378 protein-coding genes, 4 tRNA genes, 1 other RNA gene and 2 riboswitches (2 of these 385 only partly in view) are annotated in these 461,373 nt (G+C 55.3%); of the genes, 191 read left to right on the forward strand and 192 right to left on the reverse strand.

Annotated features, from left to right (window positions below; translation table 11 throughout):
* The 5 genes from MTX78_RS08740 to MTX78_RS08760 all read right to left on the reverse strand — a co-directional run.
* On the reverse strand, positions 1-182 hold the 5' end (the start) of the coding sequence (locus tag MTX78_RS08740) for a dienelactone hydrolase family protein (RefSeq protein WP_243801784.1). Its footprint begins 682 nt before the window's first position; only the first 182 of its 864 coding nucleotides appear in the window; the start codon lies at positions 180-182; its stop codon lies off the left edge, out of view.
* Between the two features lie 121 nt (positions 183-303).
* Complete coding sequence (locus MTX78_RS08745; protein ID WP_243801786.1) at positions 304-1,620, reverse strand: ABC1 kinase family protein; 1,317 nt, start codon at positions 1,618-1,620, stop codon at positions 304-306.
* A 120-nt stretch (positions 1,621-1,740) separates the two neighbouring features.
* The gene (locus MTX78_RS08750; RefSeq protein WP_243801788.1) at positions 1,741-2,427 is read right to left on the reverse strand and encodes a TetR/AcrR family transcriptional regulator; all 687 of its coding nucleotides are present in this window, start codon (positions 2,425-2,427) and stop codon (positions 1,741-1,743) included.
* An 87-nt stretch (positions 2,428-2,514) separates the two neighbouring features.
* The gene (locus MTX78_RS08755) at positions 2,515-3,837 is read right to left on the reverse strand and encodes a cryptochrome/photolyase family protein (RefSeq protein WP_243801790.1); all 1,323 of its coding nucleotides are present in this window, start codon (positions 3,835-3,837) and stop codon (positions 2,515-2,517) included.
* Positions 3,838-3,989: 152 nt separating this feature from the next.
* Complete coding sequence (locus tag MTX78_RS08760) at positions 3,990-4,703, reverse strand: SDR family NAD(P)-dependent oxidoreductase (RefSeq protein ID WP_243801792.1); 714 nt, start codon at positions 4,701-4,703, stop codon at positions 3,990-3,992.
* Between the two features lie 275 nt (positions 4,704-4,978).
* Here MTX78_RS08760 and MTX78_RS08765 point away from each other — a divergent pair, with 275 nt between their 5' ends.
* Positions 4,979-8,428, forward strand: coding sequence for a pyruvate carboxylase (locus tag MTX78_RS08765; protein ID WP_243801794.1), 3,450 nt, complete (start codon positions 4,979-4,981; stop codon positions 8,426-8,428).
* Positions 8,429-8,555: 127 nt separating this feature from the next.
* A complete protein-coding gene (locus MTX78_RS08770) occupies positions 8,556-9,299 on the forward strand; it encodes a hypothetical protein (protein WP_243801796.1) in 744 nt (247 codons plus the stop codon).
* Between the two features lie 35 nt (positions 9,300-9,334).
* On the opposite strand, the gene MTX78_RS08775 is transcribed toward MTX78_RS08770, so the two are convergent.
* The gene (locus tag MTX78_RS08775; RefSeq protein WP_243801798.1) at positions 9,335-9,766 is read right to left on the reverse strand and encodes an META domain-containing protein; all 432 of its coding nucleotides are present in this window, start codon (positions 9,764-9,766) and stop codon (positions 9,335-9,337) included.
* Between the two features lie 342 nt (positions 9,767-10,108).
* Between MTX78_RS08775 and MTX78_RS08780 the strand changes: the two genes are divergently transcribed.
* A complete protein-coding gene (locus MTX78_RS08780) occupies positions 10,109-11,467 on the forward strand; it encodes a M20/M25/M40 family metallo-hydrolase (protein WP_243801800.1) in 1,359 nt (452 codons plus the stop codon).
* 185 nt (positions 11,468-11,652) lie between these two features.
* Here the strand turns inward: MTX78_RS08780 and MTX78_RS08785 are convergent, their stop codons facing one another.
* Positions 11,653-13,698 (reverse strand): ATP-binding protein, encoded by a 2,046-nt coding sequence (locus MTX78_RS08785; RefSeq protein WP_243801802.1) that lies wholly within the window; start codon positions 13,696-13,698, stop codon positions 11,653-11,655.
* Positions 13,699-14,221: 523 nt separating this feature from the next.
* A complete protein-coding gene (locus MTX78_RS08790) occupies positions 14,222-15,019 on the reverse strand; it encodes a transporter (RefSeq protein ID WP_243801804.1) in 798 nt (265 codons plus the stop codon).
* Positions 15,020-15,446: 427 nt separating this feature from the next.
* Here MTX78_RS08790 and MTX78_RS08795 point away from each other — a divergent pair, with 427 nt between their 5' ends.
* A complete protein-coding gene (locus tag MTX78_RS08795; protein WP_243801806.1) occupies positions 15,447-16,526 on the forward strand; it encodes a cobalamin B12-binding domain-containing protein in 1,080 nt (359 codons plus the stop codon).
* 14 nt (positions 16,527-16,540) lie between these two features.
* Here MTX78_RS08795 and MTX78_RS08800 read toward each other — a convergent pair whose 3' ends face one another.
* Positions 16,541-16,879: a tetratricopeptide repeat protein gene (locus MTX78_RS08800; protein ID WP_243801808.1), complete on the reverse strand. Its 339-nt coding sequence runs from the start codon at positions 16,877-16,879 to the stop codon at positions 16,541-16,543.
* A gap of 77 nt (positions 16,880-16,956) precedes the next feature.
* Between MTX78_RS08800 and MTX78_RS08805 the strand changes: the two genes are divergently transcribed.
* From MTX78_RS08805 to MTX78_RS08815, 3 genes are all read left to right on the forward strand, one after another.
* Positions 16,957-17,697 (forward strand): electron transfer flavoprotein subunit beta/FixA family protein, encoded by a 741-nt coding sequence (locus MTX78_RS08805; RefSeq protein WP_243801809.1) that lies wholly within the window; start codon positions 16,957-16,959, stop codon positions 17,695-17,697.
* Between the two features lie 114 nt (positions 17,698-17,811).
* Entirely contained in the window at positions 17,812-18,789 is a 978-nt protein-coding gene (locus tag MTX78_RS08810) for an electron transfer flavoprotein subunit alpha/FixB family protein (protein ID WP_243801811.1), read from the forward strand.
* A gap of 157 nt (positions 18,790-18,946) precedes the next feature.
* Positions 18,947-19,573, forward strand: a complete 627-nt coding sequence (locus MTX78_RS08815; RefSeq protein WP_243801813.1) for a bifunctional nuclease family protein — start codon at positions 18,947-18,949, stop codon at positions 19,571-19,573.
* Between the two features lie 91 nt (positions 19,574-19,664).
* On the opposite strand, the gene MTX78_RS08820 is transcribed toward MTX78_RS08815, so the two are convergent.
* Positions 19,665-20,369 (reverse strand): CPBP family intramembrane glutamic endopeptidase, encoded by a 705-nt coding sequence (locus MTX78_RS08820; protein ID WP_243801814.1) that lies wholly within the window; start codon positions 20,367-20,369, stop codon positions 19,665-19,667.
* 116 nt (positions 20,370-20,485) lie between these two features.
* Between MTX78_RS08820 and MTX78_RS08825 the strand changes: the two genes are divergently transcribed.
* Positions 20,486-21,025 carry a YfiT family bacillithiol transferase gene (locus MTX78_RS08825; protein ID WP_317258939.1) on the forward strand — a complete coding sequence of 180 codons (540 nt, stop codon included), beginning with the start codon at positions 20,486-20,488 and terminating at the stop codon, positions 21,023-21,025.
* Positions 21,026-21,202: 177 nt separating this feature from the next.
* Here MTX78_RS08825 and MTX78_RS08830 read toward each other — a convergent pair whose 3' ends face one another.
* Positions 21,203-22,012, reverse strand: a complete 810-nt coding sequence (locus MTX78_RS08830; RefSeq protein WP_243801816.1) for an ABC transporter ATP-binding protein — start codon at positions 22,010-22,012, stop codon at positions 21,203-21,205.
* A 75-nt stretch (positions 22,013-22,087) separates the two neighbouring features.
* Positions 22,088-22,819, reverse strand: a complete 732-nt coding sequence (locus tag MTX78_RS08835) for an MlaE family ABC transporter permease (protein ID WP_243801818.1) — start codon at positions 22,817-22,819, stop codon at positions 22,088-22,090.
* Between the two features lie 104 nt (positions 22,820-22,923).
* On the opposite strand from MTX78_RS08835, the gene MTX78_RS08840 reads away from it, so the two are divergent.
* On the forward strand, positions 22,924-23,637 hold the full coding sequence (locus tag MTX78_RS08840; RefSeq protein ID WP_243801820.1) for an SDR family oxidoreductase: 714 nt from the start codon (positions 22,924-22,926) through the stop codon (positions 23,635-23,637).
* Positions 23,638-23,683: 46 nt separating this feature from the next.
* Here the strand turns inward: MTX78_RS08840 and MTX78_RS08845 are convergent, their stop codons facing one another.
* Positions 23,684-24,370, reverse strand: coding sequence for a GIN domain-containing protein (locus tag MTX78_RS08845; RefSeq protein ID WP_243801821.1), 687 nt, complete (start codon positions 24,368-24,370; stop codon positions 23,684-23,686).
* 102 nt (positions 24,371-24,472) lie between these two features.
* Here MTX78_RS08845 and MTX78_RS08850 point away from each other — a divergent pair, with 102 nt between their 5' ends.
* From MTX78_RS08850 to MTX78_RS08870, 5 genes are all read left to right on the forward strand, one after another.
* Complete coding sequence (locus MTX78_RS08850; RefSeq protein ID WP_243801823.1) at positions 24,473-25,165, forward strand: SDR family oxidoreductase; 693 nt, start codon at positions 24,473-24,475, stop codon at positions 25,163-25,165.
* A gap of 119 nt (positions 25,166-25,284) precedes the next feature.
* Positions 25,285-26,193: a gliding motility-associated ABC transporter ATP-binding subunit GldA gene (gene gldA / locus MTX78_RS08855; protein WP_243801825.1), complete on the forward strand. Its 909-nt coding sequence runs from the start codon at positions 25,285-25,287 to the stop codon at positions 26,191-26,193.
* A gap of 88 nt (positions 26,194-26,281) precedes the next feature.
* Positions 26,282-27,007 carry a gliding motility-associated ABC transporter permease subunit GldF gene (gene gldF / locus MTX78_RS08860; protein ID WP_243801827.1) on the forward strand — a complete coding sequence of 242 codons (726 nt, stop codon included), beginning with the start codon at positions 26,282-26,284 and terminating at the stop codon, positions 27,005-27,007.
* A 75-nt stretch (positions 27,008-27,082) separates the two neighbouring features.
* Positions 27,083-28,783 (forward strand): gliding motility-associated ABC transporter substrate-binding protein GldG, encoded by a 1,701-nt coding sequence (gene gldG, locus MTX78_RS08865; RefSeq protein WP_243801829.1) that lies wholly within the window; start codon positions 27,083-27,085, stop codon positions 28,781-28,783.
* Entirely contained in the window at positions 28,750-29,088 is a 339-nt protein-coding gene (locus MTX78_RS08870) for a hypothetical protein (protein ID WP_243801831.1), read from the forward strand. Before gldG ends, MTX78_RS08870 begins: the two co-directional genes overlap by 34 nt.
* 106 nt (positions 29,089-29,194) lie before the next feature.
* Here MTX78_RS08870 and MTX78_RS08875 read toward each other — a convergent pair whose 3' ends face one another.
* Positions 29,195-31,507: a glycoside hydrolase family 3 C-terminal domain-containing protein gene (locus tag MTX78_RS08875; protein ID WP_243801833.1), complete on the reverse strand. Its 2,313-nt coding sequence runs from the start codon at positions 31,505-31,507 to the stop codon at positions 29,195-29,197.
* A gap of 588 nt (positions 31,508-32,095) precedes the next feature.
* On the opposite strand from MTX78_RS08875, the gene dnaN reads away from it, so the two are divergent.
* Positions 32,096-33,220: a DNA polymerase III subunit beta gene (gene dnaN, locus MTX78_RS08880; RefSeq protein WP_022823582.1), complete on the forward strand. Its 1,125-nt coding sequence runs from the start codon at positions 32,096-32,098 to the stop codon at positions 33,218-33,220.
* Between the two features lie 137 nt (positions 33,221-33,357).
* A complete protein-coding gene (gene gldC, locus MTX78_RS08885) occupies positions 33,358-33,696 on the forward strand; it encodes a gliding motility protein GldC (protein ID WP_243801835.1) in 339 nt (112 codons plus the stop codon).
* Positions 33,697-33,776: 80 nt separating this feature from the next.
* Here gldC and MTX78_RS08890 read toward each other — a convergent pair whose 3' ends face one another.
* From MTX78_RS08890 to MTX78_RS08910, 5 genes are all read right to left on the reverse strand, one after another.
* Entirely contained in the window at positions 33,777-34,292 is a 516-nt protein-coding gene (locus MTX78_RS08890) for a hypothetical protein (protein WP_243801837.1), read from the reverse strand.
* Between the two features lie 197 nt (positions 34,293-34,489).
* Positions 34,490-35,026: a dCTP deaminase gene (gene dcd / locus MTX78_RS08895; RefSeq protein ID WP_243801839.1), complete on the reverse strand. Its 537-nt coding sequence runs from the start codon at positions 35,024-35,026 to the stop codon at positions 34,490-34,492.
* A 96-nt stretch (positions 35,027-35,122) separates the two neighbouring features.
* Positions 35,123-35,971: a hypothetical protein gene (locus MTX78_RS08900; protein ID WP_243801841.1), complete on the reverse strand. Its 849-nt coding sequence runs from the start codon at positions 35,969-35,971 to the stop codon at positions 35,123-35,125.
* A 345-nt stretch (positions 35,972-36,316) separates the two neighbouring features.
* A complete protein-coding gene (gene hemL, locus MTX78_RS08905) occupies positions 36,317-37,645 on the reverse strand; it encodes a glutamate-1-semialdehyde 2,1-aminomutase (protein ID WP_243801842.1) in 1,329 nt (442 codons plus the stop codon).
* A gap of 111 nt (positions 37,646-37,756) precedes the next feature.
* Complete coding sequence (locus MTX78_RS08910; RefSeq protein WP_243801844.1) at positions 37,757-39,778, reverse strand: ABC transporter substrate-binding protein; 2,022 nt, start codon at positions 39,776-39,778, stop codon at positions 37,757-37,759.
* A gap of 353 nt (positions 39,779-40,131) precedes the next feature.
* Here MTX78_RS08910 and MTX78_RS08915 point away from each other — a divergent pair, with 353 nt between their 5' ends.
* The 8 genes from MTX78_RS08915 (at position 40,132) to dgt (ending at position 49,145) form a co-directional block, all read left to right on the forward strand.
* A complete protein-coding gene (locus MTX78_RS08915; RefSeq protein ID WP_243801846.1) occupies positions 40,132-40,824 on the forward strand; it encodes a TetR/AcrR family transcriptional regulator in 693 nt (230 codons plus the stop codon).
* A 156-nt stretch (positions 40,825-40,980) separates the two neighbouring features.
* Positions 40,981-42,711, forward strand: a complete 1,731-nt coding sequence (locus MTX78_RS08920) for a peptidase domain-containing ABC transporter (RefSeq protein WP_243801848.1) — start codon at positions 40,981-40,983, stop codon at positions 42,709-42,711.
* A gap of 84 nt (positions 42,712-42,795) precedes the next feature.
* Positions 42,796-44,193 (forward strand): HlyD family secretion protein, encoded by a 1,398-nt coding sequence (locus MTX78_RS08925; protein WP_243801850.1) that lies wholly within the window; start codon positions 42,796-42,798, stop codon positions 44,191-44,193.
* A complete protein-coding gene (locus MTX78_RS08930) occupies positions 44,190-45,689 on the forward strand; it encodes a TolC family protein (RefSeq protein ID WP_243801851.1) in 1,500 nt (499 codons plus the stop codon). Before MTX78_RS08925 ends, MTX78_RS08930 begins: the two co-directional genes overlap by 4 nt.
* 112 nt (positions 45,690-45,801) lie before the next feature.
* Entirely contained in the window at positions 45,802-45,933 is a 132-nt protein-coding gene (locus MTX78_RS25255) for a hypothetical protein (RefSeq protein WP_262924449.1), read from the forward strand.
* A gap of 105 nt (positions 45,934-46,038) precedes the next feature.
* Positions 46,039-46,728: a DUF1361 domain-containing protein gene (locus tag MTX78_RS08935; protein ID WP_243801853.1), complete on the forward strand. Its 690-nt coding sequence runs from the start codon at positions 46,039-46,041 to the stop codon at positions 46,726-46,728.
* 407 nt (positions 46,729-47,135) lie between these two features.
* On the forward strand, positions 47,136-47,414 hold the full coding sequence (locus MTX78_RS08940) for a hypothetical protein (RefSeq protein WP_243801855.1): 279 nt from the start codon (positions 47,136-47,138) through the stop codon (positions 47,412-47,414).
* Positions 47,415-47,726: 312 nt separating this feature from the next.
* Complete coding sequence (gene dgt, locus MTX78_RS08945) at positions 47,727-49,145, forward strand: dGTP triphosphohydrolase (RefSeq protein WP_243801856.1); 1,419 nt, start codon at positions 47,727-47,729, stop codon at positions 49,143-49,145.
* A gap of 141 nt (positions 49,146-49,286) precedes the next feature.
* Here the strand turns inward: dgt and MTX78_RS08950 are convergent, their stop codons facing one another.
* The gene (locus tag MTX78_RS08950; RefSeq protein ID WP_243801858.1) at positions 49,287-50,000 is read right to left on the reverse strand and encodes a GAF domain-containing protein; all 714 of its coding nucleotides are present in this window, start codon (positions 49,998-50,000) and stop codon (positions 49,287-49,289) included.
* A 138-nt stretch (positions 50,001-50,138) separates the two neighbouring features.
* Positions 50,139-53,375 (reverse strand): AsmA-like C-terminal region-containing protein, encoded by a 3,237-nt coding sequence (locus MTX78_RS08955; RefSeq protein WP_243801860.1) that lies wholly within the window; start codon positions 53,373-53,375, stop codon positions 50,139-50,141.
* Between the two features lie 210 nt (positions 53,376-53,585).
* Between MTX78_RS08955 and MTX78_RS08960 the strand changes: the two genes are divergently transcribed.
* The gene (locus MTX78_RS08960) at positions 53,586-53,909 is read left to right on the forward strand and encodes a DUF6686 family protein (protein ID WP_243801862.1); all 324 of its coding nucleotides are present in this window, start codon (positions 53,586-53,588) and stop codon (positions 53,907-53,909) included.
* Positions 53,910-54,043: 134 nt separating this feature from the next.
* Here the strand turns inward: MTX78_RS08960 and guaA are convergent, their stop codons facing one another.
* Positions 54,044-55,576 (reverse strand): glutamine-hydrolyzing GMP synthase, encoded by a 1,533-nt coding sequence (guaA, locus tag MTX78_RS08965; RefSeq protein ID WP_243801863.1) that lies wholly within the window; start codon positions 55,574-55,576, stop codon positions 54,044-54,046.
* A gap of 276 nt (positions 55,577-55,852) precedes the next feature.
* On the opposite strand from guaA, the gene MTX78_RS08970 reads away from it, so the two are divergent.
* The 6 genes from MTX78_RS08970 (at position 55,853) to MTX78_RS08995 (ending at position 59,825) form a co-directional block, all read left to right on the forward strand.
* Entirely contained in the window at positions 55,853-56,350 is a 498-nt protein-coding gene (locus MTX78_RS08970) for a carboxypeptidase regulatory-like domain-containing protein (protein ID WP_243801865.1), read from the forward strand.
* A 380-nt stretch (positions 56,351-56,730) separates the two neighbouring features.
* Positions 56,731-56,827: signal recognition particle sRNA small type (gene ffs / locus MTX78_RS08975), an RNA gene on the forward strand.
* Positions 56,828-56,980: 153 nt separating this feature from the next.
* A complete protein-coding gene (fsa, locus tag MTX78_RS08980) occupies positions 56,981-57,637 on the forward strand; it encodes a fructose-6-phosphate aldolase (RefSeq protein WP_243801867.1) in 657 nt (218 codons plus the stop codon).
* Positions 57,638-57,766: 129 nt separating this feature from the next.
* Positions 57,767-57,970, forward strand: a complete 204-nt coding sequence (locus tag MTX78_RS08985; RefSeq protein ID WP_243801868.1) for a fructose-6-phosphate aldolase — start codon at positions 57,767-57,769, stop codon at positions 57,968-57,970.
* Between the two features lie 119 nt (positions 57,971-58,089).
* Complete coding sequence (locus MTX78_RS08990) at positions 58,090-58,788, forward strand: cell division ATP-binding protein FtsE (protein ID WP_243801870.1); 699 nt, start codon at positions 58,090-58,092, stop codon at positions 58,786-58,788.
* A gap of 131 nt (positions 58,789-58,919) precedes the next feature.
* Positions 58,920-59,825 (forward strand): glycosyltransferase family 2 protein, encoded by a 906-nt coding sequence (locus tag MTX78_RS08995; RefSeq protein WP_243801872.1) that lies wholly within the window; start codon positions 58,920-58,922, stop codon positions 59,823-59,825.
* 95 nt (positions 59,826-59,920) lie between these two features.
* Here the strand turns inward: MTX78_RS08995 and MTX78_RS09000 are convergent, their stop codons facing one another.
* Positions 59,921-60,808, reverse strand: coding sequence for a hypothetical protein (locus MTX78_RS09000; RefSeq protein WP_243801873.1), 888 nt, complete (start codon positions 60,806-60,808; stop codon positions 59,921-59,923).
* Positions 60,809-60,967: 159 nt separating this feature from the next.
* Here MTX78_RS09000 and MTX78_RS09005 point away from each other — a divergent pair, with 159 nt between their 5' ends.
* The 13 genes from MTX78_RS09005 to MTX78_RS09065 all read left to right on the forward strand — a co-directional run bounded on the left by MTX78_RS09005 (position 60,968) and on the right by MTX78_RS09065 (position 75,533).
* Positions 60,968-62,164, forward strand: coding sequence for a DegT/DnrJ/EryC1/StrS family aminotransferase (locus MTX78_RS09005; protein ID WP_243801875.1), 1,197 nt, complete (start codon positions 60,968-60,970; stop codon positions 62,162-62,164).
* A gap of 73 nt (positions 62,165-62,237) precedes the next feature.
* Positions 62,238-63,044, forward strand: coding sequence for a M48 family metalloprotease (locus MTX78_RS09010; RefSeq protein WP_243801877.1), 807 nt, complete (start codon positions 62,238-62,240; stop codon positions 63,042-63,044).
* A 207-nt stretch (positions 63,045-63,251) separates the two neighbouring features.
* The gene (locus MTX78_RS09015; protein ID WP_243802843.1) at positions 63,252-64,235 is read left to right on the forward strand and encodes a Gfo/Idh/MocA family protein; all 984 of its coding nucleotides are present in this window, start codon (positions 63,252-63,254) and stop codon (positions 64,233-64,235) included.
* Positions 64,236-64,415: 180 nt separating this feature from the next.
* Positions 64,416-65,096, forward strand: a complete 681-nt coding sequence (locus MTX78_RS09020) for a carboxylesterase family protein (protein ID WP_243801879.1) — start codon at positions 64,416-64,418, stop codon at positions 65,094-65,096.
* 337 nt (positions 65,097-65,433) lie between these two features.
* Positions 65,434-65,640: a hypothetical protein gene (locus MTX78_RS09025; protein ID WP_243801880.1), complete on the forward strand. Its 207-nt coding sequence runs from the start codon at positions 65,434-65,436 to the stop codon at positions 65,638-65,640.
* The gene (locus tag MTX78_RS09030; RefSeq protein ID WP_243801882.1) at positions 65,633-66,046 is read left to right on the forward strand and encodes a type II toxin-antitoxin system VapC family toxin; all 414 of its coding nucleotides are present in this window, start codon (positions 65,633-65,635) and stop codon (positions 66,044-66,046) included. Before MTX78_RS09025 ends, MTX78_RS09030 begins: the two co-directional genes overlap by 8 nt.
* Positions 66,047-66,137: 91 nt before the next feature.
* On the forward strand, positions 66,138-66,887 hold the full coding sequence (locus tag MTX78_RS09035; RefSeq protein WP_243802845.1) for an EcsC family protein: 750 nt from the start codon (positions 66,138-66,140) through the stop codon (positions 66,885-66,887).
* Between the two features lie 214 nt (positions 66,888-67,101).
* Positions 67,102-67,665: a MarR family winged helix-turn-helix transcriptional regulator gene (locus MTX78_RS09040; RefSeq protein WP_243801884.1), complete on the forward strand. Its 564-nt coding sequence runs from the start codon at positions 67,102-67,104 to the stop codon at positions 67,663-67,665.
* A gap of 309 nt (positions 67,666-67,974) precedes the next feature.
* Positions 67,975-69,816, forward strand: coding sequence for a TolC family protein (locus MTX78_RS09045; RefSeq protein ID WP_243801886.1), 1,842 nt, complete (start codon positions 67,975-67,977; stop codon positions 69,814-69,816).
* Between the two features lie 27 nt (positions 69,817-69,843).
* On the forward strand, positions 69,844-71,172 hold the full coding sequence (locus tag MTX78_RS09050) for an HlyD family secretion protein (RefSeq protein ID WP_243801887.1): 1,329 nt from the start codon (positions 69,844-69,846) through the stop codon (positions 71,170-71,172).
* A gap of 57 nt (positions 71,173-71,229) precedes the next feature.
* A complete protein-coding gene (locus MTX78_RS09055; protein ID WP_243801889.1) occupies positions 71,230-71,847 on the forward strand; it encodes a hypothetical protein in 618 nt (205 codons plus the stop codon).
* Positions 71,848-71,868: 21 nt separating this feature from the next.
* Positions 71,869-73,491 (forward strand): DHA2 family efflux MFS transporter permease subunit, encoded by a 1,623-nt coding sequence (locus MTX78_RS09060; protein WP_243801891.1) that lies wholly within the window; start codon positions 71,869-71,871, stop codon positions 73,489-73,491.
* A gap of 129 nt (positions 73,492-73,620) precedes the next feature.
* Positions 73,621-73,732, forward strand: a riboswitch (SAM riboswitch).
* Between the two features lie 340 nt (positions 73,733-74,072).
* Complete coding sequence (locus tag MTX78_RS09065; RefSeq protein ID WP_243801893.1) at positions 74,073-75,533, forward strand: amino acid permease; 1,461 nt, start codon at positions 74,073-74,075, stop codon at positions 75,531-75,533.
* Between the two features lie 83 nt (positions 75,534-75,616).
* Here the strand turns inward: MTX78_RS09065 and MTX78_RS25345 are convergent, their stop codons facing one another.
* From MTX78_RS25345 to MTX78_RS09170, 20 genes are all read right to left on the reverse strand, one after another.
* Positions 75,617-77,128, reverse strand: a complete 1,512-nt coding sequence (locus MTX78_RS25345; protein WP_317258940.1) for a TSUP family transporter — start codon at positions 77,126-77,128, stop codon at positions 75,617-75,619.
* Positions 77,129-77,260: 132 nt separating this feature from the next.
* Positions 77,261-78,976 (reverse strand): NADPH-dependent assimilatory sulfite reductase hemoprotein subunit, encoded by a 1,716-nt coding sequence (locus MTX78_RS09080; protein ID WP_243801895.1) that lies wholly within the window; start codon positions 78,974-78,976, stop codon positions 77,261-77,263.
* A gap of 4 nt (positions 78,977-78,980) precedes the next feature.
* Complete coding sequence (locus MTX78_RS09085) at positions 78,981-79,748, reverse strand: DUF2490 domain-containing protein (RefSeq protein ID WP_243801897.1); 768 nt, start codon at positions 79,746-79,748, stop codon at positions 78,981-78,983.
* Positions 79,749-79,756: 8 nt separating this feature from the next.
* Positions 79,757-82,636 carry a TonB-dependent receptor gene (locus MTX78_RS09090; protein ID WP_243801899.1) on the reverse strand — a complete coding sequence of 960 codons (2,880 nt, stop codon included), beginning with the start codon at positions 82,634-82,636 and terminating at the stop codon, positions 79,757-79,759.
* Positions 82,637-82,768: 132 nt separating this feature from the next.
* Positions 82,769-84,688, reverse strand: coding sequence for a diflavin oxidoreductase (locus MTX78_RS09095; RefSeq protein ID WP_243801900.1), 1,920 nt, complete (start codon positions 84,686-84,688; stop codon positions 82,769-82,771).
* 87 nt (positions 84,689-84,775) lie between these two features.
* On the reverse strand, positions 84,776-85,579 hold the full coding sequence (cobA, locus tag MTX78_RS09100; protein WP_243801902.1) for a uroporphyrinogen-III C-methyltransferase: 804 nt from the start codon (positions 85,577-85,579) through the stop codon (positions 84,776-84,778).
* A gap of 69 nt (positions 85,580-85,648) precedes the next feature.
* Positions 85,649-86,938 carry a sulfate adenylyltransferase subunit 1 gene (locus MTX78_RS09105; protein ID WP_243801904.1) on the reverse strand — a complete coding sequence of 430 codons (1,290 nt, stop codon included), beginning with the start codon at positions 86,936-86,938 and terminating at the stop codon, positions 85,649-85,651.
* A gap of 92 nt (positions 86,939-87,030) precedes the next feature.
* The gene (cysD, locus tag MTX78_RS09110) at positions 87,031-87,942 is read right to left on the reverse strand and encodes a sulfate adenylyltransferase subunit CysD (protein WP_243802849.1); all 912 of its coding nucleotides are present in this window, start codon (positions 87,940-87,942) and stop codon (positions 87,031-87,033) included.
* A 116-nt stretch (positions 87,943-88,058) separates the two neighbouring features.
* On the reverse strand, positions 88,059-88,838 hold the full coding sequence (locus MTX78_RS09115) for a phosphoadenylyl-sulfate reductase (protein WP_243801906.1): 780 nt from the start codon (positions 88,836-88,838) through the stop codon (positions 88,059-88,061).
* Positions 88,839-89,169: 331 nt separating this feature from the next.
* Positions 89,170-89,261: riboswitch (SAM riboswitch) on the reverse strand.
* A gap of 295 nt (positions 89,262-89,556) precedes the next feature.
* Positions 89,557-91,041, reverse strand: a complete 1,485-nt coding sequence (locus tag MTX78_RS09120) for a lipopolysaccharide biosynthesis protein (protein ID WP_243801908.1) — start codon at positions 91,039-91,041, stop codon at positions 89,557-89,559.
* Between the two features lie 54 nt (positions 91,042-91,095).
* The gene (locus tag MTX78_RS09125) at positions 91,096-92,463 is read right to left on the reverse strand and encodes a DUF7033 domain-containing protein (RefSeq protein ID WP_243801910.1); all 1,368 of its coding nucleotides are present in this window, start codon (positions 92,461-92,463) and stop codon (positions 91,096-91,098) included.
* 54 nt (positions 92,464-92,517) lie between these two features.
* Positions 92,518-93,816: a hypothetical protein gene (locus MTX78_RS09130; RefSeq protein ID WP_243801912.1), complete on the reverse strand. Its 1,299-nt coding sequence runs from the start codon at positions 93,814-93,816 to the stop codon at positions 92,518-92,520.
* Positions 93,817-93,826: 10 nt separating this feature from the next.
* Positions 93,827-94,861, reverse strand: a complete 1,035-nt coding sequence (gene pseI / locus MTX78_RS09135; RefSeq protein ID WP_243801913.1) for a pseudaminic acid synthase — start codon at positions 94,859-94,861, stop codon at positions 93,827-93,829.
* Between the two features lie 30 nt (positions 94,862-94,891).
* The gene (locus tag MTX78_RS09140) at positions 94,892-95,590 is read right to left on the reverse strand and encodes a DUF4328 domain-containing protein (RefSeq protein ID WP_243801915.1); all 699 of its coding nucleotides are present in this window, start codon (positions 95,588-95,590) and stop codon (positions 94,892-94,894) included.
* Positions 95,591-95,653: 63 nt separating this feature from the next.
* Entirely contained in the window at positions 95,654-97,147 is a 1,494-nt protein-coding gene (pseG, locus tag MTX78_RS09145; protein WP_243801917.1) for a UDP-2,4-diacetamido-2,4,6-trideoxy-beta-L-altropyranose hydrolase, read from the reverse strand.
* A gap of 1 nt (position 97,148) precedes the next feature.
* Positions 97,149-97,877 (reverse strand): glycosyltransferase family protein, encoded by a 729-nt coding sequence (locus tag MTX78_RS09150; RefSeq protein ID WP_243801919.1) that lies wholly within the window; start codon positions 97,875-97,877, stop codon positions 97,149-97,151.
* Positions 97,878-97,915: 38 nt separating this feature from the next.
* A complete protein-coding gene (pseC, locus tag MTX78_RS09155) occupies positions 97,916-99,100 on the reverse strand; it encodes a UDP-4-amino-4,6-dideoxy-N-acetyl-beta-L-altrosamine transaminase (RefSeq protein ID WP_243801920.1) in 1,185 nt (394 codons plus the stop codon).
* A gap of 152 nt (positions 99,101-99,252) precedes the next feature.
* The gene (locus tag MTX78_RS09160; protein WP_243801922.1) at positions 99,253-99,891 is read right to left on the reverse strand and encodes a pseudaminic acid biosynthesis-associated methylase; all 639 of its coding nucleotides are present in this window, start codon (positions 99,889-99,891) and stop codon (positions 99,253-99,255) included.
* A 232-nt stretch (positions 99,892-100,123) separates the two neighbouring features.
* On the reverse strand, positions 100,124-101,143 hold the full coding sequence (gene pseB, locus MTX78_RS09165; RefSeq protein WP_243801924.1) for a UDP-N-acetylglucosamine 4,6-dehydratase (inverting): 1,020 nt from the start codon (positions 101,141-101,143) through the stop codon (positions 100,124-100,126).
* Positions 101,144-101,299: 156 nt separating this feature from the next.
* Positions 101,300-102,610 (reverse strand): glycosyltransferase family 4 protein, encoded by a 1,311-nt coding sequence (locus tag MTX78_RS09170; protein WP_243801926.1) that lies wholly within the window; start codon positions 102,608-102,610, stop codon positions 101,300-101,302.
* Positions 102,611-102,910: 300 nt separating this feature from the next.
* On the opposite strand from MTX78_RS09170, the gene ffh reads away from it, so the two are divergent.
* A complete protein-coding gene (gene ffh / locus MTX78_RS09175) occupies positions 102,911-104,272 on the forward strand; it encodes a signal recognition particle protein (RefSeq protein ID WP_243801928.1) in 1,362 nt (453 codons plus the stop codon).
* A gap of 151 nt (positions 104,273-104,423) precedes the next feature.
* On the opposite strand, the gene MTX78_RS09180 is transcribed toward ffh, so the two are convergent.
* The 5 genes from MTX78_RS09180 to MTX78_RS09200 all read right to left on the reverse strand — a co-directional run bounded on the left by MTX78_RS09180 (position 104,424) and on the right by MTX78_RS09200 (position 112,614).
* Complete coding sequence (locus tag MTX78_RS09180) at positions 104,424-108,701, reverse strand: T9SS type A sorting domain-containing protein (protein WP_243801930.1); 4,278 nt, start codon at positions 108,699-108,701, stop codon at positions 104,424-104,426.
* 1,181 nt (positions 108,702-109,882) lie between these two features.
* Positions 109,883-110,338 carry a hypothetical protein gene (locus MTX78_RS09185; protein ID WP_243801932.1) on the reverse strand — a complete coding sequence of 152 codons (456 nt, stop codon included), beginning with the start codon at positions 110,336-110,338 and terminating at the stop codon, positions 109,883-109,885.
* Positions 110,339-110,596: 258 nt separating this feature from the next.
* Positions 110,597-110,821, reverse strand: coding sequence for a P-loop NTPase family protein (locus tag MTX78_RS09190; RefSeq protein WP_243801934.1), 225 nt, complete (start codon positions 110,819-110,821; stop codon positions 110,597-110,599).
* 623 nt (positions 110,822-111,444) lie between these two features.
* Positions 111,445-112,296, reverse strand: a complete 852-nt coding sequence (locus MTX78_RS09195; protein WP_243801935.1) for a phage antirepressor KilAC domain-containing protein — start codon at positions 112,294-112,296, stop codon at positions 111,445-111,447.
* Between the two features lie 72 nt (positions 112,297-112,368).
* A complete protein-coding gene (locus MTX78_RS09200; protein ID WP_243801937.1) occupies positions 112,369-112,614 on the reverse strand; it encodes a hypothetical protein in 246 nt (81 codons plus the stop codon).
* Positions 112,615-113,447: 833 nt separating this feature from the next.
* Between MTX78_RS09200 and MTX78_RS09205 the strand changes: the two genes are divergently transcribed.
* Positions 113,448-114,563 carry a replication initiation protein gene (locus MTX78_RS09205; RefSeq protein ID WP_243801939.1) on the forward strand — a complete coding sequence of 372 codons (1,116 nt, stop codon included), beginning with the start codon at positions 113,448-113,450 and terminating at the stop codon, positions 114,561-114,563.
* A 53-nt stretch (positions 114,564-114,616) separates the two neighbouring features.
* Positions 114,617-115,744, forward strand: a complete 1,128-nt coding sequence (locus MTX78_RS09210) for a PIN domain-containing protein (protein WP_243801941.1) — start codon at positions 114,617-114,619, stop codon at positions 115,742-115,744.
* A 7-nt stretch (positions 115,745-115,751) separates the two neighbouring features.
* Here the strand turns inward: MTX78_RS09210 and MTX78_RS09215 are convergent, their stop codons facing one another.
* Positions 115,752-117,044, reverse strand: coding sequence for a Y-family DNA polymerase (locus MTX78_RS09215; protein WP_243801943.1), 1,293 nt, complete (start codon positions 117,042-117,044; stop codon positions 115,752-115,754).
* Positions 117,045-117,201: 157 nt separating this feature from the next.
* Positions 117,202-117,330 (reverse strand): hypothetical protein, encoded by a 129-nt coding sequence (locus MTX78_RS25260; protein WP_262924450.1) that lies wholly within the window; start codon positions 117,328-117,330, stop codon positions 117,202-117,204.
* 739 nt (positions 117,331-118,069) lie between these two features.
* Between MTX78_RS25260 and MTX78_RS09220 the strand changes: the two genes are divergently transcribed.
* On the forward strand, positions 118,070-119,335 hold the full coding sequence (locus MTX78_RS09220) for a hypothetical protein (RefSeq protein WP_243801945.1): 1,266 nt from the start codon (positions 118,070-118,072) through the stop codon (positions 119,333-119,335).
* Positions 119,336-119,458: 123 nt separating this feature from the next.
* On the forward strand, positions 119,459-120,220 hold the full coding sequence (locus MTX78_RS09225; protein ID WP_243801947.1) for a hypothetical protein: 762 nt from the start codon (positions 119,459-119,461) through the stop codon (positions 120,218-120,220).
* Between the two features lie 11 nt (positions 120,221-120,231).
* Here MTX78_RS09225 and MTX78_RS09230 read toward each other — a convergent pair whose 3' ends face one another.
* Positions 120,232-121,056, reverse strand: a complete 825-nt coding sequence (locus MTX78_RS09230; RefSeq protein ID WP_243801949.1) for a hypothetical protein — start codon at positions 121,054-121,056, stop codon at positions 120,232-120,234.
* 874 nt (positions 121,057-121,930) lie between these two features.
* Between MTX78_RS09230 and MTX78_RS09235 the strand changes: the two genes are divergently transcribed.
* The gene (locus tag MTX78_RS09235; protein WP_243801950.1) at positions 121,931-122,731 is read left to right on the forward strand and encodes a hypothetical protein; all 801 of its coding nucleotides are present in this window, start codon (positions 121,931-121,933) and stop codon (positions 122,729-122,731) included.
* A 1,076-nt stretch (positions 122,732-123,807) separates the two neighbouring features.
* Positions 123,808-124,851, forward strand: coding sequence for an AlbA family DNA-binding domain-containing protein (locus MTX78_RS09240; protein ID WP_243801952.1), 1,044 nt, complete (start codon positions 123,808-123,810; stop codon positions 124,849-124,851).
* 18 nt (positions 124,852-124,869) lie between these two features.
* On the opposite strand, the gene MTX78_RS09245 is transcribed toward MTX78_RS09240, so the two are convergent.
* A complete protein-coding gene (locus MTX78_RS09245; protein ID WP_243801954.1) occupies positions 124,870-126,615 on the reverse strand; it encodes a phage integrase SAM-like domain-containing protein in 1,746 nt (581 codons plus the stop codon).
* Positions 126,616-126,738: 123 nt separating this feature from the next.
* Positions 126,739-128,628 (reverse strand): CHRD domain-containing protein, encoded by a 1,890-nt coding sequence (locus tag MTX78_RS09250; RefSeq protein WP_243801955.1) that lies wholly within the window; start codon positions 128,626-128,628, stop codon positions 126,739-126,741.
* Between the two features lie 207 nt (positions 128,629-128,835).
* Here MTX78_RS09250 and MTX78_RS09255 point away from each other — a divergent pair, with 207 nt between their 5' ends.
* Together MTX78_RS09255 and MTX78_RS09260 are read left to right on the forward strand one after the other, a co-directional pair.
* Entirely contained in the window at positions 128,836-129,312 is a 477-nt protein-coding gene (locus MTX78_RS09255; RefSeq protein WP_243801957.1) for a nucleoside deaminase, read from the forward strand.
* 354 nt (positions 129,313-129,666) lie between these two features.
* Positions 129,667-133,839 (forward strand): T9SS type A sorting domain-containing protein, encoded by a 4,173-nt coding sequence (locus tag MTX78_RS09260; protein WP_243801959.1) that lies wholly within the window; start codon positions 129,667-129,669, stop codon positions 133,837-133,839.
* A 472-nt stretch (positions 133,840-134,311) separates the two neighbouring features.
* Here MTX78_RS09260 and MTX78_RS09265 read toward each other — a convergent pair whose 3' ends face one another.
* Complete coding sequence (locus tag MTX78_RS09265) at positions 134,312-134,704, reverse strand: hypothetical protein (RefSeq protein WP_243801961.1); 393 nt, start codon at positions 134,702-134,704, stop codon at positions 134,312-134,314.
* 225 nt (positions 134,705-134,929) lie between these two features.
* Between MTX78_RS09265 and MTX78_RS09270 the strand changes: the two genes are divergently transcribed.
* Together MTX78_RS09270 and MTX78_RS09275 are read left to right on the forward strand one after the other, a co-directional pair.
* The gene (locus MTX78_RS09270; protein ID WP_243801963.1) at positions 134,930-135,697 is read left to right on the forward strand and encodes a class I SAM-dependent methyltransferase; all 768 of its coding nucleotides are present in this window, start codon (positions 134,930-134,932) and stop codon (positions 135,695-135,697) included.
* A 32-nt stretch (positions 135,698-135,729) separates the two neighbouring features.
* Entirely contained in the window at positions 135,730-136,179 is a 450-nt protein-coding gene (locus tag MTX78_RS09275) for an acyl-CoA thioesterase (RefSeq protein WP_243801964.1), read from the forward strand.
* Positions 136,180-136,232: 53 nt separating this feature from the next.
* On the opposite strand, the gene MTX78_RS09280 is transcribed toward MTX78_RS09275, so the two are convergent.
* Positions 136,233-136,775 carry a DinB family protein gene (locus MTX78_RS09280; protein ID WP_243801966.1) on the reverse strand — a complete coding sequence of 181 codons (543 nt, stop codon included), beginning with the start codon at positions 136,773-136,775 and terminating at the stop codon, positions 136,233-136,235.
* Positions 136,776-136,993: 218 nt separating this feature from the next.
* On the opposite strand from MTX78_RS09280, the gene MTX78_RS09285 reads away from it, so the two are divergent.
* The gene (locus MTX78_RS09285; RefSeq protein ID WP_243801968.1) at positions 136,994-138,373 is read left to right on the forward strand and encodes a hypothetical protein; all 1,380 of its coding nucleotides are present in this window, start codon (positions 136,994-136,996) and stop codon (positions 138,371-138,373) included.
* Between the two features lie 81 nt (positions 138,374-138,454).
* On the forward strand, positions 138,455-139,855 hold the full coding sequence (locus tag MTX78_RS09290; RefSeq protein ID WP_243801969.1) for a hypothetical protein: 1,401 nt from the start codon (positions 138,455-138,457) through the stop codon (positions 139,853-139,855).
* Between the two features lie 235 nt (positions 139,856-140,090).
* On the opposite strand, the gene MTX78_RS09295 is transcribed toward MTX78_RS09290, so the two are convergent.
* The 3 genes from MTX78_RS09295 to MTX78_RS09305 all read right to left on the reverse strand — a co-directional run bounded on the left by MTX78_RS09295 (position 140,091) and on the right by MTX78_RS09305 (position 143,421).
* Complete coding sequence (locus MTX78_RS09295; RefSeq protein ID WP_243801971.1) at positions 140,091-141,074, reverse strand: pyruvate dehydrogenase complex E1 component subunit beta; 984 nt, start codon at positions 141,072-141,074, stop codon at positions 140,091-140,093.
* A 105-nt stretch (positions 141,075-141,179) separates the two neighbouring features.
* Entirely contained in the window at positions 141,180-141,671 is a 492-nt protein-coding gene (locus MTX78_RS09300) for a hypothetical protein (protein WP_243801973.1), read from the reverse strand.
* A 13-nt stretch (positions 141,672-141,684) separates the two neighbouring features.
* Complete coding sequence (locus MTX78_RS09305) at positions 141,685-143,421, reverse strand: tetratricopeptide repeat protein (protein WP_243801975.1); 1,737 nt, start codon at positions 143,419-143,421, stop codon at positions 141,685-141,687.
* A gap of 226 nt (positions 143,422-143,647) precedes the next feature.
* Between MTX78_RS09305 and MTX78_RS09310 the strand changes: the two genes are divergently transcribed.
* Positions 143,648-143,866, forward strand: a complete 219-nt coding sequence (locus tag MTX78_RS09310) for a PspC domain-containing protein (RefSeq protein ID WP_243801977.1) — start codon at positions 143,648-143,650, stop codon at positions 143,864-143,866.
* Positions 143,867-143,975: 109 nt separating this feature from the next.
* Here MTX78_RS09310 and MTX78_RS09315 read toward each other — a convergent pair whose 3' ends face one another.
* The 4 genes from MTX78_RS09315 to hutH form a co-directional block, all read right to left on the reverse strand.
* Positions 143,976-145,103 (reverse strand): glycosyltransferase family 2 protein, encoded by a 1,128-nt coding sequence (locus MTX78_RS09315; RefSeq protein ID WP_243801979.1) that lies wholly within the window; start codon positions 145,101-145,103, stop codon positions 143,976-143,978.
* Complete coding sequence (locus tag MTX78_RS09320) at positions 145,093-145,422, reverse strand: YbaB/EbfC family nucleoid-associated protein (RefSeq protein WP_243801981.1); 330 nt, start codon at positions 145,420-145,422, stop codon at positions 145,093-145,095. Before MTX78_RS09320 ends, MTX78_RS09315 begins: the two co-directional genes overlap by 11 nt.
* Positions 145,423-145,596: 174 nt before the next feature.
* A complete protein-coding gene (locus MTX78_RS09325; RefSeq protein WP_243801983.1) occupies positions 145,597-147,555 on the reverse strand; it encodes a gliding motility-associated C-terminal domain-containing protein in 1,959 nt (652 codons plus the stop codon).
* 102 nt (positions 147,556-147,657) lie between these two features.
* Entirely contained in the window at positions 147,658-149,160 is a 1,503-nt protein-coding gene (hutH, locus tag MTX78_RS09330) for a histidine ammonia-lyase (RefSeq protein ID WP_243801985.1), read from the reverse strand.
* Between the two features lie 237 nt (positions 149,161-149,397).
* Here hutH and MTX78_RS09335 point away from each other — a divergent pair, with 237 nt between their 5' ends.
* On the forward strand, positions 149,398-150,303 hold the full coding sequence (locus MTX78_RS09335) for a helix-turn-helix domain-containing protein (protein WP_243801987.1): 906 nt from the start codon (positions 149,398-149,400) through the stop codon (positions 150,301-150,303).
* A gap of 253 nt (positions 150,304-150,556) precedes the next feature.
* A complete protein-coding gene (locus MTX78_RS09340; protein WP_243801989.1) occupies positions 150,557-151,402 on the forward strand; it encodes an SDR family oxidoreductase in 846 nt (281 codons plus the stop codon).
* A gap of 117 nt (positions 151,403-151,519) precedes the next feature.
* On the opposite strand, the gene hisS is transcribed toward MTX78_RS09340, so the two are convergent.
* The gene (hisS, locus tag MTX78_RS09345; protein WP_243801991.1) at positions 151,520-152,929 is read right to left on the reverse strand and encodes a histidine--tRNA ligase; all 1,410 of its coding nucleotides are present in this window, start codon (positions 152,927-152,929) and stop codon (positions 151,520-151,522) included.
* A gap of 304 nt (positions 152,930-153,233) precedes the next feature.
* Here hisS and MTX78_RS09350 point away from each other — a divergent pair, with 304 nt between their 5' ends.
* Together MTX78_RS09350 and MTX78_RS09355 are read left to right on the forward strand one after the other, a co-directional pair.
* The gene (locus MTX78_RS09350; protein ID WP_243801993.1) at positions 153,234-153,932 is read left to right on the forward strand and encodes a helix-turn-helix domain-containing protein; all 699 of its coding nucleotides are present in this window, start codon (positions 153,234-153,236) and stop codon (positions 153,930-153,932) included.
* Between the two features lie 148 nt (positions 153,933-154,080).
* On the forward strand, positions 154,081-154,458 hold the full coding sequence (locus tag MTX78_RS09355; RefSeq protein WP_243801995.1) for a hypothetical protein: 378 nt from the start codon (positions 154,081-154,083) through the stop codon (positions 154,456-154,458).
* A gap of 80 nt (positions 154,459-154,538) precedes the next feature.
* Here MTX78_RS09355 and MTX78_RS09360 read toward each other — a convergent pair whose 3' ends face one another.
* The 4 genes from MTX78_RS09360 to MTX78_RS09375 all read right to left on the reverse strand — a co-directional run bounded on the left by MTX78_RS09360 (position 154,539) and on the right by MTX78_RS09375 (position 159,190).
* Complete coding sequence (locus MTX78_RS09360; RefSeq protein WP_243801996.1) at positions 154,539-154,889, reverse strand: hypothetical protein; 351 nt, start codon at positions 154,887-154,889, stop codon at positions 154,539-154,541.
* Positions 154,890-155,361: 472 nt separating this feature from the next.
* Positions 155,362-155,742 carry a hypothetical protein gene (locus MTX78_RS09365; RefSeq protein WP_243801998.1) on the reverse strand — a complete coding sequence of 127 codons (381 nt, stop codon included), beginning with the start codon at positions 155,740-155,742 and terminating at the stop codon, positions 155,362-155,364.
* A 143-nt stretch (positions 155,743-155,885) separates the two neighbouring features.
* Complete coding sequence (locus tag MTX78_RS09370; RefSeq protein ID WP_243802000.1) at positions 155,886-156,317, reverse strand: carboxypeptidase regulatory-like domain-containing protein; 432 nt, start codon at positions 156,315-156,317, stop codon at positions 155,886-155,888.
* 521 nt (positions 156,318-156,838) lie between these two features.
* Positions 156,839-159,190, reverse strand: coding sequence for a TonB-dependent receptor domain-containing protein (locus tag MTX78_RS09375; protein WP_243802002.1), 2,352 nt, complete (start codon positions 159,188-159,190; stop codon positions 156,839-156,841).
* Between the two features lie 1,417 nt (positions 159,191-160,607).
* On the opposite strand from MTX78_RS09375, the gene MTX78_RS09380 reads away from it, so the two are divergent.
* The 5 genes from MTX78_RS09380 to MTX78_RS09400 all read left to right on the forward strand — a co-directional run bounded on the left by MTX78_RS09380 (position 160,608) and on the right by MTX78_RS09400 (position 167,096).
* On the forward strand, positions 160,608-160,766 hold the full coding sequence (locus MTX78_RS09380) for a hypothetical protein (RefSeq protein WP_243802004.1): 159 nt from the start codon (positions 160,608-160,610) through the stop codon (positions 160,764-160,766).
* Positions 160,767-160,866: 100 nt separating this feature from the next.
* Positions 160,867-162,468, forward strand: a complete 1,602-nt coding sequence (locus MTX78_RS09385) for a family 43 glycosylhydrolase (protein WP_243802005.1) — start codon at positions 160,867-160,869, stop codon at positions 162,466-162,468.
* 314 nt (positions 162,469-162,782) lie between these two features.
* On the forward strand, positions 162,783-164,030 hold the full coding sequence (locus tag MTX78_RS09390; RefSeq protein ID WP_243802007.1) for an efflux RND transporter periplasmic adaptor subunit: 1,248 nt from the start codon (positions 162,783-162,785) through the stop codon (positions 164,028-164,030).
* A gap of 52 nt (positions 164,031-164,082) precedes the next feature.
* Positions 164,083-165,588, forward strand: a complete 1,506-nt coding sequence (locus MTX78_RS09395) for a serine hydrolase domain-containing protein (RefSeq protein WP_243802009.1) — start codon at positions 164,083-164,085, stop codon at positions 165,586-165,588.
* A 50-nt stretch (positions 165,589-165,638) separates the two neighbouring features.
* The gene (locus MTX78_RS09400) at positions 165,639-167,096 is read left to right on the forward strand and encodes a TolC family protein (RefSeq protein ID WP_243802011.1); all 1,458 of its coding nucleotides are present in this window, start codon (positions 165,639-165,641) and stop codon (positions 167,094-167,096) included.
* Between the two features lie 254 nt (positions 167,097-167,350).
* On the opposite strand, the gene MTX78_RS09405 is transcribed toward MTX78_RS09400, so the two are convergent.
* Together MTX78_RS09405 and MTX78_RS09410 are read right to left on the reverse strand one after the other, a co-directional pair.
* Complete coding sequence (locus tag MTX78_RS09405) at positions 167,351-168,103, reverse strand: SDR family NAD(P)-dependent oxidoreductase (protein WP_243802013.1); 753 nt, start codon at positions 168,101-168,103, stop codon at positions 167,351-167,353.
* A gap of 93 nt (positions 168,104-168,196) precedes the next feature.
* Entirely contained in the window at positions 168,197-169,141 is a 945-nt protein-coding gene (locus tag MTX78_RS09410; protein WP_243802014.1) for a helix-turn-helix domain-containing protein, read from the reverse strand.
* A 598-nt stretch (positions 169,142-169,739) separates the two neighbouring features.
* Here MTX78_RS09410 and MTX78_RS09415 point away from each other — a divergent pair.
* From MTX78_RS09415 to MTX78_RS09440, 6 genes are all read left to right on the forward strand, one after another.
* Positions 169,740-170,483, forward strand: coding sequence for an ABC transporter ATP-binding protein (locus MTX78_RS09415; RefSeq protein ID WP_243802016.1), 744 nt, complete (start codon positions 169,740-169,742; stop codon positions 170,481-170,483).
* A 50-nt stretch (positions 170,484-170,533) separates the two neighbouring features.
* Positions 170,534-171,124 carry an RNA polymerase sigma factor gene (locus MTX78_RS09420; RefSeq protein ID WP_243802018.1) on the forward strand — a complete coding sequence of 197 codons (591 nt, stop codon included), beginning with the start codon at positions 170,534-170,536 and terminating at the stop codon, positions 171,122-171,124.
* Complete coding sequence (locus MTX78_RS09425) at positions 171,114-172,373, forward strand: ABC transporter permease (RefSeq protein ID WP_243802020.1); 1,260 nt, start codon at positions 171,114-171,116, stop codon at positions 172,371-172,373. Before MTX78_RS09420 ends, MTX78_RS09425 begins: the two co-directional genes overlap by 11 nt.
* Positions 172,370-173,554, forward strand: coding sequence for an FtsX-like permease family protein (locus MTX78_RS09430; RefSeq protein WP_243802021.1), 1,185 nt, complete (start codon positions 172,370-172,372; stop codon positions 173,552-173,554). The genes MTX78_RS09425 and MTX78_RS09430 overlap by 4 nt, the downstream gene beginning before the upstream one ends.
* Positions 173,555-173,697: 143 nt before the next feature.
* Positions 173,698-175,080, forward strand: coding sequence for a sigma-54-dependent transcriptional regulator (locus tag MTX78_RS09435; protein ID WP_243802022.1), 1,383 nt, complete (start codon positions 173,698-173,700; stop codon positions 175,078-175,080).
* Between the two features lie 180 nt (positions 175,081-175,260).
* On the forward strand, positions 175,261-176,559 hold the full coding sequence (locus MTX78_RS09440) for a sensor histidine kinase (RefSeq protein WP_243802024.1): 1,299 nt from the start codon (positions 175,261-175,263) through the stop codon (positions 176,557-176,559).
* 69 nt (positions 176,560-176,628) lie between these two features.
* Here MTX78_RS09440 and MTX78_RS09445 read toward each other — a convergent pair whose 3' ends face one another.
* The 6 genes from MTX78_RS09445 to MTX78_RS09470 form a co-directional block, all read right to left on the reverse strand.
* The gene (locus MTX78_RS09445; protein ID WP_243802026.1) at positions 176,629-178,074 is read right to left on the reverse strand and encodes a toxin-antitoxin system YwqK family antitoxin; all 1,446 of its coding nucleotides are present in this window, start codon (positions 178,072-178,074) and stop codon (positions 176,629-176,631) included.
* A gap of 357 nt (positions 178,075-178,431) precedes the next feature.
* A complete protein-coding gene (locus MTX78_RS09450) occupies positions 178,432-179,901 on the reverse strand; it encodes a glutamate synthase subunit beta (RefSeq protein WP_243802028.1) in 1,470 nt (489 codons plus the stop codon).
* Positions 179,902-180,025: 124 nt separating this feature from the next.
* Positions 180,026-184,549, reverse strand: a complete 4,524-nt coding sequence (gene gltB / locus MTX78_RS09455) for a glutamate synthase large subunit (RefSeq protein WP_243802030.1) — start codon at positions 184,547-184,549, stop codon at positions 180,026-180,028.
* A gap of 266 nt (positions 184,550-184,815) precedes the next feature.
* Positions 184,816-186,000, reverse strand: a complete 1,185-nt coding sequence (locus MTX78_RS09460) for an acetyl-CoA C-acyltransferase (protein WP_317258941.1) — start codon at positions 185,998-186,000, stop codon at positions 184,816-184,818.
* Between the two features lie 217 nt (positions 186,001-186,217).
* Positions 186,218-187,213: a tetratricopeptide repeat protein gene (locus tag MTX78_RS09465; protein ID WP_243802032.1), complete on the reverse strand. Its 996-nt coding sequence runs from the start codon at positions 187,211-187,213 to the stop codon at positions 186,218-186,220.
* The gene (locus tag MTX78_RS09470) at positions 187,210-188,181 is read right to left on the reverse strand and encodes a vWA domain-containing protein (RefSeq protein WP_243802034.1); all 972 of its coding nucleotides are present in this window, start codon (positions 188,179-188,181) and stop codon (positions 187,210-187,212) included. Before MTX78_RS09470 ends, MTX78_RS09465 begins: the two co-directional genes overlap by 4 nt.
* Positions 188,182-188,381: 200 nt before the next feature.
* Here MTX78_RS09470 and MTX78_RS09475 point away from each other — a divergent pair.
* The 4 genes from MTX78_RS09475 (at position 188,382) to MTX78_RS09490 (ending at position 189,526) form a co-directional block, all read left to right on the forward strand.
* A tRNA-Ser gene (locus MTX78_RS09475) sits at positions 188,382-188,469 on the forward strand.
* Positions 188,470-188,549: 80 nt separating this feature from the next.
* Positions 188,550-188,623, forward strand: a tRNA-Pro gene (locus tag MTX78_RS09480).
* 40 nt (positions 188,624-188,663) lie between these two features.
* Positions 188,664-188,737, forward strand: a tRNA-Arg gene (locus MTX78_RS09485).
* 111 nt (positions 188,738-188,848) lie between these two features.
* The gene (locus tag MTX78_RS09490; RefSeq protein ID WP_243802035.1) at positions 188,849-189,526 is read left to right on the forward strand and encodes a hypothetical protein; all 678 of its coding nucleotides are present in this window, start codon (positions 188,849-188,851) and stop codon (positions 189,524-189,526) included.
* 146 nt (positions 189,527-189,672) lie between these two features.
* Here MTX78_RS09490 and MTX78_RS09495 read toward each other — a convergent pair whose 3' ends face one another.
* The 7 genes from MTX78_RS09495 to MTX78_RS09525 form a co-directional block, all read right to left on the reverse strand.
* A complete protein-coding gene (locus tag MTX78_RS09495) occupies positions 189,673-190,548 on the reverse strand; it encodes an endonuclease/exonuclease/phosphatase family protein (RefSeq protein ID WP_243802037.1) in 876 nt (291 codons plus the stop codon).
* Positions 190,538-192,337: a hypothetical protein gene (locus tag MTX78_RS09500; RefSeq protein ID WP_243802039.1), complete on the reverse strand. Its 1,800-nt coding sequence runs from the start codon at positions 192,335-192,337 to the stop codon at positions 190,538-190,540. Before MTX78_RS09500 ends, MTX78_RS09495 begins: the two co-directional genes overlap by 11 nt.
* A 1,633-nt stretch (positions 192,338-193,970) precedes the next feature.
* The gene (locus MTX78_RS09505) at positions 193,971-194,354 is read right to left on the reverse strand and encodes an HNH endonuclease signature motif containing protein (RefSeq protein ID WP_243802041.1); all 384 of its coding nucleotides are present in this window, start codon (positions 194,352-194,354) and stop codon (positions 193,971-193,973) included.
* 290 nt (positions 194,355-194,644) lie between these two features.
* Positions 194,645-195,583 carry a hypothetical protein gene (locus tag MTX78_RS09510; protein ID WP_243802043.1) on the reverse strand — a complete coding sequence of 313 codons (939 nt, stop codon included), beginning with the start codon at positions 195,581-195,583 and terminating at the stop codon, positions 194,645-194,647.
* 10 nt (positions 195,584-195,593) lie between these two features.
* The gene (locus MTX78_RS09515; protein ID WP_243802045.1) at positions 195,594-195,875 is read right to left on the reverse strand and encodes a helix-turn-helix domain-containing protein; all 282 of its coding nucleotides are present in this window, start codon (positions 195,873-195,875) and stop codon (positions 195,594-195,596) included.
* A 111-nt stretch (positions 195,876-195,986) separates the two neighbouring features.
* On the reverse strand, positions 195,987-197,066 hold the full coding sequence (locus tag MTX78_RS09520) for a hypothetical protein (protein WP_243802047.1): 1,080 nt from the start codon (positions 197,064-197,066) through the stop codon (positions 195,987-195,989).
* A gap of 21 nt (positions 197,067-197,087) precedes the next feature.
* A complete protein-coding gene (locus tag MTX78_RS09525; RefSeq protein WP_243802049.1) occupies positions 197,088-198,410 on the reverse strand; it encodes a site-specific integrase in 1,323 nt (440 codons plus the stop codon).
* 129 nt (positions 198,411-198,539) lie between these two features.
* Between MTX78_RS09525 and MTX78_RS09530 the strand changes: the two genes are divergently transcribed.
* Positions 198,540-198,609: transfer RNA gene (locus MTX78_RS09530), tRNA-Arg, on the forward strand.
* Between the two features lie 919 nt (positions 198,610-199,528).
* Positions 199,529-200,386: a DNA/RNA non-specific endonuclease gene (locus MTX78_RS09535; protein ID WP_243802051.1), complete on the forward strand. Its 858-nt coding sequence runs from the start codon at positions 199,529-199,531 to the stop codon at positions 200,384-200,386.
* Between the two features lie 91 nt (positions 200,387-200,477).
* Here the strand turns inward: MTX78_RS09535 and MTX78_RS09540 are convergent, their stop codons facing one another.
* Positions 200,478-200,717: a DUF551 domain-containing protein gene (locus tag MTX78_RS09540; protein ID WP_243802053.1), complete on the reverse strand. Its 240-nt coding sequence runs from the start codon at positions 200,715-200,717 to the stop codon at positions 200,478-200,480.
* 279 nt (positions 200,718-200,996) lie between these two features.
* Here MTX78_RS09540 and MTX78_RS09545 point away from each other — a divergent pair, with 279 nt between their 5' ends.
* The 4 genes from MTX78_RS09545 (at position 200,997) to ppk1 (ending at position 206,313) form a co-directional block, all read left to right on the forward strand.
* The gene (locus MTX78_RS09545) at positions 200,997-201,227 is read left to right on the forward strand and encodes a beta propeller repeat protein (protein WP_243802055.1); all 231 of its coding nucleotides are present in this window, start codon (positions 200,997-200,999) and stop codon (positions 201,225-201,227) included.
* Between the two features lie 235 nt (positions 201,228-201,462).
* Positions 201,463-203,439 carry a DNA topoisomerase (ATP-hydrolyzing) subunit B gene (gyrB, locus tag MTX78_RS09550; RefSeq protein WP_243802057.1) on the forward strand — a complete coding sequence of 659 codons (1,977 nt, stop codon included), beginning with the start codon at positions 201,463-201,465 and terminating at the stop codon, positions 203,437-203,439.
* A gap of 62 nt (positions 203,440-203,501) precedes the next feature.
* Positions 203,502-203,912, forward strand: coding sequence for a RidA family protein (locus tag MTX78_RS09555; protein WP_243802058.1), 411 nt, complete (start codon positions 203,502-203,504; stop codon positions 203,910-203,912).
* Positions 203,913-203,979: 67 nt separating this feature from the next.
* Positions 203,980-206,313 carry a polyphosphate kinase 1 gene (ppk1, locus tag MTX78_RS09560; protein ID WP_243802060.1) on the forward strand — a complete coding sequence of 778 codons (2,334 nt, stop codon included), beginning with the start codon at positions 203,980-203,982 and terminating at the stop codon, positions 206,311-206,313.
* Between the two features lie 99 nt (positions 206,314-206,412).
* Here ppk1 and MTX78_RS09565 read toward each other — a convergent pair whose 3' ends face one another.
* On the reverse strand, positions 206,413-207,408 hold the full coding sequence (locus MTX78_RS09565; RefSeq protein WP_243802062.1) for a Ppx/GppA phosphatase family protein: 996 nt from the start codon (positions 207,406-207,408) through the stop codon (positions 206,413-206,415).
* Positions 207,409-207,792: 384 nt separating this feature from the next.
* Here MTX78_RS09565 and MTX78_RS09570 point away from each other — a divergent pair, with 384 nt between their 5' ends.
* The 3 genes from MTX78_RS09570 to MTX78_RS09580 all read left to right on the forward strand — a co-directional run bounded on the left by MTX78_RS09570 (position 207,793) and on the right by MTX78_RS09580 (position 210,137).
* The gene (locus tag MTX78_RS09570) at positions 207,793-208,527 is read left to right on the forward strand and encodes a hypothetical protein (protein ID WP_243802063.1); all 735 of its coding nucleotides are present in this window, start codon (positions 207,793-207,795) and stop codon (positions 208,525-208,527) included.
* A gap of 104 nt (positions 208,528-208,631) precedes the next feature.
* Entirely contained in the window at positions 208,632-209,438 is an 807-nt protein-coding gene (locus MTX78_RS09575) for an AraC family transcriptional regulator (protein WP_243802065.1), read from the forward strand.
* A 69-nt stretch (positions 209,439-209,507) separates the two neighbouring features.
* On the forward strand, positions 209,508-210,137 hold the full coding sequence (locus MTX78_RS09580) for an NAD(P)-dependent oxidoreductase (RefSeq protein WP_243802067.1): 630 nt from the start codon (positions 209,508-209,510) through the stop codon (positions 210,135-210,137).
* 55 nt (positions 210,138-210,192) lie between these two features.
* Here MTX78_RS09580 and MTX78_RS09585 read toward each other — a convergent pair whose 3' ends face one another.
* From MTX78_RS09585 to topA, 6 genes are all read right to left on the reverse strand, one after another.
* Positions 210,193-213,924 (reverse strand): outer membrane protein assembly factor, encoded by a 3,732-nt coding sequence (locus tag MTX78_RS09585; RefSeq protein ID WP_243802069.1) that lies wholly within the window; start codon positions 213,922-213,924, stop codon positions 210,193-210,195.
* A gap of 79 nt (positions 213,925-214,003) precedes the next feature.
* A complete protein-coding gene (locus tag MTX78_RS09590; protein WP_243802071.1) occupies positions 214,004-214,555 on the reverse strand; it encodes a metal-dependent hydrolase in 552 nt (183 codons plus the stop codon).
* Between the two features lie 22 nt (positions 214,556-214,577).
* Positions 214,578-215,954 carry a peptidoglycan DD-metalloendopeptidase family protein gene (locus tag MTX78_RS09595; protein WP_243802072.1) on the reverse strand — a complete coding sequence of 459 codons (1,377 nt, stop codon included), beginning with the start codon at positions 215,952-215,954 and terminating at the stop codon, positions 214,578-214,580.
* 172 nt (positions 215,955-216,126) lie between these two features.
* Positions 216,127-216,825 carry an SIR2 family NAD-dependent protein deacylase gene (locus MTX78_RS09600; RefSeq protein ID WP_243802073.1) on the reverse strand — a complete coding sequence of 233 codons (699 nt, stop codon included), beginning with the start codon at positions 216,823-216,825 and terminating at the stop codon, positions 216,127-216,129.
* A gap of 108 nt (positions 216,826-216,933) precedes the next feature.
* On the reverse strand, positions 216,934-217,776 hold the full coding sequence (locus MTX78_RS09605) for a DUF4846 domain-containing protein (RefSeq protein WP_243802074.1): 843 nt from the start codon (positions 217,774-217,776) through the stop codon (positions 216,934-216,936).
* 369 nt (positions 217,777-218,145) lie between these two features.
* On the reverse strand, positions 218,146-220,650 hold the full coding sequence (gene topA, locus MTX78_RS09610) for a type I DNA topoisomerase (protein ID WP_243802075.1): 2,505 nt from the start codon (positions 220,648-220,650) through the stop codon (positions 218,146-218,148).
* Between the two features lie 357 nt (positions 220,651-221,007).
* Between topA and MTX78_RS09615 the strand changes: the two genes are divergently transcribed.
* The 8 genes from MTX78_RS09615 (at position 221,008) to MTX78_RS09650 (ending at position 231,661) form a co-directional block, all read left to right on the forward strand.
* A complete protein-coding gene (locus MTX78_RS09615) occupies positions 221,008-225,417 on the forward strand; it encodes a HAMP domain-containing protein (protein ID WP_243802076.1) in 4,410 nt (1,469 codons plus the stop codon).
* Positions 225,418-225,480: 63 nt separating this feature from the next.
* Complete coding sequence (locus MTX78_RS09620) at positions 225,481-225,987, forward strand: chemotaxis protein CheW (protein ID WP_243802077.1); 507 nt, start codon at positions 225,481-225,483, stop codon at positions 225,985-225,987.
* 82 nt (positions 225,988-226,069) lie between these two features.
* Positions 226,070-226,438, forward strand: a complete 369-nt coding sequence (locus MTX78_RS09625) for a response regulator (protein WP_243802078.1) — start codon at positions 226,070-226,072, stop codon at positions 226,436-226,438.
* A 78-nt stretch (positions 226,439-226,516) separates the two neighbouring features.
* Positions 226,517-227,587 carry a chemotaxis protein CheB gene (locus tag MTX78_RS09630; RefSeq protein WP_243802079.1) on the forward strand — a complete coding sequence of 357 codons (1,071 nt, stop codon included), beginning with the start codon at positions 226,517-226,519 and terminating at the stop codon, positions 227,585-227,587.
* Positions 227,588-227,589: 2 nt separating this feature from the next.
* Positions 227,590-229,218: a chemotaxis protein CheA gene (locus tag MTX78_RS09635; RefSeq protein ID WP_243802080.1), complete on the forward strand. Its 1,629-nt coding sequence runs from the start codon at positions 227,590-227,592 to the stop codon at positions 229,216-229,218.
* Positions 229,219-229,283: 65 nt separating this feature from the next.
* The gene (locus MTX78_RS09640) at positions 229,284-229,916 is read left to right on the forward strand and encodes a chemotaxis protein CheC (RefSeq protein ID WP_243802081.1); all 633 of its coding nucleotides are present in this window, start codon (positions 229,284-229,286) and stop codon (positions 229,914-229,916) included.
* Positions 229,917-230,046: 130 nt separating this feature from the next.
* On the forward strand, positions 230,047-231,141 hold the full coding sequence (locus MTX78_RS09645) for an agmatinase family protein (protein ID WP_243802082.1): 1,095 nt from the start codon (positions 230,047-230,049) through the stop codon (positions 231,139-231,141).
* Positions 231,142-231,325: 184 nt separating this feature from the next.
* A complete protein-coding gene (locus MTX78_RS09650; RefSeq protein ID WP_243802083.1) occupies positions 231,326-231,661 on the forward strand; it encodes a phage holin family protein in 336 nt (111 codons plus the stop codon).
* A gap of 84 nt (positions 231,662-231,745) precedes the next feature.
* On the opposite strand, the gene MTX78_RS09655 is transcribed toward MTX78_RS09650, so the two are convergent.
* Entirely contained in the window at positions 231,746-232,540 is a 795-nt protein-coding gene (locus MTX78_RS09655; RefSeq protein WP_243802085.1) for a DUF4349 domain-containing protein, read from the reverse strand.
* A gap of 358 nt (positions 232,541-232,898) precedes the next feature.
* Here MTX78_RS09655 and MTX78_RS09660 point away from each other — a divergent pair, with 358 nt between their 5' ends.
* Positions 232,899-233,435 (forward strand): GAF domain-containing protein, encoded by a 537-nt coding sequence (locus MTX78_RS09660; protein ID WP_243802086.1) that lies wholly within the window; start codon positions 232,899-232,901, stop codon positions 233,433-233,435.
* A gap of 97 nt (positions 233,436-233,532) precedes the next feature.
* On the opposite strand, the gene murA is transcribed toward MTX78_RS09660, so the two are convergent.
* The 3 genes from murA to MTX78_RS09675 form a co-directional block, all read right to left on the reverse strand.
* Positions 233,533-234,837 (reverse strand): UDP-N-acetylglucosamine 1-carboxyvinyltransferase, encoded by a 1,305-nt coding sequence (murA, locus tag MTX78_RS09665; protein ID WP_243802087.1) that lies wholly within the window; start codon positions 234,835-234,837, stop codon positions 233,533-233,535.
* Between the two features lie 144 nt (positions 234,838-234,981).
* Entirely contained in the window at positions 234,982-235,710 is a 729-nt protein-coding gene (locus MTX78_RS09670; protein WP_243802089.1) for a DUF4290 domain-containing protein, read from the reverse strand.
* 138 nt (positions 235,711-235,848) lie between these two features.
* Positions 235,849-238,101, reverse strand: a complete 2,253-nt coding sequence (locus MTX78_RS09675; RefSeq protein ID WP_243802852.1) for an ATP-dependent helicase — start codon at positions 238,099-238,101, stop codon at positions 235,849-235,851.
* 245 nt (positions 238,102-238,346) lie between these two features.
* Here MTX78_RS09675 and MTX78_RS09680 point away from each other — a divergent pair, with 245 nt between their 5' ends.
* From MTX78_RS09680 to MTX78_RS09690, 3 genes are all read left to right on the forward strand, one after another.
* Positions 238,347-239,525, forward strand: coding sequence for a glycosyltransferase family 4 protein (locus tag MTX78_RS09680; protein ID WP_243802091.1), 1,179 nt, complete (start codon positions 238,347-238,349; stop codon positions 239,523-239,525).
* Between the two features lie 119 nt (positions 239,526-239,644).
* Positions 239,645-240,226: a DUF3109 family protein gene (locus MTX78_RS09685; RefSeq protein ID WP_243802093.1), complete on the forward strand. Its 582-nt coding sequence runs from the start codon at positions 239,645-239,647 to the stop codon at positions 240,224-240,226.
* Between the two features lie 73 nt (positions 240,227-240,299).
* A complete protein-coding gene (locus tag MTX78_RS09690; protein WP_243802095.1) occupies positions 240,300-240,785 on the forward strand; it encodes a hypothetical protein in 486 nt (161 codons plus the stop codon).
* A gap of 123 nt (positions 240,786-240,908) precedes the next feature.
* Here the strand turns inward: MTX78_RS09690 and accC are convergent, their stop codons facing one another.
* From accC to MTX78_RS09740, 10 genes are all read right to left on the reverse strand, one after another.
* Positions 240,909-242,255: an acetyl-CoA carboxylase biotin carboxylase subunit gene (accC, locus tag MTX78_RS09695; protein WP_243802097.1), complete on the reverse strand. Its 1,347-nt coding sequence runs from the start codon at positions 242,253-242,255 to the stop codon at positions 240,909-240,911.
* A gap of 117 nt (positions 242,256-242,372) precedes the next feature.
* Positions 242,373-242,858, reverse strand: coding sequence for an acetyl-CoA carboxylase biotin carboxyl carrier protein (accB, locus tag MTX78_RS09700; protein ID WP_243802099.1), 486 nt, complete (start codon positions 242,856-242,858; stop codon positions 242,373-242,375).
* Positions 242,859-242,883: 25 nt separating this feature from the next.
* Positions 242,884-243,447, reverse strand: a complete 564-nt coding sequence (gene efp, locus MTX78_RS09705) for an elongation factor P (RefSeq protein ID WP_206986905.1) — start codon at positions 243,445-243,447, stop codon at positions 242,884-242,886.
* 209 nt (positions 243,448-243,656) lie between these two features.
* Positions 243,657-244,670 (reverse strand): beta-ketoacyl-ACP synthase III, encoded by a 1,014-nt coding sequence (locus tag MTX78_RS09710; protein ID WP_243802101.1) that lies wholly within the window; start codon positions 244,668-244,670, stop codon positions 243,657-243,659.
* 56 nt (positions 244,671-244,726) lie between these two features.
* Positions 244,727-245,668 carry a phosphate acyltransferase PlsX gene (gene plsX / locus MTX78_RS09715; RefSeq protein ID WP_243802103.1) on the reverse strand — a complete coding sequence of 314 codons (942 nt, stop codon included), beginning with the start codon at positions 245,666-245,668 and terminating at the stop codon, positions 244,727-244,729.
* A gap of 105 nt (positions 245,669-245,773) precedes the next feature.
* Positions 245,774-246,001 (reverse strand): 50S ribosomal protein L32, encoded by a 228-nt coding sequence (rpmF, locus tag MTX78_RS09720; RefSeq protein ID WP_022822852.1) that lies wholly within the window; start codon positions 245,999-246,001, stop codon positions 245,774-245,776.
* A gap of 60 nt (positions 246,002-246,061) precedes the next feature.
* Positions 246,062-246,595 (reverse strand): YceD family protein, encoded by a 534-nt coding sequence (locus tag MTX78_RS09725; protein WP_243802105.1) that lies wholly within the window; start codon positions 246,593-246,595, stop codon positions 246,062-246,064.
* Between the two features lie 77 nt (positions 246,596-246,672).
* A complete protein-coding gene (locus MTX78_RS09730) occupies positions 246,673-247,041 on the reverse strand; it encodes a helix-turn-helix domain-containing protein (protein ID WP_243802107.1) in 369 nt (122 codons plus the stop codon).
* 274 nt (positions 247,042-247,315) lie between these two features.
* The gene (gene pdxA, locus MTX78_RS09735) at positions 247,316-248,368 is read right to left on the reverse strand and encodes a 4-hydroxythreonine-4-phosphate dehydrogenase PdxA (RefSeq protein ID WP_243802109.1); all 1,053 of its coding nucleotides are present in this window, start codon (positions 248,366-248,368) and stop codon (positions 247,316-247,318) included.
* A gap of 175 nt (positions 248,369-248,543) precedes the next feature.
* Entirely contained in the window at positions 248,544-249,998 is a 1,455-nt protein-coding gene (locus MTX78_RS09740) for a leucyl aminopeptidase family protein (protein ID WP_243802111.1), read from the reverse strand.
* 342 nt (positions 249,999-250,340) lie between these two features.
* On the opposite strand from MTX78_RS09740, the gene rsmA reads away from it, so the two are divergent.
* From rsmA to MTX78_RS09775, 6 genes are all read left to right on the forward strand, one after another.
* Positions 250,341-251,126, forward strand: coding sequence for a 16S rRNA (adenine(1518)-N(6)/adenine(1519)-N(6))-dimethyltransferase RsmA (gene rsmA / locus MTX78_RS09745; RefSeq protein ID WP_243802113.1), 786 nt, complete (start codon positions 250,341-250,343; stop codon positions 251,124-251,126).
* A 432-nt stretch (positions 251,127-251,558) separates the two neighbouring features.
* Positions 251,559-252,506 (forward strand): NAD(P)-dependent oxidoreductase, encoded by a 948-nt coding sequence (locus MTX78_RS09750; protein ID WP_243802115.1) that lies wholly within the window; start codon positions 251,559-251,561, stop codon positions 252,504-252,506.
* 181 nt (positions 252,507-252,687) lie between these two features.
* On the forward strand, positions 252,688-253,161 hold the full coding sequence (gene greA / locus MTX78_RS09755) for a transcription elongation factor GreA (RefSeq protein ID WP_243802117.1): 474 nt from the start codon (positions 252,688-252,690) through the stop codon (positions 253,159-253,161).
* 187 nt (positions 253,162-253,348) lie between these two features.
* Entirely contained in the window at positions 253,349-254,230 is an 882-nt protein-coding gene (locus tag MTX78_RS25350; RefSeq protein ID WP_317258942.1) for a nuclease A inhibitor family protein, read from the forward strand.
* Positions 254,231-254,313: 83 nt separating this feature from the next.
* Positions 254,314-254,814 carry an endonuclease V gene (locus MTX78_RS09770; RefSeq protein WP_243802119.1) on the forward strand — a complete coding sequence of 167 codons (501 nt, stop codon included), beginning with the start codon at positions 254,314-254,316 and terminating at the stop codon, positions 254,812-254,814.
* A gap of 100 nt (positions 254,815-254,914) precedes the next feature.
* Positions 254,915-256,558, forward strand: a complete 1,644-nt coding sequence (locus tag MTX78_RS09775; protein ID WP_243802121.1) for a M28 family peptidase — start codon at positions 254,915-254,917, stop codon at positions 256,556-256,558.
* A 69-nt stretch (positions 256,559-256,627) separates the two neighbouring features.
* On the opposite strand, the gene MTX78_RS09780 is transcribed toward MTX78_RS09775, so the two are convergent.
* The 3 genes from MTX78_RS09780 to MTX78_RS09790 form a co-directional block, all read right to left on the reverse strand.
* A complete protein-coding gene (locus MTX78_RS09780) occupies positions 256,628-257,677 on the reverse strand; it encodes an AI-2E family transporter (RefSeq protein ID WP_243802123.1) in 1,050 nt (349 codons plus the stop codon).
* Between the two features lie 129 nt (positions 257,678-257,806).
* Positions 257,807-259,150 (reverse strand): MFS transporter, encoded by a 1,344-nt coding sequence (locus MTX78_RS09785; protein ID WP_243802125.1) that lies wholly within the window; start codon positions 259,148-259,150, stop codon positions 257,807-257,809.
* A gap of 193 nt (positions 259,151-259,343) precedes the next feature.
* Entirely contained in the window at positions 259,344-260,774 is a 1,431-nt protein-coding gene (locus MTX78_RS09790) for a DNA/RNA non-specific endonuclease (RefSeq protein WP_243802127.1), read from the reverse strand.
* Positions 260,775-260,927: 153 nt separating this feature from the next.
* On the opposite strand from MTX78_RS09790, the gene MTX78_RS09795 reads away from it, so the two are divergent.
* The 4 genes from MTX78_RS09795 (at position 260,928) to MTX78_RS09810 (ending at position 265,012) form a co-directional block, all read left to right on the forward strand.
* Positions 260,928-261,386: a hypothetical protein gene (locus MTX78_RS09795; RefSeq protein ID WP_243802129.1), complete on the forward strand. Its 459-nt coding sequence runs from the start codon at positions 260,928-260,930 to the stop codon at positions 261,384-261,386.
* Positions 261,387-261,699: 313 nt separating this feature from the next.
* Positions 261,700-263,487, forward strand: coding sequence for a DUF885 domain-containing protein (locus tag MTX78_RS09800; RefSeq protein ID WP_243802132.1), 1,788 nt, complete (start codon positions 261,700-261,702; stop codon positions 263,485-263,487).
* A 148-nt stretch (positions 263,488-263,635) separates the two neighbouring features.
* Complete coding sequence (locus MTX78_RS09805) at positions 263,636-263,992, forward strand: thioredoxin family protein (RefSeq protein ID WP_243802134.1); 357 nt, start codon at positions 263,636-263,638, stop codon at positions 263,990-263,992.
* A 252-nt stretch (positions 263,993-264,244) separates the two neighbouring features.
* Positions 264,245-265,012, forward strand: a complete 768-nt coding sequence (locus tag MTX78_RS09810) for a YdcF family protein (RefSeq protein WP_243802136.1) — start codon at positions 264,245-264,247, stop codon at positions 265,010-265,012.
* A 43-nt stretch (positions 265,013-265,055) separates the two neighbouring features.
* Here the strand turns inward: MTX78_RS09810 and MTX78_RS09815 are convergent, their stop codons facing one another.
* Positions 265,056-266,456 (reverse strand): NAD-dependent succinate-semialdehyde dehydrogenase, encoded by a 1,401-nt coding sequence (locus MTX78_RS09815; protein ID WP_243802138.1) that lies wholly within the window; start codon positions 266,454-266,456, stop codon positions 265,056-265,058.
* Between the two features lie 261 nt (positions 266,457-266,717).
* Here MTX78_RS09815 and MTX78_RS09820 point away from each other — a divergent pair, with 261 nt between their 5' ends.
* The 6 genes from MTX78_RS09820 to MTX78_RS09845 all read left to right on the forward strand — a co-directional run bounded on the left by MTX78_RS09820 (position 266,718) and on the right by MTX78_RS09845 (position 271,431).
* On the forward strand, positions 266,718-267,278 hold the full coding sequence (locus MTX78_RS09820) for an RNA polymerase sigma factor (RefSeq protein ID WP_243802140.1): 561 nt from the start codon (positions 266,718-266,720) through the stop codon (positions 267,276-267,278).
* Positions 267,279-267,280: 2 nt separating this feature from the next.
* The gene (locus tag MTX78_RS09825) at positions 267,281-268,195 is read left to right on the forward strand and encodes an anti-sigma factor (protein ID WP_243802142.1); all 915 of its coding nucleotides are present in this window, start codon (positions 267,281-267,283) and stop codon (positions 268,193-268,195) included.
* 354 nt (positions 268,196-268,549) lie between these two features.
* Positions 268,550-268,888 (forward strand): arsenosugar biosynthesis-associated peroxidase-like protein, encoded by a 339-nt coding sequence (locus tag MTX78_RS09830; RefSeq protein WP_243802144.1) that lies wholly within the window; start codon positions 268,550-268,552, stop codon positions 268,886-268,888.
* Between the two features lie 277 nt (positions 268,889-269,165).
* Complete coding sequence (locus tag MTX78_RS09835) at positions 269,166-269,672, forward strand: rhodanese-like domain-containing protein (protein ID WP_243802146.1); 507 nt, start codon at positions 269,166-269,168, stop codon at positions 269,670-269,672.
* A 127-nt stretch (positions 269,673-269,799) separates the two neighbouring features.
* Positions 269,800-270,423 carry a TIGR04282 family arsenosugar biosynthesis glycosyltransferase gene (locus tag MTX78_RS09840; protein WP_243802148.1) on the forward strand — a complete coding sequence of 208 codons (624 nt, stop codon included), beginning with the start codon at positions 269,800-269,802 and terminating at the stop codon, positions 270,421-270,423.
* Between the two features lie 60 nt (positions 270,424-270,483).
* Positions 270,484-271,431 (forward strand): hypothetical protein, encoded by a 948-nt coding sequence (locus MTX78_RS09845; RefSeq protein ID WP_243802150.1) that lies wholly within the window; start codon positions 270,484-270,486, stop codon positions 271,429-271,431.
* Positions 271,432-271,534: 103 nt separating this feature from the next.
* Here MTX78_RS09845 and MTX78_RS09850 read toward each other — a convergent pair whose 3' ends face one another.
* From MTX78_RS09850 to MTX78_RS09860, 3 genes are all read right to left on the reverse strand, one after another.
* Positions 271,535-272,941, reverse strand: a complete 1,407-nt coding sequence (locus MTX78_RS09850; protein ID WP_243802153.1) for a glycosyltransferase 87 family protein — start codon at positions 272,939-272,941, stop codon at positions 271,535-271,537.
* Between the two features lie 53 nt (positions 272,942-272,994).
* Positions 272,995-274,461, reverse strand: a complete 1,467-nt coding sequence (locus MTX78_RS09855; protein ID WP_243802155.1) for a cellulose synthase family protein — start codon at positions 274,459-274,461, stop codon at positions 272,995-272,997.
* A gap of 137 nt (positions 274,462-274,598) precedes the next feature.
* Positions 274,599-275,291 carry a glycosyltransferase family 2 protein gene (locus tag MTX78_RS09860; RefSeq protein WP_243802158.1) on the reverse strand — a complete coding sequence of 231 codons (693 nt, stop codon included), beginning with the start codon at positions 275,289-275,291 and terminating at the stop codon, positions 274,599-274,601.
* Positions 275,292-275,468: 177 nt separating this feature from the next.
* Here MTX78_RS09860 and MTX78_RS09865 point away from each other — a divergent pair, with 177 nt between their 5' ends.
* The 4 genes from MTX78_RS09865 (at position 275,469) to MTX78_RS09880 (ending at position 278,883) form a co-directional block, all read left to right on the forward strand.
* Complete coding sequence (locus MTX78_RS09865) at positions 275,469-275,936, forward strand: peroxiredoxin (RefSeq protein WP_243802160.1); 468 nt, start codon at positions 275,469-275,471, stop codon at positions 275,934-275,936.
* Positions 275,937-276,013: 77 nt separating this feature from the next.
* Positions 276,014-276,583, forward strand: a complete 570-nt coding sequence (locus MTX78_RS09870) for a hypothetical protein (RefSeq protein WP_243802162.1) — start codon at positions 276,014-276,016, stop codon at positions 276,581-276,583.
* Positions 276,584-276,708: 125 nt separating this feature from the next.
* Entirely contained in the window at positions 276,709-277,710 is a 1,002-nt protein-coding gene (locus MTX78_RS09875; protein ID WP_243802164.1) for an alpha/beta fold hydrolase, read from the forward strand.
* Positions 277,711-278,139: 429 nt separating this feature from the next.
* A complete protein-coding gene (locus MTX78_RS09880) occupies positions 278,140-278,883 on the forward strand; it encodes a polysaccharide deacetylase family protein (protein WP_243802165.1) in 744 nt (247 codons plus the stop codon).
* Here the strand turns inward: MTX78_RS09880 and MTX78_RS09885 are convergent.
* From MTX78_RS09885 to MTX78_RS09895, 3 genes are all read right to left on the reverse strand, one after another.
* Positions 278,849-280,219: a 4Fe-4S binding protein gene (locus MTX78_RS09885; protein ID WP_243802167.1), complete on the reverse strand. Its 1,371-nt coding sequence runs from the start codon at positions 280,217-280,219 to the stop codon at positions 278,849-278,851. The genes MTX78_RS09880 and MTX78_RS09885 overlap by 35 nt on opposite strands.
* 178 nt (positions 280,220-280,397) lie before the next feature.
* On the reverse strand, positions 280,398-280,586 hold the full coding sequence (locus MTX78_RS09890) for a hypothetical protein (protein ID WP_243802169.1): 189 nt from the start codon (positions 280,584-280,586) through the stop codon (positions 280,398-280,400).
* Between the two features lie 154 nt (positions 280,587-280,740).
* Positions 280,741-282,093 (reverse strand): NAD(P)/FAD-dependent oxidoreductase, encoded by a 1,353-nt coding sequence (locus tag MTX78_RS09895; protein WP_243802172.1) that lies wholly within the window; start codon positions 282,091-282,093, stop codon positions 280,741-280,743.
* Between the two features lie 173 nt (positions 282,094-282,266).
* On the opposite strand from MTX78_RS09895, the gene MTX78_RS09900 reads away from it, so the two are divergent.
* The 3 genes from MTX78_RS09900 to MTX78_RS09910 all read left to right on the forward strand — a co-directional run bounded on the left by MTX78_RS09900 (position 282,267) and on the right by MTX78_RS09910 (position 284,642).
* Positions 282,267-283,040: a DUF547 domain-containing protein gene (locus tag MTX78_RS09900; protein WP_243802175.1), complete on the forward strand. Its 774-nt coding sequence runs from the start codon at positions 282,267-282,269 to the stop codon at positions 283,038-283,040.
* 109 nt (positions 283,041-283,149) lie between these two features.
* Positions 283,150-283,563: a hypothetical protein gene (locus MTX78_RS09905; protein WP_243802178.1), complete on the forward strand. Its 414-nt coding sequence runs from the start codon at positions 283,150-283,152 to the stop codon at positions 283,561-283,563.
* 380 nt (positions 283,564-283,943) lie between these two features.
* Positions 283,944-284,642 (forward strand): carboxypeptidase-like regulatory domain-containing protein, encoded by a 699-nt coding sequence (locus MTX78_RS09910; RefSeq protein ID WP_243802180.1) that lies wholly within the window; start codon positions 283,944-283,946, stop codon positions 284,640-284,642.
* A gap of 86 nt (positions 284,643-284,728) precedes the next feature.
* Here MTX78_RS09910 and MTX78_RS09915 read toward each other — a convergent pair whose 3' ends face one another.
* The 3 genes from MTX78_RS09915 to MTX78_RS09925 all read right to left on the reverse strand — a co-directional run bounded on the left by MTX78_RS09915 (position 284,729) and on the right by MTX78_RS09925 (position 287,745).
* Positions 284,729-286,189 carry an APC family permease gene (locus MTX78_RS09915; RefSeq protein WP_243802183.1) on the reverse strand — a complete coding sequence of 487 codons (1,461 nt, stop codon included), beginning with the start codon at positions 286,187-286,189 and terminating at the stop codon, positions 284,729-284,731.
* Positions 286,190-286,361: 172 nt separating this feature from the next.
* Positions 286,362-286,907, reverse strand: coding sequence for a hypothetical protein (locus MTX78_RS09920; protein WP_243802185.1), 546 nt, complete (start codon positions 286,905-286,907; stop codon positions 286,362-286,364).
* A gap of 229 nt (positions 286,908-287,136) precedes the next feature.
* On the reverse strand, positions 287,137-287,745 hold the full coding sequence (locus MTX78_RS09925) for a hypothetical protein (RefSeq protein ID WP_243802188.1): 609 nt from the start codon (positions 287,743-287,745) through the stop codon (positions 287,137-287,139).
* A gap of 415 nt (positions 287,746-288,160) precedes the next feature.
* Here MTX78_RS09925 and MTX78_RS09930 point away from each other — a divergent pair, with 415 nt between their 5' ends.
* Positions 288,161-290,905 (forward strand): hypothetical protein, encoded by a 2,745-nt coding sequence (locus MTX78_RS09930; RefSeq protein ID WP_243802190.1) that lies wholly within the window; start codon positions 288,161-288,163, stop codon positions 290,903-290,905.
* Between the two features lie 117 nt (positions 290,906-291,022).
* On the opposite strand, the gene MTX78_RS09935 is transcribed toward MTX78_RS09930, so the two are convergent.
* Both MTX78_RS09935 and corA read right to left on the reverse strand, forming a co-directional pair.
* Positions 291,023-292,510 carry an ArnT family glycosyltransferase gene (locus MTX78_RS09935; protein ID WP_243802192.1) on the reverse strand — a complete coding sequence of 496 codons (1,488 nt, stop codon included), beginning with the start codon at positions 292,508-292,510 and terminating at the stop codon, positions 291,023-291,025.
* A gap of 106 nt (positions 292,511-292,616) precedes the next feature.
* Positions 292,617-293,810: a magnesium/cobalt transporter CorA gene (gene corA / locus MTX78_RS09940; RefSeq protein ID WP_243802195.1), complete on the reverse strand. Its 1,194-nt coding sequence runs from the start codon at positions 293,808-293,810 to the stop codon at positions 292,617-292,619.
* A gap of 104 nt (positions 293,811-293,914) precedes the next feature.
* Here corA and MTX78_RS09945 point away from each other — a divergent pair, with 104 nt between their 5' ends.
* The 4 genes from MTX78_RS09945 (at position 293,915) to MTX78_RS09960 (ending at position 299,874) form a co-directional block, all read left to right on the forward strand.
* Entirely contained in the window at positions 293,915-295,219 is a 1,305-nt protein-coding gene (locus tag MTX78_RS09945; protein ID WP_243802197.1) for an MATE family efflux transporter, read from the forward strand.
* A gap of 80 nt (positions 295,220-295,299) precedes the next feature.
* On the forward strand, positions 295,300-297,723 hold the full coding sequence (locus MTX78_RS09950) for a glycoside hydrolase family 95 protein (RefSeq protein WP_243802200.1): 2,424 nt from the start codon (positions 295,300-295,302) through the stop codon (positions 297,721-297,723).
* Between the two features lie 263 nt (positions 297,724-297,986).
* Entirely contained in the window at positions 297,987-298,931 is a 945-nt protein-coding gene (locus tag MTX78_RS09955) for a glycosyltransferase family 2 protein (protein ID WP_243802201.1), read from the forward strand.
* A 133-nt stretch (positions 298,932-299,064) separates the two neighbouring features.
* Positions 299,065-299,874 (forward strand): phytanoyl-CoA dioxygenase family protein, encoded by an 810-nt coding sequence (locus tag MTX78_RS09960; protein WP_243802203.1) that lies wholly within the window; start codon positions 299,065-299,067, stop codon positions 299,872-299,874.
* A 70-nt stretch (positions 299,875-299,944) separates the two neighbouring features.
* On the opposite strand, the gene MTX78_RS09965 is transcribed toward MTX78_RS09960, so the two are convergent.
* Entirely contained in the window at positions 299,945-301,732 is a 1,788-nt protein-coding gene (locus MTX78_RS09965; RefSeq protein ID WP_243802206.1) for an ArnT family glycosyltransferase, read from the reverse strand.
* Between the two features lie 145 nt (positions 301,733-301,877).
* On the opposite strand from MTX78_RS09965, the gene MTX78_RS09970 reads away from it, so the two are divergent.
* On the forward strand, positions 301,878-303,482 hold the full coding sequence (locus tag MTX78_RS09970) for a hypothetical protein (RefSeq protein WP_243802208.1): 1,605 nt from the start codon (positions 301,878-301,880) through the stop codon (positions 303,480-303,482).
* A gap of 116 nt (positions 303,483-303,598) precedes the next feature.
* Positions 303,599-304,576, forward strand: coding sequence for an acyl-ACP desaturase (locus tag MTX78_RS09975; protein WP_243802211.1), 978 nt, complete (start codon positions 303,599-303,601; stop codon positions 304,574-304,576).
* Positions 304,577-304,683: 107 nt separating this feature from the next.
* Here MTX78_RS09975 and MTX78_RS09980 read toward each other — a convergent pair whose 3' ends face one another.
* From MTX78_RS09980 to MTX78_RS09990, 3 genes are all read right to left on the reverse strand, one after another.
* Positions 304,684-305,316 (reverse strand): hypothetical protein, encoded by a 633-nt coding sequence (locus MTX78_RS09980; protein WP_243802213.1) that lies wholly within the window; start codon positions 305,314-305,316, stop codon positions 304,684-304,686.
* A gap of 296 nt (positions 305,317-305,612) precedes the next feature.
* Complete coding sequence (locus MTX78_RS09985; protein ID WP_243802216.1) at positions 305,613-306,230, reverse strand: hypothetical protein; 618 nt, start codon at positions 306,228-306,230, stop codon at positions 305,613-305,615.
* A gap of 91 nt (positions 306,231-306,321) precedes the next feature.
* Entirely contained in the window at positions 306,322-306,603 is a 282-nt protein-coding gene (locus MTX78_RS09990; protein WP_243802218.1) for a DUF427 domain-containing protein, read from the reverse strand.
* Positions 306,604-306,775: 172 nt separating this feature from the next.
* On the opposite strand from MTX78_RS09990, the gene MTX78_RS09995 reads away from it, so the two are divergent.
* Complete coding sequence (locus MTX78_RS09995) at positions 306,776-307,882, forward strand: vWA domain-containing protein (protein ID WP_243802220.1); 1,107 nt, start codon at positions 306,776-306,778, stop codon at positions 307,880-307,882.
* A 300-nt stretch (positions 307,883-308,182) separates the two neighbouring features.
* Complete coding sequence (locus MTX78_RS10000) at positions 308,183-309,712, forward strand: sigma 54-interacting transcriptional regulator (RefSeq protein WP_243802222.1); 1,530 nt, start codon at positions 308,183-308,185, stop codon at positions 309,710-309,712.
* A gap of 266 nt (positions 309,713-309,978) precedes the next feature.
* Here the strand turns inward: MTX78_RS10000 and MTX78_RS10005 are convergent, their stop codons facing one another.
* Positions 309,979-310,437, reverse strand: coding sequence for a peptidylprolyl isomerase (locus MTX78_RS10005; protein ID WP_243802224.1), 459 nt, complete (start codon positions 310,435-310,437; stop codon positions 309,979-309,981).
* A gap of 182 nt (positions 310,438-310,619) precedes the next feature.
* Here MTX78_RS10005 and MTX78_RS10010 point away from each other — a divergent pair, with 182 nt between their 5' ends.
* Complete coding sequence (locus MTX78_RS10010; protein ID WP_243802226.1) at positions 310,620-311,267, forward strand: fasciclin domain-containing protein; 648 nt, start codon at positions 310,620-310,622, stop codon at positions 311,265-311,267.
* Between the two features lie 138 nt (positions 311,268-311,405).
* On the opposite strand, the gene rsgA is transcribed toward MTX78_RS10010, so the two are convergent.
* The 4 genes from rsgA to MTX78_RS10030 form a co-directional block, all read right to left on the reverse strand.
* Positions 311,406-312,332 carry a ribosome small subunit-dependent GTPase A gene (rsgA, locus tag MTX78_RS10015; RefSeq protein ID WP_243802228.1) on the reverse strand — a complete coding sequence of 309 codons (927 nt, stop codon included), beginning with the start codon at positions 312,330-312,332 and terminating at the stop codon, positions 311,406-311,408.
* Positions 312,333-312,436: 104 nt separating this feature from the next.
* Complete coding sequence (locus MTX78_RS10020; protein ID WP_243802230.1) at positions 312,437-313,690, reverse strand: 3-deoxy-D-manno-octulosonic acid transferase; 1,254 nt, start codon at positions 313,688-313,690, stop codon at positions 312,437-312,439.
* 163 nt (positions 313,691-313,853) lie between these two features.
* Positions 313,854-314,483 carry a peroxiredoxin gene (locus tag MTX78_RS10025; RefSeq protein WP_243802232.1) on the reverse strand — a complete coding sequence of 210 codons (630 nt, stop codon included), beginning with the start codon at positions 314,481-314,483 and terminating at the stop codon, positions 313,854-313,856.
* Positions 314,484-314,647: 164 nt separating this feature from the next.
* The gene (locus tag MTX78_RS10030) at positions 314,648-315,949 is read right to left on the reverse strand and encodes an aspartate kinase (RefSeq protein ID WP_243802234.1); all 1,302 of its coding nucleotides are present in this window, start codon (positions 315,947-315,949) and stop codon (positions 314,648-314,650) included.
* Positions 315,950-316,112: 163 nt separating this feature from the next.
* Here MTX78_RS10030 and fbp point away from each other — a divergent pair, with 163 nt between their 5' ends.
* Positions 316,113-317,123 (forward strand): class 1 fructose-bisphosphatase, encoded by a 1,011-nt coding sequence (fbp, locus tag MTX78_RS10035; protein ID WP_243802236.1) that lies wholly within the window; start codon positions 316,113-316,115, stop codon positions 317,121-317,123.
* Between the two features lie 68 nt (positions 317,124-317,191).
* On the opposite strand, the gene MTX78_RS10040 is transcribed toward fbp, so the two are convergent.
* The 3 genes from MTX78_RS10040 to yihA form a co-directional block, all read right to left on the reverse strand.
* Positions 317,192-317,749 carry a DUF5606 family protein gene (locus tag MTX78_RS10040; RefSeq protein WP_243802238.1) on the reverse strand — a complete coding sequence of 186 codons (558 nt, stop codon included), beginning with the start codon at positions 317,747-317,749 and terminating at the stop codon, positions 317,192-317,194.
* Between the two features lie 31 nt (positions 317,750-317,780).
* A complete protein-coding gene (locus MTX78_RS10045) occupies positions 317,781-318,248 on the reverse strand; it encodes an energy transducer TonB (protein ID WP_243802240.1) in 468 nt (155 codons plus the stop codon).
* 72 nt (positions 318,249-318,320) lie between these two features.
* A complete protein-coding gene (yihA, locus tag MTX78_RS10050) occupies positions 318,321-318,938 on the reverse strand; it encodes a ribosome biogenesis GTP-binding protein YihA/YsxC (RefSeq protein WP_243802243.1) in 618 nt (205 codons plus the stop codon).
* 456 nt (positions 318,939-319,394) lie between these two features.
* Here yihA and MTX78_RS10055 point away from each other — a divergent pair, with 456 nt between their 5' ends.
* The 4 genes from MTX78_RS10055 to MTX78_RS10070 all read left to right on the forward strand — a co-directional run bounded on the left by MTX78_RS10055 (position 319,395) and on the right by MTX78_RS10070 (position 324,120).
* On the forward strand, positions 319,395-321,629 hold the full coding sequence (locus MTX78_RS10055) for an OmpA family protein (protein WP_243802245.1): 2,235 nt from the start codon (positions 319,395-319,397) through the stop codon (positions 321,627-321,629).
* Between the two features lie 126 nt (positions 321,630-321,755).
* Complete coding sequence (gene ubiE / locus MTX78_RS10060; RefSeq protein WP_243802248.1) at positions 321,756-322,484, forward strand: bifunctional demethylmenaquinone methyltransferase/2-methoxy-6-polyprenyl-1,4-benzoquinol methylase UbiE; 729 nt, start codon at positions 321,756-321,758, stop codon at positions 322,482-322,484.
* A 101-nt stretch (positions 322,485-322,585) separates the two neighbouring features.
* Positions 322,586-323,257: a type IX secretion/gliding motility protein PorT/SprT gene (gene porT / locus MTX78_RS10065; protein WP_243802250.1), complete on the forward strand. Its 672-nt coding sequence runs from the start codon at positions 322,586-322,588 to the stop codon at positions 323,255-323,257.
* Positions 323,258-323,373: 116 nt separating this feature from the next.
* Positions 323,374-324,120: an SDR family NAD(P)-dependent oxidoreductase gene (locus tag MTX78_RS10070; RefSeq protein WP_243802252.1), complete on the forward strand. Its 747-nt coding sequence runs from the start codon at positions 323,374-323,376 to the stop codon at positions 324,118-324,120.
* Positions 324,121-324,225: 105 nt separating this feature from the next.
* Here MTX78_RS10070 and MTX78_RS10075 read toward each other — a convergent pair whose 3' ends face one another.
* Together MTX78_RS10075 and cdd are read right to left on the reverse strand one after the other, a co-directional pair.
* Complete coding sequence (locus MTX78_RS10075; RefSeq protein WP_243802255.1) at positions 324,226-324,897, reverse strand: alpha/beta hydrolase; 672 nt, start codon at positions 324,895-324,897, stop codon at positions 324,226-324,228.
* A gap of 48 nt (positions 324,898-324,945) precedes the next feature.
* Positions 324,946-325,449, reverse strand: coding sequence for a cytidine deaminase (cdd, locus tag MTX78_RS10080; protein WP_243802258.1), 504 nt, complete (start codon positions 325,447-325,449; stop codon positions 324,946-324,948).
* A 250-nt stretch (positions 325,450-325,699) separates the two neighbouring features.
* Here cdd and MTX78_RS10085 point away from each other — a divergent pair, with 250 nt between their 5' ends.
* The 3 genes from MTX78_RS10085 (at position 325,700) to MTX78_RS10095 (ending at position 328,765) form a co-directional block, all read left to right on the forward strand.
* Positions 325,700-327,055, forward strand: coding sequence for a saccharopine dehydrogenase C-terminal domain-containing protein (locus tag MTX78_RS10085; protein ID WP_243802260.1), 1,356 nt, complete (start codon positions 325,700-325,702; stop codon positions 327,053-327,055).
* Positions 327,056-327,126: 71 nt separating this feature from the next.
* The gene (locus MTX78_RS10090; protein WP_243802262.1) at positions 327,127-328,071 is read left to right on the forward strand and encodes a hypothetical protein; all 945 of its coding nucleotides are present in this window, start codon (positions 327,127-327,129) and stop codon (positions 328,069-328,071) included.
* Positions 328,064-328,765: an ATP-binding cassette domain-containing protein gene (locus MTX78_RS10095; protein ID WP_243802264.1), complete on the forward strand. Its 702-nt coding sequence runs from the start codon at positions 328,064-328,066 to the stop codon at positions 328,763-328,765. The genes MTX78_RS10090 and MTX78_RS10095 overlap by 8 nt, the downstream gene beginning before the upstream one ends.
* A 75-nt stretch (positions 328,766-328,840) precedes the next feature.
* Here MTX78_RS10095 and MTX78_RS10100 read toward each other — a convergent pair whose 3' ends face one another.
* The 3 genes from MTX78_RS10100 to MTX78_RS10110 form a co-directional block, all read right to left on the reverse strand.
* On the reverse strand, positions 328,841-329,557 hold the full coding sequence (locus MTX78_RS10100; RefSeq protein ID WP_243802266.1) for a tRNA1(Val) (adenine(37)-N6)-methyltransferase: 717 nt from the start codon (positions 329,555-329,557) through the stop codon (positions 328,841-328,843).
* A gap of 97 nt (positions 329,558-329,654) precedes the next feature.
* Positions 329,655-332,099, reverse strand: coding sequence for an outer membrane beta-barrel protein (locus tag MTX78_RS10105; RefSeq protein WP_243802268.1), 2,445 nt, complete (start codon positions 332,097-332,099; stop codon positions 329,655-329,657).
* Between the two features lie 306 nt (positions 332,100-332,405).
* Complete coding sequence (locus MTX78_RS10110; RefSeq protein ID WP_243802270.1) at positions 332,406-333,662, reverse strand: pyridoxal phosphate-dependent aminotransferase; 1,257 nt, start codon at positions 333,660-333,662, stop codon at positions 332,406-332,408.
* Between the two features lie 180 nt (positions 333,663-333,842).
* Between MTX78_RS10110 and tsaE the strand changes: the two genes are divergently transcribed.
* From tsaE to MTX78_RS10125, 3 genes are all read left to right on the forward strand, one after another.
* Positions 333,843-334,274, forward strand: coding sequence for a tRNA (adenosine(37)-N6)-threonylcarbamoyltransferase complex ATPase subunit type 1 TsaE (gene tsaE / locus MTX78_RS10115; protein ID WP_243802272.1), 432 nt, complete (start codon positions 333,843-333,845; stop codon positions 334,272-334,274).
* A 95-nt stretch (positions 334,275-334,369) separates the two neighbouring features.
* Entirely contained in the window at positions 334,370-335,596 is a 1,227-nt protein-coding gene (locus MTX78_RS10120; protein ID WP_243802274.1) for an alanine dehydrogenase, read from the forward strand.
* 211 nt (positions 335,597-335,807) lie between these two features.
* Positions 335,808-336,521, forward strand: a complete 714-nt coding sequence (locus MTX78_RS10125; RefSeq protein WP_243802276.1) for an alpha-1,2-fucosyltransferase — start codon at positions 335,808-335,810, stop codon at positions 336,519-336,521.
* A 91-nt stretch (positions 336,522-336,612) separates the two neighbouring features.
* Here the strand turns inward: MTX78_RS10125 and MTX78_RS10130 are convergent, their stop codons facing one another.
* Both MTX78_RS10130 and MTX78_RS10135 read right to left on the reverse strand, forming a co-directional pair.
* Positions 336,613-337,524 carry a flavin reductase family protein gene (locus MTX78_RS10130; RefSeq protein ID WP_243802278.1) on the reverse strand — a complete coding sequence of 304 codons (912 nt, stop codon included), beginning with the start codon at positions 337,522-337,524 and terminating at the stop codon, positions 336,613-336,615.
* A gap of 198 nt (positions 337,525-337,722) precedes the next feature.
* Complete coding sequence (locus MTX78_RS10135) at positions 337,723-339,807, reverse strand: ATP-binding protein (protein ID WP_243802280.1); 2,085 nt, start codon at positions 339,805-339,807, stop codon at positions 337,723-337,725.
* A 450-nt stretch (positions 339,808-340,257) separates the two neighbouring features.
* Here MTX78_RS10135 and MTX78_RS10140 point away from each other — a divergent pair, with 450 nt between their 5' ends.
* Both MTX78_RS10140 and MTX78_RS10145 read left to right on the forward strand, forming a co-directional pair.
* Positions 340,258-341,094: a M28 family peptidase gene (locus tag MTX78_RS10140; RefSeq protein ID WP_243802282.1), complete on the forward strand. Its 837-nt coding sequence runs from the start codon at positions 340,258-340,260 to the stop codon at positions 341,092-341,094.
* 87 nt (positions 341,095-341,181) lie between these two features.
* Positions 341,182-341,964 (forward strand): DUF2490 domain-containing protein, encoded by a 783-nt coding sequence (locus tag MTX78_RS10145; protein ID WP_243802284.1) that lies wholly within the window; start codon positions 341,182-341,184, stop codon positions 341,962-341,964.
* On the opposite strand, the gene MTX78_RS10150 is transcribed toward MTX78_RS10145, so the two are convergent.
* Complete coding sequence (locus tag MTX78_RS10150; protein ID WP_243802285.1) at positions 341,948-342,187, reverse strand: hypothetical protein; 240 nt, start codon at positions 342,185-342,187, stop codon at positions 341,948-341,950. The two genes, MTX78_RS10145 and MTX78_RS10150, sit on opposite strands and share 17 nt — an antisense overlap.
* A 452-nt stretch (positions 342,188-342,639) precedes the next feature.
* Here MTX78_RS10150 and MTX78_RS10155 point away from each other — a divergent pair, with 452 nt between their 5' ends.
* From MTX78_RS10155 to cobC, 11 genes are all read left to right on the forward strand, one after another.
* Positions 342,640-343,062 carry an IS1/IS1595 family N-terminal zinc-binding domain-containing protein gene (locus MTX78_RS10155; protein ID WP_243802287.1) on the forward strand — a complete coding sequence of 141 codons (423 nt, stop codon included), beginning with the start codon at positions 342,640-342,642 and terminating at the stop codon, positions 343,060-343,062.
* Between the two features lie 150 nt (positions 343,063-343,212).
* Entirely contained in the window at positions 343,213-344,778 is a 1,566-nt protein-coding gene (locus MTX78_RS10160; RefSeq protein WP_243802289.1) for a hypothetical protein, read from the forward strand.
* A 118-nt stretch (positions 344,779-344,896) separates the two neighbouring features.
* Positions 344,897-346,420, forward strand: a complete 1,524-nt coding sequence (locus MTX78_RS10165) for an MFS transporter (RefSeq protein WP_243802291.1) — start codon at positions 344,897-344,899, stop codon at positions 346,418-346,420.
* A gap of 184 nt (positions 346,421-346,604) precedes the next feature.
* Positions 346,605-346,823 (forward strand): hypothetical protein, encoded by a 219-nt coding sequence (locus MTX78_RS10170; protein WP_243802293.1) that lies wholly within the window; start codon positions 346,605-346,607, stop codon positions 346,821-346,823.
* A gap of 116 nt (positions 346,824-346,939) precedes the next feature.
* Complete coding sequence (locus MTX78_RS10175) at positions 346,940-349,717, forward strand: sensor histidine kinase (protein ID WP_243802295.1); 2,778 nt, start codon at positions 346,940-346,942, stop codon at positions 349,715-349,717.
* A 130-nt stretch (positions 349,718-349,847) separates the two neighbouring features.
* Positions 349,848-350,240 (forward strand): response regulator transcription factor, encoded by a 393-nt coding sequence (locus MTX78_RS10180; protein ID WP_243802297.1) that lies wholly within the window; start codon positions 349,848-349,850, stop codon positions 350,238-350,240.
* A gap of 100 nt (positions 350,241-350,340) precedes the next feature.
* On the forward strand, positions 350,341-352,284 hold the full coding sequence (locus MTX78_RS10185) for an AMP-binding protein (RefSeq protein ID WP_243802299.1): 1,944 nt from the start codon (positions 350,341-350,343) through the stop codon (positions 352,282-352,284).
* A gap of 87 nt (positions 352,285-352,371) precedes the next feature.
* Positions 352,372-354,297 (forward strand): acetate--CoA ligase, encoded by a 1,926-nt coding sequence (gene acs / locus MTX78_RS10190; RefSeq protein ID WP_243802301.1) that lies wholly within the window; start codon positions 352,372-352,374, stop codon positions 354,295-354,297.
* Positions 354,298-354,479: 182 nt separating this feature from the next.
* A complete protein-coding gene (cobT, locus tag MTX78_RS10195) occupies positions 354,480-355,535 on the forward strand; it encodes a nicotinate-nucleotide--dimethylbenzimidazole phosphoribosyltransferase (RefSeq protein WP_243802303.1) in 1,056 nt (351 codons plus the stop codon).
* Positions 355,532-356,311, forward strand: coding sequence for an adenosylcobinamide-GDP ribazoletransferase (locus MTX78_RS10200; RefSeq protein WP_317258943.1), 780 nt, complete (start codon positions 355,532-355,534; stop codon positions 356,309-356,311). Before cobT ends, MTX78_RS10200 begins: the two co-directional genes overlap by 4 nt.
* On the forward strand, positions 356,296-356,874 hold the full coding sequence (cobC, locus tag MTX78_RS10205; RefSeq protein ID WP_243802305.1) for an alpha-ribazole phosphatase family protein: 579 nt from the start codon (positions 356,296-356,298) through the stop codon (positions 356,872-356,874). Before MTX78_RS10200 ends, cobC begins: the two co-directional genes overlap by 16 nt.
* A gap of 141 nt (positions 356,875-357,015) precedes the next feature.
* On the opposite strand, the gene fahA is transcribed toward cobC, so the two are convergent.
* Positions 357,016-358,308 (reverse strand): fumarylacetoacetase, encoded by a 1,293-nt coding sequence (fahA, locus tag MTX78_RS10210; protein WP_243802306.1) that lies wholly within the window; start codon positions 358,306-358,308, stop codon positions 357,016-357,018.
* A gap of 170 nt (positions 358,309-358,478) precedes the next feature.
* On the opposite strand from fahA, the gene MTX78_RS10215 reads away from it, so the two are divergent.
* Positions 358,479-359,066, forward strand: a complete 588-nt coding sequence (locus MTX78_RS10215; protein WP_243802308.1) for a hypothetical protein — start codon at positions 358,479-358,481, stop codon at positions 359,064-359,066.
* Positions 359,067-359,299: 233 nt separating this feature from the next.
* On the opposite strand, the gene MTX78_RS10220 is transcribed toward MTX78_RS10215, so the two are convergent.
* The 5 genes from MTX78_RS10220 to MTX78_RS10240 form a co-directional block, all read right to left on the reverse strand.
* Positions 359,300-359,635, reverse strand: a complete 336-nt coding sequence (locus tag MTX78_RS10220) for a NifU family protein (protein ID WP_243802310.1) — start codon at positions 359,633-359,635, stop codon at positions 359,300-359,302.
* 226 nt (positions 359,636-359,861) lie between these two features.
* On the reverse strand, positions 359,862-360,962 hold the full coding sequence (locus MTX78_RS10225) for an Mrp/NBP35 family ATP-binding protein (RefSeq protein ID WP_243802312.1): 1,101 nt from the start codon (positions 360,960-360,962) through the stop codon (positions 359,862-359,864).
* A 337-nt stretch (positions 360,963-361,299) separates the two neighbouring features.
* Positions 361,300-361,998: a LytR/AlgR family response regulator transcription factor gene (locus tag MTX78_RS10230; protein WP_243802314.1), complete on the reverse strand. Its 699-nt coding sequence runs from the start codon at positions 361,996-361,998 to the stop codon at positions 361,300-361,302.
* Positions 361,999-362,052: 54 nt separating this feature from the next.
* Positions 362,053-363,231 carry a sensor histidine kinase gene (locus MTX78_RS10235; protein WP_243802316.1) on the reverse strand — a complete coding sequence of 393 codons (1,179 nt, stop codon included), beginning with the start codon at positions 363,229-363,231 and terminating at the stop codon, positions 362,053-362,055.
* Between the two features lies 1 nt (position 363,232).
* Positions 363,233-364,336: a sensor histidine kinase gene (locus tag MTX78_RS10240; protein ID WP_243802318.1), complete on the reverse strand. Its 1,104-nt coding sequence runs from the start codon at positions 364,334-364,336 to the stop codon at positions 363,233-363,235.
* A 360-nt stretch (positions 364,337-364,696) separates the two neighbouring features.
* On the opposite strand from MTX78_RS10240, the gene MTX78_RS10245 reads away from it, so the two are divergent.
* The 10 genes from MTX78_RS10245 (at position 364,697) to MTX78_RS10290 (ending at position 378,145) form a co-directional block, all read left to right on the forward strand.
* A complete protein-coding gene (locus MTX78_RS10245) occupies positions 364,697-367,141 on the forward strand; it encodes an outer membrane beta-barrel protein (RefSeq protein WP_243802320.1) in 2,445 nt (814 codons plus the stop codon).
* Between the two features lie 122 nt (positions 367,142-367,263).
* On the forward strand, positions 367,264-369,336 hold the full coding sequence (gene dnaG / locus MTX78_RS10250; protein ID WP_243802322.1) for a DNA primase: 2,073 nt from the start codon (positions 367,264-367,266) through the stop codon (positions 369,334-369,336).
* Between the two features lie 382 nt (positions 369,337-369,718).
* Positions 369,719-370,930 (forward strand): glycosyltransferase family 4 protein, encoded by a 1,212-nt coding sequence (locus tag MTX78_RS10255; RefSeq protein ID WP_243802324.1) that lies wholly within the window; start codon positions 369,719-369,721, stop codon positions 370,928-370,930.
* 11 nt (positions 370,931-370,941) lie between these two features.
* A complete protein-coding gene (locus tag MTX78_RS10260; protein ID WP_243802326.1) occupies positions 370,942-372,114 on the forward strand; it encodes a glycosyltransferase in 1,173 nt (390 codons plus the stop codon).
* Positions 372,115-372,657: 543 nt separating this feature from the next.
* Positions 372,658-373,365: an HAD family hydrolase gene (locus MTX78_RS10265; RefSeq protein ID WP_243802328.1), complete on the forward strand. Its 708-nt coding sequence runs from the start codon at positions 372,658-372,660 to the stop codon at positions 373,363-373,365.
* Positions 373,358-374,416, forward strand: coding sequence for a UbiA family prenyltransferase (locus MTX78_RS10270; protein ID WP_243802330.1), 1,059 nt, complete (start codon positions 373,358-373,360; stop codon positions 374,414-374,416). Before MTX78_RS10265 ends, MTX78_RS10270 begins: the two co-directional genes overlap by 8 nt.
* A gap of 248 nt (positions 374,417-374,664) precedes the next feature.
* Positions 374,665-375,480: a pyrroline-5-carboxylate reductase gene (proC, locus tag MTX78_RS10275; protein ID WP_243802332.1), complete on the forward strand. Its 816-nt coding sequence runs from the start codon at positions 374,665-374,667 to the stop codon at positions 375,478-375,480.
* Between the two features lie 221 nt (positions 375,481-375,701).
* Entirely contained in the window at positions 375,702-376,946 is a 1,245-nt protein-coding gene (locus tag MTX78_RS10280) for a bifunctional 3,4-dihydroxy-2-butanone-4-phosphate synthase/GTP cyclohydrolase II (RefSeq protein ID WP_243802334.1), read from the forward strand.
* Positions 376,947-377,044: 98 nt separating this feature from the next.
* Positions 377,045-377,197 (forward strand): hypothetical protein, encoded by a 153-nt coding sequence (locus tag MTX78_RS10285; protein ID WP_243802336.1) that lies wholly within the window; start codon positions 377,045-377,047, stop codon positions 377,195-377,197.
* Positions 377,198-377,350: 153 nt separating this feature from the next.
* Entirely contained in the window at positions 377,351-378,145 is a 795-nt protein-coding gene (locus MTX78_RS10290) for a hypothetical protein (protein WP_243802338.1), read from the forward strand.
* A 102-nt stretch (positions 378,146-378,247) separates the two neighbouring features.
* On the opposite strand, the gene MTX78_RS10295 is transcribed toward MTX78_RS10290, so the two are convergent.
* The 6 genes from MTX78_RS10295 to MTX78_RS10320 all read right to left on the reverse strand — a co-directional run bounded on the left by MTX78_RS10295 (position 378,248) and on the right by MTX78_RS10320 (position 384,590).
* Entirely contained in the window at positions 378,248-379,012 is a 765-nt protein-coding gene (locus MTX78_RS10295; protein WP_243802339.1) for an ABC transporter permease, read from the reverse strand.
* Between the two features lie 76 nt (positions 379,013-379,088).
* Positions 379,089-379,985, reverse strand: a complete 897-nt coding sequence (locus tag MTX78_RS10300) for an ABC transporter ATP-binding protein (protein WP_243802341.1) — start codon at positions 379,983-379,985, stop codon at positions 379,089-379,091.
* Between the two features lie 143 nt (positions 379,986-380,128).
* Positions 380,129-381,877: a M14 family metallopeptidase gene (locus tag MTX78_RS10305; protein WP_243802343.1), complete on the reverse strand. Its 1,749-nt coding sequence runs from the start codon at positions 381,875-381,877 to the stop codon at positions 380,129-380,131.
* 251 nt (positions 381,878-382,128) lie between these two features.
* Entirely contained in the window at positions 382,129-383,298 is a 1,170-nt protein-coding gene (gene uxuA, locus MTX78_RS10310; protein ID WP_243802345.1) for a mannonate dehydratase, read from the reverse strand.
* A 77-nt stretch (positions 383,299-383,375) separates the two neighbouring features.
* Positions 383,376-383,810 carry a DoxX family protein gene (locus tag MTX78_RS10315; RefSeq protein ID WP_243802347.1) on the reverse strand — a complete coding sequence of 145 codons (435 nt, stop codon included), beginning with the start codon at positions 383,808-383,810 and terminating at the stop codon, positions 383,376-383,378.
* Between the two features lie 117 nt (positions 383,811-383,927).
* A complete protein-coding gene (locus MTX78_RS10320) occupies positions 383,928-384,590 on the reverse strand; it encodes a hypothetical protein (RefSeq protein WP_243802348.1) in 663 nt (220 codons plus the stop codon).
* 323 nt (positions 384,591-384,913) lie between these two features.
* Between MTX78_RS10320 and surE the strand changes: the two genes are divergently transcribed.
* Entirely contained in the window at positions 384,914-385,714 is an 801-nt protein-coding gene (gene surE, locus MTX78_RS10325; protein WP_243802858.1) for a 5'/3'-nucleotidase SurE, read from the forward strand.
* Positions 385,715-385,894: 180 nt separating this feature from the next.
* Here the strand turns inward: surE and MTX78_RS10330 are convergent, their stop codons facing one another.
* The 5 genes from MTX78_RS10330 to MTX78_RS10350 form a co-directional block, all read right to left on the reverse strand.
* Positions 385,895-386,092 (reverse strand): hypothetical protein, encoded by a 198-nt coding sequence (locus MTX78_RS10330; protein ID WP_243802350.1) that lies wholly within the window; start codon positions 386,090-386,092, stop codon positions 385,895-385,897.
* A 98-nt stretch (positions 386,093-386,190) separates the two neighbouring features.
* Positions 386,191-387,588, reverse strand: a complete 1,398-nt coding sequence (locus MTX78_RS10335; RefSeq protein ID WP_243802352.1) for a sensor histidine kinase — start codon at positions 387,586-387,588, stop codon at positions 386,191-386,193.
* 8 nt (positions 387,589-387,596) lie between these two features.
* A complete protein-coding gene (locus MTX78_RS10340; RefSeq protein ID WP_243802354.1) occupies positions 387,597-388,277 on the reverse strand; it encodes a response regulator transcription factor in 681 nt (226 codons plus the stop codon).
* Positions 388,278-388,356: 79 nt separating this feature from the next.
* On the reverse strand, positions 388,357-389,928 hold the full coding sequence (locus MTX78_RS10345) for an ABC transporter permease/substrate-binding protein (RefSeq protein WP_243802356.1): 1,572 nt from the start codon (positions 389,926-389,928) through the stop codon (positions 388,357-388,359).
* A complete protein-coding gene (locus MTX78_RS10350; protein ID WP_243802358.1) occupies positions 389,925-391,067 on the reverse strand; it encodes an ABC transporter ATP-binding protein in 1,143 nt (380 codons plus the stop codon). The genes MTX78_RS10345 and MTX78_RS10350 overlap by 4 nt, the downstream gene beginning before the upstream one ends.
* Before the next feature lie 225 nt (positions 391,068-391,292).
* Here MTX78_RS10350 and MTX78_RS10355 point away from each other — a divergent pair, with 225 nt between their 5' ends.
* The 3 genes from MTX78_RS10355 (at position 391,293) to MTX78_RS10365 (ending at position 394,410) form a co-directional block, all read left to right on the forward strand.
* Entirely contained in the window at positions 391,293-392,300 is a 1,008-nt protein-coding gene (locus tag MTX78_RS10355; RefSeq protein ID WP_243802360.1) for a DUF1028 domain-containing protein, read from the forward strand.
* Between the two features lie 60 nt (positions 392,301-392,360).
* Complete coding sequence (locus tag MTX78_RS10360; protein ID WP_243802362.1) at positions 392,361-392,915, forward strand: histidine phosphatase family protein; 555 nt, start codon at positions 392,361-392,363, stop codon at positions 392,913-392,915.
* 103 nt (positions 392,916-393,018) lie between these two features.
* Positions 393,019-394,410 carry a M20/M25/M40 family metallo-hydrolase gene (locus tag MTX78_RS10365; RefSeq protein WP_243802363.1) on the forward strand — a complete coding sequence of 464 codons (1,392 nt, stop codon included), beginning with the start codon at positions 393,019-393,021 and terminating at the stop codon, positions 394,408-394,410.
* Positions 394,411-394,556: 146 nt separating this feature from the next.
* On the opposite strand, the gene MTX78_RS10370 is transcribed toward MTX78_RS10365, so the two are convergent.
* Both MTX78_RS10370 and MTX78_RS10375 read right to left on the reverse strand, forming a co-directional pair.
* Positions 394,557-394,790 (reverse strand): hypothetical protein, encoded by a 234-nt coding sequence (locus MTX78_RS10370; RefSeq protein ID WP_243802365.1) that lies wholly within the window; start codon positions 394,788-394,790, stop codon positions 394,557-394,559.
* Between the two features lie 827 nt (positions 394,791-395,617).
* A complete protein-coding gene (locus MTX78_RS10375; protein WP_243802367.1) occupies positions 395,618-396,445 on the reverse strand; it encodes an OmpA/MotB family protein in 828 nt (275 codons plus the stop codon).
* Positions 396,446-396,681: 236 nt separating this feature from the next.
* Between MTX78_RS10375 and MTX78_RS10380 the strand changes: the two genes are divergently transcribed.
* The 3 genes from MTX78_RS10380 to MTX78_RS10390 all read left to right on the forward strand — a co-directional run bounded on the left by MTX78_RS10380 (position 396,682) and on the right by MTX78_RS10390 (position 400,057).
* The gene (locus MTX78_RS10380; protein ID WP_243802369.1) at positions 396,682-398,463 is read left to right on the forward strand and encodes a S8 family serine peptidase; all 1,782 of its coding nucleotides are present in this window, start codon (positions 396,682-396,684) and stop codon (positions 398,461-398,463) included.
* Positions 398,460-399,185: a hypothetical protein gene (locus MTX78_RS10385; RefSeq protein WP_243802371.1), complete on the forward strand. Its 726-nt coding sequence runs from the start codon at positions 398,460-398,462 to the stop codon at positions 399,183-399,185. The genes MTX78_RS10380 and MTX78_RS10385 overlap by 4 nt, the downstream gene beginning before the upstream one ends.
* Positions 399,186-399,454: 269 nt before the next feature.
* Positions 399,455-400,057, forward strand: a complete 603-nt coding sequence (locus tag MTX78_RS10390; RefSeq protein WP_243802373.1) for a hypothetical protein — start codon at positions 399,455-399,457, stop codon at positions 400,055-400,057.
* A 232-nt stretch (positions 400,058-400,289) separates the two neighbouring features.
* Here MTX78_RS10390 and MTX78_RS10395 read toward each other — a convergent pair whose 3' ends face one another.
* Entirely contained in the window at positions 400,290-401,627 is a 1,338-nt protein-coding gene (locus tag MTX78_RS10395; RefSeq protein WP_243802375.1) for a peptidoglycan DD-metalloendopeptidase family protein, read from the reverse strand.
* 258 nt (positions 401,628-401,885) lie between these two features.
* Here MTX78_RS10395 and MTX78_RS10400 point away from each other — a divergent pair, with 258 nt between their 5' ends.
* The 5 genes from MTX78_RS10400 (at position 401,886) to MTX78_RS10420 (ending at position 405,881) form a co-directional block, all read left to right on the forward strand.
* Entirely contained in the window at positions 401,886-402,506 is a 621-nt protein-coding gene (locus MTX78_RS10400; RefSeq protein ID WP_243802377.1) for a helix-turn-helix domain-containing protein, read from the forward strand.
* 121 nt (positions 402,507-402,627) lie between these two features.
* A complete protein-coding gene (locus MTX78_RS10405; RefSeq protein WP_243802379.1) occupies positions 402,628-403,602 on the forward strand; it encodes a hypothetical protein in 975 nt (324 codons plus the stop codon).
* Between the two features lie 74 nt (positions 403,603-403,676).
* Entirely contained in the window at positions 403,677-404,528 is an 852-nt protein-coding gene (locus MTX78_RS10410) for a hydroxymethylglutaryl-CoA lyase (RefSeq protein ID WP_243802380.1), read from the forward strand.
* Entirely contained in the window at positions 404,528-405,118 is a 591-nt protein-coding gene (locus MTX78_RS10415) for a DUF3592 domain-containing protein (RefSeq protein ID WP_243802382.1), read from the forward strand. Before MTX78_RS10410 ends, MTX78_RS10415 begins: the two co-directional genes overlap by 1 nt.
* 28 nt (positions 405,119-405,146) lie before the next feature.
* A complete protein-coding gene (locus MTX78_RS10420) occupies positions 405,147-405,881 on the forward strand; it encodes a (Fe-S)-binding protein (RefSeq protein WP_243802384.1) in 735 nt (244 codons plus the stop codon).
* 122 nt (positions 405,882-406,003) lie between these two features.
* Here MTX78_RS10420 and dapA read toward each other — a convergent pair whose 3' ends face one another.
* Complete coding sequence (gene dapA, locus MTX78_RS10425) at positions 406,004-406,891, reverse strand: 4-hydroxy-tetrahydrodipicolinate synthase (protein ID WP_243802386.1); 888 nt, start codon at positions 406,889-406,891, stop codon at positions 406,004-406,006.
* Positions 406,892-407,014: 123 nt separating this feature from the next.
* On the opposite strand from dapA, the gene MTX78_RS10430 reads away from it, so the two are divergent.
* Entirely contained in the window at positions 407,015-407,929 is a 915-nt protein-coding gene (locus MTX78_RS10430; protein ID WP_243802387.1) for a polysaccharide deacetylase family protein, read from the forward strand.
* A 45-nt stretch (positions 407,930-407,974) separates the two neighbouring features.
* Here MTX78_RS10430 and MTX78_RS10435 read toward each other — a convergent pair whose 3' ends face one another.
* The gene (locus tag MTX78_RS10435; RefSeq protein ID WP_243802389.1) at positions 407,975-410,317 is read right to left on the reverse strand and encodes a glycosyltransferase; all 2,343 of its coding nucleotides are present in this window, start codon (positions 410,315-410,317) and stop codon (positions 407,975-407,977) included.
* A 412-nt stretch (positions 410,318-410,729) separates the two neighbouring features.
* Between MTX78_RS10435 and MTX78_RS10440 the strand changes: the two genes are divergently transcribed.
* Positions 410,730-412,052, forward strand: a complete 1,323-nt coding sequence (locus MTX78_RS10440) for a glycoside hydrolase family 2 TIM barrel-domain containing protein (protein ID WP_243802391.1) — start codon at positions 410,730-410,732, stop codon at positions 412,050-412,052.
* On the opposite strand, the gene MTX78_RS10445 is transcribed toward MTX78_RS10440, so the two are convergent.
* The 5 genes from MTX78_RS10445 to MTX78_RS10465 form a co-directional block, all read right to left on the reverse strand.
* Entirely contained in the window at positions 412,036-413,637 is a 1,602-nt protein-coding gene (locus tag MTX78_RS10445) for a right-handed parallel beta-helix repeat-containing protein (RefSeq protein ID WP_243802393.1), read from the reverse strand. The two genes, MTX78_RS10440 and MTX78_RS10445, sit on opposite strands and share 17 nt — an antisense overlap.
* Positions 413,638-413,885: 248 nt before the next feature.
* The gene (locus tag MTX78_RS10450) at positions 413,886-414,269 is read right to left on the reverse strand and encodes a rhodanese-like domain-containing protein (protein WP_243802395.1); all 384 of its coding nucleotides are present in this window, start codon (positions 414,267-414,269) and stop codon (positions 413,886-413,888) included.
* Positions 414,270-414,458: 189 nt separating this feature from the next.
* Positions 414,459-416,630 carry an NAD-dependent DNA ligase LigA gene (gene ligA, locus MTX78_RS10455; RefSeq protein WP_243802397.1) on the reverse strand — a complete coding sequence of 724 codons (2,172 nt, stop codon included), beginning with the start codon at positions 416,628-416,630 and terminating at the stop codon, positions 414,459-414,461.
* Positions 416,631-416,819: 189 nt separating this feature from the next.
* Positions 416,820-417,338, reverse strand: a complete 519-nt coding sequence (locus MTX78_RS10460) for a DUF4920 domain-containing protein (protein WP_243802399.1) — start codon at positions 417,336-417,338, stop codon at positions 416,820-416,822.
* Between the two features lie 79 nt (positions 417,339-417,417).
* The gene (locus MTX78_RS10465) at positions 417,418-418,245 is read right to left on the reverse strand and encodes a TapB family protein (RefSeq protein ID WP_243802401.1); all 828 of its coding nucleotides are present in this window, start codon (positions 418,243-418,245) and stop codon (positions 417,418-417,420) included.
* 242 nt (positions 418,246-418,487) lie between these two features.
* Between MTX78_RS10465 and MTX78_RS10470 the strand changes: the two genes are divergently transcribed.
* The 3 genes from MTX78_RS10470 (at position 418,488) to MTX78_RS10480 (ending at position 419,998) form a co-directional block, all read left to right on the forward strand.
* Complete coding sequence (locus tag MTX78_RS10470) at positions 418,488-418,748, forward strand: hypothetical protein (RefSeq protein ID WP_243802403.1); 261 nt, start codon at positions 418,488-418,490, stop codon at positions 418,746-418,748.
* Positions 418,741-419,085, forward strand: a complete 345-nt coding sequence (locus MTX78_RS10475) for a hypothetical protein (RefSeq protein WP_243802405.1) — start codon at positions 418,741-418,743, stop codon at positions 419,083-419,085. Before MTX78_RS10470 ends, MTX78_RS10475 begins: the two co-directional genes overlap by 8 nt.
* A gap of 268 nt (positions 419,086-419,353) precedes the next feature.
* A complete protein-coding gene (locus MTX78_RS10480; RefSeq protein WP_243802406.1) occupies positions 419,354-419,998 on the forward strand; it encodes a cytochrome c oxidase subunit 3 in 645 nt (214 codons plus the stop codon).
* A 78-nt stretch (positions 419,999-420,076) separates the two neighbouring features.
* On the opposite strand, the gene MTX78_RS10485 is transcribed toward MTX78_RS10480, so the two are convergent.
* A complete protein-coding gene (locus MTX78_RS10485) occupies positions 420,077-422,335 on the reverse strand; it encodes a T9SS type B sorting domain-containing protein (protein ID WP_243802408.1) in 2,259 nt (752 codons plus the stop codon).
* Between the two features lie 174 nt (positions 422,336-422,509).
* On the opposite strand from MTX78_RS10485, the gene MTX78_RS10490 reads away from it, so the two are divergent.
* Positions 422,510-424,522 (forward strand): M1 family aminopeptidase, encoded by a 2,013-nt coding sequence (locus MTX78_RS10490; protein ID WP_243802410.1) that lies wholly within the window; start codon positions 422,510-422,512, stop codon positions 424,520-424,522.
* Between the two features lie 245 nt (positions 424,523-424,767).
* Here the strand turns inward: MTX78_RS10490 and MTX78_RS10495 are convergent, their stop codons facing one another.
* From MTX78_RS10495 to MTX78_RS10510, 4 genes are all read right to left on the reverse strand, one after another.
* Entirely contained in the window at positions 424,768-425,400 is a 633-nt protein-coding gene (locus tag MTX78_RS10495; RefSeq protein WP_243802412.1) for a hypothetical protein, read from the reverse strand.
* A gap of 176 nt (positions 425,401-425,576) precedes the next feature.
* Complete coding sequence (locus MTX78_RS10500; protein WP_243802414.1) at positions 425,577-426,023, reverse strand: DUF2147 domain-containing protein; 447 nt, start codon at positions 426,021-426,023, stop codon at positions 425,577-425,579.
* Positions 426,024-426,154: 131 nt separating this feature from the next.
* Positions 426,155-426,595 (reverse strand): DUF2147 domain-containing protein, encoded by a 441-nt coding sequence (locus tag MTX78_RS10505; RefSeq protein WP_243802416.1) that lies wholly within the window; start codon positions 426,593-426,595, stop codon positions 426,155-426,157.
* A gap of 619 nt (positions 426,596-427,214) precedes the next feature.
* Positions 427,215-427,769: a C40 family peptidase gene (locus tag MTX78_RS10510; RefSeq protein ID WP_243802418.1), complete on the reverse strand. Its 555-nt coding sequence runs from the start codon at positions 427,767-427,769 to the stop codon at positions 427,215-427,217.
* Between the two features lie 336 nt (positions 427,770-428,105).
* Between MTX78_RS10510 and MTX78_RS10515 the strand changes: the two genes are divergently transcribed.
* Entirely contained in the window at positions 428,106-429,905 is a 1,800-nt protein-coding gene (locus tag MTX78_RS10515) for a M61 family metallopeptidase (RefSeq protein ID WP_243802420.1), read from the forward strand.
* 483 nt (positions 429,906-430,388) lie between these two features.
* Positions 430,389-431,009: a hypothetical protein gene (locus tag MTX78_RS10520; RefSeq protein ID WP_243802422.1), complete on the forward strand. Its 621-nt coding sequence runs from the start codon at positions 430,389-430,391 to the stop codon at positions 431,007-431,009.
* Positions 431,010-431,085: 76 nt separating this feature from the next.
* On the opposite strand, the gene MTX78_RS10525 is transcribed toward MTX78_RS10520, so the two are convergent.
* From MTX78_RS10525 to MTX78_RS10550, 6 genes are all read right to left on the reverse strand, one after another.
* A complete protein-coding gene (locus tag MTX78_RS10525; RefSeq protein WP_243802424.1) occupies positions 431,086-432,654 on the reverse strand; it encodes a S8 family peptidase in 1,569 nt (522 codons plus the stop codon).
* A gap of 204 nt (positions 432,655-432,858) precedes the next feature.
* Entirely contained in the window at positions 432,859-434,790 is a 1,932-nt protein-coding gene (locus MTX78_RS10530) for a KUP/HAK/KT family potassium transporter (protein WP_243802426.1), read from the reverse strand.
* A gap of 127 nt (positions 434,791-434,917) precedes the next feature.
* Positions 434,918-435,523, reverse strand: coding sequence for a hypothetical protein (locus MTX78_RS10535; RefSeq protein WP_243802428.1), 606 nt, complete (start codon positions 435,521-435,523; stop codon positions 434,918-434,920).
* 87 nt (positions 435,524-435,610) lie between these two features.
* On the reverse strand, positions 435,611-436,246 hold the full coding sequence (locus MTX78_RS10540) for an FKBP-type peptidyl-prolyl cis-trans isomerase (RefSeq protein ID WP_243802430.1): 636 nt from the start codon (positions 436,244-436,246) through the stop codon (positions 435,611-435,613).
* Positions 436,247-436,503: 257 nt separating this feature from the next.
* The gene (locus MTX78_RS10545; RefSeq protein WP_243802432.1) at positions 436,504-436,641 is read right to left on the reverse strand and encodes a hypothetical protein; all 138 of its coding nucleotides are present in this window, start codon (positions 436,639-436,641) and stop codon (positions 436,504-436,506) included.
* 355 nt (positions 436,642-436,996) lie between these two features.
* The gene (locus MTX78_RS10550) at positions 436,997-438,004 is read right to left on the reverse strand and encodes an alpha/beta hydrolase (RefSeq protein WP_243802434.1); all 1,008 of its coding nucleotides are present in this window, start codon (positions 438,002-438,004) and stop codon (positions 436,997-436,999) included.
* Between the two features lie 423 nt (positions 438,005-438,427).
* Between MTX78_RS10550 and MTX78_RS10555 the strand changes: the two genes are divergently transcribed.
* The gene (locus MTX78_RS10555; RefSeq protein WP_243802436.1) at positions 438,428-439,195 is read left to right on the forward strand and encodes a ferritin-like domain-containing protein; all 768 of its coding nucleotides are present in this window, start codon (positions 438,428-438,430) and stop codon (positions 439,193-439,195) included.
* 45 nt (positions 439,196-439,240) lie between these two features.
* On the forward strand, positions 439,241-440,134 hold the full coding sequence (locus tag MTX78_RS10560; RefSeq protein WP_243802438.1) for a ferritin-like domain-containing protein: 894 nt from the start codon (positions 439,241-439,243) through the stop codon (positions 440,132-440,134).
* A gap of 192 nt (positions 440,135-440,326) precedes the next feature.
* Here MTX78_RS10560 and MTX78_RS10565 read toward each other — a convergent pair whose 3' ends face one another.
* The 4 genes from MTX78_RS10565 to MTX78_RS10580 form a co-directional block, all read right to left on the reverse strand.
* On the reverse strand, positions 440,327-441,151 hold the full coding sequence (locus tag MTX78_RS10565) for a polysaccharide deacetylase family protein (RefSeq protein WP_243802440.1): 825 nt from the start codon (positions 441,149-441,151) through the stop codon (positions 440,327-440,329).
* 185 nt (positions 441,152-441,336) lie between these two features.
* Entirely contained in the window at positions 441,337-442,386 is a 1,050-nt protein-coding gene (locus MTX78_RS10570; protein ID WP_243802442.1) for an OmpA family protein, read from the reverse strand.
* A 154-nt stretch (positions 442,387-442,540) separates the two neighbouring features.
* Complete coding sequence (locus MTX78_RS10575) at positions 442,541-442,987, reverse strand: DUF1572 family protein (protein WP_243802860.1); 447 nt, start codon at positions 442,985-442,987, stop codon at positions 442,541-442,543.
* Between the two features lie 82 nt (positions 442,988-443,069).
* A complete protein-coding gene (locus MTX78_RS10580; protein WP_243802444.1) occupies positions 443,070-443,942 on the reverse strand; it encodes an aldo/keto reductase in 873 nt (290 codons plus the stop codon).
* Positions 443,943-444,109: 167 nt separating this feature from the next.
* On the opposite strand from MTX78_RS10580, the gene MTX78_RS25430 reads away from it, so the two are divergent.
* Positions 444,110-444,208, forward strand: coding sequence for a DUF4982 domain-containing protein (locus MTX78_RS25430; protein ID WP_394805610.1), 99 nt, complete (start codon positions 444,110-444,112; stop codon positions 444,206-444,208).
* Positions 444,209-444,281: 73 nt separating this feature from the next.
* On the opposite strand, the gene MTX78_RS10585 is transcribed toward MTX78_RS25430, so the two are convergent.
* The 7 genes from MTX78_RS10585 to MTX78_RS10615 form a co-directional block, all read right to left on the reverse strand.
* Positions 444,282-444,695, reverse strand: a complete 414-nt coding sequence (locus tag MTX78_RS10585; RefSeq protein ID WP_243802446.1) for a cupredoxin domain-containing protein — start codon at positions 444,693-444,695, stop codon at positions 444,282-444,284.
* 309 nt (positions 444,696-445,004) lie between these two features.
* Positions 445,005-446,132, reverse strand: coding sequence for an alpha/beta fold hydrolase (locus MTX78_RS10590; RefSeq protein ID WP_243802447.1), 1,128 nt, complete (start codon positions 446,130-446,132; stop codon positions 445,005-445,007).
* A gap of 204 nt (positions 446,133-446,336) precedes the next feature.
* The gene (locus tag MTX78_RS10595) at positions 446,337-448,157 is read right to left on the reverse strand and encodes a peptidoglycan D,D-transpeptidase FtsI family protein (RefSeq protein ID WP_243802449.1); all 1,821 of its coding nucleotides are present in this window, start codon (positions 448,155-448,157) and stop codon (positions 446,337-446,339) included.
* A gap of 356 nt (positions 448,158-448,513) precedes the next feature.
* Entirely contained in the window at positions 448,514-449,953 is a 1,440-nt protein-coding gene (locus MTX78_RS10600) for an APC family permease (protein ID WP_243802450.1), read from the reverse strand.
* Between the two features lie 233 nt (positions 449,954-450,186).
* The gene (locus MTX78_RS10605) at positions 450,187-451,986 is read right to left on the reverse strand and encodes a peptidoglycan D,D-transpeptidase FtsI family protein (RefSeq protein WP_243802452.1); all 1,800 of its coding nucleotides are present in this window, start codon (positions 451,984-451,986) and stop codon (positions 450,187-450,189) included.
* 230 nt (positions 451,987-452,216) lie between these two features.
* The gene (locus MTX78_RS10610; protein WP_243802454.1) at positions 452,217-453,095 is read right to left on the reverse strand and encodes a tetratricopeptide repeat protein; all 879 of its coding nucleotides are present in this window, start codon (positions 453,093-453,095) and stop codon (positions 452,217-452,219) included.
* A gap of 68 nt (positions 453,096-453,163) precedes the next feature.
* Positions 453,164-456,643, reverse strand: a complete 3,480-nt coding sequence (locus MTX78_RS10615; protein ID WP_243802456.1) for a methylmalonyl-CoA mutase family protein — start codon at positions 456,641-456,643, stop codon at positions 453,164-453,166.
* A 117-nt stretch (positions 456,644-456,760) separates the two neighbouring features.
* Here MTX78_RS10615 and MTX78_RS10620 point away from each other — a divergent pair, with 117 nt between their 5' ends.
* Positions 456,761-457,219 carry a hypothetical protein gene (locus tag MTX78_RS10620; RefSeq protein ID WP_243802458.1) on the forward strand — a complete coding sequence of 153 codons (459 nt, stop codon included), beginning with the start codon at positions 456,761-456,763 and terminating at the stop codon, positions 457,217-457,219.
* A 63-nt stretch (positions 457,220-457,282) separates the two neighbouring features.
* Here MTX78_RS10620 and MTX78_RS10625 read toward each other — a convergent pair whose 3' ends face one another.
* The 4 genes from MTX78_RS10625 to MTX78_RS10640 all read right to left on the reverse strand — a co-directional run bounded on the left by MTX78_RS10625 (position 457,283) and on the right by MTX78_RS10640 (position 460,580).
* Complete coding sequence (locus MTX78_RS10625) at positions 457,283-458,137, reverse strand: carboxypeptidase-like regulatory domain-containing protein (protein WP_243802460.1); 855 nt, start codon at positions 458,135-458,137, stop codon at positions 457,283-457,285.
* Positions 458,138-458,305: 168 nt separating this feature from the next.
* Positions 458,306-458,659: a hypothetical protein gene (locus tag MTX78_RS10630; protein WP_243802462.1), complete on the reverse strand. Its 354-nt coding sequence runs from the start codon at positions 458,657-458,659 to the stop codon at positions 458,306-458,308.
* Positions 458,660-458,930: 271 nt separating this feature from the next.
* A complete protein-coding gene (gene fdhA / locus MTX78_RS10635; RefSeq protein WP_243802464.1) occupies positions 458,931-460,124 on the reverse strand; it encodes a formaldehyde dehydrogenase, glutathione-independent in 1,194 nt (397 codons plus the stop codon).
* A 51-nt stretch (positions 460,125-460,175) separates the two neighbouring features.
* Entirely contained in the window at positions 460,176-460,580 is a 405-nt protein-coding gene (locus MTX78_RS10640; RefSeq protein WP_243802466.1) for a GlcG/HbpS family heme-binding protein, read from the reverse strand.
* Between the two features lie 332 nt (positions 460,581-460,912).
* On the opposite strand from MTX78_RS10640, the gene lepA reads away from it, so the two are divergent.
* On the forward strand, positions 460,913-461,373 hold the beginning of the coding sequence (gene lepA / locus MTX78_RS10645; protein WP_243802468.1) for a translation elongation factor 4. It continues 1,327 nt past the right edge of the window; only the first 461 of its 1,788 coding nucleotides appear in the window; it begins with the start codon at positions 460,913-460,915; its stop codon lies beyond the right edge, outside the window.

Raw genomic sequence — 461,373 nt, forward strand, 5'->3', positions numbered from 1 at the left:
GCGTAGGTGTAGGGCAGGGGGGCATCATGGCCGCCAGAAAAGTCTTCGTTGGTGGCGAGCATGGCAAATGCTTCCGTGGCATTCTGGCTGGCAGGTTTCACGCAGCAGCTCATGGTGCTTTGAGCAGAGGCCATAGTAATCGTACTCAGCAGGATGGTGCAGAGGGTCCAGATTTTTTTCATGAGGTGTGAGAAAGATGGAAAATAAAGTCCCGACCGCGCCTGATTCCTGTAGCAACATGGATCAGGTACAATCGGGACGCATTAACCCGCAGGCCGGGCAATAGTTTGGAGAGCGGCTTGCCTAAGCGGCTGTGCGTACTTCGGCCCGAAGCTCGGTGAGTAGCGCGTACAGCCCCACATACGTGCGGTTCAGGTAGATAAAGTGCTCGGAACCGCGCGGCTCGCGCTGTTGGCGCAACTCAGGCTGCTGCATTAGGTCGTTGCCGAGGGCATACAGCGCCTGCATGTAGGCTGGGTCGCCGAAGTCGAATACATCCTGTCGGAACGGGCGGCCTACCAACTCCAGCGAGGCTTGCATGGTATCCAAGTAGAAGTTCTGCCGGGTAGCGGCATCGTCGGCGCGGAGAATACCGGCCTCCGTGAGCAGGGCCGCCAAGCGGGTGCGGTCAGCGAGTGTTTCGGGGGTGAGCAGGTCAGTGAAGAGTCGGTGCACGTCGGCGGGAATCTCTTTCACGCAGCCGAAATCCAACACGCCCACGGTGCCCCCATTGTCGGCGCGCAGCAGAAAATTGCCGGGGTGCGGGTCGGCGTGTACCATGCGCAACTGGTTTAGCTGGAACATGTAGAAGTCCCACAACGCCTGCCCTACTTGGTTGCGTACCGCTTGCGTGGGAGCGGTGGCTAGAAACTCCTTGAGGTGCTGGCCCGGCAGCCAATCCATGGTTAGAATGCGGGCTGAGGAAAGCTCCGAGTAATAAGCGGCAAACTCCAGATGAGGCAGGGCAGCGCACTGCGCCGCAATTTCGCGGCCCCGCCGCAGTTCCAAAGTGTAGTCGGTTTCCTCGATAAGGCGCGTTTCCACCTCCTGCAAGTAGGGGCGTACGGTGGCTTCATCCAAGCCCAGCACACGCAAGGCAATCGGTTTCACCAACCGAATATCCGAGCGGATACTGTCGGCCACGCCCGGGTACTGCACCTTCACGGCTAGCTGCTTGCCGGCTTTGCGAGCGAAATGCACCTGCCCAATGCTTGCAGCCTGCCGGGCCTTAATGTCAAATTCCTCGAATACCTCGAACGGCGACTTACCGAAGGCGTCGCGGAAGGCCTTCACGATTAGGGGGCCCGACAAAGGCGGTGTCTGGTACTGAGCTTGCGCAAATTGGTCGGCGTAGGCGGTAGGCAGCAGGTTTTTCTCCATGGCCAGCATCTGCGCTACTTTCAGCACCGAGCCCTTCATTTCGCTCAGTGTACCGTAGAGCTCGGCGGCGTTGGCGGCGTGCAAATCGTCGGTGGTGCTTTCCGCGCCTACGGCACGTTTGGCGTAGTGCTTCACATAGTTCGCCCCTACGTTCAGGCCCGTGCGAGCAAAGCGGGCTGCACGAGCTACTTTGGTGGTAGGCAAAGAGGACAGCGAGGTACTATCGATTGGTTCGGACATGTGGGGGTGCGCCACAAAGCAGCGCTTTGGCCGGGTGGAATAGGTATCCGGTATAGTGTAGAGCGTGGCGGCGAACAGCTAGCGCACCAGGCTGGCCCGCCTAATGTGCTAACTGGCTATTTAGCGCCGGCGCCGGCTGTGCAGCAAAAAACGCACGAAGTCGGTGGCCGAGTCCAGCGTGTTGCGGCCCACCAAGTCGAAGCTCAGCGTCACGGCCTTTTCAATGGCAGCATCGGTGCGTTCGAAGTTGATGCTCTCATCTTTGGCGAAGAAGCCGAGCACAAACAGTTGTTGCTGCCAGAAGAAACGCGGGTAGCCGTCCTGAATAAGCTGGCGGCTGGCTATTTCGTCGGTGCGGCGACCTTCGCGCAGTAGCTCATCCACAAAGTCTTCGAACTCCTGCCGGAAATCGTCGAGGACCCGCGGCGTGAAACCGGGCATCTTCGAAAGTGAGCGGCGCAGGGCATTGAGTGCGTAGCTGCGGTTGCGCTTCAGAATCTCGATGAGCGTGTAATAGAAAGCCAGCAGCTTTTCGCGGGCTCCGTATTGCTCCCAAACGGGCTCTTTGGCGGCCGTGTCCCGGGCTTCCCGGCCGAAGTCGGCCCATAGTTCCCGGTCGATAGCCTCGAAGGTGGCGTAATGGAGGTAGAATTCCTGCTCCGGCAAACCAAGCTTCTTGGTGAGCTTATAGACCGAGGCCGGCGTTCTGCCTTTGTCTAGCACATAGTCGAGGTAGGCTTGCTTGATCCGGACTTTCGCTGTGTTGGCAGTCTCGGGCGTTACGGGGGGCGAAGGTTGCTGTTCCATAGTACAGGTATAACCACACAACTAGCCGATAAGTTGAGGGTCAGCCCAACAGATTAGCACCTACATACGCGGCGGGCAACAGGCGCTCTAAACTGCCGCCGCCCGATACGCTGTCCGGAACGTGTCTATGGCCCGTTCGCGCGCAAATTTGTGGTCTACAATAGGAGCAGGGTAGGCAGCGGTACCGTATTCAGGCACCCATTTCTTCACGTAGGCTAGCTCAGGATCATATTGCTTGAGCTGACTTTCGGGGCTGTACACGCGGAACCAGGGCGCAGCCACTACGCCCGTACCCGCCATCCATTGCCAATTGCCCACGTTTTGGCTCATATCGTAGTCGAGGAGCTTGTCGGAAAAGTATTTGTCTCCCCAGCGCCAATCAATCAGCAGGTGTTTCACCAGGAAACCAGCCGTGGCAATGCGGGCCCGGTTGGGCATGTAGCCGGTTTTGTTTAGCTCGCGCATACCGGCATCCACCAGCGGATAGCCCGTACGGCCTTCGCACCAAGCCTGAAATTCTTCTTCATTGTTGCGGTAGGGCACGTGGCGCAGGCGCGGCTCATAGCTTTCCGTGGCGGTGATGGGGTAGTGCCAGAGCAGCATCATGAAATAGTCGCGCCAGATAAGCTCCGCTAGCAGCTTTGGGTTCAGTTGCTGCGCTTGCTGCATCAGTTCGCGTACGCTCAGCGTACCGAAGCGCAAATGCACCGAGCGGCGCGTGCTGCTATCCACCCGGCCGGGGGTGTTGCGGGTGAGGTGGTAGTTGCGGACCAGGCTTTCAGTTGGCAACTCCGCGGCTGGTATAAACTGCCGAAACTCCTCGAACCCCATTTCCGCGAGTGTAGGGCGGCTTGGGGCGTTAGGGAGCTTCACGAGGTTGGATGTGGTAAACAGCTCTGCGGATGGATACGGCTGAAGCTGCTCGTCGCGCAGGGCTTCCAGCCACGCCTTGCGGTAGGCGCCAAACACCTTCGATGGCCTTCCCGATTTGCCCAGCAGCTCGTTCTTCGCGAAAATCACCTGGTCTTTCAGCGCCTGGAACGTGGCACCGTGTTGCGCGCACAGCGCCGCTACGGCGGTATCTCGCTCGGTGGCGTAGGGTTCGTAGTCTTCGTTGGTATACACCGCCGCCACCTCGTACGTGGTTAGAAGCTGCGCAAAAACTTCCAGCGGCCGACCATAAAACGCCAGCAACTGCCCGCCCGATTGGGCTGTTTTCCGGCCTATTCGTTCTACTTCGTCATAAATAAACGTGACCCGCGCATCCTGCCGGCTTGGCAGCAAGTCCAGGATTTCTCGGTCGTAGATAAAGAGCGGCACCACGGGGAGACCACTTTGCAAAGCGGCCGTCAAACCCGCATTATCGTGGATACGGATGTCGCGCCGGTGCCAAAAGAGCGTAATCTTCATTGTAAGGTAATGGCTGATTGCTGGTTGATGATTGCCAGATAAATAGTCTTGCTTCGCTTTATACGGACAAAGTAAAGCGTCGTGCTTAACATCTGTATGCGTAGCAAGTAAAGTCTGCCCCTACACTCATCAACCAGCAGTCAACTACCACCCTACTTCAAGCGGCCCATCCCGCCATCCACGGGTAAAATTTGGCCGGTGATAAAGGAACTGTGGTCGGAGAGCAGGAAGGAGGCCATGTACGCTAGGTCCTCGGGCTGGCCAATCCGCTGCAAGGGATGGCGCTTGGCACCAGCTTCCGCTTTTTCGGGTGTGTTGAGTAGGGCCGCGGCCAAGGGCGTGTTGGTGAGGGAAGGGGCCACTGCATTCACCCGGATGTTGCTGGCGGCATACTCCGCGGCTAGGGCGCGGGTAAGGCCCTCTATGGCGGCTTTGGCAGTGGCAATGCTGGCGTGGAAGCTCATGCCCGTGTCGGCGGCCACCGTGCTGAACAGCACAACAGAGGCGTTTCCGGCTTTCTTGAGCCGCTTCATAGTGGCCTGGAGCACCTGCACGGCACCCAACACGTTCAGCTCGAAGTCAGCCCGGAAATCGTCCACTGGAATTCGCTCGAACGGGCGCAATTTGATGCTGCCTGGGCAATACACCACGCCGTGCAGCTCATCAGGCAAACTGTCCAGTAGGTTGCCCACTGGGTTGGTTACGTCCAGCTCGAGAAAGGTGGTGTCCAGCGCCGCCAGTTCGGGCGTGAGGTGACGGGACGCCGTGTACAGATTCGCGTTGAGTTTGTGCAGCAACTTCGTAGTGGCCAGCCCAATACCCGAGGAAGCGCCCACGAGCAGAATGTTTTTGTTAGCGAATTCCATGCAATGAAGTCAGGTGAGATTATGCCTTGACAACTGAACGGTGCAGGTAAGGTTTGCGTGGGGTAGTGGAAAAAACCCATGAAAATCCCGTCGTTAGAAATCGTAGAATCGCGATTTTAGAAAATTTGGAATACTGGTGTGCGCTCTACTTTGGCTGTAATTATTCCGGAAGTTGATAGCACAGGAAGTAGAGAGCGAATTTTCGCTAGCATTTCCCAACTTCTTCAGTAGCTTGCTACTCGCATTTCTTTTCCATTCAAACACTGCATTCCAAGATGAACATCCGCAAGCTGCTTGTTGCCAATCGAGGCGAAATTGCCATCCGCGTCATGCGTGCTGCCACCGAGTTAGGCATCACCACGGTAGCAGTTTACACCTACGAAGACCGTTACTCGCTGCACCGCTACAAAGCCGACGAAGCGTATCAGATCGGGCGCGACGACGAGCCGCTGAAGCCGTATCTGGACATCGAAGGCCTAATTCGGGTGGCCAAGGACAACGGTGTAACGGCAATTCATCCGGGTTACGGGTTTCTATCGGAAAACGCGACGCTGGCCCGGCGGTGCGCAGAGGAAGGCATCATCTTCGTGGGGCCGCGGCCCGAGGTGATGGATGCGCTGGGCGACAAAGTAGCCGCCAAAAAAGTGGCCGTGGAGTGTCAGGTGCCCATTATCGAGAGCAGCATCCAAGACCTCACCGACCTGCCGATTGCCCTAGAGGAAGCCCACCGCATCGGGTACCCCGTAATGTTGAAAGCGGCTTCCGGCGGGGGCGGCCGGGGCATGCGCGTCATTCGGGACGACGAGCAACTGGAGCGCGGCTTCTTCGAGGCCCGCAACGAAGCCTTGAAGGCTTTCGGCGACGACACCGTGTTTCTGGAGAAGTATGTGGAGCAACCCAAGCACATTGAAGTGCAGCTGGTAGCCGACAACCACGGTGGCTTGGTGCACCTCTATGAGCGGGACTGTTCGGTGCAGCGGCGCTACCAAAAGGTAGTGGAAGTGGCACCTTCCCTCAACCTACCCGACCACATGCGCCACCTCTTGTATGAGTATGCGCTGCGCCTGGGCCGGGCGGTGAACTACAACAACGTGGGTACCGTCGAATTTCTGGTGAACCCCGAGCACGACCGGATTTACTTTATCGAAGTGAACCCCCGCATACAGGTGGAGCACACCGTTACGGAGATGATTACGGGCGTGGACCTGATTAAAACCCAGCTGCACATTGCCGATGGCAAGCGCCTTACCGCGCCCGAAATAGGCTTGGGCGGCGACCATAAGCCTCTAAAGAACGGCTACGCCATCCAGTGCCGCATTACCACCGAAGACCCCACCAACGACTTCAAGCCCGACTACGGCACCATCACGGCCTACCGCTCGGCCGGGGGCTTCGGCATCCGCCTCGACCAGGGCTCGGTGTACACCGGCGTAAAGGTGTCGCCCTTCTTCGATTCGCTGCTGGTGAAGGTTTCCACCCATGCTCCCAGCTTGGGGGAGGCGGCCACCAAAATGGCTCGTACGCTCGATGAGTTTCGGGTGCGGGGCGTGCGCACCAACATCCAGTTTCTGCAAAACATCATTGCCCATCCCATCTTCGGGGGCGGGGAGGCCAACGTTGACTTCATCAAGGACCACCCGGAGCTGTTCAAGTTCAAAACCCGCCAAGACCGCGCCAGCAAGGTGCTCAACTTCCTGGGCGAGATTATCGTGAACGGTAACCCGGACGTGAAAGGCCTGGTGGACGAGCGCCGGGAGCTGCGCAAGCCGCGGCTGCCCCACTACAACCCCGATGCGCCGTTGCAGCCCGGCACTAAAAACAAACTCACCGAGCTTGGCCCCGAGGAATTTGCTAAGTGGCTGCGGAACGACACGCAGATTCACTACACCGATACCACGCTGCGCGATTCGCACCAGAGCCTGCTGGCTACCCGCATGCGGACCTCGGATATGATGAAGGTAGCTGAGCGCTATGCCCACCAGCATCCCCAAACTTTCTCGCTGGAGTGCTGGGGCGGTGCCACGTTCGATGTGGCGCTCCGCTTTCTGCACGAAGACCCGTGGGCCCGCCTAGCCCAACTGCGCAAGGCCATTCCGAACATTTTGCTGCAAATGCTGATTCGGGGGGCCAACGGCGTGGGCTACAAAGCCTACCCCGACAACCTCACCGAGCGGTTTGTGCAGCAGGCTGCCGAAACGGGGATTGACGTGTTCCGCATCTTCGACTCCTTGAACTGGATGCCGGGGATGGAAGCGTGCATTGGCTTTGTCCGCAACAAAACCGACCGGCTGGCGGAAGCCAGTATCTGCTACACCGGCGACATTCTGGACCCCAAGCGCAACCAGAAATACAACCTAGAGTACTACCTGCGGCTGGCCCGCCAGATCGAGGACGCTGGGGCGCACATTCTCTGCATCAAGGACATGGCGGGGCTGCTGAAGCCGTATGCTGCCACCGAACTTGTCACGGCCTTGCGCGAAACCATCAGCCTGCCCATTCACTTGCACACCCATGATACGTCGTCGTTGCAAGCCGCTACCTACCTGAAAGCAGTGGAAGCCGGCGTTGACGTAATTGACGTAGCGCTGGGCAGTTTGTCGGGGCTTACCTCGCAGCCCAACTTCAACTCCATTGTGGAGATGATGCGTGGGCAGCCGCGCCACCGCGAGTTCAACCAGTCTTCCCTCAACGAATTCAGCAACTATTGGGAAACAGTACGCGAGCATTATTATCCTTTCGAATCGGGCCTGAAGGCCGGCAACTCCGAGGTGTTTCAGCACGAAATTCCGGGCGGGCAATACAGCAACCTCCGGCCCCAGGCGGCGGCTCTCGGCTTGCTCGACAAGTTCGAAACCATCAAGAGCACGTTTGCTGATGTAAACCTGCTGTTCGGCGACATCACGAAAGTGACGCCTTCCTCGAAAGTGGTGGGAGATATGGCACTGTTCCTGGTTTCCAACAACCTAACCACCCAGGACGTACTGGAACGCGGCGAAAGCTTAAGCTTCCCCGAATCGGTGCGGGACCTGTTCCGGGGCGACATTGGACAGCCCGAAGGGGGATGGCCCGAGGACGTGCAACGGGTAATCCTCAAGGGCGAGCAGCCATTCACCGACCGGCCAAACGAGCATCTGGCGCCCATTGATTTCGAAGCGGAATGGCAGAAGTTCGAGGAGAAGTTCGGACCCAGCGTGAAGTTCACCGACTTGCTGTCGTGGCTACTGTACCCCAAGGTGTTCGAGCAGTATTGGGCACACCTGGTACAGTACGGAGACGCCAGCATTGTGCCGACTCCGGTGTTCTATTATGGCTTGCAGCCCGGCGAGGAAACCATTGTGGACATTGCCCGTGGCAAAAGCATCATTGTCGGCTTGCAGTCCATTGGCACCGTGAACGAGGACGGCAACCGCACCATCTTCTTCAACCTCAACGGCCAAACCCGCAACGTGGAAGTGCGCGACCTGAGCGTGGAAGTGAAGCGCGTGCAAAACCAGAAAGCCGACAAAGTAAACACTAAGCAGGTAGGAGCGCCACTGCAAGGGCTGCTTTCGAGGGTGCTGGTAAAAGACGGTGAGGAAGTGAAGCGCAACACGCCCCTTTTCATCATCGAGGCCATGAAAATGGAAACCACCATCACCGCCCCCGAAGACACCACCGTGCAAAGCCTGCACCTACCCGAAGGCACGTTGGTCAACGCCGACGATTTGGTGCTGACCCTGGCATAAAAGCAGGCGCGCAGTGCGTCGCCTATTGACTTCAAATGGCCACCCCCACAAGAACTTGTGCGGGTGGCCATTTGCTTTGAAACGCGTATACTTGACGTATTCGTTAACCAAGATTATAGCTGAAACAATGAGTACGCGCCTGCTTCTCAGTGCTACGTTGCTGTCGGTGGCCACCACCACCTACGCCCAGCAAACGGCGGTGCCAGCCATCGAGCAAACAGGCGCTGCGGCCCAGGCCAATATCAATGCACTGGGTAGGGGAGACGCGGCCATTGTGCGGGGGGCATCAAGTGCCGGAATGATAGGAACGCCTTATGTCGATAACCGGTGGCTGCTGGCCAGAATTACGCTTTCCAGCAAAGTGCCGCTAGCGCCCGTACCTCTCAAGTACGACGTGCTGCACCACCGGCTGCTGATGCGGCCATTGAATTCAACGGCTGATTCGTTGCAGCTCGACGACCGATTGGTAACGTATTTCGAGCTGGAAGAACCTGTTGCCGGCACTACGCAAAGCCGTCGGCGCGTATTCCGACGCTTCGAAGAAGCTCCCGTCGCTTACCAGCGCACCGACTACGTGGAGGTGCTGCACGAAAACCGGTATTCCTTGCTGAAGCGGTACGTGAAGGTGCTGCGCAAAGCCAACAGTGCCGGCCCGTATAGCAAAGGCGACTCGTACGACACGCTGGAAGACAAGAACGTATACTTTGTGCGCCGCCTCGATGCCACGCTCGTGCCAACCAAGCTGACGCTGAAAGCACTCCAAACTGCGGCCCCAGAACTGGCGACGGCACTAAAGCAGTCCGCCGCCGCCCAGGCAGCCAAGACGGATGCCGAGTGGGCGGCGGTATTTGCCTCTCTTGACCCTAAGTAAGTAACACGCGGCTCTGCTTCCGACGGAAAGCGGTGCTAGTGCAGATACACGGCGTGCAGTACGGCCGAAGGCTGGGTGGCCGTTTCTTGAAATAGCCGCAGCGTATCGCCGCTGATCTGGTAAGTGCGGGTTTTGCTGAGTACGTCGAGAAAGGCGCTTTCTGTGGAAAGGTCGGGGCAAGCCATCTTAGTGGAAAGCAACGGACCAAAACGGAGCTGTCCGTCGGCGGGTAATTCAAACGAGCCTCGGAAGCGGTTGCACCCTCCGTTGCCTTCCGCATTTTGCTCTTCGTTGCGCAGCAACAGATAAGGTTCTCCGTTGGTAGGCGTGGCCACCGGTTGGTTGTTCATGGTACGCAGCACCCAACGCGTGTTGCGCAAGGGGGCTGCCGGCGTAGTGCTCGGTACTGACACAATGGGGGAGGTAGTGGTACTTGGGGGCGTCGTCTGGCACGAAGCGAGTAGCAAAGAAAGAAAAGAGGCTACCGGGGCAACAGCGCGAAAAGCACAAGAGAAAGTTTGCATCAGTTGGGGCGAAAAGAGAGCTATATAAAAACAACGAAATACCAGCATTTCACTGCCATAACCGCGCCAGCGAAGGGAAACGACAAGTAAAACCTTTACCGCAGCCCAGACAAACGAAAAGGCTGAATGGCAACAAAAGCTAGCCAATCCAGATAGCGCCCTAGTAGATGAAACGCTTACTAGCAGGATGCCAGCCTTTTGGACCTCGAATTAGAAAATAGAATTTTCAGGATGATTTACTGACGGAACCTCGTCTGAGAATTAACAAAATGTTTATTTTGTAGTATGCGCAACCTCTCTGTTCTCTGCTTTCTCTCCCTCCTTTTTTCACTACCTCTAGATGCACAGGCTCAAAAAAAGCGGGCACCGGTAGCTGCTGCTAAACCGAGCGTTTCGGCGGCTACTGTAGAGCGGGTAATACAAACTCTGGCGGCCGATGGCATGCAAGGGCGCTCCTCCGTCAAACCTGGCGGCTTACAGGCGGCTCAGTTTCTGTCCACTGAGTTTCAGCGTCTGGGGCTCCAGATGTTGCCCGGCCTGAGCAGCTACGAACAGGTTTTTCCAGCGTATGAGTCGCAAGTGGCTGCGCTATTCGTGACGATCAACAACGCACCCGTAGCCAAAGAAAACGCGCTGCTGATTTCCAGCCAGGCCCACTTGAACTGGACCAGTGAGGATGAGGCTGCCGCACGGGTGCTGGTTATAGGCCCCCAGGAGAAACCGCAGCAGCACATGCGGGCCATGCTGCGCCCGACCGAGAATACCGTGGTGTTGTTGGACCCAACTCATGCTGCTGACTTCAAGCGCTTGGCCGAATACGTAAGCCACAGTACCATCCGGGCCGACAAAACCGGCAACCCGTTCTCGAGCATCGTGCTGTTAGCTCCTGCCCCGAACGCTCCTAAAGTGACTTTCAAAGTAGCCGGCAATACCACCACGCGCACCCTAGAGCTCCGCAACGTGGTAGGCGTGCTGCCGGGCAAAGATCCTGCTCGGACGGCCGAACAAGTGGTCTTCTCGGCGCACTACGACCATATTGGGGTGCTGCCGCCCGTAGCCGGCGATTCTATTGCCAACGGGGCCGACGATGACGCCAGCGGCACCACGGCCGTAGTGGCGCTGGCAGAATACTTCAAAAAGAAAAACGACAACGCCCGCACCCTGGTCTTCGTGGCTTTCACGGCCGAGGAAATAGGTGGCTTCGGCTCCCAGCACTTCTCGAAACAGCTTGATCCGGTGAAGGTAGTTGCTATGTTCAACATCGAGATGATCGGGAAGCCGGCCAAGTTCGGGCCGAACACCGCATTTATCACCGGTTTCGAAAGGTCCGACTTCGGCCCGTTGCTGCAAGCGAATCTGAAAGGAACGCCGTTTCGCTTCGAGCCCGATCCATACCCCGAGCAAAACTTGTTTTTCCGTTCCGACAACGCAACATTAGCCCGGCTGGGAGTACCCGCGCACAGCATCAGCACTGACCAGATTCCAACCGACAAGCTGTACCATTCCGTTGACGATGAGGTGGAATCGTTGGACCTAGCCAACATGACAGCCGTTATTACAGCCATTGCGCGCAGTGCTACTGGCATTGTCGCCGGCCAACAGACGCCTACCCGCATCACACTCGAAACCCCTGCAAAGCCCTAGCTGCGCATTGCTGTCAGCTTCAGGTGGAAAAAACACTAACCGAACTTAACCCCAACTGCCCCTGCTGTCAGCACATTGGTGCCAGAAAGCAGGGGCAGTTGGGTTCTAATAGGGGAGGCTGGATAGCAGGACTGGCGGATGCAGGCGCGCCTAGCAGTGGTTTTGGTTGAGAGAGGACAGAGGAATTAGCCCAAGGCCACCGTTTTCTCTAAGGGAGCATATGCATGCAGAGGAACGCCGCGCAGAAGAGGAGCAATTTCCACTTCCAGCGTTTGACTAGCTGACGGTAGCGTAACCCACACCATGGCTCCTCCCTCGGGGCCGGCGCTCATTCCTAGGGTGCCGCCGTGGTATTCGGCAAACGTTCGGCAGAGCTGTAGGCCCAGGCCCGTGCCTTGCGTCGGGCGGCCCGAATCGGAGGCACGTAACTGCGGCTGGCGTGGGTGTAATACCTGTTTCAATTGGTTGATAGGCATGCCTGGGCCGGTATCCGTCACGGAAATACAGATCTGCGTAGGATCGGTGGTGTCCAGGGTGGCTTGCAACCGTATCGTACCACCGGTTGGGGTGAATTTCAGAGCATTGCCTACGAGGTTGCGCAAAATGGTGCGGACCATGTTGTGGTCGGCGTACAGAGCCAAGTGGGAAGGCACTTCGTACTGCAACTGCACTTGGTTGGAATGCGCAGTTGTTTGGAACAACTCGTAGCACTCCGACAGCAACTCGCGCGCTGACAGGCGCTCGGGTTGGCAGCTGATTTCGCCGGTTTGGCTCACGGCCCAGTTCAACAGGTTGTCCAGCAGGCTGCTCAGGTTTTGTGCCGACTCCCGCACCAGTTCGGGTAGATGACGCAGGCCCTCCTGGTCGTTTGTTCGCTGATAAAAGCTGATAAGCTCCGTAACCCCCGTGAAGGCCATCACCGGGCCGCGCAAGTCATGGGCAATGATGGCATACAGGCGGTCTTTAGAATCGGCTAGCTGGCGTAGCTCGTGAGCTGCTCTTTCCAGCGCCACATTTTTATCGGCTACTAGCTGGTGCTGCGCTGCCAGTTCTCTACGGCTCCGTAGCAGCTGCCCATAGAGCACACTACCCACTACCACAAACAGCAGCAAGCCGCCGACTATCACCCCGAGCAGCCGAACCCGGTCCTCGTCTCGGTCGGCGCGCAATTGCGTTACTTTCTCGCGCTGCGTAAGCAAGCGGATGCGGTTTTGCTGCGCGTGCGTGTCGTGTCGGCTTTGCAAGGCGGCCATAGCGCGGGTATTCACGTCCGTTACAAGGCTGTCGCGTAGCGCCTGAAACTGCTGCTGCATGCGGTAGGCCTGCCGATAGTTGCCGAGGGCAGAGTAGTTGCTGGCGAGTTGTTGAAAGGCGTTTTGTAGCCGTTCGGGCGAACCAACTTGCCGGGCATACCGCATGCCTAGTTGTGCCGCCTCCAACGCCGACCGGGGATGCTGCTGGGTCAGCAACACGGCCGACAACGTTGTGTAGGTGCCGGAAAGACCGTATTCATCTCCCAGAACTCGGTACAGCATCAGGGCTTCCAACAGGTTGGCTTGGGCCGAGTCAGGCTGTTGTTGCCGGGCCTGGACCTTGCCCAGCGTAAACAGGCTGTTGGCTTGCCCGGAAAGAATGTTCAGCGCTGTGTATAGGTCCAGGGAGCGGCGGATATATTGGTTGGCCTTGTTCACGCGCCCTTGCTGCCAAGTCAAGTCCGCTAGGTTACTAAGAAACAATGCTTGATCGGCCGTGTCACGGCGCTGTTCTGCTAGGCGCAGTGCTTTATTGTAGAGCGTTTCGGCCGTATCGAAATGATGGTGCAACGTATGGCAGTTGGCCATGCCGTTGTAGGCATAGCCCATCGACTTCTCCATGCCCAGCTTCCGGAAAATACGGAGCGCGGCTAGGTGCTCACCCAAGGCTTCATCGGCACTACCTGCCAGCGTCAGGCATGTGCCCAAGTCGTTGTGGCAGCGGGCCTCTCCGCTCAGGTAGTTGAGTTTTTGGGCCAGTGCAATGCCTTGTTCTGCATAGCGCCGAGCGTGCGGTAAATCAGAATGGCTCAGGTTCCAGCATAGCTCATCCAGCAGGAGCACCCGTAGCGTGTCGTGGGGAGAAGTAAGCGCTAACTGCTGTTGGAGGCTATCAATAACAGCAGGAGAGGAACTTTGCCCACTAACTGCTTGGCAGCACAGAACGCTTAATAGCAAGGAGAATAGCAGTGTTTTCACTATAAATTCGGTAGATGTCAGCAGTGCGCTTCCCATTCAAATCTACAGATTATTCTATAATAAATAGACTATTCGATATAAAGGCAACACATGGTATAAGTCAATTATATTGTAATAATACAGTAAGCGCTGTGTGTATTCATAGTACAGCCAAACTTTAACACGTAATATGACAATTAAAGTATTGTAGCTATATACAAAATTATGTCTACTTACCTGTTTTAGTTTTGTACACTAAGCCAGGCCTATTACTGTTCCTGAAAACAGGTAAGCAGCACAGTAAATAGTCCTACCTATTTTATTGTGTTATGAGAATATGGTTTCTGTGAATATGTAATCGATTGTGAAGAACTCAAGCTTCGAACACGTACTGCTGCGCGGTTGGAAGCAAACTGTATCCGTAAAATGAAAATATGCAAATCACATGACTAGCCATACAGTTGTTGTGAGGCTTCACCTACACACAAAGCAGCGCAGTTTACATGTAGAAGGTAACGAAAAGAATTCACTAGGAGTGCGCTTACTAACGAGGCAATCGGGCGCTGAGGCCAATACCTACGTAAGCTCCAGTGGGTGCATATGTGGTGGTGCCAGGCCCATTGCCAGCCGAGACATCAAGGCGAAGGTTGGGAGCGGGACGCCAATAAAGGCCAGACGTAAGACCAGGTTTCCATCCTGTAGTGCGCTGCCAGGTGGTATACGTTTCAGTGAAGAAGCCGAAGTGCTGCCCCAAAGGACCATTCAGCGCCAAGGTGCCCAGATACTGGCCTCGGCTAGTATCAGCCGCTTTAAATCCCCGTTGCCGGAAGCCTAAGTTGGCCTCCAGTCCAAAACGCCGACCGAGCTGCTGCGAAACTAGCAGGCGTGCCGCAGGCTCATATACTTTGTTTAAGTACGAAGCATCGCCCGTACGAAGCGTCATCTCGGCCAAAACGGCAACCTGGGAGCGAGTATCCTGATTGGAAGAAGCAAGCATTTTAGCTCCAACTGTGAGCGGCGCAAAGCCTGCCGGTCCCGAAGAAACTGTTGGCTCAGCCGAGAAGTTGGGCTCTGAGCGAGCAGTAGATTGGAGCGCGTGGCGGTAGTTTTGCTCTACCCGAAACTCCATCAAGCCAAAAAATCCCACTCGCAGCAAGCCTCTCGAAAAAGCGGTGGGAGTAGTTGGGGCCGGGTGAAGCTGTAGCTGACTGCCCATATCCAACTGCACTTGGCCAGGCCGTAGTATGTTGGTGGTAACCGTCTGGCCGGGCCTGTCTGGGCGAATGTTGCGGATGAAAGGAGTGTCCGCATTATCGACATGTATATCGACGGTTTGAGCCAAAGAGCATACGGGTGCCGCAAGCAAAAAACTCGCGGTAGCAAGCAGGATGGATATACGCATGGCCTCCGGACGCTCAGAAGACCCGGAAAGTTCGTTCTACCTAAAAGCGGACGGCTCTAATAGCAACACCGGTAGTGTAGATACATGTATTTCCTTATATACTGAATTAGGTAGAGTGTGAACTATACGCAAACTGATCTAGGTGAAACATCCTTGATTAACAGAATATTACAGCCAAAGAACCAGAACAAGGGCAGCACTGAAGAATTATTATACAGCAGTATTCTCATAATAAATAAGAATTAAAGTTGTAAGCGTTGGCTTGTTGAATTGAAACCCGCTTCACCTCGTGCCGTATTGTTGTTTTAGGAGTCCTTATGTCAACGCGTCGACGGCCAGCTGCTTTGTTCGAGTTATTTGTTTTTTGATGCCCAATTCGTCTGCTCAACATCAGGCTATAGCTGATTTTCTGTACGAACACACCTCCGAGCTTGCCCAAATTGCTTGCAGCCAATTAAATGCTCGCTCGATGGGCGCAACAGACGCTGGCTTATTGGAAGAAGTGGAAAGCCATTTCCAGCCGTTGGCTGATGCCATACTCATGAACAGCGTGTCGTTGTTGGAGGCGCATCTAGAGTATTGCCGGTACACAAACGGGCCTACTCCCGAACGCGACGAGCAACTACGGCAACAGATTAATGCGCTGCGCCAAACCCTGAGCCAAGGCCTAACCATTGCGCAGTACAGTCTGACGCTTCCGTTCTTTTATGCGGGGCAAGAGGCACTCAACAAACAGTTGGAAGTACTTGTAGTAGGCGTACAGTCAGTACTCCAAGATCAAGCTCCTTTGGTAGAAGCCGCCCGGCAATACTTAGCTCGCCTGTTGGCTGGGCAGCGCACGGAAGCACTGGCCGGTATTCGGCAGGCACTGCGCGAAGGAGCCCACGTGCACGACATCTATCTGCACATTTTTCAGCCCGTGCAACGCGAAGTAGGCCGGCTCTGGCACAGAGGCGATATCAACGTAGCGCAGGAGCACTATTGCACGGCCGCCACCGAACTGGCCATTGCCACCTTACACTCCCAGCTGATGGCTACCCCACGCAACGGCCGCCGGCTGGTGGCCGCCACCCTGTCCGGCGACCTGCATGTGATGCCCCTACGTATGGTCAGCGACTTTCTGGAGTCAGACGGCTGGGATGCATACTTTCTGGGAGCCAGCACACCCGCCGCCTTTGTTTGGCAGGCCGTAGTGGCCCACCAAGCCGAACTGCTGGTAGTGGGAGCCTCCATGAGCCACCATGTAGGCCGCGTACGAGAGCTACTAGCCCAGCGCCCGAGCAGTTGTGCTGCCACTCGCGTAATGGTTGGCGGGGCTCCTTTCAACGCTGACCCACAGCTCTGGCGAGCCGTGGGTGCCGATGCCTGGGCTCCCGATGCCGTGGGGGCCATGGAAGAAGCCCAGCGGCTTTTCAGCGGCAAAGCAAAGCGCCGGGTAGTAGCGTAAGCGCAGCGTACAACCTAGTCGTCTTCGTAGTCGAGGCCCATGCACTGGTTCAAGGCCTGCTGCAATTCGCTGGCGGCGTGCATTTGTCCGGCTTGGCGGCTCACGCGCAATCCTTCCCGGTAAACTTTTTCGGCCTCATCTGGCTTTTCAAGTTGTTCGAGCAGCTTGCCCGCGTGGTAATACGTGCCGACATAGTCGGAGTGCTCCAGCAAAAGTTTTTGAAAATATTCCAAGGCACGGAGCGGCTCAGTCGCCTTGTACTCAGTCGCCAATGCGTATATCGTGAAGGGGTCGTTGGGCTCGTCTTGGTAGAAGGCCAAGAGCTGTTGCAGGCGGCTAGGTTGCGTTTCCATCAGGCAGTAGTTTTCAGTATCTTTGCCCCAAATTTGGGGCTTTCCCGTAGTTTATCCTCCCACTCAAGCAGCCGTAGATGAAGTTTCTCGTTTGCATCAGCAACGTACCCGACACGACCACCAAGATTGCCTTCACTCCTGACAACAAGGAATTCAACAAGGCTGGTGTCCAATTCGTGATTAATCCTTGGGATGAATACGCCCTTACACGCGCCATTGAGCTGAAAGAAGCGCAAGGCGGTGGCACTGTTACGGTGCTCAACGTGGGCGAGGCCGACACTGAGCCCAACATTCGCAAGGCATTAGCCATCGGGGCCGATGATGCCATTCGCGTGAACGCACATCCGAAGGACGCTTTCTTTGTGGCGCAGCAGATTGCCAGCGTCGCCAAAGAAGGAGCCTATGATGTGATTCTGATGGGCAAAGAAAGCATTGATTACAATGGTTTCCAGGTGCACGGCATGGTGGGCGAGTTGCTCGGCATCCCAACAGTAGCTCCTGCTATGAAACTTGACATGAGCGGCAACACGGCAACACTGGAGCGCGAAATCGAAGGGGGCAAGGAGATAGTGGAAGTGAATACGCCTTTCGTGGCTTCCTGCCAGCAGCCGATGTGCGAACCCCGCATTCCGAATATGCGCGGCATCATGACGGCTCGTACCAAGCCCCTGAAAGTGGTGGAGCCCACCGGCGACGCGCCTCGTACGGCCGTTTTCGAATACGCGCTGCCTCCCAAAAAGCAGGGCGTGAAGCTCATTCCAGCCGAAAATGCTGGGGAGCTAATCAAGTTGCTTCGTAACGAAGCAAAAGTTATCTAAAACTCAATTAGTAATTGATAATTAGGGATTACTAAGTAGCTGGCTCATAGTGCGAAGGGCGGGAGCTACCATCAGTTCTTGATTATTAATTCTTAATTCCTAATTAAGAAAGAAATGTCTGTTCTAGTTGTTGTTGAATGTGATGGCGGCGAGGTGAAAAAATCTTCGCTGGAAGTGGCTTCCTATGGCAGCCAGGTAGCCCAAATGTTGGGTGCCACCGCCACTGCTGTGGCAGTAGGGGAGGCCACCGAAGCCAACCTGGCCCAGCTCGGTGAGCAAGGCATCACGAAAGTGCTTTATGATGCGGAACCCCGCCTCAAAGACTTCGTGAACGGCGCTTACACCAAATTGATTGCCGCCGCTGCGCAAAAAGAAGACTCTAAAATAATTGTACTGGCCAACTCCAACATTGGCGCCTCGGTAGGCTCCCGCTTGTCGGTACGGCTGCAGGCCAGCTTGGCTACCAACGTGGTGGAGTTGCCCAAAACCGATGGTGGCAACTTCGTGGTGAAGCGTGGTGCCTTCTCGGGTAAAGCCTTTGCCGACGTGAAGCTGGAAGGCGAGCGGAAGATTATTGCGGTTAAGAAAAACTCTATCGAGGCGTTGCACGAAGCCGGCAAAACTGCGCAAGTGGAAAGCTTCTCGGCCCAACTCACCGACGCTGATTTCGCTGACGCTCCCAAGCAGGTTGTGATGCAGGACCAGGCTGGCGGTATTCTGCTACCCGAAGCCGACAAAGTAGTGTCTGGCGGCCGGGGCATGAAAGGTCCCGAGAACTGGAGCCTGATCGAAGACTTGGCGAAAGCCATAGGGGCAGCTACGGCCTGCTCCAAGCCCGTATCCGACGTAGACTGGCGTCCTCACCACGAGCACGTAGGCCAAACCGGTATCACGGTGTCGCCGAACCTGTACATTGCGTGTGGCATTTCGGGCGCTATTCAGCACTTAGCGGGCGTCAACTCCAGCAAAGTTATTGTGGTCATCAACAAAGACCCAGAGGCTCCGTTCTTTAAAGCAGCCGATTACGGCATCGTTGGCGACGTGTTCGACGTATTGCCGAAACTGACGCAGGCCGTAAAGGAACTAGGCTAGAAACTTAGGGACTTGAGAACCCGCGCGTTTGGCAGCAATAGCCGGCGGGTTCTCAAGTCTTTTTTCATTTCTTTTAGTGCGAGCCGGAAGCCTTTGTTTTCTTTGCACGTAGTAAGGCCGAAATACTAGCTTCCAAGCCCCAAAGTCACCTAGACCCTTGAAAAAAATACCGCTCGAAATCCTCGGCCTCTCCTCCAGCCAGTCGCAGTCCGGATCTTTTGCCCTCATTTTGGGCGAGAAAACGGGCAACCGCCGTCTGCCCATCATCATTGGTATGTTTGAGGCACAGAGCATTGCCATCCAAATTGAAAAAATAAATCCGAACCGGCCGCTCACGCACGACTTGTTTAAATCGTTCGCGGAGCACGTGCACGTAGCCGTGCTGGAAGTGATAATCTCGGACCTGAAAGAAGGGGTATTCTATTCGAAAATTGTATGCTCTGACGGAGCTACCACTTTCGAACTGGATTCCCGGCCTTCCGATGCTATTGCCATTGGCCTGCGTTTCGGAGTGCCTATTTTCACCGTAGAAAGTGTGCTAAGCGAAGCTGGCATCATCCTTTCAGAGCTCGACGAAAACGCCGAGGACTCCGACGATGAGGATGATGACGATGACGACGACAGCAACGACAGCGGTCCGGCCAAGCCCGAGCCGACTCCGCGCGATCCAAGCGGCCAAGTGTCGCTGGACGAGCTAACCAAAATGCTGGCGCAAGCCCTGGAACGCGAAGACTACGAGAAAGCCGCCAAGATCCGCGACGAGCTGAATAAGCGCGACGGTTAATCTAGCAACAAGTAATGTCTAAAAAACAAGGCCACCTCCGAAAGAAGGTGGCCTTGTTTTTTAGCCGTTGCAGAAGGTATTTGCTGGTACTTCATGTTCCTCCGAGTGCTTGGCCAACGTTGGCATGGTAGAAATAGTCGCCTAAGCCTATCGTGAAGATAAGGATGCCATATAGGGTGTGTTCCAGCCATACAAGGCGCAAAGAATACGTGCGGGCGTAGGTTTCGGCGAAGAGCCAACCGCCAATCAAGGTGAGCAGTACCGCGGGCCAGTTCTGGAAGACTAGATGCATAAAGGCAAAGGAGCCTGCACTGGCTAATAACGTAGCATACGCCCCGCGGAACAGCGGCCGGTAGCGGTTGAAAAACAAAGCGCGATAGATGACCTCCTGAGGGTAAACTGACAACAAAGGATAAGAAACCAGAACCGACAACCATAGCATAGGCTGCGTGCGGGGCATGTTGAACAGCTTGCCGGGTGTAAAGAAGCCGACCACAGCCAGGAGCAAGATGGCACTTACGGCAAAGCGCCAAAGTATTCGTTCAAACTGCCGCCGCTCGTTGCGCCCCACCGGACCACGCCACAAAGGCTGATAGTGCGGCAGGCGCCGCCGAACCAGCCACCATACGCCCCAGGCGGTAACAGCAACAAGTATGGCCAACAACACCAGCGGCTGCCACCAGATCCGCAAGGCCAGCGGCACTCCTACGAAGAGCACCAGCCACTCCACCCAGCGCCCCACTAGCGCCTTGTCACCCTGTTTGGCCGCCACGAGGTTCAAGTTCAATGCATTCATGCGGCCATGATAAAAGAGGTGCCTGCTAAGTATAAGCTACGACAGCCAGGGCAAATTGTTAAATGCGTAGACTTGCGTTGCCTAGCGGCTTTTCGCTAGGTCTTAGACTCGCTGTTATGCTAGCTTCCACTGATTTGCAATACCCCATCGGCCACCCGACGCTGCCTACTGGGCCGCTGGAAATGGGGGGGCGCACTGCGCACATTGCCCACATTGCTTTGTTGCCCGACCAGTTGCGCGCCGCCGTTACGGGCCTAAAAGCCGACCAGCTTGATACGCCTTATCGTCCTGGCGGCTGGACCGTCCGCCAGGTAATCCACCACTTGCCCGACTCGCACCTAAACAGCTACACCCGCTTCAAGCTGGCGCTCACCGAGCACAACCCCACCATTGCACCCTACGACGAGCAGGCCTGGGCCGAACTGCCCGATGTAGCTGCTGCGCCGCCTGCCGTATCACTAGCATTGCTGGAAGCCCTGCATATCCGGTGGACCATTCTGTTGCGCAACCTGAGCGCCGAGCAGTGGCAGCGTACCTTCTATCACCCCGGCTCGAAAAAGGACTTCACCCTCGATCAAGCGCTGGTCTTGTACGCCTGGCACGGCCGGCATCATGTGGCCCACGTCACCGAGCTGCGTAAGCGAATGGGCTGGTAGACGGTGGGGGCTGCCGAACAACTACAGCTACTCGTTTCGCTTTATAAGGCACCGCAACTACGGATCCTCTTCAACCAATAAGCCCCTGCCATGTCATATGGCAAGGGCTTATTGGTTGAAGAGGATCCTTGTGCAAAGACAAGGAGTACGTAATCAGGAGTTTTGCAGAGGCGAGGATTATACCTCCGACAGAGGCTCGTTGGCCAGAGCTTCAAGACCGCCTTCCGACTCTTCATCCACCCGTTTGGCGGCGCGGACGAGGCTGCTGCTGAAGATGAACTCGCGTAGCTCGGGCACTTTGGCGTTTAGGATCTGGTCTTTGTTGCCATCCCAAAGCTTTTCGCCTTTGTGCAGAAAGATAATATGGTCCCCGATTTCCACCACCGAGTTCATGTCGTGGGTGATGACGACAGTGGTAATGCCGTATTCGTGGGTGATTTCGTGGATGAGTTCGTCGATCTTGATGCTAGTGGCAGGATCAAGGCCGGAGTTGGGTTCGTCGCAGAAGAGGTAGGTGCAGTTGGGCGCAATGGCGCGGGCAATGCCTACTCGTTTCTTCATACCACCCGAAATTTCAGATGGCATTTTGTTTCCCGCATTTTCAAGACCTACGCGCTTCAGACAAAATTCCACCCGGTCGCGGCGTTCTTCCTTACTCATTTCGGGCGTCAGCATCTTGAGCGGAAACTCGGTGTTTTCATACACCGTCATCGAGTCAAACAAAGCCGACCCCTGAAATAGCATTCCAATTTTGCGCCGAATTTCCTGCCGGATGTCCACTTTGTTGTTGGTGAACACCGTGCCGTCGAACGTGATACTGCCCAAATCCGGCTTAATCAAGCCCACGATGCATTGCAGCAGCACGCTTTTGCCGGTACCGGAGCCACCTAGCAGCAGGTTACACTTGCCCGTTTCGAACGTGCAATTGATGCCCCGCAACACAGGGTTGCCATTGAAGGCTTTCTGAACATTATGAATCTCAATCATACGAGTAGAAGCGAGAAGCCGAGAAGTAAAACCATTGGAACAACAAATGTTCGGGTTTCAATTTCTAGTTTCTTATTACAAGAGGATGGCCGCCAAGGCGAAGTCGGCTAGCAAAATGGCAATGATGGAGTTGGTAACGGCTCCGGTGCTGGCTGCTCCCACTTCCAAAGCTCCCCCTTCGGTGTAGTAGCCTTTGAAAGCGGAAATTGACGACACCAAGAAAGCAAACACCACCGACTTGATAAGAGCGAAGGTGATGTTGTAAGGAATAAAGTCGCTGCGGATGCCTTCAATGTACTCGGAGGCAGAAATAGCGCCCGTGAGCGTGCCTGCTAAATAGCCACCCAAGATGGAGAGCAGCATGGCCAGAATCACAAGCAGCGGGAACATGAGGATGGCTGCCACAATGCGGGGCAGCACCAGATACGACGCCGAATTGATGCCCATTACTTCCAGCGCTGCCACTTGCTCGGTGATACGCATAGTGCCCAAGCCGCCCGCAATGCTGGAGCCTACCTTGCCCGCCAGCACGATGCTGGTGATGGTAGGAGCCAGTTCCAGAATTGTCATTTCGCGCACCATATACCCGATAGTGGACTTGGGAATGAGCGGACTGACTAGGTTATAGGAAATCTGGACGCACGTAACGGCCCCAATAAAGGCCGACACAATGGCTACAATAAAAACCGAATCCGTACCGATAAGAATACATTCATCGATTGTGCGGCTCCAAAGCACTGCAAACCGCTCTTTCCGAACAAGCATGCTCTGGATGAAGAGAAGAAAAGAGCCGAAAGTCTTAACCATAAGAAGAGAAGTGAGAGTAAAAGCGGAAACTTGCGGCGGAACGCCGAGGTAGACTTAATGGGCTGCCGTCACTTACGTAAAAAGCGCAACAGTAATCACGGAGAATGGAAAAATATGTTGTAGTAACGGGGGGAACAAAAGGGATTGGGCGAGCCATCGTCTTACGTTTCCTACGGGCCGGACGGCCAGTCGTTACCTGTGCCCGCTCGGCCGCTGACCTCAATGAACTGCAAGCGGCTGTTAAAGAAGAACTTGCGGAGGCTGTCCTGCATGTGCTACTTGCTGATTTGAGTGAATCCAAGGACTGCCAGCGTTTCACGGATTTTGTGTTGGGGTTGGAAGGAGAGGTAGACGTACTGGTTAATAACACGGGCGCTTTTTTGCCCGGAAGGTTGCAAGATGAGCCTGCCGATGGCTCGCAGCTACGCCAGATGCTAGCCGCCAACCTGCTCAGCGCTTATGATGTAACCCTGCCGCTGCTCCCTGGCCTCATTCAGCGGCGCCAAGGGCACATCTTCAACATCTGCTCTACGGCCAGCATCACGGCCTACCCGAACGGTGGCTCTTACGGTATTGCCAAGCACGCTCTGTACGGCCTGACGCGCAATCTGCGGGAAGAGTTGAAGGAGCACGGAGTCCGGGTAACGGCCGTGTTGCCGGGCGCCACACTCACCGCTAGCTGGGCCGGCGTAGACCTGCCAGCCGAGCGCTTCATTCAAGCCGATGATGTAGCTGAAGCCATTTTTTCCACTTACAGCCTCTCGCCGCATGCCGTGGTAGAGGAACTGCTTATTCGGCCGCAACTTGGGGATATTTGATGCCAGTATTTAGCTAGTGGATAACTACCACCAGCCAGGCCTACGGCTAGTTGCCTGGCACGAGCTTACCCTTGCCGGTTACTTGAACTTCGACGCCGGAAGGACTGCCCGTGTAATGGACGGTGCTGGTGCCGGCATGATAGCCGGTTAGCAGGCCAGAGGTGTTGACGTACACAGCTCCATCGGCGTACGATGAAAGGTTGAGGAAACACTGATCCTTGATGCGAAGATTGGCGGCAAAAAAGCGGCCCAGCCCGCCGCCACTGAGCAGCAGCTCGTTGGTTTGGCCTTGCAGGTTGATGTCGCCTAGTTCGTACTGATCGAGCAAAATGCGCTTGCTATTCAAGTTCAGGTCGAAGTCGCCGGCGCCTTTTAGGTGCAGGATCAGCGAATCGACTTGAAACTGGCCCTCGGTGCGGATGTTGCCTTGCCCATACAACGAGAGGTCTTGGAACGTGGGCAGGTGCAGCACCACTTCGTGCGGCACCGAGTAGCTGCGGGCCCAATTGCAGGTGCTTTCGTTGCTGATATAAAGATGGTCGCCCCGGACTTCCGCTTTCAGGTCGGCTTGCAAGTGGGAGCCGGTGCGCACCTCAGCATACGTTTCGGTGTCTTGCACCAGCGTAACGTTCACGTTTTCGGTGGCGGTGATGTAGCGGAACGCTGGCAGCTCGCGCCGCTCGGTCGTTACGTCGCCGGCACTTTTCAAGCAGTCGTTGGATGAGCAGGCCATTAGGGAGGTCGCAAGCGACCCTCCTAGCAGAAGTACACGTAAAACCCGCCGCAGGCCGCTAACTTGCGGAAGCAATCCAATCCGAATCATCATCTCACAGCTATGGAACTGAGCGGCAAGGTAGCCATTATCACAGGGGTCAGCAAAGGTATAGGGCGGGCTACCGCCGAGGCGTTGCTGGCCAAAGGGGCCATAGTAGCTGGCTGGGGGCGTACAGCGCCGGAAGGAATTACGCACGAGCGGTTCCAATTTTTCGAGTGTGATATCCGCGACGAAACGTCGGTGCAGGAAGCCTGCATGAATACTCGCCGGGAATTGGGTGCCGAAATTCACGTGCTAGTCAACAACGCCGGCATTGGCAATTTTGGGCCGATTGATGGCTTTTCTTCCGAGGGCTGGCACGCCATGTTTGATACCAACGTGCACGGAATGTTCTACTGCACGAAGGCGGTGCTGCCCTACATGAAACAGCAGCACGAAGGGCATATCGTGAATGTAGGCTCTCTGGCGGGCACGGCGGGCACGGCTAACCTGGCAGGCTACTGCGCCACCAAATACGCCGTACGTGGTTTTTCTGATGCCTTGTTCAAAGAAGTGCGGCCCGATGGCGTACGCGTAACGTGCATCATGCCGGGCTCGGTAGAAACCAACTTCAACGGCGCTGAACCAGGCCAAGAGCCCAATCCGCACATGATGCAACCCGAAGACATTGCCGCCGCCATTGTGCACGCCCTGGAAGCCCCCGCAGCCGTGATGGTATCTGAAGTGCAGATGCGGCCCACGCAGCCAAAGTAAGCTCACAGGGTAGCGCGAAGCTCCAGCCTCGCGTATCGTTGAACGATTCAGCCTACAGCATTGTGCTATCGTTCAACATCAGCAACGATGCGTGAAGCTGGAGCTTCGCGCTACAGCATATGGTAGAAGTTCAACACTTAAGTAAAACCTTTGGCGCTCAAACCGCCGTGAATGATATTTCTTTCACGGTTGGGAAAGGCGAAATCTTGGGGTTTTTGGGGCCGAACGGAGCAGGCAAATCCACAACCATGAAGATGGCCACCGGGTATTTGCCCCCCTCGGCGGGCACCGTTCTTATCGAAGGCTACAACGTGCTGACGGCCCCGTTGGAAGTGCGCCGCCGGGTAGGGTACCTGCCCGAGCACAACCCGCTATACCTGGATATGTACGTGCACGAGTACTTGGAATTTATTGGCTCGGTGCACGGCCTGCGCGGCAGTGAGGTACGGCGGCGTGTGCCACAGCTGGTGGAGCGGGTAGGCCTCGGACGGGAGCAGAACAAGCAGATTGGCGCTCTATCGAAGGGGTACCGGCAGCGGGTAGGGTTGGCACAAGCCCTCATCCACGACCCTGGTGTCTTGATTCTCGATGAGCCAACCACCGGCCTCGACCCCAACCAGATTGGCGAAATTCGTAACCTTATCCGGGAGCTGGGCCAAGACAAAACCGTCATTTTCAGCACGCATATCCTCCCTGAAGTAGCCGCTTTGTGTAGCCGGGCCGTCATCATCAACCGCGGCCAGCTCGTGGCCGACTCACCTGTATCGGAGCTAGGCGCACGCGCCAAAACCGAAACCGTGATTCGCGCCGAGTTCGAGCAGGCTATTGACACGGCGTTGCTGCAAGCCTTGCCGGGCATCAGCCACGTGGAAGTGGAAACCGGCAACACCTACCGCATCCGAGCCACTGCCGGCACCGACCAGCGCGGCGCTATTTCGCGGCTGGCCGCCCAACACGGGTGGGTGCTACTTGGGCTGCGGCAGGAAGAGCAGTCGTTGGAGAAGGTGTTCCAGTCGTTGACCAAATAAGTTGTTGAGGGGTTGCCCTGGTACTAGACCAGTCGTGCCACGACCTGTCTTGACCATCAGCCAGTTAACGATTCAACAAGCAAGATAGATGTACGCCATACTTCGTAAAGAATTCAACTCCTTCCTTAACTCTCCAGTGGCCTATGTGGTCATTGGGGTGTTTTTGGTTGCTACGGGCCTGTTTGTGTGGGTCTTTCCAGACAGCTCGGTGCTTGAGTACGGCTTTGCCGATTTGCAGACCCTGTTCAACATGGCGCCCTGGATTTTCCTGTTCTTGATTCCGGCCATTACTATGCGCACGTTCGCCGAGGAAAAAAAGGCCGGCACCATCGAGCTGCTGCTCACCCGCCCGCTCACCGATGGGCAGATACTAGGAGGGAAGTACTTGGCGTGTCTGCTGCTAGCCTTGCTGGCGCTGTTGCCCACGCTACTCTACTACTACTCGGTGTACAAGCTCGGCAATCCGGAAGGCAATATCGATTCGGCGGCTACGGTGGGGTCCTATATTGGGTTGGCGCTATTGGCAGCGGTTTTTGCGGCTATTGGCCTCTTCGCCAGCGCTATCACCCGCGACCAAATCATTGCCTTCCTTGTAGCTGTGGTGGGGTGTTTTCTGGTGTATTCCGGCTTCGATTCGCTGGCTTCCGTGTTCGATGGGGCACCCGCTTACTACATCGGTCAGCTCGGTATTGCGGCCCACTACCGCGACATCAGCAAAGGCCTCATCGACTCCCGCGACCTGACGTATTTCCTTAGCTTGATTATCGGGTTGCTGTTGGCTACCAAGCTGGTGCTGCAAAGCCGCAACTGGTAACACACGCTAGCCTTACAATTGAAATCAGCCTTCTTCCTCACCGGAGGAGCCAGGGGGTGAGGCCCCCGACAGAACATGCCTGAACAACAACTTCCCAATCAATCCCGCAAACGCCGTGACCTGCTTCGCTTTCTGGCGGTTGTTGGTGTATTGCTGCTCGTCAATTTCATTGGCCAGCAGTTTTTCTTTCGCTTGGATCTTACGCAGGAAAAGCGCTACACCATGTCGGGCGCTACCCGGCAACTGCTGACGGGTTTGAAGCAGCCTATTACCGTAACGGTGTACCTGGATGGGGACTTCCCGCCGGCATTTAGGCGCTTGCAGCAAGCAGTACGCGAGACGCTCAACGAGATGCAGGTGTACGGGGGCAGTAACCTGAAATATGTGTTCATCGACCCGTCGGCGGCCGGTACCGAGAAAGCCCGCAACGAGTACTATGCTTCCTTGTTTAAGAAAGGCTTGGCGCCAACCAACCTCGGTGCCAACGAAAACGGCAAGCGGGTCGAGAAAATCATTTTCCCGTGGGCCACGGTGTCGGCGGGGGGGAAGGAGCAGCAAGTGCTGCTGTTGCGCGGCAACCAAGCCGCCCCTTCTGATGTGCGCCTCAACCAGAGCATTGAGGGGCTGGAATACGAATTGGCCAGTGCCATCCGCAAGCTCAGCCCCGGTAAGCGCAAGCTGATTGGGGTGGTGGAAGGCCACGGCGAACTAAGCAACGCCGAAGCCGGCGACCTGATTGGCTCCTTGAGTCAGTACTACGATGTGTACCGCGTCGACCTAAGCAAAGTGCGCGACCTGCGGGCTCTCAGCGCCGTTATTGTAGCCAAGCCCGCTACGGCCTATTCCGAGCCCGAGAAGTTCAAGCTCGACCAGTTCATCACGCAAGGCGGCAACGCGCTATTCTTCGTGGATGCCATGCGCGTCAACCTCGATAGTGCCGCACGTACGGGCATGTTGTCTTTCCCACAGCCGCTCAACCTCGATGACCTATTGTTTAAATACGGAGTGCGCGTCAACCCCGACCTGATTCTGGACCTCAATTCCGGCGTGATTCCGCTCGTAACGGGGCAAGAAGGCAACAAACCGAAAGTGGAGCCTATGCCCTGGCAGTTCTACCCGCTAGTCAACAACTTCAGTACGCACCCCATCACCCGCAACCTCGATGCGGTGTACACCAAGTTTGTGAGCACCATTGATACGGTGAAAGCCACGGGCGTCCGCAAAACGCCGTTGTTCTTCACTTCGCGCTACTCTCGGGTGCTGCCCTCGCCGGTGCCCGTCAACCTGAACGACGCCCGCCTGCAACCCGACCGGAAGCTCTACAAAGACAAATTCAAACCGGTCGGCTATCTGCTCGAAGGCCAGTTCCGTTCGCTCTACGCCAACCGTGCCCAACCCGGCACCACGCAGTTTCAGCCCACCACCTCGCCTCAAGCCAAGCCTGCTAAAGTACTGGTTGTGTCCGACGGGGATCTTGTGCGCTCCGAACTAGACCCCAAAACCGGCCGTCCCTTCCGCCTTGGTTTCGACCGCCTTGCCAATACTGAATTCGCCAACCGCGAACTGGTGCTGAACGCCGTAGACTACATGCTCGACGAAACCGGCCTCATTAGCGTACGCGGCAAGCAAATCACCCTGCGCCCCCTCGACAAGCTGAAGGTCATTGAGCAGCGACGTAGCTGGCAACTGCTAAACCTAGTGGCGCCGCTGGTGCTGCTGGGTGTGTTCGGAGCCGTGCGTGCATGGCGCCGGAAGCGGCGGTACGCGGGGTTTTAGGCTGCTATATATTTATTTACAAGCCACTCACCGTGTTGGGAGAACTGCTAAGCGACCTACTAGGAGACGTAATTATCAATTCAATTAGTGATAGTTTCTTGGCGCTAATCGGGTTCGTCTATCTCTACGGACGTTATTGGCAGCCGCAAAAGGTGCGTGCTGTTCTGATGCAACAGCATGACAATCGACATGCAACTGCTGGAGCGGCCGTGACACATAATTTCATGCAAATGGTGGGAGTCGTGCTGTTACTTGCATTTTGGATATTCATTTTAGTGGTGGTTTCACGCCACGGCTGGAGTTGAAAGAATAATGTATATCGCAAATAGGCGCTCAAATAAAAAGCCCGTCAACTACAGCAAACCATTAGGTTTCCGTAGTTGACGGGCTTTTTTGCCCTAGTAGCTTACGCTACAGCGTCACGTTGCCAGTGAGGCGGATGTCGCGGGAGGAACCGCCGACGAGCACGCCGAACTTGCCGGGTTCCAGCACCCAAGCCTTCTTGGCTTCATCATAGTACTGGAAAGCGTTGGTGTCGAGAGTCAGGGTGACAGTCTTGGACTCGCCGGGCTTAAGGAATACCTTCTGGAAGCCTTTCAGCTCCTTCTCGGGGCGCTTTACGCTGGCCTGATCATCGTGCACATATACCTGCGCCACTTCGGCCCCAGCTACTTTGCCGGTGTTCGTGACGGTGAACTTCACGGTGGCGTTTTGCTGACCGGGTGTAACGGTAAGGTTGTCGTACTTGAACGTGGTATAGCTCAGGCCGTGGCCGAAGGCGAATTGCGGCGCCACTTTGTAGGTGTCGAAGTAGCGGTAGCCCACGAAGATGTCGTCTTTGTAGTGCTCCACCACAGCGTTGGGGTCGGAGGGGTTGTCGGTGGGGTAGTTACCGATTTTGTGAGCCGGCGAGTCGGCCAGCTTCACGGGGAAGGTCATGGGCAGCTTGCCCGAGGGGTTCACGGTGCCCAGCAATACTTTAGCAATGGCGTTGCCGCCTTCCATGCCGGGGTACCAGGCTTCCACAATGCCCTTGGCCTGCTTTTCCCACGCTGATACGTCAATCGGGCCGCCACCCATCAGCACCACTATGGTGTTGGGGTTGGCTTTCAGTACGGCCTGCACCAGCTCGTCCTGACCGAAAGGCATGTTCATGTCTGGCTTGTCGGGGCCTTCGGCGTCGTAGGCGTTGTCGTCCCAGATGGCGTAGTTGTACCCGTGTGTCCAGCCACCGACCACAATGGCTACATCGGCTTTCGAGGCAGCATCAACGGCCTGCTGAATCATGGCCGCGTCGGCTTTCTGATTGCGGGCTATTTTGTAGCCTTGCACATAATTCACGGTCACGCCGGTTCCTAGCTCGTTCTTGAGGCCTTGCAGAGGCGTAATTTCGTAGGGCGTTTTCACCTGCGAGCTGCCGCCGCCCATAGAGTTGGCGCGGTCGGCGTTTTGCCCGATGACGGCTACAGTTTTCAGGGATGCCTTCTTCAGGGGCAAGATGTTGCCTTCATTTTTCAGCAGAACAATGCCTTCTTCGGCCACTTTGAGGGCGGTAGCGGCGTGTTCTTTGGTGGCGTAAGCGCCTGGAGTGCGCTTGGCGCCCTCCATCATGTTGGTTTTGTACATCACGCGCAGAATGCGGCGCACTTTATCGTCAAGCAACTCCTCCTTCACCTTGCCGCTTTTCACTAGCGTCACTACGGTGTCGCCGAGGAAGAACTTAGGATATACGGTGCTCAGCTCCACTTTCGTGGCTGGGCCGCCTGCTGTCTGCGACACCGTTTGGTTCATCAGCAACAAGTCAGTGCCCATTTCCATGTCGGTGCCGTTGTTGATGGCTTCCATCGTACTGTGCACGGCGCCCCAGTCACTTATCACGAAACCTTTGAAGCCCCACTGATCCTTCAGAATCTTGTTCATCAGGTAGTCGTTGTGGGTGGCCCATTGCCCGCGGAACTTGTTGTAGGACCCCATAAGCGAATAAACGCCCGCTTCCTGCACAGCGGCCTTGAAGCCGGGTAGGTAGATTTCGTGCAGGGCCCGCTCACTCATGTCCACATCCACAGTGGTGCGCTTGGTTTCCTGGTTGTTGGCCGCGTAGTGCTTCACGCAAGCCGATACGCCCTGATCCTGCACGCCTTTGATGTAGCCCACCGCCATGCGCGACACCAGAAACGGGTCTTCGCTCTGGTACTCGAAGTTGCGCCCGTTGAGCGGAGTACGAATGATATTGATGCCAGGGCCAAGGATTACGTCTTTGCCCCGGAACTTAGCTTCGCTGCCCAATACTTGCCCGTAGGCGTAGCCCAACGCCGGGTTCCAGGTGGCGGCCAGCGTGTTGCCGGTGGGCAAATACGTGCCGGCGTCGTTCACTCCTTTGTCGAGAACCCAATCGCGGCCGTGTTCGGGGCGCACACCGTGGGGGCCGTCGGAGGAAGTGTATTCGGGAATGCCTAGCCGCTGCACACCGCCGGAAGTGAACGAAGAGCTACCATGAATCATGGCCACTTTCTCCTCTAGTGTCATCTTCTTGATGAGGGCATTGATTTTAGCGTCGTTGGTGGTGAGGGCAACTTGCTGGTTTTTGCTGGAAGCCGAGTTGGCTTGCGTAGCAGGTTTCTTGGGGGCACTACTTGATTTGCTTTGTGCCACGCTAGAGCCAACGGACAGGCAGCAGATAGTACTCCCGATAAGCAGGAAAAAATGAGGCGATTTAGATGGCATAGGGGACTGATTTGAACTGGTTTGTGGGAATTTATTACTGTTATTTCACGCACTGTTGCTAGGACACTGTTACTGCATACAACCTGTGCTTTAAACGCTGCGATGTGGTAAAGCTAAGGAAGAGCAGTGGGTGCAGCCAGTAAATACACAGGGTAAGTATAAAAATACTTCTAGTTGAGTACGTCGGATGCGAGCCGCGGAAAGTAGCCCAGCAGCTCTCAACAAGTGAAAGAGGTGTTCAGTTAGATAGGCGCCTAATCAGGTTGTATAACCAGCAAAAGGCAAGTAGTAAGACAGTTAGCGCGGTGAAAGTTGCGTCACAAGCCGCTGCTGCGGGTTTCTGCGGGGCGTTTTAGGCTGCGCAATAGACTGAATGCACACGAAAATCTCCTGTTTCTTAAGGCCAGTGGCTGGTTCGTACAGCGTGTTACTTTGCAGGTAGCTTGCTGGTGGCAGTTTCGTTACAACCCGTTGTGTTCCGAGCGGACCTTGTTTAGGTAGGGTTGCTTTGGAAAAGGAGACGAAAAAACAGACCCTATTACCTATCTTTGTCTCCCTGCCAAAATCACTCCCGAACCCAACCTTTCTATGAAGTTCATCGTCTCGTCTTCCGCCTTGCTCAAGCAACTTCAGAGCATTAATGGCGTGGTCACGAACAACCCTGTGGTGCCGATTTTGGAGAATTTTCTCTTCGAGATTGAGGAAGGAAAGCTAACAATTACGGCTTCCGACCTAGAAACCAGCATGATGACGGAGCTGCCCGTTGAGGCCCGCGAAGCTGGTCGCATTGCCGCCCCGGCCCGCATCCTGCTCGATACGCTGAAAAATCTGCCCGATCAGCCGGTTACGTTCACGTTGGACGAAGAAACATACACCATCGAAATTGCGAGCAGCAACGGCCGCTACAAGCTAGCCGGTGAAAATGCCACCGACTTCCCGCGGGTACCCGTAGTAAAGGGCTCCACGCCAATCGAAATTCCGTCGTCGTCGCTGGCTCGGGCTATCAACAAAACCATCTTCGCTGTCAGCACCGACGAGCTGCGGCCAGCCATGACGGGTATCCTGGTACAGCTAGCCGACAACCAAGTAACGTTTGTCGCCACCGACGGCCACCGGCTGTTGCGCTACCGCCGCTCCGACGTGGGTGCCGGCCAAACGGCCAACCTCATTATCCCGCGCAAAGCGTTCAACTTGCTGAAAGGCGCGTTGCCCTCCGAGGCTACGCCCGTAAAAGTGGAATTCAATAACTCCAACGCTTTCTTCAGCTTCAACCAGATGCGGCTGGTGTGCCGCTTAATCGACGAGCGGTACCCGGATTATGAGAACGTAATTCCAGTGAGCAACCCGAATAAGCTGATTATCAGCCGGCAGGAAATCCTGAATTCGGTGAAGCGGATCAGCATCTACTCCAACAAAACCACGCACCAAGTGCGGCTGCGTCTCGCCGGTTCCGAACTGACCGTTTCGGCCGAAGATCTGGACTTCAGCAACGAAGCCAACGAGAAACTTCCCTGCCAGTATGATGGAGAAGATATGGAAATCGGCTTCAACGCCAAGTTCCTGCAGGAGATGCTGTCCAACATTGATTCCGAGGAAATTACGTTGGAGCTAAGCACTCCCAACCGGGCCGGTTTGCTGATGCCAACCCTCGCCGACGACAATGAAAGCATCCTGATGTTGGTAATGCCAGTGATGCTCAATAACTATGTTTAACACCTGATTTGATCGTCAAGTAAATGGTTGGTCGTTCGTGCGGCCGACCATTTTTCTTGTGTATCACTTCCGCTTTTTTCGTTTGAACAGTCGAAACACATAACCAATCGGCTGTTCGATCATTCAATACCTCAACCATGAAAAAATCCGAAATCCGCTTCAGCATTGCTCTCGACGACCAAAAAGTGCCGGAGGCCATCAGCTGGACGGCCACCGATGCTGGCCCTGATATTCATTTTGCCAAAGCCATCAACATTGCGCTCTGGGACCGTGACGAGCGTGGTACCATGAAAATTGACCTCTGGACCAAAGAGATGCCCGTAGACGAAATGAAGCGTTTCTACGTGGACACCATGGGCGCTATGGCCGAAAGCATCATCACCGCCACCAACGACTCGGTGATGGCAACCAAAATGCGCAACCTGTGCAAAGAACTCATGGACCACATCGACCAAGAGGAAAGCAAGCAGCAGTAGCCTCTGCCCTAATTCCATAGAAAAGCCCCGCCAGCAATGCGCTGGTGGGGCTTTTCTATAGAGTATGCCGTATGATTGGTTTAGCGGGTTTGCTTAGCAGGGGCCGTGCGGCTTGGGGCAATGACAGCACCGCTAGAAGCAGGTGATGGATTTTGCACCGACTTCACGAAGTTGGCATTCGCGTTGGCAGAGCTTGATGCGTAATCCCGGTCGTACTTGCGGAACGTGGAGCGCGAATCATAATAGTTGCTGTACTGGTCGTTGGAGAGAACAGCTTGCAGCTCTTTGTCGCGCTCTTTGCACACAACATCGCACTGCTGCGTGATAAGCTGCGGGTTGCCCGCGTGGCGTTGCTCGATGGCCGCCATCTTAGCTACTTTGTCTTCGTTGATGGCGCGCAAGCGGGAGGCTTGGTACCCATTCAAGCGTAGGTCCCGAGCCATTTGGTCGGAAAGTCGCTTGGCGCGCTCCTGCACCGAGCTCAGGCGGGGCGACGACTGCGTTTTGTCTGGAGGAGCGAGGGAGGGCTTCTGCTGGGCCTGAATGCTACATGTAGCTGCAAGCAGCAAGGAGGCGGTGGCAAGTTGCTTTCTCATCAGTCAGAATATCGGTGAGTAGTCGAAAATAAAGAATACCAGCCACTTCGATAGAAAGTAGGAGGGGCTGGATGTCTTATGTTTCAACGAAAAACTATGCCAATGAGTTTAGCGTGTTGCCGATAAATGCAAATACAAAGTGCCGCGTTAGATGGCTATGAAGCGCAACAGCTGCCTTCACGTTACTGCACAGACGCTTAGAAGGTGTTTTTCCACATCATGGATTCCACGGGCTTGTCTGTGCGGTCGTTGTACTTGGCGTTGGCTTTGCGGTTGTAGAAGGTTTCTACATCACCTTGCACCGTGAAGTAGATCAACTGGCCAACCGGCATGCCGTGATACACGCGCACAGGCATCGAGACGCTGATTTCCAACGTCCAATGGTTGCAGAAACCAATATCGCCTTTACCGGCAGTGGCGTGAATATCAATGCCGAGGCGGCCGACGCTGCTTTTGCCTTCCAGGAAAGGGACGTGGGCGTGGCTCTCGGTGTACTCTTCGGTGACGCCTAAGTACAATACGCCGGGTTGCAGCACGAAGCCCTCGGCTGGAATCTCGAAATTCTCTATTTCGTTGTGCTTGCGGGCGTCCAGAACGGCGTCGCGGTAGGTGGCTAAGTAGCGGCCCAGGTGCACATCATAGGAGTTGGTACCGAGGCAGCTGCGGTCGTAGGGCTCGATGATGATGTTGCCCCGCTCAATTTCGGCGAGAATCTGCTGGTCGGTAAGAATCATGGGTATATTCGGGGTGATGAATGCGTAAGGGAGAGGGGGTGAAGGCTTGGCAGTGAAAAGGCAAGACTATAGGAAGGCGGGATAGATTACCGAGTCTTAATTGTCTTCCTCGTCGTCGTAGCGGTCTTCTGGAAGGGCATTGCTACGAGGGCGAGCCGCCGCACCACGTTGGCGGTCCAGCTCATCGGTGAGCGTATCGAGGCGGTTGCGCAGATCGGGCAGCAAGCTGGTAATCAGGAAGAGCAGGAGCAACGTGGAGGCGCCCGACAGCATGAGGGTCAGATAGTCCAACCAATCGTGCCGCGCTGGCTGGTCGAGTGAGCGAGACACGGGTTCCGACGAAAGGCTGGTATCAGTTTGAGGTTCGGTTTCTTCGGGGGCGGCCGTAGTGGCGGAGGCAATGGGCGCGTCTACGTCGGCGGGCGGTACAGCGGCGCCATCGGCAGCCAACTCTTCGGGAGCGGCATCTTCGGAGGCATTAAACTGCGCGGCGCTTTGCTGAATAAACCGCTCCAATCCGCGAATCAATGACACTCGCTCGTCGCGCGGCAAGACCCGAATAAAGAACTCGAAATTCTTGTCTACCAAGATGCTGCGCAGCTGCTTCTCGAACTCGGCCAAATCGGTGCGGCCCCGACCGAAGCGGTTCTTGTAGCGCTCCGAAACGCCATTGTAATTCTGAAACAGCTTTTCGAGGTCGGCACGGCCAGCAAAATCGGTGAATTCCTTGCGTGCTTTGGCAGTGCGCAGCGACACCGGAAACTTGCGCCGCGTAAACGACTTGTCGTACACGGTTTCCATCGTGCGGAAGTTCAACTCGTCTACGGCGCGGTCGAAGAGACGCTTATTGGCCGCCGCGGGCGACTGAGCTTGCGTCTGGAGTGCCCAGGGCGTAGCAAGCCATAAAACCAGGAAGACCGGCAACAAAAGGCGAAAGCGAGGCATAGTGCAGGAAAGTATAGCTGCAAATGTAACCTCTGTTTACCCCGGAATCTATTCAAAATTCAGATTTGCAGGTATTCCTTTGCCAACTATGTTCGCCTTCGATGTTGACTGGTGCTTACGAAAACAACGAATCCTATATCAAGTCGTAGTACGCCTACTAGGCGGCATACTGTTCCGGTTGGGGGCTAGCTGCTTCGCCCAAATCTTGTACGAGAGCGAGCTTGTAGCGCATTGTGCACCCAGGCTTGGTTTTCGGTAGGACATAAGAAAAGCCGAATCTACAGGTTCGGCTTTTCTTGGTGCTTAACACGTTATGCTAATTCTTACCCGACTATATACACTCTGCTACAGACCGTGGGCTTCGCGCATAGCTTCACGGCAAGCCGTCAGATACACTTCCACAAGTTCATCGGTGATGGCCGTGCTAACAAACAAGGCCTCATACTGCGCCGGAGCCAAGTAGATGCCGCGGTGCAGCATGGCGCGGAAGTAGCGGCCAAATGCTTCGGTATCAGAATGCTTGGCATCAGCTAGATTATGCACGGGCTTGTCGGTGAAGAACACACTGAACATCGAGCCTACCTGGTTGACCGTATAGTTTAGGCCCAGTTCGGCGGCAATTTGACGCGTGCCATCGGCGAGGCGGGTGGTAATGCGGTTTAGCTCGTCGTATAGCTCGGGGTGCTCTTGCAGATATGTGAGCTGCGCAATGCCCGCAGCCGTGGCAATTGGGTTGCCGGAGAGCGTGCCGGCTTGGTACACCTTGCCAGCAGGAGCCACGTTGTCCATGATATCCTGGCGGCCACCGTAGGCTCCTACGGGCATACCACCACCAATGATTTTGCCGAGCGTGGTCATATCCGGCGTAATGCCATACAGCTCTTGCGCGCCGCCACGAGCCAGCCGGAAGCCCGTCATCACCTCGTCGAAAATTAACACGATGCCGTGCTGGGTGCACAAGTCGCGTAGGCCTTGCAGGTAGCCTTCCTGTGGCGCTACCAGGCCCATGTTGCCTACTACCGGCTCCAGAATCAGAGCGGCCACTTGGCCCTCGTTCACTTCAATGATGTGCTGCACCGCAGGCAGGTCATTGTAAGGAACGGTTAGCGTGTCCTGCGCTACGCCTTCAGTAACGCCCGGTGAGTCGGGGGTGCCGAGGGTGAGGGCGCCAGAGCCGGCCGCAATCAGAAATGAGTCGCCGTGGCCGTGGTAGCAACCCTCGAACTTGATGATTTTGTTGCGGCCTGTGTAGCCCCGAGCCACCCGAATAGCCGACATAGTAGCTTCCGTACCGGAGTTTACTAGCCGCACTTTTTCAATGCTGGGCACCATCTGTTTGATAAGCTCCGCCATTTCCACCTCACGGCGGGTAGGGGCTCCAAACGAAAGCGACGCTGGAATAGCGGCCTGCACGGCATCAAGCACGATGTCCGGCGCATGGCCCAGAATCATGGGCCCCCAGGAGTTGATGAAGTCCAGGTACTGGTTGCCATCCACGTCGGTCAGCCACGCTCCTTTAGCCGACTGCATGAATACCGGATGGCCGCCCACTGCGCGGAATGCCCGCACCGGCGAGTTGACACCACCCGGAATATGATTTTTGGCCCGCTCAAAAAGCGCTGCACTGGTTGGCAGCGCAAGTTCGGGGGCGGTGGTAGGAGAGGAGAGTTGCATAAGACGAAAGCAAAAAGTAGCGCGAGCTTTTCAAAAACGTCGCGTGTCGTTGAACGAGAGTCGTGGTAGGAATTTAGCTGCAAAGCCAGAAGCATTGCACCCTTCTATAACCTACCGAATGCCTACTGGGTTCAGCAATTCCAGCTCTAGGCGCTCCAATTTAATGAGCGGTACATACTGGTTGTCGTGGGCGCCGCCGGGGTAGCCGATGCCCTGGAACACAGCGCCTGACACTGGCCCTGCATTGGTAAGTTGCTGCTGGAAAGCAGGCCCATTGAGGTGCAACTGCGAGCCGAAGTAATAGAGCAGCTCGAACCCCGTGAAAGCAAACACGGAAGGTGGCAGCCCCTGCCGCTGCAAGTACAGCTGCCGAAAACGTTGCACTCCAAAGCTATTTCGGTCGAGGTACTTAGGATGTACAAAATACACGTCGCGGGCATCCAACTGACCCAGACTGATTCGGTTGTTGTCGAGCCAGGAAGCGTAGGTGAACAACGGCAAGCGGGCTCCCTGACTTTGCATCACGCCGAGCGTATACGGTCCGGCCTTACGAGCATCGGACGCTACAACCAAATGCCCTATGCTTTTCAAGTCAATGCCTGCAAAGCCAGCATTCAAGGACTCTTCCACGTCGGAGTTGATGCGCCGTAGCTGCACCACTCGGCCGCCCAAAGCTTCATAGGCTTGCTTGTACGCTACACCAAAAGCGGCTTCGTCCTTGGTGTCTTCGTGCAGTACCACTGCCGTGCGGGCGCCTCCCAATCGGGTGTACGCGAACTGTGCAGCTTGCTGGGCCTGCGTGGTCATGCTCGGAGCAAACAGGTAGTGCCAAGGATTATCCAGCACCAAGTCGCCGTCCTGGGAAAGAGGATTAACGCAGATGATTTGCTTTTGCTGCGCATAGCGGGCCAGGATCTTGCTGCCGGATTTATATACCGGGCCAATGATGAGGTCCATGCCGGCTAGCTCTGGCAGCGCCAGCACCTGCTTCAACTGGAGCGTATCGGCGCCGGTATCGTAGGCAAACAGCTGGACGGGGTGGCCTTCTCGTTGCAACGAATCCTGGGCGAGGCGTAACCCGGCGTACAGCTCCGTTACAAACTGGTTTTTGCGGCGGGTTTCCCAACTCGTATCATCAAACTCGAAGGGAAGCAGCACACCAATAGTATAGATGCTTTTTTTGACGGCGTTTGGCCGGGGCGTGTAGCGGCTACGGTCCAGCGCAAATTGCGCGATGAGCTGGTCGAGCTGCCCTTTGTCGGCGTCGGTGTACCAGCCGCCATTAGCCAGCTTGTTGGCGTACGCCCGGCCTAGCGCTGCTTCTTGCGGATAGGCTTTCAGCAAACTTTGAAACGCTGCCTTGTCTCGAATCCGAGGCAAGTACACGGCCTTCATGTTTTCCCGTTCCTGCACCAGCTTGTCGATGGGCAGCTCAGCTAGCACCCGCAAGCCGTTTTCAAAGTCGTTCTGCTCGAACGAGACTTGGCCTTGCAGAAACAAGGCTTCGTGCAGGTTAGGCCACTGGGGGTATTCTGTCCGCAGCAGATTCAGCATTTGCTCGGCTTCGCTCCATTTTTTGGCGCGGCTAGCAGCCACTGAATACAAGTAGGCGGCTTCAGCAGCTTGTTTGAACTTGTTGCCGGGGGCGGCCAACGGCTCTAGCTCCGTCATGGCCAGATCGTAGCGTTGCTGGCTGATGAGGGTCTTGCCGTTTTTGTAGCGGATGTTCAGGTCCGTCGACCCCAGGTTGGCGGGCAGGGGTGGTCCGGTAGGGCGGGGCGCAACGGTAGGGCCCGCTGCTGGTTTGGCCGCCGTAGTGGCGGGCTTCGAGGTAGTGGCTGCCGGTTTGGAGGGTGTAGTACTGGCTGCAGCTTTAGGCGCTGGGGTGGTTGTACTTGGTTTGACCGCGGGAGTGGTGGGTTTGCCAGAAGTAGAGGTAGACGCTGGCTTGCTAGCCGGCGGGCGGGTAGCAGCTGGCCGTGGCGTGGTTTGCTGGGCTTGGTTGGGCAGCGCTAGCGCCAAACAGCACCCTAGCGCAGCCATGCGCACGAAATAAAAAAACGGCATAAACCGGAAAGCCAATAAGTGAGGCGAGAAGAAAGTGAAGCTGCCATGCCGCAGCTTGCTGCCCAAATGTACGAAGGAAGCACGGGCAAGGTATACAAGAGAGGTGCAGGCTTCTGTGTGTGATAGTAATACTATTATAGAAGCAAAGACTACAGTACTCTCAACTTGTCTGGCTCTTGGGTACTGCTGCCAGCAGTAGGAAAGGAAATACGTTGTATAGAAATACTCAGCTTATTGATTTTAACGCCGAATTAAGCTCGATTTAACCTTTTTTTAAGCTGTGGCAAGTGGCGTGGCTTTACCTTTGTCGTATAGAAAAGACAGATAAACCCTTTCCGCTTCCTATAATATGGGAAGTGGTTGGTTTGTAGCTGTAATAGTAAAGCTATTACAAAAGATGTAGATGCTTTCATGTTCGTATGGAAACTCCCCCACAAGCAAGCACCCAACTGCGGATAGAATTAAACGAACGGCTCTATCTGCGCGACCCACAAGACACCGATTTGGGACGTAGGCTAATGGCCGAGAGTGTAAAGCTGATAGACGAAATAGGCTTCGAGCAATTTACTTTCAAGAAGCTGGCCCAGCGGATGGAGTCCACGGAGGCATCGTTGTACCGCTATTTCGAGAACAAGCACCGGCTGTTGGTGTATCTGGTGTCGTGGTATTGGGCGTGGCTGGGCTTCCAAATGCGTTTTCACACGCACAATGTGCCTAGCCCCACCGAGCGGCTGCGCCTGATGTTGCGCATTCTTACGAACAGCCACCACGCGGAGTCGGCTACCACCCACATTGATGGCGCGGCCCTCTACCGCATTGTGGTGAGCGAGGCCTCAAAGGCGTACCTCACCAAGGAAGTGGATGAAGACAACCGAGCCGGGTTGTTTCGGGAGTACAAGCGGCTGGCCGCCAGAATGGCCGTGGTGGTAAGTGAAATCAACCCTACGTATCCGTACCCGCATACCTTGGTTAGCACCCTGTTGGAAGCAGCACGCAAGCAACTCTTTTTCGCGCAGCACCTGCCTTCGCTCACCGACTCGTTGGCCCAGAAACCGGCCGAGGAAACGGTGTATGTCTTTCTGGAAAATCTGGTTTTCAAAGTCCTAGCCTAAGCTACCTGCTGCTGGCTGATGCCGCAGCGCGTCGGTCTTTCTCTTACCTGCACCCTTGCAATACGGGCTGTTAGTGCCTGCTTGTGCCCATTGCTACTGCCAGTCAGCAAGCAGCCAAGAACAGCCCGTTATCCATTCCCTTGAAACTTCCAAACTATGGCTGAACCTTCTCTTTCTGCTCTTACGCCCGTGCAGCGCCTGTTTCGCTTGCTCGGTTCCGAACGGCGCGACATCACCTACCTCTACGTATATGCTGCGCTTACCGGGCTTATTAGCTTGTCGTTGCCGCTGGGCGTGCAATCGGTTATTGGCTTTGTAAGCAGCGGCGATGTTAGCACGTCCCTGGTGGTCCTCATCGTGTTTATTGTGGTGGGCACGTTGCTGGTAGGCGGCTTGCAAGTGATGCAGGTATACTTGGTGGAATTCATCCAGCAACGGCTGTTTGCCCGTGTCAGCTTTGATTTTGCGGTCCGCCTGCCGCGGGTGCGCACCGAGTCGTTGGATGGACAGTACCTACCCGAACTGATGAACCGCCTGCTCGACACGCCTACGCTGCAAAAGGGGCTGTCGACGCTGTTGATTGAGTTTTCGGCGGCAGCAGTACAGCTGCTATTCGGGTTGCTGCTGCTCTCGTTCTACCACCCCATTTTCATTGCTTTTGGCTTGTTGCTGCTGGCCTTGTTGGCTCTCATGATTCGCGTGACGGGTCCTAAGGGCTTGAGCACCAGCCTTACAGAATCGAAGTACAAGTACCGGGTGGTGGCGTGGCTAGAGGATGTAGCCCGCACCGTGCACACGTTTCGGCACCCGCCCCGCCAGCAACTCGCCCTGGAGCGCACCGACAACCTAGTGGAAGGCTACCTAAAGGCTCGCAAAAGCCACTTCAGCGTGTTGCTGACGCAGTATTGGGGTTTCGTGGCGTTCAAAACGCTGGTTACGGCCGCGCTGCTCATCATCGGCTGCTGGCTGCTCATCAGCCGTCAGCTTAATATCGGGCAGTTTGTGGCTTCCGAAATCGTCATCATCCTCACTATTTCGGCCATCGAAAAGGTGCTGCTCAAGCTTGATGTGGTGTACGACGCGCTAACCTCGCTCGACAAAATCGGGCACGTACTCGACTTGCCGGTTATAGAAAGCCATACGGGGGCGCAGTTGCCACTTACACCAGCCTCCCAAGGTCTGGAGGTGGAAATACGGCACTTGGCTTATCACTACCCCGGCGCTACTCGCTCGGCCGTGCAAGACGTGTCGTTGGCGCTGACGCCGGGCGAGCACCTAGGCTTGGCGGGCTTTGATGGCTCCGGCAAAACCACTTTACTGCGCATCCTGGCTGGCTTGCTGCAAGGCTATACGGGAGTGGTTGTTTACGACGTCCTGGCCTTGCAAGACATTGCCTCCGAGGCTCTGGGTCAGTATGTCGGCGACAATATTTCGCATCAAAACCTATTTGAAGGCACGCTGCTGGAAAACTTAACGCTAGGCCAGGCCAGCGTAACGCCCGAAGACGTGGCTTGGGCCTTGGAGCTGGTGGGGTTGCGCAATGATGTGTACGGCCGGCCACTTGGGCTGAATACGCCCCTAGGCATCGGCTCACCATTTGCCGATAGTGCCCGCCAGAAACTCCTGCTAGCCCGGGCGCTGGTGCGCCGTCCGCGCTTGCTGCTGCTCGACCACTTTTTGCCTGGAGTGGAGCCCGCCGAACGGCTACGCATTCTGGGCCGTGTGCTGGCGCCCGGCCACGGCTGGACTGTGCTGCTTGCCTCCAACGATGCCCGTGTGCTGGCGTTCTGCCCACGCCTAGTGGTTCTGCGTGACGGCCGCGTAGTGGCCGACGGTCCTTATCAAGAGCTTAGCCGCCAAAGCCAGGTGCAAGAGCTGTTGGCCTAACCCGCAAGCACCACCTGCCAAGACAGTTTTCGGCCTGCTTTTCCTATTCACTGCTTTCTAGCTTCCCTTTTACCTCTCATTCCGATGCCTTTCGCTGAAAATCCGCTCCATGAAACCGACCCCAAGGGGTCGCATTTCCGGGCGTTCCGGTACGTGCAAACGCCGCGTGCCGGCCGTGCACTGGCCCGGTGGGCCTCAGGCCTGGGGCTGCTGGTGCTGGTAGCCGGCTTTATGCCCTGGACGCAAAACATCCGTTCCACTGGTACGCTCACCACGCTTCGTCCGCAAGACCGGCCCCAGATTGTGCCCAGCACCATAGGCGGGCGCATCGACCGATGGCAAGTGCGGGAAGGCCAACGAGTACGCAAAGGTGACACGCTGATGGTCATCACCGAGATTAAAGACAAGTACTTCGACCCGCAGCTGCTGGCCCGCACCAGCGAACAACTGGAAGCCAAGGTGGCCTCATTGCGCGAGAACCGGGCTAAGGGGCAGGCGTTGAGCAGCCAGCAAGCGGCCCTGCGCGCTGGCCTACGGGTAAGCCTCGACAAAGCCCGCAACAAGGTGACCCAAACTCAGCTAAAAGTGAATTCCGATGAAGCAGAACTGCGCGCCGCCAACAACGACTTCGATATTGCGCGTCAGCAGCTAGAGCGCCAGGAGCTGCTTTACAAGCAAGGCCTGAAGTCACTGACCGAGCTGGAACAGCGGCGGTTGAAGTTTCAGGAAAGCACAGCCAAGCGCCAAGCAGTGGAAAACAAGCTGGGGGCTAGCCGCCAGGAGCTAGTAAACGCGCAGCTGGAACTAGCCTCCCTCGCCGCTGAGTACCAAGACAAATTAGCCAAATCGGAATCCGACCGGCGATCCGTGACTTCCTACCAGTTTGATACGGAAGGGCAGATTGCCAAGATGCGCAACGAACTGTCCAACCTACAGATTCGCTCGGGCTTCTACCACATCCAGGCCCCGCAAGACGGCTACGTAGTACGGGCCCTTAAAACCGGCCTTGGTGATATTGTGAAAGAAGGTGAGCCCGTGGTAACGGTGATGCCCGACGCGCCCCAACTGGCCGCCGAACTATACGTGCGGCCCATGGACATTCCGCTGCTGAGCGTAGGCCGCCGCGTTCGTTTACAATTCGATGGGTGGCCCGCCTTGGTATTCAGCGGGTGGCCCGGCACCAGCTTCGGGACGTTTGGCGGGGTGGTGGCCGTCATCGACAACATCGACTCGCAGGGCCAGTACCGGGTGCTCGTCACGCCCGACCCCGCCCAGGAGCCGTGGCCCAAGCCGCTGCGGGTTGGGTCGGGGGTGTACGGCTGGGCCCTGCTCGACGATGTGCCGATCTGGTACGAGCTGTGGCGGCAACTCAATGGCTTCCCGCCGAACTTCGTTGGGAAGCCCGCCGCCACGTACGCCGGCAAAGCCGCCAAGAAAGCAGATAAAACCGAGGCTGATCCTGGGGAGGAGGAAACGAAATGAACTGGCGGTCTATTCGATGGATAGGAGCACTGGCGGCGACTTTTGGCTTGCTTGCGCCAGCCGCAGTGGCCCAAACCACCACTTCAGCAGCTGGCAACGGGCCGCTACAAGCGGCGCGCCCGGTGGCGTTGCCCGATACAAGCAGGGTGTTTCGGCTGGCTGATTTGCTGACGTACGTGACCTTGCGCCACCCCGTAGCCCGGCAGGCAGGGCTGCTGCCCGAGCGCGCCCGCCAGGAAGTGCGCTTTGCCCGTGGGCTGTTCGACCCGGCGGCCACCAGCAAGTACTACGGCAAGACGTTCGGGGGCAAAGAATATTTCCACGACTGGGACACTCAACTGCGCGTGCCGCTGTGGTTTGGGGCTGATGTAAAGGCCGGTTTCGAGCGGGGAGTGGGCAACTACATCAACCCCGAGAACGGTACCCCGTTGTCTGGGCTGAGTTACGTAGGACTGTCCGTGCCCTTGGCGCAGGGCATGCTCCTCGACGAACGCCGCGCCGCCGTGCGCCAAGCGCAGGCCCTGCAGCGGCTAGCTGAAGCCGAACGGCGCGGCGCCCTCAACAAGCTGATTCTGCAAGCTGCCAAAGACTATTGGGACTGGAGCCTGCACTACCAGCGGCTGGAGTTGCTGCGCCTCAACACAGAACTAGCGGAGGTGCGTTTTCGGGCCGTCCGCCAACGTGTGCAACTCGGCGACTTAGCGGCCATCGACTCCGTAGAGGCTCTAACCGAATTGCAAAACCGGCAGGCTACGCTGGTGCAAGCCCGCGTGGCGTGGCGCAATGCCACCTTGCTGCTCAGCAATTACCTCTGGGACGAGCAACAGCAACCCCGCGAATTGCCTCCCACCGTACGGCCCCAGGCACTACCTGCGTCGGCTGGCTGGCAGCCCTTGCCGCCCGACTCGGTGGCTGCTCTCGCCGAACTCGCCCAGCAGATTCATCCGGAACTGCAGAAAAGCCGGGCCAAACTCAGCCAACTGGGTATAGAGCGACGCCTGTTAGCCAACAAGCTGCTGCCCAAAATCAGCCTCGATTATAATATACTGCAAGCCGGCCAGCCCTTCAACCCCGAAGCCGGTGCCCGCCTGAGTGGTAGCTACCTGGAAAACAACTACAAGCTAGGTGTGAGCTTCGCTTATCCTTTGCTGTTGCGGCAAGAGCGGGCCAAGCTGCAACTCAACCGCCTCAAGCTTCAGGAAACCGAGCTAGACCTTCAACAAGACGCCCGCGAAATTCAGGCCGGCGTGCGCACTGTCGCCAACGACTGGGAAGCTCTACGCGAGCAACTCCGCTTGCAGGAACAAATGGTGCAGAATGCGGAGCGGTTGCGCAACGGCGAACAAGTACGGTTCGAGAACGGGGAAAGCTCGGTGTTTCTGCTCAACTCGCGGGAAGCCACGCTGGTGAGTGCCCGCGTGAAATTGGCCGAACTGCAAGCCAAGTATGCCCAAACACAAGCCACCCTGCGCTGGGCCGCTGGCGGGGTGGAGTAAGACCTACATTCGGAGCGGTGCTAGCCTTAACCTGCGCTGCAACGGAACATAATCGTTCTGCGTTGTTTGTAAGGAAAAGGATTTCTTACCATAACGTTAGGGACATATGCAGATGCCCGGCCTAAAACGCAGACCACGAATCTACAGCGACGATACGCCGCGTGACCCCGGCAAGTGGGGCTGGTACATTATGATTGTTATCGTGCTGCTGTGGTTTGCGTATTCCTGGTTTTTCAAAAAGTAAACGGGTCGCGGTTTCTCGCTAGTGGGTTGTAACTTTCAAGGCTGCGCACTTTTTCTGCTGCCCGACTCGTTGCTACCCGCTGACGACACACCGTTGCTTGCATTTATGCCGCTTTCACCTACTTCACTTGAGTTGCCTCAGATCCGGCAACGGCTGAATCTGATCCTGCTGCTAGGCGCTTCCCTTGCGCTGAGCGTACTGCTGATTTCCTTTCGAGTGTTTTTCACGCAGCAGCTTACGTTCGTGTTCCTGCTCTGGAACCTGTTCCTGGCCTTCATTCCATTCGGGCTGAGCACCATGCTGGGCCTATCGGCGGGCCGTTTAAAAGCGCGGGTGCTGTTGCCGGTCGGGCTTGTGTGGCTGCTCTTTTTTCCGAATGCGCCCTATATTCTTACCGACCTCTTTCACTTAGAGCGGCGTGCCGGCGTACCGTATTGGTACGACCTAGCTCTCATCCTGAGCTGCGCCTGGAACGGTCTCATGTTGGCTTACGCCTCTCTCACCGACATGCAAGCCCTCGTAACCCGGCGGCTTGGGTGGTGGGCTGGCTGGGGCTTTGCCACCGTAGCGCTGCTGCTCAGCTCGTTTGGTATCTATTTGGGGCGCTACCTGCGCTTCAACTCCTGGGACGTTGTCACGAACCCACTTACCTTATTTTTCGACATCGTAAGCCGCTTGTTGCATCCTTTCTCGCACCTTGGCACGTGGGGCGTAACGCTGCTATATGGCGTGTTTCTAGTGCTGGGTTACGCCACTGTCCGGCTGCTTGGCCGGATAGGAGAGGAGCAGCTATAGGTTGCAGCTGACTCGATTGTATGGCCTTCCTGTTTTGCTACTCTCACAGGTAGCAAAACAGGAAGGCCATTTCCTGTTAATAGGAGACGCAAACAGCTGGCTACGTCGTGGCATGAAGCGAGAAATCATGGCAGCATTTAGTGTGGTGGTGTTACTGTGGTTGATAATTTGAATTATTAACAGAAGTTGTTGCCTGGTATAGTAATGATAGCTGTTAGATTTTTGCTGTAATCATTGAGACTTTGTAAGATTTAGTTTAGTTCATTGCCAAATACAGCATTTTTACTCCTAAGATTTAGAAGTATATTTTTTTACAAATAGATGCACAAGCTGCATAAAATAAGATTATCTTGCTATACTGTCGAGTCAGCGTAGTGCGGCTTATTTGTTATTTACTGTCAGCTTCCATGTTTCCTTCCCCGATTGCGCATGCTATGCGGCTTTGGCAAGATATGCTGGGCCAAGAACACGAAACCCCTCGTTCTTTCCTGTGGGAGAATGTAGAAGATATGGAGCCTGACGAGGCTGGAGCCATTGAGTGGCGAAACCAGCAAATCAAAACCCGTATCTACTTTAAAGGCGACAGAGTGATTTGCGTACTGGGCGACTACGACTATTGGCGGCGTCAGTGGCTGGCATTTGCCAAATGGCACCAAGTGGCGCTCAAGCAAGTCAGTTCCAACTAAATTGAACTTCAGAACACTAGCCTAGCAACTGCCCTTTGCTGGTTGCCACACTAACTGCGTTGCAGTAAAGGCAACCTAGTAAAGCGTATTGCTGATTTCAGCAACGAGCCAAAGATGTGACGTGTCATGTTTTTGGCTCGTTTTCGTTCGCGCAACGGCCAAGGGGTGCCTGCTCTCGGGTGATAGGGTATGGAGGCGGGCCAACTGGCTATGGCGGCCTATGAATAAAAAATGGCTGCTTGCCCCGTAAAGTGAGTGTAGCTAAGCGAAGGAAGTTCAGGTTTTAGGCCTTTGCCGTACCTTGCTTACCTCATGATGCACCTCCAGACTGATTTCTCCGATACCCCTGCCATGACTTGGGAGAGGCTCCTAAGCCGCCGCCGCTACCCCGAGCAGCCACAGTTGCACGTTGTAACGGATGCGCCTCCCGTGCGCGGCGCCTTCGTAGCCGACTATGATCGGGTGGTGTTCAGCTCGGCGTTTCGGCGTATGCAGCGCAAAACTCAGGTGATGCCGTTGCCAGAAACCGACTTCGTGCATACTCGCCTCACCCACTCACTGGAAACGGCTTGTGTGGGCCGCTCGTTGGGTCGCCTTGGGGGCCGGCTGCTACTGGAAGAAACCGAAGGGCTGGCCCGTACCATGCCTCACCTCGATTCCGACTTCGGCGACATTGTGGCGGCGGCCTGCTTGGCGCACGACATTGGTAATCCGCCCTTTGGGCATTCCGGCGAAGATGCCATTTCCACCTACTTTCGTAGTTCTGCCGCCGAACCCTTTGTGCGGGTGCTCAACGCCGCCCAACGCGCCGATTTGCAGCGGTTTGAAGGCAACGCTGCCGGGTTTAGGGTGCTTACGCATACGTACGCCGCCCACAGCAGCGGCTCGGCCGGGTTAGGCCTAACGTATGCTACGCTAGGCGCATTCACCAAGTATCCCCGGCCTTCCGTGTTCGAGGAAGAAGCCAGCACCCGCGGCACCAGCGAAAAAAGACACGGCTACTTCCAAACGGAGGCGGTGCGCTTTCAGGAAATAGCACAAGAGCTAGGCTTATTGCCCAAGCCTCCTGGGTCCGCACTGGGCTTCTACCACCGGCATCCGCTGGCGTTTCTGGTAGAAGCTGCCGATGACATCTGTTACCGCATCATCGATTTCGAAGATGGCCTCAAACTAGGTCTGATTCCTTGCGAGGTAGGCCTGCGGCTGCTGCGCGAAACCCTCGGCGACGCGCCCAACCGGCGCGGTTCCGTAGAATGGCGCGACTGGCGCGAAGAGTTGGGCTACCTGCGGGCCCGGCTTATCAACCGCCTGGTACAGCAAACCGCTCGGCTCTTCGCGGACCGTTCTACCGCCTTCCTCCACGGCCGCGCCGATGAACCCCTGGTGCAGCAACTCGATTGTTGGGAGCAACTCCAGCACATGAACGCGCTAACGGTGGAACACCTCTACCATAGCCGCCCGGTGCTGGAAATTGAAGCCGCCGGCTTTGAGGTGATGGCCGGACTGCTCGATGCTTTTTTGCATGCCACCTTCGATCCGCACGCGGGGCCCCGTTCTCGTAAGCTGCAACAACTCTTGCCTGAGCAGTTTCGGGCTAGCGGCCCCCAGGAAGACGTATCAGCCTACGAGCAAATCATCCTACTCACCGACTACATCGGGGGCCTCACCGACCAGAACGCGCTCAGTCTGTTCCGTACTATTCGGGGTATCGAACTGCCCAAAGTGTTTTGACCACTAGAAAGCACCCAGCAACGTATGCAATGAGTTCTCGCTGACTAGCCTTGCCCGAACTTGCTGGCACTTAGCTACAAAAAAGAAGCCCCTGCCGGTTAGCGCGGCAGGGGCTTCTTCTTGTCAAACAGGTGCTGACGGCTAGCTTTCGTAGTCATCTAGCACTTCACGCACGTCGTCTAAGCGGCGGCTGATGAGGACCAGAATATCCTCCGGCACAGGTACTTGGGTGCCATGACGATACACGATGTAGCGGACCAGTGCCAATATTCCTTGTAGTTCTTCCTGCACTTGCTCCCGAATTATTTGCCAGTGCTCTTCACCCAGCACTGGCGAGGAGAGGCAGCAGTAACGTACCGCCACCATCTGGCTAATCAACGCGGCTATCAGCTCCAGCAAGCATTGCTCGCCCTGACTGAAGGTGCGGGGCTGCAAGTCGATGATGCAGATGGCTCCGATCCGCCCCTGGTCAGGCATTTGGATAGGAGCTGCCGCGTAGAAGCGAAGCCCTTTGGCGTGTGCGGCCTCCGCCGCCTGCAGCGTAATAAGTGGGGATGATTCGATGCTGAGGTCACTGTATACCACTGCCCTATGGTCGAGGATGGCGGTGGCACAAAGAGCTTCCTGCCGTGGCTGCACCTGGACGTTAGGTAAGCCGTGGTTTGCCTGATACAGTACATCCGTTTCATCAACCAGCGCAATCAATGAAATGGGCAGGTCGAAAATGCGTGCCGCCAGTGTTACAAACTCCCCAAAAACGGGCTCTTGTAGTGCGCGTTTCACATTGTAATTCCGGATAGAGTTCAAGCGCTGAACCTCGTTCTCAGGAATCAGGAGAGAAGAAACTGACGACATGGCGGATAAGATAAATAGAAAGTAAAACCATGGTATATAATGCAATATGAGGTATTACGACTTAACATAAAAGCCACTAGTTTACAGTTCTTTACAGAGCTATATTATTTCCACTAATTGTTCATGTACAATTATGGCTTACCGCAACAGGCGCAGTGTAGTGTCTATCTGATGGGTGCGCAGAAACCGCTGATACTCATGCTGAAGCAGCTCTTGCTGCCTACGTTGCTCTAGTTTTTGAAAGGGGCGCACTTTGTAGGGAGTGCCGGGTAAGCGGTTCAGGCGTACATACAGCAGGCCCCGACTAGGCTGGCTGGTAGCCTCACCACTTTGGATGCGGGCCACTCGCTTCTTGTTGTTGCCGAACAGTGCTTGCATCGGACTCAGACCCACAAACATATCAGTTTGGCCGTTGAGGTAGTATTCGCCGCTTACTTGCAGGTCGGAGAGGTTGCTGTTAAGGTGCAGGTCGGGCACTAGTACTCGGGCACCATCAAGTACGAAGCGTGGACTTACCGGCTCGAAGTACAGGTGACTGGTTCGTTTGGCGCGCAGAAACTTCAACGCCTCCGTCAGCGCTTCTACATCAAGCAGCTCTAAATTACGCAAGTCGGTTTTCAGATAGGCGTAGGTGTTGTCGAGGTCGGGCAGAAAGGCCTCGTTGAGGTCGGTGTGCAGGTCGGCTTCGCAGCGCATAGTACCCCGGATGTTGTCGGGGCGTAGCACGTCGAAGCGCAACGCTTCCGCCAACCGGAACAAAGCAGGCAGCTCCACCTCTTGAAGGCGTACTTGGGCTCGTAGCGGATGATGCGCAGCGCCTGCATCAGTTTGCATCCGTCCCTGCAAAGAGATGGAGCCGCCAAACGCCCGTAGCGTACAGCTCTCTAGCCGTGCTGCGCCTGGTTCAAGGCGGCTTATCAGGCGAAAATCGTTGCCTCGCAGTACAGCATACTGCACTCGGTCGGCGGAAACGCGAATCCGGGCTGTAACCGTGCCATCCAGAAAAGGAGAGGAAGACCGAAGGCGAGCGGCACTAGCCAACTGGTTCTGCGGCGCAGGCGGAGTTAGGGCCGCCAAGAGCCGAAGCAGGCGCTGCACATCAAGGGTCCCGTAGCGCAAGTTCACGTCGGCGTGGGCGGCCGCCAGTTGACCGGCATCGAGCCGGGCGTTGGCGCTTACGCGGCCCGCTCCGCCGGCGCTGGTACTGAAATTCAGGTACGGAATCCGGAAGGCAGTGCCCGTTTTGTTTATGCGAAGGTGTAGGTTGGTTAAGTTTTCGCCGGCGGGCAAGCGCAGAGTTCCAATGCTGGCTACTACCTGGCCGTTGGCGCTCAACAACACTTCCCGCAGGCTAGGGTCGGCGGTGAACGACGTGGGGGAGGAAGGACGTTGCGGCGAACGGTCGAGCAGAGCCAACACACGGCGGTATTGCATGGTGTTGAACCGCAAGGACAGCTGTACAGACACGGGCTGAGTTTGCAGCGTGTCGGTGGGCCAACTGACGGCTCCTTTCACGGAGCCGCCCCACACCCGGGTTTGCAGCTGTGTAAGTTGCACCTGGCGCCCATTGTGGCGTACGGTGGCCGCCAGGTCGTGCAGCGTATCGGCTCGCAATACCAACCGACCGCACCACAGCTTGATATTAAGGTGCAAGCCCGGTGGCAGCAGGTTCATGGCTCGGGCTGCTAGCTCCTGGCGCTGCGGCCGACTGCGGCGCTTCTCCCGAGGCAAGCGCGTAGCCCGGCCAGTCGGCGGGGCCAACAAGCGGCGGAGCTGGTCTAAGCGCAACTCGTCCACTGTAAAGCGCCCCGTGACAGTGGTAACCGGATGCTGGCCATTGAAGTACGACAGTAAATATGTGGTGGTGGCATTAGCCCGCACATTCATGCCGTTCAGGCGCCCCGATAGGTTTTCCAGCAGCCAAGAGCTGTCGCGGAGGCCCAGGCGTACGTTCAGCCCCGATACGGTAGCGTCGCGGCTTGGAACCCGAAAGGAGGCATCTTCCAAGGTAATAGTGCCCCGTACCCGTAAGGGTGGCAAGGCGCTGGCTGCTGTGCGGGCCACCCGATTGCCGGGAAGAGTGGTGAGCTCTTGTAACGGACCATTGAGGTGCAGATCCAGCGCCGCGTTGCCGTTGCGAGCCTGCCACAAGCCCGGAGCCACCACCGCCGACAAGGTTTGTAGTTCTGTTCGCCCACGTACTCGCCCCCCAAGAAACGGCCGCGTAAAGTCACGAACCGTAAGAGCCGCATCCAGCTCGCCAGCCGACGAATACAGGCGGCATTGGCTGAAGGTGAGGGAGGTGGTGCGAGACGAATGGTCGGAGCCATTGTCGAAGATGCCGCGTGCATCCCACCGCCGGATGCGCCGCAATGAATCGGCCCACCGCAGCTGCGCGTTCTGTAGCTGAAACTGTAGAATGGTGCGCGGCCGGGTCGTAGGGCCACTGAACCCCTTGATGGTGTACCAGATACGAGCGTGGCTAGGGCTTTTGGCGCCCGCCAAAAACCGGTGCAGGCCGCTCGGCAGAGCCACCCGCAGTACTTCCAGCAGTGGCTGCGAGCCTACCATGCGCAAATCGAGGCGGGTACCGCGGGGCTGGCCTGGTGGCGGAGCTTGGTGCGTACCTCTAATAAGAACGGTGTCGCCGTTGAGCGTGGCTAAGGTGCGCAGGAAGGTGCCTTTGCGTTCCTCGAAGTTGTATTGGTAGCCAACCCACGCGCGCACAGGCTCACGCTCAAACAAGTTGCCCCGTCCGCTACGCAGATACACCAGTTCGCCGTGCAAAGCGCCTCGTACCTGCGCAACACCTTCCCGGCCTTTGACGTGCAAATGAGCCCGGCGTACAAACGCTTCAAAACCGCTTTTCTGCAAGTCGTTGCGGTCCGCAACACGAAAGTTGACGAGCAGCAGAGAATCTAAATCAAAATCGGGCGGGATGGTAGCGCGTTGGCGGCGTGCTCCTTTGCCGTGCAAACCCCAGTCGGTGCCTTGCGAGTCGGTAAACTGACGAAACTCTGTATCGAACAGGGTCAGGTGATGCACGTGTACGTTTCCGCGTAGCAACTTGCTGAGTGCAAGCCGGGCTTCGGCTCGGCCAATGCGCAACACCGGTACGGCTCCACGAGCCGTGGTATCGGTAAGATGGAAATGATGGACGGAGACAGTGAAATCTGGAAAGTCGCGCAAGGCCGAGAATTCCACCTCGAACGGAGCCAACACCAAATCGGAGTTGCGGGCCATCCGTTCCCTAACCAATGCTTCCACCTGCCGCCGGCCCCAATTGGAACCCAGCAACCCAGCCACACCCAACACCACTACTACCATTCCCAACAACGAAAAGCCCAGTAACTGGCGGAAAGTAGGGCGTTTCATAAAGGAAATGGGCGCAGTAGCAACGGCATGAGAAGGAAGGTGTTGAGGCTTCTACGCAGAAACTACTGTTGGGGTGAGTTCATCAAGAAAGCACCACCACCAGCATAAGTGCGCAGACCGAGAAGGAGCTATCTTATCAGAAATATTATTTAGACAAATTATAAATAATGATACTTTTGGGGCTAGTTATCATCCGTAACTGAACTATCCATGGCTCAATTCTTTCATCATAACGAGTTCGGCTACTGTGCCCGTTGTCCGCGCACTTGCCATTTGCATGTTTGTTTCGGCAACGTAGCTCTAGCAGCTACCACCACCGAATTCACGGATTTCCGTCGCGTTGTGGCTGATACGTGGCAACACCACTGCCTGCGTACCACCGACCCCGAATGCCGCTGTATTGCCTTGCGTACCCCAGCCCCGCACTTGGCGCTGGTGTTTTCCCTCGTGGAGCTAACCCAGCTGCGCGACATCCTCGAAAATACAGCCCTCTTGCTGGAAGTAGAGCAGTTGCTTGCTCCCAAAGCAGAGTAGAGGCCCAACAGAGCCCAAACGGTTTGGGTGATTGTATAAGTACCTGGAGTTGTAAGCACAAAAAAGGCCGCTACTGGGTGAGTAGCGGCCTTTTTGTGCAGTAAGAATCAAGTGTCAGCAGGCAGCAACGTGGCTTATTCCCACTCGATGGTAGCCGGCGGCTTCGAGCTGATGTCATACACCACGCGGTTGATGCCGCGTACTTGGTTGATGATTTTGTTGCTGATTTCCGCCAGAAACTCATAGGGTAGGTGAGCCCAGTCGGCAGTCATGCCATCCACGCTAGTGACGGCGCGAAGGGCTACCACCTGCTCATAGGTGCGCTCGTCGCCCATTACTCCCACACTTTGGATGGGGAGCAGCATGACACCGGCCTGCCAAGTTTGGTCGTAGAGGTTATGGGCTTTCAGGCCATTAATGAAAATGGCATCGGCCCGCTGGAGCAGGTCCACTTTCGCGGGCGTAATGTCGCCGAGGATGCGAATGCCCAACCCTGGGCCGGGGAACGGGTGACGATGCAAGATGTTGGTTGGCAGCCCTAGGGTGTGGCCTACTTCGCGCACTTCATCTTTAAACAACGCCCGCAGCGGCTCCACAATCCGCAGGTTCATCTTCTCAGGCAGTCCGCCCACATTGTGGTGGCTCTTGATGGTCACAGCTGGTCCTTTCACTGAAACCGACTCAATAACGTCGGGATAGATGGTGCCTTGAGCCAGCCAGCGCGCTCCTTCCACTTTTTGGGCTTCGCGGTCGAATACCTCGATGAAGGTGCGGCCAATAGCTTTGCGCTTCAGCTCTGGGTCAGTAAGGCCCGCCAAGGCCGCGTAGAACTCGGCGGAGGCATCCACCCCGCGTACGTTCAACCCCAAGTCTTTGTAGGAGTGAAGCACGTCTTCGTACTCGTCTTTGCGCAGCAGGCCGTTGTTGACGAAAATGCCGTGCAGCCGGCTCCCAACGGCGCGGTGCAACAGCAAGGCCGCCACGCTGGAGTCTACCCCGCCGGAAAGGCCCAGGATAACTTGGTCTTGCTCGCCAATAGTGCGCTGCAGCGTACCCACCATGGCATCCACAAAGTGCTCTGGTGTCCAGCTTTGGTCGAGGCCACAGATGTTCACTACAAAGTTTTGGAGCAAGGTCTTGCCGTCGGTGCTGTGCGTAACTTCCGGATGAAACTGAATGCCGTAAGTGGGTTGGCCGTCAATGTGGAAGGCAGCTACCTCCACTTCGGGCGTGCTGGCAATGCTGGTAAAGCCCGCGGGCAAGTGCTTGATGGTGTCGCCGTGCGACATCCATACCTGCGACTCGGTGGGTACCCCGTGCAGCAATGGGCTTTCGTGGTTGACGCGGGCTAGGCGGGCTCGGCCGTACTCGCGAATGGTAGCCGGCATCACTTCGCCGCCTTGCTGGTGGGCTAGCAGCTGCGCACCGTAGCAGACGCCTAGCACTGGCACCTGGCCCAAGTACCGCGAGAGGTCCGGGTTAGGCGATTCAGCATCGCGTACGGAGCAGGGAGAGCCAGAAAGCACAACGCCCCGGATATCCTCAGTGAGGTCCGGGGCGTGCGTATACGGGTGGATTTCGCAGTAAACATTCAACTCCCGGATGCGCCGGGCTATGAGCTGTGTGTACTGCGACCCAAAGTCGAGAATCAGAATCTGTTGAGGCATAAGCAAAGGTAAGCAGGGACAGGGGGAGCACAAAATTCCCACGCCCAGCTATCGTTATTCCCTACTTGTACAAGGAATAATATAATCAAAGTGCAATGAAATAGTATTAGTTAAAAAATAAATTGTCTTATACATTGATATTATGAATATAGTATATATACTTGCATCATCAACCAGCAGACTGCAACCTGCTAGAGTTGAGATGTCGCTCCTCCCTACCGTTCTCTTTTTCCCACACCTGTTTGTATGAAGCCATTTGTACACGTATTGTTCGGTATGACAAGCCTTCTCTTGTCAACTGCTGCTGTCGCTCAGAATGCCAGCAACGCAGTAGCTAAAACCCGCGCACTACCTAAGTCGGTAGTTGCTATGAATGCCCCCATAACGGTTAACCAAGCAGTTGCTGCACCGCTTCCTGCCACTCAAGCAACAGCTTCAGCAGAAGCTGCAGAGCCCGCAGAATCCGCAGAGGCTAAGTATTTCAAAGGAACGGTTGTCGACGAGTTGGGCGAGCCATTGGCGGGAGTTGTGGTATCGGTTGTGACCGGCAAAGACCACTTCAGCGTTACCACTACCACCAACGCCGAAGGCGAGTATCTGCTGCAAACAAATGTTTTGTCGCCTCTCTTGCTAGTAAGCTATGCCGGCTACGAAGAGATTCAGCAGCGCGCCACCTATGCAAAGCCACTTACCTTCCAGTTGGAGTCCATTGAAAATTACGACCGGCAACTAAAGAAAAGAGTGAAGTCGGCCGAAAAAGCCTGGCATAAATAGCGGACCCAGCCCCTGCGGACTCTGACGTGAGGCCACGCGTTACGGGGCTGTCATCGAAAGCCTGCTAGTGAAAACTCTGGCTTCCTTTCCCCTGATATGACTGTTCAGCTTACAGCTTGTTCATGGTTCCTAAACCGTATTGGTCTTGCTTCAAGCGCCCCTTCACCGGCTAGCACGTAACGTCTCTCCCGGACTACAGCGTTAACCGCCGAAGGGGCGCTTCGCGTTTAGCGAGCAGGCAGCCAATCCACGCAGTTTTTCAGGCGCGCTAGAAAAAGTATAGGAAAGGAAGGCGCTGATTTTCTGACGATAGGCGCTCAGAAAGATAAAAAACACGCGAGGCAAGCACTAATCCGCATAATTCCTTGCTATCTTTGCACCCGGCGAGTCAGAACGACCAGCTCCTGTTGAACTCCCCCAGGACCGGAAGGTAGCAAGGGTAGACGGTTGAGCGGTGCGATTTTGGCTCGCTTTTTTTTGCCCTATACCCAAGGATTAAGCCGGATTTATCGGACTACACGGATGCTGGCCGCACTAAAGCTCCGCATCTTGCCGTCCAATATATCCGGCTTAATCCATAATAGGTAGTAGCTTTGAGCCTAGTTGTTTTTAACCGATTTCGCTTACTGCATGAAATTTTTCATTGATACTGCCAACCTGAAGGACATTCAGGAAGCTGTGGAGCTAGGAGTGCTCGATGGCGTAACAACCAACCCTTCCTTGATGGCCAAAGAAGGCATCAAAGGCACCGACGCCGTAATGGCGCACTACAAGCAGATCTGCGAGCTAGTGGATGGCGATGTATCGGCGGAGGTAATTGCCACTGACTATGCCGGTATCGTTCGGGAAGGGGAGGCGCTGGCAGAGTTGCACCCCAACATTGTGGTGAAAGTGCCCATGATTCGGGACGGTGTGAAAGCCATCCGGTATTTTTCCGACAAAGGCATCAAGACCAACTGCACCTTGATTTTCTCGGCTGGGCAAGCACTGCTGGCCGCCAAGGCCGGCGCCACGTATGTATCGCCTTTCGTGGGCCGTCTGGATGACATTGGAGCCGATGGCATGCAGCTGATTCAGCAAATCGTGGATATTTTTTCTAACTACGGCTACCCCACTCAGGTATTGGCCGCTTCAGTGCGTCATATACCGCACCTGATTCAGTGCGCCGAACTGGGTGCCGACGTGGTAACTTGTCCGCTTAACGTTATCACAGGATTGTTGCAGCATCCCCTCACAGACAAAGGTTTGGCCACGTTCCTTGCCGATCACGCCAAAGTGAACGGGTAATTTCAAGTGAAACCAGGAGCAAGACGCTGCGGGATAGAAGCAACTGAAACAGGTGAGCATAGCACGTGTTATAGTAGCGCTACCTTGCGGCTTCCGGCTCCTGGTTTCTTAATTACTAACTCCTTCACTATGTACATCATCAAAGTCAAAGGCAAGGCTAAGATTCCAGATTACATTCAGCTGCGCGACGAGGAGTTTGTGCTCATAGCCTATTTTCGCGCCGACCGTCCGCTCAAGGATTTGCACCGCTACGGCCTAGAAAACAAGGAAACCGCGCTGGCTGCCGTCATAGAAGGATTGGCCTTTGGTAAGCTGCAAAAGCTGGAAATCTAGAACCAGGGATTGGCTTAGGTAAGCCGAGAGATCATAGATGATTCTTCCGCAAACAACGTAAGGATTTCAACCTAGGCCCCATTAACCTGCCCTCAAGCCCAACAACCCAAAATTCACCTATGTCCGTTATCGAGCTGCACGACGCTTACATTATGCAGGACGTGAATACCGTGCTGCAGAAAGTCACGTTCACGCTGGAAAAGGGGGAGTTTGCGTATCTGGTGGGCCGAACCGGGTCGGGCAAAAGCTCGCTGCTAAAAACCTTGTACGCCGACCTGACGCTGGGCGCGGGTACTGGCTCTGTGGCTGGCTTTGCACTACCCAAAATCGAGAGCAGCGGCAAGGTGCCTTATCTGCGCCGGAAGCTGGGCATCATCTTCCAGGATTTCCAGTTGCTCTTCGACCGAACCGTGGCCGAGAACTTGCTCTTCGTATTGAATGCTACGGGTTGGAGCGGCAAGGCCCGTAAACAGCAGCGGATTTCGGAGGTGCTCATGCGGGTCGGCTTAGCCAACGTTGCGAGCAAGATGCCTCATCAACTGTCGGGGGGCGAGCAGCAGCGCGTGGTTATTGCCCGCGCTTTGCTCAACGAGCCGATGCTGTTACTTGCTGATGAGCCCACCGGCAACCTGGACCCAGACGTAGCCGACAGTATTATGCGGCTGTTCGTGGAAATCAACAATGCTGGTACAGCCGTGCTAATGGCCACGCACAACTACCAAATTATTCAGCAGTATCCAAAGCGGGTGCTGAAGTGCGAACAAGGGCAATTAATGGATTCCGCAGTGGCAAAATTTGAGTTGAAAAGAGAAAATTAAAGTCTGGCCCACAAAGTTGTTCAAGTAAGCTTAACGGAAGTATAATTGGCAACTGATACCTTGTAGAGAGTACAACAGGCAACCGGTGCAGCGATGCGCATAGTTTCAACTTTCAACTCTCGATTCACCACATGACCGGTCTCTCCATCTTGATTCCGGTGTTCAACCGCAACGTTACGGCTTTGGTCCAGGCCTTGCTAGCTCAAGTACCGGACTGGGGCGGACCGGTGGAGATTCTTTTGTTTGACGATGCTTCTGCCAAAGAATTTCGGCAGCTAAACCGCCCGTTGGGCAAGCTAGCAGGGGTGCGTTATCAGCAACTGCCACGCAACGTGGGCCGGGCCGCCATCCGAAACCAATTGGCCGCCGCCGCGCAGCATCCTTGGCTGTTACTGCTCGACAACAATATCTCGTTGCCCGACGCATCCTTTCTGGCCCGCTATTCTGACGCTGCTAGCCAGGACCAAGGGCTTGTGTTGGTAGGTGGCACTATATACACTCCTGCGCCACCTGCAGATCCGGCTTGTTTGCTGCGCTGGCACTACGGAAACCACCGTGAGGCCCGGCCCGCGCCTGTGCGGCAGCAAAAAGCATACGCGCAGTTTACGCTCAAAAACGTGCTGGTATGGGCCGACATCTTTCGCAAAATCGGGCTGGACGAAAGCTTGACCCGCTACGGTCACGAGGACACTAAATTTGGCTGGCAACTGCGCGAAGCAGGCATACCCATTCATCACTTGCCTAATCCGGTGCTACATGATGGGCTGGAGCCGGCCGCTGAGTTTTTGGAAAAAACGCACGAGGCTGTGCGCAATTTAGCGCTGCTCTATCGCGCCGAAGGGCTAGGCAGCGACACCAAGCTACTGAAAGCGGCATTGCAACTGCACCGCTGGGGCCTGGGTGAAGCAGTTCGGGTGGCATTCCAGCTGCGGCAAGATCAGGTGCGCCGCAATCTGCTATCCGTCACTCCCAGCTTGCGCCAGCTTGATGCGCTAAAGCTATACTGGATGCTGACAGAGCTGGGCAAGCAGGCGTAATACGCTGCCACTACTGGGGGCTACCACAAAAAACCAACTCCTGGCATTGTGCACCAGAATCGGTGTGGAAAGCACGGGCGGGTGCAGATGTTGAGTTAGTCTTTTTTTGGTTCTCTGCCGTCAAACACGTCTTTCACGGCCCCGCCCACTTTCTTCCCCGTCTTCGCGGCGCCTTGGCCTACGTCTTTACCAACTTCTTTTGCATCGGAAGCCGTGTTGCGAATGGCTTGCCCTACTTTACTGCGTTCGTCGGTGGTTTCTTCCTTGGCGTTTTGAGCTTCAGCGCCTAGAGTTGCGGCGCCCTGTGCTGCCCGCGCTTCTGCTTTGTCGTACGACTTAAAAGCGGCATACTTCAGTTTTTCCTTTTGGATTTCAGCTAAATCGCGCGCCGGGATATTGCCCTTCACTTGGTCATACGCTTCGTCTAGCGCGCGCCACTCGGTGTTAATTATGCGCCAGTCGTTTATGTTGTAGCGGTCCTCGTTCTGCTTGATGTTTTGAACGAACGACTCGTAAGTGGTGCGGGCATTCGCGGCCGTGAGTTGGGTGGCAGGATTAGTTGGTTTGTAGTACGTACCTGTAGCAGTACTGCTATTTGCTCCGGCTTTGCGTTTGGCTCGTTCATTCCAAGCCGCTTCTCGCTTGTCGAATGCAGCCGTGTAGCGGGTTCGCAGGGCCTCCATTTCCTGGCGTCGCGCATCATCGTACTGGTCTGCATACCGATCAACGGCCGCTACTTTGGCGTCGAAATCGTCTCTGAGAGCAGCAGTTTCCAGCTCGTGGTCTGCTTCTCTTGTTTCCACTACGTGGTTGGCTTTGGCTTCCGCGTCGGAAACGAAGGTCTGAAAGTCTTTGTAGGCCTGCTCGCTCTGTGCAGATATTTCTTTCTTATCAGGCTGCGAGCAACCACTCTGGGTAAAGGTGAGCCCTCCCAGCAGCAAGGCAGTGGAGAGGGCACTGCTAGTGAAATACTTTCTGGACATGGCAAGAGGTGTTGGAGCGAGAGCGGGGTGGCGTTTCCGGCAAGCGGAAGCCTATTTTAGTGTGCTAACGAAGGCCCTTCGCCCCAAGTTGCGCGAATGGTGGTGCCCGTGTCGGGGGTACTTTTATCTTTGAGGCTGGCCTTTTTTACGTTTCTACTCGTGCCTGTTCTTCCTATACCTTCCACGCCCATTTCCATGCTGGATTTACGCGCCCAACATGCGCCCATCCAAGAGGAATTGAACGCAGCCTGCCAGCAGACGATGGAGGAAGCAGCTTTCATTCAAGGACCCGCCGTCGGGCAATTCACCGAGGAGCTAAGTGCTTATCTAGGCGGTGCATGCGTGGTGCCTTGCGCCAATGGCACCGATGCGCTGCAACTGGCTTTTATGAGCCTAAAATTGCCAGCAGGAGCAGAAATCATAGTGCCTGCCTTCACCTACGTAGCTACGTTGGAGGCTGCCGCCGTACTCGGGCTGGTTCCGGTGCCCGCAGAAGTACGACCCGATACCTTCAACCTGGACCCAGTGGCAGTGGAAGCTGCCCTCACGCCGCGCACAGGGGCCATTGTGGCGGTGCATCTGTTTGGGCAATGCGCCGACCTGACGGCCCTCCGGCGCATAGCCGATAAACACCGCGTCGCGCTGATTGAAGACAACGCGCAGGCCATTGGAGCTACTTTTCGGGCGGAATCCGGTGAGCTATGGATGGCGGGCATGGTGGGGGAGGTAGGCACTACGTCGTTCTTTCCAAGCAAAAACCTTGGGGCCCTTGGCGATGGTGGGGCTTTGCTTACCCGCGACCCAGCCCGCGCCACGTACCTGCGCCAGCTTGCCAACCACGGCCAGACCCGGAAGTACCATCACGAGCACATTGGTCTTAATTCCCGCCTTGATACGCTGCAAGCCGCTTTGCTGCGCGTGAAACTGCGGTACCTAGCCCAATGGACGGCAGCCCGGCAGCATATTGCCACCCAATACGATGCGGCCCTGGCGGATCTTGCTGGCATCCGTATCCCCGCTCGGGATGCGCGTAGCACGCACGTCTTTCACCAGTATACACTTGTAGTAGAGGAAGGCGCAGAAGACCTGAACCGCCGCGACCAGCTACAGGCCTACTTGCAGCAGCACGGTATTCCTAGCGTTGTGTACTACCCGTTGCCCAACCACTTGCAGCCGGCTTATCAGCACCTTGGCTATCGTGCGGGCCAGTTCCCAGTGGCTGAACGCCTTTGCCGAACTGTTTTGTCGCTGCCTATGCATCCTACTCTAACACACGAGCAAGTGGCCTACATTGCAGAACAGGTGCGCACCTGGGCTCTTGGCGAAAATGCGGCTTTGAAAATAACCCACGGCTGAGTTGGCATTGTTTTCTCTTTCTGCCGTACAATGCCTCTTTCTAATTTCCAGAACTTCTTTTTCTACGCTTTCTATGCGCCGTTCTTTTCTTACGCTGTTGCTACCGCTGGCAGGGGTAGCCGCATTTACCACTGCCGCCATCAACAAGCCTAATCAGGGCTTTAATATCTTCTCTGTACAGCAAGACATTGATTTGGGCGCGAAAGTAGCTCAGCAAACCGATTCGCTGTACCGCGCCAAAGGGCAATTGCTAGCGCGTTCCAGCAATGCTCGTGCGTACCAGCTGCTCGATGGGGTAGTGAAGCGGGTGCTCGATAATGGCAACCTCAAGTACCGCACGCAGTTTCCGTGGGACGTACAAATCATCAAGGACGACCAAACGCAGAATGCTTTCGCCACTCCCGGCGGACATATCTACGTGTTTTCGGGGCTGATCAAGTTCCTGGACAACGAAAACCAACTAGCGGGTGTGTTGGGCCATGAAATAGCGCACGCCGACCGCCGCCATAGCACCCAGTTGATGCAGAAGCAATATGGTATCAGCTTGCTGAGCGGCGTTGTATTAGGAAATAACCCCAACCAACTGGTGCAGATTGCAACCGGTCTGGGGCAGCTTAAATTTAGTCGCACTTACGAGACCGAGGCCGATAAGTACTCGACTATCTACTTGAATGGCACCCGCTACTACGCCTGCGACGGAGCAGCTGGTTTCTTTATCAAAGCGGAGAAGCAAGGCGGTGGCGGTACTCCCGAATTTTTAAGCACGCACCCCAATCCCGGCGGACGCGTAGCTAACATTCAGAAAAGCGCCCAACAGCTGGGCTGCACTGGTCGCAACGTCAGCAACACCAATTTCGAAGAACTGAAACGGCTTTTATAGACCGTCAACAGAGTGAACCTGAATACAGCGCGCCAGGATGTCGGGATTAACTGTCTCGACATCCTGGCGCGCTGTATTTGTTGCTGCAATACGCAAAGAGATAAAAGAACCCAAGTTTTTTCGCAGCTTGCTGCTCTTTCTCGCTCCTCTGCACTTCAACTTTCCTTGGCTAATTCTTTCGCTGCTGTTCGCTTTGTGGTCTGTGGGATGGGTCATATCGGCCGCCGTCATGCTTCGTTGGTGTCTCGGCATCCGGGGGCACAACTGGTTGCACTCGTTGATATTCAGGCAGGATTATCCGCAGATTTAGCACTCGAATACCCTGGAGTACCATTCTTCTCTTCATTAGAAGAATATTTAACCACTGGTCCTGAGGCAGATATACTTACTATAGCTACACCAAATTACCAGCATGCGCCGCAAGCTATAGCTGGTTTGCGGCGAGGAATGCACGTAGTTATCGAGAAACCGATAGCGCTGCGGAAGACGGATGCCGAGGCCATTGTGCACACCGCTCTGCAAACGGGCCGACTGGTGTTTGGCGTCATGCAGAACCGGTATTCGCCGCCTGCGGCATGGCTGAAACAGGTATATGAGGAAGAGCGGTTAGGCGAAATCTATCTGGTACAATTCAATTGCTTCTGGAACCGCGACGCCCGGTACTACAAGGCTGGTGGCTGGAAGGGCACGCAAGCACAAGACGGTGGCACGCTTTTCACGCAGTTCAGCCATTTCGTTGATTTGCTGTACTGGGTGTTTGGCGACATCACCAACATTAAGGCTCGCTTCCGCAATTTCAACCACGCGGGCCTAACAGAATTCGAAGACAGCGGACTTGTTACCTTCGATTTGGTACGGGGCGGCAGCGGGACGCTTCAATACAGCACGGCCGTATGGGACCGGAATCTGGAAAGTAGCCTTACAGTGGTGGCTGAACACGGCAGCTTGCGGCTTGGCGGCCAGTACATGGATAAAGTGGAGTATTGTCATCTTCGCAACTACACCCTCCCAGAACTGCCCCCTACCAACCCGGCCAACGATTATGGTCCCTATCAGGGCAGCGCGGCCAACCACGTGCAGGTAATCGAAAACGTAGTAGACACCGTCCAGAACCGCAGTTTTGCTACTACTAACGCGTTAGAAGGGTTGAAGGTGGTGGAGATAATTGAGCGGATATATAGCCTGAGGTAGGGGAGAGGGTCGAGGTGCGAGTTGCAACGCTGGCTTCTACAACCTGGGGTGTAAAAGTGTGCCTTCAGCAAGGCGGCCTTTTCACTTAAGTGCGCATCCTGTAATCACAAGGACGTTCGATCCGTTGTAGTATCCAGACACCCTTCTCTTTTCCTTATGAAAGCAAGCGCAACTCTCCGTATGACGTTATGGGCCTTGTTGCTGCTGGTAGTGGCCACAAGCGCTACTGCTGCCAAACCCGGCCCAACAGGTTTTCTGAACCGCAGCCTGACTGTGGCGGGTGCAGTTTATCGGTATCAGGTGTATGTGCCAGCCGATTTTTACGCCCAGAAAGCAAAGAAATGGCCGATTATCTTGTTTCTGCATGGTGCCGGCGAGCGGGGTTCCGATGGGCTGGCGCACACGCAGGTAGGCTTACCCGCCAACATTCGGCTGCACGTAGAGCGCTGGCCGGCTGTTGTAGTGATGCCGCAGTGCCCGGCAGAGCGCTACTGGACTGAGCCTGCCATGCAAACCATGGCCTTGGCTGCTCTGGCCGAAGAGCAAAAGAACTACAACCCGGACCCAGCGCGAGTGTATCTCACGGGGCTGTCGATGGGCGGTTACGGCAGCTGGCTGATGGCCTCGCAACACCCAGAACTGTTTGCAGCCGTGGTACCAATCTGTGGCGGCGCTTACTTGCCAGCACATAGAGCCAAACAGTTCCCAGCTCAACCGCCGGGGCTTTACGAAACCATTGCTCGGGGTATTGCGGGCAGCGCACCCGTCTGGGCCTTCCACGGCGCCAGCGATTCGGTGGTGCCCGTAACGGAAACGCAGCAATTAGTAGCCGCTTTAAAAACCGCTGGTGGCTCCGTATAATACACCGAGTACCCAGGCGTAGACCATGACTCTTGGACCAGGGCGTACGACGAAACGGCTCTACCCGCCTGGTTGTTCAATCAGCAACGTGCTGATAGGAAGAAAGTTAATTACAAATAGGAGTGGATGGTGAAGATTTATTTCATCGGCAACACAGTTGTGTAGCTATTAAAAGCTGTATAAAATTGTGATAAGCCTAGGAATAATTAAGCTTTATTAACTTTTTGCAGTAACCAATGAATGAACAGGATATTGGTAAGATTCGTATATTGCCGAGCTTCGCGTCCGCATCTTCACTTCAAAAGCTGCGAGAACGTAACATGATGTTCTGAGTAGAATGAGCCCAACCCAACTGATTATCCAAAAAATCGACTTGCTGCCCCCCACTGAGTTGGAAGTCGTTTATCAAGAAGTAGCCAAGCGCATGAGCCATATCAGCCGGGCTACCAAGCTTCTAGCCAAGTACCGGGGTAAGGGCCAGGGCATCTGGTCGATGGACGCGCAGGAGTATGTGCAGCAGTTACGGCAGAACACGCGTGGCTAAGATATTCTTCGACACGGCTCCCTTCATTTACTTAGTTGAGAACCACGCCACTTATTATCAGAAAGTAGCCGATTATCTGACTCAGTCGCTCACGGACAATGCGATGCTGGAAACCAGCGTGCTGACCTACACCGAATTCTGCGCGAAGCCAGAGCAGTTGGGCCGACCTGATTTGCTGCTCGATTTCGACGAACTGCTACGGGATTTTGATTTTCAGATGCGCGAAATATGTCTGGCCGTTGCCACGCTGGCGTACCAGTTGCAAGCACGATACGCCGGCCTTAAAGGCATCGACGCCATGCAAATTGCCACAGCTGTTAATGCGGGCTGTAATATATTCCTGACCAACGACAGGGAATTGAAGAACATTCGCGAAATCCAGGTGGTGGTGGTAGCGGATTTGTAAGCGAGAGTCCGCTTGCTGTGTGGTAAGGTTGTAAAGGTTGGCGTTGCGGAGGCATGCTACTTTCATAGTGAACCCTCCGTATGCTCCCATCATGACGCCCGACGAAAAACAAGCTTACACTGAGTTACTGGAATGGCAGAAGCAAATGCAGCAACCGCCGTCCATGCTGAATCGGTTGGCGCGGCGAGTGCAGGCGCGCCTTAATGCGCTGTTGCCCGAGCGAGTACATAAAGCCATTACAGCTACCATCAAGCAAATGGTGCGGGCCGTATTGTTTGGGTCGACGTACATCTCACCCCAGCCGCTGACAGGGAAGACACTGGCTGCCCGTGAAACGAGCGTGCGTACTCGGATACGCTATTACCGCAACACCGCGGCCGCCGAAGGAGCCGTGACGGGTGCCGCCGGCTTTTTCCTCGGCCTTGCCGATTTTCCGTTGCTGCTCGGCATCAAGCTTAAACTACTGTTTGATATAGCGGCACTCTACGGCTACGACGTGAAGGAGTATCCCGAGCGGCTCTACATCCTGCATATCTTCCAACTAACCTTCAGCAGCCAGCATACGCGCAACGAGGTGTATCGTCGCCTGGCCGATTGGGAAAACTACCGCCGTACGTTGCCCACCGATGTCAACGTGTTTGACTGGCGCACTTTTCAACAAGAGTACCGCGACTATATTGACCTTGCTAAACTGGCGCAGCTACTGCCCATTATTGGGGCGGCAGTAGGGGCGGTGGCCAATTACCGCTTACTGGTGCAGCTTGGCGAAACGGCCATGAATTGTTACCGAATGAGGCACTTCGCTAAAGAGAACAGCGAAATTGTTCCGCTTTCCTCTTGATGCATTTCCAGCTAACCCACTACACAGAAAAGCCTCAGCGACACCTTCGTTGAGGCTTTTCTATAAACGAGTAGTGCTTGGCTTTGGGCTTTATGGTCTTCTAGACGCATAGGTGTCCAGCAATTTGCCGTGACTTCGTCCTGCCTGGAGCGTATGCCGTTAGTGCAGCTAGCTTCTAGCTGTACTCACTTCACAGGTTGTTTATTCTTTTTGCATGGCGCGCGTTTCTCCCACTGTAGCGACCGAACGTTTATTTCCTTCTGCTGAACAAACCGATGCTATGCTGCGCAACATTACGCAGCGCTACGCCGGCACCGACCCCGATGGGCTGCACTTCTGCATGGCAATGGGGCGCCTATTCAACAGTTTGTTCGCTAGTATGGACAAACATTTCGCTCATTTAGGAATCACCCAAGGACGCTTGATTGTGCTGCTCCACCTCGACGGCGCAGCGGCGGGCATCAGCCCCTCAACGTTGGCCTTGCACTGTGGTGTGTCGCGAGCCGCCATAACCAAGCTACTGATAGGGCTGGAAAAGCAAGGCTATATCCAGCGGGTAGTGGCTCCCACCGACCGGCGTGCCCACACCGTGCAGCTAACCCAAGCCGGCCGCACATTTCTAGATGAGACAATGCCCAACGACCAGCGTCGGTTGGCCGTCATAATGGAGCCGTTCAGTGTATCGGAGCGGCAGGAGCTACTACGCCTGCTCTCCAAATTAGCGCACATGTTTCGGACGGCTATAGATGAAGAGGGCAGGCAACTGCCAGTGAAGTAAGGAGTTGCTAGTCATTCGTGCAATGCTAGAGCTAGCTTGTTGAAACGAACGTCAAGTGGTCTAGCCGACTATCTGCCCCCAGTAGCCGACTGGTCAATTGGTTTAGTTAACGGGTTAACTATTTCGGCAGGGGCGCGTAAGGAAGTATACTGAGGTGCTGCTGAGGGTTGAGCTTCACATGCTTACAACAGTGCCAATCGGGAAACAAAATAGAAAAGGCCCTCTGATGTCTGTGTTGCCGATGATACGAACAGACAATGAACCGGCTCAAACCTTAAAAGTTAATTGCCTGTATTCAAGTAGCATGACGTGAAACAAGTTGGCTTGGGTGGTAAGGAAGTAACCGTGAGTAATGAGTTATCAAGCAATAGCTTACTCGATGTGATTGTAGAAAAGATACGTACCCTGATCCATGCAACGCGCGAGGCGGTTCCTGTTGGGCTGGTGTTGCTGCTAACCGCGGCCGCGGATGCCGAAGCGCAAGGCCGACCAGCTAGTTCACAGCCAGCAGGCGGCGCGCAGCAGCAAAGCAGCGGACAACAAGGCATAGGTGGCCCGCCCGCGGGGCAACAGCAGCAACAAGAGTTGCAGCGGCGGCGTCAGCAAATGCAGCAAGCCAACGAGCAGCAGAGTGCGCCACCGACTCCCCTAAATCCAGCCAGCGCACCAGCTTCTATGAGCCAGGGAAGCGCACCGGGCCAAAGTGGAGGCAGCCAAGGAGCACAACCGAATTCTGGTTCCGGGGGTGCGGGCTCTCCCGGCGAGCCTCGGGGCGCTACCACGCCGCGTGCTCCTATAGGCGGGGCCATGCGCAATGCCAATAGCCAAGGCATGCAAACCGGAGCGGCCCGCGTACTGGCCGTGGCCCCGGAGCGCCTGAGCCTAGCCGACGCCATAACCATAGGGTTAGATAACAACTTGGCCACGTTGCTGGCCACCGAGCGGGCCGAAGAAGCACGAGCCTTGCAACAACAGGTGCGGTCTTTTCTGTTGCCTAACATCACGGGTACTGCTTATCAGCAAAACCGGACGCTCAACTTGGCCGCGCAAGGCTTGGGTGGCGGTGGGGGAGAAGAAATGATGGGAGGAGGTATGGGCGGCGGAGCGTCTATTCCTTCTTTCGTGGGGCCTTTCAATACGTTTGACGCCCGCCTGAATTTCTCCCAAACGATTCTTAATCTGGCGGCGCTGCGCGAATACAAAAGCACGAAAGCCGCCGTGCAGGTAGCGGACCTAACCGCCCAACTGGCTCGGGAGCAGGTGGCTACTTTTGTGGCGCTGGCTTATCTGAGCGCCCAACGCAGCAACCTAGAAGTAAACGCTGCCCGAGCCGATCTTCGGTTGGCGGAAGCCTTACGTGAGCTGGCTGTCAAGCAACGAAATGCTGGCGTAGCCAACGGTATTGATGTGGTACGGGCCGAGTCGAGAGCGGCGCAAGAACGGCTCCGCGTGGTGCAAGCCGAGGCCAGCGCCGAGCAAACCCGCTTAGACTTAGAACGCGCTGTAGGGTTGCCGCAAGGCAGTTCCACTGCCCTCACCGATACGCTAGCTGTGCGCGCCGAGGCGGTGCCGTCCATTGACGCTGCGTTGCAGCAAGCGCTGGCTTCGCGGCTAGATACGCGCATTGCCGAGCAAACCATCGAGCAACGTGCCCTCGACCGTAAGGCGCGTGCTGCGGCCCGCTACCCCACTATTAATGCTGTCGGTGACTATGGACAGTCGGCCAATACGCCTTTCAAAAACGACCGTGCTACACGCACCTACGGCGTGCAGCTGAGCGTGCCTGTGTTTGATGGAGGCTACACCCGTGGCCGGATAAACGCGGCCCTGAGTCAGCAGCGCCAGGCAGAGTGGGAGCTAGGGAACAGCCGCGGCCAAGTGGAGCAAGACGTGCGCACTGCTTTGGTAGGCTGGCGCTTAGGGGCCGAACAAGTACGGGCCAGCGAAGAACAGTTTCAACTAGCAACCCGTGAATTGGAGCTTGCCACCCAACGTTTCCGGGCTGGCGTAGCCGACAACACCGAAGTATTAGAGGCACAGGCCGGCTTAGCCAATGCCCGGGCTCTACGAGTACAGGCGCTAGCGCAGTACGGTGCGGCGCGGCTCAATTTTGCCGCCGCCACTGGCACCGCGCAGTCTTTTCGCCTGTAATCAACCCATCGCCAACGTAGACTTCTAATGGCACAAGATACCACCCAATCTCCCGCTCGTAGTGCCCCTCGCGACCCCGCCCGGCGGCAAGCAGCCGACCCTTCCGATGCGCCGGACCTCAGCGCCCGAGGCCGTCGTAAAGTAGAACAGCAAACCGAAGATGCCCCCGACGAAACCACCAAAACGCCCGTTTACAAGCGGCCGTGGTTTGTGATAGGTGCCATCATCTTGGTACTGGCCGTGCTGTTCTTCGGGATTCGCTACTACCTGCACGCCCGCGCCCACGAATCAACAGACAACGCCTTTATCGAGGGCGACGCTGTACGCGTGAGCCCAAGGGCAGCTGGTACGGTAAGCAAGGTGTATGTGCGCGACAACCAACTGGTGCAGGCTGGTACGTTGCTCTTGGAGCTAGACCCGCGCGACTACCAAGCACGGCTCAATCAAGCCCAGGCTGGCGTAGTGAGTGCGCAGGCGCAGCGAGATGCTTCCGCCCGCGCCGCTACGGCGCGGCGTAGTGTCATTGATCAGCAGCGGGCCCAATTGGCGGCCGCAACGGCGTCGTTGGAACAAGCACAAGCGGAAGAGCGCGCCGCCCAAGCCCAAGCGGCCCGCGACGCCCGCGACGAGCAGCGCTATGCCGAACTCTACAAAACCGATGCCGTGTCGCGCCAGCGCTACGACCAAGCCCAAACAGCCGCCCGTACCACAGCCGCTCAGGCCGATGCGGCCCGTAAGCGCACCCAAACCGTACGGGCGCAGGTCGGGCAGGCGCGCGCCGCCGTGGCCCAAGCCGAAAACGACTACCGCCAAGCTACCGAGCAAATTGGCGTGGCGGCCGCGCAAATAGGGGAGGCCCAGGCTGCCGCTGAAGAAGCCAAGCTGCAGCTTTCGTACACGAAAATTTACGCTGCCGAAACCGGGCGCGTCACGCGTAAGGCAGTAGATGAGGGGCAAACCGTAGCAGTAGGGCAGCAACTCATGGCGCTTACGTATGGTCAGCTGTGGGTAACGGCCAACTTCAAGGAAACCCAGCTCGAAAAGATGCGGGCCGGTCAGCCAGTTGAATTAGAGGTAGACGCCTATCCGAGTGAGAAATTTCGGGGTAAGGTAGAGAGCTTCCAGCGCGGCACCGGCGCCCGCTTTAGCTTGCTGCCCGCCGAAAACGCTACCGGTAACTACGTGAAAGTAGTTCAGCGCATCCCCGTCAAAATCGTGTTTGATGGTCAGCCCAACCTGCACTTGCTAGCCCCTGGCATGTCGGTAGTGCCTGAAGTAGACATCAGCGTCGAGCCGACCGAGAAGCCTACTGCACCTCGTAATGAGAGTGCCGGTTCACGCGCCGCCGTTCGTTGAAATAGTAGCGGCTGGATGGCTTCTGCTCACTGGAATCACAATTTAACATAGTACTCAATGGAGCCCCAATCCACTTCGCCGGGACGCTGGCAAGCAGATTTGAATAATTTCTTTGCGACTGTAGACCGCGAAAACCAAGCGTTCAGCCACAACCTCACCCGGCAAGGTACTTTCTATTCGGAAGTGGCACGGCCGGCTCTGGAAGCGGCGGCTGAAGCCTTGCGCCAGCACGGCCGTACCTGCGAAACGGGCCTCGACCAAAGCCGCATCTACCTGATTGTGCATCGGCCCGAAGGACCCGTGGAGTTTCAGTATGCCGTAGTGGCCGAAGCCCGCATCGAAACCGTCACGCCCTACATTCACTGCTGGTTCGAGGAAAACGAGTTAGCCGACAAAGCCACGGAGGCTGCCGGTCAGAAGGAGGAAACCGAAGATGAGGACGATAAGGACGAGTCGGATGCAGACGGCGAATCGGAAGGCGAAGACGAGGAAAAGGACGAAAAGAAAGACGACAAAAAGCCCGCTCGCACGAAAACCATCGAGCTGCTTAGCACTTGGACGGAAGGGCGCGAAATTGAGAGCGTAACGCGCGAGGAAATCCTGGCTGATTTTACCACGCACTACAAGGAAGCCGTGACGCGGCTGCGCACGCATTTGCATACCACGCCGCAGTAGTGGCCGCTCGAAGTAGTAGCTATGAGCTCAACCAAAACCTTGAAAAAACCAGCCAGTGATGCCACTGCTAGCCACGGGGGCAACCTCAAGTGGATTATTGCGGTGACGGTGGCCATGGCAACGTTCATGGAAGTGCTGGACGATACCAGCGTGTCGGTAGCGCTGTCGCAGATTGGAGGAAACCTGAGCGCCGCCGAAGACGAGGTAACATGGGTGGTAACGGCGCAACTGGTATCGAAGGCGGTAGTGCTGCCGGTGGCCGGGTTTCTGGCTACGGTGGTGGGGCGTAAGCGCCTGTTCTCGATTTGCCTGCTGGCCTACGGTGCTACTTCGCTGCTGTGCGGTTTGTCGCCATCCATTGGGTTTCTGGTGTTCATGCGCGTGATACAAGGGCTGAGCGGCGGCATGCTTTCGCCCATGGCGCAGGCCATTCTGACCGATACTTTTCCACCGGCGCAACGCGGGCTAGCGTTTGCGGCCTACGGGGTAGCCACGGTGGTAGCGCCCACTGTCGGGCCCACGCTAGGCGGCTACCTCGTCGATAATGCCAGCTGGAACTGGGTGTTTTTCGTGAACGTGCCGGTAGCCATCGTAACGGCTTTTCTGGTGTCGATACTAGTGAAAGACCCGCCGGCGATGGTGAAGGAGAAAGCCGCGAAGTGGGCTGGTGGGCTCAAGGTTGACTATATCGGGCTCAGCTTGCTGGCAGTAGGTCTTAGTGCGCTGCAATATGTACTGAGCCGCGGCGAAAGGGAAGAATGGTTCAGCTCGGGCTCCATTACGGCGCTATCCGTGGTGGCTGCCATAGCATTGGTAACCGGAGTTATATGGGAGCTGCGCTCCAAAGATCCTGTCATCGACCTGAAACTGCTCCGGCACCGCAACTTCGCGGCGGCAGTGCTAGTGATGTTTGCGGTGGGTGCGGTGCTGTTTAGTAGCTCCACGCAACTCCCCTTGTTTCTGCAAAACCTGTTGGGCTACACCGCCGTGAAAAGCGGATTGGCTATTTCGCCGGGCGGGGCGTCGGTACTGCTGCTGATGCCGGTAGTGGGGGTGCTGTCGGGTAAGGTACAAGCGCGCTGGATGATCTTGTTCGGCTTGATCATCAGCACCCTTGCGCTGTTCAACTACGCCCATGTACTCAGCTCCGACATCGACTTTGCGAGTGTAGCTAAGGCCCGCGTGTATCAAAGTATGGGCTTGGCTTTCCTGTTTGTGCCCATCAGTGTAGCCGCCTACGTGGGCATTGCCAAAAACAAAACCAACCAGGCGGCTACGCTCATCAACCTGGCGCAGTCGTTGGGTGGCAGCTTCGGCATTGCCGCTATTACCACCCTGATTGCCCGCCGCGCGCAGTTCCACCAAAGCCGCATCATCGACAGCCTCAACTTCTCGAATCCCAATTATGAAGCAGGCGTGCAAAGCTTAGCTTCCACCCAAGCCACCGTTGGTGGTAGCCTAGCCGAAGCAACGGAGCGCGCCCAAGCCACTATATATGGTGCCGTGCAGCTGCAGGCCAACATCCTGTCCTATATCGATTCCTTTTATCTGCTGGGATTCGCTTGCTTGCTATCGATACCGCTCGTGTTTATGATGCGCGCCAACAAACCCGGCCAAGACGGACAGGCCGGCGCCGCGGGGTAGGAGGTAAGCAGGTAGTTATTCTAGATAAGCCTGTAAGGCCACTCCATTTTCAACTTCAACTATGTACTTGTGAATGCGCGAAGGCTGGACTTACCTTTGCGGCACCAATTCTTTACCGACGAAGGATTGTTTTTATACAGAGGCGCTGAGAGACAGGCTCTAAGACGCGCCGGCAACCCCCGCTACCCGCGGAACGGTGCCAACCGAAGGCCAGCGGATTCACTCTCTGGCTATATAAAAACAAGTTGCCGTGCCTCATTCACTGAACACCCCGCTTTTTCTACTTGCTACTTCATTCGCTGCGCCTGCGGGCCGCGGGTGGGTTTGTTGTGGCGTGGGTTGTTGTTGCTGAGCGATACACAAAAGTTGATTTCTAGGGTTTGCCGTCGCATGGTGCTGCGTCCTGCGCCCATAGGCACCTAATCAGTCCTGCTTCCAATTACTTTTTCCTTATCTGGTCTAAGCCTAACGGGCTGCGTATAACGCGGGCATTACGTCCGCACTACCAGCCACTTGGTGCATCCACAACCAGGTTTACTCAACGGGTGAGCGTGCATTAGCGCGTGCCTACACAACTTTTTATGCTTAAAAAATCATTGGAACTACTGCGGCTCGAAGCTGCCGAAACTGGTTCCCACACGCTTAAACGAAGTCTGAATGGCTTCAACCTGATTACCATTGGTATCGGGGTAATTATTGGGGCGGGCTTGTTCTCGCTCACCGGTATTGCCGCCGCCAACAACACCGGCCCAGCCGTGACGCTCTCGTTTGTAGTGGCCGCCGTAGGTTGTGCGTTTTCGGCCCTCTGCTACGCCGAGTTTGCCTCTATGGTACCCGTGTCGGGGTCGGCTTACACCTATGCCTATGCTACGATGGGCGAGCTGTTTGCCTGGATAATTGGGTGGGACTTGGTGCTCGAATACTCGGTTGGGGCGGCTACGGTGGCCATTAGCTGGTCGCAATACCTGGTGAAGTTTCTGGCCAAGTACAACCTGCACATTCCGGCGCAACTAGTCATGTCGCCCTTCGAAACAGCCACGCTGGCCGATGGCACGTCGGTGCACGGTTTCGTGAACGTGCCGGCCATGCTGATTGTGCTGGCTATTACAGCTATTATCATTCGCGGAACGTCAGGGTCGGCGTGGTTTAATGCGTTGGTCGTCACGCTGAAAGTATCGGTGGTGCTGGTGTTCATTGCCCTAGGCTGGCAGTACATCGACCCGGCCAACTATCAACCGTATATCCCCGAGAATACCGGGACGTTTGGAGAGTTTGGACTAAGTGGCATTCTGCGCGGAGCGGGTGTTATCTTCTTCGTGTTTATTGGCTTCGACATCGTGGCGACTATGGCGCAGGAAACCAAGAACCCGCAGCGCAATATGCCCATCGGCATTATCGGGTCCCTGCTGATTTGCACCGTGCTATTTGTGCTTTTCGGACACGTAATGACCGGTTTGGCTAACTACACTGAGTTCAAGAACAGCGCCGCACCGGTGGCTATTGCCATCGAGAAAACGCCGTATGCTTGGCTATCGGCCGCCGTTATTCTGGCTATCATTATCGGCTACACCTCGGTTATTTTGGTGGATTTGTTGGGGCAGAGCCGGGTGTTTTTCTCGATGGCCAAGGATGGCTTGCTGCCGCCAGTGTTTGGTAAGATTCACCCCACGTTCCGTACGCCGCTGCAATCCAACCTGCTGCTCGGCTTATTCATTGCCCTGTTTGCGGGCTTCGTGCCGATTTCAGTAGTAGGCGAAATGACCAGTATTGGTACGCTGCTGGCCTTCGTGATGGTGTGCTTGGGCATCCTGATTATGCGCAAGAAAGAGCCGAACGCGCCGCGTGGTTTCCGCACGCCGTGGGTGCCCGTGGTACCTATTCTCGGCATCCTGACTTGCTTGGTAATGATGGTGTCGTTGCCGTGGGAAACGTGGTTGCGGCTAGGGGTATGGCTGGCTATTGGCCTAGCTATCTACTATGGCTACGGCAAGAAGCACAGCAAACTGCGGCAGCAAAGTGAGCTGCCTGCACAAGAAGTATAGCACGTACATTATTGAAAATACAAACGCCCCGACCAGTGCTGGTCGGGGCGTTTGTGTTTATAGAAGAGCGGCCAAAGGTTGCGCTAGAAAAACACCTTGCGCAGTGCCCACAAGCTCCAGACAATCACCATCAACCCTACGCCCACAAACATCCACCGAACGGGGATGCGGCCAGCGAGGCGGGCTGCTATGGGCGAAGCGGCAACGCCACCCACAATCAAGCCCAGGATAATCTGCCAGTGCGAAATGCCCAGCGTGGCGAAGAACGTAACGGCGCTGGCAAACGTGACGAAGAACTCGGTGACGCTCACCGACCCGATGACGTACTGCGGTGTGCGGCCCCCGGCAATGAGGGTGCTCGTCACGAGGGGGCCCCAGCCGCCGCCGCCAAACGAATCGAGGAAGCCGCCAGCCGCGGCCAGTACACCTAGCTTCTTGTGCTTTTTGCGCGCACTCGGCTTGGAAAAGGCCTTGGAAATAATGCGGATACCTAGCAGCAGCAGATACACCGCCAAAAACGGCTTCACGTACTTCGCATATTCCTCACCAAACGTAGCCAGCAGGTAGGCCCCCGTGATGGCGCCCAGAACGCCCGGAATCAGCAACACCTTGAACAGCTTCTTGTTGACGTTGCCGAAGCGGTAGTGATGATAACCGGATGCGCCGCTAGCAAACATTTCGGCGGTATGAATACTCGCGCTGACCGCAGCCGGCGAGATGTTCAAACTCATCAAACTGATGGCCGTCACCACCCCGTAGCCCATGCCCAATAGCCCATCAACAATCTGCGCCCCAAAGCCGATGGCGACGAAAATGTAGAACGTATCGGCGTTGCTTGCTACCTCCCACGCCTGCTGCCAGGTGACGTAGTAGGAGATGATGTTGATAATAATAATGGCCATGAACGCCAGCAGCGACATGGTAGCCCGGCGGCGCCACATAGCCGCCGCCGGCGACTCGTAGGCCGGGCCGCCGGTTAGCTCAGCCGTCACGGCGTTGAGGGAGCGTACTTTGTGCGCAAAGTCGCCGCCTACCTTCTCCCGAATCGAGGACATGCGTTGTAGCACGTCGTTGAGCTCGTCGGGGAGGGTGGTGGTGAGCATCTCGCGCAGCCGCTTGGCAATGGTCGGCGACTTGCCGTTGGTACTGATGGCAATTTTCAAGTCGCCTTTTTGCACGATGGAGCCCAAGTAAAAGTCGCAGGCGTCGGGCGTGTCGGCTACGTTGCAGAGCAGGCGCTGCCGGGTGGCATCGGCCTTGATGGTGAGGTTCAGGGCCTTGTCGTCGGTGGCTACAATCACTAAGTCGTGGCCTACTAGGTCGGTAATCTGGTAAGGACCTTCGCGGAGCTGCACGGCCGGATGGCGCGCAGCCAGTTCCCGTAGGGCGGGCAGAAAATAAGTGGCTACTACGGTTACCGCTGCCGCGGGGCTATTCGCTAGAATAGCAGACAGTTTTTCCAATCCTACATTTCCGCCGCCTACCAGCAGCACGTGCAGCTGTTCCAATTTCAAGAAGATGGGAAACAGTCGGTTCGCTCCTGTTAGTGGGGGCTCGGAGCGTGGCTGTGACACAGGGTTATTGGAAAGAGACATGGATGGTAGGTTGGAAGGTCAGTTCTGGTAGCGCGGACGTTGGCAACAGTAGCGGCCAAGGGAAAAGGAGCTATATAAAAAGAGCGTCAGGCTTCGACAAATGCAGCCCGACACCATTTCTATAGGCACATGCTACTCGTGGAAGTTCAGGCCGTGCGTGGAAGCTTGCACGTACCCCCGACGGACGGTGAAATCTCCAAACCGCTCAAGCGGCTCTCGGTTTTCAGCATAGTCGGCAAAAATCGGCGTCAGCTCCCGCACTATACCATCTTCATCCAGCATTTCTTTATACAGTTTGTTGAGCCGCTCGCCGTTGAAAGCCGCTCCCAAATACAAATTATAACGCCCGACGGAGCGGCCCACCAACCCAATTTCGCCCAGATAAGGGCGGGCGCAACCGTTGGGGCAGCCCGTCATCCGCAGCAAGATATCATCTTGCGTTAAATTATACGCTTTCATGCTTTCCTCCAATCGAGTGAGCAACTGCGGAAGATAACGCTCGGCTTCGGCAAATGCCAGCGAGCAGGTATTCAGCGCCACGCACGCCAATGCCCCGCGTCGTAGCCCCGACAAGTCGTTGCCGGCTACTTCCACGCCATGTTCGGTGAGCAGAGCTTGAATAGTGAGGCGGTGCTCGGGCGCTACGTTGGCAATAATCACGTTTTGGTTGCCGGTCAGGCGGAAGTCGCCGGTGTGGAAGGCGGCAATTTCGCGCAACGCGGTTTTCAGGGTGTTGCCGGGGCGGTCGGCTACGCGGCCGCCTTCCACCAGCAGCGTGAGGTGATGCGCACCATCGGGGCTGGTTGTCCAGCCGAAGGCGTCGCCGGTGCTTTCAAACTTGTAGGCGCGGCCGAGTTCCAACTCGTAGCCCAGGCGCTGGTTGAGTTCTTGCCTGAATACATCCAGGCCCACCCGGTCGAGGGTGTACTTGAGGCGCGAGTACTTGCGGTTTTCGCGGTTGCCCCAATCGCGCTGAATGGTTACCACCTTTTCGCAGAGGTCCACTACCTTGTCGGCGGGCACGAACCCGATGATATCGGCCAGGCGCGGGTAGGTATCGAGCATGCCGAACGTCATGCCCATGCCGCCGCCAACCGCCACGTTGAAGCCGAGTAGTTGGCCCTTTTCCTCGATGGCAATTAGGCCTAAGTCGTTGGCAAAGATGTCGGTATCGTTGTGGGGCGGAATGGCTAGCGCAATCTTGAACTTGCGCGGCAGGTAGGTTTTGCCGTAGATCGGCTCGGCATCCTCTTCGCCTTCGTTGGGCGCACTGATGTGCTGCTGTTCGCCATCGAGCCACAATTCCCAATAGGCCGACGTGCGTGGCGTGAGGTGGGCGCTGATCTGGCGCGACACTTCATACACCTGCGCGTGCACCTCGGACTGGTGCGGGTTGGGGTTGCACATCACGTTGCGGTTCACGTCGCCGCAGCCCGCAATGCTGTCCATAAACACCTGGTTGAAGCCGAGAATCGTCTTCTGGAGGTTGCGCTTGAGCACCCCGTGTAACTGAAACGTCTGGCGGGTGGTTATCTTGAGGGTGTTGTTGGCGAACTTCGTCGAGAGTTCATCCATACGCAGCCACTGCGCGGGCGTGGCAATGCCGCCCGGCACGCGTACCCGAATCATGAGCGAGTACAGGGGCTCCAGCTTCTGGCGTTTCCGCTCGCTGTCCAGGTCCCGGTCGGTTTGTTGGTACGAGCCGTGGAACTTGATGAGGTGGGTATCGTCGGGGTTGAGGGCGCCCGTAATCCGATTGACGAGACTGTCGGCCAGCGTGCCACGCAGGTAGTTGCTGGCCGTCTTGACGTGTTCGACTTCGGATAATTTTATGATGGTATCGGCCATGAGCTTATTGAGGAGCGGGAATTGGAGCGGGCGGCGGGGTGGGCCGCAAGTCGAAATTGTGAAAGTAAAACACCCGAATGGTGTGCTGGTTGCGGTACGTGCTGCCTGCCGGAAGCTGCTGAAACAGATGCATATAGCCGGCGTGCAATTGCCCGTGCTTGTTGGCCTGATACACGAGGCCAGCAAACAGGCGGTTTTGGTCGAAGTAGTTGTAGCGAATCTCCTTACCGAAATTCATCATCACCTCGTTGTTGAGTAGAAATTGCAGCCCACCCGGGTCGAACCCGCGTTTGGTGAGCGGCAGGAAAAGGGCCGCGTTGTAGCGGACCCGGTAGTTGAAATCGTAGTCCTCGGTGCGTTCGTTGTCGCGGATAGTGTTGCGAAACCGTTCTTCCAGCCGCACCCACTGCATCAAGCGGGCCTTCGGGAAGCGCGTAAACCACTGCACCTGCTGCCACGGCCGATGCTCGGGTTGGCCCACCGTGCGCGCCCCATCCGGAAAGTGGTGCACGTAGGCATAGCCCCCGGTCAGCCGCACGTCATCAGTGAGATAATACGTGAGGCCGACCCGCGCCACGCCCTGAAACAAATCCTGCACATACCGGTCGTGCAGGCGCAAGTGCAAGTCCGTCCAAGTGCCCCACCGCTGCGAGAAGCGGGTTTGATTGAAAACCCCTAGCCACGTCTGTTGTTCCCGCACATACTGCTTCTGCGCCCGCACTGGCAGCGCCGCCACGAGTAAGCAAGAGAGTAAAAACAGGCGGAAGCTCATAGCGAGTGTTAGCGAAGGATGGTGTTGTCGAAGGTCACAGCCACGTAGTAGAGCCCGCCAATGGTTGGGCCGGCCGCATACTGGATATAGCGGTTGTTGAACAGGTTGGTGCCGCCTAGCTTGATGGTTGATTTCAGGTTCGGGATACGCACGTTCACTTGCGCGTCTACGGTTTGGTAGGCCGGTATCTGACCGTTAGCAAGTTGGCTTTCCCACAAGAACGAATCTTGGTAGCGCCACACCACGTTGAAGCCCACGTTGCGAACCACTTCGCGGTTGCCGAAGCTTAGGTTGGTGGTCCACTTGGGCGTGTTGAAGCCGGTAATAAACACGTCCTGCGTGCTGTTAGTGGCAATGTTGTTGTAGTTGACGTTGCCGGCCAGCGTGTATTTCTGGTAGAAGTTGTAGGTGACGCCCAGCGCCGAGCCGTAGCTGCGGTATTGGTTGCGGGCATTGGCATATACTCGGTACCGGTCTTGCTGTCCGCGGGTCAGCATGTCCAGCACCGACGCATCCGTGCCCACTGCCCCCGACTTCGGCACGGCCACTTCCACCTGTCCCAAGAAGCCCGAATACACGTTGTAGTACGCATCCAGGTCGAGGGCCAAACGGTTGTCGAAGAGCACACTGCGGTAGCCTACTTCAAACGCGTTGATGCGCTCCGGTTCCATAGTCGGCAGGTTGGCTACTTGCAGCACGTCGCGGTTGTTGAGGGCGGCCCGCTGCTGCTTTTGCGCAGTGGTACCAGTTCCATTGTCGGCGGCTACGTCGCGGCTAACCGCGGCCGTGAAGTTGTCGAGGGAGGTGAGGGTGTAGGAGTTGTCGAGGAAGCCAAGGCCTTCGTTTACGCGGGCCAGGCCGCCCACGCGGCGCACGTTGCCGTTATTCACGAACGACAGGGCTTCAAACAGCGCCGGGAAGCGCCAGCCGTTCTGGAATGACGCCCGGAAGTTGTGGTTTTTGGCCGCCGTGTACACCGCCGCAATCCGGGGGTTCAGCTTGGGGTTGAACTCGGGGTTGTAGTCGAGGCGGAGCGAGGCGTTCAGCTTCAGGCGGTCTTGCAGTAGCAGCTTGGTGCCTTGCGCAAAGCCCCCGAACTTCTTGTAGTACACGTTGTTGCCGCCCGGCGTGGTGCGGTCGGCAAGGGGTTTCGAGAAGTCCACGAAGTTGTTGCCATCGGGTATCACCTCGTACACCCGGGCATCGGCGCCGAGCACCACATCGGCAAACTTGATGCGCCGGCCTACATTCCATTGCGCCTCGTTGTGGTAGGTGCGGCTGCGCTGCCAGAGGGCAGCCCCGCCCGTGGCCGGAGCGCCCGGCACGTTCACGCCACTGTCCCAATTGTTGATGCCGGTGATGGTGTTTTTGAGCTGGTTGAACGCCTCGGTGCCCGGCTCAGCGCGGCCGGCATCGGCTACGGCGCGGGCTTGCTGCATGGCCGTAGCCAGGTCGGTGCCGCGGTTCACTTGGTTCTGCAACTCGGTCCGGAACTTGTTGCCCCACACCGTGTTCGAGCCGTTGTTGAGGTCGAGGTTGAGGGCCAGCGGGTTCAGGTTGTAGGAGTCGCCGGTGTTTTCTACCAGCACGTAGCTGCGCACGTAGTAGTCGGCGCCGCGCAGTTCCAGCTTGTGGTTTTGCACGGTCACGTCCTTGAGCTGAATCTTGTTGCCGCGCTGGAAAATACCGTCCATCAGGCCGTAGCGGTAGCCGTAGGAGAGTTCCAGCTTATCGGTGAGCTTGTAGAACAAGCCGCCATCGAACTTGAGGTTGCGGACAGTGGGCGAAATCAAGTCCTTCTCGTAGTAGCCGGTGCGGCGCACGTTGAAGGTCTCGGTGCGGCCGCCGTACTGGATTGCCACCGGCACGTTGCCACTCCGGTCGTCGCCGTAGCGGTTCCAGAGGTCGGCGGCCGGGTTATTGGCGCCCGACAGTTCAGAAAAGCGTGGGTTGGCCGAGTTCAGGTTCTGCGGGTTCTGGTCGGTTTGGGTGTCGGCCAGCCAGTCGGTGCCGCGCAAGTAGCTGAAGTTCACCTTGAAGGCAAACTTGTTGTTGAACGCCTGCGCGTAGCGCACCGCCGTTTCGGTCAGCACGCTCGGGTCCCGGTCTTTGCCATCCACATGGTTAACGCCCACCTTCTGGTACACGCTCAGCCCCTGATAAGTAAAAGGGCTTTTGGTGGTTAGGTTGGCCATGCCGTTGATGGCGTTCATGCCGTACAGCGCCGACGCCGCACCGGGCGTGATTTCCACGCTGGCAATATCTAGCTCCGTTGGCCCGATAGCGTTGCCGAGCGGCACACCGAGCGTGGCCGCCTGCATGTCCACACCATCCACGAGCTGCATGAAACGGAAGTTGTTCGGGATGTTGAAGCCGCGCGTGTTTGGCACCTTGAACGTGATGCTCGACGTGGTCATCTGCACGCCCTTCACGTTTTCCAACGCGTCATAGAAGCTCGGCGCCGGCGTTTCCTTGATAGCCCGAATATCCAGCTTCTCGATAGCCACCGGCGACTTCAGCCGGCTTTCCTCCACCCGCGACGCCGACACCACCACCTCGTTCACGGCAATGGCCCTCGATTCGAGTTGCACCGCAATCGGCTGGCTGCCGCTGGCTACTTCCAGCTCCCGGGCTTCGTACCCCACGGTGTTGAATACCAGCGTAAACGGAAACCGCAGCCGCGCCTTTAGCTCGAACTTGCCGCTCATATCGCTCTGCGTGCCCACCGAAGCGCCCTTCACACTCACACTTACGCCCGGCAGCGGCTGCTTTGTGCCTTTCTCATACACTGTGCCGCTGATGGCTATCAGCGCATCCTGCGCCTGCGCAGGCACAGCGGCCAACGCCACGGCCGGAACAAGCAATAAAGAAGCGTAGTGTGCTTTCATTTGGTTTGTATGGTGGATTGGAAGGGGTTTTATCTGTCACTCCAACATTCCGCGCAGCAGGCGGCGAGAGGAATCTGAGTAGTCGATTGGCCTTATTCAGATTCCTTTCGCCTGCTTCAGAATGACGGTCTGTTAATACACGTCCTCTAAGTAGCGGCGCGACTTTTTCAACTGCTTCAAGTAGTCGGCGGCGTAGTCGGCATCCTGGCCGCTTTGCTGCTCGATGATGGTGAGGAGTGCTTTGCGTACATCGGCGGCCATCCGGTTTTTGTCGCCGCAGACGTAGAAGTAGGCGCCATCTTCCAGCCATTTGAATACTTGCGGTGCTTGCTCCAACAGGCGGTGCTGCACGTAGATTTTCTCGGCTTGGTCACGAGAAAATGCCAAGTCGAGGCGAGCCAGCGAGCCTTGCTTGAGGTGTTGCTGCCACTCGGTTTGGTACAGGAAATCGGTGGTGAATTCCGGGTTGCCAAAGAACAACCAGTTGCGCCCCGGCGCGCCCGACTCGGCCCGCTCCGCCACAAATGAGCGGAACGGCGCCACACCCGTTCCCGGCCCTACCATGATAATGTCGGTAGCCGGGTTCTGCGGCAGCTTGAAGTATTCGTTGCGGTCCACCCACACGCGGGCCGTATCGCCAATAGCCAGATGGTCGGCTTGATACACCGAGCAAGCGCCGTGCTTTTGGCGGCCGTGGGCTTCGTAGCGCACCGCGCCTACCGTCAGGTGCACTTCATCGGGGTGAGCCAGTGGGCTGCTGGCAATGGAATACGCCCGGGCCGGCAGCGGCCGTAGCACCGCCGCCAAATGCTGCGCCGACAAATCGATGGGGAAGTGGGTGAGCAAATCCACAATGTCGCGGCCGTAGAGGAAGGCTTGCAGCTGCGTAGTCCCGAGCAACGCCTCGCGCAATTCCGAGTACTGCGGCGCCAGAGCGGCGTAGCGCTCCAGCACATCACGCGTCAGCACCGATAGTTCCAAGTGCTCGGTTAGCGCAGTGGTCAAATCTAGTTCCACACCTTTCAGTTGCACCGGTGCGGTAGCATCGAGGCGGGCTGCCTTCACTACATCCGCCACCAATTCGGGGCGGTTCGTGGGCTGCACCATTAGCGCGTCACCGGGCTCATACTGAAGGCCGGAGCCTTCCAAAGAAAACTCTAAATGGTAGGTTTCCTTCGCGGAGCCGCGGCCATTGAGTTGAATCTTCTCTAGCAACGGCGCATCGAACTGTACGTCTTCGTGCTGCACCGCGGGCTTGGGCGCTGGCACCGGACTGCTGGCCACCCGGAATGCCGATAAATCTGCCTGGCTGCCACCGTTCAAAGAAACCGCTGCCGCTTGAGCCAAAGCCGCTCCCGTGCTCGGGCCAACTTCAGGTGCGGCCGTAGCTACTTCCTGCGCTAGCACGTCCAGCACCCGGTCGGCCCACTGCGCCGCCGACTCCTGAAATTCCACGTCGCACTCCACCCGGTCAGCGAGGCGCTGCGCACCCAAGGCCGCTAACCGCTCATCGAACTCGATACCGGTCTGGCAGAATTGCAGGTAACTTTTGTCGCCGAGGGCCAGCACCGAATAGCGCAACGCCGGGAGCTTGGGTGCACGCGGGCCCAACAGGAACTGGTGCAAATCTTCGGCGGCAATTGGCGGTTCTCCTTCCCCTTGCGTGCTGGTAATCACAAGCAATTGTTGCTCCGATGCCAAGGCGCGCGTAGGGTAATCGTTCATGTCGCGCACGGTGGGCTCTAGCCCGCGTTGGCGCGCTGCTTCAGCGGTTTGCAATGCCACTTTCTTGCTGTTGCCAGTCTGCGAGCCATACAATATGGTAAGGCGCGAAGGAGCAGCTGCCGTTGGTGCCGGTTGCGCCGCGGCTGGTGCTGCAATAGTAGCGGCCGGCGAGTTAGCGGCCACCGGTTGCTGTGCAGGTTCGGCGGCGCGGCCGTATAGGTAGCCGCTCAGCCACAGCAATTGCTGGTTGGTGAGATTAGCTGTTAACTCGTTGAGTGCCTTATCGTCGAGGCCGATTGGCAGCGAGGAAGAAGAGGGAGTAGGCATTGAAATTCAGGTTGAGACGGTGGGCTGAAAAGGAGGGAAAGGAGCCAGACGATGGTTGCAGCCTTCCAGAAACCAGGCGGCGTTTTATTAAGCTACTTCGGCGTAGGCCGCGGGGAAAGCCGGGAAGGTTAAGCTTGGCAGTAGCGTGGCAGCCTCGGCATGCGTTGTCGCCAAACGAGTGACTTCGCCGATAACAATGATGGCCGGGGCCCCAATACCGGCCGCTGCCGCACGGCTTGGTAGCTCAGCTACCGTGCCCGTTACCAATTGAGCATTCGGTAAAGTGCCGTTCTGGATGATGGCCGCCGGCGTATTGGCCTGCCCGTGTTGGCAGTACAACGCCGCAATCCGCTCCAATTCGCCCAAGCCCATCAGAATAACCGTAGTAGTGCGGGTGCTAGCCGCCTCCCGCACGCTCCCCGACAACTCGCCAGTAGCCGTGGTGGCCGTAATCACCCGGAACCCTTCGCTGGCCCCACGGTGCGTTACCGGTATGCCCACGCTGCCGGCCGCTGCAACGGCGCTGCTAATGCCTGGTACATAGTCGGTAAGCAAGCCGTGTTGCTCAGCATAAAGCATTTCTTCGCGTCCGCGCCCAAACACAAACGGGTCGCCACCTTTCAGCCGCACCACGTGGCCGTGTAGGCGGGCCTGCTCCACAATCAGCGCGTTTATTTCGTCTTGGCTATAGCTGCGCATGCCGCGCCGTTTGCCCACAAAGATTGTCACTGCATCGGGCCGGGCGTGGCTAAGCAAGTCGTTGTTAGCCAGCGCATCATACAGAATTACATCGGCTTCGCCCAACACCCGCGCCCCCTTCAGGGTCAGCAGCTCCGGGTCGCCGGGGCCAGCACCTAGCACGGTAAGGCGAGGGATTTTAGTGAGTGACATAAGCAATGAGTGGTGATAGAGGACCTGCTGCAACTTCGCTTAGCAGGACCGTTCTCGAATAGATGCTAACTAGATGGAAAAGGCTACCGGAGGCGCCACCGGGGCCGTGAAGTAGTCGGCGTTGGCGGCGCCAATCAGGCCGGCGGCTACGGTGTCGCCGCTTTGCTCGTCAACTAAGATGAAAGCGCCGGTTACGCGGTTTTCGTGGTAGTTGTCAACGGCCAGGGGCACGGCGGTTTTGATGCGTACCCGCACGATGTCGTTGAGCTGCGCTGAATCGGCGGCGGCGCGGGCGAAAGTTTGCACGTTCACCTTATGCAGAATAGCCGGTATTGCCGCTTTTACCACGGCGGAATGGTGCTGCAACAGCAGTTTGCGACCCGGCCACAATGGCTGCTCGCTCATCCAGCACACGGTAGCTTCCAGTTCCCGCGTCAGAGTAGGCACGTGCTCCACCGGAATGATGGCGTCGCCCCGGCTAATATCCACGTCATCGGTGAGGCGCAGCACCACGGCTTGCGGCGCCGTAGCAGTTTCCACCTCTTGCTGATTGACTTCAATAGCCTCAATCGTCGATTCCAGGCCCGAAGGCAGCACCTTCACCCGGTCGCCGCGGCGGTATTGACCGCTTTGGATCTGGCCGGCGTAACCGCGGTAGTCGGGTAGGTCGGCGGTTTGGGGGCGGATAACATATTGCACCTGAAAGCGTGGGGCGGCATTGGCTGCTTCCACAGCGGCGGGCACGCTTTCCAAATGTTCCAGCAAGCTAGGGCCCGTGTACCAAGACAAGCGGTTGGAGCGTTTTACCACGTTGTCGCCGTGCAAAGCGCTGAGCGGAATAGCGGTAGCAGCGGGCAGTTGGAAATGGTCAGTGAGGGCGGCGTAATCAGCGGCAATCTGCTCGAAAATATTTTGATCGAAGCCCACCAGATCCAGCTTGTTCACGGCCAGCACAAAGTTGCGAATCCCGAGCAAAGCCGCTACCAGCGTATGGCGGCGCGTTTGCTCTACTACACCTTGGCGGGCGTCCACTAGCACAATGGCCAAGTCGGCGTTGCTGGCACCCGTCACCATGTTGCGGGTGTACTGCACGTGGCCCGGCGCATCCGTGATGATGAATTTGCGCCGCGGCGTAGTAAAGTATTTATAGGCGACATCAATGGTGATGCCCTGTTCCCGCTCGGCTCGTAAGCCGTCGGTTAGCAAGGCCAAATCCACGGTGCCTTGCACAGTAGGCCGGTTTTCCAGCGCCGCCAGCACATCCAACGACACCGAATCGGAGTCGTAGAGCAGGCGGCCAATGAGCGTGCTTTTGCCGTCGTCGACGCTGCCGCAGGTGATGAATCGGAGAAGGTCCATGAGGTGAAATTGTGAGTTTGTGAAATTGTGAGTTCGTCGTGCTGGCGAGGCGTGAAAGCAATTCACAACCTCACCCTTCACAACTTCACCACTTAGAAATAGCCGTTGCGTTTGCGGTCTTCCATGCCGGCTTCCGAAATGTTATCGTCGAGACGGGTAGCGCCTCGTTCGCTCACTTTGGCCAGCAACAAATCCTGAATGATGTCTTCCACGGTGCTAGCGTCGCTTTCCACGGCGGCCGTGCAGGTAGAGTCGCCCACAGTGCGGAATCGCACTTGCCGGGTCACGATTTCGTCTTCCTCGTCGAGCTGCAAGTGCTCGGATAAGCCCAATAGTTGGCCGCTCGGCAGCACCACGCAAGTCCGCTCGTGGCCGAAGTAGATGTCGGGAAGGCTGATGTTTTCGCGCTGGATGTAGCGCCACACGTCGAGCTCGGTCCAGTTGGAAATCGGGAAAACCCGCACGTTTTCGCCTTTCTGGATACGGCCGTTGTACACGTTCCACAGCTCCGGGCGCTGGCGCTTGGGGTCCCACTGCCCGAACTCGTCGCGGACCGAGAAGATGCGCTCTTTGGCACGGGCTTTCTCTTCGTCGCGCCGGGCCCCGCCGATGCAGGCGTCAAACTCAAATTCCTCGATTACCTCCAGCAGCGTGTAAGTCTGGAGCGGGTTGCGGCTCGGAAACTTGCCACCTGGCTCGCGTAGGCGCTGCCGCTTGATGGTGTCTTCCACGCTGCGCACAATTAGCTTCTCGCCTAGTTCTGCAGCCAGTTGGTCGCGGTAGGCGAGCACCTCCGGGAAGTTGTGGCCGGTATCCACGTGCACCAGCGGGAAAGGGAAGCGGCCCGGGCGGAACGCTTTTTCGGCAAGCCGCGTGAGAACGATGGAGTCTTTACCGCCCGAGAAAAGCAGCGCCGGCCGCTCAAATTGGCCAGCTACTTCCCGCAGGATGTGAATGGCTTCGGCTTCCAGCCGGTCGAGGTAATCGAAGGAGTGCGCACTCATGGTTTCTAGGATTTGCTGATGCGGCACCGGAAGGTCAAGTAGCATGGCTTTTGATGATTTCGGTGCCGGATAGAAGGGTCTGGAGCAAGCGCTCCAGAATAGTTATGAGAGGAGAATTAGTGCTGCTTTTCAACCGGCTCTACCACCGGGTCGGGCCCGTCGTGGTGGGCGGTGGTGGAGTGTAGGCCGCATTCCTTGGCAGAAAGGTCTTCCCACCACCAGCGGCCGGCCCGAAAATCTTCGCCAGGCTTGATGGCGCGGGTGCAGGGTGCACACCCAATGCTCACGAAGCCTTGCTTGTGCAGCGGATTCACCGGAATGCCGTTCGCTTGGGCGAAATCCACCGCTTGCTCCCACGTCCAGTCGAAAAGTGGGTGAATCTTGGTGAGGTTGTGGGCAGCGTCCCATTCCACCGGGTCCATGGTTTGCCGGTTCTGCGACTGCTCAGCCCGGATACCCGTTACCCACGCGGCTTGGCCCGCCAGCGCCCGGTTTAGGGGCTCTACCTTGCGGATGTAGCAGCACTCCTTGCGGTTTTCAACGCTTTCGTAAAAGCTGTTGGGACCTTTGGTGCGCATCAATTCTTCCACGCTTTCCTGGCGCGGGTGAAAGACCTCAATCGGCTGCTGATACTTGAGCAGCGTCTTGTTCCAGGTGGAGTAAGTTTCCTGAAAGTTGCGCCCCGTATCTAATGTGAACACCTTGATGGGTAGCTCGTTTTCAAAGATTAGATGGCTGATAATCTGGTCTTCCAAGCCGAAGGAAGTAGAGAAGACCGCCTTTTCGGGGAAGTGCTTGGCTACGAGGCGTAGCCGCTCCAAGGCAGAAGCTGACGGTAGCTGAAGGCGAAGGTCGTCCAGCACGGGAACGGCCAACACGGCAGAGGCTGTGGGCATGAAAAGAAATGAGAGAGGAATTTGCCGCGGCGGCAAGGGTCCAGCCGGAGGATAGCTTTGGAAGTGCCAGGATGCTCATGCACCGCTGAAACCAACCGAAAGCGAAAAGCGGAGTGTACGGATACGGGGTAGAGCTACGCGTAAAAGCGTATCAGCTCACCACATTCAGCGCACAAACCAAGAAAAAGAGAGGGGTGCGCTACTCCTAACAACAGCAACCAAAAGCCACGGTCATACAGACGGGGCTTGCCATGCCACAACACCCATGCTGTACAGCAGAGAAGGTGGCAGAAATGGCGGCAGTGTTGATGAAGCGTTTCACGGCAACTTGTTTTTATATGGTCAGGACTTGGCACCGTTTCGGATCATCCGATGGTTGCCGGCGCTTCGTCGAGCCTGTCTCTCCACGCCTCTGTATAAAAACAATCCTTTTGGGGGTAAAGAATTGATACTGCAAAGGTAGTGGCGGAAATTTTATACTTCCAAATTTATTTATTATTGCCTACTACAAGGAAGTGCCGCCTTCTGTTTTGGTGGCAGCATCTTGGTGGCCTTTTGTACCGGTAAATCTTGCTGTCAGACACAGGAAGCCCAATTATTAGTTCCTCCAGGGAATATGTACTTCGTTATAAGGCACTACTAGCTAATAGCGGATTAGCAGCTAAATGTGGTATTTCAATAACTTAAAACAACTAGGTCAGAGGGTAGAATCAATGCATCAAGCATTAGGACGCACCCGGCGAAGTGCCGTTTGCAGGATTTCTCGTACCTGTGGCTCTGCGTTAGTAGCTAGTAGTAGCCCACCGTAAAGCACCGTCAGCACCACTGAGCGTAGCAGCATCGTAACCAGCAACGAATGCATGAACGGCACCAACCACGCCACAACGCCCGCAGTAGCAGCCAGTAGCAGAATCAGCGGCACGCGCTTGTCGAAGGGCTGTAGCCCGAAATTGTGCCAGACAAACCAGGTACGTGCGATGTTGATGACCACCAACGAAACCGCAGCGGCCACTGCTGCCCCCGTTAGGCCCATACGCGGAATCAACAGCAAGTTCATAAGCACCGTAGCCAAAGCCAGCGACACGTTGAAAATCAAATCGTAACGGTAGCGCGGCGACGTAACGACAATGAGCCCATTGAGGCCGGTTATGCCGTCGAAGAGCCGGCCCGCCAACAGGATAAACACGGCGGTGGTGCCGGCAGCGTAGGCTGGTTTCATTTGACCAAATATGAAATCCAAATTCAGCGCGATGCCGAGTGCTAGATAGCAGCCAAGCACAGTGTTTAGGCGGGTGGTGCGCTGGTAGAAGTCGGCCATGCGAGGGAGGTCGTTGTTTTTCCAATACTCGGCTAGCAGCGGAAACGCAATCTTGTAGAGGGCACGAAACGGCAAAACCAGCGCCGTACTAATGAAAAAAGCGGTGCTGTAAATGCCCACCGCTTGCAAATCCAGCTTGGCACCTACCATCAGCGAGTCGATACTGGATATTACTACGCCCGACACGTTGCCTAACAGCGCAAACGCCCCGAAGCCAAGCATCTCGCGCAGCGGGCGCACCCGCAATACCGCCGATGTAGGTTGCAAGTGCAACTCGCCAATGGAAGCCGTGTAGACTGTCAGCAGCAAAGCAATGCCCCCAAGTGCGCCCACGTACCAGAGCACATAGCCGTGGAAATCAAGGTAACTACCAGCAAACAAGAGTGCCCCGGCCGTAACGAGCAGCCGCAAAACGATTTCCTGCGTGAAGGAAGAGAAAGCCGTGTGATACAGGGCTTTGAGGTAGGCGTCCTGTAGATTGATCAGCAAGACAAACAGGGTCAAAACCAGTCCCCAGGTGTAGTAGCGGCCTAGTAGCGTTGCGTCATCAAGGTACCAGTGCAGAACCAGGGGCCGGCCTAGCAGATATAATACCGTGATTAAAACAAAACCTAGCAGCGGCACTCCTAACAGAAACGGCAGGAACCCATGGTGCCCACTTTCTGGCTTGCGGAAATACGGGAAAAACCGCACGCCCATGTTGCCAAATCCAAACGCCGACACCTGCGCAAACATGGTAGCCAGCGCCATTAGCACGCTGGTTAAGCCTATCTGTTTCGGCTCTAGCACCTTCGGCAGCACCAACACCGTGTTCACAAAGCCTAGGCCCAAGCCCGCGTAAGAAATAATGGTATTGCGCAGCCCCTGCCGCTGAACTATGCCCAAAACAATAAGAAGCTAGAAGTTGGGAGACAGAAGACAGAAAGAAGAAAATGACTCCTAGCTTCTGTTTCCTAGCTCCTGTAAAATGTCCCGGCCGTTGACGAAGGCGGTATTGCGGCTGCGAAGGTACTGCATCAACTCGGCGAACTGGCGCGGACCGGTCGTTTCGTTAGCTGGGTCGAAGTGGTCGTTGTGCCAAAGCAGGGTGCAGACGCCGCCAAACCGCTCGATTTCCTGAAACATGGGCAGTAGAGCCGGCAGAATTTCGTGGGGAGCTAACTGCAAGTAGTTGGGGTGATGCAGCGTAGCGTCCATCACGTTGAGCGGAATTTCAAGGAAAGTACAAGCCCTGCCCTGCGTAAAATCGAAAGGACGGAAGGGCAGGCAATAAGAATTGCGAAAGCCGAAGTGTTCGGCAAAGCCCAAGGTAGAATCGTAGGCGAAACCAGCTTCTACTACTACTGCCGGCGTGCGGCGCGGTTCCCAACTTAGGTAGTGGAATCGGTTGCCGGATGCAGAAGCGGGCATTTGTGCTTGCTCGCGCACCAAGTGCTGCTGGTCAACGGAAGTGCCAATGCTTCCGTGAACTGCCACTTCCCCCCCGTGTTTTACAAGCGCCTTGAAACGCCACTGCAGCGCTGTTGCCGCTAATTTATAATCCGCATTGGGTGTGCCATTGCTCGCACGGCGGTGCTCGGGCAGCAAAAAGAACGTGCTCTTAGCATCATACCCCGCTACGGTTTTCTGCACTAACTCCAAGTTGTCCCAAGTATCCGACTTGAGAAAACGCTGCCATAGAAGTTTCCCAAATCTTAGCAAGTTGCCACGGTGTAAAGCAGCTTTGGCAGGCGCTTTCCAGGCGCTGTGTAACGCGTCTATGTCGTGGGTGATGAACGTTGCAAAGGGCGCCTCATTAATCCAGCGGCGCGGTTGCAATGATTGACCTGCTACGTGCTCAATGGCCGTCTTCAGGATATCAAAATAGTAATTCACTACCGGTACTGCCACAAAGCCATAGCGGTGCTGCACGCTGGCGGTGTAAGGAAAACGACCGTGCTGGTCTCGCTCGTTCGAGAAATATTCCTGCCAACCGCTGAGCAAGTAAAAAGCTGCCGAAATCAGGTCGGCATTGATTCGGGCGCGGTTAGCTGGTAAGAGCTCAAGTAACGGCTGCTCCGGATTTAAGTCGAAAAAAACTGGCAGCACCTGGTCTTGCCATTCGCGTGAAGTAGGAGTGGGGGGGTACGGGTTCTGGCGAGAGAAAAAGTCGCCGGCACCATCAACTATTTCTACCTGCGGCTGTTGGTGGGCATACCCAATAGAAACTTCGGGTACCTCTGCATATGCCTGCCGAAAATGACGCAGCACATACGCTAGCCGGGCTTCGGTAGAAATAGGGGCACTAGTTGGTAGAGGTGGAAGCATAAGGAAATCGTCGCTAACGCACCTGTTTGACTGGCAGGTAGCACAAGCTACAGCTTACGCCATAGTTTTCAGCCACTCCTCCAACAGCCGTGCCGCCCGTTCACGGCTATGCCCCTCGTCGGGAGTGCCCAGAGTGGCGTTGTAATAAATGGCGCGGCGGTAAATGTCAATGGGTTTGTGAAGTGTATATTTTGCGAGCAATGCAGCTAGCTCGGGCAACGTATTCGCTCTTTCTATCAGGTTGTGCGCCACATAGCCATAATAGTCATCGGTGTGAGTGTGGGTATTGAACCGATAATAAAAGCTGACCACGTTCAGCAAGGTGGCTTCGAGGTGGGTACTGGTGTCGGCGGCAATAAGAGCATCTTGTTTGGTTAGAAACTCGAATACGCTTTCCTGTTTGGCGTTGGAAAACAGCAACTGTGGATGCTGCGCCTGCAGAAAATTAAAGTCTCGCGTATCGCTAGGGTGGGCCCGGAAGGTAAAGGCGAGGTCTGGGAACTTCGATACCAGATAGGTGAGAGTTGTCGTCAGGGCCTCGGTTTCGTCGTGCACGTTGCAAGCCAGCCCTACGCGCTGCACATTGGGGCGCTGGTTCTTGGTCTGTAGAAACTGATCAGCTTTCGGCATCCCCACTAATTCTACCCAACCTTCTATAGGGCCGCACTGCCGGTATTTGTCTAGCGCATCCTGGCCTTCAAGCAAGCTTAAATCAAAACCAAGTGGCGGAAAGTTGGTGCTCACACTAGCGTGCTGTACGTAAGCAGTAGGTACGCCTTCGGCACGACAAGCTAAAAGCAGCGCACGAGTATCATCATTGTGGTCATTAGCAAACACAACGGCCCGTGGCTGGTAGTACCGAAGCGCCCGGCGGTACACTTCGTAGTAGCCAACAGCACTGAAAACCAAATCAAAAAACCGCCAGGCACGTCGTCCTTCTGTACGCATCAGGCCTACCAGTGCCAACGGGAATTGCCAGTAATACAAGATTTTCCGACGGAGAGAAAGTCGGTTTACCGCCGCGTTGTAACGCCCAATTTGTTTGCTTTGGCCTGCCACCACTACCGCGCTAGGTAGCGTTTGACGCAGGAAATCCAGCGCCTCATAGTTGTTCTGACTGACTACATATAGCCACACCTTGCCATTGAGCGCATCAGGGTTGCGGATGGGCTGAAATACGTTCCCTACTAAGCGCACCGTCAAGTACCCTAGTGCTTTCAGTAGGCGCTTGGCGGGGTTAGCTGGAGATATATTACGTAAAACCCGTGTTGAAAGAGAAGCAAATAGGTCTGTGAAGCGCAGTTGCAGGATGTCGCGCAGGCGGGCGGTGAACGTAGGAGGAACAGTGGGCATGCGCGGCTGCTTAAAGCGCGTCCCAGGTAAGCGGGGTACCCGCAGACAACGTTTGCCGGGCGGGTTTGCCAAGCAACTGATCATAGTAGCGCGGCGGCAGTCCGTCGCCGGGCCGCACTACTCGGAGGTTGTCTTTGGTAAAGACCTCACCCGCTTGAATATCTTGAGCCACATAGAGGGAGCGTTTGTAAAGGCGGCTTTTTTCTTCGGCACGCTGTACGCCGTACTGAATCTGCCCTAGTGCCTGCCAGGCTCGTTCCGTTTCGGTAACCAAGCTAGCTACCTCCTCTGGCTCCAAGGAAAAAGCGGAGTCTACGCCGCCGTCGGCCCGGCGTAGCGTCACGTGCTTTTCTACTACGCAAGCGCCAAGCGCTACGGCTGCTACCGCGGCTCCAACGCCCGCCGTATGATCTGAAAGGCCCACGAGGCAGTCGGAAAAGAGCTGTTGGAAGTGCGGAATAGTGCGCAGATTAGTGTTTTGGGGAGTGGCCGGGTACGTGCTGGTGCACTTCAAAAGCACTACATCACGGCATCCTGCTTCACGCAATACTTGTACTGCCTCCGCTACCTCCGCTAATGTGCTGGCTCCCGTGCTCATAATAACGGGTTTGCCGGTGGCAGCTACTTTGCGCAACAAGGGCCAATCGGTGTTTTCGAAGGAAGCTATTTTGTACGCCGGCACGTCCAGCGTTTCCAGAAAATCGACGGCCGTTTCATCGAAAGGGGAACTAAATGCCAGCATGCCGTGCTGGCGTGCTCGCTCAAACAATGGTTGGTGCCACTCCCAGGGCGTGTGCGCTTCCTGATATAGTTCGTGTAACTCCCGGCCATACCACAACGAATTAGGGTCGTCGATACGGTAGGCGCCGGGAAGCGTCATGGTATCGGCGGTATACGTTTGGAGCTTAATAGCATGGGCTCCGGCCGCGGCCATGGCATCTACGATGGCTAAGCCCCGGTTCAGATCTTGATTGTGGTTGCCGCTAAGTTCGGCAATGATGAGCGGCGGCTGGTTGGGGCCAATAAGACGAGAGCCAAGTTGCATAGCAAAGAGAAAAAACGCACGGAACGAGTTCTAAAAGTACTGCTCATTAGTGAAATCAGATGGCATGTACTCAACAGGCTCAGGAGCGGGACTTCCTAAACTTTGCACTTGAGCTTGCAACTGCAGATCTTCCTCGAAACGCGAAATGCGTTGAATTACCTGTGCTGTCAGCACAGCAGAAGCTATACCTAGTAGGTTGGCAAAAAAACTAAACCATGTACTACTCTGTAATTCGACGATTGTCTCGGCACTAAATGCTCTGCGACCTGAAATGTTACCAACCACACTATCAAATACATGCACGAACCACCATATCCGCAGTAGGGTGTGGGGCTGCACACTACCCACTGATTGCAATTGCGTGCTGCGCCACACTTCGCGCGTAATGGTGTAAGGTCGAAGCAAGTTGATAAAGGGTACAAACCACGCTCCGGCTGCCCAGCCATCAGAATACTCTGTATCAAGACCCGCTAACTTAAGATTAACGTAAGCCCGCCGTAGCCAGCGAATAAGTACTACAAAACCCGCTGTCAGGAGAACCAGCGTTACAAATCCCATAGCACCTTGACCAAAGTCCAATAGGCTGTCAAGTGTAGAAGGCTCTTCGGCGCCGTGACTCAACCGGTTGACATAGAGTAGATCTAGAATGGCGGCACCTAGGGCGCCACTGGCAATAACATAATGAATAACAATAGCCTGCTGGGCCCGTTGGGCATTGTCGCGTAACATGGAAAAAAGGAAAATAACGGATTAAAAAAGTGAAGCTAGATTCGAAAATTACTATAAATAGAACTAATAAGATGCCGCTTCCCAAGAAAAAGTAACAGAGTTGGGTGAGGTAGTAAGAGGCGCCAATAGCTGATGAAACCCGGCCCGTTCAAATGCTTTGATAGAAGCCGTATTGTGCTGCTGCACATGCCCAAGTACTTGCCGTACTGCTGGGAACGTTTGTGCCAAATAGCGTGTGCCAGCCAGCAATAGCACTGGCGCCAAGCGCCGACCACGGTACGCCGGATCAAGCAGGTAGCTGAGCGTGGCCTTTTCCTCGGCTATTTGAAAACGGATAAGTCCTATTGGGCTATTATGAACTGGATCTTCTGCTAGCAGTACCAAACTGTGTGGATCTGTGAGCCGGGCTGCAAACCACTGTTCGTGTTCGGTCCGTGCTACGGGCGCAGGACTGAAGGAATATTGCCGGACGGTTGGGTCGTTGGTCCAGCTAAAGAGCTGGCCGGAATCTGCGGCGGTTGCTGGGCGCAGGTAAAACGGTGGTGGTGGTAGCTGAAGTGCTCGGAACTCTTGTCGCAGCCGCACGGGGGCAAGACCATCAAATACGCGTCGTTGCTGTTGCCGAAACTGTGCAGCTAACTTGCCGGCGTCGAGTGCGGTCAGGGCATTAGAAGTGCTAGAATAGGGTATCCCAAGTCCAGCAGACAGCAGAAACAGATTGATATCGTGCTGATTATCGGCTATTGGCAACAACAGCAACAGGCCACCGCCGGCTGCACAATATTCGTAGCTGACCGTGCTTGGGGAGCATACGGCCGCTCCACAGCAGCGCATCAGCTCCACCAATTCATCGGCCGAAAGATTACGATGCAATGTTAGGCGAGGCTGTTGGCTAGCCCAGATATGCAGCTCTTCCCAACCGCTGTAAGCGCTGCCCACCACCGCGTGTACCTGCTGTACTGCTGGCAACGCGAACAAAGTTGTCGCTACGTGTCGTGTCTGATGAGTCGGGTCGGCACCTCCTAGGCATACTAGTACCGTGGCGGGAGTAGCATTGGAAGCTGGGAGGAAAGCCGCTTCGCGGAAAGCAGCTCGCAAGGGTGCGTAAGCAGGGCCAGCCAATAAGCGTGCACCTGGCTGACGCAATTCATACTGGCTGGCTTTTACGCCGCCCGCTGGATTCAGCACCAAGTCGGCGGCTAATGGAAAGCTATGCAAGTCATCCACGAAAATCAGATGCGATGCTGCGCCGCGTAGGGTATGCTGATACGAATACGTGAAGCTATATCCATCCAGCACCAACACGTCGGTGGAGTGTACTATGTGGCGCACCAGCCAGGCCGCTTCCTCGGCTAGTGGCTGAGCAGGCAAGGCCAGTACCCGACAGCCAATAGCAGCAAGTTGATGCTGTAGCTCTTGGTCTGGTTCCCGTATCAGAAACAGGCATTCTGCCACTTCTTCGCGCAGAATCTCTGCTAAGGCCAGTAGCCGCATCACGTGGCCTAACCCAATGCGAGAGTTACCATCGGCACGCAGCAGTAGGCGGGGAAGCGGCATCTTATACCTTTTTTTGTTCGATGTGGGCGTTCAATGCCACTAATTCGGGATGCTGTTCCAGCAAGGCTATTAAGGCATCAGTTGGCAAATCAGACGCTCGATACTCTTCAATCAACGTCTTGATCAGTTGAAAATCTTCAACTGTGTCAACTGTAAGCCGGTAAGCACTGCAATTTTCAGCCCGGATGACGTGCTGAAACCGTACCCGGCCAGAACGATTCTGGTGGATATACGGCGTTACATGCTCTCGGTCGGTGGGCAAGGTGGCCTGCTGAAAAGCCTCTTCCAGCAATTCTCGGGAGAATATTTCAAAATCGAGGCCCCGCGGAAAAGTGCGCTCCAGCACATTAGACAGGTAAAGCCGCGAATCATTGACGCGCAAATATTCCTGCACGCTATCAGCAATCAGTTTCCCGTCCAGTAGCGGACAGTCTGATGTCACGCGTACAATAACGTCAAGATTGTGTGTAGCGGCGCAGTACTGGTAGCGGGCCAATACATCATGTTCATCACCACGGGTGTAGGGCAGGTGCTGTGCGGTAGCAAAGTCAGCTAGCGGGTCGTCGGTGGCATTAACTGTAATAGCCAAATACAGGGGCAACATACTTTGCTGGGCTCGCGCCACGTGATAGTGCAGCAGAGGCAAGCCGTCAACAGGTAATAGAACCTTACCTGGCAGCCGAGTGCTTGTCATGCGGGCCTGCGAGATGATGCCAACTTTCTTCACCACGTCAAGTAAGGATTAATGGATGAGCTGCTATCGTACAGTTAATCTTGCTGCTGCTCAACAAACTCCTGAATGCACGCTACTACATAGTCCTGCTCCTGGTCGGTAAGACTAGGAAAGAGCGGAATGCTCAGGCAATGCGCATAGTAGTTTTCGGCCAGTGGGAAGGTGCCTGGCATCCAGCCCAGCTGCTGATAATACGGCATGGTATGGACCGGAATGTAATGCACTTGAGCAAAAATCTGATGTTGCCGCAGAAAGTTGTAAAGCTTTTTGCGGTCCTCTACTTGGATCACATATAGATGGTAGGCATGGCCTATAGCACCCGCTAGCGGTCTTACTCCGGGCATTTCAGCGAAAGCAGCATCATATTGCCTGGCTAATTGACGACGGCGGGTTAGACCCACGTCGGCGCGGCTCAACTGGCTGATACCAAGAGCGCAAAGCATGTCGGGCATTCGATAATTGTAACCCAGTTCTTGCATTTCCATGTACCAGCCGCCGTCGTGGCGCTCCATCTGAGCGGGGTCCTTCGTGATGCCGTGCGTGCGAAGTTTCAAAAGCTCTTGGTAGAGGTCTTCACGGTTGGTGGTAATCATTCCGCCTTCGCCGGTAGCAATATGCTTAACTGGATGGAAGCTGAAAATGGCTAAGTCCGCATATCGGCCGTTGCCGCAGCGTTGGTTTTGCCCTTCTGAATCAATGAAAAAACCGCCCGGAGCGTGACAAGAGTCTTCGATAATCCAGAGCCCAAACTCATTAGCCAGCGCCCGTGCTTCTTCCATATCAACGGGCAGCCCAGCGAAGTCCACTGGAATCAGACCATGAAAGTATCCCTTCGGATGGCTTTCCAACAGCTGCCGCACAGCCTTTAGGTCAATGAGGGCAGTAGTAGGATCAATGTCAGCAAAATGAACTTCACCACCGCAGTAGCGGACGCAATTGGCTGAGGCGGCGAAGGTGATAGGTGTCGTAATAACACGCTGGCCAGGCTGCACGTTTAAAGCCAGCGCGCACAGATGCAGGGCGGCCGTTCCGTTGCTGACGGCCACGGCGTAACGAGCACCTACATAACTAGCAAACTGCTGCTCAAACTCCGCTACTTTGGGCCCCTGCGTCAGATAGTCAGACCGCAGCGTATCGGTTACGGCCTCCACGTCAGCATCGGTGATAAACTGTCGGCCGTAAGGCAGGGGGCGAGTAGGCTGGAAAGAAGAAGTACTCATAGGGAATACCGGAGGTGCGTGGCGGGGCAGAGTGCTTGATATATACTGTAAACTGTCGAGTGAAGGTTTTTGCCTCTTGGTTTACACATGATGCAGCTTTTCTATTCGAAAATTTAATTTATTGCTGCTTGTACTAAACTTAGCAAGCAACCTTAATACGTGAATTGACTTTGCTGCTTCTCCAACAAAAACCAGGTTATATCATCTTGTGGAAAAGCCTGGTCGCGCTTATAACAGAATCCATAATCAACCAACTTCAAGTCGGTATATTTATCAAGCATTTCTCCCGCAAAATCTCGCTTAAATAAACGGTCATTGTGGCCTCTATAGGTAATAGTTACTGGACTGGGATTATAATACTCGCAAATTAAAATATACTTACTACTGGACTGGTATAGCTTCTCATAGACTTCGGGAAGAATATCCGGGTTTATGTGGATCAAGACCCCTTTTATTAAAGAAACGTTGAATTTGCTTTTGGTCTCGTAATCAAGTATGGAGCCATTATATACGTTGTTTTCTCCAATAACGCTTGTTAATTCTGTTGCTGCTTGCTGATTTATTTCAATACCAAATAAATTGATAGAAGGAAATAAAAGTTTTATAGCTTTTAAATTCATTCCAATATTAGCTCCAAATTCAATCAAAGAACTTGGCTTTTCAATTTGACTGAAGCACTTCGAAAAGAAGTTTAGGTTCGATGCCAAATATTCTTCGCTTTTATTTCTACCAATATAGTCGTTGCCAAAATCTCCGGCCCAAAATTTCTCTTGCTCAGTTTTGAATGTCATTGTTAAAAGCTTTTGATATTCGACTTAGATGATTAAATGTGCGCATCTATAGTCATGGTATTTACAAGAGAACGTGCATAAGCAGAGAAGAATTAGCGCGAAACGAGAAGCTGTTTTATTGTTATTAATGAATAACAAAATCACGCTTTAGAAAAAAGCATGAAACGGGGAACGCTGTACTGCGCTAAAGTGCAAGTGAGTAAGCACCCAAGAGAAACGTGGTTCGGCGGAGCTACACGGCAAAATTAGCATCAACGTGCAGCCGGATTTCCTCTCGAATCTCCTCGGCTGATAGCCAATGGTCGTTGTTGGCTGAATCATAGTGGAAGCCTAACGGCACCCGCTGGCCACCAAAATGGGCAATGAAATTGTCGATGCTCCAGTTGGGAGTGGAAGGCAGAATAACGTAATACTTATCGAGCTCCACTGTACTCAGGGCGTCGGTTGAGGTAATCATTTCCTCGTGTAGTTTTTCGCCAGGGCGTATGCCTACGATTTCCTGTTGGCAGTTCGGGCCAATGGCTTGCGCTACTTCGGTGATTTTGTAGCTCGGAATTTTGGGCACGAAAATCTCGCCACCCCAGGCGTGTTCCAGTGCATAAAGCACTAAATCAACGCCTTCCTCCAGCGAAATGTTGAAGCGCGTCATGTCAGGGTGAGTAATGGGGAGCACGCCGGTTTGACGTCGTTGTAAGAAGAACGGAACCACCGATCCGCGCGAGCCAATTACGTTGCCGTAGCGTACCACCGAAAAGCGTAGGTCGCGGGCACCCTTCATGTTGTTGGCTGCCACAAACAGCTTGTCGGAGCAAAGCTTGGTGGCGCCGTAAAGGTTGATGGGTGCAGCTGCCTTATCAGTGCTCAACGCTACCACTTCCTTCACGCCGCAATCAAGGGCGGCATTAATTACGTTTTCGGCCCCAAAAATATTGGTTTTGATGCATTCCATGGGGTTGTACTCAGCCGCTGGCACCTGCTTGAGCGCTGCGGCATGCACGATAACATCCACGCCTTCGCAGGCCCGTTTCAACCGCTCGCCATCCCGCACATCGCCAATGAAATAACGGATAGCGGGGTATTGCGCTTGTGGGAACGTCTGAGACATTTCGTATTGCTTCAGTTCATCACGCGAGTACACTACCAACCGCCGGACCTGCGGGAATTTGTCGAAGACGGTTTGTACGAACTGCTTGCCGAATGAACCGGTGCCGCCAGTTACCAGAATAGACTTATGATTGAGGTCGAGGGCCATTGAAGGAAAGAGAGGGGTAAGGAAGGTAGATGCGCCGGAACCGTGGGCAATGCGGTTTGCAAAGGTAAGGGTACTTGGGTTGTGCGGAAAGCATCCAGCAAACAAGCACTACAGCCCTGTAGAGCTTGCACATACTTGCTGCTTGGCCCTAGTACGTCACTTTAGAAGGCTTACCAACTGTTCTGTGAGGGCGCGGCGGGAATAGCGGGTATGACTGAGGGCCGGCAGATCGAGGTTGGGGTTGACGCGCCACTGTGCCACAAGGGATTCTAGGTACTCAAGCATAGCCTCGTAAGCGTCATAGGGCCAAGCGCGCCCGGCGCCGCATTCCTGAAGCAGGTTATCGGCGTCGGAGCCGGTGGGACCCACGCAAATAATAGGCTTGTTGGCAGCTAAGTACTCGAACACCTTGCCAGGCAAAATGCCAAAGTTGTGCGGTACATCCGGAATGGCCATGAGTAATACTGTGGACCGCAGCAAGTAGCCCACCGATTCGTCGTGTGGCACAAAGGGCAATAGCTCTGTCACTTCCAGCAGACCATTGTCAGTCAACTGTTGGCGCACACCGTCCGCTACTTTGCCCACAAAACGTAAGCGCAACGGCACTTCGGGGTGGCGGCGGATGCACTCCGCCACGGCGCCCAACAACAGCTCGATGTGGTACGTCTCGGATATGGTGCCCGTATGCGTGATAAGCAACGCTTCCGCGGAAGGAGAGGAGGGGAGTCGGAAGTCACTTTCATCGTAGCCATTCGGCAGAACGTGGAATTTGCTGTCTTTCAACTTCGCCGATTTGCCGAGAAACAACCGTTTGGTATCGGCACTGGTGGTTAGCACAATGTCGGCCTGTTCCAGCACTTGTCGTTCATATCGGGCATTCAGCCAGCGAGCCAGGGCGGTTTGGTTGAGTTCAGCGCGGTAATAGATGTCGGTCCAAGGATCGCGCAAATCGGCCAGCCAGTGCAAGCCGTAGCGGCGCTTCAGTTCCAGCCCAATGAGCTGTGAGGAATGCGGTGGCGAACTGGTAAGTACAGCGTCGAATTCCTCCCCTTGAGCAAATAAGTCGGCCACGGCTTGTAGCACATGGGCGTTCCAGCCGCGCCGCGCATCCGGGATAAACAGGTTGCCCCGTACGAACTTAAAAAGCTGCTGGGTGAAGCTGGTTTTGCTTTCGTTGGCGAATCCGCCATAAGGAATTTGTTGTCTTCCGGTTAGCTTTTTATAGCTCCCAAAAGGCTCGGAAGTGCTGGTCCTAATAACGCGGACGCCGGCCGGTATCTCGGCGGCCAGCGAATGGTCGAGCACCGGGTACGCTCCTTGTGCAGGGTCTACGGTAAGTACCGTCGGCTCAACCCCAAGGGCTGGCAGGTGCTTTACAAACTTCAGGCTTCGTTGGACACCCGCACCACCAGAAGGAGGCCAGTAGTAGGTGACAACGAGCAAACGGAGCGGACGAGCAGCAGACACAAGCAAACAAATAACGAGAAGAAGCGCGAAGGTACACAGACGCGGCCTTTTGGGGTTTTCTGGTTACTTTTGAAGGCTAGACTCGTTTCCTTTTAGGTAAGGACGGCTATAGCTGCGGAAAAGCCCTTCGAACAAGCGGCTGTTCTGAATTTTGAAGGATCCAAAGGCCCTAGAACCAGAGATAGTTCAAGTCGTAATGATAACTGCTTCGGTCACTTCAAAAACGCTGGGAGCATCATAAGCATACCAGGCAGCAAAAGCCGGAAATCAGTCAGTGACATAAAGTAAACTCAGTGATTCATGTTTGATAACCTCAGTACCAAGCTCGATAAAGCCTTTAAGACGCTTAAAGGCCAGGGCAGCATCACCGAAATCAACGTGGCGGCCACCATTAAGGAAATCCGCCGCGCCCTCGTTGATGCCGACGTAAATTACAAGGTGGCGAAAGAAGTCACCGACAAAATCAAGGACGAGGCCATGGGCCGCGACGTGCTGACGGCGGTTTCTCCGGGCCAGCTCATGACCAAAATCGTTTATGATGAGCTAACGCTGCTCATGGGCGGCGACAAAAAGGATATTGTTATTAAGGGCGACCCGGCCGTTGTGCTGCTTTCGGGTCTGCAGGGTTCTGGCAAAACCACCTTCGCGGGTAAGCTGGCCTCGTTCATCAAAAAGCAGAACCGTACGGTGTTGTTGGTTGCCTGCGACGTGTATCGTCCGGCGGCTATCAATCAGCTGCAGGTGCTGGGCGAGCAAATTGGGGTGGAAGTATATGCCGAGGTGGAAAACAAAAACCCGGTGGAAATTTCACGCAATGCCATCGAGTACGCCCGCAAAAACAACAAGAAAGTAGTGATCATCGATACCGCTGGCCGCTTGGCCGTGGACGAGCAGATGATGACGGAAATAGAAGCGGTAAAGCGCGCCATCACCCCCTCGGAAACGCTGTTCGTGGTGGATTCGATGACGGGCCAAGACGCCGTAAATACGGCCAAGACCTTCAACGACCGGCTGAACTTCGATGGTGTGGTGCTTACCAAACTGGACGGTGACGCCCGTGGTGGTGCGGCCCTCAGCATCCGGGCCGTGGTGGAAAAGCCCATCAAGTTTATCTCAACGGGTGAAAAGATGGAGGCGCTGGATATGTTCTATCCAGACCGGATGGCCCAGCGCATCTTGGGCATGGGCGACGTTATCTCGCTGGTAGAGCGCGCGCAGCAACAGTTCGACGAGGACGAAGCCAAGCGCATCAACCAGAAGATTCGCAAAAATCAGTTCAACTTCGACGACTTTCTCTCGCAGCTAGAGCAAATCAAGAAGATGGGTAACCTGAAAGACCTGGTGGGCATGATACCCGGCATGAGCAAGGCTATCAAGGACGTGGAAATCGACGACGATGCCTTTAAGCCCATCGAGAGCATCATCAAGAGCATGACCCCCCACGAGCGGGCCAACCCAGATGTGCTCAACGGCTCACGCCGTAAGCGCCTTGCAAAAGGCTCGGGTACCGATATTCAGCAGGTTAACAACTTGATGAAGCAGTTCGAGGATATGCGCAAGATGATGCGCACCATGAACAAAATGAGCCAAACCAAAGGCGGTATGCAGCAAATGGCCCGCATGATGGGCGGTATGGGCAAAGCAGGAGGGGGAAAGTTCTAATACCTAGCATCGAGCGCAAACAAGAAGGCCCGGCCGTATGATACGGCTGGGCCTTCTTGTTTGCGCTCGATGCAGGTTTGCTAAACCTTATAAAGCAAACTGGCCGCCGCAGAAGTGCGGCGGCCAGTTTCACTGATGAACGATTGGAATACTAGTTACGAATCATTGGTAGGGTAACAACCGTTTCTGCGTTGCGCACCCGAACTAGGTAAGAACCAAGGGGAAGAGCATGTAAGTCGAGCGGATGCTGAAGCCCGCCAAGTAGCTGAAACTTGCCCACTAATCGACCTGATATATCCATCACTTCAACCTGAGAATCAAGCGTAGGTAAAGCAGTAAGATCGAGGGTAGCAGTTCCTTGGTGCGGATTAGGATAGAGGGCAATAGCTGCCTTCGTTCCGCGTTCAAACTTCACAATACGTACCGGAGAGTAGCTGCTGTTACCGTCGAGGTCTACTTGCTGCAGACGGTAATATATTGGCTTCAACGACAAACGACCAGCGCCAGCATCGGTATAGCGGTAAGCCACTTCTTTAGGAGAGGTTCCTTGGCCTTTCACAACATGAATACGCTCGAAGTTCTTGCCATCGAGGCTACGCTCAATGTTGAAGTGGTCATTTTGCAACTCGCTGGCCGTGGCCCAAGTCAACTCAGCGTTCAAGCCACTGGCAGCTACATCAAACCGCTTCAACTCCACTGGTAGCGGACGGGTGATGGTTACGTCTTCCGCGGTGCTAGTGCCAGTATAATTATTACCACCTGCTGTACCTAATGCAGTACTGGTGCTAGCTGAACCTGTGTAGTTGTTGCCTGGTGAAATGGTTGTAGTAGTAGCCTCAACAGTGCGAAGCGGATTTGTATAGTTAACACGGCCGCTAGCTTGATACGCGAAGTTATTCACAGCTGAAGTTGCTATAGTAGCACGGAAAGTAATACGAAGCGAAGCACCAGCCGGAATAGACAATCCACTGAACGTAGGGGTAGATACTCCGTTGCTAGGTAACGTGCCACCGATAGTAACAGGTGAAGTAGTGCCATCAGCGGTAGTTTGAACAGCCACTGGAGCAAACGTATTATCGTAGCCAAAAAGCGCATTCATGGAAACTTGAGCACTTACATCTGTTGCGGCACCACCTGTGTTAGAAACAGTTAGCGTATAAACAGCTGGATTTACAGTAGTGCCATTCGGACGAACTACATTGGGCGTGGAAGTAGCTAGTGCCATAGACAGCACTGGTAAGCAAGAACTAGCACCAGCAATAGTGGCGGTGCTGGTTGGTGCCGTATCAGTTGAGGCAACCCCAGCAGTACCAGGTCCAGCACCATATGCAATAGAATTGCTTCTGCTTCCATCGTTAGTTACCCCATTTGCACCACCATCCACATTTGAGCCAGCAAGAGCGCTATTGGTATAGATATAGCCACCACCACCACCACCACCTGGACCATAGGAATTATCATTATTGCCATTATTTACTGAGCCACCTGCACCTCCTATTGCTGAAACTGTAAGACCATTCAAGCCAGATGCTTCGTTACCAGGGGGCGAAGCCAGTACTATGATTGTCCCACCTGCGCCGCCACCGCCACCACCTTGCGTAGTGTTTGTCGATGCGGCAGTGCCACCATTAGCTGCTATCGTGCCGGTCCCAGAAACTAAGCCTGTACGGAAGATAATGATACCCCCTCCGACAGCACCACTAGCAAGTGTGGCGTTATCACCGGTATTCACGGAGCCAGAACCGCCACCGCCGCCCATAAAAATGCGTGACGCTGTAGCTACATCCGATACATTGCGGCCGCCTATAGCTCTAAGCCCACCCGCAGAGTTGTTACCGGTAGAGCCGTAACCACCAGTACCACCATTGCCACCATTGCTACCACCGCCACCGCCAGCATTACCTGAGTTAGTTGTTGAGCGGTCTGTTGCACCACCGCCTGCATTGCCGGGGGCACCTGCCGCGTGGCTACCTATTGGGTAGCCTGTAGTGGGGGTCGCTTGTGCGATGGCTGTGCCATTAAAAATTCGGAATGGAGTACCTGCAGTGCCTTCTCCTTTCGAGCCGTGGCCTTGGTCAGAAGCACTTGCGTAGGCTGATGTTGAGGCAACAGTTCCTGCGATAGATGCACCACCACCACGAAATCCTCTTGCAGACATTGATAAGGAAGAACCTGTAGCAAATGTGGTTCTACCTGCTACATCTAGTGCTAAAACACCACCCGTATTTCCGTCCCAGTTGGCTCCAGTTACTCCGCTGGAAATAGAGAGGGATGAATATTGCGGAATGCGAATCACCTGAAAACGGCGTTGGCCTGCAGTAGTAGTGTTTGCGAGAGTAGAGTAAGTGTTGGTCAGCGTTTTTGCTAATGTTAGTACTCGCTCGTTACCTGTTCCTGCTGCAACACCTCGCACAATGGCGTACTCATACTTGCCTGCCGTGTAGTTATTATTAGCGGTAACGGTACCGTATGTATCGCTAGTAGCAGTAGTTGTAATATCAGCGCCCTGCATCTGCATGATGAGCACCAAATCGTTTACTGCTACAGCGGTAGCTGCAGTGCCAGCGCCAGTTCTAGCCACTCCTACTGTAATGGTAGATGTACCGTTGGCCGTACCTACTGAAACGCCAGGATAATAAGTATTAGGGCTGGTAGAGGCATTCAAGGCACCAGGACCATCTTTACCTGGTGTAGCACAAGCCGTGGCTATGTCAGCAACTCCTGTTACAACTGTAGTAATAGTGGCTGCGTTGTTGCTAGCAACTGGGTCAGGAATAGCAGGTGGCGTCTGGAAGGTAGCAGTGCTTGTGATGGGGCCAGAAACAGGAACCGTGAAAGTAACCGTATTGAAGACAGGCGCATCAGTAGGCGTAAGGGTAGCTATGGTGCCGAATGTTACTATGCCTGAAGTTGAATCGTAAGAGCCATTAGGTACAACTACGTTGCTCAAGCCGGTAGGTAGTCGGATGATAGGCACCACGTTCGTGGCCACTTGGGTACCTAGGTTGGACGTATTAACCGTATAGGTAATACGCGAGCCAGGATTGGCTGAAGCTGGTCCGCTTACGCTAGTAGCCAAGTCGGCTCCCTCCACAATAATGGTGATATTGGCCGGATTAGAGAAATATTGCGGATTCGGTGCAGTAGGAGTAGATCCTGCTACATCCTGCATGAGATAGGGGATGGTCACCACGCCTGCGAAAGTGCCGCTGGGCGTGAACGTAACTGTGCCGTTGCGATTTGCTTTGAATGTACCGGCTGTTACTGTGCGAATACTGTCAACGGTAGGAGTGGTAATGTCCAAGTCAACTGAGCCTAACTTGAAGTTACTGCCGAAGAACTGGTCGTTGTTGAGCGCATTAAACGTAACAGGCTGATTATAGATCGTGCCGGCTAAGTCATCATTGGCAATCGGGGACTGCACAACTGATAGGTTGCGGATTTCATGGACGTTGGTGTTGCCACCCGTAGAACCAGCAAATCCAATGCGAAGGTTTTGAGGTGGCGTTGTAACCGTCACGTTATCGATGGCTGTTGTCACCGCATTACCGTGCTGTATGCGCACAGTAATTTTATAAGTTATATTCGGAGCGGTTCCTTGCGGTATTACGTCAATATAAGCCCGACGATAGTTGGGGTTACTCGGATTCGTGACCCGGCCGGCAGCACCTACGTCCAGACTAAAAGGCAAAGTGCCACTCCCCGCTATATAAGCATATCCAGTGCTACCGTTGCCGCTGCCACGAATAGAGACAGCATCAGCTCTGACGCCTGGACCACCGATGCGTCCTTCTCCAGGATTTGCAAAATTGCCAAACTCATCAATGCCAATCCCTATATAGCCGTTTGGAACACCGTTACTAACTGGGCCGGCGTCTCTCTGAGTGTAACCTAGTGCCCCGCCTGGGGCGCCAGGGGTAAAGGATGCTCCGGTAGTTTTATCCGCATCAACTAGAAACACCGAAAACCCATCTGCCCCAGTACCGCTGTGCGAGAAAAACTCGAACGAGATGCTAAATCCTTGGGGTGCCGGAAAAGAGCGTTGGTCAATAATGAAGCCCGATTGAAAGGTGCTTGCATCAGTAAGCCGCAAGAACCCATTCGTGTCTGTCGAACTAGTCCCTGTTAGTGTAGCTGGGTTAGGAGAGCCCCCTAATCGGAAGTCGGTTACAGTATTCGATGTAAATGCTTCGAACCTAGGAAACGTAGATTGCGCCTGTGCATGTTGCGCTAAGCCTAACGCTAAAGCTGCCGGCAATAAAGCCCTACTGGATGAGTTCAACCAGCTTCGTATTCGGCTAAGTGGGAGGAAAAGTGTTTTCATGTAGTATAGATTGTGGTAGCTGCTTAAGGGGTAATTCAGGACATTTTCAACATCATTAATCAACTTCAGCCCGATCACAGACCTGTACATGTTTAGGTCTTCCAAACAAATATAGGAGCCTTATTGAGCTTGATCAATTGCACTTTATATTTTGTCTGTAAATAATATTCAATCATCTGATAAAAGTTGATAAAGTAAAAAAATACAATCTATTTGTGCTATTATAAATGAATAATATACGATAATCCAACTTCGGAAATAAGTTTATGCAATAAAATATACATTGATATTACTCTTGTCTTATCAATGTAGAACATTGTATATTTGTATAATTTAAAGTATTTGTTTTCGTCTTCTTATACCTCTCAACTCTCAGCTAAAAGCTCTGGCTTTGAGGACAGGGTAACGGATGTGTTTGTAATCTTTAAATAAAAATAGAACTGGCTGTCGTTGATAGCCGCTTCTTTCGTCTTAGGCCGAGTTGTCGGGGTAGTTGAACTCCTTGCACAAGAGGTCAGTAAACTGCCGCAGCGTCGCGGGGCCGAGGACTGTGTGCCCGCGGATGATGATGCCAGCAGTAGGGGCGGTCAAGCCAGCCCGCAAGGGTGAAAAGCAGGCTTTATGAGTATGCTATCCGTGCGGGCTGGCTTGGTGCTAATGATTCTTGCTGGATCGATACATCTATTTTCACTATCCTTCAGCGGAGGATAGTGAAAATAGATATTCCCGAAAATGATGCCCTTCATAAAAGGGTATTGAAAACCCATCTCACCAACTGGATCTTCTGGGAGTATAAAAATGAAAGGACTACCCATGGCTTAAGGGCAAGCCTGAAATCCGGACCTGAAACTACGTTGTAACCCGATGGCGAGGTCGGGCTTTTCTTTGCTCAGCCAATATTTTATCCTGCTTGGGCCAACCGCTGTCCGGACCAATGTATCTGAGCCTATAACCGAGGCCGCCAACAAATTGCATAGCGTACTACTTGATTATCATAAACAAAGAAGGACCAGCCAGCGGCCAGTCCCTCTTCCACAACCAAAACAGGTAACACCAATTATATAGCTCTATTAACTGGAAACGAATTTTGTTTTCCAGAGTGGTACAGAGTTACCCGGAATAGTGGTACAGAGTCAGTAGCTCAGGAGAGCCCCGCGAACAGTCAACGTTCGTCGGGTGGTTAAGGTGATTGCCTGCCTAGAGGCTGAAAGTGTCACCAAGAGCTTTAAAATGCGAAAGACCAGCCTTGGGATGCGCTGGTCCTTCTATGTGTACGGGTACCAACCTCACTTCTTTTTCACCACCGGTTTTGGCTTGGGCATTGCAATAGTCACAATGTCCACCTTGTTCAAAGAAGGTTGGATATCCATCGTAAAGAGGAACTGGTTATCAACCGTTTTCCAATGGCTGGTATCAATACGCGTGAAATGGCTGTTCATGTATTCAAGCATTTGCTTGAGGTCATCGTAGGAGCATGTGTTGGTTGCTGCTATGCAAATGTCCTTTTTGTTAAATTCAAGAGATAAATTCTTATCCTTAAAGCTACCGGTTGCATCCCAGTAATGGCAGTAAGCATTATCCGTCACAACAAATCCTTGACGATAATCCTTGGTTACAACCTCGTAATCGCTCAGGTGGTTGGATTCCAACATGTCTTTTGACCCACCAATAAGCGAGGCTTGCTGAGCCAACATGGTTTCAGACCCTAGGGAGAGGGTAGCAGCGATAATTAATGACTTCACAAAAATGTTGTTTGAGTATGCATACAAGGTATCGATGCCTATACTACGTGTCAAGTAGATTAACTACGAGACACCCAGCGACGCTCAGATAGATGCAGAATTCGTTTGCGTGGTCACAGAAAAACTTGACTTTAGTAAATCCCCCGATCTGCTCATAGAAGGTATCAAGCATTTCGCTCAAATTCTGTGCAGCATAATGCACGTACTGAATGCTGCCATGTAATTCACATGGAACATAATTGGTAGCCCGTTCCATAGCTACGCATATCTGATGCTCAAAAAACCGTCTCTGTCGCGCACCACAATATCACAGTAGGTTGCACCACACGCGCTAAGCTCATTGTTATCAGCTAGCTCCTTTAAAGCCTGCTTGGACATTTTCTCTGCCTCTCTGCGAGAGTTAGCAAAACCAATTGTTTTGAAGTTTTGTGCAGGACAACCTACCAGCGATTCCCATTTTGCGTTTTTTTTGGAGTTTCTCATTTGTGTGAATGTTAAAAATTTGGACAACAAAAAAGGTCGGAGAAACCAGACCTGACACGTCCGATTAATCCGACCTCACACCCTTTGGAAAGGGCGTAGTTCAGCTATTTATTTTACCTCGGTGTCAGCGGCGTTATCAGCATGTTATCTGAATTCCTCACAGGAACGATTAAGTTTCGTTGATATCGGTGTTATTCAAAACCAACGATGCAAATATATTATGGTCAATATCAGTTGTCGAGTGAAAAGAAATTTCACCTCGAATATTGAAAACTACGGCGGCTGCGCCTAAAAACGCATATTGTTTTATAAAAACCGCGTTTTCTGAGTTTATTGCCGTGAGTTATTTGTTACTTTATGAGAGGTGACAAATAGTTCTTCGGGAAGTTTGTGCCTCGATTATGAGAGCATTTATATTAAATTTTTTATCGGGCGATTCCCCAGTATTAGGAGACGTGAGCAACGCTTTTATTTGTTGCAATAACTCCTCAACTTTCCTGATATTGTTGCGTGTACTTTCCATTTCTTGACTGTCCATGTTATTTGTTTTAAGGTGAAACATACTAAGGTAAGCTTGGGACCCCCAGTTTGTTACCAGCTATTTTTATTTATTTAAAGCAGCTTTATTTGCGTTTATCGGCTCTGAAAAAGCTCCAGTTGGCGTCAAGCTTTTTCTCGATAAACTTGAGACCTCGTGCTGTTACCATAGTCTGCTTTCCAACTCCCTTTTTGCCGGTGAGGGTGTTATCAAATGGGGTATACTTGATGAAGAAATAACCGCAGCTCACGTAATGCTGGTATGGTAGCGGTGCGGTTTCAGACCTGCTCTTGGACTGGATAACTGATTCTTTCCGTAGGAAATCCACCAGAAGGTTGCGACCCAAGCCTGGGTACTTGCTGGCTAAGTTCTGAGCTACTTCAGCCAATGTATCTTGGCTATTGCTAGCTGTTATCGCATCGCAGAATTGAACCTTTGGCTTGTCCTCTAGCACCTTGGTTTCGAGGACCTCACTCTTCTCCTCCAACTGCTTATTTGTCGCCTCACTGGCTAGCAACGCAAGCTCAACCCGTTCTTTGTCCTCAATGGCACTTGCTGCGAGGCGCAAGGCTTCAGCGAAAGTGGCTGGTAACTGTGGCTGTGTCGAGTAGCTACCAGTCTTGCGAATCTGGGGTAGCACCACACTCGTTATCCATTTCTTGAATGCTTTTGCTTCGGGCTTGCGTGAACCCAGGACAAGTGAGTATAGGCCACTTTCAGTTATAACATACTGAGCCTGGGGGCGTCCAGTGACATCATTTAAAATGATGTCGGTCTTCTCATCCTCATCCAGCCGGGATAACGCTTGCCCAACATTTGCAAGCTCAAGCACTGAGCAGACGTCGGAAGCAACGAATAAAGGGTCACCGTTTGGTTGGATGATAATCCGCACGTCGGCGTTGTCAAAATTGTAAATCTGTGGTACTGTGTTGTTCACTGTGGGTACTGATATCGGACATCACCCAGAGGGTTTTTAGGATGTCAGAAGGGGTTATTGGTGCTCGGTACTCTATTTGTTGCCTGCTAGAGCTAGCAGTCTGTCAACACTGGTTTTCAGGTAGTAGTATTTGTTGCCTACTGCGTAAAATCGGGGTTGATTTTGCTCCATCCAATATTGGTAGGTGCTGGTTTTTAATTGTTCGGGATAATTAACCAGTAATTCATCCCTGGTGAAAACTCGTTCTTTATTGATATAGAACTCGGTTTCTAGTTTTTCGCCCGGAACGTTTTCCGGGCCGCGTTTCATTTTGTTCATGTCATTTTCTTTTCCTTCAGAGTTAAATAGTGCGGGTGAAGAAAAAAGCAGGAGCTTCCTGCCTGTTTCGAAAAATATATTATTAGTGGCTTAGAGCCTGAACATTTATCTGCACCAAACATACAAGCAGGTAACAATACAGGGAAAATGAAAATGTAGCCCCGAGACGAAAAAAGATTTATTTTCTTGGTGACATGGCTGGATGTATATCGTGCGCCCAGGGTTCCTATTTGTTGCCTGCTCATATCGGGGTTCCGTTAGGGCATAAAAAAAGCCTGCTGACTAGAGCAGACCTTTTCCAGAGAATCGAGCACCGATAACTCCTTTGAAATACATTATGGCTGTGGGTTTCCAATCCCGTAACCCAAACATACACCCAGCACATGATACAGGGAAAGTCTACTTCATGGGTTCCGGTGAAATAAATGTGTACCCACAAATAATGTACATACATGGTTCGCCCCAGTGGTTTGGCTTCTTAGCCCTGGGTAATGACCGATATCAGCCTGGGTAATCACCTAACTCTGAAATCAAGAAAAAGAAAAACACCTTCTTTTTATTCTTTTTAGTTAGAACTCTTCTTTCTTCCTTCTTTAAGGGGGTGCAACTGGCTGTAATTGAGATTGATATAAGGTCAACTGTGGAAGAACCATCGTTCAACTGTGGAAGATGCATCGTTGAACTATGGAAGACCCATCGTCGGTATCGGCGCAACTATGGAAGACTCATCGGGCAAACATGGAAGACCCATCGTTGAAACATGGAAAATGAATTCCATGTTTTCCATAGTTAGATTATCTTTGTGATATCGATACACCAACGGCTACACTCATATGGTCACCACGTCGCTTGCGCTGAACAAAACAATGTCTCGGGAACAAGTACTCGCACGAGCGTCCGTTATCTTAGCGACCACAAAAGGCAATACGTTGGCGTATCAACACAATCTTCTGGTCAGACACCCACTCCGGCTCAGCAGCCTGGAAGCACGTCTTTTCGTGCTGGCGTTGCGCTGTGTCCACCAGTCGGATGCCGAATTCCAAGGGGGCTTCGTGGTGAGCCTGGAGGAGCTGTTCCCGCATGGCAGCTCCGGTGAACGCTACGAGGCGCTAGAAGAAGCATTTAAGGTCCTTTTGGGCAAGCATTTTAAACTGGAGAGACCTGATGCTGGTGATGGTAGCTATATCTACACCCAGCTTATCAGCCATATTGGGTTGGAGACTGGAGCAGGCCGTGTGGTGGGTGCGTTCGCTCCACTCGTGGGTCCATACCTATCACAACTTCAGTCTGGCAACTTCACCAAGGCTAAGATTGAGACGCTGCTGACGTTCAAGAATCCGACTGCGTTGAAGCTGTACTGGTACTTCAGGTCTTGGTCAAATGTTCGCAAGGTGTCCATTAGGGTTGATGAGCTGAAGACCTTGCTGTTTGAAGAGGAGGAGACCTACACCACCTACGCTGACTTCAAACGCTACGTGCTGCGTCCTTGCCTGCTGGAGGTTCAGAAGTTCGGGGAATGGAACATCACCTACAAGGAAATCAAGGATGGGCGCAAGGTGGTGGCGCTGGAGTTCCACATCCCCAAGATTGAGGATACTGAGCCCACTACCCCAGCTATCGATACCGGCACAAAGACAACAGCCCTGTTACCACCTACTTCGCTCGTAGAAGTTACCCCAGCGACACCCCAGGCTCAGACTGGCACTGGTGTACTCTCCATACAGGATAAGGTCACTAACAGGCTGCAAAAGCTCCTCCTGAAAGATAATCAGATTCAGGATGTCGTGGTTTTCGTCGGCAACGATGAGAGCATGTTCATGCGGTTCCTCAAGGCTACCAACAACCTCTTGAGGGACTACGAGGCAAAGAACCCTGGCTATGTACCGACTGACAAGCTAGCTGCTGCGACAATCAATGCCTTGAAGAACGAGCTAGGTATGTGGCGGTGACAATCGTGTGTCATTGCGTTTACCTTGCTTCCTAAACTAAAAGAGAACAACCTATGCCGCTGTCTATAATTTTAGATACCAATGTTTATTTTACTGATTGGAAGCTAGAGTCACCTTCAGCAAGAGCGTTTTTAGACTATATTGAAAAAACCGGTAGCCGAATTATTGTTCCTCAGATAGTGTGGGATGAAATCGAAGTTAACTATCGTAAGGAATTAGAAAAAAAACATGCGAATTATGAAAAGGCATCCGAGGACCTGGTTGCGTTATTAAGGTTTTACCCATCATCAAGATTGATGACTTTCTTCAATACAGAGTATGAAATTGATGTCAATGATGAAGTAATGAATTATAAAATATTATTATCAGAAAAAATTGGTATCAAAGGGGGTAGTGGGGTGATGCCATATGGTATGGGTGTCTTTAAAGCTGTGACTGATAGGGCTTTGAACAAAAAACATCCCTTTAATGGCGTCAATGACCGAGAATATAAAGATTCTCTACTTTGGGAAATGGTTTTATCTGCTTTCCGAAATAAGTCGAACAGTAATGACTTTGTATTTATCTCAAATGACGGAAACGCATTTACTGATTCTAAGAAAGATAGAAAAGTTCTTCGACCAGAACTGCAAGCAGAAATTGACAAAGTAAAGGGTGAACGCAGTTTCTACTTCTATCGTGATTTGGCGACTTTTGTGGAAAACCATTATGCAATTATCAGGTCAGTTAAGCCCAAGGATATATGGGACCATTTGGAAAGGTTTGATATAAACGATGCTATAAAAATGTTAGCTGAAGAGTTATCAGAGGATATTGCTTTTGCCGTTATTAATCAGAACCCTGGAGCGCACTTTTCCAATCTGACAGAGGATATTCAGTCAAGCTTGACATTCATAAATGTTAGTCAGTTGTCCTTTTATATCACTGCTGACCACAAGGGAGAAAAGCTTACCATTTTCCAAAAAATAGGCATTGTTGCGACTGTTGATATTGGCTACATTGCTATTGGTACCAAATCCTTCGACATAGGGGTTAGAACTAAGAAAGTCTACTTTGGTAGCCTTGTAGCGGTGGAGTATGATAAGGATAGCTTTAAGGATGGGTTCAATATCGAAATGCTCTACCTGAAGGAAGGTGACTACTTATCCGGTATAAATCAGCCTCGAATTGCTCCCTTGTAGTGGCAACTTAGATGGTCCACAATTGTTCCCAACTGGTGGTGTAGGCGGGGCTTTTGAAGTCGGCACGGCTATCCCAGGCAGGCCGCTGACCTTTCTTCACGAATGCACTAGCAAAGGTGACTGCTCCTGAACCGAACTTCTCATTGAGCTTGTCCAGGTCTGCCATAAGACGGTCTCTTACCTCACCATTGTTGGTCTTGGCAAACAGGTCCAATTGCTGCTGACCGGCTATTTCCAAACCATCAAGCACCACACCAGCTTTCTTGTAAACACAGCCTGGTTTCCATAGGCGCTTGAGTGCTGAACGGACATGTCGTAGCAACTCTGAGGTATCGCTTGAAGCCACTGGTAGCGTAACAACAGTGGAGAAGCTGTAGGGTGGAGGCTCTACACTGAAACGGTCCTTGCTGATAAAGATGGATATCGTGTTGGCTGCGGACCCTTGCCGCCGTAGCTTCTCCGCAGCTCGGGAGGCGAACGCACTAACAGCCGCTACCATGTCAGGAAACGTGGTCAGGGGCGTACCAAACGTGCGGCTGTAGGTGATTGACTGCCTGGATAACGTTCCGTCTTCGCTGGGCTGTAATTGGTGGCATACCTTGCCTTGGAGTTCCCGCAGAAGTCGTACCCCAACGACACCACCAAGGAATTTTCGCGCCCAATTCTCGCTTTGCTTCACTAACTGGGCTGCGGTTTTGATACCCTGTTCACGGAGCTTGTTGGCATATTGCTGCCCGATGCCCCAAATGTCTCCCACTTCTGTTATCTCCAAGGCTCGTTGGATAAGGGCTGGGGAGTTCAGGTAACAAACACCATTCAGCTTGGGTATCTTCTTGGCTATCCGGTTTGCCAGCTTAGCCAAGGTTTTCGTGGGTGCGATACCTACACAAGTTGGAATCTTGGTGCGTCTAAGAATCTGCTCACGGACTTCGGTGGCATACTTAACAAGGTCCGGGTGTAGATAACGGTCCATACCGTGCAGGTCCAGAAAGCACTCATCAATCGAGTAGATTTCAATGTTGGGTGCTACGGATGCTAGGTAGTGCATCACCCTCCTGGACATGTCCCCATAGAGCGCGTAGTTTGAGGAGAATACCCGGACATTGTTGTACTCCAACTCGGGTCTAACCTGAAAGTATGCATCACCCATACCGAAACCTAACGCTTTAGCCTCTGCGGACCTGGATATCAAGCAACCATCGTTGTTTGAGAGCACCACTACGGGTACAGTATTGAGGTTTGGCCGGAAAGCTCGCTCACAACTTACGTAGAAGTTGTTGCAATCCACTAGCGCAAACATGGCCCTACTGTGGTATGGGTGGCGTTTGGTATTTTGGGGTTACAGGATATAGCGAAGGTCATAGCAGCATTTTAGAAGGTTTTGCTGCAAGTATACGGAATACTAAAAAAGTTAGTTTGTAATTGACAATAATATTAGTAGATATAGTGGATGCTATCTATTCCAAGTCCAAGTCCAGGTCGGGAAGCTTGATGTATGCGGCGTAATCCTCCAAATCATTGGTGGTGGTGAGGATGCGCAACTCATGCTGGAGTTGATTGGCAACGTGGTCGTAGAATAGCTCCACGAAGAAACCCCGGCCATGTGGTACAGCACGATGGTATCCTCTTCCTCGTAACGGGTTGCCAAGTGTTGCCCTTCCTCCCAGATGAGAGGAGCCTGTCGGTCGAATGGTAAGAGGCGAAAGGTATCGAGTGTAGTAGCCATATAGATGATAAGGTAGTTTCCGGGAAGGTACTGACTAGCGAGTGTTATCGGGGTTTTATTCGTGCGCCGTGATTTAACGTTTTGTGCTCAACCCAACCCTTGTATCTAGTTCTTATACTATGCACTGATTATCCTCTCTATAGTGATGTATTATCGTTCTGTAGTAATGACAGTACTGGTGGAGTGTTTTCTTCTTCCGGTTACTCTCTTACCTGGGTACACTTAGTAATAATAAGTGATATAACTATCTAATAATTAATAAGATACGCCTATAGGGTGACGTTGAACTTATAATGAGCTAAAAGTGAAAAACGTTTGCGCAACGTTAACGGGCGCAAAACTGCGCTGGTCGTCGGCTACGATTTGTTTTCCTGCCTTGGTAATCGCTGGTATGTTTGGTTTCGAAGTAGGACATGAGCTTTTGGACCGCAAAACCGAGAGCGTACCATTTACAGATAGTCTTAGCAGTCGGACTCGAAATGACTGCTCGGTGTCGGTAGGGTCTGAGCATGGCCCTACCGGCGTTCCAACCGCCTAAGAATGCTCACCTGGATTGGAACACAGGTACCACCTAACTGAAAGACAGCACATGCTCACAAGTGATTCAAGAACAATTCGCCGTACAGTCGAAAATCGACATCGTACAGCTACTAGATAGCATCGGTGAAACCGACCGCTACATAAACGACCACATAGATAAGTACCACTACATCCTCCACTGCATTAACGAAGCTGGGGTATTTGACCGCCAAACTGATGACGGTTACGCAAACCTAAGCAGCGTCACACTCCGGGAATTCCTAGGTAAACGTTACGCTGACCGCATTGTAAAGGAACTTCTGGCGTGGGGTGTCATCGAATGCGACGGTAAGGCCGCAGAGGGCTATAAGTGCTACGGCTACCGCATACACCCAAGCCATATCAGCAAGACGGTCCTTGTGAAGGTCCGGAACGAGAAAATGGTAAGGAAGCTGCGGATTCAACGAGCCACCTACCAGCAGCAGCACCAACATGACCCACGGTGGAAGAATCTGACCCAGCTAACCATCCGTTACCAGGACGCACTAGCTCACATCGATACCAAGCGAGAAACCGCACTGGCAGTCACTCAACCTGACCAGTACGCAGAGCGCAAGGAAATCGAGGACCTGTACACAATGGAGCTGGAATCGATACGCAAGCTCAGTGTGGGTGATTTCTTCCTGGAGCAACCAGACCCAGCCAGCCGGGTATATACCAACCTCAGCAATCTAAGCACTGACCTGCGCCAATTCCTGGTCTTCCGCAAGACCAAAAACACGTTGGTCAACCTTGATATCGCCAACAGCCAACCTTACCTGTTTAGTCTGCTTTTGATGCAGCACTATCATAGTCAGGACATACCCGCAGACGTTCAGAAATACATTGAGCTGACATCTGCGGGCCGGTTCTATGAATTCCTTATGGAAGCTCTGAACGTGCCGCTAAGCGAACGCAAAGCATTCAAACCGGACTTCTTTGGCAAGGTGTTCTACTGCTCCAGCTACTACTCCAAGCGCACCCCAGAGGGCAAGTACTTCCAGGAAGCATTCCCCAACGTTGGGGTTGTCGTGGACTACTACAAAGAGTTGGGCAAGCAGCACTACGAAAAGAAAGCTTACAAGCACTTGTCGATAACAATGCAGCGTCAGGAGGCACAAATCATCCTCCGGACCATCGGTACCGACTTGCAGAAGAAGAAAATATGGTACAGCACTATACATGACTCCGTAGTGGTCCTGGAGGAACACGCAGAGACGGTAAAAACCTTGATTCTGGATGCCTTTCGCGCTGCTGTGGGCGTTCCTCCGAAAGTGAAGCCGGAACTGCTAACCAATTCCAAATAACCCCACCCAGGGAGTATTTATAGGTGTCAATATTTAGGACTAAGCCGACTCTTCTGGGGTCGGTTTTTATGTCCAGGTAGGAGGGAGGAAAAGCTATCTTTGAAAGAACACTCAACTACCACTATGTTCGATAAGATAAAGGATAATCTGTCCTTGGCAACTGTATTCTTAATTGTAATTAGCCTTGCAAGGCTAATTACATATTACCAGATTTTCGGGGTTAACATAGCTGATTACATCGAGCTAAGTGAGATACTATCCTTATTATCTGACTATCTCCTTTTTCAATTTGCTGTTGCCTTAATATACTTATTCATAATAGTTTATGTGCAAAGCCTCTTTACCGTACAGCTTATTGATAGTCTGAAGCCACCCAAGCCTAATCCTAACCCTACGGTACCGATAGTTTATAAGCCATTTGAACTGCCTCTCGTCTTGGGAATGGTGCTACTATGCATTGGTGGGATGGTATATGTAACGTATTTAGGACAAGGAAAGGTGGTCTTGGCAGGTTTAGGGCTTTTGGCTTTATGCATATTTATTGACCAAGGAGTTGGCAAAATTGAGAAAATGTTTCGAAAAGAAGATTCAGAAGAGAATGCTGTCCAGTACAATACAAACCTCAGGAAATCAGCATTTACATCAAGTGTGCTCCTGATATTCTTGTTGCTTAATATCGCTGCTGGGTTCGTGATGGCGAAAATCAAAATGATTGTCGATATGGAACCGAGAGTAACAATAGAGTACGAGGGTAAACTAATCCGTGCCTCTACCCAATTTATACATATAGGCAGGGTTAAGAACTACACATTCTTCTATAACAAACAGACAGGGTATACCCATGCTTACCCAAACTCCGGGATAAAGCGGGTATACATGAGATAATGGATACCGCTCTAATTCTCTGAGGTATCTTCTTGTTGCTGTGCTGCCTCAAAAGCAACCCTTGAACGTTTCATTTGTGCTCTAGCTACGACTATGACAATGATGGGGGTGATAATCATTACTAGGAAGGGGATAAGATTAAACCAGTTTCGCACCAACCAAGACATCTTTCCAGTAACTTCTTCTGGGCGTTCGGCCTGTACTTTTCCATCAGGAAAAACTAAGGTTACTCCATTGTCAAATGTGGATTCAATACCCCATACATGGACTTCTCTCGTCTCTGTAGGAGCTAAATCACCAATCGAAAATTTTCCTGCCGCTTTACCTTTTTGTAGATGTCCATCGCTATCAGTGTATTCATAGAGTAATCCATAGTAAGTAGGAGAAACGATAACCTGGAGGGGATTCAGGCTTTTGTCACCTTCATTCTTGATTGTTAGAATACACAAAGACCTATGTTTACTGGCAAATGACTCCACTCGCCCCTCAGTCTCAAAAGACTTCAAATAATATGGATTTAGTGAATCCTTGATTCCTATCGCTATCCGCTGCTCTATAAGTAAACGAGAAAGTAGGGCATTATAGAGTTTAAGTAATAAAGTGTCCTGTCTAGCAATAACGGTATCCAGATGCCCCTCTTTCAGCAGCATGTCTGGTACAATGAACGGGGAGACTCGGTATGATGCTGTTACTTCTGTGCGAGGACCCGAGTAGAAAACCAAAATCCCAATAATAGCCCCAATGATAGTAGCAATTGCCACGGTTATACCAAGCCACCATTCTATGCTTTTCGCTGTGGTCCGTTGAGTAAAAGAAGTTGAGTTTTTGTCAGTCATAGAGGCGATAATGGGTAGTAGTCGAGTATATTCTTGAAGTGCTAGCTGAGATAACAAAGCTAAGACCCAGCCCGATACCAGTGGGGTTTTTCATGTAGGCCAAAACCGAGTATCTGTTACCAGGAGCTAGCTATTTAGCTCAAACGGTAACATGTTCTCCTTCTTACTACTGCTGGTCCTACTAACCTGGACTCCAGCGGACCCAACAACCCCAACAACTCCGGTACCAACAACTTCGGAAACAATCATTGGGGTACCACTGCCACCAGGCTACAAAGCCAGACATCGCAGGCTAAGCCAAGTTCAGGGAAAGCAAAAGCGAGAGGATAGAAACCGCTGTCGGAACTGCTACCAGAATAACCATAACCCAGCCTGGAGCCGGTTAAGGCGTAAGCAATGAAACTAATGACAGAGAGAAAATGCGAGTTAAGTGCCTGTATAAGTGCAGTTTGATTGGAATATTCATGTTTGACATTATTATAAATATTGCGTAATTCCCAACATGCAGCGCGGGGTTGCAGAACTCAACATTCTTTCCAACATATGCTATGCTCAACGACGTTAAAGATGCTCTCGATTTTCTGATTGAGCGATTCAAAATAGAGAGGTACATCTACCTGGGTGTGACAGTACTTGCTTTCCTACTGCTAATAGTTTGTGCTATTATCAACTACTGGGATAAGAAAGACTTGACAATTATCATAAGTATGCTAGGACCAGTAGGGGTGATGGGGTATTGCTGCTCTCAAATTCTGAAAATGTGGACCGATTGTCTAGACATTATCAGACGAGTGATGGATAGAGGCACGGTAACAAGTAGTAATGCAGCAGGTAGTGTTTCCGACAAACCAAAAGGGCTAGAGCCTCAGCCGTTGTGATGAATACAGATGAACAAGATTTAAAAGCGCGAATATTATCTGAGCTAGCAGAGGAGTATGCTCCGAAGCGGAGGGTATTCTCTATTATTAGCGCAGTTTCTGTTGTGCTAATTTTAGCTTCGATGGCTTTTATGCTTAAAGAACAATCAGACTATAGTCTTGTCAAAGAATATTTCGAGGATAAAATTCCTACTAATAGTTATCTTGTAAGTCCTTCGACTAGTGACAACAAGTTTTCAGATTTGCCATCGAAAATTGAAAAGTATTATACGAATCTATATAATGATAGTATAGCTAGTTTGAATAAAATGATTGCATTAGAAGATACTCGTTATTTAATAGATGGTTCACATTCAAGCAGTAAGTCAATTTATAGGAGCGACTATGATTTAGACTCAGACCTAACAAAATCTCCGCCTTCGCCTCCAATGAATAATAAAAAACGGCTTTCGCTCAAACCAAAGAACGCTAGCTATGTTAAAAGTGAAGATAAAAACTTGATTGAATCTTACAGAGATAGCTTGCGAATTCAAAGAGAAATGTTAACACAGTTTCAGTTGAAATTAGAGCATATTAACGAACAATTAGTTGTAGCTAATAGCTATAGAGATAGCTTAGACATAAGAGATAAAAAGATTGCAAATATGCACATGATTTTGATGGCTAGATTTGGTTCCGATACAATCGTAGCTACTAGAGAGAAAAAATTTGAAAATGAATTGTATAGAATAAACCAAAGTCAAGCTCAAGACTATAATAATAAAATAAAATTAAAAAGAAAGAACAGAAAGAATTAGAAGATAAATTGCTTTTTGCGTATCAATAGTTATCCCTGGTTTGTAAAAACCAGGGATTTTATTTTCATAAAATATCTTCATATATTTACCATTATATGAGCAACTTGATTAAAAGGCCAATGGGCAGGCCATCTAAGCTCACCCAGGATTTTATCCAAGCAGCTAGAACGGTTTTGTTCCGGGATAAGTCGGTTATCATCTTCACTGATGGAGAGCTTCTGGATGATATCAATGAACTCCTAGAGCCTTCGGCATAGGTGGCACAACGCACATTTGAAGGCTGAAAATTGAGGGGTGATACTGACACAATCAGTCCAATGGGACAAGACTTTCTGCGGCTTTATAAAAAAGCAGTGCGGGAACAGAAGCAATAGCATTAGGTATCGCATCACTTAGGCTTTCCCTGGGTGGACCTTCCAGGCTGACATGGGAACACTTTGAGTTACATTCCAGCAAAGGCCTAAATATGTTGCTCACATTTCTCGGCTAGGAAATTGTTGAAAATTTCTTGCGAGTAAAGGCCCCTGAAATGAGGGGGGCAATGCGTTTCTGGAGAATAAGCGGATACGCATATTAATCCCATAGTAGTACCCCTCCTCCAGGCCCTGTAGCCCCCACATAGGGGGAGGGTAAAAACTCAGATGGCCCCTTTTTCGGTACTTCTTTACCAATGTGGAATCCGTAATATCGTTTGTAGTAGTGCTATTATTGCTTATTATAAGTTTTATATGTACACAAAGGGTACCTATTGGTGGGTTTACTGCTTGATTAAGCACAGAAAAGGAGGGTTAAATAGCCTATTAAGTACAAGATTTTTTTGAGAAAACAAACCGATAAGCAGGAGTAATATAGCCTGGTAATCCTGCTAGCTCATGCTCCACTATTGTTTGCAGGATATGCTCGTATTGAATGGGATTGCCTCTCAAGCCGGTAATTATAGACGTGGCTTCGTTAATTAGAAAAATGAACGATGAGGTTCATCAATTAATATACATAAAATATTAGCTTTGCTCTAGCCGCTGTTAACAGTAATGGTTTTGGCATTATTAGTCTTGGTTCTTCTTTAAAGTAAAATAATGAACTATTCACAAGTGTATTTTGGGAAACCGCTAGGGCAACTAATGTATGAGGATATTGAACATTTCTTTTCAACAGAAAAAGAGGAAACTGACCAACTAGAGTTTAAATCTTATAATTCAAATGGAAAATTAGAAGATAAACTTTCTGGGCTTATTGAGGGAATAACAGCTTTTTTAAATTCTAGTGGTGGTGTATTAATTTGGGGGGCACCTGAGGGCAAGAAAAATCCAATACAAGACAGAAAGGAGAGAGTGTTTTCAGGAAACCTAACAAGCCTGCCGTTAGCTATCGAAAAGGACTGGCTGATAAGCAAAGTGTCTGATAAAATCATACCCCTGCCAGCTGGTATCCGTGTACAACTTCTTCGCAGAGATGATTATCAGGTTTGCGTATTTGAGATTGATGAAAGTCGATATTCTCCTCATCAAACCGATGGAAAATATTACATGCGTATTGATGGTCAAAAGAAGCCTGCCCCACATCACTATATCGAAGCACTTTTTAAGAAAATATCGTATCCTCAGTTAGAAGCATATATTAGACCATCCAGCTTTAATAAAATTGACAAGGGCTATTCACTAAAAATATATTTTAATTTTTTTAACTTTTCTCCTTTTGAAAACGAAGAATATTTTAACTTCCGAGTATTGGTTTCAAGGGGTATGTTTATGAGGGGAGCGCCAGTAAGTAGAGGATATGCCGTTCCTGGATTTAGTAAAAGAGGAACAGAATTTAGCCCTGTTGATAGGTTGGATATACTGCATTATGGGCAAGGGCATGGAGTAACGGAAGATATTGAGTTTTACAATGAGGACATCGATAACCCAAATGGGGTGGCTAGTATAATGATTTTTTTTGGAGGGAAAAAATCTCCAATGAAGATGAATAAATATGAAATAAAGTTGATTAATCTCTCTATTGAAAATATAATGAAACCTGTTACTTTATTTACAGTTGTATTCGAAAATATGTTAATGTCGGAGTATTACAGTAGTACAGGAAAAAGCCAGTTAATTGAACAAGAAGGATATGTCAGGTAGTTAATCGAGTGTTAATAATCAGTCAGCGAGAGCAAAGAAATCTAATTCCCGAACCGCAGCTTTGATATCATCCAATTTCTGTCCATAAAGCATCAGTGTTGTATAATCAGTGTGACCACTGCGGCCCATTATTTCTGGAGTCGGAGTATCCAACGCAAATAGGTAACTGATATTAGTTTTCCGGCCAATATGAGACCCAATTGCGTCACAAAGCTTCTCCTTAGTAATGATTTCCCGTTTACCACAGTATTTGATAGTTGCTACCTCTCGCTGAAATGAGGGGATTCCTTGGCAGTATTCACGTAGCAATTCGATAAAGTAATAGTCCTCCATTTTGCGTAACTGGTAATTATTACGCTCTAAGATTTCCTTCATTAGTTTGGTGACTGGTACCGTTGCTGTTATTTGTTTTCCCTTGGTTTTTTGTGGGATTATTTGAATGAATTCTCGTTGCTTCCCATCGAATTCGGTTTTTACCTGAAGTTTATCTTTAAAATTTATAAACACATCACTAATTCGGAATCCTGTTGATATCAGCATCAGCATAATATCCTTCATTCTATCGTGCCCTTTTTTATTACTATCTATTTTGTGATTCATGAATTCCCTTAACTGGTAAGGGTGTAGGAAAACCACGTTAGGCTTGCTAATTAATAACTCGAATCTGTACCTCTCATAGCTCGTGTTGAGGTTGAGGTCATGCGCGTAATACCTGAGTACGGATTTGACCTTCGACATGTAAGTTTGAATACTCTGATTGAGTATCCCTTCGCCCACCATGAAGCCCTCAAGCTGCTGGAGAGTGTCCCTGGTGACGTCTTGAATCCGGAGTGAAGGGTGGAACCGTTCAACCATCTGTGCAACAGTTTTCAGGTTGCGGATAGTAGTATCGGCTACTTTGTTCTTGCCTTTTGTGTTGTACCGTTCGAAGTAGGTAACAAATAGGTCTTCCTTGCTGTGCGTGGGAGCCTGGATGAAGCCGGTTTCGACTGCTACCTGGGTTAGCTCTTCTTCCAAGTCGGGTATCCCAGCTTTCCTGCTAGCAGCGTCCCAGGTTTTGACCTTCTCCTTGGTCTGTTCTTTAAGTTGATTGAGCTGTTGCTCTAGCTGCTTGATTTGTTGCTGGATATTGTATTCCTGGAGCTTGCTATCAATGGCTTCCTTCCCGGTTTCTAGTTCTACGGTGAACAGCTCTCGTTTCTCCCTGGTTTTTTCAGCTTCCCGGTTAGTCTTGACAAGGAGGTATTCTTGGCGCATCGTTTCCCGCTCCACTGGTACCTTCCTTTTACCCAGATTGTCATATGCCTCCATCAAATCAGATTGGATGTGATGTAGCAGGCCATTAATTACTTTGGCGTTATCACCGTTAACTCTGCCATTACGGAGACTGTCGGGTAGAATTTGATAGCCAGTGCTGATAACCAGTTCGCATTTACCCGCCGCACCGTGCCTAAATTTGACACCCAGAGGCTGTTGCGGAATGCGGGTATTGACTTTGCGAACAAAGACTGTGATAGTAGCCATAAGGGTTGCCTGGATAGAGGTACAAAGGTAAAACTCTGTACCTGCTCTGTACCACTCTAGGGCGAAAATGGTACAGACCCACCCGGAATAGTGGTACATACCTGATTTGTTATCTACCTCGTAAGGGCCGAAAACATAGCGTACTACTTGATTATCATAAACAAAGAAGGACCAGCCAGCGGCCAGTCCCTCTTCCACAACCAAAACACCTAAAAATAATCTTTCTACCAAATCAGCCAACAACTTTCAGGCCAAAGATTCCATATTAGAAGGGTTGTAACACGAATTTTCCTTGAAAACAGAAACAGTCTCCTGCACATTGCAGGAGACTGTTTCTGTTTTCAAGGAAGTGGTTTCAAAGAGCTATTCCTTCACCACTCTACTCACCAGCCGAGAGCCGGCAATGTCTACAGTCACGAGGTATACTCCGGGCGCTATGCCAGGCAGTTCAAGGCGAGGCTGATTAGCCCCTACTCGCACTAACACAGACTTGGTAGCTACCGTGCGGCCTAATAGGTCGGCTACGTTCACAGTGGCCGTTCCGGAGGCCCTTGACTCGAATGACAATGTAAGCTCATCCCGGAAAGGGTTCGGGTAATAGCCAAACGTTTCAGCCACCAACGCCGAAGGACCGTTGCTGAGAATAACACTCAGATTGCGGGCTCCGCGGAATACTTGGCCCCGAATTTCGCCGCCTGGGTACATATTCGTGTGAATGTTAGCATATATACTGTCGCGGCGGAACTGGAGGGCCCGACGGGCGGTGAAGTTAGCAGCGGTATTAGGCGCTGCGTTGCCGGTCGTCTGCCAGAAGCCTTCGGCCGATACGGCAGCACCACCGGTTGGATTGAAAAAAGGAGCTAGATCAAACACAACCCCACCACTTTGATTTATCAAGCCCGTATGGAAGTGGCCGACCGTGACAGGACCTGTGAGACCGCCCCATACCATGTTGAAGTGCACGTTGCTTTGATCACGGTCCATGCTTACGAAACCAGAGCCATAGCCTGCACTGGTATTCGGAGTAGGCCGCTCCTGCGAGCCATTCATGGAGAAGGTATACCCTTCACGGGCCAGCCGGTAAGCCTGACCTCTGATTTCACCGGTTGGGTTGGCTGCTGTTGTTAGCATTAAGTTGAAGTCACCGCGTAGTAGCGCCGCCACGTTGGCAGGTGACACTAGAAGTCCTGCATTTAGTATATTACCTTCAACTAGAGGTGTCAGATTATATCTTACGGTAGTAGAAGTATACGGCTGGCCAGCCGGGGCAATAGCAAACAAAGCACCTGTAATTGGGCCGCTTAACCCGTTGGCAACTGCATTAACATAAAGTGTGTCCAATGTAGGCGTAAGTGATAAGTTCATCGTGGCTCTGGCCGTAGTAGTAACGGCTGGCACAACCTGGGCTCCATCCAAACGGCCATCTAAATTCAGATAGCGCCCAGCCTCTGAAAATAACTGACCCCGGATTTCACCATTTGGATTGGCGGCTGTATGAAAATTGATGTAAATATTACCAGCTTCTAAGGCTGTTATAAAAGCGGCATTCGGGGTTATTTCTCCGCTAACGGTGTTGCCAGACACGAAAGGCAGCAAGTCTACTACTGGGGGTCCAACAGTGCCAAACGCACCCGTATGGAAGTGCGCCATTGTAATGGGACCACTTAGATCGGTGGCCGTCGCCTGAAATTTAAGTTTGGTTTTGTCCTGGGATAAGGTGAAGATGCCTATTCCAAATGCGTCGGTACTCACTGGGGGCACTTCTTGGTCGCCGTCGAGGCCGGCAATGTATTGGATGTCGGACTCCAGCTGCACCTGTCCCCGAATTTCACCGTTTGGATTAGCGGCCGTGTGGATGTTGATATAGTATTGCCCGGCTAGTAATGCTCGAAGCCGTGCTGGTGTTAGGTCAGTAGGTCCCGTCAAGAAACCGCGCAGTTGACTGCCGCGCACAAAACGGAACAGGTCAATAACCGGCGGGCCAGCCACACCCGGGCGTCCGTTGTGGAGGTGAGCCATCGTAATTGCTCCACTCAGACCGTTGAATGTAGCATTCATAAAAAGCGTATCGCGGGTCGCGTTCAGCGTGAAGCTGGCAACCCCCAAAGCACTGGTGTTTACTGCAGGTACTTCCTGGGCGCCATCAAGCCGAGCCGACAGCAGCAAATGAGCCCGTAAATGGTCGGCTTGCGAACTGATGCTGGCCAGCAGAAGAATCAAGCCGGTCAGCAAATGTGTAATGTTTTTGCGCATACAAATGGGGAATTAGATGAGAGCAATATGGTAAGTGTCAGCAGCTAAGTTACACTGTAGTACTGTTCTATGATGAATTAGTTATGCTCCACAGAGTTATTATTCTGCCAGCCGCGTTATGCTTCTTACAAGCACACCACAAGGCTTGGCGTAAATTGCGGTTTTTGCCGTTTGGCGTACTCTCATTCTCCACTTCCCTCTAGCTACATGGAAGCACCCAATCCTGACTTCATGCGCGAAGCCATTCGCCTCTCCATCGAAAAAATGCAAGCTGGTTACGGCGGGCCATTTGGCGCCGTTGTAGTAAAAGACGGTGTTATTATTGCCCGCGGCTTCAATCAGGTAACTAGCACCCACGATCCTACCTGCCATGCAGAGGTTGATGCTATCCGGAAGGCCTGCACTGCCCTTGGTACGTTTCAACTGGACGGCTGCGACCTTTATACCTCGTGTGAACCGTGTCCGATGTGCCTGGGAGCAATTTATTGGGCCCGGCCGCGCCGCGTGTTCTACGGCAACACCAAACAAGATGCTGCGACAGTCGGGTTTGATGATCAGTTTATCTATGAAGAGATAGAAAAACCGCTGGAACAACGTCGCATACCCATGACAGAATTACTGCGCGATGAGGCAGCAGTTGGTTTCCGTGCTTGGGAGGAAAAAGAAGAGAAAAACAAATACTAAGAATTATACAACAAAAGAACACCCCGCAATGGCAAACTCAATAGTTTGTCATTGCGGGGTGTTTTGCATTCGCCTATCACCACCGTTGTTTATCCCCCTTTCTGTGCTATAAATAGCACAAATAGATTGTCTTTTTTTGTTTAAATAACTTTTTTGAGGTGTTTGGCTATTCTTGCCTAAGAAATAACAAAGTGCAATTGACTAACCTATTTAAGGCAGCTATATTTGTTATGGTAGCTTGGATTTATCTAAGCTTTTGAAAGGGAAGCAGATGATTGAATATGTTGGATAGTGTCCCCCGGGCTTAGCCCCGTTTACCCCCTCTAGTTTCTACTATACCCTGTACTGTACTACATGAAAACACTTTTCCTCCCACTTAGCCGATATCAGTTCTGGCTGAAATTCCCTGGCAAAACGTTGCTGCCAACGGCCTTGTTGCTTGGTATAGTGGCCAGTGCTGAGGCGCAAACGTCTAATTCGTTTCCGCGCAACGTAACCTTCAAAGGAGCCACGGAATCCAACTTTACTATCAGCGGCTCAGCACGCCTCACTGGTACCGGAGCACCTGGTGATGATGCAGTAGGCCAAGGATACCTCCGCCTGACGAGCGCCGAAGGGAATAAAGCTGGTTCTATTATCGACAACGTAGGGTTTGATGCGCCAGAAGGCTTTACTATCTCGTTTGAGTTCTTTGCCTACGGAGGCAATGGAGCCGACGGTTTCAGTGTTTTTCTGGTAGATGAAGCTGGCCAACCTGCTACTGGCTTCCGGATTGGTGCCTCGGGCGGTTCATTGGGTTATGCCCAAAAAACTGACGCTCCCGCATCCGACGGTGTCTCGCGCGGTTATATAGGTATCGGTATTGACGAATTCGGCAATTTTTCTAACCCCACCGAGGGTCGTGTTGGAGGCACCGGGTTTGTTCCGGATGCGGTTTCTATCCGGGGTGCCGGCGACGGCCGGGCAACAACTGATTATCCGTACCTAGCAGGCACTCGCCTAGGCGAACTAGGCTTTAGCTTGGACGTTCCTTCTGCCCGTGCTCAGCCGGGTTCTGCTGATTATAGAAGGGCCTTTATTGATGTAATTCCCACCGGAACAGGCACTAGCAGAACGTACGACATCACGGTTCGGATTCAGCATGGCACGGCTGTTACCACCGCCGTAAGGCAGTTTCGGGTATCCACGCCGCCTAGTCGGCTCCGTTTAGGGTTCTCGGGCTCCACCGGTGGCTCTACCAACGTACACGAGATTCGTAACCTCAATATCGTGCAGGCCCCTTTCGCTGTCGACGATGTAGCCAGCACCATTTTCAACACCCCGGTTTCGCTGAACGTTACCAGCAACGACGTGGCTCCAGGAGCATCTATCAACCGGGCAACCGTGGATTTGGACATTGATGTACCTGGCATTCAGGATACCCGGACCATCGCCAACAAAGGCACGTTCACCGTTTCGGAGACAGGGGCTGTCACCTTTTCGCCAGTAAGCACTTTCGCGGGCACTGTTACGCTGCCTTATAATGTGCAGGACATTCTGAGCCAGCTCTCTAGCCCTGCCAACATTACCATCATTGTAGAAGGTGCTGACGTAGCCACCAGTGCGAGTGGCCCGAGCTATGCCACTGCTAGCTCCAACGTAACCTACACCATGACCACCTCCAACCTTGGCACGCAACCGGCAACCGATGTGGTTCCCAAGTTGCGCCTTTCGCCAAGTGTCTCTTCGGTAGGCATGACACTCCCAGCTGGTGCCAGCTACAATGACGCGACCGGCGAAGTTACGTTTGCTACAATTGCTGACCTTGCCGTTGGAGCACCAGCCGTAATAAACACGGTTAGCTTCACTGTTCCGGCCAACGGCACGCTCATCGGCACTGCCAGTTCCATTTCCAGCATTCCTGATCCGGTAGGCGACAATAACACGGCTACTATCACCACCACTATCGGTGGGTCAGTGAACGTCATTACGGCTTGTGCCACTCCTGGCAAAGACGGTCCGGCTACGTTGTCCGGCAATTCTCCGATTCCGAACACCTATTTCCCAGGTACCGGAACTGCCACCTCCAATGGGGTTAGCTTAATCACAGTGGGAATCGCGCAAGCGGGCACGAGGCCCATTGAGGCCGGTGACTTGGTGCTGGTCATGCAGATGCAAGGGTTGGATATCAACACCACCAACACCTCGGCTTATGGTACGCCTAGCAGCAATGGTATAGCAGGTCAATACGAGTATGCCGTTGCTGCTAATTCGGTAGCCCTTACGGGCGGTATTCTCACGTTGGCAAGTCCTTTGGCTAACACCTACGAGAATCAGGATACGCCTAATGGCACCACTGGTATCCGGCATTTCCAAGTAATTCGAGTGCCCCAGTATTCGGCCTTGACTCTTACCGGTACGGTAACGGGTGCCGCTTGGAACGGCCAAACCGGTGGCGTGTTAGTCTTGGATGTGGCGGGTCGGACCACTATGAGTGGAACCGGTGCTGGACTTGATATGACTGCTAAAGGTTTCCGTGGTGGCGGTGGTGCACAATATACCTCCTCTGCTTATAGCAATGCAGACTACCGTAATAGTGCCGGTTTGTTGACTCTAGGCGCTCATGGTAGCAAGGGAGAAGGCACAGCAGGCACACCTCGGTTTGTTTACACTGGCGGCAATGCAGTGGTGAACACCAATCTTTTAGTGGAAGGCTATTCCAATGGTAGCGTTGGCCGGGGAGCTGCTGGAAATGCCGGTGGTGGCGCTACTGACTTCGCTCCTGTTAACAACAGCGGTAACGCAGGGGGCGCAGGCGGTGGCAATGGTGGCGTAGGCGGCACTGGTGGTTTCGGTTACGGTTCGGGCCCTGATGGCAACGGAATACACGCCATCGGTGGAGCTGCTAAACTTGGTGATATTTCGAAATTGGTGCTCGGCGGCGGTGGCGGCGCGGGTTCTACCAACCGCAACAATGCACACCTAAGCAGTGGCGGCACAGGTGGTGGGGTTGTTATTCTGCGCACTGGCTCGGTTTCAGGTACTGGTACTATTCAAGCAAACGGTGCTACTGCACCAGATGCTCGCGCCGATGAAGGCGGTGGTGGCGGTGGTGCTGGTGGCTCTGTACTACTGCTTGCTAGCCCACCCACCGGAATTGCTGGTGGTACCGGCTTAAGCAACCTAACTGTCAGCGTAAACGGCGGCAACGGTAGTGAGGGTGACAACGACAACGGCGGTTCATACGGACCAGGTGGCGGCGGTGGAGGCGGCGTTTTGTACGCCAACGGAGGTCTTGCTACTTCCTCTGTACGTGGGGGCTCAGCAGGACGCGCAGTCGCTACCAACCCTAACAGCACGTATGGAGCTGCTGCAGGCAGCAATGGCACTGCGACAACCAATGCCGATGCCACTACCAACGACGGCGCAATATCTGGAGCTGGTGCCTGCTTGCCAGTACTGACGGCTTCGCTGGAAGCAATAACGCCACAGGTGCGTCGCACCGGCGACCCAGGCCAGCCTGTGCAGCCAGCGTCCTACAAACTCACTATTGTTAACACAGGCGGTATTGCAAAAGACGTGCGCGCTATTGTTGCACTAGCTACCAATGGAGTTGCCAACAACGACGGGCCATTCCGCTATCAGTCATCCGGAACCACCGTTCTACAGCGGTTAGCTAACGGCGTGCTAAGCACCTTGGCGGCCGTAACCAACTACGTAGCTCCCACGAACAACAGCATCACTCCAACCTTCAGTGGCCTAACCATACCGGCTGGCGCTACCATGGTTATCAACTTTGTAAGCAACGTTGCGGGTACGGCGTTGGACAATGTTGCCTACCAGACAACGGCCTCTATCAGCTACAGCGACCCAACTCGCTCGTCTACCTCACGCACAATCAGTCCAACTGGTTTCTATGAGGCTGGTGGTGAGGTTCCAGGCTCCAATTACTCTGGTGCTTCCAGCACAGCGGAAGACGTTACGGTTCTACGTCCGCTACCAGTGGAGCTGAAGCGCTTCGAAGCCGCCGCCGCCGGGTTGAACGCAGATCTAACGTGGGTCACCGCGACCGAACTGCAAAACGACCACTTCGCCATCGAGCGTAGCCTGGATGGGCACACCTTCGACCAAATCGGCGTCGTGAAAGGGCAGGGCACGAGCTCGAAAGAGACGGCCTACCGCCACACCGATGTCGGCGCCGGCCGCTTGTCGCTCAAGCCGATTTACTACCGCTTGCGGCAGGTGGACCGCGACGGCAGCAGCAGCTACTCACCGATACGCGTGGTTCGGTTCGAGCGTGGCACGAAGCTGGCCATTGCCTTGTATCCGAATCCGCACCAGGGCACTGCCACCCTCGATTTGTCGGCCTTGCCTGCCACCGCCTCGCGCATTGAAGTGCTAGACTTGTCGGGTCGGGTGCTTCGCCGGGTCGAACTGCTCGGTGGCCTCAAGCACGCCCTAGACTTAAATGCCCTTCCATTAGGTTCTTACTTAGTACGTGTACGCAACGCGGAAACAGTGCTCACCTTGCCTATGATTCGCAACTAGCTCCGCCAGGATTCCTTAACGAAACAGGCCGCCGCAGATTCCTGCGGCGGCCTGTTTCGTTTCAAACGATCTGCTGCAAAACGACAAACGACTCAGCATGGTGGCCATACCAACATTGACTGCCATAGCTTATAAGATGGACGCGGCTGGGGTCTGGCTTCACTCACCATTGAGTTAACCATAGGCCCGTTATGTTCTTATGTTTTCCGCCTCAGAAACGCATAATTGAGGTTCGGATTTTGGTCTGGATGCAGCGGAATTCAGGCCCGGATAAACAAAGAAAACCCCCTCCATTCACGATAGAGGGGGATATGATTCCTAGTATTTTGGCTGTGGAAGAAGGACGTGGCTATGCTTCGTCCTTCTTTTTTGTTTGAGCTGTCGCAGAGGACCTTCTGAGTGCAAAGTAGTAAGCTGTTACCATCTATGTATCGAGGTAGCAGAACGCTCTACCCTTGCCGCCATGAGTGACTTAGTGCACAATGCGCAGTTCGTACTGAGGAGCAGCGTCCGGAGAACCGGAAATGCGGAAAGCACCTACGCGGCTGGGGCCGTAGCCAAGGTTGACCTTCACCCATTCGTCGCGGGTAGGTAGTAAGGCAATGATTTCGCGGCGCAGAAGTGTTAAGTCATCATGCAGGTTAGTTAACTCGTTCTGCACTTCGTCGGGGTGCTGGTCGAAGCTGCCGGTGGGGGGGCGCTGCTCGAAGGCATTGGCAGACGCCTTCTCGTCGGCGGCTTTGAGGGGAAGGTTGGAGGCTTCTATCTCTGTCCGTCCCAGCTCTTTTTCGGCCGCGAGGTAGGCTCCTATTTTTTCTTCAAGCGCTTGTAGATCGGGGCTGAGGTAGTCGAGGTTGCTGGACATAGGAAGCAGAACAAAAGGGTGTAGTCTGAAACCCACAACGCAACCTAGCCGTGGAAGGATACACTACGGTGCTGCTGGTTTGCTAATAAGGGAAAGAGAAATCGACCTACTCTATCGAGAAGCTGCCCTAAATTCTTTGAAAGGCAGTGGGCAGCAGCCCAGCGCCACTGATACCGTAACTTGCACCGCCGCCATATGGCCGGTTCTTTCGTTTGTGTTCTGTCTATGTCTGCTCTTCACACCGCCCAATCCGACCCGCTGGGTCATGCCTTACTCGATTATCAGGATGGCCAACTTGATGCCACGCTCACTGTTTTTAGCAACGTAGCGGAGGAAGAGCCATTGCCGGCTAGCTACTTTTTTCGCAGTCTGTGGGAAATGCCCGAGTTGGAGCGCATGGCCTTAGAAGAATGCCGCGGGCACGTGCTCGACCTGGGCGGCGGGGCTGGTTGCCACGCCCTAGAGCTTCAAAACCGGGGTTTTCAGGTAAAATCGGTCGACGTATCGGAAGGAGCAGTACGGGTGATGCAGGCGCGCGGCGTACGGGAAGTAGCCCAGCACAACATCTTCGATATCGCGCCCGAAGCAGGTAAATACGATACGCTGCTTATGCTCATGAACGGATTAGGCCTTGTAGGTACCCTTGAAGGCCTCGAACGTTTTCTGCACCATGCCAAAACCCTGTTAGCCCCTGGAGGCCAGATTCTAGGCACTTCCTCTGATATCAGCTACCTCTACGAAGACGAAGACGGTGCCTTGGTGTTCGACCTGAACGGCCCGTACTATGGTGAGGTGGAATACACCATGCACTACAACGACCAGGCCGGTACCCAATTCCACTGGCTGTTTGCCGATGCCAGCATTTTGCAGGATTACGCCGAGCAGGCCGGTTACGAAGTTGAGTTTTTGGACGAAGACGAACAACAGCAGTACTTAGTACGGCTTACATTACGGCCAGAGCGCGAAGCCCAAAATCAGAACGCGAAAAATTAAGTTACTTGCCCTTCCACTCACCAATTCCTTTTATGGCTTACGAAAAGACTTTCACGGTGCGCTGGGCCGACATGGATCCAAACCGACATATGCGCCACTCGGCTTATGCCGATTATGCTGCGCAGGTGCGTCTGGAGTTTCTGGCCGATCAAGGTTTTCCGATGCAGGAATTTGCTCGGCTCAACCTGGGCCCTATTCTTTTCCGGGAAGACACCCGGTTTCTCAAAGAAATAGGCCTCAGCGAATCGATTCGGGTGACAGCGGAGCTAGGTGGTATGAGTGAAGACGGCTCGCGGTGGCGCATTATCCATACTATATACAAAGCTGATGGGCGCGAAGCCGCTGTAGTAGCCGTAGATGGCGCTTGGCTGGATTTAAGCTTGCGTAAGCTTACGGTGCCTCCCTCCGAGCTGACTGCCGCCTTTTCCGGCATTAACCGCCACACCAGCTACGCCGATATTGTGCGGGAGCGGAAAGAGTAGCAAGGTATCCTCTGCAACATGTTGAACAGAGGATACCTTGCTTGGGCAGCTGTTTAGTTAACTTTTACGGCTTTAGTAATGCGTTCCAACTGGCGTTGGTGGTGCAGAATGTGGTCAACCATGAAGTCTAAAGTCTGGTTGATGGTAAGCATACCGGAGCGGGGATGCTTGAAAATAGCCCGATTAACAAACTGGCTTGGATACTCATTCAGGATTTGTTCCAGGGAGCGGCGTATGGCCTCCCACTGATGGCGTAGTTCAGAAAGAGGCGGCACTTGATCGGGGGTAAGCTCTTTGAGCCTAGGCGGCGCTTTGAATTTAAAGCCCGGCACCCGCAGCAATACTCTCAACAGCATCGACTTCAACTTATGGCTGAGGCCAGCGGTCTGGAGTTCTTCGGCGTTGCGCAGCTTCTTTTCTATGTACTGGGTGATGCCCGTTTCAGCTACCAGCAAATGGTGCACCACCTGCGCCGCCGACCACTGCCCAGGGCCTGGCGTTTGGTATGCTTGAGGGCCAAGGGCTTCAGCAGTCTGGAACAGGCGATTGGTAGCGTGTTCCAGCTGCTCGAAGCGGAGATGCAAACGATGGTTCATGGATGTGGGCGGGGAAGTAGCGTAGCTTTGGGCAAAAGGTACGTAAATTCCCTGCTGCCCGCTGAGCTTGTCTGCTACAAGCGTGGTACTATACAGGCACTGGTCCCGTTTCCATTTCAATTGCATTTCACCCGTTGCGCACTCCGGAATTCATACTACGGGCACGTGATGCCGAAGCAACAATTGGTAGCCATCGGGCCCCAGCAACTCAGTTGAGCTTGAGTAGGCGGCCTTGGTCAGTGGCGGTGCGAGTAGGAGTGGTAGTGGCAGTATACAGCAGCTATTTCTTGCTGGGTGGTGGATTGCAAGGCGAGCGTATGCCATACGATGCCGGGCACTACTGGGAATTGGCCATGGGATTCCAGCCGCGCCACCAGTCGTTTTCGCTGCTCAACTTCCACGATCCTACGCGCGGTTACCTGGCCGCGCTGCTCCAATTTCCAGCTCTGGTGGTGCGCTTCGTTACGCAGTGCTCGATGCCCACGGCGGCCAAGGTAGTAGGCACTGGGTGGGCCGCGTTGCTTTTTGCTTTCCTGATTCCGGAAGTGTGGCGCAGTTTCAGCGGAAGGCATGTGAGTGGTGGGCGGTGGCTGCTGCTGGTGCTGCTGGGCTTCAGCTTCTGGCGCGACTACTTCAGTTTTACTACCACCGATATGCCCGCGCTGGCGCTGCTATTGCTGGCTTTGTGGGCCATCAGTCGGGCTGGTGTGGGCTGGTGGCTGGTAGCTGGCTTGAGCTTGGCCGCGGCGCTGAACAGCCGACCTGTGTACTTGGCGGCCGTATGGCCGGTGTTGTTGTTGGCTGGTTGGTACAGTCAGCAGCATAAAGGAGCGGCCTGGGCACGGTGGCTGGCATGGGGCGTGGGCATGGGAGTAGCCTTGGCCCCGCAGATGGCCATCAACCACCGATATTTCAACAGCAACAGTCCGCTGGTGCTAGCGCAGGTATCCAGCCAGCAAACCACGCCGCTTTACCTCAAGCAACTCACCTGGGGCACCCGCGTCCTGCGCTATGATACCAACCTGCACCAGCGCCTCATCTACGCCGACTCAGCAGGACTGGCGGTGCTCCGTCAGCAGGGCACCAGGGAGTATAGCTCGTACAGCCAGTTTCTGCGCATAGTTCTGCAACACCCCCTTGACTATTGCTGGCGCTACATGCGGCACCTCTTCAATGGCCTAGACGTGTGGCAGCCGGCACCGTATCCGTTGCAGGAGTATGGTGCAGCCCGGTTCTGGGTGCAGTTGCTCAACTACAGTATTCTAGGGTTGGGGTTGAGCGTGCTAGCACTAGAGCGGCCGGCCCGTTGGCTGAATTGGCCGCGTGCGTGGGCGTTGTTGGCGTTAGGGCTGCCTTGCTTGCTTGCCGTTCCTACGGCCATTGAAACCCGCTTTTTGCTGCCGTTGCATTTGCTACTACTGGCAACGGCCGCTTTCCAGTTCAGTCCGAGCCGGGTACTGAGGCGTTGGCGCCAACCAAGCCAACGGCTGGTACTACTGTTAGCAACTGTACTATGGCTGAGCGGTTGTTTCTGGTTGTCCAGCACTACAGCCCGCACCTTGCAACCCGACCACGGCAAATCCTTGGTTGATGACTAACTCCTGACCTTCTGGCTGCTCGAGCGTGCTACCTTTACTTGGTTACTAAGTCGAGCTGTTTCCACTCAAGCCGTTTTCTCCTTGCCTCCTCCTATTTCGCCGCGTCAGGCAGGGCACTCCTTTCGTGCGTACTGGCCGCTAACCTTGCTGATTCTGGTGGTGTACCTCGTGTATCTGCCGTTTTCGGGTTACGCTAAACTGTATTATGATGCCCTGGATTACTGGTTTATTTCCATCTACTTCCACCACAAGGGCAGTATTTCCCTGCTGAATTACCACAACAGCCTGCGCGGGTATGTGCTGCCGTTGCTGCTGTTTCCTTTCCGCATCGTCCAGTTCTATAGCGGTGTGCCACCCATTGTATTTGGGCGAATACTGGGGGCTATATCGGCGGCGCTGGGGTTCGGGTGGCTTAGCCCAGCACTCTGGCAGGTGGTACGGGGGCAGGCAGTGCCGTTGAGCTGGCCGCGCCGGCTGGCTTTTGCGGGCTTAGGTTTCGCGTTGTGGCGCGACTATTTCAACTTCACACTCTCTGATTTTCCTGCACTGTGGGCGCTAGGGCTCGGGTTGTTGTTGCTGTATCGGTTTCGGAGTTTCGGGTGGCTGATGACAGCTGGTGTATGCATAGCGGCAGCTTACAACATTCGTCCCAGCTACCTGATTGCGGCGCCATTTTTTGTGGCTGTGCAGTGGCTGGCACCTTACGGCAATTCGCGGCAGCGGCTGGTAGGTGCGGCGGCGCTAATGCTGGGCGCCGCGCTGGTATTGGCTCCCCAATGGGCTATCAACCGCCATCAGTTCGGACAGAATACGCCGGTGGTGCTGTCCTACATCGAGGCGTTGGAAACCAACAACCTCTACCGCGAAAAAATGAAGTGGGGCCTGCTGCACCAAAAGCTGGAAACCACCCTCGACCGGAGCTACCCCGACCAGATGATGATTTTCCGCGACGTAGCGGGCGAACAGCTAATTCGTGATGAGCAGATCACCTGGTTTGCTTCCTACGCCGACTACTTTCAATTGGTACTGCGCCATCCGTTTGTCTTCAGCAAAATGTACGCCCAGCGCCTTTTCAACGGCCTCGATGTGCAGTATCCCACGCCTTACATCCGCAAAATCTACGTTTCCTCAGCGGGGCTGGCTTGGCTGAACTATACCGTGTGGTTCGGAGCCATTTTGGTAGTACTACAGACGCCGTTCCGCCGCTGGCCATTACGGCGCTGGTTGGTGCTAGCGGTGCTGTTGGTACCTTGCCTGCCCATGCTGCCCATGAGCATGGAGTGCCGGTTCCTGCTGCCGCTGCACTTGCTGCTCTATGCCACACTTTGCTTCGGATGGCCAGCTGAATGGCGGTTTAGTACCGTCAGCCGCCGCCGGCTACTACTGGTAGCAGCCACCTACGTTGTGTTTATTGGCCTGTGCTTCTATGCTTCCGCCTCCGCGCAAGCCACACTGGAATTCGGTCCCCGTTCGTTGTGGTAATACGCTGCGTATTGCTCTTGAAAGCATATAAGAACAGTCCTGCTGCGCTTGTTGAAGCATATTTCCCAACAAATTAACTTCTGGCGAAAAAACGAAGCGGTAGGAATGCTTCGACAAGCGCAGCAAGACCTTCCATTTCAAGAAATTAGCCCACAAAAAAACACCCCGCCAGCGTCTGCCAGCGGGGTGTTTTTTGTGAGTTGCGAAATCCGTGAAGACCCGCGCAGCTTGTGAATTATGCTTTCTGGTAGGTTACTTCCTTCACTGCCTGTATGGTGCGGGCTACGTTAGGCAACGAGGCCTCGATGAGGGTAGGAGCGTAGGGCAGTGGCACGTCCATGCAGGTTACGCGTACTACGGGGGCATCCATATAGTCGAAGGCGCGGCGCTGTACGATGTACGCCAGCTCTGAACTGATGCTAGCGAGGGGCCACGCTTCCTCTACCACCACCATGCGGTTGGTTTTCTTCACCGAGGCCACCAGCGTATCGTAGTCGATTGGGCGCACCGAGCGCAGGTCGATAACCTCGGCTTCGATGCCGTCTTTGGCCAGTTCATCGGCAGCGGCCAAGGCCACTTTCATCATCTTGCCGAAGCTCACCAGCGTTACCGACTTGCCTTCGCGTACCACGTTGGCTTTGCCGATTTCCAGCAAGTACTCTTCTTCCGGCACCTCGCCTTTGTCGCCGTACATCTGCTCCGACTCCATGAAAATCACTGGATCCGGGTCGCGGATGGCGGCTTTCAGCAGGCCCTTGGCATCATAGGGGTTCGAGGGAACTACCACCTTCAGGCCAGGCGTGTTGGCAAACCAGTTCTCGAAGTTCTGTGAGTGCTGGCTGGAAAGCATACCGGCGCTGCCAGTTGGCCCACGGAACACGATAGGGCAGGAGTACTGCCCACCCGACATCGAATAAATCTTGGCGGCGGAGTTAATAACCTGGTCGATGGCCACCAACGAGAAGTTGAAGGTCATGAACTCGATAACAGGGATTAGGCCGTTGATGGCCGCGCCCACGCCGATACCGGCAAAACCCAGCTCGGCAATGGGGGTGTCAATCACGCGCTCCGGGCCGAATTCGTCGAGCATGCCCTGGCTTACTTTGTAGGCCCCGTTGTACTCGGCTACTTCTTCGCCCATCAGAAACACGCGTGGGTCGCGCCGCATTTCTTCGGACAGCGCTTCACGCAGGGCTTCCCGGAATTGAATGGTCCGCATAGATGTTGGTTAGCAGAAAATCGAAAAGTGAAAACAGCAAAAACCGGCTCCGGCCGGTGCGTAAAGCTACGACGAGCAGCCCGGTTGGGCAAATGGGAGTACTGGTTAGCTCACCCTGTTAGGCTGATGACTGTTTATGTACGCTTTCATTTCATTCGTGATCCTATCCCACATAGGATTGCCCATTGACATCTTGTAGCTAATATTCTTCATGAAACCTCGAGGTGAAAACCATGACCAAGATTTGAATAGAGGCTTGCCACGCAATGAAGTAGGGTATATCACTTCAGTTATTCCAGCTTTATAATCATCCCAAGAATAATAGCGTGTGTCATGCTGTAAGCTAAACTCGAATTGTTTTTCCAATTGCCTTAAAGCTTCTGAGCCGACTACATCTACATTGAAATAGTGTACTTTACATTTTCGATCAACTAGAATAAGAAAGCCACTCTTATCATCAATAATTAAGCGCGGTGCATAGCCGATAAGCACAACATCTTTCGTCTTGATGCGAAATGATGGTGAGTAGCGTACCGTTCCTACTTCTAAAGCAGACCTTTCTACGAAAACGATAAGCCCTTCTTCGATCGAAAGCATAACTCTGGTATACTTATCGCAGCACCTCCAGAAACGTCTTGGTGCGGGCCATGTCCATGAACTCTAGGTCTTCGACGGCGCGCTGGGCAAACTTACGGTCTAGTTGTACGGCGTGGCGCAGGTTCTCGCCCATTTGGGCCTCGTCTTTCTGGCGGGCGGCTACCACGGCTAGGCAATAGTAGGCCAGTGGGTCGTTGGGCTTGAGCGTGAGGGCTTCTTGGTAGATGTTGTGGGCGCCGGGGTAGTTGCTTTTCAGCAGGAAGATAAGGGCCCGGTTCATAGTGTTCTGGTAGCTTTTCGAGCTGTAGCTCAAGCTGCCTAACGCATCATCAAGCTGGCCTATTTCAATTTCCAGCGCGGCTTTGTCGGCAAAAATCTTGTCTAGCACCGGGCGTGCGCCACCTAACTTGATGGCGTAGTCGTAGTTTTGGAGCGCTTCCAGCTTGTCGCCGGCGCGGTGGTAGGCGGTGGCCACCCGATAGAACATGGTGGCTGTGGGGTTGCGGTGCGCGGCCAGCGTGAAATTGACGCCAGCCCGGCGCTGGTAAGCCCGGCGCACCTTCTCGTTCACTTCTTTTTCGGAGCGTTGAAGTAGCACCACGGCTAGGTTGTGATAGGATTCCCACCGGCCCGTAGCAGCAACGGCGGTTTCGTAGATCCTCTGCTTTTCGGCTAGCAGGGGCGTAAGGTTGGCGGAATAGCGCAGTTCCTCTGGCGTTAGGGCGTCCACTTCCACCTGCTTATCCACTATCTTTTTTGAGAGCAGATAAATCTCGGAGTCGTACCGCTTAGGCGCCGAATACTGCACGGCCACCGTCCCGAAACGCAGTACCGGGTAGATATACTGCTCCAAGTAGTCGAAATACGTGAGCTTGTGCAGGCTTTTTTCTTTTTGGGCGTAGGTGCCGGGCGTGTCGTTGATGAGCAGCAGCACCGAATCAACCTGCGCGGGCTTAAGCGCCGACTGCTGCACTTTGCTTAAAAACAAATCCCAGCGGCGGTGGTAGGCTTCTGTTTCGAAATCAATATCACTGAGCTTGTTGAGGTAAGAATCGGTGTCAACCCGCTTCTTGTAGTACTGGAGCAGCGCCTGCACGCGCTTATCGGCAAGCCGTGCGTCGCGCGTGTCAATGGAGTCGGGCGAGTGCCCCGCTACAATCATGACTTTGGTGGTGTGCTGGTTGGCTTCAATAAAGTCTTCTAGCGCCGCTACGTTGGTGCCGAGGTAGTTGCGGATTTCCGACTTACCGTTGTCGAAGAAGAAAGGGAGCACGCGGGTGCCGCCCATGTTGTTATCGGCGGTTTCGGGGAGCAGCGTAATGGCCGTATCCTGGCGTACCACCAGTTGGCCGGTGCTGACAATGCCGCGGGCGATGCGGGTTTCCTTGCCTTTCAGTCGTTTGCCTTTGGGCTTGAGCTGGCGTACCTCGCCCTGGGCCAGTAGCTCACCCGGACTCTTAGCGGGTGAATAAGGGAATGATACCTGCTTGTTGATGATGAGTAGGTCTTTCCGTATTTCATCATAGGTGTATTCGCCTGACTGGAAAGACAAGCGGCCCAGCGTGTCTTCGCGCAAGCCGTTGTTGTAGCGGTAGCGCAGGTTCAGTTCGTAGGCAGTGCCCTTTTTTAAGTGCTTGGCTGGCACACGAGCCGTCACGTCAAATAATACGTTTTCGCCGTTGGTTTCCAGCACACTAGGCTGCACGCTAACTTGTTGGCCGGCCTCCGCAACCTTGAGTGTCCGGGGCAACGTACAACTAGGTAAACCACCTGCCAACGTAAGGAGCAGGGCGGAAGAAATAAAAGACAAAGGGCTTCTCATAGGCAGATCGAGCGGGCGGGAGTTCCGCAAGCAAACGAAAAACCTGGCGGGGAAGAGGTATATTAAACGGAATTTGCGGAGACGAGCTTGCTTCACTTAGCGTATCTGCTTATTTTGTACTGAGTTAGCAACTGAAACTTAAAGAAGAATAACTATGAAAAAAATTACCGACTACATTGAGAGGCAGAGCTTCGGCGTCTGTAATGCCCTCGGCAATCGGCTAGGGTTTTCTTCAGGCAGCGTCCGTTTATCGTTCGTGTATGCATCGTTTTTCACGTTCGGCTCGCCTTTGGTTCTGTATTTTGCCCTGGCCTTCTGGATGAATGTGCGCCGCGCCATGCGCCAGCAGCGCAGCACCGTTTGGGACTTGTAAGTTCTCCTTGGTTTCAGTTTTCGACTGCGTCTTGAATGCCTGCTTCCTACCGGAGGCAGGCTTTTCTTTTGCGCGCCAACAGTAGGAAAGCCACGCAGCGGATGCGGCACTAGGTCAAACTGGCCGCATCCAGCTCTGAAAACTTCCGTTTGCCACCCACGAAATAGGCCCATACCAAACTGCCTTGGTACACTCCTGGCCGTTGAGCGGCCAGTAAGCGCGGTGGAAGCTGGCGACGCTGTTGTTGCCAATACGCAAGGTTGCGGTAGAAATGCCAGTGGGCCCGCAAGATGGCGCGTGCGTCGGCGGTAGCACCTTGCAGCAGAAACCGCAGGGCCGCCACCCAATCAAGCACGAGGCGCGTGGCCACTACGCCGGTTAGCTCGGAGGCCGCCGTGTTCTTGTAAACCAGCGCTAAGCCGTTGCGGAAGTTCAGGTAGGTTTTGCGCGGGTTCGACTTGTGCAGTGTGCCGCCACCCACATGATATACCGTGCTGCCCCCGTGGTACCACACCTCATGACCCGCGTTCCAGAGCCGCCAGCACATGTCTATTTCTTCCATGTGAGCGAAAAAAGTAGGCTCTAGTCCGCCTAGTGCATGCCAGGTTTCAGCGCGTACCATAAAGCAAGCGCCAGTTGCCCACGCCACTGGACGCGGGTCATCGTACTGTCCTGCATCGGGTTCCAGCGTATCGAACAGCCGCCCTCGGCAAAAGGGGTAGCCTAGTCGGTCGAGGTAGCCACCACCGGCGCCGGCGTATTCAAATAGCTGGCGCTGCGCAGGATCCTCGCTGTATTGGCGGATTTTGGGCTGGCAAGCCGCCACTGTGGGGCGTTGTTCTAGTAGTTCGCGCTGTGGCCGCAACCAACCGGGTGTCACTTCCACATCCGAATTGAGCAGCACGTAATACCGAAAAGCAGCCGGTGGGGTAGCCTCTTCGGATGCAGGTGCGATGCGGGAAAGCTGACGTACCTCTTCAAAAGCGGCATTATAGCCCTGGCAGAACCCTAGATTAGAGGAGAACTGGATGATGCGCACCTGCGGATACTCATGTTGCAGCAGCTCAATGGAGTCGTCGGTGGAGGCGTTATCGGCCACTATCACGCGGGCACCATCGGAATTGGAAAGCACAGAGGGCAGAAACCGGCGCAGCCAGGCTGCGCCGTTCCAATTCAGAATTACTACGGCTACATCACCACAAGGTGCGGAAACGGTGGCAGCAGTGTTAGAGGCCAAATCCACCAAGATCGAGGCCGGGAATATTGGGAATCAAGCCACTGGTTTTGTTTTTCAGCTCTTCTTTGGCTTTCTCGCCCGCCTCGGTGAGAGCCTTGTTCACGGCCGCTACCACCAAGTCCGACAGCATCTCTTGGTCGGAAAGCAGCGAGTCGTCGATTTCCAGCTTCACGATGCGGTGGTGCCCGTTGGCAGTGGCCCGTACGAGGCCGCCACCGGCTTCGCCAACAGCCGTTACAAACTGCATTTCTTGTTGGGCCTGCTGCATTTTGTCTTGCAGATCTTTCATCTTGCCCATCATGCCTGCCATGTCAAACATAGGTCGTGTTTTTTCGAAGTGAAGGAAAGGAAGCGACGCTTCCGTAGAACAAAGGTACGGCCGCGGCCATCCAGAGATGCGCTACGCTTGCTGCAGGCTGTGTGGTGCCATTTGGCAAACAAGCAGCCTAGTGCAAAACTAGCTTGTTGATAACAGCGCAGGCCGGGCTTCAGCTTATTTTAGAATCGTAACGGTGCCGCGCTGCACTACCGTTTGGCCGGCTTCGTCGGTTGCTTCGAAGCGCCAGACAAACGAGCCCGGCACCGGAGGCGCATTGCGGACGCGGCCGTCCCAAGTCTGGGAGCGGTTGGTGCTTTGAAATACTTCCTGCCCGTTGCGGTCTACTACTGTGAAGCGGAAGGTGTTCAGGAAGCGGCCTTTTATTTCCAATACATCGTTAAGCCCGTCGCCGTTGGGTGTGAAAGCAGTTGGCACAAACGCCTCAACGCGCCGGGTCACGCTGGCAATATTGGAATAGCTTGGTGCCGACAACCCTGCTCCCGTCACCTCAAGGCGGTAGCGTACTTGCTGCTGGTCGGTGGGTGGGGCAACATCTATATACGCGCCGCGAGAACTGACGGGAATGCTGCGCAGCACGGTATTGTCGGGGTTGAGCACAAGAAGGCGGTAGCGTAGGCTGTCGGTAGGGGTAGCCGCCGGCACCCCGCGCAGCACCGACCACCCCAACCGGATAGTGGAACCCCGATAATCGGTTTGCTCGGCGGTGAGCAGCGCGGGGCAGAACGGTGCGCTATCGGCAGAACGGTTGCCACAGTCGTCAACGAAACGAACCTGAAAGCAAGGAGCCGCGCCAGCGCCAAACCGGGTGAGCGAGGAGTCGCGCACGGTGCGGTTGGGCGTGGTAACCAGCGTGCGAGCATCGCTCAGGTACGTTAGCTGGCCGGTGGTGGGGAAGCGGGCTACATTGGCCGTCAGGACAACACGGTTGCGCAAGTCGAAGGTGGCAAACAGGCGTGGGGTGGCCGGTGGCTGGGTGGCGGTGGCCCGTATGGGTAGCATGTCGGAAACAGAGGTAACCGTGCTGGAATAGCGCGCCGTGAGGCGGTAGCTGTATTGCACGCCGCAGGCCACCGCCGTATCGGCGTAGGCGCGGTCCGCAGGGCTAAGCGCCACGGCGATAGGGGTGCCGTTACGCGTCAGCTCATAGGAAGCCGGGTTGTCTGGCAGTTGCCAGGTTAACTGGTTGCGTCGTTCGGCGGCGGCCACCGTGAGCGTGAGGGTTGAAAGGGGGGCAGAAGTGCGAAGCTCTTCCGTACAGTCATCGGCGGCGCGCAGGCGGTAGCGACCTGGCTGCGCACTGGGCACCGTAAGCGAGGTAGCACTGTTTTGGACGGCCGAAGGCACTGCCTGGTATACACCCGCCGTGGTTTCCCGCTCCACCACGTAGCGGTAGCCGGCTGTTAGGGCCGTGGTGGTGAGCTGGACCGTAGTGCCTTGCAGCGTGATGTTTTGGATAGTAGGGGACGCTAGCGGTGCCAGCGGCACGATAGGCTGCGTTGCTGAATTGGTGCAGAGCGTGTTGTCGGTGTACCTGCCTGTCACCGTGACGGAGGTGGCGCCCGCTGGCACCGGATAGGTTACAACAGCATTCGGCGCGGCCGCAACGGGTGCGCCGCTGCCAATCTGTACAGCGTAGCTGGTGTAAGGAGACCCAGGCACCCGCACTTGCACCAAGCCTTGTGCGCAGGCCGCTACCGTGAAGGCAGGAGCCGGACTGTCGGACACTTCAAATACCCGGAAAAAGATGGTGGGCGTAGCGCCGGGCGCAGCTTGGCTGTTTTCAACGATGGTAACCGTGCCAGCCTGCGTGGGCCGATAGGTCACCGGCGAGAGTACAAAGTCAGGGCCGCATGGATTGGGCAGCACCCCGTTGCCGGGAACCACTTGGTAAGAGTACAGAAAACTCGGGTTGCGGCTAGAGCAAGGAGTGAAACGCACCTCACGGCCTACGCAAAGTCTTTGCACTGGCGTACCCGATTGCACGTCTATCACCTCGAACGTACACGTGGGTGGGTTGGGCGTAACCGGACAAGTTTGAGCCCATCCTATTGCGGGCAGTAGCAGCCCAGGACTCAAAAGCAGCCAGAATAGCAGTGATTTAACAAAAGGCATGTAACGCTGAAAACTGATTGCTAGGGTACAGGGTGGGTGGTGATACCAAGGACGGCTTTGCCTGGGCATCCTGGTACTAGTAACCATGAATCGAAGAAAAAATTATGTCCACTCATACGTTCGTACGAAAGCCGCCGCGGCGTGCAGATCAGGATAAAGCACTCGGTCGCGGCTCACGAAGTTAACTTTCGTCTGGAAAGCAGCCAGTACGTGTTCTAAGGCGTCGGAAGTGCGGGCTGGTCGGCGGAAAGCCAAGGCTTGCACGGCCGTCATCAGCTCAATGGCCAAAATCTGCTCTACATTTTCAACTACGCGGAGGGCCTTGGTTGCGGCATTGGCGCCCATACTCACGTGGTCTTCCTGGCCGTTGCTACTGACAATGCTGTCAACGGAAGCGGGGGTGCACAGCTGCTTGTTTTCGCTCACAATGCCCGCGGCGGTGTATTGCGGTATCATCAGCCCGGAATTTAGCCCTGGCTCTGCCACCAAAAAGGAGGGTAGCCCCCGTTGGCCGCTCAATAGCTGATAGGTACGCCGCTCCGAGATGCTGCCTAGCTCGGCCGTGGCTATGGCCAGCATGTCCAGCGCCAATGCCAGAGGCTGCCCATGAAAGTTGCCGCCACTCAGGATGAGGTCTTCTTCCGGGAACAGATTAGGGTTGTCGGTAACGGAATTGCACTCGGTTTCTAGCACTTGCTGCACGTAAGCCAGGGCGTCGCGGGAGGCGCCGTGCACCTGCGGCATGCAGCGGAAGGAGTAGGGGTCTTGCACTGCTTTCTTGGGCTGCTGCTGCAACTCACTGTTTTCGAGCAGCGCCGCAAGCCGCTGGGCCACCAGCACTTGGCCCGCATGGGGCCTGATGCGGTGCAACTCCTTGTTGAAAGGCTCACTACGGCCATCAAACGCCTCCAACGACAAAGCGCCCAGCACATCGGCGGCGTCGAGCAGGCGTTGTACTCGCAGCAAACAGTGCACACCGTAGGCCAGCATGAACTGAGTGCCGTTGAGCAGCGCCAGGCCTTCCTTGGCGTCTAGGGTAAGCGGCGACCAGCTAAACAAGCTAAGCGCGTCGGCCGCTGCCAGCCGGTAGCCTTGGTAATTCACCTCACCCAGCCCAAGCAGAGGCAAACACAAATGCGCCAGAGGTGCCAGGTCGCCACTGGCGCCTAAGGAGCCTTGCTGATACACCACCGGTAGAATTTCGCGGTTGTAGCTATCCAAAAGGCGCTGCACGGTGGCTAGTTGCACGCCGCTGTGGCCGTAGCTCAAGCTCTGCGCTTTGAGCAACAACATCAGCCGCACCACCTGGGCCGGCACTTCCGCACCCGTGCCGCAAGCGTGCGACATCATCAGGTTGGTTTGCAGCTGGCGCCGGTCGGCGGGCGAAATACTGGTGTTGCAGAGCGCCCCAAATCCGGTATTGATGCCGTAGATGGGCGTATCGGAATCTTGCAGGCGCTCGTGCAGATAGGTGTAGCAGCGCTGGATTCGTTGGCGTGCTTCCTCGGATAAGACCAGCCGGGTGTTGTCACGAAGCAACTGCCGTAGCGTGGCCAAATCAAGGTGAGTGGATGGGGTAAGGGCGTAATCGTCGTTGTGAGCCATGGGTGGAAAAAGCAGTGGGTGGACTGGGGTGGAAACCCAAAATTGAGTTTTTTATGGTGAATGCACCATCACTACCTCCCGCAACACAGCACGCCTACCAGAATAGGTAAGGAACGTACCACAGCTTGCAATCAGTGAAGATAATTGTTGACTGCGGTAGCTGCGCTACCCAAACGTCATGAGAGAAGTCGGGAAGCATCAGCTAAGTGGTATTGTTTGATTTACTTAACTTGGTGTATGAAAGCCAGCGAATCCATTGATTCTTTTCTTGAGACGCAAGGGTATGCCAACCCTATGGCCACTAGTTCGCCAGAAGTTGTCAGAGCCGGCCGCTTCAATGTCTATGACGTCGAGCAGCTGTGCGCCGAGGATCTAACCTACAACCGCCGGGACTTCTACAAGGTATCGTTGCTGAGGGGCGTTTATCAGTTCAACTACGCCGACCGAGGGGTGCGCATTGATTGTCCAGCGCTTATCTTCTCCAATCCGTTGGTTCCGTATTCGTGCGAGGTGGTATCAGAAACCCAAACCGGCTATTTCTGCCTGTTCACAGAGGAATTTCTCTCCGTCAACGACCGTAGCACCAGCTTGCAGGATTCTCCGCTGTTCAAGATTGGCAACGACCCTATTTTCTTTCCCAATGAGGGGCAGTACAACACGTTGCACGGCTTTTTTCAGCAACTGATGCTGGAGAACAACTCCACGTATGCCTACAAGCAGGACTTACTGCGCAACTACCTGAACCTGATTATTCACGAGGCGTTGAAGATGCAGCCTCAAAAACCCTACTATCCGCACCAAAACGCGGCTAGTCGTATTGTGGCGCTGTTCACGGAACTCTTGGAGCGCCAGTTTCCCATCGACTCGCCCGGCCGGCCGCTCAAACTGCGTACGGCCAGCGACTTTGCCAATTGCCTTTCTGTGCATGTCAATCACCTGAACCGTGCTGTGCGTGAACTAACTGGTAAGACCACTACCGTGCACATTGCTGAGCGCATCATCAGCGAAGCCAAAGCCTTGCTACAGCACACCGATTGGAGTGTTACGGATGTTGCCTACGGACTAGGATTCGAATACCCCACGTACTTCAACAACTTCTTCAAGAAGCACACTGGCCTTACTCCCAAGGCCCTGCGTGCGTAGCATATTCAAACCGGCCCTGTCATTCCGATGCAGGAGGAATCTGAGTGATTTATTAAGAATGAGCTAACTCAGATTCCTGCTGCCTCGAAAGGACCAGGACTGTGCGGCTATGTAGCTGTAGTAGACCACGAGCAGGCTAGTTGTTTGAAATCATTAGGTAACGGTTTGAAATGCGTTATTCCTTGGTAAGCAAGTAGGCAACCTTTGTATCGCCTTGTACAACACAAGGAGTACACTCTTACCTACCCTTCAAATGGAAAACAACGTGTGGTTTGTCACCGGCGCCTCAAAAGGCCTGGGTTTGACTTTAGTTAAACAACTTCTGGCAGCAGGCAACTACGTTGCGGCCACGTCCCGCACCACCAAGGCCCTCACAGCGGCCGTAGGCCAAGGCCCATCCGACCATTTTCTGCCGCTGGAAATGGATCTGGTGAACGAGCAAAGTGTTGAGCAGGCCATTGCCGCAACGGTAGCCACGTTTGGCCGCCTCGATGTAGTGGTCAATAATGCCGGCTATCTTCAGTTTGGGACCATAGAAGAGCTAACCGACGCAGAAGTCCGCCGCAACCTCGACGTCAATATATTTGGCGTACTCAACGTTATCCGCCACGCCGTGCCGCACTTACGGCGGCAAAACTCGGGACACGTGTTCAACTTGGCCTCTATTGGAGGCTACTCAGGGCAGCATCCTGGGGCTGCCACCTACACAGCCGGTAAGTTTGCGGTGGCTGGGCTGTCCGCCGCGTTGGCCGCCGAGGTGAAGCCGTTCAACATTCACGTCACGATTGTGTACCCCGGCACCTTCCGGACTGATTTCCTGGCGGGCAGCTCCCTCATGATGCCTGCGCAGCCGGTAGCTGAGTACACCGAGGTGCGTGCGGCCGAGCAGCAATGGGCGGCTTACGATGGCCAGCAGCCCGGCGACCCTGAAAAAGCTATGGCCGTGCTACTAGCCGTTGCGGACTCCACCAATCCGCCACTGCACCTTTTCCTGGGCCCCGATGCGTATGAGGCCGCAGCGCAGCAAGAAGCAGCAGTGCAGCAGGAGCGGGCCGCTTGGGAAGAAGTAGCTACTGCCACCAATTTCACTGCAGACTAAGTGGAACACAGCCCCTGCCGGTAGCAGGCGGTGCTCTTCCCTGCCCCTTCTAGCATACAAGGCAGCCCAACTCGGTTCACCGAAGTTGGGCTGCCTTTTGTTTGCTTGGCTAGCTCTCTATTTTGCCAGTTCCGCTAGCACCTCTTCCAAGGCCAATAGCTTCTCTTCGCCAGTGGTCATGTTTTTGAGCTTGAACTGGTCGGCCGCCCGTTCCTCGGAGCCTTGTAGCAACACGAACGGAATGCCTTTTTGGTCGGCGTACTGCAATTGCTTTTTCAGCTTGCCCGCTTCTGGGTACAGTTCGCTGGCCACTCCGGCCTCGCGCAGTTGGCGTAGCGCGGGCAGTACAGCCCGCTCCGCTTCGGCATCAAAGTTGGCGACTAAACAGCGCGTAGTGGTAGCTACCGCGGCCGGAAACAAGTTCAGTTCCTCTAGGCAGTCGTATAGCCGGTCAACGCCAAACGAGAAACCGACGCCCGACACGCCCGGCAGCCCAAAGGCGCCGGTCAGGTTGTCGTAGCGGCCGCCGCCACTTACGCTGCCCATGTTCACGTTGTTGATCTTGATTTCGAAGATGCAGCCCGTGTAGTAGCTCAGGCCGCGGGCAAGCGTCACATCGAAGTCGAGGTGGTTGAACTCGCCGAACTGGAAGTCGCGTAGGTAGTCAAACACGCGCTGCAACTCCTGAAGGCCTTTGTAGCCATCGGCGGTGGCATTGTCGGCATCAACGCCGGCCGTTACGAAACCGGCCTGCAGGCGCTCCAGCTTCTCCTCGAAGCTGCCTTCCACGCTCAGCAGCGCGAACAGCTTGCCGGATGCTTCCTCGGAAAAGCCCCGCTCCGCGAGTTCCTTCTGCACACCCGCTACGCCAATTTTATCGAGCTTGTCGATGGCGGTGAACAGGTCCACTTCCGTACCCTCGCCGCCCAGCGCCTGGTAGATAGCGCTCAGCACTCGGCGGTGGTTGATCTTGATGGTGAAGTCAGTGAGGCCGATGCCGTTGAGGACCTCGCACATCATGAGCACGATTTCTGCCTCGCAGAGCAACGAGTCGGTACCTACTACGTCGGCGTCACACTGGTAAAATTCGCGGTAACGCCCACGCTGGGGCCGGTCGGCCCGCCATACGGGCTGAATCTGGTAGCGCTTGAAGGGGAACACCAGCGTATTGCGGTTCATAACCACGTAGCGCGCGAAGGGCACCGTCAGGTCGTAGCGCAAGCCTTTTTCGGCTAGTTTGGGCAGTACGCGGCGGGTTGCTTTGCCGTCCTCGTTGGCGAGGTCCTCGGCCTGCACATCTTTGAGGAAGTCGCCGGAGTTAAGAACCTTGAACAGCAGCTGGTCGCCTTCATCACCATACTTGCCAGTCAGCACCGACAGGTTTTCAAGGGTCGGTGTTTCAAGTGGGGCGTAGCCAAACTTCTCGAACGTGCGGCGGATAACACCGAAAATATAGTTGCGGCGCGCCACTACGGCCGGGCCAAAGTCGCGGGTGCCTTTTGGAATGCTGGGTTTCGGGGTACTCATCAGTGCAGGAATAGAAGCAGAACGGAACGTAAAACTACGCAAACCCTGCTGTGGAGCCCATACTCACCCGATTATGTGAGGTGGGATGTCGCTTTTTTACAATCAATCGGCCTGTGGTTGGTCGTACCTTGGATATACTCCGAAGCATACTAGCTTATTCGGTTTTCAATCCATAGAAGAGGGGGATATGTGCGCGTCGAAATTCTTGCCATCGTTGCCAATGGCTGCTTTTGTGCAGCATTATTGGGTGTGGGAAAGGGCAAGTTCGTCTACCGAAAGGCAGCCAAAAGCTACCGACGTGCCCGTGCCGCCTCGTACTATTATATTTAGTGACCCATGCCAAACCAGCTTCTTCGCCGACAGTGCATTGCAGCCACTAGATAAGTGGTTGCCGCTGAAATACGTGCCGGATTACCTCTGCCTAGAAGGGCGCAACGAAGCTGGTGGGTTTGGAGTGCAGTTCAAGGCTGCGGGCTTCTATCAGCTCTTTGGAGTAGCACTGTTGGCTGCCACCGGCTCTGCGCTAGCGCCAGAGGGGGCCGTGAGCGGTTTTGTGCGTGAATTGATGAAACAACTACACACTGCCAAAACCCCAGTTGCCTGTGCACAGGCCTGTGAGGAGTTGTTACGGGCTCGGCTGCGCCACGTGCAGCCTCGCCTCGGAGCCACCAACTTCGTGGCCGACCAGATTCAGCGCCGACATGGGCAAGTGAACATTGACGCCCTGGCGCACGCCGTAAACCTTAGCAAGCGCCAACTAGAGCGGCAGTTTCATCAAAAGGTAGGGGTTACGCCCAAGCACTACGCCCGGCTAGCGCGCTTCAACTATGTGTTTCAGATACTGGAAGACGAAGTTGCCACCAACTGGGTGGACGTGGCGCTTCGGTGCGGCTACTACGATCAGGCGCACTTTATCCGCGAGTTCCGACGCTACACGGGCGAGTCGCCGGCGGCTTATTTCCATCACCAAAACCTGTCTCCGCGTTTTCTTCGGGCTGCCTGACCCTGCCTCAGCTAGTTGCCTTTGCGTCAAGCAAAACTAGGGGCTCTTGCTTCCAGCCACTTTCCTCCTTACTCCATCCGTGAAGGCTCTTATCGGGCCTAGTGGCTTTGCGTTGCCCTTTTTCACCCCCCATCTCACCTGTTGTGTTATGAAAACTTCCCCTATGCTCGGCTCCGTGCTGACCAGTTTGCTGCTCTTGGCTACCCTGACGGTCACTGCCAGCCCTCGGCCTTCCAAGGCGGTGCCCACCAACGGCTACTGGAACCTGGAAACCAACCTCACCACTCGCAACCACACCATTGTGCGCTTCTACAACAGCTCAAACCAACTAGTTTATGAAGAGCGCCTCAATAATCTATGCTTGGACCTGAGCAAAGGCAACGGCCTCTGCCGCCGCACGGCCAAGCAACTGAACGTGGCCTTGCAAGAAGTATTGCGGACTCCTGACCGTGCGCCCCACGCCACCTTGCTGGCCACCCAGTTCGGGCAGAGCCGCCGCGTGCAGCGCGTATACGCCGTGCGCTAACAGCCCTCTGCCACCTGCCCCAGACAAGTGCTGCCTAGGAGGGGTGACAGAGAGCTAGGCATTTATGCCAGAGTAGGAGTTTAGTCAGGGGCGTTTATTTCGTCTACTGCTTCCAGCAACGATGACACGAGTAAGGGCTGTGAGGCTGCGTCGAGATTAAGAAAATGGTGGCTAACTGCGTCTGGCACGTGGCAAAGCACCAAGCGACGACTTTGGTTGCGCAACATAAAAGCATATGCCAGCAGTAGGTCTACGGCGTCTTCGGTGAGCCGTTCCACTAAGCTACAGTCCACAAGGACAGCGCGTTTTTCGCTACGGCTGGCCCGATGCAATGCACGGGTAAGCTTTACTTCGCCCTGCTGGTTGGCGATATCAGGAGAAAGAATCAGCAAAAAGCCATTCGGCAGGTTTTCTCGGTAAACGTCAAGCATTCGTGAGATAACAGGATTTGAATAAGAACCGCACAAAACCAATCTTATTGAACTTCGCTTAGGTGTAAAGCTCGGAATCAACCGTCATTCGGCTGCTAAGATTGAGGATTTTACCGTGTGTTAACACCTTTGGTTGCCCTTAAACATGATATTCTGATAGCATTTATACTTTTTATTGCTCAAGCCCAATAACACCGCCGTGGCGGTGTCAAGCTTGACTATAGGTGTTGCGCATAGTAGTACATATTCTAGCTAGGCCTATAAAGGCGCCAGCTGCTTCGCTACCAATCACATACAATGCTGTTCTGTTAAATAACAAAGCCACCGAAAACGCTCCCCTCCAGTTACAACTGGAGGGGAGCGTTTTCGGTGGCTTTGTTATTCTTCTAGATTCAGATGCCAGCGCCTGAACACTGGCAATTCAACGTTCACCCCAGCACTTAGAAATGGCTCTTTGGGCGAAACGTAACTCTTAGCGGCTAGCGTACAGCCGTTGGGTGTGACGGTTTAGCGCTACCAATTTGGTTGATACCAAGGAATTAGCCTGCAACCGTTGTACTTGCTGCAATGTGGTGCCCAGCATGCGAGCTATGCGGCGGTGAGAGGCAAGGCTCTTGCAAGGATCGAGGCAAACACCTTCTAGGCGCTCTTCATACAAGAGCTCGTGCTCGTCGTTGTAGAAGCGTACGAGCGTGTAAGTAGGAGTGCTTTTGTCGGTTATCAAGTTCCAGTAGCCTGACTTTGCTACTACTGGGGCTTCTGAGTAAACAGTTTGTTGGGCCATAGCCATGGTGGCAGAAAGTACTACTAGTACGCAGGCGGCACTCAAACGAGAAATCAAAGAGGTTTTCATGACGTTGGAAGGGTAAAAGGAAGGATGGAAGTTGAATGGAAGCCGGAGGGCAGGCCATGGCATGGCCAGGATGCCAGTAGGCAGTCAAAAAAATCAGGGACAAATCGGAAGTGCGCGGGAGCGGTTAGGCAGCCGCAGGAGCTTTAGACAGCTGGCTTCACGGCAGTAGGCTGCTTCACTTGCTGCGCTACTGCGTTGCGGCTGCCTTTAACAACAGGCTGGCTAGCCATACCACGCAGGGTAAGTGCCCCCATTTGGTGCTTGCGAAGGGGCATGAGGGCCACACTAGGTTGCTGGGCCTGATAGCCGAGCGCGGTAGATTGTACTAGATACTTGCCAACTGGTACGTTGCGGAAGTGAAAGTTTCCTTGGGCATCGGTGGTGCCAGTGGCTGCCAAGCGGTGGTCGGTGGCGCGGAGCAGCACCACGTTGGTATGCGGAATGGGCTCGTTGGTGTCACCGTCGCGGAGGTTGCCGGTGAGGGCGCCGTTGCCCATGATGTGTGCTGAGAGCTGTAGACCGGTCATGAACAGGATGAAAGCAATCAGGGAGCGGTTCAGCGAGGAAGTTTTCATGTTGTTGTTAGGAAAAAAAGGACGCAGAGAGCCACCTGCCGGCTTACCAGCATTGGCAGGCCTGCCGAGAAAACAGGGGCAGTAAGAACAGATAAGGAAGTCGGGCCCAGGGATATGCTCGCTCAAGCGCAAGCGGCTGGGACAAAGCCCCACCACGAGCGGTGGAGCATCTTCGGCGGGCGGATGGCCGTGACGCTACTGAGAGGTAGAAGTCGCCGCGGGCCGAAGCAGGAGCGGGAAAGAACGGCGGAAGTAGCTAGCTGTCTGCCGGGAAGATGTGCAACTGCCTATATAGATGGTGGCAGTAAGAGAATAGATGCCTGAGTGAGATAAAATATTTTTGGCTATGCACTATCGGTTACTCGGACCGGGGTTGCCACTGTAGCCGGGCGGTTTGTTTGGTGCCAATAGCATGAGGAAGGGAACTTAAGTAGCTGGTTTCTGATGTGGATACTGCCCAAGTTGGCAGACGTTACAGACCAGTGAAAAATTATTTTCAGGTAGGGTGCTGGCGTCAGGTGTTAGCCACCAAATCCGCCCCCACCGCCTTGCTGCTGGTTCTCGATCTTCTTTGGGGGCTTGTTGGAGCCGAGGTACCACGAGAAGCCGAGGTAGCCTACCCGCGACTCCCACTTGTTGTAGTAGGTGGCGCTGAAGTTCTCGGTAGCAGATTCGGTGCGGTTGCGCTGCGTGTTGAAAATGTCTGATACCCGCAGTGTAAGCGCCGCCCGGTCGTTGAACAGGCGTTGGCGTAGGGCCACATCAACCGAGCCGACGGGCGCAATACGACCCTGGGCCGTGACAGCCGCCGCGCGGTAGTTGCCGGTCAGTTGCAAATCCAGCTTAGGCGTGGGCGTGAAGGAGTTCATCACGCGGGCCGTGCCCGATACCACCCGGCGGTTGGCTTCGTTGCCCGTTGCGGCCGTTACCGTGTTCTGGAACAGCGAGCCGCTGGCCGTCAGGCGCCACCACTTGGCTAGGGGCTGGTTGAGCGAAACTTCGGCTCCATAGCTAGTAGCCTGCCCGAAGTTGGCACTGTACTGCCCTGTTACAACCGCTCCGGCACCGTACAAACGGGTGGCGGTGGTATCAACCTGAATCAGCCGCTGGATGGCGTTGTTGGTCTGGCGATAAAACAGCGTTGAGGTCAACGACGCCTGGCCTAGCGTTACTTGGTGGCCCAACTCAAACGCGTTGATGTACTCGGGCCGTAGCGTCGGGTTGCCGATCCGGTAGGAGCGCTGATCCTGGTAGAGTGGGAAAGCCAACAGCTGCATAAAATTGGGGCGGTTGAGCCGGCGGGAGTAGCTAGCCTGCACGCGCTGGTCGGCGCCAGGAAGAGTGCGTGCCACGGTAGCAGAAGGGAAGAGGTTCAGGTATTCAAGCTTGAATGGGCCCGAGCCACCCTCCACCTCGCCGCTTGTATTCGTATACTCGGCCCGCAAGCCGCCCTGCATGCGCCATTTGCCTATTTCCTGCTGGTACGTGGCATAGCCCGCTTGTAGATATTCCTTGAAATCATAGGCGAAGGACCGGTCTGGCTGCCGCTCGAAACCGGGGCCGTCGGCCTGCTGGCGCAGGAAGTCGTCGGTGCCGCCGTTGGTTTGCCACTGGCCTTTCAAGCCGGTTTCAAAGCGGGCTTTTTCGCCCAAGGGGTGCACGTAGTCCACTTGGCCGGATACAGCGTGCAGATCCACTAGCAGGCCTTGGCGCCACTCCAGCAAATCGGCGCTGCCTTCGGTGTTGCGCTGGCCAATTTGTACGTCGGCATCGAGGTAGGTGTAGTTGGTGCTGGCGGTCAGCTCCCGGCCCTTGTGCTGGTCCCAGGTGCGGCGGTAGTCCACGGAGCCTTCCAGGTTGTCTACGTTCTCCGTAACCCTGAACAAGCTGCCAATGCGCGCATCCGTTGCACCCGTCAGCGTAGCCAACTGGGTTCCGCTATTAGCGGAGCGGTTGAAGTTTGGCTCGAAGGTGACGGTCAAGCTTTGGTTGGCTGGCAAGGTATAGTCGAAGCCAAGGCGGCCACTGTAGTTTTTACTGTGGCGGGCGTTGTTGCCTACTTGGTACGTACGCAAACTCTCGCCTTCAAGCAGGGTGTACTGGTCGCTCCACGAGCTGCTGCGGTACTGGTCGTTGCGAATGTCCACGGACCCAAACATGTTGAGCTTGCCAATGCGGCGGTTCAAGCTGAGGCTAGGGTTATACTTTTCGCGGGTGCCAAGCGTGAGGGCCGCCTGGCCGTTCCAGCCGTCTTTCTTCTGCTTTTTTAAGATGATGTTGAGCACTCCACCCGCGCCGGCTGCGTCGTAGCGGGCCGAAGGGTTGGTAACTACTTCCACCCGCTCAATGGAGCTGGCTGGAATCTGCTCTAGCCGGTTGCCGCCCGCGCCACTGTTCGCTGCGTTGCTGGGCTTGCCATCAATCAGAATAGTGATGTTGGAACTGCCGCGCATGCTCACGGTACCATCGGCGGCTACCGTTACAGAGGGCACGTTTTGTAGAACGTTTACGGCGGTACCGCCTACGCTGCTTAAATCCTTTTCAACATTGATAACCTTCTTATCGAGGCTTTCCTGCACGGCCGCCCGCTCTCCTTGCACCGTTACGCCAGCCAGCTGCGTGGCAGTGGGCTGCAGCTTCAGAGCGCCAAGCCGAGCGCTGGGAGCGGCGGCAGTTAGCGTAACCAATTGCCGGAGGGGCTTGTACCCAAGCACAGTAGCCCGCAGCACATACTGACCAGCGCCTACTTTCGGCAACTCAAACGCGCCGTTCTCGGCGGTTTGTGCGCCAGCTACAAAGCTGCTGTCGCCCTGGGCTTTCAACAAAACGATGCTAGCAAACGAAAGAGGCTGCCCGGTCGCGGAATCGAGCAAAGCACCTGAAATGCCGCCCGTTGCGGTAGTTGCTGCAGTCTTTTGAGGTGCGGGCGCTTGAGCCAACACTTCAGCAGGGGAAACAGCAAATACAGAAGACACAGTGAGGAGGCCTAGGCACCGCAGTGCATGGTTAGTTGGAAAGGAAGTCATCGGAAATGGTGAGTAAGTGGACGAATCGGGCAAAGAGGGTCCGTTCCAGGCGGCCGCGGTTCCGCTGGTTGGCTTTTTGCCAGAAATTCAGGCACAATAAGAAGAGATGCCCCGGTGCTGCACCAAGGCACAAATCGACCGAAACACGTGGTTCGCGGAAACAAGCGCATGCTTCTTTCAAGCGAGCGAGCACCTTGCCCGGTTGGCGAGGTGGTGTCCGGTGTCTGCCGCGGTGGTGCCCCGTTCAGGACCAGTGGTGCGGCAGAGAGATTATCTAATTAATGATCCAAAGGTAACAGAAGGTACTATGTAACGCAAGGTACCTTCGATAAATAATTTTGTTCTCTGCATATAGTGCCTCAACCAATCAGCTATTACTTGTCAGAAAGACTATTTAAAACGCTGTGAAAGCAGTTTTTAGCCGGAAAGAGAAATTGAATGCAACTAGCCAGTTCTAGAAAAAAGACGGGCGTATACCGGCAGAGGTGTAATTGTTTGCTGGTAATCAATTGGCTAACCGTCTAGTTGTAGGCAGTAGATGAAGGCTGACAGGAAAGCGTTGCCTAACGCAGCTGCATATTACTGGAGTATTTGTCTCGGCACCTTGCCAGTAACACCTTAGTGGGGTTGGGACTCCAGAGTCAACCAACGTCTCAAACAGACGACAAAGGCAGCGGCGCATTATAAAGTACCGCACCTACAAACCGCCCTTCCAGCTGCCATTAACTATAGTGACAGGGAAGAGTGGGCTTAATACAGTATACTCTACTTGGCTAGATGGAAACGTCAGCCGAGTGGTATAGAAAGGACCACTAGTTGCAAACGCGCCACTTAATTAGATGGATTACATCTATTGCCTGAGTGCCTTACTGACACCAGAATGGAGCTAATAGCAATGCTTCCCTCCACTCTGGTAAGGAATGTTTTACTAGTCAGGGCTTATAAACTTAAAAAAGTTAGCCAACAGCATAATTTTTTTTAGGCCGCCAAAATAGACTGCCTTTATTCGATGAGGCTGCAAAGGCTCTAAAACATAGGTAAAGTTATAATTTTTTATAAGCAGAATTATTGAAAATGATTTGGATTGGCCCGAATTATGCAGGTAGCTACAGAAATCAGGGCAAAAGGCGAAAAGGCTGTCCTGGCTTTGTGTTAGGGTATTACAACTAAAGTTTTACCTTTGAATTACCTACCGGAAATGAAGGCAACAGAGGGGCGAGAGTAGGAGTAGGTGTATGGGGGGCTTTAGAAAAAATCTAACTTTATGAATACTTCTTCGATAAGCTCTTCTCAGGGAACTGAAATCAACTGGAATGTATTTACCAGCGTCAATCAGCTTTTTGTCTTGGCTCATCCCACCGGCTTTTATCTTCTGAGCTCTACGCTCAACACGGTTTGGACCCCTGTAGTGGGGCAGGCCTAACATCAACTTATCATAGCGTAAGGAATAGGCTGCAAACAGTGGTGGCTTTCCTTTTCACTGCCTTCTTCTTGTTCTTTTTCACTTTTTGCTCTCTTCTGTTGTGTCTTTCGAACTAGAAACACCAGCTCAGATTGTGACGCCGGATACAGCTGCCGCTACGGGTTGTGCTCCTGCATCCGCTACCAATACGGCCATCAGCACGGCTCCTCCCGTGTCGACAGCGCCTGTTACCTCCTACGCCAACGTGGTGTTGCCTGGTGACTTCCCCGATCCGACAATTGCCAAAATAGGCGATACGTATTGGGCTAGTGCCACTTCGGCGGAGTGGGGCCCGGTTTTCCCGCTGTTCAAATCCACCAACCTGGTAGATTGGCAGTTAGTGAGCCACGTCTTCCCAACCAACGACTCGTTGCCGGAATGGACAGAAGCTAATTTCTGGGCGCCAGAGATTTTTCATGAAAATGGCAAAACGTACGTCTACTACACGGCCCGTAAGAAAGGCGGTCCGCTAGCCATTGGCGTAGCCAGCGCCGACAACCCCGCTGGTCCTTACACCGATCATGGCCCGCTGGTGGCACAGCGCTACGGCTCCATCGACGGCTTCCCGATGCGCGACGAGCACGGGGACTTGTATCTGGTGTGGAAGGAAGACGGTAACGCATATAAGAAGCCGACCCCCATCTGGGCGCAGCGCATCAACGCCACGCATACCAAACTGGTAGGCAAGAAGGTGGAACTGTTCCGCAACGACGCTCCGTGGGAAGGCTGCTTGGTAGAAGGTTCGGCCATTGTGCGCCACAACAACTACTTCTACATGTTCTATGCTGGTAATGGCTGCTGCGGCAAGTGCTGCACGTATGCTACTGGTGTAGCCCGTGCCGAGAGTTTGCTAGGACCTTGGGAGAAGTGCCCCGAAAACCCGATTCTTAAGAAAAATACCACCTGGAAATGCCCAGGCCACGGCACCGTAGCCGAGTTCGAGGGCCGTTGGTTCCTGCTGCACCACGCGTATCATGCCCAGAGCCACGAATTTGTGGGCCGTCAGGGCATCCTGAGCGAGTTCACCTGGAACGAGGAAGGCTGGCCTGAGTTCGAAAACAAAAGCCCACAAGCGGCTCCCCTGCATGACGTGAGCATCCTGAACGTATCGGATACCTTCATGGGGAATTGCTTGGCTGGCACGTGGCAGTGGCCCATCGGGCGGGAGCCGGAGGTAGGAGTGAGCGACGGACAGTTGCTGCTCACTGCTAGCCCCACTGGCATGGGCTCGATGATAGCGCAGCGCACATTCACGGCCACCTACAAAGTAACTACCGCCGTGGAGTTGGGCTCATTGGAGCCGGCTACTTTTGCAGGCTTATCAGCCATTGGTGACCCCAATAATGCGTTGGCATTGGTAGCCGGTGATGGTACCCTGCAGGTGTGGTCGGTGAAAGGGGGCACGCACGAGTGCATCACTAAGATAGACCTGCCAACGGGCAAAACCTTGAATCTGCGCTTGGAAGCGTGGGGCGGGCAGCGTTTCCGCTTCACGTACAACGTGGATGGCAGCAGTTGGCAGCCAGTAGTACTCGACAGCTTCGCGCTCAACGGTACGTACTTGCCACCGTGGGACCGAGGCATCCGGGTAGGCTTGTTGGCGCAAGGACCAGCCACTTCCATGGTAGCCTTCAATCATTTCGCCATTCGTAATCAACGCTAGTAGCTGGTTCTTTTAAAGAGTAATTAGGTTAAGATTATAATATAAGTGGCTTACTGATAGGCAAGGGCTTATTGTTATAAGGTAGTTTACATGTTATGCAGCATAAAGAGCCCGACAACGCAAGTTGTCGGGCTCTTTGCTTGCCGGAAGTGAACAGAAGGCTTTTCAAAGCCGAACACGTTGTCCATTTATGGACAGGTTAATGGCAGGGTAGTTTGTTGTATTCAGTTCTAAGTAATTGATTGTTTGTGATTTATGAATATGGCACGGCCATTGGCTTACAGTAAGGGAATCCCATTCCTTCCTGTACGAAAATGGACAGAGCTATTTCAACTTCCACCCAGAACCGTCGCCAGCGCCGTACGTGGCTGCTTGGCGCGGGGGCACTACTGCTGCTAGTCGCTTGCTTGTTTGCGTTTCGCAACGTGCTAAAGCCCACCCTGGAACGCAACGCCATTCTGACCGCCAAAGTGGAAACCGGTGACGTAGAAGCCTCCCTCACGGCGGCGGGTGTGGTCATTCCGGCCCACGAGGCCGTGATTACCAGCCCCATCCAAAGCACCATCCGGCAGGTAACGGTGGCGGTAGGCAGCAAGGTGCTGCCGGGCCAGACTATCTTGGAACTCGATAAAGAGCAAACCACGTCGGCGCTGGCCAAGCTGCAAGACGAGCAGCAGCAGAACCGCAACAAGAACAGCCAACTCCAGCTCAGTCTGGAAAAAGCCCTGAACGACCTTCGCTCCCAGGAGCAGGTGCAGCTAGTGCGGGTCCGCAGCTTGCAATCAGCTTTGCGCGACGAGCAGTACCTGCTGAAGATTGGGGGAGGCACCTCGGAGAGCGTGCGCCAAGCCGAGTTGAACCTGAAAATAGCGCAGCTAGAACTGAAGCGGCTGGGTGAGCAAATCCGCAACCAGCGCGCCGCCAACGTGGCCGATGTGCGGGAGCTGGGCTTCACCATGCAGATTCAAGACCGCAGCATTGCCGAGCTGGCGGGTAAACTGGCCCAGGCCAACATCAGCAGCCAGCAACCCGGCGTGCTGACCTGGGTGAACGAAGACTTGGGTACCACGGTGCAGGCCGGCGACCCGCTAGCCCGCGTAGCCGACCTGAGCCGCTTCCGGGTGCGGGCCACCATTTCCGACGCCTACGCCGACGCCCTGCACCTCGGTGACCCGGTGGTAATCCGCATCAACGACACCGATTTGCGCGGTGCCGTGAGTACCGTGAGCCCCGCTATAGAAAAAGGCGTGGTGACCTTCTACGCCACCCTGGCACAAGACCACCACCCGGCACTCCGCTCCAACCTTCGGGCCGATGTCTTTGTGGTGACCAAGGCCCATCACAACGTGGTTCGGGTGAAAAACGGACCGTTCTACCAAGGCGGCAAAGAACAGCCAGTGTTCGTGGTGCGCGATGGTAAGGCCACGCGGCGCGTGGTGCAGTTCGGCGACAGTAACCTGAATTTCGTGGAAATCATTGGGGGCCTGCGCCCCGGCGAGGAAGTGGTGGTGTCGGACATGAAGGAGCACCTCGAAACGCCCGAACTCACCCTCACTGAATAAGTTTTCCAGCGCCCTACTCTCTAGCTATTTCCAACGCTTTTCTCTGCCTTCCATGCTGTATTTCCGCTCTTTAACCGCCACGCTGCTACTGTCCGCTGCAGTGTTATCCTTCGCGCCGGCCCAAGCTCAAACGCCCGGTTTCACCTCTTACCAGCAGTTCAGCGACTCCTTGGCTGCGCAGTTCAACCGCGGTGACTTCAAGGCAACGGAGGCATACGGCAGTGCGGCACTGCGCCGGTTGGAGCCAGCCGGGAGCATGGCGACGTACCTCGCAGGCTTGAAAAACAAAACGGGCCGTGTGCTAGCCTCCGTAGCGCTGAAAGAGCAAGGCAAGCACCACGAGTTTGAGTGGCGCGGCGAAAAGCAAAACCTGCGTGTGCGCCTGATTTCGCCAGCCCCCGGCATCATTGATGACTACACGATTTCGGATTTCATTGCGCAGCCTACAGCCCGCACCGCTCCCGTCCTGACCGACAACCAGCTGAAAAGCTCCCTGGATGCGGCCGTGCATCGCGCAGCTAGCCTCTACATGCAGCACCCCGATGCTGCGGGCTTGTCCATCGGCATCTACCAGCAAGGCAAATTAGCCTTCTACAACTACGGGGAAGTGGAAAAGGGCTCCGGCCGGCTGCCTACTTCTGCCACGTACTACGATATGGGTTCGGTGGCAAAAACCTTCGTGGGGACGCTGCTGGCCCAGGCCGTATTAGATAAAAAGCTGAAGCTGACCGATGACATCCGGCAGTATTTGCCGGGGCAGTACCCCAACCTGGCGTTTGAGGGCCAGCCCATTCGGGTACTGGATCTGGCCAACCACACTTCTGGGATGCCTACCACCGCGCGGGTATACAGCTCCGCCATGATCGAGCGCCGGAACCGCATGAACCTGGTGGAAAGAACAGCCTACTACAACCAATACTCTGCCGACAGCCTGCTGCGCGACATGCACAACTTCCAGCTCACCACGAAGCCGGGCACCACCTACCGCTACAATGGGGTGGCCATGTTGGTGCTGCAATTGCTGCTGGAACGTGCGTACCAGCAGCCCTACGAGCAGCTCGTGACGCGCTACGTGCAAAGCCGCTTCGGCATGTCGGACACGAAGCGGGTGCTCTCTGTTGCCGAGCACCAGCGCTACGCCACTGGGTACGATGGGCGCCAGCAGCCGCAGCAGCACCCCAACTACACGGGGTATTGGGGCGGACCGAACCTAAGCTCCACTGCCGCCGACTTGCTGAAATACGCCGCCGCCAACCTCACGGAGCGCGAGCCTGCTATGCGCCTAGCGCACCAGCGCACCTCCACCGCCGATGCCGAACCGGGTATGGGGCTGGGGTGGATGCTCGACAAGGACAGCAACGGAAGCCGCCGCATCTACCACGATGGCAAGTCGATTGGTTTCAACACCCGCTTCGTGCTGTATCCTGAGCAGGGCGTGGGCATTGTGCTGCTAGTAAACGAGAACATCAGCCAGAGCCGCCTCACCGAGATGGAGCAAATGCTGAAGCAGGAACTGCCCCCGCTGGCCAAGCAGAAGTTGGCCGGTCTGGCACACTAGCTTTTGCTGACTTGCTCCTACACCATAGTGAACTTCTATTTCTGCGCGTTATGAAGCCTCTTAATTGCCTGTTGTTACTGCTGCTACACTTCGGGCCCCAGCCTGGCGCTGCCCAATCTTTGGCGAATGAGCTAACCCTAGACCAAGTAATCGAGCTAGCCCTAGCGCAGTCGGCGGTGGCCAAGCAAACCCAAACCAGCCGCGACCAAAGCTACTGGCAGTGGCGCAGCTACCAAGCCGATTACAAGCCCCAACTGGGCCTGCAAGGCGTGGTGCCCGGTTTCAGCCGGGCCGTAACGCCAGTCGTGCAGCCCGACGGCACCACCGACTTCCGGGCCGTGCGCATCAACAACTCCAACCTGGCCCTGACCGCCAGCCAGAACATCGGCCTAACGGGCGGGCAGGTATTCGTGGCCTCCGAAGTGCAGCGCTTCGATGATTTCAACCGCAGTCTGAAGCGCTACAACAACCAGCCCGTGGCCATCGGCCTGACCCAGCCCATTGGCCGGTTCAACTCGTTGCGCTGGGCGCGGCGCATTGAGCCGCTGCGCTACCAGGAAAGCCAGCGGCTGTACGCCGAAGAGCGTGAAACCATTGCCCAGCGCATTACAGAGCTGTATTTTGATGTGTTGCAGCAGCAGGTAAACGCTGAAGTAGCCAGCCAGAACGTGCAAGCCAACCAGGAACTATTACGCCTCGGTAAAGAGCGGCACCAACTCGGCCAGCTTTCTCAGAGCGACCTGCTGCGGCTGGAGCTGAACCTACTCAACGCTCGCCAAGCCATGGCGCAAGGTCAGCTAGATGCCCAGAACGCTGCTGTCAGATTGCAGAGCTATACGGGGGTGCGTCCGCAAACGCTACGCTTGGCCGTACCGGTGGCGGCTCCGCGCTTGGTGGTCCCAACGGGGCAGGCCCTGACAGAAGCCCGGCAAAACCGGAGCGTAGTGCTGGCCTTCAGCCGCCGCTTGTTGGAGGCCGAGCGGGTGGTAGCGCAAGCCCGTGGCACTACCGGTTTCCAGGCCACGCTTTCGGCCAACTTGGGCTACGTAAATCAGGCACCTAACCTCTGGGACACGTACGCAGCCCTGCAAAACCAGCAGCAGGTGCAGCTTACGTTTGCGCTGCCGCTCGTAGACTGGGGACGCCAGAAGGCCATTGTGAAAACCGCCGAGCTGACCCGTCGCCAAGTGCAGATTGATGTCAGCCAGGAGGAGGCCACCTTCGAGCAAACTGTGCAGGTGCAAGCCGGCCAGCTGAGCACCTTGGGGGAGCAACTGTCCCTCGCAACCCTAGCCGATTCCCTGGCCCAACAGCGCTACGCCATTGCCCAGGCTACCTACAAAGTTGGCCGCATCAGCCTCACCGACCTCACCATTGCCTCCGCCGAAAAAGACCAAGCCCGCCGCGCCTACATTCTGGCATTGCGCGCCGCCTGGGTGGCTCATTATCGTCTGCGTGCCCTCACGCTCTACGATTTCGAGCGGCAACTACCACTGGCTGCAAAGTAAAAACGGGCTTAGTGAATGAGGTCGATTGTAGCTTAAAAGAAATTATAGCGACTTACCAGAATCTGCCTTACCTAGGCTGAGTGGACATGAATCTAATAATGACGGCCTTTTGCTGATAGTCGGTTGTAAGTAAGATGCTGTCCACACAGCTCAGCCTGCCGGTAACCTCAACAAGCCCGCTGCTACCGGATTCACCGGTAGCAGCGGGCTTGTTGAGGTTACCGGCAGGCTACTGACATTGTTTAATTGCTGTGCTACAGCATCATTCCGCCCGTGGCTTCCAAGCGCTGGCCATTGAGCCACCGTGCGGCATCCGTGCAGAGGAAGGCGACAATGCCACCGATGTCGTCAGGCTCGGCTACGCGGCCCAGGGCCGTAATCTGGGCCACGTAGGCGCGAATTTCAGGCGTATCCGTCATGGCACCGCCGCCGAATACTGCCCCAGGTGCTACCACATTGGCGGCAATGCCTCGGCTGCCCAACTCCAGGGCCAGGTAGCGGGTGAATACTTCCACCGCTCCTTTCATACTAGCGTAGGCCGAGCTTCCTGCGAAAGCAACCCGCGAGGTACCGGAGGAAATATTAATGATCCGGCCGCCGTCGCGGAGTAGTGGCAACGCCTTCTGGGTGAGGAAGTACACGCCCTTAAAATGAATGTTGAGCATTTCGTCGAACTGCGCCTCGGTGGTTTCAGCAATGGGGGCGCTTAGGCTGGTGCCGGCGTTATTGACAAGAAAATCGAACCGGTCGGTACCGAAAGTATCGGCTAGGGCCGCGGTGACCTGTGCGAAGAACGTATTGAACGTGCTGATGTTGGCGGCATCTAGGGGCAGAGCCACGGCCCGGCGCCCCAGGGCTTCGATTTCGGCTACTACGGCGGCGGCTTCCACCTGCTGGCTGCGGTAGGTCAGGATAACGTCGATGCCTTGTTGGGCTAGTTTAAGGGCCATGTCTTTGCCTAGGCCCCGGCTGCCGCCGGTTACGAGGGCTATTTTGGAGGTGCTCATACGAAGTGCGTTTGTGGTGTTAAGTGAACACGACAAAGGTCTCCCGAGTAGCTTTCCGCAATGTTGTACTCGTCAATCCGCTTTTTGTAGAAATCAAATCGGTACGGCTTCCAGCGTCCGGAAGGCGCCAGGGCTCACGGTGGCATAGCGGCGGAAAAAGTGCGAGAAGTGCGCCACATCCACAAAGCCTAGGCTGTCGGCAATTTCCCAGAGGGTCCAGTCCGTTTGGCGTAGCAACACCTTGGCTTCTTGTGCCAGCCGCCCCCCAATGAGGTCGGTGGTGGTGCGGCCGGTGCTTTCTTTGAGCACTTTGTTGAGGTGGTTGACGTGTACGGCCAGGTGGTCGGCAAAGTCTTTGGCGGTGCGCAGCGGCACGCGTTGCTGGGGCGTGGTGAGCGGGAACTGCCGTTCCAGCAGCTCCACAAAACGCGACGAAAGCCGGGCCGCCGCTGAGTGGGCGGGGTGCAGCGTGGTGGCGGGTTGCCGCTTCTGGCCCAAGTGCAGCAATTCTAGCACGTAGGCCCGCAGGAGGTCGTACTTATGGGCGTAGTCGGAAGCTAGTTCCTCGTGCATCCTGGCGAAAATACTGGTTGCCCGTGCGGCTTCAGCTGGCGTCAGCTGGAAAACGGGGTAGCCATTGGCTTGAAACAGGGGCAGCTCGTCGGGGGCAAGGCCACCGAGAACCGGGAGCAAGAACTCCGCCGTGAAGAGGCAAAAATACCCCTGTTGTGCTTCAGCGGGCCGCCACTGAAACGATATCTTGGGCGTCGAAAATACCAAGGCGTCGGGCTCAATAGCAATGGTTTGATCGGCGTATTCAGCGTGGCTGCGGCTGCGCAACAAGCTGATTTTGTAGAAGGAACGGCAAGGATAAGATGTGGCCGGCTGTAGCTGGGTGGAGTTCCAGAGGTCAGCTAAATCAAACACATTGAAGTGCCCGACTTCGCGCTGAATATCCTGGGGTAGCAGCGTGCTCAGGTCGTGGCCAGTGCAGGGTGCCAACTCTTGGTACAGGGTGCTCAGGGTGGTAGTTGTCATGGCAGCGTTGCTTGTAGAATTCAAAGCATGAGCAACCTAACAGGGCGCCAAAAGTTTGGGAGGCTTGCGGTAGAGCTTCCTACTGTAGCAACTGGTACCAGTTGGTTTAACCTGCCAGACTACAGACAACGCTCTACGCATGCAGTCCTAGTGCCGCGCTGTTCCTTCTGACGCAGGAGGAATCTGAGTGAAGTAAAGTCTTGCACCGAAAGCTGCTGGGGGAGGCCCGTTGGCTGTTATGCTGCTCTTGCCGAAGCATTTCTGCCGCTGCCTAGCTTCTGACATAAAGACAAACCGGTGGTACTGCTTCTGCATGTCCAGCAGGCGGGTCTCTATTTATTAAAAACTGTAGTGCCTACACCTGCTGCTGCGGCACAAGTTGAAAACCGTACAGTCGGTTCTTTATTTTCGAACACACTGTCCGTTTTTGGACAGGATTTGCAGTTGATACAAAGTAATTTTTTGATATAAATAACTGAAACAAAGAACTTTATAAACATGGCACGGCACTTGGCTATACTACTAGGAACCCAGTGCCGGACTGCTTGAAACTGGACACCTTCCCTCGCCACTCTCCTTATCCTGACTGCATACACTCATGGAAAACATCCTCGCTCAAACCACTTCCCGGACACAAGCAACCACTGCGGCACGTTCGGCTACCAGCCAGCCCGTTATTCAATTGCGTGACATCGAGAAGGTGTACCAAACCAAAACCATTGAAACAGTGGCCTTGAACCGGGTGAACCTGACCATCAACAAGGGCGAGTTTGTATCGATTATGGGGCCTTCGGGCTGCGGGAAGTCCACGCTGCTCAGCATCATGGGGCTCCTGGATGAGCCGACGGGCGGCACAATTGAGCTAGATGGCCGGCCGGTGCAGTCGTACTCCGACAAGGAATTGGCTTCATTGCGCAACCACAAAATCGGGTTCGTTTTCCAGAGCTACCACCTCATCAACGACCTCTCGGTGCTCGACAATGTGGAATTACCGCTGCTCTACCGGCCCGGTGTAGGTGGCAAAGAGCGGCGCGAGCGGGCCTACGCTGCCTTGGAAAAAGTGGGATTGGGTGCCCGCACCAACCACTTTCCCAGCCAGCTTTCCGGCGGGCAGCGCCAGCGCGTAGCTATTGCCCGCGCCCTGGCCGGCCGCCCCGAAATTATTCTGGCCGACGAGCCCACCGGCAACCTCGACTCGGTGATGGGCGAGGAAATTATGGACTTGCTGCTGGGCCTCAACCGGCAAGAGGGAACCACCATCGTGATGGTCACACACGACGAGCAGCAGGCCCTGAAAACGCAGCGCCTCATCCGCTTCTTCGACGGCAGCCAAGTGCAGTAAACCCGGTTCCAGTAGCTAGTGCCCCATATCTATTTGATATCCTTCCGAAGATGAAAACCCTCTCCCTTCCGCTTACCGATGCTGCTTTAGTTGCCGCTTGCCGCCAAGGCAACGCTGCCGCTCAAGAGCAACTCTATAGCCGCTTTGCCCCCAAGATGCTGGCCTTGTGCCTCCGCTACATGCGCCACGAGTTCGACGCCGAAGATGCCCTGGCACGCGGCTTCGTGAAAGTGTTTCGCTGCTTGCATCAGTTCGAGGGTAAGGGGAGCCTGGAAGGGTGGGTGCGCCGCATCATGGTGCATGAGTCCCTGAGTATTCTGCGCCGTCGGGAGTCGCTCACGCTCAGCATCGAGGACTGCTACACGGGCCACCTGGCCGCCGACCTGCCTGCCGCCGACGTGGAGCTGCAAGCCGCCGACCTACTGCGCCTAGTGCAGGAACTGCCGGCCGGCTACCGCGCCGTGTTCAATCTGTGCGCGCTGGAAGGCTATTCGCACCCCGAAGTGGCCGGACTGCTGGGCATCTCGGAAGGGACCAGCAAGTCGCAGCTCAGCAAGGCCCGCGCCGTATTGCAGCGCCAGGTTGCAGCCCTGCATTCTTCTTATTCTTCGTCTTCCTACGCCCACGCTCATGTTGCTTAGCTACCTCAAAATCGCCTGGAAGGTCTTGCTGCGCCGCAAGTTCTTCACCTTCATTAGTTTGTTCGGCATCAGCTTCACCCTGATGATTCTGCTGGTGGTATATGCCATGTACGACCATACCGTGGGGCCGCATACCCCCGAGAAAAAGGTGGACCGCCTGCTCTTTATCACCAAGATGGGATTGTGGGCGGAGACTTCGCAAAGCAATTCCAATGTTAGCTACTCGTTTTTGGAGCGGTACGTGCGACCAATGCGCACGCCACAGCTGATTTCAGTGAGTAGCAACGAAGGCTCAGTGGTGGCTTACCCGGGCAACCAAAAGCTTAAGTTAGACCAACGCTATACCGACGGTCAGTTCTGGCAAGTGCTGGATTTCGATTTTGTAGAGGGACGGCCGTATACAATCCGGGAGGTGAAAGAAGCCGCCCACGTGGTGGTCATCAATGAAAACACCGCGCGTCGTTATTTCGGCGCTAGCCGTGGGGTGGTAGGCCGCCGCCTCGAAGCCGACCAGATAGTCTACCAGGTAGTGGGCGTAGTGCGCGATGTGCCAGCCACGCGCTACATCTCGTACGCCGACGTTTGGATGCCTATTACCACCAGCACGGAGGACATACACGACCCTAGCTACCTGGGAAACTGCCATGCCATTTTGCTTGCGCCTACCCCGGCCGCCGTACCGACGGTGGAAGCCGAGTTCAACCGGATAGTGGCGCAGGTGCCGGTTCCTAAAACAGGAGACGGCAAACATTCCTACCAAGAGGTGCGTGTGCATGCCGGGTCTCTGCTCTCGACGTTGGTGCGAGAGGAGTTTGATGAAGATGGCCCCGATGACGGCGTGGCCAAGCTAGCGCGCACATCTGCTGGGTTGGCGTTACTCTTCATGCTGCTACCAGCACTAAGCCTCATAAACGTGAACGTGAGCCGCATCATGGAGCGCAGCTCGGAAATAGGAGTGCGTAAAGCATTTGGAGCTACCCCCCAGATGCTGGTGAAACAGTTCCTGGTAGAGAACATCTTCCTAACCCTACTGGGTGGCATACTCGGGTTGAGTTTAGCGGCGGGGGCACTGTACCTGCTCAATGATAGCAGCCTGATTGCCTACACCACATTCCGCCTGAACTGGCGCATCTTTTTGGCGGCCTTTCTTACCATCGGCTTCTTCGGATTGCTATCCGGAGTGTACCCTGCCTACAAAATGTCAAAACTACGTGCCGTACAGGCGCTTAAAGGAGGAACCAACGTATGATCCGGCACTTATTTACTTTGATTTGGAACCGCAAGCGGGCCAACTTTCTACTCGTTATCGAAATATCTCTGGCTTTTGTAGTGCTGTTTGCGGTAGGAAGCGTGCTGGTATTCAACCAGCAGAACTACCGCGCTCCACTAGGCTTCAGCTACGAGCAAGTGTGGGCGATGAATCTTGATCCAGGGGCCGCCATGCAGTCCGAAGCTGAACGAGCCCGCACCCAGCAACAGATTATGCAGCGCCTGCGCACGCTGCCTGGCGTACGGTTTGTGTCGCACGGAAGCTCTAATCTTCCATTTTTCGACACCCATAACAGCAGTGATTTGAGCAGATCGAAAAAGGGCGACGGAGTGAACCACAATATCTACCAGGTGGATGACGAGCGGCGCGCCGTACTGGATCTGCAACTAAAGGCCGGGCGCTGGTTCGATAAGCGCGATGATGCAACCGAATTTCCTGTGATACTAACGGAGGATTCGCAACAGGAGTTATTCGGCAACGAATCGGCGGTGGGGCAGCGCCTGCACAGTGGCGACCGAGAGCTTAAGGTAGTGGGCGTGGTGGCCAATTTCCGCTCCGACGGCGACCTGAGCGCTCCTAAGCCCGGCGTGTTCACTCGTATCAGTCCCCAAGACACCTCCTTCAACCACCTCTCAACGCTACTCGTGCGCGTGCAGCCGGGAGCGGGAGCGGCTCTGGAAAAGCAGATGACCAAGGAAGCGTTAGCCATTGGCAAAGGCTGGAGTATTGGTGTCACGTCGCTGACAGAGCAGCGCGCCATCCAACTCAAGCAAGCCCTAACCCCAATTGCGGCGCTGGTTATTGTATGTGTATTCTTGGTCGTGAATGTGGCGTTGGGCTTGTTTGGCGTGCTGTGGTACAATATCAGCAAGCGACGCGCCGAAATCGGACTCCGGCGGGCGTTGGGTGCTGGCCGCCAAGCCATCAGCGGACAGTTTCTGGGCGAGGTAATGGTTATTTCCACGCTTGGCTTAGCCTTGGGCCTGGCCGTGGCAGCGCAATTTCCACTGCTTGGGGTGCTGGGGCTAGGGTTGGCGGTGTATGGCCCAGCCATGTTGCTGGCCGTGCTGCTGATTTACATCTTGACGGCTGTATGCGCGCTGTATCCAAGCAGGCTGGCTGCTGGGGTCCATCCGGCTGTGGCTCTGCGGGAAGAATAAGTAGGAATCAATGTGTCTCTGCTACCGGAATGCTCCCCTTGCCCCTATGCCGCTTGATGCGCAGAACAAGAGAGGGGTAAGGCAGTGAGATTCCCCACGCGCCTAAATAGCCAGTGCGCTTACCTTCGTCCTTTCTATTCCTTATGATTCTGATTATTGACGATGACGCGGCGGTACGGATGTCGCTGGGGCTGCTGCTGAAACAGGCCGGCTACCCCACTAAAAGCGTCGCCACCCCCGAAGATGCTTTGCGCATTGTGCAGGAAACGCCGCCGCGCCTGCTGCTCATGGACATGAACTACTCGCTGGATACCTCCGGGCAGGACGGCTTGCGGCTGTTGGGCCAGGTGAAGGAGGTGGCCCCACAGGTACCCGTGATTCTGATTACCGGCTGGGGCTCTATCACGCTGGCGGTGGAAGGCATGAAGGCCGGCGCCGCCGAGTTCGTCACCAAACCCTGGAACAACGACGCGCTACTCCAAACGATTCGCACCATTCTCAGCTTGCAGGAGTCGGAGCCGGAAGTTGAAGCCGGTACGCTTACCCGCCGTCAGCTCGACAAGCAGTACAACTTTCAGGGCATTGTAGGGCAAGATGTACGCCTGCTGCACGTGCTGCGCAACGTGGGCCAGGTAGCCGCCACCGATGCCTCCGTGCTGATTGAGGGCGAATCGGGGACTGGTAAGGAACTGATTGCCGAGGCTGTGCACCACAACAGCCACCGCCGCCGCCAGCCCTTCGTGAAAGTGAACCTGGGTGGCGTGTCCACGTCGTTGTTTGAAAGCGAGATGTTTGGTCACCGGCGCGGCGCCTTCACCGACGCCAAAACCGACCGGATCGGCCGCTTCGAACTAGCCAACGGCGGCACCATCTTTCTGGACGAGATAGGCGAACTAGACCTGAGCAGCCAAGTGAAACTGCTCCGCGTGTTGCAAGACCGCACCTACGAAGTGCTCGGTGACAGCAAGCCCCGCCGCCTCGACATTCGGGTGATATGCGCCACCAACCGCAACTTGGCCGAGATGGTGCAGCAGGGCCGCTTCCGCGAAGATTTGTTTTACCGCATCAACCTAATTACCGTACGCCTACCGGCCCTGCGCGAGCGGCCGCAAGATATTCCGCTGCTGGTGCAGCACTTCGTGGACGGGCTGCGTGCTACCTACAACCGGCCGGCCCTGAAAGTGGGCACTCGTGCTCAGCACTGGCTGCAGGAACAGCTGCTGCCGGGCAACATCCGGGAGCTAAAAAACCTAGTGGAGCGGGCCGTGCTGGTAAGTGGCAAAGACGAACTGGGGCCCGAGGATTTTCAGTCTCAAACGCAGCGCGTACCCGTCCGTGCCCCCGAGCCCGGCGAGTTGCCCGAGCCCGGCACCATGACGCTTGACGAACTGGAAGCACAAATGATTCGGCGCACATTAGAGCATTACGGCGGCAACATCAGCCGCGTGGCGAAGGCCTTGGGGTTGAGCCGTGGCGCCCTCTATCGCCGCCTGGAAAAATACGCCATTCCGTTTGATGCGGAGTAGGAGAGAGGCGCGAGTTAAAATACTAGCTAAGGAGGGGTTGGGGGCAGTAAAGTTGTTGGAACGATAACTAGTTCTGGTTTTCTAACTCTAGCCAACCACCCCCAACCCCTGCTTGAAAAAAGGAGGGGAGCTTTCTTCTTTCTGGCCTTAGCTTAGCTCTCCGTCAGCTACCCCGCCCACATGTCCCTACGCGTCAAGTTTGTTTTGTTTGTTGTCATTATCCATGCTGTGCTGATTGTGTTGGCGGTGCAGGTGGTACGCACCAACGCCCCGTTGTTTGTGGGGCTGGAGGTGCTGTTGCTGGTGAGCATCGTCCTCACGGTGCAGCTGTATAAGGGGTTCGTGCGGCCGTTTCACCTCATTGCGGCGGGCACGGAAGCTATTCAGGCCAAAGACTTCTCGATGAAGTTTGTACCCGTCGGCCAGCGGGAAATGGATCAGCTGATTGACGTGTACAACCAGATGATTGACGAGCTGCGCCGGGAGCGGGTAACGCAACACGAAAAAAGCTTCCTGCTCGAAAGTCTCATCCAAGCCTCGCCGGCCGGGGTATTGCTCCTGACCTTCGATGGCTACATTGAAGGGGTGAACCCTGCGGCGGAGCGCATGCTCGGCTTGCCGGCTTCCGGTCTGCTCGGTCTGCCGCCCGCCCAGTTGCCCGGCGACTGGGGCATCGCACTCGGAAGTATTTCCGAGCAAGAACCGCAGGTGGTACGGCTATCCGGCATCCAAACGTACCGGGCGCATTGCTCGCACTTCGTGGATCGGGGGTTTACGCGGCACTTTATTGTGCTGGAAGAACTGACCCAGGATTTGATTCGGCAGGAAAAACAGGCCTACGAGAAGCTGATTCGGATGATGTCGCACGAAATCAACAACTCTATCGGTGCCATTAACTCCATCCTGCAAACCTTCCACTACTACGCTCCCCAACTCAGCCCCGACGACCAGCCTGATTTCACCGAGGCGCTGGACGTATCCATCAACCGCAATACGCACCTAGCCAATTTCATTGCCAACTTCGCGAACCTCGTGCGCCTGCCGCTACCCGTTCGGCACTTAACGGATGTGCATGAGCTACTGCGAAACGCCGAGCGGCTTTTGCACGTGCAGTGCGAGCGGCGGCACATCCGCTGGCATCAGGAGCTGGCACTAGGCCCGCTGCTTGTCTCATTGGATGCGCAGCAACTAGAACAAGCTTTGCTCAATATCTGCAAGAATGCCCTCGAAGCCATTGACGATGCTGGAAACGTGTGGGTACGCACCGAGCAAAGCCCCCCGCAGCTCGTTATCGAAAACGACGGCCCCGGCATTCCACCCGACGTGCAGCGCCACCTGTTTACGCCCTTCTTCAGTACCAAGCGCGACGGCCAGGGCATCGGCCTCACCCTTATCCGCGACATTCTCTTGCAGCATGATTTCACCTTCAGCCTTGAAACGCAAGCAAGTGGCAGAACTGCCTTTACCATCAATTTTTAAAGCGTATCAAGCCTAATTACAACTAAAAGACCCTTGCTCACTTTAAAGAGCAAGGGCCTTTTAGCTGGGTTATCGTTTCACCGGCGGTTTCCTGACGGGCGGTTTGCCAGCTGGAGTTGTGCCCTCGGATACCATTTGTCCGTTGCGGAACGTCTTCTTTTCCTGCACTTTGGTGCCATCTGCCTCAAAGTAGCTCCATACGCCGGTTTCCTTGCCGTTGCGGAAGGTGCCGCTAACCGCCAGGGTGCCATCCTCGCGGAGCTGCCGGAAAGCCCCGGTTTTCAGCCCTTTTACGTACAGGGTTTCCACTTTCACCTTTCCCGACTCATAGAACTCCTGGCCCTGGCCGTTGGGTTTGCCGTTTTCGTATACCACTTTGCTTTGCAGGGTTCCGATAGGGTAGTAGCTAAGCTTTTCGCCAGTCAACCGGCCATTTGCGTACGTTTCCTGGGTGGCTACCTGCTTTCCACCCGGATGGAACGTGCGCCACACGCCCGCAGGCAGGTTGTTTTTGTATTGCTGCTCGGCACTCGGGAACCCATCCTCGAAGTACGTGGTGATTTTACGGTCGCGGGCTTGGTTGGCGTATTCTATCTTCTGCTGCACCTTGCCCGACTCGTAGAAATCCTGCTGGGTGCCAATCAGGGTTCCTTGGCGGTAGGTTTGGGTGCTTTTAAGCGCCCCGCTTTCGTAGTACGACTTGGCGGGACCATCGAGGTTGGAGCTACCCCCGGTTAGATTGCGGGCTTGCTTGGTGAGGTCGTCGCCGAGGGGGTTTTTTACGGCCCGGCCCGCAAAGTTGCCCGCTACCGATGTGCCTTCGGTGCGGAGCTTGCCGGAGCGGTAATAGCTGCGGTAGGTGCCTTTGCCGTTTTTGTCGGTTAGTACCTCGGTTTCCACCTGGCCGTTGTCGTAATAGGTTTTGAAGGGGCCCGCCAACAAGCCCTTCGCGAAGGTGGCTTCGCTTTGCAACTGGCCGGTTTCGTAGTAGGTTTTCACGGGGCCATTAGCTTGCCCATTTTGATAGGTGATTTCCACCTTGGTCTTGCCCGATGGGTACACTTCCCGAACCGGGCCACTCGGTTGCCCGTTGGCAAGAGTGGTTTCCATCTTCACTCGCCCATCGGGATACAAGTAGCGCAGCTGGCCGGTGGGCTGGTCGTTTTCGTAGGTGCCTTCCTGGGCTAATTTCCCGGTTTCGTAGTAGGTTTTGAAAGGGCCTTGGCGCACCCCGTCACTGTATGTTACTTCCAAGCGCCGGCCGCCGTTCGGATGAAATTCCACGTACGCTGAATCGCGCTTGCCGCCGGTGTAGCGAGTTTGAGCTTCCAGCTTGCCGGAGCGGTAAAACCGCTTGTATGGGCCTTCCATCACCGTGTCGCTGGCCACGATAGCCGAGTAGATTTCGCGCTTGCGGGTGTTGGTTGAGTCGAAATAGGTGGTGAAGCGCCGCAGCTTTTGAGCGTGTGCGGCGGTAGTGGAGAGGAGGAACAGAAAAAGCGTAATTCGTTTCATGATGGCAAGAACGTACGAAAACTCGGCAAAGTGCATAAGCCAGTGCCACAGCTGATTTCGTGCCATAAGTATTCGGCTGGCATTATGCAAGCGGCCTAGACGCAGGCCATTGGCCACGCGCCACCTAGTGTTCAGCTGCAACCTACGGCGCGGCCAAGACGGACTTGCACCCGTATACCACCCGAAACCAGCGTGCCCGCACGGCAACGTACAAGCGACTACCTCCTTGCTAACAGTAGCAGGCCAGCCCTAACGCCTCTCGTAGGAGAAGCATCACGACTGGCCTGCACTTGCACTGGTTGTTTCCTAAGTCACGCGTTGCACTACGCGGCGCGTGGTTGCTTTCGGAGGTATTCGCTACGCGAACATCGGCTCCGCGTCCTTGGTTGGGAGTACGGTTTTGCCCATCAGGAACTTGTCGACTTGCCGGGCAGCTTCCCGGCCTTCCGAAATGGCCCACACCACCAACGACTGTCCGCGCCGCATATCTCCGGCGGCAAAAACCCGCGCCACGCTGGTCTGGTACGTTTTTTCAGTGGCCTGCACGTTGCCGCGGCCATCAAGCGCCACTCCAAACTGCTGCAGCATGCCGTTGGCTTGCGGATGCAGGAACCCCATAGCCAGGAAAATACGCTGGCAAGGTACTTCCCGCTCCGAACCCTCGATTTCCTGGAACTTCATAGGCCGGCCCAAGACATCCGTTTCCCAGGTCACATCAGAAATGCGCAAGGCCCGCAAGTTGCCGTTTTCGTCGCTCAAAAACTCTTTGGTATTAACGCCCCAGTACCGCTGGCATCCTTCTTCGTGCGAGGAAGTGGTTTTCAGTACCATCGGATAGTTCGGCCACGGCATGTGAGCAGTGCGCTCTTTGGGAGGTTGCGCCAGCAGCTCGAACTGCGTAACGGAAGCCGCGCCCTGGCGGTTGGAGGTACCTACGCAGTCGGAACCGGTGTCGCCGCCGCCAATCACAATAACATCCTGGCCGGTTACCACAATGGGCTCCTGCTCTACGGGCAACGAACTCACTCGTTTGTTTTGCTGCTTCAGGAAATCCATGGCAAAGTGAATGCCGGGCAGCTCGCGGCCAGGCAGCGGCAAGTCGCGCGGGATAGTGGAGCCACCCGTTAGCACCACCGCATCAAACCCATTAAGCAGGGCGTCGGCGGGCATGTCTTTGCCTATCTCGGTGTTGCAGCGGAACTGGATGCCTTCTTCCTCCAGCAAGCTGATGCGCCGCTCTACCACCCACTTCTCTAGCTTGAAATCGGGGATGCCGTAGCGCAGCAAGCCACCGGGCTTGTCGTCGCGCTCAAACACCGTTACGCTGTGACCGGCCTTGTTGAGCTGCGCCGCTGCCGCCAAACCTGCCGGCCCGGAGCCTACCACCGCCACCGATTTACCTGACTTCAATAGCGGTGCCGAAGGCCGGACGAGTCCTTTTTGAAAAGCAGTTTCAATGATGTGCTTCTCAATCTCCTCGATGGCCACTGGTGGCCGGTTGATGCCCAACACGCAAGCTGATTCGCAGGGTGCCGGACAAATGCGGCCAGTGAATTCCGGGAAGTTGTTGGTGGAAATCAGAACGCGGTAGGCTTCCTCCCAATCTTGCCGATATACCGCGTCGTTGAACTCCGGAATGATGTTGCCCAGCGGACAGCCCGAATGACAAAAGGGTACCCCACAGTCCATACATCGGGCGGCCTGGTGGTTGAGCTGCTCGGGCGGATACAGCCCGACAAACTCTTTATAGTTTGTAATACGATCCTGCGGGGCCACCTTGGCCGGTAGCTCCCGGTCGAATTGTTTGAATCCGGTGACGTGTCCCATGACGTGTAGAAGTGCTTCTTAAGTTGTTGGTTTACTTATTGGCGGCGGTATTTAAGCAGTGCGGGGTTCTGAATCCTTGGAAAGACTTCGTGCCCCACACTGCCTGCTAGTTGAAACGGTGCGTTTATACGGCCACCTTCTGCGCGGCTTGCAGCACCCGCTTGTATTCGATGGGGAATACCTTCACGAACTTGCTTGCTTCCGTGGCCCAATTATCAAGCAGGAAGGTGGCCCGGCGGCTCTGCGTGAGCTGCACATGGCGCTGCAGTAGCGCCCGAATGGCTTTTTCATCTTCTTCTTCCAGCGTTTCCAGCTCCACCATTTCCTGGTTGCAGTTCACTGGGAACGTGCCGTGCGGGTCATATACCCAGGCAATGCCGCCGCTCATGCCCGCCGCAAAGTTGCGCCCGGTTTCGCCCAGAATCAGGGCCCGACCGCCGGTCATGTATTCGCAGCCATGGTCGCCGATGCCTTCCACCACGGCCGTAGCACCAGAGTTGCGCACCGCAAACCGCTCCCCGGCCTGTCCGCGCACGAACAGCTCCCCGGAAGTAGCTCCGTACAGCGCCACGTTGCCGATGATGATGTTTTGGTCGGGCTCGAACCGGCTATCGGCCGCCGGGAAAATAGCCAGACGTGCGCCCGAAAGGCCTTTGCCCACGTAGTCGTTGGCTTCGCCTTCCAAGCTAAAGCTCAGGCCATTGGCGCAGAAGGCGCCAAAGCTCTGGCCCGCTGAACCGCGGAAGCTGAAGTTGAGCGTATTGTCGGGAAGGCCGGGCGCCCCGTAGCGTTTGCACACCTCGTTGGAGAGGAGCGCACCAATCGTGCGGTCGGTGTTCTGCACCTCGAAGCTGCCGAACACGGGCGTGGCTTCGTCGAGGGCCGGCTGGGCGGCAGCAAGCAACTGCCAATCCAACACGTTGGTGAGGCCGTGGTCCTGGTCTTCGCTGCGGTAAGCCGTCGTACCAGCCGCAACAGGCGCGGGATGCAACATGCCACTCAGGTCAACGTGGCTGGCTTTCCAGTGCAGTAAGTCTTCGCGTACCTTCAAGAACTGCGATTTGCCAATCATTTCGTGCACCGTCCGGAAACCAAGCTGCGCCATGATTTCGCGCAGATCTTCGGCCAGGAACTGGAACAAGGCCACAATGTGCTCGGGCTGGCCGCTGAACAGCTTACGCAACTCGGCGTCCTGCGTCGCAACGCCCACCGGGCAGGTGTTGAGGTGGCATTTGCGCATCATGATGCAGCCGCCTGCTACGAGGGCAGCCGTGGCTACGCCCCATTCTTCGGCGCCGAGTAAGGCGGCTACTGCCAGGTCTTTGCCGGTTTTCAGTTGGCCATCAGTTTGGAGCACTACGCGGCTACGCAGGCCGTTGCGCACCAACGTTTGGTGGGCTTCTGCCAGGCCGAGTTCCCACGGCAAGCCAGCGTGCTTGATAGAGCTGAGCGGCGAAGCGCCCGTGCCCCCATCATAACCCGCTATTAGAATCACGTCGGCGTGTGCTTTTGCTACGCCGGCTGCAATGGTTCCTACTCCCGCCTTGCTCACCAGCTTCACGTTGATGCGGGCGGCACGGTTGGCGTTTTTGAGGTCGAAGATTAGCTGCGCCAGGTCCTCGATAGAGTAGATATCGTGGTGGGGTGGGGGCGAAATAAGACCCACACCCGGGGTGGCGTGGCGTACGCGCGCAATCCACTCGTCCACTTTGTGGCCAGGCAGCTGGCCGCCTTCACCGGGCTTGGCACCCTGCGCCATCTTGATTTGCAGCTCGTCGGCGTTGGTGAGGTAGTTGGCCGTTACGCCGAAGCGGGCGGAAGCTACCTGCTTGATGGCCGAGCGCATCGAGTCGCCGTTGGCCATTTTCTCGTAGCGCAACGGGTCTTCGCCGCCTTCACCGGTATTGCTTTTGCCGCCGATGCGGTTCATAGCAATGGCTAGGGTGCTGTGCGCCTCGTGTGAAATCGAACCAAACGACATGGCTCCTGTGGCAAAGCGCTTCATGATGCTCGTGGCCGGTTCCACCTCTTCCAGCGGCACCGACTCGCGGTGGCGAGCAAAGCCCAGCAAGCCACGTAGCGTGAACAGCTTATCTCCCTGCTCGTTGACAATGCTGGCGTATTGCTGATAGGTGGTGTAGTTGTTGGTTCGAGTAGCTTGCTGGAGCAAGTGCACCGTCTGCGGATTGAATAGGTGCGCTTCGCCCCGGCGCTTCCACTGGTAGAGGCCTCCCTCGGGTAGCAACGGCACGTCCGCTTTTTCGTCGCCAAACCCTTTGAAGTGCTTGTAGAGGGTTTCGCGAGCAAGCTCATCCAGCCCCAAGCCACCAATGCGCGTAACGGCCCCCGTAAAGTAGCGGTTCACTACGCTCTGGTTGATACCCAGAATCTCGAACACTTGCGCCCCGTGGTACGACTGCAGGGTGGAAATACCCATCTTCGAGAAGATCTTCAACAGGCCGTCGCAGACTGCTTTGAGGTAGTTCTTAGTCAGCGTGGCGTAGTCCAGCGCCGTTTCCATCTTGCCTCCCTCCAGCATGGTGCGCAGGCTGGCCAAGGCCAGATAGGGGTTGATGGCCGTGGCGCCAAACGCCAGCAGTGTAGCGAAGTGATGCACTTCCCATACGTCGCCGGATTCTGCTACCAGCCCAACGGAACCCCGTAGGCCCTTTTTCACGAGGTGATGGTGCACTGCCGAAACGGCTAGCAACGACGGAATAGGAGCGTGCTCGGAGTCGATAGCGCGGTCCGATAGAATCAACACCTCGAACTTGTCGTGCACGGCATCTTCCGCGTAGCGACAAAGACGCTCCAAGCCGTTCTGCAAAGAGCCCGGTTGCCCATCGGCCTTGAAATAAGTTTGTAGCGTTTTGGCGTGGAACAGCCCCGTATCGATGCTGCGCAGCTTCTCCAACTCGTGGTTGGTGAGTACGGGCTGGCGCAATGCCACGCAGTGGCAGTGCATCTTGTTTTCGTCGAAGGTGTTGCCGTTGTTGCCAATGAACGTCGCCAAACTCATCACCAGCCGCTCCCGAATCGGGTCGATGGGTGGGTTGGTGACTTGCGCGAAGAACTGCTTGAAATAGCTGGCTATGTGCTGTGGCTGGTCGGAAAGCACCGCCAGCGGCACATCGGTGCCCATCGAGCCAATGGGCTCTTTGCCATCCAGCGCCATGGGCTTCAAGATGGTTTCCAGGTCTTCGCGGGTATATCCAAATACCTTTTGGTACTTAAACACTGAATCGGCGGCGAGGTCGGTAAATACCTGCCGGGGCTCCGGTAGCTCTTCCAAGCGGATCTTGTAGTTCTCCAGCCATTGTCCGTAGGGCTGTCGGCCCGCCAAATCGGCCTTAATTTCTTCGTCGGTGATAATCTGGCCCGCTACCGTGTCCACGAGGAACATTTTGCCGGGTTGCAACCGGCCTTTTTGCAGCACCGTCTTTTCCGGAATAGCCAGCACCCCAGCTTCCGAGGCCATAATCACGCGGCCATCGTCGGTGATGACGTAGCGCAGGGGCCGCAGACCGTTGCGGTCCAGCATGGCCCCAATGATGCGGCCATCGGTGAAGGTAAGGGCGGCCGGGCCATCCCAGGGCGCCATAAACGTGGCGTGGAATTCATAGAACGCCTTTTTGAGCGGATCCATCTGCTCGTTGCCGTCCCAGGCTTCGGGTACCAGCATCATCATCACGTGCGGCAAAGAGCGGCCCGAATGGGTAAGCACCTCGATGATGTTGTCGAGGCAAGCGGAGTCCGATTGCCCATCGTCAATTACGGGCAGCAGCATTTCCATTTCTTCGGCTGTGAAGAAAGGGGAGGCATACGACCGAAGGCCCGAGTAAAACCAGTTCAGGTTGCCGGTAAGCGTGTTGATTTCGCCGTTGTGGGCCAGCATCCGGAACGGCTGCGCCAGCTTCCATGAGGGAAACGTGTTGGTGGAAAAGCGCGAATGCACCATGCCAAACGCCGATTTTACCCGCTCATCCGACAAGTCGGGGAAGTAGCCGCGTACCTGCAATGAGGTGAGCTGGCCTTTGTACACGATAACGCGGCTAGACAACGAAGCGAAGTAAAAGTCGCTGGCGTCGTCCTTGAGGGTTTCTTTGGCCGTCTTGGCAATCAGCCGCCGCAACACAAACAGCTTCCGTTCGAAATCTTCGCCCACAGTCATACCTGCTGGCTTAGCCACGAACACCTGCTCCATATCTGGTTCAGCTGCCAATGCCGTGCCGCCAATGCCCGCTGGGTTGACGGGCACTCGGCGGTAGCCCAGTATTCGCAGGCCGAGTCGTTCGGCGGCCTTGTTGATGAGGCCATGACAGGCTGCCTTGGCTGCAATACGCTTGGGCAGGAAAACCATGCCCACGCCGTAGTAACCGGGCTCAGGCAAATGGATATCCAGCGCCAGACATTCCTCCATGAAAAACTCGTGCGGAATCTGGAGCAAGATGCCGGCCCCGTCGCCGGAATCGGCATCGCAGCCACAGGCACCACGGTGTTCCATGTTTTCCAGGATGGTCAAGGCATCCGGAATGGTTTGGTGCGAGCGACGGCCATGAATGCTGGTGACAAAACCCGTTCCGCAGGAGTCGTGCTCGAACTCGGGACGGTAGAGGCCGAGAGATTGGCCGGGAGCAGAAGTTTCCATAATGGTGAAGAGGTTGTAGGCGGACGGTACTTGAAGCTGCGGCTGGTGCGAGACAAAAAATCACAGTCAACTAGCAGAGTTCGTGGCAAGCACTACCCGAACGGAATCTCCAATATCAAAAAGAAAGCTCCGACCCAAAAAAGGGCCGGAGCTTTTCATGTTATTTCTAAAACGCTTAGTAGAGCCTAAAAAATGGCGTTGGAGCTTCCAAACGCAATATTCTGTTTAGCAAAACTGGGCGTATCTTATTATTTCTAAATGCAGTCCTACAATTTTTCAACTACAATACTGCTGGCACCACCGCCTCCATTGCAAATACCAGCTACGCCAATGGTGCCGCCTTCATTGTGCAACACATTCACCAGCGTGGTCACAATACGCGCCCCGGAAGCCCCCAGGGGGTGCCCCAACGATACGGCCCCGCCGTATACGTTCACTTTGGTGCCTTCCAAACTCAGTAGCTTGTTGTTTGCCAACGACACCACCGAGAAAGCCTCGTTGATTTCGTAGAAATCCACGTCTTTGGCCTCCAAACCGGCATGTTTCAAGGCTTTCGGAATGGCTAGGGCGGGCGAAGTGGTAAACCACTCCGGAGCCTGCTCTGCATCTGCAAACCCCCGAATGCGAGCTAGTGGTTTGATGCCTAGTGCATCGGCCTTTTCCCGGCTCATAAGCAGTACGGCCGCTGCCCCGTCATTGAGGGTAGAGGCATTGGCAGCCGTTACGGTACCACCCTCTTTCAGGAAAGCCGGCTTGAGACCAGGGAATTTGGCGAAATCAACTTTTAGGTATTCTTCGTCGTCCTCAATCACCGTGACTTTGCCGCGGCTTTCGATGCTTACCGGAACAATTTCGTCTTTTTTCTTGCCCTCTTTCGCAGCTTTGGCGCTACGGGTATAAGATTCAATGGCAAATTCGTCCTGCTGCTCGCGTGTGAAGCCCATTTCCTTAGCCGTGTTCTCAGCCGCGTTGCCCATGGCATAGTCGTGGTAGGGGTCCCAGAGGCCGTCGCGTACCAACCCGTCAATCATCTGTCCGTGGCCATATTTAGCGCCGAAACGAGCTTTGTCGAGGTAGTAGGGAACATTGCTCATGCTCTCCATGCCACCGGCCAAAATGACTTCAGACTGGCCGAGCATAATAGCTTGGGCCGCAAACATGATGGCTTTCGTGCCTGAAGCACACACTTTATTCACGGTGGTGCACTCTACCGTATCCGGCAAACCCGCTTTTTTGGCAGCTTGTCGCGCTGGAGCCTGACCCAGGTTAGCCGAAATAACGTTGCCCATAATTACTTGGTCTACTTCACTTGGGTCGACGCCTGCTTTTTCAAGTGCGCCCTTTAAGGCAATGGCCCCCAGTTCAGTAGCCGACAAGGATGCCAAACTACCGCCAAATGATCCGATAGGAGTGCGGACCGCAGCTACTATTACTACTTCTTTGATTTGCATAAAACGAGAGGTGGGAATGTATTGGAATGTGGCGCAAAGGTAAGAGGTAGGGCGAGGATGATGGGCACCGCTGCTTTTAGGTACTAACTGGCTTTTGTTGCTTGTTGTAGACTCCTACAAACGCCTACGCATTACGGAGCATTGGCAAAGTGCCCGCACTGCTTCGTACAGTCTATTGCTTGCGTATCGGTTGGTGCCTTGCAGCCTTTAACCTCAATTACCAAGTAGGTTTACCCGATACTGGCTTGCGGGTGCTCTTGCGCGGTAATTGTTGCAGATACTGTTGCTCGGCAGCCTCCAACGCCTGAAGCAACTGCCGCGCCTGTCCGCTGCTGATGTTCATTTGCTGTAAGCGCGCCCGTTGAGTTTGCAACTGTGCTTCATCCAACGGTGCAGCTTCGGTGCCGGGGCGGTTGCTGACCCCGGTACTAGCTTCCGGCCCAGTGTCGTCATTGCTCAAGCCAAGGGTTGAACCAGGCGAAGACCCTTGCGCAACATTGCGTTCAGAACCTTTACCTGGCTGGAAGCCACCATTGGCCGTATTGCCTGGCGTAGCGGATGGGCGGTTGGGGTCTTTCTGCCCGTTCTGATCAGGTCGTGATTGGGGAGCGTTGCGCGGCTCGTTTGGTTGGGTCGGATCGTTGAGTTCTCCTTGCTGATCCTGACCAGGGCGGGGTGGAGGCTGGTTGGCAGGGTCCTGCTGGTTGTTTCGTTCGTTGCTAGCAGCAGGAGGGGCACCTGCGGTAGCTGGGGGCGGGATGCCTGGGTCATCGCGCCGCCGCTGCAGGTAGTCGCTAATCAACTCGTAGTTATAGCGCGCTACTGTGTTGGCTGGATTAGCTACCAATGCTTCCTTCAGGAGCCGCAATGCTTGCGCATAGTCTCTTTTCTCAGCTGCTAATACGCCCAACTGTTGCCGAGCCACGCTACGCATACCCGGTTGGCGGCTAGTCAGCAACCGGCCGTACGCGGTGCGGGCCACTGCCGGCTGACCGGCGCGTACGCTAGCATGCCCCAGATTTAGGAGTACAGCTTCGTCGGTGGCATGCAGTTTTTCTACTGCCTCTTTATATAAGGCTGTTGCCACTAAATAGTCGCCACGCCGGTAAGCAGCTTGGGCCTTCCGCACGGCTTCATTACGGTCATGGATGCGGGTTAAGCTGCCCCAGCCGCTTAGCAACCCGAAAAACAATAGCAAAACGACGGTTTTCATGGTCTGATTACCCGTACGGTCAAGAGAATGTCCAGCGCCATCAGTCCCAACGCCAGTGCCAAAGGGTACCGGAACCGATTGTCGGCCACCGATACCGAACGGACCTGCTCCACTTGGCCTTCCAAACGATTGAGTGCATTCACCAACAGCGGAAATTCGTCTCGCCGTTCCGACAGCTCGAAATATTGTCCGCCTGTTTGATCTGCTAGGCGCTGTAACGGTGCTGGAGTTAAACGGGATACCACGTCTCGACCACGTGCGTCGCGCACGTGGCCGCCTTTGGCTAGTGGTAAGCGGCTGCCCTCTAAAGTACCTACTCCTAATGTATACAGGCGTACCCCAGAGCGTGTAAGAACTCGAATAGAAGGCTCTAGGTTTTCCCCAAAGTCTTCGCCGTCACTAACAAGCACTAACGCAGTAGCACGTGGTGTAGCAGTAGGTGGGAGCTTGCTGAGTCGGTCTGACACCAAATCTAGCGGAGGAGCAAAATCAGTGGCACCAGCAGGCAGCAAGTTTGTCTGGAGCGTGCTCAAGAAAAGTTGAAGCGCGCCTTGGTCATACGTCAGTGGGCACTGGACGTACGCATCGGCTGAAAACACGATTAGCCCGATCCGGTCAGCTTGGAAGCGAGTGATGAGCGTCGCTAGTTCCGCTCTTGCTTTTTGAAGCCGGGTCGGCGCTATATCTGGCGCGTCCATGGAGCGAGATAAGTCAACTAGTAGCCACACGTCTTTACCCGTAGTCCGAACTGGGCGCTGGGTCAGACCGTAAGCGGGGCCCAATAAAGCGGCGCCCAGCAAGCCGACATACAGCAACCGGAGCCCCAGTTTCCATCCCAAACGCCACCCGCGCTGACCCAATGGAGCCGCCAATCGGCGGGTCCGTAGGCCGAAACCGATGTAGAACACAAAAAAAATGCTCAGTGCCAACACCTCTGGCCACGCTATTGGATACGCCCAGTTCAGCACAGGAATAGGAAAGGCAACAAAATGAGAATCATGAAGAAACGACTTTAATAGCTCCGAGGCGAGGGCAAATATAAGCGCTTGCCGCTCGGTCGCATACGGTCCTACACGGGCTAGCAGACAAGAAATTTTTCACGGAAAGCAGTTGTATGTCTATTTGCCTTGTATATTTGCACACTCTTCAGCCGGAAGGGAGTAGAAATAGAGAGATGGGTGAGTGGCTTAAACCAGTAGTTTGCTAAACTGCCGTAGCTCTAAAGGTTACCGGGGGTTCGAATCCCCCTCTCTCTACTTTTCGACCGTTGACTTATGAGTGTTGAAGGTTATATGACCATCATCCAGCATTCAACACGCGTAAGTCAACTTTTTTTCGGGGTGTAGCGTAGCCCGGTATCGCGCCTGCTTTGGGAGCAGGAGGCCGCAAGTTCGAATCTTGCCACCCCGACATAAGTAACCCAGCCGCTGGGCCGGAGCCCATGGCTTCTGACCCCGTAGCTCAGCTGGATAGAGCAGCTGCCTTCTAAGCAGCCGGTCATGTGTTCGAATCACATCGGGGCCACTCTCAGAATCAACCACTTAGCATTACAGCTAAGTGGTTTTTTTGTGCTTGGTTTACACGACGGTTTACATTCAGTCCTCCAGTCTATTCATACCTAACTCGCTTGTGTCTATGTTTCTGAATAGCCAGAAGAACCAACTATTCAATATGATTAAAGAGGCTGGCTTAAGCCTTCATACTTTTAAGTTAGAAGCGAAAGAGCATCTCTTGGTTACTCACCTGCCAACTGGCTTCTATTTTAAGGTTTTATCTAAGTCAGTTGGTGTTGCTTCGGATACCAACAGAGAGGTATTTAATTTATTTATCTCTTACACTCCGCTAACTGTTAATGGTGTACTATTTCCAAATCAGGAAAAAGCATATGCACCCGTAGGTAAATGGGATACAGTGCCTGCTGTTTTTACCCATTGGGTAGCTCTAGTTAAAAAGGAATCGGAAGAACCTGATATGTGGGCAGACTTAGAACGTAATATGTTATTGTTTGATACTACTGCTGATAACGACGATGTAGCTTTTACAAACGCAGAATTACGTACTGTACAAGCAAAGCTCCGAGAGGCGGCACGGCAAATAGCTGGCACCGAATTACCATCGGAAGCAATCGACAAGCTAACATTAGTGTTAGAGCAACAAGCCACCCAAAGTGAGTCACTCACCAAGAAAGAGTGGAAGATGAATTTTGTAGCTGCTGTTACTAGCGCTGTGATTGGCTTAGCACTCAACCCAACCCAAGCACACGATGTATTCGCAATTATCAAGTCTGTGTTCTCTGGGTTGTTTTTGAATTAGTGCGCTGGCGCTGACACTAAATTTTACCCAAAAGTGGCCCGTTCTATCTCCGGACAGAACGGGCCACTCTTATTCTGCTCTATTTATGTATACTCACAAAATCCTAGCGAACAAGACGAAGAATGTGAGCAATAATGCTACTGTATTTAAATAGAGTAATCATTGATGCTACCATTTAAGTATGGAATTAACGCATTAGGTGAAATAGTTACTAAGACAGGGAAATGATCAGAAGCAAATTTTCTATCGGGGTTCCCATTACGATTATGCAACGCTCTGACAGAAGTTTTAGTGATGACTTGAACTTCAACTTTAGCTTTGTCCACTAGGAGTGGATCAAGAAGCATTTGATCAGGAATTTGCCAAGGTCCATGCAGTCTGCTTGCACGACGGTAGGTGCCTAATGAACCACAGGATCCCCCAAAAATGCTCCAACTGGCGTTGTAAAGTGGTCGGCCTACTGTACTACGTCGCTGACTACTAATGCTTGGATCACGGTTTGCAAATAGTCCAGACTGTCCTACAATAAATGCAGCGTAGGGGGGTAAGTTAAAATCGCCTGCTATAATCTCTAATCTTAATTTACTATTAGCTCGCGCCGAGTCGATTTTAGGTATTAATGTGCGAGCTGCCTCTTGACGGTCATCTGCATCTTCATTCAATACAGGTAGATGAAAGTTAAGAACTAGTATACCTGGTTCACCGTGCTGTATGTTATCTAGCGTAACAGCCTGTATTCTTGGCGTAACTTCCTTATTGCTAACAACTCTAAATCTACTTCTCAGAATAAGAGTGGCAAGACCGGTAGGTCCTCGCTGTACTTCATAGGCTGATAAATGAGCATAAGATAAAAGAGTGTTATCTGTTTCCTGAAGCGTTACGATAGTAGGATTGTGTTCTTGCAACATTGCATCCAATGCCTCAGCACATTCCTTGGGATTCGGATGTGGCTTTGGTGGCTTAGCATGGGGCGCAGCACTCATATTCCACTGTAGAACTTTGAGCTGCCTATTAAATTTCATAAGGTGTTACTAGTAATAGACGCTCTACTGCATGACGAGTGCGAGGTGCTAGAGCAACTCCACGAAGAAACTGTATCAAAGCTTTTTCGTCTTCAATTGTATCTATCTCCTCTTCCCAACTTAGGATATCTAGTTTAGCACTTTTGTATTCTTGTCTGATCGTAAATAAGACCGTATTGGTTTGGGGCTGTTGAACCGCTTCCAATATAAAATCGTATAGTTGAGCCTCATTTGAGCTAAAGACTGGTAATGGGAGTATTCGCGCGCGCACTTGCTCATTAGTACGAGAGGCTAAACTTCGTGCAAACTCCTCAACAAGAAGCACTAACGAGCCATCAGGTATTGATGGCCTTTCGAATGTTGGCCACAATTCGGCCGTGCTAAGAATTGGTAATAAGTTGTTAACCTGAGCAACAAAATAAGAAGGCTGCACATCTGAGTCAATAACTAGCCACTCTGTAGCAGGCTCTTCTCCATACCATTTCGGCTCATCTAATTCCCAACCAGCAAGCGGTCCTTTATAGCCAACTGAGGCGGCCATTAGCCCCGCGCATAACGTTCTCAATCGTCTGCACCTGTTATCGCTTTCTTTATAAGAAGTTTCAAATGATCTGCCTGACAAAAGAACGCTGCTTTCAGCAATCGCTTGAATTAGATCTGGGTTTAAAGGCAATGATGCCATTTTAAGCGCTAAAATCGTTAACTCAACTGGACCGGGTTCATTGGCTGAAAGTACTCGCGACAAAAGCAGGTCCTTGGTGTCTTCCGCAGCTACGGAAAGCAGCGCATTGTTCTCTTTTATCCAAATAGCCCACTCATCGTTGGACAAACTTGTTAGGTTTACTTCATCTTTTACGAACAAGCGGGCTGCCGCTAAGCAGGCTAGAACTGCTTTTGTTTCTCTGCTTATATAATGCACTTCCGCAGATGACTCAACAGATAAAGTAATAGTTTCAAACAGCGTCTGTTTGCGACTTAATTCCTCAAGATGTGCCAGTTGTTGTGTGATGGCTTGGAAGAAGACTGTAAACCACGGTTTATTAGAATCTCGGGGGACAGGAGAAAAGTTATGGTTGGGAAGGATGCGCTCAAAGCCGTAGTCTCCTCCAGCGTAAGCCACACTTTGCATTTCTTCATCTAAGCCTACTAAGAAATTGCAGTACAGCGGTTGTCCTAAGCAATAGCTTAGAATTTGTAACTCGTTGTTTAATAAAATATGATCGATATCACCCCCATTTGTATCGATAACCAAAGTGTTGTCTGTCTTCTTTTTATCGTTTTTCCTCAGTAAGAAATAAGTCCAACGCGAACCTTTCAAAACAAAATTGGTGAGTGAAAAGGAACTTCCACGATCTTCTATTTCAACTCGTAAATTCAAGTTTCCTATTCCCTGCGGAAAAGTCCCAGCTAATCTACCTACCCATAAGTGAGGCTTATGACGTGTAAGTTGCCATTCTCGTGCAGTTATAGAAATTCGTCTTCCTCCTCCCTCACTAGCGAAAATGATGCTTTGGTGGGTGCAATATCCCTGTCGTGCCTCAAATTTCTCACCTGTATCAGTTGTAGCAACTAAGCTTTGGCCCCACAAGTGCGCCATAGGGTCCGTTTTGTCTAAATGCGCTTGGCTGATATAGTCTTTAGGTAGAACGCAAGCAAGAGTAGCAGTTTCATTGCTAAAAGTTAAGCTAATTGCATAGGGCGAAAGATTTTCACTACCATAATGTAACTCAGAAAGTTGCCTAGGGTAAGTTGATGATGGTATCGCACGCCCTTCAATGGAGGCAATCAATCTAGATTCTATCGAACCTATTTCATTTATAGTGTTCATCAACTGATTTTCTATTAAGGTCTAGGGTAAATATACTTTAATAGCTTACTCACCCTCGTCGGAAGCAAGAGGCTGTGGCAGGCGCTGGATGTGGCCGTAAGGCAAGGGTGCGCGGGAACGGTTGAAGCCTTTGAGCCAATTGGGTTCGTCTATTACCATTTAGAGGCCAGGTAGCTTGGACATTAGCTGTTAAATCTACCTTTTTAACACTCAAGTAAGTAACACTGCTAAGCATAATCCGATACGTAGTGTTCCATATTTCGTAACCCTCCCAGCATAACAAATAGCATTTTCTTCCTACCACTGGTAAGATGGTGCATAGTTTTAGGTACTAGGTAGGGCATAGGGGTGGGTTCGGTTTTGAGGCGAGGGGGTTTGTGCAGCACGAATCCCTTTGGGCTACCCTTGCGATCAGCAGGGTGCGTAGGTCGGTGAAGACACCTAAACAGCATTTTCTCAGGGGCTAGCATACACTACTCGATCGGAGTAGAATTGCGCCAATTAGAACAGTGTACTGGCCTGTTTCTAGTGCTGCTATTTAGGAAAAGTGACGGAATACGGCCTAAACACCACCGAAACAATAGCGTACACTTCTGTTTTCGTAGGCAAAAAAGCTGCATAAAGTTGCTGCCTAGTATGTCCAGCGTGTTGAGCGGCTGTTATATGCCTTGGCATGAACGTGGTAGACGTTTCCGGTTGTTGCGCACAAGAGTGAAAGCGCGTGTTTCGTAGCGGCCAAGGGGCAAGTAGGTTTGGACTACGAAAATGGAAAAAGTGCTGGCCTCTTGTCACGCGTACACTCCTGATAAATTATGCTGTCAGGAGTGTATCGTTTGAAAGTCAACACTTTTATCTGTTGTTTATACGCTGACTTACAACTGCTTGCGTTGTAATTAATTCTCAATTCACCCGCTTTTTGAGACAGTGGTTCTACTTGCTTGCTCACGAACCACTATCCGCTTCTTATTTGTTTTTACTGGCCCCTTACTACCGTTGGTAAGCATTTCGGCGCAGGTACGCATTTCTCGGCGAATACGTTCTATAATAAGTAGGCCAGTAGCCGTTATGTATAGACTAGGGTGTGGGCGGCTAGCAGGGCCAGTAGGCTGACGGGCAACCCATCCAGCGGCTGTCAACCGCCGTACTCGGCCGTATGCTTGGTGTATACTCATTAATGCGCCACGCGCCAAACTACTAGCCAGTACACGCTGGCCGCTTCGATTTAATTGGTGGATGTACAGCAGCGTGCATAGGTCGTTGATGTTAGAATGCTCGCGAATGGCAACGCGCTCAATGGCTCGCGGAGCTAGGCTGGGATAGCGAAGTGAAATCACAGGTTTGGAAGGGTAAGGGGTGGCAGGGCTTTATGAAAGGCAAGGCCGCTGAGAAGATTGTCGAGGGCTTTAGCTGGGTTTGACTCTCCTTCTGTTTCAAACAATTGTCCCTTAGTGTTAACATAACGGCACCAAAACCAATCTTTTTCAGGCGTACAGTAAGCGGCAGTAGTAAGGGATACTTCGGAGCCAGCAGCCAAAACCAAAGAGGAAAATCTTGCAAAGTTCATGGTGGAAGAAACGCAGGAGTTAAGGGTGAATTAGGAAAGGCGCACTTGTCCAGCGTTGGCGCGTTGTAGCCGCATTTCCTTGGCGTGTCGGTAATTTTCGGCGTTTGTGACCCATTCTAGGTTGCTTACATGGTTGTTGAGCTTGTTAAAATCTTTGTGGTTCACTTGGTCTTTGCCCGGTATGCTCGGCAGAAAGCGTTCGGCAACTAGTCGGTGAACCAAGTAGTGCTTAGCCCTACCACCGGGCACGGAAAATGATACTTGCTTGTAGCCTCTTGTTTGCGTGCCCACTTTCATAATGAGCGGGTGGCCGATTGCCGAAAGCACCTGTCCGCAGCGGCTCACGTAATAGCGCGGCCACTCATCAATGCGGAAGAAAAGGATGCCCGCATAGTAAATCGTTGTAGTATTCATTGAAAAAAGAGCAAAGCGGTAGCTAAAGCAGCCCGATTTTGGGCGCCTGCGTGGGGTGAATGGTTCAGGGGTTGGGGGTTGGGGGTTGGGGTAGCTCCGACGCTACCGGGGCACGCTATACAGGGCCGGGCAATGCCTTGACGCTGCGCTGTGCTGCTCGCTCCGCTCGCCTACCAAAAAAGGAGGGGTTTATAGGCGCTTTGGGCCAGTGGTTCCACTCGTTATAGGGCTGTTCTGGTGGGTAAAAGAGAGGGAGGGTTTCCAAGTGATTACAAGCTTGGAAACAGGGGTCATATTTGGGCCTTTGCTTTGGGGCTTAGTTCCGGTACTTCCAGGCGGGCCAGCTCCTTGTTCAGCGCGTCGTCGTAGGGGTTGACCTCAGCGCGTTGAGCCAGTAGTTCCTTAGCGCGGGCGCGGTTACGCTTGTAGGTGCTGGGTGCTTGCTTCTTGCGCATGGCCTCCCAAAAGGCGGTATTGTCGGCCACTGCTAATAGCGCGGCCTCTGAGAAGGTCAGCCCATCGAAATCAGAGTCTTGCATGTGGTGGCGGTGTTGAATAAGGTTCCAATGCCTTTGAATGTCGGCCAGCACAACGGCCAGCACTTCCGGCTTGGGGAGGTCAGCCAGCGTTAGTTGTGCAAGGCCCGTTAGTTGCACCAGCGGCCGGGCGCGGCGGTACACGACCTCGTAGCGGGCTAGGTGCGGCGGGCCAGTGGCGGGCAGCGAGCGGCCCTGTAACTGGCTGTATTTGCCCTTGTCGTACACCTTCACCCAATAGTCGCTGTGATAGGCTCCGTATTCCAGCGGCCGGGTAGCGCCGTGGGGTGGTTTGGTTGCGGCAAACGGCGCTGTTTTGTGGCTGGCAAGACTTTCTAGAAACGGTCGGGGCGAAGTAGCTACCGGAATGTTCACCCCGGCCTCCAATCCTACAATGCGGAGCGAGTCAGGAGGCAAGCCAACGTAAGCGGCAAGGTCGGTGCAAGCTTGGTGCACTTGTGGGGCCGTGAAGGTGCCTAGATTGTGCCCTTGGGCAAAGGTTTGCAGAGAACCCCGTACTCGTAACTCCCGCGAGTCAGGCTTGTAATCAATCCGCATCCCTCGCCGCTGCACTCGCACCCAGCCTTTGGCATCGGTGGCCCCGTCGTTGTCAAGGAAGGCCGGTGAACGGGCTAGGTGCTGCTCCGCTTCCTCATCCGGCAAGGTGGAACGGGCGTTCAGGCTGTCGTACATAGCAACCCGGCTATACCAAGTCTTTCTGTGCGCGGCTCCCTGCTTTCAGGTAATCCAGCAATTCAGCGCGAGAGAACGTTAGCCGCCCGCCCCGCTTCATGTGTGGCAAAGCGCGCTGCGATACAAGGGCGTAGATACGAGGCTTACTCAAGCGTAGCACTTCTTGCGCTAGCTCAATACCGCCAACATCGGGGCCAGCATGAGTTGGGGCGCTCACTCGTTGCAGCAGCTCGTTCTGGCTGGCCTCAATCCGGCGCAACCAATCTTCTAGGGTGGCAAAGGGATTTTGCATTGTTCGCCACCTCTTTACAGCAGGCTCCGTTGCCTGCATTTGTTAGTAGCGGGTCAAAGTTTGGTGTCACTAGGTAGCAGAACCGGTTCTGAACCGGTTCTGAAATGATTGCTACTGCTTCCCTTTACGCTTTCCTTCAAGCTCCCTTATGTATTTGTCTGCTTCTGCTTGTTGTTCTATTGCTAGATATTGCTTGATGTATTTCAAATCTGCCACAACGGCATTAAGAACTTGCGTAGCACTTACGTTTTTAATTTTGCCCGCGTCGCTCCAATATCTTACGGCCTCCCCAGCCTTTGTTTTAAAATCGCGCCCTTTATCTCCATAGCGCAAAAACAGGGCTTCGGCTTCTGTTGGCGAGTTAATTGCTTCCCCTAAATCGCCCCGAAAGAAGTGTAATAGTACTACGCGCCGGCGCGTAACCAGCATCTGACTATCCTTTGTCGGGTCACTATTTACTTCTGTTGCTGGGCTGAGCTTGCTTGCTGTTTGAATGCTAGGAATCGGGCTTGCTTCTCGGCGCTGGTTTTTATCACCGAGCACCCCGCTCAATGAGTCTAGTTCATTCAACAATGTGTCGTGCTTGTCTGATACGAACTCCCAAGCCTCATCTACAGCCTGCTCGACTATTTCTCCTATATAGTTTCCTGCAATCCATTCTAAAGAGTTAAAGCCGTTTAGTACAGTTTCAACCAATTCGACACGGCCTTCGGGCGTTGGAACAGCAGCAATAGCAGCTTTTACTCTGCTCTTAAAGTCGAATACCATAGTATCTAACTCGCGGTTTACTACCTCTAATTCTGCTCTATTCTGTGGCTCGCCCCGCCATTCCTTAATTATTGGCATCGGGAAGGGTAACGTATATCCTTGCAATCCCGCTTGCTTAAGGCTTCTTGTTAATTCAACAAGGGAAAGCGATAGCTCAATGTCTCCCTCTGGGCATATGAGGCGTTTAGCCCCATGCAATAGATAGCTAAAAGAGTATAGTGGGCCGAGGCATTCGTCTTGAACATGCAATTCTAGCTTCACTAAAGCAGGCATAGCCGCACGTATTTTCTCGACTTCCGCCTGTACCTCCTCAAAAGTCATAGGTACTACTCCGCTTGCCTCCTGCCTTCTACCGGCAATAATCTCTGCGCGCAAAATGAAAGCACGGAATAGAGGGTGACACGTTGGATAGGTCGCTTCCATATATTAATAGTGGCAAGAAGATCAAAGCAGGCTTTCAAAAGCGGAATCTAACACGCTCGACGCAAAGGAGTCTAAATACACGGCTGTAACCGCTTCGGACTTATGGCCCATGCTTTCCGAGATAACGCCCGTTGCAACTCCTGAATGTTTAAGGCTGGTCGCGAAGCTATGGCGCGCCGTGTAAGTAGTGATGGCCGTTGATATGCCAGCCTCGGCGGCCAGCTCTTTCAAGTCAGCATTGACTTGCCGTAATAGCTTATGCAGGCGGTTGTTTACCTGCGTTGGAGTTTGGTGCCGCCGGTCGTTGATAATCGGGAAAACGTACCCATCGGGACCAGTATGGGTAGTAGGCCGATAGTATTCAACAATGGCAGCGGCCGGGGCTAGCAGCCGCACCGAGAACTTGCCGCCCGTCTTACGTCGCACATAGTTTACGCGAGGGTGCCCGTCAGCGTCGCGAGAAAGATTATGCCAGCGTAGGTTGGAGAGGTCAATAAAATTCACCCCGCCGACGTAGAACGAGAATAGAAATACATTCTTTGCCAGCCGTAGCCGCTCAGTGGTAGGCTGCAAGGTTTCCAGCTTCCGCACATCGTCGCGAGTCAGGGCGCGCTTGGTGGTGGAAAGGTCGAACTTACCAACGTTGAATTTGTGCCGCTCGGCCACGTTGCGGGCAAACGGGTAGTTTTCTGGCTTGGCTATGCCGTTGGCAATGGCTTTATTTAACACGGCCCGTAAGGTGCGGAACCGCTGAGAGAGAGTATTGCCTTCATTGCCGCTAGCACGTAAGGTGTTTTCCCACTCGGTGCAAAAGGATACCGTCACGCGGTCAAAAGGCACATCAGCAGTGCCATACTCGTCCAAGATGAACTTTGCCAACTGGCGGCGCATATCCCGATACACGCGGGCATTGCCTAGCTGGCGGGAGGCGGTCATAGTAGCTATGAGTTCGTCTATGTAGGCCAGCACTTGAACGCGCCGCGTGGCCTTGCGGCCCTCAATGGCTTTTTGCGCCACGTCGGCCACCGTATGCTGCTCATCGTTGGAAGCAATGGCCCCGGCTGCTGTGTCGTACTTCTTTTCCCAATCAGCCAACGAGTTTATCAGGGCTTCGCGTTGAATGTCGGGGTAGCTTTTGCGGATAGCCTGCCGATAGCCGGTTTTCTTCTCGTTCCAATATTGGGGTAGGAGGGAGAGGCCCGTTGACAAATATTTACGTTGGCGGTTCTTAGTAATGCAGAGCATAAACGGGTGCGAACCATCGGCCAGCGTCTTGCTAGTGTAATACACGGCCCGTACGGTTGCTTTGCCTTCCTTATGCTCGGTGGTTCTGGTTTGGCTCATGCTGTGTAAACCGCGTTGGTTTACACAACGGTTTACACAAACCTAATAGAAAACGTGATAGTAGCAATATACAGTAATGAATAAAATGCTTGTTTACGGTAGTTTAAGGGCTATTTTGGTAGAAGTCAACACCCTATAAATACAGTAGGGTTACTGCCTTCTAAGCAGCCGGTCATGTGTTCGAATCACATCGGGGCCACTCTCAGGATTAACCACTTAGCTTAACTGCTAAGTGGTTTTTTTATGCCCGGTTCAACGATGGTTGTGTGGTATCAACACTAATAAAGCTTGTCGCTCTATATAGTTTCAACTGCATAAGAGTGTTGACTGAAGGCTGACCATTTTTTGAGTTTCTCTTGTACTGGATGCCGCAGCATTTTTAGCTCAATAGTGTGGAACTCCCAGCCAGTATTCGAGAGGCGCCGAAGCCATAGCCGCTTAGTCCTTCTCTACTACTTTATAGCACATCGGGAGTGGTGCCAACAGCAACAAGGGTATGCAAAGGTGCACAAGTCACAATCTTGTGTGATTAGGGTACTGTGTACCCTATAACAAACGTGCAGTAACTGTTTTCTCATTTCTATAATTGAGTATCAAATATAGAATAGTAGAATAGTTATAGTCTCAAAACCACAAGCATCTTCCTTTCTATACATAGTTTTAGAAGGTTAGTTTGTTTTTGCGCAGAACCATGACTTATAGTACTGCCTCTTCTCACAGCCTATGCACACTACTTCTACTATTGTATTTACGGTTTCTGTACCCTCTGGTGTGGAAAGCACACTATACTTTGAAACGATTGACGGGTACTGGGTTTCTCGAGAGGAAGGAGAGAAAGCTTTGCAAAGTGGTCAAGCGATACTGATAAGCGGGTTGCTAATAGGGTTGTTCTATACCAACTGAAGTATATAAAGTTGAATTTGCTGCTAACGCTGGTTCCCAAAATGAATCAGCATTTAAAGTCAACTTGTAGTGAGGTGCAATTGTATGATCGGGCAAGGGGAGTATTCCTGTCTGAATGAAGCTCTAGGCTTGTCGTTTGGTTGGTTTAGGTATCTCGTTATTTAAGGCCACAGGCGAAAAGAACTTTCGCCTGTGGCCGGTACCTTTGCCCATCAATGAAGAACCTATTTCGCCCCTTTCTTACTTACATCGGGCTTGCGCTAGCAGCACTGGCAACTGGCTGCGGCTCCGATGGACCTGAGCCTTCGTTAGCAGCCGGTGAGGAGCACCTAGCTCTAGGCAACCCTAGCGGTGCAACAACTAACGTAGCACAGCCTACTAATTATTTGCTGCTTAAACCAGAATACGCCCTGAGCTACCATCGTACCCGAGGCATCCCCAACTGGGTGAGCTGGCACCTAGAAACAGCTGATATGGGTTCGGCTGCCCGGCAGGATGACTTTCGTCCTGATAATACCCTGCCCGCTAGCTGGTATCAGGTGATGGGAAGCAGCTACAGCAGTTCTGGCTTCGATAGGGGGCATCATTGCCCTTCAGCCGACCGGACAGCCACTACAGCAGCTAATTCCGCCACATTTCTGATGACCAATATGCTGCCCCAGGCTCCTAACCTTAACCAACGGACGTGGGCGGGCCTGGAAGAATACTGCCGTAAGCTGGCTCGCGCCGGTAGCGAGCTGTATATAGTGATGGGAAGTTATGGTGCGGGTGGCACAGGCTCCCAAGGCATGGCTACTACCTTAGACCAAGGGCGGGTTACGGTTCCGGCACGGGTGTGGAAGGTGGTGGTGGTGCTACCCACTGGGAAGGACGATGCTACCCGGGTGACAAATGCAACTCGTGTAATTGCAGTTGATGTACCCAACCAGAACACGGTGTCAGCGGCATGGGGTGGCTACCGCACGAGCGTGGATGCGATTGAAGCAGCCACCGGCTTGGATCTGCTTTCGGCCGTGAAGCCGGCTGTGCAGTCTACGCTGGAAGCTCAAACAGACAACGGCCCTACCCAGTAGATCGGCTGTCAATTAGAAAGTAAGCTGTAGCCCAAAAGGAAAGCTCGAAAGCAAGGACAGTATACTGCGTCTGGTTAGCACGCGCCTATTGCTATTCAGAACTATCTGGTGGGGTAGGCAAGGGCATCCAATGGGTAACTCCTTTTATGTAACGGTTGACCCCATTGGGGTCGGGAGCCACAAACATATGCTTGGATTTAGCTGTGGTAGGGGGCTTGAACGCAGCTACTGTCACTTGTTGCCAGGCTGCGGGGGCGTATACCAACACTTGTTGATACGGCTGAGGAAGCTGTTCGGCTCGTGCAATCCAAATGGAATCGGATACATTCATATTTCCAAAGGTGGATGCCACAAGGGCTATCAATATCCTGAAGTAACTAGGCCAGCAGTGTAAAGAGCTACAGTCGTAATAGCCCAAGACAACACAGGCAATGGAGGTGCACTGTACGCAAGTTTAGCTGGTGTGTTAGTTAGTTTTTAATTTGATAGCATGGGAAGTGCCGTTAGCAAGGACGCTCGTTTGCTCCCAGAAGCATGCTATACCACGCAGTACAGCGTAAGCAAAGCATTGCACTTAGGCCTGTAGGGAGTCAAGAAGAAAAGAAGCTATGTGAAGATTGGAAAAGCCCCATCTAAGCTAGATGGGGCTTTTCGTAATGCTGCCAACGGGTTGGCGAAAGACGAAGAAGGTAACCTGACCCGTACCACCGACGGCGGCCTCACCTGGACCCCGGTACTGCCAACGGGCCCGCTGCATGTAACCGGCCTCGACAACGTGCCTGGTACTAGCACCTACGTCTCGGTAGGAATAACCGGCGAGATAGGTACGTGCTGGAGCTAACCACACCAGACGGCCCTGTGCGGCAGAAACTAGTGGTGCGGTAGCAGGAAAACCTGAACGCTATCAGCTACTTAAAAGCCTCTTTTCCAGCGCGGGAAGGAGGCTTTTTTCGTGGTCGGTTTTAAGTGGATTTTTTACGGGAGTTATATAGCATAATTGTGGCAAACGCTGGCAAAAACGCAATAAAATCGGTACTTTTGTAGGATAGCACAACCGCTAAACTTACGCCCGAAACATGAGCGAAACGAAAGAGAAAAGAGCCGACGATCAGTACTCTGCCGATAGCATTCAGGTACTGGAAGGGTTGGAGGCCGTGCGCAAGCGCCCCTCCATGTACATCGGCGACACTGGCATCAAAGGCCTGCACCATTTGGTGTGGGAAGTAGTCGACAACTCCATCGACGAAGCCTTAGCCGGCCACTGCGACCAGATTGAAGTAACCATCAACGAAAACAACTCTGTCACCGTCCGTGACAACGGCCGGGGCATTCCCGTCGACTTTCACGCCAAGGAAGGTCGGTCCGCTTTGGAAGTGGTACTGACCGTGCTGCACGCCGGCGGTAAATTCGATAAGGACTCGTACAAAGTATCTGGTGGCCTGCACGGCGTAGGCGTGAGCTGCGTGAACGCACTCAGCCAGGACTTGAAAGTAACTGTGCGCCGCAACGGCCACATCTATGAGCAGGAATATAAAATTGGGGTTCCCCAGTATGCCGTAAAGCAGATTGGTGACACCGAGGAGCATGGTACGGAAGTGGAGTTTCTGCCCGACAACACCATCTTCACCGAAACCGTCTACAAGTACGAAACGGTAGCTAACCGTTTGCGGGAACTGGCTTATCTCAACAAAGGCATCCGCATCACGCTCACCGACCGTCGTGACAAAAACGATGATGGCAGCTTTCTCGGCGAGGTATTCTACTCGCAGGGCGGCCTGAGCGAATTCGTCCAGTACCTCGATGCTGGTCGGATGGTGCTCATGCCCAACCCGATTCACGTTATCAGCGAGAAGGGTGGTACGCCAGTGGAAGTGGCGTTGCAGTACAATGATTCGTACCAGGAGCACATCTTCAGCTACGTCAACAACATCAACACCATTGAGGGCGGCACGCACGTAGCAGGCTTCCGCTCGGCCCTGACTCGCACCCTGAAGGCCTACGCCGACAAATCGGGCATGCTGGAAAAGGCCAAGGTGGAGATTCAAGGCGACGACTTCCGCGAAGGCCTCACCGCTGTTATATCGGTGAAGGTGCAGGAGCCGCAGTTTGAAGGCCAGACCAAAACCAAGCTCGGCAACTCCGATGTGAGCGGCGCCGTGAACACCGTGGTAGGCGAGATTCTCAACCAGTACTTGGAAGAAAACCCCAAGGAAGCCCGCATCATCATCGAGAAGGTGATACTGGCGGCGCGCGCACGTATTGCGGCCCGTAAGGCCCGCGAGATGGTGCAGCGCAAAACGGTGTTGGGTTCCAACTCGCTGCCCGGCAAACTCGCCGACTGCTCGGAATCTGACCCTGAAATCTGCGAACTGTACCTCGTGGAAGGTGACTCCGCTGGCGGCACCGCCAAGCAAGGCCGCAACCGGGCGTTTCAGGCCATTCTGCCATTGCGGGGTAAGATCCTGAACGTGGAGAAGGCGCAAGAGCACCGCATCTACGAGAACGAGGAAATCCGGAACATGATTACGGCCCTCGGCGTGAGCTTCGAGAAAAAAACTGACGAGGACGACGGCAGCAGCACCCGCTCGCTCAACTTAGATAAGCTCCGCTACCACAAGATCATCATCATGACCGACGCCGACATCGACGGCTCGCACATCCGGACGCTGATCTTGACGTTCTTCTTCCGCTATATGCGTGAGTTGGTTGACAAAGGCTACATCTTCATTGCGCTGCCGCCTCTGTACCTAGTGAAGCGCGGCAAAGAAGAGCGCTACTGCTGGACCGAAGACGAACGCATGGCCGCTCAAGATGAGATGGGACGCGGCAAGCCCGAGACGGTGAACGTGCAGCGCTACAAAGGACTAGGCGAAATGAACGCCGAGCAGCTCTGGACCACCACCATGCAGCCCGACACCCGCTCCCTGAAACGAGTGGACGTGGAATCAGCCGCGGAAGCCGACCACCTGTTTGCCATGTTGATGGGCGACGAGGTACCACCCCGCCGCGACTTTATCGAGAAAAACGCCAAATACGCCAAACTCGACGTATAACGGTACAAGGAAAGGCCCGCTACAAAGCGGGCCTTTTTCGTTGATAACTGACGTGACAACAAATGGAAACGCACGTAACACAACAAGTGAAACCAATGCGGCACAACATTTCTTCTGGAGCACCTTGGGAAGCAGTAGTAGGATATTCGCGGGCGGTGCGGGTCGGGAACGTCGTGGAAGTGGTGGGCACTACGGCGCAGGATGGTGAGTTAATAACTGGTACCGATGCCTACGCCCAAACCAAACACATTCTGGAGAAGATAAGCGCGGCCTTGCTGGAGGCTGGAGCAGCGCTAACCGACGTCGTGCGGACCCGGATTTACGTAACGGATATTTCACAGTGGGAAAGTGTTGGCCGGGCGCACGGCGAAGTATTCAAGGATATCCGACCGGCTTCGAGCATGGTGGAAGTCCGAGCCCTAATCGACGAGCGGTTGTTGGTGGAAATAGAGGCAACGGCCATCATTTCTTAACCTTGAAATGCCCTTTCCGGGCTGTAAACCCGTATCTTACCCCGCTTTTCTGCCCTGCCTTAGTACTATGAAGCTATTCAAATCTGCCGACCTCATTCGCAAAAGCAAATACATCAGCCGCGACCTTAGCTGGCTGCGTTTCAACTACCGGGTACTCGACCAAGCCAAGGACCCAGGCCGGACGCTGTTTGACCGGTTGCGGTTCCTGAGCATCACGTCTTCCAACCTCGATGAGTTCTTTATGATTCGGGTGGGTTCGCTCTATAATTACCTCGACTACGGCAAAGAGCGGGTGGACTACTCGGGACTGCGCGAGTTGCCTTTCCGCCGCAAGCTGCTCGATTTTGCCCACCGTTTCGTAAACGACCAGTCGCTGACCTATCTCAACGAATTGAAGCCGCAGTTTGAAAAGAACGGCTTCAATGTGTTGAAGATGGAGGACTTAACCGAGGTGGAACTCAAGAAGGTGGATGGCTACTTCAAGAACACCATCTTCCCGCTGCTTACACCCATGGTGTATGACTCCTACCATGGTTTCCCGCTGATGATGAATCAGATGCTGATTTTGGGCGTAGTAACGCGCACCGGCAGCGGCGACCTGGAAACCGAGAAAGGGCAGGAGCGGCTCACCTTCGTGCAGATTCCACAGAACCTGTCGCGCTTCTTCGAACTAAGCCGCAAGGACAAGGTAATGTTTGTGCCCATCGAGGAAATCGTGCGCGCCAACCTGCCCAAGCTGTTCCGCAACGTCAGCATCGAGTCGGCCGATTTGTTCCGCATCACGCGCAATGGCGACTTCACGCTGGAAGAGTCGGAAGATATTGATACCGACTTCATCAAGGAATTGCAGCAGGGCCTCAAAACCCGTAAGCGGGGCCGGGTGGTACGGCTGGAAGTGGAGTCCAACACGTCGGCACTGCTAATGTCGGTGCTGAAGGAGCGGTGGAAGATTGACAACGGCAACGTGTTCGTTATCAACTCCCTGATCGACTTGAAGGGCCTGCTGCAAATCTTGAAGCACCCCAACTTCCGGAACCGGGGCTCGCGCCTGCCTGCACCGGTACCCCCCCTTAGCTTGCCTGAAGGAGCTGACGAAAACCTGTTCGAATACCTCAAGCACCACGACGTACTGCTGCACCACCCCTACAACAGCATCGAGCCGATGGTGCGGTTGCTGGAGCAGGCTGCCGAAGACCCACAGGTGCTGGGTATCAAGCAAACCATCTACCGCCTCGCCGAAGACTCGCGGGTGTCGGCCGCGCTGTTGAAGGCAGCTGAGAACGGCAAGCATGTATCGGTGTTGTTTGAAATCAAGGCCCGCTTCGATGAGGAGCGCAATATCCGGGAAGGCGCACGGCTAGAAAAGGCAGGTTGCTTTGTCATTTATGGGGTGTCGAAATACAAGACGCACACCAAAATGCTGATGATTATCCGCAAGGAAGGGGAGAAGGTGACGCGCTACATGCACATCGGCTCGGGCAACTACAACGAGCAGACCAGCAAACTCTACACCGACGTAAGCCTGCTCACAACCAACGATGTGTACGGCCACGACGTGTCGGAATTCTTTAACGTCATCACGGGTCATTCTCAGCCCGACGACTACGAGTACCTTATCACGGCGCCCAAAGACATGCGCCAGCAACTCATTCACCTCATTCGGGAGGAAGTGAAGCACGCCAAAAAAGGCTTGCCAAGTGGCATCGTCATGAAGATGAACTCCTTGGAAGACAAGGAGATGATAGACGAGTTCTACCGCGCTTCCAAAGCCGGCGTGCCCATCCGGTTCATTGTGCGTGGTATCTGCTGCTTGCGGCCGGGCCGGCCAGGGTTGAGCGAGAATATCGAGGTGCGCAGCATCGTCGGCGACTTGTTGGAACACTCGCGCCTGTTCTACTTCCACCAAGCTGGGCAGCCCAAAGTGTACGCTGGCTCTGCCGACGTGATGGTGCGCTCCTTCGACCGGCGCATTGAGGCGTTGTTTCTGATTGCAAATCCGCAGATCAAGCGCGAAGCTATCAGCATTCTGATGATGAACTTGCTCGACAATCAGAATTCCTACAACATGCGCGAAGATGGCGCCTACATCCGCCGTCAGCCGGCACCTAACGAGCCCATCGTGAACGTGCACCGCGACTTTTACCGCCGCGACGACGACCGATTGGCTGCCGCTACGCCCGAAGGATTGCTGGCTTTGCTACAGCAGGTAACAGTGCGGACCAAGGAAGAAGAGAATGCCGCGGTTGTGGGCAGTGAGACGGCTATTGTGGACGTAGACTGTGAAACGGACGCTACAGAAGCTGATATTCCGGGAGAGGAAGCCGCTGAGCAAGAATCCGTGGCTTATCCTGTCATTGTTGGCGACGGAGATGAAAGCAGCCTGAATATACCAAATGTGTAAATAGTTGCTTTACAGCGAGAAAGCCTGGTTTGCATCCTCCCAGGAGGATACAAACCAGGCTTTCTCGCTGTAAAGCAGTCTTATTGTCTAGGACGTTGCCTATTCCACCTCGGTTGGGCGCGTTTGCGGCGCGGGGAACGGGATGGATTTAGAATGGTCTTGGCGGGAACGGATTTCGTCGAAGTGCTCCTCGAACAGCGTCTGGAGCATGCCATCTTTCAAGCCGATGTCGGGCACTATCATTTGGTGCACGTTGGCCCACTCCATGGAGGAGAGGTAGATGTGGCCAGCCGGTACTATCACGTCGGCCCGGTCGGGGTTGAGCATGGCTACGTTCACCCGCTCGTCCATGCTCATGCTCGTGAGGTTGTGTAGCACAGTGGCAATACGGCGGCGCGTAACGGGCTTGTCTAGCTGGTTTTGCGCAATGCTGTAGAGCTTGTTGATATTGCCGCCGGTACCGATGGCGCGCGTAACGTGGTAGCGGCGGGCGTTTTCCTTTACCCACTCTTCCATCCGTTGCCAGAGGTCGTTTTGGGCGCCCGTAGACGCTAGGCCACTTTCCTCTTGCTGCATCCGCCGAATCGAGCCAATCTCAAAGGACTGCGACGCTACTTTGCGCCGGTCGTGGTAGATGTTGAACTCGGTGCTGCCGCCGCCTACGTCGATGTGGAGATAGTGCTTTTTGTCTTCCAGCAGATGTTCGATAACGCGGTTGATGTAGGCTGCTTCGGCTTGCCCATCAATTACCTGCACCGTCATCCCAAGCTCTTGCTGAATACGGGCCGCTACTTCGGTGCCATTGGCGGCCGTACGCATGGCGGAAGTGGCGCAAACGAGGTAGTGGTTGGGGGCCACATCGTGCACTTCCATCAGCAGCTTTAGGGCGTGCAGAAACTTGATGAACTTGTCTTGTTTCTTCTCGGAAATGGTGCCGGTAGCAAACACATCTTCGCCGAGCCGCAGCGGATAGCGCACATATTCCACGCGCTTGAGGCGGTACCGGTCGCCGTAATGGAGGACTGCTGAAATCTGGCAACGGACGGCGTTGGAGCCAATGTCAATAGCGGCCAGTTTCAGTAGTGGATACTCCATCAGGAAGGAATGTAAGGTGATAAATCCAGCCAAAGATAGCCGTTTGATGAAAGCAGACCATCTTTTCTTGAATTTTTCCCATCCGCGCCTCGATACTAGCGCGTCCGCAACAGCAAGTTTTCTACGACCATCCTACCTGCTGGCAAGACCTTACTGGAAGAGGTTACCGCAACCTTCTCGCTGTTACTCAGTCAGTACATGATGGCGCCTTTGGTAACCTAGCAGAGCATGAAAGTAGGTAGCTAGCAAGAGTAGATACTCTATTGGGGCCAAACAAAAAATATCTACCAAGTACCTCTTGCCACCAGCTATATAGTGAAACGAGCGTGGTTGCTACTGTAGCAACCAACCGCTACCTTGGTAAAGCACTGATAGCGGCGTCTTATGAGCCTCAACCTTTACTACATTACCACACCAACGGCGCCGTGGGTTAGCATCCTGTTTGTAGCAACTACGTTGCTCACTCTTGGTCTGCTTATGCGCTTATTACGGAATGCGGGTTTCGCCATGTTGCCGTGGCTGATTGGGATTGTGGGGTGGCTGACAGTACAAGCAGTGGTGGCGCGAGCGGGTTTCTATCAGCAACTGGAGCATGTACCACCGCGGTTAGTTGTTTTCGGTATTTTGCCATCGGTGGTGCTTATCGTGTATTGGCTGATTGGTGCACGCGGCCGAGAAGTGAGTGGTCGTTTGAGCGTGGCGGATCTTACGGAACTGAGTGTGGTGCGGGTGCCAGTGGAAATCGTGCTTTATGCGCTGGCCGGCTACCATTTGGTGCCCACCTTGATGACTTTTGAAGGGTTGAATTTTGATATTCTTTCCGGGCTTACTGCTCCGTTGGTTGCGTATGCATACGGGCGCAATTGGCTCGGGCGCGGTGGCATGTTGGCGTGGCACGCGGTGGCTTTTTGCTTGTTGATAACCATTGTAGTGCTGGCGCTGCTGTCGGCTCCTACGCCGCTACAACAACTAGCCTTCGAGCAACCCAACGTGGCAGTGCTGCAATTTCCATTCGTATGGCTGCCTGTTTTTGTGGTGCCCGTGGTAGCCTTTACGCATGTGGTGTCCTTCTACCGTCTGCTGACGTTGAGCCGTGAACTACACCCCACAACCGCTTAGCCAGTTATCCCGACGGTAAGCAGGAACCCACTACGGGCGAAATATGAAGCGCGGTCCAAGGCCAGTACATCGGTTTATTCTCATTTCAGGCAAACTACCACGTCATGCGCTTTCAGCAATTTGCTCCTCCCACCTATCTGAGCCAGTATATCCGCTACTTCTGGCTGCTGGAAAGCACTGGTGAAAGTGTCGAGGTGAAAACGTTTCGTATGATTGCTGATGGGTATCCGGGCCTTATTTTTCAGCAAACAGACCAGAGCCTCTTCCGAGACCAAGCGCAAAAAGAGTGGCCGCGTGCCCTGCTCTACGGCCAGACCGTCAGCCCTGGCGACATTCAAATGCAAGGCCCAGTGCGGACGCTCGGTGTTTACTTCCATCCAAGCGCCCTGACAACCATTTTTGGATTCAACGCTGATCAACTAACCGATGCTTGCCTCGACCTCACGTTGCTGTCAACCCGCCTGCCAGAACAGCTGTTGAATACCGAATCGGTGGTCCACCAAATACAGGTAATAGCCGACTATTTGGGGACATTGATTCAACGGAACAAGCTGGCTGCCGACCCGCAGATTCAGCATGCGCTCCAGCAACTGCAAAGGTCGGGCGGCCACATTGCCTTACCGGCCTTGCAGCAGAGCCTGAGTATATCGGAGCGTAGTTTTCAGCGTAGATTCAAGCAGCAGGTAGGCATTGCGCCCAACTTGTTTTCCCGAATCTGCCGTTTCCAGGTCGCGCTGAACCAGCTGCGGAGCCGCCAGTACCAGAAGCTTTCGGATGTGGCTTTCGAAAACGACTATGCTGATCAGTCTCATTTCATCCGCGCATTCCAGGAATTTGCGGGTTGTTCGCCGTATCAATACCAAAAGAGGGCCAACGAGCTAGTAGCTAATTTCCCGGAGCTGATTCGGTAGGGCTGTCGGTTTCGTTCTATTTTGCCGCTGTTGGGTGCTCGTCTTTTGTTGAAAAAACAAACAGACACCATGAAAGCACTCGTTTTTGGCTCAACGGGCGGCACCGGCCGCCAACTAGTAGAGCAGGCTCTTACGCAGGGCCATACCGTCACGGCATTTGCCCGCAACCCGCAGAAAATCAAGTTTGAGCACCCAAACTTGCGAGTTGTGCAAGGGGATGTGCTGGATGTAGCGGCGGTGAAGCAGGCAATAGTGGGGCAGGAGGTCGTGCTGTCGGCTTTGGGGGCACCCGCTGCCCAAAAAGATGCCGTACGTTCCGAGGGAACCCGCAACATTATCAGGGCGATGGAGCAGACCGGGGTGCGGCGCTTTATTTGTTTGACCACACTCGGTATCGGGGACAGCAAACCGGCCTTGCCGTTCGCCTACAAGTACCTGCTAGTGCCGCTGTTTCTGCGCCAAGCCTTTGCCGACTCGGAGTTGCAAGAGCAATGTATTCAACAAAGCAGCTTGGAGTGGACTATTGCCCGCCCCGGTACCCTCACCAACGGCCAGCGTACCGGCGAGTATCACCACGGATTTCCGGCCACTCAAAAGGGACTCAAAATCAAAATATCCCGCGCCGATGTAGCCGATTTCATGCTCCGGCAGCTACAAGACACTACATACCTTTATAAGGCGGCTTCGCTGTCGTACTAACAACTAGGTTAACCAACGGGCCGGTTTGCTACAGCAGACCGGCCCGTTGGTTAACCTAGTTGTCTATCCTGAAACCAACTCCAAAACGAATCAGCCCATTTTCAGGCGACTGTTGGTAGGAGAAAGACAAAGCATACTGGTCGGAGACGGGGGCAAGGTAGAAGCCTGCGCCGTAGCCGTCGTGCCAGCCGCCCGGCGAGGAACCTTTGTAGTACACGCGGCCCCGGTCGTAGAAGCCGAACACGCCGTAGGAAAAGGGCAGGAACGCTTTCTGGACGCGGCCTATAGCCAGCCGGAGTTCCGTATTCAGATACAGGCTCGCGTCGCCGGTGAAGCGGTTGCGGTAATAGCCGCGTAGGTTCTCGTTGAGGCCCAGGCTAGTGAACTTGTAGAATGGAATTTCATCGTCGGGGCCGTAGTTTTTGCCGCCGCCGCCTTTCACTACCAGCGTAACCGGGATGCCGAGGCGAGTCGTGCCGTAGTATTCGGCAAATCCTTGCGTGAGACCAAAAAACTGCTGGCCTTGGTTGAGCTGGTAGTAGGAGCTATGGCGAGCGAACAAGCGCACCCCGCGTCGGGCGAAGTTCTGCCGGTCGCGCAAATCCAGGTCAAAGGTGCCGTTCAGGCCCAGTAGCTGCTGTTTGCTGGTGTTGGGCTGTCGGTCGTCGGTGCCGGGTAGTTGGCCGTTTTGAAGCTGCCCCAGATAGCTGGTGCTGGAAAAGTCGGAGGTGTATTGCTCGAACGAAGGCCCAACGCGGAATACGCTGCGCTGCAAGAAGGTGCGCTCCGTGAATACATTTACCGTGTATCCTTTGTAGCGGGCGCGGTAGTAGTTGTCATTGAACAGGCCTTCGTCTTTCTTGGTGTCGTTGCCGAGGCCAAAGAAGTTGTAGAACGGGAAGTACGCCCCATAATCCAAGGCGGTACCTACATCCCAACGGCCGAAGGCGTAACGGTAGCGAGAAGCTAGCCCCACCTGGAAGTTGCCGCCCGTGGAGCCGCGCAGGTTGAAGCTGTACTGGCTGCGGTAGTTGGGCTTACGGAAGCCTTGTCGGTCGAAAGTGACGCCCACACCGGCCCCAAAACCGTCGTTTCTGTTGTAGATGAGGGTGGCGCTGGGGGAGTAGCCGTTGTATTCGAAAGATTCTCGGTCGTAGCGGTTAACGTCGGGGCGGGTGGAAGTACGGTTGTCACTCTCGGAGCCCAGCTGCAATTGGGTGTCGGGCACATCGTACACCTTGGTTAGGGCACGCAAGCCACCAGCGCGTGAGTTGTCGGCAATCTGGTCTTTGCCTTCGCCCCCCACCACGCGTAGTAAAATGCTCTTATTGGCCGTGCCTGTCACGTTGAACACGTCTTTGCCATCGAGGCCGTACAGGCACACTTCCTGGGTTTCGTCGCGCTTGAAGGTGCGGTCAAACAGCGGGTCGCCTTTGGCCGTGCCTTCTTCCTTGTCTTTCTTGAACATCTGCACCCGCACGTTGCCATCAGCTAGGCGCGTTACCTCGAACACCTCGTTCTTGTTGGAGCCCACCACGTCCACGCGCTTGGCCAGCATGAGGTAGTAGTTATCCAAGACCTTCGGTAGCTCCTGGATGCGCGCCTTGAGCTTGCGGTTCAGGTCGTTGCCGGATAGTGGCATCAGTTCTTGCGGCAGTTGGGCAGTGGCCTCATCAATGGCGGCCGGCGTGAGTCGCTCCTGCATATAGCGCCCTATTTCTTGCCATTGCTCCCGCGTCAGAGACTGAAGTAGAAAACGGTCTAGGTCTTTGGCTGGCCAGTTCAGGCTCTTGAGGTCGTGGAAGTTGGCTTGAAAATCTTCGATGCTGCCTACAGCCCACTCGCGGTTGGCCAGGTACGTCAGCAGCCCGTTCCAGAGCGTGAAGGCCTGGTCCCGGTCGCGGGGTATGGGTTTGTAGATGGTTTTCTTGCCCTGCTTGTAGCCAGCCCACTTCCAGTTGTCTTCGTGCTTGCCGAAGTCGGCCACCAGCATGTCGAAAGCACGGGCTCTGCCAAACGCTACATCGTCAATGCGGTTGTCGTTGTCTTTGTAGAGCTGCCGGAAAAAGCTGAAAGAACGCCGTACCTCGTCGGCACCCCCGAAACCTGCTAGGTTGGCTTTGGGGTCTTTGGGGCTGTCTTCTAGGGTCCCCAACATCCCGGCGTAGTCTTGGCGGTAGGGGCCAAGCTGATTGTTGTCGGGCAATACAAACAAGCTCGGCCGGGCGTGCAGGATGTCGGTTTTGTCGAGCATCGAACTGATAACCAACGCCGAGTAGGGGTGCGCCGTGGGGGTGATACCGCGCAGGATATCGGCGGCCACCGAGTTTTGCAGCTCGGGCGGCAGAATCTTGGTTACGTCCTTGTCCACGGAGCGAAACACGTATTCCGAAGAGTCGGCGGCAATGACCTTAAGCGAAGTGGTCTGGCGTCCGCCGCCTCGCCCAAAGGGCCGTAACCCGCCCTTCTCGGCATCTAGGTTGAGGGTGCGTACCTGCACCGGCTGCGTCCAGGAGCTGCGGTAGCCAGGACCCAGAAAAAAACGAGCCGAGCCTGAACCGGCATATTGTGGCCCCGCTGCCACCGTTTGGGTGGGTTGAAACGGCGAATCCGGCTTAACCTGGGCTACTCCTTTCACGGCCGTAGGGCACTCCGGAATGTAGGAGTTGACGGGCACACCTGGTAGGCGCGGTTCCTGGCAGGCCGATTGGAACAGCGTGCTAGCATACGACTCCTGCACTGTGGTGCCTGCCGCATCGAAAGAGTAGAAGCGCGCCTTTACCGTGCCATCAGCGAAATATTCCAGCTTGGAAAACCCTTCTTCTGCCTTGTTGTACAATGCCTGCCCGCCCGGTCCGACGTGCTGCTTCTCAGCGAAAGAGCCCGATACGAGGTGGTAGTTGTTGTCGCGGCGGTTGAGTTGCAAGCTGTAGTCGTGGGCGGCGGCGTACACAGCGCCGGGATGGTCGCGCAGGGTGTTCAGCAATTCCTTGCTGTACTCCTGGTAGGCGGGGTAAGCGAGGTCGCGCGGGGTGCCCACGTTCTGGCGATACGCCGCGTAAATGGTTCCAAATACCGGCGGTAGCAAGTGGCGGCTCAAGGGCTGGCTGCCCCCGTATACGCCGTTGCTGATGACGGGCTGATGCCCCAGGAGCAGCACGTTCTTGTCTTTGGTGTCGTCGAGCAGGTCTTGGAGTTGCTCCCGGAATTCCTGCTGGGTAAGAGTTTTGCAATCCGTATCCGGGGCTTCGGGGCGGTGGAACGGATGGGTGAACCATGGCGTGTTGAGAGCCACGAGGCGCACGTTGGGGGCCACGTCCACTACTTCAGGACCCGGGCAGCCACCCGTAGGCACGAAGGCATTTTGACCAGGCAGCCGCTTTTCAATGTACTCTTCCAGGCGGCGCACCCGCTTCAACCCGTCGCGGCCGGAATTGGCCCAGTCCCGGTCGCCGGGCACGAAGTAGATTCGGCCATTCGGCAAGCCGCGTACCAAGGCTAGCAGGGCATCAACGCGGGCCGTTTCGTTGCTGCGCGTTGAATCCTGTTTGGAGCCTAGACCGGCGGGCCCTACTACGTCGCCGAGGTGAACCACGGTGAAGGTGCCGGCCTGTTGTTCCAAACTCTTACGGAGGGCTTGCAGATGAGCCGTTGGTAGGTCGGCAGTGGCCGTGTTGCCGAGCAGGTAAACTGTGTGAGTGGCCTGCTGAACGGACTGAGCTTGCGCTGAAAGTGCCGTATTGAGGCCAAGAGCAGCCAGCAGCAGCCAGCGTAGGTGTGAATGCATACGAAATGAACTGGGTGCCTGCGGAGCAGGATTCAGGCAAAAAGTTTAATCTTAATTTAATTTGCCTCTTTTAACCTCATCAGCGCCCTAAAGGTTGGCGCCAAGGCCTCACGCTTCTGTTCAATAACAACAGCAGCAAGCAGGGCAGGCCCACCCAAACTACTTCGCTACTCAAGACGCGCAATGCCCGTTCGCCGGCAAAATTGCGAATGCCAATAGGAGATACCTGAATAGGGCGAAAACCGAAGAAGTAGCGCTGCACGTTGAACGGGCTGAAAAATGCTACCCCTAGGCCGCCCGTCGTCATGGCATCCAGTATACCATGCGACGCGGTAGCTAGAAACAACAGCACCCATAGCCGCCCGAGTGACGGAGCAGTGGCAGGGCGCCGCATACCATACAAGCTCGTCAGCAGAGAAGCCACTACAGCAGCAGCGAGAAAGGAGTGGGTCAGGCCACGGTGCCCCCACAAGCCGGCATACGGAACCTGAAATTTAAACCCGACAACGTCCGCATCGGGCAGGAAGGCGCAGGCTGCCGCCACCACCCACCAGCGCCAGTGGCGTCGTTCGGGAAGCAGGAGTACACCCAACGTTGCGCCAAGCGCTGTATGCCCGAAAACAGAAGCCATAATTTTAATACAGAAGGAAACACTACTCTACTAATAGCTTTTGTGTAACGGGGCCATAAGTTGTGGGCAACGTAACTAGGTATAAGCCTGGTACTTCGGGTAATGCCAGTTCAAGCTTGTGGGTTGTAAGCAGCCGTTGGCTGACAACCTGCCCCAACTGGTTGCGGACAACCACCGCGCCGGCGACCGGAGGAGCTGCCAGCTCTAGGGTAACCTGCCGCCGTGCCGGATTAGGGTACAGCGTAAAGGCTGCTTGCCGGCTGGCTGCCGCCGTAGCCGAAGGGATGCCAACTGTGAAATTTTGCGTGACTGTACTGCCCTGAAACGTTGCCGTAAACCGCCAGTTGCCAACGGGAGCATTCGTGGGCAGCACGTAGTTCCAGTACCAGTAAGAAGCAGCATAGTGAGCAGGAGTGATGCTATGCGTCCAAGTGGCAAATACGGTATTATCAGGCCGGTAAACGGTATAGGTGGTCAGCTGGCCCGCCTGCTGGTCGTGGTAGTAGGCCGCCAAATATATGCGCGCACCGGGCGCAAAGTTGCTGCTGGTGTTGGGCGTGTGAGGAGCCGGGCACGTAGCAAGTACTGGCGGCGCCGAGTGGGTCATCAGGGTGTTGATGGTGGGCTCATAATAGGGCTTCTGAGTGGCCCAGGAGGTTGCCCCTGGGCTACATGTACCAGCGTAAGGGTCGATGACGGTGCCATTAGCGGCGTGCACCTCGAAGTGCAGGTGCGGACCGGTGGAACTACCCGAGCTACCGACAGTTCCCAAAAACTCGCCCTGTGCAACGCTAGCTCCCACGGCTTTGGTGGTGAGCGAGCCGCTTTTCATATGCCCGTACCAACACACCGATCCGTCGGCGTTCTGCACGTATACGGCGTTCCAGTTGGCGCTGTTGAAGGCGCAGTTCATGTCGAAATTACCATCCGATTTGGCGATGATAACCCCCGCGGTGGCCGCTACTATTTCAGCCTGCCCGCTGGCCATCATATTCATATCAAAAGGCCACAGAAATACGTCAAGGCCCCCATGGTTGTAGCCCGCAGCCGTATCGTAGGTGCGGGTACCACAATTCCAGTCCAGCAGTTGATTGGGGTAGGCGGCGTTGCGGTCAACGAAGTTGGAAATGCCATAGATGCTGTTGTAGCTGAAGCCAGCTGCTTGCCGCAGGGGCCAGCTGAGCGGCACGGTAGCAGGGCGGTTGGCGGGGCCGGGCAGAATACCACGCTGGGTAAGCGTGCGGATGTTAGTGTCCAGCATACTATCAATGCGCGCATGCTGGGTAGGAGTGAGGCACGCGCCGGGAGTTGGCAGGTAGCTGCCACCACCAGCGGGGGCCACACTCTGCGCACTAGCTGATAGTGCAGTGAAGGCAAGAACAGGTAAAAATTGCTTCATAATATCAAGTAAGAAAAGTGAGTAAGGCAAACAGCTTCTGCGTAGTGAAGCAGAAAAGCCTTGCCCGTAATTTATATAAATTGTTTATTGTATATATAGATTACAGGCAAGGCTTCAGAGGTTGGGCTACTTGCATTGTAGCGCCGCCACCCATTTTGCGAGGTAGGCCCATTCAGCTTTGTGCCAGTAACTCCGCTGCTACCCGCGGTACGCCCGTAGTAGCTGGCTCGCTGATGAAATGCAGGTTCGGCCGGCGTAGCAGTGGCGGCTGGTGTGGGTCAATGACGTAAATGGGGCAAGTGTTGGGTGCATAATGCACCAAATTAGCGGCTGGGTACACTTGCAAGGAAGTGCCAATCACCAGGAAAATATCGGCCGTGGCCGCCTCATCCATAGCCAGCTCCATCAGCGGCACCTGCTCGCCAAACCACACAATGTTCGGGCGGAGCTGGTGACCCTTTTCGCACAACTCGCCCAGCTCAATTCGGTCGGAATCCATTGGGTACACCAGTTCCTCATGCAACGAACTGCGCGACTCAAACAGCTTGCCGTGCAGGTGCATGACATGAGAGGAACCGGCCCGCTCGTGCAAGTCATCCACGTTTTGCGTCACGATAACCACGTCGAAATCCTGCTCCAGCGCCACCAGCGCCAAATGACCCGCATTGGGCTGCGCGGCTCGGGCCGCTGTGCGCCGCTGGTTGTAGAAGTCGAGCACCAGCTCGGGGTTGCGGGCCCAGCCTTCCGGCGAAGCTACGTCTTCCACCCGGTGTCCTTCCCACAGTCCGTCGGAGCCCCGAAAAGTGGCTAAGCCGCTTTCTGCACTGATGCCTGCCCCCGTGAGGGCCACTAGTTTCTTTCTGTTAGCCATGATAGTATTGCTGATATAGGTGCACTAAAGCGCGCAAATCTGCTGCTGAGACCATAGATTCACCACATGTAACCCGCGAAATAGCACGCGAGTTGCCCTACTGCCGCATTAATCGAACCGCCGTAATTCATCTTTGCTGAACGTCCATTCCGGCGTGTTAAACCGCGCATGGGCAGGAATCACGGCAAACCATACGCCTCCGGCAGCTGCTGCATCCCGCAACACGTGTATTTGCTGGGCGGGCATGTAGCTTTGAGCTAGGAGCACGTAGCGTTTACCGCTAAGGAGGTGCTCGGCTACGTCTAGCACGAGTACGGCGTGGCCCGGCGAGCCGCCCCGAATAAATACGTCGCCGGGCTGCACGTTGGCAAGGGGAGTGGGGGTTAGCTCGCGTGCCAAGGATAAGGTGCCAGCGTAAGTGAAAATTTGATCTAAGTAACGCCGGAAAACAGCATGCGTCGGTTGTTCTATGGCTTTAGGAGCGGGTAGTACCTCGTCACCGTCCACGCGGAAACCGTGGCCTTTGTACCAATCCGCAAACCGAATATCGTCGCCGCTGGTGAGGTGGAAGTGCACGTGGTCGGGCTTTCTGGAAAACTCGTACTCGCCTCTTAGCCGAATAACAGCATCCGCGCATTGCTGTAAGTCCCGGCTGCCAACATCTATGTTCAATATAGCTGCATGAACGGTCTGTGGTTCTTTCAGCTGGCCGTTGTGTAGATGCACCGCCGTGCCAGCGGGCAGCAACGGTACATAGCGCAGCCACTGTCCGAAGGAACCTGGCTCTACCGTTACGCGCTGGCAACCCGGCGGTACCGCAAATCGAGCGGCAAGACTGCGCTTAATAGTGTAAGTGCCAGCAGGCAGCCACGGATACTGGTTCGATGGTTGCGAGCGGACACTAGCTTGCGGGTCGTCATTGATACATGAGTGACCTTGTGTAAAAATCAAGGCCGCAGACAGCAAAGTAGGTAAGAGCAGAAAGCGCACTAAGAATACAATAAGTAAGTGTTGAAAGCTCGTGCCACGCAAGCAGGAGAAGCATGCGTGGCGCAATAACGGCAGCTTGCAGGATTTAGCATATAAAATAGACGCTATACTATCTACAAGGTGATTAGAAGAGGGGCCCCCAGAGTTAGCCTGCTGCCTATGCTCTTCCATTCGTGCCTCTCACATAAGGCAACTGAACGGCGTTCTGAGTTAACTCCAAGACAAGACAACGTTTCGAAGTGCTCTTATAGGGTTGATGTGCCTATATGCGCATAAAAAAACCGGCCTGCCGATTACTCAGCAGGCCGGTAATAGTGAAATCTTGAAGCGTTACTTCGCCTTTGCCGTAGCCTTTTTGGCTGTAGTACCAGGTGCTTTTTTTGCTGCTGGCTTTTTCGCCGCAGGCTTCTTTGCTGCGGTGGCAGCTGGCTTCTTCTTAGCTGGCTTGTCAGCCGTTTCAGCGGCATCTGCGGCGGGAGCAGCCTTCTTGGCGAAGCGGCCACCTTTGGCGGGCTTATCCGGAGTAGCGGCAGCTAGTTCCAGGCAACGCTCCAACGTGAGACCAGCTGGCTCTTCTCCTTTCGGAATTTTCACGTTCTTCTTACCCGCTACGATGTACGGCCCAAAACGACCGTTCAGCACCTGCACATCGGGGTTTTCAGGAAACTCCTTGATAAGGCGCTCGGCATCTGTCTTACGCTTGTTTTCGATCAGCTCTATGGCTTCGGTCGCCGTGATGGTATGCGGGTCCTGCTCTTTGGTGAGAGAGTAAAACTTGCTGTCGTGGCGGATGTAAGGACCGAAACGACCCAAAGCCGCCGTCATGTCTTTGTCTTCAAACTGCCCTACAATGCGGGGCAGCTTAAATAAATCAAGGGCTTCTTCCAGCGTGATGTTCTCGATGAATTGGCCTTTGCGCAAGCTCGCGTATACTGCCTTCTCGCCTTCGGGCGCGCCTTCTTTCGGCTCAATTTGCACATAAGGACCATAGCGCCCGAGACGGGCCGTGAGTTTCTGGCCTGTTTCAGGGTGCGCGCCAATAACGCGGGTGCTACCAAGCGTGCTGCGCTCAATGTCTTGGCCGCGCTCCACAGTGGCGTGGAACGTGCCATAGAAACCAGCTAGCATGTCCGTCCACTGCTCGTGGCCGTTGGCTATTTGGTCGAACTCGTCTTCTACCTTGGCAGTGAACTGAAAATCAACAATCACGGGGAAGTGCTCCACCAGGAAGTCGTTCACTACCATGGCAGTATCCGTGGGGAAAAGCTTGGCTTTGTCGGCCCCGAAGGTTTCCGTTTTCACCTCTGTTTTCACCTCGCTGCCATCCAACGTCAGCACATGGAACTTGCGCTCCTTGCCTTCGCGGGAGTCCTTCTCCACGTAGCCACGCTTCTGAATGGTGCTAATGGTAGGAGCATAGGTGGAAGGACGGCCAATACCCATTTCCTCTAGCTTTTTCACCAAAGAAGCTTCTGTGTAACGAGCTGGAGGCGACGCAAAGCGTTCCAACGCACGCAATAGCTGCAACGGCAATTGCTGGCCTACGCTCAAGGGCGGCAAGCCACGCGAAAACGACGAGTCCGCGTTGGCAGCTTCGTCTTGCTCTTCTTCGTCCTTGCTCTCAGCGTATGCTTTCAGAAAGCCTTCAAACGTGATGACTTCCCCGGTAGCCGTGAGCAACACCCCAGGTTGCGTACTGATGCCAATGCTGGCTACGGTCCGCTCAATCACAGCGTCTGCCATCTGCGAGGCCATAGCCCGCTTCCGGATCAGGTCGTAGAGGCGCTGCTCTTGCGAGTCGGAGCCGGCTTTCACCAGCGCGAAGTCGGTTGGGCGAATAGCTTCGTGTGCTTCCTGCGCCGAGGCTGATTTAGTTTTATAGACGCGCGTTTGTGCGTACTCAGGGCCATAAGCGCGGCTGATTTCCACCTTGGCTGCCTCTAGGGCATCTTGTGAAAGGTTCACCGAGTCAGTCCGCATGTAGCTGATTTTGCCGGCTTCATACAGTTTCTGTGCTACGCTCATGGTCTGCGCAACCGAGAAACCAAGCTTGCGCGACGCTTCCTGCTGCAGAGTGGAGGTAGTAAAGGGTGGCGCGGGACTGCGCTTACCGGGTTTCTTTTCTAGGTTTTCAATCCGGTAATCGGCTCCTACGCACCGCGCTAAGAAAGCTTCTGCTTCTTCCCGGGTCTTATAACGGGTTGGCAGCTCTGCTTCTAATACTGCTCCGCGCCCCGCATCGAAGCGGGCCGTAATGCGGTAAGCAGACGATACTTTGAACTGATTGATTTCCCGCTCGCGCTCCACTACAATGCGCACAGCTACGCTCTGCACGCGGCCTGCCGACAAGCCGGCTTTCACCTTTTTCCAGAGTACGGGGCTAAGTTCAAAACCTACCAACCGGTCGAGCACGCGGCGAGCCTGCTGTGCATTCACCAAGTTCAGGTCGATTTCGCGAGGCGTCGCAATGGCATTCAGAATGGCCGTCTTGGTGATTTCGCGAAATACGATGCGCCGCGTTTTATCGGTGCCCGACAGGTTGAGCGTTTCCGCCAAGTGCCACGAAATGGCCTCACCCTCCCGGTCATCGTCACTGGCTAGCCACACCGTTTCCGCTTCCTTCGACAGCTTTTTCAGCTGCGCGATTATCTCTCGCTTGTCGGGCGACACTACGTACGTCGGCTTGAAGCCGTTGGCAATATCAATGGCATTATTGTCCTTCGGCAGGTCGCGGACGTGACCGAAAGATGACTTAACGACATAGTCCTTACCCAAATACCCTTCAATGGTTTTGGCTTTGGCAGGCGACTCGACGATAACTAGATTTTTGACCATTGGGTGGTAGTAGTGGCAGCGGTAGGTAACTAGCTTAGATAGGAACTCTAGTAGAAAACGCGGCAGCGGGCAAGAAGTTGAATTTTGCCGCAAAGATGCTGGAATAATCTGGTGTGCCACTGCCAGAGTCATAATAACCCTGTTGCACTCCCAATTATACGAGCCGCTACATAGGCAACAGCAGATTTAACGAAACTGGTTCACGAAAATCTTTTCCGGCTCTACGAATGGTTAACCCCATAATCCTATACGGCGAAACGGGTCTATTCCTTACCTTTGCCAAGTAGAGCAAAGGCCATTTTAGGCGTGTTCTCGTTTGCTTCGCCTACTTTCCACGGGCCTCGCTACTCCTACTTTATGGCATCAGGTAAGAATACTACCCCCTCCACCCGCCGCGCTAATCCCGTGGTTGCTCCCGATTCTCTAGAGCCAAGTCAGCTTCCTGCTGAGGCCTCAAACGGAGAAAGTACGCGCAAACGCGGTACCGTACGGAGCAGCCGCACCAACGAAGCTGTTCAAAACCCTAATTATGTCAACGAGCAGTTGAATCGGGTGCTCTTTGCCCTCGATGCCTTTAAAAAAGGAGACGTATCGGTACGGCTCACCAAACAAACCGACGACATCTTTGCGGAAATAGCCGAAGCCTACAACTCCATGGTGGAGATGATTGGTGGGGTAGGGGGCGAAGTATCGCGCATTTCCAAGGTAGCGGGGGTGGAAGGCAACCTGAAGGCCCGGGCTTCTGCCGACAATGCCGCTGGTTTCTGGCGCGACATGATCAACAACATCAACGGGCTTGTAGATAGCATTGCCGTACCAGTGTTGGAAGTAGGCAAGGTGCTCAAGAACATTAGCAAAGGCAACCTCGACGAAACCTTCCAGATTCCGGTCTCAGGCGACTTCAAGGTGATGGCCGAAACCATCAACAAGACCATTGACAACCTCAACCTGTTTGCTGGCGAAGTAACCCGCGTGGCGCAGGAGGTAGGTACCGAAGGCAAACTCGGGGGCCAAGCCTCCGTGCCGAATGTTGGCGGGGTGTGGAAAGACCTGACCGACAATGTAAACACCATGGCCTCGAACCTGACCTCTCAGGTGCGAGACATTGCCAACGTAGCGAATGCCGTTGCTAAAGGCGACTTGACGCAGAAGATGACGGTGGATGTGAAAGGGGAAATCTTCGACTTGAAGAATATCCTCAACCAAATGGTGGACTCGCTCAACATCTTCGGCGACGAAGTAACCCGCGTAGCCTTGGAAGTAGGCACCGAAGGAAAGCTGGGCGGACAGGCCTCGGTGCCGAATGTAGGTGGGGTGTGGAAAGACCTGACTGACAACGTAAACTACATGGCCTCGAACCTGACAAGTCAGGTACGTGACATTGCCAACGTCGCTAGCGCGGTAGCCAAAGGCGACTTGAGCCAGAAGATGACTGTAGACGTGAAAGGCGAGCTGCTAGATTTAAAGCAGAACCTGAACCAGATGGTGGACTCCCTGAACCTGTTTGCCGGCGAGGTAACCCGCGTGGCCTTGGAAGTAGGTACGGAAGGAAAGCTCGGCGGCCAAGCCTCCGTGCCGAACGTGGCCGGTGTCTGGAAGGATTTGACCGATAATGTGAACTTCATGGCTTCGAACCTAACCTTGCAGGTTCGAGACATTGCCAACGTAGCCACGGCAGTTGCCAAAGGGGACCTAACACAGAAAATTACCGTTGATCTGAAAGGGGAGCTGCTGGATTTGAAGCAGAACCTGAACCAGATGGTGGACTCCCTGAACCTGTTTGCCGGCGAAGTAACCCGCGTGGCGCTGGAGGTAGGCACTGAGGGTAAGCTGGGTGGTCAGGCTTCGGTGCCGAATGTGGCTGGGGTGTGGAAAGACATCACCCACAACGTAAACTACATGGCCTCGAACCTAACGAGCCAGGTGCGCGATATTGCCAACGTAGCTACCGCCGTAGCGCGCGGCGACCTAAGCCAGAAAATGACGGTGGATGTGAAAGGAGAAATCCTGGAGCTGAAGAACATCCTCAACCAGATGGTGGACTCGCTCAACATCTTCGGCGACGAAGTAACCCGCGTGGCCCGCGAAGTAGGCACCGAGGGTAAGTTGGGCGGTCAAGCAGCCGTGCCCCGCGTGAGCGGCACCTGGAAAGACTTGACCGACAACGTGAACTTCATGGCCTCGAACCTGACCTCTCAGGTGCGCGACATTGCCAACGTGGCCAGCGCGGTAGCCAAAGGCGACCTGACGCAAAAGATGACGGTGGATGTGAAAGGAGAAATCTTCGACTTGAAGAACATCCTCAATCAGATGGTGGACTCGCTCAACATCTTTGCTGGCGAGGTAACCCGCGTGGCCCGGGAGGTAGGTACCGAGGGTATCTTGGGCGGCCAGGCATCCGTGCCAAATGTAATGGGCACCTGGAAAGACCTGACCGACAACGTGAACACCATGGCCTCGAACCTGACCTCTCAGGTACGCGACATTGCCAACGTGGCCACGGCCGTGGCCAAAGGAGATTTGAGCCAGAAAGTAACTGTTAACGTGCGCGGTGAGCTGCTGCAACTCAAGGAAAACTTGAACCAGATGGTGGACTCGCTCAATACCTTCGGCGACGAGGTAACCCGAGTAGCCCGCGAAGTAGGCACCGAAGGAAAGTTGGGCGGCCAGGCCGATGTGCCAAACGTGCGGGGCACCTGGAAAGACCTGACCGATAACGTAAACTTCATGGCCGCCTCGCTTACCAGCCAGGTGCGCGACATTGCTAACGTTACCACGGCCGTAGCGCGCGGCGACCTAAGCCAGAAAGTATCGGTGGATGTGAAAGGCGAACTGCTCGACCTGAAAGACAACATCAACCGCATGGTGGATTCGCTCAACATCTTCGCCGGCGAAGTAACCCGCGTGGCGCAGGAAGTAGGTACCGAAGGCCGCCTGGGTGGCCAAGCTCAGGTACCGAACGTAAGCGGCGTTTGGAAAGACCTAACCGACAACGTAAACACTATGGCCGCCAACCTCACCACGCAAGTGCGAGGCATCGGCAAAGTGGTAACCGGCGTATCGCAAGGTGACCTGACCCAGAAGCTGACCCTGGAAGCTAAGGGCGAAGTAGCCGAGCTAGCTGACACCATCAACCGCATGGTGGACGACCTGAACCGTTTGGCGCAGGAAGTAAGCCGCGTGGCCAAAGTAGCTGGGGTAGAAGGCAAACTGACCGAACGGGCAACCGTAGGCGGCGTAAGCGGCTCGTGGAAGGAAATTGTGGATACCCTCAACGACCTCCTCGAATCCATTGCCTCGCCGGTGCTAGAAGTAAGCCGGGTGGTGCGGGCCATATCCGAAGGTGACCTGACGCAGCAAGTGGAAATTCAAACGGCCGGGGATATCCAAGCCATGGCTGATGCGTTGAACCTGGCCGTAGACAACCTGAACGATCTGCTGGCGGAAATCAATGAATCGTCGCAGGTGGTGGGCACGTCGTCGGAGGAAATGGCGGCCAAAGGGCAGGAGATGAGCCGCGTAACAGTTGACGTGGCACTGGCCATGCAGCAGATGGCCGAAGGTGCGCAAAACCAGGCCCTCAAAACTGACCAGGCTTTCAAGCTAATCGAGGAAATCATGCAGGCCACCAAGGAAACGGCTGGCAAAGCCGACGTTGGTATCAAGGCCGCTATTCTTGGCGAGCAAACCTCGCAGCTCGGTTTGAAAACGGTAGCCGAGGTGGTAAAGAACATGGAGGAAATTTCGGCGGCAGCAGCTCAAACGGCCCGCACCATCGAAGTACTGTCCAACCGTTCGCAGGATATCAGCAAAACGCTGGCAGTTATCACCGACATTGCTTCCCAAACCAACCTGCTGGCTCTGAACGCCGCCATCGAAGCAGCCCGCGCCGGGGAAGCAGGCCGTGGTTTCGCTGTAGTAGCCGAAGAAATACGCAAGCTAGCCGAGGGTTCCCGTCGTTCGGCTTCGGAAATCGGTACGCTGGTTGACGACGTGAAGAAGGACACCACCAGTGCGGCCAGCGCTATTTCCACCATGGAAGGCCGAGTACTGAAAGGCAAGAACGCCACCTTCGAGGCTAGCTCTGCCTTTAAGAACATTGCGACCAGCAGCGGCGAAACTCTACGCACCTCCCGCGACATTCTTACGGCCACCGAGATTCAGAAAACCTCGATTGGCGACGTAGTGAAGTACGTGGAGGAAGTGGTAGCCATTGCCGAGCAAACGGCTACTGGCACCCAGCAAGTGGCAGGTACGGCCAAGGGTCTATCCAGCTCGATGTATGAGCTGACGGTATCGAGCCAGCGCCTGACTGACATTGCCGACGACTTGCAGCTCGGCCTCTCCAACTTCCAACTGCTGGAGGAAATGGAGCCCGAGCCCGAGCCGGAGCCAATTCGGACGCGCCGGGTAGCTCGCCGTCCGGTCGCGCAGCCTCAGCCAGTTTCCGCTACGCCGGAGCGCGACCGGGCCAGCACCCGCCGCACCAACGCCGCAACCGATGCAGCCCATGCTCGCGCCGTAGCCGCCCGTCCTGTAGTAGCTACTCGCCGCGGCGACGTCCGGCCAACGCCGGAAGCCCCAACTCCGGCGCGCAAGCACACCAACGCTGACCAAGCCGAAGCGCAACGTAACCGCCGAGCTGCCCGCCGCAGTTCCGACGATGAGAAAGTAGCCACGGCTTCTGCTGCTAACAGCAATGGAAAAGCAACTTCAGCCCCGGCTGAAAAGCCGGCCAAGGCGCGTGCCAAGGCGAAAGCGAAATAACTAGCGGCCTCCAACAACTCAGCTTCTCAGTCTTATATCTCAGGTTTCAATAAGGTCCAGTGAATGGCTGACGCAGAACAACCTAACGACAAAAAAAGCACTAAGCCCGACGCCATCATTCAATTGATTGTATTTCGGCTTGGGGAAGAGGAATACGGCCTGCGCATCGAGCAAGTGAAGGAAGTGACGGTGACACCCGAAGTGGCCCGCATGCCCAAAACGCCCCCTTTTATCAAAGGCATTGCCAACCTGCGCGGCGACATCATTGCCATTGTAGATCTGGAAGAGCGTTTCGGCCTGCGGCCTGCGGGGCAGGAGCTACCCACTACCTCGTATACGCTAGCCATTGAAGCCAAAGATTACACCATTGGCATAGTGGTACGTGAGGTGCCGCAACCGTTGTCGATTCCTATTTCCATCATTGAAAAGGCTCCTGAATTCATCCAGGACATCAACATCAATGACAAGTACATCGAGGGAATTGCCAAGGTAGATGGACGTATCATCATTGTGCTTGATATGCTAAAGCTGCTCACTCCCTCGGAAATCATGCAGTTGCAGTCTTCCTGAGCATCTTTGCCTGATGGCTGCCGTACAACGTGCAGCTTTAAATTCCTTTTTGCTCTCCTTCCGGATTTTTGAAATGCCTCTTATGAAAAACCGCATCCTCATCGTCGATGACTCTTTTTACATGCGTACGATGCTCAAGAATGTGCTCACCGATGCCGGCTATGAGGTAGTAGGCGAGGCTGCCAATGGCCAGCAGGCTATTGAACTGGCTGCTTCTACTAAGCCCGACCTTATCACCCTCGACGTAATTCTGCCCGATAATACCGGCCTGGATGTGCTCAAAGGCATTCGTGAGAATGACCCCGACGTAAAAGTGGTGATGTGCAGCGCCGTGGGCCAGGAGGTTATCGTGAATGAAGCACTGGAAAGCGGCGCTTCTGCTTATATCGTCAAGCCGTTCTCTGAGGAGAAGGTCCTGGAAATAGTAGGAGGAGCGTTGGGCGCGGAATAACGCGTTGTAGCTCATCTTGTAGCCGGTAGACTTTTGTGGTCTGCTCCGCCTGCCTGTTGTCTTGGTTTCCTTTTGCTCGTGCCTGATATTTCCGCTCCGTTTACTGTATTGCTAGGTAATCTGCCCACTACGGGGCGGTTGGCCTTGAAGCGCTTGCTCGAGCAGCAGCCAAGGCTCTGCGTGGTGTGTGCTGGCGAAAACCCGGCCGAACTCTTGGCGTACGCGTATCGTCTGCGTCCACAGTTGCTGATTGTGAGCGAGCTAGAGTTGCGTGTAGTAGAAGCGTTAAGCCGCCAGATGGTGGTGCCTGTGTTGCTGTACTGCGAAGCAGCGCCATTGGCTGGCATGCTGCGTGAGGCCAGCCGTTGGGGTGTAACGAACTTTATTTCAGCCAACACAAGTGCAAGTGAATGGGGGAGTGAGGTGCTGCGCAAAGTCTGGGCAGCCTTCCCGTTGCCTACTTCTCCTATAGAAGCTGTCAGCCGGGTGGGTGCGGTTCCGGGCTTACCAGGTGGTGTTGTAGTAATTGGTGGCTCTACTGGGGGAACCACCGCAGTGGAGTCGTTGGTTCGAGCGTTGCCGGCTACGCTGGCTTGCGCGGTGATCGTGGCGGTGCACTTACCGGCCGCTTTTCTTGATTCCTTTGTGAAGCGTTTGGCTCGGGCTAGTGCGCTGCCCGTGGTAGCGGGCTGGGCTGGTACGTTGCTTGAGCCTGGCCGTATTGTGGTGGCGCCAGGTGGGCGCAATGTGCTGGTGCGACGGGCCACTACTAGCCCTTGGCAATGCTGGCAACTCGATATAGCAACTGAAGCCAGTCCGTCCGGCGACGAGCCTTCTATCGACATTTTGATGCGTTCCGTTGCTCGCACTGTGGGCCCCAACGTGTTGGGCGTAGTGCTCACAGGTATGGGGCGTGATGGCACGCTAGGAGCCCAGGCTATTCGCCAGCATGGTGGCACCGTATTGGTGCAGGACAAGGCTTCTTCGGTGGTCTTTTCGATGCCGAACTCGGTCATCCAAGCGGGCTGGGCCAATGCTGTGCTATCACTAGCCGACCTGCCTAACGCCATTACGTTGCATGCCGGTCGGTTCCGGCGGGTGATGGCCGAGGCTCGAAACAAGGTGTCGTCTGTTCCTCAAGCCGTCTGATTATGAAATCACGCGAGCAGGAATACCGCGAAATCTTCATGGCTGAGGCGTTGGAATATTATGATTCCATGAGCCGGCACATTAGTGAGCTGGAGCGTAACCCACAGGATCAACCCGCACTCAATGAGTTGTTTCGATTGATGCACAACCTCAAATCCAACTCGCGGGCCATGGGCTTCACTGAGATTGGGGAGGTGGCGCACCACATGGAAACCATCTTTGGTCTTATCCGAGACAAGCAGCGTGAATTTGCTGGCAGCCTAACCAAGGTGCTGTTCTCTGGGGTCGATATGCTAGGCGCCATGATTCGGGCAGTAGGCGAAGAAGCCGATATGCCTGACGTGTCTATTCTGCTGGAAAACCTGGACCGTTTGGTGCGTGGAGAAGAGCCAGAACTAGCCGACGAAGACATAAGTGACGAAGAAGCCAACCGCAAGCTAGAACTTTCGGACCTGGTTTATATTCAGATCAAGAAGCTTGATCATCTGCTCAACCTGGTAGGAGAGTTAATTATCGACCGAGACCGAATTCTGACGCTAAGCCAGGAAATCGGCAACACAGCGCTGCAAAACACGGCGGCGCACTTATTCCGTATCACCGACGAGCTACAGTATTCGGTGATGGATGCCCGCTTAGTAAATGTCGGGTCTTTGCTTAACAAGTTTCCCCGAGTGGTGCGCGACGTAGCTAGCGCCGAGCAGAAGCAGGTGGAACTCACGCTGAGTGGTCAAGACATCCAGATAGACCGTAACATCCTTCAAATCATCACGGATGCATTGCTGCATTTGGTGCGAAATGCAGTGGCCCACGGCATCGAGACGCCTGCTGAGCGGACGAAAGCGGGTAAATCGGCGGAAGGCCATCTGCAGCTCTCCGCGCAAACCGAGCGCGACGATGTGCTGATCCGGGTAGTGGACGATGGCAAAGGCATCAACATCGAACAAGTGCGGCGGAAGGCCGTGGAGCGGGGGCTCGTCACCAAGCAGCAAGCCAAAGTCCTCGACGATGATTCCGTTCGGGCCTTTCTGTTCGAGCCAGGCTTTTCAATGGCCAAGGAGGTCACCGAAATTTCTGGCCGAGGCGTGGGGCTCGATGTAGTGAAGCTAGCCATCGACTCGTTGGGCGGACAATTGCGCGTCGATTCGAAAGTAGGGGAAGGAACCACGTTTACGCTAGTACTACCCACTTCCATTGCCGTAAAAGGGGCGTTGCTCTTCGAGTTGAAACAGCGCAGCTATGCTATTCCGCTCATGCACACCGACTCTGTAGTTTCTCTTTGGCCCGAGCAATTGCACGTGGTAGGAGGGTTGCTGATGGCCGGCGTCCAAGGCGAAAACGTACCCATTGTGTGTCTACACCGCCTGCTCAACGGCGAGGGGCCAATGGCTCCGGTTACCCGAGCCGAAGTACAGGGCCGACAAGACATCATCATCATTGCTTACAACAACCGCAAACTAGGGCTTATTGTCGACCGTTTCTTGCGGCAGCAAGACATTGTTATCAAGCCAATGAGTAAGCCGTTGGATACCATCGAATTATTTGGCGGCGTTACGCTGCTTGGCAGTGGGCAAGTATGCCTAGTGCTCGACGTGCCTGCCTTAACTCGACTGTTTCTAGCCCGGCGACCCTAATTTTACGTACTGCTGAATCCATTGCGGTTACGTTACTGCAACGGCCGGCCAATCGAATGAACTATATGGACTTGCACATGACGGAACTGGAGCGCGACGTAGTCCGCGAGATTCTGAACATAGGACTGGCCCGCGCCGCCGATTCTTTCGCGGTGATTGCCCAAGAGAAGGTGCTACTCGAGGTACCTAGCCTTGATTTGGTGCCTGGTACGGGCATTCTGCAGAGAGTCCACGAGATTCAGCAGGAGCATGTTCCGGTGCAGTCCGATATCCGCGGTGACTTCAACGGCACCACGCTGATGTTCTTCTCCGGACAGCATATCCAGCGCTTGTCCAAGGTATGCTTGCGCATGAACACGCTTGCTTCCACTAGCATCGACGAGATGCAGGAGTCGCTGTTGCTGGAAATAAGTAACATCATTACGGGGGCTTTGGTGACGCAGCTAGCCAATATTCTGAAGGCCAAGATCTACGGTGCACCGCCCATTGCGCCCCGAGGCGACATTGCCGACTCGCTGAACAACTTGCTGCTAGAGCAGCCAATGGTGCAGCCCCTGATTTTTTCGGTTATCACCCAATTCTCCGACAAAAACAACTCGGTTGAATTGCCACTGATGCTATTCTTTGATCGGCCCACGTTCGAGAAAATCCTGGAAATTATTCGCACGTACAATTTCCTGAACGGTCAGCCTTCTTAGTGGTGAAATGGTGACGTGGTGAAGAGGTGAGTTTGACGTTTTTCTGGCGCCACTGGCACGGTTAGAACGTCAAACTCACCTCTTCACCACGTCACCATTTCACTATCCCACCACTTCTTTGTATCGCCTTATGGCTTCAACCCACACTTCTGACCTCGAGAAAAAGCTCGCCGACTTCGACCCTAATGCGTTGGGTGATTCCCAAGGGGGCGTATATGGTCTTCCCTTCACTGTGCCGGAAGCGCAGGTAATAATTGTACCTGTGCCCTGGGAGGTAACGGTTTCGTATCGTGCGGGTACTGCGGAAGGCCCCGAAGCCATTCGGGAGGCTTCCTTGCAAGTGGATCTGTACGACCCGGACATGCCAGATGCCTGGCGTATGGGCCTGGCTATGGAAGATGCCGACGAAAAAGTGGCGCAGCAAAGCCAGCAGCTGCGGAAGCAGGCAGCTGCTTACATCAAGTGGCTTGAAGCAGGCGAGCCTGCCGCCGAGGCCGCCACGCACGCCGACGTGCCCGCTGCTATTACCAAGCAGGGGTTACACTTGTTGAACTACCTCAAGCAAAAAACCGGTGCCTACCTTGATGCCGGCAAAGGCGTGGTGTTGCTTGGTGGCGACCATAGCACTCCCCTTGGGTATCTGCACGCGCTGGCCGAGCGCCACGAGGAGTTTGGTATCCTGCAAATCGACGCGCACTGTGACCTGCGCCCCGCATACGAAGGCTTCGAGTACTCGCACGCTTCCATCATGTACAATGCGCTTAAGCTGCCGCAGGTGAAAAAGATGGTGCAGGTAGGTATTCGGGACCTAAGTCAGCAGGAAGCCGAAACCGTGGAGCATAGCCAAGGCCGTATTGTGATGTTTCACAACCGTTTCCTGAGCGACGAGCGGTTCGCTAAGAAATCGTGGAAGAAGGTGTGCGGCAAAATCATTGCGCAGCTGCCGCAGAAGGTATACTTGAGCTTTGATATTGATGGACTCGACCCCAAACTCTGCCCCGGTACGGGTACGCCAGTGCCTGGTGGGCTGGAGTTTGAGGAGGCCCTCTACCTTATCCGCGAAGTGGTACGCTCCGGACGGACTATCATCGGCTGCGACTTAAACGAAGTAGCTCCCGGCGACACTGACTGGAACGCCATTGTGGGGGCCCGCTTGCTGTATAGCATGGCCAATTGGATGGGCGTTTCGCAGGGGCGTCTTACGGACAAGGGCGCTGAAAAGTAGAAAGTCGGTCTAGAACACCATAAGCCCCAGCGGAGCGGCGCTCATCTATTCATGGATGGGGCTGCTTCGCTGGGGCTTTCGCTTGGATCTGGGTGGGCTAGATACATAGCCTTCAATCTATCTTTTTTGCGCTTTCCGCGTACATCTGTCTACTTTCTCCCTTACCTAATCACACTTTACGCGCATGGGATTCATTCTCAAGTTTTTGCTCACGGCAGTTATCACATATCTGCTGGCGGCTTTCCTGCCAGGCTCTCACATTGGTGGCTTCGGTGATGCTATTTTGTTGGTAATTGTGCTGGCCGTGCTTAACGCCGTACTAAAGCCCATTCTGAAATTGCTCGGGCTGCCCATCACCATCCTGACGCTTGGCCTCTTCCTGCTGGTCATTAACGCGGCTATCGTGATGATTGCCGACGCCCTGATTCCTGGGTTCAAACTAGATGGCTTTCTCTCCGCGGTGCTGTTCAGCGTCGTGTTATCGGTCGTGACAGCCGTTATAGACATGGTGGTTGACTAAAGCCAACAGCAGTACCACACAACAACGCCCCGGCTGCCATGGTAGCCGGGGCGTTGTTGTGTGGTACTGCTGTTAACACTAGCATTAGGCAGAAGTAGCAGCGGTCTGTTGCCGGCGGCGCTGTCGCCAGGCCCGCAGCCCCCATAGTCCAAGCGCCCCACCAAGCAAGAGCGGCCACGCTGTAACCAGAGCTAATACAAGGCCTGTGAGCAACTCCCATCCATCGTAAAAGGACTGCACCAGTCGGCTGCCAAACGAAAGTACTGGCGCGTCAGGGGCATTCAGGGGTAGTTCCTGGAAATACGTCAGCGTGATGGTGGAATAAGCTACTAGGTCGTTGAGGGTCTTGAGGCGGCTTTCCGTTGATTCAATATCACCCCGCACTTCTGCTAGCTTTTCTTCTATTTCCAGAATGTCCGACACTTTCTTGGCCTGACTCAGTAAAGCCACGTAACGCTGCTCCAAGGCCCGCTTAGTTCCCAGCCGCGCCGACACATCAGCGTGTTCCGCCGTTACGTCGTCGGTACCCAGCGTTTTAGATACCAAAGCCCCCAACCCGTTGAGGCTACCCAGCATGGCGTGGAAGCGGCTTGGCACCACCCGAATCTTCATCTGGTGCTGCCGCTCCCCGTCCTGTCGCGTTTCGGAAGCATCTGATACGTAGGCGCCATAGGTGCGCGTGAGGCTGTCCATGCGGGCGTTAGCCCGGTCTAGGTCTGCTACTTTCACCCGCACTTCGGCATGGTAAACAAGCTTGCGCGTTGCGGCCGGCGCGGCTGCAACTCTGGCTGGCGTGGCGGGGTCTTGAGCGGCTTCCGTAATGGCTTGTTTATCAGCAACAGATGCAATAGGATCTTCTGAGGGAGAGCTTGATTCCATGACTGGAGGCGCACTCATTAATACGTTTTCCGTCAGTGTTTTATCTTCTGATACAGCGCCTTGCTTTTGACTGCAAGAGGTCAGTAAGAACAAGGCATACACCATGATTAGAGCAGTCTTTTCCATGATATCCATAATGAGGAGTAAAGATGTTCCTTCGCGCCAACCACCATCACGTTCACACAACGCTGAACAGATAGTGTATGGTATAGGCTATATATACCAATTGCCAGCTGATATACTCCCAAGCAGGCCTAATGCCTACTAAGGATACTTATAGAACAAGTGTGCGAAAAAAGCCAAGAACTATTCACTCCAAGGCCCGTTTCACAAAGGACTATTTTCTTGCCTCCTTTTTATGAGTTCACCTAGTTCGCTCTTGGTAACGGTGCCCACCGATGAGGCCCCTGCCGCTACCATCAACCGAGTATTGGAGCAAGTCGGGAAGTATTTGGAAGCGGACCGTTGCTTCCTATATGTTCGGGACCCAGCTGTGGGCAAAGGGCGTATTGCGTTCTGTTGGCGCAAGAACGACGTAGTACCCAACCCCATCCATGACTGGCAGGAAGATACCACCGACTTGCCCCAACAAGACCCTCTATTTCGGGCTGCTCTCGCTACCCGGCCATCTGTGTTTGTGGAAGACGTGGAAGCTGCTACGCCCGACGTGCTCAACCGAGAATTCGAGCGCAAAACGTTTGGACACCGGGCTCTAATTCATGCCCACATCACCGACAATGGGCAACTATGGGGTATCCTTCAGCCCTGTACTTTCGGGCATCCCCGCCACTGGACCAGCAAAGAGCGAGCAGCAATAGAGGCCATTTTGCCGCGTTTGCTACCTGTCATTCAGTCCTACATAGGCAGCATAGAAATCCCCGAAAAAACAAAATAGGTATTGCCAACCGGCAATACCTATCACTTGATTGAGAGTCATATAACTAGCGTAACCTAAAACCGAGGATACGCTCGGTTGTCTTGCGCGAATTGGACTACAAACGACGGATTTGCGCACCCAACGAGGTCAGACGTTTGTCGATGTACTGGTAGCCCCGATCAATCTGCTCGACGTTTTCTATTATGCTCCGGCCATCGGCGGAGAGGGCCGCGATGAGCAAGGCCACGCCCGCCCGAATGTCCGGGGACGTCATGGTGATACCGTGCAGACGCGTGCGCTTGTTGAGGCCGATAACGGTGGCGCGGTGGGGGTCGCAGAGGATAATCTGGGCGCCCATGTCGATGAGCTTGTCTACGAAGAACAAGCGGCTCTCAAACATTTTCTGGTGGATGAGCACGGTGCCTTTGGCTTGCGTCGCGACCACTAGCACGATGCTCAACAGGTCAGGGGTGAGGCCCGGCCAGGTGTGGTCGGAAACGGTCAGGATGCTGCCATCAAGATAGGTGGCAATCTGATAGCGGTCTTGTGCCGGGATGTAAATGTCGTCGCCGCGGAACTCTAGCTGGATGCCTAGTTTGCGGAACGTGTCGGGGATGACGCCCAACTCCTGGATTTGGCAGTCTTTGATGGTAATCTCCGAGCCCGTCATGGCCGCAAGACCAATGAACGACCCAATTTCAATCATATCGGGGAGCATGCGGTGCTCGGTGCCACCAAGGCTCTCCACGCCTTCAATGGTGAGTAGGTTGGACCCTATGCCCGTGATACGAGCCCCCATGCGCACAAGCATCTTGCAAAGCTGTTGCACGTACGGCTCGCAAGCAGCGTTGTAGATGGTGGTGGTGCCTTCAGCTAGGACTGCGGCCATCAGGATGTTGGCTGTGCCCGTAACGGAGGCTTCTTCTAAGAGCATGTGGGCTCCCCGTAGCCGGCCGTCGGCGTTGATGCGGTAGAAATCCAAGCCTTCGAGCGTCAGCTTGCCACCGAGTTTCTCTAGCCCTACAAAGTGGGTATCCAAGGGCCGCCGGCCAATCTTGTCGCCACCGGGTTTGGGCAGCTGGCACTTACCGAAACGAGCCAGCATAGGCCCCAGGATCATCACGGATCCGCGTAAGGCCCGTCCTTGGGCTACAAATTCAGGCGTATCCAAGTAGCTCAGATGTACATCATCGGCCTGAAAGCGGTAGGTGTCCGAAGCGAGTTTGCCAACTTTCACTCCCATATCGCGCAAGAGCTCAATGAGTTTGTTGACGTCGCGGATGTCGGGAATGTTGGAGATGGTAACGGGCTCCGACGTTAGCAGCACAGCGCACAGAATCTGCAACGCTTCGTTTTTGGCGCCCTGCGGCACGATTTCTCCTTTGAGCGGATTCCCGCCAATTACTTCGAATGAGGCCATATAACAAGAATTAGGAGCTAGGAGAGCAGGCGGTGAATACCGGCGAAGGAAACAGCAGCAAGAACGGCAACTACAACGCCGTTCCACCTTATTCCTTAAGATCAGCCAGTTCTCACGGCCCGTTTCCTAGCTCCTTCAGAAAAATTACTGAGGAGGTTGTTGGGGTTCTTGGCGACCTTTCTTGCCACCGCGGCGCTGCTTGTCGCGCCGGTTATTGCCGCCGCTGTTGCCGCGGCGTCCTTCACGGTCTTGGCGCGGCTGTGGTACCACGAAAGCCGCCCGGCCAGTACCGCTTGCGACTACAGGAGCACCGCCCCCGGCAAACTCGAAGAGCCCTTGCGCTTCCACCTGCGCCGGGTCCAGGGTCAATTGTCCTCCGGACAGGTCTTTGAGGTGCTTGAGAATAGTGACGTCCTTGGCGTTTTCCTTGTTGTGCGAACGGTATAGAAACTTCATCGTTCGGCCAATGGTGATAGTGGCCTGCTCACGCTCCGTGGGGTCTTCCAGCGTCAGCGCCTTTTCCACCATTAGCTCCACGCTCTTGCCATACGCTTTCAGCTTCATGGCTTGCTTTGGGTAAGGAATAGGTTTGGGCTGCTGGTTAAGCTGGCTCAAGCCTTGCAACTCGAATGGCGCATCAATATCCAGGTCCTCATCGGCCATTTCGTAGAGATGGTTCCAGACGCGCTGCTGGGCATCGGGCTGGTCGCGCAGGGAAGGTTGCAGCCGGAAAATAAGCTGCACAATCTGGGTGGCACGGCGTGTACGCTCGGCTTTGTCTTCTACGTCGCGCAGGCCCTGCACCAGTTGGAAGGTGCTTTGGCCGTACTCGCGCTGTAGTAGCTCGTGCTTATGAAGGGAAGGTAAGGGCATTAGAAAAAAGTAAATCCTAGTAAGGGGGAACTGCGGCAGCCTATAGAGCCGCTACAGTGCTTTGGGGTTGGACACCAGACGACGGTGCCTCTGTGCCACGTTGCCGCTGCCAAAGCTAAACATACGGCAATTAGTGCATCAGCCAAGCACCCGCAATTTCGCAAAACTCAGCAATAACGTCTTCTCGCCGACTTCTTCGAACTCGATAATGGCTTTGGTGGAGCCCGAAACGGTTTCCAGCTTCGTTACGTGGCCAAAACCGAACTTGGGGTGCTCCACCCGTTGCCCAGTTTGCAAATTGCTGGTATCGGAGGGCTGAAAGTCTGCCGGGGGAGTATAGCCTTTGGCAACTGTCTTACGCGCCGGCGTGGGTAAGAGGTTGCTGCGCCGCTCGAACACATGCCCGAATGGTGACTCGCCGGGGCCGGCACTCGGGGTAGCCGCAAACTTGAAGTCTACGAATTGCGGGTCGATTTCATCGAGAAACCGGCTTTTCTCGCAGCTGCGCAAGTTGCCCCACTGGTAGCGGGACGTGGCGTAGCTCAGGGTGAGCTTCTTTTCGGCCCGCGTGATGGCTACGTAAAACAGCCGGCGTTCCTCTTCCAGATCCGCCCGCGACGTTATCATCATCTGCGAAGGAAATAGGTTTTCCTCCATCCCCACAATGTACACGTTGCGAAACTCCAAGCCCTTGGCCGAGTGAATCGTCATCATAGTCACGGCTTCGCCTTCCTGCTGCGCGTCTTTGGTGTCAGCGTCCGTCACGAGGGCAATATCCTGTAAGAAGGCGCCCAGCGTTTTGTCTTCGCGTTCCGGGTCCTCGGTGTAGGCTTTCACGCCGTTCAGCAATTCTTGGATGTTCTCGTAGCGGGAAAGACCTTCGATGCTTTTATCGGCGTATAGTTCCTCGATCATGCCCGAGTTCTTGGCAATGAACTTGGCCGCTTCAAAGGCATCTTCTTTGGCTGCTACGGCGGTATAGGCCTTGATCTTCTCGGCGAAGTCTACTATCGGGTTGGCCGTGCGAGTGGGAAGGAACTGGTCGGCGTTGGCTACCACTTCCCAAATGGTGTGGTTGCTTTCCTCGGCAGCGTTGATGAGCTTGGCAATGGTTGTATCACCGATGCCGCGCTTGGGGTAGTTGATAACGCGGCGGAGCGCCTGCTCGTCGTTGGGGTTCACCGTGAGGCGCAGGTAGGCTACCAGGTCCTTGATTTCTTTGCGCTGGTAGAAGCTCAAGCCACCCACAATCTTGTAGCGGATGTTGAGCTTGCGCAACGATTCTTCCATGGCCCGGCTCTGGGCGTTGGTGCGGTACAGAATGGCAAAGTCATCGTAGGATAGATGATGGCTCATCTTGTCCTCGAAGATGGAATTGGCTACGAGCTTGCCTTCCTCATTGTCCGACGCCGCCTTCAGTACCTCAATCAGTGGCCCTTCCTCGTTGTCGGAAAATACGTCTTTGCGCAGCTGAGCTTGGTTGTTTTTGATAACCGAGTTGGCCGCCTTTACAATCGTCTTGGTAGAGCGGTAGTTTTGCTCTAGCTTGAATACTTGCAACTCCGGGTAGTCCTTCTCGAAATTGAGAATATTCTGAATATCAGCGCCCCGGAACGCGTAGATACTTTGCGCATCGTCGCCTACTACGCAGATGTTGCGCTCTTTGGCCGCCAACTTGCGCGCAATCAAATACTGCGAGTAGTTGGTGTCCTGGTACTCGTCCACCATCACAAACCGGAATAAGTTCTGGTACTTGTTGAGCACATCGGGATGGTCCTTGAACAGAACGTTGGTTTGGTACAACAGGTCGTCGAAGTCCATAGCCCCTGCCTTGAAGCAGCGGTTGGCGTATTGCTGATAAATCACGCCAATCTTGGGCCGTAGCGCGGCCTCGTCGTCCTGGCGGATAACCGGGTCATTGAGGTACTGCTGAACGGATATGAGCTTGTTTTTAGCCGCCGAGATTCGGCCCAACACCATACCAGGCTTGTACAGCTTGTCGTCGAGTTCCAGCTCTTTTAGAATCTGGCTGATCAGCGTTTTACTGTCCTGCGTGTCGTAGATAGTGAAGGAGCGGGGAAAGCCAATTTTGTCGGCTTCGGACCGCAGGATGCGGGCAAATATGCTGTGGAAGGTGCCCATCCACAGGTTTTTGGCTGCCGCTCCGCCTACTACCTTCTCTATCCGGGCGCGCATCTCCTTGGCGGCCTTGTTGGTGAAGGTGAGGGCCAGAATGTTGAACGGGTCAACGCCCTGTTCGAGTAGGTTGGCAATGCGGTAAGTAAGCACCCGGGTTTTACCCGAGCCCGCGCCAGCTATAATCATGCAAGGGCCGTCGATTTGCATCACGGCAGCCGCCTGCGAGGGATTTAGAAGAGAAAGATAATCCAGTGCCATTCGAAAAGCTAAGCGTTTTGGCTTATTAGCAAAGGTACGGCTTTCATGCGGCCCAACGAAGCAGGAACTCCGGGTTTCCGCAGTAGATACGTTGTCATTGGCTGCTGCCGAGCTACGCCGAGGAGTACGCAGCAACAGACCGTGCTTCGGTACATAGCAGGTGGAAAGAAGTCGCACTTAGCTTTTTGCGTGACTCCCACGAATTGCGGACGCACGAACGGCAATTGTATCTTTGCTGCGTGAATCCCCCTGAGTCTGCCGTTGCTTCCGTTGCCGCTTCTGCCGCGAAGTTTCCGTTGTCGTTGCTGTGCTTGTCGGCGAGTTGGGGCGGGCTAGAACTGAACACCGTGCGCTTCGCCGAGTGGATGCACCGCCGCGGTTGGCCCGTGCAGGTGATTACGCTGCCTGATTCCCCTATAGCCGTTCGAGCCGAAGCACTTGCCTTGCCAGTGGTTTGCCTCACTAACCGTTGGAAAGCCTTGGATGTTCCCGCTGCTGGTCAGCTGGCTCGCGTTATGCTAGCCTATGGTACACGGGTGCTTATCGTCACTAGGAACGGAGATTTGGGGCTGGCAGTGCTCTGCAAAAAGGTGCACATGCCTACGCTGAAGCTGGTATATCAGCAGCATATGCAGCTAGGCTTGGCAAAGCGTGGCCTTATCCACACGGTGCGCTACAATGCCGTAGACGCGTGGCTTTCCCCGTTGCCCGGCCTGGCACGACAGGTGTTGGAGAAAACTCGATTCAGCGCCGAGCGCCTGCACGTGGTACCGCTAGGCATAGAGCTAGAGAAGTTTGCTGATCCGACGCTAACCCGCACACGTGCTCGGCAACAATTGCATCTACAACTGCCTACGGGTGCCGTGTTGCTGGGTGTTATCGGCCGGTTTGATGATGGCAAGGGCCAGGATTTTGTGGTCGAGGAATTGGCCGTTTTGCGCAGAAAGCACCCAACTGTTCCCTTACACCTGCTGTTAGTGGGCGAGTCGACGCGCAACGAGGGCAATGCCTACCGGGAAGCAGTACTACGCCGGATACAGGAATTGGGCTTGACTGAGGTGGTGCACATTCGGGAATTCACGTCGCAGCCGGAAGTAGCGTACCGCGCCCTCGATATATCCATCACCGGCTCCACCAACGAAACCTACGGCATGGTCACAATTGAAGCCATGGCCGCAGGGCTGCCAGTGGTAGCTACCGCCACCGGCGGCACCCTGGAAATAGTGGACGATGGCCGCACGGGCCTGTTGTTCCCCCTGCGCGACGCCGGTGCGTTCGAGGCTGCCATTGGCCGGTTGTTGATGGCACCGGAGTTACGGCAACTGTTGGCTAAACAGGCGCAGGCCGTTTCGTTGGCTACGTATTCGCATCATCGGCAGTGCCAGCTGACCGAAGAGGTGCTGTTCAGGCTACAGTAATTGGGTATCTTTGCAGTTACTCTATTGGCGGAGGAACGCAAAAGTTGACCGATGCAGTTGTGAAGAACTACGCCTGCTATCCTTCTTGAACCCTTCGCCGCGCTCAGCAGCAACCCACTATGATCATCATTCAAAACACTGTCATCTCTGATGACATTCGGGACAACTTTTTCGTTTGCAACCTGGAAGCTTGCAAAGGCGCCTGCTGCGTGGAAGGCGACTTAGGCGCACCCCTGGAGGAAGACGAGCTAAAGATTCTCGAAGCGGAATATCAGCACATCAAGCCCTTCCTTACCGAAGCCGGCCAGCAGGCCATCGAGCAGCAGGGCCTCTACATCAAGGATTGGGAAGGCGACTATAGCACCACTACCATCAACGACCGGGAGTGCGCTTATGCATTGTATGACGAGCGAGGCATTCTGAAGTGTGGTATTGAGCAGGCTTATCTAGCGGGTGCTACCAGCTTCAAGAAGCCCGTCAGCTGCCACTTATACCCCATCCGCATTACCAAGTACGAAGGCTTCGAAGCCCTGAACTACGACCGGTGGGGCATTTGCAACCCAGCTTGCTCGTTCGGCGCCAACTTGGGCATGCGGGTGTATCAGTTTCTGAAGGAGCCGCTGGTTCGCAAGTACGGGGAGGAGTGGTACGGCGAGTTGGTGCAAGAGATTGAGACCAACAACCCATCCGCCAAAGCATAAATTCTTAATGAGAAAGGCCGACTGTACAGTCGGCCTTTTTTGTAGTGTTATAGCGTGTTACCTACTTCTGGCTATGGAAGAGTTCTACTTAAGTAAGGTGCTATCAACCGCACAGATTCAGGAGTGCTTTCGGGATGCGATGCCAAGCCTCACTGTGTTCGAGTGGGCCATGATGATAGGCGACCAAGAGCCGATGGAATTCGATTCTGCGGATCCGATGCATATCTTTTTCGAAGCTAGTACGTCAGAGGTGCCCCAGTTTCCGCAGCATGTTGCTCTTTACAGAACGCCTAACGAAGATTGGGAGGCAAGATCCTTATGGTTAGGCCAAAAACTTTCCGCTACGTATGGGATGGCTGTACTGGTACCGTTTACCCATCCAGCGCAACCACACTATCCCTATTATGACATCGTGTTTCAGGATGGTTCGCCTTACTTAGCGGATGACAGCGAGACGGAGTTTGGAGAGCCAGACGCTAAACCAGTGCAGATATTGGAGGTCTACGCCCTGCCTGAAGTGCACTTTGATACGTGTGGCAACTTACGCAACACCCCCTAGAGAGAACCAACTAGTACGGTTGGCTTTCTCTAGGGGGTGTTGCGTAAGTTGCCAATCGGTCGGCGTGTTAAGCTGGTATTTGCAGTTCAACCAAACATCATGGTTTGGCTTGAAACCAGTGGCTTACAACTCTGAAAAGTCAAATGACGTCTCCAAAAATTTAGTCGTGAAGTCGCCGTCCTGGAAGTTCTTGTTATCCATGAGCGCCAAGTGGAATGGGATAGTCGTTTTCACGCCTTCCACTACAAACTCACTCAACGCCCGCTTCATTTTTACAATGCATTCCTGGCGGGTTTGCGCTACGGTAATGAGCTTGGCTATCATCGAATCATAGTTCGATGGGATGGTATAGCCCGCGTACACGTGCGTATCAACCCGAACGCCGTGGCCGCCGGGGATGTGGAGCGTGGTGATTTTGCCAGGGGAGGGTCGGAAATCCTTGGTTGGATCTTCGGCGTTGATGCGGCACTCCATGGCGTGCATCTTGGGGTAATAGTTGTGGCCAGAAATCGGGATGCCGGCTGCCACTTTTATCTGCTCCTTGATGAGGTCATAGTTTACAATCTCCTCGGTCACGGGGTGTTCCACCTGAATGCGGGTGTTCATCTCCATGAAGTAGAAGTCACGGTTTTTGTCGACTAGGAACTCGATGGTACCCACACCCTCGTAACCGATGGCAGAAGCTCCAGCTACGGCAGCAGAGCCCATCCGTTCGCGCAGTTCCTCGGTCATGAAGGGGGAAGGTGCTTCTTCCACCAGCTTTTGGTGGCGGCGCTGAATCGAGCAGTCACGCTCCGAGAGGTGGCAAACGCGGCCATATTGGTCGCCGCACACCTGTATCTCGATGTGACGCGGCTCCTCTACAAACTTTTCCAGGTACACACCGTCGTTGCCGAAGGCTGCTTTGGCTTCCGTACGAGCATCATTCCAAGCTTTTTCGAAGTCGTCTTCGGTAGGGATGATACGCATACCACGTCCGCCACCGCCAGCCGTAGCCTTCAGAATGACGGGGTACTTGATTTTGGCCGCTACTTTCTTGCCTTGCTCCACTGATTCCAGCAGTCCCACTGAACCTGGAATGCACGGTACACCCGCCTTGATCATGGTGGCTTTGGCGGAAGCTTTGTCACCCATTTGGTTGATCATCTCGGGCGTAGCACCAATGAACTTGATGCCGTTTTCCTGGCACACGCGCGAAAACTCCGCGTTTTCACTCAAAAAACCGTAGCCCGGATGGATAGCATCGGCGTTGGTTATTTCCGCTGCGGCTATCAGCGTGGGAATGCTGAGGTACGATTGTGAGGACGGAGGAGGCCCGATGCACACGGCCTCATCAGCAAAGCGTACGTGCAAACTTTCTTTGTCGGCGGTGGAATAAACAGCCACCGTTTTAATCCCCATTTCCTTGCAGGTCCGGATGATGCGCAGCGCAATTTCACCCCGGTTGGCAATCAGTATTTTTTTGAACATTGGGTCTTGAGGGCTAAAGGTCTTGGGGTCTCGCGGAAAAGGAAAAGGGCCTTACGAACTAAGAGCTAGCCGTATAGGCGGCACCCCAAGTTCCCAAGACCCCAAAAACCCAATAAATTACATCGGCTCAATCAGGAACAAAGGCTGATCGTATTCCACTGGCGAGGCATTTTCCACCATCGCCTTTACAATGCGTCCTGATGCTTCGGCCTCTATTTCGTTGAACAGTTTCATGGCTTCGATGATACAAATCACCTGGCCTTTCTCCACCAAATCACCTACCTGCACGAAAGCCGGCGTATCAGGGCTGCTGCTGCGGTAGAAGGTGCCAATCATGGGAGCCTTCAGGGGCACGTAATTATCGGCGGCTGGCGCAGCGGCGGCTGGCGCGGCCGGCGTTGCTGGGGCGGGAGCGGGAGCTGCCGCTGGTGCTGCCGGAGCCGCGGCGGGAGCAGGAGCTGCCGAAGACGACATGCTAACCACCGGCTTGTAGCTGGGTTCGCGCTGCACGGAGATTTTAAACTCCTCCGTTTCGATGTTGACTTTGTTGAGGCCCGACTTCGCAATGAAGTCGATGAGTTCCTGGAGTTCCTTGGCTTTCATGGCGGCGCTTGACTTGCTGGGGTGCTTACTTGACTCTTTCGACATAGGAGTAGTCGCTGGTCTTGACGCGAATTTTAGTATCAGTGTCGATGAACAGCGGCACCTGAATCCGGGCCCCGGTCTCAACGATGGCAGGCTTGAGCGTGTTGGTAGCCGTGTCTCCTTTCAAACCAGGCTCGGTATAGGTCACCATCAGCTCGACAGTGGTAGGCAGTTCAGCGGTGAGCGGCTGCTCGGTTTCGGCATGAAACAGGATGGTAGCTTCCTGGCCTTCTTTCATCAAGTCAGCGAAGGGTACCATGGCCTCGGGCAGTACCACTTGCTCGAAGGTAGCATTATCCATGAAGGTAAAGCCGTAATCATCCTTGAATAGGTACTGATGCGGGCGCTGCTCTACGCGAGCTGTTTCCACTTTCACCCCGGCGTTGAAAGTGTTGTCGAGCACTTTGCCGGTTTTGATGTTGCGAAGCTTGGTGCGCACGAAGGCGGGACCTTTACCAGGTTTCACGTGCTGAAACTCGGTGATGACGTGCAACTCGCCGTTGTAGTTCAGCACGAGGCCGTTGCGGAAATCTGCGGTAGTAGCCATTTTTTAAGCGGGTAGCAGCAGCGGACAGCTGGTTGCTTTTTGTGAATGGTGGGCTGGTGAATGAAATCGTGAGTAGCGGGTGAAGTTGCAGCAGACAACTAGTAATCGTTGTTCGCACCCCTTCTAACCGAACGTGCCGTCCCGAAAAGTGGCGGGACGGCACGTTGGGAGTGCAAGTATAGAAGTTTTCCGCGTCCGGGCCGTCAGGATTAACTAATGGCCGGTCCAGGCTTGGGGTCATAGGCCCATTTGAGGTAGATAGAACCCCAGGTGAACCCACCGCCGAAAGCCGCTAAAACTAGGTTGTCGCCTTGGTGTAGTTGCGATTCGTAATCGGCAAGGCACAGCGGAATGGTAGCATTGGTGGTGTTGCCGTAGCGCTGAATATTAAGCATCACCTTTTCTGGGCCCACGCCCATCCGATGGGCCGTAGCATCAATAATGCGCTTGTTGGCTTGGTGAGGGACCAGCCAGGCCACGTCGTCATTGGTCAAATGGTTGCGTTCCATCACCTGCGCAGCTACGTTGGCCATGTTGGTCACGGCGAACTTGAATACCGTAGCGCCTTCCTGGTGGATGAAATGCTCCCGGTTGGCTACTGTCTCGCTAGATGGCGGCCGGCGGCTGCCCCCCGCTTTCTGGTAGAGGTACTGCTCGCCGGTACCATCGGTACGAAGTACTTGGTCGAGCAGGCCGTAGCCTTCGGTGCTCGGCTCAAGCAATACTGCACCAGCCCCATCACCGAAGATGATGCAATTCGCACGGTCAGTGTAGTCAACAATAGCCGACATTTTATCGGCTCCTACCACCACTACTTTCTTGTAGGTACCCGTTTGGATGTATTGTGCGCCGGTTGCCAGCGCAAACAAGAAGCCGGAGCAAGCGGCTTGCATATCAAAGCTGAATGCCTGGGTAATGCCCGCTGCTGCCGAAATAATGTTAGCCGTAGCAGGGAAGACGAGGTCAGGAGTGGTAGTCGAGCAAATCAGCAAGTCGATTTCCTCGGGCTTGGTACCCGTTTTAGCAAGCAGCTGCTGCACTGCCTTGGTGCCCATTACCGAAGTGCCCTGGTTTTCGCCTTTTAAAATGCGACGCTCCTTAATGCCCGTGCGAGTCGTGATCCACTCGTCAGTGGTATCCACCATCTTCTCGAGTTCTTGGTTCGTGAGCACGTAGTCGGGCACATAAGAACCCACTCCGGTAATAGCAGCGGTAATTTTCATTGAAGAAAAGCGGAAAACGCGGCAAGAAAAAATCCGGCCGGGGCCGGACTTAGTCGCTAAGACTTGAAGGTATTTTTTATCTGATCGGAGATGCCAGACTGCGCCATTTGGTATCCTTGGAGCAACATGTTGCAGATGGCCAAAGGAGTACTAACGCCGTGGCCAATAATGGCATTATCGTTGATACCCAAAATAGGAGAGCCCCCAACAGCCTCGTAGTTGAACTTGTCGAAAAAGGCGTCACGCATCTGTTTTTCGGCCATAATCTCGTAGATAGATTCGGCCATTTTCAGCATCACGTTACCGGTGTAACCGTCACAGACAATAACATCTGCTTTTTCATTGAAAAGGTCGCGCCCTTCAATATTGCCGATGAAATTGAGGTGAGGGTTTACTTTCAGCAATTGATGTACTGCTTGGGTGAGGGTAGTACCCTTGCCTTCTTCTTCGCCCAAATTCATCAAGCCCACTTTGGGGTTGCTGATGCCTAGCACGTACTGGGCGTACAAAGAACCTAACTCACCGAATTGCTCCAGCATTTCAGGTTTGCATTCCGCATTGGCTCCTACGTCGAGCAGGATGCCCATACCGCCGTGCAGCTTCGGAACAAAGTTGGCAATAGCAGGGCGTAATACGCCGGGCACGGGCTTGACGCTAAACATAGCGCCTACCAGCATGGCACCCGTGTTGCCTGCCGAACAAAAGGCATCAACCTCGCCAGTGTGTAGCAGGCGGTAGCCCACAGCAATACTGGAATCCTGTTTTTGCTGATACGCTTTGGCCGGGTGCTCCCCCATCTCAATTACTTGAGAGGCAGGTACTAGCGCAAGACTAGTGGCGGCTTCGCCATGCTGATCTAGGAGGGGGCGAACGGCTGCTTCTTGGCCGATAAGCACAATCTGGGCCTTGCCGGCTAGTTGTTGCGCGGCCAGTACCGCACCATCTACGGCGGCCTGGGGCGCAAAATCGCCCCCCATAGCGTCCAGGGCTATCTTCATGTACGAGGTATCAAGGAGGAGTCTGGGAGAGGAACCTTACTCTACCGCCCAGCCTCTCTGCGTATGAGAGAAGGTGCCGGGAGGTAAAGAAAAGGGAAAACGCGGCTATTCTTCGTCGGTATCGGCAGCGGCGGCAGGAGCTGCTACCGGAGCGTAGCCCTTGATGGCTACTTTACCGTGCAAATATAGGTCGCCATCTACCACGTACGCCTTGTGGCGGAGGTGCAGCTCACCAGTGTTTTGGCAAAGCGTAACTGCCTTTGGGGTTAGCTTGTCGTGGGTGCGACGCTTGTCGCGGCGAGTCGAGGATTGGCGTCTCTTAGGATGTGCCATGAGTCAAAAAAATGTTGAATGGTAAGTGTTGCTTGGTTGAGTGAAAAGCGACTCAGGCGCTTAGTTGAGGTTGCGCAGCGCATTCCAGCGCGGGTCGGTTCCCTCGTCGTCATCTTCATCGTCCCCGGGTTGGCGAGTGGTGAAGATGAGTTTGGTTTCTGATTCCGGGTTTTCGTCGGGCTCGTTCTGGAAGCGCGGGTGCAGCTTCTTCATGGGCAGGGCCAACCCGATGTAATCGAACAGGTGCTGCGCCAGAGGAAGGATCTGCGTGTCGGGAGTGATTTGCAGCACATTGTCGTCGAGTTCTATTTCCCGGTCGCCGTAGCGTACCAATAGCTGCTCGTGCACGTCCACTTCCTGGTCGTATTCGTCTAGGCTCCGGTCGCAGGTGAGGCGTACGGTACCCGAAATGTCGAAGTTCAGTGTGAGCAAGCGGTCTGTTTTGATCAGTGTCACGTCCGCGTGGAGCTTGCCATCGGGAATGAGTTGCTGCTCGAACTGCTCGAAAAACTCACGATCTAGCTCGAACGCAAACTGGTGCGTTTTGTCGGCTAGTTTGGCAATAGCCAAGTCGTATTTAACGTTCTTCTTCACGGTCAATTTATAGCAGGGGGCAAAAGTAGGAAGATTTTGCCGTTTAGTAAAAGCAGAGTCTAAAGCAAGGTGTGGCTTTAGGCGTTTTTCAAAATGAATTCTGGGGGAATACCTAGCCGCTCGTACAAGCGTTTGGCTAAGTCCAGCGTAACGCGGCGTTTGCCACTGAGGATCTGCGACAGGCGCCCGGCTGGTACTTCTAGCAGTTGCGCCAAGTCTTTTTGCTTGAGGCGCATTTGCTGACGCTTCAACTCAATCATATCCGCCAGGGAGGTGGGTAAGTTGGGTATGGGTAGCAAGCCTAGCTTGTCCTCGTAAGTATCGAGGGCAACAATCAACTCCCGGAATTCAGCCTCCAACACAGCGTTGCCCTCAAAACCAGCGGCTACCAGCGCATCCATGCGGCGCAACGCCGTGCGGTAGTCAGAAGGAGTTTGAAGAATCATAGAAGCAACAGAAACAGGATTCGGATTTGATTTAGCGGCTGCAAAGTTACGCGACTGTTTTAAAACCGCAAACTAAATTTCGTTTTTGAAAAGATTGTTTCGATTTAGTGCAGAAGCTGCGTAGTCCGACAGGCTATGGTGTTAAGGCCAAGAACCATAAGTCCCTCAAGGTTATAGCTATAGGATATGCCTTCAGAAACACCAAAAACGCAGAAAAGCCACCAACTCTGTATGAACGAGTGGCTTTTCTGGTCAGTGAGGGGTTCTGCTGCTGTTATTCCTGGCGCCCTCCGCGCGGAGGGGTGCCCGGCACTAATGGTTTGATGGCTGCCAAGGCAGTCCGTTGCCGCACCAAGTCGCAGGCTAAGTACAGCGCTTCCCGGAACGAGGTTTCGTCGGCCTTGTATTGGCCCGCAATACCGTACGCCGTGCCATGGTCGGGGGAAGTGCGGATGACGGACAGGCCAGCCGTGAAGTTCACTCCCCGCTCGAAGGCAATACTTTTGAACGGAATCAGGCCCTGATCGTGGTAGAGAGACAAGGTGGCGTCGAACTGGCGGTATTGACGGGTGCCGAAGTACCCATCTGCGGGATAAGGGCCGAACACCAAGTGGCCTTCCTGTAGCAGTTGTTGAATCACGGGGGTTACTACGTCTTGCTCCTCGGTTCCGAGCAAGCCGTTTTCGCCGGCGTGGGGGTTAAGCCCCAGGACCGCAACCCGCGGCTTTTCAAGCCCAAAATCCTGCTTCAACGACTTCAATAAGATGCGCAGCTTGGTAAGCAGCAACTCCTTCGTGACGCGGCTAGCTACATCTTTCAAGGCAATGTGGCCAGTGGCCGTGGCTACGCGCAGTTCCTCGCTGGTGAGTAGCATCAAGCTCTCGGAGGCACCGAAGAAGGTAGTGAGAAACTCGGTATGCCCGGGGTAGCGGAAGTCGTCGGATTGGGTGTTCTCCTTGCTGATGGGGGCCGTAACCAGGGCATCGAGCAAGCCTGCTTTCAGGTCGCGGGAAGCGGCTAGCAGGCTGAGCCGGGCCGCGGTACCGCTGGCAGTGGTTGGCTGGCCGGGAGTAAGGGTGAAATCTTCTTCCCAGCACGTTACGGCGTTGTGTTTGCCCGGCGCAATATCGGCGGCCTCGCGCACTTGCCGGAAGGTGAGAGGCTCCGCATCCTTAGCAACCGGGAAATCGTCGAAGAGTACCGTGGCCGTACCATACACGACGGGCGTGCAGAATTTAAGCAACCGCGAATCGAGGAAGGTTTTATAGATGATTTCCGGGCCAATACCGGCTAAGTCGCCAACAGATATGCCAATGCGTGGGAGCATGCAGGGGAAATAAAGAGTGAAAGAAGAATGTCATCGGGGCACCGAAGTTCGGTTGTAGCCGCTGCTGGAGTGCCAACCCAGTGAAACAAGCAAGACGCCTCGGCTGCGCTTGGCCACCAAAAGAGGCTTCGGTAGCTTCAACGCACCGGAGGCCGTCATGCCCTGTATGACACGCTTATACTTTGGTTTTCAGAAAATCGTAGGTGAGGCGGACGGCGGTGCCGGTGCCGCCTTTGCCCCGGTAGGAGTCGGGGGCCATGAGGTAGGCAGGGCCAGCAATATCGAAGTGAACCCACGGATACCCTTCGGTGAAACGCTCCAGAAACTTGCCCGCGGAAATGGCGCCAGCTTCTCCCTTGCCTACATTGTTGATATCGGCAATATCAGATTTGATGTGGTCGGCGTATTCATCCCACAGCGGAAACTCCACCAGGCGTTCGTGGGTGCGGTGCCCTGCTTGTTTCAATTCCAACATTTGCTCCTCGCTGACAGTGCCCATGGCTACAATGCCTTCCTTGCCAATGGCACGGGCGGCTGCGCCCGTAAGCGTGGCAAAATCCAGCACCAGCTCGGGGTTGTATTTCTTGGCGAAAGCCAGGGCATCCGCCAAAAGCAAGCGGCCCTCGGCGTCGGTGTTCAGCACTTCCACTGTTAGGCCACTATACATCGTAATGACGTCGCCGGGGGCAAAGGCCAGGCCGCCAGGGCGGTTGTCGGTGGCGGGCACTAGGCCGATGACGTGCAGCGGTATCTGGTTTTTGGCCAGCGCATAAAGCACTCCCGTTACGGTTGCGCCGCCAGCCATATCCAGCTTCATCATGTCCATGCTGTTGGGCGTGGGCTTCAAACTCAGACCCCCGGTGTCGAACACGACGCCTTTGCCTACCAGTACATAAGGCTTGGTGTTGGTGGCCCCTGCCGGCTTGTACTCCATAATGGTGAACGTAGGCGGCTCGGGGCTGCCCTGGTTCACGGCCAACAGCCCGCCCATCCGCAACGCTTCAATGCGGACGAGGTCCAGAATTTCAGTGTGATACCCGACTTCTTCACCTGCCGCCGCCATCCGCTCCGCAAATTGGGTGGCGTTTAGCTTGTTGAGGGGCGCATTCACTAAGTCGCGGGCCAAGAAAACGCCCTGTAGGACGCCCGCTAACTCCTGCACTTGCGCGGCCGTCACGCTGGCGCTAACGAGCGTCAACTTCTGCAGGTCAGTTGCTGGGTTGCTCTTTTTATCGGTTTTGTAGCCTTCAAACTGGTACGCCGTTAGGGCTATTCCTTCTGCGAGGGCGAGGGCGCCAGTATCTGTTAAGTCGCAAACATACAACTCGCGGATCTTGTCGGCTTTCAGGTGTGAGTAGAGCTGATGGCCACTTTTGCGCAGGGCTTCGGCGGCAAGATAGGGGGTGGTTTTCTCGGCGGACGGAGCCACTACGTAGTAATGGTGGTGCGAGTACTGATTGAGATGAATCAGTTTGGTGTCCGTAGCCAACTGGGCAGTTACGTAGTTGCGGGCCGCTTCCGGCAAGTCGGCCGCCGCGAGAATGGGTAGTTCGGTGGTGCCGGCCGGCACAATGAACACGGTGTCGGCAATGGATGGAAAATCGGCGGCGTGGGCAAGTTCAAGCGACATGGGGAGCACAAAAAGCAGTGAAAGCCTGAGTTAAAGCTGGCCACCGCCGGTTTCGGCGGCGTAGGCGTACCTTTGGGCGTGAAGGTAATTGAAGTTTCTAGTAGCTGCTTTCGAATGGCTGCTAGAATTGCCGGCTGTGCTTGCTAGCTAGTCGTTGGAAAACGTTGATGGCCTGGTATAGCTGGTGACTAGATGCGGTAGGTGTTTTAGGCATTCAACCCACCGGGGCATGAGTGGATGAAGCAGCTGCTACTTATTCTGGCCTTTTGTCTGGCTTGCTTCAACTAGCGTACGAGCCTTGTTGCCTTCCTTACTAACTGTTTCAGTATCTAGACCATCCTTATGGATTCCGTTAAAGCCAAAAAGCACCTGGGCCAACACTTTCTGGCCGATTCCAATATTGCCCGGAAGATAGTGGAGGCACTACGGCTGCCGGATGGCGTGACAGAAGTGCTGGAAATTGGGCCGGGCATGGGAGTGCTAACTGAGATCTTGCTGCAACACCCGGCTTACCGCACGTCGGTGGTGGAAATTGACCGGGATTCCGTGGCGTATTTGCAGAAGCATTATCCAGCGCTGACCGAGCGGATTTACAGCCAGGATTTCCTGAAGATGGACCTGGGAAAGCTCTACAACGACCAGCCCATCAGCATCATCGGCAACTTTCCTTACAACATCAGCAGCCAGATCTACTTCCAGGTGTTGGCGCACCGCCAGCAAGTGCGGGAAGTGGTAGGCATGATTCAGAAGGAAGTGGCCGACCGACTAGCAGAAGGGCCCGGCTCGAAAACCTATGGTATTCTAAGCGTACTGCTGCAAGCTTTCTACACCATTGAGTACCTGTTTACGGTGCCGCCGCACGTGTTCAATCCGCCGCCCAAGGTGCAGTCGGCCGTTATTCGCCTTACTCGCAACACAACCGAGCACCTGGACTGCAACGAGAAGCTGTTCTTTAAAGTGGTGAAGCAGGCATTTGCCACGCGACGCAAAACACTCCGCAATGCCCTCAAGCCGTTAGGCATGACTCCGGAAGACACCACTGACCCTATTTTCGACAAGCGCGCCGAACAATTGAGCGTGGCTGATTTTGTGGGACTGACAAAGTGGGTGGAAGCGCATAGCATTTAGCATCAGTGTGAAAACATCTGACACAATGCCAATAAGTTACAAACTGGTTTTTACCCTAGCTGTACTTTGCTTGAGCTGGTATGTTCTGTCGGATATATTTTTTGACGAAGATGATATAACTCATCTGACTGGATGTTATTACACTACGAGTTCTGGTAATGGAACAGCATTGCATCTATATCAAGATGCTTCTAAACCGTACGGAAAACCTCTAGTAGATCGAGTGTATGCAGCCTACACAAGCAACAGCTACCTAATTGTACGGGCTGGCATAAACTTATATTTTCTTTACCCTTCGCGTGCCACCTCGGTGCAAAAAGCAGAAGAAAGTTGAATAGGTGCATTAACAAAAAACGAGTTAATGAAAGAGCTGATGCACCTCACAGGCGATTCAGCTCTTGCTCCGGTAGGATCTTTTTAAATCATCAAATCATGTCCCTCTGCCTCGTCATCGACGAAATGCACCCTAGCCTGCCCGACTACATGCAGGAAATTGGTGTGCAACTCCACTACCGCCCCGAGCTAACTGCCGCCGAGGTGCCGGCCGCTCTGGCAGCGCATCCTTATGATGGGCTGATGGTCCGGTCGAAGCTGCGCGTGACGGTAGAACTGCTGGCGCACGGGCCGCAGCTGCGTTATGTGGCGCGGGCCGGAGCCGGAGTTGACAATATCGATGAGGAGGCCATGGCAGCGGCGGGTGTCACGTTGCTGAACGCGCCCGAAGGTAACCGGGATGCAGTCGGCGAATACGCCGTGGGGTTACTGTTGGGCTTGTTCCGCAACATTGTGCGGGCCGATAAGGAAGTGCGGAGTAGGCAGTGGCGGCGTGAGGCCAACAGGGGCGAGGAAATAGGAGGGAAGACCATTGGGCTACTTGGCTACGGACACATGGGCCGAGCATTTGCGCGGCGGTTATCGGCGTTTGACTGCACCGTGCTGGCCCACGACCACGACCCTGCCGTGTTGGCCGATAAGTATGCCACTTTAGTTGGGTTGGAGGAGCTGCAACAGCGCGCGGAGGTGTTCAGCCTGCATATTCCCTACTCCACAGCCAATCATCATTTCGTGAACGAAGAACTGCTGCAAGGTTTTGAAAAGCCTATTTGGCTGATGAACACAGCCCGCGGCGAAATCCTCGACCATGCGGCTTTGGTGCGCAACCTGCAGAGCGGCCAGGTGCGCGGCGCGGCGCTGGACGTGCTGGAAAACGAGAAACTAGGCACACTGAAGCCAGAGCAGCAAGCCCGTTTCGATTACCTAACCAACGCTGCAAACGTGGTACTGTCGCCGCACGTGGGTGGATGGACGTTTCAATCTTACCGGCGAATCAACGAAGTGTTAGCGGAAAAACTGAGAGTTTTTTTGCAGACAGGTTTCTAGACCACCGTGGATGATTGACTGGCTGTGAGTTAGGTCTTACTGCTTGCGCGTGGCAGCGAGCAACTAGCCGCCGCTGGTAGCTTCAATCGAGAAACTATGTATATTTGCCTAAACCAGGTTTGGGAGAACGGTCGGCACCGCTGACCGTTCTCCTTGTTTTTTAGCTTACCATCAACCTACCATGGCCACCATAAATTACTATACCGCCGAGGGGCTGCAGAAACTCAAAGACGAGTTGCAGGACCTTAAAATCCGGGGCCGGGCCAAAGCGGCCGACGACCTACGCGAAGCGCGTGACAAGGGGGACCTAAGTGAAAATGCCGAGTACGACGCGGCCAAAGACGCCCAAGGCCTGTTGGAATTGAAAATATCGAAGTTGGAAGAAGTAGTGGGCAACGCTCGCCTGCTCGATGAGTCGAACCTTGATAGTACCAAGGTGCTGATTATGAGCAAAGTGAAGCTCAAGAACCTGAAGAACAACATGGTGCTTGACTACACGCTGGTAGCCGAAGAAGAAGCTGATTTGGCGGCCGGTAAAATCTCCGTGAAGTCGCCTATTGGCAAAGGACTACTAGGCAAGTCGGCCGGCGACACTGCCGAAATAACCGTGCCTGCCGGCAAGCTGCACTTCGAAATTCTAGAGATTAGCCGCTAGCGGTGAGATGATAAACTAGTGAAATGGTGAGTTTACTATTCACGCATTTCTAGAAGGGCGAAGCCACTGGCTTCGCCCTTTTGCGTTTTCACTCGTACTTTGGCGCAACGCCTCTGCTTGTTATTAAAGCATGTCTGCACCGTAGAAACGCCAAACTCACTATCTCACCAGTTCACCATCTCACCTCATGGCTTCCATCTTCTCTCGTATTGTGGCAGGCGAATTGCCCGCCCATAAGGTCGCTGAAGACGACCAGCATTTGGCGTTTCTCGACATTACGCCTCTCGTGGAAGGGCACACGCTGGTAATTCCGAAGCGTGAGGTAGACTACATCTTTGATTTGCCGGCCGCAGAGCTGGCTGCGCTCCATCTGTTTGCCCAGCGCGTGGCGAAAGGAGTAGCCGCCGCCGTACCGTGCAAGCGCGTAGGCGTGGCCGTTATTGGGCTGGAAGTGCCGCACGCGCACATCCACTTGATTCCGATGAACAAAGTGGCGGACCTGAACTTTGCCAACCCAAAGATCAAGGTGGCCGAGGAGCGCATGAAGGAACTGGCCGCGGCTATTGCTGCGAAAGTACCTGCTGCTTCCGGTGCCGCCCAGCCGGCCACCGAGGACTCGAAAGGTAGCCGCGAAACCACCGAGGCCAAGGCGCCCGCCGCAGATCAGGCGGCTCCAGTTGATGGCATAATTGCGCAAGTGCAACAACTCACCAAAGGCCTCGTGTTCATCAGTGAGTCAGATGCGCCGCTGGAACCCGTGAGCTATGCTGCTCCCGCCGGCGACCTAACCGATGCTGTCCTGCTAAAGCTGCTGGGAGAGGCTGCCGGTACGCCCATAGAAACCAAGGAGCTGACGCTGTTCCTGCGCAACCACACGGCCGACGATGGCGTGCTCGGTGACCCCGCCCAAGCCAACCGGTTTAAGGCGCTGCAAATGTTTATGAAGCAAGAGCTGCAAAACACCAAGGTTTACCGCATCGGCACCGGCCCGCAAATAAAAGCCTACGCTCTTGGCAAAACCGAGGACGGCAAGCTAGCGGGCTTTAAAACGGTGCTCACCGAAACCTAAAACGTGAACCCTAGGGAAGACCACAAGCTGCTTTCAGGCTCTACAACCGGCATCGATAAGCAACAGCAGCGACCATACTGCCTATGATAGTAGCCTTAGACGTGTACTACCGCCAAGAAGACGCCAAAGCGGTTGGGGTCACGTTTGAGGCGTGGGACAGTGCAACGCTGACCAGCAAGCATGAAGTAACGCTCTCCGGACTAGAACCTTATGAGCCAGGTGCTTTCTACAAGCGGGAGTTGCCGTGTTTGCTGGCCGTGCTAAAGCAAATCGACGTAGCCAAGGTCGACTACGTGGTAATAGATGGATACGTGGTGCTCGATGATGCTGGCCGACCCGGGCTAGGGTGGCATCTGTATGAGCATCTAGAAAAGAAAGTGCCGGTTATTGGGGTAGCTAAGACGCGCTTCTTTCATGCCGGCCGCCAAGTGGTGGGGGTGCTACGCGGTGAAAGCAAAAGTCCGCTTAACGTTACCAGCGCTGGCATACACGTTCAAGCGGCGGCGGCCTTTATCGAGAAAATGGCAGGTCCTTTTCGAATGCCCGCCTTGCTTCAAGAGCTTGATGCCCTTACAAGAAGCTGATGTCATTTGTTGGAGGCAGAAACAAGCGTAGTCTCTGCCTCCCTGCTTGTTGAGTGTTGTACTGGCGCAACGCTTCCTTTACTTATTTCATTTTTAACGCATGAGGATACGGTCGTTTGCGCTTACAGTAGCAAGTATAGTTACAACAGCATCAGCCTTTGCCCAATCCACTGGAATACCCAAGCCGCTTCGCAAACCCCTGGATAAGGTGAGTGCGGCCGACTACGAAGCGCATGTGCGCTACCTTGCCGACGATAAGTTGCAGGGCCGATTGCCGGGCACGGCCGGCTACCAAATGGCAGTTGAGTACGTGGTTGAGCAGTACAAGAAACGCGGCGTGCTGCCCGCCGGCGAAAATGGCACGTACCTGCAAACAGTACGGCTGCGCCGCGCCTACACCGAACTAGGCGCCACGCTGCGCCTGCAGGCCCCACAAGGCCCAGAGCAAGCCCTAACCTACGGCTCCGACTTCACATTTTACCCTAACCCAGCGGAAGCCAGCACCACGGTTGCCGCGCCCGTAGTGTTTGTCGGGTTCGGAATCAGTGCCCCCGAGCTAGGCTACGACGACTATGCGGGCCTTGATGCTACCGGTAAGATTGTGGTTGTGGCACAGGAGCGGCCCAAGCAGTTTCCGGACGCCGTGCGCCTCTACAACACCGACCTGCTCACGATTATGCAAACGGCTGCCAAGCATGGAGCAGTGGGCGTGTTGCTGGCCGCTACCAAAGCAACCACCCAGCTAGTTGATTTGCCAAAAGGCGCGGTGAGCGTGCTCGGGCCAGACGGAAAAGTGGCCGTGTCGCGGACGTACGGTGGGGCACAACTACGGGTATTGGGGTCCGTGAGTGCGGCCACGCTGCACCGTTTATTTCATGGGTCTGCTAGTGACACCGCGCGCGCCTTAGCGGCCTTGCGGACCGGCCGGCCCGCTTCGGTGGCGTTGCAGCCGCGGGTACTGGCCACCCAGGGCAGCCGCTACAAGGATGTGGAGAGCTACAATGTGGTAGGTAAAATTCAGGGCGGTGATCCCAAGCTGCGCGACGAATACGTGGTGCACACCGCTCACCTCGACCACATTGGGGTGGGAGCCCCCATTGAGGGCGACTCGATTTATAACGGCGCCCATGATAATGCGACGGGCGTAGCGAGTTTGCTGGAAATTGCGGGCGTGTACAGCCGCCTCAAGCAAAAGCCTCGCCGGTCGGTGCTTATCACCATGGTGACGGGCGAGGAAATGGGCTTGCTTGGCTCAGCCTATTTTGCCCGCAATCCAACGGTGCCCAAAAGCCAGATTGTAGCCAACATCAACACCGACATGCCCACCATTATTGCGCCCTTGCTGTCAGTGGTGGCGTTGGGTGCCGAAAACTCTTCGCTGGCTGCTCCGGTGGCAGAAGCTGCCCAAGCGTTCAACCTGACGGTGGAGGCAGACCCCGAGCCAGCTCAAAACCGCTTTATCCGTTCCGACCAATACAGCTTCGTAACACAAGGCATTCCGGCGCTGCATATCAAGTACGGCAACAAAACGGCTGATGGCCAGAACAACCTGAGCCAGCAAGTGCAGCAATGGCGCGCTCGGTACTACCATAAACCCCAGGACGGTATGAATGGCCAATTCGACTTTGAAGCCGGCCGCAAGTACGCCCAGCTGAATTTTCTGATTGGCTATCAGATAGCCGATAACGTTACCCGCCCGACTTGGAATGCAGGCAACTTCTTCGGGGAGCGGTTTGCCAAGTAACAGTTCTACGGCACAACAGCATAGGTAGGAAACCACCGTGCGGCTATGTCCTCGGGTAGGTGTAGCACATTAGCTTGGTAGCTCAGATGATTTGGCCTTCAGTATATCATGCAGGCGGTTTTCGCGCTCGAACACTTTTATCAACACGATGAAGTAGGAGAGTAGCAGCGGCCCCAGCACCAGCCCCAGAATACCGAAGATGTTGACGCCGAGCACTACGCCAGCCAGCGTAACCAGCGGGTGAATGTCGCCGATGCGGCGGGCCAGCACAATGCGGAGCAGGTTGTCGATGTTCATGATAACGATAAGGCCCACCAGCAGAATACCCACACCCTGCGTGGTGGCGCCTTGCGTAAGCTTCAGAATGGCCGCTGGGGCCCACACCAATGGAGTGCCGAGTACGGGTACGAAGGCCAGAAAAAACGACAGCGTACCCCAGAACAGCGCATCCGGAACTTGGAAAATCCAGAGGGTAAGGCCCGTGAGCAACGCCTGCACCAGCGAGATAAGCGCCTGCCCCAACACATTGGTATTGACAATATTTTTCAAGGATTCACCAAGTTCCTCTATGGTGCCGTCGCGGAAAGGCAGGTAGCGCCGCAGCCCCTTCAGAAACGTGCCTTCCTGCGTGTACATGAAATAGAGCGTAAAGAGCATCAGCCCGATAATCACCACGAAGTGCAGGAGGCTGCTCGCCAGTGAAGGCAGCCGTTGGCTAAGCCAGGCTACGCTCTGTTGCAGCAAGGACCGGACATTCTGCTCGTTGGTGAACGTATAGCCGGTTTTGCGCTCGATGGAGTGAAGCACGGCCATAATCTGGCTGGTATCCTGCGCGTAGTAGGTGATGCGGTTTACAATCATCAGAATGAGGCCCGTGAACGGCAGGATAATCACAACCAGCGCAAACACCAGCAGCCCTATACTGACTATATACCTGTTCCAGCCCCGCTGATGCACCAGCGCTTTAAACCAAGGCCGGAACACTACAAACAAGATACCGGCTCCTAGAAACCCCGTGATATAGCTGCCGAGCCCAAACAAGATGAGGCCCGCTAGCACCAATAAGCTCGCAATCAGCAAAATAGACTGCTGGCGGTTAGAGTAAATGTTGTCGGACATAGCAAAGGCGGTAGATGGTGGAAGTACACCAAATTACAGAATTGCCACTCTGACGCGTGAGGAACAGCAAGAAACCTATTAGACCGATTCTCTCCGGATGCATTCGGTGCCGCAATGGCCACAATGCCTTTACACTCGGGCGCGGGTGGCCAGAACCGTCACGCATACGCCCATCAGAGCAATAATGGCAAACGACACCCGCAAGCTAGTGGCGCCCGCCACCAACCCAATGAGGGGTGGCCCCAGCAGAAAACCCGCAAAGCCAACCGTTGATACCGCCGCCAGCGCCATACCCGGCGACATAACTGTGGAGCGGCCGGCCGCCCCATACACCAACGGCACCACCGACGATACGCCTATGCCCACCAGCATAAAGCCCATGGTGGCGGGTACCAGGGTAGGAAGCAACACCGCCAGCAGCAAACCAGCGGCGGTAAATAGGCCACTCAACTGCAAGGTGCGCCGCCGTCCGAACCGGTCGGTAAAGGAGTCGGCGACGAAGCGGCCGGCGGCCATGGTGCTCATGAACGCCGTGAACCCTACGCCGGCCCATGCGTTCTGCGCCTTCACTACTTTGCTGAAGTACACCCCGCTCCAATCGAACATGGTGCCCTCGCAGAGCAACGAGCAAAACGCCAGTACCCCTAGCAGCAGCAACGACTTGTCGGGTAACACAAAGACCGGCTGATTGGGGTCTTGGCCGGCATCGGTGGGGAGTAGGTAGGGGCGCATCAGCAGAATGCCCAGCGCTACCGCGGCCGTAATACACAGAAAATGAACGAGTGGGGCCACCCCGTAGCCTATCATGAGCGTACCGATGGCTGCGCCTAGGAAGCCCGCCAAGCTCCAGACTCCGTGAAAAGAAGCCATAATGGACTTGTCGTAGAGAGCTTCCACTCCGACTGCCTGCGTATTGACGCTGATATTGGCCATGTTGGCGGCTAAACCGAAGAATACCAGCCCCGCCATCAGTTGGGTGGTGCTACCAGCCAAGCCTAGCAGCGCCAGCACCATAGCGTAAAGCGACAAGCCCAGTATGGTAATTCGTTTGCTGCCGTAGCGGGCCACCAACCAACCCGAGAGTGGCAACGAAGCCAATAGCCCCACTGGCACTGCCAGCAACACGCCTCCTAACTCGGTATCGGAGAGCCCAAGGCGTTGCTGCACCGTAGGAATACGTGCCGCCCAGCTGGAAAAGCACAGCCCTTGCAAGAAAAAGGAGGCGCCCACAGCCACCCGGTGCACCAAGCGCGACCTAGCGGGAACAGACGATGGATGGGTTTCGGTGATCATAGCGAAGAAACTAATAGGAACTGGCGTTGTCGGATGCTGGCCGGCACGTAGGAGGTATTTCGCTCCTCGGAGAAATCCCCCGTATCCAGAAGGCAGGGGGCATGTCGGAAGCCATAAAAAAACCCATAATGCACCAATAGGGGCATAATGGGTGGGAGAGGAAAGAGGCAGCAACTGCACCGAATGCGCACGTAAAAATAAAGGTACCCGGAAGGTACCTGTTGTTTCTACGGAGAATCGGGTGGGTAGTTGACGCCGGGAGTTCTAGCTGCACTTTCTTGGTTGAGGTGCCCACACTGCGTTGCTCGGTAAGCAGTTTGAGTCTCCGCACCGTATTTCCAGGGCCAAACGCCGTGAAACGCCATAAGGCAGCTTACCGCACTGGGCTGGTATCAACCGACGCTTGCAGGCGCGTTTGCACCTGCACCGGTAGTTTGCTCAGCAAATCCAGGCCAGTGGCGGCTTCCAGTGCATCCACGCTTACGCGGTAGCGGCTCCAGTCGGGGCTGACGGACTGGTCGTTGGGGGTATCAACGGCAATAATGCGGGCCTTGCCAGCAGCAATGCGCTGTAGGTCATCGGAGCCTTCGGGCAGTATAACAAGCACTTTCCAAACGCGGGCCGGCACCGTTACGCGGCCGTTGTCGAGGGTGGTTTTCAAGCCGTTGAGGCCCGTGCCGCCTTTGCCATACGTGCCCATAATCACATACACCTCCTGGCCACGCTGCACTTGCTCCCGCGTCCACTCTTCCAGGTTGCCCCAGGTGCGCTGGTTGTTGTTGGGTGCTTGCGGAATCATGTTGGTCATCAAGAAAGTGGCCGAGTTGTCGTCGAGGTCGGTGGTACGGTCGGCGGAGGGGCAGTTGTGGCCTTTGTCGAAGCCGGAGCCAGTGTAGGAACTGCGCGACACGGCGTAGAAGGTGCCGGGTAGGGCCGGATCAGGGCGGAAATCGTCTTGGCGGGGCGCGGAGCCCATCCATGCGCGGTTCAGGTGCCAACTAACCCAATTTGCAATGCCCCGCTGGTTGTTGTAGCTCAGCGTGTATTGCGGCTTGATCATCAGGTAGTTGTTGGGCGTGCTGACGGTAGCGGTGGCACCGCTGGGGTTGCCCAGGGCCATGTTGTCGTCCCGGCTCGTCACAACGGCCGTGTTCGGGTCTTGGGGTTTGGGTAATGCTTGAGGAGGAGTGTTGCCGGGGGTGTTGTTGCCCGCTACGGGGGTACCCGTGCTGGTTTCCAGCACCACATCGTCGATGTTGAGGCGCCCTTTGCCCGCATCGGTCTTGCGTATTTCGAGGCGTAGAGCCCCAGTTGCGCCGCCCTGAAAGGTGGTGGCTACCAACCGGGACCCTTGGGCCTTTACCGGCTGCCCAATACGGCGAAAAGTTCGGCCCGCATCTGTGCTACCCCATAGTTCCCAGGTGCTGGCCGGGTCGTTGCCATATGCAGCGCTGCTGATACGGATGGTGCGTACTCCACCGGGGGCATCAAAGTTCATGCGCAACCGACCACCTTCGCGCAGCCGGGCCGCCTGCTGGCCGTTCTTGTGGTCTTGCTCCGAGCTGCCAAGCAACGCATCCACAAAATGCCAGGAGCCCGAAGTTAGCGCCTCGTCGGCTTCGGCATAGGCGCCCTTGCCCCCCGTTTCAAAAGTCTCGGGAAAGGCGCCAACAGGGTTTTGGGCGCTGGATGACGAGTGTACATCAATAACAGGAGGGCCTGTGGGTAGCGGCGGACGGCTGGTTTCAGGCGCTTGCTGAGAGCAAGCCAGGAGGGGGAATAGAAGAACGGAGAGAAGGCGCATGAGAAGAAAGCGTTGAAAAATCGGGAGCTGACCATGGCGTGAACTTTGCTGTTCCGCATAGTGCACGCAACGTTGTTTGGATGCTGTGAAGTTGGACAATAAAGCTGCTCATCCGCCCCGAAACTAGTTTAAAGCTCAGCATTCTTTTCAACTATGAAAAAACTATTCTGCACGGCCTTGTTAGCGTGCTTTATGCAAGCTGTCCACGCCCAAACTACGACTGTGCCAGCCCCACATGCCACTGCTACCAAAGAAGACGACACCATTTTGCTGGAACTGACCGCTACGCCCGAAGCCAGCTGGCAGAGGCTGGCCCAGGTGCTAGTACAGCGGGGCTATAGCATTGAACACAGCAACAAAGACTTGCTTACACTTTCCACCTACCCGCTATTTGTGCCGCAGTCCGGTGTGCTTCGGGTTGCTGGCACAGTAGTAAAAAATACCTTTTATTTACGGGTGTATTGGGGTGGTAATATGGAAACCGGCAGTGGTCCGTACGTACTCGCTCGCCAAAAGAGCGAGAAGATGTGGCGCGAGTTGGAAGCCATTGCCAGAGAGTTTGGCGGCTCCATACGTTACACAACTTCTGCTGTTAATATCGACGATAGGTAGTGGCCGCTGAGGCCGCCGTCTAACAGCGGCAATTAGCCTAGTGCTGAGCCACGAGAAACTTAGCCGATAGGCCACAGCTTCTCGTGGCTCAGCACTTTTATGTGGCAAACAGCTCACTATACCTCGCACCGAGCCTAAGCAGCATCACTGCCAGTTGATTCATCTAAACTGCCAGCATCAGCCTATTAGCGGGGCCTGTTTCTTATTGGAAAGTAGGCAAGGCAAAAGATAATTGGGCGCGCACAGCAACAACCAAACAGCAAACCCCGTCCCTGCCCAGTACCTTGTCTGCTCATTCCCCTAACTGCCTCCCATGCCCCAATTTGTACGCCTGAAATTTCTGCTAGCCGGCACCGCCCTCACCGGCCTCCTATATCTGAGTGGCTGCAACCAGTCCGGCGAAATCAATACCACCGTGGACGCCGAAACGGCCAACGCTAGCTTCGAGCGGTACAAAGAGCGTTTCCTGGACTCGCTCTGGTACTACAACCCGGAATGGGCCAGCAACCAGGGCTACCACCGCTACGACTCGGTGCTGGTGATACCAACCGCCGCACGCCGCCGGGGCGACATAAAGGCCTTGGTGCGACGCGGTAAAGAGCTGGCCACATTCAAGCCCACCGACTTGTCGGTGAACAACCAAACCGACTGGCGCCTGCTGCAAAACTACGTGCAAGCTGGCCGCTGGCAGCTGGATACCCTGCGGGACTGGCAATGGAACCCTGCCAACTACAACCTAGGCTCGTCGGTGGCCGAAATCCTGAACGGCCGCTACTGGCCCCTCGACCGTCGGCTGCGCGCTATCAGCAACAAAATCAGCCGGTCGGCCGAGTATTATGCCGCGGCCGAAGCCAGCATTCAGGAGCCTACCAAAGAGCACACTGAGTTGGCTATTCGGCAGAACGAAGGTGGCTTGGCCGTATTCGGGAAGGCGTTGCAGGATTCCATAGCAAAGTCGGGACTGACGGCGCGTGAAAAAGAAGACTTCAAAAACCGGATCGACAACACCCGCCTGAGTACCGAAGAGTACCTCCGCTTCCTGAAAACTGAAGTGCTGCCAGCTGGTAAGTTTCGCAACTTCCGGCTGGGCAAGGCCCTTTTCGACCGGAAGTTCTATTACGACATCCAGTCCAGCTACACGGCCGACCAAGTGTACGAGAAGGCTCTGCAGCACCGGGCGGAGCTACTGCGCGATATGAAAACCCGCGCCACCCGGCTGTATCCGAAGTATTTCCCGGGTAAGCCGCTGCCCAGCGATTCGTTGGCTACTGTGAAACAGATGATCAGCCGTTTGTCGGAGCAGCACGCGACGCAGGCGGGCTTTGTAGCCGCAGTGAAAGCGCAGATTCCGCAGTTGGTGCAGTTTGTCAACGACAAAAAGCTGCTCACCCAGGACCCCACCAAGCCGTTGGTGGTGCGCGAAACACCGTTGTATATGCGAGGCAGCGGTGCGGGGGCCAGCATTTCGGCTCCTGGCCCCTACGACAAAGCAGCTAACACTTACTACAATGTCGAGCCGCTTACCGGGCAGCCCGCCGCTCAAGCCGAAAGCTACCTGCGCGAGTACAACGACTACACGCTCCAAATTCTAAACATTCACGAAGCCATTCCGGGCCACTACACCCAGCTGGTGTATGCCAACCGTAGCCCCTCGCTCATCAAATCGGTGTTCGGCAACGGGGCCATGATAGAGGGCTGGGCCGTGTACGCCGAGCGGGTGATGCTGGAAAGTGGTTACGGCGGCAACACCGATGAAATCTGGCTGATGTGGGACAAGTGGAACATGCGCGTGACGCTCAACACTATTCTCGACCACGAAGTCCACGTCAACAATATCAGCGAACAAGCCGCCAAGGCCCTGTTGCTTCGCGACGGTTTTCAGGAAGAAGCGGAGGCTACCAACAAATGGCGCCGCGCCACCCTCAGCCAGGTGCAACTTAGCAGTTACTTCACCGGCTACACCGAAATCTATGATGTGCGGGAAGAGCTGAAAAAAACGCAGGGTACCAACTTCGACCTGAAGTCTTTCCACGAAACGTTTCTGAGTTTCGGCAGCTCCCCCGTGAAGTACATCCGGACGTTGATGGTGAAGAAGTCTTAGTGAATCCCTTGAGATACTGGTAGCACCTACGGCCCCAGCCTGCTTGGCTGGGACTTTTGCTGGGCTAGTGGTGTACAGGGTAAAGTATCTCAAGTGGAAGGCCCTGCGTATGTGCTAACCCACCATGCGGCTATGCAGCGAGATTCTTATGAAAGAGGTAGATCGGCAACGAGTGCATGACGTCAACGACGAAGAACTGCGCCAGCTCACACGAGAGCATCTAAAGGTTTTCGCCAAGTTCACTTCGGAGAGTTGTGAAATATGCGAACTGCTGGCGCCTCCGTTCGCTAAGTTTGCGGGGGAGGAAAAATTTAAAAGTATTCTGTTTCTGCGTTTGAACTCCGATGAAAACCCGGTAGCTAAGAAACTGATGCAAGAAAAAATAGCTCCTTTTTTTGTCTCCTACTGCCAAGGGCGCTTGTTGGAGTGCGATACGCTCACCCAAGAACCGGAAGTATGGCAGATGCTTTCTCGGCTGCGCGAAATGCAACCTATGTCTTTGTGAAAAGCCCTCAGCTGCACAAAGACGTTTGGGCCCTGCTGGCCGTGCTAGTTGCCTTAGGGCTCTTATGGCTGCTGTTCGGTTAGAGCCTACAACACCCAGAAGTAACCTCCAAACTGCCCTCCAATTCAGCAGTGTAGCGTCCCTCCCAAAACACAGCCCTAAGCGTCCTACCGGTTGTTTCAATTCGGTGCCGGCAAGCAATGTGTATATAAACCTCGGCTGCTCAAGCCGCCAAGCAACCCCATTCTTTAGGTGTTTTTCCTGCTCTCCAAGCTCCTCGACTTCTTGCTGCTTCCGGTCCTGTGGCTGGTTTTGTTGCTGATTGCCGCCCTCGTAACGCAGCGCCCAGCGCGCCGCCGAAACCTGTTGCGGCTTACGTTGCTGCTACTGGTGCTAGGCACCAACGGCGCCCTCATGAACGAGGCCTTGCTGGCTTGGGAGTGGCCACCCGTGAAGCTCTCCGAGTTACCGCGCCAGGCCGATGCTGCCGTACTACTCACTGGCATCACGGGCGTCGGGAAGTCGCCCCACGACCGGGTGTACCTGCACGAAGGGGCCGACCGCCTAACCAATGCCCTCTGGCTATGGCGAGCCGGCCGTGTCCGGCACATTCTGGTGTCGGGTGGCTCGGGGGCCATGCTGAAAAAGGTGCACACCGAAGCCGAAGACCTTATTACGTTGCTCCACTTAGCTGGCGTCCCCGACTCAGTCATTATCAAGGAGGACCGCAGCCGTAACACCCGCGAAAATGCGCTGCTCACCAAACGCATAGTAGCTGCCCGCCCCGAGCTAGACACGCTGATCTTGGTGACCTCTGCTTTCCATCAGCGCCGGGCTATGGGCTGTTTTGCGCAGGTTGGCTTGCACCCGCTACCATTTCCCGCTGGCTTCTTTTCCTCCGACCGTTCCCCAACCCCCGACTATTGGCTTACGCCCAGTGCCAACGCTTTGAACCGCTGGAGCTTACTGCTGCACGAGATAGTGGGGTACATCATCTACAAAGTTTTGGGCTACGCCTGACAACCAAGCGGCTGCTACTTTCAAAGTAGCAGCCGCTTGGTTGTTATTCCACTTTCTTCTGCTTTTCAGGCTTTTCCTCCTTCGCTATCCAGATAGACTTCTGGTTGACAAATTCCCGGATGCCCAAATACGACAGTTCCCGGCCGTAGCCTGACTTCTTCACCCCCCCAAACGGCATTTCCGGCGACGATTTCACCATGCTGTTCACAAACACTGCCCCGGCTTCCACCTGGCGGGCCAAGGCCTCGCCGCGCTTCACATCCCGCGTCCAGACCGAGCCGCCGAGGCCGAAGCGCGAGTCGTTGGCGAGGCGAACAGCGTCCTCGGCATTCTTTGCTTCAAGGATGAGGGCTACTGGGCCAAACAGTTCTTCGTGGTAGGCCCGTTGCTTGGGCTTGATGTTACTTAAAATCATGGGTCGAAACAGGGCCGTGCCGGGCTTGCTTTGGCCGCCGTGCAGCTCCACCTTGGCGCCTTGCTCTATCGAGTCCTCAACTTGCTGGGTGATTTCGTCGGCCAAGTCGGGGCGGGCGAGAGGGCCGTATTGAGTGTCTTCATCTAATGGGTCACCGGTGCGGAAGGCGAGCAAGTGCGTTTTCATCTTGCTGATAAATTCTTTAACCACCGGTTTCTCGACAATGAAGCGTTTGGCCGCAATGCAGCTCTGCCCGGCATTGATCATTCGAGTCTGCGCAGCAGTTTTGGCGGCTAGCTCCAGGTCGGCATCGGCCAGCACAATGAAGGCATCAGAACCACCCAGTTCCAGCACGGTCTTCTTGATCTGACGGCCTGCCGTGGCCGCTACTTGTGCGCCAGCCAGTTCCGAACCCGTCAGGGTTACGGCCCGGACCCGGTCGTCTTCAAGTAATTTCTCCACCATGTCGGAGCCTACAAGCAACGCGCGGAACGTGGCCGCAGGGAATCCAGCGTCGTGGTAAATCTTTTCCAGTGCCAGCGCGCACTGCGGTACGTTGGAGGCATGCTTGAGCAAGCCTACGTTGCCGGCCATCAGGGCGGGGGCCGCAAACCGCACCACTTGCCAAAACGGGAAGTTCCAAGGCATCACGGCCAATACCACTCCAATCGGCTCATGGCTGATGAAGCTGCGCTGGGCTTCGGTCTTGATTGGGTCGTCGGCCAGAAACTCCTCGGCGTGGTCGGCATAATAGTCGCAGCACAGCGCACACTTCAGCACTTCCGCCCGCCCATCCACTACGGGCTTCCCCATCTCCAGCGCCATGATGCGGGCTAGTTCGTCTTGCCGTTCCCGCAGCAAGTCGGCTGCGCGGTGCATGAGCTGTGCCCGGTGGGCGAAGGTGGTTGTGCGCCACTCGGCGGCGGCCCGGTGAGCTTGGGTCAGTATGCGTTCGGTTTGCGGCCAGCTGAATGCACGGAACTTGCGCTCGACGCGACCAGTGTAAGGGTTGATGGAAGCAATAGCCATAGGAAGTGAGTTGGGGCGAGGGTAGGGCAGAGATACTGCACCAAGGCTGCTTACGTAGTGCGGGGGCCAAAACGCCCAGAACTGCTTGAGCTACGTAGCGCACCGCATGTGCAACATACCGCAAAACGCAGCCGTATCACTCAGGTTGCGAAGCTCAAGCATGATTTTCAGGGTTGAGTTTCGAAACAAATGCGTTAGAAGTGTACTTTCGTCCGGCGGAGGGCTTATTCATTGCCCGTCGTTCTAACCTTTTTGCTGCCCGTGAATGTAATTCCCCCCGAAGCCGTACCCTCTCTCTCCGACGAGGATTTGCTGGTGCAGCGCTTGCGCGACCGGGATGAGTCGGCAATGACGTTGTTTTATGACCGCTACTCCTCGGCCCTCTACGGTGTCATTATGCGCATCGTCAAAAAAGAAGAGGAAGCCGAAGACGTGCTGCAAGAAAGCATGGTCAAAATTTGGAACTCATTTAGCTCCTACGATGCTGGTAAAGGCAGACTTTTTACGTGGGTAATGAATGTATGTCGGAATTTGGCTATTGATAAAATCCGATCTCGACAGTACCGCGTAGGTAGTCGTACACAACCGCTTGAGGACAGCGCCGCAGTACGTGAACCCGCATCGCCCACGTTCCGGCCCGAGCACATCGGCTTGCAGGAAATGACCAAACAACTCAACCCCGACCAGCAGCAGGTCGTCGATATGCTGTACTTCGGAGGTTACACGCAGAGCGAGGTAGCCGAAGAACTGAATTTGCCTCTTGGTACGGTGAAAACCCGCGCCAGAGCGGCTATTAAAGTACTTTCTAAACTGATTCGATAGCCGTGGATACTCAGCAATACATCGAATCCGGCGTTCTGGAAGAATATGCCTTGGGCATATTGTCAGAAGCTGAGCGTTCCGAAGTGGAGCGCATGGCGGCTATCCACCCCGAAATCCGTCACGAGCTTGACGCTATTGTCATGGGCCTCGATGCCTATGCCGAAGCGCACTCTCTCACGCCTCCAGAAGGCATGCGGGAGCGAGTACTAGCCGGTTGGCAAGATGCCATTCGTGGTCAGGAATCCGAGAAAAACACAAATCCGGTAGTGCCGATGGCAGCAGCCCCCGAGGCGGTTGTTCCGCCGGTTGCCGTTACTCCGCCAACTGCTGTTCCCGAGCCAGTAGTACGCCCAATCAGCAGCGCACCAGAGCCGGTGCAAGCGCCGGCCCGTGGCTTTGGTTGGTTGATGGCGGCATCGGTGGCATTGCTGCTGAGCTTAGGTGGCAACTATGTGCTCTACAACCGGTGGCAGCACACGCAGTCGGAGCTGTTTGCTGTTCAAAACGAGCAGGCCCGGTTTGCTACTACGCAGCAGGCTTCAGAAAAAATTGTGAGCACGCAGCGGCAGGAGTTGGCCGTGTTGCGCAACGAGCAGTTCCGCAGCGTGACGCTGGCTGGTACGCCCGCCGCGCCTACTGCCAAGGCTCGGGTGCTGTATAACCCTGCCACCCGCGCCGTGTACGTAGACGTACGCAGCTTGCCTACGCCTCCTGCTGGCAAACAGTATCAACTGTGGGCGCTTGACAACGGGAAGCCGGTAGATGCTGGGGTACTGGCTGCCACTACCGCCGCGGGTGAGGGCTTGCAGCAAATGAAAGATATTGCAAGCGCGCAAGCTTTTGCCATGACCGTGGAGAACGTAGGAGGCAGCCCAACCCCCACGCTGTCAACCATGACAGTTGTAGGCAACATCTAAACCCAAGCCCAACTCCTACGCTGTCAATCATGACAGTTGTAGGCAACATCTAAACCCAGGACCAACCACCATTGCTCGAACTAGAGAGAGCTGGGAACCATGTTTCCCAGCTCTTTTTTTGTGGCAGCCGCTTTTGAAAACAGTTGAAACCGTTGGTTTGTAGTAGGCTGTGTTGCTATAAATTTCTGCCGTGTGGGTTGTCTGCTTCTGCTTTAGCAACCCTCCCTCAGAGGTAGCACCTTATGCGGGCGGGTTGCTACTCGCTAACTTGTGCTGCGCTATAGTCTGGTAGCGTCGCTTTTTCGTTTTTCTTTCACCTCTATTCCTTGCTGCCGCCTGGCGCGGTCCTACTCCATGGAAAAGTCAACCTACTACAACCCAGCCGACCTCGCCAAATTTGGTAATATCACGGAATGGCAAGCCGATATGGGCAACAAATTCTTCTCGTACTACGGGGAGGTATTCAAAGAAGGCGCTCTAACCGAGCGCGAGAAGGCGCTGATTGCGTTAGCAGTGGCTCATGCTGTGCAGTGCCCGTATTGCATTGATGCTTACACCTCTGATTCGTTGCAGAAAGGAGCTGACGAAGCCCAGATGATGGAGGCCGTGCACGTTGCTGCTGCCATTAAAGGTGGGGCAGTGCTTGTGCATGGGGTACAGATGATGAACAAAGCCAAAGAGCTTTCCATGTAACCCGGAAACTTAAGCCGGCCAATAGCATTCTACCAACCAGTACGGGCAACTCTGCAGCTTCAACTGGGCGCTAGGGTTGCCCGGGGCTGGATGCTCCCGCGCCGGTGTGCTTTCATAAGCTCAACGAAGTTGTTTTCAACCAAGGATGCTGCGCTGCCGTAGTTGTTGCCGATGCTTGGCCGCTACCTTCTTATCCGGCACAGCTTCATGGGAAGTATATGCCGAGAGCGAACCCCCCTTTCTTTTGTTACCCATACGCCCCTCTTTTCTTTTCGCTATGCTGCTAGGTCTGCTCACGGTAGGTGCTTGTAGCAAAGACAAGGATGCCAAGGCAGACCGTCTTACCACTTACGACCGACTGTTGCGAACTTTGTACCGCAATACGGTGCCAGCAATCCGGCCGGTTCAGTTAGCTGAGCTACTGCAAGAAAAGCCCGAAAGCGTGGTAGTGCTCGACACGCGCACCCCCGTTGAATACCAGGTCAGCCACTTGCGCAATGCTCGTTTTGTTGATTACGATTCCTTCAAGAAAAATACGTTCGATAATTTGTCTCGCCGCCAGACCGTGGTGGTGTATTGCTCGGTAGGATACCGCAGTGAGCGGGTAGGGGAGCAACTGAAAGCACTGGGATTTCAGGACGTCCGCAACCTGTACGGCGGAATTTTCCAGTGGGTGAACGAAGGCCGGACCGTATACAACCAGCAAGGGCCAACTACCAACGTGCATCCGTATTCTCCTCTGTGGAGTCCGTGGCTGAAGAGTGGCCGGCAGGTGTACAAATGAGTACAGCACAGCTTCAATCTGGCGGCCTAAGCGGAAAATGAATTCGGCAAGCCACAGCAAGAAAACGTGTTGTACTGCCTTGTCTTTGGAAGGCGTCCCATTCATATAAACAGCATTACCCTGCACGATGATGCAAGCAAACTCACCTACCACAGTGCCGCACCTGCTGATTTTTGCCCGGCACCCGGAATTGGGCCGGGTAAAAACCCGACTAGCGGCCGGTATTGGGGCCGAAGCGGCGTTGGCCGTATATGCGGAATTGCTGCGTCACACCTTCGAGGTTACTGCCCACATACCAGCTCACAAAACGCTGTGGCTGGCCGAAACTCCCATTACTTCTGCTGCGCACACCTGGCCCGATTACGAGCAACTAGTACAGTTTCCTGGCAATTTAGGTCAGAAAATGCAGGCCGCCTTCGCTCGTGCTTTTGCCGCCGGCGCCACAGCCGTTCTCATCATCGGGACGGACTGCCCCGGCCTAACCGAAGAAGTGTTGCAGCAAGCCTACACCGCATTAGCAACACATGATGTGGTTATAGGGCCAGCTGAAGACGGTGGGTATTACCTGCTAGGAATGAGAGAGTTGTACGAGGATTTGTTTGCCGATAAAAGCTGGAGCACCGAATCAGTTTTAATGCATACGTTGGCTGATGCTGACCGGCTAGGGCTGCGCGTGGCCCAACTGCCTACTCTGCGCGACGTCGATGACATCGACGATTTAAGAGCGTGGCGCGAGCAGGAAGAACACTAACCTGAGAGCCGAGGCTGCGGGGTTTCTACGTACTTTGGAGCCTCACTCCACTTTTCTGCTATGCGTCTTTCCCTTGTGCGTTGGCCACTACACCTGTGCCTGGCAGTAAGTCTAGGGCTAGCCAGTTGCTCGTCGCCCGACGACGCTGCTGCAAAGCGAGAGGCTCCAACCGAGGGCAGCCAGCGAGACGAGGAAGTGCCCAATGCGCTACGCCGCCTCACACCTCAGTTCAATCCCCAGTGGGCTATGGATACGCTCTGGGAAGACGGCCTAGCAGAAGTGGCCGTGTACAACGCCGAGCGGGTCATCTACGACGAGGTACGGCAGTTCGAGTACGTGCAGCTGACGGTGAAAGAGGAGTTCAACAAGCGCTACAACGTGAAGACGGATAGTTATCAGCGGGCCGACCTGTTCCCGGTGATGAAGGTCAACCAGTTCTGTCGTATCCCGACCGACCAATACCCATACCACTTTCTTACCTCCTTGTTTTTTCGCCGTGAAAACCCGGTAGGACTCTACAAACTCACTACTTCCTCGCAGGAGTGGTGCGGCAACACGTTCAAGGCGTTTCAGGACGATGGCTTTCAGTACGTGCAGACGTACAATTCCTACTGGGATATGCAGGGAAGCGGCCAGCGCAATCTGCGCCGAGACGTACTTTTCGAAGATGCGCTGCCCTACACGCTGCGGAGTTTGCGGTTTAGCTCCTTACCCACCTTGCAAGCCACCATCTGCGAGTTGCAGCAAACCAGCAAAGCGGCGCGACCTGTGTATTACAAAGCCGAAATAAAGGTGCAAGAGGCCCCCGCAACCGATACGTCCGAACCTGCGTGGTTGGTGCAGGTGCAACTGGCTCCGGGCAAGAAAAGCAGCTACTGGTTCGCTAAAAAATACCCCAACCTGTTGCTACGGCAGGCTGCCTGGGACGGCCGCAACCTGTTTCTCAAGAAAGTCAGCCGGTACGCCTACTGGACGCATCCCACTCCTGATTCTGCTCAAGTCCAGTGAAAAGCATAGGCTGCCGCTTTTGCACACCTCCTATTTTCCGGACAAGTTGAAACGCGTGGTATCCAGACCGAGGCAAACTACCCGATAGGAATTGCGCAAGCAACTACAGCGTACGGGTTGTGTTGCTCGGAGCTGCATGTGTGCCGCGCCGTAGTTCCCAGGCCAGCACCACTAGCACGATTACGTATTCCAGCCCCACCAGCCACGGGTTTTCAAGGTAGGCGCTGGTTTGATAGGTTGAGTACGACAGCACTACCATGCCAGACCATACCAGCGCAAAACGGTAGGAGGTGAAAACGCTTAAAGCCACCAAAGGCGCCACATACCAGGGGTGTACCACCGTAGCCAAGAAGTAGTAGATGGCCAGCGTAAATAGTAAGGTCCGAGGCAACGTAGGCCAGGTAACAGGTTTTTCCCGCCACGCCAGCAGCAGTGCAAACGCGGCTGTAGTCCGTCCCAGTGCTGGCCCAATAAGCGCAATTTCATTGTAGCCAGTACGCCAGAAAACCACCGTGCGTACGACATAGTACACGCTGGCGTTAAATTCAAACTTGCTAAAGTAAAGCGTGAGACTACGGTTGATATTTCGCAGTAGATCAAGCGAAACAAATGGTAAGAAGAGTACCACAACTGTGCCGCCTGCTACCGCTGAGTACACAATAAACTGCCGCCAACTGAGCCGCCGTACCAGCAACGGCAGCATAAGCAACGGCAGCAGTTTCGTGCCGATGGCTAGGCCCAGAGCCAGTGCTGAAATGGTTTGTCTGCCACGCACTAGCAACCATAGCGCCAGCAGCCCGAAGCAAATCATCAGGGCCTCAAAATGCAGGTTACCGGTCAACTCCACCAGCACCAGGGGGTTGAGAAGATACCACAGCACCCGTTCTAAAGGCTGCCCGAACGCACGTAAGAGCGCCAAGAGCAGTGCCGCTGTAGCGGCCTCAGCCAGCAGCACCAGCAGCCGCAGCACCAGCACGGCTCCTACTTCAGTGGCTGGAAACAACCCCGATGCCAACCCGAATGCCGCTTGGCACACCGGCGGGTACACCGAGTAGTAGTGCGGCGAGTTGAGTTTAGGATATAGTGTTGCTAGCGTTGGCCGGATAGGAGCTAGGCGTTGGCTGGTGGCGGGAGTGAGTTGCTGAAAGGTGGAATCAGCAGAAATGCGTTGGGCCTCTTGCTCCGCCATCAGTTCATCGGGGCGGTATTGGTAGGGATTGATGCCGTGTGCTACCAAGAGTCCGTCCCAGCGGAAACGGTGGTAGTCGTCGGAGAAGCTAGGCAGGGCAGGTAGCCACAGCAGGCGCAAGAGCAGCGCTGCAAGTAAGCCGGCTCGCAGCGGCAACCCAGACTTCAACAGGTATACATACAAGCCAAATGCCACGGCCAGCAAGGCTAGCAACTGGCCGAACTGGGTTCTGGGGGTGGCGTAGGCCAATGCCCCGTATGCCAATCCAGAGGAGAGCAACGCCAGTAAATGAACAGGCCGAACAGCAGACGGAGTGGGCAAGGGCGGGAAAAGAGAATGGACAGGCGGCAACGCCTTCAAGCAGAGACGTACGGCTATTTACGATGCCGAATGGAATAGTAGAAGATCAGGCCATAGCCAACGGTCAGCATCAGGTGGAAGGGCAGCAGCCCCCAGTCATCCAGGTACAACCCGGCCCCGATGCCGAACGCAAAGTACAGCGTCAGCAGGCCTTCCGACAACGTGAGGCCATCCAGGAGAGAGCCAGTGCGGTAGCGTCTGCCTCGCCAAGTGCCCTGCTGCTGTACGAGGCCGAGCTTGGGCGTTCGGATGAAGGCCGACTGTTTTCCGGCCCAGCCTAGTAGCACGGCCCGCGCGTTGTGCAGCGTCAAGCCCATCGACATCGACATGAAAAGCAGGAACTTAGGCGCAAACCACCAAGTGGAAGCAGTGGGCTTATCGAGGCGCCAGCTCGTAAAATAATAGTGGATAAGGGGTACAAAAGCCAGCAGAAAGATGGACGACAGCTGCAAGAAAGGCTTGAGCTGTGGCAAATCAACGCGCACAAACACCAGCGGCACGCTCACCAGCGCCATCAGTAAAATTGCCACGAACACCGTGCTGTTCAGCAGATGAAAAGCGGCGTGCAGCTTGGTTGTAATGGTCTGGTTGGAGCGCAACACCGTGAGCAGGTGCTTACGGGCAGTTTCGGCGGCCCCTTTGGTCCAGCGGAATTGCTGCGACTTGAGCGCATCCATGGCCGCGGGTAGTTCGGCTGGCGCTACCACCTGGGGCAAGTAGCGGAAGCGCCAGCCGCGGAGCTGGGCCCGGTAGCTTAAGTCCAGGTCTTCGGTGAGGGTATCTATGTGCCAGCCGCCGGCATCTTCGATGCAGGAACGCCGCCATACGCCACCCGTACCATTGAAATTGATGAAATGCCCGCCGTACGTGCGGCCCACTTGCTCTAAATAGAAATGCGCGTTTAGCCCCAGTGCCTGAAGCTCGGTGAGCAGGGAGTAGTGTTCGTTGAGGTGGCCCCACCGGGTTTGCACAACGCCCACGTCTGGCGCGTCGAAATAGGGGATGGTTCGGCGCAGGAAATCCGGCTTGGGTACGAAGTCGGCATCGAAAATAGCAATGAACTCGCCGTTGGTTAGCTCCAACCCGTAGCGTAGCGCCCCGGCCTTGAAGCCTTCCCGGCTAGGCCGACGAACTTGGTCGATGCGCAGGCCGCGGGCCCGGTAGTGGGCTACGCGGGCCGCAACTAGCCCCACGGTTTCGTCGGTGGAATCGTCGAGGACTTGTAGGTGCAGCTTATCGGCGGGGTAATCGAGGGCGGCGCAGGCGTCGAGCAGGCGCTCTACCACAAACACTTCGTTGTAGATGGGCAGCTGCACCGTCACGCGGGGCCAGTGGGGTGGCGCAGCCGGCTCGGCAGCAAGGCCGTGCGTATAAGCCCGGCGCGCTAGCTGCGTAAGCTGAAACTGCGTGACGCTGAAGCCCAGAATAAAAACTAGGCACAGGCTGTAAAGCACCAGCAGCGTGATTTCAAGAAAGAGCATTCAAGAATAAATGAGCACAAAGAACGGCAGGCTACGGCTGGAAAGCATCTGGCAGCCACCACCCCAGGAGGGTGGCAGTGCAGCGGATGCCCACGCAAGTAGATAGACTCTAGCTCAGGAAGAAAATGAAACGATGATTACAAATACCGAAAAATGGTCCACAAAATTTTGTAGCCAGCTCCAAGCGTGCCGCGCACCGTACCAGATACTTTGCTGGTGCCAATACGGCGGCGGTAGCGTACCGGTACTTCCGTGCTGGCAATCTTGAGCTTGGCTGCTTTTAGCTGCATTTCCACCGTCCAGCCGTAGGTGGTATCCTGCATGCCGATTTGCCGGAGGGCCGAAGCCCGAATGGCCCGGAATGGACCCAGGTCGGTGAAGCTAGCACCGTAAAGCCGTCGCAGTAGGTTAGTGGCCAGCCAGTTGCCGAAGATTTGTTGGGGTAGCATCGAGCCGACTTCGCGTTGACCTAAAGCGCGCGAGCCAATAACCATGTCTGCCTCACCACGCAAAATGGGCGCCAGCAGCAGCGGCATTTCCTCGGGATAGTCGGAATGGTCGCCGTCCAGAAAAACAATAATGTCTGGCTGTTCGGCAGCTGGGCGAGCGAAGCAGCGGGCCATACCAGCCAAGCAGGCGTAGCCGTAGCCAGGCCGGGGTTCGTACAGCACGGTTGCACCCCCGGCGGTGGCTACGGTGCTGGTCTGGTCCGAGGAGTTGTTGTCCACTACAATGACCTCGCGCACTAAGTGGCTTGGAATTTCTGCCAGCACCTTGCCAATCGACTGTTCCTCGTTGTAAGCTGGGATGATAACGTCAATGAAGGGCATCGGGCAGATTTCAGACAATTGAATTTTCCACTTGTAGTTGCTTGTTGCTAGTTCGGCTAGTTAGCCGAGGGCAGCAGCAAGCCACAAAGATGCAGTTTGTTGGACCACAAAATCCTACTCACGCAAATTCTAGCCTTGTACGCTACTTTTACGATTTCAACCTGAACTGTACGTGTCATGCTCCAGCTAGGCGATAGTGCCCCTGACTTCACCTTAAAAACCACCACGGGGGAAGCGTTTCGCTTGTCTGACCAGCGGGGGCAACGAGCCATTGTGCTGTATTTCTACCCCAAAGACGACACCCCAGGCTGCACCGCCGAAGCGTGTTCTTTCCGTGACCAGTACCAGGATTTTCAGGACTTGGGGGCCGAAGTAGTGGGCGTTAGCTCGGATTCAGAAGCATCTCACCAAAAGTTCACGCAGAAGCACCGCCTGCCTTTCCCGCTGCTGGCCGACACCAACGGGCAGGTACGCAAGCTCTACGAGGTGCCCCGTGCGCTGCTGGGTATCCTGCCTGGCCGTGTCACGTTCGTTATCGACAAAGAAGGTGTCATCCGCTACATTTTCAATTCTATGAACCGGGCCACCGACCACGTTGCGCACGCCCGTCAGGTGCTAACTGACTTACAGGCGTCACCGGCCTAACACTATACTGCACTGATAGGGCGGCTGCCGCAGAAGCAGCCATTTAGTACCAAACGACAGGTTTATATCGGAAGAAGATGGGGGCTTTACGAACGGATATGCTACAGCGGGCGCAGCGCAACCGCCGCGTAATATCATTGAGGACCAGCAGCGGATTGTTTTTGGGCTACGTACTTAGTCACAATCCGGAGTTGTTGATGCTGCGCACCATTACGCGCCAAGGACTACCAACTGGCGTCCAGACAATCAGTCTCAACACGGTCACGCAGATGCATTTCGACGACCGGTATGTTCGTCTGATCGAGTTCAAGGAGCACAATCCGGAGGTCGTATACGGCCTGCCAGCTGCTCCCGGCGGCCTAGAAAACCAGTACCTCACCGTGCTCGTGCTTCTGCAGCGGGCGCAGGAAGTACGGCAACTCATCATGCTCGAAACGCAAACCGACAGCTACCTCTACGGCTATGTAGTACGCGTTGCCGACGACGAACTGCTGCTGGAAACGTACACGCAGTACGGCGAAACCGACGGCCACACGATCTTAAGCCTAGAGGATGTACGCAACGTAATCTGGAGCGACGAAGACACCCGCACCATTGACTTGCTGCTCAAAGAGAATGGCCTGAACACCGGCAAGTCCACTATATAACGGGCCTGTTGAGTGCCTGGTAGTGGTGGTTGAATAAAGGAGTGCGGGGGTAGGCGGTAGGCTGGAGTCGCCGAAAGGGCTGGTTTTGCGTAAGCCAAGGATTGAAATTCAAGTTGATCCTCCTCATGTTTCGCACCTACTGCTCTGTATTGCTGGTTTGCTTGCTGTCCTTCAGCACCGCTGGCGTAGCCCAAACGGCCTTGCCGGCTCTCAATGCCACGCTCGATGGCTATGACTATCCGTTTCCGGTGAAAACCTTACCGCTGGTGCTGGAAGGGCAGCGCCTGCGCATGGCCTATATGGATGTGCCCGCCAGCGCAAAAGCCAACGGCCGCACTGCGGTGTTGCTACACGGCAAAAACTTTTTCGGAGCGTATTGGCGCGAAACCATCGAGGCACTGGCTGCGGCCGGTTTCCGGGTGGTGGTGCCCGACCAAATAGGCTTTGGCAAGTCCGACAAGCCCGACATTCACTATTCTTTTCATCAACTGGCCCGCAACATCAAGCACTTGCTGGACACCTTGGGCGTGCAGAAAGCCACAATTGTAGGGCACAGCATGGGGGGCATGCTGGCTACACGCTTCGCGCTGCTCTACCCCGAAACCACGGAAAAGCTCGTTCTCGAAAATCCTATTGGGCTGGAGGACTACCGCGTAGGCGTCCCGTTCCAAACAGTCGATCAGGCCGAAGCAACCGAGCGAAAAAGCACCGAGGAAAGCATCCGGAAATACCACGCCACCTACTACCCCAATGGGTATCCCAAGGCCCACGACCAATGGCTGCTACCATTGGCGGCCCAAACCCGCCACCCCGATTTTCCGAAGGTTGCTCGTGCCAACGCCCTCACCTTTGATATGATTTATCAGCAGCCCGTAAGCTATGAATTCAGCCGCCTTACGGTGCCTACGCTGCTGGTCATTGGCCAAGACGACCGCACGATAGTAGGAAAAGGCCTCATTAAAGATTCAAAAGTGCTAGCCAGCATGGGACAGTATCCGGCGCTAGGGCAGCGCACGGCTGCTCAAATCAAGGGCGCCAAGCTTGTGGCGTTACCCAACGTGGGGCACATTCCGCATCTGGAGGCTACCCCACAATTTCTGAAGGCCCTGCTAGCCTTTGTGCGGTAGGAGTAATTGTCAGCAAAGGAAGGCCCCAAGCATCCTGTAGCCGCTGCGCGGCATCGTTGCTGAGTGCTTCAAGAAACGAAGAAGCCATTAGTGTGCCTGCAGTAGACGTAGTAAGTGGGGTGAAAGCTGAAGAGTAATTCTACCGGGTAGGATGGGCATTCGGGCGCCAAGCCGTATGTTGCACTCAATTCAGGGTGACTGGCTTATTTTATGGGTAATATGCGTTTGCACGGACTGATGCTTCCCGTGTTGTTTTCGATAGCCTCGCTTGCACAGGCGCAGCAACCAACCACTTCCAAACCAGGGCAACCTAAGCCAGCATCAGTTCGCAAGCCTGCGCCATCTCGCCGGCCAGCCACTAGTCGTGGGAAAGCCGTGAAGCCTGTTGCAAAGCCAGCTGTAAAACTTGAGCGGGCAACTGTAGTGAGTGTGAGCGACACGGTGAAAGGCCGGTTCATAGTGCCACAAGTGCAACTGTCCGACGCCGCCGTGGCTGCCCGCATCAACCTGGGTCTGACGGATGCCGCGCTAGGCGAGGACCTGGATGGGGTGCCTCAGCCCCTGACTGCCAGTTCGGCTATCGAGCAGGCCCACATCGAGTTTGAAGCTGGGAAGAGTGGCTTCTCGGAGTCGCGCTACGAAGTGCTCTACAACGACCATGGGTTGCTGTCCGTGGAATTCACGTCCGAGTACAAGGGAGCCTACCAGTCGTCGGTGAAGCGCCACGCTACCTTCGATTTGCGTACCGGCCGCTTACTGGAAGTGCGCGACATGGTGGCCGACACGACAGCCTTGCAACAGCGCTGGCAGCAGTCCATCAACCGCAGAGTAACCGACCACCTGAATTCGCTGCCTAAAGAGTACCCGCAGATCGAAACAGACACCAATCTGCTAGCCGACGTGAAGCATCGGCTGTACTGGAACGACAGCACCAAAGTGGTGGAATTGCAAGCAGGGGAGCCTCGTTTCTACGACTTCGCTATCAACTCATTCGGCCTCATGCTCTACTACGACTTCGGTTTTCCGCACGTAATGGAGCCCTTGCAACCTGACACGGACTACCAATTCACCTACGCCGATATCAGGCTGTGGCTGAAACCGAGGGGCCCTCTAAGCTTCAAACTAGAAACGTCGCCTCCTAGCTCAAAATCCGCAGCGAGTCCGCGTGGATGAGGGGGGAAGCCTGGTAGCGTCCTTCGCGAGGACCGTTCTCTAGGTTGAGTACGCCACGGGGGCAAGCCGTGCTGCACATACCGCAGCCAACGCAAGAGGCCCGGATAATTGGCTCGCCGCGCTGGGCGTATTGCTTGACGTCGATGCCCATTTCGCACACGTTGGAGCAGTTGCCGCACGAGATGCACTGAGCGCCATTGGTAGTGATGCGAAAGCGCGAAAAATGCTTCTGCAACAGCCCTAAGTACGCCGCCATGGGGCAGCCAAACCGGCACCACACCCTGTTTCCCAGCAAGGGGTAGAAGCCCACGCCGACAACACCCGAAAACACCGAGCCAATGGCAAATCCATAAGCTTTGGACAGCGGCTCGGCAACCGGCTGCAACGCCGGCACCGCGCCCGAAGCCGCCAGCCACAGCACAGCCGTAAGCAACACAATGAACACCAGTATCGGGTAGATGATGCGCACCTCCCAGCGCCAGGCGGTGCGGGTTTTGTCGGAGAGGTGGCGGTAGGGGTCACCGGCAGTTTCGGCCAAGCCACCGCAGCCGCATACCCAGGAGCAATACCACCGCTTGCCGTAGAAATACGTCAGAATTGGGGTGCCCACGAACGACATGACCACTCCCCAAAACACCATAAACACGCCCAGTCCGGGGCCACCGTCTTTCAGTAGATAATTTACTGTTCCCGGAAAAAGGTAATCGTACTTAAGGGGCCAGAAGTAGCTGAAATAGTACTCGGGCTTCTGAAAAGCCAGCAGCAAGCCAGGCAACAAAAAGGCAAATCCCAACTGGAAGAACATCACCGAAACCGTGCGGATGCGCTGGTAGGGCGAGTGGCGGTACTTCCAGAGGGCCCGGCCGCCCATCACAAGTACGGCCAGCGTGTAGAACGTGCCGTAGAGCAGCCATTGATCGGCGGGCTTGTTCCGCAGCCAGTGGCTGAATGGGTCGAGGGTGTGCACAAGTTGGTTGAAGGGCCCAAAATTGCCTCGGTCATCGGGGCTGCTGAACCAATACAATACCACGTAGAAGCCCGTGAGTATCACCGCAGTTAGCCACGCCACAGCGCCTCGGCCGGTACTGCCGCGCAGCCATAAATTGTCCTGCTTCACCCCGGCCGAACCTCGCCCGAATTTCCACCAAGCCCAGCCTAACGTGCCTCCACTTACCAGTGCCAGCGCCAGGTACATGCTGCGCTGTGCCCGCCCCGCATCAGCATCGAATGCCACCGTAGAGAGTGCCAGCAGCCCAAGCCCAATGACGGTAAGCAGAACTTTTTCGATAACCGGGGTATCGGCCAACGGGGGAGGAGTAAGCGTGAGCGAAGACATAACAGAGAGAATAGACGGAAGAAGAAAAGCTGGTGCTTTCAGAGCATAACTTGAAAAGGTCCTTCATGCAAAGCGCTGTGGTTCTGTATAGTAGATGCCTAGACTTTGAAACACAGCTAACGGATTGCCAGCACGCACGGCAGCCAGCTAACGAGTAGCCGTGCTGGGCTGCTTGAGGTTAGTGCATATGGTCGTGATCATCATCGTCGTCATGATGGTGATGATGGTGGGGAGCATCCGGCTTGCCGAAGTAGTTGCGCAGAGTGCCGGCTACGTAAAGTGCCGTCCAGCACACGTAAAGCCAGTTGAAGCCGGGAGGGATGCTATTGGTGAAGTAGTGCAGGATCAGGTGGGCACCTGCGCTCATGATGAGCCCTGTTACGGCAATAAATTGAAAGCTGTTGAGTGCACTAGGTCGATATAGCTTGTTGAAATCCATGCGGTTGAGGGAGGAACGGCTTGCAGTGGTTGGGCTGCAAGCTCAGTGGATGATCAGGGCTTTGTAAAAGCAGGAGGTTGTCTTACGTTCCGGAAGCGGAAAGCAAACGAGCAAACAGTCCCTTACGCTGTTTCAGCACAACGGGCTGCGCCGTTGGGTACTGCTTGTTGAACTGCTGCACTATGTCGGGTTCATGCTGCCGGAAAAACTCCGGGTCGAAATTAGCTGCCCCTAAATCGCGCAGCACATCCTGAATGGGGGTGTGGGCTCGCAGCCATTTTTCCCAGACCTCGTGGCGTTGCCGCAGGCCCATAGAGTTCATGCCCGTAACAGCGTAGCCAGCGCCCGGTCGGAAGTTGATGCGAAGTGCGTGCATGGCGGTGGGGTGTTGCCAATAAAACGACTCTTCTCCTTCAACCGGTTCAGCCGGTACGCGGCCGTACGTTTGATATTCCAGGTTGAAGAACTTGGCGGAGTTGAACCAGGGGCCGCGACGATAGGGGGTGGGCTGCCCACAGATGGTGTGTGCCACCGTCTCGCCTTGCGCCCGGCCAGTGTACCACAGCTGCTCAATCGGAACCTCATCGGCACCCGCTTGGCGGTGCTGGGCACAGTCGCCGGCCGCGAAAACTGCGGGGGCACTGGTTTGCAGCAGCTCGTTTACCAGAATGCCCCGGTCGGTTTCCAGGCCAGCCTTCTCAGCTAATGCTAGGTTGGGTGTAACGCCGGTGGCCAGGCCTACCCATTGGGCCGCTAGTTCTTCGCCTGCCGTAGTTCGCACGGCCCGCACCCGGCCTTCCTTGTCAGAAAGTAACTCGGCTAGCTCGGTGCGGTATTTGACCTCAATGTGGTGAGCGCGCAGTTGCAGGTCGATGAGTTCGGCTTCGGCTTTTGGCAGCACGGAGCCCCAATACCGGTTGTCGCGCACCAACATCGTGACCTGGATGCCCCGCGAATGGAGCATTTCGGCTAGTTCGATACCAATTAGTCCGCCGCCTACTACCACCGCCTGCTGAATACCGTGCGTATCGCGGGCCATCTGTTCGAGGTCGGGTAGCGAGTAAAGGCCTTGCACGCCCCGCAAGTGCTGACCAGGCCAGCCAGCCCAGCGGCTGATGGAGCCCGTAGCCAGTAGGAGTTGGTCGTAGGCCAGGGGCTCACCGGTGCTCAGCGTGATTTCCTTACGGCTGGTGTCGAGGCCAGTGGCAGTGGCGTGTACTAGTTCCAAGCGGTTTTCCGGCCAGAACCAGTCCCCGTGCGGTTTGATGTCGTGGTAGCGGACGTGCCCCATATATACATACATCAGGGCTGTGCGCGAGTAGTGGTGCGCCGTCTCGTCGGATACGAGGGTAATGCGGGCATCGGGGCGCAACCGACGGGCCGTAATAGCCGCCGTAACTCCCGTAATACCATTGCCGATAATAACTAGATGCATAAGCGAAAAAGATACGAGCAACAAAACCCGACGGGTAACAGATTCTCGTAAAGTTGAGCAGAAAATATCACTGCGTGGTGATGCTGTAAGTCTGAAAGTCCCATTAGGTTTGCAACCCTGGCCCTGCGCCTACGGGTGGGCTACTATCCTTTTCTGCTTTATCTGCTTAGCTTATGAATTTCCTGTTGGCCCCGCTGCGTTTGGCTGCTGGCTACACCACTTTTTTCGGGCTGCTGCTTGTAGCGGCAGGCCTATTCATAACTCCTAATGTCACGGCGGGGGCAGGTGTGCGTCCTTTTCACGAAGACGTTACCGCGTTTCTGAAAAAGGTAGTGACACCTGATGGGCAAGTGAACTACACCCTTGCCGCACGTGATGCCGCTGCCTTGCAGGCGTTGGTACAGCGCGTACAAACCTTCGACGTGTATTCTGCCAAACCCGCGGAGCGCAAGGCGTTCTACCTGAATGCGTATAACGTGCTGGTGGTTAGGGCGGTGGTGCATGCGTATCCGGTGGCTTCGGTGATGAAGCTACCAGGTTTCTTCGACAAGCAGGAATACAATGTTGCCGGCGAACTTCTCACCCTCAATGAGCTAGAAACCAACAAGCTGCGCAAGCCCTACGCCGATCCGCGTATTCATTTTGCGCTGGTGTGTGGGGCAAGAAGCTGCCCCCGTCTGCGGTCGGAGGCCTACGTACCTGCTTCACTCGAAGCGCAGCTCAACGACCAGACCCGCAAGGTGCTGCAAGACCCTCTGTTTATTCGTTTAGATGCCGGCGGCAAAAAAGTGCTGGTGTCGGAAATTTTTAAATGGTATGCCCTTGACTTCAAAAACACCGGCAAATCCACAGTGGCCTACATCAACCAGTTTCGGCGCGTTAAAATACCCGTTACGGCGGTTCCCGACTATTACGCTTATGATTGGGCGCTGAATGACCAGAAATAAATGATGATGTAGGCGGCTTAGCGGCCCGATGCCCCGGAGCCCAGTACAACCTCACCACCTACTGACCGTAAGAATTGAAGCAACATATTCACTTTCAATTCTCACGGCCATGATACTCGATAAATTGTTCGGTAAAGACGAAGTCAACGAAGAAGACAAGGCGAATAGCCATATTACTGATAAGCAGCCAGCTGCGCACAACGAGCAACTGGAAAAAGAGAAGGAATACAAAGCTGGTCAAAGCAATGGCAAGGAAGCCAACGACCCCTCTGCTCAGCGCAATACTGGCGCCCAAGGCTACACCCAACGCAACGACCAGAAAGACCAACTGGAAAACCTGCACATCGGAGGTAGCGAAACGGAGCCCCAAGGCGGCAACGACCACAGTAACTCCGGCGAAGTTTCGTCAGGTCCTGGCTTTGAGTCGGAAGGCAGCGTAGAGCTAGACCACACGCTTCGCACCCGACACCAAGAATTCGGTGACGATGCGCCAAGCGGACCCCCTACCACCGCCCACGATTAAGTGATTCGCATTACGCGTATAATACAAACGCGCTGTTCCTCCTGAAGGAACAGCGCGTTTGTATTATACGCGTAATGGGCGCAATTTTCTATCGGCATATTGAATCCTGTGCTGTCATGGTGCGTGGTTAAAATTATTTTGAACTTTATTGTGAATAAATTGCTGGTAAATGAAAAGACAGGATATAAGTTGAATTATAGCGTGTACAGCGAGTAAGGCACATCAATGATCGGGGAAGTTAGGATATGAAAGAAGTAATATTATATCTTTAGGAACTGGGGTTGGGCTCGATTAACTTTTATTGTTCTTTCTGTCCAACTAGGTGTCTTAAGTGGTTTGAACCTATTCATTTCATATTTCACTTCTCTCTTTTCTCTCCTATGCCTCCAAAGTCTACTCTGCCTGAAATTGATGACAACAATGCGTTTCTAAGCGAGGAAGAGGATGCTCTTTCTTCTGGAAACAAATGGTTGGCCATCATTGTGGGAGTTATTTTTCTGCTCGCTACTGTAGGCTACTTTATGCCTGGGGAAGGTGGGCGAAGCGCTATTGCCAGCGTAATGCCTTCCGTAATGCTCGGAGAAGCTAGCGTTATGGGGGCCCGAGAAGTGGAAGAGCCAAAAGCTACCAAAGAAGTTGACGAAGAAGAGGAAGCTCCTGAAGCTGAGAAGCCGGTTGTGGCGGAAGTAGTGCCACGCCGTTCAGTGCGTCCTGCTGCCGAGCCTGGCCTCGACAGCCGTATGGTGCAAGCAGTAGCGCCGGTAGCTGCACCAGAGGCGGCCACGGAAGCGCCGGCATCCGTGGCAGCTCCTGCTGCGCCCACTTCCTTTACGCTCACCGGTAAGATTCTGGATGAAAACGGCCGGCCGCTAGCTGGCGCCACCGTACTGCTGAGAGGCTCGCGCAAAGGCACAGGCACTGATGCCAACGGCAACTACTCGCTGGAAGTGCCCACCGGCGACAACCAACTCGTGTATGGCTATGGAGGCTACCAAGACCAGGAGGTGCGCACCCGCGGCTCGCAACCTGTGAACGTGACATTGCTTCCCACGGAAGGAGCGAAGCGCCGCCGCAACTAGTTTGTCTGCACGTTAAGTAGTGAGAAGGCCTCTCTGGATTTCCAGAGAGGCCTTTTTGTATTCTGTAGCAGCTATTGGACAATACCCTACTTGGAGTTGCCAAAGCTTTTTCCAAATAGGTAGTACGCCGGTACGCCGAGGGCAACTAATAACAAGCCCATGCCAGAGTCGCGGGCGGTTGCGGGCGACACGAGCAGTACCACGCAGAAAGCTGAAGCTAGTACCACGTAGAGCAGCGGGATAATCGGGTAGCCGAGGGCCCGATATGGACGTGGGGTGTCGGGGCGGGTGCGCCGCAAGATGAAAATGCCAATGATGGTCACCACGTAAAACAAAATCACCGAGAACATAACGTAGTTCAGCAGCTGCCCATACGAGCCCGAGAGGCACAGGCCGCATGCCCATAGGCACTGTGCCCACAGCGCAACACCCGGCACCCCTGCTTTATTGAGCCGGGCCATTTTAGGGAAGAACAGGCCGTCTTTGGCCATGGCATAGTAGGCGCGGGCTCCACTCAGGATGATGCTGTTATTGGCTCCGAATGTGCTAATCATAATCAGCACGGCCATTACGTAGGCACCAGCACGGCCCAGAATGCTTTCAGCCACGGCAGTTGCCACCAAGTCGTTGTTGGTGTACATGATGCCTCGGCTCACTACGTCGGTGGCCGCGGCGTTTGGGTCGCCGTGTATGGGTAACACCAACAGGTACACCAAGTTGATGAGCAGATATAACGCCGTAACGATGCCCGTGCCAATAGCCATGCTCAACACAATGGTGCGTTCGGGCCGAACAATTTCGTCGCCTGAGAAGCCGATGTTATTCCACGCATCCGAGCTAAATAAAGAACCCGTCATGGCCAACCCGATGGCGCCAATGAGGCCCCAGGTGGTAAGGGGTAACGATTCGCCGGTGGGCGAGAAGCTGGCAGCATTCCACATATCGTGGAAATTGAGGCTGACGGCCTGATCGTTGATGCCGAGTGCCAAGCCGAACAAGATGAGCAGCGCCAAGGCTACCAGCTTGGTGCTACCGAAGATGTTGGAAATCAGTTTGCCGCCGCGTACGCCGCGCGAGTTCACCCAGGTAAGGCCCACCAGCATTGTAATTGCTAACAGTTGCACCGTGGTGAAATTGAAGGTGCCTATCTGGAACAGCACGTTAGTTTCGCTGAACCACGGCAGCAGTACTCCCACAAACCGCGCAAACGCCACTGCTACCGCCGCAATTACACCGGTCTGGATGACGAGAAACAGTGACCACCCATAGAGAAAGGCTACCAGCTTGTTGTAGGCTTCCCGCAAATACACGTACTGCCCACCTACTTTCGGGAACATGGCAGCTAGCTCACCATAGCTCACAGCACCAGCTAGCGTAATGAACCCCGTAATCAGCCAGACAACCAGCAGCCAGCCCGCTGAACCCACGCCGCGGGCAATACCCGCCGAAACAATAAAGATACCGGAGCCTATCATGCTACCGGTTACAATCATGATGGCATCAAAAAGTGTAATGGCCCGTTGAAAGTGGCCTTGTTGTTCGGACATAGAAGGAGAATCAGGATTGAAGGCCGGAAGATAGAAAAAGAAAAGCCTGTTCTAGGCGAACAGGCGTATTCTGGTGGTTTCTCTGGCACAGGAAAGACAACCTCTCCTTGCAGGTAGCCAGAGAGGCAAATGTCGACGTGCGGGCACCACTAAGCCACCGGTATTTGGAAAACTAAAATTCGCTTCGGTCGTACCAGCTGCGCATGCGCCATGGGTCGCCTTTTTGCTTGCGGACCAGCACTAGTCGTGCCGAGCCGGAACCAGTATACTGCTGGTTGTCAACCTGCTCGATGCTAAGCTGGAAAGCCCGGTCTACGTACACGAGTGTGTCGGAGAACAGGGTATCGGTGGTGGGTAGGTATTGGGTCCACTGCAGATTGGCAGTGCGAGAGGCACGGAACAGCTTGTAGGTGGTGGAAATTTCCACGTCGCGGTTCCAGGTGCGGTCCACGTTGGCGGCGAAGTCGCGGAAGGTGAAAGAGAATTGCTTGTCGAGGAGTTGACCGTAGAGGGTGGAGTCGCGCAGCTGGTAGGCGCTACGGAACCGGTTGAAAAAGCCGCGCACCGTCACGGGGTTGCCTAAGAGCTGGTTAGGGTCGGCTGGCATGTCATCGAGGCCAGGTGCAAAAGGGTTGCACCCGGCCAATAAGGCTCCCACCGCAAGTCCGGGACCTAATACGCGCCGGACAACAAGCATAGATAGGGGCAGCAGAGGCATGAAAGAAGAAAGTAGCTGAGGCTCGAACGGAAGAGACGGATGAAAGGCAACGTAAGATACTATATAGAGAATATTTATACTATACCTGCAGTATACAATTCATTTATTACTAGAAAAGCTAGGATGAACTTTGCTTTACTGAATTCGATAGCATAGATAATTGATTGAATAAGAGAAGTATAACCAGAAATAGAACGGTAGTCGGTTGATTTGATTGCTGAATTCTGGGTCAGTTACGAATAAAGTGCTTCTTCAGATCTGTCCAGCTTAACGCATTGGATGTACGTTGGTCGCGCCAGCCTGCTATTTTCCATTCGTTGTTGCGCCGACGCACCAACAACCGGATGTTGCCTTCCAGCATGGTTGATTTGAAAGCGGTGTCAGACTGCACGATACGCAGTTGATAGAGTGCCGATACTTCGGCAGAATCTGTAGTGAAAAACTGATAAGGCCGGGTGGTGAGCGTGAGCTGATTCTGAGAGGTGGTGGGGGAACGGCGACGTAGGCTGCTGAAGTAGTCGCGCTCCTCGCTCACACTCCAGTTCGTGAACAGCGAAGCGGCCGTGCCCGCCGAACCGGGGTCGGGAACGAAGCGGTATTGAGGGCCGCTGAAGTTGCGCTCATAATTCACAGTATTAAGCGTTTGAACGGACGTGGTGAAATTGGCTAGCAGAATGTCGATTTGGGTGGGAGCTAGGTAGTCGCTGGCAGCGGTGGGTGCTTCTGGTTCGCGCAAGCTGAAACAAGACGGCAAGCACAGAGTAGCAAGCAGCACAACGCTACCCAGCAGCATGCGGAGTGAAACCCGTTTCTTAGACCGTACAAAAGCAGTTTTCATCGTCTGAAAGAAATAGATAAGAAGGCAATACCTGCAGTATGAACCTAACTATAAGTAAGCCAGTACCATGCAAGAGGAGCAAGGGTGGCAGCAGTAACGAGCAAGCAGCTTGCTTATAAGGTACCGGATTGCTAGACAAGCCGCAGTGGCTAAACGCAGGCAGGTGGCTGAGCTATTGAAACAGTTCCAGCAAGCTGTAGTTGAGGAGAAGGTGTAAGCAATTTCGGAAAGTATGGCGGTTTTCCCGTACAGGTGTAGAGTAGCAACCGGACTGACGCAGCGCCACCTTCTGAAGCGAGGAAAGTAGGCTGTTGACAACTTGATTGCTGCGTACGTTCCCCCCTAGGCAGGCCTTTGAGCGTCGGAACAAGGTTCTGGCAAACAAACCCCTATTATTGCAGCCCCGATTTGCCGTATGTCCAAGAAGCTACTTGCTATTCTGACCGCACTGTTGCTCCTGGCGGCCCTGGCCTCCTACGTGTACTACCGGCGTACAGTAGCGGCCGTGCCCGTGGACCCTTGGGCTCTGGTACCCGATGATGCCGTGCTGGTAGCCGCTACCCGTGACCACCCGATGTTGGTGCGCCACCTCAAGGAAACCCAGCTTTGGGACAACCTGCTGGCAGTGCGCTATTTCGAGGACTTGCAGAACAACATGGCGCTGGTGGACAGCCTAACTGGTGGGCGCAACGTGGTGTCCCGCTTTCTGGGCCGTAAAAACGTGTTGACCTCCGTGCACGTTACCGCGCCCAATCAGTTTGACTTGCTGCTGCAAATTCCGGTGCGCACCATCCGGGAGTACCGGCAGGTGCGCAGCCTCACCGATGCCCTCCAGCGTGACTCCCACTTCCGAGTGACCACCCGCGAGTACGAGGGGACGGTGCTTACCCAAGTGAGTGAAGTGGGCAGTACCCGCGGGGTTACGTTCTTCAACTACCGCAACCACTTGCTGCTCAGCGCAAATCCGGAGCTAGTGGAAGCGGTAGTACGGCGCATTGCTGGTCCCGCGCAACCCACCGTGGTAGCCGACTTCCAAAACACTGATTTTTTTCGGCTGCGCGACGTAGACGCTACGCTGCTAGTAAACTACCGCCGGCTACCGCAGCTGCTAGGGGTGTTCTTTCGGCGGGATTTGCTGACGGGCATCGGCACGTTTACCAGCCTGACCCGCAACGGGCAGCTAGAGATGAAGCTGACTGGCAACAAGGTGGTGTTTAATGGCTTCGCGAATCCAGAAACCACTCCTGGCAGCCTGCACCAACTGTTGCGCGGGCAACCCACCCAACGCCTGCGTATGGCCGATGTACTAAGTATGCGCACCGCGCTGCTGGTGCATTTGAGCTTAGGCAAAGCCGAAATATTACGCCGTGCGCGCCCGGCACCAGCCGCCCCGCCCGATACTGTGGCGGCCGGCGCCGCAGAACTGCTAGACAGCCTCACGGCGGGAATGGGACAAGAAGTGGCCATGTGTTACTTGGCCCCGTCTTCGGCGCGGGTAAGCCCGGCGCGGTTGGCGCTGGCGTGGTGTCCGCAGCCTGCCCGGCAAGCACTATTGTTAGGCAAACTACGCCGCGCCGTAGGCGCCAGCCCCGCTTTCGAGCGGGTCGGTTCGTATCAGGTGTACAGTACGGGAGTGGCAGAAATGCCTGCCCGGCTACTGGGGCCGTTGTTTGCTGGGTTTCGGCAGCCGGTAGTAGCCATGGTCGGTAACTACATGGTGTTTGGAGAAGACGCCGTGGCCCTACGCCAGATGCTGGCTGATGTAGCAGCTGGCGAAGTGTGGGCCCGTTCGCCAGCGCAGGTAAGCTTTTTGCAGGAAACCCAACCCCTAGCCCGCCTGCGCGTGATACTCGACACGCGTAACGCCTGGAATCTGTTGCTACGGGGGCTGGTAGAAGAACGCCGCGCCGGCTTACTGCGCAACGAAGCTTTATTTAAACGCTTCCCGCAAGTAGCGCTGCAATTTGCGCCCCCTATCAACGAAGCGGAGCCCGACGCCCAATACTTCGCGGAACTGGTGCTGCGGCACCCGATAGTGGGAGCTGCCGTAGCGCAGCCCCAAGGAAGCAACGCTGCGGGGACGGTGTTGGCCTTCAAAACGCCACTGCTGGGAGCCCCGTTGCTAGTACCCGTACGGGAGGCAACTTGGGCAGGAGTACTGGTGCAAGATTCGGCCCACGTACTGCACTTTGTGACACCCGAAAACGCCGTGGCCTGGTCGGATTCGTTGCCGGGGCCGTTGGTGAGTGTCGTGCAGCGCCGCGCGGTGGCGGGGCAGCCGGGCTACCTGTTTGCTACAGCGGGGCAGCTCCATTGGCTGAATACGGCGGGCCGGTCTGCCCCCAATTTCCCGCTCAATCTGCCGGATTCGGTGCAGGCCAGCGCACTAAGCGTATCGCCGGAGGGTAGCACGGGGGCGCCGCGGCTACTAGTGGCAGGTGGTGGCGGCAACCTGTTTCTCTACGATACCAACGGCAACGCCTATCCAAGCTGGCAACCCAAGCGCTTCGACTTCAACCTGGCCGCGCCGCCGCTCTACCTCACCGTCGGGAGCCGCGATGTGGTGGTGGTGCTGCTGGAAAACGGCTACATCTACGCCTACAACTTGCAGGGCGGAGTGTACCCGGGCTTTCCTATCAGCGTAGGCGCTCGGTTGCAGAGCACGGCCATGGTGGAAAGCGGCGCAACGCTCGGCCGTACCCGCCTCACGGTGGTAAGTCAGCACGGCGAACGGGTTACATTTTCGCTGGCCGGCGACGTGGTGAACCGGACGCGGGTTGCTACCTGGAGCCGCAATTCCGTGTTCAGGATAGTGCCCGACCAAAACCAGCGCAGCTACGTGGTAGCTCGCCAGGAAGGCGGCCAACTCGACCTGTACGAGCCATCGGGACGGCGCCTGCTGGGCCAGAAGTTTCTAACCTCTGGTTCAAAGCCCATCCAATTTTTCGATTTTGGGGGCGGACGCCGGGTATATGCTCTTAGTGAAGCAGGTCCTCGCCGGGCTTATATCTATGATTGGCAAGGCCGCCTGTTGGGTGGGCAGCCCTTCGAGAGCAGCGCCCCCGGCGTGGGCCTGGAGTATGATGCCCCCAACAAAGTGTACCATCTCTACCGCACCGTAGGAGCCGAGCTACGCCGCACCACCCTGCGGCTGCAATAGACCAGTTCTGACTATTGGCGCCTCACCATGCTGAACAGTAGATACTTAGGCTCTTGATAAATTGCTGTTAGCTACAAGTGCGCGGGCAAAATGGTAGCCTTCTAGCAGCCACGCGGCTCAGTAGTTACTGGAAAGAGTGGGTGGAACTTGCGGTAGAGAGTCGCGGCGTACGTACACGCTATGCCATTTGTCTTGAAAAACACGCTGGTAAGGCCCAATCTGACTGGGGGCATCTGCGGGTACCTGGTAGGCCTGGTTCCAGGTGCGCTGGTCCGTAACGATGTAGCGCACCGAATCTTGAGTTGCTAGCGCAAAGAACGTATCGAGCGGAAGCTGGCCCGCATACTCGTTGGCGTTGAGCAGCGCGTAGTACGTAAGCCCCCGGACCCGGTAGTTATTCATCTGTCCGAAGAAGAAGTCGATAGGCGCAATGATTTTGGCGCCTTGCTGGGGCATGTAGGCCGCCAAACGAGCATTTTCAACCAGAGTATTGGGGTACGTTTGATTTTCGCGCACCAAATAAAAAGCCCGTATCAGTCCGCCGAGTGGGTAAGCGCAGAACGCCACTACCACTACCAGCCGCTGCGGCTGCGTCAGGAGAGGAGCGGCAGCCAGCGTCAGCTCCACCAGCGTTGCAATCAGGAAGGGAACGAAGAGAAGGAAGTAGTATACATTGTTACTTTTGGTTAGCAGCCAAAACAAGCCCAGTAGTAGCAGCAGATACTGCATGCTCGGGGTCAGGAGCTTTAAGGAGGGCCGATGCCGCCACAGCACCACCACCACTACCAGAAATAAGACGGTAAGAAAAGTCTCGCCCTCGCTGTGCATAAACAGACGGTGGTAATCAGCCATTACCGCCAGCTTCGACCACCAATGCAGGTTCGACTGCGTGACGTGGTCGTGGGTGAACTGGTATACCAGGCGGTCGATCTGGTTGTCCAGCGCGGCGTCCAGCAAATACGTACTGACGGTGAGCGTGCCTACCAACCCGAACCAGCCGGCCCGCAGCCAGCCGCGGTGCGCCAGCAGCCAGAACGTGCCCGCCGCCACGTAGATAATGCCGTTGAGGTGAGTCAGCCCCGCAATACCCGCCAGGACGCCTGCCAGCAGCAACCGAAGAAAAGACGCATCGGGCCGCCGCAACAGCATGTAAGATGCGAAGCCAAACGCCGCAACCATGGAATCGGGGCGGTTATCAACCCCAAAAATCCAGAGGCAGCCGCACCCGATGTATAGGGTTGCGGCCAGCCATTGGTGCTCCGGTTTTCGCCGAAAATACAGCAGTAGTAACCCTAGCCCAACCGCCGTAAACAGCATGGGCGTTGTGCGGGCTCCCCAAACGCTGAAGCCCACTCCCGACAGCAGAAGGGCCTGCACATACACAAAAGCCTTGTGGAAAACGTAGAGCCGTTCGTGCCAGTAATTGTACCCTCGAAACAGCTCGGAACGCACAATTCCATCCTTCAAAAGCCAGTAGGATTGCTCGGTGCACCAGGCGTCATCGAAGTGCGAAATCCGGTGGTACAACGTGCTGGCAAGCAGTAGCAGCAGCAATACAACGGCTCCGTAGTAGACCTTTCTAGGAAAAAGCACGTTGTTGGTCATACCGGTTGCACGGAAGTGAGTGAGGGCTGCTCAAGAGAATAAAATGTGTCTTTCAAGGACTCCAAGCCCCCAAATATAGCAGCCTCAGGCACTCACCTCGTGTGCCCTACCGGTTGGTTAGCCAGCCCTTACGATAGAAATAGTAGAGCTGCCCAACGACCATGAGAGCCATCAGCGCCAGCACGCTCAAGTAGCCCCAGGGCGAATAGAGTTCGGGCATGTTAAGCCGGTTGATGGTGCCGTCGGGATTTTCGCGCGAGAAATTCATGCCGTAAACACCCGCCACAAAGCTCAGCGGGATGAAGATGGAGCTGATAATGGTCAGCACTTTCATCACCTCGTTCATGCGGTTGCTTTGGTTGGACATAAACAAATCCACGAGGCTGCTCACCGATTCGCGGTAGGTTTCGGCCAGTTCCAGCGCCTGAATGGCGTGGTCGTAACAGTCGCGGAAATACATCTTCATTTCCTCGGACACCACTTCGTCGGGCTGGCGCAGGATTTCGGCAATCTTCTCACGCTCTGGAAACACCAGTTGCCGAAAGCGGACAATGTCCTTTTTCACTCGCAAAATCCGGTTGAGCACCCGCCGGTCGGGGCGGTCCTCCAGAATGCGGTTTTCCAGCTTTTCAATGTAGTCGCCGATGGCGGCCATGGTAGGGTAGTAGTTGTCGAGCACCACATCGGTAATGGCGTAGGCGAGGTAAAGTGGGGGCTTACGCTTGATTTGGCTGAAGCCCGACCGAATCCGGTGCCGCACCGGATCAAGGCAGTCGTTGTAATCGTCTTGGAACGTGATAACGTAGTTGGGGCCCGTGAACAGGGAGAGTTGGTCGTCATCCACTTCGAGCAGGGTGGTGAATTCCGTCATGCGCGACACCAGAAACAAGCGGTTGTCGTCGAACACGTCCACTTTGGCCCGTTCGTGGTCGTTGAGCACGTCTTCCATCTGGAGTGGGTGCAGCTGAAAATCGTCGATAAACCGTTGAATCAACGTTAGGTCGTTGTAGCCGCGCACGTCTATCCAATGGCGTAGTTCCGGGTGGCTTTGGAAGTCGGCCAGCAGCTCGTCGTAGGTGGTGTATTCCTGCTCGGTGCAGTGCTGCTCGTCGTAGGAAAGCAGAAACAGCCGCGGCGTGAGCGAGCCTTCCCGAACGGTGAGCGTGCCGGGGCGCCGGCCCACTTGCTGTTCGCGGGCCAGTCTGGTGGCTGAGCGGTCGGCTATGGAAGCCGGGCGCTGGTCGTCGTAGGGCAGAGGGGAAGCAGCTGGCTGAGCTGGGGGAAGAGAAGGAGAGTCCATAGAAAAAGTAAAACCCGGGTCAATGTACGGTGGAAGCTCAACTAAGGTGTAGGTGAACCCGCAGCTAGGTAGTGGTACAGCTAACTCTTCTACTTTTACTGCTGATGCCACCGTCTTCTACTTCTGCCACTGAAGCTGCCCCAAGCACGCGCCGTTTTGTGCGGGGCTCGTTGGGGTCAGGCATCGGACTGGGCGCGCGGGCGGCGGGGGCGTTGGCACTCAACAAACTGCTAGCCGTGTATGGCGGACCTGGTGGCCTCACGCTGCTGGCGCATTTCCAGAATTTGCTGGCTTTGTTTACGGCCCTGCCCAACGACGGTACGCACGTAGGAGTGGTAAAGTACCTCGCCCCATTGCAGCCAACCGGCAAGCGCTACAGTGCCTGGCTTGGGGCAGCGGTGGCGCTGAACAGCGCTGTGCTGCTGATTGGGCTGCTTGCGGTGTGGCTGCTGCCGGGCCCTTTGGTGGGCGTGTTTCAGCCTAGTGCAGGCTGGCTGGCATTGTTTGGGTTAGGGATAGTGATGGTGGCAACGTATGGGCTACTGAGCACGGTATTGCTGGCCGCGGGCCGGTTGCGGTCCTACATTACCTTAACAGTGGTTCTGAGCGTTCTGGGGCCCGTGGCCGTGGCGGCGGTGTTGCGGTGGCCCAAGGACATGCCCGTGGATGTTTCTCGTGTGTTGCTGGCGTATCTGCTGGCGCAGGGTTGTGTGCTGTTTCCGGCACTTGGGCTGGCCCGGCACCACGGCTTGCTACCGCCGCTGAGTGGGCGCTTGAGTAGGGGAGCGGTGCGTGGGCTAAGCAAGTTTCTGCTGATGGCCGTGGGGTTGCTGCTGTTTGGCAAGGCAGTGGACTTTGGAGTGCGGGAACTGTTGGTGCGGCAGTTCGGCCTAGCCGAAACCGACCTGTGGCAGGCCGTCGTGAAGCTCAGCGACAACTACACGATGGTGCTGGCTGCCGTGATGAGCAGCGTGTATTACCCGCGCTTGGCGGCGCTGGCAACCCAACCCGCCGCGCAAAAGCAGTGGGTGCGTACTGTGCTTCAATTGCTGGTGCCGCTGCTGACGGCTGGCTTGCTGCTGCTTTACGAGGTGCGCAACTGGCTGCTGCCGCTGGTGTTTGAAGCCCGCTTCGCGGCTGCTGCCGACTTGTTGGCACCGCAGCTGCTGGCCGACTGGTTGCGCTTTATTTCATGGCCCCTCATCATGGTGTTCACGGCCCAGGCGCGGGTGGGGCGGTACGTGGCCGTGCAAGCAGGTTCGGCTATGGTATACGCCGTGGCGTTGGGGCTGCTGTTGCCCCGGTTTGGGCTGTTGGGGGCTTTGCTGGCCGGGGTAGGGCGCTACGCATTGCTGCTGCTGTGGTGCGGGTGGTATTTCCGGCGTTATTGGCGGCGGGGAAATTCTTGATACCTTCCAGCGCCTCACGGCTCGGTAAAAGCCCAGGAATGGCAGCTAAAGCCGGTTTTTCTTAACAAGCGTTGTTGCGTATGGTCTTGGGTCAGGTGAAAAGAATGCTGCTGCTCGGCAGCTTGGTGTTGGGAACATGGGGGGAAGCACAGGCACAACAACCACTGAAGCTCTGGTACAAAGAACCCGCCAGCACCTGGACCGAAGCACTACCCGTTGGCAACGGCCGGCTAGGCGCTATGGTGTTTGGGCGGGCCAGTGAAGAACTGATTCAACTCAACGAAAACAGCTTGTGGTCGGGAGGGCCAGCCAACCTGAACCCCAACCCTGACGCCGCCAGCTATCTGCCCCAGATTCGAGAGGCGCTCTTCAACGAAGACTACAAGAAAGCTGAAGACCTCTGCCACAAGTTTCAGGGGCTGTACACCGAAGCCTACATGCCACTCGGCGACTTGCTCATCAAGCAGGATTTCGCTGGAACGCCGACCAACTACTACCGCGACCTGAACATCACCGAAGCCACCGCCAGCACGCGCTTCACGGTCGGCGACACCCAGTACAGCCGGGAAATCCTGTCCTCGGCTCCCGACCAGGTAATCCTGATTCAACTCAAGAGCAGCAAGAAAGGCGGCCTGACGTTCGATGCTGCCACCAAAAGCCAGCTTCAGTTCACTGTCAGTGCAGCGGGTCCCGATGAGTTGGTAATGCGCGGTAAAGCGCCTTCCCACGCCGACCCGAGTTACGTACGCAACGACGTCAACCCGGTAACCTATGAGCCCGTGGGGTCGTGCCGGGGGATGCGCTACGAGCTGCGCCTCAAGGCCCGCAACACCGATGGCAGCGTTACTACCGATGCCACCGGCCTGCACGTGCGCAACGCCACCGAAGTGGTGCTCTACCTCACGGCGGCCACCAGCTTCAACGGCTTCGATATGTGCCCCGATAAAAACGGCAAAGACGAAAGCAAGCTCGCCACCTCGTACTTGAGTCAGGCCTTCCCGAAAAGCTTTGCCGCCATTCGCCGCAGCCACGTACAGGACTACCAGCGCTACTTCAACCGCGTTGCGCTAACCTTAACCAAAAGCCCCGAGCCCAAGCTCTCGACGTTGGAACGGCTGAAGCTGTATGCCGATGGCGGCACCGATCTGGCCTTGGAAGCTCTCTATTTCCAGTTTGGGCGCTACTTGCTGATTTCCAGCTCGCGGCCCGGCGGGCTTCCCGCCAACTTGCAGGGCATTTGGAACCCGCACCTGCGGGCCCCGTGGAGCAGCAACTACACCACCAACATCAATGCCCAGATGAATTACTGGCCGGCCGAGCCCCTGAATCTGTCGGAGATGCACGAGCCGTTTCTGGAGCTGATTGGCAACACGGCCGTTACGGGCCGCGCAACCGCCAAGAACTACTACAACGCCAAGGGCTGGGCCGTCCACCACAACTCCGACATCTGGGCCACGTCCAACCCGGTCGGCGACCTGGGCAAAGGTGACCCCACGTGGGCCAACTGGAATATGGGCAGCCCGTGGCTGAGCCAGCATTTGTGGGAGCACTACCGTTACACCAACGACCAGGACTATCTGCGCAGCATGGCGTATCCGCTCATGAAGGAAGCGGCCCTGTTCTGCCTAGACTACCTAGTGCCCGACAAAAAAGGACGGTTGGTAACGGCGCCCTCATCGTCGCCGGAAAACGTGTTCATCACCGACAGCGGAGCCAAGGGCAGCATGTCGGTAGCTTCCACCATGGACATGTCCATCATTCGGGACCTGTTCACGAACGTAATAGAAGCTTCGGAAACCTTGGGGATAGACGCCGATTTTCGGAAGCAGCTTGTGGAAAAGAAAGCGCAGTTGTTTCCGTTTCAAGTGGGCAAGAAGGGTAACCTACAGGAGTGGTACAAAGATTGGGACGATGCCGACCCCCGGCATCGGCACGTTTCGCACTTATTTGGGCTGCACCCCGGCCGGCAGATTTCCCCTCTCACCACTCCTGACCTGGCTGCCGCGGCCCGCCGGACCCTGGAAATCCGGGGCGACGAAGGCACCGGCTGGAGCATTGCTTGGAAAATCAATTTCTGGGCTCGCCTCCACGATGGAAACCACGCCTACAAGCTGGTTCGGAACCTACTGCACCTGACGGGCTTGGAAAACACGCCATACAACAAAGGCGGCGGAACGTACGCCAACTTGTTCTGCGCCCACCCGCCCTTCCAAATCGACGGCAATTTCGGCGGGGTGGCCGGCATTGGCGAGATGCTGCTGCAAAGCCACGACGGCGCCCTGCACCTGCTACCCGCCTTACCCGACGCTTGGCAGGCAGGCAGCGTAAAAGGGTTGCGGGCCCGCGGCGGCTTCGAGGTGGACCTGGCCTGGCAAAACGGTAAGCTGCTGAGCACCACCATCCGTAGCGTGAAGGGCACCTCCACTAAAGTGCGCTACGGCGGCAAGGTGATAGAGGTGAAGCTGAAGCCCGGCCAAAGCAAAAAGCTCGGCCCTGGTTTATAAGTATCTAAGTTGCTATAGTGAGACAAGTCCTGTCATTCCGACGCAGGAGGAATCTGAGTTAAATTCTGAGAACGAGTTAACTCAGATTCCTCCTGCGTCGGAATGACAGATGGTCCCTTCGTAGTGCTACTAGCCTGCCTCGATGAAGTATAGTTTAGAATTTCGAGCCTGAACGAAATACTCTTATTACCAACAACCCACCGGCGCGCCTGGTAGCATAGCGCTAGGTTGCTGATCTTTGGGCGGCCCCGTTGTGCCACTTTTTGCATACGTATCATTTAGTGCCTGATTTAGCTGATTTGCCCGTTGTTAGCATTGTGGCGTTGTGCTACAATCACGCCCGTTTTCTGCCCGCCGCGCTGGACTCTATTCTGGCCCAGTCGTATCCCAACCTGGAAGTACTGCTGGTAGACAACGCCAGCACCGACGGTAGCTTAACCATTCTGCGCAGTTACGCCCAGGCCAACCCCACTTGGCAACTGTTGGCGCAACCCCACAACCTAGGGCTGTGCGCCGCTTTCAACCTGGCCTACCGACAAGCACGAGGCGAGTTCCTGATTGATTTTGCTACCGATGACGTGTTGCTGCCCCAACGGGTAGCGCAGCAAGTGGCGGCTTTCCAGCAGTTGCCATCGCACTACGGCATGGTGTATTCCGATGCCGAGCTGATCAACGAAGACTCGCAGCACGTACGCTTTCATTTCCGCCGCACCAAGCAGGGGCTACAGCCAAAGCCGGCATCGGGCTACGTGTTTGCCGACGTGCTGCAGCGCTATTTCATTAGCACGCCCACCATGATGATGCGCCGGGCTACGCTCGACGAGCTAGGTGGCTACGACGAAACCCTGTACTATGAAGACTTCGACTTTTGGGTGCGGGCCGCTCGAAACTGGGCGTTTTATTTTCTGGATCAAGTAACCACCCAGAAACGAGTACACCCACAGGCCATGTCTAGAGCTGCTTACCGCCCTGGCGACCCCCATCTGGCCTCCACCATTGCTACGTGCCGCAAAGCCCTGCGCCTGTGTGAAGCGCCCGCTGAATGGGCTGCCTTGGCCGTGCGCCTACGCTGGGAAATGCGGCAGGCGGTGCGCTGGGGTAGCAACGCGGAAGCCGCTCTGCTGTATGAGTTGCTGCAGCAAACCAAGCACCAGCAGCCGCTCGATTGGTTGCTGGGGCAGTGGAGCCGCCTGCGCTCCAGGGCGTAACCAAGCGCCTGGATGATGCGCTGTGTAACAGTGCAAACGCCGCGCTAGTGCTACTTTTGCCGTAAGACAAAACTACTAGGCTTCTGTGTTGTCCTAGTATCTTGCCAACTACAAGAGACCAATACGTATCGCAATGAAAGCAAGTGTTAACCAGCAACCTGTTACCTATCAGATAGAAGGGGAAAGCAGCCCGGCCGAAAACCGCGTGCTACTCGCCGAAAGCATTGATTTAACCGCCGGCACTACGTGGGCTGCATCCGGCTATACAGTGGCTCCCTTTTTAGCTCCCACTCAGCAGCAGCAATTGCAACAGGGGTTGGCCGACCTGCTACGTGAGGCCCTACAAGCCGCAGGCGTTCCAGTGGCCTCAGATTTCCCGGTGAGCGACTATCATCGGGTGATTGGTGATGATCAGGCGCGGCACCTTGCCGTGGTAAACACCACCAAAGAATACTCGCTCGACCGCCTACCGATTGCTCCGGCCGTGTTGGAAGCCCGGGTAGGAGAGTTGTGCGGCCGGCCCGTGCAAGCCTACAACCCCTTCGACGACGCCCGCATTTTCCACCTGCGCATCGTGCGCCCCGGCCGTTCCGACAACAATCCCCTGCACCGCGACATCTGGTTGCCCGATTACGACAACTGCGTGAATATCTACGTGCCCGTAGCCGGCAGCACCGCCGATTCCTCGTTGAGTTTGATTCCGGGCAGTCATTGGTGGCCTGAAAGTCAAACGGAACGCACGCAGCAGGGAGCCGTCTATAATGGTGTGACGTACACGGTGCCGGGCGTGAAGGATGCCCCTCAGCCGTTGGAGCTGATTCGCCCCAACCCAGGCCCGGAGGAAGTGCTGTTGTTTTCGCCCTACCTGCTGCACGGCGGCGCTGTCAACCTGAATGCCGATGCCACCCGTATTTCACTGGAAATGCGGTTCTGGTCGGCATAAGTGGCTGTGTTCAGGCAGGGGCCAGGACTAGTTGGAATTACGCCGTTTTGGTGGCCTACTGCCCTGAATGCTACTTACCCACTTCGTACAGCTCTACCTTGCCATCTTGGGCTACTAGTTTCCGGTGGGGAAACCACGCCAGCACCGAGTCAGGAGAGTAGCGGATAAGCCGCCGGGTAAGTTCTTCGTTGGTAAGGGTACTTCGGTTGAGTAGCAGCCACACTTTCTCGCCTGGTCGCTGCCGTACTGAGTCGCGGGAGAGGTAGCTCCGAAACCGCAGGGTAGGCGGTACGTGAAAGCCGTAGTGAAAGTCGTGGTTGCGAAGCAGAAATTCGTCGACGTACACTACACCGCGAGCTGGTGCCGCTAGATAGGTTTGCAGCACGCGGCTTTGCGCAAAGTGAGAAGAGACGGTGGGTTTGCCCATAAAATAGAGGGGGCGCAATAGCAGTGCCGCCGCAAGCCCACCGAGCAGCAAGGCGGCCAGGCCAGCTGTACGCGGCGGGTAAGAAGTGGGCCATTTCGTGCGGAACAATGCTAAAGCCAGGAAAAAAAATCCGAGCAAACCATAGGGAACAGAAACGGAGCTGCGCAGCCAACCCGCAAACAACAGCAACATTCCCCCGATAAACCAGCCCCGGCGACCCGTCTGCCAGAAGGCCCGCAAGCCAAACCCAGCCGCTATGGCCAGCGGCGGCAGCAGCGGCGTAACCATGCGAGGCTGCAAAGAAATGGGGTTGTATTCCTGCAATGATGTGCTGCCCCACCAATAAAATGCTAGTGTGGAAACAGCTAGTGCCAGCCAAAATGAGGCGTCGTCAGCGGGGGCTTGTACCGTAGTGCTGCGCCGCAAAGCCGCCCCACGGATTGGCAGCGTAGCCGCCGCCAATACCAGCATAACACCCATGCCCGTGCCTACAAAAAAAAGCAGCGGCTCCCACGTCACGCGACCTAGCAAGGCACCTCGGTGGCCCTGCACATAGTTTCCATCGCGCATGAAGGCATTGGTTTGCTCGATGATGTGGTAGCGGTAAAGCGGATCATGCGTGAGTACTTGGAAGTACACCAGATATGCGGCCAACAAGGTGCTGCCTGCTGCCAAGGCCGCCACCCAGAACCGGCTATGCCGCCGCCGGTAGGCATCCAAGCTCAGTAGAGCAACATAGAAGGGCAGATAGAAAACAATGGTTTCTTTGCTCAGCAGTGCCGCAAAGTTGAGGAGCGCGAACCCGACGCCCCAGGCAACGGGTCGTGCCTGCGCCAGCCGCCGACCAACAACTAAGGCGGCCGCGCTGGCCGTACAACAGAACATCAGCACATTATCGGGGTACAGATACGTGCTTAAGTTGAGTGTGAAGTAGTGCAGCCCCAGCAACAGCATGGCTCCGGCAGCCACCACTGGCTCGCGCCGCCGGTAGAGCGCCCACACAACCAAGGCGCAGCCCAGCGTGCAGAGCAACGGCCAAAGGGTGGTGCTGATAATGTTGATGCCAAAAAGCCGATACAGCCCTGCCACTGGGCCAAAAACCAAGAGCCGTTCCTGCAACGGGTCGTGGAGGAGGTGCTGCGGATCGGGGAGGGGGCGGTAGGTGCCGGTTGCCAGCGCGTGTGCATAGCGGGCATAGAAATGGTCGTCTATATCGTAAAGCCCCTCGTGCGTTACCGCGAAGAAAGCAACCGTGAAAACGAACACCAAACCCAGGGCTACAGTGGGCAACCGAAAAAGCCAACGATGATTCACGCCAACAAAGGTGGCAAAATAGGATGAACAGCAAGAAGCAGCAACAAGGAAGCGCCTGCGCTTCAGTACGTGCTTGCTGTTCGGGTCGCGTTGCAGTGCTACAGTGGCAGAAGCCATGGGCTGCTAGGCATGGGTTGTTTACTTAGCTTTGGCCACGAAAAGCGGGTAGCACTACCAGTAAACGCACCGACATCACCTTTTTTATTTCTGTTGCCTGTCACCTCTTCCTCACATATTTCGGCGGGTACTGCTGCCTGCGTTGTTGCTGCTAGCCGCGGGCTGGGGCCTGGGCTGCTACTTTGAAACCAACGACGACCCGGCTATCATCATGCTGCTGCGGGGAACTACAGCCGGCGCGCCCGTCACCGATTTGCACTTATACTTTCACGGAGTAAGCGCGGTGTTGGCGGCCCTCTACCAGCTGTGGCCCGCGCTGCCCTGGTTCGGCTTGTTGTTGTATGGACTACTCTATATAGCCACCGTCCTCACGTTTACAGTGCTGGACCGGCTATTGGTGGGAAGAGTACCTTCCAGCCACATAACGGTGCTGCTGGTGCTGTTTTTCTTGGTAGCGTGGCTGGAACACGGGTTTTGGTTCAACTACGTGCGCGTGCCGGTATTGCTGGCAGGGGCCGGCGTGCTCTTTGCTGCCCAAAGGCCGCGCAGCCGGGGCGCTTTTGTAGTAGGCATATTGGCCTTCGGTCTGAGTTGGCTGATTCGACCCAGTACCGCGCTGATGGGGCTATTGCTCGCCGCGCCCGGAGCCTACTGGCTGAGTGGTCGATGGGCCATGCCTATCCTAGCGGCCGCCTTGGTGTGGGCGGGGCTCGGGGCCGGGGTGTTGCGGGTTACGCGTAGTCCGCAGGCAGCGGCCCTCGCCGCCCTCGATGTGCCGAAAGCCAACCTCAACGACTTTCAGCTTCTGCGGCCTGTGCCTCGTACATCCTCGGATAGCCTAGCGCTGCAAGACGTGGCCCATTGGATGATGACCGACTCCACCCGCATCAACCTGGCCATGTTCGAGCGTGCTACCCGCCTGGAGCCGCGGTGGTTTCTGCGCGAAATTGCTCCGACCAAGCTCCAGGTAATGCTCCGCTTATTGGTGCGCGACTATTTCCCGTTGCTATTGCTACAGGCAGTGCTGCTGGGCTGGGTAATAAGCAGAAAAGGGCTGCCGGAGCAGCGCTGGTTCTGGCTGACGCAGGCCGGCTACATAGGACTGCTAGTGCTGCTGGGAGTGGTGTTGAAGCTCCCGCCTCGTGTGGGTTTGCCTCTGTTTGATTTCTGGGTGATAAGCAACTTGCTTTATGTGTTGCGGCCAACGCGCCACGCTCGTCAGCTGCCGCTCGACCGTCCTGTGGTGCTGGTACTGGCGGCTTTAGCAGTAATGGCGGGCCCCTATGCGTACAAAACCTGGCATCGGCGAGTGGTGCTGCAGGCCGAGCGCCACCACAACGAACTGCTACGAACCCAGTTCACCGCGGCCCTGCCCGCTACGGCGTTGCTAGTTACTGATGTGCTACCCGCAACATATAAAGCGGCAAGCCCCTTTGAAAATCCCGATGCTGTTCCTGCTAAAATGCTGACCTTGGCCGGCTGGACCACCGCCAATCCTTCGCAAGCCGCATGGCGCCAGCAGCTCACCGGCACCCGCGACTTCGCAGAAAGCATGTACCGATTGGCGCAGCAAGGCCCCAAAGTTCGGTGGCTGCTTACGCCAGAAGGAGCTAAACTTCTCAACCAGCACTTAAAGCAGCAACAACCCGAGAAACCAACAAAGCTTGAGTTTATCTCTGATAATAAAGTCTTTACTAACGTAGCAGACGTATACCAGTACTACCACTCACAGCCGACACAGAATGAATAAATAGTAAAGACAAAATTTTGTTAGGGTCTCGGTGAATTTATTCAGCGTATTTGGGACTATCGAATAGATACCTTTGACCCTCTCCTTTTTTCCCGCACTTTTTTCTGTACTACACCATGATTGCCACCACCACTTCTCGCAGTGAGGTTCTGAGACATATCGAACCATTTCTACGCTCGAACCTCGGTACGTTTCTTAAAAGCGTGGAAGAAAGCTGGCAGCCTTCCGATTTCTTGCCTGACTCGCGCCTCGATACTTTCTTTGATGAGGTGAAGCTGCTGCGCGAACGGGCTGGTGAACTAAGTTACGATCTGCTGGCTGTGCTTATCGGTGATACCATTACCGAAGAAGCACTTCCCAACTACGAGGCCTGGTTTCATGAGCTTGATGATTTGGACCGCGACCGTGACAACGGCTGGGCCCAGTGGATACGGGGCTGGACGGCCGAGGAAAACCGCCATGGCGACTTGCTTAACCGCTACCTCTACCTCAGCGGCCGCGTAAACATGCGCGAGTTTGAAGCCAGCACCCAGCACCTCATTGCCGACGGCTTCGACCTGGGCACAGCCCATGATCCGTATCGCGCATTTGTGTACACCAGCTACCAAGAAGCTGCTACCAACCTCTCGCACCGCCGCGTGGGTACGCTGGCTCGCAAAGCCGGTGATGCTTCGCTGTCCAAGCTCTGCGGCATGATTGCCGGCGACGAGGCCCGTCACGCCCGCGTGTACCAGACGTTTGTTGAGAAAATATTCGAAGTAGATCCTTCTGAAATGATGCTGGCCTTCGAGGATATGATGCGCAAGAAAATTGTGATGCCGGCGCATTATATGCGGGAGCTAGGCGTAGAGATGGGCAAAACATTCGGCCATTTCACGGATGCCGCTCAGCGCCTCGGAGTCTATACCAGCCAAGACTACACCGACATTCTGGAAGGTCTTATCACAACTTGGAAAGTTGATCAGGTTACCGGCCTCAATAGCACCGCCGAAAAAGCCCGCGACTATATCATGGCCTTGCCTAACCGCCTGCGCCGGGTTGCTGACCGCATGCCCGTGCCCAAGCTCGAATACAAATTCAAATGGATTGAATAGAGGTACAAACCTCGCTTCAACAGGTAACCCAACAAAAAGCCCCCGTAGCATCAGTGCTACGGGGGCTTTTTGTTGAAGTATCAGTAAGCTAAGCTGAACTCTCTTTCTTATTGGCCGTCCATTACTTGGCCCATCACCCATTTGCCACTCGGATCGAGCTTGTAGGTAATGGTACGGGAAGTAGGCGTAGCTGCAGCTGGTTCCGCAGCTGTGGCCGAGGCAGTACCGCTGGTTATGGGGAAAGTACGGCTCAGCATGTTGTTGCTCAGCGTATAGGTGTCTTTGCCAGCATAGCCAACTGCGGCAACGCCCGTTATCATACCTGGGCCGGTGATGGGCGTGTAGCCACGGTCCGTAAACTCATAGCCGTAGAAACCACCGTTAGCCGTAGCGGCATCCGTGAAGATGTAGATTTCAGGCTTGCCATTGCCGTTCAGGTCACCAGTTACAGCCTCCCGCACAGCACCATTAATATCGAGACGCACAGGGTCAGACGTGAGGGCTGCACCGCGGTAAGAACGGATAGTGAGCTGCCGTTGCGCTGAAGCACCAGTAGTGCGGATTTCAAAGCGTGAAGTGCCCTGCGTTAGGTCTTTAGTGAAACTAACGGGCTCGGTAGCTACTGTGCTTTCCGCGGTTGAAGTTTCAATAGAGGTGTCTTCAACAACGCCCCGGGAAGAGTCGCAGGCAGTAGCTGCCACAAGTGAGGCACCAAGTAAGACTAATGCGGATGCTTTCATGATGATAGAAGGGGGAAGTGTGGATGTGGGAGGAGTATGCAATGTTTATACGCTGAACCGCTAATTATTGGCACAGCAACTAGTTGTCAGAACAGCATGGCCTGGAGCGCCATCCCTACCAGTGCCTGTATGGGCACTTCTAAATATCGGCGCAAGGTATTCTATTCTATATGAAATACAAATTTGTCCTATGTAAATAGAGGAAGAATAGGCCCGGATTGCGTGGTAGAAAAACGGCTTTACTGTATATGTAGTGGGTTTTGTTATTAATTATCTTGGTTTACTACCATTGAAGCCTATCGAGGTTGATTCCTAATATGCGCTTGTTGAAATGTAGTGCTGCCTTCTGGCAGCCGGTAGCTTACAGTGCGTTGGCCGCCACTAGGGCAACAGTTGGGGTCAGCATCCAGATATACTGGGAAGGACCGGACCACCTCTTGGCCTTCCACCTTGAACTTGTCGTGGCCCTGGTAGCCTTTGGCCGCCTCTCCACTAAGCTCGGGCAGCGTTAAGTTGCGGCGGCCCTGGGCGAGATATTCGTACCCAAGCATCTGCCCGTACGAGCCGCTACCGGCGTCGGTGATGAACACTAGGAGCTCTGGAAACTCGTCGTTGTTGAGGTTGGTCGTTATGGCATCTTCAACGGTGCCCTCAATGGCCTGTATGTCGGTAGCCAGTTCTTTGCCGCCCTTTTCAGCCCGTAGTTCCATCCGGCGTTGCGAGCCTTTGCCCGTGGTTTGCAATACAAACCGATGGTCGCCTTCGCTCAATTCTTTCCGGAAGCTAACCTGCATGGCCGCAGGTGTAGGAGTGGCAGTGGCACGTAAGGTAGCGGGGTCTGATGTTTCGGCCGCGCGTGGTGCGTCGCAAGCCGCCAGCAGCGTTAGTAGTACAATGGGGAGGTAAATCTTCATAGAAATGCAGAGAAACTCGGCGGTGGTGTAGCCGAATTCCTCTGCATTTACCGTTCTGTTCGCCGCGAGGTTGCAGTTTCGCGCTCAGGTTTTAGGAGGTAATCTGGACTCCTTTCCAAAAAGCAACGCGCCCCTGAATCTCCTGGGCGGCATCTTTGGGTTCAGGATAGTACCAGGCAGCATCCTTGTTCAGCTCGTTGTTGACGCGTAACGAGTAATAGCTAGCTCGGCCTTTCCACGGGCAGGTGGTATGCGCAATACTGTCTTCGAAATACTCCTTTTTGATAGAATCAGCAGGGAAATAGTGGTTGTTTTCAACTACAACCGTGTTGTCGCTTTCAGCTACGACGGTATTGTTCCAAATTGCTTTCATTGAGCAGGCTTTTTAGTAGTGGACTCGTATGTGTTGGTCGGCCACAGCGGCCGTTGGTAGCTTAGGGTAAGGAGCAGCCGGGCAAGCCCGAGTGCTGCCTAAGAAAACAAACAGCTCCAAATGAAAAACTAACTTTCCTTGCCCGTTGTTCTGACGACTCAATCTCTTCCTTATGTCCGCAGGCTTCCGTTTCCAAGATTTCGTGCCCGAAGAGTCACCCGAGAAAGGCTTCGACTCTTTGTTTAAGATATTCATGCAGCTTATTACCATCACTTCCGGTGATGTAGGCGAAACCTTGTCGTGGCTGAACGAGCTCGACAAGCAGTATGGCCTCACCAACGACGAGTATGGAATGGGCAACTTCATTGAAGACCTCAAGAAAAAGGGGTACATCGATGAGGACGAGCAGAAAAAAGGCGAGTTCAACATCACTGCCAAAAGTGAGCAGCAAATTCGTAAAAGCTCCCTGGAGGAAATTTTCGGGAAGCTAAAGAAATCGGGGCAGGGCAACCACCGCACGCCGCACACCGGCCAAGGCGACGAGCAAAGCACCGACATGCGCGAATTCCGGTTCGGCGACTCGCTGGACCAGATTTCGATGACCGAGTCTATCCGCAACGCGCAACTCAACCACGGCCTGTCCGATGAGTTCATGCTGTCGGAGGGCGACTTGGAAGTGCGCGAAAACGAACACAAAAGCCAGACAAGCACGGTGCTGATGATTGACATCTCGCACTCCATGATTTTGTATGGCGAAGACCGCATCACGCCAGCTAAAAAGGTGGCCATGGCGCTGGCGGAGCTGGTAAAGCAGAAGTACCCCAAAGACACGCTCGATGTGCTGGTATTCGGCAACGATGCGTGGCAGATTGAGGTGAAAGATTTGCCGTATCTGCAAGTAGGGCCTTACCACACCAACACAGTAGCCGGCTTGGAACTGGCCTTAGATCTGCTTCGTAAGCGCAAAACGCCGAACAAACAGATCTTTATGATTACCGACGGCAAGCCTACTTGCTTGAAGGAGCCCGCTGGTGGTTATTACAAAAACAGCTTCGGCCTCGACCGCAAGGTGGTCAACAAAACGCTGAACTTGGCCGCTGCTGCCCGTCGCCTCAAAGTGCCTATTACCACCTTCATGATTGCCTCTGATCCATATTTGAAGCAGTTTGTGAACGAGTTCACCGAAGTAAACCAAGGCAAAGCCTACTACTCTTCGTTGAAAGGTCTGGGTCACATGATTTTTGAGGACTACAAGCGCAACCGCCGCAAAACGCTTTAGTACTAGACCTATAGACAATGATGCTAGTTTTCTTCTTGGTTCAGGAGGGAAGCTAGCATTGTTGTTTACTATGCTGTGCTATAGCCACTGCCTAACTATCAGCCGTATAACTTCCTTGCCTCCGTTGCGCTTTCCAGTTAGAGTAAGCCTGCGCAGCCTGTTGCTACGTAGGTAGCACATAATGATGTAATACATCTTTTGCTGGCAGCGCCTACATCACTAGTTACATTGCGCCTGAACCTCTACCGCACTGAAGCGGTTACACATTCCGGGGCCTATACACCCCTTCTCCAACTCCTGATGAAACAAGAAGCAATTCGTACGCTAGGCCAACTGCGGGCCAGCGGGTATCAACCTCGTTCTGTCAAACAAGAGCTACGCGACAACCTGATTGCCAAGCTCCAAAGCAAAGAGGAAGTGTTTCCGGGTATCTACGGCTACGAGGAAACCGTTATTCCGGACTTACAGCGCGCTATTCTAGCCGGTCACCACATCAACCTGCTGGGGTTGCGCGGGCAGGCCAAAACGCGTATTGCGCGGTTGCTGGTAAATTTGCTCGACGAGTATATTCCGGTAGTAGAAGGCTCGGAGCTGAACGATGATCCTTTGCAGCCTCTATCGGTGTTTGCAAAAAACCTGATAGCCGAGCACGGCGACAACACGCCCGTGACGTGGATGCACCGCGACGAGCGCTATACCGAGAAGCTAGCTACTCCCGACGTATCGGTAGCCGACCTTATCGGAGACGCCGACCCCATCAAAGCGGCTACGCTCAAGCTGCCCTACAGCGATGAGCGAGTGATTCACTTTGGCCTGATTCCGCGGGCGCACCGTGGTATTTTCGTTATCAACGAGCTACCCGATTTGCAGCCTCGTATTCAAGTGTCGCTCTTCAATATTTTGCAGGAAGGCGACATTCAAATCCGTGGTTTCAAGGTGCGGCTGCCGCTGGACTTGCAGTTTGTGTTCACGGCCAACCCCGAAGACTACACCAACCGTGGTTCCATTGTAACGCCACTCAAAGACCGGATTGACGCGCAGATTATCACGCACTATCCGAAGTCTATTGAAATTGGTAAGCGCATCACCAAGCAGGAAGCTCGCATCAGAGAAGAGCAGAAGGGCATGGTGACCAGCAACGAAATCATCCACGATTTGGTGGAGCAAGTAGCTGTTGAAGCCCGCGCCTCCGAATTTGTGGACGCCAAGAGCGGCGTATCCGCCCGTCTTACCATCTCGGCCTACGAGCAGGTAGTAGCGGGTGCTGAGCGTCGTGCGCTTATCAACGGTGAGAAGAATACTTACGTGCGCGTCGGCGACTTCATTTCGGCTGTGCCTGCCGTGACGGGCAAGGTGGAATTGGTGTATGAAGGCGAGCAGGAGGGAGCCGGTATTGTGGCCGAGAAGCTGATGGGCAAAGCTGTCCGGACGCTGTTCTTGAACTACTTCCCTGACCCCGACAAAGCTAAGAAGCTGAAAAACCGCACCAGCCCTTACAAAACAGTGCAGGAGTGGTTCGGCAGTGGCAATACCGTCGATATTCTGCACGAGGCTTCCGACAACGACTACCACGCCGCCCTCGACAAGGTGCCTGGCCTCCGCGACATCGTGAAGGAACTGCACCCCAACGAAGACAAGGAGACCATGTGGTTCCTGATGGAGTTCTTGCTCCATGGTCTGGCCGAATACAGCCTGATTTCTCGCAACCGCCTCACAGCTGGTGCTCAGTTCAAAGACTTGCTGAGCAGCATGTTCACCATGCCCAGCTTCGGCGAGGATGACGACGAGGAAGACGAAGACGAGCGCCCTCAGCGTGGCCGACGTCGGTAGACCGAAGTTATGCATCAAACAACAAGAGCCGCTTCAAGCTGAAGCGGCTCTTGTTGTTTGATGCGTGTTCGAGAATTGTCAACCTTGCTTTCCTACACAAGTTAGCTTCGGTCGCAACTCATTTTGCTCGCCTAGGTGGTGGGTTAAGTGATGCATGCAAGGGTTGATTGCCAGACAAAAAGAACCCAGGTAGCAGGTCTTAAAACAGAAACTCTCTCAGCACACAAGGTGCTGAGAGAGTTTCTGTTTTAGTAGGCTAGAGCCGATTACGCCTCCGTTACTACAATTTTTTGAATCTCGTCGTTGCCTTTGATTTGGTCAATGACATCTAGGCCTTCTACTACCTTACCGAATACCGTGTGGTTGCGGTCGAGGTGGGCCGTGTTCTGACGGTCGTGGACGATAAAGAACTGCGACCCGCCGGTGTTGCGGCCAGCGTGTGCCATGCTCAGCACGCCGCGCTCGTGGTACTGATGCTCGCCGGTTAGCTCGCAGTCGATTTTGTAGCCGGGGCCCCCGGTGCCGGGCATGCCTTTAGCGCCGTCGCGGGAGTTGGGGCAGCCACCCTGAATCATGAAATTCGGGATGACCCGGTGAAACTTCAGGCCGTCGTAGAAGCCTTTTTTTGCTAGGTCGGTGAAGTTCTTAACGGTGTTAGGAGCATCTTGCTCGTAGAACTCCACTTTCATCACACCACGGTTGGTGTGGATTTCGGCAGTTTTCATGGTTGTGGAAACAGATAGAACGTGCACCTACTAGTAAGTGCCAACTGACACATGCCAGCTTGCAGCAAAGGTAGCCATTTTGTAGTCCCAGAAACATCCGGCTATCTGTTGAGTTTCGTAACATAGCAGCTGCTTTATACAGCAGCTTTCATTTCTTCCAACCAACCCCTGTGTTTCGTTTTATGAAAAATTCTCTGCGCCTTACCTCCTTAGGAATGTTATCGGCTGGTGTGCTTGCCTTTGGGCTTGGCAGCTGCGGCGACAACAAGACTGCTGAAACGGCCACTACAGCTACTACCGAAACTGCTACTACAGTAGACTCGGCGGCTATGATGACGGATTCGGCTCGTATGGCCAAGCCGGAGGGCGTAATGGTAGATGGGGTGGCCATGACGCCCGACAAAACCATCGTTCAGAATGCCGTACAGGCTAGCAGTGTTACTACGCTAGTGAAAGCGGTACAAGCTGCCGGTCTTGATGGCACATTGAGCGGCGCTGGTCCGTTCACTGTCTTTGCACCTACCAACGCGGCTTTCGATAAGCTGCCGAAAGGCGCCCTCGCTGGCTTAATGAAGCCAGAAAGCAAAGACAAGCTTAAAGGCGTACTTACCTACCACGTAATTGCCGGCCGCCTGTTGGCCCAAGACCTGAAAGACGGTCAGGAACTCACCACTGTGAATGGCCAGAAGCTAAAAGTAACCGTGAAAGACGGCAAGGTGATGGTAAGCAATGGCACCGACGCCCCCGCCGCTGTACAAATCCCGGACGTTATTTCCAGCAACGGCGTGACACACGTTATCGACGGCGTGATATTGCCTAAGGCTGAATAGGTAATTTCTATTCTCAAGCAATGAAAAGAGCCGGACTAGTACAGTCCGGCTCTTTTTGTGTAGTGCATTTCTTGCTGTTCGCCGGGTTATAAGCCCGTGTTTGCTGCCACGCGTTCTGCGAAACCGGCCTAATCCCCTTTACCGCCGGTTGTCGTCGGCTTCGAGCATGCTCACGTAGCTGTCGTAACGGGGGAGGGCAATTTTACCTTTGTCTACGGCCTCACGCACGGCACAGCCCGGCTCGTGGGTATGCTGGCAATTGTGGTAGCGGCATTGGTTAAGTAAAGCGCGCATCTCCGGGAAAAAGTGCGCTAGTTCACCGGGCTTCACGTCAACCAGCCCTAGTTCTTTGATACCGGGTGTATCAATGATAAAGGTGCCGGGACGAACTTCCAGCATTTCGGCAAAGGTGGTGGTGTGCACGCCTTTATCGGAAAACTCACTGATTTCGGCAGTTTTGATATCGAGGTCCGGGACCAGCGTGTTGATGAGCGTGCTTTTGCCCACGCCCGAGTGACCGGAAAGCAGCGTTGTCCGGCCTTCAAGCAAATTATCAATATCGTCTACCCCCTCGCCAGTATGGGCCGAGCAACGCAGCCCAGGGTAGCCTATCCGCGCGTACATCGCTTGAATCTGACTCTGGTAGTCGTTGAGGTCGTCGTCGTACAGGTCGGTTTTGTTGAAAATCAACGTCACCGGAATGCTGTACGCCTCGGCCGTTACCAAAAACCGGTCGATGAAGCCGAACGAGGTAGCAGGCGAAGCCAGCGTCACGACCAGCATGGCCAAGTCGAGGTTGGCCGCTACAATATGGGCGTGCTCGGTTTTGTGGACTGAGCGTCGGATGATGTAGTTGCGGCGCGGCTCGATGTGGTGAATAACGCCCGCGCCTTCTGTTTGCTCTTCCACCGTGAATTCCACCTGGTCGCCAACTGCCAACGGATTGCTGACCTTAAGGCCTTTCATTTTGAACTTGCCGCGCAGCCGGCACCGGTGCAATTGCCCTGTGCCTACTTCGCGCACGATGTACCACGAGCCCGTAGATTTAACGATGGTTCCGGTCATGGGAGAGCAACTACGTAGCGGAATGATAGCACAACGACGCGCAACAAGGTGGCGAAGTGCCTAAGTGAACTTGATATTCCTGACATAACGGATGCGTGGCTCGGTTACTCCGCTATACGCTGGGCAGCAAGCCACCGCATAATCTTGCTGGTGGCCCCGCTGTGGTCGTGTACGTAATCGAGACTGAGGTCTTGCACCCGCAGGCGAGTCTCTTCTAAATGGAAGAGAGGCGCAAAAGCAGCCAGCAGTTCTTTGGCCGACGTCACGGGGAAGGCACACCCAAGTTCTACTAGGTCTTGCGCCTCCTGAAACTTATGATAAGTGGGGCCAAAAAACAGTGGCAACCCAAAGGCTGCCGCCTCCAGTGTATTGTGCAAGCCCTTACCAAACGCCCCCCCGATGTAAGCGAAATGCCCAAACCGGTACAGTTGGCTCAGCAGCCCCACGTTGTCGATGAGCAGCACGCGGGCATGAGCTACACTGGCCGTATCGGCTTGGGAGTAGCGGGCTACTTTGCCAGGCAGGCTTTCTTCCACCAAACGCAAATTGCTTTCATTGATTTCGTGCGGCGCTACAATGAAGCGCAACTGATCCTGGTACTTCTGCAGGAGCGGCGTGAGCACCGGCATATCTTCAGGCCAAGAACTACCAATAATGACCACTGGCGCCCAATCGTCGGTGAACGCCTCGATAAGAGGAAGATGCTTGGGAGTGGCCGCCGCCGTACGCACCACCGTGTCGAAGCGGGTGTCGCCGGCTACGCTGGCTGCGCTGATGCCCGCCGTACGCAGTAAGTCAACGGAAGCTTGATTCTGGGTGAAGATATGGGTGAGATTTTGCAGGATGCGGCGGTAGAATCCGCCCCAAGGCTTGAAGTAAATCTGCTTTGGCCAAAAGATAGCTGCCACGCAAATAGCGGGTATCTGCTGCCGTTTCAGCTCTGCCAGGAAGTAGTGCCAAAACTCGTACTTCACGAAAACCGCCAGCCGTGGCTTCACCGTCTGTACAAAAACGCGGGCGTTGTGCGCAGTGTCAAGCGGCAGATAGAACACGTAGGCTGCGCCCGGCCAGTTTTTGCGCACCTCATAGCCCGACGAAGAAAAGAACGTAAGCACCATCTTATGGCTAGGGTATTGCTGCGCGTAGGCTTCCATGAGTGGCCGGCCCTGTTCGAATTCGCCGAGTGAGGCGCAGTGGAACCAAGCTAGCGGAGCGGTTTCATGTTGGAGGGCTTGCTGAATGTGGGGCAGCAAGTTCTGCTGCCCCTGCACCCAGTGAGCTGCCTTCGGTACGAAGGGAGCTACCAGCCGTAGCAGCAAGGCATACAGCCGTAAGATTAAGGTATATAAGAAAAGCAAAAGGAAGTGGTAGTTGCTAGTGACGAGCTTCAGGCGAAATTAAAAAGACTGCGGCCGATAGGCGACAACCAAAAGCCGCGCAAAAGTACGCGTTACAATCTTCAATCGGTTTTTGCCGCCGCTCTTGTGCTTCAAAGTGCCTAAAGCCCCGTCACCAACTCCACTACGAGCGTTTGAGGTACTTGGCCAGCCCTTCGCGGGTAGGGGGCAAAGAAGGCTCCCCAGTCTGCCAACCTGCTGGGCAAACCTCGCCTTTTGTCTCGAAATGTTGCAGGGCATCCACCATGCGCAACGCTTCTTCCACGCTGCGGCCCAGCGGCCCGTCGTTCACTACCTGGTGGCGAACAATACCGTCCTTGTCAATCAGAAACAGCCCGCGGTACGCCAAAGGGTACCCGACAAAAACCATTTCGCCAGCTTCGTTATAATCGTAGCGGCCGCCTAGCACATCATAGTTGGCCGAAATGGTTTTGCTGGCATCCGCTACCAGTGGGTAGGTAATGCCCATGATACCGCCCTCCTCACGCGGCGTTTGCAGCCATGCCATGTGAGAATAGCGCGTATCCGTTGAGCAGCCAACTACGGCCACGCCTTTCGCATCGAAATCGGCTAGCCGCTCTTGGAAACCAAGAATTTCGGTGGGACAAACAAACGCGAAATCCGCAGAGTAAAAGAAAAAAATGACGTGCTTCTTACCCAAGTAACGGTCGAGCGAGAAATCCTCTTCGAATTCGCCATTGACGATTGCGGGAGCCTTGAATGAAGGAGCGCGCTTGCCTACTAAAACTGCCATGTACTATGTGTGGTTAGGGGGTGAGGGAAGGGGATAAGAGAGAAAATCAACGAAGCCGACGGATACGCCGGCTTTTTGCCGCGGTACCTATCGTTATTACTCCTTGTCCGGGCTCCTCCCTATACGGCATAGGCCAAAAGAGTTGGCCTATGCTTCCTCGCCCGCTACTGCAAGTGTTGGCGGCATACGAACTGAAAAGTCTGACGGGTCCTTTGCTCCAGCAGCAAATCCCGATGGTGAGTCAGGCGCTGAATGCTGGCTGCATCATAGTTCTTGATGCTGTAGAGTTCCAAGCCGGTGTTGTAGTGAATCGTAAATTGCTCACGCAGAGCGCTGAGCAGCTTGTCGAGTCGCTGGCTGGAAAAGTCGGTGCAGACTGAAAAGCTGATGGCCGAGTTCTGCATCAGGTTGATTTTAAGCCGGGCCTGCGCCAGCGCTCCAAAAATCACCTCTAAGTTCTCTTCGGAAATAAATGTCAAGTCTTTGGACTCAAAGGAAATCAGACATTGGTTGACCTTGAGGATGTAGGCCGGCGCTAGCAAGCCGTGGCGGCAGTCATGAATTTTGGTACCCTCGGCCGCCGGCGCCAAAAACGATTTCACGTAGAGCGGAATCTGCCGTACGGCCAACGGCTTGATGGTTTTCGGGTGAATGACCGACGCTCCGTAATAAGCCATTTCGATGGTTTCCTGGTAGCTGATTTCTGGGTAGCGCACCGTATCCGCAAAGATCTTAGGGTCGGCGTTCAATAGGCCTGCTACATCTTTCCATATCGTCACCGACTCGGCATGTAGGCAATAAGCCAGAATAGCGGCCGTGTAGTCGGACCCTTCGCGGCCTAACGTGGTGGTGTAGCCGCTGGCCGTGCCCCCGAGGAAGCCCTGCGTCACGAGGATGTGCACTTGCTGCAACTGTGGCAATACTGCGGCGCGTAGGTTGCTTTCCGTAGTTTCCCAGTCTATTCTTCCTTCCCGCCAGCTTTCATCGGTGCGCAACAGCGGCCGACAGTCCAGCCACCGGGCCGGGTGGGTGTCATTCAACACAAACGCAACCAGCTGCGAGGCCAACAGCTCACCAAAACTTACAATCTGGTCGTATTGCTGGTCGTAATCTTGGTGGCAGTTGACGGCAGCCAACTGGGCGCGCAATGCGTCAAAGGCGTCATCGAAGGCTGCTTTTATAGTGGCCTGTGTATCCTGCCCCAACGAAGGGGCTAGCTGTTGGGCCGCCTCGCGGTGGAAAGCTTCCAGCCGCGTCAAAGCAGAAGTGTACTCCTGACCTTGATACGCTAGGTCAAACAGTTCTTCCAGCGCGTTGGTGGTCTTGCCCATCGCCGATACCACTATTAACAGGGGTGTGTCGGCTTGGTATTCTCGTACGATGCGCACTAGGTTGATAATGGCCGCTGCATCCTTCACCGATGCGCCGCCGAACTTGTATACTTTAAGGAGTTGCGAGTTGTGCATAGACTCAAATGTAGGAAATGACGCTTTGCTTGCGTTCCGGTCGGGTCTGGCGCACAGCCTAGCGCTTTCAGAGAAAGCTGCTGAAGTAGCGAAATTTCGCTTTTCCAACCCCGAAAAAGGGGTTAATTTTGAGCACCTCCGACTTTTCAACTCCTTTCCTAATATGAATCAACACGACAAGCTGGCGTTGCCGGTTGGCACCACCCTGGACCGTTTTATCATGCGCAAGCAGGAAGACTTCCCTTATGCCACCGGGGAACTATCTCAATTGCTCCGCGACATTGCCTTGGCCGCCAAAATCGTGAACCGCGAAATCAACCGCTCCGGCCTCATTGATATTGCAGGGGCCTATGGCAACCGCAACGTGCAAGGCGAAGACCAGCAAAAGCTTGATGTGATAGCCAACATTCGTTTCATCCGGGCCTTGCGCAACGGGGGCGAGGTGTGCACCATTATCAGCGAAGAAGACGAGGAGGTTATTCAGACCGGCAACGTGCAGGGCAAGTACATCGTGGCCATCGACCCGCTTGACGGCTCGTCTAATATTGATGTAAACGTAAGCATCGGGACTATTTTCAGCATCTACCGCCGGGTTTCGCCAACGGGTACGGAAGGCACTATGGCTGACTGCCTACAGACGGGTACCAACCAGGTGGCTGCCGGCTACGTTATCTACGGGTCTAGCACTATGATGGTGTACACGACCGGCAACGGCGTCAACGGCTTCACGTACGAGCCTTCTTTAGGCGAATTTTTCCTTTCGCACCCCGAGATTATCACGCCCAAATCCGGCGCGGTGTATTCCATCAACGAAGGCAGTTCCGAGTCTTTCTCTTCAGGTATGTCGGGTTTCGTGGCCCAATGCAAGCAAGATGGCTTCTCGGCCCGCTACATCGGCTCGTTGGTGGCTGACTTCCACCGCAACCTGCTCAAAGGAGGTATTTACATCTACCCACCTACCAGCAAGTCGCCAAACGGAAAGCTCCGTCTGATGTATGAGTGCAACCCCTTGGCCTTCATTGTGGAGCAAGCTGGTGGCAAATCCAGCAACGGCTACACCCGCACCATGGAAATCCGTCCCGATGATATGCATGCCCGCTGCCCGCTATTTATCGGTTCAAAAGAATTGGTGGAAAAAGCCGAGCAGTTCTTGGCTCAAGAGCAAGCTAACTAGCCCGCACTAGCCCACAAAAAAGCCCGCCTGGATACATCCAGGCGGGCTTTTTTGTGGGCTAGTGCGGGCTAGTTGCTTTCGTTCTTCTCGGGCTGGTCTGCCGCTTCCGCCTTTTTCTTGGCCTTTGGTTTCTTAGCAGTGGCTTCTTCGGCCTCAACTGGCTGGTCTACTGTAGTTGGTGTAGCTGCTTCTTCAGCAGCCGGCTCCGCGGTTTCCGTTTCGGTGGCAGGCGCCTGATATTCCAGGGTGCTGCTCACGCTGTGGTACCACTGCACCAGCTTTTTGATGTCCGACATATACACCCGGTCACGGTCGTAGTCAGGGATGATGTCGCCCATAAAGGCGGTCAATTCCCGGTCCTCCGACTTGTTGGTAACGGTTAGGTCGGTTCCGTATTTCGAGTGAATCCGGTCGAACACTTCCGTCAGCGGTACCGTCTGATCGTAGTCTTGGGTATAGATGGAAATTTCTTGGAGCAGCGAGACCTTGTTACGGGCCGAGGCCACTGAACGGGTAGCACGTGCATCCAAGCTTTCAATGATAACCCCGGCGCGAGTAGGCTTCACGAGGCGGTATAGACCGGGCATCCCGCTGATGGCGGCAATTTCCTTTAGGTCGTAGGGCATAAGTACAGAACAGTTGTTGGAAAAGGCAAAGTTACTCAGTTGCGGCGGCTTGGCCGGGTGCCGGCAATTTAAACACAATGGGCAAACTGGTTAGCACGGCGTAGTCGGGCTTCTTGAATTGCAGCAAGCGCACCACGCGCAGCGCTTCTTCACCGAGGCCGCCCCCAATATTCTTGGTAACCAGCTTCACGTTTTCCAGAGTGCCGTTGGTAGTAAGCGTGAAACTGACCACGCAAGTGCCCTGAATACGGTTGCGCTTGGCCAGAATCGGATACTTCTTTTCCTTTTCAATAAAGGCGTACATAGCATCCTGGCCTCCTTCATAGTATTCAGCCACCGGAATGGACTTATTGACCCCACCAGCTTGGTGCTGCGGAGCTGCTGCCGGGGGGGCAGTTTCCGGAGCGGGGGCAGTAGTTTTGGGTTTAGAAGTTTGCGCAAAAACCGGCGCACTGCCAGCAAACAGGCCTATAGCCAGCGCTAAGGTGATTTTTTTCATGAATTGAAACCGAGAAGGTAGAGAAAGTTGCAAAGCCACAAGCGGTGCGGCCGTAGCAATTACAAGGCCAAGTTAGCTGCTCTGTTGTGCTTCGGCTAGCTGCTGATTTACGTCCGTAATGAAGGCCAGAATTTCGTCGCGGCCGGTTTTTTCTTCCGCTGAGGTAATAAAATAGCGAGGCAGTTCCTCCCACTGCTCACCCATTTTTTTCATGTAGTCGGTCACCTGCTGGTGCGTACGGCTCCCCGATTGTTTGTCGGCTTTAGTGAAAGCTATTACAAAAGGAATGCCTTCAGTGCCGAGCATTTCCATAAATTCCAAATCAACAGCTTGCGCCGGATGACGCGAGTCAATCAAGACAAATACACACGCCAGGTTTTCGCGTTGGCGCAAGTAAAAATTAATCATTCTGCTCCACGCCACTCGGTTTACTTTGCTGGTTTTGGCGTACCCATAACCCGGCAAATCCACTAGGTACCAGTGCTTGTTAATCAAAAAATGATTGATGAGCTGCGTTTTGCCGGGCAACGAAGACGTCTTGGCAAGACCTTTACGTTCGGTCAGCATGTTAATGAGCGACGATTTGCCTACGTTAGAACGACCAATGAAGGCGTATTCCGGTAGAGTAGGAGCTGGACACTGATCCACTCGCGTGTTGCTCATTAAAAATTCAGCGTCACGGATTATCATAGAAGGGAAACTGGTTTACGTGCAAAGGTAGGAGGTTGGCAAGCCAAAATAGGAGAATGTAAATTTTCAACTAAAATGGTTGCCATTTAGGAAGCACATCTATATTTGCGCTAGTCCTAAGTATTCACTCTTGTAATAGGATAGGCTTATATGCTTGCTTAAAATGAAATTCACATATACTAGCGAAGTAGTTGGATGGGATTAAGGCCGTATTATAAAATTTCTATCTTTGCCCGCAAATTGCTTTGTGCTGGGCAAATACATAAAAAGGATTAATCACTAGAAAGAGTTCTCTTTAGAGTTTTACTCTACCAAAAAATAACTTCTTACTTAACCCTAGTACGGGTATTCAGTATAATGGGGAAACTCAGCTGAGACCACCCTGGGTGCGTTTTTGCATCCGTGTTTCAACCCCACGCTCCTCGAAACTCCTTATTCTTCAAACCCCCTCCTACAATGGACAACTTAGTCAGAAGGTTACTGAAAGCCTCTTGCGCTTTCGCTCTTGCCGCGGCCGTGGCCCAGCCCGCGCTGGCTCAGAGCACGCGCAAGCAGCTAAAGACCGCAAATAAGTTCTTCGAACAAGAGAACTACCGGGCATCTATCCCTTTCTACGAGCAAGTGTTGGCCAAGGAGCCGAACAACCCATTGGCGTTGTTTCGGGCTGGTATTTCATACATGTCGTTTGATAAGGAGAAAGCCAGCGACTATATCTATAAAGCACAAAAGCTGAAGCCGAAGGTGTCGAAGGATGTAGAGTATTGGCTTGGCCGGGTTGACCACTTGAACTACAACTTCGACGAGGCCATCACGCACTTCCAGGCGTACAACGTTACGCTGAAGCCGAAAGACACTCGGAAAGTGGAGTTGGCACAGCTGATTCAGCACTCAAAGAATGCTAAGGTGCAGTTCAACAGCCCCAAGGATATCTTCGTGAAGAACCTGGGCCCGACTGTAAACACGCCTTACGCAGAGCATAGCCCGGTTATTTCCTCGGATGACAAGATGCTGTTGTTCACCTCGCGCGGCGAGAACGTGACCGGCGCCGGTAACACGGGTGATAAGAAAGGCGGCAACCTTGCTACCGACGGCGAGTACTTCGAGGATATCTTCGAAACCAAGCGCATCGACGACGAAAACTGGGACAAGCCTCGTTCATTGAGCGGGGTGTTGAACGGCAAAGGCCACGATGCTTCCACTCAACTTTTCGATAATGATAGCAAGCTACTCATGTATCGCCAAGACGAGAATGGCGACATTTTCTACTCCGAGAAATCTGGTGGTGACTGGACGGCTCCCAAGAAGCTGAACAAGAACGTTAACTCCACGGCCTTCGAATCGGACGCGTACATCACGCCAGACGGTCTGACCATCTACTTCTCAACCGGTAAATACTCGGAAGATGGTTCGCTCGATATCTACTTCTCCAACCGGCAGGCCGGTGGTGATTGGGGCCCTGCTAAATCAATGGGCAGCGCCATCAACACCAAATACGACGACGACAGCCCGTACTTGAGCCGCGACGGCAAAACGTTGTACTTCTCGTCGCGTGGTCATAACACGATGGGTGGCTACGACATCTTCAAGTCGGAGTACGACTCAATTGCCAAGCGTTGGGGCCGTCCCGAGAACATGGGCTACCCAGTAAATACGCCCGACGATGACACCTACTATCGTTTGAGCCCAGATGGCAGCTACGCCTACTTGTCGTCGTACCGCATTGGTGGCTACGGTGAAAAGGATATCTACACCATCAACTACATCAAGAACGCTACTATCCGGGGTAAAGTGTTTTCGCAGCGCGACAGCACCATCATTCCAGGTGTGGAGTTGGTGTTCAGTGGCACCCAGGCCGACAAAACGGCGCTGAGCTACCGCGACATCACCAAGCCCGGCACCGGCGACTATCAGGTGAGCGTACTTTCGGGTCGTTCCTATCAGGTAGCAGTATCGAAGGATGGGACCAACATCATCACGGAAGAATTTGCCGTGCCAGTCTCGACCAACGATTCCACGGTTGTAGAGAAGAACTTCTACGTCCCTTATGTTGATACTACGTCGCAGGTAGCGTTCAAGAACATCTACTTCGACACTGACAAATACAAGCTGCGTCCAGAGTCCATCACGGAGCTAAACAACATCAGCGCTATCTTGAAAGCTAGCCCTGGTGTTAATATCTCCATTGAAGGCCACTGCGACTCGCGCAACACCGACGAGTACAATATTGTACTGGGGCAGAATCGCTCTGATGCAGCGTACAACTACCTGAAGAAGTCGGGCATTGCCGAGACCCGCATGGTGACCGTAAGCTACGGCGAGCGTCGTCCGGCTGCTGCCAACGATTCGCCAGAGAACATGCAGCTCAACCGTCGCGTGGAGTTCCGCGCCATTGTGAAAGAAGGGGAGGCTGCTCCAGTGCTGAACCCTGGTGCTGCGCCAACCACCAGCACAGCCACTCCTGCCACTACCACTACCACCACTACGCCGCTACAGCCTGGCAAAAGCAAGGCAAAGCTTGCTGATGGTACCAAGGTGAAAACCAAAGTAGATGAGGATAGCGACAAAGTGAAAGTGAAAACCAAAGGTGCTAACGACGAAAAGAGCAAGACCATCACCAAGGATGGTACCATCGATTCGAAAGCCAAAGACGCTACTGGTCAGAAAGTCAAAGTGAAGACCGACAACGACTAAGCTAAAAATTCAAGCGAAAAAGCGGGCTGGGCACTATGCCTGGCCCGCTTTTTTTTAACATAATGACTGATTAGCCGTTATGTTTGGGCAATTTTGCCCCCGAATCTTCGTTGTTCGCCCAGAGCTATGGCTGTAGTACCCTACAAAGATGACACCGCTGGTAAGAAGTCCCAGGTCGCGCATATGTTCAACAGCATTGCGGGCAAATACGACTTCCTTAACCACTTCCTAAGCGCTGGTACCGACATATACTGGCGGCGCAAAGCGGTAAGCGAGCTAAAGGCATTGCGGCCCGCTCGTATTCTGGACATAGCCACGGGTACCGCTGACTTCGCCATCGAAACCTTGCGTGCGGCTTCTGCCGACGCCCAGGTAACCGGAGTGGATATTTCGGAAGGCATGCTGGCTGTAGGGCGGCGGAAGCTGCAAGACAAAGGACTAACCCACCGCATTCAGCTAGAGCAAGGCGACTCCGAGAACCTGCCTTATCCCGACGACCACTTCGACGCCGTGACGGCCTCGTTCGGAGTGCGTAACTTCGAGAACTTAAGCAAAGGCTTAACGGAAATGCGTCGGGTATTACGGCCAGGAGGAAAGCTGGTAATTTTAGAGTTTTCTAAGCCTACTGCATTCCCCCTTAAACAGGCGTACAACTTCTATTTCCAGCGGGTATTACCCGTCTTTGGAAAAATGATTTCCAAGGATAATTCTGCATACACCTACCTGCCCGAATCGGTGCAGGCCTTCCCCGATGGCCCTGATTTCTTGGCTATTCTCCGGGAAGTCGGCTTCAACAATCCCGCATGGCAACCCCTCACGTTCGGCATCAGCTCTATTTACACCGCGCACAAATAAGCTGCTTCGCGCTGCTAGTCTTACTTACTCTGGTTTCTTCGCTGGAAACGCATGCCCAACGCAAGAGCAGTTCTAGCCTTAGCCGCAGCAAAAATGGACGGGTGAAGTCTATTACTGTAAACAACCTGCCAGGATACGACGATAGGTGGTTTCATCCTGGTTTTTACATTGCGCCTCATAGCACGCGCTTTCAGGTTGAGCAGTCACCGGCCTATATTCAGAACTTAAATACCAGCCGAGGGCTAACGGTTAATGCGCTCAGCAGTGCCGGCTTCTCAGTTGGTTTTGTGGGAGATGTACGGCTGGCTGACTACTTCAACCTGCGTTTTGCGCCGGGCGTGAGCTTTATTACGCGGCAACTCGAATTCAAGCCGCTTGGTTACACGCCAGATCCTACAAATACCAACGCTCCTGCTGAAATAATCACGCAGGAGGTAGGCGCGACCCAGGCTGACTTCCCATTGCTACTTAAGTTTCACTCGGAACGCCGCCGCAATACGCGGATGTACGTGGTAGGGGGGGTAAAGCCTAGCGTGAACGTAGGTAACCGCCGCAAAGACGAGGTGAAAAACTTGATTACCACCGCGAATACGGATGTAGCAATAGAATATGGTGTAGGCCTAGACCTGTTTTACCCATTCTTTAAATTCGCGCCTGAACTGCGCTTTTCGCACGGGCTAAAGAACCTGTACCAAGCCGAAAACAACATTTACAGCAACAGTTTGCAAGGCTTACGCAGCAACACCGTAACACTGTACCTAACGTTCGAGTAAACAGCAACTACTTTGTACGGAAAGGCCGCCCGCATATTGGTTTGTAAGACAAGCCACTGCGTGGGCGGCCTTCCTATGAGTAGCCACACCAACAACCAGAACCAGAAGTCGACATCATGCAAACTGCATTTATCACGGGTGCCTCATCAGGAATTGGCCGGGCTACGGCTGTTGCACTAAGCCGCGCTGGCTTTCAGTTGGTCGTGACGGGGCGCCGGCGGGAGCGGCTAGAAGAATTGGCCCACGAATTAGCGCCCGTACCAGTACACATCCTCACGTTTGATGTACGCGACAAAGAAGCGGTAGAAACGGCTATAGCTGGCCTGCCTACTGAATTTGCTGACGTAGACGTGCTAATAAACAACGCCGGTAACGCACACGGGTTGGCTCCGATTCAAGATGGTGACCCTGCCGACTGGGATGCCATGCTGGATGGCAACGTGAAAGGCCTGCTATATGTAAGCCGGGCTCTGCTGCCTACCATGACGCGCCGCAAAACGGGCTACATCGTGAATATAGGCTCCATAGCCGGACACGAAACGTATGCGAATGGCAACGTGTATTGCGCTTCAAAAGCAGCTGTTGCAGCGCTGTCCAAAGGCATGCGCCTGGACTTGTTGCCCCATCATATTCGAGTGGCCGAGGTGAACCCAGGTGCAGTGGAAACCGAGTTTTCGCAGGTTCGCTTCAAAGGCGACAACGAACGTGCCTCCACTGTGTACCAAGGATTCACGCCGCTCCGGGCAGAAGACATAGCGGACCTGATTCAGTTCATGGTGACCCGCCCGCCGCACGTCAATATTGCAGAGGTGTTGATTTTACCTGCTGCACAAGCGGCTGCCACGGTAATCCGCAAGGAATAATTCTTCAGGCAACCCATAAAAGATGAAAACAAAAAAGCCCTCCACGGAGGGCTTTTTTGTTGGGCAGGATTGGCTTTATAGATAACTGGAGCACGATATCCCACCTCAGAACGTGCTAGCGTGTAGCTGCCGGAGCACATCCGCATGTAGCGTGTGCTTGCCAGCGAACTGTAGAACCTCGGGTTCCACACCTAAGCGCCGAACAAACTGGCGTTGCTCTTCTAGGTCGGCTGGTTTCACGAACTCGTCGTTGTCGCCGCAGACGAGCGTGACTGGTAGATTGCGCATGAGTTGTGTGGCAACCTGAAAGTCCATATCGGGTGGGAAGGCGCCGGCCCACAGAACGAGACGTGCCGGCCGGAAACGGGCGCGAGCCAGCCAGCGGCTAACAGTGGCAGCACCTTGCGAGAACCCCAGCACCGTAACGCGCGTGTTGGCCGATACCACCGCCAAAGTGGCTTCTGCCAACTGGTTGAGGTAGCCGACATAGTCTTCTATTTCCGTGAGACGATCTTCTCGCGTCATCCAGGTAGCTCCAACTCGGCCCTGACCGTTGGCACTCTCGCGCAGGTAGAAGCGAGAAAGACCTTCGGGCGCTACAACCACTAAGCCAGGGTCGGCGTCGGTGAGCGTAGCAAAGTGCCGAATGAAGTACGCGGCCAGTTGTCCGTAGCCATGGCATACAAACCACACCTGCCGGGTTTCAGCCGACAACGCGCCTAGCTGAAAATAGCGGGCAGAGCGTGTAACTGCAATGTGGTGCTCCTGAGCAGGCATGGCTGATTAGGGTAGTCTAGTGAGGGCATCGTAGAACGAAGCAGAGTGCTACCGAACTGCTTCTATATTTCTAGGCAAGTCATCGGCGGAGAAGCCAAAGGGAAGTAAGTCGCTGACGCTACGGAAGCGGTAGATGCTGCCGTTGGGGCCCGGTAGAAGCAACGGAATGGCCTGTTTCTGGCGGTGCTCGTATTCGGCCATTACCTGCCGGCAGGCACCGCAACTGGTTACGGCTACAAAGTCGCCGGAAGCGGGACGGGCGGCTACGGCCATGCCCAAGATACGCCGCTCTGGCTGGGTCGCAGCCAAGCCAAACAACGCGGTGCGCTCGGCACACAGCCCCGATGGGTACGCTGCGTTTTCTTGGTTGGTGCCCCGGAACGTGTTGCCGTCGTCGAGGAGCAAGGCCGCGCCTACGTGGAAGTGCGAGTAAGGAGCATACGCATGATCGGTAGCGGCCTTGGCTTCTTGCCAAATAACAGCTTCGGTAGGTGTCAGATCAGCTTCGGTAAGTACCTCAACATCGATGGTGAGGCGCAGGGGATGAGCCATTGTGTAAGCGGAAAAAGAATCCGGGTACCGGTGGCCGGCCCCGGTTGAGTAAGGGGCGGTGAATGTACTACAATTATCCATGGCCATGGCGCACAGCTGGGCAGTAAAAAGCAACCAAGGCGCCTGGATTAGAAAGTTTCAGTAGAATTGGCTTCTGATTGCTGGCTTTGCAGTATACCAGCCGACAACGGCCCCGTAGTAGTACGCTCAGGCTGGAGGCGCATCAGCTGTTCACTTCTAACTGATTTTCATGACCCGTTTGCTGTTACTAGGAGCTGGCCGCTCGGCTACTTCGCTCATCCAGTACTTGTTGCGTCACGCCGCTTCGGAAAACTGGTTTCTCACCGTCGCCGACGTCAACCCAGCGCATTTGGTGCCCGTGCTGGCCGCTCACACCGAGCACGCCCACGCCTTGTCACTGGACATCCACGACGAAGCACGGCTAGAAGAACTAGTGGAGCAAGCCGACATTGTACTTTCTATGCTTCCGGCTCTGTTTCATGGAGTGGTGGCGCGGGCTTGCGTGAAGCACCGGCGCCACTTGGCCACGGCCAGCTACGTGAGCGAGGAAATACGAGCCCTACACGAAGAGGCACAGACGGCAGGTATCACCCTGCTGATGGAGTGTGGGCTAGACCCCGGCCTCGATCATATGTCGGCTATGGCCGTGATTGAACGCATCCGAAAGCAGGGAGGCCATCTTACATCGTTCCGGTCGTACTGCGGAGGGCTGCTGGCGCCAGATTCGGAAGGCGATAATCCGTGGCGCTACAAGTTCACCTGGAATCCGCGCAACGTGGTGCTGGCTGGCCAAGGAACCGCCAAATACTTACAGAACGGGCGGGCGCGCTTTATTCCGTATCAGCATCTGTTTGCCCGCACTACAGCAGTGGAAGTGCCTAGCTATGGGACATTCGAGGGCTATGCCAACCGCAACTCGCTGAGTTACCGGGAGCCTTATGGCCTCCACGACATTCCTAGTATGCAGCGCGGTACCCTCCGCCGCCCTGGCTATTGTGCTGCTTGGCATGCCTTGGTACGCCTGGGTCTAACAGATGATGTGGTGCGGCTAGGCAATGCGTCCGACCTAACGTGGCGAGAACTACTGGAGGCCTATCTGCCGGTTTCAGTGCCACGGGCAGCCACCGAAACCGAACTGGCTATGCAGTGCGCCGATTACCTGAATCTGCATTTCGCGGGGCCCGAGATGCAGCGTCTGCAATGGCTGGGCATATTTACTGACCGAGTAGTAGGAGTGGCCGATGCTACGCCAGCACAACTGCTAGAGCATCTGCTAACTGAAAAGTGGCAGCTACAACCCCACGACCACGACATGATTGTGATGCAGCATCTGTTTGGCTTCGAGCTAGACGGTCGGCAACACCACCTCACTGCTTCGTTGGTTGTGCTTGGCGATGATGCTACGAATACGGCCATGGCCAAAACCGTCGGCTTGCCACTAGGTATGGCTGTGCGCTTGTTGGCTCGCAATGAATTCACGCACCGGGGCGTTGTCATTCCAACCCACCCTGACTTGTATGAGCCTATTCTGGCAGAACTGGCAGCCGACTACCATATTGAATTTGTAGAGGAAGCGTCTGCGTAGCAAAAGGCGAGTTTCTGCGTTTTGGCTGCCTTCCCACCCAACCAGCCTGTGTACTCGCTTTCATGTATTTGATGAAGTTTTATTTGCTGTTGCGGTGGCGTGTGTTGGTTCGACAACTGGTTGAATTGGGGTGGTGGCGAATCGTGCTGTTAGGCGCTATGGCACTGGTTGCCGTTGGCCGGGGGCTAGTGCTACTCTCTAGTAGTGCTACCGCTGCGCAGTGGGTGGTGCCGCTGCTGGTGTTGCTTATGCTCGTGAGCCAGCACCGCCGCCGCACCGACCTCGGTTTTTTGCACGTAACTGCGCCGAGCTTCCGGCCGTGGCTTGCCACTGAATACGCACTATGGAGCTTGCCCTCGGCGCTGGTATTGTTTGGTTTTGGGCGAGTGGGGGCGGGGTTTCTTACCATTGCCGTGGCTCCGCTTGCCGCCTGGGTTCCGCCCGCCCGCACCCAAACCACGACCCAGCAAAGGCGCAGTATGTTTCGCAGTGAGGCGTTTGAATGGGGGAGTGGCTTCCGGCAGCCCGGAGCCTGGCTGGGGTGGCTGACGCTGGTAGTAGTAGCGGGTTGGTGGCGACAATACGGGCTGGCTCCGGCCCTGGCGCTAGGCGTTTGGGTGCTGTATCTGTCGTCGTTTTATGCCACGCCCGAGCCGTGGACTATGCTGTTGCCCGCACTGCGGCAGCCAGGGACGTGGTTGCGGCGGCGCGTGGCATTGGGGGTGCTGTATTACTCGGCAACAGCTGCGCCATTTGTTTTGCTTATGGGCCTAAGCCAGGCCGGTTGGGGCGGAGCGGCAGTGCTGTGGCTTTGGGGAGCGGTGGTGCTGGGCATGATGGTGCTGGCGCGGTACGCATTCTACCCGCACGCCTTGCTGGTGCGCCTAACCCAGAGCGGAGTGCTGGTTGCCAACTTGCTTTTTGGGCATCCTATTTATCCGGCGCTGCTGTTCGTTGTCTTTTTTGGCCTGATTTGGAAAAGCCGCAAGCAACTTTCTGTTTTCCGCAATGATTGAAATATCCCAGTTGCACAAACGGTTTGGCGACAAGGAAGTGCTGCGCGATGTCAGCCTCACCCTACGTCCGGGTACATTGCACGGCCTTGTTGGAGCCAATGGCGCCGGCAAAACGACGCTCCTCCACTGCCTCTACGGCCTGCACGCCGACTACCGCGGCACCGTGCACGAAACCACAGGACTGCCTATCCGGCCCAATACCGGCCTGTTGCCTTACGAGCCATATTTCTACCCGCGCCTCACGGGCCGCGAGTATCTGGAATTCACGCTGCAAGCCCGCGGCCGCCCCCTAGTGAATTTCGAACCGTGGAACCAGCTCCTTGAACTACCCCTCAACCAGTACGCCGAGGAATATTCGGCGGGCATGAAAAAGAAGCTGGCACTGCTGGCACTGTTAATTCAACCATTTCGCTACCTAATTCTCGACGAGCCTTTCAATGGCCTCGATTTAAACACCAACCTGCTGTTGATGGAGATTCTGCGGCGGTTGCGGGAGCAAGGCACGGGCATCTTGCTTACCTCGCATCTGCTGGGCTCACTTACCGAACTGTGCGACGAACTCACCGTGCTGGCTGACAACACCGTGCGCCGTCGCTACACCGCCGCCGAATTTGGACAGGTGCAGCACGATTTATTGGATGGTTTCTACCAAGAAAAACTAGCCCACGTGCGCATGCTGCTGCCCGATAAGTAGGCTAGTAAATACCACGTTGATGGCCTGCCTGATAAAGCGCTGTAGATAGCAAAAGAGAATAGGTCACACACTTTCTTAGAGGGCCAAGTAAAATGGGCCTAGTAAGGCCTGAAATGCCTGAGAGTACTCGTCGCCTTCTCGCACCAGTAGCTCTTGCGGCGGCATAAGCACTGGCTGCCGTCCGAAGGTGGTAATGTGGCGTAGCAGCTTGCTGTTGGCGCGGTGCCGTAACACCACGCAACCAGCCGGATACAAACCACTGCGCGCAGCTTCCAACTCGAAATGCTGCATTTCGGGCGGGGGCAGCAGCACGGTCAGGTGTCCGCCAGGGGCGAGAAAGTTTGCTGCAAAACCAGCTAGCTCCGCAAACGACAATGTATCAGGAGCCGTGTGGCGGGCGGTGGCCCGGCGAGCATCAGGCGGGCGCAACGAGGAACGAAAGAAGGGCGGATTGCAGAGGATGTGGTGGAAAAGAGCCGGCTTGGTGGCCGCGAAGGCCGCTAGGGACTGTGGATGTACGACCAGGCGTCTAGCCCAAGGACTAGCGTCGAAGTTGGCCTGCGCTTGAGTTGCAGCGTCTTCGTCCACTTCCACCGCCTCTATTTGTGCTTGCTGATTGCGTTGAGCGGCCATCAAAGCCAGCAGGCCGGTTCCCGTACCAATATCCAAGATGCGTTGCGCACCTGCTATGTTGGCTAGTGCGCCCAGCACGCAGGCGTCGGTGCTGACTTTCATGGCGCATTGCGCCTGCTCTACCCGAAACTGTTTGAACTGGAAATAGGTGTTGGCCATAGAGGTAGGTGGGCGCCAGAGCAGCTGAGGCGAAAAGCGCTACTTGCGCAGCCACTACTACCACGCCATTTGTTCACCGCCATGCCAGCGGGCAACCTTATTGCCCCGCAGCGCGGCGCTTCTCATCTTCTGCAGCCGTAGTGCGTTTGCGAGTGGGGGCCACTTCGCTGCTGCCAAACCGGTACGCAAACGACGCGGTAACGACGCGGGTGTCCTGCGTGGCGCGTTGGTTTTCAACAAGCGGAACGTAGCGGGAAGTGGACCGCACCGGTGCCGTGTAGAAAAGGTCGGTGGCATTCAAGCGCAAGGTACCCCGGCCATCCAGCAGAGTTTTTTGCACGCCGACACCAACTTGCCCACGGGAGCGAACAATCTGGAAGGCGTACTGCTCTCGGGAATTGTAGGTAGCGTTTAAGTCGGCCGACCACGTCTTGGTGATAGTGAACGAGTTGTTGGCGCTTAAAATGGCACCTACCCGGCCTGGCAGCGTGGTAGCCCCCTCGAATTTGCCAGTGAAATAGATGTAGAACAATTCGGCATCAGTGTACACTTGCCACCATTTGGTGAGCGTTAGGGGCGCCGCCAGCGTGAAGGCGTAATAATGTTCGGCACTCAAATTTGCGTTCGTCAGTCGTACCAAGCTGTTGGCATCAAGCTGATACACGTCTACAATCGGGTTGCTGGTATACGCATAGCTGAGGCCCGTAGTAAGCTTACGGAATGTATGCGTCAGTTCAGTATTGTAGCTGGTTTGTGGCCGCAAATACGGGTTGCCGGCCCGGTAGGAGGTAGGGTCAACGTAGAATCGGAACGGATTGAACTGGTTGTAGGTGGGCCGATTCAGGCGGCGGCTCAGCGAAATACCCATCTCATGAGTTTCGGAAATGGTACGCCGCACGCTTAAGTTGGGGAAGAGCTGCAAATAATTGCGGTCGAAATTCTCGTTGCCGATGGTTTGACGGCCGATAGCCAGCGTATGCTCGGCTCGCAAGCCCGCTGCTATTGTTAGGCGAGGCCGTGTCCGCGTCAGGTTAACGTATGCTGCCTTGATATCTTCCTTATATCGAAACCCATTCGACTGGTTGACGTCCAGCGTGGTGATGTCGTCAATCGTATTAAAGAAGATAATGTCGTTGTTGGAGCGCACCCAACTGGCTTTAACGCCAGCCTCGGCCCGCACACCGTTCGGCAGGGGCCGTATATAATCCGCCTTCACCGATTGAATGGTGAGTGTTCCTTGCTGGTCACCCGTGAGCAGGCGTGGGCTCAGCTGCGGCGAAAGGAAGGCGGTAGCCAAAGACAAGTCACGGTCAGTACCGAAGCGCGCTATATCGGCGTCAGCCGTCAGTTCCGGTGTGCCGCTGGAATCGGGGCGAAACGTGTGGCGGAATGTTAGGTTGCCAGCCACATTAGGGGTCTGAAGCTCGCTTATCGTCCGGGAAGTGTATTGCAGCGTTTCCTGGCCGAGAGCATCATAGAATACAGATGAGTTTTGGCCATCTACGGGGAGGCGGCTTGCCAAGCCACTCAGCACAGCGCCCACCGACGTCTTTTCACCGACCGTATAATCAAGGCCCGTCCGCCAAGTATGCGATTCTAAATCTAGGCGGCGTTTGTTGTATTGAGTGCTGCGTGAAGTAACTATTTCGTCTTGGTAATACGTCCGGTCGAAGGCTAGATTTTGAAAGCCATTACGCTTGGTATACGCATAGGTGCCATACACATTCAGTGCCTTCTGCTGATGATTGAACGACACACCTGAACTCAGCTTGCCGTATTTCCCGCGCCCATAGCTAAGGTTAGCGTTACCATTGTTGCCTTGGCGCTGGTCTTTCTTGAGATTGATGGCAATAACCCCAGCGGTGCCCTGGGCATCATACTTTGCCGACGGGTTGGTAATAAGCTCGATGCTACGGACCTGCTCAGCCGGTAAAGAGCGCAGCAAATTCGCTAGCTCCCCCCCAGTTAGCGGCACTCGCTTGCCATCAAGCAATACGAGCAAGCCTTTGCGGCCCCGTAAGCTGATATTTTCGCCGGCATCCACTGCCACTCCTGGGGCACGTTCGAGTACATTAAGCACGGAGTTGCCACTCGACAAAATGCTGCTCTCTACATTCACCACAGTGCGGTCGGGCAGGCGTTCAAACAGTGGTTTCTGGGCCGTTATGGTTACCTCTTTAAGCTGCACGGCGCTCGGGGCCAGTGTAAGCTTCAGGGGCGCTACTGGAGCAGAAACATCCACCGGGCCAGCCCAACTGCGGGTATAGCCCAACTGCGCCACCGATATCAGGTAGACGCCTAGCGCAGTTGGTTCCAACTGAAACCGGCCTTCCACATCGCTGAATTCGGTTTTCACTGCCACCGAATCCGCGCTCCGATGTAGCGTTACGGTGGCTCCCTCTACTGCGGTGCCAGTGCTAGTATAGACAGCACCCGTTACCGGCACGGGACGTACCTGAGCTGCTAGCGGCAAAACTGGCAGCAACAGCACTACCAGCAAACGTAAAAACTTATCTGGCAAGCCAGTGAAATCGAAAAGCATGGGCACTTCCGTTGAATGAAAAGCGGAGCGTGCAAAGGGCGTGTGGTAGAGCACAAAACCTAGAACTCTGTGCTTCAATAGGGAATAGATATAGTGCAGTGTACTGGTTCAGCTGTACTATTATCAATAACAACACAGCCGAAAAAGTGGAGGAAAGATAGCCATATTATCACTGAAACGGTGTAGCAACAGATAAGAAACGCAAAAAAAGCGGCTTTTAGGCCTATATTCTTCTTTTCCGCTTTCTTGAAAAACAAGCCCCACCCAGCTACTAGATGAGGCTTGTCGTGAACAAGGAGCAGAGACTTAACGAAGGGCTTCCAACGCCGTCCGAAGCCGTGGTAAAGCAGCCTCAATAGACTCAAACGATGCTCCCCCAACCGACATCCGGAACCAAGGCGACGTATCGGAAGTACCAAAGGCACTGAATGGCACCAGGGCCAACCGGGCCTCGTTGATGAGGTAAAAAGTCAGGTCCTTGGTGGTTGCCAGTACCTGCCCGGCCGGGGTAGTTTTGCCTAATACATCCAACCGAGCAGTCAGGTAGATGGCTCCCATCGGCACCATCGAATCAACGGGCAGGCCCTGGCTTTTCAACTCCTGCAAGCCTTCATGCAGGGTATCAAGGCTGCGCTGAAGCTTGGCTTTGAACTGTGTGGTGAAATCATCGACAGCCGCAGCTTGGGGCAGGTATTTGGCAGTGGCTACCTGCTCTGCTTTCGGGGCCCAGGCCCCAACATGGCCCAGAATGGACTTCATTTTGTCGATTACCACAGCTGGCCCAAATGCATACCCTACCCGTACCCCGGTGGCAGCCAAGCACTTCGAAATACCATCGATATAGACGACGTAGTCGCGTAGCTCAGGGCGTAGGTTAACAGGGTCGAAATGCTGGGTATCACCAAAGGTCAGCATCCAGTAAATCTGGTCGTAAAGCAGGTACAGCGGCTTCTCGCCGGGCTGGCGGCGCTGATTTTCAGCTACTACCAAGTCGCAGATCTCCAGCAAGTTCTCGCGCGAAAATACCGTGCCCGTGGGGTTGAGCGGGGAGCACAACGCTAGGAGTGTGGCACCCGGCAAGTGCGGAGCTAGTTCGGCAGCCGTGGGCATGAAGTTGTTTTCGGGCCGGGTTTCTACCATCACTGGCTCGGCGCCGGAAAGATGGCAGTAGTGGTTGTTGTTCCAACTGGGTACCGGAAACACCACTCGGTCGCCGGGGTCGATGAGGGCGAGGTACGTGGCATATATAAGCGGCCGCGAGCCACCAGCAACTAGCACATCGTTGGGCGCATATTCCAGCCCCAACCGCTGTTTGGTAAACGTGGTAGCTGCTTCGCGCAGTGCCGCCATGCCGTTGGCGGGCGGATAATTGGTGTTGCCCGCCTGGTAGGCGTCGGTGATTTCGGCCTGTAGTTCCGCCGGAATTGGGTAAAAAGCTGGGTCAAAGTCGCCGATGGTGAGGTTGCAAATCTGCTCTCCCTTGCGAATCATGTCGTTTACTTCGTTGCCTATTTTGATGATTTCGGAGCCGATCAGGCTCCCTGCCATTCGCGAGACTTGCATGAGTAAAGGTGTTTTGGTCGGCCAAATATAGAGCCTGGTATGCACAGCAACAGGAAAGTGCGGGGCTTCGGTTCTTGTTTCAACTACTAAGTGGGGTAGGAGTTATCAAGCAAATCAGCCTGAGTGCCCTCATAAGAAACGGGCATTGCGTAAACTTGCGCCTTCAACACCCACTGTATCATGTCTGCTCCGTTGCTCGAATTTGCTGTACCTGGCCTAGGGGCATTACCCGCTGTTGCAGCGCAAGTGGCCAAAGCCATCCGGGGGTATTCTATCGTTTGCTTTGAAGGCGAGATGGGCGCGGGCAAGACAACGTTCATCAAAGCCTTGTGCGAAGAACTGGGCGTGCAAGAGGAAGTCAGCAGTCCTACTTTTGCCCTTGTCAACGAGTACCGCGACGCTCACAACAAGCCCATCTATCACTTCGACTTCTACCGCCTCAACAATCCGCGCGAAGCCGAGGACATTGGCGCGTTGGAGTACTTTGATTCTGGCTATCTTTGCCTGATAGAGTGGCCCAGCCGTATCGAGCCGCTGTTGCCCTCAAATCGTCTCCTTATTCAACTCACCGTCACTGGCGATGAGTCGAGAGAATTAAAGATTACGAATTAGAAATTACGAATTGTCTGTGCGGCGCTGTAGTCAGAGGTTGTGATGGATGATACCCCCAATTTTTAATTTTTAATTCTCAATTTTTAACCGATAAAATGCCCGAAGCAGTACCCCCCGGATTTGAGTCTCTGGCTGCGAGCCGCGCTTATTTCACCCAGGAATCAATGCTGGCCGTGGACACACGGAAGCGGAAGCTGTTTATTGGGCTGCCGCGCGAGACCTCGCTTCAGGAAAACCGCATCTGCCTCACGCCGGAGGCAGTCAAGCATCTTATTGAGGAAGGCCACGAAGTAGTGATGGAGAGCGGTGCGGGGGAACCTAGCAAATACTCCGACCACGACTATTCAGAAGCGGGGGCTACCATTGCCTACTCCCAGAAGGAGGTCTACGAAGCCGACCTCATCCTGAAAGTGGCCCCGCCTACCCAAGACGAAATCGAATTTTTAAAAGCTAACCAGACGCTAATTTCGGCGTTGCAGTTTGGTACGCTCACGGCGGAATACGTCATGGCCCTCACCCGAAAAAAGGTGAATGCTATCAGCTTTGAGTTGATCAAAGACCCCTCCGGCGCGCGGCCGGTCGTACGGGCCATGAGCGAAATTGCGGGTTCCACCGTCATGCTGATTGCGGCGGAATATTTGGCCCGCTCCAACGAAGGAAAAGGCATCATTTTGGGCGGTATTACTGGTGTCCCTCCGTCGCAGGTTGTGATTTTGGGCGCCGGTACGGTAGCCGAATACGCGGCTCGGGCCGCCACCGGTCTGGGCGCCGAAGTGAAGGTCTTCGACAACCACATCTACAAGCTGCGCCGCCTCAAGCAGAACCTTGGCACCCAACTCTACACCAGCACCCTCGACACCTTTGCCCTTAGCCAGCAAATTCGTCGCGCCGACGTAGTGATTGGGGCCCTTAATGCCGAAGAAGGCCGCGTGCCGTTCATGGTACCCGAGAGCATGGTGGCCAACATGGCGCCCGGTTCGGTCATTATCGATGTAAGCATTGACCAAGGCGGCTGCTTCGAAACCAGCGAGATGACCACGCACAACAAGCCGGTCTTCCGCAAATACGACGTTATTCATTATTGCGTGCCCAACATTGCCAGCCGCGTGCCTCGCACTGCAACCAATGCGTTAAGCAACATTTTCACCCCGATCCTGCAAGAAATCAGCCAGCACGGCGGCATCAATGAGGTGTTGTTCACCAATGAGCATTTCCGCTCGGGCGTATACGTGTACAAAGGCTCCCTCACCAACGCTACTATTGCTAAGCGCTTCAACATGCGCTACAAGGAGTTGAGCTTAATGATTGCCGTACGGAATTAATACAGCTCGATTAATACAGCGCGCTGATTTCCGGAGAGAGACGAGCTGGAATATAAAAGTGATAAAACATTCCTATTGAAATTACTTATACAAACGTTTTGTAATGTTGATTTTGCTGAACTCATATGGGCAGAGGAGTAATAATCTTTTCCAACATGTTCATTTAGATTCGTTCTGTAGAAATAATGGAATCTATTTTTATAATAAATTTGTGCATGATTTAACTAGTGATTATCCGAATTTAAAGAAGTCTATTAGTGGCCATATGATAGATTTATGCATGGATATAAAATTACCACAAATAGCAAATAAATTAAAACTTACTAAATATATTGAGTTCCGAGATATAAGACAGAATGTCCATTATCAAGATACTATCTTAAAGCATAAGCTAGTGTCTTGTGATGGCTGGTTTTTCAGAAGTATCGAAACGGTTGCTAAGTACCAAGAGTTTTACAAATGGCTTTTTATGCCTAATGTAGACCAGCAATACTTAGATAGTACTTATCTTAAAAAAGCAGACCCACGTGAAGTAGTTGTGGGTGTTCATATTCGTAGAGGTGATTATAAGGACCACGAAAATGGGCGATTCTTTTTTTCTGATGAAGTTTATCTGCGTTTCTTATTGCAGCTTCGTGATATTTTATCTGCACATAATCGTCCTCACAGATTTCTGCTGTTTAGTAACGATCCAGAATTAGATATCGAACTTTATAAGGGCCAGTTAAGCTGTGTATCTATGTCGAATAATTCTGCTTTAGCTGATCAATATTTGATGTCAAAATGCGATTATCTAATTGGTCCACCAAGTACATTTTCAGGCTGGGCTAATTATATTGGGGGCGTTCCTTACTATCATATACAGGATGCAACTGCTACCATAGGGCTGGATGATTTTATATCTGCACCCTATATAACGGCATAGCTTACACAGCGGGATGCGCAGGCCCGTCAACAACGCTACATGAAATGTAGCTTGTGTTGCCTAGTGTGCGGAGTAGTGTTCATGAGGGAATTTAAGTCTTTGCGAGCAGAAACACCTTCCACGCCTCCAGCAACTTTCCTTCCTCCAAAATTTTCTTGCCAAGCTGCATAAGTTGCTGCCGCTGCTCGGTGGGGTTGCCGAAGTATTGTTGTAGTAAGGCGCTAACCAGCGGGTTTTGCTTGAACTCCTGCACCTGCTCGGGCGTGGGTATGGCTTGCTGTTCGATGTTGCCTAGGCGGCCCAGGTTATTGCCCGTGAGGATATCCGATGTGCGAATGTGCTCGGGTAGTTGGTCGATGCCGATGCCTTGGTTGCGGTTGGGTTTAGGCACCGTGAACAGGCTTTCCGGAGTTACGCGGCTGTACCAGTCGCCGGCGAGGCGGGCCACGGCGTCGAACTTATGCGGGTCGATGCCGGGGCCGGAATCCAACAGGATACTCTCGCGGAAGTGAGCCTGTACCACCCGGCAAATCACGAGGTTGCCACCGCCGTTGGAGTCGCCAATGGCAATAATCTGCTCGACCACGCACTCTAGCGAAACCGGTGCCTCGGCCACCCGTGGCGGCCGCACTTTGTCGGAGGCCAGTTCAGTTAAGCCAGCTTTTACAAATTCATTCACCCCCCGCTCATACTCGGTGCTGGCCAACGACATTTGCTCGACTAGTGCATAGTCGCAGATGTTGACCACGCATTCAGCCACCTCGCGCACATTGAAGAGGGTGTGCTTCCGCGTGTTGTCGCGTACGCGGTTGGCGGGGGAGAAGATCAACGTGGGCGGATTGGAACTGAACACGTTGAAAAACGAGTAGGGGCTCAAATTCACTTCACCTGCCGCTGAAACGGTGCTTACAAACGCTACGGGGCGGGGTGCCACGGCACTTAGCAGAAATTGGTGCCATTCCGGCCCCGGTAACGTACCTGGCGTAATCGTGCGAAAAGACATAGAAGCTACTAGCTGGTACTAGTTGTGAAACGGAACAGAAACGGCAGGCAATACGCTGCTTACGAATCCGGACGGTGGCGTACCGCCGTCTGGCCAATACTTGTGCAAGCCGTGCCAGCATGGATAGCTATAGCTCGATGGCCGAGGAGTTCTGAGTGCAAAGCAGGTACTGGTTTGGACGTAGAGTTGAGGAGGAAATCAGTTAGTCCAGGCAGCGGGAACAGGAGGCTTGCCTTGCAGGGGTAAGGTGATGATAAATTCGGTGTATTCGCCGGGCTGGCTGGTGACTTCCAGTGTGCCGCCGTGGCTGCGCGTGATGATATCATAGCTAACCCATAACCCAAGGCCAAGCCCTTCGCCGTCGGGTTTGGTGGTGAAAAAGCGCTGAAAGATGTCGGCAATACCTTCTTCGGCTATGCCAGGGCCATTGTCGCGCACCCTGATTTCGGCGTGGTCCCCACGGTGATGGGTGCTAAGCGTAATCTGGGGTACGTATTCTTCATCAGTGGCTTGGCGCTGGCGCTGATGCACACCGTGGAAAGCAGTAGTGAACAAGCTAACCAACACCCGGCCCAACTCTTGCCGAACCACCGACACTTCAGGGAGCGTTTCGTCGGGGTGCGAAAACAGGGCGGCGTTGAAGTGGCGGTTTTTGATGCGTAAGTCGTGGTAGGTGAGGCGCATGTATTCGTTGGCCAGCACGTTGAGGTTGGTGGCCTGGCGCTGAGCCGGACCCGTGCTGGAGTAGTCGAGCATGCTGCTCACAAAGCCCTCTGCCTGCTTGCTGTGCAGCACAATCTTGGACTGGTACTGGCTTAGGTTCTGGAACATATCATCGATAATCTGCTGATCATCAATGGGCAGTGGTACTTTAGCTAACTCTTCGCGCAATTCCTGACACAGCCCCACGCTGATAGCCGCAAAGTTTTTCACGCTGCTCATCGGGTTTTTGAGCTCGTGCGCTACACCCGCCATCAATTCGCCTAACGAAGCCATTTTCTCGCGCAGTACCAACTGGCTCTGAGTGGTGCGCAGTTGCTGGACGATACTAGCCAGCGTGTCTCGTTGTTTGGTTAGTTCTTCTTTCTGCTGACCGATCTGCTGATTTAACTGCTGTAGGCGCTGGTTGGCCCGCTGTTGATGCCAGTTGTGGCGCCACAAGAATAGAGCTATCAGAAGAAGAATGCCCAGGCCTACCCATAGCACGTACGTACGGACTGTGGCCGTGAACTGAGCATTTTCGGCTTCCAGTTGCTGCAAGCGCTGCTGCTCCTGGAAACCAATGGCATCAAGCTGTTTGATGCGCTGCGGATTGTGCAAGCTATCCTGCGCGGTGAGCATGATGCTCATGTATTTCAAGGTGCTATCGTCTTGGCCGCGGGCCCGAAAGGCATCAGCCAGTAGGGTGCTGGTGCGCAGCACCCCCACTATGAAAGGCAGCGTCTGGCCCACCGCCAATGATTTTCGGGCATAGAAAATGCTGGAATCAGCTTGGTGCCGACGGAAGTAGAGCTCGGCCATGTACTGAAAAGCGCGGCAGCGGCATCGTAAGTCGTTTTCAGGCAGCGCCGCCCGAGCACTCAAGTGATAATGCTGCACAGCCGAGTTCATCATACCCCGCGCTGCTTGCAGCAGCCCTATTTCACGCAGAATGTAGGGCCGGGGGTTGCCCCAGCAGCTCCACCCTGCAGCAGGTGGGGTGCGAGCAAGCGCGTACGCCTGGTGCAAGTAGTAGGACGCCGAGTCGAGTAAGCCCAGCCCTTCGTAGCTGGCACCCATGTTGGTTAGAATGCTGGCTAGCTGCGAAGGATCATTGACACGGGCCTGCTGATACATGGCGCGGGCTTGAAAATAATAGTGCAGCGAAGGTCGAAAATCGTCGAGGGCAAAGTACAGCAGCCCTGTTTGGTTGAAGGTGCGGGACTTGCCTTCAAGGTCGTTGCTTTGCTGGTTGAGCTGTAGGGCCTGCAGATTCAGGCGTAACGCTTCGGGTAGGTTACCACGCTCGGAATACAAGATGGCCAACCGTGAAAGGCACCGGCCTTCGCCCTTGTGGTAGCCGATGCGCCGAGCAAGCCGCAAGCCCTGCTGGGCGTACTTCTGCACCGAATCGAAATGGGAGTAGCGGTAGGTTGCGCTCAGGTTGGCTAACAGCAGCACCCGGCTGGTGTCGGTGGTGGTCCGGGCTAACTCCTGCTCTAAGGCTGCTGTTTGTGGGCTCTGGCCTACCGCTCGTACAACCGGCAGTACAAGCAGAAGCCAGAAAAGTAATCGTGAAATCATACCGAAAGGTAAGAATAGGAAACAAGCTATTTAGCTGTCTTTACACTGGAGCTTCTGCCTCTAAAAGAAGCAAGGCAGGAAGAGGGATGTAGGGGAGGCGGCGGGCAACAAATACCCGTAAAGTAGCTAATATCTCGGCAGTAATGCGTGAAAGAGAGCAAGGCTACAATTCTGGAGTGCCCATGCAGTGGTTAACGCCTTGGTACGTAACGTGTGGCAGATTGCAGGGGAGAGGCCTAGTGCTCTAAGTGGTTAGTTACGCATGCTACCTATAGTAGGCAGCAAGAAAGCAAAAGGCGCTAGTAGAAGCGGCGAACCGCACTATCTTGTGGCTTTCTGTATGACCGTTATTCTATGTATTGGCGTTTCTATTGTTCTCTGGTTCTTGTCGTGTTGGCTGCTGTTGGGGCGTGTGCGCAACCGTCTGCCTCTAGTGCTGATACCGTGCGTTTGCGCCGTCACTTGCTCACGCTTGTTGGCACCCCGCAACCCCGTAACTACCTGCACCCAGCCAGCCTCAACCAGGCCGGCGAGTACATCTTGCAACAATTGCAAGCGGCTGGTGCACGTACCGCTGAGCAGCCATATGAGGTAAAAGGCCAACTGTACCGCAACCTGATTGGGAGTTTCGGCCCCGAAGCCGGCCCCCGCCTCATTATTGGGGCGCATTATGATGTATGCGGCGAGCAGCCCGGCACCGACGATAACGGGAGTGGCGTAGCTGCTTTGTTGGAGCTGGCCCGCCTGTTAGGCCAGCAGCCAAGCCTGCCTTACCGAATTGATTTGGTGGCATACACGTTGGAAGAGCCTCCTTTTTTTCGGACTCCGCACATGGGTAGCTACGTTCACGCCCAATCATTGCATGCGGCGGGAGTGCCCGTACGAGGCATGATAGCGCTGGAAATGCTGGGCTATTACGATGACCGGAAAGGCAGCCAGCGCTATCCGTTCAGCCCATTAAAGCTGATTTTTGGTAGCCGGGGAAACTACGTGACCGTCGCGCAGAAATTTGGCAACGGGCGCTTCGGCCGGCAGTTTGCTCGGCGCTACCGGGCAGCGGCCGCACTGCCCGTAAAACGGTTCAAGGCACCTGCCTGGCTGCCTGGTATCGACTTCTCCGACCACCTCAACTATTGGCAGTTCAACTACTCGGCAGTGCTCCTCACCGACACCGCCTTCTACCGTAATCAGCACTACCATGAGCCCACTGATACGCTCGACCGGCTGGATATGCGCCGGTTGGGACTGTCGGTGGATGCTGTGTTGGCGGTGTTGCTCCATCCCTGAAGTAAGACGAAAGCCCAACTACAGGTCCGGAGTGGCGTATGGGAAGCCAAGCGCGCATCATTTGCTGCCGCTTCCTTCCCCGAGTTCATGATAAAATTGCCGCTCGTAATTGGGCTTTATTTGCTAACTGCCACCGGATTTGGGCAAGCCCTGCCGCGCTTGCTTGACCATAATGCCCTGGGCTGGACGGTGTACTCCGGCGACCACCAAGTCAGTAAGAGGTGGACAATCCATACTGAATATCAGCTGCGGCGGGTGAAGCTTCTAGGCACGCAGCAGCAGCACCTAGCACGGCTAGGAGTAGGGCACAAGCTCACGGACCGGGTGACGGTAAGCGGAGGGTACACCTACTTTCAAACGCACGAATACGGCCGCTATCCTACCGTAGTGGGCAAGCCCCAGCCCGAGCAGCGGCTCTATCAGGACGTAACGCTGGCAGATGAAGTAGGGCGCCTGCAACTCTCGCAACGCCTGCGCCTAGAACAACGCTGGCTGGGCCAACGAGCCGCTGAAGGCACCGGCAACGTGCAAGACTGGGAGTATCAGCACCGAATCCGGTACCAACTGGCGGGGAGCTTCCCGCTGCAAGGCCCCACCATCGACGACGGGGAATGGTACCTCAATGCCTTCGACGAGTTGTTTATCAGCTTCGGGCGCAATGTGGGCAACAACGTGTTCAACCAAAACCGGATTTCTGGTGGCCTGGGCTACCAGTTCAGCAGCAAAGCCAAGGTCGAACTCAACTACCTCAACCAAGTAACGCAACACGCCGAGCCGGACCCCGCCAGTGGACGGCCCGTGTTTGAAATCAATAACGGCTTCCGAGTGAACATCCTCTACGACCTAGATTTTACTACGAGAGAGGAATAGCGTGGGCCGGCAGCGTCCCCACCCAAACTCGATCCGTCTGGACCACGAAGAATTCTCGGCCTGTGTCGTTGGTGTAGGTGTGGTGCGGGCGACGTAGCATCCATGCTGGCCAGCCAGCAGGATAATCTTCTGGCTCGAACCAGTCACTCCAATAGCAAGCCTGCCATTCCAGTTGATCGGCTCCCGGCAACTCCCGGTACTTAGCTGGCAATAGGAAAGCCAAGTCGCATGCTGTAACTAGATGCGGGTACCGCTTGATCCTCTTTCCTACGGCAGCCACTACTTGTGAGGAGTGCGCGAAGTCCCTTTCAAACAGCCAAATTGCTAGGTAGAACTTTTTGGGCTGCGCTATCAGCGCCTGATGCCATTGCCTGAACGTAGCCAGTAACATATGCAGGGCCTGCTGCCGCACGGCAACAGGAACAACAACGAAAGGGGTATGCCAAGGACCAAGTCCGAGCTTACGGTATGTATACTGCGTTCGGAGTAGTGCGTTGGTATTCAACTGCTTGATATAGAGACTTTCCTTTTCAAGTCGGCGCAATAGTCTTTTCGTACCCCATGGCTTCTTCATCAGAAGTAACTTCATTGTTGAAATAAGTCTATATGTTTGCTAACTTAGTATATATTTACTAATTACCTATAGTCTTAGTGTAAGTCCTCACTTACCTCGCTATGTCACAACTTACATGCCCAAAGTGCGAATCCAAGGAAGCTACCAAAAGTGGAGTGGTAGGCGGCAGACAACGCTATAAGTGCAAGAATTGTGGGTATCACTTCTCGGTAGCCAAGGCAGGCAAGGAGATTAATTCCTATTACGTCATCAAAGCACTACAGCTATACGTGGAAGGCGTAAGCTACCGTGAGATTGAGCGGTTGCTGGGGGTTAGCCACGTGAGCGTGATGAACTGGGTGAAAAAGTACGGCATGAAAGCTCCCCGCCAGACAGAATATCATCCAACGTATAAAATACTCAACCAGAAAGAGTTGACGGAGTATTTCCAGAATACAAACAACCTGAAAGGAGCCGGGCTAGTGGTGACTGAGTTGGGCGACAAATACATGATGATCCGGTGGGAACGGTTTCGGCAAGGGTAGCAGCTATAGAGGTTAACAGAAGTATAGCAGGGGCGTGACATGTGGCGGAAGGTTTTGCTATTTGGTTGAGCTGAAAGGGGAGGATAGGAGTTGCCGCTCTTCCCTGACAGAGCTCCTCCGATTCCCACCGTACCACTTCCACCATCCTCTATGCAAAACGCCCGTTACGCGCTGGCACTTAGTGCGCTGCTGACTACTGCCGGAGCTTCGGCTCAGGTAATAACACCCCCCACCGGTGAGGCGCCCCCGCCCGCTGCGCCAGCGCCGCCCCCCGCCACACCTACTGCGGCCAAACCAGTGCCCTACGGACCGGGGATGAAAGTCAACCTCTCACCCGACGGGTCCAAGTACTTGCGTTTCTTGCTTTGGTCACAGATTTACACGCGCTACAACGAGAACAACACCGGTACCCTGCGCGCGCCCAACAAGCCCAAAGACAGCCAGGTGGATTTCGGGATTCGCCGCTCACGCATGGTGATTCTGGCGCAGCTTAACCCACGCTTCTTAGTGTATACCCACTTGGGTATCAACAACCAAAATAACGTGAGTGGGGGCTTGAATGCCGCTACTGACGGCAAGAAGCCGCAGATCTTCATTCATGAAGCCGTAACAGAGTACAAGGTCAACAAGTACCTCAATTTGGGAGCGGGCCTGCACTACTACAACGGTATTTCACGCCTGAGCAGCGCCAGCACCACCAGCATGCTGGCCATGGACTTTCCGCTCACCAACTTCCCTACTATCGACGCCCTCGACCAATTTGCCCGCTACCTCGGCGTGTTTGCCAAGGGTCGCATCGGCAAGTTCGACTACCGCTTGTCGGTGAGCGACCCGTTTCTGACCAACCTGCCAACCAATGCGAACTATGTGGCGGGGGGCGTCCAAACTGGCAACCCGCTGGGTTTGGGTACCACAGTAGATGGCGTGAACACGGGTACCAATATTGCACAGTACAACCCGCAGAATACCGGCCATGTGTATCAAGGGTATTTCAATTACAACTTCTTAGAGCCAGAGGCTAATTTATTGCCATATTATCAGGGTACTTACCTAGGTACCAAACGAGTACTAAGTTTGGGAACCGGCTTCATGTACAACAATGATGGCATGTACTCGCGGCCCACTAGTGACGCCCGGACGCTATCTAGCCTGACTCCGGCGGCTGGTAGTACTACCGACCTCTTCACGGCCGTGCCCACCAGCAAGCACGATATTAAGCTCTTTGGGGCCGATGTGTTTTACGATGTGCCCTTAGATACAGCTTCGCGGACGGCATTGACTTTCTATGGCGTCTATTATAGGTACGATTTCGGGCCGAACTACGTGCGCTACGTGGGCGGGGAGAACCCTGGCTATGGTGCAGCGGCCCTACGCGGCAACGCGGTGCCACAGTCGGGCACGGGCAACGCGCAGTATATAAATGCCGGGTTTCTGCTACCACAGAACACGCTGGGCCCGAAAGTACGGCTGCAGCCCTACGTGGCGTATCTGCACAGTAGCTACGAGGGCTTGCGCAAAAGCAATGGCGAGAGAGCCGGCGTGAACGTGTACGATGCCGGTGTGAATGTGCTGCTCGATGGGCACAATGCCAAAGTCACCCTGAACTACCGCGCCCGTCCCGACTTCAGCGACCAAGCGCCTGTGCCGAATGGGGCGCTGATCAACAACGTGAAATACCGTCCGGAAATCACGCTGCAAACGCAGGTATTCTTGTAAGAGCCTGACAGGCAGCAAGCAACAGGAGCCACTACGCAGTGGCTGGTTCTGTGGCTGCCACTGCGCTGCTCTTCGCTCGTCTCTACCATTCCACTTTCAAAAACACCCATCATCCATCATGAACCAGAACCTCCCTAATCGTGACTCAGGGGCCTATTCAGGGGCTGCCCCTCTAGCGGGCACCACCGACGACGCGGTAACGCACGACAACAACGCCGTTTCCACCAGCAAAATCTGGCAGGTAATTACCGCCTCGTCGGTGGGCACTGTTATCGAGTGGTACGACTTCTACATCTTCGGTTCGCTGGCCGCTATTATCGGGCCGGTGCTGTTCGGTACTACGGGCAAAATCGAGGATACCATCTTGGGTACGCTGGCCGTGTTTGGTGCCGGTTTCATTGTGCGGCCGTTTGGGGCGGTGTTCTTCGGCCGCATCGGCGACCTGGTGGGCCGCAAGTACACGTTCCTGCTGACCCTGCTGATTATGGGCGGCGCTACGTTTGTAACCGGCCTGATTCCGAGTTACGACAAAATTGGAGTGGCGGCGCCCATCATCGTGACACTGCTGCGCTTGTTGCAAGGCTTGGCGCTGGGCGGCGAATACGGGGGCGCTACCACGTATGTGGCCGAGCACTCACCCGACAACAAGCGGGGCTACTACACCTCGTTTATTCAGATTACGGCTACGGCCGGTCTGTTTATAAGCGTACTGGTTATCATCGTTACGCGTAAGAGCCTCGGCGAAGAAGCCTTCAAAGAGTGGGGCTGGCGGATTCCGTTTCTACTGTCGGGGGCCTTGGTAATTGCCTCGTACTATATCCGGCGCAAGCTACACGAGTCGCCGCTGTTCGCTAAGGCTAAAGCCGAAGGGAAGACCAGCACGAGCCCACTGCGGGAGTCGTTTGTGAACCCCGTAAACCGCCGGTTGGTGTTGATTTCGCTGTTCGGCGCTACTATGGGCCAGGGGGTAGTATGGTACACGGGGCAGTTCTACGCGTACTCGTTCATGCAGAACTCGCTGAAGCTTGACCTTGTGGATGCCAGTATTGTGCTTTGCGTTGCGCTGCTGCTCGCTACGCCGTTCTTCGTGTACTTCGGTAGCCTCTCCGACCGGATTGGCCGCAAGAAAATCATCATGATGGGCCTGCTGTGTGGTGCGCTCTTCACGATTCCAATCTTCTACGGCCTCAAAGCGTTTGCTGGTCCCCTGACGGAAGTAACCGCGGCCACTGTGGATGCCACCGGCAAAGCCGTGCCTGCCGTGATGAAAGCCCTTTCGCCAAGCCTAGTACCCATGACCGCGCTGGTGTTCTGCCTGGTGCTGTTCGTGACCATGGCGTACGGCCCCATTGCCGCTTATTTGGTGGAGCTGTTCCCAACCAAAGTGCGCTACACCTCGCTTTCGTTGCCGTACCACATCGGCAACGGCGTTTTCGGGGGCTTCGTGCCGTTCATTGCCACGGCCCTCACGCTGGCTGCTGCTGCGCAACCCGAAGGCACTCTGCTTAAAACCTACAGCAGCTTTGCTGGCCTGCTCTACCCAGTTATCATTGCCCTGATTTGCTGGTTCATTGGCACGGCCCTGATGAAGGATGTGCGCAACGTACGGTTGATGGAAGAAGGCTCCGGCGACGTTCGGTAGAACGTCCCATCAAGCGGTACTCGTAGCCAGCTTGCGCCCGCAGCCCTTCTTGAAAAGTCCGTCGGGCCCTGGTTCGGCGGACTTTCTGTTGCTTGGTGCTGGTTGGCAACCGATTGGCTTCGGTTGGTGTCTCGCTACGAAAGCCGTCTACAATCAACCACCTCCACCTATCAACTCCTACTCTATGCTACCCATGTCTTCGCAGGAGCAGACCGAGCAGCGCCGCGGACAGCGGCTGTTGTTTGTGAGTTTGCTGTTTGGGGTGCTGCTAAACTTCCCACTGCTGGCAGTTTTCAACCACAACGGTCGGGTGGGGGGCGTGCCTGTGCTCTACCTCTACGTGCTGCTGGCCTGGCTAACGTTGGTGTTGCTCACGGCCTGGCTGGTGAAGAAGGTCAATTAAAAATGAAGAAATGAAGAAGTGAAAATAGGTTGTTCTGCCTGCCAGAAACCGGAGCCAGAAGGCCTTTAATTCTTCCCCAGTTCTTACTTTATAATTCCTAATTTTTAATTGGATCCATGTCCAAGCTGCTGGTTATCGGCTTTTCGTTTGGCTACTTAGCGTTGCTCTTCGGGGTGGCGTATGCGGCGGAGCGTCGGGCGGGTTCGGCACGGAGCAGCCTGGTGAACAACCCGTATGTGTATGCCCTGAGCATGGCCGTGTACTGCACCGCCTGGACCTATTACGGGTCGGTGGGACGGGCGGCGCACTTCGGGTTGGAGTTTGTGGGTATCTACCTGGGCCCTACGCTGATGGCTCCAGCCGCGTGGTTGGTGCTGCGCAAAATCATCCGCATCTGCCGGTTGCAGCGCCTCACCTCCATTGCCGACTTTATATCGGCCCGCTACGGCAAGAGTGCTTCTTTGGGGGCCTTGGCCACGGTGGTCTGCGTGCTGGGTATTGTGCCCTACATCTCACTGCAAATCAAGGCCATTGCCACGTCCTTCGACATCATTACCCGCGGGCCCGATGCGTTGCAGTTGCCCTTGGAAGGTACCGCAGCCAGCTCGGCGCTCTACACCACGGTGGCGCTGGCGTTCTTCACCATCATCTTCGGGGTGCGCTCCATCGAAGCTACCGAGCGGCACGAAGGCATGGTGCTGGCTGTGGCGTTGGAAAGCCTGGTGAAGCTAGTGGCGTTTCTGGCGGCTGGCATCTTCGTGACTTTCGGGCTGTTTGATGACTTTTCGGATGTGTTCACGCAAGCCGCCGCCGTGCCCGACCTGAGCCGGCTGTTCACGTTGGATGGGGCCGGTACCAGTAGTGGGCAGTGGTTTACGCTGCTGTTGCTCAGTATGGCTGCTATTCTGGTATTGCCGCGGCAGTTTCAGGTATCAGTGGTCGAGAACGTCAACGAAGACCACTTGCGCAAAGCCATGTGGCTGTTTCCGCTCTACCTCATCATTATCAACTTGTTTGTGCTGCCTCTGGCCTTTGGCGGGCGGTTGCTAGCGGGGACGGGGTTCGATGCTGATACGTTTGTGTTAGCGCTACCCATGCAGGCGGGGCATCCGTGGCTGGCTTTGTTTATCTACATCGGGGGCCTGTCCGCGGCTTCGTCCATGATTATCGTGGAAACCATTGCTTTGAGCGTGATGATGAGCAACCACCTGCTGATGCCGCTGCTCGTTCGGATTCCGGCTGCGCAATCAGAAGGCACGAGCTGGTTTGCTTACCTGGGCAAGGTGGCCCTGAACAGCCGGCGGTTGGCGGTGGTGCTGGTGCTGTTGCTCGCGTACGGCTACTACATTGGCGTGGGGCACTTGCTGCCGCTAGTTAATATCGGGTTGGTGTCGTTTGCAGCGGTGGCGCAGTTTGTGCCTGTGGTGTTAGGCGGGCTCTATTGGAAGGGCGGCAACTGGCAGGGCGCTACGGCGGGCCTGTTGGCGGGGTTTGTGGTCTGGTTTTTCACGTTGGTGGTGCCTACTATGGTGGGGCCGCACATGCTGAGCGAGGCGCTGCTCTCCGAGGGCTTATTCGGCTGGAATGGGTTGCGCCCGTTTGCGTTGTTCGGGCTCGAAGGGCTCGATTACTTGTCGCACGGACTGTTTTGGAGCTGGTTTTTCAATATCGGCTTCTACGTGGGGGTTTCCCTGCTGCGGGGGCCTTCGGCGTTGGAGCAGCGCCAGGCCGATATTTTCGTGGGTGTGTTTCATTACCGCAACGTGTTTGAAGGGCCCGCTAGCTGGCAAGGTGCTGCCCAACTGCCCGACGTGCGCGCCCTGCTAAACGGCTTCTTGGGCAAGCGCCGCGCTTCGCAGGCCCTGCGCACTTTTGCCGAACGGTTTCCTGATGCCCACCCCGCCGACGATGTTGCACCGCCTCAGGCCGACCCGCGGCTACTGGCGTACTCTGAAAAGCTACTGGCTGGTAGCATTGGTCCGGCCTCGGCGCGGCTGCTGCTGGCTTCGTCCATTGGGGTAGAAGACATTAGCTTCGACAACGTGGTGGGCATCCTGCGCGAAAGCCAGCAGCTGCTGGAAGTGAACCGCCAGCTGCAAAAGCAGCAGCGACAACTCCAGCGCCTCACCGACGAGCTGCGCGCCGCCTACGACCAGCTGCAGGAGCTAGACCACCACAAAGATGAATTTCTGGCCACCGTCACGCACGAGCTGCGCACTCCGCTGACCAGTATCCGGGCGCTTTCTGAAATCCTGACCGACAATCCCGACCTGGAAGAAGAAGAGCGCCAGCGTTTCCTGCTCACCATCACGCGCGAGTCGGAACGCCTGAGCCGGCTCATCACGCTGGTACTGGACCTAGAGAAGTACGAATCCGGCAAAGCCACCCTCGACCGCACACCCCTCGACCCCGTGGAAGTGCTCAACGACGCCATCGAGTCGGTGGGGCAGCTGCTGCGCGACAAGCAGATTCAGCTGGATGTGGCGGCGCCCCCCGGCCTGCCCCAGCTCTCCGCCGACCGCGACCGGCTGATGCAAGTGCTGGTGAATCTGTTGAGCAACGCCATCAAATCGTGCCGGGCCGATGGCAGCGGCCGTATTCGGGTGGCGGCCGAGCTGCCCCCAGCCACCGCGGGTGCCCCCGCCACGCTCCGCCTGGTGGTGCAAGACAACGGCAAGGGCATCGAAGCGGCTTTTCACACCCTCATTTTCGACAAGTTTTTCCAAGCCCAAAACCAAACCATGCGCAAACCCGAAGGCTCGGGGCTGGGCCTGGCCATCACCAAGAAAATAGTGGAGCTGCACGCCGGCCGCATTTGGGTGGAAAGCCAACCCGAGCAAGGAGCCCGGTTTTCGGTGGAGCTTCCCGTTGTTGCAGTAGCACTTGATGAGTAGCAACCAAGAACTGTCCGCCGTGCATTGTATAAAGCCATTGTATTCGAGTGTCCGCATGGCTCTACTGTCATCTGTAACCCTAAAAACTGATTCAATTATTAATTCCTACTTCCTAATTACTAATTGAAAGATGCCGCACATATTGATAGTGGACGATGAGCCTAACATTGTGATGTCGCTCGAATTTTTGATGCGCAAGAACGGCTATGCCGTAAGCATTGCCCGCAACGGTACCGAGGCCCTCGAAGCCGTCGACCGCGCCCCCCTTGACATCGTGCTGCTCGATATCATGATGCCCGATGTGGACGGCTACCAGGTGTGCCGCTACATCAAAGCCCGGCCAGACCGGGCGGGTACCAAAATCATCTTCCTCTCCGCCAAAACCAAAGACGTTGATGTGCAGAAAGGCTACGAAGCCGGCGCCGACCTCTACATTCCCAAGCCCTTCAGCACCCGCCAGCTCATGAGTAAAGTGCGGGAGCTACTCGCCGCGCCGCACCCCCAGACAAACCTTGCCCCGTAGCCTAGTTGGTGCTTGTCTGCTCGTAGTAGGCAAGTTGGCCTGCAATAGCCGCAGGAAGCAGATGCCTAACAAGAAGTACGTTCCCGTTCCCTTTTGTCTCATGAAATCCACCCCCTCGTATGCAGCGGCGCACGGCGCTAGTTTAGCTGACCCCTCAGCCTTCTGGGTGGAGCAGGCGCGGCAGCTCGCGTGGTTTCAGCCACCGCCGGAGCCGGTGTTGAGCCAGGAGGAAGGCACGGGCTTCACCCGCTGGTTTCGGGGCGGGCAGCTCAACACGGCGTACCTCTGCCTCGACTACCACGTGGCCCACGGGCGCGCCGACCAGCTCGCCCTCATCTACGATTCGCCGGTGACGGCCACCGTGCGGCAGTACACTTACCGCGCGCTGCTCGACCTGACGGCTCGGTTTGCGGGCGGGCTGCGCAACCTGGGCGTACACAAAGGCGACCGGGTACTTATTTACATGCCCAACATGCCGGAAGCAGTGGTGGCCATGTTGGCCTGCGCCCGACTGGGGGCGGTGCATTCGGTGGTGTTCGGTGGCTTTGCGCCCCAAGAACTAGCTATGCGAATTGATGATGCGCAGCCCCGCGCTATTATTTGCGCCTCGGGCGGGCTTGAATTCAATAAGGTCATTCCGTACAAGCCGCTCGTGGATACCGCTATTGCGCAAGCAACGCATCAGCCTGCACACGTGGTAGTGCTGCAGCGCGAAGACGTTGTGCAGGCCGAGTTGCAACCCCACCGCGACGTGGACTTCAGGGAAGTGCTGCAGGCCGCGCCCGTGCCGGCCGTACCCGTCGAGGCCACCGATCCGCTCTACATCCTCTACACCTCCGGCACCACTGGCAAGCCGAAAGGCGTGGTGCGCGACACCGGTGGCCACGCCGTGGCGCTGAAGTACAGCATGGGTGCCGTGTATGGCTTGCAGCCTGGCGAAACCATGTTCAGCGCCTCGGATATTGGGTGGGCCGTGGGCCACAGCTACATTGTGTACGGGCCGTTGCTGCAAGGGTGCACATCGGTGCTGTTTGAAGGCAAACCCGTGCGCACCCCCGATGCCGGGACGTTCTGGCGCCTGCTGGCTGAGTATAAAGTTCAGGTGATGTTCACGGCGCCCACTGCCATTCGGGCCATCAAGAAAGAAGACCCGGAAGGCCAGCTCGCCAGCCAGTATGATTTAAGCCACCTGCGTTACCTGTTTCTGGCCGGCGAGCGGTGCGACCCTGCCACTTACGAATGGGCCGGCCACGTGCTGGGCGTGCCCGTTGTCGACCATTGGTGGCAAACGGAATCGGGGTGGCCTATGCTGGCTACCTCGGTGGGGCTGTCTGATGTACCGCCGCCGTGCGCCGGCTCGGCGGGCCAGCCGGTGCCAGGCTACCACGTGCAGATTCTCGACGAAGGTGGCCAGCCAGTGCCCGCCAACACCACCGGACTAGTGGCCGTGAAACTACCGTTGCCGCCCGGCTGCCTGCCCACGCTCTGGCAAGACGATGCGCGTTTCCAGCGTAGCTACCTCGACACGTTCCCGGGCTACTACCTCTCCGGCGACGGAGGCTACCAAGACGCCCACGGCTACTTCTTTATTATGGGCCGCGTTGATGACGTTATCAACGTAGCCGGCCACCGCCTAAGCACTGGCCAGATGGAAGAGCTGCTAGCAGCCCACCCAGCCGTAGCCGAATGTGTGGTGCTGGGCATTGCGTGCCCGTTGCGCGGCCAACGCCCGGTGGGCTTGGTTGTGCTCAAAGACGGTCAGACTATATCCGAAGCGCAAGTAGAGCAGGAGTTGGTGGGCCTTATCCGCGAAAAGATTGGGGCCGTTGCCAGCTTCCGCCAAGCCGCAGTTGTAAAGCGTTTACCTAAAACGCGTTCCGGTAAAATATTGCGCAAGACCATGCGCCAGTTAGCCGACGGGGAAGATTTTACCGTTCCTTCCACCATCGATGACCCACTGATCCTGGCAGAAATCAGGGCGGTGCTGCAACGGCGGCAGGTAGGCCACGCCTTCGAAAGCCTGGCCGGAAACCTCGCCCCCTGATGCCTGCTCCATGCACGGGGCCGCAAGGTTCCCGGCAGAACAATAACTTGTTGACTACTTCTCCCACTTTACAATTTCACCACTTCCATGCCCGACGTACCCACTAAACATGCCCGCATCCGCACGCTCGAAGAGTACCACGATGCGTACAAGCGTAGCATCGAGAACCCCGAGCAATTCTGGTCTGAGGTAGCGGAGCCCTTCACCTGGCGCCGCAAATGGGACAAGGTCCTCGACTCTGATATGGCCGCCGGCAAGAACGAGTGGTTCAGTGGTGCCCGCCTCAACATCACCGAGAATTGCCTGGACCGGCACTTGGCGGCGCGCGGCAACAAGCTGGCCATCATCTACGAGCCCAACGACACCAAAACCCGTCACCTGCGCCTAACCTACCGGGAACTGCACCAGGAAGTATGCAAGTTCGCTAACGTGCTGCACAACAACGGCGTGGAGAAAGGTGACCGGGTCTGCCTCTACATGCCCATGATTCCGCAGCTGGCCATTGCCGTATTGGCCTGCGCCCGTATCGGAGCCGTGCATTCGGTGGTTTTTGCGGGCTTCTCAGCCACCGCCATTGCCGACCGGGTGAACGATGCGCAAGCCACGGTGGTGCTGACCGCCGACGGCCTGAACCGCGGAGCCAAGCAGATACCGGTGAAGCGCGTTGTGGACGAGGCACTGGAAAACTGCCCTTCCGTGCGCCGCGTGATTGTGGTCGAGCACCTGGGCTGGCCCGTGCAAATGAAGGAAGGGCGCGACGTATGGTACCACGAGGAAGCCGAAGACGTAGCCAAAACCTGCCCAGCCGAGGAAATGGACGCCGAAGATCCGCTCTTCATCCTATACACTTCCGGCAGCACCGGCAAACCCAAAGGCGTGGTGCACAGCACCGCTGGCTACATGGTCTGGACCGATTACACGTTCCGCAACACGTTTCAGGTCGAGGAAAACGATATTTATTGGTGCACCGCCGACATTGGATGGGTGACGGGCCACTCATATTTGCTGTACGGCCCACTGTTGGCGGGCGCTACCACGCTCATGTTCGAGGGTATTCCTACGTACCCCGATGCCGGCCGCTTCTGGGAGGTGATTGACAAGCACTCGGTCAGTATCTTCTACACCGCGCCCACGGCCATTCGCAGCCTGATGGCCGCCCCGCTCGACAACGTGCTCAGCTATTCGCTGGATTCGTTGCGCGTGTTGGGGTCGGTAGGAGAGCCCATCAACGAAGAAGCCTGGTACTGGTACCACCAGCACGTGGGCAAGGAGCGTTGCCCCATCGTGGATACGTGGTGGCAAACCGAAACCGCTGGTATCATGATTTCGGCACTGGCGGGCATCACCCCAAGCGTACCGGCCCGCGCGGGCTTGCCGCTGCCTGGCGTACTGCCGGTGCTGCTTACGCAGGAAGGCAAAGAAATAGAAGGCAACGGCGAAGAAGGCTACTTGGCTATCAAAAACAGCTGGCCTGGCATTATCCGAACCACCTACGGCGACCATGAGCGCGCCCGCCAAACGTACTTCGCTCCGTATCCGGGCTACTACTTCACCGGCGACGGGGCCCGCCGCGACGAAGAAGGCCTCTACCGCATCATCGGCCGCGTTGACGACGTGATAAACGTAAGCGGCCACCGGTTCGGCACGGCCGAAATCGAGAATGCCATCAACCAAAACGCCAACGTGGTGGAATCGGCAGTGGTCGGCTACCCGCACGACGTGAAGGGGCAAGGCATCTACGCCTACGTTATCTGCCGCGAGGGGGCCTGCGACAAGGATGCCGACAAGGCGCACATCGAAGCCAGCATCATCGAAACCATTGTGGCGGAAATCGGCAAAATTGCCAAGCCCGATAAGATTCAGATTGTGTCGGGCTTGCCCAAAACCCGCTCCGGCAAAATCATGCGGCGCATCCTGCGTAAAGTAGCCGAGGGAGAAACCTCCAACCTCGGCGATACCACCACCTTACTTGATCCGGGAGTGGTCGATGAGATTATCGGCGGGCGGAAGTAGCCGACAAAAAGACCCTACCTAGCATAACAGAGGCCACTGGCAAAGCTGCCAGTGGCCTCTGGTGCTTTAGCAGAACACAGCCCGTTGGTTTCAGGTTGAAAACCCGGCGGCTCGTGCGTAGTTGTGAGCGTTGCAGCACGGCTTCCGCTTCGCGCCGTTACCTTCGCGCCAAAATCCACCGTATGCCCAACTTCTACATCCAACCGCTCGACCAGAAGCTAGCGGCGGCCATCCAACTGAAACTAGACAGCAAAACCAAGCCAGTGGGGGCCCTTGGTAGTTTGGAAACCCTGGCCGGTCACGTAGCCCTCATCCAGCAAACCCTCACGCCGCAGCTCCGCAGCCCGCACGTGCTGGTATTCGCCGCCGACCATGGCATTGCGGCCGAAGGCGTGAGCAAGTATCCGCAGGAGGTGACCTACCAAATGGTGCTTAACTTTCTAAGTGGCGGAGCGGCCATCAACGTGTTTTGCCGGCAGCAAGGCATAGCGTTGAAAATAGTGGACGCCGGCGTGAAAGGCAGCTTCACAGAGTTTCCGGCCGTCATCAACCAAAAGATAGCGGAAGGCACCCGCAACTTTCTGCACGAGCCAGCCATGAGTATAACGCAGTGCGAGCAGGCGTTGGCCGCCGGGGCCAAGCTGGCGCGCGAGGTGGCGGCTACGGGGTGCAACGTGCTGGGCTTCGGCGAAATGGGCATTGCCAACACGTCGGCCGCTACCTTGCTCATGCACCACCTAACGAGCCTGCCCCTAACCGAATGCCTCGGGCGTGGCACCGGCCTCGATGACGACCAACTCACCCACAAGGCGGCCATTCTCACCGCTGCCGCGCAACAGCACACCGCCACAAGCCCACTGGAAATATTGGCCGCGTTTGGAGGCTTTGAAATCGTGCAGATGGCCGGAGCCATGCTAGCCGCAGCGGAGCAGGGGCTCATTCTGCTGATTGACGGGTTTATTGCTACGGCGGCCTTGCTGGCGGCTACCGCACTACACCCTGCTGTGCGCGAGTACTGCGTGTTCTGCCATCAATCGGAAGAAACGGGGCACCAGCGGATGCTAACGTACTTGCAAGCCTGGCCGCTGCTGAACTTGAATTTGCGGTTGGGCGAAGGCACGGGCTGCGCATTGGCGTACCCATTGCTGGTGGCTGCCGTCAGTTTTCTAAATGAAATGGCCTCATTTGAAAGCGCCGGGGTAAGCCAAAGCACCACACAAACTCCAGTTACGGCATGATGCGTCGGCAAATCGAGCTGTTCTTCACAGCTCTCATGTTTTACACGCGCATTCCCTGCCCCAGCTGGATAGGGCACTCCGAAGAAAAGCTCAACAAATCCACTGTGTATTTTCCGGTGGTGGGGTGGATAGTGGGGGGCGGGGCGGCGGCTGTTTACTGGGGGCTGCAGCTGCTTTTTCCGCCGGATGTAGCTTTGCTGCTGAGCATGGTGGCCGGTATTCTGCTCACGGGGGCGTTCCACGAAGACGGCTTTGCCGACGTGTGCGACGGATTCGGGGGCGGCTGGACTAAGCTGCGCATCCTGGAAATCATGAAGGATAGCCGTTTGGGTACGTATGGCGTAACGGGACTGGGGCTGATGCTGGCGTTGAAATTTCTGGCGCTCCGCAGCATGGCGCCTGGTGCGGTTGTGCCCGTGCTGCTAGTGGCGCACGCGCTAAGTAGAACCACGGCGCTGTCCTTTATTTACACCCACGAATACGCCCGCGAAAACGAAGACAGCAAGGCCAAGCCCATTGCCAAGAAGCTAAGCGCTTCGGATTTCGGGGTTGGCTTGCTGCTTGGCTTGTTGCCATTGCTGGTGTATGCTGCTTGGTTGCGCAACGGCTGGTTGCTACTGGTGCTATTGCCGCTGTGGCTAGTGAAAACCTATCTGGCCCGCTACTTCACGCGCTGGATTGGGGGCTACACCGGCGACTGCCTAGGGGCCACCCAACAAGTGGCAGAGGTACTTATCTATCTGTTTTTCTGCTCTCGCTTATGGACTTCTATCTGATTCGTCACACCCGCGTAGCCACGCCTGCTGGTATCTGTTACGGCTGCTCCGATGTACCCGTCGCTGCAACGTATCCGGAAGATGAAGCCGCCGTGCGTACCCGGTTGGCGCCCATAGTGAACAATAATCCAGTAGTCGCCTATAGTAGTCCGCTTACGCGCTGCCGTAGTTTGGCCGAAGCCCTAGTACCCGGCTCCATCCACTTCGACGACCGCCTCCGGGAATACGACTTTGGCCGCTGGGAACTGCAGCCGTGGAGCGAATTGCCCGCCGCCGAGCTAGACCCCTGGATGGCCGACTACGTGCAAGTTCCTGCCCCTGGTGGCGAAAGTTTCCTCGACCTCCAAGCGCGTACCACCGCCTTCCTCCTGGATATGTTGGCGCAGCCCGACGCCCCCCAGACAGCATTGGTGTTCTGCCACTCGGCCGTTATCCGGAGCCTGCTTTGCCATTGCCTAGGGTTGCCGCTAGCCAATGCCTTCCGGCTAGACATCGACTATGGCTCCATTTCCAAAGTGCGCTACAGCCAAGGACGGTTCAACGTAGCTTATACTAACGCGTAGTGCATGCCATAGCGTAAGGTCTACGCTACAGCATGCACTGAGCAGGTGTTGCTAGGCTGAAACAAGTTGCCGTGCGACCTGCGACCCGCGTACTCTATTCTCGCCTTAGCAGAGGGTAGGAGTGGAGCTGACTTTTCTGTGCTACAAGGAAGAGGTGTTAGCCGGTAAAACGGTGCCCGTCACTTCCCCAAATCCGATGCGGATACCGTCCTTTTCGCAGTAGCCGCGCATGGTCACGGTGTCGCCATCGAGCAGGAACTTGCGCTCCGAGCCATCGGTCAGCGGGACAGGGCGGGTACCTTTCCAGGCCAGTTCCAGCATCGAGCCAAGCGAATCGGGGGTGGCACCGCTAATAGTGCCCGAGGCGTACACGTCGCCCACTTCCAGGTTGCAGCCGTTGCTGCTTTGGTGAGTGAGCTGCTGAGCCATACTCCAATACATCAGCCCGAAGTTGGAGCGCGACACCACAGTTTCCTCGGCGCTTTCGGGCTGAATAGCTACTTCCAGCTTGATATCGAAGTTATGGGGGTTCGACTGGACCAGATACGGCAGCGGCTCGGGTTCCTGCACCGGGCCGGCCACGCGGAACGGCTCCAGCGCATCCAGCGTCACCACCCACGGCGACACGCTGCTGCCGAAGCTCTTGCCCAGAAACGGCCCCAGCGGTACGTATTCCCAGCTTTGAATGTCGCGCGCGCTCCAATCGTTGAACAGCAGCAGCCCGAAAATATGGTCTTCCGCCTCGGCCAAAGCCACCGTTTCGCCGAGTTGGGTGCTGCGGCCCACCACAAATGCCATTTCTAGCTCGAAATCCAGCTGCTGCGAGGGGCCGAAGGTAGGCGCATCTGCATCCGGAGCTTTGCGTTGCCCATTGGGCCGACGGATATCCGTGCCCGACACCACAATGCTACTGGCCCGGCCATGGTAGCCGATAGGTATGTGGCGCCAGTTAGGCAGCAGGGCGTTAGCTGGGTCGCGAAACATTGTGCCCACGTTAGTGGCATGCTCGATGCTGCTATAAAAATCGGTGTAGTTCTGGGGCTTGATGGGGCGCAGCATGCGGGCCTCGCTCTGCCGCACCAAACACTCGCGCATCACTTCCAGGCTGCTGGATAGGGCGTCGTTGTCGTGGCGCAGCAACTCTGATACGCGCTGGCGCACGGCCCGCCACGCCGGCCGGCCCAGGGCAATGAACTGGTTGAGCGTCCGGCGCCGAAACACCTTGGGCATCTTCGGGCCCAAATCGAGGTCGGAGAAGAAGCCGAACTGCGCCACGGCGTACAAGTCCAGCACGTACTCGCCGATGGCCACGCCCAGGTGCGGGCCCCTCTCATCGGTTTCAAACACCCCAAATGGCAGGTTCTGGATGGGAAAGTCGCTGGTGGGCGGAATATCAATCCAGGAGCGGAGCGCCGGGTCGTTCAGGTTGGCCATGTTTCGGGTGGTTGCGGGAGATAAGCGGCAAAGGTAGAACCGCCCGCCAAATGACGTGCAAACTCAACAGAAGGTTAGGCCAACCCAGCGCAAGACCTTATCTTGACCTGCTCCTTTGTCAATTGCTACTACCGTCTGTGGAGTGGCGGTAACATATTGCCTTATATAATATGATTTATAATGAAGAATTTTTAGGCTTATTAGCGAAAGACAGAGTTATTGGGGACTTTCCACCATTTAATAACGGTAACATTAATGAAGTTGAAATTTATATTAAAACTATCATTGGCAGACTCAAGGATAATTATCAAATAATTGTAGAACCTGATTATACTTATTATGGTAGTGGTTTTGCTTCGTATATAAGTGTTAAAATTTCCAAGAAAGATAAGTCTGACACTAGAACGACGCACGAAAAGAATAGGGTAACAGAGTGGACCCAGGGCCTTCTACTTTATGTGTCTAATTTGGCGCCGTATTGGTACTATGGTGCTTCTGACTGGACAGTGTCGACAGAGAATGGAAAATATGTAGGTGGTTCAGCAGAATTTCTAGGTCCCGATAGTATCAATGATATTGATTATGAGTTATGGAAAACTGAAATAGAGAAGATAAAAATTTTATTCCATCAATTTCGATATAACCTATTAACAAAAGAAGAGCTTGAAAAACAGGTGGGCTTTGACCTTTCTATTAGAACAGTGCTTGCAGATAAGCCCTATAAAGTCTTTGACTTTTTCTTTCATTGGGAAGATTAAGGTAAAGATAATAATTGTACAAATCACCTCTTACATTCTAAATATTGGCAGGTGCATACCTATTACACAAGTGAATATTCATGCATCATATGCGCGCATACCATTCAATAATAGAACGTGAGTATGCCTCTCTGCATAGTTTGGCAATCTTATGAACCTAATAACAAAACCAAAGTGCCCCGCTTCCACCGAAACCGGTAGGAGCGGGGCACTTTGTATAGGAGTGAGCTAACTTAGAACTGCGGGGTGGGTACCGGGGCTGGCGAAACGGGGTGGCCGGTCTGGCCTGCGGGCTGCTCCGACATCGGGGTGATATTGATGGCCTCTACAGACCGGATTTCAGGCACGGCCTTTTTCACCGATTCTTCCACACCGGCTTTTAGCGTCATCGGCGACATAGGGCAGGTACCGCAGGCGCCGAGCAATTCCAGGCGCAACACCATGTTGTCGGTTATCTCCAATACGCGCACATTGCCACCATCAGCAGCCAGATACGGGCGGATGCTGTCCAGTGCCAGCTCGATGCGAGAAAGGAGCGGATGGTCTTCTACGGCAGCGGAATGCGTCATAAATCACTGATTTTTATTGGTTGTCTGCTTCCGTAGATGCAAGTGAACCATGAGGTAATGCAAAGGTAAGGCTTCTGACGGGTAAAAAGTAAACCAACTTTTCCCCGGCAAAGTTGCCGAACACCTAATGTTGAGCTTCTGCATATAACGGAAGCTCAACATTAGGTGGGCTATGGCTTAGCACCAGCCGGTGCACACCACGTGGCACGCGGCGCTTTCGCTCTACCTACGAGTTCATTTCAACGATATTCGTTTTGGGGGCCACGGCATTGCGGATAGATACCTGCCGAGCTAGCTCCTCGGCCAACTGACCGAACACTTCGGCGGCAGGAGTACCCGCTTGCAGGATGGCGGGGGTACCCTGGTCGCCGTTTTCGCGGATGCTCTGTACCAGTGGAATCTGGCCCAGCAGCGGCACCTGGTGTTTCTCGGCTAGCGCGATGCCGCCACCTTCGCCGAAGATGAAGTATTTGTTGTCGGGCAACTCAGCCGGGGTAAACCAGGCCATGTTTTCCACAATGCCCAGCACCGGCACGTTGATTTGCGGTAGCTTGAACATTTGCAACCCCTTCTCAGCATCAGCCAAGGCCACTTTCTGCGGCGTAGTGACAATAAGCGAGCCGGTAACGGGCACGGTTTGCACCATGGTCAGGTGAATGTCGGAGGTTCCGGGGGGCATGTCGAGGAGCAGGTAGTCTAGCTCGCCCCAATCCACTTCTGTGATGAACTGCTTGAGGGCCGAGGAGGCCATCGGGCCACGCCACACAATGGCGCTTTCGGCAGGGGCTAAGAACCCAATGCTCATGATTTTGACGCCGTGCGCTACCACTGGCTCAATTAGGTTCTTGCCTTCAGGCGTCTGGTAAACGTGCGGGCGGGCATCCATTACGCCGAACATCAGCGGCATGCTGGGGCCGGAAATATCGGCGTCTACGAGGCCCACTTTGGCGCCTGTTTTGGCCAGCGCAATGGCCAGGTTGGCCGTGACGGTGCTTTTGCCCACGCCGCCTTTGCCCGAAGCAATGGCAATGATGTTGCGCACGCCGGGCAGAATGTCGCGGTTCTGGCGCATGGTGGTCACGCGCGAGGTCATCTTGATTTGCACGTCGGCGTCTTTGTCCACCATGGTATGGATGGCGCGGACGCAGGCGTTGTGAATCAGTTCTTTAAGCGGACAGGCAGGCGTAGTGAGGATAACCGTGAACGACACCGTGCGGCCGTCGATCTGGACGTCTTCAATCATGTTGAGCGTAACCAGGTCTTTGCCCAAATCGGGCTCCTCCACGTAGCTAAGGGCCTTTAAGACGTCTTCTTGGGTAATAGCCATATCGAAAGTTGGGAAATGCGAATCGGAGTGCAAAGATAACCCGGAAACGGGGGCGGAAGTTGCCCGCGTAACAACATGGGCTGGGGACAACGAAACTGCGCCCACCAACAAGCTGGACCGTTGTTCATTCTCGGTGTACTACAGCCTAGGTTGCTGGTGTTGGACTACGTGTGTAGCAACGGGTTGTAAGTTGGAAGTCACAAGTAAATAAGGCCGTCATGCAGAGCACAACGAAGCAGTTCGCGTGCTGATGGGGGCTTGTTAGCTGCAACGTTAGCACGCGAACTGCTTCATCTGCGCCTCTGCATGACGGCCTATTTGGGTGCAATGGATGGTGTTACAGGCCGAAGCGGGCTAGCAGAGCTTCCTTGTGTTGCTTGCCAATGGGCAGTTTCTCGGGGAGGTCGTAGAGTTCGGCTTCGTTGCCGCTGATGGCTTTGATGGCGTCCATCTTCACGATGTACGACTTCTGAATGCGCGTAAACCGGGCGGGGGGGAGCTGGTCCTCGATGCGGTTCATGCGCAGATACGTGACGATGACGCGGTTTTTGAGGATGATTTTGATGTAGTCCTTCATGCCTTCGATGTAGTAGATTTCATCGAACAGCACCCGCTGCAACGAGTTGCCTTCCTTCACAAACAGGAATTCCGGGGCGGGTGGGACTGGGGCGGCTGGCCGGTTGTTGAGGATGGCCAGCGCCTTGTTCACTGCCTTCAGGAAGCGCGGAAACGACACCGGCTTCACGATGTAGTCTAGAGCATCGAGCTCAAAGCCCTCCAGGGCATAGTTCGGGTAGGCCGTCACGAATATTACGTAGGGCGGATTGTGCAGAGAGCGGATAAACTCGATACCGTTGACCTGCGGCATATTGATATCCGAAAACACCAAGTCTACTTTCTGCTGCTGCAACACCTCTAGCGCCTCAAACACATGCTCGCAGCTCGCCAGTAGCGTTAGCGACGGTATCTTGGCGAGGTAGCCTTCCAACAGTTCGCGGGCAAATGGCTCGTCGTCGATAATCAGGCAGTTGATCATAGTAAGGAAGGCGTGATAACAGGGTATGGCTTGCTGCTGGCGGCAGCAAAAGGTTTAGCGAATTGGCAGGACACCACTGGGGTGGGCAACAGGGCGGTTGGCGTTTCGGGCAAGCGGCGGGGCAGTGCCGAGCGGATACAGGCGCAATGTTAGGTGCACTTGGTACTGCTCGTCGGTTTGTTGCACGGTGAGTTGGTAGTCGGTGGTGGGGTAGTGCAGGGCCAGGCGCTTGCGCACGTTGGCAATGCCCACGCCCCCCACATCGCGCTTGGGCGCAGTGGGGGCAAAGCTGTTATTAACTTCAAAGTGCAACTGTCCGTCCTGCACAAGCAGCGTGATACGTACCCAAGAGGCATCCAAACTGCTATCAATACCGTGCTTGAAAGCGTTTTCCACGAACGGAAAGAACAGCAGCGGCGTGATGCTGTACTGCTCGAATGGACCAGATTTCTGGTAGGCAATGGTTACTTTCTGGCCGTAGCGCAGTCGCTCCAACTCCAGATACGCCCCCAGGAACCCAAGTTCCTGGGGGAGCGGCACCCGCGGCGCATCCGACTCATACACCGTGTAATGCATCAGGTCGGAGAGGTGCTGCACCATGTCGGGGGCGCGCTCGTCCTGCTTCACCACCATGGTGTAAATGTTGTTGAGGGTGTTGAAGAGGAAGTGCGGGTTCACCTGGGCTTTCAGGAAATTCACTTCCAGGTTCAGGTTTTCGCGCTCTAATTGCAGGCTGCGGTTGCCGCTGGTTAGCAGAAACTGAACGAACCGTACCAAAATGGGGGGCATTACATTGACAGCAAAGTCAAAGATGCCGATACTGACGCCGTACCACGAGAAAACTCCCATCCACACGCCCTTGCCAAGGATGCGGTAGATATAGTCGTTTAGAGTTCGAGAAATCAGGTTGTTGCTTTCAAGGAGCAGAAACAGACCGTAGGAGAGCAGTGCCCAACCGTAGTAGATGGCCACCAAACTCAGAACCGACAGTAGCCAACGCTGGCGCAAGACAAAGCGCGGCAGCACCACCTCGGAAAAGAAGTAGTAGCCGGCCACAGCTGCCAGTGTGGTCGTAAGGGCGAAGCTCCACGTAACAAGGGGCGTTTCGCGCCAGCCACTGTACAGAAAGTGCTCGTAGTTCGCATACAGCACCCATAAACCTGCGTGCAGCGCTATGCGGGCGTAGGGAGCGGGCAAGCCGTGGCGGACCGAACCGAAGGAGAGTGTGGCCATGCTAGAGGCGGATGCGAAGGTGCACGTCTACCTGCCCGCCTTCCTCGGTCAGTTGCACGGTGTGCTGGTTGGGGTAGTAAAGCGTTAAACGCCGCAGTGCAGCTACCACCGCAGCATCGGTGCGGTAGGGGTGAGAGGGTGCGGTAGTGGTTGTACGGGAAAGGGTTAGTGCTACAGCAGCTGGTTCTATGTGCACGGTGCTGCTGATCTGTATGGAATCCGCCGGTGCGGCGGCGAGGCCCGCGAAAAGGCGTTCCAGAAACGGATGCAGCAGCAGCGGTACCACTTGCTGGGTGGTGGCCGTGCCATGCACGGCGTGGGTTATGCTGGTGGTGTCGGGGCTGCGCAGGCGTTCCAGGGCCAAGTAGTCATCCAGAAACTCCAACTCCCGGCTCAGCGGCACGTGTTCGGTGTCGGTTTCGTAGAGGGTGTAGCGCATGAGGTCGGCTAGGTGCAGCACTAGGTCGCCGGCGCGGTCGTCGCGGGTGCGGGTCATGGTGTGTAGGCTACCGAGGGTATTGAAGAGAAACTGCGGGTTGATTTGGGTTTTGAGGTAGCTGAGCTCCAACTGCATATGGTCGCGCTCCAAGGCCAACCGCCGCCGGTCAATTACCAGCGCGTACGTCACAAAGCTGACAACGAGCGGAAAAAGAGTGGTGGCCAGCATATCAATAAAGGTATTCAAGAAGCCAGGCAGAGTTGTGAGCTGCCTCCACAGATTAGAGCCGTAAGCACTGTGAAGCTCGTTGCGCAAATCGGCGCTTAGCGGCAAATAGCTTTCGGCCAGCCACGCCCCCGCGTACATCCAAAGCCGAAACACGAATACCAGGGCAATACCACCGGCCAGTGCCAGCCACGTGCGCCCTCGTAGCAGCCAGCGCGGAATAATTAAGTAAACCAGCGAGTTGAACAGCAGGATGGCGAAGCTCACCTGTAGGAGTGCCAACGGCCAGATGGGCCCATCGAAATGGTAGTTTGGACGGCTATTCCAGGCGAAGTAGAACCCCGTCAGCAGCACCCACAGCAGTACTTGCAGCAGTAGGGTGGTCGTGTGGGTGCTCAGGCGGTACCAACTAGTAGCCGGAAGGGCATTCGATTCGGGCATGCAAGGAAAGAAAGATAGGTTGCCCGCGTGTCGAGGGCATAAAATAGGCTGTACCCTTAAAGCTCTGCAATTTCTTGGTGCCAAGCATCCTTGGAACTTGAATCAAATAGGCAAGAGTCTTTGTCATTCCGACGCAGGAGGAACCTGACTCAAGTAGTTCAAGAAGTAGACTCTGATTCCTCCTGGGTTGGAATGACAGGGCCTAGTGGGTAAGTCCTTGGGGTAGCAGGCCCTGAAAAAGTGCGTGGCGTCCGGCACTTTGGTGGTGTGGGGTTGTGACTTGGTCGAATAAACTTCCAGCCGGGAAGGCGTTCCGGTTTCTTCGTTCCAGCTTCTTCATCACCCAAAAGAAACCCGAACATGATTCGCCTGCTACCCCAAGCCTGCCCCGCTACCACCAACACTCGCTGCGGCCAGCTACTGCTTACGCTCGTGGCTCTGTTGCTGGCTTGTACTGGGGCCTTCGCCCAAACCACCATGACGGGCCAGGTGCTCGACCAGCAAACGCAGCAGCCGGTGGGCTTCGTGAATGTGGTGCTGAAGGCGGCAGGTACGGAAAGCAAGGTGGTGCAAACGGCGTTGGCCGACGAAGCAGGCCGCTTCACTCTGAAAGCAGTGGGACCGGGCAATTATCAGCTAAACGTCATCATGCTCGGTTTCACTACCCACGTGCAGGCCCTAGAACTAACCGGCGCCGCCAAGCTGGAATTGGGAAGCATTGCTTTGCAGGCGAGCAGCCAAGCCCTCCAGGAAGTAACCGTGACGGGCAAGCGGCAACTCATCGAGCAGAAGCCAGACCGCGTAACTATGAACGTGGAAGGCAGCATTTTGGCCGCCGGCAATGATGCCTATACTATCCTGGCGGCCGCGCCGTCGGTGCAGCTGATTGAGGGGCGCCTCACGTTCCGGGGCAAAGGCAACGTGCTTATCCTGCTCAACGGCAAGCGCCTGCCTGGTGCCAACCTGGAAACCGTGCTGGCTAGCATCCCCGGCGACCAAATCGAGCGGATCGAACTAATCAGCAACCCATCGGCTAAGTATGACGCCGACGCCTCGGGTGGCGTGATTGAGATTTACACCAAGCGCAGCAAGGAGCTTGGCTGGACCGCCACGGTGGGCGGCAACTTCCGCCAGGGCTACCGCACCGGGGGTGGCCTCAACGGCGGCGTGCGGGTAAGCACCCCCAAGCTAGACCTGGCCGCCAGTGGCAGCTTTGTTGGCCGCGGCGGGTTCGAGAAATCTGCCGGCCACCGGACGCTTTTTGAAGGCCAGTCTCCCACGGCCAGCCTGAGCCAGCGCAGCGACCTGAACAAGTCCATCCAAGACGGTAGCTTCAGCGGCAGCCTGAACTATCATGTGAGCCCGAACACCACGGTTGGGGTTGATGTTGACTTGCTGAATTCCAGCCTGGATGCCAAAGGAGTGGCCGAATCTTTCTTGGCTGAGCCCGCCGGCAATACGTTCAGCACCGTGCAGGAAAAGGTGCTGCTCAGCGACGCTTTCCATAACTACACGCTCTTCTACAAGCACAAGCTGGATAGCCTCGGGTCGAATTTGCTGCTCAACAGCAACTACGCTACCTACACCAACGGCCAGCGTCAAACCTTCGACCAGCGCGTGGAAGGCGTGGAAAGCACGGCCACCAGCACCTTCCGCAACAACATTCCGGCCACCTACCACATCTACACCGGAGCCGCCGACTACACGAAAGTCTGGAACCTAAATACCAGGTTGGAAGCTGGCCTGAAGTACACCGACACCCGCAACAAGAGCCGCCAGCAAATCGAAAACCTGACCGATGACCTCTGGGTGCCACAGGCAACGAATCCTTTCTCTGTCCTCGGGTACCAGGAGCAAGTGGCAGCCAGCTACCTCAGTGTCAACCACACGGTGGGCACCGTTACGCTGCAAGGTGGTCTGCGCGCCGAGCGCACCCGCTACCGCGTGGTAACGGGCATTGATTCCACCTACTTCAACCTGTTCCCGAACCTGCGCGCCGACTACAAAGTCAACGGTGACTACACCACTTCGTGGGCCTACGCCAAGAACATCCGGCGGCCCGCTTACGAGAGCCTGATTCCTTTCGAGCGTTTCCAAGATACCTATACCAGCAGCAAAGGCAACGCCACCCTGCGCCCCGAGTACGCCCACACTTTCTCCTGGAACAACCTCTACAAAGGCTACGGCTTGCAACTGGCCTATACCCAAACCACCGGCGCCATTTCCCGCGTCTACCTCTACGACCAAGTGAACCTGCGCTTCGTGAGCACCACGCAAAACTTCCGCCAGCGCCACTTGGCTACTGCCACCTTCACCGCTCCACTTACTGTTGCCAAGTGGTGGACTATGAGCAATAGTGCCAGCATTTTCCACCAGAAAATCAGCTTGCCCAGCCCGCTCGATAACACCACTCTGTACACCAAAAGCAAAACGTACGTCAATGTCAGCTCCGACAACACGTTCACGTTGGGCAACGGCTGGTCGGCGCGGGTGTATGGGCTGTACAACTCGCCTTCTTTCAGTGGGTTGTTTGATTACGCCGAGTATTCCTACGTGTCGGTAGGGGTGAAGAAGCAGCTATGGAACGAGCGGGCCTCGCTGAATCTGTCGGTAACCGACTTGTTCTACCAAACCAATTTCGTGGTGTCGTCCACGGTTGTGCCGGTGGTAAGCACCGAGCGGCTCCGCAACGACACCCGCCAGGTTCGCTTGGCCTTCACCTACAACTTCGGCAAGAAGGATCTGAAGAGCAAGCGAGTGCAAACCAACGGCAACGCCGATGAGAAAGGCCGGCTGGGTATGTAAGAACCCCTGACGGCCTTTTGTACTGGATGTAGCTCCGGCCTGACGCTGCATACTCGCTTCGCTTGCGCACCAAGTCGGAGCTTAGCGTTACAGCTACATTCCTCTCTACCTTTGCGGGTAGTATGGCCCGGATTCCCAAAGAACTAGTTGATCAAATTATTCACCACGCCGACATTGTAGAGGTGGTGGGCGACTTCGTGAGCTTGAAGCGCAAAGGCCAGAATATGTGGGCCTGCTGCCCGTTTCACCACGAAAAGTCGCCGAGCTTCTCGGTGGCGCCGGCCAAGGGGCTGTATAAGTGCTTCGGCTGCGGCAAGGCGGGCGGGGTGGTGCAGTTCATCATGGACATCGAGGGCACCAGCTACGTGGAGGCCCTGAAGTACCTGGCCAAAAAGTACGGCATCGAGGTTCAGGAAGAAGAAAAAACGCCCGAGCAGCAGCTGGCCCAAAACGAAAAGGACTCGCAGTTCATCGTGTCCAACTGGGCCAAGGACCGCTACCACCAGCTGCTGCAAAAGAACGAGGAAGGCCAGAGCATCGGGGGGAGCTACCTGCGCCAGCGCGGCCTCAACCAAACCACCATTGCCACCTTCGAGCTAGGCTACTCCCTGGATCAGTGGGACGACCTGCTGAAAGCAGCCACCGCCGCGGGCTTCGAGCAAAAGTACCTGGAGAAAACCGGCTTGGTGGTGCGCCGCGAAGACGACAACGGCCAGGATACCGGCCGCCGCTACGACCGGTTCCGCGGCCGGGTGATGTTCCCGATTCATAACATTTCGGGCCGCGTGATTGGGTTTGGGGCGCGCACGCTCAAGCCCAATGACAAGACGGCCAAATACCTGAACTCGCCGGAGTCGGAAATCTACCACAAGTCCGATGTGCTGTATGGGCTGTACCACGCCCGGCAGGCCATCCGGACCGAGGAACTGTGCTACTTGGTAGAAGGCTACCTCGACGTGCTGAGCTTGCACCAGGGCGGCATCAAGAACGTGGTAGCCTCGTCGGGTACCTCGCTCACCGATGGCCAAATCCGCCTGATCAAGCGCTATACCGACAACGTAACCGTGCTCTACGACGGCGACGCGGCCGGTATTCGGGCCTCGTTGCGCGGGATTGACATGCTGCTGGAAGGCGGCCTGAACGTGCGCGTGGTGCTGTTCCCCGACGGCGACGACCCCGACAGCTACATCCGCAAAGTCGGCGACCAGAAGTTCAAGGAGCACCTCGAGCAAGCCAGCCACGACTTCATCCAGTTCAAAACCGACTTGGTATCCCGCGAAGCGGCCCAGGACCCGGTGAAGAAGGCCGAAGCCATCCGGGAGGTTCTGCAAAGCATTGCCAAAGTGCCCGACCCCATCAAGCGGCAGGTATTTTTGCAGCAGACTTCGCAAACGTTCGGCATCGACGAGCAGGTGCTCATCACCGAGTACAATAAGATTGCCCGGCAAACCGCCAAGTCGCCGGCCAGCCTGCCCGGCTTGGATGTGCAGAAGCCCCGGTCAGGCAGTGCCCCGGCCACCGGCCAAACGCCGCCCGCCGCCCGCCCGGCTCCGCGGCCCATGAGCCCCGAGGAAGAAGCCGAAGCCCTGATGTACGGCGCCTCCCCCGACGACCTAATGGGCGGCGGTGGCGACCTACAGACTCTCACCCGGGAGGAAATCGAGCCGATACCCAATGTGCAGGAGCAGTGCGAGCGGGAAGTGGTGCGGTTGCTCTTGCTCTACGCCGCGCAGCCGTTGGCCCCGGAAGTGAGTGTAGCCCAGTACCTGTTCGGTCAGATCGACGATACACCGTTCAAAACGGGCATCTATGGCGACTTGCTGCACCTGTGCCGTGAGGAACTGACCCAAGGCCGTTGGCCGGAAATCCGCACCCTCATCCAGCACAGCCGCTCCGACATTCGGGCGTTGATAGCCGAACTGGCCACCGAGCGGTACGAGCTCAGCCCCAACTGGACCACCCACCAGATTCACGTGCCTCGTGAGCTGGATCTGCTGCAAATTGCCTGCGACAACGCCATTCTGCGCCTCAACAAAGTGAACGTGGAAAGCTCTCTGGCAGAGCATATGGAGGCATTGCGGCATCCTATGGACGAGGCCACGCTGGATGAACACCTGCAAACCATTCGGGTGCTTAAGCAAATGGACAATGAGCTAGCCAAACTGCTCGGGACCGTGCTTTCTCGTGGCGGGTAGCCCAGTAACAAGCCTTTTTCAACTGGTAGATGGGGTAGGGGCGCATACTTGCGTTCTGTCGTAGCCACCGTTGGGTAAGCGGTTGTAACACAGAGTCTGAGCTTAGCGTGTCGTTCAACGAGGAGACGCGACACTTCGCGTCTCTACATCGTTCAGCAAGACGCGGCGTATTTGCGCCTGATTGTAACAAGCAGCGGCATCGTAGCCTGTGCTATGTCTGTATGTGTGGCAACCAGTAGGCATAGAAAAGGAAACCGGCGTTGACCCAAGTCCCTGCAACCGGCCGCTAGAGGGCCGGTTGCCTTTGCCGCCCGTCTGTTCTTTGTAGCTTTGCCGCCCCCTACAACCTCCTTCTGTGCATATTCTGCAAGTTTGTCCGCGTGTGCCGTTTCCTCTTACCGACGGAGGATCCATTGCTATGTATGACGTAGCTGCCGGCCTCATTCGGGCCGGGCACCGTGTTACGCTACTGGCCCTGAACACGCCTAAACACTACCAACCCGCCGACGCACTAGCGCACCTTGGCCCCAACCTGCGCCTAGTAAGGGTGGACATAGATACGCGGCTTTCCCCCGTGAAAGCCCTGCGCAACCTGGTCGGCAGCCGTTTGCCTTACAACGTGGAGCGGTTTATAAGTCAGGAGGCAAAAGCCCGGTTAATGGCCTTGCTACAGGAAGAACAGTACGACATCGTGCAGATGGAAGGCACGTTCGTGGCGTGGTACGTAGGCTATTGGATGGAAAGCAATGGCAGGGGGGTGCCGCTGTTGCCCCCCGTAGTGCTGCGTGCCCACAATGTGGAGTATACCATTTGGGAAATGCTGGCTGGAAGAGCCGGCAACCCACTCAAGAAGTGGTACTTAAGTCATTTGGCTAAACGGTTGAAAGACTTCGAACACGAGGCATTGCACCGCTTTGATGCCGTGGCGGCCATCACCGAAGCCGACCAGCAGCGCCTGCGCCAGCTAGGCTGCCCAGAGCCAGTGGTGTTCGTTCCGGCGGGTGTCAACTTAAGCCGGTTTCAGTTGGATGCGTCCATCAAGCCCAAGCCTCGCACCTTATTTCTCATTGGCTCCCTGAACTGGCTGCCTAACCAAGAGGGCCTCGACTGGTTTCTGACCAAAGTGTGGCCGAAGGCGCACGAGCTGTACCCGGAACTAGAGCTGCATCTGGCGGGCAAGGACATGCCGGCCCGCTTTCAGGAACTGCAACTTCCCAACGTAGTTGTGCACGGGTTTGTGGAGTCGGCCGCCACGTTCATGCAGCAGTATGAGGTGATGCTGGTGCCGTTGCTGAGTGGCGGCGGTATGCGCATCAAAATCATTGAAGGCATGGCCCTGGGCAAATGCATTCTAAGCACCACAATAGGGGCAGAAGGCATCCACGTTCGGGACGAGCACGACATTATACTGCGCGATACGCCAGCTGCTTGGGTGGAAGCCATTGGGCGCTATTACCACGGCCAATTGCCCGCCGACCTAATTGGGCAAGAGGCCGCGCGGACCATTGCTACCCTCTACGATAACCGCCGAGTGGTAGAGAGCTTCCTCGATTTATACAGCGTGGTGCAGCAGCGCCGGGTTGAAACGGCGTAAGTTTGCGGGCCATGAAGCTCCTTGTTCTTTTGTCCCGCTTCCCGTATCCCCTTGATAAGGGCGATAAACTGCGGGCCTTCCATCAGCTCCGCTACCTGGCCCGGCACCACGAAATCTGCTTGTTTTGTCTTTCCGACGAGCCAGTAACAGCCGCCAGCTACGAGGCCGTACGGCCGCTCTGTACGGGGGGCATGCACGTGCAGCGCCTGCGGCGGCCCGGTATTGCCGCCAACATGGCATTGGCACTGCTGCAAGGACTGCCCCTGCAAGTCGGCTACTTCTATGATGCGGCGGCCCAGCGGCAACTCGATGCGCTGATCCGGGAGTTTCAGCCCGACCACCTCTATTGCCAGCTAATTCGGATGGCGCAATACGTGCGCAGCTACGCCGGCCGCGTGCCCATGACGCTCGACTACATGGATGTTTTCTCGAAAGGCATGTTGCGCCGGGCCGAGCAATCGTCGTGGGGGGAGCGGATGGTATATGGCCGCGAAGGCCGTAGCCTGCTTGCCTATGAGGCCGCTGCCTTCGACTGGTTTCAGGCGCATACCATTATCTCGGAGCAAGACCAGCAGCTCATCGAACACCCACACCACGAGAAGATCCACGTCGTGCGCAATGGCATCGACACCGAGTTCTTTCAGCCCCGTACCACCGCCAAGACCCATGACATCCTGTTTTGCGGCAACATGAGCTACCATCCCAACGTGGATGCCGTGGAATTTCTGGCGCAGGATATATTGCCTTTGGTGCAGCGGGTGCATCCGGCGGCCCGCCTCCTGATTGCCGGTACCACGCCAGCTCCGCGGGTACTGGCGCTGGCATCAGAGTCGGTTACTATAAGCGGTTGGATTGATGATATTCGGGATGCATATGCTGCGGCCCGGGTGTTTGTGGCTCCCATGCGCGTGGGTACTGGCTTGCAGAACAAGCTGTTGGAAGCCATGGCTATGGAGTTGCCTTGCGTAACCACCCCGCTTGCTAATAATGCCCTGCATGGCCGTCCGGGGCAGGATATTCTGGTAGGAGAAGCCGCCGCCGAATTAGCAGACTGCATCAGTACAGCACTCAGTGACACCACCGCCGCCGCGCAATTGGCTTCCCGAGGGCGACTTTTCGTGCAGCAGCAGTATGATTGGGAAGCTTCCACCAATCAGCTAGAAGTGCTACTGGCGCAGCGCTAATACCTGCCAAGGCTTGCCTTTTAACAGGCTGGTAGCCGCTTCTAGCATCCCACACCGCTCTAGTGCTAGCGCACTGCATACGTTTGCTGTGCGTCCGAGACAGAGCGTATCCTGTTATAAGTATGTTAGGGAGGAGGAGTACAAGATAATAGTGCTATAGTGACAAAACTGGGCAATAGGCACTTATACAAGCACACAACGTGCGGAATATACCCGCAAGTGCAGTGTGCAGGCGGTAACCAGCAAATGACGGAGCGAGCGTAGCCACTTTGCTGGTTACCCACCCGCATGCAGTGTAATATATTGCACTTAAGATAGTTATGCTATAATATTTGCTAGTAAATTAGACGCGTAACAAATATATAACCTAACACGTGTTAGTTTTTATTTAAATATTTCAACATAAATTTGCATTCATGTCTGATAAGATTTATTTTTGAGAAAATATGTTTTAAAGAATAAGATTGAATTTATATCCCAACTGAGTAGGATACAAATTAGAAATCTGAGGACTGTTACTGTCCTGAACCCTTTCACCTATATATGCTAACAGGAACTTCCATACAGTGGAGCGAGGTGAAGGCTGTCATCTTCGATGTAGATGGCACTTTATACGCTCAGTCGAAACTGCGTTCCAGAATGCTACTAGACCTGCTGGCTTATTACAGTCTCCGCCCTTGGCGGTTGCAGGAAATGCGCATTTTGCAACGGTTCAGGTCCGAGCGCGAGAAGCGTCCGGGTGCTTCGGTGCCCGACTTGCAAAACGTCCAGTATGACTGGTGTGCCGACAATGGCCGCTTCCCCTTAGCCAAGGTGCGGGAGGTCGTCGACCGTTGGATGTTCACGCATCCCAACCAGTATTTGGCTTCTTGCGTGTACCCTGGGACGCAGGCGTTTTTCAAGGCCCTACGAGACAACGGAATTACCATCGGTATCTATTCCGACTATCCTGCCCACGACAAGCTCGCGGCTATGGGATTGCAAGCCGATATTATTGTTAGCTCCACCGATCCGCATATCGACCACCTCAAGCCAGCCCCCCAAGGCTTGATTTATCTTACTGATACGCTGGGAGTGTCGCCCGCCGAATGCCTTTTCATTGGCGACCGGCCCGAACTCGATGGCGTGTGTGCCGAACGGGCTGGCATGCCCTACCTGATTGTCGACAAGCAGCCCTTCGACAAGTTCACTTTCTATCATCAGCTCCAACAACAACTCCAAAACACACTAACTATCACCGCACATGGATAACACCTTATTCCCTGCAGCAAATGCCTCGCAAACCGCGGCCGAGGCAAATGCCGAGTCAGAAGCCGTATTGATACCGGCTGGTATTGCTGACTATGTAGCCATTGCTCGTCCAGACAACTGGGTGAAAAACGTGTTCATGATGCCTGGCGTGCTTTTCGCCCTCATCGTGTACGGCGTTCCGCTCGATACCACCCTCTTTATTAAGCTCGTACTTGGGTTGATCAGCACCTGCTTGGTAGCATCGGCCAACTACGTTATCAACGAGTACCTCGACGCTGAGTTCGACAAGTTCCACCCCCTCAAGAAGAAGCGTACCTCGGTGGTACGAGTAGTGAATCCGGTGTTGGTTTACACCGAGTGGTTCCTGTTGGCGGCCGTTGGCTTCGGCTTAGCTTACCTCATCAGCGTTCAGTTCCTGATCATCTCTATCTTCTTGCTGGTGATGGGCGTGTTCTACAACGTTCGTCCGTTCCGCACCAAAGAGCGGGTGTACCTCGACGTGTTGTCGGAGTCGGTTAACAACCCGATCCGCTTCATGCTCGGCTGGTTCATTGTTGCTCCTGCCATTTCGTACTCTGGGTTCACTGGCGCTGCGTTCTTCCATAGCTTGCCGCCTTCCAGTATCATCATTGCCTACTGGATGGGCGGTGCCTATCTGATGGCTACCAAGCGTTTCGCGGAGTATCGCCTGATCAAGAACCCCGAGCTAGCGGGTCTGTATCGTCGCTCGTTCAAGGTGTACACCGAGAATAGCTTGCTGATTTCCATGTTCTTCTACGCCCTGACCTCGGCGTTCTTCCTCGGTATCTTCCTGATCAAAAACCGTATCGAGCTGCTGATCAGCTTCCCTTTCTTCGCCTTGCTGTTCGCTTGGTATTTGAAAATCGGTTTGTTGGAGAACTCGCCGGTACAAGGCTCCGAGAAGCTCTATACCCGCAAGTGGTTCATGCTCTACGTATTGCTGTTCTGCATACTGCTCGTTACGCTGATGTTCGTTCGTATTCCAGTGCTTACCAACCTGTTGGAAGCGCAGTATAGCCTGAACAAATAAAGAAACTACGTCCAGCTACAGTAGCCGCCCAACCAAGCAGCTGCATGCTGCACTAGCCGCGTCTGGTATTGTTACTTCGACTTTGTGCCCATAGCTCCCTAGTGAGTTATGGGCACTTTCGCGTATTTAGCCGGCTCATTTTGTTTTACCGTGTGCAAGTAGGTAGGGGGTGAGGCGTGCTGTTAGGGTTGTTTCAGTTCCGCAGCGCCGCGCATCACCCAAGACTGGCAAGCTACTTTTCCTTTGTGATGACCAACAACTTACGCATTGCTATTCTGGGCTGCGGCAACATGGGGCAGGCTTTTGCTAAGGCATTTCTGCAGTACAACCTGGTGGCCCGCACCGATATGTTGCTCTTAGGCCGCGACGAAGCTCACTGCCAGCGCCTGCGCGTCAGCCAGCCCGGCCTGCCTACCGCCCCGGTTTCCGAAGCCGTTGCCGACTACGACGTGGTGCTGGTGGCCGTGAAGCCGCAGGATTTCGGCCGTGCTGCCGATGGCTTGCGGCGGGTGCTACAGCCCCGGCAGGTAGTGGTTTCTATTATGGCCGGGATTCCCATTGCGCGGTTGCAGCGGGAGCTAGAGCACCGGCAAGTGCTGCGGGCCATGCCCAACACGCCCGCTCTGCTGGGGATGGGCATCACAGGTTTCTCGGCATCGGCGGAGGTGGAGCGCACCCAGCTGCACCAGGTGGAGAACCTCTTGAACGCCACCGGGCGCTCTATTTTCCTGGAAGATGAAAGCCTGCTCGATGCCGTAACGGCCGTGAGCGGCAGCGGCCCGGCCTATTTCTACTACATTGTGCAGGCCATGATGCAGGCCGGGCAGGAGTTGGGCTTCTCGGAATCGGTGGCGGGGCTGCTGGTAAAGCAAACCATGCTGGGAGCATTTCACCTGCTCAATAATTCCGACCAAAGCATCGACCAGCTCATTGCCAACGTAGCCTCCAAAGGCGGCACCACCGAAGCCGCCCTGCGTACCTTTCGGGCCGGCCACCTGGCCGATACGCTGATTGACGGGATGAAAGCGGCGCAGCAGCGCGCCACAGAACTAGCCAAGGAATAGCGGCCTCAGTTGTGTGATTTAACGAAACAGTGCGTGCCCTGGGTCGGCCTATTACCCAGCGTAACCAGCGCAACCAACCAGCTGTTTTGTGAAATCACGTAGTCAGAAGTTCACTACTCGTAACTTCGTGCCGCCGCTGCTGGTTGTAGCAGCAGCTTCGCGCGGGTTTGCACCCATTCAAGAATCGCGAAATCCGACTAATCTGTTTAAATCAGTGATTCATGCTTGATTCCATAGAAGACGCCATTGCCGATATTCAGGCCGGCAAGGTGGTGGTAGTGGTAGACGACGAAGACCGCGAAAACGAAGGCGACTTTATTTGTGCTGCCCGCTGTGCCACTCCCGAGGTAATTAACTTCATGGCCACCCATGGCCGCGGCTTGGTGTGTGCCCCCCTTATTGAAGCCCGTTGTGAAGAGCTGGGCTTGGAGCTGATGGTTGGCCGGAATACGGCCCTGCACGCCACGCCCTTTACCGTAAGTGTCGACCTGTTGAAGAACGGCGTCACGACGGGTATTTCGGCCTCCGACCGTAGTAAGACGATTCTGGCCCTCATCGACCCCGAAACCAAACCCGAGGAACTTGGTAAACCCGGCCATATTTTTCCGCTGAAAGCCCGCAAAGAAGGCGTGTTGCGCCGGGCTGGGCACACCGAAGCGGCCATTGATTTGGCTCGCTTGGCTGGTTTCGAGCCGGCTGGGGTGCTGGTGGAGATTCTGAGCGCAGACGGTGAAATGGCCCGGCTGCCCGAATTGCGCGAAATAGCTACCAAGTGGGACCTGAAGCTGATTTCAGTGCAGGACCTCATCAAATATCGCCTCGCTAAAGAAAGCCTGATTTCCCGCGACATTTCTGTCCGCATGCCCACCCAGTGGGGCGATTTCGACCTGTATTCGTTCACCCAGAGCTCCAACGGTGCCCAGCACCTAGCCCTGGTAAAAGGCGACATCTCTACCCCCGAGCCAGTGCTAGTGCGCGTGCACAGCTCCTGCGTCACGGGCGACATTTTTGGGAGCTGCCGCTGCGACTGTGGTCCGCAACTGCATAAGGCCATGGAACAAATCGAGCGTGAAGGCCGCGGCGTAGTAGTGTACATGAACCAGGAGGGTCGCGGCATCGGTCTGCTCAACAAGCTGCGCGCCTACAAACTCCAGGAGCAAGGCCGCGACACTGTGGAAGCCAACGTGGAGCTTGGGTTCGGGGTGGACGAGCGGGACTACGGAGTAGGAGCGCAGATTCTGCGCGACTTGGGCATCAGCAAAATGCGCCTGCTTTCCAACAACCCGCGCAAGCGTACCGGCCTAGTTGGCTACGGGCTGGAGATTGTGGAATCGGTGGCCATTGAAATCGAGCCCAACGAACACAACAAAAGCTACCTCGCCACCAAGCGCGACAAAATGGGCCACACCATTCTAAGCACAGAACAAGCTTCACACGTTAGCCCTGACACAGCCTTGGGAGTGTAATAGAAGTTGCTTTCTGACCTCAATGGAACGCCCCGTACGAGTATCGTACGGGGCGTTTTTCTATTTTGATGGTAGGTGTGCGGGTATCACTTGAAGATGTGAATACGTTGACTATCAGTCAGCCCGCCGGTACCATGGAAGAGTATTTTCGTGAGGCCAGTAAGATGCCCGACCAAAATCCAGAAGCACGCAAAGAACTGGCCGCGAGGAATGACACGATTTTCGTAGGCGGCCGACTGGATCCTGACTGAATCTAGCACGGGCCTGTGGTTGGCAGCGTGCTTTTAATGAACCCCAAGACACGATAGTAAGTTAGCACAGATAGGGAAACCTGTTTTCAACTGGTTCTGAAAAACTACGTTGCCGCGGCGGCCACTCGTTTTTTCGGTTATCTTTCTGCTGCTATGACCATGTATCGTTTCGCCTTCACTTTCCTGGCTGGGCTGCTGGCAGTGGCCTATACTGCCGAAGCTCAACAGTCGCCTTTCGTGCAGCAGTTTGCAGGCAGTACCATCCTACTCACCAACGGTGATACGCTCCGTGGCCCCGTGACCCTGCGCCGCGACCAGGATGTGGTGATGATGGCGCAGGCCGATGGCACTGTTACCACACTTTCGGCAGTGGCTATTAACAGCTTTGCCGTGAAAGGCGAAGACCGGGACAGCCGCCGGGGCACCGGCTACTACGACAACTTCTACGACGCCCGCAATGGCTTCTACTACGGCAACCCTATGTACAACTCCCGCCGCCGCGAGGAGTCGGATGTAAACCAGGTGCGGGTGTTTCGGACGTACCGCTGGAACCGAGGCAATGACTACAGCGACTTCAAGTCGCCGGCGTTTTTCGAGCAACTTAGCAACGGGCCCCGCATCCTGCTTCGTCGGGAGTCGCTGATGCAACGCACGGTTTCCAATGCCGGGCCTTATGGCTACGGAGGCTATGGCTACGGCAACCCCTACGGCGGTGGCCGCTCCATGGGTACGTACACCGAAATGAAGGACGATTTCTTCTTGGCCACTCCCGCTGGAGAAATTATCCCGCTTCGTAGCCCTAAAAAGGATTTGCTGAATGTGTTTCGGGGGCAAGCCAAGCAGCTAGAGCAGTACGCCAAGCAAAACCAACTGAATTTCACGGTGGCGCGCGAACTGGCGTTCATCGTAAACTACGCCAACTCATTGACAAGCGAAGGCGCGAAATAGAGAAGGCAAACGGAGCAGCGGTACCGTATTCCGCTTTCTGTACTGTAGGCCTACACCCTTCCTATGCCGCGTACTAGTTAAACACCTGGTGCACTGCTCCGCCTACAAGTCTCGGTTGCGAAGCAGCATGTAGCTCACTCCCCAAAACAAAGCGGTATATGCCAGCGCGATAGGCAACGCCTGTGTGGGGAGCAGAGCCACCGAGGGGCCCGTCATGGTGTCAAGCACTTCCTGGCCGGGCATGGGAGTGAGGCTGTTGAACACTTTGGCTGGCAGGTAGCGGTCCAGGGTATCAGGCAGAGAGAAGCGCAACAGCGGTTCGGCCACCCAGGCGTACAGCAAAAACAGCAGAATACTGGGTCCACTGCGGCGCACCACCACCGCAATCAGCGCGGCCAACGACAGCAGCCCGAGCACCTGCACCCCATACAACAGCACGGCCGTGATGCCCACTGTTGCCTGGTTGGCAGTATCAGCAGCCCGCGTCAAACCGAAGTACAGGCCGAGTGCCAGCACCGTCAGCATCCCGAACACCGCCAACCCGCCCGACACGACCAGCTTGTTTTGTAGCAATTCTCTTACAGAAGCCCCATCAATGACCTGCTGCCGAAAGGTGCGGAACTGAAACTCGTCGGTAATGAGAATAACCAGCAGTATACCCAGCAACAAATTGAAATAGCTGGCTACGTACGTCAGCTTCTGCCACAGGCCCGGGAATGTGTATAGCGTGGCGCCTACCTGCTGGCCATTCAGCACCACGTTGCCCCCCGCCGACACAAACAGCGCCAGCAGCACCACAAACAGGAGCAGTATAATCCAGACAGTACGATAGGGCAGGATCTTCCGGAGTTCGGCGCGAACAAGCATAAAATAAAAGGGAGTAGGTAAAACCCACTGGACGCGAGCGTAGGCCAGCAACGCCAGCGCGAACCAGTGGCTGATGTTATTTGGTGAGTTCTAAAAATTGTGCTTCCAAGCTGCGGTGACGCACTTCCAGCCCAGCCAACACAATTCCTTGCTCAAACAAAGCCCGGTTTAGGTCGGCGGGGCCGTGGCCGGTGGCCAGGGCAGCGCTGAACGCGCCAGCTGGTTCGGGGCGTACGTCCGAGAGCCACGGCAGTGCTGCCAGCGCCTGCTGGAAAGCACTACTCGCAGTATCTGGGCCGGGCCGCAGTACTACTCGGTCGGCGGTGGCTAGGATGCTGTGGACCGGACCGGCAGCGCGTAAGTCGCCCCGTTGGAGTACGGCCACGTGGGTGCACACTTTCTCGACTTCGTCGAGCAGGTGACTGGCAATGATGATGGTTTTACCGTCGGCGGCCAGCCGTGTTACCAGGTCTCGCACTTCGGCAATGCCTTGAGGGTCGAGGCCGTTGGTGGGCTCGTCGAGCACCAGCACTTCCGGGTTGCCGAGTAAGGTGGAAGCCAGGGCCAACCGCTGCTTCATCCCCAACGAGAAACCCCGGAAGGCATCGTGCTGGCGGGTGCCCAGGCCCGTCAGGTCGAGGGCGCGGTCAACGGTACTGGGGTCGGCGTGCTTGACGTCGGCGGCCAGCAGCAAGTTCTGGCGGGCCGAGAGATACGGAAAGAAGTTGGGCGTTTCGAGCAACGCCCCAATCCGCCGCCGGTTGCCGGAGGAAGGCTCCTGGCCGAACCACCGCACGCTTCCACTGGAAGCCCGCAACACCCCTAGTGCAATACCGAGTGTGGTAGTTTTGCCGCTGCCGTTGGGCCCAAGCAGCCCGTACACACTGCCAGGCTCCACGCTCAGCGTCAGCCCCTTCAGGGCAGTGGTACTGCCATAGCTTTTAGAAAGATTGTCGAGTTCGAGGATGGGCATGGCACGAAGCTAGAGAGAAAGAGTGGGATGTAGCTATTAGGTTGGTATGCGAAGCTCGTACTTACCGTTTTCATAGCGAAACTGGCATTGGAAAGCTGCTACAAGCTCAAGTGCAAGCGTGCCTTATATAAGATGATACCGTCCTACTCCACAGCCAACGTGCCGCCCTGCCAGCGGGCTACCGGATAGCGTAGATGGGTGGGTTCGTAGTACTTGGAGTGCCGATACACCCATTCCAATTGGGCCGCGCTGCTTTTCGCTAGGGCCGGGTCTTGCTGCTTCTGCTTGTCTAGTTGTGCACGCAGGGCTGGGTCGCGGCGCAGCAGGTCGGCGGCCACGTCCTCGAATACATAGTCCGAGAAGTGCTCTTTTTGCTGCAAGATGCTGTCGAAAAAGCCCCAGGCAAAGTACGAGTCGGTGGCCTGGGGCTCCAGCGTTTCGATGAGGAAGCGGGCCGTGGCGTTGTCGAGGCGGGCCACGTAGTCGCCGCGGTGGTAGGGAAGGGCCTGCTGAGTGGAGCGCACCGTTACGGAGTTGTGCAGGTAGTGACCTTCGTAGGGGCGGGGGCTAGTTTTATAGTCTTCGATGTAATACACCTCGGCCGTCAGGGTAGTGTCGCGGGTGAGACGTTGTAACGGTACGCCGGCCGCCCGGAGCCGGTCGAGGACCTCACCCCAGGCCTGCGGAATCAGATACGCCTGCGGACGCGAAACTGTGACGGTAGGGCGAAACGTGTTGTAGTACTGGATTTGACGAGTGAACGGTGCCTTTTGGTCGTAGTAGAGCCGGGGCTGGCCGCTTACTTCGCTGGTTTTGGTTTTGCCAGTGTAGCCCCGAAAACTAACTTGGTCAGCGGCGGTGGTATCCAGCTTCCAGGCCAACGGGAAGCTGGTTTGCTCGCTGAGCTTCTGGGTGGCTTGCGTGCGGGCCTGCGTTAGGGCCGCCGCATCGGTGTGCACGAAGCGCACAAGCACATCCAGAAAGTCGTAGGTGGCTTGCACACGCGGGGTGTAGGCCTTCAACATGTGGGTTTCAGTTACGAAGCCGATGGTGTTGAACAAGGTGGTATAGCCTGTGGAATAGCGCGGCGTCTCCAGGAAGCCCACCAAGCCGCGGGCGTCCGGCGTACGGCCTTCAAAGTCCACGTAGGGCGTGAGCGGCGACTTGCGCTTGTCCATGCCGCTGTTCAGGGCCGGGAGTAGGCGCTGGGTTAGGTAAGCGCTGAGCGCCGGAGCCAGCTTGTCTTTCTGGGTGGCTATCAGCGTCATTTTGTACTGATAGTCGGCGCCGTTGGAGGTGTGGGTGTCCACGAAGATGTCGGGCTGCCAGCGGCGGAAAAGGTCCGCAAACGAACGGGCATTGCGTGAGTCCTGCTTGACGTAGTCGCGGTTTAGGTCGAGGTTGCGGGCGTTGCCGCGGAAGCCATAGCTCTCGGGGCCGTTCTGGTTGACACGGGTTGTGGTGTTGCGGTTCAAGGCCCCGTCCACGTTGTACAGCGGAATAACAACCAGCGTCACGTTTTCTAGCTGGCGGCGTAGCTCCTTCTTCTGCACGTAATCGCGCACTAGGGCCATGCTGGCGTCGATGCCTTCGGGCTCGCCGGGGTGAATTCCGTTCTGAATCAACACCACTGGGCGGGTGCGGGTAGCAGTGGCCGTCGGCTCGAATTTGCCATCCAGCGCTACCACCACCTCGTACAGGGGCTGGCCGCTGTCGGTAGGGCCTACTTCCCGCATCATGATTTCCGGATAGGCCGCATCCAATTTCTTGTAATAGGCAACACACTCGGCGTAGGTGGCGGTGGTGTTGCCGTTGCCCTTCTCGAAAGGCGTGCGCCAATCATCTTGGGGCGGAGAAGCAAGCAGCAGCGCAGACAGCAGAATCGACAGCATAGTGGAAAGCAAGGTTCAAGCCCCGAAACTAGCGTTTCCCCACTGAACCTGTACGCATTCGGCCGGCAGAATGCATGGCAGTACCGCAACCCGATAGCCGCACAGCACGCCGACCACTCGCCAACGCCTTGCACGCAGAAGCGCCGTTGCAGTGTTTTGCCGCGCTAGCCTCATCAGTGCTAGTACATCAGCAAAACACCACAACGGCGCTTGTATAAGGCGGTTCTTTAGTGAAAGCCAGGTTGGTTCACTTAAGCGTCCAGGCCGCGGGTGATACCCATTTCCAGCCCGCGCAACTCCGCTAGGCCCCGTAAGCGGCCAATGGCTGAGTAGCCAGGGTTGGTCTTTTTGTGCAGATCATCAAGCATCTGGTGGCCGTGGTCGGGGCGCATGGGTAGGCGGACCTGGCGCTGCTGCATAACGGCTACCAACTCCCGCATAACGGCGTACATGTCCACGTCGCCTTCCAAGTGGTTGGCCTCGTAGAAGTTACCGTCGGCGTCGCGCTGAGTGCTGCGCAGATGAATGAAGTGGATACGGTCGGCGAATTGGCGCACTATGGCTGGCAGGTCGTTGTCGGGACGTACGCCGAACGAGCCGGTGCAAAAGCACAGGCCGTTGCTACGAGACGGTACGGCATCGGCCAGGGCCTGCACGTCGGCCGCGGTGCTTACCACGCGCGGCAACCCTAGAATAGGGTAGGGCGGGTCGTCGGGGTGAATAGCCAAGTTGATGCCCACTTCTTCGGCAACGGGTACAATGGCCTGCAAGAACAAGATTAAATGCTCGCGCAGCTTGGCCGCGTCGATGCCTTGATAGGCATCCAACGCCTGCTGAAACTGGGCCAGCGTGAAGCTTTCCTCACTGCCCGGCAACCCCGCAATAATATTGCGCTGAAGCAGTTGCGTTTCGGCATCGTTCATACCCGCCAGGCGGGCTTCGGCTTTGGCTAGTTCCTCGGCAGAGTAGTCATCTGCCGCACCGCGCCGCTTCAACAGCAGAGCATCAAACGCTATAAACGCGGCTTTCTCGAAGCGCAGGGCCTTGGAACCGTCTTCCACTTCATACGCCAAGTCGGTGCGGGTCCAGTCCAGCACCGGCATGAAGTTGTACGTGACGATGTAGATACCACAGGTTGCCAGATTGCGCAAACTTTGCTGGTAGTTCTGGATGTGCTGCTGGTAGGCACCGGTGCGGGTTTTGATTTGTTCGTGCACCGGCACGCTTTCCACCACGCTCCACGTCAGGCCCGCAGCGGCTACTTCCGCCTGGCGCTTCTGAATTTCCTCTACGGTCCATACTTGGCCATTCGGAACGTGGTGCAGCGCTGTTACCACATCGGTGGCTCCGGCTTGCCGGATGTCAGAGAGGCTAACGGGGTCTTTGGGGCCATACCAGCGCCAGCTTTGCAGTAAAGGCATACAGGAAAAAGGAATTGGGTTAAGAATGAAAACAGGAAACAAGGAATGACAGACTGTGGTAAAGGCTGTGCCTTGCTTTAATACAGCCGCCGCCTGGCAGGAAACAGGAGCTGGTCGAGGCTGTAGCGGCCGGGGCCGGCAAAGGCCAAGCCCAGAAACAAAAACGCCGACTCCAGCGGGTGCGAGTAGGCGTTGAATGCGTCGCCGCTCAGTACGTGCATGCAGGTGGCCACAATCATCGTGACGAGCAGCAGCACGCAGGTAAGCCGGAAAAACAACCCGAGTGCCAGCAACTGCCCACCTACTGCTTCCGCTACGGCCGCCAAAAAACCCCACGCAACGGGAGCGAAGTCGATGCCCAGCAGCTTCATCACCCCACCTAGCTCCAGCCATTTTTCAGGGCCGCCGATAAGCTTCGGATAGCCGTGAATAGTGAACATGATGCCGATGCCGACCCGGATCAGCAGTAGGCCGAAGTCGTGGGTGCGGTAGTGGTTGTTGAAAAAAGCCATAGAGGAAAAGTAGGAGCGAAACTAGTACGTATGGGCAGCAACCCACCGCTAATGCAAGCGTCTGGTGTCGCCAAAGTACACTATTTATCATCTACTACTATTCCACTATGTTTTCGCCTACTGATAAAGCAGCACGCCTGTGATGCGGGCAGCCGGCGGAATATCGGTGGAGTTCATATCGTCGGGGTGCTTGTCGGGCAGCGAGTTGGGGTCGATTACCCAAGCCATGCTCACCAGATCCGACACGCCCGCAAACCCTGCGGCCGTGTTGCGCACCCGCGTCAGCCCCAGGTTCTGCCGGGCTGCTCCAAACGGCGACCCAACCCCAATGCCCTCGGCCGTGCGGTACTGTGGATCATAGATGCGGATGCGGCGCAGGCGAACCACGCCCTTGTCATCGGGGAGCATATGAAGTACGGTGGCTGGCGCATCAGGCTTCTGGGCGTCGAGCATTTCGTAGGCCGGGTAGGTCTGGCCTTTGTCTTGGTAGGTGGTCTTCTTGAGCTGCGGGGCCGGTATCCGGCGTAGCAGCTCCCGTTCCGTCATGTTCAACCGCAGCCGCCCAGCGCGGCCCGGACTGATAAGGTGGAGCGAGTCCGGTACGTTTTCGTTGGCCGCCAAGCGCTGGGCTGCCGCCGCCGGGTCGGTGGCGCGGGAGTCGCCGGCAAAGGGCACGTCGCCGCTGGAAGAGCCGCTGTTTCCGGAGGAGCCGCAGGCACTCAGCACAACTGCCAGCAACGCCACGCTGGCGGGCCGCAACAAAAGTCGAAAACTAGACATGGAACAGAACGTTAGGTAGTAGTGCCGATGCTTACGCGGCCTGCGCCTTTGGCGTTGAGTAACTGGTAGCAGTAAAAAGAGTAGTCGATTGTTTGGGTTAGCTGTTCCACTAGCTAATGCAGTGCGAACTTCTTGTCCGGCGGCAGCGCTACTCCGTACTCTACGCATGGCCGTACCTTTGCTGCGGCGGTTACCGTTGTGTTGGCCTAGTTTGTTTTGTTGTTTGTCTATCTACCAATCCCCCGTTGTCTGTGTCTGCTGAAGCCTCCAAGCCCCTGATTTTAATTTCCAACGACGACGGTATCACCGCACCCGGTATTGCCATGTTGGTGCGCGTAATGAGCCGTATCGGCGAAGTAGTGGTGGTAGCGCCGAACTCGCCCCAGTCGGGCATGGGCCACGCCATCACCATCGGCCACCCCCTGCGTCTAGATGCCAGCACTATCTTCGAGGGCATCGAAGCCTACGAGTGCAGCGGCACCCCCGCCGATTGCGTAAAGCTGGCCAAGAACCATGTGCTCAAGAACCGTAAGCCCGACCTGGTCGTGTCGGGTATCAACCACGGCTCCAACTCTTCGGTGAACGTGCTCTACTCGGGTACGATGTCGGCAGCTATTGAAGCAGCCATTGAGGGGTTGCCTGCTATCGGCTTCTCGCTCTGCGAGTACGGACACGATGCCGACTTCTCGCACACGGCTGATTGGATTGAGATGATTGCGCGCCAAGCCCTTCAAAACGGCATTCCGCCCGGCACGGCCCTCAACGTGAATATTCCTAAAAACTCCGCTACCCCCATTGTAGGAGCCAAGCTGTGCCGGCAGGCCAACGCCAAATGGCAAGAGGAATTCGACTTGCGCCACGACCCATACAAGCGGCCGTACTTCTGGCTGATCGGTGAGTTCATCAACCTCGACCAAGGCACTGACACCGACGAATGGGCGCTGGCCAACAACTACATTTCCATTGTGCCTTGCCAGTTCGACCTCACGGCCACCTACGCTATGAAGCTCATGAACACCAACTGGCAGCTTAGCACCGTGCCCGATGCAACGAAGGCAGCAGCGGCCCCCGCAGTAGGCAGCGCGACCCCAGCACCCGGCGAGTCAGCTGAAGGGTTGGGGTAGGCGGACATAAGCGGTAGTTACCTGTAGTTCTTTGCTAGCTGCTTTCTGTTACTTGGCAGTGGTTTGTCTGGGTGAGGACACCTGGTAAGAAGAGTATATCGCTGACACGCAAAAGGCCGTCCTGCTCTGGCAAACGCAGCAGGACGGCCTTACTAGGTTGAATACTTGATTCTAGCTTGCCTACGGGCGTATGCCGCGTACACGGTGCAGTATGGGAGTGGGGGAGTGCCGCACTACTACGGGTGCAGCGCGCACCACCGTTTTGGGGTGCGTGAGCTGAGGCGAGTTCGGTGAAAAAACGAGCACCAGCAGCAGTATCACCAGATACAGCAGCACGATGCACGGCGCCAGTATGTTGGAGTGAGTATCGGGTTTCATGGAAGGCAGCGAGTGAGAAACAAGCGCTGCAAGCTAGATTGGCAACCATGAAGACTGCATGAGGGCTGCCCTAGTGCCCCTAAGCCAATACGCTGAGGCTAACCAACTTTAGACGAGGTTGACGGCACTGCGTCCACCTGAAACTCCAGCGTGAACGTGCTGCCTTTGCCTACCTCCGACGTAGCGGTGAGGGTGGCGGCGTGGAAATTGGCAATGGTTTGGGCAATTGGTAAGCCGAGCCCAAACCCTTCCGGCGCAGACGGGCCGCTGGCCTGAAAACGGCGAAACCGGTCGAAGAGGTGGGGCAGGTTTTCGGGCGCAATGCCGGGGCCGGTGTCGGCCACCGATAGGCGGTACGTGCCAGGGTGTGGCAGCTGGCCCGTCACGGTGATGCTGCCGCCCCAGCGGTTGTACTTGATGGCGTTGCTGAGCAAATTGAAAATCAGCGTAAAAAGCAGCGTTTGGTTGGCACGGGGCAGCACGTAGTCTGGGTCTAGGGCCACGCGTAGGTGAAGTTCGCGCTGTGCCAATCGGTCTTCCAGCTCGGTGGTGGCGTCCGCCACTACGGCCGCCAGGCTAACAGATTCTTCACGTAGGTACTGCTCATTCTCGATGTTGGCAATCAGCAGCAGCGTTTTCACGGTGTTGCGTAGCCGGTAGAGCGTCTTCTGCGACTCCACCAGCTTCAGGGAGTGCGCGTGCCCCAACGATGGGTCTTGGAGCATGTTCTCGAAGCGGGTTTGCAGGATGCTTACCGGCGTGAGCAACTCATGCGACACATTGCTCATAAATTCCCGCTCCTTCTCAAACGCCGACTGAATCTGGTGCATCATCTCGTTGAGACTATCATCGAGCTGCCGGAAATCCATGGTGGAAGTTGGAATAGGCGCAAAGGAAAAGCCGGAAGGATGGTGCACGTTGCGCAGCTTGCGCGAAATCAGGTAGCTGAGGGGCCGCAGCAGAAACCGAGCAAAAGCCGCATCGGTGATAATGGTGAGGGCCGCTCCAATCACCAGCACCCACAGCGCCAATTGCCGCAGCGTGTTTTCCAACAGCTCCACGGTTGCCAACGACGAGCCTATTTCCAGCCGGTAGGGCCGCCCACTGGCCGTAAACCGGTAGCTTAGAATCCGGAAGTCCTCCACCTCGTTGTCTACCTGCCGGGGCTCGTTGAAGATGCGCTCCTCCGGCACCCGGAGCGTAGCCCCATGTTCCGGCATCAAGCTGATGTACTCCTGCTTGAGAATGTTGTAGTCGGCGTAGGCTTGGTTTTGTTCTTGCCGCACAAACGCCATAAGTCCGTCTCGCTTAACCAGCGCCAGCACCTCTCGCTTTTTTTCGTGCAGGCGCTGGTCGGTGTGCGCAATGGCCACCCGGCTCACGATGGCCGGAATCAAAGCCACCCCCAGCAGTACTAGCAGCAGCTTCGACAGCGCATTGAAAAGCGCAAGCTTGGCTTCCAAGCGCATAACCAAACTTCCAGGACCAGGGAGCATGATAACTTTTACTCGGTTACGCGGTACCCAATGCCACGGACTGTTTCCAGGAAGTCGGCGGAGGCAAAGGCACCGAGCTTTTTACGGATGTTCTTGATATGCACGTCGATATAATTGGAATCGGAATCGTCTTCCAGCACGTTGCCCCATAGATGCTCTCCTAATTGCAGGCGGGTAAGCACGCGGTTTTTGTGCAGCACCAGGTAGTGTAGCAGGTCGAATTCTTTTTTGGTGAGCGACACTTCTTGCTCGCCATGGCGCAGCACCCGGCCCGGCACATCCATCGTGAAGTCGGGGCCGAAGACTATTTCCTGGCGCTTCAGCCCGAATTTGCGGCGCACTATGGCCTGCATCCGGCTTTGCAGTTCCAGCAAAGAAAACGGCTTGGGCAAATAATCGTCGGCGCCCAGGTCGAGGCCCTTGATACGGTCGTTGAGGGCGCCGCGGGCCGTGAGGATAATGAACGATGCTTCTTGCCGGTCGTTGCGGCGGGCTTCACGCAGTAAGTCGAGGCCATCGCCATCTGGCAAACCCAGGTCGAGGAGCACGAAGTCGTAGCTATTAACGAAGATTTTCTCGGAAGCTGTGGCGTAGGTGTGGGCCGAATCGACGAGGTACTTCGAGGCAAGTAGAAACTGCCGCACCTCGTCGTGCAGGCTTTTCTCGTCTTCCACAATCAGGACGTGCATAGGAAATCAGGTTTAAAGCACAACATTCTCGTGGCCGAAGTGAAGCGTAGATGAAGAAATACCCACGAGGCGCTTCAGGCTACTGGCGTAAATACGTTCCTAGGTCTGAAATGGACGCAATGCCCAACTGCGTGGCCTGTTGGCGCCGCATGAGTAGGGCATAGGTGTTGTTGAAGCCCAGCGGCGCCAACCATTCCAGCCCGTAGCGCCGCTGAAACCCGGCGCGTACGTAGCGCAACACGCCCCCGGCATCACCACCCAGCGAGTCAACCACGGCCGGCGTCGGTTGGAGCAGCACCAGCAACCCCGTACCAGTGTATTCCGGGTACATGTCAATGGCGCCGCTACGTAGCGCCTCGAAGCAGATGGTGGTGCCGCCCAGGCCGGTTTTGGTTTCTACGTCGAGGTTGGTGTAGCCGCGGATGAGGCCGGCGTACATCTCGGCCAGAATGTACTGTTCGGCAAAAATCTTGGAGCCTAATTTTACGGTAGCAGTTCCTGGCGCTAGGGGACGCGGGGCGCGCCACAGTCCTTGGCGGCGCAGAAAGGCCAGGGCAACGGCGCGGGGCTCTTCGTGCAGATAGTCCACGCGGTAGTTTAGCTCGGTCATTACCGAATCCGAGAGTTGCCCGGCCAGCTTGCCAAACACTGCCCGTAGTTCTGGGTGTTCGGTGAGGAGGCCGGCCCGCACGACGGGCGCCGCGTAGTACGGCGGAAATACGTGGCGGTCATCGTGGAGCACTTGTAAGTCGTAGGCCTTGATGCGGCCATCGGTGGAGTAGCCGTCGATAAGGTCCACGTTGGCGTTGCGGGCCGCTTCGTACACCAGCGCTGGCGCCAGCACCACACTTGGCAGCCGGCGCAGGCCATACGCTGCAGTCAGGCCCGGCAACCCATCGGCCCGGCCCACAAACTCGGGGCTGAAACCCGCCTGCAAACGCCCGGTAGCGCGCGGCAGCAGATACAGCGTCGCGAGGAGCGGCAACGCCACCAGCACCCCAATGCCCACGGTGCGCCGCTTTTCACCGGCCCAGCGCTGCACCCCGCCCAGGGCAGCATCAAACACCAGCGCCAGCGCCGCCGCCGGAATAGCCCCAGCCAATATCATAACCGGATTGTTGAGGGCAATGCCTCCGAAGATGAACTCGCCCAACCCGCCCGCCGCCACGTACGCCGCCAGCGTAGCCACGCCCACATTGATAACCGCTGCCGTTCGGATGCCCGCCAGCAGCACCGGCAACGCCAGCGGCAGCTCTACACGGCGCAAGAGCTGGCCATCGGTGAAACCCAGGCCGCGGGCCGCTTCCACCACGCCCGCATCAACCCCCCGAATACCCGTTACGGTGTTGCGGACAATGGGCAGCAGGGCATACAAGAACAGCGCGAAGATGGCCGGCACCGGCCCAATACCCATGGCTGGTATCAGAAAGCCTAGCAGGGCAATACTGGGAATAGTTTGGAGGATGCCGGCCGCCCCCAGCACCCACGGCGCCCACCGGGGGCGGCGGGTGAGCAGCAACCCCAGCGGTACCCCCACCGCCACGCCCAGCAGCAACGACGCCGCGGTCAGGCCAATGTGCTGCACCGTTTGCTGGCCCAGCTTGCCGGCTTGCAGCTGCCAAAAAGCTAGTAGTTCGTGCAAGGTATTCATGGGCGTTGGAGGCGTTGAACGGCTTGTCCGAAAGCGGCCATCAAGGCAGGCAGCGTGACCGGAACCAGGGGGGAGGCCGCCGCTGGCGGGCCTTGCTCTGTGGCCTTGTTGGCAAGGTGCTGAATCCATAGTACCGGCGAAGAAGCAAGCTCCTCTGAGGCCGGGGCCGTAGAGGAAACGGCCCCGGCCGAGCTAGAAGCTGCCGGGGTTTTATGAGCGGTAGTGGCCGCACGGCGGGCTTCTAGCGGAGCACTTAGTAGCTCCAATGCTTCTTGAACGGTTACGTTAGATTGTATTATGTTTTGATTTGATTTCAAGTTGTTTATATGTTCGGAGTCATTGGACCTGGCTAAATCAATGAGCAAGTCGTCTAGCTGCAACGTGCGCAGTTGTAAGGTCAGCCGCTCGGCCTCGAAGAAGCGCCGCACGAAGTCGTTGGCTGGCTGAAATAACAGCTCCCGCGGCGTGCCTAGCTGCTGCACCTGGCCGCCATCGAGTAACATAATCCGGTCGGCTAGTTCGAAGGCCTCGGTGACATCGTGCGTAACCAGGACCACCGTTTTCTGGCGTAGCTCGTCCAACTCCCGGAACTCCCGCCGGATGCCGGCTCTCGTGATAGGGTCGAGGGCGCCGAAGGGTTCATCGAGCAGGATGATGGGTGGGTTAGCGGCCAGGGCGCGGGCCAGGCCAACCCGCTGCTGCTGGCCCCCCGAGAGTTGCCGCGGATATTGGTTGGCATAGCGTTCGGGTGCCAGGTGCAGGCGAGTGAGCAAAGCCTCGGTGCGGGCCTGTATCTGGGCGGCGGGGTGGCCTAGGAGCTTCGGTACCACCGCCACATTCTCGGCTACGGTCAGGTGCGGCAGTAGCCCTACCTGCTGAATAACGTAGCCGATACCGCGCCGCAGTTCTTCGGGCCGTTGTGCGCGCACGTCCTGGCCCTGCACTTCCACTGTGCCGGCATCGGGCTCCACCAGCCGGTTGAGGGTTTTGAGCAGGGTGGTTTTGCCGCAGCCGCTGGGCCCCAGCAACACCAAGGTTTCACCGGCCAACAAGTCGAACGATATATCCTGCACGACAGCGTGCGGACCGTAGCGCTTGCTAAGTCCACGGGCCCGAATAACGGGTTGAGAATGGGGCATACAATCGGGTAGAGGCAGTAAGATAAGCGCCGGGGATGAAATTGTAGTGGGAGGTGCCGCCAGCAAGTCACCCCGCAACAGCCACTGAGGGCAGCGCCTGCTTGAAAGCCTGAAGTTCCAACGTTAGGTGCCCTCGAAAAGCCTTGCCGGGGGCAGCGCCGGGTTTGCGCTTCGCGCAACCGTTGCCAGCTTGTATCTTGAGCCACTTTCACCACCACGCTTCCTATGAACCGCAAACACCTGTTTCTGCTTTTTCTTCTGGTTGTCTACCTGCCTTATGTGCCACGTACCGCTACGGCCCAGGTCTACCGCGCCACTGATCCGCTGGCCCATACCTTCTCCATTGTGGCCCGCGACCCGCAAACCGGCGACATGGCGGTGGCCGTGCAGAGCCACTGGTTTTCGGTGGGCACGTCCGTGAGCTGGGGCGAAGCAGGCGTGGGAGTGGTAGCCACGCAGTCGTTCACCAACAAGTCGTTTGGTATGCGAGGGCTGGCCTTGCTCAAGAGCGGTAAGACTGCCCAACAGGCCCTCGATGAACTGCTCCGCACCGACGAAGGCCGCGACGTGCGCCAAGTGGCCATTCTGGATGCGCAAGGCAGCGTGGCTACCCACACCGGCAAAAAGTGCGTTGATATGGCGGGGCAGCAGCAGGGCAATCAGTTTTCGGTGCAAGCCAACATGATGCTCACCAACACGGTGCCTACGGCCATGGCTAACGCCTACGAACAAAATGCGAAGCTGCCTTTTGCCGAGCGAGTGGTAGCTTCTCTGGAAGCGGCCCAAGCCGCTGGCGGCGACATCCGAGGCCGGCAGTCGGCCGCGCTGCTGGTGGTGCGGGGCAAGGCCACCGATGCTCCCTGGGATGACCGGCTCATCGACTTGCGCGTGGACGACAGCGCCGAACCGCTCAAAGAACTGGCCCGCCTGCTGCGCCTGCGCCGCGCCTACGAGCACATGAACGCCGGCGACTTGGCCGTAGAGAAAAACGATGTGCCCGGGGCCATCCGGGAGTATCAAGCCGCCGAAAAGCTCTTCCCCGACAACCTGGAAATGAAGTACTGGCACGCCATCAGCTTGGCCAACAAACAGCAAGTGCCGGCCGCGCTGAAAATGCTACAGCCCATTTTCAAGCAAGACCCTAACTGGCGCACGCTCACGCAGCGGCTGCCCAAAGTAGGGTTGCTGACCGTGAGCAACGCCGAACTCAAGCAGATTCTGGCATTGCCATAAGGCCGGGCACTGCTTTGGCAACGTCTTCCAGTTGATTTCCTCTGTCTTTTATCAAAGCCCATGACCCGACTTTCCTTCCTGCGCCTGTTGCTGCTGCCTTTGGTTGCCTTCACCACCCAATGCACCACCGAGCGTTCCACCACCGCGTCGCCAACTGTAGTGTACGTGGTTCGACACGCCGAAAAAGACCTCACGCCCAACCTGCCTGATCCGCTGTTGACGCCATCCGGCCAACAACGGGCGCTAGCCCTGCGCGACTCGCTGCTTCCGCAGAAGCCAGTAGCCGCTATCTTCAGCACCGCCACCAGCCGCACCCGCGCCACGGCCGAACCGCTGGCCCAAGCCCTCAAACTTTCCATCCAAGACTACGACCCCAAGCAGTTGGCCGTGTTGGCTGCCCGTATCCGTCGCGAGTACGCCGGAAAGTCGGTGCTGATAATTGGGCACTCCAATACCATCCTTGAAACCAGCGAAGCCCTCGGGGCGCCGCGTGCCGTACCCACCATCGGCGACAACGAATATGATTATCTACTGGAAGTCAAGGTGCCCCGCGACTCCACCCAAGCGGCTACAGTGGCAGCTCGGCGCTATGGCGCAAAAAGCGCTGCCCAGTAGGCACTAGCTGTTTTCTGCTGCAACTTACAGCGGCATCCTGCTACTTTAAGGGTGTTGGCACTGGCGCTACACCTGATTTTCTGATTTAGATTTCTCTTACTGCATGTCTGTTTCCATTTCCCGCTTGCTGCTGGCCGGCGCCTTCTCACTTGCTGTTGCCGTACCAGCAACTGCTCAAACCACCACGAAAATTGATTCGCTGGCCATCCGGAAAATCTACGACGAAGCCTTGCTACGCGGCCAGAGCTACGAGAACCTACGGGAGCTATGCACCAAAGTGGGGCCGCGCCTAAGTGGCTCGCCGCAGGCCGAGCAGGCAGTGCAGTGGGGCAAAGTAGCCATGGAAAAACTCGGCCTAGACCGGGTGTATCTGCAGGAAGTAATGGTGCCGCACTGGGTGCGGGGGGCCAAAGAAAAAGCGGAAATCAAACCTGCCAAAGGCAAAGGCCTCAACCTGGCCGTGTGCGCGCTTGGTGGCTCAGTGGGTACCGGCGGCAAACTCAAAGCGCAACTGGTGGAAGTGAAAAGCATGGCCGAGCTGGCGGCATTGCCTGCCGAAAAAGTGAAGGGCAAGATTGTGTTCTTCAACCGCCCCATGAACGCGACCTACGTGCAAACGGGCCGTGCCTACGGCGAAGCCGGTGACCAGCGCCGGATCGGAGCGTCCGAAGCCGCCAAGCGTGGGGCCGTGGGGGCCCTCGTGCGTAGCCTCTCGCTTGCCCACGACGACCTTCCGCACACCGGCACCATGCGCTACGAAGACAACGTGGCCAAAGTGCCCGCCGCCGCCGTCAGTACCAACGGTGCCGACCAACTCAGCCAGCTCCTGAAAGTGGACCCCGACCTGACCGTGGAGCTGGAAATGGCTTGCCAGACCCTGCCCGACGTAAAAAGCTACAACGTAGTGGGTGAAATCAAAGGCTCGAAATATCCCGCCGAAATCATCACCGTTGGCGGCCACCTAGACTCGTGGGACCTAGCCCAAGGAGCGCACGACGACGGTACGGGCTGCGTGCAAAGCATGGAAGTGCTGCGGCTGCTCAAAGCTACTGGCCTGCGTCCTGAGCGTACGGTTCGGGCCGTGCTGTTCATGAACGAGGAGAACGGCGCGCGGGGTGGCATGAAGTACGCCGAACTAGCCAAAGCGGCCAAAGAGCAACACGTAGCCGCTATGGAGTCAGACGGGGGAGGCTTTACGCCTCGCGGCTTCAATATCGAGGCCGAACCAGCTATGGTGAAGAAGATGCAGCAGTGGCAACCCTTGTTTGCGCCTTATGGTAGCAGCGAGTTCAGCCCTGGCCACGGAGGCACGGACATCGGCCCGTTGAAAGACCAAGTGAAAGCCCTCATCGGCTACGACTGCGACGACCAGCGCTATTTCGATATTCACCATACCGCTGCCGATACCTTCGATAAAGTCAACCGCCGCGAATTAGAGTTGGGCGGTGCTAGCATGGCCGCCCTTATTTACATGATCAGCAAATACGGATTGTAATAGAAGCACGGAGGTAGTACGCGGATGTAGCTGCAAAATTTGCACTAAGTAAGCCGTTGCAATTTCCGTTGTAAACCGAATAATACAGGCACCAAAAAAAGCCGGCCGCATTTATTGCGGCCGGCTTTTTTTGGTGCTCGAAATAATTATTGAGCAGAAACTTCTTTCTTCGGACGACCGGGACGCTTGCCAGTGCTGCTTACTGCACGAGGTTTGCGTTCTTTTTTCTCTACGGTATAGCCAGGCTCAAGCATCGTGCTGATTTCAGAAATCAACTCGTTTACTTTCGTCATGTTTTTGCGAATCTGATTGAGTACCGCTTCGTTGTCTTCGGCGCTAGCCAGGATTTGCTGTAATTTGCTTAGGTCAGGAGTGGCCATTATTTGGAAATTTTAGTTGAGGGGACACTGATTTGCACTCAAAGTTGAGTTAAAAACTATTTATATCAAATAGAGTTGATTGTATAACGAGAAAAAACGTGTTGGGTTATCTTGTTTAGCACGCTTGAAATAGAGAATGTTTTTAGTAGCTAAATAGTATTTTAATTCATGCGGCAAATACAGTGGTGCATAGCCAACCGTTTGGGAGACGCCTACGTGCATAGGATACTGCTGCCTGTTACTTTGAGCGTTGCGTTATCCGCGGCGCATATTGCCACTCAGTACGCACCTAGGGTAATTGTTGGCTTGTATACTTCTTGCAATAAAATAGGCTAGGCACGGATGCATGATACGGTGTACACGACAGCCTCCTGTAAATGAACCCGATCAGCATGTTCACGTATTTTGAAAATACGATTAACTGTTTGATTGCTATAGGCTTGAGAAAGTTACTGGCGTAATATATTCGATTGATGCTTATTCATCTACTCTGCAAGCTATAGCCAGTAGTTATAGGGTGGACGCACTGTTTGGTGAGAAAACAAGGAACGTAATTTTCTGTGTAGTGTAAGACTGAAAATATTCTGTTTAATAGCAGGTTTTCACTGAAATTTTTATTTGCTATTAATAATTTGCCTTCCAATTCCTGTATAAGAGTACACAGAAAGGGATTGGTAGATTCAGGCTAAATGCTCTTGTAGATACTTCACTCAAAGACTGTGCATATTCTGGAAATCATTGTGTTGTAGCAGCTATAACGCAACAATGACTTTCCATTACGGGAAAGTCATTGAGTGTGTGAAGCGGAAAACAGCTGAACGGTAGAATCAATTAGCTTCCAAGATCTGAAAAAGCTCGTCGAGTTTGGGCGTAAGAATAATTTCTGTGCGACGGTTCAGCGCTTTATTAGCTGGCGTATTATTCTGCGCGATAGGCACATATTCTGCGCGGCCGGAGGGAGTTACTTGGCTAGCTGGTAGTCCGTTAACTGTGAGTAGGCGAGTAATTTCCGTAGCTCGCAACACGCTCAAATCCCAGTTGTCGCGCATACCGGCCGTGCCTTTCGCAATCGGGACGTTGTCGGTGTGGCCTTCGACTAGCACATTTACGTCTTGATTGCCTTGCAGCGCAGTAGCCAGTTTCTTAAGAGCTTCCTGGCCTTTAGGGTCCACTTTAGTGGAACCGGATTTGAAGAGTAGTTGCTCGGAAAGGGAAACGTATACCTTACCATTCTTAACATTTACCTGTAAATCCTGGGCGTTGAAACCCAGCAAGGCGTCGCCCACCTTCTGGCGCAAGGCCTTCACGGCCGCATCCTTCTGGTCGAGAATGCGCTGCATGTCAGCAATCCGCTGCTCCTTTGAGCGCAGATCAGCGGAGAGGGCGGTGTTAGCCTGCTCGGCTCCGGTGAGGTTGTCATTGAGTTGATTGACCTGTTGGTTCTTGTTGAGCAGGCTGGCGCGTAGGGCTTGTTCGTTGCGGGCAGATTCTTGCTCCAAGGCAGTTTTTTGTGCTTGCAGCTGGTCGCGGGACGACGTGAGGGCAGCGTTTTGCTGTTGGAGGGCGGCAATTTCCTTGGCGTTGCAACCGCCAAGGAGCAACGCGCCTGCACTCAGCGAAGACAGCAAGACCAAACGGGCAGACAGTAAATGCATATCTGAAGTGATAAATGAAATGTGGGAAAAGGAGTAGTTGAGCTTGAAACGGCCCGTGCGCGAGTTGAGTTGTCGGCTAGGAGCATCGACAGCAGGTGATTTCCGTTAGCTTTGTTGTGCCAACAACGAATTCTTGTGGATACGTGGCTTTGGGCTGCCCAAAACCGCCGTTCGCGTGCGTAACAGGCCTTACCTGTTCCTCTCTGTACTGTTACTCTGCTTTGTTCTTGCCGCATTTGCTGCTCCGTTTTCAAATCGTGTTGCTGCTGTTGGCAATGGTGGGTCCGATAGCAGGGGCACCTATTCCGCCGCCCACCCGTCGTTACTGGTTGGAGCTGCGCGACAAAAACGGAGTTGCCTTTCAGGCCGCCGCTTACTTTCACCCGGCTGCCCAGGCGCGCCGCCAGCGTCAGCACCTGCCTCCCGCTGAGTTCACCGACCTGCCGGTTCGCTCCGACTACCTGGAGCAAGTGCGCGCCCACGCCGATACGGTTCTTTTTGTGAGTCGTTGGTTTAATGCCATTGCCTGCCAAGCCACCGCCGCGCAGGCCATAGAACTGGCGCGCCTACCTGGTGTCCGCAGTATGAAAGCATTGCCAGTGGCCGAGTTGCTGCCCGCGGCCCATCTTCGGGTTACCGCAGATAACAAGGATAGCAAACCCATTAGCGCGGCCGACCGCCAACTAGCCCGGCAACAAACCCGCACCTTAGGCGCCGAAACGTTTCGGCGCGCCGGCCTCGACGGGCGGGGCTTACGCATTGCCATCTTCGATGTAGGCTTCAGCGGAGCCGACCACCATCCGGCTTTCAAGCAGCTATTTGCAGATAAGAAAGTGGTAGCCAGCTACGATTTTGTGCGCCGAACTGCCGATGTATTTCACGGGGGCACGCACGGATTGGAGGTGCTTTCGTGCCTGGCAGGCCGCTTACCCGACGGTACGCTGCTTGGCCTAGCTCCCGGCGCCGACTACTTATTGGCGCGCACCGAGCGGATCCATCGAGAAGTTTATACCGAAGAACTGGACTGGCTGGCCGCTGTGGAGTGGGCTGACCGCAACGGCGCCGACATCATCAATTCATCGTTGGGCTATACCACCCGGCGCTATTTCCCGGAAGACATGGATGGCCACACTAGCCTGGTAGCGCGGGCTGCCGAGCTGGCCGTTCGCAAGGGGATGCTGGTAGTGAATGCCGCCGGCAACGACGGCGACAACGAAGACTGGCGCACCATTGGCACCCCCGCCGACGCCGATTCGGTGCTGGCCGTGGGCGGCATCAGTCCTGAAACGGGGTTGCACCTCGATTTCAGTGCCTACGGGCCTTCTGCTGACCGCCGGTTGAAACCCAACGTATCCGCTTTCGGGACGGTGTTGGCCGCTTCGCCGGGTGGGGGCTATGCGCGCATCGATGGTACTTCATTTGCCTCGCCGCTGGTAGCAGGCTTTGCCGCTTGCGCCTGGCAACAGCAGCGCGCCTTGCCCGTAATGGCGTTGTTCACTGCCATTCAGCAGGCCGGCGCGTTGTATCCGTATTATGATTACGCGCATGGCTACGGCATGCCCCAGGCCGATGCTGTGCTGCAACCCAGTGCTGGTCAGCGCCCGGGCTTGGCGCCTACGGTTAGCTTTGTCGCGTCGGATAGTGTTGTCTCCGTGTTTATTCGCCCTGAAGCAGCGCCGCCAGTGGTAGCGCGGGCCCTCCCGCTTTACCTTGACTCTGTTGCCACCGCGGCAAATGCACCTGGGCGCGTTGGGGCACTAGGCCGCGAAGAAGCCCGCCCGCCCACTGCTTTGGAAGGGGTAGGGGCTAGCGGGCCCCCCGCCTCGGCTGCTCCGGTGTTGCCAGCGGCGGGGTACTTCTTTTGGCACGTTGCCGACTCCCACGGAGTGTTGCACCGCTACGAGGTACTGGAAGTCAGCCAGCGAGCCATCCTGCGGATACCACGACGGAGCCTTCGCCCCGGCGACGTAATACGGGTTTTCTACTTAGGTGCCACCCATAGCTACCCCATTCTATGAAGTTGGTGCAGAAGCACAAGGTTGTATTGCTGCTAGGGGTACTGATGCTGGCCAGTAAGTCAGTGCTTGCCCAACGGGTGCTGCTGCGCGCCGAAGTGGCTGAAGACACGCTGTATACCTCGTTCGGGCCCAACCGGGGCTTCTACAGCCACTTGTATATTGGGTATCTGCCCGTGGTTGGCCGGGCCGCCGGCTCTGGGGCCGAACTACGTTATGGCAACTCGGCCGAAGTGATGCTGGGCGTCCGCAACAAGTTTCGGCTGAGTGAGCCGCTGAGTGTGGGGCTGGATTTGCGTTTTGTCCGCCTGACCTATGCGTTGCAACAAACCAGCTCCAAAGTGTTGCCTACAGCTACAGTTCACCACAAGGAATCCATTGCCATGTCGGAGTTGCAGCTGGAGGGTTTTGTGCGATTCAACATGGTAGCCCGCGGCAACGTGATAGGCCGCTACCTGGATTTGACTGGTTGGGGCGGCTGGGTGATGAGCACCGCAAACCGCTACGAAGACCGGCCGGCCACTGGTCCCCGGCGGGTGCAAACCACCGAGCACGGCCTGCCGTATCTGCACCGTTGGCCGGTTGGGGTAGGTGCCCGGTTGGGTTCGGGCCGGTATGCCGCAGTGGCTCGTTACCGCCTTTCTGATACCTTCACGCCAGCGTATCGAGTGCGGTATCCGGAGCTGCCGCGCTGGACGGTAGGAGTGGAGCTGGGGTGGTTGTAAGGGTTGGATTTAATTGGCATTCCCCGAACCTTCTCTTAAGCACTCCCCGTATATGCTTCGTAACGTAAGCTTAACTTTAGTGGACCTAAGAAATCAGTTGAAAGCAACGAAACAAGTCTGGTTATTTAATCCTGCGCTGTTTTTGGTAGATGAAGGGTTAGCCGTAGCTTTGGTGAAAAAATTACTGGGCTCGGCTCTTATGTTCCTGCCAGCTACTAGGTAGCTTTGTACTTTGCCGAACCACCTCTATGTTAGTCTTCCAGTCCATAATGAAAAAACGAATACTAGTTGTTGCTGGCTTAGGCTTGCTGTTTCAGGTTAGCTCCTGTATCAATGCAGACCGGGAGGCAGGCACCGCCCATAGCACCGACCGGCCTTATACGCCCGTGCCCGAGGGTGCGCGCGGCCGTGTCACTGACCGCACCGTGCTGCGCACTGTCAATTCCACCCATTATTTCTCTAACCCCAAGGCCAAAGATAAATTCGTACTCCAACTGCAAGGCACCAAAATCCTGAACGCACAGGCGCGACTCATCATCCTGAGTAGCACCGGCGACACCTTGCGCAAAGAAATAATACCGGCCACTGCCCTCGTCGACGACCGGATGATTGCCGATCCTAAGGCCGCCACCGCCCGCGACAAAGAAATTGCTATTCTGCAAGGCATGAACAGCTTTTTCCGCGAAGACCGGTTCACGCAACCAGCCGTACCACGTGCCACCCGCCAGCCCTCCGACATTGATGCCCAAGCCTGGCAAGCAGTGCGCGATGACACCAAAGCAGTTGGCTTCGACTATACCACTGCTGGCGGCAAAGAAAGACGCCTGGCCTACGCCAAAAAGCTCCGCAAAGCAGTTGTCGTAGCGCAATAAGCTAAGCTCTAAGGATTTAAAAGATTACAATAAAAAGCTCCTGATAACCATCAGGGGCTTTTTATTGTAATGGACGAGGCTAGCCTAAGCCCCAACTAAAACTCCCACAAGTGACACAAAAACGCGGCGTAGCCTTCACCAAGGAAAGCTACGCCGCGAATACTCCTATTCACCAAGCGAAAGATAAAGCCGCGCGGGTGAGTGGCGGGTGAAGTTGTAGTTCTAGTACAGCCTACGAGTCTGACCCGGCCAGCCAGCCGATAGTGCCTGCCGCACTACGGACCAGCCGGAACCCCCGAAACTCTCCTAGCACGGCCACTTGGCTACGAGCCGGCAATGAGTCGAGCGTAGCGGACCCAGTTTGCGGCAGCGCGTATAAGTCGGTGGCAACGGGTAGGGCCAGGTTGCGCAAAGAAGCAGCGGCAGGCACCACCGCCCGCGCCGGAATGTAGCCGAGTTGCCCATCGGGGCGCTGCACGCGGTACCAATCGGCTTGGCTACCCACTACCAGCAAGGCGGTGTTGCGCGTAACTCCCGCTACGGTCGCTTGCTTGGCTAGGGGCCCTCGGCGCAGGTCGGCTTGCTTGTCTTTCACCCGCACCCACTGGCCGAGCCGTTCGGGTGCGGTACTAGGGGCCGCTGGTGAAGCATCAGCTCGCCGCACAAACGGAAACGGATCAATGGCGCCCCGCCCTCCCCGGTAAATACCGAAATGCAAGTGAGGGGGGGTGGTGCGGGCGTTGCCGGTGTTGCCAATCAAGCCAAGCGTATCGCCGGCCTTCACCTGCTGGCCGGCTTGTACGAGCTGTCGGTCGAGGTGAGCATAGTAGATGTGTTGGCTGTGTTCAGTATCGGCCAGCCACACCACCTTACCACCGCGTGGGGTTTCGTTGACGCGGGTAATATAGCCCGCCACGGCTGCCACGGCTGGGGTGCCGCGCTTGGCAAAAATATCGATGCCTTCGTGCCGGCGGGCGCCGCCGTCCCGGTCTACGCCCCAAAAGCTACCCACCGCCACGTCGTTTTTGCCATGCACCGGAAACCCCAGGCTTGGCGCCCGTTGAATGCGCAACGTGAAACGGCCCGTGCGCAACAGTTCCGGCTGCACGCGCAACAAGTGCTGGCGGTCGTCCTCGGCTACGTAGCTAAAGGATAGGGCAGTGGTATCAGCCGAGGTCAGGGGGCGGGGCTGAGCTCGGTCGGGGTCTAGCTCGAAAGCATCCAGAAACACACGGGCCTCAGTGCCCGCTCCCATGGTTAGGCTGATGCGCACCGTTTCGCCTTCTCGAACTTGGTAGCGGTAGGCCGCCGCCGTAGCGCGCTCGGCCGCGAAGTAGCCGGTTTCCTCGAACGGTAGTTTCACCACCAACGAGTCGCGCAGCGCACGGTCAGCCGCGGCTAGCCAGTCGCGGCCCAAAGCAGTTTGGTCGAGGCCGGTTTGGCGCAGGCGCCGTGCGTAGGTTTCGTGGGGCGTTGATTTCTGAAAGATGCCCTGTAGGGTTTGCTGTTGGCTACAGGCAGTAAGAAGCAAGAAGGTGAAATATAGCGGAGCGCGAAAGTGGAAGGGCATAGGAAGCAGGTTTCCTTTCAAACCCCTAATACCGCCCGGTAGTTCGCCGGCTCATCGTGCGAGTCGCTCTAAGAGACAAGCGGATACCGCTACGGCCCCAAGCCATCCTGTGCCGATACCAGGAGTTTGACAAGTGAAGCACGGGCCACTGGAAACGGCCGTTGAGGAATAGGCAGGCTACTGGCTTGTTGCGTAACATGATTATTGGAAAAGGAACACTATTATTGGTCGCTATTCATCGTTATTTAAAACGCTTGTATGTTTTCGGCTGCTCGTATCATTGCTGTTCGTAAAAGGAAGGGTTTGTCACAGGAGGTGCTAGCCGAAAAATCTGGGGTGAGCTTGCGGACTATCCAGCGGGTAGAGCAAGGGGACACCACCCCGCGCGGCTACACCGTGCAGGCGCTGGCTATGGCCCTGGACGTGGATTTGGACGTGTTGCAAGAGCAGCCTGAACCGGAAACCGCCCCTGCACCCGTGCTGGCAACGGAAGCATCGGCCGCCTCGCCAGCGTTGCGGTCCGACCCGCAGTTTTTGCAGTTACTCAACTTGAGTGCGCTGAGCTTTTTGGTGCTGCCTTTCCTCAATCTGGTGGTGCCGCTGCTGCTCTGGCGCGCCCGCCGCCACGACACCGAACATGTGGCCGAACTGGGCCGTCGGGTGCTGGGCTTCCAGATATTGTGGCAGGTGCTGAGCTTCTTTGCTTATATGCTTATGTTACTGGTTCACCTGGTACTGGCTCGTTCCTATAACATCGTGCTGCCGGGTGCTTTCGTTGGCATAATGGTGCTCACCTACGCCCTCAATGCCCTCACCGTGGGCTACTACGCTCTGCAGTTGCGCCGGGGCCGCCTGGATGTATACAGGTTCCGGCTGTAGGGTAAGTAATTGATAGTTAAACGAGTAGTGAAGTGGCGGGTGAATGGCGGTAATATGACGCACGACCGAGAGGAGGGGGGAAATACTTTAGATGCTATAACCCAATCTACTCCGCGTTCCAATGAAGCTCCTGTTCAAAATCCTGCTGTCCGTGTTGGTGCTGCTGCTCGTAAGCGGCATTGGTGGCTACTTCTACATGCGCAAGAAATTCGAGCCACCCCTCAACCAACTCGTTGTAACGCAGCTTCCGGCCACGTGCACTTTCGCGTGGCACGCCGATAGCTCGGCCCAGCCAGTGGTAGCGCACGCCGCTATGCTGGTGCCTGTGCGCATCCCCAATTGTCCGCGCACGTGCTACATGCAATTCGACACGGGCGCGCCCTATTCCGTGCTCTACACCGAACCCCTGGCGGCACTACGGACCCGGTACCCTGCTACAACCCAGGCGCTACTGCCAGCGGCCGACGCAGTGAAAAACTTCCGCTTTGCACTAGGTGCCGGACAGGTGCAGGCGGGTAGTATTCGAGTGCTGAAAATGGGAGTCAGGGACCTACCCGCCGACGAGAGTGTGCCGTTCGTTATTGGCACGCTAGGATCAGACATACTGGAAAATCGGGCGCTGGTTGTTGACTATGCAACTCGCCAATTCAGGTTAAGTGCTTCGGTGCCCGAATCCTTGGCCCGCCGGGCGGTGTTCGCGCCCCTAGACTACACCAACCGTAGTGTGCTATTGAGCATGCACTTGCAAGGCAAAGACGAGCAATTATTCTTCGACTCGGGCAGTAGCGCATTCTCTTTGCTAACCAGCCAGAAGGAATGGAAGAAGATGGCCCGACCATCTGCCCCCGTTCGTACGACGGCCGTGAATTCGTGGGGTAAAACGTTGACTTCGTACACGGCCCCTACCGCCGCCACTGTGCAGGTTGGCACCACAGCTATGCCGCTGCGCACCGTGACCTATATCGAGGGGATGAGTATGTTGCAAACGTTGATGATGCGCTTTTCCGGCCTGGGCGGCATGTTGGGCAACGAAGTGTTTGCCGAGCGTACCATTGTATTGGATGTGAAGGGTGGGCGCTTTGGGGTGGTGCAGTAGGGCCGTAGACTAACACCGCGCCGGTTTGTTGGTGGGCGTCTACCTTTGCAATTCCACCCGCTCACCTGCCCCTTATGAAACTGATCGACTGCCCCCGCGACGCCATGCAGGGTTGGCCCACCCTGATTCCTACCAGCCAGAAAATTGCCTACCTCAACGCCCTGCTGCAAGTGGGGTTCGATACCCTCGATTTCGGCAGCTTTGTTTCACCTAAAGCTATTCCGCAACTGGCCGATACTGCCGAAGTGCTGAATGGGTTGGCAGTGGATGCGTCGGCTACCAAACTGCTGGCTATTGTGGCTAATGTGCGCGGGGCCGAAACGGCCGCGCAGTACCCCCAGATTCGCTACATCGGTTTTCCACTCTCGGTATCCGAAACGTTTCAGCAGCGCAACACCAACAAAAGTATTGCCCAGGCGCTCGATGACGTAGCCCGGATGCAGGAGCTGTGTGCCCGCACCGGTCAGGAGCAAGTGGTGTACCTGAGCATGGGGTTCGGCAACCCCTACAACGACCCGTGGAGCCCAGAAATTCTCGGCGAATTCACCCAGAAGCTTGATGCGCTGGACGTGCGCATCGTGGCGCTGTCCGATACGGTGGGGGCCTCGATTCCCGAAACCATTGCGCCCCCTTTTCGGGAGTTGACAGCTGCCTTTCCCCACATCGAATTCGGGGCGCATTTGCATACCACCCCGGCCACGTGGCGCGAGAAAGTGCAAGCAGCCTACGCCGCCGGGTGTCGCCGCTTCGATGGGGCCTTGGGCGGTTATGGCGGCTGTCCGATGGCCGCCGACCACCTCACCGGCAATATGCCCACCGAGCGCCTGATTGAATTTGCCCTGGGAGTAGGCGAGACGTTGCCGCTGGATTTGGCGGCCCTAGGCAAAGCACAAGAATTGAATGAGGCCTTATTCGCGAGCCACTAATGGCGCAACGCCCAAGACTGCCCGTGTACAAGCAGCGCCGTGCCGCGCGTGAGAAACGCGCGGCTGCCGCCAAGGCAGTGAAGGAGCAGGCTCGTCGTAAGCTGCCGTGGGCGCTAGGTGCGTTGGCACTTGTAGTGTTGGGCTTCATGGTAGTAGCGGGAATCCTCTTTTACCGCTCTTCCCGCACGTTGGCTACCCTCAACCGGTTGGATGGCGTGGTGTCGTGGGTGGACATTTACCGCGACAACACGCGCTATCATCCGTACATATTGCGGTTGAACGTCGAAAACCGAACGATGCAACGGTTTTTGGGGCCTAATTGGCAAAATGCGGCTCGGTACTCGTCTGCCTTGCATATGGGTGATTCTGTGCGGGTGTATTATGACACCGAGTCGCCTAGCAACCTTTCGTTTATCTACCAGCTAGAGAAAAATGGCGAAATTCTGATGTCATTGCACCAAATTCAGGCCGAGGATAAGGCAATGGCTGTGGGCTTTACCATACTAAGTCTACTGCCTTTTGTGCTTTTGCTGCCCAACCGCCATGTTCGGATGCTGCTGATGACGTACTTTCGTCGGCTCATTGCCTGAATTTACTTTGTACCCTGCATTACGTGCTATGTCTACCGCCGTCGATATCTTCATTCCTTGCTTCGTAGATCAACTTTTTCCGCAAACTGCCATGAACATGGTGAAGGTGCTGGAAGCAGTGGGTTGCGAGGTGCATTACAATAGCAACCAAACCTGCTGCGGCCAGCCCGCTTATAATGCTGGCTACAAAAAAGAGAGCCGCGAAGTGGCCTGCAAGTTCCTCGATGACTTTCCAAACGAGCCTAACCGGTACATCGTGAGTCCGTCGGCTTCCTGCGTAGGCATGGTGCGCAACTCCTACGCCGAGCTTTTTGATGGAAGCCCCGAGCAAGGACGCTACCATGCCACGCAGCGCCGTATTTTCGAGTTAACCGAATTTCTGGTGGATGTGCTCGGCGTAACGTCCATTCCGCAGGCCCGCCTGACTGGGCGCTATACCTACCACGACTCCTGCTCGGCGCTACGCGAATGTGGTATCAAGCAAGCTCCTCGTCAACTGCTTGATGCTATTCCGAATCTGGAGCGCTTGGAAATGGCCGAAAATGAAACCTGCTGCGGTTTCGGGGGCACTTTCGCCGTGAAGTTTGAGGCTATATCCGTAGCCATGGCCGAGCAGAAAGTGGAGCATGCCCTTGCCACTGGTGCGGAATATATCATCAGTACCGACACCAGCTGCCTGATGCACCTTGACGCGTACATTCGACGCGAGAAGAAGCCCATCCGCACCCTTCACGTCGCCGATGTATTGGCTAGCGGTTGGTAAGGAGCACTGCTTTTAGATGTAAGTAGTGCAGTGGTAACAGCTTTGTTGAATGGTAGCTATACCAAGTAAAACGCCCCTCAACTTGAGGGGCGTTTTACTTGGTAGCCAGTAAGGAAGCATCTCTACGCAACAACCAGCATGTTGCTGGCTGTGAGCCTGCTAACCCGTTCGCACAGGTCTTCGCTTGCCGCTAGCAAGGGCAGCCGCACAGCGCCAGAGCACAAGCCCTGTGCTTCCAAAGCGGCTTTCACTCCTACGGGGTTGCTTTCCTCATACATCAAGGGGTTGAGGTCAACGAACTTGAACAGCAACTGGCTGGCCTGCACAAACTCTCCGGCCAGCGCGTGGCGGACCATGTCGGTGAAAGGCCGGGGGAAAGCGTTGGCCATGACGGATATTACCCCCACGGCGCCGAAGCTGACCAGGGAAGTCGTCATCATATCGTCGCCGGAGATGAGCAGGAAGTCGTCGGGCTTATGGGCGGCTATTTGCTGGCACTGCTCTAGGTTGCCGCTGGCTTCCTTGATACCGATGATATTGGGATGCTGAGCCAGCCGCAGCGTGGTAGCAGCCGTGAGGTTAGAAGCTGTCCGACCCGGCACGTTGTAGAGGATGATGGGTACGGGCGAAGCATCAGCCAACTGCTCGTAATGCGCGATGATGCCGGCCTGTGACGGTTTGTTGTAGTACGGGCTAGCAGATAGAACAGCGTCAATGCCCGTGAAATCGGTGTTGCGAAGGGTAGCGGCGGTGCTGGCAGTATCGTTGCCCCCGATGCCGTAAACGAGTGGTACGCGGCCCGCAACGTGCTCTTTTACAACGCGCAGGATTTCGGTTTTCTCTTCGCTAGAGATGGTAGGCGACTCGGCAGTGGTGCCATTAATAACGAGGTATTCCACCCCACCATCAATGGTGAAATCGAGCAGGCGACGCAGAGCCGTGTAGTCAACGTCGTGGTCGGGGGTGAAAGGAGTAACCAGGGCGACACCTGTGCCTCGGAGCTTGTCCATACGGGAAATAAAATGTTGCTTTGTAGGATGCAAGAAGACAAGTAAAGGTCAAATAAGCCTCTTTCGACTTCTTAACACCAAAATAAAGCATTTGCCTCCGGTCTGGCCGCGTTTTTCTTTTCAATGAAGCTTTCCTCTACTGTATTGCTTGCTGCTGCCGCCTGCGCAACAGCCCTTTCCCTTCCTTCCTGCAGCGATTCTAAATCAGCGGCCACCACCGAAAGCAACGAAGCTCCCACTAGCGGCCTTACGGCCTCCGCTGCCACTCCAGTGTCAGATAAAGCGGCAGCCAGCGCTACTGCTCCCGACCCGGCTAGCATTCCAGCCAGCCGCATTGCCGATGCGGCCACCATTACGGCCCGCCCCCAGGTACCTATTTTGTGCTATCATCAAATCCGAGACTGGCGTCCGCGCGACTCGAAAGGTGCGAAAGATTATATCGTGCCCGTCGAGCAATTCAAAAAGCAGATTCAAATGCTCGCCGATAGTGGCTACCACACGATTCTGCCCGACCAGCTTTATGCCTACTTGGCTACCGGTGCCCCGCTGCCCGAAAAGCCCATCATGCTCACCTTCGATGACACCGACCTCGACCAGTTTACGGTGGCGCGTCCAGAGTTGGAAAAGCACGGTTTCAAAGCCGTATACTTTGTGATGACGGTAAGCCTAGGCCGCCCGCGCTATATGAGCCGCGAGCAAGTGAAACAGCTTTCCGACGAAGGCAACGTCATTGGTTCCCACACTTGGGACCACCACAACGTGAAGAAGTATCAGGGCAACGACTGGGTAACGCAGATCGAGAAGCCAACTAAAACGCTCGAGGAAATTACCGGTAAAGACATCAAGTATTTTGCTTATCCCTTTGGTCTCTGGAACCCCGAAGCTATTCCGCAACTCCGAGAGCGGGGTATGGCGGCGGCTTTCATTTTGTCGGAAAAGCGCGACCAGCAGGACCCGCTCTACACCATTCGGCGCATAATCGCGAGCGGCTATTGGAGCCCCCGCACCCTACACAACAGCATTGAACAGAGCTTCTAAGCGAAAAGCAATAAGCGAAGCAAACTCTAACTAGGCAGCTGGCACCTACTCGGTGCCAGCTGTTTTGCTGATAGAGGTATAGTTGGGTTGCTTGGCCACCCCATTACCCGGCACGTCAAACACCACGGCCTGTACTTCAGGATACACCTTTGCCAACTGATTTGGAGCCAAGCGCGCTTTTTCGGTGGCTGACATTAGCAGCAACACAGGCTTGGAATGCAGCTCGATGTTGGGGGCTAGCTGGGCCCGAATGGGGCTGTACCATTCCGCTGGTTCGGTGGGCGTTTGGCGGCCATCCACGGCTACCCAGTTCACGTAGTTGATGCCTGGGAAGTAGGTTTTCAGTGAGTCCGCTTTCGGCGGCGTCCAAACCCACAGGATGTTGGGCCGGTCGGCTTGCGCAAAGTGGCGAACCATCTTTTGCCAGTCGCGCCGATATTGGGCGGGTGAAGTAGCCGTTAGGAGTGGCCGCACCATTACGGGCTTGTCGAGCTTGGCAAGTTGCAGCTGATCCAGTTGCAGCAGAGAGGCCGTGTCAAGGGGAACTGTCCCTATCGAAAAGGTGAGCAGCGACACATTAGGGTGTTGCTCTAGGCTCTGGCGTAGCACTTGCAGCTGCTGAGGCGTGGAGTTGGTGGGCATATCCAGCGCCATGATATCTACATGGGCAAGAGCCGACGTGGCGGCGGGCGCTGCTACCATTTGGCCTAAGTGCAAGCCGGTGTCCCGGCGAGTCGGCCACCACTGCTCTTCCATGGTCATGTAGTGCGACGTGTAGCTGTACAGCAGGAACGAGGCTGTACCGTAGAGCACCAATAGGCCCACGGCCACGCCGCTTGCTGCTGGTCGTAGCCAACCAATAAAGTCGCGGCTAACGTTGGCCCGCAGCTGATCAAGGGCTAGCAACAGCTTACGCAACGGCTGCGGCTTGGCCGCCAGGCCAATCAAATACTCCTGTATCCCGTGCTGGGCCATTGCTACGGCAGTTAGCAGAATAGCAGCGTTGAAGAGCACCAGCACCGACATGAACTGCGTGGCCTGAGTCAAGGAGAGTCCCCTTCCGTATTTGGCGGCCGCAATCAGCAGCAGGGCTGCTATCAGGTTGGGTAAGCTAATGAGCCACTCGGTGGAAGGGCGGCCTTCCTTGGGAGTGGGAATGTACGGCACCTTGATGTTGAGAATCGCATAGAGCCAGCCCAGCGAATACACCCACCACGAACCCACACGCAAGATGCCGCCGGCCAAATGCAGGCCTGCTTCGTGCGGTTCGCGTAGCCAGCGCTGGGCACACGCCCGAATCAGCAACGAAACCACCGTGAATGGAAAGATATGGATGGCAAATTCCACCAAGCCTACCCGCCAGGGGAAGGACGTTGTTATCATCGATACCATCGGTACCGTTAAATCAATCAGCGTAACAACCCCCGAGAAAAAGTAGAGCGGCAGGAGCAGATAGTGTATCCGTTGGCGCCAGCTGAAGTCTGCGAACAAGCGCGGATATACCTTGAACAGCAAATCAAAGGCTCCGCGCGACCATTTCAACTGTTGCGAGTAGAACGCTGCTAACGAGGCCGGTACCAAGCCGCGGCTAAGTACTTTAGGCACATACACTCCTTTCCACTTTTTGGCGTGTAGCCGCATGGCAGTGTGCATGTCCTCGGTAAGGCCCGAAGCATGCCCCCCAATCGAGTCGAGGGCAGCACGGCGGAAAGTGCAATTGGCTCCAATGGCTTGGGCCGTATTGTAGGCATTCATGCCCATCAATAGCGGTCCGTAGAAGTGGTAGGTCTGCTCGGCGGCCCCGCGTGCTACCAGACTTTCGTGCTGGTTGCCATACGCTTGTACGACCTGCACAAACCCGACTTGCGCATCCTGAAAGTAAGGAACTACCTCGTCCAGAAAATCGGGGGTTGGTACGTGGTCCGGATCCAGAACCACGCATAGCTCGCCGGTGGCTCCCCGGAGGGCATTGTTGATGTTGCCGGCCTTGGCATGGGTTTTCTCGATGCGCGTAACGTGCACCACACCAAGCTGCTCGCACACCCGGCGCAGGTAAGGGTCGTTGCCTTCGTCGCAGAGGTAGCTGGTGTGCGGGTAGCGAATAGCTTTCATAGCCTGGAGCGTGCGCACAATCATATCGTAGGGCTCGCCTGGGCAGGCCGTGGTCAGCACGTCCACGGTAGGAGCGTAGGTTGGTTTCCAAACCGGCGCAACCGGCTCTCGAACGCTCACATAGTGGTACCACTCGTGGAGAGTACGCAGAAACTTGAAGCCTAGCGAGAACGTCAGCAGCCAGAATAATACTGGGTGCCCCACGTGGTTGATGTCGGCAAACCACCAGATGAATTGAAATAGCAACACGCAGCCAATAGCTACGAGTATGCGCATCTGCTTTACGTAAGGCGCTGGTGTATATTGAACGCTAGTAGACTGAGAAAGTCGTGCGGGGTTAGCCATGATCAATGAAGCTTGGACTTTAGAGTGCTGATTGTCATTCACCTAGCTGTAACCAATGAATTCCAAGCAAGCATAAGCGACTGTTCTGGCTGAATCAACTTAAGCCAAACTGTGGTAAAACTAATACAAATTATATAAAAACTTGTAATTAATAAATAGATGATAACGTTAATATCACACATTTTATAACTTTTTCCATAAAAGTTTTAAAATAAAGTATAAATTTGTGGTGAGGTATTACCCTGCGCTATATAAGTAGTCCGCTACGTTAGCGCCACTCCAACTGAAGGCATCTGTTATGAACCAACGATTAAAAAAATCAGGGGTATTCTTTGTTGCGCTTATGGCACTGCATCTGCTCGGTGGTTGCGCGGACCAAGCCGGGAAAAGCGAGGCCATTAATCAACAAACGCAGGGTTCTGATGCTGTTGCCAACAGCGGAGCTATTCCGGTAAAGATATTGCGTACAGCCGATGGGTTTCAGCTATTACGGGGTGGAAAACCATATTTTATTAAAGGAGCAGGCGGGCTGGAAGGCTTCTCTAAAATTCGGGCGATAGGCGGTAATTCCGTGCGGCTCTGGACCACAGACTATGCGCAGATTCTGCTGGACTCGGCGCATGCGCAAGGCCTGACCGTGCTACTTGGCCTCTGGTTGGTACCTGAGAAAGAAGGGTTGGATTATTACGACAAGAAGGTCGTGAAAAAGCAACGGCTGGCTCTACGCGAGGAAATATTGCGCTATCGAAACCATCCGGCTCTGTTGGCCTGGGACGTTGGCAACGAGCTAGAGCAAGGGGCCAACAACCCAGATGTGTTTGATGCCATCAATGAAGTGGCCCAGATGGTGCACGAACTGGATCCTAATCATCCGGCCATATCCACGTTCATACAGCCTGGAGTGGTGAAGTGGATGGGCAACCGGTGCAAAGACTTGGACCTTGTTGCCTTCAATAGCTACGGCAACATTGCGTCCTTGTCAACCTACCTACGCGAGATCAACTGGCCCAAGCCCTACATTATCACTGAGTTTGGGACGCAGGGCTATTGGGAAGTGAAAGAAACGGCGTGGGGGGCAGCTCTCGAGAAGACGAGCACGCAGAAATCACAAGAAATAGCCAAGTACTACCAAGTAGGCATCGAGCAACAGCGCGGACAGTGTTTGGGCTCCTACGTGTTCTACTGGGGCAACCGGCAGGAGGGAACTCCCACCTGGTTCAGTTTATTCACCCCCACCGGCGAGCGGACCGAGGTGGTGGATCAGTTGCAAAACCTCTGGCGGGGCGACTGGCCCGCCAACCGTGCCCCGCAAGTGAAAAGCATTTCCTTGGACAACCGCATTGGGAAAGACAATGTACGTTTGCTGCCCGGCCAGTCGTATCCGGCAGTTATTGCAGCCCAAGACTACGAGAACGACAGTCTACGGGTGGTGTGGGAGTTGCGCGCTGAGTCGCGCTGGCGCGAAGACCGCAAAACGATGCAAGTGCGCGACGAGGCCATTGCTGGGGCTGTAGCAGAGCCAAACAAGTTCAGCGCCACGATGGTAGCTCCAACTAAGCCGGGTCCTTACCGCTTGTACGCCACTATCTACGACGGGCAAGGGGGCGCTGCCACCGCCAACGTTCCTTTCTACGTCCAGAAGCCCGAAGCTAGCATCCCCCAATAGCTTCGTAGGCGCCAATGGTACCTTTGGTGCCGCGGGCAGGTACGGGAGAACCAAAAAAGTCTTGCGTTCCAGCATCTATGCCGAATTGGGTAGCCAGGTCTAGCCCGGTGCTCCGTAGTTTTGAGTCGGGCTTTACATGATAGGCTGTGAGCGTAGCCAGTGGCCTGCCTGAGTGAAGCGGACTCACTGTTCCCCCGGCTCCTGGGTTAATCAAGCCAGGCTCCAATACAAGGCCAGTTGGCTGGAAATCAAGTGTTTCCTGGCTGGTGCTGTTGCGCCATGCTTCCAACGAAGTGTACTCTTGCTTGTCCCACTGAAACAGCAAAGGGTGGCCGTCACTCCAGTACGCATTGCCCTGCAGCAGTACGCCCCGGGAGGCAACATTGTGCACCAAAGGTAGACCGCCACTGGTTTGCAGCAGATTATTGTGCAACACAATGTCATGGACACCATCACTGGTAATCTCGACGGCTTTGGGCTGGGAGCCATCGGCCGGAGGACTTAGAAAGACGGTGTTGTTGTAGATGTTGGCCCGCTGAATTCCACCGTTGGCCCCCGACGACCACAGTTGGATGGCCCCATGGCCGTGGCGCCGCCCGTCGTTCTCGCTGATGTTGTAGCGAATTGTTACATCGTGTAGTGGAGGTGCATTCTGGTATTGGGCTAGTAGGTAGCCGGGGCCTTCGTTGTCGTGGGAGTAATTGTATTGCAGTATGGAGTTCGTGCAGCCCCCATCTAAGTCGAAGCCCCCGCCGTCTTTCATGGTTCCTGACCGGTTGTGGTGCGACTCGCAGTGCTGAATCACCAACTGGTTGCAATTCCAGCCCCAGATGCCAACTGGTCCGCCACCGGGGTTGGCGTTCAGCCAGCCGTTGTAGTACGCCTCGCAGTGCTCAATTAAGGCCCCGTCAATACCAGCCAGCACAATGCCGTTGCCGGTATGCGTGTCCGTTATGTCCGGCCGGCCAGCGTTATCGAAGGCTTGGCAGTTGCTTATGTACCACTGGTGATGGGCTGCCAGCTCCTGCGCAAACGACTTGATGCCTGCCTCCCCATTGCCTGAAGCAACGCAGTTGGTGATGCGGACGTGCTGGTACCCGCTGGTGCCGTTGGAACTGCCGATGTTGATACCTGCCACCAAGTAGCCGTGCGCCCGCACGTTGTCGAGGATGATGTGCTGCAGGTGCAGGTTGGGTTGATCGACGTGAAAAACCACTCCAGAACCGGTGTTAGTGAGGCGGCCAGACCCTACAAACTCCAGGTCGCGCACTTCAATGCCTCCCAGATTGTGCGCATAGAACCCGTAGGAAGTGCCACTGCTGATGCGCGCCCGCTTTTGGCCATACGAACCGATAACAATCGGCTCGGAGGCAGTACCCCAACTCTGGCTGCGCAGCCAGATACTTCCTTTAAACGTGCTGCCGCCTTCGAACAGGACCTGGTCGCCTGGCTGGAAGTGAGTGGCTTTCACCTTCTTGAGCGTTTTCCAGGCCGTAGCGACGGATGTACCATCGTTCTGGTCGTTGCCGCTCAGACTAACGTAATAGATGGTAGGAGGTGGCGCAGGGAACGACAGCAAAATCAAACAAGCATGGAAAGGTAGCTATACTCGCAAGTATACGCGAGCGAAGTTGACAAGGAGTTGATACACAGAATGAATGCAAATAAGCTCTTTCGCGGCAAACCAGGCCTATATCCGCCAATATACCACTTAAGTGGAGCTTCAATGCAACATAAGCCCCTGATAGTTATACTACTATCAGAGGCGTAGTACCTATGTTATGCAGTATAACTCGACCTGCGTTGCAATCGGGTAGCGCAGGGAGAAATCAACTACTCTTCTGTTTTGAAGCCGGCTCCTTTCAGGTCCTTGAAGCTGCCGGCATTCACTACGTGTTTGAAGCCCGCTTCCTGCATGAGCGTATTGGTTTTGCCGCTGCGGTTGCCGGAGGCGCAGTACAGAACATAAGTGTTTGACTTGTCGAGCTTGGCCACCTGCGCGGGAAAATCAGGAGCACGAAAATCGAGGTTCTCGGCACCCTGTAGGTGGCCCGCAGCGAATTCAGCGGGAGTACGCACGTCCAGCAAAACGGTACGGCGCTTCTTCAGCAGCTTTGCCACTTTCGGGCCAGGCGTGAAAGGCGGTGCGGCCTGAGCAAAGGCGGACTGGTGCAGGCCGAACAGGCCAAGCACCACCAGCAGCAGAAAGCGGGCCATGGGATAAAGCATCAAAGTGAAAGTAGGAGAGGGGGCGCCCGGTAGGCGCTATAGCCAAAATGTTGGCCACCGGTACTCCCGGGTGCATACTCCCCGAGTGGTCAGGGAGGAATTTGTGACTGCTACGCGGTAGTCAGACTAATCCAGTCGTGAAAGTATGCAACCCGGGAGGCCGGTATTTTGAGGGCACTAAAATAGAGAACCTTGCTGACCTGTGCCACTGCTTTTATCTGGAAATGAGGCAGAACCCGCCGAAACCGGAGGAATCCCCAAATCTTGTACGTCCGCCGCGGGCCCAGACAGCACGTCCAAAGGGTCAGTTTCAGCTTCCGTTTCAGACGGGAGCATGGCTAGCAAATCGGTTTCCGAGATGATGGGCACTTTCAACTCAGTGGCCTTCTCACGCTTAGCCGGGCCCATTTTGTCGCCGGCCACCAGATAGCTGAGCTTCTTGCTGATGCTACCCGTCACCTTGCCCCCGTGCGCCTGAATCAGGGCTTGCAGTTCGTCGCGGCTGTGCTGCTCGAACACGCCAGAAAGCACAAAGGTCAAGCCTTCTAGCCGGTTGCTCGCTGCCTGAGGAGCTTCTCCGGTAAGCGCCAGTTGCACACCCGCTGTCCGGAGTCGTTCCACCAGGTCGCGGTTAGTAGGCTCCTGAAACCACGCGGCCACTGATTCGGCAATCACGCCGCCTACTTCGGGCACAGCCGCCAGCTCGGTGGCCGTGGCTTGCTCTAGAGCTTCCACTGTGCGGTAATGAGCAGCCAGCTTCTCGGCCACGGTTTCACCCACGTAGCGGATGCCCAACCCAAACAGCACCCGCTCGAAAGGCACCTGTTTGCTTTGCTCAAGACCTGCTACCAGCCGCTGCACCGATTTCTCGCCCATGCGTTCCAGCTGAGCTATTTCGCCGGCTTTGGCTGGCAGGTCATATAAAGTAGCCGCATCCGCTACCAAGCCCAAGTCGAAGAAACGGCCCACCGTTTCAGCGCCTAAGCCATCAATGTCGAGGGCTTTGCGAGACACGTAGTGTTCGAGCTTGGCTTTCAGCTGGGGCGGGCAGCCTCGGTCGTTGGGACAGCGGAAGTGCGCCTCCCCAGCTGGCCGAATCAGGGGCGTGTTGCAGGCCGGGCAGGTTGTAGGGTACACAATAGGCTGGCTTTCGGGGAGCCGAGCCGAGAGGTCCACGCCCGTAATCTTCGGAATAATTTCCCCGCCTTTCTCCACGAACACCATATCGTTGAGGCGTAGGTCGAGGGCGGCTATTTGGTTGGCGTTGTGCACCGACGCCCGCTTCACCACAGTGCCAGCCAGCGGCACTGGGTCGAGCAGGGCCACCGGCGTAACGGCCCCGGTGCGGCCCACTTGGTATTGAATTTCCCGCAGCCGCGTCCGGCCCGCCTCTGCCGGGTACTTATAGGCAATAGCCCAGCGTGGACTCTTAGAGGTATAGCCCAACAGCTCCTGTTGCCGGAAATCATCTACTTTGATTACGATGCCATCGGTGGCAACCGGCAACGTGAAGCGTTTTTTGTCCCACTCGTGCACAAAATCCAGCACCTCCGTGATGCTGTGGCACAAGCGCCAGGTATCGGAAACGGGCAGCCCCCAGGTTTGCATGGCTTCCAACGACGCGCTGTGGGTCGGGAAGATGCTGCGGCCGGGCATCAGAAACGAATACGCGTAGAAGCGTAGCCGCCGCTCCGCCACTAAAGCTGAATCCTGAAGCTTGAGCGCGCCACTGGCCGCGTTGCGCGGGTTGGCTAGCAAGGCCTCGCCGTTGGCTTCGCGTTCGGCGTTAAGCTCCGCAAACACCGTGAGGGGCATAAATATCTCGCCGCGCACTTCCATTTCGGTCGGATGCTTGATGTCAGGGGCTTGGCGTAGGTGCAGCGGCAGGTTTTTAATGGTGCGCACGTTGTTGGTTACCACGTCGCCGCGGGTACCGTCGCCGCGCGTAACGCCTTGAGTGAGTTGGCCGTTTTCGTAGGTCAAACTCATGGCCACGCCGTCGAACTTCAGCTCGCAAACGTAAGCAAACTCTGCGCCCTCCAGGCCCCGGCGTACTCGCTCATCGAACTCGCGCAGGTCTGCTTCCGAGTAGGTGTTGCCGAGGCTGAGCATGGGGTACTTGTGCAGCGCGGTAGGGAACTGCTTGGTGATGGTGCCGCCCACTCGTTGGGTAGGTGAATTGGGCTGCGCAAACTGCGGATACTCTTTCTCTAAGCGTTGCAGTTCGGCCAGCATCTGGTCGAACTCCTGGTCGGATACCTCGGAAACGTCGCGCTGATAATACTGGTAGTTGAGGTGGTGCAGGCGCTCCGTGAGGGCGGTAATTTGCTGCTCGATGTCGGTGGTCATAGGAAAATATAGCGTGAGCTTCGGCGGGTGCTGCCTACCTGACGGGTACAGGCCTGCCGGGTAGCCAGTGGTTTTGCAAGCTACGGCTTTATGGGTAGTTGGGATATAAAAAGCCCGTCTGGTCTGGCCAAACGGGCTTTTTAGAAAATTGCTATGGTGCTAAGCGAGCCGGGGCGGCTAGCGCCTAGGCTATAATTTGTCGGTTACCAAAACCCCATCCGCCTCAAAGTTCAGCTGCTCTTCGGCTTTGGTAATGGCGGTTACTTCCTCGGCGGACTTGCCGGCATCCTTGGCGTAGTGTTGCAAATCGGAAACGGGCACCTCTTCGCGGTGGGCCCAGCCATTGATGACAACGGTTTTGCCGGCTATGTCCTTGGGTACAAAAAACGCATAGTCTTTGAAGCGGACCCGCATTTCCTTGCCCTCAGGCGTTTTCATGGTTAGCCAGCAGCCCTTGGCCTGGCATACGGCATCGGCGGTACCTACTAGCTTCACCTGTGCCGAGTCCTTGTCGCCGAGCACTTGTTGTAGCTCGGAAAGCGGCTTGGCTCCTTCCATCGAAACTGCCGTGCCGTAGGTTTTGCCTCCGGCCTCGGCCGCAACGGCTGGAGTTGGCTTGGCAGCACTAGCCGTGTCGGTAGCGGGCGTCGACTGGCAGGCGCTCAACGAGGCAATGGCAGCGGCTAAAGCAAAAATATTGGTAGTCATATGGTTGGGCAGTGAAGTCAAACACAATTACAGCCCTGAAATTACGATTTTTTGCGGCTAGTTCTTCTTGCTGCGGCGGCTATTGCGTGGAGGAGTTGAGCGCCGCCAACTCTCGCACCTGCGCAACCTTGCCATTCTTGCCATAAATCTCCGTGCGAACAATGCCCACGCCAGGGGCATAGTAGTCTACTTGCTTAACGGTTGTGCGCATGGCCATATCGGGGCGGGGCACGGTGGCGCTTTCCCGGATGGCTTCCACTTTGTAGCAGGAAAAAGTGCCGGCCGGCGTGGTGAGAGAAGTAGGGCCACCCACCACGCGCCGCTTACGCAGCGTGGTGCTCACCGTGGCAATACTCACCACCGAGCTGCTTACTTGTACAGTAATACCGCCGTCGGGCAAGGTGGTGCCAATAGTTGGTTGGTGGGGCCAAGCAACCGGGGTGGGGGAGTACACCAGTTTCCGGTCGCGGAAGGAGCGTAAAGCATCGGTGTTGAGTTCCGCTAGTCCGTCGGTGAAGCACGTATCTCGACGGCTACGAAATGTGAGGTCCTGGAGGCGCACCAAGGCATTTTTCTTGTCATAAAGCCCGCTCTTCAACGAGGTCCGGTACTCCATGACCTTCCGTTTCTTGCTCTCCTCCCGCTCCCCGCTGGCCAGCGTCACTACGCGCTGCCGTAGTTCTCCGCTCGGCTTGCCCGCTGCATCGGCAATCCGATAAATAAGTTCGGTGTTATCGGCCATGCCAAACGGGTGATTAACGTTGGCGGCTGGCGCAGGGGCCATCAACGTTGTGTCGGCGGCGCGGGGTCGTGGCGTGGTGCTAAGCGCAGTGTCCTGGGTTTGTTGATCGGCGGTAACAAGCAGGACCTGAAGCAGTAGAGAAGAGCTGAAGGAGGCGGCAAGCATAGGAGTGGGGAAGAGGTAGTGTTGTGTTTGAGCCTGAATACGCAGTTGAGCTTAAATAAGATTACGGTATTATTAGCGAAACCGAATTTTAAGTTTTGCACCAGCTTTGCCAGCGAATTGCGACGCCTGCTCGGCTACGAAACCAGCGCGCACGTAACTTGCGCCCGAGCTAGCCGTTTCCAATAACCCTGCCAGTCCAACGGCTTGTCTTGTTCCCTATCATCCACCTCTTTGTTTAGCGTATGCCTGATTCAACCCAACAATCCACTTCCTGGGCCGACACGGCCGCTTCTTTGCTTTCCAAGCTTTCGGGTGGAGTGGAATTGGCAGTAGCCTTCGACCAAATGGAGCTACAGGTGCCCAATCCTCAAAACCCAGCGGCCCCCGCTACCACGTGGAAGCTGAACGGTTCGTTGCGCATCCGCACCCGCGGCGAAAGCCCAGCCGCAACGCCCACCAGCCGTCCGGCAGTGCCTCCCGTTAGCCCTGATTCCCTTGGCTAACGCGCTGGAACTGGAGGCGAAGTTGGTGGTTACCTGGGACGGCGACGCCATCCAGGTGGCTGCCTCCGGCACCTACCTTATCGTTAATTTCCCCAACCAGCGCGTACTCGACAAGCTCACCAGCGGCCCGCCTCAGAACCCGAATGCCCCTCCCAAACCGAAAAGCGCCACCAAGATTGACCCCATGCAGGAGCTTAACAACTTAGCGTTGCGCCTGGGGCTGGTGATGGACTTGCGGGTGGCTGGCAAAACGTACGTCACGTTCGGAACGGGCCGTAGCCCCAAAATCACGCTCAACGCCGTGCTCGGAAAAATTGGCTCTTTTTTTCGGGGCTAGTGCACTAGGAACACTCGGGACGGTGTTACGCTAGAGTAACAAGCAGTGCAAACTAGGCTCGTCGTTCGGTTTCAGGTTGGCGCTCATCAAAGCGCGACACTTGTTTTTTGCGGGGACAGCTGGAAAAGGCCGCAATTCTGATTGTCGGCTAGCAAGGCTTTTACGTATCTTGCTTTGAGGCATCTGGCTCCGGTGGTGTGGTTCTTTTCGGAACTAAAGGCCTGTGAATTGGTTTGCCAAAGACTTCGCTTTACTCCGCCACCGCGCAATGAATTCCGATAAAGAACGCAAAGACAAAGTAGGTGCCAACCGACCGGCCTCGGCCTTCCAACGCATGGAGCGTGTGCCGCCCATGCTTATGATGCTCTATCTAAGCTTGGTTGGCATTGGAGTGCTGTTTTTATTTCTGGTAGTAGCCTACGCTCAAACCCGATACATGGCCAACTTGCCCCGTGGCCTACACCCGTTCCCGAAGTTCTTTTCCATTAGCACCATTGTGCTGCTGGTAAGTAGCTACACGCTGGCGCAAGCACCCCGCCTTTACCGCGCCGACGATGTGGCCAACCTGGCCCGCTGCCTGGGAGCCACGCTGCTGCTAGGCTGCATCTTCGCTGGCCTGCAAGTGCTGGGCTGGCGCGAGCTGATGACCCAGGGCGTGTTCTTCGACGGCATGGCCTCCGGTACCTACGTGTATCTGATTTCGGCCCTGCACGTCGCTCACTTACTGGGCGGCATGCTTTTCCTGTTGGCGCTGCTGCTCCGCACTCTACACGCCTCCCGCGACGCCGTGCGCACGCTGGTCTTCATTCGAAACCCGTACCGCCGTTTGCAGCTTCGCTTGCTGAGCATGTTCTGGCACTTTATTGATGCCCTGTGGGTGGTGCTGTTCGTGGTGTTTGTGTTCATGTACTAAACAGCTTTTCAATCTCTATCAACAAAAAAGCCCGGTCGTAACCGGGCTTTTTTGTTGGCATTGCGGCTGCAAAGCCGCTTAGCGTTCCAGCGTAATTGGCCCTTTGTATTTGCGGCCGTCGGTGAACTCAATCAGGTAGTAGTAAACGCCAGCTACGCGCTGGTCGCCGTCCCACCGGAAGTTGCGGTCCTTGGATTCATACACCTGACTGCCCCAGCGGGAGAAGATCTTGATGCTGGCAAAACGGGAGTCGCAAAAGTCGGCTGGCAAGTCAGGGATGGAGAACGTAGCGTTGAGGTCGTCGCCGTTGGGGGTGAAAATATTGACGGGCTTGAATTCCGTGGCCTCGGGGCGGACAAGCTCGAAGCGCACCACACGGGTTTGCGGATTCGGCAGGCAAGTGGTTTCCTGAAGCTGGAACGTGACTTCCAGCGTCCTGTCCGGTAAGCTGATGGCCGCACAGTTGGCATCCCAGCGGAAAGTACCTGCTGCCTGCCCGTTGCCGTTGGTTGGGCGGAAGCTCATGCCCGCCTCGGCTAGCTCGAAGCCGTTACCCGTTGCCGTCATCACTAACTGGTCCTGGTCGATATCAATGCCATCAAAGGTTGCCTCGAATACGCCTCCCAATGGCCGCCGAATAACGAGTGGTGGGTCGGTGGCGCTAGTGGAAGCTGGGACTTGGAGCGAGGTAAGCACTGGCGGAGCATTCTTGTATTCCACCTGAATGGGCACGGTAAGCGTAACGACCTGCGGCTCGTTGCAGGGGCCGGCTGAAGCTAAAAACCGGAATTCGTGCAAGGGTCGGCCCGCTGCCCGGCAATCAACGCGCCACGAGAAGCGGCCCCGTATCTGGCTGCCATTAACGCCCTGGGTGAAAGTGGCACCTACGTCGGCCGGTTGGAAACCCACTCCCGCCATAGTCAACGACACCGGGTCGCTGTCGGGGTCAGAGCCCGTTACATCAAATACTATCAGGTCGCCGATGCGGGCGCGTAGGGGCAGGGCAGGGCCGGCGGTGGTAAGCAGGGCCGGCGGACTGTTAGGGTCGGGCTGCGCCGTGAAAGCTACCCGCACCGTATCGCGCTTGGGCAGGCTGCACCCATCATCCGACACTATTAAATCCAGCAAATACACTTGCCCGCGGGTGTTGAAGCAGGTGGGGAAGCAGAGCTGTGATACCAGCGTATCAGGAGCACCCGGAGTTTTGATTGTGCCTTGGGTGATGCTGAAGGCCGGCAGCAACGAGGCCGGAAAATTGACGGCCCGCAAACTCAAGGACAGCCGAGAAGGAGAGTCGGGGTCGGTGAAGCGCAGGTTCAGGCAGCGGCTGGCACCTGGCCGCAGCCGTAGCGTATCCAAGCCTTCCCGGTAGACACTAGTAGCTGTGGCGGCCCGCACCGTCATGCTGGGTGCGGCGTTTGGGGTGCAGGTAACCACTTTCAACTGAAAGTCGCGCCGCGTTTCTCCAATCTTAATGCCTGCTCGGTATTCCGAACACCGGATGCCGAATACAAACAAACCCACCACGGAAGGGCGTACTTGCAGCCGGCCCGTCGCCCGGTTGATGGTCAGGGTAGGCGTACCCGGAATCTGGTTTAATTCGTTGCGGCCAAGCCCCCAGTTGATTTCCCGATAGGGCAGCGGAGCAGCTACTGCAGGCTTGGGAACACCAGGCGTGGAGTTGCCATTCAGGGGCGTAACTAGGTCGTATTGCAACGAGTCGCCGTCGGCGTCCTGGCCCCCGAAATCATAGGTAAATAGTTCTCCGCGGCAAGCGTAGTCACCGAGGGCTGGGAAGATGCGGGGGGTGGAGTCGCGGAAGGGCTGGCCGTTGCGAACTACGGCCGGAAACTCCAGGTAGAAGGTTTGGCCCGCGTCACCTGGGCTCTGGATGTTGCTGATGGCGTTGTTGCGGCAGCAGCGCTCCACCGCCGCATAGTAGCCAGCCGTGCTGTTGAAGCGGTTGGCCGGCAGTTCAATCCGCGCCGAGTACACCAGCCGTCGCGTAACCAACGACGAAGTAGAAGAGCAAGATGGGTTGGTGTAGTTGACCAGGGTGTTCGAGGTGAGCGGCATCACCAGATTCTGCATCCGGTTGTTGTTGGCCTTGTCAAAAACGCTAACCGTCAAGTCGTTGTCTAGCGCCCCGGCGTTGCCGAAAAGCGCGTCGAAGTAGAGATTAAGAGTAATCTGATAGGTGGAACCCGACACGTATTGCAAGTCCATTTCACCGCCCACAATGTGCGTAGCGCTAGCCGCCCGGCTTACTACAGACAACAGGAGCGTTAAAAGCAATAGGGTTGGTAACCGGCGAACAGACTGTAAAACTTGGATCATAGAAAGAAGCATTTTTTTATATGCAACGGGGTAGGCAGAACGGCATCCTAAATATACAACCTGAGCGAGTGAACCTGTTGATGCAAGCACTCAGTTTGTGCAAGAGGGTGTGTATCTTGCTGAACGCCCTAGCACTGGGCCCCGCTACCGCCATCTCATTCAGTCTTACTTTCTATGAAACGTCTTTACTTTCTGGTAATCAGTTTGTTGTTGGTTGCGCCCGCCCTGCAGGCGCAGGATGCGGCTTCGTCTTCGGACGCCTCTGAGCTCAACAGCAATGCCGCCTTTAGCTGCGCCCGCGCCCATGTGCAGGCAGCCTCGCGCCAGCCTAGCACCACGGTGCGGCACCGCCAGAAAATGGACCGGTACGATGTGAAGTACTACAAGCTCGATATAGCGCTGGAAAACAACTCGCGCAACGTGAGCGGCTCGGTGCGGATGCTGGCCCGCACCCTCGCGCAGCCTCTCGATTCCGTGGCCTTCGAGTTGTACCCCACCTTCACCATTGACTCCGTGGTGGTGAATGGCCGCCGCTCCACCGGCCTACGCCGCGTGGGCTCCGACGCAACGGCGGCTATTCCGCAAGGCATACCCGCTACTACGTTGTTCACAACCCTTATCTATTACCGCGGTACGGCCCCGAACGGGTCGTCGGCCGCCATTGGGAATGCGCTGAATACGCGCTTTGTAAACAATTACGGGGTGAATGTTACGTGGAGCCTTTCCGAGCCCTTTTCGGCCCATGAGTGGTGGCCCTGCAAGCAGGTGCTCACCGACAAGGCCGATTCGCTGGATGTGTGGGTGACGACGAGCAGCATAAACAAAGTAGGGTCCAACGGGACGTTGCAGCGCGTCACGGCCCTGCCCAATAGCAAGAGCCGCTACGAGTGGAAGCACCGGGTGAAGCCAATTGCCTACTACCTGGTATCCGTGGCTGTGGCTCCCTACATCGAGTACACCAACTACGCCAACCCGGCGGGTGGCCCCCAGATTCCGATTGTGAACTACGTATACAACCAAACGGCCCTCACCAATTTTCAGGCTGAAATTGACCGTACGCCCGGCTTCATTGAAAACTTTTCCAGCTTGGTTGGGCTCTACCCCTTTGCCAGCGAGAAGTACGGCCACAGCATGGCCCCATTGGGTGGCGGCATGGAACACCAAACCATGACCACGCAAGACGGCTTCACCTTCACGCTAACGGCCCACGAACTGTTCCACCAATGGTTTGGCGACAACGTGACCTGCGCCTCCTGGGAGGATATCTGGCTGAACGAAGGCTTTGCTTCCTATGGCGAATACATCTCGCTCAACCGGTTTGCTACTCCCACTGCGGCCCGGCAATGGATGGATTATGCGCACACCAATACCATGCAAAGTGCCGGTGGCAGCGTTCGGGTGCTTGATACCACCAACGTGAACCGCATTTTCGATGGCCGCCTCAGCTACAGGAAAGGAGCAACCGTGGTGCATATGCTGCGGTACCTGTTAAACGACGACGACAAGTTCTACCGAGCATTACGCACCTTCCAGACCACCTACAGCGGACGCACGGCCCGTACCATCGACCTGCAGCGCGTCTTCGAAGCCGAAGCCGGCCGGCCGCTACAGTACTTTTTCGATCAGTGGTATGCCGGCCAGGGCTTCCCTACGTTTAATATACGCTGGAATCAGGTTGGCCAGACCTTCTATCTGCAAACCACCGAAGCGGTGAGTATGCCCGCCGTGACGCCCTTCTTCGATACCGAGCTTGACTACCAGCTCACTTTCACCGACAACACCACGCAAATTTTGCGGCTGCGCCAAAGCCAGCAAGTGTCATTGTTCAGCGTACCCGTCAGCAAAACCATTGCCAGCATCACCATCGACCCCAATCAGTGGGTGCTCAACGGCAACGGAACCACATTGCGCGACAATACGCTAGTTTTAAGCGCCAACGTGGCAGCGCAGGGCACTCGGCTTACTGTCTACCCCAACCCCTGCCGCGAAACCTTGATGCTAGCTGACTTAACGGCTCGTGCCGTTGCCGAGGTTACGGATGCTACTGGCCGCGTACTGCTCCGCCAAGCGGTTGACCCCCTCAAGGCCCAGCTAGATACGCGCAGCCTAGCCGCCGGTCTGTACCACCTGCGCCTCACCGGCTCGAACGGCACGGTGTCGTTGGCTAGGTTCGTTAAGGAACAATAGGCTGTTGCAACGCCCTGATTGCACAACAGCTTTCTAACTCAGAAAGCGACTTCAACTACCTACGCATATGGCCTCAGCCTACTAAGGATTAAATAATTCGGGCCTTGAAACGCACTCAGCCCCTAGCACAAGGTTAGCTAGGGGCTGAGTGCGTTTGGTAGGGACAAGGTGAAAGCAGCAGCGGTTATTACTTGTTGCTTCTCGTGTGGAGCTACAAGTGGCCTTGGGCTATACCACTCCACTTTTTATCCTTTATAGTACTCCTTAATAAGAGCCTGCACCTCGGGTGGGGCAGCGGGCATGTCGAGGACTTCCGCCATCAGTTCATCGAAAGACTGAGCTGGCGTGAAGATGGCGTCATGGTAAGGATTGCTGGTGAAGCGGATGAATCCGGGTTGGTTGTTGATACTCACCATATCAACGGTTATGGTACCGAAGCGCTGCAAGCAGCGGCCAGTAGCGGTACAGTCTTCGGGCAGCGGCTTCAGAAAGTGCTTCTCAATAGTTTCGGCGTAGCGCTCATGGTGTAGAACGCGTTGGTCGGAAGTGGTAAGGTGATAGCCTAGGGTAAGCACCCGGTCGCGCAACAGATCGAAAAAGTGACGAAAGTTGCCGGGCCCGATGCTAGGGTCGTAGAAAAATACAGCCCCCTGCCGGTTCTCCTCGGTCAGCAACTGCACCCGTAGGCCTTGGCCCTGAATGCCAGCCTTGCGAAAATGATAGGCTTTAAAGTAAGGCCCTGCCCAGTTCAGGTATACCCGCTGCTCCACCCATCGCGCATGCTTCCGCCGCTCGGCAGGCGTGCGGTGCAGGGGCCGCCATTCGGCTGGGGAAGAGGCCGAGGGCGAGGAAAGAAGCCGTTTTAGGAAGGGATGCAAGGTGGGAATGCAATATGAGAGGAGAACACCAGCCAAGACAAATGGTTTCAGCTAGCTGTGCATCGAAAGCCCCTCAAAAGCTTGAAAAGAGGTGTAAAACACCGAAGGCAAGCTCCGTGCCTGAGCTTGCCTTCAATTAAAAATAAGTTAAAAAAGTTGCTTGACTAGCGCTCCTGCTACTTCACCCGCTGCCAATAGTGCGATTTGCCAATCATGGAAAAGCCGATGTAGCCTTTCACTTCCAGGCGGTCCTTGCCGGCGGCCCCCACGTAGCAAGAGTACGTGCGCCCATTCTCCGGGTCATAGATTTCGCCACCTTCCCAACGCTCGTTTTCGGGGCTGTAACGCAAGTGCTGAAGCACCGTCAGGTTGTGCAAGGGTTGGGTGCGGCGCTCCTCCTTTGGGTTGCGCTCATCGAGCCGGGGCTTACCGTTGGCGTCAGTCGGCTGGCGCAGCCAGACCAAGCGTCCGCACAACTCCTCGCCGCAGCGGTACAACTCGATGTGGGAGTCGCCACTGTCATCGGCCCATACGCCCAACGGTGGCGGCGCCGACGGAGTCTGGGCCCAAGCAGCGAGTGGCCCTGTAAAGAAAAATAAGTAGCTCAGCAGTATGTATTTCAAAGCTAATGCGCAGATTAGTAGAGTAGATACCGGTCTGGACGGAGCCGGGGAGATGGGTAAGATAGCAAAAAAGCGACGTCCCCGCCGGAGCAGGAACGTCGCTTACTATACGCCAGATGATGGGTTGATGGTTATTTCACCCGGGTCCAGGCCTGCGATTTGCCGATCATCGAGAAACCGATGTAGCCTTTCACTTCCATGGAGTTGGCGCTATTCATCTTCATGTAGCAAGAGTAGGTTTTGCCACTTTCCGGGTCGTAGATTTTGCCGTCGTCCCACTTGTTGTCGTCGTCGTACTCGAAGCCCTGCATGAACACCAGGCCCAGCCGCGGACGGTCGCGCAGTTTGGGGTCCGGATTCATTGAATCCGTTTTGGGTTTGCCCGTTTTGGGGTCGTTAGGCACGGTCAGCGTTACAATTTTGCCGCAGAGCTTGTTGCCACACTTATAGATTTCAAAAGTGGCCTTCTTCTCGGAGTTGGTCCAGGTGCCCAGCGGTGAAAGCGTTTGGGCCGAGGCTACCCCGATACTACAGAGCAAGCAAAGCAGAGACAGTAAAAAATACTTTTTCATGGTAAGGAAAGTGGGAATGAGGTTATCGGGAAAAAGATAGGAGAAAACTCCAACAAAAGCACAGTGTCAGTTGCTCGGGCTGTGAAATGTAGGTAGGCAAGTTTGAGGCCAGGTTGCGCAAAGAAAAATTGCGCAAAACAAAGTCGTTGAACCTCAGTAGGCTGGCTCTAAACCGGGCTGGGTGGTGTAAAAAAAGGACTTTTAATTTTGAACCATCCCCCAGGCTTTTAACTTTACCTTCCGTAGTGAGTGCTACAGCCCCGCCCAAGCAGCCCTAAGGTGCTGGGAGGCGCGGCCGGGGTTATGTCGAACGTAAAGAAAGGAGGTACAAAATGTCTATTAGTCCCAAACAAATCCTGCCAAGCCTGTCGAATGTAGTCCGCTTCACCGCCGGACGCGCTTAACAACAGCTTTCGCGCGGAAAAACGCCCCATTTGGCTTTTTCTCGCATTCTGGCAAGGTCTTACATATATAGGATGACGGGGCTGTACCCCAGACTCGTCGCTTGGTAAGATTTGAAGGATTAGATGCCCGGACCGCCCAGCAGCCTCTCAATTGAGGTTCTGCATAGGTGGTCCGGGCATCGCTCTTTTTAGGGCCGTAAGGTCCACAATGGCATTTACAACACTCGGCGCACATCCATAAAGCGTCGCTCGTAGTCGGTGCCTTCCACTTGGCTGATCTTTACGCCTGGTTCGCGCCGAGCAGAAGACGAGTGAATAAAGCGCAACGGCTGCCCCGGCTCCGATACTACAATACCAGCGTGGCCGGGCGTAGTGGCGGTAGCGGCAGTGCCCGTAAACACCACAATGTCGCCAGGCCGGGCCTGGTTACGTTCCACGGAACGGCCCACCGAAATAAGCAAACTAGTGGAGTGCGGCATGCCCACCTTGAATCGGCTGAACACATACTGGACAAAACCAGAGCAGTCGAATCCAGTGGCGGGGGTGTTGCCAGCGTAGCAGTAGTTAGTGCCTAGCTGCTGCATTGCAAACCGAACCACACTGTCGGGGCGAGCCTTTGGAGGCGTGCGTTCCCATACAGCAGGCTGCACCGGCAATTCCTCGCGGGAATCCTGCGCGCGTGGTTGGCGGTCTGGCTCATGATGGGGTCGCCCAAATACCACCAACAGCAACGCAACTAAACCAGCAAACGTCATCCAGATGTAGCGCATGAGAACTGTGTGGAAAGAAATAGAAGAAGCGCAAGGGTGGCAACAGCAAGCTCCAGATGCTTTCCTAACGGAGGAGCTAGGAGCCAGGTTCCGGTAGGCTAGTCTTGCACGAAGGCGGCGGAGAGAAGCAGTGCTGGCCCGCCGTGCCCGAAGCAGGTACTAGCAGCTGCCCGACTACTCAGTGGGTGAAGGTCAAATGCAGTGCCATCTTGTGTTGCCCCAGGATTTTGTCTTGTCTTTTGCAGCCCTGCACGCTTTTAGCCGTTCTTTGCGGCAACCTGCAAGGCGAGTTCTGCTCTTTCTGGCCTAACCCTTTTCACCTACTATTTTTTCTACATGCTCTTTTTTCGTTTCCGACTGCTGGCCGCAGTAGGGTTGGTTGTGCTGCTGAGTGCGTTTCACTCGGTGCAGGCTGCTTCTACGTTGCGTTACACCTTGGCCATGCCCGCCCCCCAGACGCACTATTTCGAAGTGGATATGAATCTGGGTGGCTTCGGCAAGCAGTACACCGACCTGAAAATGCCAGTATGGGCGCCGGGTTCTTATTTGGTTCGCGAGTTTGCGCGGCACGTTGAAGGCTTCGAGGCCAAAGCTGGCAGTGAAATCCTGCACACCGAGAAAATAACGAAGAACACATGGCGCGTGTATCATCCGAAGGCCAAAGACTTCTCGGTGCATTACCGCGTGTATGCCTACGAGCTAAGCGTACGCACCAGCTTCTTGGATGCCGCCCACGGCTACGTCAACGGCACCAGTGTATTCATGTACCCTGCCGAGGGCCAGCAGTTGGCCAGCACCCTGGAAGTACGCCCGGCAACTGGCTGGACCCAGGTAAGCACCAGCTTGAAGCCTGCCGGGGGGCAGTTCACGTTCGCCTCTAGCAGCTACGACGAACTAGCCGATTCGCCCATTGAAATAGGAACGCACAAGGTGTTGAGCTTCGAGGCCAACGGCACTCCCCACACCGTGGCCATGTTTGGCAGCGCCAAATACAACGAAACCAAACTCCTAGCTGATATGAAGCGCGTGTGCGAAGAAGCGCACCGAGTGGTAGGGAAAAACCCGCTGGACCGCTACGTTTTCATCGTGCACAACATCGAGCGGGGCACGGGCGGCCTCGAGCACTTGTATTCCACTACGCTTTCTATTTCGCGCACTGCTTACGGCACTGAGGGCGGCTATAAAGGTATTCTGAGCTTGGTAGCGCACGAATACTTCCACCTCTGGAACGTGAAACGCATTCGTCCAGTGGCACTCGGGCCCTTCGACTACGACAACGAGAACTACACGCATATGCTGTGGGTGAGCGAAGGCGGCACCAGCTACTTCGGCGACCTTATTGTGCAGCGGGCCGGTTTTGTGAGTGCCGAAGATTACTTGGCTAGCACCAGCAACGGCATTACGCAGGTGGAAAACACGCCCGGCAACAAAGTGCAGTCGGCGGCCGAATCCAGCTTCGATGCTTGGATTAAGGGCTACCGGCCCAACGAAAACTCCAACAACACGGGCATCAGCTACTACAACAAAGGAGAGTTGATCGGGGCCATGCTGGACTTGATGATCATCAACGAAACCAAAGCCCAGAAGCACCTCGACGATGTAATGCGCTACCTCTACGACGAATACTACATCAAGAAGAAGCGTGGTTTCACCGACGAGGAATACCAGGCCGCCGTGGCCAAAATAGCGGGCCGCCGCTTCGACGACTTTTTCCGCCGCTACGTCTACGGCACCGAAACCTTGCCTTACGAAGCAGTATTAGGGTATGCAGGCCTCAAACTCACCACGGCCCCGGTATCTACGGATGCCGTGTTGGGCGCCACCGTTAGCACGGCAGGCGGTAAACTCACGGTGACGAGCACCCTACGCGACGGCAGTGCGTGGCAGGGCGGGCTTAATGTAAACGACGAAATTTTGGCCCTGGACGGCAACCGCCTCACCGACGACCCCAATAAGTTGCTGGCTGGTCGTCCAGCAAATTCGCAGGTGAAAATGCTGGTATCGCGCGACGGCCAACTCAAGGAACTGACTTTCCCTCTGCTGGCCGGGACAGGCAAGCGCTACCGCATCGAGCAGGCCGCAAGCCCTACTGCCGAGCAACAGGCAGTACTGGCCAAATGGATAGTATTACGCTAACCAGTGGCATTTTCCAACGCGACAAAGCGCCCCGCTCGAATTTCGAGCGGGGCGCTTTGTTGAGCAGCATACCTAGCGCCGAACTGAGATGAGCGAAACAAGGATGAAGCTCTAGCCGAAACTGGGTGTGCAAGTCACAAGCACCGGTGGCGTGCGGACCACGCACGAGCTAGTGGGAGGCAGGCACGCGTGGCGGACATATCAGAGGCTAAGGTGGCAAGTGTAGGACAGTGCAATAGTAATAGAGCAGGAGGAAGGCTAGAAACATGGCTGACTACTATCTTGTCGCGCCAAATCACTGTTTCTCATTTCGTTTCCATGAAAACACTGGACCCTACTAGGCTAAAGCAAAGTCAGCAGGAGGATACGGCAACTGGTGCGCTTGAGATTGTGAACTGACTTTACTTGTGCTGCTCGCGCCAAACGCTACATGTGGGCAGTGCACTCTCTGCTATTTCTACTTTTTTACATCCCCTTTTTTGCATGAAATCTTATTCAATCACCTCTTTGGCGTTTTTGGCTGTGCTGTGCGGCGCGTGCTCGTCTGACAACACGCAGTCAGCTACTACAGAGCCTGTGGCTGCTCAGGCTGCTCAAGAAACTCCCAAGGCGGCCGTGGCATTGATCGACGAGAAAAACGGCTTTCGCACGCATCATTTCGGTGATGACTTCAGCACTTTCACGGATTTAGTACCCGTACCCGGCTATCAGGAGCCCGGCACAAAATCAAAACGTTACGAAAAGCAAAAAGGCAAAGAGAACCTCAACATTGGTGAGGTGAAGCTTTCCAACATTGTGTACACCTTCTACGACGGAAAGCTTGCAGAGGTAATGGTCTATACCGATCAGCCCAATGGGTTAGAGCAAATAGTAGCGGCCGTAACGGCGTTGTATGGTAAGCCTAGCTATCAGTACTCTTCGGGAAAAGGTGGAGTTTGGAAAGGAGAGAAAGCAGAAGCTTACACGGAAACGCGCCATATGAGCGGTTCGTACGGCAGCGCAGGTTCCGATACGCACTACCTGTATATCAAAAGCAAAGTGATGGCCAACCAAATGAAGGCTGCCGAGCAGGAAGCCGGAAAGAAAGCCAGTGCTGATTTGTAGCATGCCGTTCTTCTTCACAAACAAGCCCCACCCGAAATTTCGGGTGGGGCTTGTTTGTGGGAGAGATGCACTTTATCTACAGTGCTGGCACACCGACTGCCGCGGCCACATTCACCCGGCCCCAGCCAAAGCTGCTGCTGCGGGCGGTGCGGTTGGAACTAGCGGCCACCAAACGGCTCATCACCTGGGCGCGGGTTTCGGATGGGTAGCGCGCCCACACCATAGCGGCCATGCCGGCCATGCTCGCCGTCGCAACAGACGAGCCGCCCACCGTGCTGGGTTCGTCGCCGTCCATGGCTAGGGTGAGGGTGCGTAGGTCGTTGCTGGTGCGCTGCATAACTACCGCAAACTCCACATCGGCGCCTACGTGGCACTCGTCGCAGCGGGTAGTGAGGTTGTCTTTCACGCCCGTAACAGCCACGGCCTCGGGCAGAGAAGCCGGATAAATGACCCCTACAACACCCGCCGACCAGTCGAAGGACGTGCCGGCGGCGCAGAAGATCAGCTTGCCGCGGCTGTGCGCATACCGAATAGCATCTGCCATCTGGGAAGAGCTAGTAAGGCGGCCCATGCTCATGCTGATGATGCGCACATCGGAGCGGTTGCCGGCCAAGACATACGCGTCCGAAACGCCTTTCACCTCCCGGCTGCCATCCAGAAACACGTCTTCGGCGGCTCGCACCGTAATCAGGTTGGCATTGTAGGCTACGCCCACGGAGGCACCGTCGGTGCCACGTGGCGCCGCGCAGGCGCCGGCCATGCTGGTGCCGTGTCCGCAGCCGTCTTCGGGCGTTTCCGTGGGACCGGTCGGAATGCCTAGGAAAGTGGTTCGGGGAAGCGTTACGAGGCGCTCAACGGTGCGGCCACTGCTCAGGCCTTGATTGAAGGTGCTGCCTAGGTTCTCTTGCGCCGAGGAGCACCCCGTATCAATCACAAGAATCTTGATGCCCTGGCCCGTGCTTTGGCTCCAAGCCGCCCGGATGCCATGGTACTGGTCGGCTTGGTTCCAAGATGATTTGCTGCCGCCCGGTAGCACCGTGAAGTCGGCCCCGGCCACAAGGCCAGGGGTGGCCACGTTGTTGTCGCAGCCGCTGCTGCTCAAAGAGGCGGCTCCTTTGCTGGCGGTTTGGGTTGGGCGGTTGGGTTCGTAGCCCATGGGTTCGGCGTAGCGCACCAGCCGAGAAGCGCGCAACGCCTTGATGGTGCTAAGCTCTCGCACAGTGACGTCCAGGACCGGTAACACGTTTTCGTCGTAAGCCACTAGCTGCTCTAGCGTCAGGTCGGGCCGGGAGTTGCGCTCCTCAGCCAAGATGAGGGCCAGTACCTGCCTGCGGGCTTCTTGCCAGGCTGGGCTACTGGCTGCATCACTGGGAGTAGCTTCCGTGCAGCCAGCCGGCTGATACCCCACCGATAGCACATAGTCTGAGCGAGTGAGTGCGCTCCAGATGAAATGAGCAGAAGCCTTGTTCCAATCGAACTGGCCGGTTTCGCGCAGCGTGCTCATAATCTGCGTGTCGAGTTGCTGGCTGCTTAGGGCCTCCGCTGGTTCGGCAACGGGCTGCGGGGTTGGTTGTTCGTCGTTGGTGGATTGGCAACTGGCTAGAAACAGCAGCAGCAAAGCCCCCGAAAGAGTAGATGTACGCATAGACTGGTGGGATTGAAGAGGGGATAAGAACACTTCCAAGGGAAGCAAAAGCGCTGGCAAACGCAAGTAAATAATGAGGGCTTTTTGAGGAACAGCTCTTTCCTAAACGACCCCTAACAGCCACCCCGTAGCGCCCAAAAACCACAAAAAAAGCCTTGCTGACGCGCAGCAAGGCTTTCCTAAGAAACATGATTTTCGAGTTCGTTATATCCGCTTCAGTGCTACGTCGCGCACGGGCGTGATAACGAGAGGCACCTTCTCTACTTTCACCGAACTGGTATCCAGACCAAAGTACTTGTCTTCGGAGGCGATGAACTGCTTGATGTAGAAATAAGCCTGCATCACCAGCTTTTCAACGGCCGGAAATTCATTTTCCACCGACAAAAACTTCTCCAAGACCACAAAGCGGAAGTCACCGGTTACGTGCTGCTTGCTCAATGACTCGTAGCGCGAGGTGATATCCACTTCCTTGTTGCGCACCAGATCTTCCACCACCTTGCGGAAGTACAGGTTGATGCGTTGCTCGACCCGGAACCCTAGGCGGAACGTGATGCGGAACGCGTCGTCATGAGCAAGTTCCACCACTTTGTATTCCATGGTGTAGGGCTCGTCCGTGGTGTCTACGTGCACAAACCAGTAGATGTCGGCCCGCTTCGGACGCTTCTGGAAGATGGAATAGATGATCTTGGACTCTATTTCCGTGGCTCGCTCGGCTGAGGTCATGAACACGAGGTGGGTGGAGTATTTCGGCACCGTATCATCGTCCGACAACTGCTTCAGGGCCTCCATATAAGGCTCAATTTTCACAAACTCCGTGAGACGGCGCTTGATATAGAAGGCCCGCAACCACACATACATCACGCCCACCAAGGCGGCGCCGATAGCCAAGGACACCCAGCCCCCGTGCGGAAACTTCACGAGGTTGGCAATCAAAAACGAACCTTCGATGAGGCCATACACCACAGCAAACAGCACCACGGCAGCCAATGGTACGCGCCTAGCGCGGAGCCACGTAGTTAGGAGCAGCGTGGTCATGAGCATGGTCAGGGTGATGGCCAAGCCATAGGCCGCTTCCATGTTTTCTGACCTCTGGAAATACAGCACTACCCCGATGCAGCCGAAAAGCAGCAGCCGGTTCATGCTGGGCACGTACAGCTGGCCCTTCACGTCGGTGGGGTAATTCAACTTCACTTTAGGCCACATATTAAGCCGGATGGCTTCGGCTACCAGCGTAAACGAGCCGGTAATGAGGGCCTGTGAGGCAATGATGGCTGCAATAGTGGCAATGCCGATTCCAACGAGCAGAAACCACTCGGGCATCAGCTCATAGAATGGGTTACGCTTGTTGAGCTGTTCGCCCTGGTGGCTGAGCAGCCAGGCACCCTGGCCCATGTAGTTGAGCAGCAGCGCCGACTTAACAAATATCCAGCTGATGCGAATGTTGCCTTTGCCGCAGTGCCCGAGGTCAGAATACAGCGCTTCCGCCCCGGTTGTACACAGGAATACCGCGCCTAGGAGCCAGAATCCTTGCGGGTAATTTACCAGCAAGTCATAGGCGTAGTACGGGTTGAAGGCTTTGAGAATAGCTGGCTGCTGGATAATCCAGGAAGCCCCCAGCACGGCCAACATCGAAAACCAGATCAGCATGATAGGCCCGAAGGCTTTGCCCACAATCTGGGTGCCGAAGCTTTGCATCAAGAACAGCCCCAACAGAATACCAATGACAATAGGCACCGTTGGAATGTTGGGGTACACCGCTTCCAACCCCTCAATAGCCGACGACACGGAAATGGGGGGCGTAATCACGCCGTCGGCCAGTAGCGCCGACCCACCAATGATGGCCGGGATGGTCAGCCAAGTTGCCCGCCGCCGCACTAGGGCATACAGCGAAAAAATGCCACCTTCTCCGTTGTTATCGGCATTGAGGGTGAGCATTACATACTTGATGGTTGTTTGGAGGGTGAGCGTCCAGATAACGCAAGAAATACCTCCGTACACGAGAGCAGGGTTGATTTGCTCCGGCACAATAGCCTTCATTACGTAGAGCGGCGAAGTGCCAATGTCGCCGTAAATAATGCCTAGGGCAATAAGCAAGCCCGCCGTTGAAATAGCGGTGTGCTGGTGTTTGGCGTCCATGTGAGGAGTGAAAAGAAAATAGAAGCTCTACCTGAAAACTGTTTGAAAAGCCCGCAAAGGTAGCGGGCAGCCTGCAAACCTAGCGTTTGGCCGCTTGTGCGAAAACTAATAGGGGGTAATACTGAAATCAGCCAGCCTCAAAAGCGGAGGGTGGGCTTGGCATAGGTGGAGTGGCAGCCAGCAAAGCAGCTGCGGCTGCCTGCGCCGCTTCGTGGTGGCGCTGCCGGATACGGCGGTTGGCTTCGGCGGTCAGCTTCTGCCAGGTGGGTAGTTCGCCTGGCAAGGCAAAATGCGCGGCTTCGCGGCCTAGTCGGTATAAGCGCAGGCGGTTGGTGCCCCGCTGGCCAACTGCCAACAGCAATGCCCCAACCACAATGCCTAGAGCGGCGGGCATAGTCCGTAGCCAGTTTTGCAGAAAGCCTAGGAGGAAGCCAGCCAAGGTGAAACCGCCGAGCAACAGCCATAGCAGCCACCGCACCCGCTGAACCTCGACGCCTTCCAACTCCCACCACCCAAACCGCTGCCCGTTAACCTGCAGTTGATCGTTGGTTAGTATCACGCGGCTATCCTCGCTGCGCATCTCTGCAAATTGCTGGGGCAACGGCAGAGGGGCAGCCACCGGAGTGTCGGTGGGAGGAGCTACCGAGGCGTCCACAGGATGCTCTTCCTCGGGGGAGGCGGGAGGCGGGCCGTCGTTTTCGTCGTTGGGTAGGGGAGGCGTAGAATCTGTCATACACAAAAAAGCCCCGCTGGCGGCCGTCGTCCTTGTTTCGCAAGCGGAAGTAGGAGAGCAGGCAGTCAGCGAGGCCTTCAATGCAACTTAGTTGTTTACTTTCAGCAGTTCCACATCAAAGATGAGGGCTGTGTCGGGGCCGATGTCGCGGCCAGCGCCACGCTTACCGTAGGCCAGTTCCGACGGAATGTAGAGGCGCCACTTCGAGCCTTCAGGCATCAGTTGCAACGCTTCTGTCCAGCCTGCAATTACACCGTTCACGGGGAAGGTAGCGGGCTGGCCGCGCTGGTAGCTGCTGTCAAACACGTTGCCGTTGATAAGCGTGCCGTGGTAGTGCGTAGTTACGGAGCTGCTTAGGGTTGGCTTCTTGCCGCTGCCTTCGGTTATCACTTCGTACTGTAAGCCGCTCGGCAGCGTGGTTACGCCAGCGCGGTTCTTGTTTTCGCTTAAGAAGGTCTGACCTTCTTCTTTGTTGTTTGCCATGGAAGAGGAGGATTGGTTGTCGTCATCGTCAGCATCTGGGCCACCCATCTGCTCTTGTAGCTGCTGCATAGCCGCTTGCATCTGCTCTTGCGTGAGGCGGCTAGGCTCGCCGTTCAGGCCTTCTTTCATGCTGGCGGCCAAAACCTCCACATCCAGATCTAGGCCCTGCTGGGCAAAATTACGGGCCAAGTCGCGCCCGATGATGTAACTGATCTGGTCTTTAAGACTGCTCAGATTCATAATTCACTGATTTTCGCTGCTCGTTCGGCTTGCTCCCAAGGTGGGGACGCAGCCAATACGGGCAGCAGGTGAGAGAAAGGTAGCCGCTCCAAATAAGCTTCTGAAAGGTGAAGTACCGAAAACAGACGAGAATGGATACGCTTTTTTTTGAAGCCGATCCATAACAGGCTGATTCCTACTACGGGTTTCTTTAGCCCCCTAAACAAATTAAACCCCGCTGTGGGCGGGGTTTAACAAAAAAATATACAGCTACAGGCTTAGCAGAAATGCATTTCCTCTTCGTCGCTGAGGTCAAAAATCAAGTTCAGGTCCAGTACCTGAGACGCTAGGTAGCTCAACGAGCCGAGTCCGCCAAGGATTAGCAGCGAAGAAATAGTAGCAGTGCTCTTTTTCATGGCAATGTATGTATATGGGTGCAAGTCAGCTTGTTCGGTATGCAAAGATAATACGTAAGATTGATAGAAATGTTATGCAAGCATAACTTATTTTCACTGAGCCGTGTGCTTACCACTTCTGCTGGCACCACGTGCTAGTGGCTGCAGTAGCGGATGTTTGGGTGCTTAAGGGGCTGTTGAACGCCGTAGCATAGTGTTCACACCGAGCACAGCGTCCTGTATAGTATTGGCTCTGCAGTTGCCTTACTATGCTGGCGGTGCACCTCGCTGCCTACCAATAGCATGGTTTGGTTTCAGCAACGACACTACAACACCAATGATTTAGCCACAGCCACTAGGGGGAGCTACAGGACGCTCAGCGCACTCGAAAGACCTTATTAAGGAAATCTACGGTGTAGCGAAGCGTAGGCTCAAACCATGGGTTGAATAGAACGAAGGTGTGGGGCGCATCAGGAAAGCGCTGTACTTCGGTGTACACTCCCAGGGCCTGGAGGCGAGCCAGCATATCGTCGCGGCCAGCGTGCATGCGGTCCACGCTGCTGTTGATGAACAGAGTGGGCGGAGTACGCGGCCCTACGTGGGTAAGCGCCGAGGCTTGCTGCCATAGCTCGGGCCGTTCTGTTTTAGGGCCGCCAAACCAGTATGTCGCGGCCGATGTGCTTTTGCTGTCGTCGCCTTCGCCCGACTCTGGGTGCAGAAAAGCCAGAATGCCATCCACATTTACCACCGCCTGCACGCTGCTAGACTGTTTGGAAGAGCAGCCGCCCTGCTCGAACAGCGCCTCTCCGTTGGTGCTGCCCACGAGGGCAGCCAACTGGCCCCCTGCCGAGAACCCCCACACCGCAATGCGGTTCGGGTCGATGGAATACAAATCGGCGTGGTTGCGGAGCCAGCGGATAGCGGCTTTCAAATCTTGCACGGCGGCCGGATAGGGGGCTTCGGTTGAAAGGCGGTATTCGGCTGTGACGGCCACAAAACCCTGCGCAGCCAGTTGCTGGGCCATCGGCACGTGCTGCGACCGGTCGCCGGAGTGCCAGCCCCCGCCATGAATCAAGAGAACAGCCGGGCGCCGTTGGCGCTTGTTGGCAGCCGTGTAAAAGACATCCAGCTTCAGGTCGTGGCTGTCTTGGGTGCAGTAGGTTAGGTTGAGCTGTGAGCGGACCCCGGCGGGCACGGGCGGCCGGGCTATGCTACTGGTGGGGTGCTGCTTTTTTACTTTGCTGTACGCGCTATGAATCGTGAACGAGGTGTCGCGCTTAGCGGCGGCGGGCTGCTGTGCCAACCCAGGGGAAACGAGTCCTATCGAGGAATACAGGAAAACTAGAAGTGCCGAAAAGAGCCGTAGGCTTCGGGCGCAATTCATACGCATGGTGTCAGGAGCGGAAGCAAAGAAAAAAAGTAACCCCTAAGCTACGAGCAGATGCCACTTGGCAAGTACTAAATGCAACGCTGAGCCTTCACAAAGCCCTTGTATTATCTACGAATAGGGAAGGCTTCGGGTGCCCCAATCTCTTTGTCTGATCATCAGCTGTTCACTTGCGGTATCTGGCTTGAATACTAGTCCTCGTTCAGCATCACAGGCAATAGGAAGAGGCAAGCGCACTGTGTCTATGGTGCTAATATGTAATGATATTATTCAAAATATCGTGTAAATGTTCAAATTATTTCAAAAAAACAAGCGAATTATTACAAAATTCAGGCATCTGTGGAGCTTGGTAAATCCGGTTGTGCTTTGGCGGACGTAGCTCGACTTAGTAACTTTTTTTCACATATAAAGCCAAGTTGTATGTCTGAAATTTTCGAAGAAAGCTCCGCAGTCGAGAAGGCCGTGGACAAATCGAACACGCCCCTGCAGCGCCGGTCGTTCCTGCGCTTCACGGGAGCCGGCGTCGTGCTGACGGGACTGGTGCTAGCTGGCTGCGACGACAGTTTAACCGACGACGAGCTGAATGCTGCCGCCAGCAGCGACAGCAAAGGCGACAACAACCGCGTGGTGAACGTGGGGAGTGGTGATTTTGGCATACTCAACTTTGCGTATGCGCTCGAGCAATTGGAGGCAGCCTTCTACGCTGCCGTACTGGCTAGCCCGTACTACGCCTCTGCTTCCCCAGCGGAAAGAGCCGCTTTGAAGGATTTGGAGGCGCACGAGCGGATTCACCGCGAGTTTCTGAAAACGGGTATCTCGGCTAATGGCGGAACCCCCATCGAAGACCTGGAGCCCGACTTCTCGTCTATCGACTTCAGCAGCCGCAGCAGCGTACTCGGGGCCGCTATGGCGTTCGAAGATCTGGGCGTCTCAGCGTACAACGGCGCGGGTCCGCTGATCAGTAATCCAGTGTACCTGGGGCTGGCTGGCAAGATTGTGTCGGTGGAAGCCCGGCATGCCGCCCTGATTCGGGACTTGCTCCGGTACGGCAACTTCGTGGGTTCCGATGTGGTGGATACGCGCACGGGCCTCGAAATCTCTATGCGGCCTTCGCAGGTGGCAGCCATGGCTAACAAATATTTGAAGCCCGGCTCGAAAATCAACGTCAGCAAACTGCCCCGCGACTAGGGCTTGCTTCACTCTTTTTTCTAGCATCGTCAACAAATCCTACCCATGAATATTCTGAACCTGATTACCGAAATCGAGCGGGTGGACCCGGAGGTATATGAGCGGCTCGACCAGCGCCGCCAGATGTTCCGCCACTTCGCGGGCTTCGGCAAGAAACTGGCAGCTTCTGCTGTCCCGTTGGCCGTGGGCTCGATGTTCCAGAAAGCCTACGGGCAATCTTCGGGACTGAGCGACCAAGTTAAATTCGTGTTGAACTTTGCCCTTGGGCTGGAGTATCTAGAGTATTATTTCTATCAGACCGGCCTCGATTCGGCGGGTCTGCTCACGGGCCAGGCCCGGAATTCCGTCACTACCATCCGGAACGATGAGCGCAAGCACGTCGACTTTCTGCGCAGTGTGCTAGGCAGCGCCGCCATTGCCGATCCGGGCGCGGGCGCTTACGATTTCACGGGGGCTAAAGGCGGCGCGCGGCAGGCTTTGTTCCCGACTGTATTCACCAATCAGGGTACCTTCTTGGCCGTAGCTCAGGCTTTGGAAGACACGGGTGTACGTGCCTACAAGGGGGGCGCTCCGCTTCTGATCAGCAACAACACCGTGCTGGAGGCTGCGCTCAACATCCACTCGGTGGAAGCGCGCCATGCGTCCCACATCCGGACGGTGCGCCGCGGTGGGCCGCAAGCAGTTCCCGGCACCCTAAACTCCATGCCTAAGAGCTGGATTTCGGGCAACGACAACGGTGGGCCAGCTCCTTCCGCCACCGCCCCCGTCTACGGTGCTGGCAACCCTGCAGCCGATTATCCAGGAGAGGAAAACACCACCCAAGCGGGCGTCAATCTGGCCTCGTTGCCGGGCGTAACAATGGCTGAAGCCTCAGAAGCTTTCGATGAGCCGCTGGATCCGAGCACAGTGCTGGCCATTGCGGGCAACTTCATCAAGTAGAGACGTTCTTCTGTAGATGTAGATAAAAGAGCGGGCTGTCTTGCGTAGGCGGCCCGCTTTTTCGTGTACTGGCAATGCCGCCGCCTGCAAAACAGGAGCACGCGCAACGGCCCGCTCCTATGGCGTAGGAACGGGCCGTTGTAGGTCTGCAACGATGTGGACGGGCACTAGCAGACAGGTATGAACCGGCTGCTATTTGCTTGGTTTGCTGGTGCTGGCTCCTTGTTGGGCTGCTTTGATTTTTTCAGCCACTTCCACCATAGGGGCCACCCAGATTTCTTTTTCGTGGGCCTTGAGGTAGCGCAACAGTTGGCGGTGCGCTTTCAAATCCACGTTCAGCGCGTGGCCGCCGCCTACTCCGTGGAACAGAAACACCAATACCGTGTGCGACTGTTGGGCTTTCTTCACCAAGTCAAGCATGTACTCCGCCGACTGCCCATTGATGGAATAGGCATCCACATTGGTCAGGTCCACTTGGGCGGCTGTTTGCAAACCATCGGTTACGCCGCGCGCGGCCACGAAATCGGTTTTCAGCTGGTCGTAGAACTTAACGCCCCCAATCTGTAGGTCGCCGCAGGGGTAGGCGAACGTGCGGGCCGTTTTGCCGTCGATGGCGTTGAGTAAGGTATTGGTGGCTCGTATTTCGCTCACGGCCCGGCTGACGGTGTATTTGCTTAGGTCGTTGTCGGGGGTGACGAAGCCGCGGCCGGGCAGGCTACCGTCGCAGGGATGCATCAGGGCGTGGTTGCCTAGCTCATGGCCCCGCTGGGCGGCACGGCGCCACTCGGGTAGGCGGCGCGCCACCACCGGCGACGAGCCAATCAAGTAAAACGTACCCCGCAACTTCACCGAGTCGAGGGCGGGCACTACATTGTCCAGGTCCACGTCGATGGCGTCGTCATACGTTAGCACCACGGCGCACTGCTTGTTGTTCCAGGTGGTGTTTTGGGCGTAGCTACTGGAGTACGACGCAAAAAACAACGTGCAGGCTAAGGCAAAAAGTTTGTAATGGCTCATGTAAGTGAAATCAATGGAGGAAGGCAGCCTACAGTGGGGTGGGGCCGCGGGTGCCGCAAGTTCAGTATAATGCACTCCATCACCAATGCCGAGGCCAGCCATGTGACTACGTTGCTGCCCAGGAGCGCAACACAACATAACAAGACCTGTCGGATGTGCTGGAAGCAACCGGGCGGCTACCCAGCTCAGTCCTTCACTTCGGCCACTTCCACGCGCCGGTTACGGGCATCGGGGGAGGGATAGAGGGGGCGCGAGTCGCCGTAGCCGATGGTGCTAATGCGCTCGGCGGCCACCCCAACTTTCACCAGGTAAGTTTTCACGGCTTCGGCCCGCTGCTCCGACAAAATCTGGTTTTTCTCGGGCTCCCCGATTTTGTCGGTGTGGCCAGCTACGCGCAGCTTCAGCGTGGGGCGGGCTTTCAGTTCGGCGGCTAGCTGGTCGAGGGCCGGGAGGCCTTCTGGGAGCAGATTGGGCTTGCCCAGTTCAAATAGCACGGTGGGGAGTACCACGGGCTTGGGCGCCACGATGGGGGCTGGCGCTGGGCGGGCCGTGTCGGCTGGTGACGGGCGCGGTGCAGGTTTAGGAACGGGCCCCGTTACCTGAATCGTGATGGGCACTGCTCCACTTTGGCGGGTAGGGTAGTAGCCCTGCGTGAGGTAGAAGGTAGTGGTTTTGGTGAGCTTGGTGCGGTAGGAGTTGCCCGTCGTCAGGGGCTGCTTTAGCTCGGCATCAGCAAACCACAACACGTTGCGGCCCGACACCCGGATGGTGCTCTCTGCGTTGGCCGCCACCGTAGCCGCCGATTTCAGCTTGACGCGGTAAAATGTGAAAGCACCGTTGTCGCAGTCACCAGTTGGGCGGTAGGTGGCCCGGCCGGTTAGTTTTTCCTCTTTAGGGTCGTAGGTGAACGTAATGGCCCCCTCGCACCAGTAAAAGCCGGGCATGTGGCCGGTTTCATTGAGCTTGCGCACGTGTTCGAGGCGCAGGCCACTGGCAGTGCGGGCGCCCTGCACCTGAAAGGTAGCCGACATGGCCGGTTCTCCGCCTACCTCTTGGTAGAGCACGCCCAAGAGGCTGGTGCCCTTGCTTTTCTGTAGCCGCAGCACTGCAGGCCACACCTCACCTGGTTCGCCGGTATCTGTTTCCACTCCCTGCCACACGCCCGTCAGGGATTGGGCCTGCACGGGACCCGCCAGCAGCAGGCCCACTATGCCACACCAAAAGCTGCGTTTCATGCCACGAAGTAAGCGTACAAGGGTCGTTTTATGCAAAGAAATACAGTGATGATCCAATAAAAAACATAAGTCAACGCCTGTTCCCAACAGGCGTTGCAAGCGTGTTTCTAACGCGCATCATAGCCACTATAGTGTCTTCAGCTATTAAGCCAGCTCACACATCCAGCAACCGACGATGGTAGTTGACTTGGCCGAGGTGATAGGCAAGGTGGGCAGCAAGATGAACCAGAAAATATTCGGTGGAAGTCTTCTCCTCGAAAACCAGAAGAGGATACTCTTTTTGCAGCTCCGTTTCCGGCAAGGAAGCCAGCGCCGTATCTACTACCATGCTTGTTTCCCGGAGGCTGTCCAGCAATGCAACACGAGGAACATTCTTCAAGGAGAATTCTAGGTCTCTGTTTCTTGTGTAGGCCACGCCTCCGAGCTCTACTCCTATATATGTTTTCAAATTGCCTACCAGGTGCAGGCACAGATTGCCGGCTGAATTGGCTATGCCTTTCTCGAAATGCCAGATGGTATGCTCGTTTTGGTACTGCTGGAGTTCGTGCTGTAATCTGCTTAAGTCCCTGGCAAATAACTTTCTCAGCGTATCTGTAAGCATGGTTTTACTATGTAAAGAAAGTGAAGCTTGCTCTGGTGGCTTTCCAAGCAGCTGCCAGAGCAAAACTACGTGCCGAATGCCGCTACTCCAGATAGGCCATATCCTCGGGGCTTAGGCGAATAGCAGCGGCCTGCAAATTTTCCCGCAAGTGCGCCAACGACGAGGTGCCCGGAATAGGCAATAGGCACGGCGACTTATGCAGCAGCCAGGCCAGGTTGAGTTGGGCTTCTGACACGTTGTGTTGGCGGGCTACTTCGGCTATTTTGCTGCCGGTTTTTGGTAGGGCGTGCAACAGTGAAAAGAACGGAATAAGCGGAATACCATGCTGCTCGCACAAATCCAGTACTTCTTCGCCACCGGGGTTGGCCCCGTGGGGTAATTTCATGGTGGTGCGTTGAGCGTAGCTGTACATATTTTCCACGGTGGCTATTTCGCCTAGTTGCAGGCCGGTTTGCAGCTCCTCGCGGGTTACGTTGCTCAACCCCACGTGCTGAATCTTGCCTTCCTGCTGCATCTCGAACATAGCGCCCAACTGCTCGTCTAGCGACACTGGCCCGTGGCCCATTAGGCGCAGGTGCACCAACTGAATCTGCTCTTGCCGCAAAGTGCGCAGGTTGTTGTCGATGCTAGCGCGTAGGTTTTCGGGTGTGTTGTAGGGCACCCAGCTTTTATCGGGCCGGCGAGTGGCCCCCACCTTTGTGCAAATCACTAGCTCCGAGGGGTAAGGGTGCAGTGCCTCGCGGATGAGTCGGTTGGTAACGTCCTCGCCGTAGTAATCGGCCGTGTCGATGAACGTGACGCCTGATTCCACCGCGGTGCGCAGGATTTGCAGCGCTTCGGGGCGGTTGGCGGGCTCGCCCCATATTTCCGGACCCGTCAGGCGCATGGTGCCGTAGCCTAAGCGGTTGACAGTAAGTGGCTGAGTGGATTTTGGCGCGATGGTGATGGTTTGCATGAGAGAGAAAAATGGTGTGGTTGCTTTGCAATAAATACGCAGAACCAACACTTTCTGCCATCCATACCACTCCTCCGTTACTGCCAAGCGCACTGGCGGCTTAAGCTACCGATACCTAAACGTATGCTTCACCGGAACTGGCCCGAGCGCACCGGTCTGGCTCGCCCGTGCGCGTCTTCTCCTCCGCCAACGAGGCCGAACTGTTTCTGAACGGGAAGTCCTTAGGCCACAAGAAGAAAGCTTGGTGCGAGTACCGTCTGCGCTGATTGGAGTATTCTAGGCTTCCTGTAAGGAAGATAAACCAGAAAAACCCAGACACATAGGGTACTGCAGGGCAGCTTATAATGCCGGTTTCACTTCTAGTACAATGCTGGTGCTACCAGCCTGGCCATCGGCAGCTAGGCCTTGCACCACCGCTAGGTAACGCCCGGCCTGGTCGGAGGTGTAGAAGGTTAGCTCCTGGGTGGCGCCTGGGCTGAGCGTGATGGTAGGCTGCCAGTGCAGCAGGTTGCGGCGGTCGGGTTGGGGATTTTGCTGTTGCTGGGCGCTGGCATAGCGCGGAGCGAAGAACTCGCGCTGGCCTTGCACCGTGCCCGAGGCATGGTTGACGTAGGCTACCTCATTGAGCAGGCGCGATTCCGGTGCATCCGTCCGGTAACGCAGGCGGGCTGCTTGCACGGCGCCTGCCAGCGAGCCGGAGTCGGGGGAGGCCACAGGTACAGCCTGCGCCGCCACCTGGTAGCAGGTCAGCACGATAACGATAGGTAGTAGCAGACTTTCATAACTCAGGAAGACTGTAGCCGCGGAATAACAACCAATGTACACTGCCCGCTTCATCTGTTGTCTTTAGCTGACAACGTGTGCTCACGTGCTACCACCTGTACGCATGGACGAGCTGCTTACTTTGGATCCCCGCATCAGAGGGCGCAAGTAATACCGTACGCCATCCGCTATGGCTGCTAACGCTAGCAGCGCAGGGCTTCTCTCGTACTTTTCTGCGGCTTGCTTCAGTCAAGTAGGTGGTTGATCGGGCGTTTGAGGTGTCGTGTTGCCGTTGTCTGCCTACTTAGTACCGCCACGTCTTGGCCCAATGGCTAGGGGTCTTACCTCATTAACCAGCGTGATGAGCAGTTTGCCGGGTTCTTCGAGCGGAACAAGGTGCGCGGAATGTTCAAACCATATCCCCTTTTTAACTGGGGCCTTCACCTGCGCCAGCCAGCTAGCCGTTGGCTCCGATGGCGTGGTGTAATCGTGCCGGCCCATTAGCATGAACACCGGAATAGGGAACGACTTAATGGGCTTGAAGTCAACTTGCAGAAACGCGGGCAGCACGCGGCCCAGGGTGAACAAGCTGCCTTTGTCAATGGCGGTTACGGCGGCTGCCGAGTAGTCGGGAGAGAGAAAGGGGGCGTTGAAGTAGTACGTGGATGTTGAACGGTACGCGGACAGCCCCCCATAGTACTGGGGCCATTTCCGAGCAATAACAATTCGCTTCCGGGTGATGGGTTGCTGGCCTGGGTAGGGCGCAATGGACCGTAGCTCTCGGAGGGCTGCTTGGTTGTTTTCGGCGGTGGCTCGCGTAAGCGCGTAGTTGAAGCTTACCCGCTCATTGTCCTGAGAGTTGATGACTTGCCCGATGCCCACGTAGGCGTAAAACAAATCGGGCCGTTTCAGGGCCGCGTGCATGCTCACGATGGTGCCCCAGCTGTGGCCCACCAAGACCACTTTCTGCTTACCGTATTTCTTGCAGATCAACTCGGCCAGCTCAATAGCGTCCTGCACGTACTGGTCAATGCGAATGGTGCTGCCTAGGTTGGTGGTGTCATTGGTAGCGTAGGTTTTGCCCGCCGCTCGCTGGTCGTACTGGACCACCGTAAAGTATTCCTCTATCGGGCGCTGAAACATCCACGAAACCGGGGCCATAGGCGAGGCCGGTCCCCCGTGCACAAACAGAATGATGGGGTTGACCTTGTCTTGCCCCCGGACATATACCCACTGCTTTATGCCCCCAATAGGAGCGGCGTACGATTCCTGCACGCCATTCGGGGCCACAATTGTATCGAGGTCTGCAATGATTTTCCGGGCTTTTGCATAGTCATCCACAGGGGCACTGGCCTGCCCAAACGACGAAAAAGAACACGTTAACAGCGCCAAACACGCTAAGCTTCGGCGAAACAAGAGTGGTTTCATAGAGCAACACAAGGTGAGTGGAGCGTATGTAGCGCCTACAGAAAGCCCCAACCACCAGATGTTGGTCTCGTAAAAAGCGTTGCCTTGAAATTACGGAAGTGGCATGATTATCAGCTTGATGAACGAGCTTGCCAGCCAGAGAAAATGCGCTTGACTTCCACGCGCACTAGCACTATTCTAGGCGTATCTCTGTACAGCAGACCACTAATATCCGCTTTGGGCTCGGCGCTGAATGCGCTTTTCCCAGCGTTTGCGTTTGGGGGCAATGCTGCCGCGTAGGTACTTCTCCATCACCAAGGTGGCGCACGGCGCGGCGGCCGTAGCTCCGAAGCCCGCATTTTCCAGGTACACCGCCACGGCTATCTTGGGGTTATTGGCTGGCGCGAAGCCGACAAAAGCCGCATGGTCGTCGCCCTCGTCGTTTTCTACGGTGCCGGTTTTGCCAGCTACCGTAATGCCTACATCGGCTAGGCTGGAGGCATCGGCCGTGCCACCGCGCTGCATGACGGCCACCATGCCCGGTATCAGGGCCGCAAAGTGGACGCTGTCGATGAGGGTATAGTGCTTCTCCGTGAAGCGCGCCAACGGCCCGTCCTTTCCAATACTGCGTACTAGGTGCGGTGGGTAGTACCAGCCGCGGTTGGCAATGATGGCGGACATGTTGGCCATTTGGAGCCCGGTGAGGTTGATTTCGCCCTGCCCGATGCTGAGCGAATAAATCGAGCGGTACGTCCAGCGGGTGGTACGGCGGGCCTTATCGTAATACGCTGGCGTGGGCAAAAAGCCAGGGGCTTCGCGCGGCATATCCACGCCCAGCACCGAATCCAACCCAAACGACCGAGCATAGCGGCGCCAGAGGGCCAGGTTCTCGTGGCGGGCCGCCACCGTATCCACCAACAGGCTGTCGGGCATGCGGCTGATGAGGTTCCGCATTGTCTGGTAGAAGTAGGGGTTGCAGCTGTATTTCAACCCTAAGGTTAGACTGTTGGCCTGCGGGTGGCGGTGCACGCAACTCACCAACGACTGGTCGCAGCGGAATGCGGTGGTGGGGCTGATGGCGCCTACCTGCAGGGCTACGGCAGCATTCACCAGCTTGAACACCGAGCCGGGCGGGTTAGCCAGCATGGCTGGCCGGTTGAGTAGCGGCATGTCTTCGCTTTGCAGCAGCTTGGCGCGCACCCCCGCCTGGTCTGGTGCGGTGATGGTGGCCGGATCATATACCGGCGCCGATACCGAGCACAGAATTTCGCCGGTGCGCGGGTCCAGCGCTACCAAGTAGCCCTTGCGGTTGCCCAGCAGCTTTTCAGCGTAGGCCTGCAGCTTCACATCGATGGTCAGATGCAGGTCTTGGCCTTGCTGAAAGGTGGTGTCCTTGGCCCAGGTGCCGTGCTCTTTGCCTTTGGCATCTACCAACGGATGCAGATAGCCCCAGCGCCCATTCAGCAACCCGTTGTAATAGGTTTCAACCCCGCCGCTGCGCAGCCGATAGAAACGGCCGCGCCGGTAGCGCTTGGCCTGGCGGTAAAAAGCCTGCGCTTCCGCGCCCATGTAGCCTAGCACGGGGGCGCCCGCATGGGTGGTATAAACGCGTTGGTTGCGTTCGGTTAAGAGGAGGTTGGGCCAGTCAGCACTGTCTCGGCGCACCCGTTTGGCCTCGCCCGCGGTGAGGCGGAGCTGAACCGGAAAACCAGCCGGGGCTTCTTCGTACGGCAGCGCCTCAGCAATGCGTCGCCGGACGGTCAGGGAATCCCAACCCAGCAACTCGCCCAGCGCTAGGGTGTCGAGGGGGGCGCGGCGCGGCAGCTTCAAGAGATACTGCAAGCGGGTGTCCACCAGCACCGAGTCGTTTCGGTCGAGTACGCGCCCCCGGATGAGCGAGTCGTTCACCACCACACGGCGCTTGGTGTATACTTCGCCCGTGGTTGGATCCTGCGTTGGAGCGCCTGTTTGCTGGTCCGGGGAGGAGCAGGCGGCCAGCACCATAAACACGAAGATTAAACCCTTGCCCCAACAAGTAAAAGCCATACGCATGAGGTAAAGCTAATAAATTGCTGAGGGTAGGATCTGCGCTTTTCGATCAACAGGGTTTGTCACCATCCAAACCGTACCAATTAGACCTTGCGTACGGTGTGGCGGTATAGAAACGAGTATTGGCGCCTCAACTGTAGCTACTATTGCCCATCATCACCGTAAATGGCGTTGATTATCCGGCAACGCATCACTCAACGACTGAAGGCAAATAAGGGCCTTTACACCGAGTAGGCAAACAACTGTGCTGCTTGCTCAGTAGGCGAGGGGCAGCCTTCCCGTTGATTGCCTGGGTAGACGGTAGGTCGGCTGCGCTACACTCGTGCTAGCGTATAAATTGGTTTTTCCCCAGCTTAGGGGTTCGCCTTGGTTGTGCTCGTTCGTGATGTGCGGGCTTGCTGCTGCCGGCGGAAATACACGAAGAAGGGGAGGCCGGTCAGAATCAGGCCTAAGCCCAGAAGTGACTGGATGGGCTGCGTGATTAGCGTATGGCCGGTGAAGGTGAGGGCAAACAGGATCAGAAGGATCTGCACGAACGGGTAGCCGGGTACTGGCCCTGGGATGCGGCCTTGTCGTTTCATTTTCACGACGGCCACAGCCAGCAAGCCATAAAACAGGAAGGTGGCAAAAATGACTAAGTCCGTTAGGCGCTCAAAGGTGCCGGAGATAATCAGTAGTGTACTCCACGTCAGGGTGAAAAATAAAGCGCGGTAGGGCGTGCGGTAGCGAGGGTGTACTGCCGCGGCCGATGGGAAGAAATACCCTTCTTGAGCCATGCGGAAATGCACGCGGGTATGCGAGAGCAGTACCGAATTGAGCGTGCCGAATACGCTCACTAGTATTAAGACCGTCACGCCCGTTTTGCCCCACTTGCCCAGCAAGGATTCAGCCACCACGGCCGCCCCAATTTCGTTCGGGCCTACTGCCGCCAGCTGGGCCAGAGGTAAGGTGCGCAGATACACGTAGTTGATGAGCACATACAGCACAATGGCGATGCTCACCCCACCAATAATGGCCCGCGGTACATTGCGCCGCGGGTTTTTAATTTCACCGGTGACAAAGGAAAGGTCCACCCAGCCATCATAAGCCCAGAACACACTGAGTAGAGCGCCAAAAAAAGCACTGGCCAGCGACACTTCCCGCACGGGCACCGCCGCCGCTGGAGTACTGCTAGAATCCGGCGAAGCCAGAAACAAGCCCGCGAGGATGAGCAGAAGAATGCCCGCGATTTTGGCCGCTGTGAATACGTTGCTGAGCCGCCCACTATCACTTACCCCACGGTAATTCACCCAAGTGAGTGTGGCGGCGGTGCCGATGGCTAAGATCTTAATACCAGAGTCGGCGAAGGGGTAAATCAACTGGCCAATAGAGAGGTGCGCCCAGGTCTCAGCCGGGTTGGGTAAGGGTAGCAGCGCATTAACAGACTGAGCGAAAATGAAAGCCAGCGCCGCCACCGAAGCAGAGCCGATGATGGCAAAATCCGTCCAGCCGAACAGGAAGGAAGCAAAATTGCCAAACGACAGGCGCAGATACTCATAGACGCCGCCCGATTCTTCAGTGAGCGAAGCCATACCCGACAGGTTCAGGGCACCGCAGATGGTGACCAAGCCCGCCACCACCCAGGCAGCCAGTATCCACTGCGCGCTTAGTCCACTCTGGGCCAGCGGCACGATTTTCTTGAACACGCCGGACCCAATCACAATGCCTGCCACCAGCAATGTCCCGCTAATTACACCAAAGGCTCGGACCAGGGTAACGGGAGCAACTACGGGTGGCTTTTCTGGAGCTTTCATTCTTCAAGATAACAGGTTTGGGTACTGCTGAGTATGGCGCTGGCTTGCCGCTCGAACAGCAACAGGGGCGCAGCCTTTATGTCACAGCTGATTGCGAATTATGCTGCGCTAACCGCGGGCCGGATGCAGGGTTCGGTTAATGGTAAGGTAGGCTGATTGCTGCGGTGCGCCTGCTGGTCTTCCGCCACAGGTAAACAGAACTGCACTGTGCAGCCAATGTATTCCAATGCCAATCAATACCCGTGTCGGGCCCGACTTTGAATGCGCGCTTCCCAGCGTTTGCGCTTCGGCGCGATGCTGCCGCGCAGGTATTTTTCTATCACCAAAGCAGCGCACGGCGCGGCGGCGTCTGCCCCAAACCCCCCATTCTCGATATACACCGCCACAGCAATCTGGGGGTTGTCGGCGGGGGCGAAGCCGACGAAGGCGGCGTGGTCGTCGCCCTCGTCGTTTTCTACAGTACCCGTTTTGCCGGCTACTGTGATGCCTACATCTTCCAAACTGGAGGCATCAGCCGTACCGCCGCGCTGCATGACGGCCACCATGCCCGGCATCAAAGCCGCAAAGTGGATACTATCAACAAGGGTAAAGCGCTTCTCGGTGAAGCGCGGCAAGGGGCCGCCTTCCCCAATATTACTTACCAAATGGGGCGGGTAGTACCAGCCGCGGTTGGCAATGATGGCGGCCATGTTGGCCATTTGCAGGCCCGTCAGGTTGATTTCGCCCTGCCCAATGCTGAGCGAATAAATCGAGCGGTACCGCCAGCGGGTGGTGCCCCGGGCCTTGTCGTAGTATTCAGGGGTGGGCAAAAAGCCAGGGGCCTCCCGCGGTATGTCCACGCCCAGCACCGAATCCAGCCCAAACGAGCGGACGTAGCGCCGCCATTGGGCTAGGTTGGCATGGCGGGCTGCTACGGTATCCTGCACCAGACTATCGGGTACATAGTTGATGATTCTTCCCATCACCTGATAGAAGTAGGGGTTGCAGCTATACTTCAGCCCGGCAGTTAGATTGCTGGGTACCGGGTGGCGATGCACGCAGCTCACCAGCTTCTGGTCGCAGCGGAAACCGGTAGTGGGGCTGATAGAACCTAGTTGTAAGGCCACGGCGGCGTTTACTAGCTTGAATACCGAGCCGGGCGGGTTGGCGCGCATGGCCGGCCGGTTGATGAGTGGCATGCCTTCCTGTTGCAGTAGCTTGGCGCGCACCCCAGCCAGATCAGGCGCCGTAATGGTGGCGGGCTTGTAGATGGGCGCCGACACGTAGGCCAGTATCTCGCCAGTCCGCGGATCCAACGCTACTAGGTAGCCTTTGCGGCGGCCTAGCAGTTGCTCAGCGTAGGCCTGTAGTTTCACATCAAGGGTGAGGTGCAGATCCTGGCCTTGCTGAAAGGCGGTGTCAGGTGCCCAATTGCCCTGCGTCTGGCCTAGTTCATCCACCAAAGGATGCAGGGTACCCCGGCGCCCGTTGAGGATGCCGTTGTAGTACCCCTCCACGCCCCCGTTGCGCAACTGGTAGAAACGGCCGCGGCGGTAGCGCTTGGCCTGATTGTAGAACGCCTCGGCCTCGGCGCCCATGTAGCCCAGTACGTGGGCACCCACGCTGGTGGTGTAGCTGCGCTGGCGGCCTTCCGTCAGCGTAAGGTTGGGCCATTCGCGGCTTTTGCGCCTGACCCGCGTCGCTTCGGCAGCCGTAAGCCGCAGCTGGACCGGATAGCCAGCCGGGGCATCTTCGTAGGGCAGGGCATCGGCAATGCGCTTGCGCATGGTCGTTGGCCCCCAGCCGAGCAGCTGGCTCAGCGCTAAGGTGTCGAGGGGCGGGCGGCGCGGCAGCTTCAGCAGGTATTGCGGACGGGTAGCTACTAATACCGAGTCGTGGCGGTCGAGAATGCGGCCGCGCTGCGGTACCTCGGGTAGCACAATGCGCCGCTTGGTGTACACTATGCTCGTATCGGGAGCCTGAATCAGTGAGTCAGTTTGCTGCTGAGGTGATAGGTAGGCGGCCAGCACCAAAAACACTGTGAGTAGACTCATTTTCCAAATTTCAAGCAGGTGTAGCCATGTAGAGTTGGGTTACTCTACGCAGTTACCAAACTCTTAGATGTACATACTCAACTCCCACCCAAAAACAGACGCGCCGCCTGAATTACTCCAAGCGGCGCGATTCCAGCTTGCTGCCTGCGCAGTAGAGGGAGGCGTTTATTTCGGTGACGTGGCTAGTGCAAGTTGTGCTGCGCCAAACTGGCGTTAGACAAACAATTGTATTATCGACAATACTTCTGTTGCAAGTCTGGTGCTTCTTCAACACCATACATAGTAGCTTTAGCCAAGTCAATACAACCAATAGCTGGCTTGTTTCGCCTTTCAATAAAATGCATTGCTTTAGCTAAGTAGCCATAGCCTATTTCTTCACGTAGCCTGCGTATGCTTTCCTGTTGGAACCCATTAAGGTTACTGGTTTTCTCTATTATCGACAGTGATTTCTGCAACTCAGCTAAGTACAAGTCGCTAGTTTCTGCATAATGTTGGTCATCCTGCATTATCAAATAAGTATTTGCTAGCTCGTGATAAACCTTCGTACGGTCGTGATACAGCTCCACTGCCTTTTGACTATCACGCACGGCTTCTGGATACTTATGTAGAAGCACATACATAAGTGCGCGTCGTCTGAAGTAGAAGCCAACTTGGTCATTTAGCGCAATGGCTTTGGACAATGAGGCAGCAGCTTGTACATAATCCTTTTGTGAACTGGCTAACCATACCCACCCAAAATCTAAATCTGGATGAGCTTGCAGCAACGATTTCAGCTGTGCTAGTTGAAATTCCCTATCCGCTTGTGAGCTCATGGCCATTGGATCGAAAGGAGTTATTTCAGCTAGCTCATTTAGCGCGTCAGGCGATTTGCGTAGAGCTTGAGTTGCTTCTTCTAGAGGATCCAGTTTGCTTGCTTTAGGTTTATCAACAAAAAAACGGATTGGCGACCTTTCTAAGGTTTGCTTTAGAACGGGTCCTAGTATAGTCAATTGCTCAGTTAGCCTTACTAAAGCGGTTTCCTTGGTAGTTGGTGCGGTCAAAGTCAAAGGAGCAGGTGAAGAACACGCTGAGAACAATAGAACCGCAAGTAGTGGGCGGCAAAATTTCATACTGGATAAAAAGAATGGGTGCTACCTCAGCAAGGTAGCACCCGTTTTCACTCAGGCAAACTGGCCGTTTACATATTCCGGCGGTACTGTCCGCCGACTTCAAACAGCGCATTCGTAATCTGGCCGAGGGAGCAGAACTTCACGGTTTCCATGAGTTCCTCGAAGAGGTTGCCGTTGGCAATGGCTACTTGTTGTAGCTGCTTCAGGCGCTGCTCGGCGGTGCCTTCGTTGCGGGCGTGCAGGTTCTGGAGCATAGCTATTTGATACTGCTTTTCCTCTTCCGTGGCGCGGATTACCTCGGCCGGGATGACCGTGGGCGAGCCTTTCGAGGAGAGGAAAGTGTTCACGCCGATGATGGGGTACTCGCCGGTGTGTTTCAGCATCTCGTAGTGCATGCTTTCCTCCTGAATCTTGCCGCGCTGGTACATGGTTTCCATGGCCCCGAGCACGCCGCCACGCTCCGTAATGCGGTCAAATTCCATCAGCACGGCTTCTTCCACCAAGTCGGTTAGCTCCTCTATGATGAAGGAGCCTTGCAGCGGGTTTTCGTTTTTGGCCAAGCCTAGCTCTCGATTGATGATGAGCTGGATGGCCATGGCCCGGCGCACCGATTCCTCGGTGGGCGTGGTGATGGCCTCGTCGTAGGCGTTGGTGTGCAGGGAGTTGCAGTTGTCGTAGATGGCGTAGAGGGCCTGCAACGTGGTGCGGATATCGTTGAAGTCGATTTCCTGCGCGTGTAGGCTCCGGCCGCTGGTCTGGATGTGGTACTTCAACATCTGCGAGCGAGCGTTCGCACCGTACTTCAGCTTCATGGCCTTGGCCCAGATGCGGCGCGCCACGCGGCCAATTACCGCGTACTCCGGGTCGATGCCGTTGGAGAAGAAGAACGACAGGTTGGGCGCGAAGTCGTTCACGTCCATACCCCGGCTCACGTAGTACTCCACAAACGTGAAGCCGTTGCTGAGCGTGAGGGCCAACTGCGTGAGCGGATTGGCGCCGGCCTCGGCAATGTGGTAGCCGGAAATCGAAACCGAGTAGAAGTTGCGAACCTTCTCCTTGATGAAGTATTCCTGCACGTCACCCATCAGGCGCAAGGCAAACTCGGTGCTGAAAATGCAGGTGTTCTGTGCCTGGTCTTCCTTCAGGATGTCGGCCTGCACGGTGCCGCGCACCTGGCTGAGTGTGCGCGCCTTGATGGTGGCGTACACGTCGGCGGGCAGCACCTGGTCACCCGTCACGCCGAGCAGCATTAAGCCGAGGCCGTCGTTGCCAGCGGGCAGCTCGCCCTGGTAGCTTGGGCGCACCAAGCCCTTTTCCTGGTACAGCTGGTTGATCTTGGCGTCAACTTCCGATTCCAGCCCTTGCTCCTTAATATAAAGCTCACACTGCTGGTCGATGGCGGCGTTCATGAAGAAGGCGGCCAGTTGCGCAGCAGGGCCGTTGATGGTCATCGACACCGATGTGCTCGGGTTGGCAAGGTTGAAGCCGGAATACAGCTTCTTGGCATCGTCGAGGCAGGCGATGCTCACGCCGGCGTTACCGATTTTGCCGTAAATGTCGGGCCGGTGGTCGGGATCTTCGCCGTAGAGCGTCACCGAGTCGAAGGCCGTGCTCAGGCGCTTGGCCGGCAAGCCCGCTGATACGTAGTGAAAGCGGCGGTTGGTGCGCTCGGGGCCACCTTCACCGGCAAACATGCGGGTCGGGTCTTCACCTTCGCGCTTGAACGGGAACACGCCCGCGGTATAAGGGAATTCGCCGGGTACGTTTTCCTGCAACTGCCAGCGCAGCAAGTCGCCCCACGCGGTATAGCGGGGGAGGCTCACCTTCGGAATCTGCTGGTTGCTGAGGCTGGTGGTGTGCGTCTGGATGCGGATTTCCTTGTCGCGCACCTTGAACACAAACTCCGGCGCTTTGTAGGCGGCTACTTTTTGCGGCCAGGTCTCCAGAAGTTTCCAGTTCTGTCCGTCCAGCCGAAGCTTGACCTCTTCGAAGGTGCTCTCCAGGCCGGCCACGAGTGCTGCTGGTGCGACTCCGTGGCTGCCGTCCCCAGCGCCAGATCCTCCACTGGTGGCGTTTGCTCCGAGGCTTTCAACGGCTCCGATGGCTTCTCGGAGTCCAAAGAGCTGCTGGGCCACTGCCGATTGTTTATCAACCCACTGGTCATATTGATGGATGGTTTCGGTGATTTCGGAAAGGTAACGCGTGCGGTGCGGCGGAATGATGTAGATCTTCTCGGAGTCCTCCTTCGTGGTTGCGAGCTGCGAGGCGAACGGCACGCCGGTTTTCTGCTCTACGGTAGCCAGCAGCGCCCGGTACAGCCGGTTCATGCCGGGGTCGTTGAACTGCGAGGCAATGGTGCCGAAAACGGGCATATCGTCCAGCGGCTTGTCCCAGAGGCCGTGGTTGCGCTGGTACTGCTTGCGCACATCCCGTAGCGCGTCCAGCGCCCCGCGCTTGTCGAACTTGTTGAGGGCAATAACGTCGGCGAAATCGAGCATGTCGATTTTCTCTAGCTGCGTGGCTGCGCCATACTCGGGCGTCATCACATAGAGGCTAGCATCGGAGTGCTCGATGATTTCGGTGTCGGACTGGCCGATGCCGGACGTTTCCAGGATAATCAGGTCGAAATCGGCGGCGCGTACCACGTCCACGGCGTCCTGCACGTATTTGCTGAGCGCCAAGTTGCTTTGGCGCGTGGCGAGGCTGCGCATGTACACTCGCGGCGAGTTGATGGCGTTCATCCGGATACGGTCGCCGAGCAGAGCACCGCCGGTTTTACGCTTGCTCGGGTCAACGGATATAATGGCAATGGTTTTTTCGGGGAAGTCCAGCAGGAAGCGCCGCACCAGCTCATCCACCAACGACGATTTGCCTGCGCCGCCCGTGCCCGTAATGCCCAGGATAGGTGCTTTTTTGCTCTCGGTAGGAGTGGAATCGATGCGCTGATCGGCCTCGCCTTCGGACTTCTGGAACTCGGAAATCAGTTGGCCTTTCACCCGCTCGAACTCCTGCGGGAAGTTCTCGGCGGCCGAAATCAGGCGGCCAATGCTGCGAGCGTCTTTCTCTTTTACGTGGCCGGCTTCGCCGTTCAGGTTTTGGCCGGTCGGGAAGTCGGAGCGTTCCAGCAAATCGTTGATCATGCCCTGCAAGCCCATGGCCCGGCCATCATCGGGGGAGTAGATGCGGGTGATGCCGTGCTGCTGCAACTCCTCGATTTCGGAAGGCAGAATCACGCCGCCGCCGCCACCGAAGATCTTAACGTGACCCGCACCGCGCTCTTGCAGCAGGTCGTACATATACTTGAAGTACTCGTTGTGGCCGCCTTGGTACGAAGTAATGGCAATGGCCTGCGCATCTTCCTGAATGGCGCAATCCACGATTTCCTGCACCGAGCGGTTGTGGCCCAGGTGAATAACTTCGGCGCCGCTGCTTTGAATGATGCGGCGCATGATGTTGATGGCGGCATCGTGCCCATCAAAGAGGGCCGCCGCTGTCACGATACGAACGTGGTTTAAAGGCTTATACGGAGCTACGGGAGCTACTGACATAGCAGGTGGGAATTGGGTGGAATTTGGGGCAGCAAAGGTACGAAAAAAGCCCCGGCAGGGGCTTTTACGTAAGTTCAACCCAATCAACTGCCGTATTCCTCATTCTCTTAGCGCACTATGAAGCAACGTAATGTAGAGTTCAATGAAGTTGAGCAGATCATTCAGCTTATGAATGGTCAGCTAGCATGGCGGAGCCGAGCGGGAAGTGGCACGGGTTCCATATTCACGTTGCAGTTCGGGCCGGCATTAGCCACCGACGAAACGCGGGGAGAGTTTGATCTAATGGTATACTGTGCTTGGCGGATTATTGAAGGAAACGCCATCATTTGCACATGGCACAACGACTCTGATTCCATTTTAGCACCAGCACTAATAGCATTTGAAGGTACTCAGGTTACCAACGCCACGCTCACCACATGGGGAGATTTAATTATCCATTTCGATACAGGTCGTGCTTTGCAGATTTGGAACGACAAGCCATTTGAAAATTCTGATAGCTGGAATATTGGCTATCAGGGCAAAGGATACTATTCTATTGGAGTAGGTGAGGGGTTTTGTTATGAGTTTGGCTCATGAGAAGAACATACCACGTAGGTAACTGAAAGTGAAGCATGCAGAAACAGGTAGCTAACCAATATGCTACTCCGTCATGACCGTGAAATACAGGCTCGGCTGCATGTCATGAGTGGTCCAGGCGGCTTGGCTGTTCTCGCGCTCCACCATGACTTGCCGCGACTGACGCGTGACGGGAATAGAGAAGTACTTGTCTTCCGGGTCAGCCTTTTCGCTTTGCAGCCACTGAATGGTAGCTACCACTGGTTGCGCCTCCAGTTCAAGCTCGTACGGGCGCAGGTCCACCGTGAGCCAGCCCCGTTGCTCTTTGGTGCACAGCAGTTGAATGTCTTGTGAGAGTAGTGCTCGGCCTGGGCGGCCCTGTTCCAGGGCGTAGAGGTTGAGCCGGAAGCGGAGTCGCTCGTAGTTGTTGGCCGATAAAAAGATGTGGAACTCCTCTAGATAGGTGCGGCGGACGGGCTTTAGTACGGTGCCAAATTCCCAGCCCCACTCGTTTTCAACGGTTCTTTTGCCGCTGGAGCCTCCTATCCAGAAAATGTCGCCTTTTTCTTTAGTGTAACCTAGCAAGGCCGGGTGGAGGCGGCGATGCTCCACCTTTATTTCACGCAGAATCTGCTCTTGAGGGGCTAGCCGGAATACGCGCTGGCCGGTAGCTAAAGCACTGGGTAGCACCACGGCAGACGAAAAACCCACGCAGGAAACGATAAGCGTGTCTCGCAGGCTATAGGGAAGGCGCAGCAGATAACGGCCTTGCTCGTCGGCCACCGTGCCTAGGCCACGGCCGGGCACGCCTAACGTCGCGAAAGGGACTGGCTCCCCGGTTTTGGTGTTAAGTATTTGGCCTTCAAGACTACTGGTTTGGGCTCGAAGCGTGAAGCTCACCAAGCAGCATAAGACAAGCAAAGAATGTTTGAAAAGCATTCAAATAATGGAATATAAACCACTGGGCTAATTGAAATTAGGGGCAATATACTGCGGTGGCACACGCTGACCGCAGAACACGAAAAATTAAGGGTACGGCACAAGAAAACAGCTGACCCGCTCGGAAGTGGGCCAGCTGTAGCTGTTCGAATACTGGATAAGGTAAGGTTACTCTGCTGCCTGCTTCTCCAACTCCTGAAGCAGTTCATCGGCTGCCTTTGCTATATCGGAGTAGCCTTGCTGCGCGGCGCGCTCCTTCGCGGCAATCAGCCCATCACGGTGCACGGTCTTGAAGTCGCCGTAGGGAAAGTGGTAGCGGCCTTTAGTGTCTTCACCTTTGCTCATATCGAGGCCGAGATGCCACTGGCCGTATTCTGCTATTTCGTGCTTGTCCAGAAATTTGTTTTCGACGTCGGCACTCGGGTTGTGCTCGCTCCACTGGCCTTCGTCATTCTTGAACTTGCCTTCTTCAAGGAGGCGCTGAGCGAATTTTACGGCGGCTGGATTCAGTTCGATTTTCATGAGCGTGAACGTTTAGATGTACACTTCGCTGGCCAAACAGCCAACTACAGAGGTACGTGCGGCCCTGCTGCAAGTTCATGTTCAGCTCGCCTCAGTCCCGCTTAAATAAGTAGCTAGACCGAACTGAAAAGGTGATGTAAAGTTCTAGATAGGCAGTAAGTGAGCGTGCTACACACAACTAGCTAGGCAACGAGATGTCCCGTTATATCAAACAGCCAGACTACCGTTCGGTAATCTGGCTGTTTGACGAAACAAGGGCTAAACAAGAACGCTACGCCGGTATCAAATTGTGCGGATTGATAACGAATTTCTTCGCTACGCCGCTATCAAACTCTGCGTAGCCTTCGGGCGCTTGATCGAGGCTGATAACCTCCACATTCACGGCTTTTGCAATCTGTACTTTATCGTACAGGATGGCTTGCATGAGTTGGCGATTGTAGCTCATCACAGGCGTCTGGCCGGTATGGAAGGAGTGGCTCTTGGCCCAGCCCAACCCGAAACGAATCGACAGGCTGCCTTTCTGGGCGGCTTTGTCTTCAGCACCGGGGTCTTCGGTTACGTAGAGGCCCGGAATACCAATGGAGCCACCTGCGCGGGTGATTTCCATCAGCGAATTGAGCACGGCGGCAGGCACCTCTTTCTTCGAGTCGGTACCGTGGCCGCTGGCCTCGAAGCCTACGCAGTCGACGGCGCAGTCAATCTCCGGTACGCCCAGAATCTGGGTGATTTGCTCGGTAAGCGTAGCGTCGAGGGTTAAGTCAACGGTTTCGCAACCGAAGGAGCGAGCATGTGCCAGGCGAGCCTTGTTCATATCGCCAACAATAACAACCGCTGCTCCGAGCAACTGTGCGGAAGCCGCTGCCGCCAAGCCTACTGGCCCTGCTCCGGCAACATAAACGGTGGTACCAGGGCCTACGCCCGCCTTCACGGCACCGTGGAAGCCCGTCGGGAAAATGTCGCTGAGCATGGTCAGGTCCCGGATTTTCTCCATTGCCTGGTCCTTGTTCGGAAACTTGAGTAGGTTGAAGTCGGCGTAGGGCACCATCACGTACTCCGCCTGCCCACCAACCCAGCCCCCCATGTCGACATAGCCATAGGCACCGCCCGCGCGGCCTTCGTTCACGGTCAGGCAAATACCGGTTTTCATTTCTTTGCAGGTGCGGCACCGACCGCAGGCCACGTTGAACGGCACCGATACCAAATCGCCCGGCTTCAGAAACTCGACATCAGTACCAGCTTCCACCACTTCGCCCGTGATTTCGTGGCCTAGCACTAACCCGGCTGGTGCCGTAGTCCGGCCCCGCACCATATGCTGGTCGGAACCGCAAATGTTAGTGGAAACTACTTTCAGGATCACCCCGTGGGTGATTTTCTTGCCTTTAGGATTTTTGAGTTCCGGAAAATCGATACTCTGTACTTCGACCTTACCAGGTCCTATGTACACTACGCCTCTGTTGCTGGCCATGGAAATTCAGGTGTAAAACGATAAAAAAGAAGCAGATAACTCGCTTGCGTGTTATCCCTGAACTGCCTGCACACCGGCTTCAGCCACCGCATGATCGTCTTCTACGGTGCTGCCCGACACGCCAATGGCACCTATAATTGTGCCGCTCTCGTCTTTGATCGGGATGCCACCGGGGAAGGTAATCAGTCCGCCGTTGGAGTGTTCGATGTTGTAGAGCGAGCCGCCGGGCTGTGAGAGGCTCCCGATAACACCAGTTGGCATATCGAAGAAACGGGCCGTTTTAGCTTTCTTGATGGAGATGTCGAGCGAGCCCAGCCACGCGTCATCCATGCGGATGAAGGCAGTAAGGTTGGCGCCAGCATCTACCACGGCAATGTTCATTTTTACGCCCATATCGAGGGCTTTCTGATGAGCGGCGTGTACAACGGCCTGTGCTTGCTGGAGGTTGATACCCATAGTGGTTTTGGAATTAGTAAGAGATACTTGCTGGTCAACAACGGTATTTTGGGGACTGTGTTCAACCATTCGTCTACGATTGAGACGATACATACCCATCATTGCGACTATAGTGCAGTACAGCTTGAGAATTTGCCAGTTTCGTTAGCTACCAGCCGGGTTGCTGCAGCCTCGCGCATGGCCGTAGCCGCTTGCCTCCATCTGTTACTTCTAGTTGCTGTGATGGCCTAAGACAGGGCTGCCTGTAAAAAGGAAGCCGGCAGTAGCACCAGGGGTAAGTAGCATTTCCAGCCTGATTTGCCTACCTTCGCAGTTGGAAAAAACCGCCTCTAGTGAAGAACATCCGCAATTTCTGCATCATTGCCCACATCGACCACGGCAAGAGTACCCTGGCCGACCGTCTGTTGGAGTTTACCAGTACTGTGGCCAAGCGCGATATGCAGGCCCAGCTGCTCGACAACATGGATTTGGAGCGGGAGCGGGGCATCACCATCAAGAGCCACGCCATTCAGATGCAGTACCCCTATAAAGGGGAAATCTACACGCTGAACCTGATTGACACCCCCGGCCACGTCGATTTCAGTTACGAAGTATCACGTAGTATCGCGGCTTGCGAAGGTGCCCTCCTAATCGTAGATGCCTCCCAAGGTATTGAGGCCCAAACGATTTCCAACTTGTATCTGGCCATTGGCGCCGATTTGGAAATCATACCGGTGCTCAACAAGATTGACCTGCCGCACGCCATGCCCGAAGAAGTGTCCGACGAAATTGTGGACCTCATCGGCTGTGATAT

The sequence above is a fragment of the Hymenobacter tibetensis genome, from assembly GCF_022827545.1.
GTDB classification, from domain to species: domain Bacteria; phylum Bacteroidota; class Bacteroidia; order Cytophagales; family Hymenobacteraceae; genus Hymenobacter; species Hymenobacter tibetensis.

Excerpts from the sequence above, each read along its gene's own strand:
- MTX78_RS08745 (WP_243801786.1), bottom strand. The coding sequence starts at position 1,620 with ATGTCCGAACCAATCGATAGTACCTCGCTGTCCTCTTTGCCTACCACC.
- MTX78_RS08750 (WP_243801788.1), bottom strand. The coding sequence starts at position 2,427 with ATGGAACAGCAACCTTCGCCCCCCGTAACGCCCGAGACTGCCAACACA.
- MTX78_RS08755 (WP_243801790.1), bottom strand. The coding sequence starts at position 3,837 with ATGAAGATTACGCTCTTTTGGCACCGGCGCGACATCCGTATCCACGAT.
- MTX78_RS08760 (WP_243801792.1), bottom strand. The coding sequence starts at position 4,703 with ATGGAATTCGCTAACAAAAACATTCTGCTCGTGGGCGCTTCCTCGGGT.
- MTX78_RS08765 (WP_243801794.1), top strand. The coding sequence starts at position 4,979 with ATGAACATCCGCAAGCTGCTTGTTGCCAATCGAGGCGAAATTGCCATC.
- MTX78_RS08770 (WP_243801796.1), top strand. The coding sequence starts at position 8,556 with ATGAGTACGCGCCTGCTTCTCAGTGCTACGTTGCTGTCGGTGGCCACC.
- MTX78_RS08780 (WP_243801800.1), top strand. The coding sequence starts at position 10,109 with ATGCGCAACCTCTCTGTTCTCTGCTTTCTCTCCCTCCTTTTTTCACTA.
- MTX78_RS08795 (WP_243801806.1), top strand. The coding sequence starts at position 15,447 with ATGCCCAATTCGTCTGCTCAACATCAGGCTATAGCTGATTTTCTGTAC.
- MTX78_RS08800 (WP_243801808.1), bottom strand. The coding sequence starts at position 16,879 with ATGGAAACGCAACCTAGCCGCCTGCAACAGCTCTTGGCCTTCTACCAA.
- MTX78_RS08805 (WP_243801809.1), top strand. The coding sequence starts at position 16,957 with ATGAAGTTTCTCGTTTGCATCAGCAACGTACCCGACACGACCACCAAG.
- MTX78_RS08810 (WP_243801811.1), top strand. The coding sequence starts at position 17,812 with ATGTCTGTTCTAGTTGTTGTTGAATGTGATGGCGGCGAGGTGAAAAAA.
- MTX78_RS08820 (WP_243801814.1), bottom strand. The coding sequence starts at position 20,369 with ATGAATGCATTGAACTTGAACCTCGTGGCGGCCAAACAGGGTGACAAG.
- MTX78_RS08825 (WP_317258939.1), top strand. The coding sequence starts at position 20,486 with ATGCTAGCTTCCACTGATTTGCAATACCCCATCGGCCACCCGACGCTG.
- MTX78_RS08830 (WP_243801816.1), bottom strand. The coding sequence starts at position 22,012 with ATGATTGAGATTCATAATGTTCAGAAAGCCTTCAATGGCAACCCTGTG.
- MTX78_RS08835 (WP_243801818.1), bottom strand. The coding sequence starts at position 22,819 with ATGGTTAAGACTTTCGGCTCTTTTCTTCTCTTCATCCAGAGCATGCTT.
- MTX78_RS08840 (WP_243801820.1), top strand. The coding sequence starts at position 22,924 with ATGGAAAAATATGTTGTAGTAACGGGGGGAACAAAAGGGATTGGGCGA.
- MTX78_RS08845 (WP_243801821.1), bottom strand. The coding sequence starts at position 24,370 with ATGGCCTGCTCATCCAACGACTGCTTGAAAAGTGCCGGCGACGTAACG.
- MTX78_RS08850 (WP_243801823.1), top strand. The coding sequence starts at position 24,473 with ATGGAACTGAGCGGCAAGGTAGCCATTATCACAGGGGTCAGCAAAGGT.
- gldA (WP_243801825.1), top strand. The coding sequence starts at position 25,285 with ATGGTAGAAGTTCAACACTTAAGTAAAACCTTTGGCGCTCAAACCGCC.
- gldF (WP_243801827.1), top strand. The coding sequence starts at position 26,282 with ATGTACGCCATACTTCGTAAAGAATTCAACTCCTTCCTTAACTCTCCA.
- gldG (WP_243801829.1), top strand. The coding sequence starts at position 27,083 with ATGCCTGAACAACAACTTCCCAATCAATCCCGCAAACGCCGTGACCTG.
- MTX78_RS08870 (WP_243801831.1), top strand. The coding sequence starts at position 28,750 with ATGGCGCCGGAAGCGGCGGTACGCGGGGTTTTAGGCTGCTATATATTT.
- MTX78_RS08875 (WP_243801833.1), bottom strand. The coding sequence starts at position 31,507 with ATGCCATCTAAATCGCCTCATTTTTTCCTGCTTATCGGGAGTACTATC.
- dnaN (WP_022823582.1), top strand. The coding sequence starts at position 32,096 with ATGAAGTTCATCGTCTCGTCTTCCGCCTTGCTCAAGCAACTTCAGAGC.
- gldC (WP_243801835.1), top strand. The coding sequence starts at position 33,358 with ATGAAAAAATCCGAAATCCGCTTCAGCATTGCTCTCGACGACCAAAAA.
- MTX78_RS08890 (WP_243801837.1), bottom strand. The coding sequence starts at position 34,292 with ATGAGAAAGCAACTTGCCACCGCCTCCTTGCTGCTTGCAGCTACATGT.
- dcd (WP_243801839.1), bottom strand. The coding sequence starts at position 35,026 with ATGATTCTTACCGACCAGCAGATTCTCGCCGAAATTGAGCGGGGCAAC.
- MTX78_RS08900 (WP_243801841.1), bottom strand. The coding sequence starts at position 35,971 with ATGCCTCGCTTTCGCCTTTTGTTGCCGGTCTTCCTGGTTTTATGGCTT.
- hemL (WP_243801842.1), bottom strand. The coding sequence starts at position 37,645 with ATGCAACTCTCCTCTCCTACCACCGCCCCCGAACTTGCGCTGCCAACC.
- MTX78_RS08915 (WP_243801846.1), top strand. The coding sequence starts at position 40,132 with ATGGAAACTCCCCCACAAGCAAGCACCCAACTGCGGATAGAATTAAAC.
- MTX78_RS08920 (WP_243801848.1), top strand. The coding sequence starts at position 40,981 with ATGGCTGAACCTTCTCTTTCTGCTCTTACGCCCGTGCAGCGCCTGTTT.
- MTX78_RS08925 (WP_243801850.1), top strand. The coding sequence starts at position 42,796 with ATGCCTTTCGCTGAAAATCCGCTCCATGAAACCGACCCCAAGGGGTCG.
- MTX78_RS08930 (WP_243801851.1), top strand. The coding sequence starts at position 44,190 with ATGAACTGGCGGTCTATTCGATGGATAGGAGCACTGGCGGCGACTTTT.
- MTX78_RS25255 (WP_262924449.1), top strand. The coding sequence starts at position 45,802 with ATGCCCGGCCTAAAACGCAGACCACGAATCTACAGCGACGATACGCCG.
- MTX78_RS08935 (WP_243801853.1), top strand. The coding sequence starts at position 46,039 with ATGCCGCTTTCACCTACTTCACTTGAGTTGCCTCAGATCCGGCAACGG.
- MTX78_RS08940 (WP_243801855.1), top strand. The coding sequence starts at position 47,136 with ATGTTTCCTTCCCCGATTGCGCATGCTATGCGGCTTTGGCAAGATATG.
- dgt (WP_243801856.1), top strand. The coding sequence starts at position 47,727 with ATGATGCACCTCCAGACTGATTTCTCCGATACCCCTGCCATGACTTGG.
- MTX78_RS08950 (WP_243801858.1), bottom strand. The coding sequence starts at position 50,000 with ATGTCGTCAGTTTCTTCTCTCCTGATTCCTGAGAACGAGGTTCAGCGC.
- MTX78_RS08955 (WP_243801860.1), bottom strand. The coding sequence starts at position 53,375 with ATGAAACGCCCTACTTTCCGCCAGTTACTGGGCTTTTCGTTGTTGGGA.
- MTX78_RS08960 (WP_243801862.1), top strand. The coding sequence starts at position 53,586 with ATGGCTCAATTCTTTCATCATAACGAGTTCGGCTACTGTGCCCGTTGT.
- guaA (WP_243801863.1), bottom strand. The coding sequence starts at position 55,576 with ATGCCTCAACAGATTCTGATTCTCGACTTTGGGTCGCAGTACACACAG.
- MTX78_RS08970 (WP_243801865.1), top strand. The coding sequence starts at position 55,853 with ATGACAAGCCTTCTCTTGTCAACTGCTGCTGTCGCTCAGAATGCCAGC.
- fsa (WP_243801867.1), top strand. The coding sequence starts at position 56,981 with ATGAAATTTTTCATTGATACTGCCAACCTGAAGGACATTCAGGAAGCT.
- MTX78_RS08985 (WP_243801868.1), top strand. The coding sequence starts at position 57,767 with ATGTACATCATCAAAGTCAAAGGCAAGGCTAAGATTCCAGATTACATT.
- MTX78_RS08990 (WP_243801870.1), top strand. The coding sequence starts at position 58,090 with ATGTCCGTTATCGAGCTGCACGACGCTTACATTATGCAGGACGTGAAT.
- MTX78_RS08995 (WP_243801872.1), top strand. The coding sequence starts at position 58,920 with ATGACCGGTCTCTCCATCTTGATTCCGGTGTTCAACCGCAACGTTACG.
- MTX78_RS09000 (WP_243801873.1), bottom strand. The coding sequence starts at position 60,808 with ATGTCCAGAAAGTATTTCACTAGCAGTGCCCTCTCCACTGCCTTGCTG.
- MTX78_RS09010 (WP_243801877.1), top strand. The coding sequence starts at position 62,238 with ATGCGCCGTTCTTTTCTTACGCTGTTGCTACCGCTGGCAGGGGTAGCC.
- MTX78_RS09015 (WP_243802843.1), top strand. The coding sequence starts at position 63,252 with ATGGGTCATATCGGCCGCCGTCATGCTTCGTTGGTGTCTCGGCATCCG.
- MTX78_RS09020 (WP_243801879.1), top strand. The coding sequence starts at position 64,416 with ATGACGTTATGGGCCTTGTTGCTGCTGGTAGTGGCCACAAGCGCTACT.
- MTX78_RS09025 (WP_243801880.1), top strand. The coding sequence starts at position 65,434 with ATGAGCCCAACCCAACTGATTATCCAAAAAATCGACTTGCTGCCCCCC.
- MTX78_RS09035 (WP_243802845.1), top strand. The coding sequence starts at position 66,138 with ATGACGCCCGACGAAAAACAAGCTTACACTGAGTTACTGGAATGGCAG.
- MTX78_RS09040 (WP_243801884.1), top strand. The coding sequence starts at position 67,102 with ATGGCGCGCGTTTCTCCCACTGTAGCGACCGAACGTTTATTTCCTTCT.
- MTX78_RS09050 (WP_243801887.1), top strand. The coding sequence starts at position 69,844 with ATGGCACAAGATACCACCCAATCTCCCGCTCGTAGTGCCCCTCGCGAC.
- MTX78_RS09055 (WP_243801889.1), top strand. The coding sequence starts at position 71,230 with ATGGAGCCCCAATCCACTTCGCCGGGACGCTGGCAAGCAGATTTGAAT.
- MTX78_RS09060 (WP_243801891.1), top strand. The coding sequence starts at position 71,869 with ATGAGCTCAACCAAAACCTTGAAAAAACCAGCCAGTGATGCCACTGCT.
- MTX78_RS09065 (WP_243801893.1), top strand. The coding sequence starts at position 74,073 with ATGCTTAAAAAATCATTGGAACTACTGCGGCTCGAAGCTGCCGAAACT.
- MTX78_RS25345 (WP_317258940.1), bottom strand. The coding sequence starts at position 77,128 with ATGTCTCTTTCCAATAACCCTGTGTCACAGCCACGCTCCGAGCCCCCA.
- MTX78_RS09080 (WP_243801895.1), bottom strand. The coding sequence starts at position 78,976 with ATGGCCGATACCATCATAAAATTATCCGAAGTCGAACACGTCAAGACG.
- MTX78_RS09085 (WP_243801897.1), bottom strand. The coding sequence starts at position 79,748 with ATGAGCTTCCGCCTGTTTTTACTCTCTTGCTTACTCGTGGCGGCGCTG.
- MTX78_RS09090 (WP_243801899.1), bottom strand. The coding sequence starts at position 82,636 with ATGAAAGCACACTACGCTTCTTTATTGCTTGTTCCGGCCGTGGCGTTG.
- MTX78_RS09095 (WP_243801900.1), bottom strand. The coding sequence starts at position 84,688 with ATGCCTACTCCCTCTTCTTCCTCGCTGCCAATCGGCCTCGACGATAAG.
- cobA (WP_243801902.1), bottom strand. The coding sequence starts at position 85,579 with ATGTCACTCACTAAAATCCCTCGCCTTACCGTGCTAGGTGCTGGCCCC.
- MTX78_RS09105 (WP_243801904.1), bottom strand. The coding sequence starts at position 86,938 with ATGGACCTTCTCCGATTCATCACCTGCGGCAGCGTCGACGACGGCAAA.
- cysD (WP_243802849.1), bottom strand. The coding sequence starts at position 87,942 with ATGAGTGCGCACTCCTTCGATTACCTCGACCGGCTGGAAGCCGAAGCC.
- MTX78_RS09115 (WP_243801906.1), bottom strand. The coding sequence starts at position 88,838 with ATGCCCACAGCCTCTGCCGTGTTGGCCGTTCCCGTGCTGGACGACCTT.
- MTX78_RS09125 (WP_243801910.1), bottom strand. The coding sequence starts at position 92,463 with ATGCTTCCACCTCTACCAACTAGTGCCCCTATTTCTACCGAAGCCCGG.
- MTX78_RS09130 (WP_243801912.1), bottom strand. The coding sequence starts at position 93,816 with ATGCCCACTGTTCCTCCTACGTTCACCGCCCGCCTGCGCGACATCCTG.
- pseI (WP_243801913.1), bottom strand. The coding sequence starts at position 94,861 with ATGCAACTTGGCTCTCGTCTTATTGGCCCCAACCAGCCGCCGCTCATC.
- MTX78_RS09140 (WP_243801915.1), bottom strand. The coding sequence starts at position 95,590 with ATGTTACGCGACAATGCCCAACGGGCCCAGCAGGCTATTGTTATTCAT.
- pseG (WP_243801917.1), bottom strand. The coding sequence starts at position 97,147 with ATGCCGCTTCCCCGCCTACTGCTGCGTGCCGATGGTAACTCTCGCATT.
- pseC (WP_243801920.1), bottom strand. The coding sequence starts at position 99,100 with ATGAGTACTTCTTCTTTCCAGCCTACTCGCCCCCTGCCTTACGGCCGA.
- MTX78_RS09160 (WP_243801922.1), bottom strand. The coding sequence starts at position 99,891 with ATGACATTCAAAACTGAGCAAGAGAAATTTTGGGCCGGAGATTTTGGC.
- pseB (WP_243801924.1), bottom strand. The coding sequence starts at position 101,143 with ATGGCCCTCGACCTCAATCATAAGTCTATTCTGGTAACTGGCGGCACC.
- ffh (WP_243801928.1), top strand. The coding sequence starts at position 102,911 with ATGTTTGATAACCTCAGTACCAAGCTCGATAAAGCCTTTAAGACGCTT.
- MTX78_RS09190 (WP_243801934.1), bottom strand. The coding sequence starts at position 110,821 with ATGAGAAACTCCAAAAAAAACGCAAAATGGGAATCGCTGGTAGGTTGT.
- MTX78_RS09200 (WP_243801937.1), bottom strand. The coding sequence starts at position 112,614 with ATGAACAAAATGAAACGCGGCCCGGAAAACGTTCCGGGCGAAAAACTA.
- MTX78_RS09205 (WP_243801939.1), top strand. The coding sequence starts at position 113,448 with ATGGTCACCACGTCGCTTGCGCTGAACAAAACAATGTCTCGGGAACAA.
- MTX78_RS09210 (WP_243801941.1), top strand. The coding sequence starts at position 114,617 with ATGCCGCTGTCTATAATTTTAGATACCAATGTTTATTTTACTGATTGG.
- MTX78_RS09215 (WP_243801943.1), bottom strand. The coding sequence starts at position 117,044 with ATGTTTGCGCTAGTGGATTGCAACAACTTCTACGTAAGTTGTGAGCGA.
- MTX78_RS09225 (WP_243801947.1), top strand. The coding sequence starts at position 119,459 with ATGTTCGATAAGATAAAGGATAATCTGTCCTTGGCAACTGTATTCTTA.
- MTX78_RS09230 (WP_243801949.1), bottom strand. The coding sequence starts at position 121,056 with ATGACTGACAAAAACTCAACTTCTTTTACTCAACGGACCACAGCGAAA.
- MTX78_RS09240 (WP_243801952.1), top strand. The coding sequence starts at position 123,808 with ATGAACTATTCACAAGTGTATTTTGGGAAACCGCTAGGGCAACTAATG.
- MTX78_RS09250 (WP_243801955.1), bottom strand. The coding sequence starts at position 128,628 with ATGCGCAAAAACATTACACATTTGCTGACCGGCTTGATTCTTCTGCTG.
- MTX78_RS09255 (WP_243801957.1), top strand. The coding sequence starts at position 128,836 with ATGGAAGCACCCAATCCTGACTTCATGCGCGAAGCCATTCGCCTCTCC.
- MTX78_RS09260 (WP_243801959.1), top strand. The coding sequence starts at position 129,667 with ATGAAAACACTTTTCCTCCCACTTAGCCGATATCAGTTCTGGCTGAAA.
- MTX78_RS09265 (WP_243801961.1), bottom strand. The coding sequence starts at position 134,704 with ATGTCCAGCAACCTCGACTACCTCAGCCCCGATCTACAAGCGCTTGAA.
- MTX78_RS09270 (WP_243801963.1), top strand. The coding sequence starts at position 134,930 with ATGTCTGCTCTTCACACCGCCCAATCCGACCCGCTGGGTCATGCCTTA.
- MTX78_RS09275 (WP_243801964.1), top strand. The coding sequence starts at position 135,730 with ATGGCTTACGAAAAGACTTTCACGGTGCGCTGGGCCGACATGGATCCA.
- MTX78_RS09280 (WP_243801966.1), bottom strand. The coding sequence starts at position 136,775 with ATGAACCATCGTTTGCATCTCCGCTTCGAGCAGCTGGAACACGCTACC.
- MTX78_RS09295 (WP_243801971.1), bottom strand. The coding sequence starts at position 141,074 with ATGCGGACCATTCAATTCCGGGAAGCCCTGCGTGAAGCGCTGTCCGAA.
- MTX78_RS09300 (WP_243801973.1), bottom strand. The coding sequence starts at position 141,671 with ATGCTTTCGATCGAAGAAGGGCTTATCGTTTTCGTAGAAAGGTCTGCT.
- MTX78_RS09310 (WP_243801977.1), top strand. The coding sequence starts at position 143,648 with ATGAAAAAAATTACCGACTACATTGAGAGGCAGAGCTTCGGCGTCTGT.
- MTX78_RS09320 (WP_243801981.1), bottom strand. The coding sequence starts at position 145,422 with ATGTTTGACATGGCAGGCATGATGGGCAAGATGAAAGATCTGCAAGAC.
- MTX78_RS09325 (WP_243801983.1), bottom strand. The coding sequence starts at position 147,555 with ATGCCTTTTGTTAAATCACTGCTATTCTGGCTGCTTTTGAGTCCTGGG.
- hutH (WP_243801985.1), bottom strand. The coding sequence starts at position 149,160 with ATGGCTCACAACGACGATTACGCCCTTACCCCATCCACTCACCTTGAT.
- MTX78_RS09335 (WP_243801987.1), top strand. The coding sequence starts at position 149,398 with ATGAAAGCCAGCGAATCCATTGATTCTTTTCTTGAGACGCAAGGGTAT.
- MTX78_RS09340 (WP_243801989.1), top strand. The coding sequence starts at position 150,557 with ATGGAAAACAACGTGTGGTTTGTCACCGGCGCCTCAAAAGGCCTGGGT.
- hisS (WP_243801991.1), bottom strand. The coding sequence starts at position 152,929 with ATGAGTACCCCGAAACCCAGCATTCCAAAAGGCACCCGCGACTTTGGC.
- MTX78_RS09355 (WP_243801995.1), top strand. The coding sequence starts at position 154,081 with ATGAAAACTTCCCCTATGCTCGGCTCCGTGCTGACCAGTTTGCTGCTC.
- MTX78_RS09360 (WP_243801996.1), bottom strand. The coding sequence starts at position 154,889 with ATGCTTGACGTTTACCGAGAAAACCTGCCGAATGGCTTTTTGCTGATT.
- MTX78_RS09365 (WP_243801998.1), bottom strand. The coding sequence starts at position 155,742 with ATGAAAACCTCTTTGATTTCTCGTTTGAGTGCCGCCTGCGTACTAGTA.
- MTX78_RS09370 (WP_243802000.1), bottom strand. The coding sequence starts at position 156,317 with ATGAAAACTTCCTCGCTGAACCGCTCCCTGATTGCTTTCATCCTGTTC.
- MTX78_RS09380 (WP_243802004.1), top strand. The coding sequence starts at position 160,608 with ATGAATACTTCTTCGATAAGCTCTTCTCAGGGAACTGAAATCAACTGG.
- MTX78_RS09390 (WP_243802007.1), top strand. The coding sequence starts at position 162,783 with ATGGACAGAGCTATTTCAACTTCCACCCAGAACCGTCGCCAGCGCCGT.
- MTX78_RS09395 (WP_243802009.1), top strand. The coding sequence starts at position 164,083 with ATGCTGTATTTCCGCTCTTTAACCGCCACGCTGCTACTGTCCGCTGCA.
- MTX78_RS09400 (WP_243802011.1), top strand. The coding sequence starts at position 165,639 with ATGAAGCCTCTTAATTGCCTGTTGTTACTGCTGCTACACTTCGGGCCC.
- MTX78_RS09405 (WP_243802013.1), bottom strand. The coding sequence starts at position 168,103 with ATGAGCACCTCCAAAATAGCCCTCGTAACCGGCGGCAGCCGGGGCCTA.
- MTX78_RS09410 (WP_243802014.1), bottom strand. The coding sequence starts at position 169,141 with ATGACAACTACCACCCTGAGCACCCTGTACCAAGAGTTGGCACCCTGC.
- MTX78_RS09415 (WP_243802016.1), top strand. The coding sequence starts at position 169,740 with ATGGAAAACATCCTCGCTCAAACCACTTCCCGGACACAAGCAACCACT.
- MTX78_RS09420 (WP_243802018.1), top strand. The coding sequence starts at position 170,534 with ATGAAAACCCTCTCCCTTCCGCTTACCGATGCTGCTTTAGTTGCCGCT.
- MTX78_RS09425 (WP_243802020.1), top strand. The coding sequence starts at position 171,114 with ATGTTGCTTAGCTACCTCAAAATCGCCTGGAAGGTCTTGCTGCGCCGC.
- MTX78_RS09430 (WP_243802021.1), top strand. The coding sequence starts at position 172,370 with ATGATCCGGCACTTATTTACTTTGATTTGGAACCGCAAGCGGGCCAAC.
- MTX78_RS09435 (WP_243802022.1), top strand. The coding sequence starts at position 173,698 with ATGATTCTGATTATTGACGATGACGCGGCGGTACGGATGTCGCTGGGG.
- MTX78_RS09440 (WP_243802024.1), top strand. The coding sequence starts at position 175,261 with ATGTCCCTACGCGTCAAGTTTGTTTTGTTTGTTGTCATTATCCATGCT.
- MTX78_RS09445 (WP_243802026.1), bottom strand. The coding sequence starts at position 178,074 with ATGAAACGAATTACGCTTTTTCTGTTCCTCCTCTCCACTACCGCCGCA.
- MTX78_RS09450 (WP_243802028.1), bottom strand. The coding sequence starts at position 179,901 with ATGGGACACGTCACCGGATTCAAACAATTCGACCGGGAGCTACCGGCC.
- gltB (WP_243802030.1), bottom strand. The coding sequence starts at position 184,549 with ATGGAAACTTCTGCTCCCGGCCAATCTCTCGGCCTCTACCGTCCCGAG.
- MTX78_RS09460 (WP_317258941.1), bottom strand. The coding sequence starts at position 186,000 with ATGCAAATCAAAGAAGTAGTAATAGTAGCTGCGGTCCGCACTCCTATC.
- MTX78_RS09465 (WP_243802032.1), bottom strand. The coding sequence starts at position 187,213 with ATGAAAACCGTCGTTTTGCTATTGTTTTTCGGGTTGCTAAGCGGCTGG.
- MTX78_RS09490 (WP_243802035.1), top strand. The coding sequence starts at position 188,849 with ATGTTTCTGAATAGCCAGAAGAACCAACTATTCAATATGATTAAAGAG.
- MTX78_RS09495 (WP_243802037.1), bottom strand. The coding sequence starts at position 190,548 with ATGAAATTTAATAGGCAGCTCAAAGTTCTACAGTGGAATATGAGTGCT.
- MTX78_RS09505 (WP_243802041.1), bottom strand. The coding sequence starts at position 194,354 with ATGAATACTACAACGATTTACTATGCGGGCATCCTTTTCTTCCGCATT.
- MTX78_RS09510 (WP_243802043.1), bottom strand. The coding sequence starts at position 195,583 with ATGTACGACAGCCTGAACGCCCGTTCCACCTTGCCGGATGAGGAAGCG.
- MTX78_RS09515 (WP_243802045.1), bottom strand. The coding sequence starts at position 195,875 with ATGCAAAATCCCTTTGCCACCCTAGAAGATTGGTTGCGCCGGATTGAG.
- MTX78_RS09520 (WP_243802047.1), bottom strand. The coding sequence starts at position 197,066 with ATGGAAGCGACCTATCCAACGTGTCACCCTCTATTCCGTGCTTTCATT.
- MTX78_RS09525 (WP_243802049.1), bottom strand. The coding sequence starts at position 198,410 with ATGAGCCAAACCAGAACCACCGAGCATAAGGAAGGCAAAGCAACCGTA.
- MTX78_RS09535 (WP_243802051.1), top strand. The coding sequence starts at position 199,529 with ATGAAGAACCTATTTCGCCCCTTTCTTACTTACATCGGGCTTGCGCTA.
- MTX78_RS09540 (WP_243802053.1), bottom strand. The coding sequence starts at position 200,717 with ATGAATGTATCCGATTCCATTTGGATTGCACGAGCCGAACAGCTTCCT.
- gyrB (WP_243802057.1), top strand. The coding sequence starts at position 201,463 with ATGAGCGAAACGAAAGAGAAAAGAGCCGACGATCAGTACTCTGCCGAT.
- MTX78_RS09555 (WP_243802058.1), top strand. The coding sequence starts at position 203,502 with ATGGAAACGCACGTAACACAACAAGTGAAACCAATGCGGCACAACATT.
- ppk1 (WP_243802060.1), top strand. The coding sequence starts at position 203,980 with ATGAAGCTATTCAAATCTGCCGACCTCATTCGCAAAAGCAAATACATC.
- MTX78_RS09565 (WP_243802062.1), bottom strand. The coding sequence starts at position 207,408 with ATGGAGTATCCACTACTGAAACTGGCCGCTATTGACATTGGCTCCAAC.
- MTX78_RS09570 (WP_243802063.1), top strand. The coding sequence starts at position 207,793 with ATGAGCCTCAACCTTTACTACATTACCACACCAACGGCGCCGTGGGTT.
- MTX78_RS09575 (WP_243802065.1), top strand. The coding sequence starts at position 208,632 with ATGCGCTTTCAGCAATTTGCTCCTCCCACCTATCTGAGCCAGTATATC.
- MTX78_RS09580 (WP_243802067.1), top strand. The coding sequence starts at position 209,508 with ATGAAAGCACTCGTTTTTGGCTCAACGGGCGGCACCGGCCGCCAACTA.
- MTX78_RS09585 (WP_243802069.1), bottom strand. The coding sequence starts at position 213,924 with ATGCATTCACACCTACGCTGGCTGCTGCTGGCTGCTCTTGGCCTCAAT.
- MTX78_RS09590 (WP_243802071.1), bottom strand. The coding sequence starts at position 214,555 with ATGGCTTCTGTTTTCGGGCATACAGCGCTTGGCGCAACGTTGGGTGTA.
- MTX78_RS09595 (WP_243802072.1), bottom strand. The coding sequence starts at position 215,954 with ATGAAGCAATTTTTACCTGTTCTTGCCTTCACTGCACTATCAGCTAGT.
- MTX78_RS09600 (WP_243802073.1), bottom strand. The coding sequence starts at position 216,825 with ATGGCTAACAGAAAGAAACTAGTGGCCCTCACGGGGGCAGGCATCAGT.
- topA (WP_243802075.1), bottom strand. The coding sequence starts at position 220,650 with ATGGTCAAAAATCTAGTTATCGTCGAGTCGCCTGCCAAAGCCAAAACC.
- MTX78_RS09615 (WP_243802076.1), top strand. The coding sequence starts at position 221,008 with ATGGCATCAGGTAAGAATACTACCCCCTCCACCCGCCGCGCTAATCCC.
- MTX78_RS09620 (WP_243802077.1), top strand. The coding sequence starts at position 225,481 with ATGGCTGACGCAGAACAACCTAACGACAAAAAAAGCACTAAGCCCGAC.
- MTX78_RS09625 (WP_243802078.1), top strand. The coding sequence starts at position 226,070 with ATGAAAAACCGCATCCTCATCGTCGATGACTCTTTTTACATGCGTACG.
- MTX78_RS09635 (WP_243802080.1), top strand. The coding sequence starts at position 227,590 with ATGAAATCACGCGAGCAGGAATACCGCGAAATCTTCATGGCTGAGGCG.
- MTX78_RS09640 (WP_243802081.1), top strand. The coding sequence starts at position 229,284 with ATGGACTTGCACATGACGGAACTGGAGCGCGACGTAGTCCGCGAGATT.
- MTX78_RS09645 (WP_243802082.1), top strand. The coding sequence starts at position 230,047 with ATGGCTTCAACCCACACTTCTGACCTCGAGAAAAAGCTCGCCGACTTC.
- MTX78_RS09650 (WP_243802083.1), top strand. The coding sequence starts at position 231,326 with ATGGGATTCATTCTCAAGTTTTTGCTCACGGCAGTTATCACATATCTG.
- MTX78_RS09655 (WP_243802085.1), bottom strand. The coding sequence starts at position 232,540 with ATGGAATCAAGCTCTCCCTCAGAAGATCCTATTGCATCTGTTGCTGAT.
- MTX78_RS09660 (WP_243802086.1), top strand. The coding sequence starts at position 232,899 with ATGAGTTCACCTAGTTCGCTCTTGGTAACGGTGCCCACCGATGAGGCC.
- murA (WP_243802087.1), bottom strand. The coding sequence starts at position 234,837 with ATGGCCTCATTCGAAGTAATTGGCGGGAATCCGCTCAAAGGAGAAATC.
- MTX78_RS09670 (WP_243802089.1), bottom strand. The coding sequence starts at position 235,710 with ATGCCCTTACCTTCCCTTCATAAGCACGAGCTACTACAGCGCGAGTAC.
- MTX78_RS09685 (WP_243802093.1), top strand. The coding sequence starts at position 239,645 with ATGATCATCATTCAAAACACTGTCATCTCTGATGACATTCGGGACAAC.
- MTX78_RS09690 (WP_243802095.1), top strand. The coding sequence starts at position 240,300 with ATGGAAGAGTTCTACTTAAGTAAGGTGCTATCAACCGCACAGATTCAG.
- accC (WP_243802097.1), bottom strand. The coding sequence starts at position 242,255 with ATGTTCAAAAAAATACTGATTGCCAACCGGGGTGAAATTGCGCTGCGC.
- accB (WP_243802099.1), bottom strand. The coding sequence starts at position 242,858 with ATGAAAGCCAAGGAACTCCAGGAACTCATCGACTTCATTGCGAAGTCG.
- efp (WP_206986905.1), bottom strand. The coding sequence starts at position 243,447 with ATGGCTACTACCGCAGATTTCCGCAACGGCCTCGTGCTGAACTACAAC.
- MTX78_RS09710 (WP_243802101.1), bottom strand. The coding sequence starts at position 244,670 with ATGAAAATTACCGCTGCTATTACCGGAGTGGGTTCTTATGTGCCCGAC.
- plsX (WP_243802103.1), bottom strand. The coding sequence starts at position 245,668 with ATGAAGATAGCCCTGGACGCTATGGGGGGCGATTTTGCGCCCCAGGCC.
- rpmF (WP_022822852.1), bottom strand. The coding sequence starts at position 246,001 with ATGGCACATCCTAAGAGACGCCAATCCTCGACTCGCCGCGACAAGCGT.
- MTX78_RS09730 (WP_243802107.1), bottom strand. The coding sequence starts at position 247,041 with ATGATTCTTCAAACTCCTTCTGACTACCGCACGGCGTTGCGCCGCATG.
- pdxA (WP_243802109.1), bottom strand. The coding sequence starts at position 248,368 with ATGCTCCCACGCATTGGCATATCTGTTGGCGACTTAGCCGGTATTGGC.
- MTX78_RS09740 (WP_243802111.1), bottom strand. The coding sequence starts at position 249,998 with ATGTCGCTTGAACTTGCCCACGCCGCCGATTTTCCATCCATTGCCGAC.
- rsmA (WP_243802113.1), top strand. The coding sequence starts at position 250,341 with ATGGATTCCGTTAAAGCCAAAAAGCACCTGGGCCAACACTTTCTGGCC.
- MTX78_RS09750 (WP_243802115.1), top strand. The coding sequence starts at position 251,559 with ATGTCCCTCTGCCTCGTCATCGACGAAATGCACCCTAGCCTGCCCGAC.
- greA (WP_243802117.1), top strand. The coding sequence starts at position 252,688 with ATGGCCACCATAAATTACTATACCGCCGAGGGGCTGCAGAAACTCAAA.
- MTX78_RS25350 (WP_317258942.1), top strand. The coding sequence starts at position 253,349 with ATGGCTTCCATCTTCTCTCGTATTGTGGCAGGCGAATTGCCCGCCCAT.
- MTX78_RS09770 (WP_243802119.1), top strand. The coding sequence starts at position 254,314 with ATGATAGTAGCCTTAGACGTGTACTACCGCCAAGAAGACGCCAAAGCG.
- MTX78_RS09775 (WP_243802121.1), top strand. The coding sequence starts at position 254,915 with ATGAGGATACGGTCGTTTGCGCTTACAGTAGCAAGTATAGTTACAACA.
- MTX78_RS09780 (WP_243802123.1), bottom strand. The coding sequence starts at position 257,677 with ATGTCCGACAACATTTACTCTAACCGCCAGCAGTCTATTTTGCTGATT.
- MTX78_RS09790 (WP_243802127.1), bottom strand. The coding sequence starts at position 260,774 with ATGCGCCTTCTCTCCGTTCTTCTATTCCCCCTCCTGGCTTGCTCTCAG.
- MTX78_RS09795 (WP_243802129.1), top strand. The coding sequence starts at position 260,928 with ATGAAAAAACTATTCTGCACGGCCTTGTTAGCGTGCTTTATGCAAGCT.
- MTX78_RS09800 (WP_243802132.1), top strand. The coding sequence starts at position 261,700 with ATGCCCCAATTTGTACGCCTGAAATTTCTGCTAGCCGGCACCGCCCTC.
- MTX78_RS09805 (WP_243802134.1), top strand. The coding sequence starts at position 263,636 with ATGAAAGAGGTAGATCGGCAACGAGTGCATGACGTCAACGACGAAGAA.
- MTX78_RS09815 (WP_243802138.1), bottom strand. The coding sequence starts at position 266,456 with ATGGCTATTGCTTCCATCAACCCTTACACTGGTCGCGTCGAGCGCAAG.
- MTX78_RS09830 (WP_243802144.1), top strand. The coding sequence starts at position 268,550 with ATGGAAAAGTCAACCTACTACAACCCAGCCGACCTCGCCAAATTTGGT.
- MTX78_RS09835 (WP_243802146.1), top strand. The coding sequence starts at position 269,166 with ATGCTGCTAGGTCTGCTCACGGTAGGTGCTTGTAGCAAAGACAAGGAT.
- MTX78_RS09840 (WP_243802148.1), top strand. The coding sequence starts at position 269,800 with ATGATGCAAGCAAACTCACCTACCACAGTGCCGCACCTGCTGATTTTT.
- MTX78_RS09845 (WP_243802150.1), top strand. The coding sequence starts at position 270,484 with ATGCGTCTTTCCCTTGTGCGTTGGCCACTACACCTGTGCCTGGCAGTA.
- MTX78_RS09855 (WP_243802155.1), bottom strand. The coding sequence starts at position 274,461 with ATGCTCTTTCTTGAAATCACGCTGCTGGTGCTTTACAGCCTGTGCCTA.
- MTX78_RS09860 (WP_243802158.1), bottom strand. The coding sequence starts at position 275,291 with ATGCCCTTCATTGACGTTATCATCCCAGCTTACAACGAGGAACAGTCG.
- MTX78_RS09865 (WP_243802160.1), top strand. The coding sequence starts at position 275,469 with ATGCTCCAGCTAGGCGATAGTGCCCCTGACTTCACCTTAAAAACCACC.
- MTX78_RS09870 (WP_243802162.1), top strand. The coding sequence starts at position 276,014 with ATGGGGGCTTTACGAACGGATATGCTACAGCGGGCGCAGCGCAACCGC.
- MTX78_RS09875 (WP_243802164.1), top strand. The coding sequence starts at position 276,709 with ATGTTTCGCACCTACTGCTCTGTATTGCTGGTTTGCTTGCTGTCCTTC.
- MTX78_RS09885 (WP_243802167.1), bottom strand. The coding sequence starts at position 280,219 with ATGTCTTCGCTCACGCTTACTCCTCCCCCGTTGGCCGATACCCCGGTT.
- MTX78_RS09890 (WP_243802169.1), bottom strand. The coding sequence starts at position 280,586 with ATGAGCGCAGGTGCCCACCTGATCCTGCACTACTTCACCAATAGCATC.
- MTX78_RS09895 (WP_243802172.1), bottom strand. The coding sequence starts at position 282,093 with ATGCATCTAGTTATTATCGGCAATGGTATTACGGGAGTTACGGCGGCT.
- MTX78_RS09900 (WP_243802175.1), top strand. The coding sequence starts at position 282,267 with ATGAATTTCCTGTTGGCCCCGCTGCGTTTGGCTGCTGGCTACACCACT.
- MTX78_RS09905 (WP_243802178.1), top strand. The coding sequence starts at position 283,150 with ATGATACTCGATAAATTGTTCGGTAAAGACGAAGTCAACGAAGAAGAC.
- MTX78_RS09910 (WP_243802180.1), top strand. The coding sequence starts at position 283,944 with ATGCCTCCAAAGTCTACTCTGCCTGAAATTGATGACAACAATGCGTTT.
- MTX78_RS09915 (WP_243802183.1), bottom strand. The coding sequence starts at position 286,189 with ATGTCCGAACAACAAGGCCACTTTCAACGGGCCATTACACTTTTTGAT.
- MTX78_RS09920 (WP_243802185.1), bottom strand. The coding sequence starts at position 286,907 with ATGCCTCTGCTGCCCCTATCTATGCTTGTTGTCCGGCGCGTATTAGGT.
- MTX78_RS09925 (WP_243802188.1), bottom strand. The coding sequence starts at position 287,745 with ATGAAAACTGCTTTTGTACGGTCTAAGAAACGGGTTTCACTCCGCATG.
- MTX78_RS09930 (WP_243802190.1), top strand. The coding sequence starts at position 288,161 with ATGTCCAAGAAGCTACTTGCTATTCTGACCGCACTGTTGCTCCTGGCG.
- MTX78_RS09935 (WP_243802192.1), bottom strand. The coding sequence starts at position 292,510 with ATGACCAACAACGTGCTTTTTCCTAGAAAGGTCTACTACGGAGCCGTT.
- corA (WP_243802195.1), bottom strand. The coding sequence starts at position 293,810 with ATGGACTCTCCTTCTCTTCCCCCAGCTCAGCCAGCTGCTTCCCCTCTG.
- MTX78_RS09945 (WP_243802197.1), top strand. The coding sequence starts at position 293,915 with ATGCCACCGTCTTCTACTTCTGCCACTGAAGCTGCCCCAAGCACGCGC.
- MTX78_RS09950 (WP_243802200.1), top strand. The coding sequence starts at position 295,300 with ATGGTCTTGGGTCAGGTGAAAAGAATGCTGCTGCTCGGCAGCTTGGTG.
- MTX78_RS09960 (WP_243802203.1), top strand. The coding sequence starts at position 299,065 with ATGAAAGCAAGTGTTAACCAGCAACCTGTTACCTATCAGATAGAAGGG.
- MTX78_RS09965 (WP_243802206.1), bottom strand. The coding sequence starts at position 301,732 with ATGGCTTCTGCCACTGTAGCACTGCAACGCGACCCGAACAGCAAGCAC.
- MTX78_RS09975 (WP_243802211.1), top strand. The coding sequence starts at position 303,599 with ATGATTGCCACCACCACTTCTCGCAGTGAGGTTCTGAGACATATCGAA.
- MTX78_RS09980 (WP_243802213.1), bottom strand. The coding sequence starts at position 305,316 with ATGAAAGCATCCGCATTAGTCTTACTTGGTGCCTCACTTGTGGCAGCT.
- MTX78_RS09985 (WP_243802216.1), bottom strand. The coding sequence starts at position 306,230 with ATGAAGATTTACCTCCCCATTGTACTACTAACGCTGCTGGCGGCTTGC.
- MTX78_RS09990 (WP_243802218.1), bottom strand. The coding sequence starts at position 306,603 with ATGAAAGCAATTTGGAACAATACCGTCGTAGCTGAAAGCGACAACACG.
- MTX78_RS09995 (WP_243802220.1), top strand. The coding sequence starts at position 306,776 with ATGTCCGCAGGCTTCCGTTTCCAAGATTTCGTGCCCGAAGAGTCACCC.
- MTX78_RS10000 (WP_243802222.1), top strand. The coding sequence starts at position 308,183 with ATGAAACAAGAAGCAATTCGTACGCTAGGCCAACTGCGGGCCAGCGGG.
- MTX78_RS10005 (WP_243802224.1), bottom strand. The coding sequence starts at position 310,437 with ATGAAAACTGCCGAAATCCACACCAACCGTGGTGTGATGAAAGTGGAG.
- MTX78_RS10010 (WP_243802226.1), top strand. The coding sequence starts at position 310,620 with ATGAAAAATTCTCTGCGCCTTACCTCCTTAGGAATGTTATCGGCTGGT.
- rsgA (WP_243802228.1), bottom strand. The coding sequence starts at position 312,332 with ATGACCGGAACCATCGTTAAATCTACGGGCTCGTGGTACATCGTGCGC.
- MTX78_RS10025 (WP_243802232.1), bottom strand. The coding sequence starts at position 314,483 with ATGGCAGTTTTAGTAGGCAAGCGCGCTCCTTCATTCAAGGCTCCCGCA.
- MTX78_RS10030 (WP_243802234.1), bottom strand. The coding sequence starts at position 315,949 with ATGCACAACTCGCAACTCCTTAAAGTATACAAGTTCGGCGGCGCATCG.
- fbp (WP_243802236.1), top strand. The coding sequence starts at position 316,113 with ATGAATCAACACGACAAGCTGGCGTTGCCGGTTGGCACCACCCTGGAC.
- MTX78_RS10040 (WP_243802238.1), bottom strand. The coding sequence starts at position 317,749 with ATGCCCTACGACCTAAAGGAAATTGCCGCCATCAGCGGGATGCCCGGT.
- MTX78_RS10045 (WP_243802240.1), bottom strand. The coding sequence starts at position 318,248 with ATGAAAAAAATCACCTTAGCGCTGGCTATAGGCCTGTTTGCTGGCAGT.
- yihA (WP_243802243.1), bottom strand. The coding sequence starts at position 318,938 with ATGATAATCCGTGACGCTGAATTTTTAATGAGCAACACGCGAGTGGAT.
- MTX78_RS10055 (WP_243802245.1), top strand. The coding sequence starts at position 319,395 with ATGGACAACTTAGTCAGAAGGTTACTGAAAGCCTCTTGCGCTTTCGCT.
- ubiE (WP_243802248.1), top strand. The coding sequence starts at position 321,756 with ATGGCTGTAGTACCCTACAAAGATGACACCGCTGGTAAGAAGTCCCAG.
- MTX78_RS10070 (WP_243802252.1), top strand. The coding sequence starts at position 323,374 with ATGCAAACTGCATTTATCACGGGTGCCTCATCAGGAATTGGCCGGGCT.
- MTX78_RS10075 (WP_243802255.1), bottom strand. The coding sequence starts at position 324,897 with ATGCCTGCTCAGGAGCACCACATTGCAGTTACACGCTCTGCCCGCTAT.
- cdd (WP_243802258.1), bottom strand. The coding sequence starts at position 325,449 with ATGGCTCATCCCCTGCGCCTCACCATCGATGTTGAGGTACTTACCGAA.
- MTX78_RS10085 (WP_243802260.1), top strand. The coding sequence starts at position 325,700 with ATGACCCGTTTGCTGTTACTAGGAGCTGGCCGCTCGGCTACTTCGCTC.
- MTX78_RS10090 (WP_243802262.1), top strand. The coding sequence starts at position 327,127 with ATGAAGTTTTATTTGCTGTTGCGGTGGCGTGTGTTGGTTCGACAACTG.
- MTX78_RS10095 (WP_243802264.1), top strand. The coding sequence starts at position 328,064 with ATGATTGAAATATCCCAGTTGCACAAACGGTTTGGCGACAAGGAAGTG.
- MTX78_RS10100 (WP_243802266.1), bottom strand. The coding sequence starts at position 329,557 with ATGGCCAACACCTATTTCCAGTTCAAACAGTTTCGGGTAGAGCAGGCG.
- MTX78_RS10105 (WP_243802268.1), bottom strand. The coding sequence starts at position 332,099 with ATGCTTTTCGATTTCACTGGCTTGCCAGATAAGTTTTTACGTTTGCTG.
- MTX78_RS10110 (WP_243802270.1), bottom strand. The coding sequence starts at position 333,662 with ATGCAAGTCTCGCGAATGGCAGGGAGCCTGATCGGCTCCGAAATCATC.
- tsaE (WP_243802272.1), top strand. The coding sequence starts at position 333,843 with ATGTCTGCTCCGTTGCTCGAATTTGCTGTACCTGGCCTAGGGGCATTA.
- MTX78_RS10120 (WP_243802274.1), top strand. The coding sequence starts at position 334,370 with ATGCCCGAAGCAGTACCCCCCGGATTTGAGTCTCTGGCTGCGAGCCGC.
- MTX78_RS10130 (WP_243802278.1), bottom strand. The coding sequence starts at position 337,524 with ATGTCTTTTCGCACGATTACGCCAGGTACGTTACCGGGGCCGGAATGG.
- MTX78_RS10135 (WP_243802280.1), bottom strand. The coding sequence starts at position 339,807 with ATGATTTCACGATTACTTTTCTGGCTTCTGCTTGTACTGCCGGTTGTA.
- MTX78_RS10145 (WP_243802284.1), top strand. The coding sequence starts at position 341,182 with ATGATAAAATTGCCGCTCGTAATTGGGCTTTATTTGCTAACTGCCACC.
- MTX78_RS10155 (WP_243802287.1), top strand. The coding sequence starts at position 342,640 with ATGTCACAACTTACATGCCCAAAGTGCGAATCCAAGGAAGCTACCAAA.
- MTX78_RS10160 (WP_243802289.1), top strand. The coding sequence starts at position 343,213 with ATGCAAAACGCCCGTTACGCGCTGGCACTTAGTGCGCTGCTGACTACT.
- MTX78_RS10165 (WP_243802291.1), top strand. The coding sequence starts at position 344,897 with ATGAACCAGAACCTCCCTAATCGTGACTCAGGGGCCTATTCAGGGGCT.
- MTX78_RS10170 (WP_243802293.1), top strand. The coding sequence starts at position 346,605 with ATGCTACCCATGTCTTCGCAGGAGCAGACCGAGCAGCGCCGCGGACAG.
- MTX78_RS10175 (WP_243802295.1), top strand. The coding sequence starts at position 346,940 with ATGTCCAAGCTGCTGGTTATCGGCTTTTCGTTTGGCTACTTAGCGTTG.
- MTX78_RS10180 (WP_243802297.1), top strand. The coding sequence starts at position 349,848 with ATGCCGCACATATTGATAGTGGACGATGAGCCTAACATTGTGATGTCG.
- MTX78_RS10185 (WP_243802299.1), top strand. The coding sequence starts at position 350,341 with ATGAAATCCACCCCCTCGTATGCAGCGGCGCACGGCGCTAGTTTAGCT.
- acs (WP_243802301.1), top strand. The coding sequence starts at position 352,372 with ATGCCCGACGTACCCACTAAACATGCCCGCATCCGCACGCTCGAAGAG.
- cobT (WP_243802303.1), top strand. The coding sequence starts at position 354,480 with ATGCCCAACTTCTACATCCAACCGCTCGACCAGAAGCTAGCGGCGGCC.
- MTX78_RS10200 (WP_317258943.1), top strand. The coding sequence starts at position 355,532 with ATGATGCGTCGGCAAATCGAGCTGTTCTTCACAGCTCTCATGTTTTAC.
- cobC (WP_243802305.1), top strand. The coding sequence starts at position 356,296 with ATGGACTTCTATCTGATTCGTCACACCCGCGTAGCCACGCCTGCTGGT.
- fahA (WP_243802306.1), bottom strand. The coding sequence starts at position 358,308 with ATGGCCAACCTGAACGACCCGGCGCTCCGCTCCTGGATTGATATTCCG.
- MTX78_RS10215 (WP_243802308.1), top strand. The coding sequence starts at position 358,479 with ATGATTTATAATGAAGAATTTTTAGGCTTATTAGCGAAAGACAGAGTT.
- MTX78_RS10220 (WP_243802310.1), bottom strand. The coding sequence starts at position 359,635 with ATGACGCATTCCGCTGCCGTAGAAGACCATCCGCTCCTTTCTCGCATC.
- MTX78_RS10225 (WP_243802312.1), bottom strand. The coding sequence starts at position 360,962 with ATGGCTATTACCCAAGAAGACGTCTTAAAGGCCCTTAGCTACGTGGAG.
- MTX78_RS10230 (WP_243802314.1), bottom strand. The coding sequence starts at position 361,998 with ATGATCAACTGCCTGATTATCGACGACGAGCCATTTGCCCGCGAACTG.
- MTX78_RS10235 (WP_243802316.1), bottom strand. The coding sequence starts at position 363,231 with ATGGCCACACTCTCCTTCGGTTCGGTCCGCCACGGCTTGCCCGCTCCC.
- MTX78_RS10240 (WP_243802318.1), bottom strand. The coding sequence starts at position 364,336 with ATGCCCGAATCGAATGCCCTTCCGGCTACTAGTTGGTACCGCCTGAGC.
- MTX78_RS10245 (WP_243802320.1), top strand. The coding sequence starts at position 364,697 with ATGATTCGCCTGCTACCCCAAGCCTGCCCCGCTACCACCAACACTCGC.
- dnaG (WP_243802322.1), top strand. The coding sequence starts at position 367,264 with ATGGCCCGGATTCCCAAAGAACTAGTTGATCAAATTATTCACCACGCC.
- MTX78_RS10260 (WP_243802326.1), top strand. The coding sequence starts at position 370,942 with ATGAAGCTCCTTGTTCTTTTGTCCCGCTTCCCGTATCCCCTTGATAAG.
- MTX78_RS10265 (WP_243802328.1), top strand. The coding sequence starts at position 372,658 with ATGCTAACAGGAACTTCCATACAGTGGAGCGAGGTGAAGGCTGTCATC.
- MTX78_RS10270 (WP_243802330.1), top strand. The coding sequence starts at position 373,358 with ATGGATAACACCTTATTCCCTGCAGCAAATGCCTCGCAAACCGCGGCC.
- proC (WP_243802332.1), top strand. The coding sequence starts at position 374,665 with ATGACCAACAACTTACGCATTGCTATTCTGGGCTGCGGCAACATGGGG.
- MTX78_RS10280 (WP_243802334.1), top strand. The coding sequence starts at position 375,702 with ATGCTTGATTCCATAGAAGACGCCATTGCCGATATTCAGGCCGGCAAG.
- MTX78_RS10290 (WP_243802338.1), top strand. The coding sequence starts at position 377,351 with ATGACCATGTATCGTTTCGCCTTCACTTTCCTGGCTGGGCTGCTGGCA.
- MTX78_RS10295 (WP_243802339.1), bottom strand. The coding sequence starts at position 379,012 with ATGCTTGTTCGCGCCGAACTCCGGAAGATCCTGCCCTATCGTACTGTC.
- MTX78_RS10300 (WP_243802341.1), bottom strand. The coding sequence starts at position 379,985 with ATGCCCATCCTCGAACTCGACAATCTTTCTAAAAGCTATGGCAGTACC.
- MTX78_RS10305 (WP_243802343.1), bottom strand. The coding sequence starts at position 381,877 with ATGCTGTCGATTCTGCTGTCTGCGCTGCTGCTTGCTTCTCCGCCCCAA.
- uxuA (WP_243802345.1), bottom strand. The coding sequence starts at position 383,298 with ATGCCTTTACTGCAAAGCTGGCGCTGGTATGGCCCCAAAGACCCCGTT.
- MTX78_RS10315 (WP_243802347.1), bottom strand. The coding sequence starts at position 383,810 with ATGGCTTTTTTCAACAACCACTACCGCACCCACGACTTCGGCCTACTG.
- MTX78_RS10320 (WP_243802348.1), bottom strand. The coding sequence starts at position 384,590 with ATGTCTAGTTTTCGACTTTTGTTGCGGCCCGCCAGCGTGGCGTTGCTG.
- surE (WP_243802858.1), top strand. The coding sequence starts at position 384,914 with ATGTTGGTGCGCGTAATGAGCCGTATCGGCGAAGTAGTGGTGGTAGCG.
- MTX78_RS10330 (WP_243802350.1), bottom strand. The coding sequence starts at position 386,092 with ATGAAACCCGATACTCACTCCAACATACTGGCGCCGTGCATCGTGCTG.
- MTX78_RS10335 (WP_243802352.1), bottom strand. The coding sequence starts at position 387,588 with ATGCTCCCTGGTCCTGGAAGTTTGGTTATGCGCTTGGAAGCCAAGCTT.
- MTX78_RS10340 (WP_243802354.1), bottom strand. The coding sequence starts at position 388,277 with ATGCACGTCCTGATTGTGGAAGACGAGAAAAGCCTGCACGACGAGGTG.
- MTX78_RS10345 (WP_243802356.1), bottom strand. The coding sequence starts at position 389,928 with ATGAATACCTTGCACGAACTACTAGCTTTTTGGCAGCTGCAAGCCGGC.
- MTX78_RS10350 (WP_243802358.1), bottom strand. The coding sequence starts at position 391,067 with ATGCCCCATTCTCAACCCGTTATTCGGGCCCGTGGACTTAGCAAGCGC.
- MTX78_RS10355 (WP_243802360.1), top strand. The coding sequence starts at position 391,293 with ATGAACCGCAAACACCTGTTTCTGCTTTTTCTTCTGGTTGTCTACCTG.
- MTX78_RS10360 (WP_243802362.1), top strand. The coding sequence starts at position 392,361 with ATGACCCGACTTTCCTTCCTGCGCCTGTTGCTGCTGCCTTTGGTTGCC.
- MTX78_RS10365 (WP_243802363.1), top strand. The coding sequence starts at position 393,019 with ATGTCTGTTTCCATTTCCCGCTTGCTGCTGGCCGGCGCCTTCTCACTT.
- MTX78_RS10370 (WP_243802365.1), bottom strand. The coding sequence starts at position 394,790 with ATGGCCACTCCTGACCTAAGCAAATTACAGCAAATCCTGGCTAGCGCC.
- MTX78_RS10375 (WP_243802367.1), bottom strand. The coding sequence starts at position 396,445 with ATGCATTTACTGTCTGCCCGTTTGGTCTTGCTGTCTTCGCTGAGTGCA.
- MTX78_RS10385 (WP_243802371.1), top strand. The coding sequence starts at position 398,460 with ATGAAGTTGGTGCAGAAGCACAAGGTTGTATTGCTGCTAGGGGTACTG.
- MTX78_RS10390 (WP_243802373.1), top strand. The coding sequence starts at position 399,455 with ATGAAAAAACGAATACTAGTTGTTGCTGGCTTAGGCTTGCTGTTTCAG.
- MTX78_RS10395 (WP_243802375.1), bottom strand. The coding sequence starts at position 401,627 with ATGCCCTTCCACTTTCGCGCTCCGCTATATTTCACCTTCTTGCTTCTT.
- MTX78_RS10400 (WP_243802377.1), top strand. The coding sequence starts at position 401,886 with ATGTTTTCGGCTGCTCGTATCATTGCTGTTCGTAAAAGGAAGGGTTTG.
- MTX78_RS10405 (WP_243802379.1), top strand. The coding sequence starts at position 402,628 with ATGAAGCTCCTGTTCAAAATCCTGCTGTCCGTGTTGGTGCTGCTGCTC.
- MTX78_RS10410 (WP_243802380.1), top strand. The coding sequence starts at position 403,677 with ATGAAACTGATCGACTGCCCCCGCGACGCCATGCAGGGTTGGCCCACC.
- MTX78_RS10415 (WP_243802382.1), top strand. The coding sequence starts at position 404,528 with ATGGCGCAACGCCCAAGACTGCCCGTGTACAAGCAGCGCCGTGCCGCG.
- MTX78_RS10420 (WP_243802384.1), top strand. The coding sequence starts at position 405,147 with ATGTCTACCGCCGTCGATATCTTCATTCCTTGCTTCGTAGATCAACTT.
- dapA (WP_243802386.1), bottom strand. The coding sequence starts at position 406,891 with ATGGACAAGCTCCGAGGCACAGGTGTCGCCCTGGTTACTCCTTTCACC.
- MTX78_RS10430 (WP_243802387.1), top strand. The coding sequence starts at position 407,015 with ATGAAGCTTTCCTCTACTGTATTGCTTGCTGCTGCCGCCTGCGCAACA.
- MTX78_RS10435 (WP_243802389.1), bottom strand. The coding sequence starts at position 410,317 with ATGCGCATACTCGTAGCTATTGGCTGCGTGTTGCTATTTCAATTCATC.
- MTX78_RS10440 (WP_243802391.1), top strand. The coding sequence starts at position 410,730 with ATGGCACTGCATCTGCTCGGTGGTTGCGCGGACCAAGCCGGGAAAAGC.
- MTX78_RS10450 (WP_243802395.1), bottom strand. The coding sequence starts at position 414,269 with ATGGCCCGCTTTCTGCTGCTGGTGGTGCTTGGCCTGTTCGGCCTGCAC.
- ligA (WP_243802397.1), bottom strand. The coding sequence starts at position 416,630 with ATGACCACCGACATCGAGCAGCAAATTACCGCCCTCACGGAGCGCCTG.
- MTX78_RS10460 (WP_243802399.1), bottom strand. The coding sequence starts at position 417,338 with ATGACTACCAATATTTTTGCTTTAGCCGCTGCCATTGCCTCGTTGAGC.
- MTX78_RS10465 (WP_243802401.1), bottom strand. The coding sequence starts at position 418,245 with ATGCTTGCCGCCTCCTTCAGCTCTTCTCTACTGCTTCAGGTCCTGCTT.
- MTX78_RS10470 (WP_243802403.1), top strand. The coding sequence starts at position 418,488 with ATGCCTGATTCAACCCAACAATCCACTTCCTGGGCCGACACGGCCGCT.
- MTX78_RS10480 (WP_243802406.1), top strand. The coding sequence starts at position 419,354 with ATGAATTCCGATAAAGAACGCAAAGACAAAGTAGGTGCCAACCGACCG.
- MTX78_RS10485 (WP_243802408.1), bottom strand. The coding sequence starts at position 422,335 with ATGATCCAAGTTTTACAGTCTGTTCGCCGGTTACCAACCCTATTGCTT.
- MTX78_RS10490 (WP_243802410.1), top strand. The coding sequence starts at position 422,510 with ATGAAACGTCTTTACTTTCTGGTAATCAGTTTGTTGTTGGTTGCGCCC.
- MTX78_RS10505 (WP_243802416.1), bottom strand. The coding sequence starts at position 426,595 with ATGAAAAAGTATTTTTTACTGTCTCTGCTTTGCTTGCTCTGTAGTATC.
- MTX78_RS10510 (WP_243802418.1), bottom strand. The coding sequence starts at position 427,769 with ATGCGCTACATCTGGATGACGTTTGCTGGTTTAGTTGCGTTGCTGTTG.
- MTX78_RS10515 (WP_243802420.1), top strand. The coding sequence starts at position 428,106 with ATGCTCTTTTTTCGTTTCCGACTGCTGGCCGCAGTAGGGTTGGTTGTG.
- MTX78_RS10520 (WP_243802422.1), top strand. The coding sequence starts at position 430,389 with ATGAAATCTTATTCAATCACCTCTTTGGCGTTTTTGGCTGTGCTGTGC.
- MTX78_RS10525 (WP_243802424.1), bottom strand. The coding sequence starts at position 432,654 with ATGCGTACATCTACTCTTTCGGGGGCTTTGCTGCTGCTGTTTCTAGCC.
- MTX78_RS10530 (WP_243802426.1), bottom strand. The coding sequence starts at position 434,790 with ATGGACGCCAAACACCAGCACACCGCTATTTCAACGGCGGGCTTGCTT.
- MTX78_RS10535 (WP_243802428.1), bottom strand. The coding sequence starts at position 435,523 with ATGACAGATTCTACGCCTCCCCTACCCAACGACGAAAACGACGGCCCG.
- MTX78_RS10540 (WP_243802430.1), bottom strand. The coding sequence starts at position 436,246 with ATGAATCTGAGCAGTCTTAAAGACCAGATCAGTTACATCATCGGGCGC.
- MTX78_RS10545 (WP_243802432.1), bottom strand. The coding sequence starts at position 436,641 with ATGAAAAAGAGCACTGCTACTATTTCTTCGCTGCTAATCCTTGGCGGA.
- MTX78_RS10550 (WP_243802434.1), bottom strand. The coding sequence starts at position 438,004 with ATGAATTGCGCCCGAAGCCTACGGCTCTTTTCGGCACTTCTAGTTTTC.
- MTX78_RS10555 (WP_243802436.1), top strand. The coding sequence starts at position 438,428 with ATGTCTGAAATTTTCGAAGAAAGCTCCGCAGTCGAGAAGGCCGTGGAC.
- MTX78_RS10560 (WP_243802438.1), top strand. The coding sequence starts at position 439,241 with ATGAATATTCTGAACCTGATTACCGAAATCGAGCGGGTGGACCCGGAG.
- MTX78_RS10565 (WP_243802440.1), bottom strand. The coding sequence starts at position 441,151 with ATGAGCCATTACAAACTTTTTGCCTTAGCCTGCACGTTGTTTTTTGCG.
- MTX78_RS10570 (WP_243802442.1), bottom strand. The coding sequence starts at position 442,386 with ATGAAACGCAGCTTTTGGTGTGGCATAGTGGGCCTGCTGCTGGCGGGT.
- MTX78_RS10575 (WP_243802860.1), bottom strand. The coding sequence starts at position 442,987 with ATGCTTACAGATACGCTGAGAAAGTTATTTGCCAGGGACTTAAGCAGA.
- MTX78_RS10580 (WP_243802444.1), bottom strand. The coding sequence starts at position 443,942 with ATGCAAACCATCACCATCGCGCCAAAATCCACTCAGCCACTTACTGTC.
- MTX78_RS10590 (WP_243802447.1), bottom strand. The coding sequence starts at position 446,132 with ATGAAACCACTCTTGTTTCGCCGAAGCTTAGCGTGTTTGGCGCTGTTA.
- MTX78_RS10595 (WP_243802449.1), bottom strand. The coding sequence starts at position 448,157 with ATGGCTTTTACTTGTTGGGGCAAGGGTTTAATCTTCGTGTTTATGGTG.
- MTX78_RS10600 (WP_243802450.1), bottom strand. The coding sequence starts at position 449,953 with ATGAAAGCTCCAGAAAAGCCACCCGTAGTTGCTCCCGTTACCCTGGTC.
- MTX78_RS10605 (WP_243802452.1), bottom strand. The coding sequence starts at position 451,986 with ATGAGTCTACTCACAGTGTTTTTGGTGCTGGCCGCCTACCTATCACCT.
- MTX78_RS10610 (WP_243802454.1), bottom strand. The coding sequence starts at position 453,095 with ATGAAATTTTGCCGCCCACTACTTGCGGTTCTATTGTTCTCAGCGTGT.
- MTX78_RS10615 (WP_243802456.1), bottom strand. The coding sequence starts at position 456,643 with ATGTCAGTAGCTCCCGTAGCTCCGTATAAGCCTTTAAACCACGTTCGT.
- MTX78_RS10620 (WP_243802458.1), top strand. The coding sequence starts at position 456,761 with ATGAAGCAACGTAATGTAGAGTTCAATGAAGTTGAGCAGATCATTCAG.
- MTX78_RS10625 (WP_243802460.1), bottom strand. The coding sequence starts at position 458,137 with ATGCTTTTCAAACATTCTTTGCTTGTCTTATGCTGCTTGGTGAGCTTC.
- MTX78_RS10630 (WP_243802462.1), bottom strand. The coding sequence starts at position 458,659 with ATGAAAATCGAACTGAATCCAGCCGCCGTAAAATTCGCTCAGCGCCTC.
- fdhA (WP_243802464.1), bottom strand. The coding sequence starts at position 460,124 with ATGGCCAGCAACAGAGGCGTAGTGTACATAGGACCTGGTAAGGTCGAA.
- MTX78_RS10640 (WP_243802466.1), bottom strand. The coding sequence starts at position 460,580 with ATGGGTATCAACCTCCAGCAAGCACAGGCCGTTGTACACGCCGCTCAT.